The sequence below is a fragment of the Mycobacterium sp. IS-1496 genome (assembly GCF_001499995.1).
GTDB lineage: Bacteria > Actinomycetota > Actinomycetes > Mycobacteriales > Mycobacteriaceae > Mycobacterium.
Map to the genome: position 1 here is coordinate 1 of NZ_LQIU01000001.1, position 416421 is coordinate 416421.

At 68.6% G+C, this 416421-nt stretch carries 379 protein-coding genes, 6 tRNA genes and 6 pseudogenes; 242 read left to right on the forward strand and 149 right to left on the reverse strand.

The genetic code is table 11. The annotated features are described in order from the left end of the window. Window positions 1-95: 95 nt before the first annotated feature. Both AU195_RS00005 and AU195_RS00010 read right to left on the reverse strand, forming a co-directional pair. Window positions 96-596: a methylated-DNA--[protein]-cysteine S-methyltransferase gene (locus tag AU195_RS00005; RefSeq protein WP_059157017.1), complete on the reverse strand. Its 501-nt coding sequence runs from the start codon at window positions 594-596 to the stop codon at window positions 96-98. Window positions 597-598: 2 nt separating this feature from the next. After that, window positions 599-2083 (reverse strand): DNA-3-methyladenine glycosylase 2 family protein, encoded by a 1485-nt coding sequence (locus tag AU195_RS00010; RefSeq protein ID WP_157530972.1) that lies wholly within the window; start codon window positions 2081-2083, stop codon window positions 599-601. Window positions 2084-2201: 118 nt separating this feature from the next. Here AU195_RS00010 and AU195_RS00015 point away from each other — a divergent pair, with 118 nt between their 5' ends. Then, the gene (locus tag AU195_RS00015) at window positions 2202-4019 is read left to right on the forward strand and encodes a fatty acyl-AMP ligase (RefSeq protein ID WP_059157019.1); all 1818 of its coding nucleotides are present in this window, start codon (window positions 2202-2204) and stop codon (window positions 4017-4019) included. Window positions 4020-4021: 2 nt separating this feature from the next. Here the strand turns inward: AU195_RS00015 and AU195_RS00020 are convergent, their stop codons facing one another. Then, window positions 4022-5638 carry an adenylate/guanylate cyclase domain-containing protein gene (locus AU195_RS00020; RefSeq protein WP_059157020.1) on the reverse strand — a complete coding sequence of 539 codons (1617 nt, stop codon included), beginning with the start codon at window positions 5636-5638 and terminating at the stop codon, window positions 4022-4024. Window positions 5639-5688: 50 nt separating this feature from the next. Here AU195_RS00020 and nucS point away from each other — a divergent pair, with 50 nt between their 5' ends. Beyond that, window positions 5689-6360: an endonuclease NucS gene (gene nucS / locus AU195_RS00025; RefSeq protein WP_059157329.1), complete on the forward strand. Its 672-nt coding sequence runs from the start codon at window positions 5689-5691 to the stop codon at window positions 6358-6360. A 17-nt stretch (window positions 6361-6377) separates the two neighbouring features. Continuing rightward, the gene (locus tag AU195_RS26080) at window positions 6378-6674 is read left to right on the forward strand and encodes an Rv1322 family protein (RefSeq protein ID WP_082702911.1); all 297 of its coding nucleotides are present in this window, start codon (window positions 6378-6380) and stop codon (window positions 6672-6674) included. Between the two features lie 4 nt (window positions 6675-6678). Here AU195_RS26080 and mce read toward each other — a convergent pair whose 3' ends face one another. Next, window positions 6679-7149, reverse strand: coding sequence for a methylmalonyl-CoA epimerase (gene mce / locus AU195_RS00030; protein ID WP_059157021.1), 471 nt, complete (start codon window positions 7147-7149; stop codon window positions 6679-6681). A gap of 93 nt (window positions 7150-7242) precedes the next feature. On the opposite strand from mce, the gene AU195_RS00035 reads away from it, so the two are divergent. The 4 genes from AU195_RS00035 (at window position 7243) to AU195_RS00050 (ending at window position 10187) form a co-directional block, all read left to right on the forward strand. Next, window positions 7243-8424, forward strand: a complete 1182-nt coding sequence (locus AU195_RS00035) for an acetyl-CoA C-acetyltransferase (protein ID WP_059157022.1) — start codon at window positions 7243-7245, stop codon at window positions 8422-8424. 61 nt (window positions 8425-8485) lie between these two features. Next, the gene (locus tag AU195_RS00040) at window positions 8486-8866 is read left to right on the forward strand and encodes a DUF3817 domain-containing protein (protein ID WP_059157023.1); all 381 of its coding nucleotides are present in this window, start codon (window positions 8486-8488) and stop codon (window positions 8864-8866) included. A gap of 13 nt (window positions 8867-8879) precedes the next feature. Then, a complete protein-coding gene (locus AU195_RS00045; RefSeq protein WP_059157024.1) occupies window positions 8880-9779 on the forward strand; it encodes a tetratricopeptide repeat protein in 900 nt (299 codons plus the stop codon). A 159-nt stretch (window positions 9780-9938) separates the two neighbouring features. Then, window positions 9939-10187: a hypothetical protein gene (locus AU195_RS00050; RefSeq protein ID WP_059157025.1), complete on the forward strand. Its 249-nt coding sequence runs from the start codon at window positions 9939-9941 to the stop codon at window positions 10185-10187. Window positions 10188-10259: 72 nt separating this feature from the next. Here the strand turns inward: AU195_RS00050 and glgB are convergent, their stop codons facing one another. Both glgB and AU195_RS00060 read right to left on the reverse strand, forming a co-directional pair. Beyond that, the gene (gene glgB / locus AU195_RS00055) at window positions 10260-12539 is read right to left on the reverse strand and encodes a 1,4-alpha-glucan branching protein GlgB (protein WP_059157330.1); all 2280 of its coding nucleotides are present in this window, start codon (window positions 12537-12539) and stop codon (window positions 10260-10262) included. Between the two features lie 8 nt (window positions 12540-12547). After that, on the reverse strand, window positions 12548-14635 hold the full coding sequence (locus AU195_RS00060) for an alpha-1,4-glucan--maltose-1-phosphate maltosyltransferase (RefSeq protein ID WP_059157331.1): 2088 nt from the start codon (window positions 14633-14635) through the stop codon (window positions 12548-12550). Window positions 14636-14827: 192 nt separating this feature from the next. Here AU195_RS00060 and glgP point away from each other — a divergent pair, with 192 nt between their 5' ends. The 3 genes from glgP (at window position 14828) to AU195_RS00075 (ending at window position 19042) form a co-directional block, all read left to right on the forward strand. Beyond that, on the forward strand, window positions 14828-17410 hold the full coding sequence (gene glgP, locus AU195_RS00065; protein WP_059157026.1) for an alpha-glucan family phosphorylase: 2583 nt from the start codon (window positions 14828-14830) through the stop codon (window positions 17408-17410). Next, on the forward strand, window positions 17407-18249 hold the full coding sequence (locus AU195_RS00070) for a virginiamycin B lyase family protein (RefSeq protein WP_059157027.1): 843 nt from the start codon (window positions 17407-17409) through the stop codon (window positions 18247-18249). Before glgP ends, AU195_RS00070 begins: the two co-directional genes overlap by 4 nt. A gap of 85 nt (window positions 18250-18334) precedes the next feature. Continuing rightward, complete coding sequence (locus AU195_RS00075) at window positions 18335-19042, forward strand: MspA family porin (protein WP_059157028.1); 708 nt, start codon at window positions 18335-18337, stop codon at window positions 19040-19042. A 14-nt stretch (window positions 19043-19056) separates the two neighbouring features. Here AU195_RS00075 and AU195_RS00080 read toward each other — a convergent pair whose 3' ends face one another. The 3 genes from AU195_RS00080 to AU195_RS00090 are packed head-to-tail and all read right to left on the reverse strand — an operon-like array spanning window position 19057 to window position 23876. Next, complete coding sequence (locus tag AU195_RS00080) at window positions 19057-20502, reverse strand: neutral zinc metallopeptidase (RefSeq protein ID WP_059157029.1); 1446 nt, start codon at window positions 20500-20502, stop codon at window positions 19057-19059. A 42-nt stretch (window positions 20503-20544) separates the two neighbouring features. Continuing rightward, complete coding sequence (locus tag AU195_RS00085; RefSeq protein WP_059157030.1) at window positions 20545-22539, reverse strand: ATP-dependent DNA helicase; 1995 nt, start codon at window positions 22537-22539, stop codon at window positions 20545-20547. A 2-nt stretch (window positions 22540-22541) separates the two neighbouring features. After that, window positions 22542-23876: a nicotinate phosphoribosyltransferase gene (locus tag AU195_RS00090; protein WP_286149088.1), complete on the reverse strand. Its 1335-nt coding sequence runs from the start codon at window positions 23874-23876 to the stop codon at window positions 22542-22544. Window positions 23877-23899: 23 nt separating this feature from the next. On the opposite strand from AU195_RS00090, the gene clpS reads away from it, so the two are divergent. From clpS to AU195_RS00150, 12 genes are all read left to right on the forward strand, one after another. Then, entirely contained in the window at window positions 23900-24211 is a 312-nt protein-coding gene (gene clpS / locus AU195_RS00095) for an ATP-dependent Clp protease adapter ClpS (protein WP_059157032.1), read from the forward strand. Window positions 24212-24224: 13 nt separating this feature from the next. Next, a complete protein-coding gene (gene aosR, locus AU195_RS00100; protein ID WP_059157033.1) occupies window positions 24225-24812 on the forward strand; it encodes an oxidative stress transcriptional regulator AosR in 588 nt (195 codons plus the stop codon). Then, complete coding sequence (locus AU195_RS00105; protein WP_059157034.1) at window positions 24809-25831, forward strand: P1 family peptidase; 1023 nt, start codon at window positions 24809-24811, stop codon at window positions 25829-25831. Before aosR ends, AU195_RS00105 begins: the two co-directional genes overlap by 4 nt. A 28-nt stretch (window positions 25832-25859) precedes the next feature. Then, window positions 25860-26273 carry a M67 family metallopeptidase gene (locus AU195_RS00110; RefSeq protein ID WP_059157035.1) on the forward strand — a complete coding sequence of 138 codons (414 nt, stop codon included), beginning with the start codon at window positions 25860-25862 and terminating at the stop codon, window positions 26271-26273. A 15-nt stretch (window positions 26274-26288) separates the two neighbouring features. Continuing rightward, window positions 26289-26570, forward strand: coding sequence for a MoaD/ThiS family protein (locus AU195_RS00115; protein WP_059157036.1), 282 nt, complete (start codon window positions 26289-26291; stop codon window positions 26568-26570). 2 nt (window positions 26571-26572) lie between these two features. Continuing rightward, entirely contained in the window at window positions 26573-27544 is a 972-nt protein-coding gene (locus tag AU195_RS00120; protein ID WP_059157332.1) for a cysteine synthase, read from the forward strand. 22 nt (window positions 27545-27566) lie between these two features. Then, on the forward strand, window positions 27567-28247 hold the full coding sequence (locus tag AU195_RS00125) for a rhomboid family intramembrane serine protease (protein ID WP_286149068.1): 681 nt from the start codon (window positions 27567-27569) through the stop codon (window positions 28245-28247). 20 nt (window positions 28248-28267) lie between these two features. Next, window positions 28268-29086, forward strand: a complete 819-nt coding sequence (murI, locus tag AU195_RS00130; protein WP_172800441.1) for a glutamate racemase — start codon at window positions 28268-28270, stop codon at window positions 29084-29086. A 75-nt stretch (window positions 29087-29161) separates the two neighbouring features. Further along, a complete protein-coding gene (locus tag AU195_RS00135) occupies window positions 29162-29935 on the forward strand; it encodes a cyclic nucleotide-degrading phosphodiesterase (protein WP_059157039.1) in 774 nt (257 codons plus the stop codon). Between the two features lie 41 nt (window positions 29936-29976). Then, the gene (gene rph / locus AU195_RS00140) at window positions 29977-30759 is read left to right on the forward strand and encodes a ribonuclease PH (RefSeq protein ID WP_059157040.1); all 783 of its coding nucleotides are present in this window, start codon (window positions 29977-29979) and stop codon (window positions 30757-30759) included. After that, entirely contained in the window at window positions 30756-31373 is a 618-nt protein-coding gene (gene rdgB / locus AU195_RS00145) for an RdgB/HAM1 family non-canonical purine NTP pyrophosphatase (protein WP_172800442.1), read from the forward strand. The genes rph and rdgB overlap by 4 nt, the downstream gene beginning before the upstream one ends. Window positions 31374-31417: 44 nt before the next feature. Beyond that, window positions 31418-33355, forward strand: coding sequence for an MFS transporter (locus AU195_RS00150; protein WP_286149069.1), 1938 nt, complete (start codon window positions 31418-31420; stop codon window positions 33353-33355). Here the strand turns inward: AU195_RS00150 and AU195_RS00155 are convergent. Together AU195_RS00155 and AU195_RS00160 are read right to left on the reverse strand one after the other, a co-directional pair. After that, window positions 33333-33692 (reverse strand): DUF3817 domain-containing protein, encoded by a 360-nt coding sequence (locus AU195_RS00155; RefSeq protein WP_059157041.1) that lies wholly within the window; start codon window positions 33690-33692, stop codon window positions 33333-33335. The genes AU195_RS00150 and AU195_RS00155 overlap by 23 nt on opposite strands. Beyond that, window positions 33689-34069, reverse strand: a complete 381-nt coding sequence (locus AU195_RS00160; protein ID WP_059157042.1) for a hypothetical protein — start codon at window positions 34067-34069, stop codon at window positions 33689-33691. Before AU195_RS00160 ends, AU195_RS00155 begins: the two co-directional genes overlap by 4 nt. 197 nt (window positions 34070-34266) lie before the next feature. Between AU195_RS00160 and AU195_RS00165 the strand changes: the two genes are divergently transcribed. The 7 genes from AU195_RS00165 to AU195_RS00195 all read left to right on the forward strand — a co-directional run bounded on the left by AU195_RS00165 (window position 34267) and on the right by AU195_RS00195 (window position 39995). Further along, window positions 34267-34349, forward strand: a tRNA-Leu gene (locus AU195_RS00165). Window positions 34350-34381: 32 nt separating this feature from the next. After that, complete coding sequence (locus tag AU195_RS00170; RefSeq protein ID WP_059157043.1) at window positions 34382-34813, forward strand: DoxX family protein; 432 nt, start codon at window positions 34382-34384, stop codon at window positions 34811-34813. Then, on the forward strand, window positions 34800-35273 hold the full coding sequence (locus AU195_RS00175; RefSeq protein ID WP_059157044.1) for a DUF309 domain-containing protein: 474 nt from the start codon (window positions 34800-34802) through the stop codon (window positions 35271-35273). The genes AU195_RS00170 and AU195_RS00175 overlap by 14 nt, the downstream gene beginning before the upstream one ends. 45 nt (window positions 35274-35318) lie before the next feature. Then, a complete protein-coding gene (locus AU195_RS00180) occupies window positions 35319-36644 on the forward strand; it encodes an MFS transporter (RefSeq protein WP_059157045.1) in 1326 nt (441 codons plus the stop codon). Between the two features lie 4 nt (window positions 36645-36648). Continuing rightward, on the forward strand, window positions 36649-37638 hold the full coding sequence (locus AU195_RS00185; protein WP_059157046.1) for a LacI family DNA-binding transcriptional regulator: 990 nt from the start codon (window positions 36649-36651) through the stop codon (window positions 37636-37638). 84 nt (window positions 37639-37722) lie between these two features. After that, window positions 37723-38925, forward strand: a complete 1203-nt coding sequence (locus AU195_RS00190; RefSeq protein WP_059157047.1) for a cytochrome P450 — start codon at window positions 37723-37725, stop codon at window positions 38923-38925. Further along, window positions 38922-39995 (forward strand): phosphotransferase, encoded by a 1074-nt coding sequence (locus AU195_RS00195; RefSeq protein WP_059157048.1) that lies wholly within the window; start codon window positions 38922-38924, stop codon window positions 39993-39995. Before AU195_RS00190 ends, AU195_RS00195 begins: the two co-directional genes overlap by 4 nt. 7 nt (window positions 39996-40002) lie before the next feature. On the opposite strand, the gene AU195_RS00200 is transcribed toward AU195_RS00195, so the two are convergent. The 6 genes from AU195_RS00200 to AU195_RS00225 form a co-directional block, all read right to left on the reverse strand. Beyond that, on the reverse strand, window positions 40003-41301 hold the full coding sequence (locus tag AU195_RS00200; RefSeq protein WP_059157049.1) for an MFS transporter: 1299 nt from the start codon (window positions 41299-41301) through the stop codon (window positions 40003-40005). 53 nt (window positions 41302-41354) lie between these two features. Further along, complete coding sequence (locus AU195_RS00205; RefSeq protein WP_059157050.1) at window positions 41355-42665, reverse strand: MFS transporter; 1311 nt, start codon at window positions 42663-42665, stop codon at window positions 41355-41357. A gap of 68 nt (window positions 42666-42733) precedes the next feature. Beyond that, window positions 42734-44206, reverse strand: coding sequence for an adenylate/guanylate cyclase domain-containing protein (locus AU195_RS00210; protein WP_059157051.1), 1473 nt, complete (start codon window positions 44204-44206; stop codon window positions 42734-42736). A gap of 12 nt (window positions 44207-44218) precedes the next feature. Beyond that, window positions 44219-44521: a hypothetical protein gene (locus AU195_RS00215; protein ID WP_059157052.1), complete on the reverse strand. Its 303-nt coding sequence runs from the start codon at window positions 44519-44521 to the stop codon at window positions 44219-44221. Further along, window positions 44518-46032, reverse strand: a complete 1515-nt coding sequence (locus AU195_RS00220; protein ID WP_059157053.1) for a class I adenylate-forming enzyme family protein — start codon at window positions 46030-46032, stop codon at window positions 44518-44520. Before AU195_RS00220 ends, AU195_RS00215 begins: the two co-directional genes overlap by 4 nt. Further along, window positions 46029-46880, reverse strand: coding sequence for an SDR family oxidoreductase (locus tag AU195_RS00225; protein WP_059157054.1), 852 nt, complete (start codon window positions 46878-46880; stop codon window positions 46029-46031). The genes AU195_RS00220 and AU195_RS00225 overlap by 4 nt, the downstream gene beginning before the upstream one ends. Window positions 46881-47092: 212 nt before the next feature. Between AU195_RS00225 and AU195_RS00230 the strand changes: the two genes are divergently transcribed. The 4 genes from AU195_RS00230 to AU195_RS00245 all read left to right on the forward strand — a co-directional run bounded on the left by AU195_RS00230 (window position 47093) and on the right by AU195_RS00245 (window position 51155). Further along, window positions 47093-48670, forward strand: coding sequence for a methylmalonyl-CoA mutase family protein (locus tag AU195_RS00230; protein WP_059157055.1), 1578 nt, complete (start codon window positions 47093-47095; stop codon window positions 48668-48670). After that, window positions 48670-49071 carry a cobalamin B12-binding domain-containing protein gene (locus tag AU195_RS00235; RefSeq protein ID WP_059157056.1) on the forward strand — a complete coding sequence of 134 codons (402 nt, stop codon included), beginning with the start codon at window positions 48670-48672 and terminating at the stop codon, window positions 49069-49071. The genes AU195_RS00230 and AU195_RS00235 overlap by 1 nt, the downstream gene beginning before the upstream one ends. An 84-nt stretch (window positions 49072-49155) precedes the next feature. Continuing rightward, window positions 49156-50112: an LLM class F420-dependent oxidoreductase gene (locus AU195_RS00240; RefSeq protein ID WP_059157057.1), complete on the forward strand. Its 957-nt coding sequence runs from the start codon at window positions 49156-49158 to the stop codon at window positions 50110-50112. After that, complete coding sequence (locus tag AU195_RS00245) at window positions 50109-51155, forward strand: CaiB/BaiF CoA transferase family protein (RefSeq protein ID WP_082702913.1); 1047 nt, start codon at window positions 50109-50111, stop codon at window positions 51153-51155. The genes AU195_RS00240 and AU195_RS00245 overlap by 4 nt, the downstream gene beginning before the upstream one ends. Here AU195_RS00245 and AU195_RS00250 read toward each other — a convergent pair. Further along, the gene (locus AU195_RS00250) at window positions 51143-51460 is read right to left on the reverse strand and encodes a 2Fe-2S iron-sulfur cluster-binding protein (RefSeq protein WP_059157058.1); all 318 of its coding nucleotides are present in this window, start codon (window positions 51458-51460) and stop codon (window positions 51143-51145) included. The two genes, AU195_RS00245 and AU195_RS00250, sit on opposite strands and share 13 nt — an antisense overlap. A gap of 106 nt (window positions 51461-51566) precedes the next feature. Here AU195_RS00250 and AU195_RS00255 point away from each other — a divergent pair, with 106 nt between their 5' ends. The 4 genes from AU195_RS00255 to AU195_RS00270 are packed head-to-tail and all read left to right on the forward strand — an operon-like array spanning window position 51567 to window position 55624. Then, window positions 51567-52988, forward strand: a complete 1422-nt coding sequence (locus AU195_RS00255; protein ID WP_059157059.1) for a class I adenylate-forming enzyme family protein — start codon at window positions 51567-51569, stop codon at window positions 52986-52988. Then, complete coding sequence (locus AU195_RS00260; protein ID WP_059157060.1) at window positions 52966-53781, forward strand: acyl-CoA dehydrogenase family protein; 816 nt, start codon at window positions 52966-52968, stop codon at window positions 53779-53781. Before AU195_RS00255 ends, AU195_RS00260 begins: the two co-directional genes overlap by 23 nt. After that, complete coding sequence (locus AU195_RS00265; protein WP_059157061.1) at window positions 53768-54856, forward strand: acyl-CoA dehydrogenase family protein; 1089 nt, start codon at window positions 53768-53770, stop codon at window positions 54854-54856. The genes AU195_RS00260 and AU195_RS00265 overlap by 14 nt, the downstream gene beginning before the upstream one ends. Beyond that, window positions 54857-55624 carry an enoyl-CoA hydratase/isomerase family protein gene (locus AU195_RS00270; RefSeq protein ID WP_059157062.1) on the forward strand — a complete coding sequence of 256 codons (768 nt, stop codon included), beginning with the start codon at window positions 54857-54859 and terminating at the stop codon, window positions 55622-55624. Window positions 55625-55638: 14 nt separating this feature from the next. Here the strand turns inward: AU195_RS00270 and AU195_RS00275 are convergent, their stop codons facing one another. Both AU195_RS00275 and AU195_RS00280 read right to left on the reverse strand, forming a co-directional pair. Further along, the gene (locus AU195_RS00275; protein ID WP_059157063.1) at window positions 55639-56388 is read right to left on the reverse strand and encodes an SDR family NAD(P)-dependent oxidoreductase; all 750 of its coding nucleotides are present in this window, start codon (window positions 56386-56388) and stop codon (window positions 55639-55641) included. Continuing rightward, a complete protein-coding gene (locus AU195_RS00280; RefSeq protein WP_059157064.1) occupies window positions 56385-57149 on the reverse strand; it encodes an SDR family NAD(P)-dependent oxidoreductase in 765 nt (254 codons plus the stop codon). The genes AU195_RS00275 and AU195_RS00280 overlap by 4 nt, the downstream gene beginning before the upstream one ends. Window positions 57150-57227: 78 nt before the next feature. On the opposite strand from AU195_RS00280, the gene AU195_RS00285 reads away from it, so the two are divergent. Further along, window positions 57228-58379, forward strand: a complete 1152-nt coding sequence (locus AU195_RS00285; protein WP_059157065.1) for a thiolase family protein — start codon at window positions 57228-57230, stop codon at window positions 58377-58379. A gap of 27 nt (window positions 58380-58406) precedes the next feature. Continuing rightward, a complete protein-coding gene (gene meaB / locus AU195_RS00290) occupies window positions 58407-59279 on the forward strand; it encodes a methylmalonyl Co-A mutase-associated GTPase MeaB (protein WP_059157066.1) in 873 nt (290 codons plus the stop codon). A gap of 1 nt (window position 59280) precedes the next feature. Here the strand turns inward: meaB and AU195_RS00295 are convergent, their stop codons facing one another. The 3 genes from AU195_RS00295 to AU195_RS00305 are packed head-to-tail and all read right to left on the reverse strand — an operon-like array spanning window position 59281 to window position 62263. Further along, window positions 59281-59865, reverse strand: a complete 585-nt coding sequence (locus tag AU195_RS00295; protein WP_059157067.1) for a TetR/AcrR family transcriptional regulator — start codon at window positions 59863-59865, stop codon at window positions 59281-59283. Between the two features lie 30 nt (window positions 59866-59895). After that, window positions 59896-61509, reverse strand: coding sequence for an FAD-dependent oxidoreductase (locus tag AU195_RS00300; RefSeq protein WP_059157068.1), 1614 nt, complete (start codon window positions 61507-61509; stop codon window positions 59896-59898). Window positions 61510-61540: 31 nt separating this feature from the next. Beyond that, window positions 61541-62263, reverse strand: a complete 723-nt coding sequence (locus AU195_RS00305; protein ID WP_286149070.1) for an IclR family transcriptional regulator — start codon at window positions 62261-62263, stop codon at window positions 61541-61543. A 109-nt stretch (window positions 62264-62372) separates the two neighbouring features. Between AU195_RS00305 and AU195_RS00310 the strand changes: the two genes are divergently transcribed. The 19 genes from AU195_RS00310 to AU195_RS00400 are packed head-to-tail and all read left to right on the forward strand — an operon-like array spanning window position 62373 to window position 82941. Continuing rightward, a complete protein-coding gene (locus AU195_RS00310) occupies window positions 62373-63236 on the forward strand; it encodes an alpha/beta fold hydrolase (protein WP_059157070.1) in 864 nt (287 codons plus the stop codon). After that, on the forward strand, window positions 63236-64930 hold the full coding sequence (locus tag AU195_RS00315; protein ID WP_059157071.1) for a bifunctional 3-(3-hydroxy-phenyl)propionate/3-hydroxycinnamic acid hydroxylase: 1695 nt from the start codon (window positions 63236-63238) through the stop codon (window positions 64928-64930). The genes AU195_RS00310 and AU195_RS00315 overlap by 1 nt, the downstream gene beginning before the upstream one ends. Then, on the forward strand, window positions 64854-65795 hold the full coding sequence (locus AU195_RS00320; RefSeq protein ID WP_082702925.1) for a 3-carboxyethylcatechol 2,3-dioxygenase: 942 nt from the start codon (window positions 64854-64856) through the stop codon (window positions 65793-65795). The genes AU195_RS00315 and AU195_RS00320 overlap by 77 nt, the downstream gene beginning before the upstream one ends. Window positions 65796-65845: 50 nt before the next feature. Continuing rightward, window positions 65846-67558 (forward strand): FAD-binding protein, encoded by a 1713-nt coding sequence (locus AU195_RS00325; RefSeq protein WP_502687304.1) that lies wholly within the window; start codon window positions 65846-65848, stop codon window positions 67556-67558. Beyond that, the gene (locus tag AU195_RS00330) at window positions 67555-68874 is read left to right on the forward strand and encodes an LLM class flavin-dependent oxidoreductase (RefSeq protein WP_059157073.1); all 1320 of its coding nucleotides are present in this window, start codon (window positions 67555-67557) and stop codon (window positions 68872-68874) included. Before AU195_RS00325 ends, AU195_RS00330 begins: the two co-directional genes overlap by 4 nt. A 10-nt stretch (window positions 68875-68884) precedes the next feature. Further along, window positions 68885-69709, forward strand: a complete 825-nt coding sequence (locus AU195_RS00335; RefSeq protein ID WP_059157074.1) for a coniferyl-alcohol dehydrogenase — start codon at window positions 68885-68887, stop codon at window positions 69707-69709. Between the two features lies 1 nt (window position 69710). Further along, on the forward strand, window positions 69711-70700 hold the full coding sequence (locus AU195_RS00340) for a cyclase family protein (protein ID WP_059157075.1): 990 nt from the start codon (window positions 69711-69713) through the stop codon (window positions 70698-70700). 11 nt (window positions 70701-70711) lie between these two features. Next, complete coding sequence (locus AU195_RS00345; RefSeq protein ID WP_059157337.1) at window positions 70712-71293, forward strand: NADPH-dependent FMN reductase; 582 nt, start codon at window positions 70712-70714, stop codon at window positions 71291-71293. Continuing rightward, complete coding sequence (locus tag AU195_RS00350; protein WP_059157076.1) at window positions 71290-72132, forward strand: alpha/beta fold hydrolase; 843 nt, start codon at window positions 71290-71292, stop codon at window positions 72130-72132. The genes AU195_RS00345 and AU195_RS00350 overlap by 4 nt, the downstream gene beginning before the upstream one ends. Further along, complete coding sequence (locus tag AU195_RS00355; protein WP_059157077.1) at window positions 72132-72980, forward strand: SDR family NAD(P)-dependent oxidoreductase; 849 nt, start codon at window positions 72132-72134, stop codon at window positions 72978-72980. The genes AU195_RS00350 and AU195_RS00355 overlap by 1 nt, the downstream gene beginning before the upstream one ends. Then, window positions 72977-73684: a TetR/AcrR family transcriptional regulator gene (locus tag AU195_RS00360; protein WP_059157078.1), complete on the forward strand. Its 708-nt coding sequence runs from the start codon at window positions 72977-72979 to the stop codon at window positions 73682-73684. Before AU195_RS00355 ends, AU195_RS00360 begins: the two co-directional genes overlap by 4 nt. Continuing rightward, the gene (locus tag AU195_RS00365) at window positions 73684-73878 is read left to right on the forward strand and encodes a ferredoxin (RefSeq protein ID WP_059157079.1); all 195 of its coding nucleotides are present in this window, start codon (window positions 73684-73686) and stop codon (window positions 73876-73878) included. Before AU195_RS00360 ends, AU195_RS00365 begins: the two co-directional genes overlap by 1 nt. 1 nt (window position 73879) lies before the next feature. Beyond that, complete coding sequence (locus tag AU195_RS00370) at window positions 73880-75118, forward strand: cytochrome P450 (RefSeq protein WP_059157080.1); 1239 nt, start codon at window positions 73880-73882, stop codon at window positions 75116-75118. Window positions 75119-75152: 34 nt separating this feature from the next. After that, complete coding sequence (locus tag AU195_RS00375; protein WP_059157081.1) at window positions 75153-76322, forward strand: amidohydrolase family protein; 1170 nt, start codon at window positions 75153-75155, stop codon at window positions 76320-76322. 8 nt (window positions 76323-76330) lie between these two features. Continuing rightward, window positions 76331-77560, forward strand: a complete 1230-nt coding sequence (locus AU195_RS00380) for a M24 family metallopeptidase (RefSeq protein ID WP_502687299.1) — start codon at window positions 76331-76333, stop codon at window positions 77558-77560. A gap of 10 nt (window positions 77561-77570) precedes the next feature. Next, window positions 77571-78707, forward strand: a complete 1137-nt coding sequence (locus AU195_RS00385) for a M24 family metallopeptidase (protein ID WP_059157083.1) — start codon at window positions 77571-77573, stop codon at window positions 78705-78707. A gap of 10 nt (window positions 78708-78717) precedes the next feature. Then, window positions 78718-79683, forward strand: coding sequence for an enoyl-CoA hydratase/isomerase family protein (locus AU195_RS00390; RefSeq protein WP_059157084.1), 966 nt, complete (start codon window positions 78718-78720; stop codon window positions 79681-79683). 5 nt (window positions 79684-79688) lie between these two features. After that, a complete protein-coding gene (locus tag AU195_RS00395) occupies window positions 79689-82118 on the forward strand; it encodes a CaiB/BaiF CoA transferase family protein (protein ID WP_059157338.1) in 2430 nt (809 codons plus the stop codon). A 16-nt stretch (window positions 82119-82134) separates the two neighbouring features. Beyond that, entirely contained in the window at window positions 82135-82941 is an 807-nt protein-coding gene (locus tag AU195_RS00400; RefSeq protein ID WP_059157085.1) for an SDR family NAD(P)-dependent oxidoreductase, read from the forward strand. On the opposite strand, the gene AU195_RS00405 is transcribed toward AU195_RS00400, so the two are convergent. After that, entirely contained in the window at window positions 82938-84005 is a 1068-nt protein-coding gene (locus AU195_RS00405) for an NAD-dependent epimerase/dehydratase family protein (protein ID WP_059157086.1), read from the reverse strand. The genes AU195_RS00400 and AU195_RS00405 overlap by 4 nt on opposite strands. A gap of 108 nt (window positions 84006-84113) precedes the next feature. Between AU195_RS00405 and AU195_RS00410 the strand changes: the two genes are divergently transcribed. Together AU195_RS00410 and fadD12 are read left to right on the forward strand one after the other, a co-directional pair. Further along, complete coding sequence (locus AU195_RS00410; RefSeq protein ID WP_059157087.1) at window positions 84114-84944, forward strand: lysophospholipid acyltransferase family protein; 831 nt, start codon at window positions 84114-84116, stop codon at window positions 84942-84944. Then, window positions 84941-86584 carry an acyl-CoA ligase FadD12 gene (fadD12, locus tag AU195_RS00415; RefSeq protein WP_059157088.1) on the forward strand — a complete coding sequence of 548 codons (1644 nt, stop codon included), beginning with the start codon at window positions 84941-84943 and terminating at the stop codon, window positions 86582-86584. Before AU195_RS00410 ends, fadD12 begins: the two co-directional genes overlap by 4 nt. Here fadD12 and AU195_RS00420 read toward each other — a convergent pair. From AU195_RS00420 to AU195_RS00430, 3 genes are all read right to left on the reverse strand, one after another. Further along, window positions 86581-88035, reverse strand: a complete 1455-nt coding sequence (locus AU195_RS00420; RefSeq protein WP_059157089.1) for a WS/DGAT/MGAT family O-acyltransferase — start codon at window positions 88033-88035, stop codon at window positions 86581-86583. The genes fadD12 and AU195_RS00420 overlap by 4 nt on opposite strands. Before the next feature lie 172 nt (window positions 88036-88207). Further along, on the reverse strand, window positions 88208-89044 hold the full coding sequence (locus tag AU195_RS00425; RefSeq protein WP_059157339.1) for a mycofactocin-coupled SDR family oxidoreductase: 837 nt from the start codon (window positions 89042-89044) through the stop codon (window positions 88208-88210). Between the two features lie 217 nt (window positions 89045-89261). Then, a complete protein-coding gene (locus AU195_RS00430; protein ID WP_059157090.1) occupies window positions 89262-89981 on the reverse strand; it encodes a TetR/AcrR family transcriptional regulator in 720 nt (239 codons plus the stop codon). A 121-nt stretch (window positions 89982-90102) separates the two neighbouring features. On the opposite strand from AU195_RS00430, the pseudogene AU195_RS26430 reads away from it, so the two are divergent. The 3 genes and pseudogenes from AU195_RS26430 to AU195_RS00440 all read left to right on the forward strand — a co-directional run. Beyond that, window positions 90103-90765 (forward strand): annotated as a pseudogene (locus AU195_RS26430) (acyl-CoA dehydrogenase family protein); the annotation flags it as partial. Window positions 90766-90822: 57 nt separating this feature from the next. Then, window positions 90823-91284 (forward strand): annotated as a pseudogene (locus tag AU195_RS26435) (acyl-CoA dehydrogenase family protein); the annotation flags it as partial. Between the two features lie 9 nt (window positions 91285-91293). Beyond that, window positions 91294-92076: an enoyl-CoA hydratase gene (locus tag AU195_RS00440; protein ID WP_059157092.1), complete on the forward strand. Its 783-nt coding sequence runs from the start codon at window positions 91294-91296 to the stop codon at window positions 92074-92076. A 72-nt stretch (window positions 92077-92148) separates the two neighbouring features. On the opposite strand, the gene AU195_RS00445 is transcribed toward AU195_RS00440, so the two are convergent. From AU195_RS00445 to AU195_RS00480, 8 genes are all read right to left on the reverse strand, one after another. After that, a complete protein-coding gene (locus AU195_RS00445) occupies window positions 92149-93036 on the reverse strand; it encodes a type IV toxin-antitoxin system AbiEi family antitoxin (RefSeq protein WP_059157340.1) in 888 nt (295 codons plus the stop codon). A 163-nt stretch (window positions 93037-93199) separates the two neighbouring features. After that, a complete protein-coding gene (locus AU195_RS00450; RefSeq protein ID WP_172800444.1) occupies window positions 93200-93976 on the reverse strand; it encodes an acyl-CoA dehydrogenase family protein in 777 nt (258 codons plus the stop codon). Window positions 93977-93999: 23 nt separating this feature from the next. Further along, entirely contained in the window at window positions 94000-95121 is a 1122-nt protein-coding gene (locus AU195_RS00455) for an acyl-CoA dehydrogenase family protein (protein WP_059157094.1), read from the reverse strand. After that, window positions 95118-95564 (reverse strand): nuclear transport factor 2 family protein, encoded by a 447-nt coding sequence (locus AU195_RS00460; RefSeq protein WP_059157095.1) that lies wholly within the window; start codon window positions 95562-95564, stop codon window positions 95118-95120. Before AU195_RS00460 ends, AU195_RS00455 begins: the two co-directional genes overlap by 4 nt. After that, complete coding sequence (locus tag AU195_RS00465) at window positions 95548-96774, reverse strand: metal-dependent hydrolase family protein (RefSeq protein ID WP_059157096.1); 1227 nt, start codon at window positions 96772-96774, stop codon at window positions 95548-95550. Before AU195_RS00465 ends, AU195_RS00460 begins: the two co-directional genes overlap by 17 nt. 82 nt (window positions 96775-96856) lie before the next feature. Further along, the gene (locus AU195_RS00470; RefSeq protein ID WP_059157097.1) at window positions 96857-97186 is read right to left on the reverse strand and encodes a hypothetical protein; all 330 of its coding nucleotides are present in this window, start codon (window positions 97184-97186) and stop codon (window positions 96857-96859) included. Then, complete coding sequence (locus AU195_RS00475; protein ID WP_059157098.1) at window positions 97179-98528, reverse strand: aromatic ring-hydroxylating oxygenase subunit alpha; 1350 nt, start codon at window positions 98526-98528, stop codon at window positions 97179-97181. Before AU195_RS00475 ends, AU195_RS00470 begins: the two co-directional genes overlap by 8 nt. A gap of 6 nt (window positions 98529-98534) precedes the next feature. Next, window positions 98535-99065 (reverse strand): carboxymuconolactone decarboxylase family protein, encoded by a 531-nt coding sequence (locus AU195_RS00480; RefSeq protein ID WP_059157099.1) that lies wholly within the window; start codon window positions 99063-99065, stop codon window positions 98535-98537. A gap of 236 nt (window positions 99066-99301) precedes the next feature. On the opposite strand from AU195_RS00480, the gene AU195_RS00485 reads away from it, so the two are divergent. From AU195_RS00485 to AU195_RS00520, 8 genes are all read left to right on the forward strand, one after another. After that, window positions 99302-100600 (forward strand): amidohydrolase family protein, encoded by a 1299-nt coding sequence (locus AU195_RS00485; RefSeq protein WP_157530976.1) that lies wholly within the window; start codon window positions 99302-99304, stop codon window positions 100598-100600. A gap of 50 nt (window positions 100601-100650) precedes the next feature. Further along, a complete protein-coding gene (locus tag AU195_RS00490) occupies window positions 100651-101868 on the forward strand; it encodes an acyl-CoA dehydrogenase family protein (RefSeq protein WP_082702914.1) in 1218 nt (405 codons plus the stop codon). Window position 101869: 1 nt separating this feature from the next. Then, entirely contained in the window at window positions 101870-102637 is a 768-nt protein-coding gene (locus AU195_RS00495; protein ID WP_059157100.1) for an SDR family NAD(P)-dependent oxidoreductase, read from the forward strand. Next, the gene (locus AU195_RS00500) at window positions 102637-103845 is read left to right on the forward strand and encodes a CaiB/BaiF CoA transferase family protein (RefSeq protein ID WP_059157101.1); all 1209 of its coding nucleotides are present in this window, start codon (window positions 102637-102639) and stop codon (window positions 103843-103845) included. Before AU195_RS00495 ends, AU195_RS00500 begins: the two co-directional genes overlap by 1 nt. 59 nt (window positions 103846-103904) lie before the next feature. Next, window positions 103905-105056: a thiolase family protein gene (locus AU195_RS00505; protein ID WP_059157102.1), complete on the forward strand. Its 1152-nt coding sequence runs from the start codon at window positions 103905-103907 to the stop codon at window positions 105054-105056. Window positions 105057-105071: 15 nt separating this feature from the next. Then, window positions 105072-106220 (forward strand): acyl-CoA dehydrogenase family protein, encoded by a 1149-nt coding sequence (locus tag AU195_RS00510; RefSeq protein WP_059157103.1) that lies wholly within the window; start codon window positions 105072-105074, stop codon window positions 106218-106220. Window positions 106221-106346: 126 nt separating this feature from the next. Then, the gene (locus AU195_RS00515) at window positions 106347-106979 is read left to right on the forward strand and encodes a TetR/AcrR family transcriptional regulator (RefSeq protein WP_059157104.1); all 633 of its coding nucleotides are present in this window, start codon (window positions 106347-106349) and stop codon (window positions 106977-106979) included. A gap of 14 nt (window positions 106980-106993) precedes the next feature. Then, on the forward strand, window positions 106994-107506 hold the full coding sequence (locus AU195_RS00520) for a hypothetical protein (RefSeq protein ID WP_059157343.1): 513 nt from the start codon (window positions 106994-106996) through the stop codon (window positions 107504-107506). Here AU195_RS00520 and AU195_RS00525 read toward each other — a convergent pair. The 6 genes from AU195_RS00525 to AU195_RS00550 form a co-directional block, all read right to left on the reverse strand. Further along, window positions 107503-108480: an NADPH:quinone oxidoreductase family protein gene (locus AU195_RS00525; RefSeq protein ID WP_059157105.1), complete on the reverse strand. Its 978-nt coding sequence runs from the start codon at window positions 108478-108480 to the stop codon at window positions 107503-107505. The two genes, AU195_RS00520 and AU195_RS00525, sit on opposite strands and share 4 nt — an antisense overlap. Continuing rightward, the gene (locus AU195_RS00530) at window positions 108477-109466 is read right to left on the reverse strand and encodes a phosphotransferase family protein (RefSeq protein WP_059157344.1); all 990 of its coding nucleotides are present in this window, start codon (window positions 109464-109466) and stop codon (window positions 108477-108479) included. Before AU195_RS00530 ends, AU195_RS00525 begins: the two co-directional genes overlap by 4 nt. A gap of 32 nt (window positions 109467-109498) precedes the next feature. After that, entirely contained in the window at window positions 109499-110800 is a 1302-nt protein-coding gene (locus tag AU195_RS00535; protein WP_059157106.1) for an acyl-CoA dehydrogenase family protein, read from the reverse strand. 28 nt (window positions 110801-110828) lie between these two features. Then, window positions 110829-111290, reverse strand: coding sequence for a VOC family protein (locus tag AU195_RS00540; RefSeq protein ID WP_059157107.1), 462 nt, complete (start codon window positions 111288-111290; stop codon window positions 110829-110831). Next, window positions 111287-111976, reverse strand: a complete 690-nt coding sequence (locus AU195_RS00545) for a TetR/AcrR family transcriptional regulator (protein WP_082702916.1) — start codon at window positions 111974-111976, stop codon at window positions 111287-111289. The genes AU195_RS00540 and AU195_RS00545 overlap by 4 nt, the downstream gene beginning before the upstream one ends. Window positions 111977-112045: 69 nt before the next feature. Continuing rightward, window positions 112046-112963 (reverse strand): LysR family transcriptional regulator, encoded by a 918-nt coding sequence (locus AU195_RS00550; protein ID WP_059157108.1) that lies wholly within the window; start codon window positions 112961-112963, stop codon window positions 112046-112048. A 106-nt stretch (window positions 112964-113069) separates the two neighbouring features. Between AU195_RS00550 and AU195_RS00555 the strand changes: the two genes are divergently transcribed. The 4 genes from AU195_RS00555 to AU195_RS00570 are packed head-to-tail and all read left to right on the forward strand — an operon-like array spanning window position 113070 to window position 116372. Beyond that, on the forward strand, window positions 113070-114365 hold the full coding sequence (locus tag AU195_RS00555) for an aromatic ring-hydroxylating oxygenase subunit alpha (protein WP_059157109.1): 1296 nt from the start codon (window positions 113070-113072) through the stop codon (window positions 114363-114365). After that, entirely contained in the window at window positions 114362-114685 is a 324-nt protein-coding gene (locus AU195_RS00560) for a hypothetical protein (RefSeq protein WP_059157110.1), read from the forward strand. The genes AU195_RS00555 and AU195_RS00560 overlap by 4 nt, the downstream gene beginning before the upstream one ends. A 5-nt stretch (window positions 114686-114690) precedes the next feature. Continuing rightward, on the forward strand, window positions 114691-115521 hold the full coding sequence (locus AU195_RS00565) for a TauD/TfdA dioxygenase family protein (RefSeq protein ID WP_059157111.1): 831 nt from the start codon (window positions 114691-114693) through the stop codon (window positions 115519-115521). Beyond that, the gene (locus tag AU195_RS00570; protein ID WP_059157112.1) at window positions 115518-116372 is read left to right on the forward strand and encodes a TIGR03619 family F420-dependent LLM class oxidoreductase; all 855 of its coding nucleotides are present in this window, start codon (window positions 115518-115520) and stop codon (window positions 116370-116372) included. The genes AU195_RS00565 and AU195_RS00570 overlap by 4 nt, the downstream gene beginning before the upstream one ends. Here AU195_RS00570 and AU195_RS00575 read toward each other — a convergent pair. Genes AU195_RS00575 through AU195_RS00585 form a run of 3 tightly spaced genes read right to left on the reverse strand, consistent with a single transcriptional unit; the run spans window position 116365 to window position 119010 of the window. Continuing rightward, window positions 116365-117324 (reverse strand): TIGR03564 family F420-dependent LLM class oxidoreductase, encoded by a 960-nt coding sequence (locus AU195_RS00575; protein WP_059157346.1) that lies wholly within the window; start codon window positions 117322-117324, stop codon window positions 116365-116367. The two genes, AU195_RS00570 and AU195_RS00575, sit on opposite strands and share 8 nt — an antisense overlap. Window positions 117325-117336: 12 nt before the next feature. After that, window positions 117337-118080 carry a hypothetical protein gene (locus tag AU195_RS00580; protein ID WP_059157113.1) on the reverse strand — a complete coding sequence of 248 codons (744 nt, stop codon included), beginning with the start codon at window positions 118078-118080 and terminating at the stop codon, window positions 117337-117339. A gap of 9 nt (window positions 118081-118089) precedes the next feature. Beyond that, a complete protein-coding gene (locus AU195_RS00585; protein WP_059157114.1) occupies window positions 118090-119010 on the reverse strand; it encodes an NAD-dependent epimerase/dehydratase family protein in 921 nt (306 codons plus the stop codon). 113 nt (window positions 119011-119123) lie between these two features. Here AU195_RS00585 and AU195_RS00590 point away from each other — a divergent pair, with 113 nt between their 5' ends. Continuing rightward, window positions 119124-119873, forward strand: coding sequence for an alpha/beta fold hydrolase (locus AU195_RS00590; RefSeq protein ID WP_059157115.1), 750 nt, complete (start codon window positions 119124-119126; stop codon window positions 119871-119873). A 6-nt stretch (window positions 119874-119879) separates the two neighbouring features. On the opposite strand, the gene AU195_RS00595 is transcribed toward AU195_RS00590, so the two are convergent. From AU195_RS00595 to AU195_RS00605, 3 genes are read right to left on the reverse strand one after another with little or no spacing between them, the layout of a single operon-like run. Then, window positions 119880-121592 carry a nitric oxide reductase activation protein NorD gene (locus AU195_RS00595; protein ID WP_059157116.1) on the reverse strand — a complete coding sequence of 571 codons (1713 nt, stop codon included), beginning with the start codon at window positions 121590-121592 and terminating at the stop codon, window positions 119880-119882. Beyond that, window positions 121589-122410: a CbbQ/NirQ/NorQ/GpvN family protein gene (locus tag AU195_RS00600; protein WP_059157117.1), complete on the reverse strand. Its 822-nt coding sequence runs from the start codon at window positions 122408-122410 to the stop codon at window positions 121589-121591. The genes AU195_RS00595 and AU195_RS00600 overlap by 4 nt, the downstream gene beginning before the upstream one ends. Further along, entirely contained in the window at window positions 122411-123574 is a 1164-nt protein-coding gene (locus AU195_RS00605; protein ID WP_059157118.1) for a spirocyclase AveC family protein, read from the reverse strand. A gap of 133 nt (window positions 123575-123707) precedes the next feature. Between AU195_RS00605 and AU195_RS00610 the strand changes: the two genes are divergently transcribed. Further along, window positions 123708-124310: a TetR/AcrR family transcriptional regulator gene (locus AU195_RS00610; protein ID WP_059157119.1), complete on the forward strand. Its 603-nt coding sequence runs from the start codon at window positions 123708-123710 to the stop codon at window positions 124308-124310. A 4-nt stretch (window positions 124311-124314) separates the two neighbouring features. On the opposite strand, the gene AU195_RS00615 is transcribed toward AU195_RS00610, so the two are convergent. Beyond that, window positions 124315-125484, reverse strand: coding sequence for a spirocyclase AveC family protein (locus AU195_RS00615; protein WP_059157120.1), 1170 nt, complete (start codon window positions 125482-125484; stop codon window positions 124315-124317). Between the two features lie 106 nt (window positions 125485-125590). Here AU195_RS00615 and AU195_RS00620 point away from each other — a divergent pair, with 106 nt between their 5' ends. Both AU195_RS00620 and AU195_RS00625 read left to right on the forward strand, forming a co-directional pair. Beyond that, complete coding sequence (locus AU195_RS00620) at window positions 125591-126199, forward strand: TetR/AcrR family transcriptional regulator (RefSeq protein ID WP_059157121.1); 609 nt, start codon at window positions 125591-125593, stop codon at window positions 126197-126199. A gap of 97 nt (window positions 126200-126296) precedes the next feature. Beyond that, on the forward strand, window positions 126297-127427 hold the full coding sequence (locus AU195_RS00625; protein WP_502687305.1) for a cytochrome P450: 1131 nt from the start codon (window positions 126297-126299) through the stop codon (window positions 127425-127427). On the opposite strand, the gene AU195_RS00630 is transcribed toward AU195_RS00625, so the two are convergent. Together AU195_RS00630 and AU195_RS00635 are read right to left on the reverse strand one after the other, a co-directional pair. Continuing rightward, window positions 127424-128197 (reverse strand): emopamil-binding protein, encoded by a 774-nt coding sequence (locus tag AU195_RS00630; protein WP_059157123.1) that lies wholly within the window; start codon window positions 128195-128197, stop codon window positions 127424-127426. The genes AU195_RS00625 and AU195_RS00630 overlap by 4 nt on opposite strands. A 4-nt stretch (window positions 128198-128201) precedes the next feature. After that, window positions 128202-129683, reverse strand: a complete 1482-nt coding sequence (locus AU195_RS00635) for an aldehyde dehydrogenase (protein ID WP_059157124.1) — start codon at window positions 129681-129683, stop codon at window positions 128202-128204. Window positions 129684-129891: 208 nt separating this feature from the next. Between AU195_RS00635 and AU195_RS00640 the strand changes: the two genes are divergently transcribed. The 13 genes from AU195_RS00640 to AU195_RS00700 all read left to right on the forward strand — a co-directional run bounded on the left by AU195_RS00640 (window position 129892) and on the right by AU195_RS00700 (window position 140165). After that, window positions 129892-131157: an aromatic ring-hydroxylating oxygenase subunit alpha gene (locus AU195_RS00640; protein WP_059157125.1), complete on the forward strand. Its 1266-nt coding sequence runs from the start codon at window positions 129892-129894 to the stop codon at window positions 131155-131157. 1 nt (window position 131158) lies between these two features. Then, a complete protein-coding gene (locus tag AU195_RS00645; RefSeq protein ID WP_059157126.1) occupies window positions 131159-131500 on the forward strand; it encodes a hypothetical protein in 342 nt (113 codons plus the stop codon). Beyond that, window positions 131497-132762 carry a metal-dependent hydrolase family protein gene (locus AU195_RS00650; protein ID WP_059157127.1) on the forward strand — a complete coding sequence of 422 codons (1266 nt, stop codon included), beginning with the start codon at window positions 131497-131499 and terminating at the stop codon, window positions 132760-132762. Before AU195_RS00645 ends, AU195_RS00650 begins: the two co-directional genes overlap by 4 nt. A gap of 10 nt (window positions 132763-132772) precedes the next feature. Then, window positions 132773-133225 (forward strand): MarR family winged helix-turn-helix transcriptional regulator, encoded by a 453-nt coding sequence (locus AU195_RS00655; RefSeq protein WP_059157347.1) that lies wholly within the window; start codon window positions 132773-132775, stop codon window positions 133223-133225. Between the two features lie 240 nt (window positions 133226-133465). Continuing rightward, entirely contained in the window at window positions 133466-134485 is a 1020-nt protein-coding gene (locus tag AU195_RS00660; RefSeq protein ID WP_059157348.1) for a ferredoxin--NADP reductase, read from the forward strand. Window positions 134486-134512: 27 nt separating this feature from the next. Next, a complete protein-coding gene (locus tag AU195_RS00665; protein WP_059157128.1) occupies window positions 134513-135256 on the forward strand; it encodes an SDR family NAD(P)-dependent oxidoreductase in 744 nt (247 codons plus the stop codon). A gap of 36 nt (window positions 135257-135292) precedes the next feature. Continuing rightward, the gene (locus AU195_RS00670) at window positions 135293-136552 is read left to right on the forward strand and encodes an aromatic ring-hydroxylating oxygenase subunit alpha (protein ID WP_059157129.1); all 1260 of its coding nucleotides are present in this window, start codon (window positions 135293-135295) and stop codon (window positions 136550-136552) included. Between the two features lie 2 nt (window positions 136553-136554). Next, window positions 136555-136890: a hypothetical protein gene (locus AU195_RS00675; protein WP_059157130.1), complete on the forward strand. Its 336-nt coding sequence runs from the start codon at window positions 136555-136557 to the stop codon at window positions 136888-136890. A 20-nt stretch (window positions 136891-136910) separates the two neighbouring features. Next, window positions 136911-137756: a TauD/TfdA dioxygenase family protein gene (locus tag AU195_RS00680; protein WP_059157349.1), complete on the forward strand. Its 846-nt coding sequence runs from the start codon at window positions 136911-136913 to the stop codon at window positions 137754-137756. Continuing rightward, window positions 137753-138283, forward strand: coding sequence for a carboxymuconolactone decarboxylase family protein (locus AU195_RS00685; RefSeq protein ID WP_059157131.1), 531 nt, complete (start codon window positions 137753-137755; stop codon window positions 138281-138283). Before AU195_RS00680 ends, AU195_RS00685 begins: the two co-directional genes overlap by 4 nt. A gap of 94 nt (window positions 138284-138377) precedes the next feature. Further along, the gene (locus AU195_RS00690) at window positions 138378-139673 is read left to right on the forward strand and encodes a cytochrome P450 (RefSeq protein ID WP_059157132.1); all 1296 of its coding nucleotides are present in this window, start codon (window positions 138378-138380) and stop codon (window positions 139671-139673) included. After that, the gene (locus tag AU195_RS00695; RefSeq protein WP_059157133.1) at window positions 139670-139861 is read left to right on the forward strand and encodes a ferredoxin; all 192 of its coding nucleotides are present in this window, start codon (window positions 139670-139672) and stop codon (window positions 139859-139861) included. Before AU195_RS00690 ends, AU195_RS00695 begins: the two co-directional genes overlap by 4 nt. Before the next feature lie 16 nt (window positions 139862-139877). After that, window positions 139878-140165: a DUF1330 domain-containing protein gene (locus tag AU195_RS00700; RefSeq protein WP_059157134.1), complete on the forward strand. Its 288-nt coding sequence runs from the start codon at window positions 139878-139880 to the stop codon at window positions 140163-140165. Between the two features lie 85 nt (window positions 140166-140250). Here AU195_RS00700 and AU195_RS00705 read toward each other — a convergent pair whose 3' ends face one another. Further along, window positions 140251-140850 carry a TetR/AcrR family transcriptional regulator gene (locus tag AU195_RS00705; RefSeq protein WP_059157350.1) on the reverse strand — a complete coding sequence of 200 codons (600 nt, stop codon included), beginning with the start codon at window positions 140848-140850 and terminating at the stop codon, window positions 140251-140253. Between the two features lie 28 nt (window positions 140851-140878). Then, window positions 140879-141073, reverse strand: coding sequence for a hypothetical protein (locus AU195_RS00710; RefSeq protein WP_059157135.1), 195 nt, complete (start codon window positions 141071-141073; stop codon window positions 140879-140881). 447 nt (window positions 141074-141520) lie between these two features. On the opposite strand from AU195_RS00710, the gene AU195_RS00715 reads away from it, so the two are divergent. The 4 genes from AU195_RS00715 to AU195_RS00730 are packed head-to-tail and all read left to right on the forward strand — an operon-like array spanning window position 141521 to window position 144720. Next, window positions 141521-142888 (forward strand): aromatic ring-hydroxylating oxygenase subunit alpha, encoded by a 1368-nt coding sequence (locus tag AU195_RS00715; protein WP_059157136.1) that lies wholly within the window; start codon window positions 141521-141523, stop codon window positions 142886-142888. A gap of 39 nt (window positions 142889-142927) precedes the next feature. Beyond that, window positions 142928-143452: a hypothetical protein gene (locus AU195_RS00720; protein ID WP_059157137.1), complete on the forward strand. Its 525-nt coding sequence runs from the start codon at window positions 142928-142930 to the stop codon at window positions 143450-143452. Continuing rightward, window positions 143449-143913, forward strand: a complete 465-nt coding sequence (locus AU195_RS00725; RefSeq protein ID WP_059157138.1) for a hypothetical protein — start codon at window positions 143449-143451, stop codon at window positions 143911-143913. Before AU195_RS00720 ends, AU195_RS00725 begins: the two co-directional genes overlap by 4 nt. Window positions 143914-143964: 51 nt before the next feature. Beyond that, window positions 143965-144720 (forward strand): SDR family NAD(P)-dependent oxidoreductase, encoded by a 756-nt coding sequence (locus tag AU195_RS00730; protein ID WP_059157139.1) that lies wholly within the window; start codon window positions 143965-143967, stop codon window positions 144718-144720. A 37-nt stretch (window positions 144721-144757) separates the two neighbouring features. Here AU195_RS00730 and AU195_RS00735 read toward each other — a convergent pair whose 3' ends face one another. The 9 genes from AU195_RS00735 to AU195_RS00775 form a co-directional block, all read right to left on the reverse strand. Further along, window positions 144758-145975, reverse strand: coding sequence for a cytochrome P450 (locus AU195_RS00735; protein ID WP_059157140.1), 1218 nt, complete (start codon window positions 145973-145975; stop codon window positions 144758-144760). Window positions 145976-146003: 28 nt separating this feature from the next. Beyond that, window positions 146004-146204: a ferredoxin gene (locus AU195_RS00740; protein ID WP_059157141.1), complete on the reverse strand. Its 201-nt coding sequence runs from the start codon at window positions 146202-146204 to the stop codon at window positions 146004-146006. After that, window positions 146201-147403, reverse strand: coding sequence for a cytochrome P450 (locus AU195_RS00745; RefSeq protein ID WP_059157142.1), 1203 nt, complete (start codon window positions 147401-147403; stop codon window positions 146201-146203). Before AU195_RS00745 ends, AU195_RS00740 begins: the two co-directional genes overlap by 4 nt. A gap of 101 nt (window positions 147404-147504) precedes the next feature. Then, complete coding sequence (locus AU195_RS00750) at window positions 147505-148323, reverse strand: NAD(P)-dependent oxidoreductase (RefSeq protein ID WP_059157143.1); 819 nt, start codon at window positions 148321-148323, stop codon at window positions 147505-147507. Beyond that, entirely contained in the window at window positions 148320-149138 is an 819-nt protein-coding gene (locus tag AU195_RS00755) for an NAD(P)-dependent oxidoreductase (protein ID WP_059157144.1), read from the reverse strand. Before AU195_RS00755 ends, AU195_RS00750 begins: the two co-directional genes overlap by 4 nt. After that, window positions 149139-150026: an alpha/beta hydrolase gene (locus AU195_RS00760; RefSeq protein WP_059157351.1), complete on the reverse strand. Its 888-nt coding sequence runs from the start codon at window positions 150024-150026 to the stop codon at window positions 149139-149141. A 2-nt stretch (window positions 150027-150028) separates the two neighbouring features. Then, window positions 150029-151681: a thiolase C-terminal domain-containing protein gene (locus AU195_RS00765; RefSeq protein ID WP_059157145.1), complete on the reverse strand. Its 1653-nt coding sequence runs from the start codon at window positions 151679-151681 to the stop codon at window positions 150029-150031. 2 nt (window positions 151682-151683) lie between these two features. Beyond that, on the reverse strand, window positions 151684-151998 hold the full coding sequence (locus AU195_RS00770; protein ID WP_082702918.1) for a ferredoxin: 315 nt from the start codon (window positions 151996-151998) through the stop codon (window positions 151684-151686). Beyond that, on the reverse strand, window positions 151995-153293 hold the full coding sequence (locus AU195_RS00775) for an NADH-ubiquinone oxidoreductase-F iron-sulfur binding region domain-containing protein (RefSeq protein WP_059157146.1): 1299 nt from the start codon (window positions 153291-153293) through the stop codon (window positions 151995-151997). The genes AU195_RS00770 and AU195_RS00775 overlap by 4 nt, the downstream gene beginning before the upstream one ends. Before the next feature lie 33 nt (window positions 153294-153326). Here AU195_RS00775 and AU195_RS00780 point away from each other — a divergent pair, with 33 nt between their 5' ends. Next, window positions 153327-153800, forward strand: coding sequence for a hypothetical protein (locus AU195_RS00780; RefSeq protein WP_059157147.1), 474 nt, complete (start codon window positions 153327-153329; stop codon window positions 153798-153800). A 5-nt stretch (window positions 153801-153805) separates the two neighbouring features. On the opposite strand, the gene AU195_RS00785 is transcribed toward AU195_RS00780, so the two are convergent. From AU195_RS00785 to AU195_RS00800, 4 genes are all read right to left on the reverse strand, one after another. Further along, window positions 153806-154714, reverse strand: a complete 909-nt coding sequence (locus AU195_RS00785; RefSeq protein ID WP_059157148.1) for an alpha/beta fold hydrolase — start codon at window positions 154712-154714, stop codon at window positions 153806-153808. An 88-nt stretch (window positions 154715-154802) separates the two neighbouring features. Then, entirely contained in the window at window positions 154803-155195 is a 393-nt protein-coding gene (locus tag AU195_RS00790; protein WP_059157149.1) for a Rieske (2Fe-2S) protein, read from the reverse strand. 5 nt (window positions 155196-155200) lie between these two features. Next, window positions 155201-156343: an amidohydrolase family protein gene (locus AU195_RS00795; protein WP_059157150.1), complete on the reverse strand. Its 1143-nt coding sequence runs from the start codon at window positions 156341-156343 to the stop codon at window positions 155201-155203. 25 nt (window positions 156344-156368) lie between these two features. Further along, the gene (locus tag AU195_RS00800) at window positions 156369-157466 is read right to left on the reverse strand and encodes an amidohydrolase family protein (protein WP_059157151.1); all 1098 of its coding nucleotides are present in this window, start codon (window positions 157464-157466) and stop codon (window positions 156369-156371) included. Window positions 157467-157733: 267 nt separating this feature from the next. Here AU195_RS00800 and AU195_RS00805 point away from each other — a divergent pair, with 267 nt between their 5' ends. Both AU195_RS00805 and AU195_RS00810 read left to right on the forward strand, forming a co-directional pair. Beyond that, window positions 157734-158732, forward strand: a complete 999-nt coding sequence (locus AU195_RS00805) for an acyl-CoA dehydrogenase family protein (protein ID WP_059157353.1) — start codon at window positions 157734-157736, stop codon at window positions 158730-158732. Then, a complete protein-coding gene (locus tag AU195_RS00810; RefSeq protein WP_059157152.1) occupies window positions 158716-159891 on the forward strand; it encodes an acyl-CoA dehydrogenase family protein in 1176 nt (391 codons plus the stop codon). Before AU195_RS00805 ends, AU195_RS00810 begins: the two co-directional genes overlap by 17 nt. A 23-nt stretch (window positions 159892-159914) precedes the next feature. Here the strand turns inward: AU195_RS00810 and AU195_RS00815 are convergent, their stop codons facing one another. The 5 genes from AU195_RS00815 to AU195_RS00835 all read right to left on the reverse strand — a co-directional run bounded on the left by AU195_RS00815 (window position 159915) and on the right by AU195_RS00835 (window position 163663). Continuing rightward, entirely contained in the window at window positions 159915-160328 is a 414-nt protein-coding gene (locus AU195_RS00815; protein WP_502687300.1) for a hemophore-related protein, read from the reverse strand. A gap of 70 nt (window positions 160329-160398) precedes the next feature. Continuing rightward, window positions 160399-161772 carry a cytochrome P450 gene (locus AU195_RS00820; RefSeq protein WP_157530977.1) on the reverse strand — a complete coding sequence of 458 codons (1374 nt, stop codon included), beginning with the start codon at window positions 161770-161772 and terminating at the stop codon, window positions 160399-160401. A 39-nt stretch (window positions 161773-161811) separates the two neighbouring features. Beyond that, entirely contained in the window at window positions 161812-162009 is a 198-nt protein-coding gene (locus tag AU195_RS00825) for a ferredoxin (protein ID WP_059157155.1), read from the reverse strand. Between the two features lie 42 nt (window positions 162010-162051). Further along, on the reverse strand, window positions 162052-162912 hold the full coding sequence (locus tag AU195_RS00830) for a mycofactocin-coupled SDR family oxidoreductase (protein WP_059157156.1): 861 nt from the start codon (window positions 162910-162912) through the stop codon (window positions 162052-162054). Between the two features lie 49 nt (window positions 162913-162961). Further along, a complete protein-coding gene (locus AU195_RS00835; RefSeq protein ID WP_059095917.1) occupies window positions 162962-163663 on the reverse strand; it encodes an SDR family NAD(P)-dependent oxidoreductase in 702 nt (233 codons plus the stop codon). Window positions 163664-163920: 257 nt separating this feature from the next. On the opposite strand from AU195_RS00835, the gene AU195_RS00840 reads away from it, so the two are divergent. From AU195_RS00840 to AU195_RS00895, 12 genes are read left to right on the forward strand one after another with little or no spacing between them, the layout of a single operon-like run. Continuing rightward, window positions 163921-165426 carry an aldehyde dehydrogenase family protein gene (locus AU195_RS00840; RefSeq protein ID WP_059157354.1) on the forward strand — a complete coding sequence of 502 codons (1506 nt, stop codon included), beginning with the start codon at window positions 163921-163923 and terminating at the stop codon, window positions 165424-165426. A gap of 2 nt (window positions 165427-165428) precedes the next feature. After that, window positions 165429-166643 carry a CaiB/BaiF CoA transferase family protein gene (locus AU195_RS00845; RefSeq protein ID WP_082702919.1) on the forward strand — a complete coding sequence of 405 codons (1215 nt, stop codon included), beginning with the start codon at window positions 165429-165431 and terminating at the stop codon, window positions 166641-166643. 14 nt (window positions 166644-166657) lie between these two features. Continuing rightward, window positions 166658-167857, forward strand: a complete 1200-nt coding sequence (locus AU195_RS00850; protein ID WP_059157157.1) for an OB-fold domain-containing protein — start codon at window positions 166658-166660, stop codon at window positions 167855-167857. 22 nt (window positions 167858-167879) lie between these two features. Then, entirely contained in the window at window positions 167880-169046 is a 1167-nt protein-coding gene (locus AU195_RS00855) for a thiolase C-terminal domain-containing protein (RefSeq protein ID WP_059157158.1), read from the forward strand. Then, complete coding sequence (locus AU195_RS00860; RefSeq protein WP_059157159.1) at window positions 169039-169833, forward strand: MlaE family ABC transporter permease; 795 nt, start codon at window positions 169039-169041, stop codon at window positions 169831-169833. The genes AU195_RS00855 and AU195_RS00860 overlap by 8 nt, the downstream gene beginning before the upstream one ends. Before the next feature lie 3 nt (window positions 169834-169836). Next, complete coding sequence (locus AU195_RS00865) at window positions 169837-170694, forward strand: MlaE family ABC transporter permease (RefSeq protein WP_059157160.1); 858 nt, start codon at window positions 169837-169839, stop codon at window positions 170692-170694. A gap of 9 nt (window positions 170695-170703) precedes the next feature. Beyond that, window positions 170704-171891, forward strand: a complete 1188-nt coding sequence (locus AU195_RS00870; protein WP_059157161.1) for an MCE family protein — start codon at window positions 170704-170706, stop codon at window positions 171889-171891. Further along, window positions 171888-172910 carry an MCE family protein gene (locus AU195_RS00875; RefSeq protein ID WP_059157162.1) on the forward strand — a complete coding sequence of 341 codons (1023 nt, stop codon included), beginning with the start codon at window positions 171888-171890 and terminating at the stop codon, window positions 172908-172910. Before AU195_RS00870 ends, AU195_RS00875 begins: the two co-directional genes overlap by 4 nt. Next, a complete protein-coding gene (locus AU195_RS00880) occupies window positions 172910-174013 on the forward strand; it encodes an MCE family protein (protein WP_059157163.1) in 1104 nt (367 codons plus the stop codon). Before AU195_RS00875 ends, AU195_RS00880 begins: the two co-directional genes overlap by 1 nt. After that, window positions 173997-175541 carry an MCE family protein gene (locus AU195_RS00885; protein ID WP_059157164.1) on the forward strand — a complete coding sequence of 515 codons (1545 nt, stop codon included), beginning with the start codon at window positions 173997-173999 and terminating at the stop codon, window positions 175539-175541. Before AU195_RS00880 ends, AU195_RS00885 begins: the two co-directional genes overlap by 17 nt. Then, on the forward strand, window positions 175538-176932 hold the full coding sequence (locus AU195_RS00890; protein ID WP_059157165.1) for an MCE family protein: 1395 nt from the start codon (window positions 175538-175540) through the stop codon (window positions 176930-176932). Before AU195_RS00885 ends, AU195_RS00890 begins: the two co-directional genes overlap by 4 nt. Further along, window positions 176933-178633, forward strand: coding sequence for an MCE family protein (locus AU195_RS00895; RefSeq protein WP_059157166.1), 1701 nt, complete (start codon window positions 176933-176935; stop codon window positions 178631-178633). A 50-nt stretch (window positions 178634-178683) separates the two neighbouring features. Here AU195_RS00895 and AU195_RS00900 read toward each other — a convergent pair whose 3' ends face one another. After that, window positions 178684-179211 carry an Rv2253/PknI dimerization domain-containing protein gene (locus AU195_RS00900; RefSeq protein WP_059157167.1) on the reverse strand — a complete coding sequence of 176 codons (528 nt, stop codon included), beginning with the start codon at window positions 179209-179211 and terminating at the stop codon, window positions 178684-178686. Between the two features lie 70 nt (window positions 179212-179281). On the opposite strand from AU195_RS00900, the gene AU195_RS00905 reads away from it, so the two are divergent. After that, window positions 179282-179680, forward strand: a complete 399-nt coding sequence (locus AU195_RS00905; RefSeq protein WP_059157356.1) for a hypothetical protein — start codon at window positions 179282-179284, stop codon at window positions 179678-179680. Window positions 179681-179758: 78 nt separating this feature from the next. Here the strand turns inward: AU195_RS00905 and AU195_RS00910 are convergent, their stop codons facing one another. After that, entirely contained in the window at window positions 179759-181039 is a 1281-nt protein-coding gene (locus AU195_RS00910; RefSeq protein ID WP_059157168.1) for a cytochrome P450, read from the reverse strand. A 218-nt stretch (window positions 181040-181257) separates the two neighbouring features. Between AU195_RS00910 and AU195_RS00915 the strand changes: the two genes are divergently transcribed. Beyond that, entirely contained in the window at window positions 181258-181848 is a 591-nt protein-coding gene (locus AU195_RS00915; RefSeq protein ID WP_059157357.1) for a TetR/AcrR family transcriptional regulator, read from the forward strand. Window positions 181849-181868: 20 nt separating this feature from the next. Here AU195_RS00915 and AU195_RS00920 read toward each other — a convergent pair whose 3' ends face one another. The 9 genes from AU195_RS00920 to AU195_RS00960 form a co-directional block, all read right to left on the reverse strand. Continuing rightward, the gene (locus tag AU195_RS00920; RefSeq protein ID WP_286149074.1) at window positions 181869-182309 is read right to left on the reverse strand and encodes an Rv2576c family protein; all 441 of its coding nucleotides are present in this window, start codon (window positions 182307-182309) and stop codon (window positions 181869-181871) included. Between the two features lie 52 nt (window positions 182310-182361). Further along, on the reverse strand, window positions 182362-182658 hold the full coding sequence (locus AU195_RS00925; RefSeq protein ID WP_059157169.1) for a cytochrome C oxidase subunit IV family protein: 297 nt from the start codon (window positions 182656-182658) through the stop codon (window positions 182362-182364). A gap of 3 nt (window positions 182659-182661) precedes the next feature. Continuing rightward, on the reverse strand, window positions 182662-183261 hold the full coding sequence (locus AU195_RS00930) for a cytochrome c oxidase subunit 3 (protein ID WP_059157170.1): 600 nt from the start codon (window positions 183259-183261) through the stop codon (window positions 182662-182664). Further along, window positions 183258-184007, reverse strand: coding sequence for a hypothetical protein (locus AU195_RS00935; protein ID WP_059157171.1), 750 nt, complete (start codon window positions 184005-184007; stop codon window positions 183258-183260). Before AU195_RS00935 ends, AU195_RS00930 begins: the two co-directional genes overlap by 4 nt. Continuing rightward, window positions 184004-184759, reverse strand: coding sequence for a hypothetical protein (locus tag AU195_RS00940; RefSeq protein ID WP_059157172.1), 756 nt, complete (start codon window positions 184757-184759; stop codon window positions 184004-184006). The genes AU195_RS00935 and AU195_RS00940 overlap by 4 nt, the downstream gene beginning before the upstream one ends. Before the next feature lie 74 nt (window positions 184760-184833). Then, window positions 184834-185976: a thiolase family protein gene (locus AU195_RS00945; protein WP_059157173.1), complete on the reverse strand. Its 1143-nt coding sequence runs from the start codon at window positions 185974-185976 to the stop codon at window positions 184834-184836. A gap of 18 nt (window positions 185977-185994) precedes the next feature. After that, window positions 185995-186417 carry a Zn-ribbon domain-containing OB-fold protein gene (locus AU195_RS00950; RefSeq protein ID WP_059157174.1) on the reverse strand — a complete coding sequence of 141 codons (423 nt, stop codon included), beginning with the start codon at window positions 186415-186417 and terminating at the stop codon, window positions 185995-185997. Window positions 186418-186475: 58 nt separating this feature from the next. Continuing rightward, a complete protein-coding gene (locus AU195_RS00955) occupies window positions 186476-186931 on the reverse strand; it encodes a hypothetical protein (RefSeq protein ID WP_172800431.1) in 456 nt (151 codons plus the stop codon). Window positions 186932-187022: 91 nt separating this feature from the next. Beyond that, entirely contained in the window at window positions 187023-187739 is a 717-nt protein-coding gene (locus tag AU195_RS00960; RefSeq protein ID WP_059157175.1) for an enoyl-CoA hydratase/isomerase family protein, read from the reverse strand. Window positions 187740-187853: 114 nt separating this feature from the next. On the opposite strand from AU195_RS00960, the gene AU195_RS00965 reads away from it, so the two are divergent. From AU195_RS00965 to AU195_RS00995, 7 genes are all read left to right on the forward strand, one after another. Further along, window positions 187854-189422 (forward strand): AMP-binding protein, encoded by a 1569-nt coding sequence (locus AU195_RS00965; RefSeq protein WP_059157176.1) that lies wholly within the window; start codon window positions 187854-187856, stop codon window positions 189420-189422. Between the two features lie 38 nt (window positions 189423-189460). After that, window positions 189461-190651 (forward strand): amidohydrolase family protein, encoded by a 1191-nt coding sequence (locus AU195_RS00970; RefSeq protein WP_011561038.1) that lies wholly within the window; start codon window positions 189461-189463, stop codon window positions 190649-190651. Further along, window positions 190648-192129, forward strand: coding sequence for a FadD3 family acyl-CoA ligase (locus tag AU195_RS00975; protein WP_059157177.1), 1482 nt, complete (start codon window positions 190648-190650; stop codon window positions 192127-192129). Before AU195_RS00970 ends, AU195_RS00975 begins: the two co-directional genes overlap by 4 nt. Before the next feature lie 119 nt (window positions 192130-192248). Further along, the gene (locus tag AU195_RS00980) at window positions 192249-193163 is read left to right on the forward strand and encodes an Rv1363c family protein (RefSeq protein ID WP_059157178.1); all 915 of its coding nucleotides are present in this window, start codon (window positions 192249-192251) and stop codon (window positions 193161-193163) included. Further along, on the forward strand, window positions 193160-193798 hold the full coding sequence (locus AU195_RS00985) for a hypothetical protein (protein WP_059157179.1): 639 nt from the start codon (window positions 193160-193162) through the stop codon (window positions 193796-193798). Before AU195_RS00980 ends, AU195_RS00985 begins: the two co-directional genes overlap by 4 nt. A 57-nt stretch (window positions 193799-193855) precedes the next feature. Further along, window positions 193856-195157, forward strand: a complete 1302-nt coding sequence (locus tag AU195_RS00990; protein WP_286149075.1) for a low temperature requirement protein A — start codon at window positions 193856-193858, stop codon at window positions 195155-195157. Further along, entirely contained in the window at window positions 195117-195536 is a 420-nt protein-coding gene (locus AU195_RS00995; RefSeq protein ID WP_059157180.1) for a ChaB family protein, read from the forward strand. The genes AU195_RS00990 and AU195_RS00995 overlap by 41 nt, the downstream gene beginning before the upstream one ends. Here the strand turns inward: AU195_RS00995 and AU195_RS01000 are convergent. Further along, window positions 195533-196813, reverse strand: coding sequence for an MFS transporter (locus AU195_RS01000; RefSeq protein ID WP_059157181.1), 1281 nt, complete (start codon window positions 196811-196813; stop codon window positions 195533-195535). The two genes, AU195_RS00995 and AU195_RS01000, sit on opposite strands and share 4 nt — an antisense overlap. Window positions 196814-197126: 313 nt before the next feature. Here AU195_RS01000 and AU195_RS01005 point away from each other — a divergent pair, with 313 nt between their 5' ends. The 6 genes from AU195_RS01005 to AU195_RS01030 all read left to right on the forward strand — a co-directional run bounded on the left by AU195_RS01005 (window position 197127) and on the right by AU195_RS01030 (window position 211064). Next, window positions 197127-197867 carry a MerR family transcriptional regulator gene (locus AU195_RS01005; RefSeq protein WP_286149076.1) on the forward strand — a complete coding sequence of 247 codons (741 nt, stop codon included), beginning with the start codon at window positions 197127-197129 and terminating at the stop codon, window positions 197865-197867. A 60-nt stretch (window positions 197868-197927) separates the two neighbouring features. Then, a complete protein-coding gene (locus AU195_RS01010) occupies window positions 197928-198653 on the forward strand; it encodes a DUF1906 domain-containing protein (RefSeq protein WP_172800432.1) in 726 nt (241 codons plus the stop codon). 520 nt (window positions 198654-199173) lie between these two features. Next, window positions 199174-208389 carry a type I polyketide synthase gene (locus tag AU195_RS01015; protein ID WP_059157183.1) on the forward strand — a complete coding sequence of 3072 codons (9216 nt, stop codon included), beginning with the start codon at window positions 199174-199176 and terminating at the stop codon, window positions 208387-208389. 13 nt (window positions 208390-208402) lie between these two features. Further along, a complete protein-coding gene (gene acpS, locus AU195_RS01020; RefSeq protein WP_011561029.1) occupies window positions 208403-208795 on the forward strand; it encodes a holo-ACP synthase AcpS in 393 nt (130 codons plus the stop codon). A 39-nt stretch (window positions 208796-208834) separates the two neighbouring features. Then, the gene (locus AU195_RS01025; protein WP_059157184.1) at window positions 208835-209653 is read left to right on the forward strand and encodes a formate/nitrite transporter family protein; all 819 of its coding nucleotides are present in this window, start codon (window positions 208835-208837) and stop codon (window positions 209651-209653) included. Between the two features lie 46 nt (window positions 209654-209699). Next, window positions 209700-211064 carry a dipeptidase gene (locus tag AU195_RS01030; RefSeq protein ID WP_059157185.1) on the forward strand — a complete coding sequence of 455 codons (1365 nt, stop codon included), beginning with the start codon at window positions 209700-209702 and terminating at the stop codon, window positions 211062-211064. Here the strand turns inward: AU195_RS01030 and bcp are convergent. After that, window positions 211028-211501, reverse strand: coding sequence for a thioredoxin-dependent thiol peroxidase (gene bcp / locus AU195_RS01035; RefSeq protein WP_059157186.1), 474 nt, complete (start codon window positions 211499-211501; stop codon window positions 211028-211030). The two genes, AU195_RS01030 and bcp, sit on opposite strands and share 37 nt — an antisense overlap. A 111-nt stretch (window positions 211502-211612) precedes the next feature. On the opposite strand from bcp, the gene AU195_RS01040 reads away from it, so the two are divergent. After that, the gene (locus AU195_RS01040; RefSeq protein WP_059157187.1) at window positions 211613-211837 is read left to right on the forward strand and encodes a DUF3618 domain-containing protein; all 225 of its coding nucleotides are present in this window, start codon (window positions 211613-211615) and stop codon (window positions 211835-211837) included. A gap of 7 nt (window positions 211838-211844) precedes the next feature. On the opposite strand, the gene AU195_RS25875 is transcribed toward AU195_RS01040, so the two are convergent. Further along, a complete protein-coding gene (locus tag AU195_RS25875; protein ID WP_172800433.1) occupies window positions 211845-212006 on the reverse strand; it encodes a hypothetical protein in 162 nt (53 codons plus the stop codon). 597 nt (window positions 212007-212603) lie between these two features. Here AU195_RS25875 and AU195_RS01045 point away from each other — a divergent pair. Further along, on the forward strand, window positions 212604-216323 hold the full coding sequence (locus AU195_RS01045) for a hypothetical protein (RefSeq protein ID WP_059157188.1): 3720 nt from the start codon (window positions 212604-212606) through the stop codon (window positions 216321-216323). 60 nt (window positions 216324-216383) lie between these two features. Here AU195_RS01045 and AU195_RS01050 read toward each other — a convergent pair. Further along, a tRNA-Lys gene (locus AU195_RS01050) sits at window positions 216384-216459 on the reverse strand. 161 nt (window positions 216460-216620) lie between these two features. Between AU195_RS01050 and AU195_RS01055 the strand changes: the two genes are divergently transcribed. From AU195_RS01055 to AU195_RS01070, 4 genes are all read left to right on the forward strand, one after another. Continuing rightward, window positions 216621-217841 carry a L,D-transpeptidase gene (locus AU195_RS01055; RefSeq protein ID WP_059157189.1) on the forward strand — a complete coding sequence of 407 codons (1221 nt, stop codon included), beginning with the start codon at window positions 216621-216623 and terminating at the stop codon, window positions 217839-217841. A 279-nt stretch (window positions 217842-218120) separates the two neighbouring features. Continuing rightward, window positions 218121-221177, forward strand: a complete 3057-nt coding sequence (locus AU195_RS01060) for an ATP-binding protein (RefSeq protein WP_286149077.1) — start codon at window positions 218121-218123, stop codon at window positions 221175-221177. Between the two features lie 3 nt (window positions 221178-221180). Then, window positions 221181-222419, forward strand: a complete 1239-nt coding sequence (locus AU195_RS01065; RefSeq protein ID WP_059157190.1) for a glycosyltransferase — start codon at window positions 221181-221183, stop codon at window positions 222417-222419. Window positions 222420-222581: 162 nt separating this feature from the next. Then, complete coding sequence (locus AU195_RS01070; RefSeq protein ID WP_059157191.1) at window positions 222582-223010, forward strand: hemophore-related protein; 429 nt, start codon at window positions 222582-222584, stop codon at window positions 223008-223010. A 779-nt stretch (window positions 223011-223789) separates the two neighbouring features. Here the strand turns inward: AU195_RS01070 and AU195_RS01075 are convergent. After that, entirely contained in the window at window positions 223790-225085 is a 1296-nt protein-coding gene (locus AU195_RS01075) for a cytochrome P450 (RefSeq protein ID WP_059157192.1), read from the reverse strand. Between the two features lie 619 nt (window positions 225086-225704). Between AU195_RS01075 and AU195_RS01080 the strand changes: the two genes are divergently transcribed. Further along, window positions 225705-226247: a TetR/AcrR family transcriptional regulator gene (locus AU195_RS01080; protein ID WP_059157193.1), complete on the forward strand. Its 543-nt coding sequence runs from the start codon at window positions 225705-225707 to the stop codon at window positions 226245-226247. Window positions 226248-226638: 391 nt separating this feature from the next. Continuing rightward, the gene (locus AU195_RS01085; RefSeq protein WP_059157361.1) at window positions 226639-228315 is read left to right on the forward strand and encodes an FAD-dependent oxidoreductase; all 1677 of its coding nucleotides are present in this window, start codon (window positions 226639-226641) and stop codon (window positions 228313-228315) included. A 102-nt stretch (window positions 228316-228417) separates the two neighbouring features. On the opposite strand, the gene AU195_RS01090 is transcribed toward AU195_RS01085, so the two are convergent. Further along, the gene (locus AU195_RS01090) at window positions 228418-228597 is read right to left on the reverse strand and encodes a hypothetical protein (protein ID WP_157530978.1); all 180 of its coding nucleotides are present in this window, start codon (window positions 228595-228597) and stop codon (window positions 228418-228420) included. 451 nt (window positions 228598-229048) lie between these two features. Here AU195_RS01090 and AU195_RS24990 point away from each other — a divergent pair. Continuing rightward, a pseudogene (locus tag AU195_RS24990) lies at window positions 229049-229276 on the forward strand (TetR/AcrR family transcriptional regulator); the annotation flags it as partial. Between the two features lie 348 nt (window positions 229277-229624). Beyond that, the gene (locus tag AU195_RS01095; protein ID WP_286149078.1) at window positions 229625-230026 is read left to right on the forward strand and encodes an Rv2253/PknI dimerization domain-containing protein; all 402 of its coding nucleotides are present in this window, start codon (window positions 229625-229627) and stop codon (window positions 230024-230026) included. Window positions 230027-230438: 412 nt separating this feature from the next. On the opposite strand, the gene AU195_RS01100 is transcribed toward AU195_RS01095, so the two are convergent. Together AU195_RS01100 and AU195_RS01105 are read right to left on the reverse strand one after the other, a co-directional pair. Then, complete coding sequence (locus AU195_RS01100) at window positions 230439-231335, reverse strand: alpha/beta hydrolase (protein ID WP_059157362.1); 897 nt, start codon at window positions 231333-231335, stop codon at window positions 230439-230441. A 6-nt stretch (window positions 231336-231341) separates the two neighbouring features. Beyond that, window positions 231342-232262 (reverse strand): SDR family NAD(P)-dependent oxidoreductase, encoded by a 921-nt coding sequence (locus AU195_RS01105; RefSeq protein ID WP_059157195.1) that lies wholly within the window; start codon window positions 232260-232262, stop codon window positions 231342-231344. Window positions 232263-233078: 816 nt separating this feature from the next. Between AU195_RS01105 and AU195_RS01110 the strand changes: the two genes are divergently transcribed. Further along, a complete protein-coding gene (locus tag AU195_RS01110; protein WP_172800434.1) occupies window positions 233079-234029 on the forward strand; it encodes a hypothetical protein in 951 nt (316 codons plus the stop codon). A gap of 408 nt (window positions 234030-234437) precedes the next feature. On the opposite strand, the gene AU195_RS01115 is transcribed toward AU195_RS01110, so the two are convergent. Then, window positions 234438-234513 (reverse strand) — tRNA-His (locus AU195_RS01115). Window positions 234514-234553: 40 nt separating this feature from the next. After that, window positions 234554-235201, reverse strand: coding sequence for an oligoribonuclease (gene orn, locus AU195_RS01120; protein WP_059157197.1), 648 nt, complete (start codon window positions 235199-235201; stop codon window positions 234554-234556). A gap of 68 nt (window positions 235202-235269) precedes the next feature. Here orn and AU195_RS01125 point away from each other — a divergent pair, with 68 nt between their 5' ends. Beyond that, window positions 235270-236847: a helicase HerA-like domain-containing protein gene (locus AU195_RS01125; protein ID WP_059157198.1), complete on the forward strand. Its 1578-nt coding sequence runs from the start codon at window positions 235270-235272 to the stop codon at window positions 236845-236847. Between the two features lie 111 nt (window positions 236848-236958). Here AU195_RS01125 and cmrA read toward each other — a convergent pair whose 3' ends face one another. Next, window positions 236959-237765 carry a mycolate reductase gene (cmrA, locus tag AU195_RS01130; RefSeq protein ID WP_059157199.1) on the reverse strand — a complete coding sequence of 269 codons (807 nt, stop codon included), beginning with the start codon at window positions 237763-237765 and terminating at the stop codon, window positions 236959-236961. Between the two features lie 68 nt (window positions 237766-237833). Here cmrA and AU195_RS01135 point away from each other — a divergent pair, with 68 nt between their 5' ends. Next, window positions 237834-239201, forward strand: coding sequence for an MFS transporter (locus tag AU195_RS01135; RefSeq protein WP_059157200.1), 1368 nt, complete (start codon window positions 237834-237836; stop codon window positions 239199-239201). Here the strand turns inward: AU195_RS01135 and AU195_RS01140 are convergent. Continuing rightward, entirely contained in the window at window positions 239169-239945 is a 777-nt protein-coding gene (locus AU195_RS01140) for an MmpS family transport accessory protein (protein WP_059157201.1), read from the reverse strand. The two genes, AU195_RS01135 and AU195_RS01140, sit on opposite strands and share 33 nt — an antisense overlap. 147 nt (window positions 239946-240092) lie before the next feature. On the opposite strand from AU195_RS01140, the gene AU195_RS01145 reads away from it, so the two are divergent. From AU195_RS01145 to AU195_RS25880, 3 genes are all read left to right on the forward strand, one after another. Then, a complete protein-coding gene (locus AU195_RS01145; protein WP_059157202.1) occupies window positions 240093-241970 on the forward strand; it encodes an alpha/beta hydrolase family protein in 1878 nt (625 codons plus the stop codon). Between the two features lie 94 nt (window positions 241971-242064). Next, window positions 242065-242274, forward strand: a complete 210-nt coding sequence (locus AU195_RS01150; protein WP_059095960.1) for a hypothetical protein — start codon at window positions 242065-242067, stop codon at window positions 242272-242274. Window positions 242275-242313: 39 nt separating this feature from the next. Continuing rightward, on the forward strand, window positions 242314-242469 hold the full coding sequence (locus AU195_RS25880; protein WP_011768318.1) for a DUF6131 family protein: 156 nt from the start codon (window positions 242314-242316) through the stop codon (window positions 242467-242469). Here AU195_RS25880 and AU195_RS01155 read toward each other — a convergent pair. Further along, a complete protein-coding gene (locus AU195_RS01155) occupies window positions 242466-243089 on the reverse strand; it encodes an SACE_7040 family transcriptional regulator (RefSeq protein ID WP_059157203.1) in 624 nt (207 codons plus the stop codon). The two genes, AU195_RS25880 and AU195_RS01155, sit on opposite strands and share 4 nt — an antisense overlap. 96 nt (window positions 243090-243185) lie before the next feature. Between AU195_RS01155 and AU195_RS01160 the strand changes: the two genes are divergently transcribed. From AU195_RS01160 to AU195_RS01195, 8 genes are all read left to right on the forward strand, one after another. Next, window positions 243186-244736: a carboxyl transferase domain-containing protein gene (locus tag AU195_RS01160; protein ID WP_059157204.1), complete on the forward strand. Its 1551-nt coding sequence runs from the start codon at window positions 243186-243188 to the stop codon at window positions 244734-244736. 13 nt (window positions 244737-244749) lie between these two features. Next, complete coding sequence (locus AU195_RS01165) at window positions 244750-246771, forward strand: acetyl-CoA carboxylase biotin carboxylase subunit (protein ID WP_059157205.1); 2022 nt, start codon at window positions 244750-244752, stop codon at window positions 246769-246771. Continuing rightward, complete coding sequence (locus AU195_RS01170; protein ID WP_059157206.1) at window positions 246768-247928, forward strand: acyl-CoA dehydrogenase family protein; 1161 nt, start codon at window positions 246768-246770, stop codon at window positions 247926-247928. The genes AU195_RS01165 and AU195_RS01170 overlap by 4 nt, the downstream gene beginning before the upstream one ends. Continuing rightward, complete coding sequence (locus AU195_RS01175; RefSeq protein WP_059157207.1) at window positions 247925-248413, forward strand: MaoC family dehydratase; 489 nt, start codon at window positions 247925-247927, stop codon at window positions 248411-248413. Before AU195_RS01170 ends, AU195_RS01175 begins: the two co-directional genes overlap by 4 nt. Continuing rightward, window positions 248410-249228 carry an HpcH/HpaI aldolase/citrate lyase family protein gene (locus AU195_RS01180; RefSeq protein WP_059157208.1) on the forward strand — a complete coding sequence of 273 codons (819 nt, stop codon included), beginning with the start codon at window positions 248410-248412 and terminating at the stop codon, window positions 249226-249228. The genes AU195_RS01175 and AU195_RS01180 overlap by 4 nt, the downstream gene beginning before the upstream one ends. A 74-nt stretch (window positions 249229-249302) precedes the next feature. Then, window positions 249303-250403 carry a pyruvate dehydrogenase (acetyl-transferring) E1 component subunit alpha gene (pdhA, locus tag AU195_RS01185; protein WP_172800436.1) on the forward strand — a complete coding sequence of 367 codons (1101 nt, stop codon included), beginning with the start codon at window positions 249303-249305 and terminating at the stop codon, window positions 250401-250403. 1 nt (window position 250404) lies between these two features. Next, window positions 250405-251457 (forward strand): alpha-ketoacid dehydrogenase subunit beta, encoded by a 1053-nt coding sequence (locus tag AU195_RS01190; protein WP_059157210.1) that lies wholly within the window; start codon window positions 250405-250407, stop codon window positions 251455-251457. Then, window positions 251454-252614: a dihydrolipoamide acetyltransferase family protein gene (locus AU195_RS01195; protein ID WP_059157211.1), complete on the forward strand. Its 1161-nt coding sequence runs from the start codon at window positions 251454-251456 to the stop codon at window positions 252612-252614. The genes AU195_RS01190 and AU195_RS01195 overlap by 4 nt, the downstream gene beginning before the upstream one ends. A gap of 1 nt (window position 252615) precedes the next feature. On the opposite strand, the gene AU195_RS01200 is transcribed toward AU195_RS01195, so the two are convergent. From AU195_RS01200 to AU195_RS01225, 6 genes are all read right to left on the reverse strand, one after another. Next, complete coding sequence (locus AU195_RS01200) at window positions 252616-253368, reverse strand: enoyl-CoA hydratase (protein WP_059157212.1); 753 nt, start codon at window positions 253366-253368, stop codon at window positions 252616-252618. A gap of 9 nt (window positions 253369-253377) precedes the next feature. Further along, entirely contained in the window at window positions 253378-254727 is a 1350-nt protein-coding gene (locus AU195_RS01205) for an HNH endonuclease signature motif containing protein (protein ID WP_059157213.1), read from the reverse strand. Between the two features lie 83 nt (window positions 254728-254810). After that, window positions 254811-255407 (reverse strand): class I SAM-dependent methyltransferase, encoded by a 597-nt coding sequence (locus AU195_RS01210; protein WP_059157214.1) that lies wholly within the window; start codon window positions 255405-255407, stop codon window positions 254811-254813. After that, window positions 255404-256105: a pyrimidine reductase family protein gene (locus AU195_RS01215; protein WP_059157215.1), complete on the reverse strand. Its 702-nt coding sequence runs from the start codon at window positions 256103-256105 to the stop codon at window positions 255404-255406. Before AU195_RS01215 ends, AU195_RS01210 begins: the two co-directional genes overlap by 4 nt. A 2-nt stretch (window positions 256106-256107) precedes the next feature. Continuing rightward, complete coding sequence (locus AU195_RS01220; protein WP_059157363.1) at window positions 256108-256605, reverse strand: flavin reductase family protein; 498 nt, start codon at window positions 256603-256605, stop codon at window positions 256108-256110. Window positions 256606-256671: 66 nt separating this feature from the next. After that, on the reverse strand, window positions 256672-257109 hold the full coding sequence (locus tag AU195_RS01225) for a pyridoxamine 5'-phosphate oxidase family protein (RefSeq protein ID WP_059157216.1): 438 nt from the start codon (window positions 257107-257109) through the stop codon (window positions 256672-256674). A gap of 174 nt (window positions 257110-257283) precedes the next feature. Here AU195_RS01225 and AU195_RS01230 point away from each other — a divergent pair, with 174 nt between their 5' ends. Then, the gene (locus AU195_RS01230) at window positions 257284-258165 is read left to right on the forward strand and encodes a universal stress protein (protein ID WP_059157217.1); all 882 of its coding nucleotides are present in this window, start codon (window positions 257284-257286) and stop codon (window positions 258163-258165) included. 1 nt (window position 258166) lies between these two features. Here the strand turns inward: AU195_RS01230 and AU195_RS01235 are convergent. Next, a tRNA-Arg gene (locus tag AU195_RS01235) sits at window positions 258167-258239 on the reverse strand. A 136-nt stretch (window positions 258240-258375) separates the two neighbouring features. Here AU195_RS01235 and AU195_RS01240 point away from each other — a divergent pair. The 9 genes from AU195_RS01240 to AU195_RS01280 all read left to right on the forward strand — a co-directional run bounded on the left by AU195_RS01240 (window position 258376) and on the right by AU195_RS01280 (window position 274315). After that, complete coding sequence (locus tag AU195_RS01240) at window positions 258376-259857, forward strand: wax ester/triacylglycerol synthase family O-acyltransferase (RefSeq protein ID WP_059157218.1); 1482 nt, start codon at window positions 258376-258378, stop codon at window positions 259855-259857. Then, complete coding sequence (locus AU195_RS01245) at window positions 259854-261563, forward strand: HAD-IB family hydrolase/lysophospholipid acyltransferase family protein (protein WP_059157219.1); 1710 nt, start codon at window positions 259854-259856, stop codon at window positions 261561-261563. The genes AU195_RS01240 and AU195_RS01245 overlap by 4 nt, the downstream gene beginning before the upstream one ends. Continuing rightward, a complete protein-coding gene (locus AU195_RS01250) occupies window positions 261560-263905 on the forward strand; it encodes a glycerol-3-phosphate 1-O-acyltransferase (RefSeq protein ID WP_059157220.1) in 2346 nt (781 codons plus the stop codon). Before AU195_RS01245 ends, AU195_RS01250 begins: the two co-directional genes overlap by 4 nt. A 43-nt stretch (window positions 263906-263948) precedes the next feature. After that, window positions 263949-265946 carry a bifunctional copper resistance protein CopD/cytochrome c oxidase assembly protein gene (locus tag AU195_RS01255; RefSeq protein ID WP_059157221.1) on the forward strand — a complete coding sequence of 666 codons (1998 nt, stop codon included), beginning with the start codon at window positions 263949-263951 and terminating at the stop codon, window positions 265944-265946. A gap of 146 nt (window positions 265947-266092) precedes the next feature. Beyond that, window positions 266093-266602 (forward strand): single-stranded DNA-binding protein, encoded by a 510-nt coding sequence (locus AU195_RS01260; RefSeq protein ID WP_059157222.1) that lies wholly within the window; start codon window positions 266093-266095, stop codon window positions 266600-266602. A 77-nt stretch (window positions 266603-266679) separates the two neighbouring features. Further along, the gene (gene ettA / locus AU195_RS01265; protein WP_059157223.1) at window positions 266680-268353 is read left to right on the forward strand and encodes an energy-dependent translational throttle protein EttA; all 1674 of its coding nucleotides are present in this window, start codon (window positions 266680-266682) and stop codon (window positions 268351-268353) included. A 60-nt stretch (window positions 268354-268413) separates the two neighbouring features. After that, complete coding sequence (locus tag AU195_RS01270; RefSeq protein ID WP_059157364.1) at window positions 268414-273249, forward strand: NAD-glutamate dehydrogenase; 4836 nt, start codon at window positions 268414-268416, stop codon at window positions 273247-273249. After that, window positions 273246-273659 (forward strand): acyl-CoA thioesterase, encoded by a 414-nt coding sequence (locus AU195_RS01275; protein WP_059157224.1) that lies wholly within the window; start codon window positions 273246-273248, stop codon window positions 273657-273659. The genes AU195_RS01270 and AU195_RS01275 overlap by 4 nt, the downstream gene beginning before the upstream one ends. Continuing rightward, window positions 273656-274315, forward strand: coding sequence for a DUF8010 domain-containing protein (locus AU195_RS01280; protein ID WP_059157225.1), 660 nt, complete (start codon window positions 273656-273658; stop codon window positions 274313-274315). Before AU195_RS01275 ends, AU195_RS01280 begins: the two co-directional genes overlap by 4 nt. Here the strand turns inward: AU195_RS01280 and AU195_RS01285 are convergent. Both AU195_RS01285 and AU195_RS01290 read right to left on the reverse strand, forming a co-directional pair. Beyond that, window positions 274312-275901: a glycoside hydrolase family 13 protein gene (locus tag AU195_RS01285; protein ID WP_059157226.1), complete on the reverse strand. Its 1590-nt coding sequence runs from the start codon at window positions 275899-275901 to the stop codon at window positions 274312-274314. The genes AU195_RS01280 and AU195_RS01285 overlap by 4 nt on opposite strands. Before the next feature lie 15 nt (window positions 275902-275916). After that, the gene (locus AU195_RS01290) at window positions 275917-276312 is read right to left on the reverse strand and encodes a globin (RefSeq protein ID WP_059095981.1); all 396 of its coding nucleotides are present in this window, start codon (window positions 276310-276312) and stop codon (window positions 275917-275919) included. 141 nt (window positions 276313-276453) lie between these two features. Here AU195_RS01290 and AU195_RS01295 point away from each other — a divergent pair, with 141 nt between their 5' ends. Genes AU195_RS01295 through AU195_RS01305 form a run of 3 tightly spaced genes read left to right on the forward strand, consistent with a single transcriptional unit; the run spans window position 276454 to window position 277900 of the window. Beyond that, window positions 276454-277107: an HNH endonuclease gene (locus AU195_RS01295; RefSeq protein WP_059157227.1), complete on the forward strand. Its 654-nt coding sequence runs from the start codon at window positions 276454-276456 to the stop codon at window positions 277105-277107. Between the two features lie 27 nt (window positions 277108-277134). Further along, window positions 277135-277416 (forward strand): aa3-type cytochrome oxidase subunit CtaJ, encoded by a 282-nt coding sequence (gene ctaJ / locus AU195_RS01300; protein ID WP_502687302.1) that lies wholly within the window; start codon window positions 277135-277137, stop codon window positions 277414-277416. Between the two features lie 55 nt (window positions 277417-277471). Then, complete coding sequence (locus AU195_RS01305) at window positions 277472-277900, forward strand: DUF5130 domain-containing protein (protein WP_157530992.1); 429 nt, start codon at window positions 277472-277474, stop codon at window positions 277898-277900. A gap of 77 nt (window positions 277901-277977) precedes the next feature. Here the strand turns inward: AU195_RS01305 and AU195_RS01310 are convergent, their stop codons facing one another. From AU195_RS01310 to AU195_RS01320, 3 genes are read right to left on the reverse strand one after another with little or no spacing between them, the layout of a single operon-like run. After that, a complete protein-coding gene (locus AU195_RS01310; protein ID WP_059157366.1) occupies window positions 277978-278373 on the reverse strand; it encodes an HNH endonuclease in 396 nt (131 codons plus the stop codon). A 53-nt stretch (window positions 278374-278426) separates the two neighbouring features. Then, complete coding sequence (gene pepN, locus AU195_RS01315) at window positions 278427-281024, reverse strand: aminopeptidase N (RefSeq protein ID WP_059157229.1); 2598 nt, start codon at window positions 281022-281024, stop codon at window positions 278427-278429. Window positions 281025-281034: 10 nt separating this feature from the next. Next, window positions 281035-281424, reverse strand: coding sequence for a DUF732 domain-containing protein (locus tag AU195_RS01320; protein ID WP_059157230.1), 390 nt, complete (start codon window positions 281422-281424; stop codon window positions 281035-281037). Window positions 281425-281629: 205 nt separating this feature from the next. On the opposite strand from AU195_RS01320, the gene AU195_RS01325 reads away from it, so the two are divergent. The 7 genes from AU195_RS01325 to AU195_RS01355 all read left to right on the forward strand — a co-directional run bounded on the left by AU195_RS01325 (window position 281630) and on the right by AU195_RS01355 (window position 288675). Next, a complete protein-coding gene (locus tag AU195_RS01325; RefSeq protein ID WP_059157231.1) occupies window positions 281630-282250 on the forward strand; it encodes a mycothiol-dependent nitroreductase Rv2466c family protein in 621 nt (206 codons plus the stop codon). Between the two features lie 115 nt (window positions 282251-282365). Next, window positions 282366-284177, forward strand: coding sequence for an AMP-dependent synthetase/ligase (locus tag AU195_RS01330; RefSeq protein ID WP_059157232.1), 1812 nt, complete (start codon window positions 282366-282368; stop codon window positions 284175-284177). Between the two features lie 76 nt (window positions 284178-284253). Then, on the forward strand, window positions 284254-284679 hold the full coding sequence (locus AU195_RS01335; protein WP_157530994.1) for a nucleoside deaminase: 426 nt from the start codon (window positions 284254-284256) through the stop codon (window positions 284677-284679). Then, window positions 284676-285629, forward strand: coding sequence for an isopenicillin N synthase family dioxygenase (locus tag AU195_RS01340; RefSeq protein ID WP_059157234.1), 954 nt, complete (start codon window positions 284676-284678; stop codon window positions 285627-285629). The genes AU195_RS01335 and AU195_RS01340 overlap by 4 nt, the downstream gene beginning before the upstream one ends. Window positions 285630-285647: 18 nt before the next feature. After that, window positions 285648-286127 carry a ribose-5-phosphate isomerase gene (locus tag AU195_RS01345; protein ID WP_059157367.1) on the forward strand — a complete coding sequence of 160 codons (480 nt, stop codon included), beginning with the start codon at window positions 285648-285650 and terminating at the stop codon, window positions 286125-286127. Window positions 286128-286140: 13 nt separating this feature from the next. Next, window positions 286141-286947: an Fpg/Nei family DNA glycosylase gene (locus AU195_RS01350; protein WP_059157235.1), complete on the forward strand. Its 807-nt coding sequence runs from the start codon at window positions 286141-286143 to the stop codon at window positions 286945-286947. A 45-nt stretch (window positions 286948-286992) separates the two neighbouring features. Beyond that, window positions 286993-288675: a cation:proton antiporter gene (locus tag AU195_RS01355; protein ID WP_059157236.1), complete on the forward strand. Its 1683-nt coding sequence runs from the start codon at window positions 286993-286995 to the stop codon at window positions 288673-288675. Between the two features lie 13 nt (window positions 288676-288688). On the opposite strand, the gene AU195_RS01360 is transcribed toward AU195_RS01355, so the two are convergent. Then, window positions 288689-289471 (reverse strand): hypothetical protein, encoded by a 783-nt coding sequence (locus AU195_RS01360; RefSeq protein ID WP_059157237.1) that lies wholly within the window; start codon window positions 289469-289471, stop codon window positions 288689-288691. Between the two features lie 46 nt (window positions 289472-289517). Then, window positions 289518-290711, reverse strand: coding sequence for a serine hydrolase domain-containing protein (locus AU195_RS01365; RefSeq protein ID WP_059157238.1), 1194 nt, complete (start codon window positions 290709-290711; stop codon window positions 289518-289520). Window positions 290712-290891: 180 nt separating this feature from the next. Between AU195_RS01365 and AU195_RS01370 the strand changes: the two genes are divergently transcribed. Both AU195_RS01370 and AU195_RS01375 read left to right on the forward strand, forming a co-directional pair. Continuing rightward, a complete protein-coding gene (locus AU195_RS01370) occupies window positions 290892-293060 on the forward strand; it encodes a molybdopterin-containing oxidoreductase family protein (protein ID WP_059157239.1) in 2169 nt (722 codons plus the stop codon). Between the two features lie 102 nt (window positions 293061-293162). After that, window positions 293163-293381, forward strand: a complete 219-nt coding sequence (locus tag AU195_RS01375) for a hypothetical protein (protein WP_059157240.1) — start codon at window positions 293163-293165, stop codon at window positions 293379-293381. Between the two features lie 12 nt (window positions 293382-293393). Here the strand turns inward: AU195_RS01375 and AU195_RS01380 are convergent, their stop codons facing one another. After that, window positions 293394-295355, reverse strand: a complete 1962-nt coding sequence (locus AU195_RS01380) for a cellulose biosynthesis cyclic di-GMP-binding regulatory protein BcsB (RefSeq protein WP_059157241.1) — start codon at window positions 295353-295355, stop codon at window positions 293394-293396. Between the two features lie 301 nt (window positions 295356-295656). On the opposite strand from AU195_RS01380, the gene AU195_RS01385 reads away from it, so the two are divergent. The 4 genes from AU195_RS01385 to AU195_RS01400 are packed head-to-tail and all read left to right on the forward strand — an operon-like array spanning window position 295657 to window position 300398. Further along, entirely contained in the window at window positions 295657-296826 is a 1170-nt protein-coding gene (locus AU195_RS01385; RefSeq protein ID WP_286149079.1) for a hypothetical protein, read from the forward strand. Then, complete coding sequence (locus tag AU195_RS01390) at window positions 296823-297941, forward strand: glycosyltransferase (protein WP_059157243.1); 1119 nt, start codon at window positions 296823-296825, stop codon at window positions 297939-297941. Before AU195_RS01385 ends, AU195_RS01390 begins: the two co-directional genes overlap by 4 nt. After that, complete coding sequence (locus AU195_RS01395) at window positions 297928-299100, forward strand: hypothetical protein (RefSeq protein ID WP_286149080.1); 1173 nt, start codon at window positions 297928-297930, stop codon at window positions 299098-299100. Before AU195_RS01390 ends, AU195_RS01395 begins: the two co-directional genes overlap by 14 nt. 2 nt (window positions 299101-299102) lie before the next feature. Further along, complete coding sequence (locus AU195_RS01400) at window positions 299103-300398, forward strand: O-antigen polymerase (RefSeq protein ID WP_059157244.1); 1296 nt, start codon at window positions 299103-299105, stop codon at window positions 300396-300398. Here AU195_RS01400 and AU195_RS01405 read toward each other — a convergent pair. Together AU195_RS01405 and AU195_RS01410 are read right to left on the reverse strand one after the other, a co-directional pair. Further along, window positions 300352-301938, reverse strand: a complete 1587-nt coding sequence (locus tag AU195_RS01405; RefSeq protein ID WP_059157245.1) for a glycosyl hydrolase family 28-related protein — start codon at window positions 301936-301938, stop codon at window positions 300352-300354. The two genes, AU195_RS01400 and AU195_RS01405, sit on opposite strands and share 47 nt — an antisense overlap. Next, a complete protein-coding gene (locus AU195_RS01410; RefSeq protein WP_059157246.1) occupies window positions 301935-303083 on the reverse strand; it encodes a glycosyltransferase family 4 protein in 1149 nt (382 codons plus the stop codon). Before AU195_RS01410 ends, AU195_RS01405 begins: the two co-directional genes overlap by 4 nt. A gap of 126 nt (window positions 303084-303209) precedes the next feature. Here AU195_RS01410 and AU195_RS01415 point away from each other — a divergent pair, with 126 nt between their 5' ends. The 4 genes from AU195_RS01415 to AU195_RS01430 all read left to right on the forward strand — a co-directional run bounded on the left by AU195_RS01415 (window position 303210) and on the right by AU195_RS01430 (window position 307673). Then, the gene (locus tag AU195_RS01415) at window positions 303210-303905 is read left to right on the forward strand and encodes a GAF domain-containing protein (RefSeq protein ID WP_059157369.1); all 696 of its coding nucleotides are present in this window, start codon (window positions 303210-303212) and stop codon (window positions 303903-303905) included. A gap of 162 nt (window positions 303906-304067) precedes the next feature. Next, complete coding sequence (locus AU195_RS01420) at window positions 304068-305576, forward strand: sugar transferase (RefSeq protein WP_059157247.1); 1509 nt, start codon at window positions 304068-304070, stop codon at window positions 305574-305576. 35 nt (window positions 305577-305611) lie between these two features. Further along, complete coding sequence (locus AU195_RS01425; protein WP_286149082.1) at window positions 305612-306277, forward strand: undecaprenyl diphosphate synthase family protein; 666 nt, start codon at window positions 305612-305614, stop codon at window positions 306275-306277. Between the two features lie 4 nt (window positions 306278-306281). After that, complete coding sequence (locus AU195_RS01430; protein ID WP_059157249.1) at window positions 306282-307673, forward strand: NAD(P)/FAD-dependent oxidoreductase; 1392 nt, start codon at window positions 306282-306284, stop codon at window positions 307671-307673. Here AU195_RS01430 and AU195_RS01435 read toward each other — a convergent pair. From AU195_RS01435 to AU195_RS01455, 5 genes are all read right to left on the reverse strand, one after another. Then, window positions 307646-310171 (reverse strand): glycosyl hydrolase family 28-related protein, encoded by a 2526-nt coding sequence (locus AU195_RS01435; RefSeq protein WP_157530982.1) that lies wholly within the window; start codon window positions 310169-310171, stop codon window positions 307646-307648. The two genes, AU195_RS01430 and AU195_RS01435, sit on opposite strands and share 28 nt — an antisense overlap. Window positions 310172-310470: 299 nt before the next feature. Then, window positions 310471-313209 carry an Ig-like domain-containing protein gene (locus tag AU195_RS01440; protein ID WP_216636369.1) on the reverse strand — a complete coding sequence of 913 codons (2739 nt, stop codon included), beginning with the start codon at window positions 313207-313209 and terminating at the stop codon, window positions 310471-310473. A gap of 737 nt (window positions 313210-313946) precedes the next feature. Beyond that, the gene (locus tag AU195_RS01445; protein WP_157530984.1) at window positions 313947-315005 is read right to left on the reverse strand and encodes an AMIN-like domain-containing (lipo)protein; all 1059 of its coding nucleotides are present in this window, start codon (window positions 315003-315005) and stop codon (window positions 313947-313949) included. 115 nt (window positions 315006-315120) lie between these two features. Then, window positions 315121-316491, reverse strand: a complete 1371-nt coding sequence (locus AU195_RS01450; protein ID WP_082702928.1) for a cytochrome P450 — start codon at window positions 316489-316491, stop codon at window positions 315121-315123. A gap of 333 nt (window positions 316492-316824) precedes the next feature. Then, window positions 316825-316898, reverse strand: a tRNA-Gly gene (locus tag AU195_RS01455). Window positions 316899-317037: 139 nt separating this feature from the next. Between AU195_RS01455 and AU195_RS01460 the strand changes: the two genes are divergently transcribed. The 5 genes from AU195_RS01460 (at window position 317038) to clpX (ending at window position 321492) form a co-directional block, all read left to right on the forward strand. Continuing rightward, a tRNA-Pro gene (locus AU195_RS01460) sits at window positions 317038-317111 on the forward strand. 57 nt (window positions 317112-317168) lie between these two features. After that, entirely contained in the window at window positions 317169-318563 is a 1395-nt protein-coding gene (tig, locus tag AU195_RS01465; RefSeq protein WP_059157253.1) for a trigger factor, read from the forward strand. Between the two features lie 108 nt (window positions 318564-318671). Then, a complete protein-coding gene (locus AU195_RS01470; RefSeq protein WP_011560960.1) occupies window positions 318672-319259 on the forward strand; it encodes an ATP-dependent Clp protease proteolytic subunit in 588 nt (195 codons plus the stop codon). After that, window positions 319259-319906, forward strand: coding sequence for an ATP-dependent Clp protease proteolytic subunit (locus tag AU195_RS01475; RefSeq protein ID WP_059096011.1), 648 nt, complete (start codon window positions 319259-319261; stop codon window positions 319904-319906). The genes AU195_RS01470 and AU195_RS01475 overlap by 1 nt, the downstream gene beginning before the upstream one ends. A gap of 305 nt (window positions 319907-320211) precedes the next feature. Next, window positions 320212-321492 carry an ATP-dependent Clp protease ATP-binding subunit ClpX gene (clpX, locus tag AU195_RS01480; protein ID WP_059096012.1) on the forward strand — a complete coding sequence of 427 codons (1281 nt, stop codon included), beginning with the start codon at window positions 320212-320214 and terminating at the stop codon, window positions 321490-321492. Window positions 321493-321546: 54 nt separating this feature from the next. Here the strand turns inward: clpX and AU195_RS01485 are convergent, their stop codons facing one another. The 6 genes from AU195_RS01485 to AU195_RS01510 form a co-directional block, all read right to left on the reverse strand. Beyond that, window positions 321547-322635: a fatty acid desaturase family protein gene (locus AU195_RS01485; protein WP_059157254.1), complete on the reverse strand. Its 1089-nt coding sequence runs from the start codon at window positions 322633-322635 to the stop codon at window positions 321547-321549. Window positions 322636-322729: 94 nt separating this feature from the next. Beyond that, the gene (locus tag AU195_RS01490) at window positions 322730-323173 is read right to left on the reverse strand and encodes a Rieske (2Fe-2S) protein (RefSeq protein ID WP_082702923.1); all 444 of its coding nucleotides are present in this window, start codon (window positions 323171-323173) and stop codon (window positions 322730-322732) included. Window positions 323174-323256: 83 nt separating this feature from the next. Further along, the gene (locus AU195_RS01495; protein WP_059157255.1) at window positions 323257-324561 is read right to left on the reverse strand and encodes a nucleotide disphospho-sugar-binding domain-containing protein; all 1305 of its coding nucleotides are present in this window, start codon (window positions 324559-324561) and stop codon (window positions 323257-323259) included. 91 nt (window positions 324562-324652) lie between these two features. Further along, window positions 324653-325477, reverse strand: coding sequence for a formate dehydrogenase accessory sulfurtransferase FdhD (fdhD, locus tag AU195_RS01500; protein ID WP_059157256.1), 825 nt, complete (start codon window positions 325475-325477; stop codon window positions 324653-324655). Window positions 325478-325486: 9 nt separating this feature from the next. After that, window positions 325487-326578 carry a hypothetical protein gene (locus tag AU195_RS01505; protein WP_059157372.1) on the reverse strand — a complete coding sequence of 364 codons (1092 nt, stop codon included), beginning with the start codon at window positions 326576-326578 and terminating at the stop codon, window positions 325487-325489. A 68-nt stretch (window positions 326579-326646) separates the two neighbouring features. Continuing rightward, on the reverse strand, window positions 326647-327297 hold the full coding sequence (locus AU195_RS01510; RefSeq protein ID WP_082702929.1) for a TetR/AcrR family transcriptional regulator: 651 nt from the start codon (window positions 327295-327297) through the stop codon (window positions 326647-326649). A gap of 45 nt (window positions 327298-327342) precedes the next feature. Here AU195_RS01510 and AU195_RS01515 point away from each other — a divergent pair, with 45 nt between their 5' ends. The 8 genes and pseudogenes from AU195_RS01515 (at window position 327343) to AU195_RS01545 (ending at window position 335638) form a co-directional block, all read left to right on the forward strand. Further along, window positions 327343-328368, forward strand: a complete 1026-nt coding sequence (locus tag AU195_RS01515) for a Rieske 2Fe-2S domain-containing protein (protein ID WP_059157258.1) — start codon at window positions 327343-327345, stop codon at window positions 328366-328368. Window positions 328369-328374: 6 nt separating this feature from the next. Further along, entirely contained in the window at window positions 328375-329454 is a 1080-nt protein-coding gene (locus AU195_RS01520; RefSeq protein WP_059157259.1) for an NAD(P)H-dependent amine dehydrogenase family protein, read from the forward strand. A gap of 93 nt (window positions 329455-329547) precedes the next feature. After that, on the forward strand, window positions 329548-329694 hold the full coding sequence (locus tag AU195_RS25565; RefSeq protein WP_157530985.1) for a hypothetical protein: 147 nt from the start codon (window positions 329548-329550) through the stop codon (window positions 329692-329694). Window positions 329695-330001: 307 nt separating this feature from the next. Then, window positions 330002-331933 carry a 2-oxoacid:acceptor oxidoreductase subunit alpha gene (locus tag AU195_RS01525; protein ID WP_059157260.1) on the forward strand — a complete coding sequence of 644 codons (1932 nt, stop codon included), beginning with the start codon at window positions 330002-330004 and terminating at the stop codon, window positions 331931-331933. After that, window positions 331930-333006 (forward strand): 2-oxoacid:ferredoxin oxidoreductase subunit beta, encoded by a 1077-nt coding sequence (locus AU195_RS01530; protein ID WP_059157261.1) that lies wholly within the window; start codon window positions 331930-331932, stop codon window positions 333004-333006. Before AU195_RS01525 ends, AU195_RS01530 begins: the two co-directional genes overlap by 4 nt. A gap of 10 nt (window positions 333007-333016) precedes the next feature. Then, window positions 333017-333616 (forward strand): molybdenum cofactor guanylyltransferase, encoded by a 600-nt coding sequence (mobA, locus tag AU195_RS01535; RefSeq protein ID WP_059157262.1) that lies wholly within the window; start codon window positions 333017-333019, stop codon window positions 333614-333616. Window positions 333617-334696: 1080 nt separating this feature from the next. Next, window positions 334697-334921 (forward strand): annotated as a pseudogene (locus AU195_RS01540) (transglycosylase family protein); the annotation flags it as partial. Window positions 334922-335128: 207 nt separating this feature from the next. Continuing rightward, window positions 335129-335638 (forward strand): transglycosylase family protein, encoded by a 510-nt coding sequence (locus tag AU195_RS01545; RefSeq protein ID WP_059157263.1) that lies wholly within the window; start codon window positions 335129-335131, stop codon window positions 335636-335638. A 15-nt stretch (window positions 335639-335653) separates the two neighbouring features. Here the strand turns inward: AU195_RS01545 and AU195_RS01550 are convergent, their stop codons facing one another. Next, window positions 335654-336802, reverse strand: a complete 1149-nt coding sequence (locus AU195_RS01550) for an FAD-dependent monooxygenase (protein ID WP_059157264.1) — start codon at window positions 336800-336802, stop codon at window positions 335654-335656. 43 nt (window positions 336803-336845) lie between these two features. On the opposite strand from AU195_RS01550, the gene AU195_RS01555 reads away from it, so the two are divergent. The 11 genes from AU195_RS01555 (at window position 336846) to proB (ending at window position 351771) form a co-directional block, all read left to right on the forward strand. Beyond that, a complete protein-coding gene (locus AU195_RS01555) occupies window positions 336846-338849 on the forward strand; it encodes an alpha/beta hydrolase family protein (RefSeq protein WP_059157265.1) in 2004 nt (667 codons plus the stop codon). Window positions 338850-338859: 10 nt separating this feature from the next. Next, window positions 338860-340119 carry a saccharopine dehydrogenase family protein gene (locus AU195_RS01560; protein ID WP_059157266.1) on the forward strand — a complete coding sequence of 420 codons (1260 nt, stop codon included), beginning with the start codon at window positions 338860-338862 and terminating at the stop codon, window positions 340117-340119. Between the two features lie 53 nt (window positions 340120-340172). Next, window positions 340173-342833, forward strand: coding sequence for a valine--tRNA ligase (locus AU195_RS01565; RefSeq protein ID WP_059157267.1), 2661 nt, complete (start codon window positions 340173-340175; stop codon window positions 342831-342833). Continuing rightward, window positions 342830-344239, forward strand: a complete 1410-nt coding sequence (gene folC / locus AU195_RS01570) for a bifunctional tetrahydrofolate synthase/dihydrofolate synthase (RefSeq protein ID WP_059157268.1) — start codon at window positions 342830-342832, stop codon at window positions 344237-344239. Before AU195_RS01565 ends, folC begins: the two co-directional genes overlap by 4 nt. 53 nt (window positions 344240-344292) lie before the next feature. Next, on the forward strand, window positions 344293-344631 hold the full coding sequence (locus AU195_RS01575) for a DUF4233 domain-containing protein (protein ID WP_082702924.1): 339 nt from the start codon (window positions 344293-344295) through the stop codon (window positions 344629-344631). 31 nt (window positions 344632-344662) lie between these two features. Beyond that, window positions 344663-345073, forward strand: coding sequence for a nucleoside-diphosphate kinase (gene ndk, locus AU195_RS01580; RefSeq protein ID WP_059157270.1), 411 nt, complete (start codon window positions 344663-344665; stop codon window positions 345071-345073). Between the two features lie 295 nt (window positions 345074-345368). Further along, window positions 345369-348344, forward strand: coding sequence for a ribonuclease E (gene rne / locus AU195_RS01585; protein ID WP_059157271.1), 2976 nt, complete (start codon window positions 345369-345371; stop codon window positions 348342-348344). Window positions 348345-348506: 162 nt separating this feature from the next. Further along, window positions 348507-348818 carry a 50S ribosomal protein L21 gene (gene rplU / locus AU195_RS01590; protein WP_059157272.1) on the forward strand — a complete coding sequence of 104 codons (312 nt, stop codon included), beginning with the start codon at window positions 348507-348509 and terminating at the stop codon, window positions 348816-348818. A 14-nt stretch (window positions 348819-348832) separates the two neighbouring features. Next, window positions 348833-349099: a 50S ribosomal protein L27 gene (gene rpmA, locus AU195_RS01595; RefSeq protein WP_059092183.1), complete on the forward strand. Its 267-nt coding sequence runs from the start codon at window positions 348833-348835 to the stop codon at window positions 349097-349099. 84 nt (window positions 349100-349183) lie between these two features. Next, on the forward strand, window positions 349184-350641 hold the full coding sequence (obgE, locus tag AU195_RS01600; protein WP_059157273.1) for a GTPase ObgE: 1458 nt from the start codon (window positions 349184-349186) through the stop codon (window positions 350639-350641). After that, window positions 350638-351771, forward strand: a complete 1134-nt coding sequence (proB, locus tag AU195_RS01605; protein WP_059157274.1) for a glutamate 5-kinase — start codon at window positions 350638-350640, stop codon at window positions 351769-351771. Before obgE ends, proB begins: the two co-directional genes overlap by 4 nt. Here proB and AU195_RS01610 read toward each other — a convergent pair. Genes AU195_RS01610 through AU195_RS01620 form a run of 3 tightly spaced genes read right to left on the reverse strand, consistent with a single transcriptional unit; the run spans window position 351715 to window position 353811 of the window. Further along, entirely contained in the window at window positions 351715-352377 is a 663-nt protein-coding gene (locus tag AU195_RS01610) for a hypothetical protein (RefSeq protein ID WP_286149084.1), read from the reverse strand. The two genes, proB and AU195_RS01610, sit on opposite strands and share 57 nt — an antisense overlap. 18 nt (window positions 352378-352395) lie before the next feature. Next, on the reverse strand, window positions 352396-353232 hold the full coding sequence (locus AU195_RS01615) for an NAD-dependent protein deacetylase (RefSeq protein WP_059157276.1): 837 nt from the start codon (window positions 353230-353232) through the stop codon (window positions 352396-352398). 39 nt (window positions 353233-353271) lie between these two features. Then, the gene (locus tag AU195_RS01620) at window positions 353272-353811 is read right to left on the reverse strand and encodes a cysteine hydrolase family protein (RefSeq protein ID WP_059157277.1); all 540 of its coding nucleotides are present in this window, start codon (window positions 353809-353811) and stop codon (window positions 353272-353274) included. Window positions 353812-353854: 43 nt separating this feature from the next. Here AU195_RS01620 and AU195_RS01625 point away from each other — a divergent pair, with 43 nt between their 5' ends. After that, the gene (locus AU195_RS01625; protein ID WP_059157374.1) at window positions 353855-355897 is read left to right on the forward strand and encodes an NAD(+) synthase; all 2043 of its coding nucleotides are present in this window, start codon (window positions 353855-353857) and stop codon (window positions 355895-355897) included. A gap of 9 nt (window positions 355898-355906) precedes the next feature. Here the strand turns inward: AU195_RS01625 and AU195_RS01630 are convergent, their stop codons facing one another. The 3 genes from AU195_RS01630 to AU195_RS01640 form a co-directional block, all read right to left on the reverse strand. After that, window positions 355907-357298: a WS/DGAT/MGAT family O-acyltransferase gene (locus AU195_RS01630; RefSeq protein ID WP_059157278.1), complete on the reverse strand. Its 1392-nt coding sequence runs from the start codon at window positions 357296-357298 to the stop codon at window positions 355907-355909. Window positions 357299-357376: 78 nt separating this feature from the next. Continuing rightward, on the reverse strand, window positions 357377-358225 hold the full coding sequence (locus tag AU195_RS01635; RefSeq protein ID WP_059157279.1) for an enoyl-CoA hydratase/isomerase family protein: 849 nt from the start codon (window positions 358223-358225) through the stop codon (window positions 357377-357379). 24 nt (window positions 358226-358249) lie between these two features. Next, the gene (locus AU195_RS01640) at window positions 358250-359107 is read right to left on the reverse strand and encodes a ribokinase (protein ID WP_059157280.1); all 858 of its coding nucleotides are present in this window, start codon (window positions 359105-359107) and stop codon (window positions 358250-358252) included. Window positions 359108-359189: 82 nt separating this feature from the next. Between AU195_RS01640 and AU195_RS01645 the strand changes: the two genes are divergently transcribed. From AU195_RS01645 to AU195_RS01695, 11 genes are all read left to right on the forward strand, one after another. Beyond that, window positions 359190-360437, forward strand: coding sequence for a glutamate-5-semialdehyde dehydrogenase (locus AU195_RS01645; protein WP_059157281.1), 1248 nt, complete (start codon window positions 359190-359192; stop codon window positions 360435-360437). A 14-nt stretch (window positions 360438-360451) separates the two neighbouring features. Further along, the gene (locus tag AU195_RS01650) at window positions 360452-361348 is read left to right on the forward strand and encodes an AAA family ATPase (RefSeq protein WP_059157375.1); all 897 of its coding nucleotides are present in this window, start codon (window positions 360452-360454) and stop codon (window positions 361346-361348) included. Beyond that, entirely contained in the window at window positions 361348-362793 is a 1446-nt protein-coding gene (locus AU195_RS01655) for a vWA domain-containing protein (protein ID WP_059157282.1), read from the forward strand. The genes AU195_RS01650 and AU195_RS01655 overlap by 1 nt, the downstream gene beginning before the upstream one ends. A gap of 157 nt (window positions 362794-362950) precedes the next feature. Continuing rightward, entirely contained in the window at window positions 362951-363610 is a 660-nt protein-coding gene (gene nadD, locus AU195_RS01660) for a nicotinate-nucleotide adenylyltransferase (protein ID WP_082702930.1), read from the forward strand. Further along, on the forward strand, window positions 363607-363975 hold the full coding sequence (rsfS, locus tag AU195_RS01665; RefSeq protein WP_059157284.1) for a ribosome silencing factor: 369 nt from the start codon (window positions 363607-363609) through the stop codon (window positions 363973-363975). The genes nadD and rsfS overlap by 4 nt, the downstream gene beginning before the upstream one ends. Beyond that, window positions 363972-364652 (forward strand): glucosyl-3-phosphoglycerate phosphatase, encoded by a 681-nt coding sequence (gene gpgP, locus AU195_RS01670; protein ID WP_059157285.1) that lies wholly within the window; start codon window positions 363972-363974, stop codon window positions 364650-364652. Before rsfS ends, gpgP begins: the two co-directional genes overlap by 4 nt. Next, a complete protein-coding gene (gene octT / locus AU195_RS01675) occupies window positions 364639-365388 on the forward strand; it encodes a diglucosylglycerate octanoyltransferase (RefSeq protein ID WP_059157286.1) in 750 nt (249 codons plus the stop codon). Before gpgP ends, octT begins: the two co-directional genes overlap by 14 nt. 3 nt (window positions 365389-365391) lie before the next feature. Continuing rightward, window positions 365392-366228 carry a DegV family protein gene (locus tag AU195_RS01680; protein ID WP_059157287.1) on the forward strand — a complete coding sequence of 279 codons (837 nt, stop codon included), beginning with the start codon at window positions 365392-365394 and terminating at the stop codon, window positions 366226-366228. Between the two features lie 104 nt (window positions 366229-366332). After that, a complete protein-coding gene (locus AU195_RS01685; RefSeq protein WP_502687303.1) occupies window positions 366333-366647 on the forward strand; it encodes an ArsR/SmtB family transcription factor in 315 nt (104 codons plus the stop codon). Next, on the forward strand, window positions 366647-367120 hold the full coding sequence (locus AU195_RS01690; RefSeq protein WP_059157288.1) for an SRPBCC family protein: 474 nt from the start codon (window positions 366647-366649) through the stop codon (window positions 367118-367120). The genes AU195_RS01685 and AU195_RS01690 overlap by 1 nt, the downstream gene beginning before the upstream one ends. Then, a complete protein-coding gene (locus AU195_RS01695; RefSeq protein ID WP_059157289.1) occupies window positions 367117-367740 on the forward strand; it encodes a maleylpyruvate isomerase family mycothiol-dependent enzyme in 624 nt (207 codons plus the stop codon). Before AU195_RS01690 ends, AU195_RS01695 begins: the two co-directional genes overlap by 4 nt. 71 nt (window positions 367741-367811) lie before the next feature. On the opposite strand, the gene AU195_RS01700 is transcribed toward AU195_RS01695, so the two are convergent. Next, window positions 367812-368867 (reverse strand): NAD(P)H-dependent amine dehydrogenase family protein, encoded by a 1056-nt coding sequence (locus tag AU195_RS01700; RefSeq protein WP_059157290.1) that lies wholly within the window; start codon window positions 368865-368867, stop codon window positions 367812-367814. A gap of 146 nt (window positions 368868-369013) precedes the next feature. Between AU195_RS01700 and AU195_RS01705 the strand changes: the two genes are divergently transcribed. The 3 genes from AU195_RS01705 to holA are packed head-to-tail and all read left to right on the forward strand — an operon-like array spanning window position 369014 to window position 372336. After that, window positions 369014-369817: a ComEA family DNA-binding protein gene (locus AU195_RS01705; RefSeq protein ID WP_059157291.1), complete on the forward strand. Its 804-nt coding sequence runs from the start codon at window positions 369014-369016 to the stop codon at window positions 369815-369817. Next, window positions 369814-371358, forward strand: coding sequence for a ComEC/Rec2 family competence protein (locus AU195_RS01710; RefSeq protein WP_059157292.1), 1545 nt, complete (start codon window positions 369814-369816; stop codon window positions 371356-371358). The genes AU195_RS01705 and AU195_RS01710 overlap by 4 nt, the downstream gene beginning before the upstream one ends. A 12-nt stretch (window positions 371359-371370) precedes the next feature. Continuing rightward, the gene (holA, locus tag AU195_RS01715) at window positions 371371-372336 is read left to right on the forward strand and encodes a DNA polymerase III subunit delta (RefSeq protein ID WP_059157293.1); all 966 of its coding nucleotides are present in this window, start codon (window positions 371371-371373) and stop codon (window positions 372334-372336) included. 11 nt (window positions 372337-372347) lie between these two features. Here holA and rpsT read toward each other — a convergent pair whose 3' ends face one another. Then, window positions 372348-372608, reverse strand: a complete 261-nt coding sequence (rpsT, locus tag AU195_RS01720) for a 30S ribosomal protein S20 (protein WP_059157294.1) — start codon at window positions 372606-372608, stop codon at window positions 372348-372350. A 151-nt stretch (window positions 372609-372759) separates the two neighbouring features. On the opposite strand from rpsT, the gene AU195_RS01725 reads away from it, so the two are divergent. Genes AU195_RS01725 through AU195_RS01735 form a run of 3 tightly spaced genes read left to right on the forward strand, consistent with a single transcriptional unit; the run spans window position 372760 to window position 376249 of the window. Next, a complete protein-coding gene (locus AU195_RS01725) occupies window positions 372760-374418 on the forward strand; it encodes a circularly permuted type 2 ATP-grasp protein (protein ID WP_082702931.1) in 1659 nt (552 codons plus the stop codon). A 14-nt stretch (window positions 374419-374432) separates the two neighbouring features. Next, window positions 374433-375407, forward strand: coding sequence for an alpha-E domain-containing protein (locus AU195_RS01730; RefSeq protein ID WP_059157295.1), 975 nt, complete (start codon window positions 374433-374435; stop codon window positions 375405-375407). 2 nt (window positions 375408-375409) lie between these two features. Then, window positions 375410-376249, forward strand: coding sequence for a transglutaminase family protein (locus AU195_RS01735; RefSeq protein WP_059157296.1), 840 nt, complete (start codon window positions 375410-375412; stop codon window positions 376247-376249). Here AU195_RS01735 and AU195_RS01740 read toward each other — a convergent pair. Beyond that, window positions 376233-377090, reverse strand: coding sequence for a ribonuclease Z (locus AU195_RS01740; protein ID WP_059157297.1), 858 nt, complete (start codon window positions 377088-377090; stop codon window positions 376233-376235). The two genes, AU195_RS01735 and AU195_RS01740, sit on opposite strands and share 17 nt — an antisense overlap. Window positions 377091-377200: 110 nt before the next feature. Between AU195_RS01740 and AU195_RS01745 the strand changes: the two genes are divergently transcribed. Continuing rightward, a complete protein-coding gene (locus AU195_RS01745) occupies window positions 377201-377629 on the forward strand; it encodes a CBS domain-containing protein (RefSeq protein WP_059157298.1) in 429 nt (142 codons plus the stop codon). 1 nt (window position 377630) lies between these two features. On the opposite strand, the gene AU195_RS01750 is transcribed toward AU195_RS01745, so the two are convergent. The 4 genes from AU195_RS01750 to AU195_RS01765 are packed head-to-tail and all read right to left on the reverse strand — an operon-like array spanning window position 377631 to window position 381632. Beyond that, window positions 377631-379004 (reverse strand): LLM class flavin-dependent oxidoreductase, encoded by a 1374-nt coding sequence (locus AU195_RS01750; RefSeq protein ID WP_059157378.1) that lies wholly within the window; start codon window positions 379002-379004, stop codon window positions 377631-377633. A gap of 32 nt (window positions 379005-379036) precedes the next feature. After that, entirely contained in the window at window positions 379037-379939 is a 903-nt protein-coding gene (locus AU195_RS01755; protein WP_059157299.1) for a MetQ/NlpA family ABC transporter substrate-binding protein, read from the reverse strand. Window positions 379940-379950: 11 nt separating this feature from the next. Next, window positions 379951-380634, reverse strand: coding sequence for a methionine ABC transporter permease (locus AU195_RS01760; protein ID WP_059157300.1), 684 nt, complete (start codon window positions 380632-380634; stop codon window positions 379951-379953). Further along, window positions 380631-381632 carry a methionine ABC transporter ATP-binding protein gene (locus AU195_RS01765; protein WP_059157301.1) on the reverse strand — a complete coding sequence of 334 codons (1002 nt, stop codon included), beginning with the start codon at window positions 381630-381632 and terminating at the stop codon, window positions 380631-380633. Before AU195_RS01765 ends, AU195_RS01760 begins: the two co-directional genes overlap by 4 nt. A gap of 121 nt (window positions 381633-381753) precedes the next feature. Here AU195_RS01765 and AU195_RS01770 point away from each other — a divergent pair, with 121 nt between their 5' ends. The 3 genes from AU195_RS01770 to AU195_RS01780 are packed head-to-tail and all read left to right on the forward strand — an operon-like array spanning window position 381754 to window position 384650. Continuing rightward, a complete protein-coding gene (locus tag AU195_RS01770) occupies window positions 381754-382902 on the forward strand; it encodes an LLM class flavin-dependent oxidoreductase (protein WP_286149092.1) in 1149 nt (382 codons plus the stop codon). Then, window positions 382899-384014 carry an LLM class flavin-dependent oxidoreductase gene (locus AU195_RS01775; protein ID WP_059157302.1) on the forward strand — a complete coding sequence of 372 codons (1116 nt, stop codon included), beginning with the start codon at window positions 382899-382901 and terminating at the stop codon, window positions 384012-384014. The genes AU195_RS01770 and AU195_RS01775 overlap by 4 nt, the downstream gene beginning before the upstream one ends. A 21-nt stretch (window positions 384015-384035) precedes the next feature. Then, entirely contained in the window at window positions 384036-384650 is a 615-nt protein-coding gene (locus AU195_RS01780) for a GNAT family N-acetyltransferase (RefSeq protein ID WP_172800438.1), read from the forward strand. On the opposite strand, the gene AU195_RS01785 is transcribed toward AU195_RS01780, so the two are convergent. The 3 genes from AU195_RS01785 to AU195_RS01795 all read right to left on the reverse strand — a co-directional run bounded on the left by AU195_RS01785 (window position 384642) and on the right by AU195_RS01795 (window position 386137). Beyond that, on the reverse strand, window positions 384642-384848 hold the full coding sequence (locus AU195_RS01785; RefSeq protein WP_059157304.1) for a hypothetical protein: 207 nt from the start codon (window positions 384846-384848) through the stop codon (window positions 384642-384644). The two genes, AU195_RS01780 and AU195_RS01785, sit on opposite strands and share 9 nt — an antisense overlap. A gap of 13 nt (window positions 384849-384861) precedes the next feature. Beyond that, window positions 384862-385146, reverse strand: coding sequence for a hypothetical protein (locus AU195_RS01790; RefSeq protein ID WP_059157305.1), 285 nt, complete (start codon window positions 385144-385146; stop codon window positions 384862-384864). A gap of 364 nt (window positions 385147-385510) precedes the next feature. Beyond that, on the reverse strand, window positions 385511-386137 hold the full coding sequence (locus tag AU195_RS01795) for a type II toxin-antitoxin system PemK/MazF family toxin (RefSeq protein WP_059157306.1): 627 nt from the start codon (window positions 386135-386137) through the stop codon (window positions 385511-385513). Here AU195_RS01795 and lepA point away from each other — a divergent pair. The 7 genes and pseudogenes from lepA to AU195_RS01830 all read left to right on the forward strand — a co-directional run bounded on the left by lepA (window position 386114) and on the right by AU195_RS01830 (window position 394036). Then, a pseudogene (gene lepA, locus AU195_RS01800) lies at window positions 386114-388079 on the forward strand (translation elongation factor 4). The gene AU195_RS01795 and the pseudogene lepA overlap by 24 nt on opposite strands. A 43-nt stretch (window positions 388080-388122) precedes the next feature. Next, window positions 388123-388854 (forward strand): sensor domain-containing protein, encoded by a 732-nt coding sequence (locus AU195_RS01805; RefSeq protein ID WP_059157308.1) that lies wholly within the window; start codon window positions 388123-388125, stop codon window positions 388852-388854. A gap of 18 nt (window positions 388855-388872) precedes the next feature. Continuing rightward, entirely contained in the window at window positions 388873-389577 is a 705-nt protein-coding gene (locus tag AU195_RS01810) for a sensor domain-containing protein (protein WP_059157309.1), read from the forward strand. Window positions 389578-389654: 77 nt separating this feature from the next. Beyond that, window positions 389655-390635 carry an isopenicillin N synthase family dioxygenase gene (locus AU195_RS01815; protein WP_059157310.1) on the forward strand — a complete coding sequence of 327 codons (981 nt, stop codon included), beginning with the start codon at window positions 389655-389657 and terminating at the stop codon, window positions 390633-390635. A gap of 59 nt (window positions 390636-390694) precedes the next feature. Next, window positions 390695-391645 (forward strand): LysR family transcriptional regulator, encoded by a 951-nt coding sequence (locus AU195_RS01820; protein ID WP_059157311.1) that lies wholly within the window; start codon window positions 390695-390697, stop codon window positions 391643-391645. A 74-nt stretch (window positions 391646-391719) separates the two neighbouring features. Beyond that, window positions 391720-392952, forward strand: a complete 1233-nt coding sequence (locus AU195_RS01825) for an acyl-CoA dehydrogenase family protein (RefSeq protein WP_059157312.1) — start codon at window positions 391720-391722, stop codon at window positions 392950-392952. A gap of 28 nt (window positions 392953-392980) precedes the next feature. Beyond that, a complete protein-coding gene (locus tag AU195_RS01830) occupies window positions 392981-394036 on the forward strand; it encodes a hypothetical protein (RefSeq protein WP_059157313.1) in 1056 nt (351 codons plus the stop codon). A gap of 11 nt (window positions 394037-394047) precedes the next feature. On the opposite strand, the gene mddA is transcribed toward AU195_RS01830, so the two are convergent. The 3 genes from mddA to AU195_RS01845 all read right to left on the reverse strand — a co-directional run bounded on the left by mddA (window position 394048) and on the right by AU195_RS01845 (window position 397424). Then, window positions 394048-394818 carry a methanethiol S-methyltransferase gene (mddA, locus tag AU195_RS01835; protein ID WP_059157380.1) on the reverse strand — a complete coding sequence of 257 codons (771 nt, stop codon included), beginning with the start codon at window positions 394816-394818 and terminating at the stop codon, window positions 394048-394050. A 226-nt stretch (window positions 394819-395044) separates the two neighbouring features. Next, entirely contained in the window at window positions 395045-395305 is a 261-nt protein-coding gene (locus AU195_RS01840) for an ANTAR domain-containing protein (protein ID WP_059157314.1), read from the reverse strand. Between the two features lie 97 nt (window positions 395306-395402). Further along, window positions 395403-397424, reverse strand: a complete 2022-nt coding sequence (locus AU195_RS01845) for a glycoside hydrolase family 15 protein (protein WP_059157381.1) — start codon at window positions 397422-397424, stop codon at window positions 395403-395405. A 123-nt stretch (window positions 397425-397547) separates the two neighbouring features. On the opposite strand from AU195_RS01845, the gene AU195_RS01850 reads away from it, so the two are divergent. The 6 genes from AU195_RS01850 to AU195_RS01870 all read left to right on the forward strand — a co-directional run bounded on the left by AU195_RS01850 (window position 397548) and on the right by AU195_RS01870 (window position 401876). Beyond that, complete coding sequence (locus tag AU195_RS01850; protein ID WP_059157315.1) at window positions 397548-397742, forward strand: hypothetical protein; 195 nt, start codon at window positions 397548-397550, stop codon at window positions 397740-397742. Window positions 397743-397870: 128 nt separating this feature from the next. Beyond that, window positions 397871-397963 carry an Ms4533A family Cys-rich leader peptide gene (locus AU195_RS26330; RefSeq protein WP_353612146.1) on the forward strand — a complete coding sequence of 31 codons (93 nt, stop codon included), beginning with the start codon at window positions 397871-397873 and terminating at the stop codon, window positions 397961-397963. 121 nt (window positions 397964-398084) lie between these two features. Then, window positions 398085-399122 (forward strand): sulfate ABC transporter substrate-binding protein, encoded by a 1038-nt coding sequence (locus tag AU195_RS01855; protein WP_059157316.1) that lies wholly within the window; start codon window positions 398085-398087, stop codon window positions 399120-399122. Then, window positions 399119-399964 carry a sulfate ABC transporter permease subunit CysT gene (gene cysT / locus AU195_RS01860; protein ID WP_059157317.1) on the forward strand — a complete coding sequence of 282 codons (846 nt, stop codon included), beginning with the start codon at window positions 399119-399121 and terminating at the stop codon, window positions 399962-399964. The genes AU195_RS01855 and cysT overlap by 4 nt, the downstream gene beginning before the upstream one ends. Before the next feature lie 25 nt (window positions 399965-399989). Continuing rightward, window positions 399990-400802, forward strand: coding sequence for a sulfate ABC transporter permease subunit CysW (gene cysW / locus AU195_RS01865; RefSeq protein ID WP_059157318.1), 813 nt, complete (start codon window positions 399990-399992; stop codon window positions 400800-400802). A 33-nt stretch (window positions 400803-400835) separates the two neighbouring features. Continuing rightward, window positions 400836-401876: a sulfate/molybdate ABC transporter ATP-binding protein gene (locus AU195_RS01870; protein ID WP_059157319.1), complete on the forward strand. Its 1041-nt coding sequence runs from the start codon at window positions 400836-400838 to the stop codon at window positions 401874-401876. A gap of 44 nt (window positions 401877-401920) precedes the next feature. On the opposite strand, the gene AU195_RS01875 is transcribed toward AU195_RS01870, so the two are convergent. From AU195_RS01875 to AU195_RS26335, 6 genes are all read right to left on the reverse strand, one after another. Next, window positions 401921-402919, reverse strand: a complete 999-nt coding sequence (locus tag AU195_RS01875) for a hemolysin family protein (protein WP_059157320.1) — start codon at window positions 402917-402919, stop codon at window positions 401921-401923. After that, a complete protein-coding gene (locus tag AU195_RS01880; protein ID WP_059157321.1) occupies window positions 402912-404288 on the reverse strand; it encodes a hemolysin family protein in 1377 nt (458 codons plus the stop codon). Before AU195_RS01880 ends, AU195_RS01875 begins: the two co-directional genes overlap by 8 nt. A 112-nt stretch (window positions 404289-404400) precedes the next feature. Continuing rightward, window positions 404401-405105: a sirohydrochlorin chelatase gene (locus AU195_RS01885; RefSeq protein WP_059157322.1), complete on the reverse strand. Its 705-nt coding sequence runs from the start codon at window positions 405103-405105 to the stop codon at window positions 404401-404403. After that, window positions 405102-405809 (reverse strand): phosphoadenylyl-sulfate reductase, encoded by a 708-nt coding sequence (locus AU195_RS01890; RefSeq protein WP_059157323.1) that lies wholly within the window; start codon window positions 405807-405809, stop codon window positions 405102-405104. The genes AU195_RS01885 and AU195_RS01890 overlap by 4 nt, the downstream gene beginning before the upstream one ends. Window positions 405810-405846: 37 nt before the next feature. Continuing rightward, a complete protein-coding gene (locus AU195_RS01895; RefSeq protein ID WP_059157324.1) occupies window positions 405847-407529 on the reverse strand; it encodes a nitrite/sulfite reductase in 1683 nt (560 codons plus the stop codon). 124 nt (window positions 407530-407653) lie between these two features. After that, a complete protein-coding gene (locus tag AU195_RS26335; RefSeq protein WP_353612147.1) occupies window positions 407654-407749 on the reverse strand; it encodes an Ms4527A family Cys-rich leader peptide in 96 nt (31 codons plus the stop codon). Window positions 407750-407868: 119 nt separating this feature from the next. Here AU195_RS26335 and AU195_RS01900 point away from each other — a divergent pair, with 119 nt between their 5' ends. The 3 genes from AU195_RS01900 to AU195_RS01910 are packed head-to-tail and all read left to right on the forward strand — an operon-like array spanning window position 407869 to window position 415708. Next, the gene (locus AU195_RS01900) at window positions 407869-409341 is read left to right on the forward strand and encodes an aldehyde dehydrogenase family protein (RefSeq protein ID WP_059157325.1); all 1473 of its coding nucleotides are present in this window, start codon (window positions 407869-407871) and stop codon (window positions 409339-409341) included. Window positions 409342-409364: 23 nt separating this feature from the next. Then, complete coding sequence (hemW, locus tag AU195_RS01905; protein WP_059157326.1) at window positions 409365-410543, forward strand: radical SAM family heme chaperone HemW; 1179 nt, start codon at window positions 409365-409367, stop codon at window positions 410541-410543. Between the two features lie 50 nt (window positions 410544-410593). Next, window positions 410594-415708, forward strand: coding sequence for a type I polyketide synthase (locus AU195_RS01910; protein WP_059157327.1), 5115 nt, complete (start codon window positions 410594-410596; stop codon window positions 415706-415708). A 150-nt stretch (window positions 415709-415858) separates the two neighbouring features. Here the strand turns inward: AU195_RS01910 and AU195_RS26085 are convergent. Next, window positions 415859-416421, reverse strand: a pseudogene (locus AU195_RS26085) (HNH endonuclease signature motif containing protein); the annotation flags it as partial.

Here is a 416421-nt window from a genome sequence, read left to right on the forward strand (position 1 = left end):
GGGTGGAAAAGTAGGACACCGCCGAACACCCTTTACCCTCGGCCCTCCGACCACAATCGGAGGGCCGAGGCATTTCTATGGGTAATGCTGTGCGCTCAATCGAATAGCGTCGGAATGGCGGAATGGAATTGCTTTTCCATTCCGAGGAGCATTCGCTTCCTTTCGATTCCGCCGCCATATCCGGTGAGGCTTCCATTCGAGCCGATCACGCGGTGACACGGCACGATGATGCCGATCGGATTGTGGCCGTTCGCGAGTCCGACGGCCCTGAATGCGCCGGGAGCTCCGATCTGCTTGGCGATCTCGCCGTACGACCGTGTCTCCCCGTACGGAATGGTCGTCAGCGCCTCCCACACGCGGCGCTGAAACGCGGTGCCGACCAGATCGAGGTCGAGGTCGAACGCCGTGAGTTCGCCGGCGAAATACGCATTCAGCTGCTCGACGGCGTCGGCGAACGCGGTTGCGTCGGGCACCCAGCCTTCGCGGCTCGGTTCATAGGTCTGATCGACCATGCGCAGATGCATCAGGCGATCGTCGCGGCCGGCCAGGGTCAACAGACCGACCGGACTGTCGACGGTACGGAATCGGATCGTCACTGTCAGACCTCCTTCGGGGGCCAGTCGTTGACCGGATGGTCGAGCGCCGTCCACAGGTGCTGCGTCGCATAGGCCCGCCACGGCCGCCACCGCGAACTGTGCGCGGCGAGCGCTCGCGCATCATCCGGGAGGCCGAGGTGTCGGGCGGCGGTGAGCACGCCAAGGTCGGCCACCGGGAAGGCGTCGGGATCGCCGAGGCCCCGCATCGCGATCATCTCCGCGGTCCAGGGGCCGATGCCGGGCAGCGCGGTGAGCTGCTGTCGCGCCTCGTCCCAGTCGCATCCGGGGTCGAGACGGACGTCGCCGGCCGCCAACGCTTCGACGAGCGCCCGCACAGTGCGCTGCCGGCTGCGCGGCACCGCGAGATGGGCGGGTTCGATGTCGGCGAGCTCCTCCACGGTGGGGAACACATGGGTCAGACCGCCGTGCGGATCGCTGATCGGACGACCGTAGTGGGCGACGAGCCGGCCGGCGTGCGTCCGGGCCGCCTTCAGGGACACCTGCTGACCCAGGACGACCCGCCCCGCCAGCTCCGCCTCGTCGACCGTGCGCGGGATGCGCTGGCCGGGCGCCTTCGTCACCAGTGCGGTGAGTTCGGAATCGGCGCTGAGCACGTCGACGACGGCCTCCGGATCGGCGTCGAGGTCCACCAGGCGCCGGCACCGCGCGATCGCGCTGGAGAGGTCGCGGAGATCCTCGAGGTGGAGGACGCAGTCGACATGATCGTCGCGGGGGGTGAGGCTCACGATGCCGTGCCCCTTCGACAGCCGAAGCGTGCGCCGGAACGCCCCGTCGCGAAACTCCTCCACCCCCGGGACCGCGCTGGCCGCCAGGTGGCCGAACACCCCTTCACAGGCGAACGGCCTGCGCACCGGGAGGCGCAGCGCGAGTGACCCTGCGCCTGTCTCGGCAGATCCGTACCGGCGTCGCGCCCGCTCCCGCATCGCGGTGGGGGTGCACGCGGACGTGGCGCGCACGGTGTCGTTGAACTGCCGGATGCTCGAGAAGCCCGCGGCGAACGCCACATCGGAGAACGGCAGATCGGTGGTCTCGATCAACACCCGTGCGGTCTGTGCCCGCTGCGCACGGGCCAACGCGAGCGGGTTGGCGCCGACTTCGGCCTGCAGGATGCGCTGCACCTGCCGCGTGGTGTAGCCGAGGCGGTCGGCCAGGCCGGTGACGCCGTCGCGATCGACGGTGCCGTCGGCGATCAGGCGCATCGCCCTGGCGGCCACATCGCCGCGGACATTCCACTCCGGCGAACCCGGCGACGCGTCCGGCCTGCAGCGCTTGCAGGCCCGGAACCCGGCCGCCTGGGCGGCCGCGGCGGTCGGATAGAACCGCACGTTGCGGGCGAACGGCGGCCGGACGGGACAGCTTGGCCGGCAATAGATCCGCGTGGTCAGCACGGCGGTGACGAACCAACCGTCGAACCGGGCGTCCTTGGACTGCACGGCCCGGTAGCAGCGGTCGAAATCGTCGTACATGCTGTCAGACTTACACGCCGTCACCGACAACACCGGCGGAAATCCGACATGGTCGTGGGCGGGCGAACCCGTGCGTCGGCGCCGAGACGCCACGGCGACATTCCCTAGACTCGTCGCCATGAGCGGCAGTACCGGCCAGGTGGTTCACGAAGGTCTGCTGAAGATCGAGGACTGCCTGGACGCCGACGGCAACATCGTGCTGCCGCCGGGCGTCACGCTCATCTCCCTGATCGACCGCAACATCGCCGCCGTCGGCGACGCGGTGGCGTACCGCTACCTGGACCACACCGGCACCGACGACGTCGCCGTCGCCGAACTCACCTGGACCGAACTCGGTGTGCGGCTGCGGGCGATCGCCGCGCGCGTGCAGACGCTCACCTCCCGCGGCGACCGGGTGGCGATCCTCGCGCCCCAGGGGCTCGACTACATCGCCGGATTCTTCGCCGCGATCAAGGCGGGCACCATCGCGGTCCCCCTGTTCGCGCCCGAACTGCAGGGCCACGCCGAACGCCTGCGCACCGCACTCGGAGACGCCCGCCCGACCGTCGTGCTCACGACCACCGCGGCGGCCGGCGCCGTCGACGACTTCCTCGCCGGCCCGGTCGGTTTCCCGCGGCCGCACGTCGTGCTGCTCGACCAGATCCCCGACGATGCGGGCGACGCCTTCGTGGAGCAGCCGGTCGACGTCGACGACGTCTCGCATCTGCAGTACACCTCCGGCGCGACCAGGCCCCCGGTCGGCGTGGAGATCACCCACCGGGCCGTCGGCACCAATCTGCTGCAGATGATCCTGTCGATCGACCTGCTGGACCGAAATACCCACGGCGTCAGCTGGTTACCGCTGTTTCATGACATGGGGCTGTCGATGCTCGGGTTTCCCGCCGTCTACGGCGGACACTCCACGCTCATGTCGCCGACGGCGTTCCTGCGCCGTCCGCAGCGATGGGTCCGGGCGCTGGCCGAGGGATCCCGCCACGGCCGCGTCGTCACCGCCGCGCCCAACTTCGCCTACGAATGGACCGCTCAGCGCGGGCTGCCGGAGGCCGGCGACGACGTCGACCTGAGCAATGTCGTGCTCATCATCGGGTCCGAACCGGTGAGCATGGCGGCCATCGACACGTTCACCGCGGCCTTCGCGCCGCACGGGCTGCCGCCGACGGCGTTCAAACCGTCCTACGGCATCGCCGAGGCGACGCTGTTCGTCGCGACGATCGCCCCCGACGCGCAACCGTCGGTGGTCCATCTCGATCGCGGACACCTGGCCGCCGGCCGGGCGGTCCGCGTACCTGCCGACGCCAAAAGCGCTGTGCCGCAAGTGTCGTGCGGTCAGATCGCCCGGAGCCAGTGGGCGGTGATCGTCGACCCCGGCTCGGGGGAGGAACTGCTTGACGGGCACATCGGGGAGATCTGGCTGCACGGCGAGAACATCGGCCGTGGTTACTGGGCGCGGCCCGACGAGACACGCGAAACCTTCGGCGCGACACTGAGATCCGCCGTCGGAGGTCACGCCGACGGGGTACCCGAGAGCGGTCGCTGGCTGCGCACCGGCGACCTCGGCACCTACCTCGACGGCGAGCTGTACGTGACCGGCCGCCTGGCCGATCTCGTGGTGATCGACGGGCGGCAGCACTACCCGCAGGACATCGAGACCACCACGGCGGACGCCTCGCCGCTGGTGCGCCGGGGCCACGCCACCGCGTTCACCGTGCCCGACGAGCAGCTGGTGATCATCGCCGAGCGGGCGTCGGGAACCCGCCGCGCCGACCCGGCTCCGGCCGTCGACGCGATCCGCGAGGGGGTGCGGCAGCGGCACCGTATCGACGTCGCCGACGTGCGTTTCGTCCCCGCCGGCGCCATCCCGCGGACCACGAGCGGCAAGCTGGCCCGTCGCGCCTGCCGCGCCGAGTATCTCGACGGCACGCTGCGCGGGACCTGAGATCAGGCCAGCAGGGCCAGGCGGGTGGGCTCGTCGTGGCCGCGCAGGGTCACCGTGTCGCCCAGCGTCCAGTGCCCGCGTTCGGAGTCGGTGGCGGCCGCGACGGTGTCGGATGAGGCGACGAGCCGGCCGGGCGCCGACTTCGCGAGTTCGCACAGCCGTGCAGCCTCGTTGACCGGTTCGCCGATGACGGTGTACTCGAAGCGCTCCCTGGCGCCGACGTTGCCCGCGACCACCTTGCCTGCGGCCACCCCGATGCCCGCCTGGCATTCGGGCACCTCGTCGGCCAGGCGCCCGGCGATGGCCCTGGCCGCCGACAGCGCCTCGTCCTCGGCGTTGTCGAGTGCGACCGGGGCGCCGAACACGGCCAGCACCGCATCGCCTTCGAATTTGTTGACCAGGCCGTGATGACGATCGACCTCGTCGACGATCACCGCGAAGAACCGATTGAGCAGCTCGACGATCTCCACGGCGGGCCGGCTGGTGACCATCTGCGTCGATCCGATGATGTCGACGAAGATCACGGCGGCGTGGCGCTCTTCGCCGCCGAGTTCGATCTGTTGCTTCTCGGCCGCCAAAGCGACTTCCCGGCCGACGTGGCGGCCGAACAGGTCGCGCACCCGTTCGCGTTCGCGCAGACCCTCGACCATCTTGTTGAAACCCCGCTGCAGCTCTCCGAGTTCGGTGCCGTCGAAAACGACCAGCTGACAGTCGAAGTCGCCCCGCTCGACGTTCTTCAGCGCCGCGCGCACCACCCGTACCGGCGTCGCGATGAGCCAGGACAGCAGCCACATCAGGATCAGCCCGAAGAGCAGCGCCACGATGGCGATGATCATCACGGCGACCCCGAACTGCGTCGCGGTCAGATTCTGCATCGACAGCGAGAACACGGCCAGCATGAGGATGCCGAGCACGGGCACACCGGAGCCGAGCAGCCAGACCGTCATGGTGCGGCCCATGACCCCGTGCGCGAACCGGCGTGGCGGGCGGCCCGCTTCGAGCGCCTGGGCCGCGATCGGCCGCAGCGAGAACTCGGTGATGAGGTAGCAGGCGGTCGCCACCACGATGCCGGGGAAACCCACGGCGAACAGGAACCGGGGGATGAAGGCCGAATCCTGCAGGCCGTACAGCACCGTCAGGAGCACGGTGCCGACGCCCCAGAACCACAGCAGCATCTTGGCCACCTTCGACGGCGCCAGGAACACGTTGCGCTGGTCGGTGCGGGTGGGAGTCCGCTCCTCGATCGCCCACCGCAAGGAGCGGACCGTGCGGGAGGTGATCCAGGCCGTGCCGATGAGCAGCGCGACCACCATGTAGGCGGGCACCACGACCCAGGTCAACCAGGCCGGTGCGTCGGAGAACACGCTCGGCACCGGGATGGCCACGGCGTTGAGGAGCAGCGAGACCGCGATGCCCAGGATGTTGGTGAACAGGATGAAGAACGTGAGGATGACCTGGATGCGGATACGCCGGCGCTGTTGGTCCTCGTCCGGCCTTCCCAGCAGCCACGAGCCGTAGTGGGGGGTGTCCGGCAGACGCCCGCTCTGCCTGGTCACCTTCTCCAGGAGCAGTCCCAGCCGCTGTGGAACGCTTTTCTTGGCGGTCGTCGTCGCGTCCATTGTGCCGCCAGCCTAATTTGCAGAAGTGCGCAGACCCTAATGTTGTGCGGGTGCGTCTCGTCATCGCCCAGTGCACGGTCGACTACATCGGTCGGCTGACCGCCCATCTGCCCTCTGCGCGCCGACTGCTGTTGTTCAAGGCCGACGGTTCGGTCAGCGTGCACGCCGACGACCGGGCCTACAAGCCGCTGAACTGGATGAGTCCGCCGTGCCGGCTGAAGGAGGAGGCCGGCGACACCCACCCGGTGTGGGTGGTGGAGAACAAGGCCGGCGAGCAGTTGCGGATCACCGTCGAGGACGTCGAGCACGACTCGAGCCACGACCTCGGGATCGACCCCGGGTTGGTCAAGGACGGTGTCGAGGCCCACCTGCAGAAGCTGCTCGCCGAACATGTCGAACTGCTCGGCGACGGGTACACGCTGGTGCGCCGCGAGTACATGACCGCGATCGGGCCGGTGGATCTGCTGTGCCGCGACGAGTCCGGGCGCTCGGTGGCCGTGGAGATCAAACGCCGCGGCGAGATCGACGGTGTCGAACAGCTCACCCGCTACCTCGAACTGCTGAATCGAGACAGCCTGCTCGCGCCGGTGTCCGGGGTGTTCGCTGCCCAGCAGATCAAGCCGCAGGCGCGCACGCTGGCCATAGACCGCGGGATTCGTTGCCTCATACTCGATTACGACCAGATGCGCGGTATGGACAGCGACGAGTTCCGGCTCTTCTGAAGCCCTAGACTGCCCTTATGCCCAGGCGCCGTCACCCGTCGCGGCCATCGCGCCCGCTGCCTCCGCTGTTCACCGGGCGACGCGTCGAGACCGGCCCCGACGGCTATGACTACGAGGTACGGCCGGTGGCCGGCGCACGCGCGTCGAAGACCTACCGGTGCCCCGGCTGTGATCACGAGATCCGGCCCGGCACAGCACATCTGGTGGTCTGGCCAGCGGACGCGGGGGAGGCCGCGGTGGAGGATCGCCGCCACTGGCACACGCCGTGCTGGACGCACCGGGCCACGCGGGGCCCGACGCGCAGATGGTCTTAGTGGGTCAGTGCTCGGCCGCGGGTTCGACGAGCTCGATGAGCACGCCGCCGCCGTCCTTGGGATGAATGAAGTTGATGCGCGAGTTCGAGGTGCCGCGGCGGGGCTCGTCGTAGATGAGCCGCACGCCCTGCTCGCGCAGCCGCGCACTGAGTGCGTCGAGGTCGCTGACACGGTAGGCGAACTGCTGCAGGCCGGGTCCGCGCTTGTCGAGGAACTTGGCGATCGTCGAGGTGTCGTCGAGCGGCGACATCAGTTGGACCTGGGTGCTGCCGACCGCGGCGCCCCGTACCGACAGCATGGCCTCGCGGATGCCCTGCTCCTCGTTGACCTCTTCGTGCAGCACGATCATGCCGAGGTGGTCGTGGTACCACCGGATCGCTTCGTCCAGATCCGGCACCGCGACACCGACGTGGTCGATCGCGGTCACCAGGGCGGTGGCCAGTACTGGACGGGCGTCAATTTGCTCGGCAGTCATATCGCAAAGGTAACCTAACGGCATCGGTTCCGAACACCTCAGGTCCGCTGTATAGCCTCATCGGAACCGCCTGAAACCCGCTTGGAGGTAGTGATGACGACGTCGGTGATCGTTGCTGGAGCCCGGACGCCGGTAGGCAAGTTGATGGGTTCGCTGAAGGACTTCTCGGGCAGCGACCTGGGGGCGGTCGCCATCAGGGCCGCCCTGGAGAAAGCGGGCGTGGCCCCGTCGGCCGTCGAGTACGTGATCATGGGTCAGGTGCTCACCGCAGGCGCCGGGCAGATGCCGGCCCGCCAGGCGGCGGTGGCCGCGGGCATCCCGTGGGACGTGCCTGCGCTGACGATCAACAAGATGTGCCTGTCGGGTATCGACGCGATCGCACTGGCCGACCAGTTGATCCGCGCCGGCGAGTTCGACGTGGTGGTGGCCGGCGGCCAGGAGTCGATGAGCCAGGCGCCGCACCTGCTGGTGAACAGCCGCGCGGGTTACAAGTACGGCGATGTGACGGCGGTCGACCACCTGGCATACGACGGCCTGCACGACGTGTTCACCGACCAGCCGATGGGCGCACTCACCGAGCAGCGCAACGATGTCGACCAGTTCACCCGCGCCCAGCAGGACGAGTACGCGGCGCAGTCCCATCAGCGCGCCGCCGCGGCGTGGAAGGACGGGGTGTTCGCCGACGAGGTGGTGCCGGTGTCGATCCCGCAGCGTAAGGGCGATCCGCTCGAGTTCGCCGAGGACGAGGGCATCCGCGCCAACACCACGGCCGAGTCGCTGGCCGGGTTGAAGCCGGCGTTCCGCAAGGACGGCACGATCACCGCCGGCTCGGCGTCGCAGATCTCCGACGGCGCCTGCGCGGTCGTCGTGATGAACAAGGCCAAGGCCGAGGAGCTGGGCCTGACCTGGCTGGTGGAGATCGGCGCCCACGGTGTGGTCGCCGGGCCCGACTCGACGCTGCAGTCGCAACCGGCCAACGCGGTCAAGAAGGCGATCGCCAAGGAGGGCATCACCGCCGACCAGCTCGACGTGATCGAGCTGAACGAGGCCTTCGCCGCGGTCGCGCTGGCCTCCACCCAGGAGCTCGGCGTGGATCCCGACAAGGTCAACACCAACGGCGGCGCGATCGCGATCGGCCACCCGATCGGGATGTCGGGTGCCCGCATCACGCTGCACGCGGCGCTCGAACTGGCCCGCAAGGGTTCCGGCTACGCGGTCGCCGCCCTGTGCGGCGCCGGTGGCCAGGGCGATGCGCTGATCCTGCGTCGCCCCTGACGCGTCGCCCTCCGGCAGCGTCTACGACGGCTTGTAGTAATCGAGGCCGGCTTGAGGCACAATGGCGGCCATGTTCGGTGCTTTCGATCTGCGTAGCCCTGTCGGCTGGCTCCGGCTCGTCGGCCTGCTCGAGGCAGTGAGCTGGGTCGGCCTGCTGCTGGGGATGTACTTCAAGTACCTCGGCAGCCCGAGCACCGAGATCGGGGTCAAGATCTTCGGCCCCGCCCACGGCGGCGTGTTCGTCGCGTTCGTCGTGGCCGCCGTCGTGACCGGGTTCACCCTCCGGTGGAGGCTGTGGACGTGGTTGCTGGCGGGGCTGGCGAGCATCGTCCCGCTCGGCACTGTGATCTTCCTCATATGGGCAGAGCGCACGGGCCGGATGGGCGCCGGCGCGGCGCCCGCGATGGGTCGGCCAGGCCGCCCGGTACCCGAAACGACGTGACAGACTTGCACGCGTGACACGTCCACGACCTTCCATCGGGCCGGCGCTGGCCGGTGCGGTTGATCTGTCCGCGCTCAAGCAACGCCCCGCCGCCGAGGCGGGCGGGCCCGCCGCGACGGGCGGCCCCGGCGGGGTCGAGATCACCGAGGCGAATCTCGAGGCCGAGGTGCTGGTCCGCTCCGGCCAGGTCCCCGTCGTCGTGCTGCTGTGGTCTCCGCGCAGCGACTCCAGCGTGGCGCTGGGCCAGACGCTCGCCGACCTGGCAGGCGCCGACGCAGGCAGGTGGTCGCTGGCGACGGTCAACGTCGACACCACCCCGCGGGTGGCGCAGATGTTCGGCGTGCAGGCGGTGCCCACGGTCGTCGCGCTCGCCGGCGGCCAGCCGATCTCGAGCTTCCAGGGTCCGCAACCGGCCGATCAGCTGCGGCGCTGGATCGATTCGCTCCTCGAAGCGACCGCCGGGAAGCTGCCGGGTGCCGGGGATCCCGATCAGCCCGAGCAGGTCGACCCCGAGGTCGCGCAGGCGCGCGCCTTCCTCGACGACGGGGATTTCGACGCCGCACTCAGCGCCTACCAGGCGATCCTCGACGCTCAGCCGAACCACGCCGAGGCCAAGGGGGCGGTCCGGCAGATCGCGTTCCTCCAGCGCGCGACGACCCAGCGTCCCGACGCGCCGACCGTTGCCGACGCCGCACCCGACGACGTGGACGCCGCCTTCGCCGCGGCAGACGTCGAGATCCTCCAGCAGCAGGTCGAGGCGGCCTTCGAGCGGTTGATCGCCTTGGTCAAGCGCACCGCCGGCGACGAGCGCACGCGGGTGCGGACCCGTCTCATCGAACTGTTCGAGCTGTTCGACCCGGCCGATCCCGAGGTGATCGCGGGCCGGCGCAAGCTCGCCAACGCGCTGTACTGAGCACCGCGGTCCCGGCGCGTTCCCGGACCTCTTCGATCACTTCCTGCCAGCCGTCGGTCAATCACTGCCAACGGGATGGATGGCGCTGACCTGCAGGTTGTTGCAGTCAGACCGGCCAGGAAATCCCTCCAGACCGAACGGACACGAAGAGGCAAGAACATGAACAAGTTCGGATTCGCCACCATCATCGCCGGCGGACTGGCCACCGGATTCCTGGCCTTCGCCGCCCCCGCCCAGGCCGCCCCCTCCGGACCCGGCAACGCCGCCGACACCATCAGCTCCCTCGACGACCGCGGCTACCAGGTCCGCGTCACCCAGCAGGGCATGAGCAAGCCGCTCGACCAGTCCAGCATCGTCTCGGTCCGCTACGACAACGACGACCGCGTCGTATACGTCACCACCCGCTGACCACCCACCACGACGTAAGGGGCGCCCCACCCGGGGCGCCCCTTTCTCGTCGGCGAGGTTGCGGAAGGGTGCCTAGGACAGCGGCGGATCCGTCGCGGGCTCCTGCACGACGGGCGCCTCGGCGGACACCGGTTCGAACCACAGCGCGGACAGCGGCGGCAGCACCATCACCGCCGAGGCAGGGCGGCCGTGCCACGGTTCGTCGCTGGCCTGCACGGCCCCGTAGTTGCCGATCCCCGCGCCGTTGTAGTCCGACGCGTCGGTGTTGAGCACCTCACGCCAAGTGCCGGCGTGCGGCAGGCCCAGCCGGTACTGGCTGTGCTCGGTGCCGGAGAAGTTGAACACGCACGCCAGCACCGAACCGTCGTCGCCGTAGCGCAGGAAGCTCAGGACGTTGTTGGCCGAGTCGTTCGCGTCGATCCACGAATAGCCCTCGGGTCTGGTGTCGTGCGACCACAGCGCCCGGTGGCTCGTGTAGATCCCGTTCATGTCGGAGATCATCCGCAGGATGCCGCCCGAGTAGCTGTTCTCGTCGAGCTGGTACCAGTCGACGCCGCGTTCCTCCGACCACTCCGCGCGCTGGCCGAACTCCTGACCCTGGAACAGCAGCTGCTTACCGGGGTGCGCCCACTGGTAGGCGAGCAGCTGCCGCACACCCGCGGCCTTGCGGTGGTCGTCGCCGGGCATCCGGCCCCACAGCGTGCCCTTGCCGTGCACCACCTCGTCATGGCTGATCGGCAGCACGTAGTTCTCGCTGAACGCGTACAGCATCGAGAACGTCATCTCGTGGTGGTGGTAGCTGCGGTGGATCGGATCGCGGCTGATGAACGCCAACGTGTCGTTCATCCAGCCCATGTTCCACTTCATCGAGAAGCCCAGGCCGCCGAGATTCGTCGGCCGGGTCACCCCGGGCCACGACGTCGACTCCTCGGCGATCGTCACGATGCCCGGGCTGGCCTTGTGCACGGTGGCGTTCATCTCCTGCAGGAACTGCACCGCCTCGAGGTTCTCGCGGCCGCCGTAGATGTTCGGCGTCCAGCCGCCCTCGGGCCGCGAGTAGTCCAGGTAGAGCATCGACGCGACGGCGTCCACCCGCAGCCCGTCGACGTGGAACTCCTGCAGCCAGTACAGCGCGTTCGCGACCAGGAAGTTGCGCACCTCGGCGCGGCCGAAGTCGAAAACGTAAGTGCCCCAGTCCAGCTGCTCACCGCGGCGCGGGTCGGCGTGTTCGTAGAGTGCGGTGCCGTCGAACCGGCCGAGCGCCCACGCGTCCTTGGGGAAGTGGGCGGGCACCCAGTCGACGATCACCCCGATGCCCGCCTGGTGCAGGCGGTCGACGAGATAGCGGAACTCGTCGGGCGTGCCCAGGCGTGACGTCGGCGCGTAGTACGACGTGACCTGGTAGCCCCACGAGCCGCCGAACGGATGCTCGGCGACCGGCAGCATCTCGACGTGGGTGAATCCGTGCTCGACGACGTATGTGGTCAGCTGGTCGGCGAGCTCGACGTAGGACAGGCCCGGCCGCCACGACATCAGGTGCACCTCGAGGGTGCTCATCGGCTCGAAGACGGGATTCTGGGCGGCCCGCCGGCTCATCCACGTGTCGTCGCTCCACGTGTAGGTGCTCGTGGTGACCCGCGATGCGGTCTGCGGCGGAACCTCGGTGGCGAACGCCATCGGGTCGGCCCGCTCGCTCACCACACCGTCGGCGCCGTGGATGCGGAACTTGTAGAGCCCGTCGACCGGGAAGTCCGGCCAGAAGAGCTCCCACACACCGGTCGAGCCGAGGACGCGCAACTGCGCCTCGTTGCCCTCCCAGTGGTTGAAGTCGCCGATCAACTGGACACCCTTGGCGTTGGGCGCCCACACCGCGAAGGAGACGCCCTCGACGACGCCGTCGGGGGTGGTGAAGCTGCGCGGATGCGCGCCGAGCACCTCCCACAACCGTTCGTGGCGGCCTTCGGAGAACAGGTGCAGATCCACCTCGCCCAACGTGGGCAGGAACCGGTACGCGTCGGCGGTGTGGTGGATGTGCGGCTGGTCGCCGCCGTGGTCGTAGCTGACCTCGAGGCGGTAGTCGATCAGGCCGGTGAACGGCAGGGTCACCGCGAACACGCCAGCCTCGAGGTGGGTGAACACGTGCCGCTCACCGCCGACGACGGCCGCGACCTCAGTCGCGTGCGGACGGTAGGCCCGGATCACGGTGTGGTCCTCGTACTCGTGCGCCCCGAGGATCGAGTGCGGGTCGTGGTGCTCGCCCGCGAGCAGCCGGTTCAGGTCGGCGGTGTGCGGCCGCAGGTGCGGGCTGGTGGTCACAGTGCTGTCGTCGGTCAGTCGCTTCGTCTTGGCCATGCGTGTGTTCACTCCCTACGCAGTAGGTTGAGTCGTTGGTCGGCGGGCACCTGGGGCATGTTGAGCACATGCGCGACCGCCCTGGCGGGCTCGATGCGCACGTAGTTGGACTGCCCCCACTGGTATTCCTCTCCGGTGATCTCGTCGCGCACCCAGAACCTGTCGTAAGGCTCCATTCCCAGTGCGGGCATGTCCAACCACAACGTGGCCTCCTCGGGCCCGAACGGGTTGAGCGTCACCACGACGAGCACCTGATCACCGGTGGCCGGGTCGAACTTGCTGAAGGCCAGGATGGCGTCGTTGTCGGGGTAGTGGAACCTGATGGTGCGCAGTTCGTGCAGCGCCGGATGCACCCGCCGAATCTCGTTGAGGCGCGTGATGAACGGTTCGAGCGACTCACCGTCGGCCAGGGCGGCGTCGAAGTCGCGCGGACGCAGTTCGTACTTCTCCGAGTTGAGGTACTCCTCGCTGCCCTCCCGCACCGGCCGGTGTTCGAACAGTTCGTAACCGGAGTACACCCCCCACACCGAACTCATCGTCGACGCCAGCACCGCGCGGATCGCGAACATGCCGGGACCGCCGTGCTGCAGGCTCTCGTGCAGGATGTCGGGGGTGTTGACGAACAGGTTGGGCCGCGCGTAGTCGGCGTGCTCGACGATCTGCTCACCGAACTCGGTCAGCTCGCTCTTCGACGTGCGCCACGTGAAGTACGTGTAGGACTGCGTGTAACCGAGTTTCGCCAGCCCGTAGAGGCGGGCCGGCCGGGTGAAGGCCTCGGCCAGGAACAGCACGTCGGGATCCTCGGTCTTGATCTGCCCGATCAGCCACGCCCAGAAGTTGGGCGGTTTGGTGTGCGGGTTGTCGACGCGAAAGACCTTGACGCCGTGGGAGATCCAGAACCGGACCACCCGCAGCACCTCCATGTACAACCCGGCCGGGTCGTTGTCGAAGTTCAGCGGGTAGATGTCCTGATACTTCTTCGGTGGGTTCTCCGCGTAGGCGATGGTGCCGTCGGGCAGCACCGTGAACCACTCCGGATGCTCACGAGCCCACGGATGGTCCGGCGCGCACTGCAGCGCCAGGTCGAGTGCCACCTCGAGCCCCTGGTCGCGGGCGGCGGCCACGAACTCGTCGAAGTCGTCGATGGTGCCCAGTTCCGGATGCACTGCATCGTGGCCGCCCTCGTCGCTGCCGATCGCCCACGGGGATCCGACGTCGTTCGGTCCGGCGGTCACGCTGTTGTTGGGACCCTTGCGGTGCACCTTGCCGATCGGGTGGATCGGCGGCAGGTACACCACGTCGAAACCCATCCGGGCGACCCGGGGCAGCGCCTTGGTGGCGGTGGCGAACGTGCCGTGCACGGGGTGGCCCTGGCTGTCCCATCCGCCGGTGGAACGGGGGAAGAACTCGTACCAGGAGCCGAAGCGGGCCAGCGGGCGGTCCACCCACACGCCGTATTGCTCACCGCGCGTGACCAATTCGCGCAGCGGATACTGATCGAGCAGCGCGGTCACGTCGGCGGCCAGCGCGGCGCCCGCCCGGTAGAACGGATCACCCGGTTCGCGCAGTCGTTCGACCGCCTGCATCAACGGGTAGCGGTCCTGGCGGGGGACACCGGTGGCGGCGCGCTCCAGAAGACGCGCCCCGACGAGCAGATCGTTGTCGAGTTCCGACTCGCTCTGGCCGGCGTCGAGTTTGGCGGTGACGTTGTGGCGCCACGTGGCGATCGGATCGCCCCACCCGTCGACGCGGAAGGTCCACAGCCCGACCGTGTCGGGGACGAAGTGGCCGTGGAAGACATCGGGTGTGCGGCCCTGACTCATCGGCAGCGCCTGCGGTTTGACGCGCGGTGAGGCGGAGACGACCGCCTCGATGGGGACGGCCTCGGCGGCGTTCACCCGGCCGACCGGTGCCTCGGCGAGGTCGGGATACGACGTGCCGTGATAGCGCACCACCAGCGTCGCGGAGACGGCGTCGTGACCCTCGCGCCACACGGTGGCGCTGACCGGCACCACCTCGCCCACCACCGCTTTGGCCGGATACCGGCCGCCGGATATCACGGGCGCGACGTCATCGATTCCGATACGGCCGGCCACCAGCACTCCTCTTGAATCGGCGCGACCACCAGCATCGTCGGCGTGGCCACTGTCGGTTGACTCTGTCTCGGTTGGTTCTCGATTGACCCTCTCCGCGCCCTATACCCACCGTAGTGCGGGGCCCAACCCGAAGCAGGCCAAGGAATCGGCGAGACGCTGCGGGGCTCGGAGAAGTCAGTAAGGTAAAGCCACGTGAAAGCCCTGCGCAGGTTCACCGTCCGAGCCCACCTTCCCGACCGGCTTGCCGCGCTCGAGCGGCTTTCCATCAACCTCCGCTGGTCATGGGACAAACCCACCCAGGATCTGTTCGCCGACATCGACCAGAAACTGTGGCAGCAGATCGGCTGTGACCCGGTCGCGCTGCTCGGCGGTGTGAAGCCGGGCCGGCTCGACGAACTCGCCCGCGACGAGTCGTTCGTCCGCCGTCTCGACGGGCTGGCCGCCGATCTCGACGACTACCTGAGCCGGCCGCTGTGGTACCAGCAGCAGCTCGAGCAGGGTGAGGTGCTGCCCAACGGCATCGCGTACTTCTCGATGGAGTTCGGCGTGGCCGAGGTGCTGCCGAACTACTCCGGCGGGCTCGGCATCCTCGCCGGTGACCACCTCAAGTCCGCATCCGACCTCGGGCTGCCACTGATCGCGGTCGGGTTGTACTACCGCTCCGGGTACTTCCGGCAGTCGTTGACCGCCGACGGCTGGCAGCACGAGAACTATCCGTCGCTGGATCCGCAGGGGCTGCCGCTGCGGCTGCTGACCGACGCCGACGACAACCAGGTCCTCGTCGAACTGGCGCTGCCCGACGACGCGACGCTGCGCGCACGGGTCTGGGTGGCCCAGGTCGGGCGGATCCCGTTGCTGCTCCTCGACTCCGACATCCCCGAGAACGACCACGACCTGCGCGGTGTCACCGACCGCCTCTACGGCGGCGACCAGGAGCACCGGATCAAGCAGGAGATGCTCGCCGGGATCGGCGGCGTGCGGGCGATCCGCGCGTTCACCGAGGTGGAGGGATTGCCCTCACCCGAGGTGTTCCACATGAACGAAGGCCACGCCGGCTTCCTCGGCGTGGAGCGCATCCGCGAATTGATCGACGCCGGACTGGATTTCGACACCGCGCTGACCGTCGTGCGGTCCTCGACGGTGTTCACCACCCACACCCCCGTGCCCGCGGGCATCGACCGGTTCCCAGTGGAGATGATCAAACGGTACTTCGGCGGCACCCATCTGCTGCCGGGGGTTCCGCTGGACCGGATCGTCGGGTTCGGCGCCGAGGACGATCCGACGAAGTTCAACATGGCCCACATGGGTCTGCGGCTGGCCCAGCGCGCCAACGGCGTCTCGCTGCTGCACGGGCGGGTCAGCCGGGAGATGTTCAACGAACTCTGGCCGGGGTTCGACCCGAACGAGGTGCCGATCGGCTCGATCACCAATGGGGTGCACGCGCCGACGTGGGCGGCGCCGCAGTGGCTCGAACTGGGTCGCGAACTGCTCGGCACCCAGGATCTGGGGCTGCTGCGGGAGACCGACACGTGGGAGCGGCTGCAGGAGGTGGACCCTGGTCATCTGTGGTGGATCCGCTCGCAGCTGCGCCGGGCGCTGGTCGAGGACGTCCGCGCGCGCCTCCGCCGGTCGTGGCAGGAGCGCGGTGCCGCCGAAGCCGAGTTGGGTTGGATCGCAACGGCATTCGATCCCGACGTCCTGACCATCGGCTTCGCGCGCCGGGTGCCCACCTACAAGCGCTTGACGCTGATGCTGCGCGATCCGGCCCGGCTGGAGAAGCTGCTGCTCGACAAGGAACGGCCGGTGCAGCTGATCGTGGCGGGTAAGTCGCACCCCGCCGACGACGGCGGCAAGGCCCTGATCCAGCAGGTGGTGCGGTTCACCGACCGCCATGAGGTCCGCCACCGCATCGCGTTCCTGCCGGACTACGACATGTCGATGGCGCGCCAGCTGTACTACGGCTGCGACGTCTGGCTGAACAATCCGCTGCGGCCGCTGGAGGCGTGCGGCACCTCCGGGATGAAGAGCGCGCTCAACGGCGGACTGAACCTGTCGATCCGCGACGGGTGGTGGGACGAGTGGTTCGACGGCGAGAACGGCTGGGAGATCCCGACCGCCGACGGTCTGGCCGACGAGACGCGGCGCGACGACCTGGAGGCCGCCGCGCTCTACGACCTGATCGAACAGTCGGTGGCCCCGAAGTTCTACGAGCGCGACGAACACGGCATCCCGATCCGCTGGGTCGAGATGGTCCGCCACACCCTCAAGGTGCTCGGCCCGAAGGTGCTGGCCTCCAGGATGGTCCGCGACTACACCGAGAAGTACTACGCGCCCGCTGCGCAGTCGCTGCGGCGGACCGTCGAGGACGCCGACGGGGTGACGTTCGGCGCGGCGAGCGCGCTGGCCGACTACCGGCGCCGGGTTCAGGCGGCGTGGCCGAAGGTCGAGGTCACCGACGTGGACAGCTCGGGGCTGCCCGACACCCCGTTGATCAACTCCGCGTTGACCCTGACCGCGACGGTGGCGCTGGCCGGGCTGCGCCCCGACGAGGTGTCCGTACAGGCGGTGCTGGGGCGCGTCGATGCGAGCGACACGTTGCTCGATCCGGTGACGGTGCCGATGGAGCACACCGGCACCGCCGACGACGGCCGGGAGATCTACTCCACGACGACACCACTGCCGGTGGCCGGGCCGGTGGGCTACACCGTGCGGGTGCTGCCGCACCATCGGCTGCTGGCCGCGGACAACGAACTCGGCCTGGTCGCGCTGGCGTGAGCCTGGTCCGCGAGATCGGGGGCGGCCCCTACGCGCTGGCGCCCGGACCCGACGGGGCGATGTGGGTGACGCTCGTGCACGACGGCGCGATCGCCCGGGTGGGCGCCGACGGGGCGGTCGACCGCTTTCCGGTGGCCGCCGGGGCCCGCCCGTCACTGATCACCGCCGGACCCGACGGGGCGCTGTGGTTCACCCGCAACGGCGACGACCGGATCGGGCGCATCACCACCGAAGGGGAGCTCACCGACTTCCCCCTCGCCGAGGGCAGCGCGCCGTTCGGCATCTGCGTCGGCGCCGACGGGGCACTGTGGTTCACCGAGATGGGGTCGGGCGGTATCGGCCGGATCACCGTCGACGGCGAGGTGAGCGGGTGGGCGTCGGTCGGCGGCACCCCGTCGATGATCACCCGCGGTCCGGACGACGCGGTGTGGTTCACCCTCAACCAGGGCAACGCGATCGGCAGGCTGGATCCCGGCGACGGCGTGACGATGCGCGAGCTGCCGACGCGCAACGCGGGTCCGGTGGGCATCACCGCCACCCACGACGACGCGATCTGGTTCACCGAGATCCTCGCGGACAAACTGGGCCGGATCCCCCTCGAGGGGGCGCTGCAGGAGATCGACCTGCCCGGGAAACCGCATGCGGTGGTCGCCGATCCGGCCGGCGGCGTGTGGGTCAGCCTGTGGGGTGCCGACCGGCTGGCGCGGGTCGGCGCCGACGGTGACGTCGAGACCTTCGACCTGCCACCCGGCAGTGAACCGCACGGTCTGGCGTTCGGCCCCGACGGTGCACTGTGGGTCGCGCTGGAGTCCGGTTTCGTCCTCCGCATGCCTGACTGACCCGTGTGCCGGGAGGCCCGTCGAACCGCCACGGTCGCCCATGTACCTTCCGTTAGAGGGTCTAGTCATCTGGAGGGCTACAACGATGTGGCAACGGGGCTTCACGGCGTTGGCGATCTGCGGTCTGCTCGCGGCCGCACATCCGGGGCAGGCGTGGGCGCAGCCCGCTGCCGAACCGGTGGCCTCCGACGCGGCGCCGCCCCCGCCCGAAGGCGCGGTGCCCTCGACGCCTCCCGCGCACACCGAGACCCCCGACGGGTGGACGCTGACCGTGTCGGCGAAAGACGAGACGCAGGCGATCATCCCGCCGCTGACGACCGCGCTGTCGTCGCGTGAGTACGTCGTGGGCGGCACCTTCTCCGGTGACCTCGCCGGCCCGGACGCCGATGAGCCGCCGACCGGAATCCTCGAGGTGGGCTACGAGATCGGTTGCGGCATCGACATGAGCACGTCCAACGGGGTCTCGCTCACCGGCACCGCCGGCCTGAACCCGTCGCTCGGTGTGATCGGGACCGATGTCATCTCACCCATACCCGACGGCATCCTGCCGGGCATCGGCGGCAACATCGGCGGCGGCGTCACCGTGGGTCTCAAACCCGGCATCATCAACGTCGTCCCGGTGACGGAGAAGGAATTCACCGGGGCCGCGCCGTGGGTGATGGTGAGCAACTTCCGCATCAAGATCGACGGCTGTGTCGGTCAGTCGTTCATCCGGTCCTACGCCATCCTGACCCGCGAGACCGACATGTCCGAGGCGGTGCTGGCCTGGTACGGCACCACCAAGGTCGTCTGACGGCGAGCTGAGCCCTACGGAAAGCGATTCAGGCACCGCTGCTCGTCGCCGAGCACCCCGACCCGGAACGCGTCGATCCGGGCGAACCCGGACGGCACCGACTCGCCGTTGACGTCGCTGGCCGCCAGGCCGTTGCTCAGGATCCCCGACACCGCCTCGTCGAGGTCGCCCGCCGTCAGCGCGACCGTGCTGCCGTCGGGGGTGGTGACGTCGCTGGACAGCTTCGTGGTCGCCACCCCCGTCAGGCACGCGGTGCGCAGCGCCGCCTCGGCGGTGTCGAGCACCAGCCCCCGCTCGTGCTGCACTGCCTGCAGGTATCGCGACATCAGCACCGAGTACGCCGTGTTGTCGCCGTTGGCCAGCCCGTGGGTGTCGACGTCCAGTTGCGGGGCGCCCATCGTCTGCAGTTCCGGGAGGTCGACGACGAGCCGGTTCGTGGCCGGGCAGTAGGACACCGGCGGGCTCGGGCGCGCGTCCGGGCACGTCTCGGCGGCCTCGGCGGCGAAGTCGAGCGCAGGCGGGCGGGCGGGTTCGAGGGTGATGGTCAGCGCATCGACGATCGCACGCACGGATTCGGCGGTCACCGGCAGTTCGCCGGTCTGGTCCTCGGCCAGCAACACCGGCAGATCCCCACGGCGCTGGCCGATCTCACGCAGGTCGATGGCCGCGCACGACGAAGGCCCGTCGGTGAACCCGAACTGGAAGGCCGACACGCGTTCGAACGCCGAACCGTGTTCGTCGAGCGCGGCGAAGAGGTCACCTTCAGTGAACAAGGGGTCGCGGAACGCGATGACGGCCGACAACACGCTGTTGAGGCCGTCACCGGTGCTCAGGGTGAAGCGCGGCGACGACCCCTCGGCCACCCAGCGCATGTAGGCCCCGGCGAAGCAGTCGGCCTGCTGTTCGGGCACGAGCACCGGGGTGTCGGGTCCGTTGAGTTCTGCCTGACGCACGATCGGGTGCCCGTACTCGTGGGCGAGCACCATCGACACACCCATGTCCCCGTTCGCGGCCCGCAACGTCGGCAGGAGCTCACCGCGATCCCACCCGATCGTGTTCTCCTCGAGACAGAATCCGGCGTTGACGAGGTCGACGGTGTCGATGCCGCAGAACAGTCCGTCGAACTGCGCGGAGTCCCACGACACCAGCGTCTCGATCGGGGTGAACCGGTCGCCGCCGAACGTCTCCGGATAGGCCTGCGTCCAGAACTCCTCGACGTCGCTGACCGCCGCGGCGGCCAGCGCGTCGATGTCACCGCCGTCGGAGCCGGCGACCTCACGGGTGGGGGCCTCGGCGTCGGGGCGCAGTCCCGTCGGCCCGTCGGTGGCCACCATGCCGGCCACCCGGAATGGGCTGTCGAACACCGACACCGGACGGCCCTGCAGGGTGGTCGAGCAGCCGGCCGCCACCATGACGGCCACCGCGGTGACCCCGGCACCGAACACCCGCCGTCGGCTCATGCTGGCGCCTTTCCGTGTCACGTCGTGTGAAGGATAGTGACGTCAGCCGCCTGCCCGGAGCCGTTCGAGCGCGGCGCGCACCCGGGCCGCGTCGGTGGTGGCCCAGAACGGGGGCAGCGAGGCGCGCAGGAAGCCGCTGTAGCGGGCGGTGGCCATGCGCGAGTCCAGCACCGCGACCACCCCCCGGTCGTCGGTCCGCCGGAGCAACCGGCCCGCCCCCTGGGCCAGCAGCAGCGCGGCGTGCGAGGCGGCGACGGCCATGAAACCGTTGCCGCCGTGGGCGGTCACGGCCCGTTGTCTGGCGGTCAACAACGGGTCGTCGGGCCGCGGGAACGGAATCCGGTCGATCAGCACCAGGGACAGCGACGGCCCCGGCACGTCGACGCCCTGCCACAGCGACAGCGTGCCGAACAGCGAGGTCTGCGGGTCGGCGGCGAACCGTTCCACCAGTGCCGAGGTGGTGTCCTCGCCCTGACACAACACGGGCGTGTCGAGCCGGTCCCGCATCACCTCCGCGGCGGCCTTGGCCGCGCGCATCGAGGAGAACAGCCCCAGCGTGCGGCCGCCCGCGGCGGTGATCAGCGTCTCGATCTCCTCGAGCTGTTCGGCCGAACCCGTCCCGTCACGGCCGGGCGGCGGCAGATGGGCGGCGACGTAGAGGATCCCGGCCTTGGCGTGTTGGAACGGCGAGCCGACGTCGAGCCCGTGCCATGTCGTGTCGGCCAGCCCCCACGCCCGGGCCATGGCCTCGAAGTTGCCGCCCACGGTCAACGTCGCCGACGTCAACACCGTGGTCGCGTGCTCGAAGAGGCGGGTGCGCAGCAGTCCGGCCACCGACAGCGGGGCGACCCGCAGGATCGCGCTGACCGAACCCGGGCCGCCCTCGTGGTCCAGCCACACCACGTCCACGCGGTCGGGGATGGCCGGAACGAAGGAGTCCAGGATCCGGTTGGCGGTGTCGCTGACGTCGGTCAACGCGGTCACCGCCTCGGTACGTGCGGCGGCGGCCCTCGGATCACTCGGTGCGGTGTCGATCGCCGACCGCGCCCGGTCGGCCGCGTCGCGCAGCGCGGTGAGATAGGTGGCCAGCTCGTCGTCGAGCCGGTCGATGCGCCCGGGCGTGCCGTCGTGGATGGCCGACGACACGGTGGCGACGGCCGCCTCCAACCGGTCCGCGAGTTCCCCCTCCACCAACCGCGCCACCCGGCGGTGGGCGATGCCCAGCGAGGTGGCCGACAGCTCAGCGGTCGCCACCGACGTGACCCGGTCGGCCAGTTCGTGCGCCTCGTCGATCACCACCGCGCTGTGTTCGGGCAGCACCGCGGCATCGGACATCGCGTCGATCGCCAGCAGCGCGTGGTTGGTCACCACCACGTCCACGTCGGCCGCCTTGCCGCGGGCCTTCTCGGCGAAGCAGTCCGTGCCGTACGGGCAGCGGGTGACGCCGATGCACTCCCGGGCCGACACGCTCACCTGACGCCACGACCGGTCCGGGACGCCGGGCCGCAGTTCGTCGCGGTCGCCGGTCTCGGTGTCCGAGGACCATTTCGTCAGCCGCTGCACATCACGCCCGAGCGCGGTGGCCGCCACCGCGTCGAACAGCTCCTTCTGGGGGCGGTCGTCCGGGGCGTCTCCGGTGCCCGCGGTGCCGTTGTGGATCTTGTTGAGACACAGGTAATTCCCGCGTCCCTTGAGCAGCGCGAACTGCGGGCGGCGCGGCAGCGCCCCAGTGAGCGCGTCGGCCAGGCGGGGCAGGTCGCGGTCGACGAGTTGGCGCTGCAGGGCGATCGTGGCGGTCGAGACCACGACCGGTTCGTCGGCGGCGATCGCGTGGGCGATCGCGGGCACGAGGTAGGCCAGCGACTTACCGGTGCCGGTGCCGGCCTGCACGGCCAGATGCCGGCCGGTGTCGAACGCCTGCGCCACGGCCCTGGCCATCTCGACCTGACCGGACCGTTCGGCGCCGCCCACCGCCGCGACGGCCGCGGCCAGCAGGTCGGTGACGCGCTCGCAGGGATCCTCGTCGCCCGTGGCCACTCCTAGGGCCGTTCGCCGCCGCGGGCGGAGGCGATCATGCGGGTGGGGACGGCCGGTTCGCCGCGGGAAAGTTTGAGCCCGTCCCACGGCAGGCTGTGCAGCCCTGCGGTGACCCGCTCGCGCGCCGCGGCCAGGCCGAGCTCGCCGACCGGTTCGCCGGCACTGACCAGGGGCACCGTCAACGGGCGCAGTTCGTGGTCGCCGAAGCCGGTGGGCGGTGCGCCGTACGGGTGCACGATCTCCTCGAGGATCGTGCCGGACGGTTTCACCAGGCGGGCCGCCTGTTTGCGTCCGCCGTGGGATTCCTTGTGGCTGCTGCGTTTCTCGACCGGGAGGCCGTCGACCTCGACGAGTTTGTAGACCATGCCCGCCGTCGGTGCGCCGGAGCCGGTGACCAGTGAGGTGCCGACACCATAGATGTCGACCGGTTCCGCGCGCAGCGCGGCGATCGCGAACTCGTCGAGGTCGCCGGAGACCACGATGCGGGTCCCCGACGCGCCGAGGCCGTCGAGTTGGCCGCGCACCTGCCGGGCCAGCACCCCGAGGTCACCGGAGTCGATGCGCACCGCACCCAGGTGTGGACCGGCCACCGCGACGGCGTTGGCGACGCCGGCGGTGATGTCGTAGGTGTCGACCAGCAGTGTGGTGCCCGCCCCGAGGGCCTCGACCTGAGCCCGGAACGCGGCCACCTCGTCAGGGCCGTCGGGGGTGGTGTGCAGCAGTGTGAAGGCGTGGGCGCTGGTCCCCATCGCCGGTACCCCGTAGCGGCGTTGCGCCTCGAGGTTCGAGCTGCCGGCGAATCCGGCCAGATAGGCGGCCCGGGCGGCGGCCACCGCCGCCTGCTCGTGGGTGCGCCGCGACCCCATCTCGATGAGCGGCCTGCCCTGGGCGGCGCCGGCCATCCGGGCGGCGGCCGAGGCGATCGCGCTGTCGTGGTTGAAGATCGACAGCGCCAGCGTCTCGAGCAGCACACATTCCGCGAACGTGCCGTGCACCGACAGCACCGGCGAGCCCGGGAAGTACAGTTCGCCCTCGGGGTAACCGTCGACGTCGCCGCCGAAGCGGTAGCCGGCGAGGTAGCCCAGGGTCTCGTCGTCGAGGAAGTCGGCGACGGCCGCCAGTGCCGCGTCGTCGAAGGTGAACTGCCGCAACGCCTCGACGAACCGCGCGGTCCCCGCCACCACGCCGTATCGGCGGCCGTCGGGCAGTCGGCGGGCGAAGATCTCGAACGTCGCGCGCCGGTGCGCGGTCCCGTCCCGCAGCGCGGCTGCCAGCATCGTCAGCTCGTATTTGTCGGTCAGCAGCGCGGCTGTCACAGCTGCCACCGTAACCCGTATGGCCGCCCCGGTATCCTGACGGCATGGTCACACCGGCGAAAGCCCCGGGAACCCGCGAGCAGCGCGACGTGGCCACGGTGCCGGAGCAGGACGAGGCCACCGAGGCGCCCTGGGTGACCATCGTCTGGGACGATCCGGTGAACCTGATGACCTACGTGACCTACGTCCTGCAGAAGCTGTTCGGCTACAGCGAACCGCATGCCACCAAGCTGATGCTGCAGGTGCACAACGAGGGCAAGGCCGTCGTGTCGGCGGGCAGCCGCGAGTCCATGGAGGTCGATGTGTCCAAGCTGCACGCAGCGGGTCTCTGGGCGACCATGCAGCAGGACCGCTGACGGGGACGCTGGAGTGCGCAAATGGAAGCGGGTGCAGACGGCCGACGGTGCGAGGTTCCGGTCCGCGCTCCAACCGCATGAGGCGGCGCTGCTGCACAGCCTGGTCAGCTCGGTGAAGGGCATGCTCGACGAGCGTGAATCATCCTCTCCGGCAGACGAACTCGAGGAGATCACCGGGATGCGCACCGGGCACACGGCGCCCCCGCCGGATGCCACCATGAGGCGGCTGCTGCCGGACTTCTTCCGTGCGGCCACCGATCATCCGGCCGGGTCCGGCACCGCGGAGAGTCTCAACAGTGCGCTGCGCAGCCTGCACGAACCGGAGATCCTGGCCGCCAAACGTGATGCGGCACAACGCCTGCTGGACACCATGCCGGCCGGCGGCGGGCGGTTCGAGCTCACCGAGGACGATGCGCACGCCTGGGCCGCCGCGGTCAACGACGTCCGGCTGGCGCTGGGGACGATGCTCGACATCGACGCCATCGGTGGCGACGAACTGCCCGCGGACCACCCGATGGCCGGACACGTGGACGTGTACCAGTGGTTGACGGTGCTGCAGGAGTACCTCGTGCTCAGCCTGGTCGGGAAACCGCTGCAATGAGCGGATCGATCACCGACGTCGCGGGCATCCGCGTCGGCCACCACGACCGGTTGGACGCCGACGCCGCGCTGGGCAGCGGGTGGGCCAGCGGCACCACCGTCGTGCTCACCCCGCCCGGCACCGTCGGGGCGGTCGACGGGCGGGGCGGTGCGCCGGGCACCAGGGAGACCGATCTCCTCGATCCGAGCAATTCGGTACGCCATGCCGACGCCGTCGTGCTGACCGGCGGGAGCGCCTACGGGCTGGCCGCCGCCGACGGGGTGATGGCGTGGCTCGAGGAGCAGGGCCGCGGCGTCGCACTAGACGGCGGTGTGGTGCCGATCGTGCCGGCCGCGGTGATCTTCGACCTGCCGGTCGGCGGCTGGGCGTGCCGGCCGACCGCGGAGTTCGGCTACGCCGCCGCCGCGAGCGCCGGTGTCGACGTCGCGGTGGGGACCGTCGGCGCCGGGGTCGGGGCGCGGGCCGGCGTCCTCAAGGGCGGCGTGGGGACGGCTTCGGTCGTCCTGGACAACGGGGTGACGGTCGGTGCGATCGTCGTCGTCAACTCCGCGGGCGAGGCCTTCGACACCGCGACCGGACTGCCGTGGATGGCGGAGTACCGGCGTGAGTTCGGGCTCGTCGACCCGCCGGCCGACCAGATCGCGGCCTATGCGGGCCGCCATCAGGAGCTCAGCCCGCTCAACACCACGATCGCCGTGGTCGCGACCGACGCCGCGGTCAGCCCGGCGGGCTGCCGCCGTGTGGCCGTCGCCGCGCACGACGGGTTGGCCCGCACGCTGCGGCCGTGTCACACGCCGCTCGACGGGGATACGGTGTTCGCACTGGCCACCGGTGCGGTCGAGGTGCCGCCGGACCCCACCACACCGGCGTCGATGTCGCCCGAGGTGCCGTTGATGACCGCGATCGGCGAGGCCGCGGCGGACTGTCTGGCCCGCGCCGTGATGGTCGGCGTGCTGGCCGCCGAGGGGGCCGCCGGAATACCCACGTACCGGGACCTGTTGCCCGGAGCGTTCGGGTGAGACGTCTGCGAAGCGATAGGGGAGTGCAGTGCTGGTGATCCGCGCCGATCTGGTCGACGCCATGGTCGCGCACGCCCGTGCGGACCATCCGGACGAGGCGTGCGGCATCATCGCCGGCCGGGAAGGGTCCGACCGGCCCGAACGCTTCATCGCGATGGTCAACGCCGAACGGTCGCCGACGTTCTACCGGTTCGACTCGATGGAGCAGCTGCGGGTCCACCGAGCGATGTCGCAGGCCGGCGAGGAGCCGGTCGTGGTTTACCACTCGCACACCGGCACCGAGCCGTACCCCAGCCGCACCGACATCGACCTCGCGTCCGAACCGGACGCCCACTACGTCCTCATCGGCACCCGCGACCCGGACGTCCACGAACTGCGCAGCTACCGCATCGTCGACGGTGTGGTCACCGAAGAACCTGTCACCGTCGTCGAACAGTACTGAGAAAAGGAAGAGCCAATGTCTGTCACCGTCGAGATCCCGACCATCCTGCGCACCCACACCGGGGGCGAGAAGCGGGTCAGCGCGTCCGGCGCCACGCTCGCCGACATCATCAGCGACCTCGAGACGAACTACTCCGGCATCTCGGAGCGGCTCGTCGACCCGGACAAGCCGGGCAAGCTGCACCGGTTCGTCAACATCTACGTCAACGACGAGGATGTCCGCTTCTCCGGCGGTATGGACACCGCGATCTCCGACGGGGATTCGGTGACGATCCTGCCCGCCGTGGCAGGTGGATGACGTTGGCGCGTTACGACTCGGTGCTCGAGGCCCTCGGCAACACGCCGCTGGTGGGCTGCCCGCGCCTGTCGCCCCGCTGGGATGACGACGAGCACGGACCGCACGTGCGGCTGTGGGCCAAACTCGAGGACCGCAACCCGACCGGCTCGATCAAGGACCGGCCCGCGCTGCGGATGATCGAGCAGGCCGAGCGTGACGGGTTGCTGCACCCCGGTTCGACGATCCTGGAACCCACCAGCGGCAACACCGGAATCTCGCTGGCGATGGCCGCCTTGCTCAAGGGCTACCAGATGATCTGCGTGATGCCCGAGAACACCTCGATCGAACGCAGGCAACTGCTGGAGTTGTACGGCGCGCGCATCATCTACTCCCCGGCCGAGGGCGGCTCCAACACCGCGGTGGCCCACGCCAAGGAGCTGGCGGCGGCCAACCCCGAATGGGTGATGCTCTACCAGTACGGCAACCCCGCCAACTCCGACGCGCACTACTACGGCACCGGCCCCGAACTGCTCGCCGACCTGCCCGAGATCACCCATTTCGTGGCGGGGCTCGGCACCACCGGGACGCTGATGGGCACCGGCCGGTTCCTGCGCGAGAAGGTGCCGGGCGTGCAGATCGTGGCCGCCGAGCCGCGCTACGGCGAGGGCGTCTACGCGCTGCGCAACATCGACGAGGGTTTCATCCCCGAGCTGTACGACCCCGACGTGCTGACGACCCGATTCTCCGTCGGATCGTTCGACGCCATCAAACGGACCCGCGAACTGGTCACCAAGGAAGGCATCTTCGCCGGTGTCTCCACCGGGGCGATCCTGCACGCCGCCCTCGGTATGGCGGCCAAGGCGATCAAGGCGGGCGAGCGCGCCGACATCGCGTTCACCGTGTGCGACGCCGGGTGGAAGTACCTGTCGACCGGTGCGTACGGCGGTAGCCTCGACGACGCAGAGGACGCGTTGGAAGGGCAACTATGGGCATGAGCCCGCGCACGCGAGGAGCATGATGACCCGAGGCTTTCCCGCCAACCCCCCTGCGCCGCAGCAGAAGCGGCCGGCGTGGGTGGTCGGCGGGGTGACGATCGTCAGCTTCGTCGTCCTGCTCTACGTGATCGAGCTGTTCGACTCGCTCAGCGGGCACCGTCTCGACGAGAACGGCATCCGTCCGCTGGAGACCGACGGTCTGTGGGGCATCGTGTTCTCGCCGCTGCTGCACGCCGACTGGCAGCACCTCCTCGCCAACACCGGCCCGGCGCTGGTGCTCGGGTTCCTGATGACACTGGCCGGGTTGTCCCGGTTCATCTACGCGACCGCGATCGTGTGGATACTCGGGGGCCTCGGCACCTGGCTGATCGGCAATCTCGGGACGCACTGCCCCTATGTCGGCGTGCGCTGCGAGGTCAACCACATCGGCGCGTCCGGCCTCATCTTCGGCTGGCTCGCGTTCCTCATCGTGTTCGGGTTCTTTACGCGCAAGGCCTGGGAGATCGTCGTCGGCGTCATCGTGCTGTTCGTCTACGGCGGCATCCTGCTCGGTGTGCTGCCCGGCACCCCCGGGGTCTCCTGGCAGGGCCATCTGTGCGGCGCGGTCGCCGGTGTCGTGGCCGCCTACGTCCTGTCCAGTCCGGAACGCAAGGCCCGCGAGCTGCGCGGGTCGCGGACCGCGCCGCCGTACCTGCCGTCGTGACCACTCCGGCGGGCGATCGGCTGGGCCCGGTCGGGATCTTCGATTCCGGCGTTGGGGGGCTCACGGTCGCGCGGGCGATCATCGACCAGTTGCCCGACGAGGACATCATCTACGTCGGTGACACCGGCAACGGACCGTACGGTCCGCTGACCATCCCTCAGATCCGCGCGCACGCGCTGGCGATCGGCGACGACCTCGTCGAGCGCGGGGTCAAGGCGCTGGTCATCGCCTGCAACTCGGCGTCGTCGGCCTGCCTGCGCGATGCCCGCGAGCGCTACGCGCCGGTGCCGGTCGTCGAAGTGATCCTGCCCGCGGTGCGCCGGGCGGTGGCCACCACGCGAAGCGGCCGCATCGGGGTGATCGGCACGTCGGCGACCATCGCCTCCGGCGCCTACCAGGACGCGTTCGCCGCCGCCCGCGACATCGAGGTCGTCGGGGTCGCCTGCCCCCGGTTCGTCGACTTCGTCGAACGCGGCGTGACCAGCGGACGCCAGGTCCTCGGGCTGGCCGAGGCCTACCTCGAACCACTGCAGCGGGCCGACGTCGACACGCTGGTGCTCGGGTGCACGCACTACCCGATGCTCTCCGGTCTGATCCAGCTCGCGATGGGCGATCACGTCACGCTGGTGTCGAGCGCGGAGGAGACGGCCAAGGACCTGTTGCGGGTGCTGACCGAACTGGACCTGCTGCGCCCGCATCCCGCCGATCCCGCCGCCACCCCGGCCACCCGGGTGTTCGAATCCACCGGGGACCCAGAGGCTTTCACCGCACTGGCGGCCCGCTTCCTGGGCCCGAGTCTGGACGGGGTGCGGCCGGTACAGCGCCGCGTCGAGGCGTAGCGCCTGCCGGGCCTGCGGCCGGTGGTGACAAACCGGCCATGTTTTCGTCAACAGAGTTCTGGGCATGGCAAGCTAGTGGGCGTGCGAATCACCGTACTCGGTTGCTCCGGCAGTGTGGTCGGGCCTGATTCGCCGGCGTCCGGATACCTTCTGACCGCACCTGACACCCCGCCGCTGGTGCTGGATTTCGGCGGCGGCGTGCTGGGCGCGCTGCAGCGGCATGCCGACCCCAACGCGGTGTCGGTGCTGTTGAGTCATCTGCACGCCGACCATTGTCTGGACCTGCCCGGGCTGTTCGTGTGGCGCCGCTACCACCCGTCGCCGGCGCCCGACCGTGGGGTGCTCTACGGTCCGGCGAACACCTGGGCCCGGCTGGGCGCCGCATCCTCACCGGAGGGCGGGGAGATCGACGACATCTCCGACATCTTCGAGGTGCGGAACTGGTCGGACAACTCCGCCGTGCAGATCGGCGCGCTGTCGGTGTTGCCGCGTCTGGTGTGTCACCCCACCGAGTCCTACGGGATGCGCTTCACCGATCCGTCCGGTGCGACGTTCGTCTACAGCGGTGACACCGGCTTCTGCGATCCGCTCATCGAACTCGCCCGGGGCGCCGACATGTTCCTGTGCGAGGCGTCGTGGACGCATTCGCCGGACCGTCCGCCCGGACTGCACCTGTCGGGTACCGAGGCCGGCCGGGCGGCCGCGCTCGCCGGGGTCGGGGAACTGCTGCTGACCCACATCCCGCCGTGGACCTCGCGCGAGGACGTGATCAGCGAGGCGAAGGCGGAGTTCGACGGTCCCGTGCACGCGGTGGTGTGCAACGAGTCTTTCGACGTCATGAAGCACTGACTCCCGGCCGCCCCGTCGGGGTGAGCGGTTAGGGTTGGGCCGTGTCCAGACGAGAAGACGGTCGGCTCGACGACGAGTTGCGTCCGGTGCGGATCACCCGCGGTTTCACCTCCCATCCCGCCGGTTCGGTGCTGGTCGAGTTCGGCGAGACCCGCGTGATGTGCACGGCCAGCGTCACCGAGGGAGTGCCGCGCTGGCGTAAGGGAACGGGGCAGGGCTGGCTCACCGCCGAGTACGCGATGCTGCCCGCCGCCACACACGACCGCTCCGACCGGGAGTCGGTCAAGGGCCGGGTCGGCGGCCGCACCCAGGAGATCAGCCGGCTGATCGGCCGGTCGCTGCGCGCCTGCATCGACTTGAATGCGTTGGGGGAGAACACGATAGCGATCGACTGCGACGTCCTGCAGGCCGACGGCGGCACTCGCACCGCGGCGATCACCGGGGCCTATGTGGCGCTGGCCGACGCGGTCACCTACCTCGCCGCGGCCGACAAACTCTCCGACCCCCGGCCGTTGTCGTGTGCTATCGCGGCGGTCAGTGTGGGCGTCGTGGACGGCCGGGTGCGGGTGGACCTGCCCTACACGGAGGATTCACGCGCCGAGGTCGATATGAACGTCGTCGCCACCGACACCGGCACGCTGGTCGAGATCCAGGGCACCGGTGAGGGGGCGACGTTCCCGCGTTCGACGCTGGACAAGCTGCTCGACCTCGCGCTGGCGTCGTGCGAGCAGTTGTTCGTCGTCCAGCAGGAGGCGCTCGCGGCCCCGTACCCCGGTGTGCTGCCCGAGCCGAAGACGCCGCCGAAGAAAGCGTTCGGAAGCTGACGACCGAACTGCTGGTCGCCAGCCGTAACCGTAAGAAGCTGGCCGAACTGCGCAGGGTGCTCGACACCGCCGGGGTGTCCGGGCTGACCCTGCTCTCACTCGACGACGTCGCACCCTTCGACGAGGCACCCGAGACCGCGGCGACGTTCGAGGAGAACGCGCTGGCCAAGGCGCGCGACGCGTTCCGCGCCACCGGCGTCGCCGCCGTCGCCGACGATTCCGGACTCGAGGTGGACGCGCTCAACGGGATGCCCGGGGTGCTCTCGGCGCGCTGGGCGGGGTTGACCGGGGAGACCGACCACAAAGACGCGGCCAACACCGCGCTGCTGCTCGCCCAACTGCGCGACGTCCCCGACGATCGGCGGGGCGCGGGGTTCGTCTCGGCGTGCGCGCTGGTGGACGGCACGCAGGAGGTCGTGGTGCGCGGCGTGTGGCGCGGGGCGATCATTCGGGAGCCGCGCGGGGAGGGTGGATTCGGCTATGACCCGGTGTTCCTGCCCGAGCACTCCGATCGCACGGCCGCGGAGTTGACGCCGGCCGAGAAGGACGCCGCCAGCCACCGCGGGCGCGCGCTCGCGCAGCTGGTTCCGGCGCTGCGGGCGCTCGGCGACTGACGTCACGTCGTCGCAAGTTTTAGATAGACAGCCTAATGGGTAGCATGCCCGTCGTGGCTCGGCGAGGTGTGCAGACGACAGAGGCGGCAGCGGCGGTGGCCGCGCGGGTGCGCCCGAACGTGCTCATCGCCGTTCTCGCGGCGGCCGGCATCAGCGTGTCGTTGATGCAGACGCTGATCATCCCGCTGATCCCGGAACTGCCCGCCCTGTTGGGGACCGGCCCGGACAACGCGTCGTGGGCCATCACCGCGACACTGCTCACCGCGGCGGTCGCGACACCGCTGTTCGGTCGGCTCGGCGACATCTACGGCCCCAAACCCGTGCTGATGGCGTGTGCGGCGCTGCTCACGGCCGGTTCGGTGATCGCCGCGCTCAGCACCGCACTCATCCCGGTGATCGTCGGCCGAGGTCTGCAGGGATTCGGGATGCCGATCATCCCGCTGGGGATCAGCGTGCTGCGCGCGGCCGTACCCGCAGACCGGGTCGGGTCGGCGATGGGCATCATGAGTGCCTCACTCGGGGTGGGCGGTGCGCTGGGCCTGCCACTGTCGGCGGTGATCGCACAGAACTTCAACTGGCATGTGTTGTTCTGGTTCGCCGCCGGACTCGGCGCGGCGGCCCTGGTCTGCTTCGCCGTCCTGGTCCCGCCGGTGGGGTCGCGTACCTCGGAACGCGTGGACCTCCTCGGTGCCCTGGGCCTGGCAGGCGGGCTGACCACGCTGCTGCTGGCGATCTCCAAGGGTCAGACCTGGGGTTGGACCAGCACGACGACGTTGAGCCTGTTCGCCGCCTCACCTGTCATCTTCGCGGTGTTCGCGTGGTGGCAGCTGCGGGCGTCCGCGCCGATCGTCGACCTGCGCACCACGGTCCGGCGGCCGGTGCTCACCACGAACCTGGCGTCGGTCGGCGTGGGGTTCGGCCTGTTCGCGCTGTCACTCGTCGCACCGCAGGTGCTGGAACTGCCCACGCAGACCGGGTACGGGCTCGGTCAGTCGATGTTGCACGCGGGTCTGTGGATGGCGCCGGGCGGGCTGGCGATGATGGTGTCGGCGCCGATCGCCGCCCGGATCGCGGCGGTGACCGGACCCCGGCTCACGCTCGTCGTCGGGTGCGCGATCATCTCGGTGTCCTACCTGATCGGCCTGCGACTCCTGGACAGCCCCGTCGAGGTGCTGATCCTCAACGTCGCGGTCAGTGTCGGCGTCGGGTTCGCGTTCGCCTCGCTGCCTGCGCTGATCAACGCGGCCGTTCCGGTGACGGAGACCGCCGCGGCCAACGGCATCAACGCGCTGGCCCGGTCACTGGGCACCTCCGTGTCCAGCGCGGTGATGGGCGCGGTGCTCGCCGGGATGACCACGTCGTTCGCCGGGCGGGTTCTGCCGTCCCTGGAGGGCTTCCACACCGCCCTGATCATCGCCGCCTGCGCGGCGGGCGTCGCGGGCCTGATCGCGCTGGCCATTCCGAAGCCGGCCCCGGTGGCAGAGGCGGCGTCCTCCGCACCGGAGCCACCGGTGCGCGATCTCGAGGCGGTGCTGACGCGGCTGGGCCGGCACTCCGCGCTGGGCACCTACGACGGGGGCATGCCGATGCAGTTCCTCGGGCGGCGGACCTACGTCCTGCTGGCCCACCTCGAGCAGGCCGGGCCCGCATCGGTCGAGGAGATCGCCGACGCGCTGGGTGTCGACACCGCGACGGTGGGCAGCGAGGCGTTCGTCATGCTGCGCGACGGCCTCGTCGAGCCGGTGGCGCGGGACAGCGCACCCGCCTGGTCGGGGCGCACGCCGCGCTTCGCGTTGACCGCGGGCGGCCGGAATCGGTTGCGGCGGCAGCGGTCTCACAAACTGGCCGGGCTGCGCCGCGCGGTCGACGGGTGGGACCACGCCGACGTCGAGGCGCTGGTCGGCTATGTGACGCGGCTGACCGACGACATCGACGAGGTGCGCCGAGGCGTCCCGCCTGTCACAGGCCGAAGCGCGCCTTGAGGTTCTTCGTCTGGTAGTGCTCGACGACGATGCCGAGCAGCGGGATCGTGCCGGCGAGCAGTACGCCGATGGTTTTGCCGATCGGCCAGCGGACCTTGACCGCGAGGTTGGCGGTGAACAACAGGTACGCGAAGTACACCCAGCCGTGGATGGGGGCGACCAGCCACAGGAACGGCCAGTCCACCTTGACGATGTACTTGAGCACCATCTCGGCGCACAGGACGATCAACCAGATGCCTGTCGCCCAGGCCAGGATGCGGTAGTTGCGGACCGCCTTGGCGATGGTCTCGATCGACACCCCGGCGGGCGCGGTGTCCGGCGTCTGCGGTGCGGTCATGGTGTGGTTCTGCCTTCGTTGTCGGCTTCGGCGAGGTGTGCGAGGTAAGCGTTGTACTCACGCAGTGCGGGGTCGTCGTCGGACGAGGGAGGCGGGGTCGCCGCGGAGCGTTCGGGCAGCAGATCGGCGGGGATCTCGGTGACCGCGCCGCTCGGATGCGGTGCGGGCGGGGCTTCTTCGTAGCGGACGAACTTGAAGTACGCGTAGAAGCAGAAGCCGGCGAACATCGGCCACTGCAGGGCGTAGCCGAGGTTCTGCCACGAACCGGAGGTCGACTCCCAGCGGGTCCACTGCCACCACGCCAGCGCCAGGCAGCCGGCGGCGGCCGCCACGACCAGCAGGATCAGCGCCGGTCTCCTACGCCGTGTAGTGGACACGGCTCCACGGTACCGCGAGGTTCTCGGGGCCGACGAACTGATCGAGGCGTCACCGAAGCGGTTCGCGACCTCACCGAGTCGTGGGTCTTTTGCGAAAAGTGATAGCGCCCGTGCTAGCTGATAGCGCGGGCGGTATCGACTTTCGGAAAGGCACACCACCCGGACGCCGGCAGCCCGGACGGTACGATGACCACGCTGCGGGCGTGGCGAAATGGTATACGCGCCGGCTTTAGGTGCCGGTGCTCGAAAGAGCGTGTGGGTTCGAGTCCCTCCGCCCGCACTCCGTGTCACCGGGCCAGGCACCATGGCCTGGTGACCATGCTTCGCCTGCTCGCCCGAATCCTGCTCGGGGTGGCGCTCGCCTACGCCGGTGTCGGGCATCTGACCTTCGCCCGCACCGACTTCTACGCCCAGGTGCCGCCCTGGCTGCCGCTGAACGTCGACGTCGTGGTGATCGCCTCGGGTGTGGTGGAGATCGCGCTCGGCGCGGCCCTGATCGTGCTGCACCGGTGGCGGGTGCCGCTCGGCTGGATCACCGCCGCGTTCTTCGTGCTGATCTTCCCCGGCAACATCTCCCAGTTCCTCACCCACACCGACGCGTTCGGTCTCGACTCCGACCGCGACCGCGCCGTCCGGTTGCTCTTCCAGCCCGTCCTCGTGGTGTGGGCGCTGTGGTCGACCGGAGCATGGGCGGCATGGCGTCGACGCAAGGCGGTCGAGGAGCAGTCGCATGTCCGGGCGTGACCGCGACGAGGCCGGCCGGCCCCGCAACAGCCGCCCGCGCGACGCGCTCGGCCGGCCACTGCCGCCCGGCAGCGAGGGCGTCGACCGCATCCCCGACGATCTGTGCCTGCCGCCGGACGAGACACTCGCCTACGCCCAACGCCTGGTCGACGCCGGGCGTGCGTTCCATGCGCACGAAGTGCTCGAGGCGGCGTGGAAGAACGGCCCCGACGACGAGCGGTCGCTCTGGCAGGGGCTCGCACAGTTGATGGTCGGCATCACGCACGTCCAGCGCGGTAACCCCGGCGGGGCCCGCGCGCTGTTGCGCCGGGCCGCGGGACGGCTCGCGGAGGCGCCCGCGCGCTACGGCGTCGACGTGGCCGGTGTCGTTGGTTACGCCGAGGGGTTGGACCGCGACCTGGATACCGGTCGCGAGATCCCGGCCGACCGGCTCAGGCCCACGCTCGTGCGCGCGGACTGAATCGACCACCCGCTTACGCGGATAAGCGGTAGTCTCCCTCTCGCCATGGAGAGTCAGACATCCGCGCCCGCACCCGCCGATTCGGCGGCCATCCGCAAGGCGATCGCCGGCGCCTCGATCGGTAACGCCGTCGAATGGTTCGACTTCGCGATCTACGGCTTCCTCGCGACATTCATCGCCGCCGAGTTCTTCCCGGCGGGCAACGACACCGCCGCGCTGCTGAGCACGTTCGCGATCTTCGCGGCGGCCTTCTTCATGCGGCCTCTCGGCGGTTTCGTGTTCGGCCCGCTCGGTGACCGCATCGGCCGCCAGCGGGTGCTCGCGGTGGTGATCCTGCTGATGTCGGCGGCCACGCTCGGCATCGGCCTGCTGCCGACCTACGCGAGCATCGGTGTGGCCGCGCCGCTGCTGCTGTTGTTCCTGAGGTGCCTGCAGGGATTCTCCGCCGGCGGTGAATACGGCGGCGGCGCAGTGTATCTCGCTGAATACGCGCGAGACCGCAGCCGCGGTCTGACGGTGACGTTCATCGCCTGGTCCGGCGTCGTCGGCTTCCTGCTCGGGTCGGTGACGGTCACCGTGCTGCAGGCGCTGCTGCCCGCCGCGGCGATGGAGAGCTACGGCTGGCGCATCCCGTTCCTTCTCGCCGCGCCGCTGGGACTGGTCGGCCTCTACATCCGGTTGCGCCTGGACGACACGCCGGAGTTCGCGGCGCTGTCGGAGACCGACCGGGTGGCGTCGTCGCCGCTGCGGGAGGCGGCCACCACCGCATGGCGGCCGATCCTGCAGGTGATCGGGCTGTTCATCGTGTTCAATGTCGGCTACTACGTGGTGTTCACGTTCCTGCCGACCTACTTCATCAAGACCCTCGAGTTCGGCAAGACCGCGTCGTTCGTCTCGATGTCGCTGGCCAGTCTGGTCGCCCTGGTGCTGATCCTGCCGCTGGCGGCGCTGTCGGACCGCATCGGCAGGCGTCCGCTGCTGATCGGCGGTGCGGTCGCGTTCGTGATCCTGGCCTATCCACTGTTCCTGCTGCTGAACTCGGGTTCGCTCGCCGCGGCGATCACCGCACACTGCGTGCTGGCGGCCATCGAGTCGATCTACGTGTCGACGGCCGTCACCGCCGGCGTCGAACTGTTCGCCACCCGGGTGCGCTACAGCGGATTCTCCATCGGCTACAACGTCTCGGTCGCGGCGTTCGGCGGGACGACACCGTACGTCGTCACCTGGTTGACCGCGACGACCGAGAACAACCTCGCCCCGGCGCTGTACCTGATCGTCGCCGCGGTCGTGTCGCTCGCGACGCTGCTGACGCTGCGCGAGTCGGCCGGCCGGCCGCTGGCCGCGTCAGCGGTCGCTGACGTGCGACGATGAGCCGGTGAGCGGTAGGGGAGCGGCGCGGCCCACCAAGGCCGACGTGGCGCGGTTGGCCAACGTCTCGACGGCCACCGTCAGCTATGTCCTGAACAACGTGGCGAGTCAACGCATCTCGCCGCGCACACGCGACGCGGTGCGCAAGGCCGCCGAGACACTGGGCTACCGGCCGAATCTCGCTGCGCGCAACCTCGCGGTCGGGGGGAGCGGCATCGTGCTGTTCATCGTGCCCCGCATCGCGCTCGGCGAACTGCCGATGGAGGTCGGCAGCAGACTCACGACCGCGCTCGCACGCCACGGCATCGTGTTGTCGCTGCAGTTCGAGACCGACGACGACCGCAACGTCGTCGACGCGATCAACGACCTGAACCCGGTCGCGGTCACGAGCGTGTTCCCGCTGACCGGGGCGGCGCTCGCGGCCGTCGAGGCCGCGGGCATTCCGCAGATCCACGTCGGCAGCGCGCAGTTGCGCGCGCTCGGCGACCTGCACCTGTCCATCGGTGAACTGCGGATCGCGCATCTGAAGGAGCGGGGACACCGCCGGCTCGCCTTCGCCTACTCCGACGTCGACAAGCTCCGCCCGCTCGGCGACTACTGGCTCGCCGGGCTGCGGGTGGGCGCCCGCGAGCACGGGCTGCCCGACCTCGCGGTCGGCACGCTCGCGACCGACGGAAGCGACGCCGCCGAGGCCGTGACCGGTTGGGTGGACCAGGGCGTGACGGCGGTCTGCGCGCAGAGCGACGAGACGGCGTTCGTGGTGCTGCACGGGCTGCGCGAAGCCGGTCTGCGGTGCCCCGCCGACCTGGCCGTCATGGGCGTCGACGCCCGTCCGCTCGGTGCGGTGAGCGGTCCGCCGCTGACCTCCGTCGGATTCGACGCCAAGGAGATCGTGGACGTCGCCGTCGCGGCGATGATGGCCGAACTCGGCTACCCGATCGAGTACCAGCCCAGCGCCCGCAACGTCGCCCGGTTGATCCAGCGCGCGTCGACCTGAGCGTTACATCCGGAGGCAGAATTGTTGCTTCTGGCCCCGCTTACGCGTGTAAGCTCCCTACCGCGTACAGAGAGGCGGATTTCCGTGACCGTGAGTGCCAGCCCCGACGTCTACTTCGACCCGTATGACGTCGAACTCAATGCCGATCCCTACCCGATGTTCAAGCGCCTCCGCGAGGAGGCGCCGCTGTACTACAACACGCAGTACGACTTCTACGCCGTGAGCCGCTACGACGACGTGTGCAAGGCGCTCGTGGACCACGAGACCTTCAGCTCCGCGCGCGGCGCGATCATCGAGCTCATCAAGGCGAACATCGACATCCCGCCGGGCACGGTGATCTTCGAGGACCCGCCGATCCACGATGTGCACCGCAAACTGCTCGCGCGCATGTTCACACCGCGCAAGATCAACGCGCTCGAGCCGAAGATCCGCGAGTTCTGCGCCCAGAGCCTCGATCCGCTCGTCGGCGCCGGCCGCTTCGACTTCATCGGCGACTTCGGCGCCCAGATGCCGATGAAGGTGATCAGCTCGCTGCTCGGCATCCCCGAGGACGACCAGGAGATGATCCGCGACTACGGCAACGCCCAGTTGCGCACCGAGGCGGGTAAGCCGATGTCGGCGGCCGAAAACGGCATGGTGACCGGCGAGGTGTTCGAGGCCTACATCGACTGGCGCAAGGACAATCCGTCCGACGACATCATGACCGAACTGCTCAACGTCGAGTTCACCGACGAGACCGGCACCGTCCGCCGGCTTCGCCGCGAGGAGCTGCTCGTCTACCTCAACGTGGTCGCGGGCGCGGGCAACGAGACCACGACACGGTTGATCGGCTGGGCGGCCAAGGTGCTGGCCGAACATCCCGACCAGCGCAGGGAACTGGTCGAGAACCCGGCCCTCATCCCGCAGGCCGTCGAGGAACTGCTGCGCTTCGAGCCCCCGGCCCCGCATGTCGCGCGCTACGTGACCCGCGACGTCGAGATCCACGGACAGACGGTTCCCGAGGGCAGCGTGATGTTGATGCTGATCGGCGCCGCCGTCCGCGATCACCGCCAATTCCCGCCCGACGGCGACGTTTTCGACATCCACCGAGAACCGCGCCAGCATCTCGCGTTCAGCGTCGGGACGCACTACTGTCTCGGCTCGGCGCTCGCACGACTGGAGGGGCGGATCGCACTCGAGGAGATCCTCAAACGCTTCCCGGAGTGGGACGTCGACATGGCCAACGCCGAGTTGTCCCCGACCTCCACTGTGCGGGGCTGGGATTCGATGCCGGCGATCATTCGATGACCAGGGCCGCGCTGGTCGTCCCGAAGGACTGGGACGAGATCACACCGGACTGGATGACCACCGCGTTGTCCGCGCACCATCCGGATGCGGTCGTCGACACCGTGAGCGTCGACCTCCGCGACGACGGCACCAACCGGCGGGCCCGGTTACGCCTCGGCTACTCCGCGGGTTCGGGTCCGGAGACGGTGTTCGTCAAGGCCGTCGACCCCGCCCACCGCGACCTGGTCCGGCTCACCAGCGGTCTGTTCCACGAACCGCGGCTGTTCAACTCACGGGTGGAACTGCCGCTGGAGCACCCGACCGTGTTCACCGCACTGGTCGACGAGGCCGCCGAGGACTTCATCCTGGTGATGGAGGACCTCACCGCTCGTGACGCCGACCCGCGGGACGCCACCCGCCCCCTGAGCGTCGAACAGGCGGCGACGGGGGTGCGCGGTCTGGCCCGGATGCATGGGCGATACTGGGGCTCAAGGGTTCTCGAGGAGCCGACGCTCGACTGGCTGGAGCCGTTCGTGCCGTGGGACGGGATGGGCGCCGCACCGCTGTCCGAAGCGCAGAAGCGGCTCGGGGACGACGCGCCGGACGTCGTGATGGCGCTGACCATCGGCGAACTCATCGACGACATCTGGAAGCCGTACATCCGGAGTCTGACCAGAGCGCCGCAGACGCTGCTGCACGGCGATCCCCACATCGGCAACACCTATCTGCTGCCCAGCGGTGAGGTCGGGTTCCTGGACTGGCAGGTCGCCCGCAGGGGCAACTGGTCGCTGGACCTCGGGTACTTCCTGCAGGGCGCGTTGACGATCGAGGACCGGCGCCGCAGTGAGCGTCACCTGCTCGAGGAGTACCGCGACGCGCTCGGCCTGCCCGCCGACGAACTCCCGTCGCTCGGAGAGATCTGGCTGCGCTACCGGGCGTCGGTGGCGCACGGGCTCACGCTGTGGCTGTGCACGGCCAGTGCCGGCGAGCTGTGGCAGCGCCCGGACATCGCGATCGCTCTGGCGCAACGGTATTCGGCGGCGTACGCCGACCTGCAGACCGCCGAGGCGCTGGTCGACATCGACACCTGAGTCAGGGTCACCGAACCCGGGGCTGCCGCCACGGCCCGGGCATCAGGCTGACCGACACCGCGGAGATCACCGACACCGCGATCATGTAGGCGGCGATCGCATCGCTGGACCCGGTCGCCGCATACAGGGCGGTGGCGATGGTGGGCGCGAACGCCGATCCGATCACCGCCGAGAGCGTGTAGCCCAGGGAGACACCGCTGTAGCGGACGTCGGCGTCGAAGGCCAGGCTGAACAGCGATCCGGTCACCCCGGCCGCCGGCGCCATCGCCAGTCCGAACACCAGCACGAGCGCCAGCAGGAAGAGCCCGGGCCGACCGGTGTTGATCAGCGCGAAGACGGGCAGCACCGACAGACCCATCGCGACCACACCTGCCAGGAAGACCGGTTTGCGGCCGACGGCGTCGGACACCCTGCCGAACACCGGGTACATCACCACCGCCACCACGGCGGCCACGCACACACCGAGAAGTGCCTGCGCGCGGTCGATTCCGGCCACGGTCGTCGCATACGACACCAGGTAGGCCACGCAGATGTAGGCGAACACCCCCTGCGACAGATACGCCCCTGCGACGAGCAGGATCTGCCGCCAGTGCCTCCGGAACGCCACCGCGATCGGCAACCGGAGGACCGCGGCGCGGGCCTGCAATGCGGCGAAGTCGGGGCTCTCGGCCAGCGAGAGCCTGATGACCAGACCGATGACGATCAGCACGGCGCTGGCCAGGAAGGGGATCCGCCAACCCCAGGACAGGAACTGCTCGTCGGGGAGCAGCGAGACGGCGTAGAACGCCAGCGTGGCGGTGGCGGTCCCCGCCGGGGCGCCCATCTGCGGGAACGCTCCGTAGAGGCCCTTGCGTTCTGGTGAGGCGTGTTCGACGGCCATCAGCGTGGCGCCGCCCCACTCACCGCCGACGGCGAATCCCTGCGCCAATCGCAACAGCGTCAACAGGATCGGCGCTGCGACGCCGATCTGCGCGTAGGTCGGCAACGCGCCCATCAGCACGGTGGCGACGCCCATGATGAGCAGCGAGTAGACCAGCATCCGCTTGCGGCCGACGCGGTCGCCGTAGTGGCCGAAGACGATCCCGCCCAGGGGCCGGGCGACGAAGCCGACCCCGAACGTCGCGAAGGACAACAGGAGTCCGGTCGCCGGTGACACGGCGGGAAAGAACAGCTCGGGGAACACCAGCGCGGCCGCCGTACCGTAGATCAGGAAGTCGTAGTACTCGACGGTGGTCCCGATGAAGCTGGCCGACGCGACTCGCAGCGGTGACATGCCGACGGTGGCGGTGGCACTGGTCGCTGCCATGCACCTGGACACTATCGGCCGATGGTCGGCCCGGCAAGGGTTTTCGCGAGCCCTCAGACCCGCATGCGCAGTGGACGATTGGCGGTTTCGCGCATGGTGAGGATGGTGGCCAGCGAGACGACGGCGGCCACGATGACGTAGTAGGCGGGTGCGAGTTCGTTACCGGTGCGGTCGGTGAGCCAGGTCGCGACATACGGTGCGGTACCGCCGAACAGCGCAACCGACGTGTTGTAGCCGATCGAGTAGCCGCTGGAGCGCACCCGGGTCGCGAACAACTCCGCGCCCGCGGCCAGCGAACCCGCCACGAACACCGCCTCGAGCGCGGACAGGCCGGCATGGCCGGCGATGGCCCCGAGCAGCGATCCGGTGTTGAACAGCGCGAACAACGGATAGGCCAGAACGGCGAAGCCCACGGCGCCGGCGATCAGCAACGGCTTGCGGCCGACTCGGTCCGACAGCGCACCGAGCGGGAGGATGAGCACCAGTCCGACGACGCTGGCCACGGTGATCGACAGGAACGCGTCGATCTTGGTGAAGTCGAGCGTCTCGGTCATGTAGCTCGGCAGGTACGTGAAGACGGTGTAGAAGCCGACGTTGTGGATGATGACGAGGCCGGCGATCTGCAGGATCGGCTTCCATGAGGTCGTCACCGCATCCTTGAGTGGTGAGGTGGACACCTCACCGGATTCCTTGAGCTCCTCGAAATCCGGTGTGTCACCGAGCCGCAAGCGGATGTAGAGTCCGACGCCGCCCAGTACACCCGCGATGAGGAAAGGGATGCGCCACCCGTAGGAGTCCATCGCGGACTCGCTCAGCGCCGTCTCGAGGGCGGTCACGGTCACCGAGCCGAGCAGGAAACCGACGACCACCGACCAGACCAGGAAGCTGACGACGAAGCCGCGGTGCCGGTCGGGAGCGAACTCGGCGAGATAGCATGCGCCGCTGCCGTATTCACCGCCGGCGGAGAAGCCCTGCACGCACCGGAGAACGAGCAGCAGCAGGGGCGCAGCGACGCCGATGGCGTCGTAGCTCGGCAGCAGGCCGATCGCGAATGTGGAGGCCGACATCAGCAGGATGACCAGGGCCAGCACGCGCTGACGGCCGATCCGGTCACCCAGCGGTCCGAAGAAGAACCCGCCGAGCGGTCGCATGAAGAATGCGGCCGCGAAGATGGCGAAGGTGTTCAGCAGTGCGGCGGTGTCATCGGCGGTGGGGAAGAACGTCTTCGCGATGTAGGTGGCCAAAAAGCCGTAGATCGCGAAGTCGAACCACTCGACGGTGTTGCCGATGGCGGCGCCCCGCACCGCGCGCCGCACCGCGAGTGGGTCGGCCTCCCGCGGGCGGTGTCCGTCGATGGTGGCCATGGCTGCTCCTCGATCGATTCGTCGACCCGGGCACTGCTGGGACCGAGCATTCCCGATCTTGTGCGGAACTAACCCGCGGACTCCCGGCCGCGCCCCTGCTCCAGCGGGGTGAAGATCGGGGTCGGATCCACCCGGCCGCGCAGCAGCACCTCGCCCTGGGTGGCCCAGCGGCGGCGTTCCCCCGGATCTGCGCGTTCGGTGACGGCACCGGAACAGAGCACCCGGGCATCGGAGGCCTTCGCGTGGTCGGCGAGGCGTGCGGCCTCGTTGACCGCGTCCCCGATCACCGTGTACTCGTAGCGGTTCTCCGCCCCGATGTTGCCGGCGAACACCGGTCCGGCCGAGACGCCGATGCCGAAATCCAGTGGTCGGCTCCGCAACTGCGCGGCCAGCGTGCGCGCCGTCGCCAGCGCCGCGTCGGCGGCGTGGTCGAGGGCCAGCGGGGCACCGAACACCGCGAGCGCGGCATCGCCCTGGAACTTGTTGATCAGCCCGTGGTGGTCGTCGACCGCGGCGACCACGATTCGGAAGAAGTCGTTGAGCAACTCGGCGACCCGCTGGGGGTCCCGTCCGGTGGCCAGCCGCGTCGACCCCACGAGATCCACGAACAGGATGGCCGCGTCGCGGACGTCGCCGTGCCCACCGGTCGCCTCCTCGGCGCGGCGCACGACCTCCGGTCCGACGTGGCGGCCGAACAGGTCGCGCAGGCGGTCGCGTTCCCTCAGCCCGGTGACCATCCGGTTGAAACCACTTTGCAGATGCCCGATCTCGGACCGGTCGTAGACGTCGACCAGACGCCCGGTGCCGCCGCGCTCGATCTCGCCCATCGCCTCGACCACGTCGTGCACCGGGTCCGAGATCGACCGGGACACCACGATCAACGTCCGCAGGCCGAGCAGCACCGCGACGAGCGCGAGCACCAGCACCGGCAGTTCGATGGACGCGGCGTCGCCGACCAGCCAGCCGAGGCGGCGCATCGCGACCAACGTGACGATGCCCGCGCCGGGGAGTGCGATGCACACGGTCCACATCGCGATCAGCCGCCCACGCACGCCGGGTACCGACTCGGCGTGTTCCCTCTCCGTCGTCGGCACCGCCATCAGCGGGCGCAGCGGGCGCTGGGTGAACAGGAATCCGGTGCACACCGTGGCGGTGCCGCCGAACATCGCGGCCGTGATGATGACCAGCAGGGTTTCGGTGCCCGCGCCGGCGTTGAGGGCGATCAGGACGCCGGCCGCCACGCCCCACGGTGCCAGCAGGACCGCGGACAGTCTCGCGGTGACATTCGTCGTCGCACCGGTGGACACGGGGGAGCGGTCGGCCTGTCGACGGAACGCCGGCTCCAGCGCGGCGACGCCGCCGACTGTGGTGATCAGGACGCCGGCGGCGATGATGGCAACCACCGCGATCAGGTTGCCGACGGTGAGCAGTGCGCGGGTCCCCACGACGTTCTCGGCGCCCAGCGAGACCACGATCGCGGTGACCTCGGCGGCCGTCAGCAGGAACGCGACGGCCAGACCGGTGGTGTACCGGGCACGCACCGGCGCGGTGGGTCAGTCGCTGGCGGGCAGCGGCTTGGCCTCTTTGAGGTTCAGCGGGGTGCTGCCGATGGACAGCGTGCCCTTGCCGGCCTTGGTGACCAGCACCTCGGCGCCGCCGTCGTCGACGTACCGCTTACCCATCACATTGCCGTCGGACAGCGCCGGATCGATGGTCGCGTCGGCGGATCTCTCGCCGTCCAGCGGCACCATCGGTGCGCCGCCGGCGCGCAGGTCGTCGAGGCTGTCGGCGCTGCGCACCACGATCACCTGGGTGTCGCACACCTGGCTCTGCAGGCGGGTGCCGTTCTTGATCATGCGGGCTCCTTCTCGGGCTCGTCGGCTGCGGCTTGGAGTTCTTGGATGAGTTCCCGGCGCAGCACCTTGCCGGTGGCGTTGGTGGGCAGTTCGGCCCGGAACACCACTCGGTCGGGGGTGCGGGAGCCGCGCAGGTGCCTGCGCACGTGCGCCCGAAGATCGTCGGCGTCGGGGGCGGCGCCGGACGCCGGCACCACCACGGCGACGATGATCTGCCCCCACTGCGGGTCCTCGGGACCCACGACGGCGACGTCGCGGACGTCGGGGTGTTCCACCAGCACGTCCTCGATCTCGGCGGGCGCGATGTTCTCCCCGCCCCGGATGATCGTGTCGTCGGACCGGCCGCCGATGAACAGGTATCCGTCAGCGTCAAGGGACGCAACGTCTTTGGTGGGAAACCAGCCGTCCGCGTCGAGCACGGAGCCGATGTCGGTGTAGCGGCCCGAGACCTGGTCGCCGCGGACGAACAGCTCACCGGTCTCACCGGGGCCGAGCACGGTGCCGTCGTCGCCGCGGATCTGCACCTCGATGCCGGGCACGATCTGGCCCACCGAGCCGAGTCGGCGCGCCACCTCCTCGTCGTCGGAGGCGAGTGCGGCACGGTGGTCGTCGGGGCCGAGCACGGCGATGGTGGAACTGGTCTCGGTCAGCCCGTAGGCGTTGACGAAGCCGACGCCGGGCAGCAGTTCGAGGGCCTGGCGCACCAGCGGCAGGGCCACCTTGGAACCTCCGTAGGCCAGGTTGCGCAACGTCGGCAGCGCCACCTTCTCCTCCGACAGCGCGGACACGATGCGGTCGAGCATGGTGGGCACGACGGTGGCGGTGGTGACGCCTTCGGTGGTGACCAGCCGGATCCACTCTCGGGCGTCGAAGTGCCGCAGATACACCATCTTCCGGCCCGCGTACAGGTTCGACATGGCCGCGCCGACACCGGCGATGTGGTAGGGCGGCACACAGATCAGCGCCGCGTCATCCGGTGCGGCCGAGGCGAACTCGACGGTGCCGGTCACGTAACTGGTCAGGTTGTTGTGGGTGAGCTCGACGGCCTTGGGGCGTGACGTGGTGCCCGAGGTGAACAGCACGACGGCCACCGCGTCGGGGTCGGCGAACTCCGTGGCGGGCTCGGCCGTCCGCGCGGCGGCGAGGAACTCCTGCGCGTCGATCACCTGCTTGCCCGCGCCCTCGACCACTTCGCGGTACTCCGGGTCGGCGATCACCAGGGCGTCGGGAAGTCTCGCGATGAGTTCGTGTAGGCCGTCGCGGCTGAGCCGGTAGTTGAGCGGGGTGAACGGGATCGCCGCCCTGGCCGAGGCGAACAGCAGCAGCGGCAGCAGCGCGCCGCCGGTTCCGACGTAGGCGACGTGTGCGGCACCGGAACTCGCGATGGCACCGGCGCCGCCGTCGGCCAGTGTGGACAGCTCGGCGACGGTCAGCCGCAGGTCGTCGGAGACGACGGCGGTCCGGTCCGCGTCGGCCGAGACCGACATCTCGAGCAGCAGCGAGATACTCATGACTTGTCCACGAAGATGTCGAGGGTCGGGTTGTCTCCGCCACCGTAGCGCGACAGGTCGCTCACCCCGGCAGAGGCGAGCACGTCGGAGTCGATGAAGCACTGGCCGGTGGTCTCGCGGGCGGGCCGGGACAGGACCTCGACCGCCGCGTCGGCCATGATCTGCGGATCGCGCGCGGCCTTGAGTGCTTCCTGCCCGTCGGCCATGTTGGCCACCGCCGAGGTGGCGATGTAGGTCTCGGGCCACAGGCAGTTGAAGGCGATCCCCACGTCGGCGTACTCGGCGGCCCAGCCGAGCGACAGCAGCGTCATCCCGTACTTCGACAGCGTGTACGACGGGTGGGCGCCCAGCCAGTGGGGGTTCATGTTGAGCGGCGGCGCCAACGTGAGCACGTGCCCGTTGGACGATTCCCGCAGGTGCGGCAGGCAGGCCTTCGTCAGCAGGAAGGTGCCGCGGATGTTGATGTCCATCATCAGGTCGAACTTCTTGGCCGACAGCTGTTCGGTCGGTTCGGTGGCGATGGCGCTGGCATTGTTGACGCAGACGTCGATGCCGCCGAAGTGCTCGACGGCGGTGGCCACGGCGCGTGCGACGTCGTCCTCCTTGCGCACGTCCCCGACGACCGCGACGGCCTTGCCGCCCGCGGCTTCCACGTCCGCGACCGCGGTGTGCACGGTCCCGGGCAGCTTGGGGTGCGGTTCGCCGGTCTTGGCGAGCAGCACGACGTTGGCGCCCTGACGGGCCGCGCCGATCGCGATGGCCAGACCGATCCCGCGGCTTCCGCCGGACACCACCAGGGTGCGATCAGTCAACGGTCGCCGGCTGGGCACCCCTTGTTCGCTGGGCATGGGCCTCCTCGACTCAATTCGATGGTATTGGCATTCTCATTTTCTGCAAGTGGCGTATCCGGTGATTGTGTCGCATGGCCCGGTGCAGGTGGGCGCTGGGGTGTCGCGCGGCGCGACCGCGCCTGCCGACGGGCGCCGAACACGCGTCGACGCGGCGGCCTTCCCGAATGCGGTATTGGCATTCTCATTTTTTGCAAGTACGTTATCCACTGATGAGCGACCTCGTGCAGACTTCCTCGGGCCTCCCGCTCGAGCCCGTCTACGGGCCGGGCGATCGGGATGGCGAACCCCCCGCGCCCGGTACCTATCCCTTCACACGCGGAAACTTCGCGTCGGGATACCGCGGCAAGTTGTGGACCTTCCGGCAGTATTCCGGTTTCGGCACCGCGGAGGAGTCGAATCGCCGCTACCGCTACCTGCTGGACCAGGGTGGCACCGGCCTGTCCGTGGCGCTGGACCTGCCGACGCAGTGCGGATACGACTCCGACGATCCGGAGTACGGCGAGGAGGTCGGCCGGGTCGGCGTCGCCGTCGACACCCTGGCCGACGCGGAGATCCTCTTCGACGGCATCCCGCTCGACAAGATCAGCACCAGCTTCACCATCAACGGCACCGCGGCGATCCTGCTGGCGTTCTACGTCGCCGCGGCGGAGAAGGCCGGCGTCCCCCGGGAGAAGCTCACCGGCACCATCCAGAACGACATCCTCAAGGAGTACGCCTCCCGCGGCACCTGGATCTGGCCGCCGGAGCCGTCGCTGCGGTTGATCGCCGACACCATCGAGTTCTGCGCCGCAGAGGTGCCGCGGTTCAACGCCATCTCGGTGGCGGGCGCGCACTTCCGCGACGCGGGCGCGAACGCGGTGCAGGAGATGGCGTTCACGCTCGCCGACGGCGTGACCTACTGCGACACCGTGGTCGAGCGCGGCCGGATGTCCATCGACAAGTTCGCACCGCAGATCTCGTTCTTCTTCTACACCCATGGCGACTTCTTCGAGGAGATCGCCAAATACCGTGCCGGACGGCGGCGTTGGGCCACGATCGTGCGGGAGCGTTACGGGTCGACCAGCGACAAGGCGTCGATGTTCCGGTTCGGCTGCGTGTCCGGCGGGGCGTCCCTGTACGCGCCGCAGGCCCAGAACAACGTCGTGCGGATCGCCTACGAGGCCATGGCGTCGGTACTCGGCGGTGTGCAGTCGATGTTCACCGCCGCGTGGGACGAACCGTTCGCACTGCCCAGCGAGGAGTCCGCGACGCTGGCCCTGCGCACCCAGCAGATCCTGGCCTACGAGACGGGGGTGACCCGGGTGGCCGACCCGCTCGGCGGCTCGTACTTCGTCGAGGCGCTGACCGACGACACCGAGGCCAAGATCATCGAGATCATGCACGACCTCGAGCAGCACGGCGGCATGGTCCGCGCGATCGAGGACGGCTACCTGCAGGGCCTCATCGCCGACGAGGCCTACAAGCTCCACCAGGAGGTCGAGTCGGGACAGCGGCCCGTGGTCGGGGTGAACAAGTTCGTGACCGACGAACCGCCGCCGGACATCGACACCTACGAACTCGACGCCGAGGGCCGCGACCTGCAGCTCAAGCGGCTGTCGAAGGTCAAGGCGGACCGCGACGCCGATGCGGTGGCGGCCACGCTGGCGGCGCTGTCCCGGGCGGCCGAGGGTGACGACAACCTGATGCACAAACTGATCGACTGCGCGAACGCCTACTGCACCGTCGGCGAGATGGTCTCGGCGCTCAAAGCGGTGTGGGGCGAGTTCCAGCAACCGGTGGTGTTCTGATGAGTCCGACGCGCGTCCTCGTCGCGAAACCGGGCCTCGACGGGCACGACCGCGGCGCCAAGATCGTCGCCCGCACGTTGCGCGACGCCGGATTCGAGGTCATCTACACGGGCATCCGCCAGCGCATCGAGGACATCGTCTCGATCGCCCTGCAGGAGGACGTCTCGCTGGTCGGGCTGTCCATTCTCTCCGGCGCCCACCTGGCCCTGACCCGGCGCACCGTCGAGGCGCTGCGCGCGGCCGACGCCGGGGACATCGCCGTGGTGGTCGGTGGCACCATCCCGCAGGCCGACGTACCGAAGCTGCTGGAAGCCGGTGCGGCCGCGGTCTTCCCGACCGGCACACCGTTGGAGACCCTGGTCGCCGAGGTTCGCAAGCTGACCGGTGAGGTGGCGCAGTGACCCGGCGGTCGCCGAACGTGCGCCTGCTGCGACTTTTCGGCCGGGATTCCGCACTGACCGCACGTTCGGTGGAGGAGGGCTGACATGAGACTCGGTGTGATGATCGGCGCCGAACGCGGCGACATGGCCCGCAAGGTCACCAAGCTGGTGTCCGACATCGAATGGGCGGAATCGGCGGGGATGGACACCGCCTGGATGCCGCAGGTGCCCAACGACTTCGACTGCCTGACCATGGTCGCGCTGATGGCCGCGCACACCACCCGCATCGAACTCGGCACCGCGGTGGTGCCTCTGCAGACGCAGCATCCGATCGCGCTGGCGAGGCAGGCGCTGTCGGTGCACGCCATGGCCGCAGGCCGGCTCGCGCTCGGCGTCGGCCCCTCGCACCACTGGATCGTGCGGGACATGCTCGGACTGCCCTACGAGAAGCCCGCGGGCTACACCCGCGATTACCTCGAGGTGCTCAACACCGCACTGGCCGGCCCCGGCGACGTGGACGTCGAGAACGACTCCTTCACGGTGCACAATCCGACTGTGCTGCAGGCCGATACGCCGATGCCGGTGCTGGTGGCCGCCCTCGGTCCGGTGATGCTGCAGATCGCCGGTGAACTCGCCGACGGTACGGTGCTGTGGATGGCCGACGAGAAGGCGATCGGCGAGCACATCGCGCCGAAGATCACCAAGGCGGCGGCGGACGCGGGCAGGCCCGCCCCGCGCATCGTCGCGGGCATCCCGGTGTGTCTGTGTGCGAACTCCGAGATCGACGCGGCCAAGGACCGGGCCAATCGCATCCTCGCCGAGGCCGAGACGTCGCCCAACTATCAGCGACTGCTCGACCGCGGCGACGCCCGCAACGTCGGCGACCTGTGCGCCGCGGGTGACGAGGAGTCGATCCTGCGTCGATTCCGAGATTTCGCCGACGCCGGGGTCACGGATCTGTCCGTGCGCCTGCTGCCGATCGGCGACACCCGCGACGAGTTGATCGCCTCGAAGCACCGCACTCGTGAGGTGATCGCCGAACTGGCCAAGCAGGTGCGGTGACCGCACCGCTGGCCGGTATCCGGATTCTCGAGGTCGGTGTGATGCTCGCCGGTCCGTACGCGACGATGATGCTCGCCGACCTCGGCGCCGAGGTGACGAAGGTCGAGCCACCCGGCGGGGAGATCTCGCGACAGGTCGGCGACAGTTACTTCGCCAGCCTGAACCGCAACAAGACCAACGTCTGTCTGGATCTGCAGTCCGCCGAGGGGCAGCGTCGGCTCGGTGAGCTGGTCGCGGAATCCCATGCGCTGCTGGTGAACATGAAGCCGTCGGTGATCCGCCGGCTCGGGCTCACCTACGAGGCGCTGCGCAAGCACAACGAGAAGATCGTGTGCGTGGCGCTGACGGGTTTCGGGCTGGACGGCGGGGACGATCCGGCGTTCGACTACGTGATCCAGGCGGCCACCGGTGTGGCGGCGATGACCGGCGATCCAGACGGGCCGCCGACGCTTCCGGGCTACTCGTCGGCCGACAACTCGACCGGGCTGACCGCCGCCCTCGGCCTACTGGCGATGATCGTCTCCGGTCGCGGCGGACAGGTCGACGTCTCGCTGCGCGATGTGATGCTCTCGCAGCTGAACTACCGGGCGGCGGCGTACCTCAACGACGGGGTGGCGCCGCGCCGTCACCCCAACGGTGCGCACTCGTTCTACGTTCCGGCGCAACTGTTTCCGACCGCCGACGGTTACCTGGCGTTGTTCGTCACCCACGACGGGTTCTGGCGGCTGTTCGCGGACGAGGCCGGTATCGGGGGTTTCCCCACCATGGCCGAACGGGCCGCGCGTCGCAACGAGGTGCTCGCCCTCGTCACCGAGGCGCTGGCCCGGGATACCGCCAAGGGATGGGAGGCGCGCCTGCGCCCGCTGGGCATCCCGGCCGCGGCCGTGCGCGGGTTGCCCGACGCACTGGAGGAGACGCCGGAGGCGCTGGTGACCGCAGGCGACTTCCGGCTGGTCGGCAGTCCGATCCGCATCGCCGGCTACCAGCCCGAGTACCGCCCGCCGCCGCCACGTCCGGAGGCGGCCACCGGTCAGTCGTCGTAGGTGACCGCCACTCGCGCCGTGTCGGGGACCGCCTGGCAGGTCAGCACATATCCGTCCGCCACTTCGTCGTCGTCGAGCGCGTCGTTGACCCGCATGCTGGCGGTGCCCTCGGTGAGCTTGGCGATGCAGGTTCCGCAGTTGCCGGCCTCGCAGGAGAACGGCGGTGACATACCGGCCCGGCGGGCGCTCTCCAGCAGCGTCTCCCCGGGCACCTGCGCCACGGACAGCGTCTTGCGGTCGAGCACGATGGTGACCTCGGCGCCGGCCCCGCCGTCAGGCGCCGCGGGCATCGGTTCGGCCGTCATATGACTCCTTGAGCATGGTGATTCTGATAAATGGAGAACTCTATTCTCCCGAAATGATAGGCTGTTCTCAAGTGGAGATTACTTCGTCCAGGAGGGTCCGGCGGCGGTGAGCGATGGCCGACACGTGACGGACTCCGCCGCACTCGCATTCGGGGATCGCGAGTACTCCCTGGCCGAGCTCGACGCTCTGGCCAGCGGTATGGCGACCGCGCTGGAGCAGCGCGGCGTCCGCGCGGGCGACCGGGTGGCGATGATGTCGTCGAACCGGCCGGAGTTCGTCGCCGCACTGCGCGGGATCTGGAATCTGGGCGCCGCCGCTGTTCTGATCAGCCCCGCGTGGAAGCGCACCGAGGTCGCGCACGCGCTGGAGCTCACGCGCCCCAGCCACGCGGTCGGTGACCACCCCGTGCTCGCCGAGCAGATGCCCATGCTCCACCTGGACGAACCGGTCACGCCGGGCCGCCGCGAATTCGACGACATCGCACCGGACTCCGACGCGCTGTTCGTGTTCAGCTCCGGCACGACCGGTATGCCGAAGGCGGTCCGGCACACGCACCGGGCGTTCGCGGTCGCGGTGCGGCACTGGCGCGACGCCCTGGAACTGTCCTCGGCCGACCGGATGCAGATCATGACGCCGCCGTCGCACATCCTCGGTCTGCTCAACATCGTCATGGCGCTGGACACGGGCACCTGGATCCGCCTGCACCCGCGCTTCGACATCGACACGATGTTGCACCACATCGAATCGGACCGGATCACCATCGAGATGGCCGTCGCGCCGATCGCGCTGGCGCTCGCCGCGCACCCGAAGCTGGAGAGCTACGACCTGTCGTCGCTGCGCTACATCATGTGGTGCGCAACGCCGGTCACCACGAGCGTCGCCGACGACGTCACCCGCCGTACCGGAGTCGAGTGGGTGGCCGCCTACGGCACCACCGAACTGCCGGTCATCGCAGCCAATCCCGTCACCGGTGCGCGCCTGGACACGGTCGGGAGGCCGGTGCCCGGTGTCCGGGTGCGGGTGGTGTCGCTCGAGGAGGGGACGCCGGTGGGCCCGGACGAGGTCGGGGAGATCCAGGTGCGGTCGGATTCGGTCATGGCCGGCTACCTGCCGCGGGAGGCGACGTCGGCGGCGTTCGCGGACGGGTGGTACCGCACCGGTGACGTGGGACGCCTCGACGCCGACGGCTGGCTGCGCATCACCGACCGCTCCAAGGAGATGATCAAGGTCCGGGGTTTCCAGGTGGCGCCGGCCGAGGTCGAAGCGGTGCTGCACGGCCATCCCGCGGTCGAGGACTGCGCGGTGTTCGGCGAGCCCCACCCGACCGACGGCGAGGCCGTGGTCGCCGCGGTCACCACGAACAGCGGCGTCTTTGCCGACGAGTTGACCGAACTCGTCGCCGGGACGCTGGCGTCGTACAAGCGACCGAGCCGGGTGGTCTTCGTCCCGGCGATTCCGCGCCTACCTTCCGGGAAGGTCCTGCGCCGAGTGTTGAAGGAGCAGCATGGACGCACGTCTGACGTCTGAACAGCGGCAGTTGCGCGACGCCGCAGCCGAAGTGGCGGGCGACCTCGGCCCCACTTCGGTGGCCGACCTGGAGGACCGGGCCCGGGTGGCGAGGCTCGAGAAGGCCGTCGACGGCACCGGGTTCCGCACCCTGCGGTCCGACGGTGCCTCGGCCGTGGAGGTCGCGATCGTGGCAGAGGAGTTCGGCCGTGGGCTGGTCGACGTGCCGTTCCTCGGTCCGGTGCTCGCCGATGATCTGCAGCGCCGGATCGGTCGTGAGATCTCGGTCGACGCGGCCGACCCGACATCGATCGACCTCACCGGAAGCCTTGTCGGAGCGGTCGAGTCGCCGTCGGAGCTTGCCGAGCTGTCCGACGAGGATTCGGGCCGCTGGCACGCGCTCGCACTGGCCGCGACGACCGGCGACATGCTCGGCGCCGCGCGCGGAACCCATTCGCTGGCCACCGAATACGCCAAGGTGCGGGAGCAGTACGGATCGGTGATCGGCTCGTACCAGGCAGTCGCGCATCTACTCGCCGAGGGCCTGGCCCTGATCGAGGGATCGATTAGTGTCGCCCGGCACGCGGCCTGGGCCGTCGACGAACTGCCGGTCCGCGAGGCGATCGAGGCGGCCCGGATCGCCAAGATCTACTGCGCACGGGCGGCGATGACCGTGTGTGAGAACTCGATTCAGGTGCACGGTGGCATCGGGAACACGTGGGAATGTCTGGCGCACGTCTACCTGCGCCGCGTGCTCGCCGCCACCGAGATGTGGCCCGCGAAGCTGGAGGAGTTGACCATTGGACTTTCGTGATTCCCCCGAGGAAGCCGCGTTCCGGGATCGGTTGCGCGCGTGGCTCACCGAGCAGAAGGGCAAGTTCCCGACCTCTGGTGACGCATACTGGGCCAAGGCCGGAGAGTGGCACCAGGCACTCTTCCAGGCGGGCTTCTTCGGCACCTCCTGGCCGAAGGCCTACGGCGGACAGGATCTGCCGCCGGTGTACGACGTGATCGTCGACGAGGAGATCGCCAAGGCCGGTGCGCCGGCGCGGCCGAGTCTGGGCTACCTCGTCGTCGGCCTCAGCCATCACGGCAGTGAGGAACTGCGGCAGCGTTTCCTGCCCGGCATGATCAACGGGACCGAGCGGTGGTGCCAGGGCTTCTCCGAGCCCGGCGCGGGTTCGGACTTGGCGTCGTTGACCACCACCGCGGTCCGCGACGGCGATGAGTACGTCATCCACGGACACAAGATCTGGACCAGCTACTCGGATGTCGCCGACTGGTGTCTGGTGCTGGCCCGCACCGATAGGGACGTGCCGAAACACAAAGGCATCTCGGCGTTCATCGTCACCATGCACCAGCCGGGGATCGAACAGCGGCCGCTGCAGATGATCAGCGGCGTCACCAAGGAGTTCGGCCAGGTCAGTTTCGACGGCGCGCGCGTTCCCGCCGAGAACATGGTCGGCGCACCGGGGGAGGGCTGGAAGCTGGCGATGACGGTTGTCAGCCACGAACGTGAGCCCTCGACGCTCGGGTTCTCCGCCCGCTATGGAAAGACCGTGCGCCAGATGGCCTCTCGGGTCGACGGTGCGCCGAACGAGGAACTGCTGTGGGCGTGGGTTCAGACCGAGATGTTGCGACTGCACGTGCGTCGACGGTTGTCCGAACAGTTGGACGGCATCACTCACGGGCCGCAGGGATCGCTCGACAAGTTGCTGATGACCTGGACCGAGCAGTCCGTCGGTCACGCCGCGTTGAAAACCGTCGGCACGTCGGACGAGGAACTCTTCGGGGCGTACATGTACAGCCGGGCGCAGAGCGTGATGGGTGGTACGTCGCAGATCCAGAAGAACATCATCGCGTCACGAATCTTGGGATTGGGAGTCTAGATGTACGGCATGCCTGAGGAGATCCAGGTCACCGCGGACGGTCCGCTGCGGATCATCACGCTCAACCGTCCCGATGCGCTCAACGCGGTCAACGACGCCCTGCACGTCGGCCTGGCGCAGTTGTGGTCCCGGCTCAACGAGGACCTCGACGCGCGGGCGGCGGTGATCACCGGTGCGGGACGGGCCTTTTCGGCCGGCGGCGATTTCGCCTACCTCCAGGAGTTGGCCGGGGACGCGAAGCTGCGGTCGAAGACAATCCTGCACGGGCGCGAGATCGTGCTGGGGATGACGCGCACCCGGATCCCGGTGGTGGCCGCGGTGAACGGGCCGGCCGTCGGGTTGGGCTGCAGCCTGGTTGCGCTGAGCGACATCGTCTACATGGCGCCGACGGCGTACTTCGCCGATCCGCACGTGCAGGTGGGCCTGGTGGCCGCCGACGGCGGTCCGCTGACGTGGCCGCTGCACATCAGCCTGCTGCTGGCCAAGGAGTTCGCGATGACGGGCACGCGCATCCCTGCCCAGCGCGCGGCCGAGCTGGGGTTGGCCAACCACATCGTCGAGGATCCGCTCGCCGAGGCCATCGCCTGTGCCGAGAAGATGATGCAGATGCCCCGCCAGGCTCTCGAGGCGACGAAGCGGCTGCTCAACATCCACCTCGAGCGGGCCGTGCTCGCGAGCCTCGACTACGCCAACACCGCCGAAGAGCAGTCGTTCCAGACGGAGGACTTCCAGACGATCGTGGCGAAGCTCAACGCCAAGAACAACTGACGGCCGACGCGGACTCAACGCTCGACGATGAGCTCCTCGGAGCGTTGGATCGTTCCGGTGATACCGCCGGCGTCCTGGCGCGCCAGCAGGACGGCGGCGCGCGCCATCGCCTCCGGCGGCTCGACCATCTCCGGCGGGATCTCGATTCCCGCCCCGCCGGCCTGCCAACCCTCGGTGAGCACGACGCGCGAGGGGCTCAGGCAGTTCACCGCGATGTTGTCGGCCCGCAGGTCCGCCGCCAGGCCGAGGTAGAGCCGTTCGGCGGCGGCCTTCGACACCCAGTACGCGTTCGAGCCCTGATCGGTCATCGTCACGCCGGTGGTCGTCACCGCGATCAGGGACCCGCCGCCACGCGCCCGCACGTGGGGGATGACCGCCTTCGTCACCAGGAACACCCCGGTGACGTTGACGTTCAAGCACAGCTGCCAGCGCTTCAGCGGCGTCGACTCGATCGGTCCGAGCCACAGCACCCCGGCGTTCGCGACGAGGACGTCGATACCGCCGAACGCCGAAACAGTCTGGGCCACCGCGGCTTCCACGGAAGACTCGTCGGTGACGTCGCAGGCCACCGGTAGCGCGCGACCGCCGGACGCGGTGATGGCATCGGCCACCGAGCCGATGGTGCCCGGCAGCCTGCCCGGCTGCTCTGACCTGGCAGCGACCGCGACGGCGGCCCCCTCGGCGGCAAGCGCTTTCGCGACCGTCGCGCCGATGCCGCGGCTGGCGCCGGCGACGAAGGCCACCCGGCCCTCCAGCGAGTTCACTTGGGCGGGAACCGCAACGCTCCGTCGAGGCGGATGATCTCGCCGTTGAGGTAGTCGTTCTCGATGATGCTCTGCGCCAGCTGCGCGTACTCCGTCGAGCGGCCCATCCGCTTGGGGAACGGCACCTGCGGGGCCCAGTACTGCTCGAGCTGGTCGGCGGCCTTGCCGTAGGCGGGTGTGTTGATGGTCCCCGGCGCGATCGTGCAGACCCGGATGCCCAGCGGTGACAGGTCGCGCGCCGCCACCAGCGTCATCCCGAGCACGCCGCCCTTGGCCGCCGAGTACGGCAGCTGGCCGATCTGCCCCTCGTAGCCGGCGATCGATGCGGTGTTGACGATCACGCCGCGGCCACCCTCCTCCAGCGGCTCCGACTTCGCGATCGCCGCCGCCGTCAGCCGCATCACGTTGAACACCGCGGTCAGGTAGAACTCGATCGTCTTCTTGAACCCGTCGAGGTCCAGCGGCGAACCGTCCTTGCCGATCAGCCGTCCGCCGCTGGCGGGACCGCCGTGGGTGTCCACCGAGATGCGCAGCGGGCCGAGCGCCTCGGCCTCGGCGATCGCGGCGTTCACCGACTCCTCGGACGTCGCGTCGGTGCGCACGTACCGCACCCCGAGCTCCTTCTCGAGCGCCTCGCCCTTCTCGTCGGCGAGGTCGGCGACGACCACCTTCGCGCCGGCGCCCTGCAGTCGGCGCACCGTCGCCTCACCCAGTCCTCCCGCGCCCCCGACGACGATCGCAGAGCTACCGGCAATCTGCATGCGCTTCTCCTTCTTGCGACTATGACTCTCTTCTTGAGAGAATAGTATTCTCATCCGACGCGGAAACGGAGTCAATCCATGCCAGAAGCCGTCATCGTCGCTGCGCTGCGCACGCCCATCGGCACGGCCGTGAAGGGCACGCTTCGCGACACCGACGCCTACGCGTTGGCCGAACACGTCGTCGGAGCCGCAGCCGAAGATCTGCCCGCAGGTCAGATCGACGACGTCGTCCTCGGCGAGGGGCTGTACGGCGGTGGTGTGATCGCCCGCCACGCCGCGATCACCGCGGGGCTGACCTCCGTGCCCGGCCTGTCGAACAACCGCCACTGCGCGGCCGGTCAGGCCGCCGTGCAGAGCGCAGCGGCGAGCATCCGCGCGGGGATGGACCAGCTCGTGATCGCCGGTGGGGTCAACTCCGCCTCCACCACACCGCGGTTCACCCGCCGGGCGAGCAGCGCGAAGGACGCCGCGATGCTCGACTGGTTCCCGCCCACGCACCCCGACCGCGCCGACGCCCCGAACATGGACATGTCCATCACGGTGGGCTGGAACGCGGCCGTGCGCGCGGGGGTCAGCCGCGAGGAGATGGACCAGTGGGCGCTCGACTCACACCGCAAGGCGATCCAGGCCATCGACGACGGCCGCTTCAAGGACGAGATCGTTCCCATCGAGACGCCCTACGGGCTGTTCCACACCGACGAGCATCCCCGCCGCGACACCAGCTTCGAGAAGCTCGCCTCACTCAAACCGCTGCACCCCGAGATCGAGGGCTTCTCGATCACCGCGGGCAATGCGTGCGGCGCCAACGACGGCGCCGCGGCGCTGGCGCTGGCCAGTGACCGGCTCGGGTTGCCCGCACTCGGTGCCGTGAAGGCCTGGGCGTCGGTCGGCGTCGACCCCGCGTTCACCGGGCTCGCCCCCGTCGAGGCGATCCCGAAAGCGCTGAAGCGGGCGGGCATCTCGCTCTCCGACGTCGACCTGTTCGAGATCAACGAGGCGTTCGCCGCGATGTGCGTGGCCACCGTCAAGATGCTCGACATCGATCCGGCCAAGGTCAACGTCAGCGGCAGCGGGTGTTCGCTGGGCCACCCCGTGGCCGCGACGGGTGCCCGCATGCTGGTGACGCTCGTGCACGAGTTGCGCCGTCGCGGGGGAGGTATCGGTGTCGCGGCCATGTGCGCAGGCGGCGGCATGGGCTCCGCCACCGTGATCGAGGTGCCCGGCAGTTGAGGTCGTGAGGCCTAGGGTGGGGTGCACATGGACGTAGACGAGCTCATCGCCGCCGCGCGCAACGGGTCGACCCGCGCCGCCGGCCGGCTGCTCAGCCTGGTCGAGGGCGCCCGCCGCGACGAGGTGCTCGCCGCACTCGCTCACCACCGGGCGCGCGTCGTCGGTCTCACCGGTCCGCCCGGTGCGGGGAAGTCGACGACGGTCGCGGCGCTGGTCACCGCATACCGGCAACGCGGACTGCGGGTGGCGGTGCTGGCCGTCGACCCGTCCTCGCCCTACAGCGGCGGCGCGCTGCTGGGGGACCGCATCCGGATGGCGGCCCACATCAACGATCCCGACGTGCTGATCCGGTCGGTGGCCACCCGCGGGCATCTAGGCGGGTTGGCCGCAGCGGTCCCCGCCGCGATCCGCCTGCTGGCCGCGCTGTCCTACGACCTGATCATCCTGGAGACGGTCGGCGTCGGACAGTCCGAGATCGAGATCGCCGCGATCGCTGACCCCACCGTGGTCGTGCTCAACCCCGGCGCCGGTGACGCCGTGCAGGCCGCCAAGGCGGGTCTGCTCGAGGTCGCCGACATCGTGGTGGTCAACAAGGCGGACCGCGAAGGCGCCGATCAGACGGTGCGCGACCTCCGCGGCGAGGTCGGCGTCCCGATCCTCAAACTCGTTGCGGCACAGGGCGACGGGGTGCCCGAGCTGGTGGACGCGATCGACGCCCACCATCGCGACGACACCGCGCAGCGGCGCACCGCCAGGGCCAGGACGCAGATCCTGTCGCTGGCGCACACCCTGCTGCGGACCCATCCCGAACTCGACCGCCTCGCCGAACTCGTCGCCGACGGCACCCAGGATCCCTACGGCGCGGCCGAGCAGTTGTTCGCGGTCCGCATCGAGCGCTGAGTCAGCCGGGCAGGTCGACGATGCGGCGCATCGCGTGCAGCAACTCCTCGCGCAGGGTGCCGTCGTCCAGGTCGGCGACCAGTGGGTGCATCACCGCCACGCTGATGACGCCCGAGAGCATCGCCGCGTGGACGCGCGCCCGCGCACCGGTCTCCTCTCCGAGGATCGCGGCGTACAGGCGGTCGATGAACCGCTGGAACGGTTCGTGCTCGGCGAGCATCCGGATGATGACCGGGTCGAACTGCAGCACGCTCACCATCCGCCTGCGCTCGACGGCCAACTGGACCACCCGGGTGAGCAGCAGTTCACGCGCCGATTGACGGTCGGACTCGGCCTCGGCGGACTCCAGCGCCTCCTCGAGCCATCCGAGTTCCCGCTCCGTGAGCGCGATGACGATCTCGTCCTTGGTCTTGAACTGGTGGTAGACCGCGGCCTTGGTGACGCCGACGCGGTCGGCGATCATCTGCAGTGATGTCCCACCGACGCCGTGGTCGGCGATCAGCGCGAGCGCGGCATCGAGGATGCGGCCCTGCGCGGCACTACGCCGCACATCGGAGAACCGCCGGTCGGGCGCTGCGGAGACCACGACTGACAGGGTAGCCACCCGACTACCGCGTCAGGAGGGCAGGGACCGGCCCGTCGCCGCGGCGTGACCGGCACGGACCCCGAAAACCATTGCCGGACCCAGTGTCCCGCCCGCGCCGCCATAGGCCTTACCCGTCGCACCCGCCATGGCGTTGCCCGCCGCGTAGAGGCCGGGGATCGGGGTGCCGCCGACGTGCAACACCCGCCCGTCGCGGTCGGTGCGCGGCCCGCCCTTGGTGCCCATCGCGCCGATGCCCACCGGGACGGCGTAGTACGGCGGGGTGTCGATCGGACCCAGGGTCTGCAGCGCCGGACTGGGCGCATGGGGGTCGCCCCAGTAGCCGTCGTACGCGCTGGCGCCCCTGCCGAATTCGGGGTCGCGTTCCTCGGCGACGTGGTGGTTCCAGTCGTCGAGTGTGCGCGCCAGCCCGTCCGCGTCGATGCCGGTCTTCTCGCCGAGTTCGGTCAGGTCGGCCGACTTCGAATACCAGTCCGGTGCGGGGCCGTCGGGTTCCACCGCGAGGAAGCCGTACTTCTTGAGGTGCAGCGAGTCGAACACGATCCACGCCGGATCGTTGACGTAACCGTGTCGGGGGTCGAGGTACTGGAACGCCCCGGCCATCGAGTTGTACTCCCCGGCCTCGTTGACGAACCGTCTGCCGGCCCGGTTGACGATGATGCTGCGCGGCCGCGTGCGCTCCAACCGGACGCTGCGGCTGCGGGGATGTCCGTCGATGGTGTCGCCGGGGATCTGCACGATCGGCACCCACCACGCCTCGCCCATGTTGGCCAGGTCGGCGCCGTGGGCCATCGCCATCCGCAGGCCGTCACCGGTGTTGTTGGGCGGGGAGACCGGTCCGCGCATCGGTCCGCGCAGGAACGCCTCGACGAGCGTGCGGTCCCATTCGAACCCGCCCGTGCCGAGGATGACGGCTCGTCGCGCGTGCACCCGGATCTCCTTGTCGGGCTGCTGGATTCGCACACCGACGATGCGCCCGTCGTCGGCGATCAACTCGACGGCGCGCGATTCGGTCTGCGGCGTGACGCCGGCGTCGAGCAGGCCTCTGAGCAGGCCGGCGATCAGCGCCGTACCGGCCACGCACGGATCCTCCAGTGTCTCGTCCACCGAGGCGTGGATGCGGGCGCGGGTCTCGGCGTCGATGCCGACGTTGCTGAAATCGGCGGGGAACGAGGTGATGCGGTCGCGCCACGGCCCCAACCGCGCGAGGTCGAAAGGCGCGGCCGACAGTGACCGGCCGCCGCCGGGGCGGCCGCCGGGGAGTTCGGGTTTGTAGTCGGGGAAGCCTTCGGCCACCGAGAAGCGCAGGCCGCTGTGTGCCTCGACGAACTCGAGCATCCGTGGCCCGGTCCGCACGAACGTGTCGACCAGGTCGTCGTCCATCACGCCGAGTGACTGGGCCTTCAGGTAGGCCAGCGCGTCCTCGACGGTCAACTCGTCCGAGGCGCGGTCGTGTGCGGGGATCCACACGATGCCGCCGGAGACCGCGGTGGTCCCGCCGACCGTCGGCGCCTTCTCGTACACCTCGACCGCGGCGCCGTGTACGGCGGCGGTGAGTGCCGCGGCCAGACCGGCGCCCCCGCTGCCCAGTACGACGACGTCGGTCTCGTGATCCCAAGCCCTCACTTCAGGTCCTTCCTGTCGGGACGCACCCTCGTCAGAGGATGGCGGCGAGTTCCTTGGCGGCGGTGATCACCGCGTCCTTGCCGCCCAGCACGACGTCCTCCCGGTGCGAGATCAGGTTGATGCACGTCGGCGGTGAGGGCGGCCGACGGCGCACCGGCACCGCCAAGCCGTAGGTGTTGGGCTCCACCTCACCGTGGGTGATCACCCAGCCCTGTTCGCGGGCCTGGGGCACCAGATCCCGCTCGCCCGCGCGCGGCGGCATGCTCGCCAGCAGGGCGATACCGGCGGCCCCGCGGTCGAGCGGATACCGGCTGCCCTCGTGGAATGACAAGTGGTAGTACACATTCGTCGGGCTGATGACCGCGACCGCCACCTGCTGGTCACCCTCGGCGACGAGCAGGGAGACCGTGGTGCCGAGTTCGTCGGCGAGCCCGCGCAGCACCGGAACGCTCAGCGCCCGCACGTTGTTGTCGAACGACGAGCCGAGCAGCGCCAGGCCGGCCGCCGGCCGGTATCGCCCGTCCTCGCCCTTGGCGACGTAGCGGAACTGAGTGAGCGTGCCGAGAAGCCGGTAGGCGATGGTGCGGTGCACGCCGACGTAGTCGGCCACCTGCTGCACCGTGAGCCCACTCGGTGCGGTGGCCACGGCCTGCAGCGCCGACAGACCCCTCGCCAGGGTCTGCGACCCCGCCGCGAGTTTGTCGGGCACATTTCCCTCGGCTCCCGTGCCGCCCGTTCCCTTGACAGACGTCATCGTGAGAGTGATGCTCTTAACATAGTGCACATTAGTGAGCGATATTAGCACGCTGCACTACCGCAAAGCGAGAATGACATTTCCACCGCAGAGGGGAGAGCGAGGCTCCGTGGCCGAGCACGAAAGCGTCTGGAGCGACCTGCAGGGTGTCGCGTTCTCGCAGGGCTACCTCGACGTCCGCGGGGTGCGTACGCGCTACCTGCACGCCGGCGGGACCGACAACCCGGCACTGGTCTTCCTGCACGGGTCGGGCGGCCACGCCGAGGCTTACGTCCGCAATCTCGAGGCGCATGCCGAGCACTTCTCCACCTGGTCGATCGACATGCTGGGACACGGCTACACCGACAAACCCGGACACCCCCTCGAGATCCGCCACTACGTGGACCATCTACGTGCCTTCCTCGATGCCATCGGTGTCGAGAAGGCCCACATCAGTGGGGAATCGCTGGGCGGGTGGGTCGCCGCCCGCCTGGCCGCCGACCACGGCGACCGGGTGACCCGGTTGGTGCTCAACACCGCCGGTGGCTCGCAGGCCGATCCCGAGGTCATGAAACGCATCGTCACGCTGTCCATGGCGGCCGCCGAGGATCCCAGCTGGGAGACGGTCCAGGCCCGCGTCAAGTGGTTGATGGCCGACAAGAGCAAGGGATACGACGACATCGTCGCCAGCCGCCAGCGCGTCTACCGCCAACCGGGATTCGTCGCCGCGATGCGCGACATCATGGCGCTGCAGGACCCCGAGATCCGCGCACGCAACCTGCTCGGCCCCGAGGAGTACGGCAAGATCACCGCGCCGACGCTGGTCGTGTGGACCAGTGACGACCCGACTGCCGACGTCGAAGAGGGACGGCGGATCGCGTCGATGATCCCCGGGGCCCGGTTCGAGGTGATGCCCGGCTGCGGTCACTGGCCGCAGTACGAGGATCCCAAGACCTTCAACCGGTTACACGTCGACTTCCTGCTGGGGCGCTGATGAGGCAGGCCACGACGGACATCGACGTCGTCATCGTCGGCGCGGGCCCGGTGGGGCTGACGCTGGCCAACATCCTCGGCGGCCACGGCGTGCGCACCGTGATCGTCGAGGAGCGGGCCACGCTGATCGACTATCCCCGCGGCGTCGGACTCGACGACGAGGCGCTGCGGACCTTCCAGGCGATCGGCCTGGTGGACAAGGTTTTGCCACACACCGTGCCGAACCAGATCCTGCGGTTCTTCGACGGGAACCGCCGACTGCTCGCCGAGATGGCGCCACCGGACGCGCGGTTCGGGTGGCCAAAGCGCAACGGGTTCGTCCAACCCATGGTCGACGCCGAACTGCACGCCGGATTGGCGCGATTCCCCCACGTCGAGGTGCGGTGGGGGCAGAGGATGGCCGCATGCGAGCAGACCGCGGACGGCGTGACGGTGCGGCTGGAGGGGGACCCCACGCCGGTGCGGGCGCGCTACCTGGTCGGCTGTGACGGTGGCCGCAGTGCGACGCGGCGCCTCATGGGGGTGTCGTTCGACGGCACCACCTCGCCGACGCGCTGGCTGGTCGTCGACATCGCCAACGATCCGCTGGGCCATCCGAACAGCGAGGTGGGCGCGGACCCGGCCCGTCCGTACGCCTCGATCTCGATCGCACACGGGATCCGCCGGTTCGAGTTCATGATCCACGCCGACGAGACCGACGAGCAGGCCGAGGACCCCGCGTTCATCCACCGGATGCTGGGCCTGCTGGTGCCGCATCCCGAACGCGTCGAGGTGATCCGGCACCGGCTGTACACCCACCACTCCCGGATCGCCGGCGCCTTCCGGAAGGGCCGGATGTTCCTGGCCGGCGACGCGGCGCACCTGATGCCCGTGTGGCAGGGGCAGGGTTACAACAGCGGAATCCGCGACGCGGCGAACCTCGGCTGGAAACTCGCCGCGGTGGTCAACGGCCGTGCCGGTGATGCGCTGCTCGACACCTACGACGTCGAACGCCGCAAACACGCCAGGGCGATGATCGACCTGTCGACCATGGTCGGCCGGGTCATCTCACCGACCAACCGCCGTGTCGCGGCAGTGCGCGACAAGCTGATCCGCGGGGCCTCGGTCGTCCCGACCCTCAAGCGCTATGTGCTGGAGATGCGGTTCAAACCGATGCCCCGGTACGAGCAGGGCGCGGTCTTCCACCCGGAGGCGCCGTCACCGACCTCGCCGACGGGGACCCTGTTCGTCCAGCCGCGCGTCGACACCCGCGAGGAGCAGAACGTCTTGCTCGACGAGGTGCTCGGCACGGGTTTCGCGGTGCTGTGCTGGAACAACAACCCGCGCGCCCTGCTCGGCGCCGACATCTTCGACCGGTGGAAAGCCCTGGGCGCGCGGTTCATCGCCGCACGACCGTCGACGCAACTGCACTGGACCGGTCACGACGATCCCGACGTCACCGTGGTCGGCGACCGCACCGGCGCGTTGAAGGGCTGGTTCGACGCGCACGCCGAATCGGTGCTGTTCCTCCGCCCCGATCGCTGCATCGCCGGCGCCTGCATCGCCCAGCGCGCCCCCGAAGTGAGCACCGCCCTGTTCGGGGTGCTCCATCTGACCCAGGGAGGAGGCAATGGTCACCATGGCGCAGATCGCCCTGTGCTGCATGTCGCACAGTCCGCTCCTGAATCTTCCGGGACCGTCGCGGGAACTCCTTGACGACATCGGGACGGCGCTGGCCGTCGCCCGCGACTTCGTCGCCGAATTCGACCCGGAACTGGTGGTCACGTTCTCCCCGGACCACTACAACGGGTTCTTCTACAAGGTCATGCCTCCGTTCTGCGTCGGCACGTCCGCGCAGGGCGTCGGCGACTACGGCAGCCACGCCGGACCACTCGACGTGCCGAAGGGCCTCGCAGAGGAACTGGCCACCGCGGTGCTGGAAGCCGATGTGGACGTGGCGATCTCGGCGAGCATGGACGTCGACCACGGCACCGTGCAACCGCTGCAGAACCTGTTCGGCGAGGCGACCGCCCGTCCCGTCGTCCCCGTCTTCATCAACTCCGTCGCCACACCGTTGGGTCCGCTGCGCCGCTCTCGGCTGCTCGGCGCGGCGATCGGCAGGTACCTCGCGACGCTCGACAAGCGCATCCTGGTGATCGGGTCGGGTGGGCTGTCCCATGACCCCCCGGTCCCCACCCTGGCGACCGCTCCACCCGCGGCGCTCGACCGCATCGTGCACGGCGCGCCGATGAGCGCTGAGGCGCGAATGGCCCGGCAGTCCGCGGTGATCGACGCGGCGCAGGCCTTCGCGCACGGCCAGAGTCCGCTGCAGCCGCTCAACCCCGCGTGGGACGCCACCTTCCTGGAGATCCTCGACGAGGGCCGGCTGTCGGACCTCGACGGGTGGTCGAACGCCTTCATCGCCCGCGAGGGCGGGAACTCCGCGCACGAGATCCGCACCTGGGTGGCCGCTTTCGCGGCGCTGGCGACCAGCGGTGACTACCGCACCCGGTTCCGCTTCTACCGGGCCGCACCCGAGTTGATCGCGGGTTTCGCCATCCGGACGGCGGTGCTCGCGTGAACTTCGACAGGCAGGTCGACGTGCTGGTGGTCGGCTCAGGAGGCGGCGGGATGACGGCCGCGCTGACCGCGAATGCCTGCGGGCTCGACACCCTGGTGGTCGAGAAGGCCGCGCACTTCGGCGGGTCCACGGCGCTGTCGGGCGGCGGAATCTGGGTGCCCGGCGCGCCGTCTCAGCGCAAAGCCGGCTACACCCCGGATCCGGAGGCGGTCTTCGGGTATCTCAAGCAGATCACCGGCGGGCTGGTCAGCGATGCGCGGTTGCGCACCTACGTCGACGCCGCCCCGCAGATGATGGAGTTCCTCGAGAACCTCAGCCCCTGGTTCGAATTCGTGTGGAAGCCCGGTTACGCCGACTACTACCCGGAACTGCCGGGCGGCTCGGAACTCGGCAGCACGATCAACGTGCCCGCCATCGACCTGCGCGAACTCGGGGACGAGGAACAGCACCTGCTCCAGCCGCTGGCGCTGGCGCCGAAGGGGATCTGGTTCGCGCCCAAGGATCTTCGCCTCTTCTACCAGGTCCGGCAGAACTGGCGCGGTAAAGCCGTGCTGGTCAAGTTGATCTGGCGGATGGTGCGGGCGCGGGTGTTCGGCGACCGGATGGCCGCGATCGGCCAGTCGCTGGCCGCGCGGATGCGTCTGGCCATGAAGCAGGAGAACATCCCGCTGTGGCTGAGCGCCCCGATGACCGAACTGGTCACCGGTCCCGACGGCGAGGTGGTCGGTGCGGTCGTCGAGAAGGACGGGCGCGCCGTCCGTATCGGTGCGCGCCGCGGCGTCATCCTGGCCGCAGGCGGGTTCGACCACGACATGGACTGGCGCAGGCAGCATCTGCCGGTGCTGGAGAAGGACTGGAGCTTCGGCAACCCGGCCAACCTCGGTGACGGTATCCGCGCCGGCGAGAAGGTCGGCGCCGCAGTCGAACTGCTCGACGAGGCGTGGTGGTTCCCGGCGATGTGCTGGCCCGACGGCCGGTTGCAGTTCATGCTCAACGAACGCATGATGCCGGCGCAGTTCGTCGTCAACGGCGACGGCAGGCGCTTCATCAACGAGGCCGCGCCGTACATGGATTTCGCGCACGCGATGATCGACGGCCAGCGCTCCGGCGTCACCCACATCCCGTGCTGGCTGATCACCGACATCCGCTCGTTCCACCGCTACGTGGTGGGCGGCCACCTGCCCATCCCGAAGGTGCCGTTCGCCCCGGTGCCCACCGGCTGGAAGGTGCCCAAGGCGTGGCTGGACTCCGGCGTGGTCAAGGAAGCCCATTCGTGGGAGGAGATGGCGGGCAAGATCGGCGTGCCCGCCGAGAACCTGCGCCGGACCGCCGAACGGTTCGACGAACTCGCCCGCAAGGGGCACGACGACGACTTCAACCGCGGTGACAGCGCGTACGACAACTACTACGGCGACCCCACGCTGCCGAACCCCAACCTGCACCCGCTGGGCAAACCGCCGTACTACGCGTTCCAGATCATCCTCGGCGACCTCGGCACGTCCGGAGGCCTGCGCACCGACGAGCACGCCCGGGTGCTGCGCGACGACGACTCGGTGGTGCCCGGTCTGTATGCGGTGGGCAACAACTCCGCCGCCGTGATGGGCCGCAGCTACGCCGGCGCGGGCGCGACGATCGGCCCCGCCATGACGTTCGGCTACATCGCCGCCAAACACGCCGCCGCCCGACCTCAGTCCGTCTCCAGCCCATCACAGGACCACGCTCAACCCAGTCCAGGGCCGTCACCCATCGGAGGTAGCACATGAAAATCTCGCTGTTCTACGAATTCCCGCTGCCGCGGCCGTGGTCGGAGGATGACGAGCACCAGTTGTTCCAGCACGGCCTCGACGAGGTCGAGGCCGCCGACAAGGCGGGCTTCTCGACGGTCTGGCTGACCGAGCACCACTTCTTGGAGGAGTACTGCCACTCGACCGCGCCGGAGATGTTCCTCGCCGCGGCGAGCCAGCGCACCAAGGACATCCGGCTCGGCTTCGGCGTCATGCACCTGCCGCCGCCGATCAACCATCCCGCGCGGATCGCCGAGCGGATCGCCACCCTCGACCACCTGTCGAACGGCCGCGTCGAATTCGGCACCGGTGAGGGATCGTCCGTCGCCGAACTCGGCGGGTTCAACATCGACCCGGCCGACAAGCGCAGCATGTGGGAGGAGGCCCTCGAGGTCTCGATCCGCTGTATGACCGAGGCGCCGTTCACCGGGTTCAAGGGCGAACACGTCGAGATGCCCGCCCGCAACGTGATCCCCAAACCGCTGCAGAGCCCGCACCCGCCGGTCTGGGTCGCCTGCACCCGCCCGTCGTCGGTCGGAATGGCCGCCGAGAAGGCCATCGGCGCACTGAGTTTCGCCTACACCGGCCCGGAAGCCCTCAAGGACCGCGTCGACGGCTACTACAAGGACTTCGAGGAGAAGGGCACGCCGGTCACCCCGGCGATCAACCCGAACCTGCTGGCCATCGGCGGCGACCTGTCGATGATGGTGGCCAAGACCGACGAGGAGGCGCTCAAGCGGCTCGGCATCGGCGGCGGATTCTTCTCGTTCGGGATCATGCACTACTACCTGACCGGTATGCACACACCCGGGCGCACCGGCGTGTGGGAGCTCTACCAGGACGCGGTCAAAGAGGATCCGACCCTGGCGTACGGACCCGGCCGCGGCGCCATCGGCTCACCCGACACCGTGCGCGAATTCCTGCGGGGCTACGAGGCCAGCGGCGTCGACGAGATCATCCTGCTGCTCAACCCGCGCAGCCACGAGGGCACGATGGAGTCCATCGAGATCATGGGCAAGGAGATCCTGCCCGAGTTCATCGAACGCGACGAGAAAGCGGTCAAGGACAAGGCGAAGCGCCTCGCGCCGGTGATCGAGAAGGTCGAGGCCCGTCGCCAGCCGTCCGACGCGCCCATGTTCGACGAGACGTACTCGTTCGGCGGCCTGCCCACCGGCCGCGGCGGCAAGTTCACCGCGGGCGAGATCCCGGAGGCCATGGCCGAGATCAACGAGGGCCGGGTGAAGGCCGCCGAGCAGGAGAAGCAGGCCAGGGCCGTCAAGGAAGCGTCGGGCTAGGCCGACTCACGTGGGTGACATCGACCGGCTGTGGCGTTACGACGGTAAGCGGGTTGTCGTCACCGGGTGCGCGTCGGGTATCGGCGCGCACCTCGTGCGGCAGTTGAGCGAACTCGGCGCCGAGGTGGTGGGTCTGGACATGCGCAGGCCCGCGGTGGATCTCGACGAATTCGGCGAGCTCGACCTCTCGGACGAGGCATCCATCGATCACGCGGTGGGAACCATCGGCGGGGACGTCGACGTGTTGTTCAACGTGGCGGGCGTGTCCTCGGGCATCGGCGATCCGCCGCTGGTGGCGCGGATCAACTTCCTCGGCACCCGGCATCTCACCGAGTCACTGCTGCCGCGGATGCGGCCGGGATCGGCGATCGTCAGCGTGTCGTCGCTCGCCGCGGCGTCGTACCTCGACAACGCGCGCACCACGGCCGGACTGGTGCAGACGGCCACCATGGAGGACGGGATCGCCTGGTGCGCAGCGCATCCCGAGGAGCTCGCCGACGGCGGCTACCGGTTGGCCAAGGAGGCGCTCATCCTCTACACCATGCGCAGCGCCGGTCCGCTCGGCGCCCGCGGAGTCCGCATCAACTGCACGGGCCCCGGCGTCACCGAGACGCCGATCCTCGACCAGTTGCGCACCGCCTACGGACCGGCGTTCCTCGACGACATCCCCAAACCGCTCGGTCGGGTGTCGGATCCGGAGGAGCAGTCCGCGGTCCTGATATTCCTCGGCAGCAACGCCGCCAGCTACATCACCGGCCAGGTCATCTGGGTCGACGGTGGAAACCTCGCGGGCCGGGTGGCCGCGACCTTGGAAGAGACTTCAGAAGGGACGTGACGTGGCCACACTCGACGAATTCCGCCGCGCTGGGGACGCGCTGCGCAACTGGGGACGCTGGGGGGAGGCCGACGAACTCGGCACGCTGAACTTCATCACCGCGGACAAGGTGGCAGAGGGGGCGCGTCTGGTCCGGCACGGCAAGGTTTTCCCGCTCGGCGTCGACTTCGGCTCGGCCGGCCCGCAGGGGGCGTTCCAGTACCGGCCCAACCCGATGCACGTGATGACCGTCGACGGCGGCGACGCGAACACGCTGGTGCAGTACGGCCCTCAGTGGTTGAAGAACACCGTCGCCCAACAGCTCGCCGGGTATTTCGTCGACAACCCCTTCCGGTTCAACGACGACATGATCATCATGCCGTTGCAGGCGGCGACCCAGTGGGATGCGCTGTCGCACGTCTACTACGACGACCGGCTCTACAACGGGTTCCCGGCCGAGTCGGTGACCAGCCAGGGCGCGTTCCACTGCGGTATCGACAAGGTCGACAGCAAGGGCATCACCTCGCGCGGTGTCCTGCTGGACCTGGTGCGTCACCGCGGTGCGGACGTGTTCGTCGAACACGGTGAGCCGATCACCCCCGACGAACTCGACGAAGTGGTTCGCGCACAGGGGGTTTCGGTGGGCAGCGGCGACATCGTGCTGATCCGGACCGGCTGGTGGGACCGGTTCCTGGAGGCCGGTGACGGCACCGAACCGTACGCCGGGCTGGACTGGCGCTGCGCGTCGTGGCTGCACGAGCGGGAGGTGGCCGCGGTGGCCGCCGACAACCTCATGGTCGAGGATCCGGTGTCCGGGGTCGAGGGCACGATCCTGCCGATGCACATGCTGTGCCTGCGCGATATGGGCCTGATGCTCGGCGAGTACTGGGATCTGGGGGCGCTGGCCGCCGACTGCGCCGCCGACGGGGTGTACGAATTCCAGCTCATCGCACCGCCGTTACGGGTCACCGGTGCGGTCGGGGCGCCGCTCAATCCGATCGCCATCAAGTGACGGGGGAGACGATGACCGCGATAGACGACGGCCCGCTGGTGGTCGGGCTCGGCGGCACCCTGCGCGCCAACTCGTCGACGGAGCGGGCGGTGCGGTACTGCCTGGAGGCCGTCGAACGCCAGGGCGGGCGCACCCGGATGTTCGCCGGCCCCGACCTCGACCTGCCGATGTACGCACCGCACCAGCTCGAGCGCACCCCGGGTGCGCTGGAACTCGTTGCCGCGCTTAGGGATGCCGATGCGGTCGTCGTCGGGTCACCGGGGTACCACGGGGCGATCTCCGGTCTGGTGAAGAACGCGCTCGACTACATCGAGGATCTGCGGGAGGACCCGCGGGTCTATCTCGACAACACGCCGTGGGGCTGCATCAGCTGCGCGTACGGGTGGCAGGCGGCGGTGAACACGCTCGGGCAGTTGCGCTCGATCGGCCACGCGCTGCGGGCCTGGCCGACGCCGCTCGGTGTGGCGATCAACTCGGCGGACGCCATCTGGGACGACGGCGGAGTGCTGGTCGACGAACCGGTGCGCAACCAACTCGACCTGCTGGCCAATCAGGTGCTGACGTTCGCGCAGGCACACCGGACGGCGAAGTGAGCTTCCAGCGCAAGTCGGTCGCCGTCGACGGACTGACCACCGGCTATCTCGAAGCGGGACAGGGCGATCCGGTCGTGCTGCTGCACGGCGGGGAATTCGGCGCCTCCGCCGAACTCGGCTGGGAGCGCGTGATCGACGTACTGGCCGAGCGGTACCACGTGCTCGCTCCCGACATGCTGGGGTTCGGCCGGTCGGCGAAGGTCGTCGACTTCACCGACGGCCGCGGGATGCGAATCCGGCACATCGCCCGGTTCTGCGAGGTCCTCGGCGTGCGCTCGGCGCATGTCGTCGGCAACTCGATGGGGGCGATCAACCTGCTCGTCGACGCCACGTCCGGGGCGCCGGTGCTGCCCGCCCGCAGCCTCGTGGCGCTCTGCGGCGGCGGGACCATCCAGCGCAACGAGCACGCCGACGCCCTGTACGACTACGACGCGACGCTCGACGGGATGCGCAGGATCGTCACCGCGCTGTTCGCCGACCCGTCGTATGCCGCCGACGAGGACTACGTGCAGCGGCGCTACGAATCCTCCATCGCCCCGGGGGCCTGGGAATCGTTGGCGGCGGCACGGTTTCGCAGGCCCGGTCTGGAGCCGCCACCACCGCCGTCGGCCACCCGGCCGTACGACCGCATCGCCGTGCCCACCCTGATCGTCGAAGGGGAGCGCGACAAACTGCTGCCGCCGGGATGGGCCGCCGAGATCGCCGGCCAGATCCCCGGTGCGCGGTCGGCGGTCGTCCCCGCCGCCGGGCACTGCCCGCAGATCGAGCAACCGGCCGCGGTCACCGAGCTGCTCTTCGAGTTCTTCGCCGACGTCTCCCAACGAAAGGTGTCCGCCTGATGGTCACGCGACCCAACAACGAACTGCTCGGCAAGGTCGCGATCGTCACCGGGGGCGCATCGGGTATCGGCCGGGGGATCGCCGAACGGTTCGTCGCCGAGGGCGCCCAGGTCGTCATCGCCGACGTGCAGGACGAACTCGGCGAGGCCCTGGCGGCGCAGGCCGGTCCGAACGCCGTGTTCCACCACACCGACGTGGGCGACCAGGAACAGGTCCGAGCACTGGTGGACGTCGCGGTGGAACGGTTCGGCGCGCTGGACGTCATGGTCAACAACGCCGGCATCTCCAGCCCGCTGCGGCGCGGCCTGTTCAACGAGGACCTCGACGAGTTCGACCGGGTGATGCGGGTGAATCTGCTCAGCATCATGGCGGGGACCCGCGACGCGGGCCGGTACATGTCCGAGCACGGCGGCGGGTCGATCATCAACCTCTCCTCGATCGGCGGGATCCAGGCCGGCGGCGGGGTCCCGGTGTACCGGGCGTCCAAGGCGGCCATTCTGCACTTCACGAAGTGCGCGGCGATCGAGCTGGCGCACTACGAGATCCGGGTGAACTGCATCGCACCGGGCAACATCCCCACACCGATCCTGCAGTCCTCGGCCACCGGGGAGGACCGCGAGCGGCTCGAGAGGTTCGAGGCCAGGATCCGGGCGCAGATGCGCGACGACCGTCCACTCAAGCGCGAAGGCACGCCCGACGACGTCGCCGAAGCCGCGCTGTACCTGGCCACCGACCGTTCGCGGTACGTCACCGGCATCGTGCTGCCCGTCGAGGGCGGCACCATCGCCGGGAAGATCATCCCGCGCAAGGCCGAGCCCGCGTCCACCGCCAATGGCGGGCAGGCGTGACTTTAAATCAGTCGCTTGACTTAAGCCGTGCGCAAGAGTTGACTGTGAGCGTGACCACAGCGAGGACCGCGCGGGCCGAGCGTGCCAACAGCACCCAGGAGGCGATCCTGCGGGCCGCCGAACGTCTCTACGCCGAACACGGCGTGTTCGCCGTCTCCAACCGCCAGGTCAGCGAGGCGGCGGGACAGGGGAACAACGCCGCGGTCGGCTACCACTTCGGCACCAAGACCGACCTGGTCCGGGCCATCGAGTTCAAACACCGCGGGCCGATCGAGCGGCTGCGCGAGAAGATGGTGGCCGACCTCGGTCCGGCACCCGACATGCGCGACTGGGTGGCCTGTCTGGTCCGGCCGCTGACCGACCACCTGGCCGAACTCGGCAACCCGAGTTGGTATGCGCGGTTCGCCGCCCAGGTGATGACCGACCCCGCCTACCACAGCATGATCGTGCGCGACGCGCTGTCGTCGCCGTCGCTGGTCGAGGTGATCAACGGGATCGCCGGGTGCCTGCCGGACCTGCCGCCCGACGTCCGCGCCGAACGCAACGTCATGGGGCGGAACCTGTTGATGCACAGCTGCGCCGAGCGTGAGCGCGGCCTCGCCGAAGGTGTGGCAGTACCGCGCGCCTCCTGGGCGGCGGCGGCGTCGGGTCTCATCGACGCGATCGTCGGGCTCTGGCAGGCCCCCGTCACCGAGGTGCCCTGATGCGGGTCACCGTCGACCAGGACAAGTGCGTGTCGTCGGGCCAGTGCGTGCTCAACGCCTCCGACGTCTTCGACCAGCGTGACGACGACGGGGTCGTCGAACTGCTCGTCGAACACCCAGACCCCGACCAGGAGGCGGACGTGCGCAACGCGGCCGCCGCCTGCCCAGCCCTAGCCATCCACCTCGAGGAGTGATGTGTCGGACACGTTGACCGGAACCGCCGAAGTCTCCGCTGACATCCCGGACTATCCGATGGAACGCGCGGCGGCCTGCCCGTTCGCACCACCGCCGCAGATGCTCGAAATGGGCGCGGCCACACCGCTTTCACGCGTGCGGATCTGGGACGGCAGCACCCCGTGGCTGATCACCGGCCATGCGGTGGCCCGTGAGCTGTTCGCCGACTCGCGCGTCAGCGTCGACGACCGCCTGCCGGGTTTCCCGCACTGGAACGAGCACATGCTGTCCACGGTCAACAAGCGCCCGCGGTCGGTGTTCACCTCGGACGCCGAGGAGCACACCCGGTTCCGCCGGATGCTGTCGAAGCCGTTCACCTTCAAGCGCGTCGAGGGTCTGCGCCCGGTGATCCAGCAGGTGACCGACGAGTGCCTCGACGAGATCCTGGCCGGCCCGCAGCCCGCCGACATGGTCGCCAAACTCGCGCTGCCGGTGCCGACCAGGGTGATCAGCGACATGCTCGGCGTGCCGTACGAAGACCACGAGTTCTTCCAGCACCACGCCAACGTCGGGCTGGCCCGCTACGCCAGCGCCGCCGACGGTCAGAAGGGGGCGATGAGCCTCCACAAGTATTTGATCGACCTCGTCGAGAAGAAGATGGAGAACCCCGCCGAGGACGCGGTGTCCGACCTGGCCGAGCGGGTCACGGCCGGTGAGATCAGCGTCAAGGAGGCCGCCCAGTTGGGCACCGGCCTGTTGATCGCCGGGCACGAGACCACCGCCAACATGATCGGTATCGGCATCCTCGCGCTGATCGAGAACCCCGAGCAGGCCGACTTCCTGCGCGACACAGACGATCCGAAGGCCATCGCCAACGCCGTCGAGGAGTTGATGCGTTACCTGTCGATCATCCAGAACGGGCAGCGGCGCGTCGCGACCGAGGACATCGATATCGCCGGGGAGACGATCCGCGCGGGAGAGGGGATCATTCTCGACCTCGCCCCGGCGAACTGGGACGCCACCGCCTATCCCGAACCCGACAAGCTGGACCTTCGCCGCGACGCCGGTCAGCAGCTCGGCTTCGGCTACGGCCGCCACCAGTGCGTCGGACAGCAGCTCGCCCGCGCCGAACTGCAGATCGTCTTCCACACTCTGCTGCGCCGCATCCCGACGATGCGCCTGGCCATCCCGTTCGACGAGGTGCCGTTCAAACACGACCGCCTCGCCTACGGCGTCTACGAACTTCCCGTGACCTGGTAACAGGTTGTCCGACAGTCCGATTGGAGTGCCTCAGATGTCAGCCCCCAGCACCACCCTCTATCCACCCGAAGGCTTCGGCGCCCCCAAGCACCGGCAAGGCCACTCGACCGGCCAGGTGACCGGCCTCCCCGCGGGCACCGAGATCTTCTCGGCCGACAACCACATCTCCGTCGCCGACGACATCTTCTACGAACGCTTCCCCGAGGAGCTCAAGGGCGCCGCCCCGCGCATCTGGTACGAAGACGGCGCCTACATGGTCGGCATGAAGGGCAAGGCCTGGACCGGCGGAGATTTCGGCCGGGTGCTGATGCAATACGACGACCTGGCCGGCGCGGCGTCGAACAACATCGAGGCCCGGATCCGCGAGCTCAAAGAGGACGGCATCGACAAGGAGCTCGCCTTCCCGAACGCGGTGCTGGCGCTGTTCCACTACCCGGACAAGGGTCTGCGGGAGCGGGTGTTCCGCATCTACAACGAGCACATCGCCGATCTCCAGGAGCGCTCCAACGGCCACTTTTACGGTGTCGGCCTGATCAACTGGTGGGATCCCAAGGGCACCCGCAGCACCCTCGAGGAGCTGAAGTCGTTGGGGCTGCGCACGTTCCTGCTGCCCCTGAACCCGGGTAAGGACGACGACGGCAACATCTACGACTACGGCAGCACCACGATGGACGCGGTCTGGGACGAGATCGAGGCCGCCGGCCTGCCGGTCACCCATCACATCGGCGAGACGCCGCCGAAGACGCCGTGCCAGAACAACAGCGTCGTGGTCGGCATGATGGTCAACGTCGACTCGTTCCGCGAACAGTTCGCCAAATACGTCTTCTCCGGCATCCTCGACCGCCACCCGTCACTGAAGGTCGGCTGGTTCGAGGGCGGGATCGCCTGGGTGCCCACCGCGTTGCAGGACGCCGAGCACATGCTGGCCTCCTACCGGCACATGTTCAACCACCAGCTCGAACACGACGTGCGCCACTACTGGGACCACCACATGAGCGCATCGTTCATGGTCGACCCGCTCGGCCTGCGCCTGATCGACCGCATCGGCGTCGACAACGTGATGTGGTCGAGCGACTACCCGCACAACGAGAGCACGTTCGGTTACTCGGAGAAGTCGTTGGCCACCGTCGTCGAGGCGGTCGGCCCGGAGGACGCGGTCAAGATCGTCAGCGGCAACGTGCAGAAGTTCCTGGGGCTTCAGTGACAGCGACCATGACAGCCGGTTCTGCGCTCCTCGACATTCCCGACGTCCCCGACCGCGCCAGGATGTACCGCGAATGCGGCGCGCGGCTGCGGGCGTCGATGCGGGAGAAGGGCGTCGACGCCCTGGTCCTGCTCGGCAACGGCAACGTGGTCTACGCGACCGGCGCCAGCTGGCCGCTGCTCGACGCTGGACTCTCGCACGTCGAACGTCCGGTGGCCATCGTGCTGGCCGACGACGAGCACCCGCACCTGTACATGCCGTTCCGCGAGGGCAGCGCGTTCGACTCCGAGGTCCCCGACGACCACGTGCACGGACCGCTGTACCTCGAATTCGACGAGGGCGTGGACCGGTTCGCGCAGGTGTTGGCCGACCTGATCCCGGCGGGCGCCACGGTCGCCGTCGACGAGTTGACCGGAGCGATGCGCCGCGCCGCGGACCGGCTTTTCCCGGCCGGTCCGCCGTCGGACGCCGCTCAGGTGGTCGGACCGGCCAAGCTCGTCAAGACCATCGACCAGATCGCCGGCGTCCGACGGGCCTGCCGCATCACCGAACAGGCGCTCCTCGACGTCCAGCCGGCGGTCGCCCCCGGCGTGAGCCAGATGGACCTCTCGGCGCGCTTCGTCCGGCGGGCGTTCGAACTCGGTGCGACCACGAACATGATCGAGGCGATCTGGCAGGTGATGCCGACGACTCGTAGCAGCGGTGCGGTGTGGACCACCACCGGTGACCTGGCGCTGCCCCTGCTGCCCACGGAGAAGCCCCTGGCCAAGGGCGACGTGTTGTGGACGGACATCAGCATCACGTTCGAGGGGTACTGCTCCGACTGGGGGCGTACCTGGGTGGTGGGCGAGGACCCCACGCCCGAACAGAACGCGAACTTCGCGAAATGGCGCGAGATCCTCGACGCCGTCCTGGCCGTGACGAAAGCGGGCGCCACGTCGGGCGACCTGGCGCGCGCCGCGATCGCCGCGAACGGGGGGAAGAAACCGTGGCTGCCGCATTTCTACCTCGGCCACGGAATCGGCACCAACGCGGCTGAGATGCCGATGATCGGAACCGATCTCGGCGAGGAGTTCGACGACAACTTCGTGTTCCCGGCGAACATGCTGTTGGTGCTGGAACCCGTCGTCTGGGAGGACGGCACGGGGGGCTACCGCAGCGAGGAGATCGTGATCATCACCGAGGACGGCTACCAGTCGATCACCGATTACCCCTACGCCCCCTACGGACTGAACTGAGACGCGCGACATGGCAATCGAAATCGTCTGTGACGACCTCGCCCTCCGCACCGGCCGGCGCGAACGCGCGCTGGCCCAGATGGAGGCCCACGACTTGGACGTGCTCGTGCTGGGCCGCCAGGCCAACGTGCGCTACGTGACCGGCGCGCCGCAGCTCTGGGTCGCGGGCACCCGCCCGTTCGCGCCGATCTGCGTGGTCGTCCGGGCCACCGGCGAGATCCACCTCAACAGCAGCTGGGACGAGGGCATCCCGGAGGAGATCGGCCACGATCGGCTGTACGGGCTGGCCTGGAACCCGATGACGATCATCGAGGTACTCAAGGGCATCAAGGGCGCTCACGACGCGAAACGTGTCGGGACCGATGCGATCTCACCGACATTCGCGCAGCTGCTGCCGATCGCGTTCCCGAACGCCGAACTCGTCGACGCCGAGACCGCGATGAAGGCTGCGCGCCGCACGAAGACCGCCGACGAACTGCGCGTGCTGCGCGGCGCGCTGACCGTCGCCGAACGCGGCCTGGCCGCGGCCGTGTCCGAAATCGCGGTGGGAACCACCGAACAGGCGCTCAACGGCGTGCTCATGGAGGCGATGACGGCGGGCGGCTACAGCACCTCGGCCACCCAGGACGGGGCGTGGATCACCTCGCGCGAGCACGCCTGGCGCGTCGGTCGGCGCGATCGCCGGATCGCCGAGGGCGACCTGGTGGCGTTCGCGGCGGGGGCGCTGGCCGACGGTTACGTCGGCGAGGTCGGCCGCACCTGGCCGGTCGGTGACGTCCCCGGCGCGGATGCGCTGTTCGGCCGCTCGAACGACCTGGTGGAACGTCTGATCGACGTCTGCCGTCCCGGTGCGTCGGCGGCCGACCTGCTCACCGCCTACGAGGCCGCGGGCGAGGCGCTGCCGCCGATTCCCGTGGCGCACGGCCTCGGATTGGGCTTCGATCCGCCGGTGATCTCGCCGGACCTGCCGCAGACCTCGGCCGACGAGCGCCTCGACCCTGGCACGGTGCTGGCGGTCACGGCGTATGTGTGGGAGCCGGGCGTCGGCGCGGTCTTCCACCGCGACGCCGTGCTGATCGGCGACGACGGACCCGAAGTGTTGACGTCCAGCCCCGGGTGGGCGCAGACAACCGCCGGAATCGGCTGAGAGGAACCACGTGTCGGAGAGCAGGCGGCCGTCTCCCGAGGAGATCATCCTCTACGAGAAGAATCCGAAGACCAAGATCGCGACCATCACGTTCAACCGGCCCGAGTTCCTCAACGCGCCGACATCGTTGGCGCGACTGCGGTACGCGGACGTGTTGCGCGCGGCCAACGCCGACAACGACGTCAAGGTGGTGATCATCCGCGGCGTCGGCGACAACCTGGGCAGCGGTGCCGATCTGCCGGAGTTCATGGAGGGCAACGACAACCCGGCGGCGCGCCTGGCCGAGCTGCGGCTCGAGGACGACGGTGTGGGGGAGGTGACCTATCCGCCGAAGGGCACGTTCCGCAACGGGGCCACCATCAGCTCGTGGTACGCCAACTCCCAGGCCGGCAACCGGGCGCTGCAGGATTTCAAGAAGATCAGCATCGTCGAGGCCAAGGGCTACTGCTACGGCTGGCACTTCTACCAGTGTGCCGACGCCGATCTGGTGATCTCCTCCGACGACGCGCTGTTCGGTCATCCGTCGTTCCGCTATCACGGCTGGGGTCCGCGGATGTGGACGTGGGTGCAGATGATGGGGCTGCGCAAGTTCCAGGAGATGGTCTTCACCGGCCGCCCGTTCACCGCCGCCGAGATGTATGACTGCAACTTCCTCAACAAGGTGGTGGCGCGCGACCAGTTGGAGGCCGAGACCGAGAAGTACGCGCTGGCGTGCGCACGGAACCGCCCGGTGGACACCGTGTTCCAGCAGAAGATGTTCTTCGAGATCTTCAAGCAGCAGCAGGGCGAGTACATGGGCAGTCTGCTGTCGGCGTTCTTCGAGTCGATGGGCAACGGTGTCGCCAACGACAGCGACGACGATCTGGACATGTTCGAGTCGATCGACTCCGGGCTGTCGGCCGCGGTCAACGACAACGACAGCAAGTTCCCGCCCGAATTCCGGTTGAGCAAGCGCAACCGGGCCAAGAAGGACTAGGGCTGCTGTTGTCCGAGCCTCCGCTCTCCGGCTTCGTCGTCGTCGACCTGTCCACTGGGATCGCCGGCGGCTACTGCACGAAACTGCTCGCCGACGGCGGCGCCGAGGTGGTGAAGGTCGAGCCGCCCGAGGGTGATCCGCTGCGCCGCTGGTCGGCGTCGGGTGCCGACACCGGCGGTGACGGCGCACTGTTCTCGTACCTGGCGTGCTCGAAGCGCAGCGTGGTGGCCGACCCCACCGAATCCTCGGCCACCGCGTTCGTCGACGATCTGCTGGCGTCGGCCGATGCGGTGGTGTGGTCGCGCGGGTCGGCGGTCGCCGAGCATCCCGACTTCGCGCCGGCCGCGATGCACCGGCGCCACCCCGACCTGATCGTCACCGCGATCACCCCGTTCGGCCTCGACGGCCCGTGGACGGACCGTCCGGCAACGGAATTCACGCTGCAGGCGTGGTCGGGCGGGATCGTCGGGCTGGGCCGCGGCGCCCCGGACCGTGCGCCGGTGTACGTCGGCGGACAGATCGGCGAGTACCTCGCCGGTGCGTACGCGAGCGCCGCGACGCTGGCCGGCCGGGCCCGCGGTGTCGGCGAGCTGATCGACCTGTCGATGCTCGAGACGCAGATCCTCGGCCTCACCTACTATCCGGTGACCTACCACCAGATGCTGGACCGGCCATGGCGTGACGCCCGCAAACTCACCGTGCCCGGGATCGCCCGCGCCAAGGACGGTCTGGTCGACATCGGTTGCGGCACCGCCCAGCAGTGGTTCGATCTGTGCGCGATGACCGGACACGACGAGTGGATCGACGAGAACTCGCCGCTGTCGATCACCGAACAGGCCAACGAGAAGGCCGAGGAGCTCTACGCCTGGGTGGGCGAGCAGACCGTGGACGAGATCCGCGACCTCGCGTCGGCGTTCCGCATCCCCAACGCGCCGGTGGCCAACGGCGAGAACGTCGCCACCCTCGACCACTACGTCGAACGCGGCTCGTTCGTCACCAATCCGCGCGACGGGTTCACCCAGCCCGGCCCGCCCTACCGGCTGACCCCGCCGGTCCTGCGCGCCCCGCAACCCGCCCCGCGCCTGGGCGAGCACACCGACACCTATCGCCGAAACGAACAAACGGGTCAAAAAAAGGCCCGTTTCGGCGCCCAAATGTCCGTTTCGGCGCAATCTTCGGCGCAATCTTCGGCGCAGCCGGGGTTGCCGTTCGAGGGGCTGCGCGTGCTCGACCTGACGACGTTCTGGGCGGGTCCGTCGTGCACCCACATCCTGGCTCTGCTCGGCGCCGAGGTCATCCACGTCGAGTCCACCCGCCGCCCGGACGGCACCCGGCTGATCGCCGGCATCCCCGCCACCGAAGAGCAGTGGTGGGAGAAGTCGCCGATCTTCTCGGGGCTGAACACCAACAAGAAGGGGATCACCCTCGACCTGCACACCCCGCGCGGACGTGAACTGCTCAACCGCCTGATCGAGACCTCCGACGTGGTCGTCGAGAACTTCACCCCCAGGGTGCTCGACCACCTCGGCCTCGACTTCGCCGCCGTCTCGGCGTTGCGCCCCGACGCGATCATGCTGCGGATGCCCGGCTTCGGGCTCGACGGGCCGTGGCGGGACAACCCGGCGTTCGCGTACGTCATCGAGGCCGCGGCCGGAATCAGTTGGCTCACCGGCTATGCCGACCGCAACCCCAACGAGCCGTACTCGGTGGGTGATCCCAACGCCGGAGTCCACGCGCTCAACGGTCTGCTGCTGGCGCTCGAGCACCGGCGTCGCACCGGACAGGGCGTCCTGGTCGAGGCCGCCATGGTGGACGCCGCGCTCAACGTCGCGGCCGAACAGGTCATCGAGTACAGCGCCTACGGAGCGCTGCTCCAGCGCGCGGGCAACCGCGGGCCGACCGCGGCACCGCAGAACCTCTACCGCAGCAGCGACATCGACGAGTTCGGCAGGCCCGACAGCTGGGTCGCGATCGCCGTGGCCACCGACGCACAGTGGGATGCGTTGTGCGCGGCCATCGGCGCCGCCGACTGGGCGTCGGACCGCGCGCTCGCGACCCGGGACGGCCGCCGCGCCGCGCACGACGACATCGACGAACGCCTCGCGCAGTGGTGCGGGGAGCGCAGCGCCGACGACATCGTCGAATGCCTATGGCAGGCAGGTGTTCCGGTGGCGAAGGTGATGCAACCGCACCGGCAGACCGAACTGCCGCAACTCTCCCACCGCGGCTTCTTCGAAGAGGTCGGCCACCCGGTGAACCGTCCGACGCCACACAGTTCGCTGCCGTTCCGGCTGTCGGCCGGGCCGCAGCGCTTCCACCGCCACCCGGCGCCCCTGCTCGGGCAGCACACCGAGGAACTTCTCACCGAACTGGGGCTGACGGCGGACGAAATCGCCCAACTCGCCGCCGACAAGGTGATCGGCCACACCGTCTGACTGGTTGACTCACGCCATGGCCATCGACCCGTCCGGCATCCTGCTCACCGACCGTGTCGCCGTCGTCACCGGCGGGGGCACCGGTATCGGCCTCGGCATCGCCGCGGGCCTCGCGGCGTTCGGCGCCCGGGTGGCGATCTGGGAGCGCGACGCCGACCGCTGCACGGCCGCCGCCGAATCCGTCGGCGGCCTCGGCATCGTCACCGACGTTCGCGACTCCGACCAGGTGACGGCGGCCCTCGACCGCACCGCCGCCGAACTGGGCACCGTGACGATCCTGGTCAACAACGCGGGCGGCACGTTCTCCTCACCGCTGCTGGAGACCAGCGAAAACGCCTGGGACGCACTGTACAAAGCCAATCTGCGCCACGTCCTGATGTGTACGCAGCGGGTCGCGCGGAAGATGGTCGCCGCCGGGGTCGGTGGCAGCGTCATCACCGTGACATCGATCGAAGGGGTGCGTGCCGCACCGGGATACGCTGCGTACGCGGCCGCCAAGGCCGGCGTCATCAACTACACGCAGACGGCCGCATTCGAACTGGCCCAGCACGGTATCCGGGTCAACGCGCTGGCACCCGACGTCATCGTCACCGAGGGACTGATGGCGCTGTCACCCGACGGCCTGCCCGCGGGCATCGGTGACGCGATACCGATGGGACGGCCCGGCACCGTCGACGAGATCGCCGGGGCGGCGGTGTTCCTGGCGTCCGATCTGGCCGGATACATCACCGGTCAGACGCTGCACGTCGACGGCGGCACGCACGCGGCGGGCGGCTGGTACCGGCATCCGCGGACGGGCGCGCCCACCCTGGGGCCGGGTTAGCGGGGCCGGTCGAGCCCCGGTTCGCCGAGCCGGGAGCGGATCGCGGCCCAAGGGTCGGCGTACTTGCCCGGCATGTTCCGGTAGGCGGACTGGCGGGCGACGAATATCCGCGCCAGCGGCGCGAGCAGCTGTATCGGGTAGCGCAGCAGCCCCACCTGACCGCGCATCTCGGCGAGCATGTCGGGCCACGAATGATGTTGGAACTGCAGGGCTTCCTGCGCCCGTGCCGTGTCCATCCAGTCGGTGATGAACCAGGCCTCGTCGCGGTCGGGGTCACCCGGACGGCCGGGCGGCAGTGCTCCGGCCAACCCGCGGGCGCCCGCGAGCGCGGCCCCGACCTCGCCCTGACGGATCTTGTGGGTGTCGTCCCCGGCGATGAGCAGGATCTCGCCCACGACGTCGGCGGTGGTGGCCGCGGCGAACGCCCACGCGACGTCACGCACGTCGACGCTGTGGAGCCGTCCGTCGGTCGGCAGTGCGCTCTCGAAGAACAACGCGTCGGTGGTGAACGGCATGGCCTTCGGGTCGACACTGAGCACGCCGCCGAGACGCAGCACCACCCACTGGAGGCTCGACGCGCGCACGATCTCCTCGGCCTCGAGCTTGTGCCCGCCGTACAGTTCGGTCGGATTCGGCGGGGTGTCCGCGCTGACCGGGTCGGTGTGCCGGTGCGGGTTGCGGGCGCCGTACACCGCGTTGCTCGAGGCCTGGACGAAGCGGGGCGGCTGCGGCAGCGCCTCGGCCGCCCGCACCAGCGTCGCGGTGGCGTCCACGTTGACCTTCCGCGCCACCTTCGGGTTGCGATAGATCGGCGGCGGGATCACGGCGGCGAGGTGGATGATCGCGGACGGAGCCACCTCAGCGAGTAGCCCGTCGACCTGTGCGGCGTCGGTGAGGTCCGCCCAGCGCGCCTCGGCGCCGTCGGGCAGCGACGCGGCGGCCTTGCGGTTGGCATCCGTCTGGAGGTCGGTCGCGACCACCCGCCGGCCCAGTTCGGCCAACCGGCGCACCGTCTGCGAACCGACCAGGCCGAAACCGCCGGTAACGAGCACCGCGTCTGACATTGTTCTCCTACGAGGTCGTCACGCAGAACAGGTGATTATGGTGTTCTCCTTTAGCGAGAGTAACGTATTCGCTGATCCGAAAGGATCGCCAGCCGTCAGGGGGAGCCGATGAGCGACGAAGATCGAGGCGAGGGCAAGCGGGTGCCGCCCGACCGGCCGGAGGTCGCGAAGTGGGATCCGGAATTCACCGCGGCGATCGCGAAGACGGTCGGTGCCGCGATCAGACGCTACTTTCGCTCGGAGGTCCGCGGTCTGGACACGATGCCGTCCGCCGGCGGCGCACTCGTGGTGTCGAACCACTCCGGGGGCATGCTCACACCCGACGTCCTGATCTTCGCCCCGGCCTTCTACGACGAGTTCGGCTTCGACCGGCCGGTGTACACGCTGGCGCACTACGGTGTGTTCGTTCCCCCGGTGGGCAGCCTGCTGCGCCGCGCGGGGGTGATCGAGGCCAGCCGCGAGAACGCGGGAAACGCGCTGCGCTCGGGCGCGGTGGTGCTGGTGTTCCCCGGTGGCGACTACGACTCCTACCGACCCACGTTCTCCGAGAACAAGATCGACTTCGCCGGCCGGACCGGCTATGTCCGCACCGCGATCGAGGCCGGTGTGCCGATCGTGCCGATGGTGTCGATCGGCGGACAGGAGACCCAGCTCTTCCTCGCCCGCGGTGACTCGCTGGCCCGGCGGCTGGGGCTCAAGAAGATCCGCATGGAGATCCTGCCGGTCAGCATCGGCTTCCCGTTCGGACTGTCGGCGATCTTCCCGCCCAACCTGCCGCTGCCGTCGAAAGTCGTGACCAGGGTGCTCGAACCGATCGACATCGCCGCACAATTCGGCGAGGATCCGGACGTGGACGAAGTCGACAGGCATGTGCGCACGGCGATGCAGGAGGCGCTCGACGAGCTCGCGCGCGAACGCCGATTCCCGGTGATCGGATGAACCCGGTGCTGGGCGACACCGCGGCCAAGGTGGGCGCAAGCCTCGGGCTGATGCAGACGCTGTGGCGCGCCCGCCTCATCGCCCCCATGCGTCCGGACCGCTACCTGAAGATGGGCGCGGCCGTGCGCCGGGTCGGCGTGACGGCCACGGTCGGTTTCGCCACCGCGGCGCAGCGCTGCCCCGACCGGCCCGGGCTGATCGACGAACGCGGTGCGTTGACGTTCAAGGAACTCGACGACGACTCGGATGCGCTCGCCGCAGCGCTGCAGGGCCTGCCCGGCGGAACGCCGGGCACGGTCGCGATCATGTGCCGGAACCACCGCGGGTTCATCGAGGCCCTGTTGGCCGCCAACCGCATCGGCGCGAACGCACTCCTGCTGAATACCTCTTTCGCCGGCCCGGCCCTGGCCGAGGTCGCCGAACGCGAGGGCGCCGACGTCGTGATCTACGACGAGGAGTTCGGCGAGACCGTCGAACGCGCCCTGGCCGGTCTGCCCGACGCCGTCCGCATCGTCGCCTGGACCGACGAGCCCGGCAGCGCCGAGACCACCGTGGACGGCTTGATCGACGCGCACCGGGGCCGGCGCCCCCCGCCCGCCGAACGCAGCAGCGAGATCATCCTGCTGACCTCGGGGACCACCGGAACCCCCAAGGGCGCCAAGCGTTCTGCGGGCAGCGGCGGCGCGGGCGACCTCAAGGCCGTGCTGGACCGGACGCCGTGGCGCGCCGAGGAGACCACCGTCATCGCCGCGCCGATGTTCCACGCCTGGGGCTTCTCGCAGCTGTTGTTCGCCGGACTGCTGGCGTGCACCATCGTCACCCGTCGCCGGTTCGACCCTGAGGCCACGCTGGCTCTGGTCGACGAGCACCGGGCCACCGGGCTGATCGTGGTGCCGGTGATGTTCGACCGCATCATGGACTTGCCCGACGAGGTGCGGGCGCGCTACAGCGGCCGGTCGCTGCGGTTCGCGGCCGCCTCCGGGTCGCGGATGCGGCCGGACGTCGTCACCGCGTTCATGGACCAGTTCGGCGACGTCATCTACAACAACTACAACGCCACCGAGGCCGGCATGATCGCCACCGCGACACCCGCCGACCTGCGTGCGGCACCCGACACCGCGGGCACGGCCGCCGACGGCACCGAGATCCGCATCTTCGATCCCGAGTTCCGCGAGCTGCCCCCCGGCGAGACCGGCAGCATCTTCGTCCGCAGCGGCACGCTGTTCGACGGTTACACCTCCGGTTCGACGAAGGACTTCCACGACGGCTTCATGTCCTCGGGGGACGTCGGATACCTGGACGAGAACGGCCGGTTGTTCGTGGTCGGCCGCGACGACGAGATGATCGTCTCCGGCGGCGAGAACGTCTATCCGATCGAGGTCGAGAAGACCCTCGCCGCGCATCCCGGGGTCGCCGAGGCCGAGGTGCTCGGGGTGGACGACGAGAAGTACGGTCAGCGCCTCGCCGCGTTCGTGGTGCCCGCAGCCGGGGCGTCGATCAGCGCCGACGAGCTCAAGGAGCACGTGCGCGACAACCTGGCGAATTACAAAGTGCCGCGCGACATCGTGATCCTCGACGAACTACCCCGCGGCGGTACCGGCAAGGTGCTGCGCAACGAGTTGCGTGCGCACCTCGACTAACCGACGGCGGCGGTGGCCGGCGCCATCGCGGTGTCGATCGCGCGCAGTTCCGCGGGCAGCCCTGCGGCCTCGCGGATCTCGACGAGCGCATGCACCATCGCGTCGGTCGCTTCGTGGATGTCTTTGAAGGTCTGATCGTCGGAGAGCACCGAGATGTCGACCTGGTCGACGTAACTCCACACCGTCATGTTGAAGGCGCTCGCCGGCGAAAGCACACCGACGGAATAGATCTCGGTGACGTCGGCGCCGCCGATGTGTCCGCGCTCGCGTGGGCCGGGCACGCTCGACACCGCGACGTTCATGATGCGGTTGTGCGCGGCGTGCTCGGACTGCCAGCGGAACGCGGTGGGCGCGACGGGTGGCGGCAGATACTCCATCATCCGGCCCTGCAGCCGCGGGCCGATCAGGTCGTGAACCTCCTTGGCACGCTTGGTGGCCAGCGCGGTCAGCCGCACCCGGCGCAACGGATCGTCGATGTGCACGGGCAGCGACACCGCCAGCCCGCTGATCTCGTTGCCGGTCACCCGGTCGGGGGAGCGGTCGGTGGCCACGGGCACCGACGCCAGCAGGGGCCGGTCGGCGCGGCCGTCGTAACGCAGCAGCAGTTCGCGTAGCCCGCCGGCGCTGATCGACAGCACCAGGTCGTTGAACGTGACCCCGAGGTGCCGGGCGGTCTCCTTCAGGTCCGCCAGCGACACCGAGGCGGTGGCGAAGGTCCGCCCGGGCGACACCACATGGTTGAGGAACGTCGGCGGCGTCCGGAACATCTTCGCCATCTCGTCGGCGCCATGCTGCTCGCGCCCACGCCGCCGGACCCGGACCATGCCGCGCACCGCCTCGCCCACCAGGCCGGGGAATTCGGCGGCCTTCTGCAGATGGTCGCGGCCCGCCTCGGCGAGCAACTGCGATTTCGTCGGGGGCTGACAGGTGGTGTACTCGTCGCTCTCGGGGGTCACGTCGCCGCCCGCCAGATCCATCAGCCGCGCCAGCAGGTTCGCCGACGCGACCCCGTCGGCCAGGGTGTGGTGCACCTTGCCGATCAGCGCGAACCGGTTGTCGGCCATGCCCTCTGCGAAGTAGAACTCCCACAGCGGCCGGTCCCGGTCGAGCGGCGTGCTGGCGATCCGCCCGATGACTTCGTCGAGTTCCCGGCGACCGCCGGGGGAGGGCACCGACACCGTGCGGACGTGGTAGTCCAGATCGACGTCGCAGTTCTCCTGCCACATCGGGTGGTGGAACCGCAGCGGGATGTCGACCAGTCGATAACGCAGCGGTTCGAGCAGATGCAGCCGGCGGGCGATGGTGCGCCGGAACACCGCGAACGAGTACGGGCTGTCGTGGGTGGCGTCGTAGGAGGTGGCGTCGATGATCGCCACCTTCAGGGTGTGGGTGTGCAGGTTGGGCGTCTCGCTGTACAGCAGCATCGCGTCCATGCCGTTGAGTCGCTTCACGCCCCACCTCCGTCCTCGCCCGCCCGTAAAAGGAGGTATCCCCGCAATGGCGAGAGTTCATGCAACCACCCTGGCGCGGTGGCTACGCCGGTTTTGCCGGAATGGACCCGCCGAGACCCGAACGCGAGCCGGGGACCCCGCCTGTGGCGAGGTCCCCGGTTGGCCAGAGGTGCTACTTCAGGCAGCTGCCGCCGTCGACGGGCAGCGTGACACCGGTGATGTAGCGGGCCTCGTCGGAGGCCAGGAACAGCACCGCGTTGGCGATGTCCTCCGGTTCGACCCAGCCGATCGGCAGCGTGTGCATCATCTGGCCGACGACCTTCATGTCCTCCGGGCCCGGGTTCTCCAGGTCGGGACGGAACAGTTTCATGGTGCCGTCGTTCATGAACAGCGGCGTGTTGACGTTGGTCGGGTGTACGGAGTTGACGCGGATGTTCTGCGCGCCCAGCTCGACCGCGAAGGTCCGCATCAGGCCCACCACACCGTGTTTGGCCGCCACGTAGTGGCCGGTGTGCGGGTAGGCCTTGAGGCCGCCGACGGAGCTGGTGAGGATGATCGAGCCGCCGCGGCCGCCGGCGAGGATGTGCGGCACACCGGCCTTGACCGTCTTCCACACACCGCCGAGGTTGACGTCGATCATGTCTTCCCAGTCGCCCTCGCTGGTCTTGTCCAGCGTCTCACCGCCGTTGCCGATCCCGGCGTTGGCGACGATGATGTCCAGCCGGCCCAGCTGCTCGACACCGGAGTCGACGGCTGCCTTGAGCGCGTCGAAGTCGCGGGTGTCGACCTCGGCGGTGTAGATGCGGCGGTTGAGTCCCTTGACCAGATCGGCGGTCTCGGCGAGATCCTCGGGCGTCGACAGCGGGATCCGGACGCTGTCGATCTGCTTGCAGATGTCGACGGCGATGATGTCGGCGCCCTCCTGCGCCAGCCGCACCGCGTGCGCGCGGCCCTGCCCGCGGGCCGCACCCGTGATGAATGCGACTTTGCCTTCTACCCGTCCTGCCATCGGTTCCTCGATTCCTCGTTCGGTCATGCGCTGTGCACCTGCTCAGCACCTTCCCACCGGCACCCAATTGTGTCAACGCCGCCCTCACATCGGGCAATTTCTACTATCCGCTTAGTAGAACGGCGTTTTCGCGAGAATGCGCAGAGCGATCCACCGCACCGATGAGGAAGGTGTCGACCGTAGGTAACTGGGTTCGCCTGCGTGCGGCGGCGGTGTGCTAGATCTTGGCGAATCCGTGCGCGACGAAATCCCAGCACTCGTCGGCGGTGATCGGGTGGATGGAGCCGTCGTCGGCGCCGCCGCTGGACTGGGCCACGAACATGACGGTCTGCATGGTCATCGCGGCCATCCGCTTGGGGTTGATGCCCTCGCGCAGTTGCCCGGCGGCGCTGGCCTCCTCCATCAGCTCGGCCAGCAGCACGAGCAGGGGGGCGTGCGCCACCTTCACCTCGGCCGGATGGGAGACCAGGAGGCGGGGTGCGAAATCGGTGAACAGTGGCCGTTTGGCGGCGGGATCCGGCCGTGAAGTCTCGAAAAGCAACTGAATCGCCACTTTGAGGCGTTCGATCGGATCGGTGTGGCTGGCGGTGGCCGCGCGGATCTGGTCGGCCGACCGGCTCAGCGCGTCCTCGAACAGGGCCAGCAGCAGCTCGTGCTTACCGTCGAATTGCAGATAGAAGCTGCGCAGCGACTGACGCGACCGGTCGACGACCTCCTGCACGGTGAAATCCGTGCTGCCCTTCTCGATGATGATCGCCTGAGCGGCGTCGAGGAAGCGCTGAACGCGCTGCGCGGCGCGCAGTTTCGCGGTCTTGATCGACCGCTCGACGGCCCGCTGCTTCCACGCGGGCTCTTCGCTGGGTGTACTCACCGGCAGCTCGTGGCCTGGCCGATTCGGGAGAACATGGATGAACTGTACCGGAGAACGCCTGGGCATTGTGGTCCTGGCCCCCCTCGCGGCCCACGTGTCGGAGATTGTGCCTTCCTCATGACGAGAATAGTATTCTCACAATACGCATTAGAGAAGCGTTTCTCCAGAGAGCGACCCCGGGAGTGCCGTGCAACTGACTTTCGACGCCGACGTCGAAGCTTTCCGGGCCGAGTTCGTGGCGTTCCTCGACGCCAACCAGCCCGACGAGGGGGAAGCGACCCAGCGCCCGCGGTCGTCGGCGGACCTGCCCGACTGGGCGCGCCGCTGGCAACGCCTGCTGTTCGACAACGGCTGGCTGCTGCCCGGCCATCCGCCGGAGTTCGGCGGCCGCAACGCCACCATCCTGCAGCAGTACGCCTATCAGCTGGAACTGTCCCGGCGCCGCATCTACCACAGCTTCAACCCCCAGGGAGTGGGGATCATCGCGGCGTCGCTGATCTCCTTCGGCACGCCCGAACAGCAGCAGAAGTGGGCGGTGCCGATACTGCGCGCCGAGATGACCGCCGCGCTCGGCATGAGCGAACCGGGCGCCGGGTCCGATCTCGCCTCGCTACGGACCAGGGCGGTGCGCGCACCGGACTCCGGGCACTACGTCGTCAACGGGCAGAAGGTGTGGACGTCGGGGGCCAGCGAAGCCGACGTCCTCCTCACGTTCGTGCGGACGGACCCGGACGCGGCCAAACACCGGGGGATCAGCGTCCTGATGATCCCCACCGATTCGCCCGGCGTGATCCGCCGGCCGTTCGCATCGATCTGTGATGCCGGGGAACTGGACTTCAACGAGGTCTTCTTCAACGACGTCGAGGTGCCCGCGGAGAACCTGATCGGTCCCGAGAACGACGGGTGGCGGGTGGCCAACGGGTCCCTCGGGCATGAGCGCACGATGCTGTGGCTGAGCTACGCCGACCGCCTGCAGGACCTCGTCGACGACTTCCCGGTGCACACCGCGCTGGACCGCGACCGCTACGCGACGATGGTCATGGACTCGATGGCGCTGCGCCTGCTGGGTTCGGTCGCGCTCGCGAGGGCGGCCAGGGGAGTCGACGACGCCGCGGCGCTGTCGGTGCTCAAGCTGCTCGGCTCCGAGGCCGGACAGACGGCCACCGAACGCGCACTGGAGGCCGTCGGCGTCGACGGCCTGGCCCACCCCACCACCGTCGGGCCGTGGACCCCGCTCAACCTCGACGCCTACTCGTGCGGGTGGTTCGAGCGCTACACCCGCACCTTCGCCGGCACCATCGCCGGCGGCACATCGGAGATCCAGCGCAACATCATCGCCCAGCGACTGCTCGGGTTGCCCAGGAATTAGAGGAGAGACGTGTACATCGACTACGAGGTCGCCGACCGGATCGCGACCATCTCGCTGAACCGGCCCGACGTCGCCAACGCGCAGAACACCGAACTGCTCGACGAACTCGACGCGGCGTGGACGCGGGCCGCCGAGGATCCCGAGGTGGTGGTGATCGTGTTGCGCGCCAACGGCAAACACTTCTCCGCCGGTCACGATCTGCGCGGCGGCGGTCCGGTGCCGGACAAGATCACCCTCGAGTTCATCATCGCCCACGAGTCCAAGCGCTACCTCGAGTACACGCTGCGCTGGCGCAACGTGCCGAAGCCCTCGATCGCCGCGGTGCAGGGCCGCTGCATCTCCGGCGGTCTGATGCTGTGCTGGCCGTGCGATCTGATCATCGCCGCCGACGACGCGCTGTTCTCCGACCCGGTGGCGCTCATGGGTATAGGTGGTGTCGAATACCACGGCCACACTTGGGAATTGGGCCCGCGCAAGGCCAAGGAGATCCTGTTCACCGGCCGTCCGCTGACTGCCGAGGAAGCCGAGCGCACCGGGATGGTGAACCGGATCGTGCCCCGCGAGGACCTCGACACCGAGACCCGTGCGCTGGCCGAGCAGATCGCCACGATGCCGCCGTTCGCCCTGCGGCAGGCCAAGCGGGCGGTCAACCAGACCCTTGACGTGCAGGGGTTCTACGCGGCCATCCAGTCGGTGTTCGACATCCACCAGACCGGCCACGGCAACGCGCTGAGCGTCGGCGGGTGGCCGGTGCTGGTCGATCTCGACAAGATGAAGAGCACCGTCAAGTAGCGTCCGCTCTTCACCGCGAGCGTGCGTGTTCGCGCACGGCACACCGGGTGCTCTACGGCCGCTTCGGCACGCTCACGCGGCGCGAGCGTGCCGAAGCTGCGCATGGATCCGCGCCACGAACTCGTTCGCCCGGTAGCGGACGTCGTCGAACACGATCGGGATGACGACCCAGCCGACGTCCATCAGCGCGGCCTGACGGCGACGATCGCGCCGCATGGCGTCCGTACCGCAGTGCCAGTCGAGCCCGTCGTACTCCACCGCGACGCGACGGTCCGGCCACGCGAAGTCGACCCGCCGCAGTTCGCCGTTACCGTCGACGATCTCGAACTGCAGCTCGGGAATCGGCAGATCACCGTCGATCATCGCGAGCCGGGCTTCGCTCTCCATGGGCGATTCCGCGCGCGGGTCGGCCAGCGGCAACAGGTTACGGACGTTGACGATCCCACGGCGGCCGGCCTGTTCCATCGCGGCGCTCCACAGTTGGCCGCGGTTGACGACTCCGGTGCGCAGTGCGGCGTCGAGGGTGGCCAGTGCACGTGGACGGCGCAGGCCGCGGGCGACCTCGATCGCTGTCCACGCCGGCGCCGTCGCCCAGCGGTCACCGGCCTTCACCAGCGGGGCGCCGTCACGCCGGTGCACCACCAACCCGTCGACGGGACGCAGTTGGTGGCCCGGCGGATTGAGCACGTGCAGTTCGTCGGGCTCCTCGTTGTCGAAGCCGAACAGCGCCGCCGCGGTCGCCAGGCACACCGCCAGTGTCACACCGCTGGTCAGGTCGAGCCCGCGTAGCCGTGCCTCGTCGGTCGGCTCACCGAGACAGTAGACGCCGTGCCAGATGCGCTCGACGTACTTGCGCTTGAGCACCGCGTCGAACTCGTAACGCGATGTGTGACTGAGGATTTGACCGCTGGTGGCCACGCCGCCTTGGCGCTCGAAGATCTGCAGGAGGTCGGGGTTCATGCTGGCCATCGTCAGTCCGGCCGCAGACCTCCGGAAGCCCCGACGATGCCGGCTGTGGATGAATCAGCGGCTGTGCACGGTCGCTCACGCGCGACCGTGCACAACCTGCTGCGATATCCGCGGCGCGTCGTGTGCAGACCCGCACGCTCGCGGAGAAAGGCGACTAGAGGTTCGCCAGCCGGGGTGCCGAGCCGCGCGCCCGCAGACCCGCGCCGGCCCTGCGCGCGAGTTCCTTTGAGCTGCCCAACAATCCGTCGAGCACCAGCGCCCGCTTCACGTGCACGTGCAGGTCGTGCTCCTCGGTGAACCCGATGCCGGCGAGCACCTGCTGGCAGTTCCTGGCCGCCGTCAGCGCGGCCTTGCCCGCGGCCGCCTTCGCCAGCAGCGCGGTCAGGTCTGGGTTCTCCGAGCCGGGCAGGGTCAGCGTCGCCTCGGCGCCCTCGATGGCCACCAGCGTCTCGGCCAGCCGGTGCCGCACGGCCTGGAACTGGGCGATCGGCTTGCCGAACTGCACCCGGTCGCGTGCGTGCGTGCAGGCCAGCGTCAGCATCGCCCTGGCCGAACCCACCAGCCACCAGCCGACCGCCAGGCGGGCCTCGGCCACCCGGATCGGATAGCCCTCCTCCTCGCGGCGCAGCGGCAGTCCGCCCAGCGTCGAGTTCGGGGCCGTCCCGATCCGGTCCCACACCACCCACGCGTTGCCCGCGTACGGCAGGGGCAGTTCCACGGTGTCGCCGATCGTGTTCCCGGTCGCATGCAACACCACGTCCACGAGAGCCGATGCGTGCGAACCGGTTTCACCGAGCAGCCGGAACACCAGCGGCACCGCCGTCTCGGGCATGTCGGTCAGCATCTCGGCCCAGCCGAGTTCGGTGAGCGCAGCGTCGAGATCGGGGCCCGACGACGACAGCATGGTCTTGCGCAGTGACGCTTCGAGCATGTCGAGTGACTGCTGGTCCACGATCACTCCTTCCCGAGGTCGAGCAGGCGGCGGGCGATGATGTTGCGCTGCACCTCGGCGGTGCCGCCGTAGATGGTGGCCGCCCGTGAGTACAGGTACTCGGTGCGCCATTCGGTGTCGTCGAGTTCGACTGCGCCGGGCAGCAGGTCACGCGCGGTGTCGTAGAGGAGTTGTTCGGCGCCGGCCAGCAGCACCTTGTCGATCGACGTGTCCGGCCCGAGCCGCCGGCCGTCGGCCAACCGGTGCTGGGTGGCGCGGGAACGGCAGCGCAGGGTGTGCAGCGCCAGGTACACGTCGCCCATGTCCGCGTCCACGGCCTGGCCGATCCGCTTGACCTCACCGATGAGCGCGTCGAACCGCGAGTAGAGGTAGGCGATGCGCTGCCAGAAACACGTGGAGCGTTCGTAGGGCAGCAGGTCCATCGCCAGCCGCCAGCCGTCGCCGGGCTTGCCGAGCATCCGGCTCGCGTCGACGGTCACGTCGTCGAAGTAGACCTCGCAGAACTCGTCGACGTCGTGCATGGTCCGCAACGGCCGCACCGTGATGCCGGGGGTGTCGAGGTCGACGAAGAAGGCCGTGATCGCCTCGTGGTTGGGCGTATTCGCATCTCCCGTACGCGTCAGCAGGATGCACCGGTGTGAGTACTGCGCGAAGCTGGTCCACACCTTCTGGCCGTTGATGACCCACTTGTCGCCCTGCTGCACCGCCCGGGTGGTCAGCGACGCCAGGTCGCTGCCGGAGCCGGGTTCGGAGAAGCCCTGGCACCACTGTTCTTCGCCGCTGAGCAGTTTCGGCACCATCTCGGCGGCCAACTCGGCCGACGCGTAGTCGATCATCGTCGGCGCCAGCACCTCGAGCATCGAGTACGGCCCCGGTTCGGCCAGTCTGCGGCCCACCACCTCTTCGCCGACGATGGCCCGCAGGATCGCCGGGCCGCCGAGTCCGCCCGCGCTCTCCGGCCAGCCGTACCGCATCCAGCCCGCGTCGTAGAGCGCCCGCTGCACCCGGGCGAACTGGCGGATGTGCCCCTCCAGGGAGTGGTCGTCCGTGGGTGTGAGGTCGTTCTCGTCGAGCCAGCTTCGAAGCGCCGAGCGGAACGCGGCCGGCTCCAGCAGGTCGGTCATCCGGCCTCGGGCCTTCCGATCGCGTGGGGGCGACCGGAGTCGTGGTCGCCGTTGCGCCGGATGAAGGTCATGGCCCGGGTACGCAGTCGCCAGCCCCCGTCGGTGCGCACATAGGTGTCGTTGTAGTACCCGATGCGCATGTCGTGTTTGGAGTGCTCGATGAAGCACAACGGCTGTGTGCCGGTGGCCTTGTCGGGGTCGTCGGGGTCGAGGGTGACCAGCGACGTGCCGGTCATGAACAGACCCTTGGGGGCGGCGTCGACGAGTTCGGGAAAGCGGGCCAGCGTGTAGGTGGAGCCGAACGCGCTGTAGGTGCCGTCGGGGGTGAACACCGAGATCAGCCCGTCGATGTCACCCTGGGTGATCGTGACGGCGTACTTGGCCAGCAACTGCTGGATCTCGACGTGGTCGGCGAGACGCGATTCGCTAATGGGCACTGTCATTCTTGAAGACCTTTCCGCCTTTCATGACGAAGTTCACGTTCCGGGTGACGGCGATGTCGGACAACGGATCTCCCGGCACGGCGATGATGTCGGCGAGCAGTCCCTCGGCCAGGCGGCCGCGGTCGGTGACGTCGATCAGGTCGGCGGCCACCACGGTAGCGGCCCGCAGCACCGCAGCCGGGGGCATACCCCAATCGACGAGGGTGACGAGTTCGTCGGCGTTCTTGCCGTGCGGGATCGCCGGTGCGTCGGTGCCGACGGCGATCTTCACCCCGGCCTCGTACGCAGCCTTGATCGACGTGCGGGCCTTCGGGAACATCTCGGCCGCCTTGGCCTGCAACTCCGGCGGCGCCTTGGACACGTCCATGTACTCGGCCAGCCGCCGGGTCGTCACCAGGAAGCGGTCGTTGTCGACCAGCATCTGGATGGCCTCGTCGTCCATCAGGAAGCCGTGTTCGATGCAGTCGATACCGCATGCCACCGCGTGTTTGACCGCCTCGGCGCCGTGGGTGTGGGCGGCCACCCGCAGCCCGCGCCGGTGCGCCTCGTCGACGATGACGCGCAGTTCCTCGTCCGAATAGTGTTGCGCCCCGGCTTCACCCGTCAGCGACATGACACCGCCGGAGACGCACACCTTGATCAGCTGGGCGCCGTGTTTGATCTGGTAGCGCACCGCCTTGCGGATCTCGTCGACGCCGTTGGCGATGCCCTCCTCGACCGTCAACTCCAGCGCGCCGGGCATGAACGCCGCGAACATCGTGGGGTCCAGGTGCCCGCCGGTCGGCGTGATCGCATGCCCCGCCGGGATGACGCGGGGCCCGTCGATCCAGCCGGCGTCGATCGCCTTGCCGAGCGCGACGTCGAGCAGGTAGCCGCCGGTCTTGACGAACAGACCCAGGTTGCGCACCGTCGTGAACCCGGCGCGCAGGGTGCGGCGCGCGTTGCCCACCGCGCGCAGCACCCGGGTCGGGGGGTCGTCCTGCACCTGGGACAGGCCCGGGTTCTCGCCGCGCCCGCCCATCAGGAGGTTGACCTCCATGTCCATCAGGCCGGGCAGCAGAATCGAGTCGCCGAGGTCGATCACCTCGTCGCCGTCGCCCGGCGCGTCGCCGACCGAGACGATCCGGTCACCGTCGATTCGGACGATGCCGGGGCGGACGATCTCCCCGGCGTCGACGTCGACGTATCCGGCCGCCTTCAGTGTCAGCATGTTCGCGCCGACACTACGGTTGTTGACGGATTTTCGGTGATATTCCTCAAGAACCGTAGTCTCGACGATCCGTCACCCACCGTCAGACCACCGGCTCCTTGATGAGGTGGATGTAGGCCGCGCCGCTGTCGAGCACGCGCGGTTGCTTCCACACCTCGACGGGGAAGCTCACCATCACGATCGACTGACCCAGGTGCACAAGCGCCTTCGCGTCGTCGGGCATGCCCTTGAGCGGGAATCGCGCGTCGACGTAGACCATGATGTCCTCGAGTCGCGCCATGCCGGCGTCGTAGAGTTCCTGCATCTCCGCCATGGTCGAGTTGAGGCGCTTCTGGTAGCGCTCCTCCTCGGTGGGAAGGCACCAGTCGGCGAACCGCTCCAGATCGGCGAATTCCTCAGGCAGCTTAGGCATGTGCGGATTCCTTCTCGTCCTCGGTGGTGGCGGCGTGCTTGCCGTTCGTGGACCCGTTGCCGTTGCCGCCCGCGAGAGACGCCTTGTACCGGTCCACGTACTTGTGCGCCGTGTGGTGCAGGTGCCGCAGCAGGATCTCCTGGTCGCACAGCGGGAAGTCGAGTACGGCGCGGGTGCCGATCTGGGTCTGCGTGGCTTCCAGCGTGTTCGCGTCCTGGAACGCGTACTCCTTGAACGTCACCGCGGCCAGTTCCTGGGAGAGCCGTTCGCGCAGGTTCTTCGGCGGCACGAAGTACAGATCGGCCTCGAAGATGTGGGTGTCCACACCGGTCGGCCAGTAGTTGTACGTCAGATACCAGCCCGGCACCCAGAACAGCAGGGTGAAGTTCGGGAAGAACTCGAACGAGTCCTGGCCCCAGGTCTTGTGGCGCCCGGGGTTGATGGCCGGCGGCAGCTCGTCGGGCAGGATGCCCTTGATGTCCGGTCGGTCCCAGGGTCCGAACAGGCCGCTGTGCAGGATCCGCTCGATGGGCTTGACCATCTTCAGGTCCTTCGGCGGGCTCATGCCGCCCCAGGACGAGATCATCGAGTGATCGCCCTTGATGTCGTAGTGCAGCGCCTCGAAGCCGAACTTGGCCAGCTTCTCGGCCTCCTCCTTCTCCGCCTGCTTCATGTGCAGGATCGGTGCGTGGTAGAACTCGACGAACGCGTCGATGAACAGCTTCCAGTTCGACCTGACCTCCGAGCGATAGCTGTAGTGCTCGGTCATCTCGTGGAACGGATAGCCCTTCAAACCCTGGCCGAATTCGCCCAGGTACTCCTCGAGCGAGACCGCGTCGTCGTCGAAGTTGACGAAGATGAAGCCCTCCCACACCTCGCAGCGCACCGGCTTGAGCGGGTAGTCCTGCTTGTCGAGGTCGAAGAACTCCTGCTCCTGCTGCACGAACGTCAGGTCACCCTTGAGGCTGTAGCGCCAGGCGTGGTACTTGCAGACGAACTGACGGCAGCTGCCGGAGACCTCTTCGCCGGGGTAGTCGCTCCACACCAGCTTGTTGCCGCGGTGGCGGCACAGGTTGTAGAACGCGCGGACCTGGTCACCGTCGTTGACGATGACGATGGATGTGCCGGGGCCCACCGAGGGCATCTCGCGGGTGAAGTAGCTGCCCTTCTTGGGCGTCTGCTCCACGCGGCCGACCTTGAGCCAGGTCTTCCGGAAGATTGCCTGCTGTTCGAGCAGCCAGTGATCGGGGTTGATCGAGTCCTCGTAGTTGACCGGCGCCGTGCCGAGTTCCGGCCAGTTCTCGGTCCAGCTACCGGCGGCCGGTTTGGGGAAATGTGCCACGGTTCGTTACCTCTCCTGGTCGGGTTCTACGCCGAATGTGTTGATGGCCATGGCCAGTGCGCCATAGCAGCCGATGGTGAAGACGAGGTCCATGCGCTGACGCTCGTCGAGGTGGGCGCTGAGTGCGGCCCACGTGTGATCGGAGATGTTCGCCTTCTCCTGCAGCTGATCGACCGCGTCGAGGACCGACTGGTCGAGCTCGTCGCCACCCTCACCGCGGGCGGCGCCTTCGATGGCCGCGTCGCTCAGCCCGACCTGGCGGCCCATCGAGACGTGATGTCGCCACTCGTATTCCGAGCCGAGCAGATGCGCGACGCGCAGGATCGCGAGTTCGCGCAGTCGCTCCGGAAGCGTCGAGCGGAACAGCAGGTGGACGTTGAAGCGCAGGAATGCGCGCGTGAGGCTCGGGTGATGGGCGAGCGTGGCGAGCAGGTTCCCTGCTCCCTCCGGGGTGAGGCGCTCTTCGGGGAGCATCACCGACAGTGCGCGCCGCACGTCGTCATCCCACTCATCCGCCGGCAGCGGGGCCAGGCGCACAGGCGTCTCCTCTCAAGGGCGAGAATCAGGTTCTCATTTCTGACTAACAGGTTTCCACAAAGGTGCATGATGGTCAACACGCGGGCATGAGCGCACCGGGACGTCCCGGTCGGCGGCATGGCGCGCAAACTGCGTCAATTGTTCACCGACATTGATTCTCCCGTAGTGAGAAGATAGTTTTCTGAGTGGGAGAACCTCGCCGGAGCACGCAGCCGCTCGACGGAAGGACTAGAGCCGTGAAGCACGACGACATGATTCTGATCAGCGTGGACGATCACATCATCGAACCGCCGAACATGTTCAAGAACCACCTGCCGGAGAAGTACATCAACGACGCGCCCCGGCTGGTGCACAACCCGGACGGCTCCGACACCTGGCAGTTCCGTGACACCGTCATCCCCAACGTCGCGCTGAACGCGGTCGCCGGCCGGCCGAAGGAGGAGTACGGCCTCGAACCGCAGGGCCTCGACGAGATCCGCAAGGGCTGCTACGACCCGAATGAGCGCGTCAAGGACATGAACGCCGGCGGCGTGCTGGCCACGATGAACTTCCCGTCGTTCCCCGGCTTCGCCGCGCGACTGTTCGCCACCGAGGATCCGGACTTCTCGCTGGCGCTGGTGCAGGCCTACAACGACTGGCACATCGACGAGTGGTGCGGCAGCAACCCCGGCCGCTTCATCCCGATGGCGATCCCGGCGATCTGGGATCCCGAATTGTGCGCCAAGGAAATCCGGCGGGTGGCGGAGAAGGGCGTCCACTCGCTGACGTTCACCGAGAACCCCTCGACGCTGGGCTACCCGTCCTTCCACGACCTCGAGCACTGGAAGCCGATGTGGGACGCCCTCGTCGACACCGAGACGATCATGAACGTGCACATCGGTTCCTCGGGCAAGCTGGCGATCACCGCACCGGACGCGCCGATGGACGTGATGATCACGCTGCAGCCGATGAACATCGTGCAGGCCGCGGCGGATCTGCTGTGGTCCGCGCCGATCAAGGCCTACCCGAGTCTGAAGATCGCGCTGAGCGAGGGCGGCACCGGGTGGATTCCGTACTTCCTGGACCGGGTGGACCGCACCTACGAGATGCATTCGACGTGGACGCACCAGAACTTCGGCGACAAGAAGCCCTCGGAGGTTTTCCGGGAGCACTTCCTGACCTGCTTCATCTCCGACCCGGTCGGGGTCAAGAACCGGCACATGATCGGCGTCGACAACATCTGTTGGGAGATGGACTACCCGCACAGCGACTCCATGTGGCCGGGTGCGCCGGAGGAGTTGATGGCCGTCTTCGAGACCTACGAGGTGTCCGACGAGGAGATCAACAAGATCACCCACGAGAACGCCATGCGGTGGTACCACTTCGAACCCTTCAAGCACATCCCGAAGGAGCAGGCCACGGTCGGTGCGCTGCGGAAGTCCGCCGAAGGCCACGACGTGTCGATCCGGGCCCTGAGCGCCCACAAGGACAGGAGCGGATCGAGCTTCGCCGACTTCCAGGCCAACGCCAAGGCGGTCACCGGCGCCCGCGACTGACGAACGGGCGGATTCACCGGTGCGGCCGACGATGGTCGCACCGGTGAGCCATGTGCGACAGCACATTTGCGACGAAAGAGGAGAACCACGTGTCGGGCGGCATGAATTTCGAACTGACCGAAGACCAGCAGCTGATCTACAAATCGGTCAGTGAGCTCGCCGCGAGGTTCGACGACCAGTACTGGATGGAGAAGGACTCCAACCACGAGTTCCCCACCGAGTTCTACGACGCCATCGCCGGCGGCGGGTGGCTCGGGATGACGATCCCCGAGGAGTACGGCGGCCACGGTCTCGGTATCACCGAGGCCACATTGCTCGCCGAGGCGGTGGCACGGTCCGGCGGCGGGATGAACGCGGCCAGCTCGATCCACATGTCGATCTTCGGTATGCACCCGGTGGTCAAACACGGCTCCGACGAGCTCAAGGCCCGCACGCTGCCGCGCATCGCCGGCGGCGATCTGCACGTGTGTTTCGGTGTCACCGAACCCGGTGCGGGACTGGATACCTCGCGCATCACCACCTTCGCCAGGCGCGACGGCGACAGCTATGTGGTCAACGGCAGGAAGGTGTGGATCTCCAAGGCGCTGGAGTCGGAGAAGATCCTGCTGCTGACCCGCACCACCCCGTACGACGAGGTCACCAAGAAGACCGACGGTATGACGCTGTTCATGACCGACCTCGACCGCGCGCACGTCGACATCCGCCCGATCCCGAAGATGGGCCGCAACGCGGTCAGCTCGAACGAACTGTTCATCGACGACCTGCGCATCCCGGTCGAGGACCGCGTCGGCGAGGAGGGCAAGGGGTTCTTCTACATCCTCGACGGGCTCAACCCCGAACGCATGCTCATCGCCGCCGAGGCGCTCGGTATCGGGCGCGTGGCGCTCGACAAGGCGGTGCGCTACGCAACCGACCGGCACGTCTTCGACCGCCCGATCGGGATGAACCAGGGGATCCAGTTCCCGCTGGCGGACTCGCTGGCGCGCCTGGACGCCGCCGAGCTGATGCTGCGCAAGGCCACCTGGCTCTACGACAACGGCAAATCGTGTGGGCGCGAAGCGAATACGGCCAAGTACCTGTGTGCCGACGCCGGTTTCACCGCCGCCGACCGGGCGCTGCAGACCCACGGCGGGATGGGCTACGCCGAGGAGTACCACGTCGCCCGCTTCTTCCGCGAGGCCCGCTTGATGAAGATCGCGCCGGTCAGCCAGGAGATGATCCTCAACTTCCTCGGTTCCCACGTCCTCGGCCTGCCCAGGAGCTACTGACATGACACACGGATACTTCGACCTCACCGGACGTGCCGCGATGGTGACCGGTGCGGGCGCGGGCGGCGGGATCGGCGCCGCCGTCGCCGCGGCCCTGGCCCAGGCCGGGGCGGCGGTGCTGGTCACCGACATCGACGGGGACGCCGCGGCCGCGGTGGCCGAGCGCATCCGCGCCGAGGGCGGTAAGGCCGATTCGTGCGCGCTCGACGTCGCCGACCGCGGCGCCGCCGACGCCGCCGCATCGCAGGCCGCGGGGCTCGGCGGCGGATCGCTGCACATCCTGGTCAACAACGCGGGGGTCACCGCCCCGGCGATGTTCCCGAAACTGACCGAGGAGGCGTTCCGGCTGACCTTCGACGTACACGTCATGGGCACGTTCCACTGCACGCAGGCCGCCCTGCCGTACCTGCCGACCGACGGCACCGGACGTGTCATCAACGTGACGTCGGCGGCGGGCCTGACCGGAACGCTCGGTCAGGTCAACTATTCGGCGGCCAAGGCCGGCATCATCGGGTTCACCAAATCGCTGGCCCGCGAACTGGCCACGAAGAACATCATGGTCAACGCCCTTGCGCCGCTCGCCGCGACGCCGATGACCGAGACGATCCGGACCAACGAGAAGTTCGCGGCCAACATGATGAACCGTATCCCGCTCAAGCGCTGGGCCGGACCCGAAGAGGTCGCCGGGGCGTTCGTGTTCATGGCGTCGGACGCCGCGTCGTACATCACCGGTCAGGTGCTGCCGGTCGATGGTGGCATGGTGATGTGATGCATTCCGACGCACCGCTGGCCGGTATCACCGTCGTGACACTGGAACAGGCGGTGTCCGCGCCGATGTGCACGCGGGTGCTCGCCGACTTCGGCGCGCGGGTGATCAAGGTCGAGAATCCCAATGGCGGCGACTTCGCCCGCCACTACGACGACGTGGTCCGCGGGCAGGCCGCCCACTTCGTGTGGGCCAACCGGGGCAAGGAGTCGCTCAGTCTCGACCTGAAGTCACCCGCGGGCATGGACGTCTTGCACCGCTTGCTCGACGGCGCCGACGTGCTGGTGTCCAACCTCGCGCCCGGCGCGATGGCGCGGATGGGCATCGGGGCCGCCGGCCTCAAAGAGCGGCACCCGCAGGTGATCCCGGTCGAGATCGACGGCTACGGCGCCGGCGGGCCGATCTCGCACAAGCGCGCCTACGATCTGCTGATCCAGGCCGAATCCGGCGCCTGCGCGGTCACCGGCTACCCCGGTATGCCCGCCAAACCCGGTCCGCCCGTCGCCGACATCTCGACGGGGCTCTACGCCGCGCTGTCGATCCTGGCGCTGCTCTACGCGCGCAAGGGGGACGGCGCCGAACCGGCCCCGGCCGTGGCGGTCAGCCTGTTCGACACGATGACCGACATCATGGGCTACCAGCTGACCTACACGCAGCACTCCGGGATCGACCAGCAACCGCTGGGGATGAGCTCACCGGCGGTCGCGCCGTACGGCGCCTACCCCACCCGCGACGGGCAGACCGTCGTGCTGGGCACCACCAACGACCGGGAGTGGCAACGGTTGGCGCGGGAGATCATCGAGCGTCAGGACCTGGCCGACGATCCGACGTTCGCGAGCAACTCCGACCGGTGTGCACACCGCGACATCCTCAACGAGGCGATCGGATCCTGGTGTGCGCAAAACGATCTCGCCCACATCCAGAAGAAGGCCGACGACGCCGGTATCGGCAACTCCCGCTACAACCTGCCCAGTGAGGTCGTCGGCCATCCCCATCTGAGCGCCCGGGACCGCTGGCGGCCGGTCGAGACGCCGGGCGGCGAGATCTCCGCGCTGCTGCCGCCGCCGGTGATCGAGGGGTTCGAGCAGCCCATGGGGGCGGTGCCCGGACTCGGTCAGCACACGGACGCGATACTGGGCGGGCTGGGCCTGTCCGCCGACGACATCGCCGCGCTGCGGGAGCAGGGCGCGGTCGGTCCGGCGTATGCGTAACCGGCACGCCCCGTAGTCGACACCCCCGGTCGACACGCACAGACCACTCAGGAGCACCCATGCGCGAAACCGTCATCGTCGAAGCCGTCCGGACGCCGGTCGGCAAGCGCAACGGCGGCCTGTCCGAGATGCACGCCGCGGACCTGTCCGCCGTCGTCCTCAACGAACTGGTCCTGCGGGCCGGGATCGAGCCCGATGTGGTCGACGACGTCATCTGGGGTTGTGTCTCGCAGGTCGGCGACCAGTCCAGCAACATCGGCCGGTTCGCCGTGCTCGCCGCCGGCTGGCCCGAACACATCCCGGGCACCACCGTGAACCGGGCCTGCGGTTCCAGTCAGCAGGCGCTGGACTTCGCCGTCCACGCCGTGATGTCGGGTCAGCAGGACATCGTCGTCGCGGGCGGTGTGGAGGTGATGAGCCGGGTGCCGCTGGGGTCGGCGCGCGCCACCGGCATGCCGTACGGGCCGAAGGTGCTCGCGCGCTACCCCGACTTCGAATTCAACCAGGGCATCTCGGCCGAGTTGATCGCCGAGAAGTGGGAGTTCTCGCGCACCCGCCTCGACGAGTACTCCGTACGGTCCCACGAGCTGGCCGCAAAAGCGCAGGACGACAAGGCTTTCGAAGCGCAGATCGTGCCGGTGTTCACCGGGGCGGACCCCGCCCCGGTGGTTGCCGACGAAGGTGTGCGGCGCGGCACGTCGGTGGAGAAGCTGGCCGGGTTGAAGCCGGCGTTCCGCGACGACGGCGTGATCCACGCGGGTAACTCCTCGCAGATCTCCGATGGGGCGGCGGCCCTGCTGGTGATGACGGCGGAGAACGCCGTGCAGCTGGGTCTGACGCCGATCGTGCGCTACCGCGCCGGCGCGGTGGCCGGTGCCGATCCGGTGCTGATGCTCACCGGCCCCATCCCGGCCACGGAGAAGGTGCTGCACAAGGCCGGCGTCGGTATCGACGAGATCGGCGTGTTCGAGGTCAACGAGGCGTTCGCGCCGGTGCCGCTGGCCTGGCTCGCCGAGACCGGCGCGGCCGAGGAGCGGCTCAACCCGCTGGGCGGCGCCATCGCGCTCGGCCACCCGCTCGGCGCCTCCGGCGCGGTGCTCATGACCCGGATGGTGCATCACATGCGCGACAACGGCATCCGGTACGGACTGCAGACCATGTGCGAGGGCGGCGGCACCGCCAACGCGACCCTCGTCGAACTCATCGCCTAGCCCAGGAGGACCACCGTGCGCCGAGACCTGTTCACCGACGACCACGACGCCTTTCGGCAACTCGCCCGTGACTTCGTCGAGAAGGAGGTCGTACCCCAGTACCCGGAGTGGGAGAAAGCCGGCCGGATGCCCCGCGACGTCTTCAAGCAGATGGGCGCGCTCGGCATGCTCGGCATGGCCATCCCCGAGGAGTACGGGGGAGCGGGGATCGACGACTACCGCTACAACGTGGTCCTGCAGGAGGAGGCCGCCCGCGCGCTGGTGACGCTGTCGACCGTGCGCACCCAGCTCGAGGTGATCCTGCCGTACTTCCTGCACTACGCGAACGACGAGCAGCGCAAGCGGTGGTTCCCCGGGCTCGCGGCGGGCACGCTGCTGACCGCGGTCGCGATGACCGAACCGGGGACCGGATCCGATCTGGCCGGGGTGCGCACGACCGCGGTGCGCGACGGGGACCACTACATCGTCAACGGCGCGAAGACCTTCATCACCGGCGGCATCCAGGCGGATCTTGTCGTGGTCGTGGCGCGTACCTCGACCGATCCGGAGAACCGTCGCCGAGGTCTGTCGCTGATCGTCGTCGAGGACGGCATGCCCGGGTTCGAGCGTGGCCGGGAGCTCGAGAAGATGGGCTGCAAGGTCCAGGACACGGCCGAACTGTCGTTCACCGACGTCCGCGTGCCCGCGGCGAACCTGCTGGGGGAGGAGGGCGAGGCGTTCAGCTACCTCGGCCACAACCTCGCACAGGAGCGGCTGACCGTGGCGGTGGGCTCGGTGGCCCAGGCCCGCTCGGCGCTGCACGCGACGATCGACTACGTGAAGGACCGCAAGGCGTTCGGCACTCCTGTGGCGTCGTTCCAGAACACGAAGTTCGAGCTGGCGGCGGTGTCCACCGAGATCGAGGCCGCCCAGGCGATGCTCGACCGGGCCGTGCTCGACCACGTCGACGGTGTGCTGTCGCGCGAGGACGCCGCCCGCGTGAAGCTCTTCTGCACCGAGATGCAGGCCCGCGCCGTCGACCGCTGCCTGCAACTGTTCGGCGGCTACGGGTACATGATGGAGTATCCGATCGCCCGGCTGTACAACGACGCTCGGGTGGCGCGGATCTACGCCGGCACGAGTGAGGTCATGAAGGTCATCATCGCCAAATCGCTCGGTCTTTAAGCACTCTGCTGAGCGCCTGACCAGCAGTGTGACGTCGGTCCAAACCCATTTTCCGTGAGACCCTTGTCACATCGGAAAAACCTACCTACTGTGTGTTCACTAGGTTGGTTCGACCGAGGGAGTCAGGTGTCCGCGCTGCAGTCTTCGAGGCCCTACGCCACGTTGCTGGCAAAGGGTGAGGACCGCCGTCAGCGGATACTCGCGGTCGCCGAGCGGCTGCTGGCACGCAACGGGTGGCGCAACACGTCGCTCGCCCAGATCGCCAGGGAGGCCGGTGTCACCCCGGCCGGGCTGCTGCACCACTTCGAGTCCAAGGAGCAGTTGCTCAACGCGGTGCTCGACGCCCGCGACATGGACGACGACACGCACGCCGACCGCACCGGCGATCTGTTCGTGCAGATCGCCCGGGTGGCCGAGCGGTTCCAGCGGGCGCCCGAACTGGTCGGCACCTTCACCGTCCTGCTCGTCGAGAACATCGCCCCCGACGCCCCGCTGCACGACCGGCTGCTCGACCGCCAGCGGGCCGCGGTGTCGATAGTCACCAGCATCATCCGGCGCGAACAGAGCGCCGGTCGCTACCGCCAAGACCTCAACGCGGCCACCAAGGCCGTGGAGATTCTCGCCTTCGTCAACGGAATGGAGACGTCATGGTTGCTCGACCCGTCGATCCCGCTGACCGAGGTGTTCAAGGATTACGCCGAGATGTTGGCCCGCGACTTCAGCCCCGTTCCGACGCCGCACGAGGAGATCACCAGATGACCGAACAGTTCGACATGCGCTACCGCCTCGACATCGTCTCTCCGAATGTGCGGGACGCCGTGCGATTCGCCGGCGGATGGCTCTACGACCGGTCGATGGCCGGCTGGGATGTCACCGTGCTGGTCGACGACGTGGACGAGGACGCGCGACCGCTGGAGATCCTGGGCGCCACCGTCCTGCCGCTGCAGCCGGTGCTCGAGGCGTGGTCCGAGCGCCCGCACCCGCAGACCGTCGCGGTGGCCGCCGACCTCATCGACTGCGATGAGCGGGTCCGTCAACACGTGCGGATCGCCCTCGACCACGGCCACACCGAGGTGACGCTGTGGGGGGAGCGCTGTCCGGCCGACCTGGACGACGACGTGGACGCGGTCCGCCACGAATTGAGCGCGGCCGCACGCGCTTTCAAGGCGCAGGCGCTCGCTGCGGTCAACGACATCGAGGCCGACTTCGTCGGTCACACCGAGACCTTCCGCTGCGGCATGATGGCCCGCCCGTCGGTGGCCGCCGACCTGATTCCCGCCAGCTAAGCGGGTCGACCGGAGAGGTCGACCACCACCTTCCCGACGGCGCGTCCGTCGGCCACCTGCCGCAGCGCGGCGGTGACGTCCTCGAGTGCGTAGAGCGCACCGATGTGCGGACGGATCGTGTTGTCGGCGAGCAGTTCTCGTAATTCCCGCTCGTTGCGCTCGAACTCGGCCGCGGGGATGTCGGCGAACTGGAAACCCTGGACCGTGACGCCCTTGATCAGCACGAGGTTCAGCGGGATCCGGGGGATCGCGCCCGAGGCGAAGCCGACGGTGACGAACCGCCCACCCCGGCGCAGTGAGCGCAGCGCGGGCTCGGACAGATCGCCGCCGACCGGGTCGACCACCGCAGCCGCACCGTCGGGCACCGCTTCGCGCAGGGCGTCCCGCAGCGGGCCGCACCGGTGGTTGATCACCCGGCTCGCACCGTGATGCGCCGCCGCCTCGAGTTTCTCGTCCGACGAGGCCACCGCGGTGACCCGGGCGCCCAGGTGCGCCGCGAGCTGCACCGAGGCCAGGCCCACGCCGCCGCCTGCGCCGAGCACGACCACCTCGTCGCCGGGCTCGACGCGCGCCACCGACCGCAGCGTGTGGTACGCCGTGCGGTGGGCGACCCCGGAGGCGGCCGCCGTCCGGTCGTCGACACCGTCGGGTATCGGGGCCAGGCCGGAGGCGGCGACCGCCACCTCTTCGGCGAACGCGCCGTGCATCCCCGTCCCCGTCACCCGGTCGCCGACTACGAATCCCTCGGTCTGCGGGCCCACGCCGACGACGGTGCCGGCGAACTCACTGCCCGGCACGAACGGCGTGGGCACACTGACCTGATAGCGGCCCGCGATCAACAGGACGTCGGGGAAGTTCACCGCCGCCGCGCCGACCCGCACGAGCACCTCACCCGGGCCCGGCGCCGGTGACGGCAACTCCTCGATCCGCACCCCCTCCGGGGGACCGTGCGCCGCGCAGACCGCGGCCCTCACCGGTAGTCGCTGGATTCGGCGAGGTCGGCGGCCGAGGCCATCAGGTCGGTCACCACCGGTCCGAAGGCCAGCAACTTCTCGTCGTCCCCGGCGCGCTGGAAGCCCTGCTCCAGGACGATCGCCAGTTTCCACTTGGCCAGCACGAGGTAGTAGTCCAGATCGTCGACCTGACGCCCGGACACCTCGGCGTAGTGGGCCACGACGTCGTCGCGCGACGGCATCCCGCGCATGTCCACGTAGGTCATCTCACCCTCCTCCGGCGCATCGCTGTCGGCGGGCCAGCTCTGCACCATCCAGCCCAGGTCCAGTTTCGGATCGCCGACGGTGCCCATCTCCCAGTCGACGATCGCCGCGAGCCGAGCGGGGGCGCCATGGCGGTACATGACGTTGGCGAACTGATAGTCCCCGTGCATGAGGCCGGGGATGAAGTCGAGCGGTTTGTGGGCGCGCAGCCAGGCGGTCGCCGCGTCCAGGCCCGGCAGGTCACGTCGTCTGATCCGGTCCAGGAACCCGATCCACCGGTCCACCTGCCGCTCGTGAAACCCTTCGGGCCGGCCCAGGTCGGCCAACCCCCTCGCGCGCCAGTCGACCTTCGACAGCAGCGCGATGCCCTCGGCCAGTTGGTAGCTCAGGCCCGGGCGGACCGAGATGTCGCTGTCGAAGGGCTCCGGCCACCGCCCGTGGGTGTCCATCGGGGACCACCCGTCGACGAACCCCATGAGGTAGAACGGCCTGCCGAGCACGTCGGGGTCGTCACACACGCCCACCGCGGCGGTGTGCGGGACGTCGGTGCCGTCGAGCGCCTCGATGATCCGCCACTCGCGAAGGATTCCCCTGTCCCGGTCCGGCGGTGCGCCGGGCGGCGGCATCCGCAGCACGCATCGGTGTTCGCCGCGGCTGATCTCGTAGATGACGTTCTGGGTGCCGCCGGAGAGGAACCGGGTCTCGAGCGCTTCTCCCTTACCGGGCAACGCGGCCTCGTCCATCCATGCCGCGAGGCGGGTGGCGTCGATCTCGCTCACAGGTTGCCGACCTGATGCTCGAGGTACTGGGCGTACTTCTGCTGTGCCGCTTCGCGTTTGCGCGGAATCCACTCGGTGGGCCAGGTGTCGGTGGTCGGCTGGTGATCGCGCAGCACCTGTTTGGCCACCGTGGTCTTGTGCACCTCGGTGGGCCCGTCGGCGAGACCCATGACCGCCGCGCCGGTGACCATGCCGAGGAACGGCATCTCGTTGGTGACCCCGAGCGCGCCGTGTACCTGCATTGCCCGCCACGCGATGTCGTGCAGCACGGTCGGCATCACCACCTTCACCGCGGCGATGTCCTTGCGCACCTTCTTGTAGTCGTTGTACTTGTCGATCTCCCACGCCGTGTAGAGCACCATCAGCCGGAACTGGAGCAGCTGGGCGTAGGAGTCGGCGATGTAGCCCTGGACGAACTGTTTGTCGGACAACCGGCTGCCCTGTGTCTGGCGGCTGAGGGCGCGTTCGCACATCATGTCGAGTGCCTTGCGGGACAACCCGATCGTGCGCATCGCGTGGTGGATGCGGCCCCCGCCCAACCGCGTCTGGGCGATCGCGAACGCCTGGCCCTCGCCGCCGAGCAGGGCGTCGGCCGGAACACGGACGTTGTCGTAGTGGATCAGCGCATGGCTGCCCTGGCCCTCGCGCTCACCGTAGAGGCCGATGTTGCGCACGATGTTCACCCCTGGGGTGTCGGTGGGCACCAGGAACATCGACATGCCCTGGTACGGGCTGACATCGGGGTTGGTGACCACCATGACGATCAGGAATGCGGCCGTCGCGGCGTTGGACGAGAAGAACTTCTGGCCGGTGATCACCCAGTCGTCACCGTCGCGGACCGCCCGGGTGGTGAACAGCGTCGGGTCGGCCCCGGCGTGCGGTTCGGTCATCGAATAGCAGGAGAACAACTCACCGTCGAGCAGCGGGCGCAGGTAGCGCTGCTTCTGCTCGTCGGTGCCGTAGTGGGCGATGATCTCGGCGTTGCCGGTGTCGGGCGCCTGGCAGCCGAACACGATCGGCGCCCACTGCGAGCGCCCGAGGATCTCGTTGAGCAGCGCGAGCTTGAGTTGGCCGTAGCCCTGGCCGCCCAGGTCCGGTCCCAGGTGGGTGGCCCACAGGCCCTGGCGCCGCACCTCCTCCTTGAGCGGGTCGATGGCCCGTCGGCGTTCACCGTCGAGCGGGACGAACTGCTGGTGTGGCCAGACCAGGTCGAGTGGTTCGACCTCGTTGCGCACGAAGTCGTCGGCCCAGTCGAGGACCTTCTGGTACTCGGCGTCGGTCTCGAAATCCCATGCCATGTTGTGTGACTCCTCTTGGTTGAGCGGTCTACGTGGCCATCGACTGCAGGAAGGCGGTCCAATCTCCGAACACGCCGCGGTTGACGATCTCGACGCGGGTACCGGCCGCGTCGACGTGGTAGGCGAAGGTCGGCGGCTGATCGGCAGCGGGGCCCGCCTCGAACGCGAACCCGGAGTCCGACAACAGCTTCGATGTCGTCTCGACATCGTCGACCCAGTACCCGAGGTGGTGGGTGGCGCGGCCGGGCGCGGCCGCCCACAGAGTTCCGGGTACCTCCTGGACGAGCTCGAGATGTGGCGGCTCCACCGAGAACGAGATGCGGAACGGGACGTCGAGCGGGCCCGTGGACGTGACCACCGGCACCGTGTACTCCATCGGCCTCGTCCACCGGTATCCGGCGACGGCGGTGAGCCGTGCCGCGGCGGCGTCCACGTCGGCGACGACCACGCCGATGTGATAGAGGTCGGCGGCGGACAACGGTGGGCTCATGTGAGGTCCTTGCTGCGGACGTTGAATCTGAGGTCCTTGCTGCGGACGTTGAATCCCGCGATCAGTGCCGAGATGTCGGCGGTGACCACGTCGGCGAAGGAACGCCCGCCGAAACCGCCCATGGCCCAGTGGCGCACTCCTTCACTCACGTGCATCTGCGCCAGCCGCGACAGGTGCATGACGTCGACGTCGGCGGCGAGCTTGCCGTCGGCCTGTGCGGCGGCGAAGAGTTCGCCGAACATGTCGGCGTCCTCGTGGGCGTCGTCAGCGCCGGCGAGGATCCGCTGTTCGTGGCGGTAGCCCTCGAGGATCGTCTCGACGATCAGGTCGGGGGGATTACGCGCCATCGAGCGCTGGAGACTGCGCAGCGCCCGCGCGATGACGGTCTCGACGTCGTAATCGCCGCGCAGGAGTTGGCGCACGGTCGTGCGGGCGGTGCGGGTCGAGGTCAACCCGACTTCGAAGAGCACATCCTCCTTGGTCGGGAAGTAGAAGTAGAACAACGCGCGGGAGACGCCCGCCGCCCGGCAGATGTCGGCGACCGTGGTCTGCGCGTAGCCGTTCGTCCGCCACAGCGCCATCGCCGCGGCCACCAGCGCCCGCTTGGTCTCGTGTGACCGGGCGCGCTGGTATGTGGCACGACGCTGACCACTGTCAGCGGCCACTGTCTCGGCACTGTCCGGCATCACCGGACTCTATCAACGGTTCTGCTCGATGCATATAGCTGACGCGCGTCTAACTAAATCGTCTCCGAGCTATGTCCGCGCGATGTTCTCGACGATGATCTCGCGCGCACACTCGTAGAACGCACTGATCAGCGTCGAGTAAGACAATTCGAACGGATAGATCATGTGCACGTCGAGCGCATCGACATGCCACTCGGGAAGCACCGGGACGATCGTGCGCTCGCGCAACTCGGCCGTGCAGATGATCTGGGCGGGCATCACCCCGATGCCGAGGCCCTGCAGGATGTACTGCTTGCACACCTGGAAGTTGTTCGCCCGGGCCCGGATCCGAGGCGCCAGCTCGTGCCGGTGCTGGTCGCGGGCCAGGGTGAGCCTGCGCGGGCCGCCGAATCCGAAGTCGATGAAGGGCAGCTCGCCGAGCTGCGCGGGCTCGGTCACCGGCTCGGCCAGCTGCCCGACGAAGTCGGCTGAGGCGCACAGGAAAAGCTCGAGGCTGAAGACCTTGCGGGCGATCAGTGTCGAATCCTGCAACGGCCCGGTTCCGAACACCACGTCGAAGCCGTCCCGAACGGGGTCCATCATGCTGTCCACCAGCCGGATGTCCAGTCGCGAGTGCGGGTAGTGCTGCAGGAAGGCGGCGCCCACCCGCGAGGCGTAATCGATGCCGAGGAAGACGGGGATGGCCACCCGCAACTCTCCCCGGGGTTCCTGTCTGCTGCCCTCGACGAGGGCGCGTACGCCGTTGGCTTCGGTCAGGATGTTGACCGCGTGGCGGTAGACCTTCTCGCCGAGGTCGGTGACGGTCAACTGGTGGGTGTTCTTGCGCAGCAGCTTGATACCCAGGTCGGACTCCAGCTTGCTGAGTTTGCGGCTGACGGTCGACTTCGGCATGCCGAGCAGCGCGGCCGCCTTCGACAGGCTGCGATTCTCCACCACCTTGCCGAACACCAGCAACGCATCGAGGTCGAAAGGGAGATTCTGTTCCATGTGTCCCCTCCTCACTCACTGTTCCAAATATGCAACAGGGTGTTGCGGATTTTGGTCTGTTTCGGCGGAATCACCGGCTGTTAGCGTCGGCGCTGAGGAGGCCCTCATGAGTCGCGACAGCCTGGTGACCAAACCCGCAAGCGGACATTGGACCGATGCGTATCCCGAACTCGGACGGGGACCGGTATCGCTGGAGGACTGCGTCTCCGAAGACTTCTACCAGAAGGAACTCGAGCACGTCTTCAAGAAGACGTGGCTCTACATGGGGCGGGTCGAGCAGGTCCCGAAGTCGGGCAGTTTCTTCACGCGCGAGCTCAGGTTCCTCAACACCTCCATCATCATCGTGCGCGGTAAGGACGACGTGATCCGCGCCCTGCACAACATCTGTCCACACCGTGGCAACAAGATGTTGTGGGAGGACGACCCGTTCCGCGAGATGTCCGGCCGCGCGCCGCTGCTGTACTGCCGCTTCCACGGCTGGCGGTACAAGCTCGACGGCACACTGCATTCGGCCACCCGTAAGGATCTGCTGCTCGACTTCGACGCCGACAGTTGCCGCGTGCCCGCGATCCAGTGCGAGGTGTGGGAAGGCTTCATCTTCGTCAATCTCAACCCGGACAACACGGAGTCGGTGCGCTCGTACCTCGGCGAACTCGCGCACGATCTCGAGGGCTATCCTTTCGAGGGGCCGCACCAGGTCTACCGGTTCAAGGCCGAATTGCAGTGCAACTGGAAGATCTTCGTCGACGGCTTCGCGGAGAGTTACCACGGTCCCTACCTGCATGCGTCCTCGTTCGGCGCCCTCACCGCCGAGGCCAGAGACGCATTCGACCAGCCGAACCCGTTCACCGATGCGTTGGGCTACCAGCTCAAGGGCCCGCATCGGATGTTCTCGTTCGCCGGCGAGCCGTCGCGGAAGACCCCGTACTCGAAACCGATCGAGTGTGTGATGGAGGCCAGCGCGGCGGGCCCGTGGAACAAGAAATCGGATCGCGGACCCATGCCACGGGGCATCAATCCGACCCGCGCGGAGAAGTACGGGTTCGACTCGTACCAGTTCTTCCCGAATTTCGTGCTGATCTTCGGTGCGTCGGGCTTCACAGTGCACACCCATTGGCCCACCGGGCCGCACTCGCACATCTTCGAGACAGAGGCGTACTACCAGCCGCCCAAGACCCATCGCGAACGCTTGGGCCAGGAACTGACGATGACGTTCCTCAACGACATCATCTTGGAGGACGCCAGCCCCTCCGAGGGGCTGCAGGCGATGTTGAGAAGCGGAGCGCTCACCCACTTCACCATGAACGACGAGGAGATCCTGCTCCGTCACCTGCACAAGGTCGTCGGCGATTACGTGGACAGGGGAGTCGCCGAGGAGAAGCGAAAGGCGGACCGGTCATGAGTGCCACGCTGCCACCGGAGTTCTCGCACCTGGAACACCTGGTCGACGAATGGGCGATCGAGGACGGGCACGAGCGCTACGTCAAGCGGGTGAACAGTTCCATGGAGCAGATCCGCGCCTTCTACGACGAGATCTTTCCGTGCGCCGAGGAAGCGGTCGCCTACGTCGACAAGTTCGATTACGCCGAACCCCTGCCCGATGACGTCGCGAACCTGCGCAACCTGCTCTACTCCCTGATCACCGTCTCCCTGGCGGTGGAGTTGTGGAATCAGCCGCGGGTCAAGCATTCGGCCGACACGATCCTGACGAGAGTGAGCTGAGAGCCATGAGTCTGACCTCCGCCCAGCTCGAGATCATCGACCTCACCCCGCGGATCGGCAGTGAGGTCAGGTGCGATCTCGACACGCTGCTCAGTGGCCGGGAGGCCGAGAGAATCCGGGCCACGTTGGAACGTCGAGGCGTGATCTTCTTCCGCGGGTTGACCGTCACCGACGAGCAGCAGGTGGCCGTTGCCGAGACGCTCGGCGACATCGTGCAGGGCGAGGGCCAGGCGGGCATCTACAAGATCTCGCTCGACAAGAGCGTCAATCAGCGCGCCGAGTATCTCAAAGGCTCGATGTTCTGGCATTTCGACGGTTCCCTGCAGCCCTACCCGAATCTCGCGACTCTGCTTCGCGCGGTCCGACTCTCGGATACCGGGGGAGAGACCGAGTTCTGCAACACCTACGCCGCATACGAGGATCTGCCACCGTCCGACAAGGACTTCATCGCGGACCTTCGGGTCGTGCACAGCGCCGAACGCTCCCAGTACTACGTCCGTCCCGAGATGAGCTACGAAGAACTCTCCTTCTGGCAGAAGTCCCCGACGAAGTCGTGTCCGATCGTGTGGACGCACCGGTCCGGGCGCAAGTCGCTGTTGCTCGGCGCCACAGCCGATTACGTGATCGGGATGCCCGTCGAGGAAAGCCGCGCCCTGCTGGCTCGGCTCCGGGACTGGGCCACACAGCCGCAGTACGTGTACCGCCACGAGTGGCAGCCGGGTGATCTGCTGATCTGGGACAACACCGGCACCATGCACAGGGTGTTGCCGTACGCCGAGGACAGCGGCCGGCTGATGCACCGAACCATCCTGGCGGGCGAAGAGCCGCTGCATTGAAGCTCGCGATCGCCACGCCCGTCGTCACCAACGTCGCCGGCGCTCCGCTCACCTGGGAGAGGGACGCGACGATCGAGGACATCGGTCGTATCGCCGAAACCGCCGACCGTCTCGGCTATCACCATCTGACGTGCAGCGAGCACATCGCGATGCCGTCGAGTGAGGCGGAACGGCGTGGCGCCAGGTACTGGGATCCGCTCGCCACGCTGGGTTACGTGTCGGCCCGCACCACGAGCATCAGGCTCGCCACCATGACGTTGGTGCTCGGGTACCACCACCCTCTCGCGATCGTGAAGCGTTACGGCACCTTGGATCACGTCAGCGGTGGGCGGGTGATCCTCGGCGTCGGGGTCGGCACGCTGAAGGAGGAGTTCGACCTCCTCGGTGCCCCGTTCGACGATCGGGGACCGCGTGCCGACGACGCCCTGCGAGCACTGCGGTCGGCGCTGCCGAGCAACGAACCGGCCTACCACGGTGAGTACTACTCGTTCGGCGGGCTGACCGTCGACCCCTGTGCGCTGCAGGCGCACATGCCCATCTGGGTCGGCGGCCGCACCAAACGATCACTGCGCCGTGCGGTCACGCTCGCCGACGGCTGGTGCCCCTTCTACGTCTCAGCCGCCACCGCGGCGGAGTGGCTGCGGGGCTTCGACGTGCCGCCGGGTTTCGATGTCGTGCTGCCGGCGGAACGGCCGCTCGACCCGGTGGAGGAACCCGGCGCCACCGAAGAGGCGTTGCACACCCTGGCCGCAGCCGGCACGACGGTGGTCTCCGCGCGGTTCGTGCACCACTCGCTCGAGCACTATCTCGAACAGATCCACGCGCTCGTCGAACTGTGGTGCGTCAGGTGAATTCGGCGCACAGCGACGCCACGAACTCCTGAGTGCGTCGCCGTGACTTCTGCCGGGTGGCGGTGTCGTCACCGAGGGGGATGACACGCGCGGCGAGGTCGGTGACGCCGGCGTCGCGGTAGCGGCGCAACCGGGCCGCCACGGCCGCCTCGTCGCCTGCCGCCATGGTGTCGCCGACGTCGTCGGCGTCGCCGTGCTCGAGCAGCCGAAGGTAGTTGGGCGACAGCTCCGCGTGGCCGAGCACCTCGCCGGCGTAGGCGCGGGCGTCGTCGACCTGACCGGGTGAGCAGAGGGCGACCGGGACTCCGGCGACGATGCGGGGCGCCGGACGGCCCGCGGCGCTCGCGGCGGCGGTGATGCGCGGCGCGATGTGGGTTTCGACGGCGCGCTCGTCGGCCATCCACAGGATCGTGCCGTCGGCGTGCTCGCCGGCCAGGCGCAGCATCACCGGCCCCAGCGCGGCGACCAGGAGCGGCACGGTGTGGGAGTCGGTGACGTCGATCGATCCGTGCACGTGGAAGCTGTCGTTGTCCACGTCGACCGGGCCGGGACCGGCCAGTGCGGGACGCAGAACGTCGAGGTAGTCGCGTACCAGGCGGGCGGGCCGGTCGTAGGGCAGGCCGAGCTGCCCGTAGATGATCCAGTCGTGGGACGGACCGATTCCGAGCGTGAACCGCCCGCCGCAGGACACCTGGGTCGTGGCCGCCTGCTGCGCCATGATGAGCGGGTGCCGCGTCTGGATGGGCACGACGGCGGTACCGATCTCGATGCGCTCGGTGACCTGGCCCAGCAGCGCGACGGCGGTCATGGCGTCGAGGTACCCGGGCACCTGCGGGAACCAGAACGTGGCGAAACCCTGTTCCTGCGCGGCACGTCCGTCGTCGAGCAACCCGCTGAGCCGGTCCGCGCGTGCACGCTCCCGGTCGGAGCCGACCATCAAGCCGATACGCATCACAGCCTCCACTCACGGCACATAGCGGTCCCACTCATGGGGCACGACGGGATGAAACGGCGCGGCGAACACCGGCGTCACACCGGCGTCGCTCCAGCGCTGCCGAAGCACCGGTAGCAGCCGCCCGGCGGTGTCGACGGGGTCGGTGTCGAGGAAGCAGTACGAGATCGTCTGTCCCGCAGGTGCGCTGGCCAGGCGCGCGTCGACGGGCAGCGATGTCGCCGTCCACACGCCGGCGACGCCGTCGACGTCGAGCAGGTGCGTCGATGTTGCGGTGCCGCGCTCGAGCAGCAGATACACCCCGCGCACCGGCCACCACGGCAGCACGTCGGCGCCTATCTTGATGCGGGGTGCCGCCGCCTTGGTGCCGACCTCGTACACGCCCCGCTCCACGGGCGGCAGCAGCGGCAGTTTGCGGCCCGCGTCGCCGAGCGCCTTGGACAGCGCGAGGAACGGGTCCATACCCGCGGGGTCGGTGAAGAAGTACGTCATCACGTGGTCGATGGCGTCGTAGGGTCCTTCGCTCACCGCACGTGCGGACCGGCACGCCGGCGTGGACACCAGCCTCAACGAGGCGCGCACGGCCGACAGACGGTGTTGTTCGGGCCGGTGGTCGAGGGTGTGCCAGCGTAGATAGTCGGCGTCGGCGTCGTCGGGATGGCGTGTCGCCATCGACACGAACAGCGTGCCGACGTCGCCCCGGCCCTCGGCGAGGACGGCGGCCACGTCGTCGGACGGCGTGCCTGGTAGTTCCATGGCGGCCTTTCAGGCGGTGGTCGGATCATGGTGACGCAGTACGAGTTCGGGGTGCCGCGCGGCGATCATGCGTCGCATGCCGTCGCGCCACGGCACCGTGGTGCGGCCGAGCACCCGGTGCATGTGGGTGACGTCGGGCCACAAGGGGGTGTGTGCCGCGGGCGTGTATTCGAAGACCGGTGCGACGCCCACCAGTTCACCCATGTAGGTGCAGTAGTCCTCAACGCTCACGGTCTCGCTGCCCGCCCAGTTCACCACCACCGCAGGTGTGTCGGCGACCTCCAGCGCGCGGGTACCCAGCGCGACGTAGTCGTCCTCGTAGATGGGGTTGTAGTTGTTCGGCGCGTCGGGATGGAGCCGGATCGGCTTGCCGGCCAACATCATCTCCAGCCGGTCCGCGGGCGCTCCGCCCTCGGGGCCGTACGTCGAGCAGATGCGGATGATGGTCAACGGGATACCGTGCTGCTCGGCGATCCACGTGCAGACCGCCTCCGCGGCGACCTTGGAGAAGCTGTAGTTGGCGCGCAGCGGCACCCCGGGTGGATCGGACTCCGTCAGCGGCCGCCGGCCCCGGTAGCCGTAGATCGAGCCGGTCGAGCAGAGCACGAACCCCTTGGCCGCCCGGCAGTGGTGGAGCAGGCCACCGGAATGGTGCGCATTGGTCCGCAGGCAACGCGCCCAGTCGTCGGCGCCGGGGTCGACCGCCGCGTGGAAGACGTAGGTGAAATCGTCGGGCAGCGCCGAGAAGTCGCCGGTGCTCATGTCGAGTGCCACCGGGTGGATGCCTGCGGTGACGAGGCGGTCCCGGTCGGCCGGATCGCGGAGGCGGGCCGCACCCCACACGTCGTTGGACGAGGCCAGCGCCCGGGCGATCGGGAAGGCGATTTTGCCCGTCGCGCCGGTGATGAGGATCTTCTCGCCAGTGAGCATCCCATCAGTCATAGCGCACCGCGGCCGAAATGTTAAGTACTTGATATCCACCGCCCACCGGTTCGGCGAAAAGCACCGGTCCGGCGCCGCCTCGCCATGCGAGGATGAGCACTGTGACTGTGGTTCTGGTGCATGGCAATCCGGAGACCGATGCGGTCTGGGACCCGCTCGTCGAAGCGCTCGGCCGCACCGATGTGGTGCGGTTGTCGCCTCCCGGGTTCGGCGCCCCGCTCCCCAGCGGCTTCCCGGCGACGTTCCTCGCCTACCGGGATTGGCTCGTCGACGAGTTGCAGAGCATCAGCGGACCCGTCGACCTCGTCGGACACGACTGGGGTGGAGGTCACGTCGTCAACGCCGTGATGCACCGACCCGAGCTTGTGCGCAGCTGGGCCAGTGACGTCGTCGGGCTGTTCGATCGTGACTACGTATGGCACGACATGGCGCAGGGGTTCCAGACCCCGGAGACCGGCGAACAACTGGTCGCCATGATGCAGGACGGTTCGGTACAGGACCGGGCCCACCAGCTCACCGAATTCGGCGTCCCCGTCACCGTCGCCGCTTCGTTCGCCGCGGCGCAGGGTCCGGAGATGGGTCAGGCGATCCTGGCGCTGTACCGCTCTGCGCGCCAACCGGCACTGGCCGACGCCGGACGCGCGCTCGAGAACGCCGCGGCCCGGCCGGGACTGTCGCTCTCCGCCACCGAGGACCCGTTCGTCGGCACCGACGAGATGCGGCGTCGAGCGGCCGACCGGGCCGGCGCGCGGACCGAAGTGCTCGAGGGGCTGGGACATTGGTGGATGGTGGAGGACCCCGCCGCCGGCGCCGCCGCCCTCACCCGATTCTGGGAAACACTCGGTCGATAGGCGTGTTCACACCCGCGCCGGCTTCGGCGCGGCGAGTTCGGCGAGCGCGGACATGAACAACTCGTCCATCTGCGGGCTCAACTCGGACAGCTCTGCCGCACTCGCGAAACTGGCCGAGCCGAAGACCCGTTCGAGCACATCGTCTTCGGTGCTGGCGCCGATGGACAGGCACAGGCAGGCGACGCCTTCGGACCGGAGCTCCTCGAGCGCCTTGTGCGCGTCGGCTTCCGCGTAGCGACCTTCGTAACCGTCGTCGTAGGGAAAGCCGTCCGAGAGGACGAGCAGCAGCCGATTCGGCGTGCCGGCCTGGTTCTTGAGAACCTCGCCCGCACCCCGTATTCCGGCGCCCAGGCGGGTGTAGCTCGCCGGTTCGAGTTGATTGAGCCGGGCCCGTCCGACGGCGCCGAAACTCTGGTCGAAGGTCTTGATGGCCGGCAGGTGCACAGCGTGGCGGCCCTGCGACCGAAAGGCGTATACGGCGACACGGTCACCGAGCTCTTCGAGCGTGACGGCCAGCGTGGCGGCCGCCCGTCGCTGGTGATCGTGCACCGCGAGGCCATCGGCGTCGGCATCGACGGCGGAACCGGATGCGTCGATCAGTATGAGGACGCCGAGATTGCGGGAGAGTTTGCGGCGCTCCAGGTAGACGTGTTCAGCTCCGGAGAAGCCGGACTGCAGATCGACGAAAAGGTCGATGAGCGCCTCGATGTCGAGGTCGTCCCCGTCGGCGCGGCCGCGCAGGACCTTCGGGCCGAGCCCGACGCGAGCCAGGCGGCGCCGAAGCACGTCGTCGTGCGCGACGCCGGCATCGGACACGTCGGCGGCCACGGTGAGCGGAAAGTCGATGACCCGGCACCAGTCGGGCTTGTACCGGTCGTTGAAGACATCCCACTCCGGATACAAGGCACCGCCCACGCCCACGGCGGCACCGGGCTTGCCGTCGTCGGTGAACCGAATCCGGGTGGGCAGGGGACGGGCGTTCGCGCCGATCTCCCGCACCCGCCGGGTGGAGCGAACCGTCATCTCCGCGCCCGCGGCGCCCTCTCCGGGGGATCGTCTACCGCCGAACATCTTGCGCATGTAGTCCGAGAGTGACTGGTTGTTGAAGATCGGGCTCTCGAAGAGCTTGAGGATCTTGCTGTCCTGGGCCTTTGGGCCGTCGTCGTCCTCGTCCTCCTCGTCGTCCGCGGACTCGGGCATGTCGATGGGGTCGAACTGAAGTTTGAGGTCGTTGGTGGTGGCCTGTCCGCCCGGTCCGGCGGGCGCGGCCGTCAGCCGGGAGGGCTTGATGACACCGAACCACTCCGGCGGGTCGGCGACCTGGGCTCGGCTCTTGGCCACCGCCAGTGACTCATCGGCGGTCGAGGTGATGGGCTGTGCGTCGGAAAGGAGGGCGGCATCGAGTGGGATCTGGTGCGCCAGTGCGGCGAGGACACGCCGGCCTTCGAGCGCCAGGTACCGGCGGGCCAGCACCGAACGGGCCCGCAGTCCCTTCACCAGCCGGGGCTCGAGGCTGCCCGCGCCGAGAAGTGCGGCCTGCACGATCATCTCGCGGCGTTGGTCGTCGACCGAACCATCGGCCGAGACGAAGATGAACAGGCCGTTGGTATGTGCCGGCTGGCCTGCCTGCGCCTCGGCCACCTCGACGGATCTGCCGGCGATGTAGGTGGCGAGGAAGCGGAACCGGTCAGGGTTGTCGTGGCCGGGAGTGTCGGTCACGTCGGGGGCAGGACGGTGTTGACGAGCTCATCGAGGGCGCGGATGACATCGTCGTCGTCGGAGAGCACCTGGACGACTGCCGCGTGGACGGCACTGCGCAGGTTCAGCCCTTCAGCCGCGAGGCCGCCGGCGAGGATCAGCATGCGGGTGGAGGACACCTCGCGCAACGGTGAGCCGTCGAGGTTCCGGATGGCGTACGCGAGCCTGACCAACGCACGCGCGGTGTCCGTGTCGATCCCGGCCTCGTAGGCGACCACCTCGGTCTCGACCTCGGGGGACGGATAGCCGAGCTCGATGGCGACGAAGCGCTGACGGGTCGACTCCTTGAGATTCTTCAGAACGCTCTGGTAGCCCGGGTTGTAGGAGATCACCAGCTGAAATCCCGGCGCGGCCCGCAGCGTCGTACCGAGCCGATCGACAGGCAGCTCACGGCGGTGATCGGCCAGCGGATGGATGACGACGGTGGTGTCCTGACGTGCCTCCACCACCTCGTCCAGATAGAAGATGGCTCCCTCGCGCACCGCGCGGGTCAGCGGCCCGTCCACCCAGACCGTCTCCCCGCCCTTCAAGAGGAATCGGCCGACCAGATCCGCCGACGTCATGTCCTCGTGGCCGGCGACGGTGATCAGCTCGCGGCCCAACTGGTGGGCCATCGCCTCGACGAAACGCGTTTTCCCGCAACCCGTCGGGCCCTTCAAGAGGACTGGCAGGCCTCGGCGGGCCGCGGCCCGGAAGACCTCCACCTCGTCGCGCACCGCACGGTAGAACGGCGCGTTCGACACGGGGGTGGCCACCGTAGAAGAAGAATTGTTCACCATTCATTTCCCCCGCTCGAGCGGAACGTTCGTCGGGAGCTGGACGCCCTCGGGCAGGACAAGCTCACCGTCGTGGTTGATGTATCCGGAATTCGTCAGGGGCATCGGTAGTGCCGGGTCGGGACACGGCCGGTCGGTGTCTTCTCCACAGATGCCCATCAGGAAGTACGACCGCTTCAGGATGTCCTCCGGCCAGGGATCCTGGTGCATGGCGAAGAACTGTGCCGGGATGTTGTAGAACACGAAGAAGAAGGCGCTGCACGCGGCGAAGATCGCGAGGAAGCGGGTGAGCTGTTGTTTCACGGCGCCACCTCGAACTTGGTCGATGCCCCGCTCGACGAACGTCCGGCCGCGGTCGTCGGTGAAGTAGCGCAAGCAGCACAGGCCGGCCTGCACGCCGCCCCACATCAGGCCTTCGTAGAGCGGCCACTGGTAGTAGGTGCCGGCGTTGACTGAAAGCGCCTGAATGGCTCCGGGATAGGTGAACAGTCCCATCGGCATGAGGAACAAGCCCTCGATGACGAAATCGAAGAAGAAGGTCCAGGCGATCACCACGCCGATCAGGCCGAAGGTGTTGATGTTGGGGAATCGCTTCTTGGCTAGACGCATCACTGCGCAGCCGAGCATGGTGCACAGCAGGACGAAGAAGTAGCCCGGGGCGTTCATCAGGACGGGTTCGGCCATCATGGCGCCCGGTTCCCCGTAGGACACCCACCCCGGAATGTCTTGGACCCATGAGCCCATGTTCCACATCCAGGTGTTGTAGGTGCTCCACGTGCTGAAGTAGTTCAGCAGCGGATCCTGGAACCACAGGAGGCCGCAGGACACGAACAGCATGCCGTCGAGGGTGATACGCCGCTCCCGGCGCCATGGCCGAATCAGGAACCACCAGATGGCAACCGGCATGCCGATCACGATCACGGCGGTCCAGGTGAACAGGATCGCCTTCATGAACGTCGGTGGATCGGTCGGCCCCGCGGGAACCCGCTCGAAGTGGGGCCCGGTGACCCACTTGCCCCACACGAACAGCTGGAAGGCGAGGATCAGCCCGCCGACCGTCGCCCATACCCGGATCGGGGTGATCTTCTTCTGAGGCTGCGTGCCGATCGACGCGCTGCTCAACGGTTCGGTGAGTGCGGGCTTCTTCCTGCTCGACAGATCGCTCACGACACTGGTTCCTCCGCACTCGTCGATCCCATAGAACTCAGAGCTCCTCCCGCAGTGGCCGCTGCGTCGAAAATATACCAACCGGTATCTGGATGACCAGTGGTTCGAAAAAAATCTGTGGCAAAATCGCCGCATGGTCGAGCCTTGGACGCGTGAACGACGCCTCGAGCGCACGCGCTCGCTGCTGCTGGATGCCGCAGAGCAGGTTTTCGCCGAAAGAGGTTTCATCCCAGCGACTCTCGACGACATCGCGAAGGCCGCGGGCTACTCCAAAGGCGCGATCTACAAATACTTCGCCACCAAAGAAGACCTGTTCCTGGCCGCGAGTGACCGGTACTGGCGCCGCTATTTCGACAACTTCGCCGAGGTGATGTCGTCGTCGGACCACATCGGGGCACGGGAGCTCGAAGACATCGGCGACCGCTGGCGTCAGTTGAGCCGTGAACGGGGCGCTGAGCATGCCGCGCTGGGCCTCGAGTTCAATCTCTACCTGCTGCGCAATCCGGAGGCGCGCGAACGCGTGGCGGCCAAGCGATCAGAGGTCGTCGAGCAGCTCGCGAAGTACATAGTCGACGGCATCGAAAGTCTCGGCGCGACACTGCTGATCCCTGCGACGACCTTCGCTCACATCATCATCGCCACGACCGACGCCGTCGAACTCGGCAGCCACCTGAACGACGTCGACCTCTACCAGCCGATCGTCGAAATGTACGTGTCGGCGGTCAAGATGCCCTGACCTCTCACCTGCCGGGTTCGATCGGAACGATCCGCGGCACCTCGGCGCCTTCCGGCAGCACGAGGTCGCCATCGTGGTTGATGTACCCTGAGTGCTTGGTCGGAAGTGGCAGTTCAGGATTCGGGCACGGTCGGTCGGTGCCGTCACCGCAGATGCCGGGATTGAAGTACGAGCGCTTCTGCACGTCTTCGGGCCACGCGTCGCCGTGCATGCCGAGCCATGTCGCCGGCACGTTGTAGAAGAGGAAGAAGCAGGCGCTGACACCCCCGAAGATCGCCAGGAAGCGGATGCCCTGTTGCTTCACGAATCCGCCTCGGATGCTGTCGAGGCCGCGTTCGACCACGGTGCGTCCTCGGTCGTCGGTGAAGAAGCGCAGGCAGCACAGCGCTGTCTGGACGCCACCCCACATCAGCCCTTCGTAAACGGGCCATTGGTAGTAGGTGCCGGCGTTGAACGACAACGACTGGATGGCGCCGGGGTAGGAGTAGAAACCGATCGGCAGGAGGATGAGCCCCTCCATGATGAAGTCGAAGACGAAGGCGATCGCATAGGTGACCATCACCAGCCTCAGATTGCTGATACCCGGCCATCGGTTCTTGATCTTGCGCATGATCGCGCATCCCACGATGGTGAGCAGCAGCACGCCGTACATGTAGCCGGGGATGTTGGTCAACAGCGGTTCGGGCACCGTGTGGCCCGGTTCCTCGTGTGCCACCCAGCCCGGAATGTGCGGCGCCCAGGAACCCTGGTTGAACAGCCATGCGTTGTATGTGCACCAGGTGCTGTAGTAATTGAGCATCGGGTCCTGGAACATCATCAGGCCCATCGAGACCAGCAGCATCCCGTCGAGCGTGATGCGCCTGTCCCGCACCCACGGCCGGATGATGAAGTACCACAACGCAAGTGGCAGGCCGATCCAGAGCACGACGGCGTTGGCGATCAGCGGGATCTTCATGTACAGCGGCGGCTCGCTCGGGCCCCCCGACACCGGCTCGAAGTACGGTCCGCTGACCCATCGGATGATCAGGTAGAGCGTCAGTGCCAGGAACACCGCGCCGACGGTCGCCCAGATCCTGATGGCATTCGACGATCTCGGGGGCACCGCGCCGAGGTCCGTGATGTGTCTGGCCGACTCGGTGACCGAGGACTTTCGCTTGTTCGACAACTCGCTCAAGACGCCTCCTGCACTCCGCGCGCGTACTCGCGCATTCGGCGCTAAGATACCAGCCGGTATCTGAATGTCCATAGGGTTTCTCAGATTCTTGTGGCACACTCTGAACATGGTCGAGCGTTGGACACGGGAACGACGGCTCGAGCACACTCGTTCCCTGCTGCTCGACGCCGCGGAGGACGTGTTCGCCGAAAAAGGTTTCGCGCCAGCCACTCTCGACGACATCGCGCACGCGGCCGGCTACACGAAGGGTGCCATCTACAAACACTTCGCCACCAAGGAAGACCTCTTCCTCGCGGTCAGTGACCGGTACTGGCGCCGCTACTTCGACAACTTCGCCGAAGTGATGTCGTCGGCCGAGCAGGTCGGGTCGCGCGAACTCGATGAGATCGCAGCACGGTGGCGGGAACTGAGCCGTGACCGCGGCGCCGAGCATGCCGCGCTGGGGCACGAGTTCGCGCTCTACCTGCTCCGTAACCCGGAGGCGCGCCGGCGCGTGGCCGAGAAGCGGTCCGAGGTCGTCGAGGCGCTCGCGGCTTTCATCGTCGAGGGTATCGACAGGCTCGGTGGCGCCTTGCTGATCTCCCCGCTGACCCTGGCCCAGGTCCTGGTCGCGACCAGCGATTCGGTTGTTCTGGGCAGCGAACTCGACGATGTCGACCTCTACCGGCCGGTCATCGAGATGTACATGTCCGCGATCAAACTGCCTGACAACTGAGCGAAGGCCGACGAAGGGAGCTCGGGTGACCATCACCGCGGCCGAGGGAATCTACTACGACCCGTGGGACGTCGAGCTGAACGCCGACCCGTATCCGATGTTCGGCCGGATCCGCGAACAGGCTCCGCTGTACCGCAACTCGGACCACGACTTCTACGCGTTGAGTCGGTTCGAGGACGTGAGCGCGGCGTTGGTCGACCATCAGACGTTCAGCTCGGCGCGCGGGGCAGTTCTCGAGATCGTCCAGTCCGGCATGGAGATCCCGCCGGGAACTCTGGTCTTCGAGGACCCGCCACTGCACGACATCCACAGGAACCTGTTGTCTCGGGCGTTCACGCCGCGCAAGATCAACGCACTCGAGCCGAAGATTCGCGAGCTCACCCAGCGCTGTCTCGACCCGCTTGTCGGAGGGGATCACTTCGACTTCGTCACGAACCTCGGCTCGGTCATGCCGATGCGTGTGGTCGGGATGTTGTTCGGCATCCCGGAGAAATACCAGCAACTCGTCGCCGAAGACGGCGACAAGCACGTGCGTGTCGAGCGTGGCCGATCGATGACCGACAATCCGGACGGCGCCATCACCGACGGGGAGGTGTTCGCCGAGTTCATCGACTGGCGGCGGGAGCACCCGGCCGACGACCTGACCACCGAACTGCTCAACGCCGAGTTCGAGGACGAAACCGGCACCGTCCGCACGCTTCACCGCGACGAACTGCTCATGTTCATGAACGTCGTCGCGGTCGCCGGTGCTGAGACGACCACGCGCCTGATCGGTTGGTCGGGCAAGCTGTTGTCCGACCATCCCGAACAACGGCGGCGACTCGCGGCCGATCGCGCGCTCCTGCCGGGGGCGATCGAAGAGATCCTGCGCTACGAACCGCCTGCGCTGCAGGCGGCACGCTACGTCACCCGTGACGTGCACTATCACGGGCAGACGGTGCCGGCGGGCGCGGCGATGCTGATGCTCATCGGCGCCGCCAACCGCGACCCGCGCCGATTCGGCGAGGCCGCCGACAGTTTCGACATCACCCGCCCGGTCCGCCAGCACCTGACCTTCGGGGTGGGCGCGCACTACTGTCTGGGCAATGCGCTCGCACGTCTCGAGGGCCGGATTGCGCTGGAGGAGATACTGATCCGATTCCCGGACTGGGAGGTCGACATCGACAACGCCGTGATGTCACCGGCATCGGCGGTGCGGGGCTGGGACAGCATGCCCGCCCGTATCTAGCCGGTTGCGGCCACGGCGCCCGCCCGCCGCGTCAGATAGTCGATCTGCAGATGGATCGCGTAGAGGACCAGGGGCGGCAGCACGATGAACGGGACGTTCTCGGCGACGAACTTGAACCACAGGCCGTACGCACCCTGACCGATGTCGGCGAAACCCGCACCCACCTCGGAGATGAAATACACGGCGGTGCTGCTCATCAGCACCGCGCATCCGGTGAATGCGCCCCAGAGACAACGGATTCGGGACTCATCGGGCAAGTCCGGGTTGATCAGCCGGAACCACAGCGCGAACACGACGGCACCGGTGGTCACCCCGACCACCTCGAGGCCGAACATCCACGGATTGCCGCTGACGTAGCGGGTGTCGGCAAGGGCGTACTGCCACCAGAGCCATTTCCACCCCGGGTCCGCCGTCGGCGTCCACCAGCCGAGTGGATGGCCGATGAGGAACATCAGCTCGTAGCCGATCTGGCTGCACGCGGTGAAGGGGATGTAGAACAGCGTCAGTTCGGCCGCCTTGTCGAGGCGGGTGCGGTGCTCGCCGGGCGCATCCCACAGGATGACGAGCGGCACCACGAGCACGGGGACACCGAAGAGCAGGTTGGCGATGACGTCCGACGTCAATGTCGGTGCGATCAGGCCGAACTGGACTGCGACGGTCATCCCCACGAACACCGCGCCCGTCAGCAGCGCGACGCCGAGATAGACCCGTGCTCGGTGCGGCGCGACCGGCCGGGCGAAGTTCGGCTCGCGGGTGTGCAGTGTGGTCATCGCGTCACGCTCCCTTGCCCGCCGTCGCCGACGCCGGGTCCTGTCTCGCCGCCACGGAGATCGACTTGGTGTCGGTGTAGCCGTCGAGGCCCTCGCGGCCGAGTTCACGGCCGTAGCCGCTGCCCTTCACGCCACCGAACGGCGCGAACGGGTCCATCGTGTAACCCTGATTGACGCCGAAGGTTCCGGTACGGATCCGAGCCGCCACGCCGAGACCGCGTTCGGTGTCTTCGGTGAACACTGAACCGGCGAGTCCATAGTCGCTGTCGTTGGCGATGCGGACCGCCTCGTCCTCATCGCTGTAGGGGATGACGGTCAATACAGGGCCGAAGATCTCCTCGCGGGCGATGGTCATGGAGTTGTCGGCCCGATCGAACAGCGTCGGCTTGACGTACCAGCCGCGGTCCAGCCCGTCGGGCATCCCGGGGCCGCCGGTGACCAGCCGCGCGCCTTCGCCTCGGCCCGCGTCGATGTACCCCCGCACGCGCTCCTGCTGACGCTTCGCAACCAGAGGGCCCACCTGGGTGGCGGCGTCGGTCGGGTCGCCGACGACCAATGAACTCATTTCGGCGGCCAGTGCGTCGGTGAACTCGTCGGCTCGGCCGGTGGGCACCAGGATCCGCGTGAGGGCGTTGCAGATCTGCCCGCTGTTGCTCAGGCTGGCCGACCGCACGGCGGCGGCTACGGCGCCGGGGTCGGCGTCGGGCAGCACGATGGCGGCGGACTTGCCGCCGAGTTCCAGGCTGACGCGCTTGAGATCGCCCGCGCAGGCGGCGGCAACGGCTTTGCCCGCCGCTGTCGATCCGGTGAAAGACACCTTGTCCACGCCGGGATGCCTGACGAGGTGCTCGCCCACGGCGCCGCCGCCGGGCAGCACGCTCACCACACCCGTCGGAAGGTCCGATTCGGCGATCATCTCGGCGAGCAGGAGCGCATCGAGCGGGGACTCGGGGGCCGGCTTGAGAACCACGGCGCAGCCGGCCAGCAGCGCCGGGATCAGCTTGGTGACGATGAGGAACTGCGGCATGTTCCACGGCACGATCGCGGCGACGACGCCGACCGGCTCGCGGCGGATGTGGACATCGGCGCCGTACATCCCTGGCCGGACCTCGTGCCATGGATAGCACTCGGCGAGATTGCAGAAAGCGGTCATCATCATCCAGGGCAGACCGACCTGAGCGCGCTGCGCGAAGCTGGTCGGCGCACCGATCTCGGAGGTGATGGCCTCGGCCATCGCCGCGCGACGCTCACCGTAGAGCTCGGCCAGGCGCCGAATCGTCGCGATGCGCTCGGCCGGATCGAGCCGCGGCCACGGCCCGGAGTCGAATGCCTCCCGCGCGGCCGCGACGGCCCTGTCGACGTCGTCCGGCCCCGCGGTCGCCACCTGGGCCACGGCTTGCTCGGTGTGGGGGGAGATCACCTCGATGCGCTGCCCGGTGCTCGCTTCCGACCACCTGCCACCGATGAACAGCTCATCCGGACGCACCTGTTCGACTCCCTTCCGTGCGACGGCACCAAGCAGTATCAACTACTTGCGATTGTGAGCTGAAGCATATACCGTCGGCGCAGCAGGTCCCCGTGAAATCCTCCAAAGAGCAATGCCGAGTGGCTGATTGCCGACCGGCGGGAAATCAGCGATGCGCGGGGTGCGCGTGCGGTATGACTGGACCTGACCGCGTGGATAGGAGAAGCCCATGGCCCGATTCCCCAAGCCGCCGGAAGGCAGCTGGACTCAGCACTATCCCGAGCTGGGTACCGATCCGGTGTCCTATGAGGACTCGATCAGCCCCGAGTTCTACGAGATCGAGCGTCAAGCGGTGTTCAAGCGCGCCTGGCTGAATGTCGGACGCGTGGAACAGATTCCGCGCAAGGGCAGCTACTTCACCAAGGAGCTGAAGGTCGCGAACACGTCGATCATCGTCGTCCGCACGACGTCCGGCGAGGTGAAGGCATACCACAACATCTGCCGCCACCGCGGCAACAAACTGGTTTGGAACGACATGCCGCTCGAGGAGACCAGCGGAGTCTGCCGGCAGTTCACCTGCAAGTACCACGCCTGGCGCTACGACCTGGACGGCAACCTGACCTTCGTGCAGCAGGAGGGCGAGTTCTTCGACCTCGACAAGAGCCGCTACGGGCTGGTGCCCGTCCACTGCGACGTGTGGGAAGGCTTCATCTTCGTCAACTTCGCCAAGGAGCCCGAGCAGTCGCTGCGCGAGTTCCTCGGGCCGATGATCACCAATCTCGAGGGCTATCCGTTCGACAAGATGACCTCGCGGTTCTACTACCGGTCCGAGGTCAAGGCCAACTGGAAGCTCTACATGGACGCGTTCCAGGAGTTCTACCACGCACCGGTGCTGCACGCGAACCAGTCGCCGACCGCCTATTCGAAGGCCGCCGCCGAGGCGGGTTTCGAGGCGCCGCACTACCGCATCGAGGGGCCGCACCGGCTCGTCAGCACCTCGGGTGTGCGCGCCTGGGAGATGGCCGACGAGATGCGCAAGCCGATCGAGGACATCTGCCAGAGCGGTCTGTTCGGTCCCTGGGACAAACCGGATCTGGGGGAGATGCCGCCCGGACTCAACCCGGCGAAATGTGATCCGTGGGGCCTGGATTCGTTCCAGCTGTTCCCCAACTTCGTGATCCTGTTCTGGGGGCAGGGCTGGTACCTGACCTATCACTACTGGCCTACGTCGCACAACACACACATCTTCGAGGGCACGGTGTACTTCCCGCAGCCGCGCACGCCTCGCGAGCGCATCGCCCAAGAACTCGCTGCGGTGTCGTTCAAGGAGTACGGGCTGCAGGACGCCAACACGCTCGAGGCCACGCAGACCATGGTCGAGTCGCGGGTCATCGATGAGTTCCTGTTGTGCGACCAAGAGGTGCTGATCCGTCACCTGCACAAGGAGACGGCGGCCTGGGTCGAGGACTACCAGCGCAAGACGGCAGGGGTGTGACGTGACCGCGACGACGACGACGAAACTGCCACCCGAATTCGCTGACCTGGAACAGTTCTCCGACTGGTGCCTTCCGACAGAGGCAGAGCGCTACGCCAAGCGGTTGTCCAGCACGATGCAGGAACTGCAGGCCTTCTACGACGCGATCACCGCGCGCGCCGAAGAGGCCATCGCGTACTGCGACAAGTTCTCGCTTGACGAACTGCCCGAGGACGTTCTCAACCTGATGCATCTGCTGTACTCGATGATCCAGGCTTCGTTCCCGGTGGAGTGCTGGAAGCAACCGAAGGTTCCCGACTCCGGCGCCACATCGCTGGACTGCGTCGACGAACCGGTGCCGTGACCGAACAGACAGTTCTGCGGGCGGCGCGCTGGGGCGATGTCGATACCGGCGAGGTGCGCTCGCCTGCCGTGGTGGTCATCGAGGGCAACCGCATCACGGCGGTGAACCCTGCGCAGCCGCCGGCGGATCCGGCCGTCGACATCGACCTCGGCGATGTCACCCTGCTGCCCGGCCTGATGGACATGGAGCTCAACCTCCTCATCGGCGGGCCCGGCGGACCCGAAGGGCTGCCCAGCCCGATGCACGGTGTGCAGGATGACCCCGCGTACCGCACGCTGCGCGGTGCGGTCAACGCCCGCACCACGCTGGAGGCCGGGTTCACCAGCGTTCGCAACCTCGGCCTCATGGTCAAGACGGGCGGTTACCTGCTCGACGTCGCCCTGCAGCGAGCGATCGATCAGGGCTGGCACGTCGGCCCGCGGATCTATTCGGCCGGACACGCGGTGACCCCGTACGGCGGGCACCTCGACCCGACCGTGTTCCAGCGCCTCGCGCCGGGCATCATGCCGTTGTCGGTGGCCGAGGGCATCGCCAACGGCGTCGACGAGGTCCGCGCCTGCGTGCGTTACCAGGTCCGCCACGGCGCCAAGCTGATCAAGGTGTCGGCGTCCGGCGGTGTGATGTCGCACAGCACCGCTCCGGGCGCCCAGCAGTACTCCGACGACGAGTTCGCAGCTATCGCCGACGAGGCGCACCGCGCCGGGGTCAGGGTGGCCGCCCATGCGGTGGGCGACAGCGCCATCCGCGCGTGCATCAAGGCCGGGATCGACTGTATCGAGCACGGCTTCCTCGCCAGCGACGACACCATCAAGATGATGGCCGACACCGGGACTTTCCTCGTGTCGACCACCTACCTGACCCAGGCCATGGCGATCGACCGCATCGCACCGGAACTGCGGAAGAAGGCCGAGGTGGTCTTCCCGCGGGCGCAGGCCATGCTGCCCAAGGCGATCGAGGCCGGCGTGCGGATCGCCTGTGGCACGGACGCTCCCGCGATCCCGCACGGTCAGAACGCCAAAGAACTCTGCGCGCTCGTCGAGCGCGGCATGACGCCGATGCAGGCGATCCGCGCCGCCACCGTGACCAGCGCCGAGTTGATCGAGGCCGACGACGAACTGGGTCGCCTGAAGCCGGGATACCTCGCCGACATCATCGCCGTACCGGGTGATCCGTCGAAGGACATCACCACTACGCTCGATGTGTCATTCGTGATGAAGGACGGCCGCGTCTATCGTCACGACGGGGGTGACCGCAGTGGCTGAGGACGTGGGCATGGAGCTCGATGACAACATTCTGTGGCACCTCAAGCAGGCGTGGTACTTTTCGCTCACCGCGGTCAACGAGGCGGTCAGCCAGCACGGGGTCAGCACGGCGCAGATCGGTGTGCTGCGCCAACTCACCAACGAACCCGGCCTGTCGGGAGCCGAACTGGCGCGCCGGATGCTGATCACCCCGCAGGGCGTGCAACTGGCGGTCAAAGCGCTCGAGCAACGGGGGCTCGTCGAGCGCAAACCCGACCCTCAGCACGCGCGGATACTGAAGGCGTATCTGACCGAAGAAGGCCGCGAGATCGCCACCGCGGTTGTCAGCGACGCGATCGCCGCCCACGAGGCGGTCTTCGGGGTGCTCACTCCCGACGAACAGCGCACGCTGCGCGACCTGTTGGCGCGGGTCGTCGAGAAGGGCACCGGGCACACGCTGGTCGACGACCACATCGGTGACTAGCTGTTCGAATGCCGACTCGATAAGGGTCGACCCCCGGCCGCCACGCGACGATGTCCGAGTCGGTGCGTTGTTGATGGTCGAGGTCGTTATCTCGGTGCCATCGGCGCCGTGCCCCAGGGAAGACGCGGTACGGCCGCCCAGTAACACGTTCACGCGCGAATCCTGACCACGCGCACCTGAATCGGCGCGGAGAGCACGCCCCCTTGAAATCAATCACAAGTACTTGATACTCTGATGGCGATGTCCGAAGAAGCCCTCGAGTTCGCGCCGTTGCGCATCAAACGAGTCGTGCGGGAGACCAGTGACTCGGTGTCCCTGGTTCTCGACGTCCCCGCGGACTGCTCACACCGGTTCCGCTACCGGGCCGGTCAGTTCCTGACCCTGCGAGTGAAGGTTGCCGGGGACGACCACCGACGCTGTTACTCGATGTCGTCATCCCCGCACAATGGCGAGGAACTCCGGATCACCGTCAAGCGCGATCCGGGCGGGCTGGTCTCCAACTATCTGAACGACACCGCGGCGGCGGGGGTGGAGATCCATGCCCTGCCTCCCGAAGGTCGGTTCGTGCTGAGCGAATCCGACCGCGACATCGTCGCATTCGCCGGCGGCAGCGGCATCACGCCGATCTTCTCGCTCATCGGTTCGGCCCTGGTGGGCACCGACAGGCACATCACGTTGTTCTACGCCAACAGAAGTCGCGACTCGGTGATCTTCGGTGAGTCGCTCGATGCCCTCGCCGAAGCCCACCCGGACCGGTTGGCGGTCACTCAGCACTTCGACGAAGAGTCCGGCGTCGTGCAGGCCGCCGCGATCGAAGCGCTCATCGGCACCGGCCGCGACGCCGACTACTACATCTGCGGCCCGGCGCCGTTCATGGACACCGTCGAGGGGACGCTGCTGAACGGCGGCGTCTCCCGGGACCGACTGCATCTCGAGCGGTTTCAGGTGGCCGCCGTGCCGAGCGACGCCGTGAATGCCACCGAACAGACCGAAGAAGTGGTCATCGAGCTCGACCGTAAGACCGTCAAGGCGCCGTACCGGGCGGGCAACACGCTGCTGCAGACGGCTCGGGTCGCGGGTCTGCGCGCTCCGTCTTCCTGCGAAACCGGTTCGTGCGGAACGTGTATGGCGCGCATCGAGTCCGGCAGCGCCAGGATGCTCAACAATGACGCGCTCGACGACGACGAAGTGGCCGAAGGTTGGGTGCTGACGTGTCAGTCCCTGCCGACGAGCCGAACAGTCCACGTGGTCTACGAGTAGAGGTGGTTGGTTGATGGGGTCGATTCGATGAGCCGGGTGGCGGTCGTGACCGGCGGCGCGTCCGGGATGGGCGAGGCGACGTGCCGCGAGCTCGGCAGGCGCGGGCACAAGGTCGCAGTGCTGGATCTCAACGGCGAAGCGGCGCAACGGGTCGCCGAAGAGCTACGCGCCGATGGCGTGACCGCATTGGGGGTCGCGGCCGACGTCAGCGATCGCGCCGCTGTCGAAGATGCCTTCGCCAAGGTGCGCACCGAACTCGGGCCGGTGCACATACTGGTCACGAGCGCGGGTGCGGTCGATTGGTCGCCGTTCACCGAGATCAGCGTCCGGGCGTGGCAGCGGCTCGTCGACGTGAACCTGACCGGAACATTCCACTGCTGTCAGGTCGCGGTGCCCGACATGCTGGAGGCGGGCTGGGGGCGGATCGTGATGATCTCGTCGTCGAGCGCTCAGCGCGGCTCGCCCGGGATGGCGCACTATGCGGCCTCGAAAGGTGCACTGCTGTCGCTCACCCGGTCGCTCGCCCGCGAGTACGGGCCGGTCGGCATCACGGTCAACAACATTCCGCCGTCGGCCATCGAGACGCCGATGCAGCACGCCGGCCAAGCCGCAGGATTCCTGCCGTCCAACGAGCAGATGGCGGCGAGCGTTCCGCTGGGCCACCTCGGGACCGGTGACGACATCGCCGCCGCGGTCGGTTTCCTGTGCTCGGAGGAGGCCGGCTTCATCACCGGCCAAACCTTGGGCGTCAACGGTGGATCAGTGATGTGATGACTCGCAACAGATCTCAACGACAGGGAGGTTCGCATGGGGAAGTGGCCTAAGCCGGCCGAGGGAAGCTGGACCGAGCACTACCCGGAGCTCGGCACCAGCCCGATCTCGTTCCGCGATTCGATCTCCCCGGAGTTCTACGAACTCGAGCGTGAGGCGGTCTTCAAGCGGGCCTGGCTCAACGTCGGCCGGGTCGAGGAGTTGCCGCGCGTCGGGAGCTACCTCACCAAGGAGATCGATGCCGCCAGGACGTCCGTGATCGTCGTAAAGGGTAAGGATCAACATATCCGGGCGTTCTACAACGTATGCCGCCACCGCGGAAACAAGTTGGTGTGGAACGACTATCCCAACGAAGAGGTCAAGGGCACCTGCCGCCAGTTCACGTGCAAGTACCACGGGTGGCGCTACGACCTGAAAGGCGAACTGACCTTCGTTCAGCAGGAGGGTGAGTTCTTCGGCCTGGACAGCTCGCAGTACGGCCTGAAGCCGGTGAACTGCGATGTCTGGAACGGCTTCATCTTCATCAACCTGGACCCCGAACCGCGGTGGAGCCTGCGCGAGTTCCTCGGGCCGATGATCACCGCGCTCGACGACTACCCGTTCCATCTGATGACCGAGCGCTACGAATTCGAGGCGCAGAACAACAGCAACTGGAAGATCTTCGCCGACGCGTTCCAGGAGTACTACCACGTGCCGTCGCTGCACTCCCAGCAGGTGCCCAGCGCGGTGCGCCAGCCGAACGCGACGTTCGAGTGCGGCCACTTCCAGATCGACGGTCCGCACCGCCTGGTGTCCACTGCCGGCACCCGGCGCTGGCTGCTCGACCCGGAGTTCATGTACCCCGTCGAACGGACCACACGCAGCGGGCTGGTGGGGCCGTGGCGCACTCCCGAGACGCACCAGTCGGCCGGCCTGAACCCGGGCGGGATCGAACCGTGGGGAATCACCAACTTCCAGATCTTCCCGAACCTCGAGATCCTCATCTATCACGGTTGGTATCTGCTCTACCGCTACTGGCCGACCTCGCACAACACCCACAAGTTCGAGGCGTACAACGCATTCCACCCGGCGCGCACGGTGCGCGAACGCATCGAGCACGAGGTCGCGTCCGTCGTGCTCAAGGAGTTCGCGCTGCAGGACGCCGGGATGCTCGGCGGCACGCAGGCGGCGCTGGAGTACGACATCGTCGACGACTATCCACTTAGCGACCAGGAGATCCTCGTGCGCCACCTGCACCACGAGGCCGTCAAGTGGGTCGAGGAGTACAAGGCCGAGCGCAGTCCGGTGGGGGTGTGACGATGACCGAAGTACGCCTACCCAGCGCCTTCGCCGAGTTCGAACCGTTCGCCGAGAAGTGGTGCCTGCCAACCGAAGCCGAGCGGTGGGAGACCCGGTTGGCCACCCCCATGCCCGAGATCCGTGAGTTCTACGACGCGTTCACCCCTCGCTTCGAGGAGGCGATCGACTACTGCGACAAGTTCCCGCTCGACGACGTGCCCGACGATGCGCTGAACCTGCTGCACCTCATCTACTCGATGATCATGGTCTCGATGGCTGTCGAGATCTTCGGCACGCAGAAGCCCGCCGACTCCGCCGACGCCGTGATGCACCGCGTCAGCGCGCCGGTGCCATGACGACCGGAACGGAAACCACCATGACTGTGTTGACGATCAACAAGCTCACCGCATCGGTCGGCGCGGAGGTGACCGGCCTGGATCCGGAGGCGCTGGCCGCCGACGAGGCGCTGGGCGCCGCGGTGCTCGACGCGCTGGAAGACAATGGCGTGCTGGTGTTCCCGGGCCTGCACCTCGACCCGCAGGCGCAGGTGGCGTTCTGCCGGCGCCTCGGCGAGGTCGACCACTCCTCCGACGGGCACCACCCGGTGGCGGGCATCTACCCCGTGACCCTGGACAAGTCGAAGAACTCCTCGGCGGCGTATCTGCGCGCGACGTTCGACTGGCACATCGACGGATGCACACCCACCGGTGACGAGTACCCCCAGATGGCCACGGTGCTCTCGGCTCTGCAGGTGGCCGAGAGCGGCGGGGAGACCGAGTTCGCCAGCTCCTACGGCGCCTACGACCACCTCGACGACGACGAGAAGCAGCGCCTGGCGTCGCTGCGGGTGGTGCACTCACTGGAGGCCTCGCAGCGCCGCGTCACGCCCGATCCCTCACCGGAGTTGGTGGCGCGGTGGCGGTCTCGCCCGACACACGAACACCCCCTCGTGTGGACGCACCGCAGCGGCCGCAAATCGCTGGTGCTCGGGGCCTCCGCGGACCACATCGTCGGGATGGACCTCGACGAGGGTAGGGCGCTGCTGGCCGAACTGCTCGACCGCGCCACGCAACCCGAACTCGTCTACAGCCACACCTGGTCGGTGGGTGACACCGTCATCTGGGACAACCGAGGTGTGCTGCACCGCGCGGCGCCGTACCCGGAGAACTCACCGCGGGAGATGTTGCGCACCACCGTGCTCGGCGACGAACCGATCCAGTGACACGCCTGACGCCACTGCCGCCCGATCGATGGGACGACGACGTCCGCGAAGCGCTGAGCCCGCTGCTCGGCGCCGACCGGGCCAATCCGCGCGACGCCGGCAACGTGCTGGCCACCCTGGTCCGGCATCAGCCGCTCACCCGGGCGTACCTGGAGTTCAACGCCTACCTCCTGCGGGGGTCGACGCTCACGCCGCGGATGCGGGAGGTGGCGCTGATGCGTGCGGTCATGTGGCGGCGGTGCGACTACCTGTGGGACCACCACGTCGTACTCGCGCAACGCGCCGGGCTGACACCCGAGGAGATCGACGGCATCCGCGGTGGCATCATGCGTGACGAGCTGGACGGACTGGTGATCCGGGTGGTCGACGAACTCGAGCGCGACAGCACCATCTCCGACGGGACGTGGGGCGCGCTGCGCGGTCACCTCGACGAACGCCAGTGCATGGACCTGGTGTTCACGGTCGGCGGATACCACCTGCTCGCGCTCGCGGTGAACTCCTTCGGCATCGAGCCCGAGGACCATTGACCACCCGTTCGTTGACGTCGCATCGCCGGTATGAAAACCTGATACGCAAAGATGAGAATCACGTTCTCGCTTCTGGGATCGAATGGAGCAGCGCATGGCGGAGGACCTCACCTCGGTTGACTTCTTCCGGGACGGTCGACTGACCGACGACCCCTACCCGTTCTATGCCGCGCTCCGCGACAAATGCCCGGTGACCCGCGAGGACCACTACGGCGTCACCATGGTCACCGGCTGGCAGGAGGCGGTCGACGTCTACAACGACGCGGAGACCTTCTCGTCGTGCATCTCGGTGACGGGGCCGTTCCCCGGATTCCCGATCTCGCTGGAGGGCCGCGACGGGGACGAAGTCACCGAGCTCATCGAGAAGCACCGCGACGAGATCCCGTTCAGCGACCAGCTGCCGACGCTGGACCCGCCGACGCACACCAACCATCGGGCCCTGCTCATGCGGTTGATCACGCCCAAGCGCCTCAAGGAGAACGAGGATGCGATGTGGCAGCTGGCCGACGACATCCTTGACGAATACCTGGCCGCCGGCGAGGGCGAGTTCATCAAGGGGTTCGCGGCACCGTTCACGCTGCGGGTGATCGCGGATCTGCTCGGGGTGCCCGAGGAGGACCGGCCGGAACTCCTCGAACGGCTCGCGCGGGGTACCCACGGCGGCGCGCTGGGCAGCGCCGACAAGGCGTTGACGAAGACGCCGCTGGAATACCTGTACGACGTCTTCGCCGAATACGTGGAGGACCGCAGGCGTGAACCCCGTGAGGACGTGCTGACCGGGCTGGCGACGGCGACCTTCCCGGACGGCACCATGCCCGAGGTGGGCGATGTCGTGCGGGTGGCGACGAATGTCTTCTCGGCCGGTCAGGAGACGACGGTCCGGCTGCTGTCGACCGCGCTGAAGGTGATGGGGGACCAGCCCGAGATCCAGCGCGCGCTGCGCGAGGACCGCAGCCTGCTACCGAACTTCATCGAGGAGTGCCTGCGCATCGAGAGCCCCGTCAAGGGCGACTTCCGGCTCTCGCGGGTGCCCGTCACCGTCGGCGACGAGACGCTCGCCGCGGGCACGACCCTGATGGTGATCAACGGCGCGGCCAACCGCGATCCACGCCGCTTCGAGGACCCGGACACCTTCGACCCGCAGCGCAAGAACGCGCGCCAGCATCTGGCGTTCGGCCGCGGCATCCACAGCTGCCCGGGAGCACCGCTGGCACGTGCGGAGACCCGCGTCGGCCTCGAGCGCCTGCTCGACCGCACGACCGACATCCGGATCAGCGAGGCGCACCACGGACCGGCCGGCGAGCGCCGCTACGACTACATCCCGACCTACATCCTGCGCGGTCTCACCGAGCTGCACCTGGAGTTCGACGTGACGGGGGAGAAGGCGTGAAGGTCGCCGTCGACGAGACCCGCTGTGCCGGACACGGTATGTGTCTGACGCTGTGCCCCGAGGTGTTCGAGATGACCGACGACGGGTGGGCGGTCGCCGACCCGGGCGAGGTGCCGGACGAACTCGAAGGAGCCGTGCGCGAGGCCATCACGAACTGCCCTGAACGAGCCATCGCCGAAATCGACTGAACTGCAAGGAGACACAGTGCCCAAGGCTTACATCCTGATCACCGAAGACGTCAAGGATCCGGCCGGTATGGCCGAGTACGGCAAGCTCGCTGCGCAGACCATGGCAGGTTCGACGCTGCTGGCGTTCGATCCGAAGCCGGAGGCGATCGAAGGCGAATGGCACGGCACCCAGACGGTGCTGCTGGAATTCGAATCCGAAGAGGCCGCCCGCGAGTGGTACTACTCCGACGCCTATCAGGAGGCGGTCAAGCTGCGCCAGGCCGCCGCCGACTGCAACGGCGTCATCCTGCACGGCATCGGCTGACATTCCGCCGAAACAGCATTCCCTGTCGTCAAGAACGTGGCTCGACGACAGGGAATGCTGTTTCGCGGGCGGGGTGGCGACGTCGCTACTGCCCGGTCCTGACGCAGGACATGACCAGCTCGAGGTAGGGGCGGTAGAGGTCTTCGCCGTCGAGATGGCTCTCGAGGGTGATTCCGTCGTTTGCGGCCAACACGATCCGGGCCAGTGTCTCGGGATCCATGGTGAGCGTGCCCCCGATGCGCGCGATGTTCTTGCTGATGAATTCGCTGAGCGCACGGATCGTCTCGAGACGTTGAGCGGCCACGCGTTCACGCGCATCGGGGTTGCGCAACAGGAACAACGTCAGCTCGTACCCCAGCGCCGCCCGGTCGGTCCCGCTGCTCAGTTCGCGCCACCGCTCGGCGAGCTCGTCGATGTCGACGTCGCCGAGGCTGTGAAAGGACATCATCACTTCGGCGAAACCGTCGAGGAAGCGCTGACGTTGGCGGTCGACGACCGCGAGGAACAGCGTCTCCTTGGCACCGAACTGCGAGTAGATGGCCCCCCGGGTGAACCCCGCGGCGTCGGCGATCTCCTCGAGCGCGGCGCCGGTCAGACCCCGACGGGCGAAGACTTCCTCGGCGGCGTCCAACAGGATCTGGCGGGTGTGCTCGATCCGGCGCTCCTTGGTCCAACGTTCAGCCACGCAGCTCATCCTTCCACCACCGCGGGCGTCACGGCCCGGCTCGACGGCTGCTGCCCGCCAGGTGCAGACCTGCCTCGGTGGGCACGAGGTCCCAGAAGCCGGAGGAACCGAGGGTGCCGTCGGCCCAGAAGTGCTCGCACTCTTCGACGCTCGTGACGAGCCCCGTGGCGTAGAGCGCCTGTGTCTTGAACGTCCGCGCCGCCGGGCTGAGGTCGTGACGCACGGAGTGCAGGTCGCTGGTCGATCCGTGGTCGGGCCGTCGGCCCCAGAGCAGAAGCTGAACCGGAGGTTCGTGTCTGCGGCCGCGGTCTCGGTGCGCTGCGCGCCCACCACCGATCGGTGACACCTCGGTGCGGATCTCGGGGCCGGCGGTGGATTTCCGGTCGGCGACCTGATCAGGAGGCTGGAGGCGGGCGCCCAGGATGGCCAGGGGTGGGCGGCGTCGTCGGTGACCACGTCGAGTCGATAACTCACGGTGGAGCCTTTCCTGCGTTGTGATAACGGCCACATTTATACATGCTTGTATTGGCGATACGTCGATGTATAAAGTGAGGACCGTCACAGGTCGCGGGCGATGCCCGCCTCATCGCAGCAGCGCGTCACCTCCGGACCAGCCCTCGTCCGGGCGTCGCCGCGACGTGATCGAAGCCGACAGAGGAGGACTCCCTTGATGCCAGCAACCCGCCCCGGTGAATGGCTCGACCCCGACTCGGGGCTCGGTCTCGGACTGGACGACGTCCAACCGGGGACGTTCGACATGACCATCTCCACCGACCGGTACACCTGCCCGGAGTACGCGGCGCGCGAGCGCGAGGCGATCTGGAAGCGGACGTGGCAGATCGCCGGCCGTGTCGAGGATCTGCCGAAACCGGGCGACTGGAAGAAGTACGAGATCCTCGATCAGTCCTTCATCATCGTGCGCGGAAAGGACGAGACGCTCAGGGGTTTCGTCAACGCCTGCCGACACCGCGGCAACGCGCTGTGCACCGCCGACACCGGAAATGCCAAGCGGGGCTTCCTCTGCCAGTACCACCTCTGGTCCTACGACCTGGACGGCAGGTTGAAGGGGCTGCTGCGCGAGAACCTCGCCGGCCCGATCGACAAGAGCGAGAACTCATTGCTGCAGGTGTCCGTCGACACCTTCGCCGGTTTCATCTTCCTCAACCCGGATCCCGAGGCCGAGTCGCTGCGTGAGTACCTCGGCGACGACGTGGTCAGCCTGATCGAGCCTTACAACATCGAGAAGTTCACCACGGTCATGGATGTCACCGAGGCCATCGAGTGCAACTGGAAAGTCGTCATGGACGCCTTCGAGGAGGGCTACCACATCAACGGCATCCATCCGCAGTTGCTGCAGGTGCTGCACATCAATCCGCGGACGGCGCGGTACCGGTTCTTCGAGAACCACAGCGTGGCGATGGCTCCCTTCGAGGTGGTGGGCGCCGGTGTGCAGGACCAGGTCGCCGGGATCCTGGCGCTGCCCGAGACTTTCCCCGGCACCGTCGCGGTCATCCCGCGGTTCCAGGAACTGATCGCGCCCTACCAGGACCCGGACGGAAACGTGGATTTCCCGGAGGGCGTCACCGCGCGCCTCCTGCTGCAACAGGCGACGCGCGAGGTGCTCACGGGCATGGGACTCGACGTCAGCGGTCTGACCGACAGCCAGATGGTCGACAACCAGGGTTGGGTGTTGTTCCCCAACTACTTCATGACGGTGCGCGCGGGCGAATGCCACGTCATCATGTCCAGGCCGCACCCCGACGGCGATCCGAACCGGTGCATCTGGCACGTGGCCAGCTACATGTACGTGCCCGAGGAGTTCCGCGATGCCGTCCGGGCTGAGGCGATCGTGGTGGACACACCGGGAAGCCACAAGTACTTCGAGGCGCTGCAGCAGGACTACGAGCAGATGCCGCGCCAGCAGAAGGGCCTGCGCAACGACAGGCTCGAGCACATGTCGCTGGTCAAGGAGGAAGTCGTCATCGGGCACTACCACTCGGTGGTGGACCGCTACCTCGCCGACACCGTGAATCGCTGACCATCCCGTGTCGAACAACAAAACCGAAAGAAGGACCCGTTGAACCTCGAGCAACGCATCGCCCACCACGTCCGGATGGCCGAGGCGTACCGCGACGCCTACCTGCGCCAGGGCGTGCAGGACGGCGAAGCCTTCGCCGACGCGTGGAAGTTCGCCGACGACGGACTGTACGTGTCGCCGTATTTCACCGGCGACCAGGCGTTCCCGTTCACCGAGTTCCCCACCGACACCGCCAAGGCCTCGACCATGGAGGCCAAGGCGTACTCGCTGAAGTTCCCGGACTGGAAGCCGGCCACCTTCGACTACTGGCCTGCGGCGAACGGTCTGGTGATGAAGACGCGATGGGAGGGCCACACCGAGGAGGGCGTGAAGATGGGCTTCTACTCGTACAGCTTCGTCCAGACGAACGACGGGGGTGAGCTCACCCGGTGGGAGACCCACGTCAACGACGAGTACAACGCCTTCCTCGACGTCGCGATCGGCGTGCACGGGCCGTTCCACGGCACGGGGGAGTACGTCGAGGCTCTGGAGCGGGCACTCGCCGCCGCGGGGGTGACGGTGTGACGACGATCGACGACGTCATCGGCAAGACCAGTGGGCGGTCACGGGCGGTGCTGGAGTACAGCCAGACCATGGGCCGGCTGGTGAAAAGCGCCAAGGAGCCCGGCTTCTCGGTCGACAGCTGGGCGCCGCTGGCCGAGCTGATCGCCGTCGACGACTTCGTCCGCATCGGCCCGTTCAAGGAGGTGATGAACTGGGCCGAGTACACCGAGTTCCTGACCAACTGGGCGAAATCCTCCGACTGGGACTGCTCGTTCAAACGCCTCACCGAATCGGATGACGTGGCGTTCCTCGAACTCGAGGAGCGCAGCCAGGTCGGCGATTTCAGCAGTGTGGTGAACAGCGTGTCGGTGTACGAGTTCGACGCCAACGACAAGATCACCCACGTCGCGGTCTACCTGCAGATGCAACTGCCGGACCCGGCCGCGCTGCCCGACTTCGAAAGCGCCGGTGGCGCCGAGTGACCGAACCACGGACCTCGGCCGACATCCGGTTGTCATAGAGATTCTGCCGCAATGCCTTTCGAGAACACCACCGCCATAGTCACCGGGGGAGCCCAGGGTCTCGGTCTGGCGATCGTCGAAGCGCTCGCCGCTCGCGGCACCAAGGTCGCCATCTTCGATCTCGCGACCGAGCTGGTCACCACCGAGGTGTCCCGGTTACGGGGTCAGGGTGGCACGGTCAACGGCTACACCGTCGACGTCTCCGATCGCGCTGCGGTCAGGACCGCAGTCGACCAGGTGCGCGCCGACCTCGGGCCGGTGCTCATCCTGGTGAACAACGCCGGTGTCGAGCAGTTCGGCAAGTTTACCGAGGTCACCGACGAGCAGTGGGACCGGGTGATGGCGATCAACCTGCGTGGGCCGTTCATCTGCACCCAGGAGGTGCTGCCGGACATGACCGCCGCGCACTGGGGGCGGATCGTCAACATCTCCTCGTCGAGCGCGCAGGGCGGGCAGTCGCGGATGGCTGCCTACGTCAGTTCCAAGGCCGGGGTGATCGGGTTCACCAAGAGCCTCGCCCTCGAACTCGGCCCGAAGGGCATCACGGTCAACACCATTCCGCCGGGCATGGTGGTCACCCCGATGCTCGAGAAGGCCATCGAGGAAGGCCGGTTCACCGCACCGCTGGAGCATTTCGCCAAGATCACCCCGGTGCGCCGCGCGGGGCGTCCGGAGGACATCGCCAACGCCGCGATCTTCCTGTGTCAGGACGAGTCCTCGTATGTCACAGGGCAGATCATCGGTATCAACGGCGGTCGCCGCACCTGACCGACGAGTGGGCCGAGCTCCCGCGGCCGAGTGGCCGTCAGCGCAGCACGCGCACCGGGACGTGCGACCAGCCGGCGACGTTCTGCATGGCGACCCGGCGGCACTGGTCCCACAGCACCTCGTAGTGGGGCATGAAGTCGAGCAGGCGCTCCAGCGCGATCGCGCTCTCCATCCGGGCCAGGGCCGCGCCGAGGCAGCTGTGCACCCCGTAGCCGAAGCCGAGGTTCTGTGCCTCGGTGCGGTCGCGGTCGATGTCGAAGGCGTCCGCGTCGGTGAACGCCTCGGGATCGCGGTTCGCCGAACCACCCAGCAGGAACACCGGTTTGCCCGCCGGGATCGTGACACCGTGCAGCGTCACGTCTTTCATCGAACGACGGACGTTGTACTGCGCCGGAGCCTCGTAGCGCAACAGCTCTTCGACGGCGGCGGGGATCTTGCTCCGGTCGTCGAGCAACTTCTGCCACTGGTCCGGGAACCGGGCGAACGTGACGGCGGCGTTGCCGATCAGCTTGGTCACCGTCTCGGCCCCGGCCCCACCCAGAAGCGTTGCGAAGCCGGCGATCTCGAGGTCGTCGAGCCGTTCCATCCGCCCGTCTTCGCGCTCGATCTCGGCCTGCACGAGACGGGTGAACATATCGTCCTGGGGCTTCTCCCGGCGCTGCGCGATCAACTCGAAGTACAGTCCCATCGCCTCGGCAATGGCCTGCATGCCCTCCGGCGACATCTCCTCCTGGCCGGGTTCGCGGTGCAGAGAGGTGTCCACCCACTGACGCACCTGCTGGCGGCGGTCCTCAGGGACGCCGAGCATCCGGGTGATCACCTCAACCGGGAAGAACGCGGCGAACTCCTGAACGACGTCGAAGTGCTGCGGGTCGGCGGCGCAGAAGCACGAGTCGATGGTCTCTTCGACCATCGGCTGGAGTTTCGCGATCTGACGCGGGGTGAAGACCTTGTTGACCAGGCTGCGCATCTGCCGGTGCTCCGGCGGATCCATCAGGATGATCATCTTGAACGGCGCCGGCTCACCGGTTTTCACCATCGACAGGTCGAGGCCATACGCCGAGGAGAACGTCTCGTAGTCCTTGAACGCGGCCGCCACGTCGGCGTGCCGCGACAACGCGTAGAAGTCCAATTCCTCGTTGTAGTACACCGGCGCCTCTTCGCGCATGCGCCGATAAATCTCCCACGGCTCGTTGAAGTACTCCTCGGAGAACGGGTCGAACACGAGATCGGAATTGGTCTTAGGGGTGGTCATTCACTCTCCCGGTCGGCCGCGACGCGTCTTATTCGTCGCGGATGCTGATGGCCTGCCGCGGGCACTGGCGCACCGCTTCCTTGACCTGTTCTTCGTTCTCAGGGGTGACCTCGTCGGTCAGGACGTGCAGGTAATCCTCGTCGTCCAGGTCGAACACCTCGGGGATGATGCCCATGCACACCCCGTTGCTCTCACACAGTCCGAAATCGACTTCGATCTTCTTGGTCATCGCAGCACCCTCACCGGCACGTGGTGGTATCCCGCGACGTTCTGCATGTGCACCCGTTCCAGCCCGTCGAAATCGACCTCGTAGCGCGGCATGAAGTCGAGGAGGTGCTCGAGCGCAATCGCGGTCTCCATGCGGGCCAGCGCCGCGCCGAGGCAGCTGTGGATGCCGTAGCCCAGGCCGAGATTCTGTGCCTGGGTGCGATCACGGGTGATGTCGAACGTCTCGGCGTCGTCGAATGCCCGCGGGTCGCGGTTGGCGGCGGCCTTCATCAGGAACACCGGCTTGTGCGCGGGGATGACGCCGCTGGGCACCTCCGCCTCCTTCAGCGTGTAGCGCACGTTGTACTGCACCGGTCCGACGTAGCGCAGCAGTTCCTCGACCGCGGCGGGAATCAGGGACCGATCGTCGAGCAGCAGCTGCCACTGTTCGGGGTGGCGGGCGAACTCGACGACCGCGCTGCCGACGAGCTTCGTGACGGTCTCGGCGCCCGCACCGCCCAGCAGCGCGACGAAACCGGTGATCTCGATGTCATCGAGTTTGCGCATGTGGCCGTCCTCGCCAGGGATCTCTGCGGCGATCAGGCGGCTGATCATGTCGTCCTGCGGATTCTGCCGACGCTCCTGGACCAGGCCGTAGTAGTAGACGCCCGCATCCATGTTGGCCTGCATGTTCTCGTCGGAGATCTCGATCTGTCCCGGTTTGACCTCCAGGCCCTTGTCGATCCAGTGCCGGACCTGCTGGCGGAACTCCTCGGGCACACCGGCCATCCGCGTGATCACCTCGACGGGGAAGGGGCCGGAGAAGTCCTGCACGACGTCGAAGTGAGCGGGATCCACCTTGGACAGGTAGTGCTCGACGAGGTCGACGACGGTGTCGCGCTGGGATTGAATGGCGCGCGGGGTGAACGCCTTGTTCAGCAGGCTCCGCATGAAGCGGTGTTCCGGCGGATCCATGAAGATGATCGACTTCTGGAAGCCTTCGCCTGACCGAACCATGGACAGGTGGCAGCCTCGGGTTGACGAGAAGGACTCGTAGTCCTTGAGTGCCGCCGCGACGTCCGCATGACGGGTCAGTGCGTAGAAGTCCTGCTCCTCGTCGTAGTAGATGGGCGACTCGTCGCGCATCCGCCGATAGATCTCGTACGGATTGTCGAAGTACTCCTGCGAGTACGGGTCGAACGCCAATCGTGGCTTGGTCATGGGCTCCTCCTTCGCGGCGGGCTGATTGCCGGAAGCGTTACGTAAAGCATATTTACTGTAAAGCTAACAGTTTTCGTCACTTCCGGACGTGAGTTCGGCGATCACGTCGGCGTGACGTCCCGGTCACGGAGGCCCGCGGAGATGGCCTCGTCGAGCAGGCCCAAGTCGGTGCCGTCGGCGGCCGCGATGGCGCGGACCACGTCGACGTCCTTGCCCACGAATGCGCCTGCCATGTCGACGAACGCGCCGACCGATCCGCGCCCGGCGATCATGTTCAGCACCCGGCTGGCCGAACTGCCCTGGGTCAGCGCGCTCAGCAGCTCGGGTTCGGCCACCCCCAGCGCCGCACCGAGCCGCACCGCCTCGCGCAGCAGCCCGATCTGCGCGGCGAAGACCGTGTTGTTGACCAACTTCACGCTCTGCCCGGCGCCGAGCGGTCCGACGTGCAGGATCGGATCACCGTAGGCGGTCAGCACCGGCCGCACCCGCTCGACGGCGGCCTCGGAGCCTCCGACGAACAGCGTCACCGCCCCGGCCTCGATGTCGTGCGGGCCGCCACTGACCGGCGCGTCGACGACCTCGACCCCGCGTTCGCGCCCCCGCGCGGCGAGCCGCCGGACCGTGTCAGGACTTCCCGTCGTGTGGACGACCAGTGTGGCGCCCGGCGACATGGCCGCGAGCAGACCGCCGTCGAGGCACACCTCGCGCACCTGGTCGTCGGTGAACACGCAGAGCACCACGACGTCTGCCCCGGCGGCGGCGTCGGCCGGCTCCGAGACCGCGTCTGCGCCCAGCTCGGCTGTCGCCGTGCGCTTCTCCGGCGTGCGGCCCAGCGCGGTGACGGTGTGGCCGGCGTCGACGAAGCGGCGCACCATCGGTGCGCCCATCCGTCCGGCGCCGACGAAACCGACCCTGCTCACCGCGGGTGGTCCATGGACTCCAGCGCGGTGTCGGCCGCGGTGAAGACCGAACCCTCGGGGGCCGAAGCCCTGGCCGCGATGCTCGCGGCGTGCCGGACGTCCTTCTGCAGCAGCGCACCGGCGATCGGCGCCAGGGCCTCGACCGTCCCGCCGAACATGCTGATGCTGCCGAGCGCCTTGCTGGTCGCCGACCCGCCGTTGAGGACCTCGGCCAGCCGCGCCCGCGGGATACCGAGCGACTCACCGAGTTCCAGTGTGGACAGCGCACTCCCGAGGTTCGCGGTGAACAGCAGATTGTTCAGGATCTTGGTCACCTGGCCACTGCCCAGCGGGCCCAGGTGCACGATCGGATCGGCGTACGTCGCGAAGACCGGACGCGCCTTCTCGAAGTCGGCCTCCTCGCCGCCGACCATCACCAGCAGCGTGCCCTGCTCGACCGCGGGTGCGCCACCGCTGACCGGCGCGTCGATCACCGAAACGTCCTGCGCGGCGGCTTCTTCCGCGATCTCCCTGCAGGTGTCCGGGTGCACGGTGCTGTGGATGGCGATCATCGCACCGGGCGCCAGGCCCGCCAGCACACCGGTGTCGCCGTAGAGCACCTCGCGCACGTCGTCGTCGCCGACCACGCACAGACACACCAGGTCGCTGGCGGCGGCGAGTTCGGCCGGGCTGCCCGCGGTCTTGGCGGCGGTGTCGGCGTACGGTTCGAGGCTGGCCGGGCGGCGCGCCCACAGCGTCAACTCGTACCCGCCCTCGACGATCCGGCGCGCCATCGGCGCACCCTGACTGCCCAGGCCTATGAATCCGACACGCATCTAGCCCACCTCCAGCTTCTCTTCGGCGCCGCGCGAGACGACACACTCTTCGACGAACGACAGCACCTTCAGGTGATACGCCGCGGCAGTCACCCCGAGGCTGAGGTTGTGCCCGGCCGCAGCCTGCGCGGCGGTGACGAACCGCGGGGCGTTGGTGAACACGGCGGCGATCCGCGCCAGCGCGTCGGCGTCGGAACACCACACCCGTTCGTGTTCGGCGTGGCTGAACCGCACCGGCACCCGCACCTCGGCGGCCAGCGCGGGAAAGTCGCGCTGCGGCCAGTCCCTGACCATTGCGGCCTCGTACGGCGCACCGGTGGAGGAGTTCGTGATCCCGGTCAGCACCGCCGGGGGATACAGGTCGGCGGGCTCCCAGAGCAGCTGCCGTAGGCCAGGTGGCCGCCGGGTGGGGCCCGCTTCGCGGAGGATGTCCTGCGCCGCGTCCTGATACCGCAGCCCGGTGCCTGCCAACTCCAGCCCGATCACGTCCGCGTCGGCTCCGGCGTCGGTGGCCATCCGCAGGGCGAGCTCGCAGCCGTTCGAGTGTGCGACGACGAAAACCCCTGCGCCTCGCGGTGTGTCGCCGAGCATCGCGTCGACAGCACCGTAGGCGAGCGACACCCGCTGTTCCGGACGCTCGATCGCGTCGGGATACGGGGCCGAACTGCCGTAACCGGGGCGGTCCAGGGCGATCGTCGTGAACCCCAGCTGGGCGCCCAGCCGCAGCAGCGACAGTCGCGGATGGCCGGGGCAGTCGAAGTAGGCGGCGGTGCTCGCCCCGCCGTGCAGTGCGACGACCACCGCACGCGGCTCCCCGGCCGCCTGGGCCATCAGGCCGGACATCGGCACGCCGTCGACCATCACGACCCGGGGGCGTGGGGCTGACATGGTCATCCGTCCGTCCGCAGCAGCAGCACGCCGCTCGGCGTCAACCCGCCGCTGCTCACGACGGCCACCCGGGCGTCGGCCACCTGACGCTCACCGGCCTCCCCGCGCAGCTGGCTGACAGCCTCGTGCATCAGGCCCATCCCGTGGGTGCGGCCGTGGGAGAGCTGACCGCCGTGGGTGTTGAGGGGCAGGACCCCGTCGCGGGCGATGTTGTGGCCGCCGTCGAGGAAGTCCTTCGCCTCACCGATCCCGCAGAAGCCGAGGGCCTCGATCCACGACAGGCAGTTGAACGTGAACCCGTCGTAGAGTTCGGCGACATCGACGTCATTGGGCCGCAACGAGGTTCGCGTCCACAGGTGTGCGGACTGGCCGAGCACCTGTGGTTCGTGGGTCAGGGTCGTCTGGTCCCAGTCGGTGCGTTCGAGGATCTGGGTGCCGACGGCCTCGATGAACACCGGCTTCTTCGGCATGTCCCGGGCGGTGTCGACGGCGGACACGACGACCGCGACCGCACCGTCGCAGGGCACGTCGCAGTCGTAGAGGCCGAACGGAGTGGTGATCGGCCGGGCCGACAGGTAGTCGTCCATGGACATCGGATCGCGGTAGATCGCCGTCGGGTTGAGCGCGGCGTTGGCCCGCTGGTTGAGCGCGATCCAGCCGAGCGTCTCGCGGGTGGTGCCGTACCGGTGGAAGTGGCGCTGCGCGTTGAGCGCCAGGGTGTGTGCGGCCGACGTCGCGCCGAACGGCATCTGCCAACTGGTCGTCCGCCCGCCACCGGGCGGTGCCATCTTGCCCTCCTTGAGCAGCTGACCGAACGTGGCCTCCCACAGGGTGCGAAAGCAGAGCACGTGGCGCGCCATTCCGGTGGCGACGGCCATCATGGCGGCGATCACCGAGCCGCCCGGGCCGAAGGTGTCCATACCCCCGTTGATCCACGTGGGGCGCAGCCCCAGCGCGCCTTCGAGCGCCGTCACCCCGCCTTCCCCCATGCCCGCGACGTCGAGGCCCGGGTAGGTCGACAGTCCGTCGATGTCGTCGAAGGTCAGGCCCGCGTCGGCGACGGCGGCCTCACACGCCTCGATGGTCAGCGACAGCGGCGGCACCATCAGCCTGCGGCCCAGTCGTGACGCGCCGATGCCGGTGATCGCCGACTGCTCCTCGAACTTGGGGCCGGGCAGCATCGGGCGGACATGGTCGCCGAACCGTTCGGGGGCGATCTCGTCGGCGGGCAACGCACCGGGTTGCCCGGCCACCGGCCGGAACAGCGGCAGCCAGACGTCGGCCGCCTGCTCGAACACGACCTCGACGGGTTGCCCCAGTTCGAGGCTGTCGGGTTCGGATTCGATGATGTTGGTGGTCAACCGGACCCGCGGATCCTCTTCGAGCGCCACCTGCGCCACCACGTACGGCGGCGGCAGATCGGGGAAACCGAAGCGGTGGTTGACGGTGAACCCGGCCAGCGTGCCTCGACCCGAGACGGTGCGCACGCCGAGTTTCTGGCTGCGGCAGTACCGGCAGATCGGTTGGGGCGGGTGGATCAGCGACTCGCAGTCCTGACACTGCTGGATGCGCAGTTCGCCGTCGGCGCCGGCGGTCCAGAAGAACTCGTTCTGCGCGGTGAGCTGAGGCAGCGGCCGGCCCGGGATGTCGGCCACGTCTACAGCCCCGGAAGCATGTGCTCTTCGCGGACCGCGCCCGCGTGATCACCGTTCATACCGTCGTCCGCGGGGGTGGCGCCGGCCGGCGGTTGGAAGGGCTTGTCGCGCACCGGTTCTCCTTCGTGCATCTCGATGATGGCGTGGACGGGGCAGTCGAGCAGGGCGCGCCGCACGGCCGGCTGATCCGCCTCGGGCACGGTGCCGTTGCCGATCAGCGAGGCGTAGCCCCAGTCGTCGAGCGAGAAGTACTCCGGCGCATGCTTGGCGCAGATGCCGAAGCCGTCGCACATCGTGCGATCGAGTCGGATCCTCACGCGCTCACCACCGCCTCCACTTCGTAGGGTCGTCGGACGTCGAACCGGTCGACGGCGCAGCTGTCACAGCTGCCCTGCCGGTGGCGGGCCACCGCCTGCGGGAACGCGGTGAGCAGGCTGGCGGCGACGTTCGTGGCGGCGTCGAGCGTCGCGCATGCGCCCCGGCCTCTCAGCACCACCGACCACCGCTCCAGCCGGGCCAGATCCTCGTCGGAGGCCACCCCGTCGCGCAGCGCGACGGCCACGGCCGCCATGGCCGCGGTCCCGTTGAAGCACGATCCGCACTGTCCGGCGTTCTCCCGGTCGAAGTAGGCCAGCACCGACGCGGCGACCGCGACGGGGCATTCGTCGGTCAGCACGCCGACTGCCCCGCAGCCCAACCCGCTGCCGAGCCGGCGCAGCGCCTCGTGATCGAGCGTCGCATCGAGGACGTCCCGGTTCAGCAGACCGGTGAAGTACCCGCCCATCAGCACACCGCTGACCGAATCCGGTGAGATCCCGTGCCAGGTGAGCACATCGCCGAGGGCCAGGCCGTGGGGCAACTCGTAGAGCGCCGGCGGCCGGCCGCCACCGGTGATGGTCGCGAGGAACGTGCCGGGGGACGACGGTGTGCCCGCCGCCCGGTAGTCCCGTGCCCCGTGCTCGTGCAGATACGGCAGGTTGGCGAGCGTCTCGACGTTGCTGACGAGCGTGGGCAGCCCGCCCACCCCCTCCTCGAACGGGCGCGGCGGTTTGTCCGTCGGCTTGGCCGGACCGCCGTTGACGGCGCGGACCGCGGCGGTCTCCTCACCGGCCACGTACCCGGCGTCGACGACGACCACACTGACCGACACCCCGTCCAACACCGCCGAATCCACTTGGTTCAGCGCGGTTTCCACGCTGCGCGCGGATTCCGGATCGGAGACGTAGACGACGGCGCGCTCGGCCTCCACGATGCGGGCGGCCAACCGCAGTCCGTCGAGCACCAGGTGCGGACGGTGCCGCAGCAGCCACCGGTCCTTGATCGACGCGGGCTCGCCCTCCTCGCCGTTGGCGATCGCGCCGGCGCCGCCGCGGGTACGCCCGTGGTCGCGTACCGAGCGCAGTTTGACCGCCATCGGGAACGCTGCGCCGCCTCGACCGAGCAGCCCGGAGAGTTCGACGTCGTCGAGCAGCCCGTCCGGATCGGGCAGGTCACGGTATCCGCCGGAGGAGGCGTAGTCGGCGTAGTCCTCGCGCCCGGCCGTCACCTGCAGCAGGCGTGGTATGGTGCCCGGCCAGACGGCGGTCGTGAGATCGGTTGCGGTGGGGTTCATCTGCGCTTCATCTCCGCGGATAGGCTGGCCGACATGAGAACTGCGGTGGTGCGGGTGGGCGTGGACCCGGCGGGTGTGCTGACACCCGCGCAGCTAGCCGACGGCATGTCGCGCCTGCGCGAACTCGGCCTTGCGGCGGGCGCGGAGGTGGTGGACAACAACCTGCCCGCCATGCCGCCCGGGCGCCGCGAAGCCGAACTGCTCATCACCGGCGACGATCCGGACCGCCTCACCCGCACGGCGGTCGATCTGTGCACGAACGCCTTCGGCACCGAGCCGGTCGCCGGTGTGCTCACCTACATCAGCCGCGGCACCGACGACGACGCGTACGGCGTGCTGGCCGGTTTCGGACTCACCGGCGACATCACCCGCACGGCGGACGACGACGGGTGGGACGTGGTGCACGTGACGCTGCGCAAGGCGGACATGGAGCGGATCCCGGAGAGCCGTATCCACACCGCGCTGGAGGCCTCGCTGAACTGCGAGGTGCACATCCGCACGATCTGAGGCACTCATCGCTTCAGGAAGTCCAGGATCGCCGGCGCCGCCTGCACCCAGGTGTCGAACATGTTGAACCGCTTGACCTTGCCGGACGCGCGCTTCTCGCCCGCGCGTTCCCAGGCGTCCTCCGGCCACGGCGGATCGATGACCGTGGATCCCTTGATCAGGCAGCTCACCTCCAGCGACGTCCGCTTCGGGTGGTCGAGGTCGTTCTCGCCGCCGCGGATGATGAGCGTGGGCACCCTAATGTTGTCGAACATCTCGTCCTCCACGCCCGGGATCGTCTGACCCGGCTTGGGCACGAAGGCGTTGAGCCAGCGCAACATCAGCTTGAGGAACTCGTCGGCGTCGAGGCCGAGGATCCGGTCGCGGTTGCCCGGGTTCTCTGCGATGCGCTCCTGCCACTCGGCGACCTGCGCGACGGCCTTCATACCGGCGCCGCGCACCGCCAGGATGCTCGGCACGATGTAGTACGAGCCGAGTACGAACGACCCGTAGACGCCGCCGACGATGTTCCACACGACGAGCTTGGTGACGATCTCGGGATACAACATGGCCGTCAGCATCGAGTCCCGCGCACCGCCGGAACCGCCGGCGATGATGCACGGCCCGATGTCGAGCGTGGTGATCAGCTGGTACAGCGTCTCGGCCCGCATGTGCGATTCGCTCTGGCCGTAGAACTGCACGTCGGACTTCCCGCAGTTCGGCCGGTCCCACAGCAGCACCCGGTAGCCGCCCTTGACCAGCGCCTGCGCCAGTGGCCGCAACCCCGGGATGTCCTTGCTGAACCGTCCGCCCGGGGTGAGTGCGATGAAATCGCCGCTCTTGCCGAGGATCTCGTAGACGACCTTGCCGCCGTTGATCTCGATGACCTTCTCGCCGCGTTTGAGTTCGGGACCGGCGGCCTCGGTCGTGGTCATGCGGTACCTCCACGAGCGTGCGCAAACTGCGGGAAAGGGGCGACGTGTCGTGCGCAGACCCGCACGGTCGCGGAGAGAGGGGACACCGTCATGCCATCACCAGCACATCGTTGCCGACCACGCGGACCGGGTAGGTGCGGATGCTCCATTCGGGTTTGACCGCGGTGGTTCCGGTCGCCAGTTCGAAACCCCATTGATGCCAGGGGCAGTAGATGTATTCCAGGTCGCGCACCATCACCGCGTCGCCGGGCACGTCGTCGTCGACGACGGTGCGCCCGCGGGCACGGCCGGCGCACAGCGGACCACCTTCGTGCGGACAGTAGTTGGCGATCGCGTAGAAAGCGCCGTTGACGTTGTAGACGCCGACGCCGTGGCGTCCGATCGGGACGACTTTGTGTGCACCGGGCGGGATCTCGTCGACCGTGGCGACGACGTGTTCACGCCCCTGGGCCAGCCGGGGCGGTTTCTTGTCCTCTGTCATCTCCGTCAGAACACTCGCACCTGGCCCTCGAGGGCCGGAACCGTGTCGGGCAGGTGATAGGTGGCGATGCCGTTCTTGAACATCACGGCCTCGCGCGCATGTTCGGGCAGGTGCTTGACCAGCCAGCGCGGGTCGTCGAACGTCCAGTGCGGGTAATCCGAGGAGTACAGCAGGATCTTCTCGCACTCCATCCACTCGAAAGCGCGGGACAGTTCGGTCTTGTCCTCGGGGTAGTCCAGCGGCTGGGTGGTGAACTTGATGTGGTCCTTGACGTATTCGCTCGGTTTGCGCTTGATGTCCAGATACGACTTGCGCGCCTCGTAGATCGCGTCCATCCGCCACATCAGCGGCAGGATCCACGTGAAGGCGTGTTCGACCAGCACGATCCGCAGTGTCGGGAAGCGGTCGAAGAGGCCGTCGAACACCATGCTCATCACCTGATTGGCGGCCAGCAGCGAGTACGTGACCATGAAATCGTGGTTGTAGCTGGGGAATCCGACCGGCGGGATCGGCAGCTCTTCGTGATGGCTGCGCGACAGGTGGCAGCTCACCGTGATGTCGTGCTTGGTGGCCGCCTCCCACAGGGGGTTGTACTTCGGATCGCCCCACGCCGGGCGCGGCTCGGCCTTGATCAGGATCTGCCCCATGTACGGGTGTCCGGCCCAGCGTTCGACCTCGCGGGCCGCGTCCTGCGGCGCCTCGATCGCCACGCAGATCGACCCGCGCCAGCGCTCATGCCAGTTGTTGTGGCTGTCCAGCCAGTGGTTGGCCTGCCAGTCGTTCAGTGCGCAACTCATCGCATGGTTGACCTCGGGGAAGCGCGCCGGGTACGCGGCGGGTTCGAGGATCGCGATGTCGGCGCCGGCCTCCATGATCAGCTGCTTGAACGCCAGATCCGGATCGCTGCCGGGGAACTGGCCGTCGGCGGGGAAGGTGTCGACGCGCATCGCGTAGGCGTGCGCGTAATCCGGCGCGTCGTAATAGATCTGGTCCCCGACCTTGCGGTTGAGGAAGTAGTTGCTCCGCCAGGGCTCGGGGATGTACTGAGCCAGATCACCGCTGCGGGGGACCGGGTGGACGTCGGAGTCGACGCATCGGACCGCGATGCGCTCGGCCGCCGGCAGGCGCGGTGTGGTGGTGACCGTCATCGTCGTGTCTCCCTTGATCGTTCCGTCACTGCGGTGCGCCGACCTCTGCGCCGGTCTGGATGCCGTAGAGCTCAGCGGCGTTGCGCCACAGCAGTTTGTCGCGCTGCTCGGTGCTGAACGAGGCCGGTGCCGACGGCTCGTTGAGCTGCCAGTGCGGATAGCTGGACCCGTACATCACCATGTCGTTCTTGTTGGTGAACGAGTGCCACTCACCGGCGAAGTCGGCGTCGCCGGGGCCGTCCATCGAGCCCTGCACGAAGTACGTGTGGCCGGGCAGATAGTCGCTCGGGATCTTCGGCGCCCACGGCGTCTGCTCGAGGTGGGGACGCCCGAAGCAGTCCATCCGCCATATGAACGGCGTCAGAAGATCGGCGGCGCCGTCCGCCCAGACGAACCTCAGAGTCGGCATCCTCTCGAATACCCCTTCGACGATGAGATTCATCAGGTGGTACAGGTAATTCAGCGCCATGAAGCTGACGTAGTTCTCATACGTCCTCGGCACGCCGGACGGGGTCGGGGCGTACTGCACGCCGGCGCCCACCTCGATGTGCACCGAGACCGGGAGATTCGCCTCGGCGGCCGCTTCCCACAGCGGCCAGTACTGCGGTTTGCCGTACAGCTCCCGGGACTGCAGCGGGACCCCGATCTGCACGACGCGCGGATGGTCCCGGTACTTCTCGATCTCCCGCAGCGCGCCGGTGACGTCGTCCGGGTTGACCCGGATCGTCCCGCGGAAGCGCTCGCCGTACTCGGTGTGGTCGAGCCAGCGGCTCACCATCATCTCGTTGTGCGCGGCCGCGATCGCAGTGCCGAGGTGGCGGTCGGGCATGATCCCGCGGGTCATCGGGTGCAGGATCGCGACGTCGACACCCCGGTCGGTGAACAAGTGCTTGGCCACCACATCCGGATCCGAGCCCGGGTACCGGCCGTCGGGGCCCTCGGTGCCCTTGGCGTACTCGCCGCCCGGTGCGCCGTACCAGTCCATCTCGTAGTCGGGGAAACCGCGGCTGCGGAACGGCTCACGCATGAAGGTCTTCCGCAGATCCTTGTTCGACTGCGCGAAGATGTGCACGCTGGCGTCGATCAAGGGTGAGCGCGTCCCGTCCGGATGCGTTGTGGCCAAGGCTGTCCTCCGATGTTCGTCCGGCGCGCAGACGGCTTCACACGTGCGCGGCGATACCGGACACACTGCCAGTGTAAATCGAAGTTCTTCAAAGGCAAGAACCGAGTTCTCCTATACGGCTTCACCATCGTCGCAGGTGAACGGATGTGCTGGTCAGTCGCGCAGCGGTGTGCTTAGGAAACTTCGTAGTCGACGTGGGAGAACGGGTGGACAGAAATTGAGAATGCTATTCTCGCAGGGTCGTGACACCGCACCAGGAGGCGCCGGATGCTACTCGAGTTCGATGCCGACCAGCGGCTGTGGCAGGAGACCGTCCGTGACGCGGTCACCAAACAGTGCCCGGCCTCGCTGGTCCGCGAAATCGCCGAGAACGGCGTCGACCCGACGCCGTTGTGGAAGAGCTACGTCGACGCGGGGTGGACGGAGCTGACCGACCCCGAGAACGCCGTCGAATTGGCGATCGTCCTCGAGGAGATGGGGCGCGCCACCGATCCCACGCCGTTCCTGGCGACGATGACGCAGTACGCGCCGCTCGCCGGCGACCGGTTCGATCCGCAGCAGGCGGGTGCGGCGGTCCACGACGGGATCAGCGCCGTCCGCGACGCCGAGGGCTGGGTGCTCGACGGGGCCGCACGGTACGTGCTCGACGGGGACCGCGCCGACCGGCTCGCCGTGGTCACCGACGCCGGTGTCTTCGTCGTCGACGCCGACGTCGCGGTCCGCCGCCGCAGCCCGGTCTTCGACCCCGTGCTGCACATCGCCGACGTCTCGTTCGACGGCGTGCGCGTCCCCGACACCGACCGGGTGCGCGCCGACTCCGAGCGGGCGCGTCACCTCGCGCTGACCGGTATCGCGATCACCACCGTCGGCGCCTGTCAGCGCATCCTGGACCTGGCCCTCGACCACGTCAAACAACGCCAGCAGTTCGGTGTGCCGATCGGTTCCTTCCAGGCCGTGCAGCACAAGGCGGTCGATATGCACGTGGCCATCGAACGCGCCCGTGCCTTGGGCTACTTCGCCGCACTCACGATCGCGGCCGACGACCCGCGGCGCCGGCTGGCCGCGTCGATGGCCAAGGCGGCGGCGGGGGAGTGCCAGTCGCTGGTGTTCCGGCACGGGCTGCAGCTCTTCGGGGCGATGGGCTTCACCTGGGAGAACGATCTGCAGTTCGCGTTGAAACGGGCCAAGGCCGGCGAACTGCTGCTGGGCGGCGCGGCCGAACACCGCGCGACGATCGCGGAGGAATTCCATGCAGCTGACTTTTGATTCCGACGTCGAGCAGTTCCGCGCCGAGTTCGCGGCTTTCCTCGACGAGCACCTGCCGCCCGAGTCGGCCACGTTGGAGCGGCCGCGGTCGGTGTCGCACATGCCGCAGTGGGCCCGCGACTGGCAGCGCCTGCTGTTCGACAACGGGTGGCTGCTGCCCGCGCAGCCGCCGGAGTTCGGCGGCCGCAACGCCAGCGTGCTGCAGCAGTTCGTCCACCTCGACGAACTGTGCCGGCGGCGGATCTACCACAGCTTCAACCCGCAGGGCGTCAACATCGTCGCCGCCTCGCTGATCACGTTCGGCAGCGACGAGCAGAAGCACCGGTGGGCGGTGCCGGTGCTGCGCGGCGAACTCACCGCATCGTTGGGCATGAGCGAGCCGAGCGCCGGATCGGATCTGGCGTCGCTGCGCACCAGGGCCGTCCGCGACGGTGAGTACTTCGTGGTGAACGGCCAGAAGGTGTGGACCTCGGGCGCCCACGACGCCGACTACCTGTTGGCTTTCGTGCGCACCGACCCCGATGCGCCCAAGCACCGGGGCATCAGCGCGCTGATCATCCCGACCGATACGCCGGGGGTGGTGTGCCGTCCGTTCGCCGACCTGTGCGGTGAGGAGAACAAGGACTTCAACGAGGTCTTCTTCACCGACGCCCGGGTGCCGGCCGAGAACCTCGTCGGGCCGCTGAACCAGGGCTGGAAGGTGGCCAACGGCTCGCTGGGCCACGAGCGCACGATGATGTGGCTGGGTTTCGCCGACCGGATCGACAACGTGATCGCCGATTTCGAGCCGAACACCGAGATCGAGCGTGACCAATACGCATCGATGATCATGGACTACCAGGCGCTGCGGGCGATGGGTTCGGCGGCGCTGGCGCGCGCGGCGCGCGGGGAGATGGACACCGCATCGGTGTCGGTGCTCAAACTGTTCGGGTCGGAGGCCGAGATGCGGGCTGCCGACGCGGCGTTGACCGCATCCGGGTCCGCCGGGCTGGTGCACCCCTCGACGACCGGGCGCTACGAACACATGAACCTCGACCACTACTTCGCCAGCTGGTTCGAGCGGTACGCCCGCAGTTTCTCCGGCACCATCGCCGGCGGAACCTCGGAGATCCAGCGCAACATCATCGCCACGCAGGTACTGGGGTTGCCGCGCGGCTGACAGTCAGCCGCGCGGCCACCGCGTCAGTAGTTGTTGCAGGTGTTCGCGACGTTCGAGATCGGCCCGAAGTACCGCTGTGCGGTCGGGTTGCCCTGCAGGAACGCCACCGTCGCCTGCCGCTGCTGCGGGGTCGACGCGAGGAAGTTGCGAACCGCCTGCTGGCCGCTGCGCTGCTGGGCGAACTGTGCGGCCAGGTCGGGATGCTGGTCGTTGAGCGCAGCGATCACCTGGTCGTACGAACAGGTGGTGTTGATGATCGGGCCCAGGTCGGGCTGCGCCGAAGCGACGCCCGCGGAGAGCGGAATCGCCACGGCGAGGCCGCCGAGCGTGATAGCGATGTTTCTGCGCGACAGCTTCAGCATGGGTACACCCTTTTCTCGGAATTTCTCTTGTCGAAGCGCTTCACCGGGCACAAGATCACCCGACAGCAGATTCATCGACAGTAACAGCGCAACTGTTACCTTTTCATCCCCTCGAGCAAACCTCGTCGAGGTCAACGCCCTGACGTCAGTTGATGACGGCGGCTTCTTTGCGTTCGGTGATCGGGCGGGCCAGTTCCTGCTCGTCGCAGATGCGCTGCAACTTCTCCAGCGTCTCGTCCAGGCCCGGGCCCAGTGGCTTGCCCGGCGTGAAGGTGGCGGGCAGGTTGCGCATGCCCTGGATGACGCCGATCGTGTCGTAGTGCACGGTGCCCTCGGGGTCGCACGTGTAGTCCGGCATCCGGTCGAGCACCGCGGTCAGCATCGACTTGAACACCGTGCGGGCCACGTTGGAGCCCACGCAGCGGTGTACCCCGATGCCGAAACTGAAGTGGCGATTGCCCTTTCGGTCCAGGATGACCTCGTTGGGGTCGGTGAACACCGACGGGTCCCGGTTGGCCATCGCCCAGGACAGCCACAGCCGCTCGTACTTCTGGAACCGCTGACCCTCCACCTCGACGTCGTCGGCGAAGGTGCGGCCGTCGCCGGGGGCCGGGGTGAAGTAGCGCAGGAACTCCTCGGTGGCCGGATGCAGCAGGGTGCCACGTTCGCGGCTGAGGCGTTCACGCTGGTCGGGGTGCTCGCCGAGCCATTCCAGCGCGTGCGCGGTGAGCGCCGTCGTCGTGTCGAAACCGCCGCCGATGATGAGGCCGAGGTTGCCGAGGATCTCCATGTCCGGCGCGGGCTCGCCGTCGATGCGCAACTGGACCAGCGCGTTGACCAGACCCGGGCGCGGGTTCTGCCGGATCTCCATCATGTTGTTGATGAGGTCGATCCCCATCTCGCGGTGCTGCTCGTTGATCTTCTCGCGCTCGGGGGAGTGTTCGGGGGTGTACACCGAGGCGTGGGTGGGCTCGCTGTAGACGTTCCACTTCTTGAGCGCGATGCCCATCATCGCCAGCGTGAACACCGCAGGCACCACGTTCGCCAGATGCTCGACGAAATCGATGCGGCCGGACTCGATGTGCTCGTCGATCGCGGCGCGCGTGATCTCGTCGACGAACGGCTCCCACCGCTTGATCGCGGCGGGCGACAGGTAGGGGTTCAGCGCGCCGCGGTACGCGCTGTGCTCCGGTTCGTCCATCTCGAGGATGCCGCCGCGCACGACGGTGGCCCGACTCGCCTTCGGGATGGTGATGCCCTGGAACGGCGTCTCACCGCTGACGTCGTGGTGATTGGACACCACCGGGCAGCGTGCCAGCTCGAACACGTGCCTGCTGTCGGCGGCCACCCAGTGCCCGCCGTAGGTGTCGCTCCACGCCATCGGGCACTTGGCGTGCATCTCCTCGGTGATCTTCTCGAACTGCAGCCGGTACTCCGGTGTGTGCCGGTCGAAGTGGTAGCTGTTCTTCTTGCGATCACCGTCGGCCGGCTCGCCGCGGAGATCGCCGACGCTGCTCACGCCGTTGGCTCCCTGAGTCATTGGTCTCCAGACTTGAGGTCAGTCGTCGTCGATCGAGATCGCTTGTTCCGGACAGGAGGACGCCGCCTCGCGGACCGCGTCCTGCTGGTCGTCGGGGACGACCTCGTTGACCGGCGACGAGGTGCCGTCGATGTCGCTCAACTCGAAGGAATCCGGCGCGATCATCGCGCACAGCGTGTGCCCCTGGCAACGGCCGGAGTCAACCCTTACCTTCACTGCTCTCCTCGGAAATGTCTCGCGGTCAACGTGTTCCGGTGATCAGACGTGGTAGTCGTACCACTTGAGGTAGCCGCCCGCGTCCACCCGCAGCTGCATGCCGGTGACGAACCGGGACTCGTCGGAGGCCAGCCACAGCACGGCGTTGCTGATGTCCTCCGGTTCGATGAACGGCACGGGCATGGCCTGCTGCACCCCGAAGGCCAATTCGGCGTCGGCGCGGGTCGGCTTCTCCAGGTCGGGCCGGAACGAGCGGTACATCGGTTCGCTCTGCAACATGTCGGTGTTGCAGTTGGTGGGGTGGATGACGTTGGCCCGGATGTTGCGCACCGCCAGTTCGGTCGCCAGGTCGTGCACGTACTGGGAGATGAGGCGCTTGGAGGTCATGTAACCCATCCCGCCGGGATCGGCGCCCGGGCGGTCCTTCTTCGACGCGTCCATCAACGCCGCGGCCGAGGCCGTCGCGATGATCGATGCGCCCTCCTTGAGGTGCGGCAGTGCGACCTGGATCGCGTTGATCGTCCCGACGAAATTGGTGTTGATCCCGTCGGTCCACGCCTGCATCGGCGGAGCGCCCTTCATCGCCGCGATGCCGGCCTGCGCGACGACGATGTCGAGGTGCCCCAGTTCGGCGACACCGTTGTCGAGTGCCTCCTTGAGTGCGGCGGCGTCCCGGACGTCCGCCTGGGCGGTGATGGCCCTGCGGCCGGCCTTCTCGACGTACTGGGCAGTCTCTTCGAGGTCTTCCGGCCTGGCCAGCGGATAGCCCACGGTGTCGATGTCGGCGCAGATGTCGACAGCGATGATGTCGGCGCCTTCTTCGGCGAGTCGGATGGCGTGGCTGCGGCCCTGCCCGCGCGCCGCGCCCGTGATGAATGCGACCTTTCCTTCTACGCGCCCCACAGCATGTCCTCTCGTGAATCCGGTTGATTGCGTTGGTGATGCATGGCCGTCAGGTGTTGCGTCCGCCGTTGACACCGAGGATCTGGCCGGTGATGTAGCCGGCCTCCTCGCTGATGAGGAACGCGCACGCGGCGGCGATGTCCTCGGGTCTGCCGATGCGGCGCACCGGGGTGGCCGCGATCGTGGCGTCGATGTCGCCCAGGTAGCCCCGTTCGGCGGCGGCGCGCAGCATCGGGGTGTCGATGAACCCGGGCGGAACCGCGTTGACCGTGATGCCGCTCGGGCCGTATTCGAGCGCAAGCGATTTGGTCAGGCCGTTGACCGCGGACTTGGCGGCGACGTACGGCGACATGTACGGGGCGCCCGAGTGTGTGCTCGACGACGAGATGTTGACGATGCGGCCCCACCCCGCCTCGAGCATGTCGGGCAGCACGGCCTGGATGGTGTGGAAGACGCCGTTGAGGTTGACGTCGATGACCTTCTGCCAGCGGTCGAAGGACACGTCGCTGAACCGTTTGAAGCAGTCCAGCCCGGCGGCGTTGACCAACACGGTGATCGGGCCGAGCTGTTTGCGGATCGCGGTGAACGCGGCCTCGACGGCCGACCGGTCGGTCACGTCGGCGGCATGAGCGAACTCACCGTCGCCGGGCTTGAGATCGATCGTGGCGACGTGCAGCCCGTCGGCCTGCAACCGCTGCACGATTGCCAGCCCGATACCGGAACCTCCGCCGGTGACCACAGCGGTCTTCACAGCGCTGCATCCCGTCCGGCGGCCGGGTCTGTCGCGGTCGTCTCAGGCATCAAGAATCATCCTTCCGATTTCGAGAACCGTACTCTCGTATCCGATCATTCTGCAAGAAATCCCGCGGACGCGCCGAGCGTCAACCTAAGCTCCCTCCCAACTTCCGAGGCTTTGACTAGCCACTCTAGGTTTCCTTGAGTTCTCCCGGGCCGAATGTATGATTCGCCGGGAATGAGAATGGAATTTCCATCACACGGAGGAGGATGATGGCTCAGACGCCCACGGTGACCGAGAACCGCCAGACCGGCGACGACTCCCGGGCCGGTGACGCTCCAGCGGATCGGCGGCTCCTCATCGACGGACGGCTGGTCGACACCGGACGGGTGTTCCCCTCCCTCAATCCCGCAACGGGCCAGGTGCTCGGGTACGCGCCCGATGCGACCGTCGCCGACGCCGAAGCGGCCGTTGCCGCCGCCCGCCGCGCTTTCGACACCACCGACTGGTCGACGAACGTCGAGCTGCGGCTGCGCTGCCTCGGCCAGCTGCACGCCGCGCTCGTCGACCACCGCGACGAGCTGGCCGCGCTGACGATCGCCGAGGTGGGCGCCACCGAGGCGCTGTGCCAGGGTGCGCAACTCGACCAGCCGATCGCGATCGTGCGGTACTACGCCGATCTACTCGCCGAGTACCCGATGACCGAAGACCTCGGCGAGATCGAGAGCCGCGGGATGCAGCACCACCGCTGGGTGGAGAAGGAGGCTGCGGGCGTCGTCGCGGCGATCATCGCCTACAACTATCCGAACCAGCTCGCGCTGGCCAAGCTCGCGCCCGCGCTGGCCGCCGGATGCACCGTGGTGCTCAAGTCCGCGCCCGACACGCCCCTGGTCACCCTCGCCCTCGGCGAACTGATCGCCGAGCACACCGACATCCCGGCCGGTGTGGTCAACGTGCTCTCCGGTGCCGACCCCGAAGTGGGCGCGGTGCTGACCACCAGCCCCGACGTCGACATGGTCACCTTCACCGGTTCGACCCCGACCGGGCGCCGCATCATGGCCGCCGCCAGCGAGACGCTCAAGAAGGTGTTCCTCGAACTCGGCGGCAAGTCCGCCGCGATCGTGCTCGACGACGCCGACTTCGACACCGCGGCGCTGTTCTCGGCGTTCTCGATGGTCACCCACGCCGGCCAGGGCTGCGCGCTCACCTCCCGGCTGCTGGTCCCGGCCCGCCACAAGGACGAGATCGTCGAGAAGATCAAGAACAACTTCGGTCTGGTGCGGTACGGCGATCCGGCCGACCCGCAGACCTATATGGGCCCGCTCATCAGCGAGAAGCAGCGCGACAAGGTCGACGGCATGGTTCGGCGGGCGGTCGAGGAGGGGGCCACGCTGGTCACCGGCGGCGAGAAGGTCGACCCCGGCTACTTCTACACGCCGACGCTGCTCGCCGACGTCGATCCCGACAGCGAGATCGCGCAGGAAGAGGTCTTCGGACCGGTGCTGGCGGTGATCGCCTACGAGGACGACGACGACGCGGTCCGCATCGCCAACAACTCCATCTACGGGTTGTCCGGTGCGGTGTTCGGCAGCGAGGAGCGCGCGCTGGCGGTCGCCCGTCGCATCCGCACCGGGACGTTCTCGATCAACGGCGGCAACTACTTCAGCCCCGACAGCCCGTTCGGCGGTTACAAGCAGTCCGGTATCGGCCGGGAGATGGGCCGGGCCGGGCTCGAGGAGTTCCTGGAGTCCAAGACGTTCGCGACGGTGGTGAGTTGAGTATGGGTTCGAACCGGCCGTTGGAAGGCGTCCGCGTCCTCGAGGTCGCGATGTACGGGTTCGTCCCTTCGTGCGGCGCGGTGCTGGGCGAGTGGGGGGCCGACGTCATCAAGGTCGAGCACGCGGTCACCGGCGATCCGCAGCGCGGGCTGCGCCAGACCGGGCCGCTGCGGGTCGAGGGCGACCCGAACCCGAACATCGAACACGCCAACCGGGGCAAGCGCAGCATCGGGCTGGACATGTCGGTGCCCGAGGGCCGCGAGGTGCTGCTCGAACTCGCCCGGCGTGCCGACGTGTTCCTCACCAGCTTCCTGCCGGGCCACCGGCAGAAGTTCGGCATCGACGTCGACGACATCCGTGCGGTGAACCCGAACATCGTTTACGCGCGCGGCAGCGCGCTGGGACCCCGCGGCGAGGAGTCGGTCAAGGGCGGCTACGACATGACCGCGTTCTGGTGCCGGGCCGGTACGGCCGCCACCATCACCCCGCCGGGGATCGAGGGCATGATCGCCCCGCCCGGACCGGCCTACGGGGACACCATCTCCGGGACCAACCTGGCCGGGGGCATCGCGGCGGCGTTGTTCAAGCGCGAGCGCACGGGTGAGCCCTCGGTGGTCGACGTGTCCCTGCTGGGCAGCGGGTTGTGGGCGATGGGGCACACCGTCGCGTTGACCCAACATCTCCAGCAACTGCTGGTCAGCCCGCCGCCGGGGGTGCACGGTTCGCCGATCAACCCGCTCGTCGGCGTCTACCCGACCGCGGACGACCGCTACATCTCCTTCGTGATGATGCAGCCGACGAAGTTCTGGGCCGACGTGTGCAAGCACATGGAGCTCGAGGAGTACGCCGAGGATCCGCGGTTCTCGACCGCGGAATCGTTCGCCGAGCACACCCCGGCCGCCGTCGAGATCCTCACCGAGGCGATGCGCAAGCGCCCCCTGCTCGAGTGGAGCGACCGGTTCTCCACGCTTCTCGGACCGTGGGCGCCGGTGCAGGACACGCTGCAGGCCGCGCAGGATTCGCAGATCCGGGCCAACGAGTACATCGTGCAGGCCGGTGAACTGGAACTCGTGGCCAACCCCGTGCAGTTCGACGTCTCCGCCCCACGGTCCGGCGCGGCTCCGGGATTCGCCGAACAGACCGACGACATCCTCGTCGAACTGGGTCTGGACTGGGATCGCATCATCGAGCTCAAGACGGCCGGCGCCGTCACCTGAACCCGGAGACTCCCATGCCGTTCATCGCTTCGATCGGGACTTATCTCCCGTGTTGGGGCACACCGCATCACCGCATCGCAGGTGACGACGAGGACGCCATCACGCTGGCCGTCGAGGCCGGACGGGCCGCGCTCAGCACGGGCGGCGCGGTGGAGCGGGTGGTTCTGGTCAGCCGCGACCTGCCGCTGACCGAAAGCAGCAACGCCGCGGTGCTGCTGGCCGGGCTGGGCCTGGACCCGGAACTCGAGGTCGACGAACGGCTCGGGGGTGCGCCGGCCACGCTCGACGCGGTCAGTTCGGCACGTCCCCGGTCGCTGGTCATCGGCGTCGACCTCGAACCGGCGGGCGCCGCGGCCATCCTCACCTCCGACCACGGGAAACAGGTCCGTACCGCCGCGCGGGTGGCGCGCAGCCTTCCAGTGCGCACCCGCAACGCTGTCGGCGTGGTGCACGACTACGGCGACCCGCGGCTGCTGCACGAACGCGGGCTGCTGGCCTCGCTGTCGGCCGCCTGGCTCGACACGCCGGTGATCGTCGCGGGTGTCGAGCACGAGAAGGTGATGGCGCTGTGCATCGGTGAACCGCCCCGGCTGCCGACATTCGGAGCAAGTTCTGGTCTGTTTGCCCTCGCCGGCCTCACCGAGTCCCATACGATGGGCCCCTTGGTAGCGGTGGAGCAGGCGAGCCTGTCCGGCATCACCGTCACAGGCGGTGAGGCACAAGTGATTCGACGTGAACCGGCGGCACGGCCGCTGCCCGATGGCACGGTGACCCCGGGTGCCGACCTCGCGATTTCGCTGGCCGCCTACGAGCGTGCGTTCGAGGCCAAGGTGCGCTGGGAAGCGGGCAAGTTCGCCGGCAGCCCCGATCTCGATTTTCCGCCCCGGTACCGCGTCGGTGACGACTGCGCGCTGGACACCGACTACGAACTGGTTCCGCTGCCGCGCACCGGGACGGTCTACACCGAAGCGACCGTGCAGATTCCGGTGCCGGGGATGCGTTCGCCGTACTCGCTGGTGATCGTCGAACTCGACGGGACCGATGTGCGCGCGCTGGTCAAGGTGACCGGTGCCGCACCCGGTTCGGTCGACATCGGTGACCGGGGCCGGATGGCGTTGCGCCGCGTCGCGGTGCGCTCCGGGGTGCCGGACTACGGCTATGCCTTCGAACCCGGGGCCGTCGAGCCCGGCGCCTTCGAACCGGACGCGGCATGACCGCGGCCGGGCCGGAGGCGATATGCGCAAGGTAGCGATCGTCGGCGCGGGAATGACCCCGTTCGCAGAGCATTTCGCGCTCGGCATCAAGGATCTGCTGCCGATGGCGTTCGCGGAGTGCGCCGCCGGGGTGGACAAGGGGATGTCCAAGGACGACATCGACGCGGTCTGGTTCGGCGCCATGGGCACCACCGACGGGTTCCCGTCCGGCATCCTCGCCGACACGCTGGGCATGCAGGACATCCCGGTCACCCACGTCGAGAACTCCTGCGCCACGGGCAACGACGCGGTGCGCAACGCGCTGTACGGCATCGCGTCCGGGGCCGCCGACGTCGCCCTGGTGATGGGCGCGGACAAACTGCGCGAGGTCGCCACCAAGGACATGCTGTGGGGCTGGGAGGCGACCACGCGCGACATGGCGTGGGATTACCCGCTCGGGCTGGTGGCGCCTGCGGGGTTCGCGCTGCACGTGCGCCGCTACCTGCACGAATCACCGGCCACCCGAGAACATCTGGCGATGATCGCGGTCAAGAACCACCGCAACGCCGTCGACAACCCGAAGGCCAGGCTGCGATTCGAGATCACCGTCGAGCAGGCGCTGGCCGCCCCGATGGTGGTGAACCCGTTCGGGATCTACGACTGCGCGCCGCAGAGCGACGGCGCCGCCGCGCTGATCCTGGCGGCCGAGGACGTGGTCGACCGCTTCACCGACCGGCCGGTGTGGGTACGCGGGGTCGGGCTCGGACTCGATTCGGTGATGTATCCGCACAAGCCGGACATGACGACGTTCCCGGCGACCGTGCGCGCCGCAAAGCGGGCCTTCGGTATGGCGGGGCTGACCCCCGCCGACGTGGACGTCGCGGAAGTGCACGACTACTTCACCGGCATCGAGCTGATCAGCTACGAGGACCTCGGCTTCGCCGAACGGTTCGGTGCCCACAAACTCGTCGAGGCCGAGGTGACCAGTATGGGCGGGGCGCTACCGGTCAACCCCAGCGGCGGGCTCAAGGCCAAAGGCCACCCACCGGGCGCCACCGGCGTCGCGCAATGTGTCGAACTGTTCGGTCAGCTGCGCGGGGAAGCGGTCAATCAGGTCGACGGCGCACGGATCGGTCTGGCGCACAACATCGGTGGTCCGACCGCGGTCGCGGCGGTCACCATCTTGGAAGGAGCGGGCACCCATGGTTGAGCGGTGGTTACCGGGGGTGTCGCTCGGGCGCGGCAGCAAGCCGATGGAGGCGATCGGCGGGCTGTTCTCGATGTCCGCCGACGCGGTGCGGTTCGTCTTCCGTCGGCCGTTCCAGTGGCGTGAGTTCCTCGACCAGTCCTGGTTCGTGGCCAAGGTCTCCCTCGCGCCTACCGTGCTCGTGGCGATCCCGTTCACGGTGTTGGTCAGCTTCACCCTCAACATCCTGCTCCGCGAGCTGGGTGCGGCCGACCTGTCCGGGGCCGGTGCGGCGTTCGGTGCGGTGACCCAGGTCGGTCCGCTGGTGACGGTGCTGATCGTCGCCGGGGCGGGCGCCACCGCGATGTGCGCCGACCTCGGCTCCCGCACGATCCGTGAAGAGATCGATGCGATGGAGGTGCTGGGTATCAACCCGGTGCAGCGTCTGGTCACGCCGCGCATGCTCGCATCCGGTCTTGTGGCGTTGCTCCTCAACAGCCTGGTGGTGATCATCGGCATCCTCGGCGGCTACACGTTCTCGATCTTCATCCAGGACGTCAACCCCGGCGCCTTCGCCGCGGGGATCACCCTGCTGACCGGGGTGCCCGAGATGATCATCTCGTGCGTGAAGGCGGCCCTGTTCGGTCTCATCGCCGGGCTGGTGGCCTGCTACCGGGGGCTGACCATCAGCGGAGGCGGCGCCAAAGCGGTCGGCAACGCGGTCAACGAGACGGTGGTCTACGCGTTCATGGCTCTGTTCGTGATCAACGTGATCGTCACCGCCATCGGTATCCGGATGACGGTGGACTGACCGATGGGCACTCTGACGGTGCTGCGCAGCACCTACCCACGCCTGAGCCGCGGTGTCCGCAGGCCGGTCGACCTGCTGGGACGCATCGGCGACCACACGCTGTTCTACATCCGGGCGATCGCCGGTACGCCCCACGCGGCCATGCACTTCCGCAAGGAGGTCATCCGCCTCATCGCCGAGATCAGCATGGGCGCGGGCACTCTGGCGATGATCGGCGGAACCGTCGTCATCGTGGGCTTCCTCACCCTGGCCGCGGGCGGCACGCTGGCGATCCAGGGCTACAGCAGCCTGGGTGACATCGGCATCGAAGCGCTCACCGGATTCCTCGCGGCTTTCATCAACGTCCGGATCGCCGCGCCGACGGTGGCCGGTATCGGTCTGGCCGCCACGTTCGGGGCCGGCGTGACGGCCCAGCTCGGGGCCATGCGCATCAACGAGGAGATCGACGCGCTCGAATCCATGGGCATCCGGCCGGTGGAGTACCTGGTGAGCACGCGCATCGTCGCAGGCATGGTTGCGATCACCCCGCTGTACTCGATCGCGGTGATCCTGTCGTTCCTCGCCAGCCAGTTCACCACGGTGGTGCTGTTCGGTCAGTCCAGCGGGCTCTATGACCACTACTTCGACACGTTCCTCAATCCGATCGACCTGCTGTGGTCGTTTCTGCAGGCGATTCTGATGGCGATCACGATCCTGCTGGTGCACACGTACTTCGGGTACTTCGCGTCCGGCGGGCCATCCGGTGTGGGCGTGGCGGTGGGCAACGCCGTGCGCACATCGCTGATCGTCGTGGTGTCGGTGACGCTGCTGGTGTCGCTGGCCGTCTACGGTTCCAACGGCAACTTCAACCTGGCCGGTTAGGGGGAACCGATGTCTCGCAACACCGTTCGTCCGCTCGCAGGGCTCGGGCTCGTCGTCGCGATCATCCTCATCGTCGTGCTCGCGATCGCGCTGTTTCGCGGAAGCTTCACGCCCACCGTCCCGGTGACCGTGATCTCGGATCGCGCCGGCCTGGTGATGAATCCCGATGCCGACGTCAAGATGCGCGGTGTCCAGGTCGGCACCGTCGACTCGATCGAGTACCGCGCCGACGGAACCGCCGCGCTCAATCTGGCGATGAATCCCGACCAGATGCGCCTCATCCCGAGCAACGTGCTCGTCGACATCGCGTCCAGCACGGTGTTCGGTGCGAAGTTCGTCCAGATGGAGGCACCGCCGGATCCGGCGGCCGAGGCGCTGCGCCCCGGTCAGGTGTTGCGTGGCGACCACGTGACCGTCGAAATCAACACCGTGTTCCAGCAGCTCACCTCGGTGCTGCGGAGCATCGAGCCCGAGAAGCTGAACGAGACCCTCGGCGCCATCGCCAAAGCGTTCAACGGCCGGGGTGAGAAGTTCGGGGAGACGCTCACGGACCTGAACCAGTTCCTCGGCGAGATCGAGCCGAGCCTGCCCAGTCTCAACCGCGACATCGAGATGTCGGCTCCGGTGTTCACCGCGTACGCCGATGCGGCACCAGACCTGCTGCGGACCTTCGAGAACACCAGCCGCGTCAGCAACACGCTCGTCGAGCAGCAGGGAAACCTCGACACCTTCCTGGTCAGCGCGATCGGACTGGCCGACATCGGGAACGAGGTCGTCGGCGGGAACCGCAAGGGGCTGACCGACGTGGTCCGGCTCCTCGTGCCGACCAGCGATCTGCTCAACGAGTATCACCAGGGCATCAACTGCAGCCTGCTCGGAATGCTCGTGCAGATGAAGCAGCCGCCTGCCCCCGATCCGGGGATTGCGGTGAACGTCAGCTTCACCATGGGCGTGGAGCGGTACCGGTACCCGACCGACCTGCCGAAGGTGGCCGCGTCCGGTGGTCCGAAGTGCCAGGAGCTGCCGAGGATCCCGTTCGAGTCGCGGCCGAAGTATCTCGTCACCGACACCGGCACCAACCCGTGGAAGTACGGCAACCAGGGCATCCTGCTCAACTCCGACGGCCTCAAGCAACTCCTGTTCGGGCCGATCGCCGGACCGCCGCGCAACACGTCACAGATCGGGCAGCCAGGATGAGCGCAGGCAAGACAATCGCGAAGCTGGGCGTCTTCGCGGTGGTGATGATCGTCCTGACGGGTTTCCTGTTCGCGATCTTCGGCGAGTACCGCGGCGGCTCCACGAGCGAGTACTCCGCGGTGTTCAACGACGCGTCGCGCCTCAAGGAGGGCGACTCCGTCCGGGTCGCGGGTATCCGCGTCGGCACCGTCGGGTCGGTGAACCTCCAGGAGGACAGGAAGGTCCTCGTGAAGTTCGACGCCGACCGGACCGTCGCTCTGACGAGCGGCACCAAGGCGGCGGTGCGCTACCTCAACCTCGTGGGTGACCGCTACCTCGAACTCATCGACGCACCGGGGTCGACACGGCTACTGCCGACCGGTTCGCAGATCCCGCTCGAACGCACCGAACCCGCGCTCGACCTCGACCTGCTGCTGGGTGGCCTCAAACCCGTGATCCAGGCCCTCAATCCGCAGGACGTCAACGCACTGACCAGTTCGCTGATCCAGATCCTGCAGGGCCAGGGCGGCACGCTGGAATCGCTGTTCTCCAAGACCTCGTCGTTCACGAATGCCTTGGCGGACAACAGCCAGCTCGTCGAGCAGCTGATCGACAGCCTCAACACGACCATCGACACGCTGGCGAAGGACGGTGAGCGGTTCTCGGGCACGGTCGACCGCCTCGAGCAACTGGTGACCGGCCTGGCATCCGACCGGGATCCGCTCGGTGAGGCGATCACCTCGCTCGACAACGGCACGGCCTCCGTCGCGAGCCTGCTCGACGAGGCGAACCCGCCGCTGGCCGGCACGGTGGACGAACTCAACCGGCTGGCGATCCTGCTGGACTCCGACAAGGCGAGTCTGGAGGCCGCGTTGGTCAAAGCGCCGGACAACTACAAGAAACTTCGGCGGCTGGGCGCCTACGGCAGCTGGATCATGTACTACATCTGCGGCCTGACCTTGCGGGTCACCGATCTCGAGGGCCGCACCGCGGTGTTCCCCTGGATCAAGCAGGAGACCGGAAGGTGCACTGAACCCTGATGCTGAAATACAGCGGATCTCAACTCATCCGGTCCGGCGTCATCGGTGTGGTGCTGGCCGTGCTCGTGATCGTCGTCGGACTGCAGCCGGAACGGCTCATCCAGTGGGCGACAGCCATCCGGTACCAGGCGCTGTTCTCCGAAGCGGGTGGGCTCGCAGCCGGAAACGATGTGACGCTGTCGGGCATCAAGGTCGGCTCCGTCAACGGCATCGAACTCAAGAACGGCGATGCGCTCGTCGATTTCACCATCGCCGGCCGTTACCGACTCGGTTCGCAGACCACCGTTCACATCAAGACCGGGACCCTGCTCGGCGAACGCGTACTCAGCGTGCAACCCGAAGGCGGCGGCTCGCTCGACCCGCAGGAGATCATCCCGGTGTCGCGCACCTCGTCGCCCTATTCGCTCACCGACGCGCTCAGCGACCTCACCATCAGCACCGCGAACACCAACACCGACTCGCTGAACCAGTCCCTGGACACGCTGTCGGCGACACTCGACCAGATCGCCCCGCAACTGGGACCGACCTTCGACGGGCTGAGCCGGTTGTCGCGATCGCTCAACAGCCGCAACGAGAATCTGTCGAACCTGTTGGAGGCCGCGGGCGATGTGTCGGGCATCCTGTCCGAACGCAGCCAGCAGGTCAACACGCTCATCCTCAACGCGAACGACCTGCTCGCCGTGCTCAACGAACGGCGCGACGCGATCGTGGATCTGCTCGCCAACACCTCAGCGGTGTCCCGGCAGCTGACCCAACTCGTCGCGAACAACGAAGCCGAGCTCGCCCCGACGCTCGAGAGACTCAACCGGGTCACCGAGATGCTGGAGCGTCAGCGCGACAACATCAGCACCACGCTGGTGGGCTTCAAGAACTACCAGGTCACTCAAGGCGAAACAGTCGCCAGCGGTGCGTATTACAACGCGTTCGTGCCGAACCTGACGATTTCGCAGATCACGCAGCCGTTCCTCGACTACATCTTCGGGTTCCGCCGGGGTGTCGATGCCGGCCAGCCACCGGACGGCGCCGGTCCGCGCGCCGAATTGCCGTTCCCGTACAACGGGATTCCGCAGCCAGGAGACCTACCCGATGATGGCACCCCGTAAACCGCTGGTGGCCTGGACGACGATCCTCCTGGCCATCGTGCTCATCGCCGGCACCGCCTTCCTCGTCCGCGCGACGCTGTTCGGCCCGAAGACGATCACCGCGTACTTCCCCACGGCCACCGCGGTGTACCCGGGTGACGAGATCCGGGTGTCGGGTGTCAAGGTGGGCAAGGTCGAGAAGATCGTGCCCGAGGGCACCCGGACCAAGATGACCCTCAAGGTCGACCGCGACGTGCCGATCCCCGCCGACGCCAAGGCCGTGATCGTCGCCCAGAACCTCGTGGCGGCACGCTATGTCCAACTCGCGCCCGCCTACCGCACCGAGGGGCCGAAGATGGAGGACGGCGCGGTGATCCCGTTGGAGCGCACCGCGGTTCCGGTCGAGTGGGATGAGATCAAAGAACAGCTCATGCGGCTGTCGAGCGAACTGGGTCCGCGCAACGGCGTGTCGGATACGTCGGTGTCGCGGTTCATCGACAGCGCCGCGAGCGCGCTCGACGGCAACGGTCAGAAGCTGCGCGACACGCTCGCCCAGCTCTCGGGAGTCGGCCGGATCCTGGCCGAGGGCAGCGGCAACATCGTCGACATCATCAAGAACCTTCAGACGTTCGTGACGGCGTTGCGCGACAGCAGCACCGAGATCGTCGCGTTCGAGAACCGGCTCGCGACGCTGACCAGCGTCGTCGACGACAACCGATCGGATCTCGATGCCGCACTGAAGGATCTGTCTGTGGCGATCGGCGAGGTGCAGCGTTTCGTGGCGGGCAGCCGCAACCAGACCGCCGAGCAGATCCAGCGGCTGGGCAACGTCACCCAGAACCTCGTGGAGAACCGCAGCAACCTCGAGAACGTGTTGCACGTGGCCCCCAACGCGTTCGCCAACGGCTACAACATCTACAACCCGACCACGGGAAGCGCCCTGGGCGCCTTTGTGATCAACAACTTCTCGAGTCCCGTCCAGCTGATCTGCTCGGCGATCGGCGCCATCGAGAACACCACGGCACCCGAGACGGCCCGACTGTGCGCGGACTACCTCGGGCCGGCGCTGCGGCTGCTCACCGTGAACTACATCCCGCTGCCCATCAACGCCTTCCTGATGCCGTCGGCGAGCCCGGAGGACATCGAGTACTCCGAGCCGGACCTGATGCCGACGGACGGTCGGGGACCGGTCCAGCCCGCCGAGCCGGTGCCTGCGACGTCGGCCTACACCGGCTTCCAGGACAACCCGTTCCCGGCGCCGGGCAACCCGCCCCCGCCGTACACCGGACGGCTGCCCGGCGAGCCCGCTCCCGGCGCGCAGCAGTTGCTTCCCGGGGCGCGGCCGGTTATCCCGCCGAGTGTGCCGATCACCACCGACCAGCTGCTGATGCCGCCGGCGAACGTGCCGGGGCTGCCGCCGCCGGAAGCGCCCGGCACACCGCTGGCGCCGCACGCGCCTGCCGCCCCGGCAGCGCCACCCGGCGCCGGGCCTGCACCCGGTCCACCGCTTCCCGCGGAAGCGCCGCTACCGCCCGGAGGTACCCCATGATCGAGCGGAAATGGCTGAGGGGAGTCCTCGCCGCCGGTTGCGCCGTCGCGATGACGACGACCGCGTGTTCCTTCCAGGGGGTCAACTCGCTGCCGCTGCCCGGCACCGTCGGGCGGGGGGCGGAGGCGAAGACCTACCGTGTGCAGATCGCCAATGTCGGCACGCTGGAATCGAATGCGCCGGTGTTCATCGACGACGTCGTGGTGGGCAGCGTGGGCAAGATGACCGTCAAGGACTGGCACGCCGAAGTGGAGGTGTCGCTGCAACCGGACGTCGTGGTGCCTGCCAACGCCGTCGCCACGGTCGGTCAGACCAGCCTGCTCGGGTCCATGCATCTGGCCCTGGGCGCACCGCTCGGACAGGAACCCCGCGGGAAACTCGAGCCGGGTGCCACCATCCCGCTGAACCGGGCGTCGACCTACCCGTCCACCGAGCAGACGCTGTCGTCGTTGTCGGTGGTCGTCAACGGCGGTGGCCTCGGTCAGATCGGCGACATCATCCACAACTTCAACGTCGCGCTCAACGGGCGCGAGGGAGACGTGCGCGAACTCCTCGGCCGGTTGGACCGGTTCGTCGGCACGCTTGATTCGCAGCGCGACAACATCATCGCCTCGATCGAATCGCTGAACCGGCTCGCGTCGACCTTCGCCGGACAGCGCGACGTCATCAACCGGGCGCTTCGTGAGATCCCTCCGGCACTCGATGTGCTGATCCAGGAACGCCCGCGGCTCACCACCGCGCTGTCGAAGCTCGGCGACTTCGGCGACACCGCCGCCGGACTCATCAACGACACGCAGGAAGACCTGGTGAGGAATCTGCGGAATCTGGAACCGGCGCTGAAGTCGCTCGCCGACGTCGGGCCGGAATTGGACAAGCTGCTGGCGTACGCCACGATCTTCCCCTACACCCAGTCCTTCATCGACCGCGGCATCCGGGGCGACTACTACAACCTGTTCGCCACGATCGACCTGACGATCCCACGGTTGAAGCGCACGCTGATGCTCGGCACCCGGTGGGAGCAGGAGGGCGCCAAAATCGTTCCGGCACCGGGGGATCCGTATTACTACAACTACACCCTCGAACCGCTCGAACTCGGCGTCAATCCGCCACCGCCACCGCCGCCGGAGGAGGTTCCGGTGGACCAGGCGAACATCGGCGCACCGATCGACGAGTCCGCCCTTCCGCTGCCGCAGTTGCCGCCGATGCCGCCGGTCACCGAACCGCTGGTGCCGGTGTCCCCGCCGCGGCTGATGCCCGGTGCGCCCGTACCCGCGCCACCGACGCCCGACACGTCGATCTTCGCCGGCCCGTACCCCGCGGCGGGCCCGGGTGCCCCCGCGTCGCCGGGCGCCCCGGTCGTCGTCCCGCCGGCTCCCGGAGGTGGAGGCTAAATGCTCACACGGTTCGTCCGGAATCAGTTGATCATCTTCACGATCGCCTCGATTGTCGGTGTGGCGGTGATGGTGTTCACCTACATCCAGTTGCCGACGCTGCTCGGCGTCGGGCGCCTGAAGGTCACCCTCGAGTTGCCGTCCAGCGGCGGCCTGTACCGCTTCAGCAACGTGACGTACCGAGGAGTCCAGGTCGGAGAAGTCTCGGCAGTCAACCTCACAGAGAACGGTGCCGAGGCCATCCTCAACCTCGAGACGTCGCCGAAGATCCCAGCGGATCTGGAGGCGGAAGTACGTAGCGTGTCCGCAGTCGGTGAGCAGTACGTCGACCTGCGGCCCCGCACCGACTCCGGGCCGTATCTCGAGGACGGCTCGGTCATCGCCAAGGAGAACACCAGCCTTCCCCAAGCCGTTGGGCCGATGCTCGATCAGGTCAACGAGCTCGTCGGAAGCATCCCGAAGGATCGGTTGAGCGCACTGCTCGACGAGACGTACCAGGCCTTCAACGGCGCCGACTACGACTTCAGCTCACTGCTCGACTCCGCGTCGAAGATCACTGACGAGGCCAATACGGTGTCGCCCCAGACCCGGGCCCTGATCGACGACAGCGGGCCGCTGCTGGATTCGCAGGTGCAGACGACCGGGGCGATCCGCACGTGGGCTCGCAGCCTCGCAGGCATCACCGAGCAGGTGGCCAACAACGACCCGGAGATCCGGACGCTGCTGCAGAACGGCCCGGGGTTCGCGCAGGAGGTCTCCGCTCTGCTCAACCAGGTCAAGCCGACACTGCCGGTCCTGTTGGCGAACCTGACCACACTGGAACAGGTGCTGGTCACCTACAACGCGTCGCTCGAACAGCTGCTCGTCCTGCTCCCGCCGTTCGTGGCATTCACGCAGTCGCTGGCGCCCGCGAACAACCCGACCGGTATCCCCAACGGCGACTTCACCATCACGGTCTCCGATCCGCCGCCGTGCACGGTCGGCTTCCTGCCGCCGTCGTCGTGGCGCAGCCCGGCCGACTTGAGCATCGTCGACACGCCGGAGGGCCTGTACTGCAAGCTGCCGCAGGACTCACCGATCGCGGTGCGCGGCGCCCGCAACTACCCGTGCATCGAGAAGCCGGGCAAGCGCGCGCCGACTGTGGAGATCTGCAAGAGCGACAAGCCTTTCGAGCCGCTGGCACAGCGCCAGCACGTCACGGGACCGTACCCGTTCGACCCGAACCTGGTCTCGCAGGGCGTTCCGCCCGACGACCGGGTGACCCTCGACGAGAACATCTACGGGCCGTTGGAGGGCACACCGTTGCCGCCCGCAGCGCCGGGGGTTCCGCCGCCACCGGCGGGGTCACCGCCCCCGCCGCCGTCACCGCTGCAGGCGCCGATCAGTCCGGCGCCGGTGGCACCGCCGCCACCGCCGGGCAACTCGATCAACGGTGTGCCGATCGCGCCTGCCGGACCGCCGCCGGGGCCCGTGCCCGCGGGAACGGCGCCGGTTCCGATGGGTCAGGCACCGGGGGAGACCCCGCCGCCCCCTGGCGCAGCGCCGGCTGCGTTCGGCGGCAACGGATCCGGGCGGCCTGCGGTCGCCGTGGCCAAGTACAACCCGCGCACCGGTCAGTACGTGGGCGCGGACGGTCAGACCTACCGGCAGTCGAATCTGGCGGCGCCGGCCAAGACGTGGCAGGACCTGCTCCCGAAGTGACCCGGGACCGGGTCCGCCCGCGCGGCGGGTGTCGGGTCCGGCCGGATCGCCTAGGCGATCTTGGTGGCCCGGAAGGGCATCCGGATGTCCATGTTGGCGTTGCGACCGCAGGCGCCGCTCGGGCCGATCGTGAGATCCTCACCGGTGAGCAGGGATTCGTCGTCCACGGACGCGAAACCGGTGTCCGGTTCGGTGGCGTTGAACCGGAAGGTCTGCAGTCCGTCCGCCTTCGTCCCGTCCGGGCAGGGCACCCATCCGACGACCACGCGCTTGACGTAGTAGATGCTGCCGTTGGTGGTGTAGACCGGGGCCTCCCACCCCTGGTCGCTCTTCACCGTGCCGGTGCAGTCCATCGGGCTGCTGCACTGCGTGGAGATCGTCCAGGTGGAGCGGACCGTGGGCACGTCGTAGAAGCTGTCGTTGCGCTTGGCCCACTCACCGTTGGACAGCGTCTGGTAGACGCCGTTGATGCCCCAGGTGCTCGGATCGTCGGCCTGTGCCGGCGTTGCTGTGACGGCCGCGGCGGCCAGGGCGGCCGCGGCGATTCCCACGCTGGTCGTGACGGCGGAGACACGCATTGCCGCAGGCTACCAGATCGATCCTCTCCAAAAGCGAGAATAACGTTTCCCGATGTGCAAAGGTGGACGCATGCGTTGGACTGCCGTAGCTGTGGCTGCATTGGTCGGTGCCGGTCTCTGGTCCGCCCCGGCGCCCGAAGCAGTCGCCCAGCCGAAGTTCTGCAACGACGCGTTCTGCACGCCGGGCATCAGACCCGGTGTGGTGCTCGGCGCGCCGTGCGGTGAGACGAACTACTACGTCTTCGGCACCACGTCGTGGGGCAGGCTGGTGTTCTGCGGGTCGCCGCGCCGCTACGCGCCCAGGTACTTCCGGTCGCCTCCCATGGTCGGCATCAAGGAGTTCAACGCCGGCTGCACCGGATACGAGAACAAGGTCGCCCAGGCGCCCGACGGGCTGTACCTGTTCTGCACGTCGAAGAACGGCCGGTCCTACTGGGATCGCGGCGGCAATCCGCCCCCGGGGCCCTGAGTCGTCCTGTGAGCGAATGCGCCGGGCCATCCACCACCAGGTGGGTGGCCCGGCGCATTCGATGCCGGACGTCGAGCGTCAGCCCTCCGGGGTGAACTCGATGTGCAGTTCGGTCAGCCCGCGCAGGATGAAGGTGGGTTCGTACGCGTAGCGCCGGTCGTCGATCGGACCGTGCTTCTCCTCGTCGATCCGAATGTCCTTGAGCCGGTCGAGGATTCGCTCGATCGACACCCGGCCCTCGACACGGGCCAGCGGCGCGCCCGGGCACGAGTGGATACCGCGGCTGAACGCGATGTGCTCGCGGACGTTCTTGCGGTCGAGTTCGAAGTCGTGCGGATTGTCGAAGCGACGCGGATCGCGGTTGGCCGCACCGGGGCTGACCATCACGGTGGTGCCGGCCGGGACGGCGGTGTCGCCGAGCGTGGTGGACTTGCGGGCCATGCGGAACACGCTCTTGACGGGGCTGTCCATCCGCAGGCACTCCTCGATGAAGTTCGGGATGCGGCTGCGGTCGGCCCTCAGCTGTTCCTGGATGTCCGGCCGGTCGCCGAGCACGCGCAGCGCCGCGGACAGGAGTTTGGCCGTCGTCTCCTGACCGGCGCCGAACAGGAAGGTGGCCGTTCGCACGACGTCGACGACCTCCGGGGTCGAGCCGTCGGGGTACTTCGCCGTGGCCAGCCCGGTGAGCACGTCGTCGCGCGGGTTGGCCCGGCGATCCTCGATGTAACGGCTGAACTTCTCGTCGGCCCACTCCAGCGGGTTGGCGGCGATCGGTTCGTGGTCGAGCCCGCCGATGTTGGTGCCGGGCCGCTGCGCGCCGAACGCCTCGCGGAACTCCTCGTGGTCCTCCTCGGGGACGCCGAGCAGGTCGGCGACCACCAACAGCGAGAAGGGCCGGCCGTAGGAGGCGAGGAATTCACACCGGCCGTCGGCGATGAACTCGTCGATGTGCTTGTCGGCCAGCCGCCACATGAAGTCCTCGTTCTCCTTGAGCCGTTTCGGCGTCAGGAGACGGCTCAGCAACGAGCGCGCGTCGGTGTGGTTGGGCGGATCCATCGTGACCATGTGCTCGTACATCGGGATCTCGGTGCGGTGTTCTTCGAGCTGGGCGCAGATGTCGTCGCCCTCGGGGACGAACGGCAGCGGGGTGAACGGCCCGGCGACAGCCACGCAGGACGAGTAGTTCTCGGAGTCCTTGTAGACGGTGTTGGACTCCTCCCAACCGGTCACGGCCAGCACGCCGTTGTTGATGGGGCAACAGGTGGGGTTCTTGGTCCGCAGGTAGTCGAAGTACGGATGCGGATCGGGTACGAGCGACTGGTCCGTGAAGTAGTCGACCGAATCGAATTCTGTGGTCATTGCTCGCAAGCCTTCCGAGATCGACGATGAGCTGTAGGTGGGGGATGGAGTGGGCCGTACCGGGGAACCGGATTCGGCGAATATGCTGAGCACCTGCTTAGCATGGGGCTAACGTCATGGTCAAGGTGACGGGGCGACCCGCCACTACGATCGGCGTGTCGGGCGGGCCGAGGCCGGTCGGCGCCGAGGAATCCCACTGCACGAGGAGTCAGGACGTGATGGCATCGCCACGACGCATCGGGGCGCCGGATGCGAAGAACCGAGGGGTCCTGCTCGACGCCGCCGAGCATCTGATGCTCGAGGAGGGCTACGCGGCGGTGACGTCCCGGCGCGTCGCGGACCGCGCTGGCCTCAAGCCGCAGCTGGTGCACTACTACTTCCGCACGATGGACGAGCTGTACCTGGCGGTGTTCCGCCGACGGGCCGAACAGGGGCTGGCCTCCCAGGCGCTGGCGCTGAAGTCCTCGCAGCCGCTGTGGGCGCTGTGGCGGTTCAGTAGCGACCCGCGCATCACCACGTTCACCGTCGAGTTCATGGCCCTGGCCGCCCACCGCAGGGAGCTGCGCGAGGAGTTCGCGCGGTTCGGCGAGCGCTTCCGCGAAGAGGAGCGCCGGATGATCGCCGAGACGCTGGAGCGGTACGGGGTGGACACCTCCGAGGTGCCCCCGGTGGTCTGGGCGGTGTTCGCCACGAGCCTGTCCAGGGTGATGGTGATGGAACAGGCGCTGGGGATGTCGTCCGGGCACGCCGAGACGCTGGCGTTCGTCGAGGACTGGCTTCGAGAGCTCGAAGGGGAGGCCGAGTCCTGACGGGGGCATGGTCGGTCGCGTCACCAGTGCCGTAGCGAACAGAGCGCGCCCTTGGGGCCTTCGTTGGTCGCGACCACCGCGCCGTCGACCTCGAGCGTGCACGAGAACATCGGTTCGACGGGATCCAGTTCGCTGGTGGCGGTCACCATCGCCCAGTGATAGGGGTCGGCCAGCCACACCTCGCGGATCCACGGTTGGCCGGGTCCGACGTCCACCTCCGCCTTGGGGGAGAACACGTACGGGTTGTGGCTGTACTCGGCGAAGTTCACCGGATCGGCCTCGCGCCAGTACACCTTCGCGAAGTGCGGCTGTTGCGACGTCACCGTGTACTTGACGTGGTGCAACGGTGGCGGCGGTGCCGGAGGGGGAGGTTGGGCGGCCGCAGGCGCGGCGGTCAGCAGTGCGCCGGTGAGAAGTACCGCCGGGGTCCTCAGCATCGCCCAGCTCGCCGGAAACATCATTTCCGAATTTTAGAACAGGGTTACCACCGTCGGTGTCGAATGCCGATTCCGGTCAGAGCCAGTAGATCACCAGGACCGCCGCCCAGAGCACCACCAGCCAGGCGTCGGTGGCCAGACGCAGCCAGCGTGGTGCAGTGCCCACCTCCATGAAATTGCGGATGATCATCCGTCCCTTCACGAAACTGAGGATGACGACGGCCACGGTGACCGGCACGCTCGCGGTCGCGCGACCGTCGGAGTGTCCGGGCGCCAGCCACCACGACACGATCGTGATGGCCGACAGAGCCAGCCAGACATAGGTGGTGGTGCGCATCGAGCGGTTCGACGTCTCGGCGGTCACTGCGGTCATTCGTCACCTCATCACGTAGAGCAGGCCGAAGATCACGATCCACAGCAGATCGACCATGTGCCAGTAGGTGGCGCCGGACTCGACCATGGACATGCGGCGCCGATGCGGTCTGCGTAGTTCGCGGACCACGATGCCCAGGATCAGCAGGCCCAGCGCGACGTGGGACAGGTGCACGCCGGTGAGCATGTAGTAGAACGTGAAGAACTCGGCGCTGCCCAGCGTGTGACCCTGGGCGATCTTGGCCGACCACTCGTAGGCCTTGACGGCGATGAACAGCACCCCGCACGCCGCGCCGAGATAGGTCAACCGCAGGGCGCGGTCGTGGTCGCCGGCGCGGGCCGTGTGCACACTGCGGGCGATGAACCACGAACTGGTCAGCAGGACAAGGGTGTTGAGCGCACCGACGGTGAGGTCGAGATGCCGCTGGGCGTCGAGGAACTCCGCGGGCGCCATCGCGCGGTGGATCATGAAGATCAGGAAGTAGGCGCCGAAGATGACCAGATCCCCCAGCACCATCACCCACATGTGTCCGTCACCGGGCAGGTGGACGCGGCGGGTCTCGGGAACGCGGCTCTCCAGCTGGTCGGATGCGGTGTCGGTCATGGCAGCGGCGCCTCGTCGGACGGTTGCAGTTCGGTGGCGCGCTTGAGGAAGTAGATGACGCACGACAGCCAGAAGCCGAAGATCACCGTCCCCATCCAGAACGCGATCGATCCGTTCCAGGCGAACGGACCGGACCGGACCACGAACACCGGCACCGCCATGATCTCGGTGACGATCTGCCAGACCGTCACGTACGCCAGCCATTTGGGGAAGATCTCGTTGCGGTCGTACAGGATCGCGATCGCGAACGCGAAATAGGCGGTCGAGAAGCAGCCCAGGGATCCGACGTAGGACAGCAGGCCGAGGTCGTAGAGCAGGGCCAGCAGTTCCGGGTCGCGGTCGGGACGGTAGGCCGCGGTCAGGAAGCAGAACGCGACCAGCAGGCAACCCGGCAGCGCGCCGACGGCCATCGACCCCATGTACCCGTAGGCGAAGACGGAGCCCACCGACATGCGCTTCATGTGGAAGACCAGGATGCCGTTGGCGACCCCCGCGCCGCCGACGATGAGGATCAGCGCCGCGAAGCCGATCTGGATGGTCGTGCCGTGCGCGGCGAAGAACGCGACCTTCTCCGCCGTCGTGACGTCGGGCCGTGGCGGAGGCATGACCCGCGCGAGCGCGAAGAAGATGACCCCGAATGCGGTGTAGAACGCGGGCACGATCCAGAACACCAGCCACACGTCACGCTTGCCGGCCCGGCCTGCGCCCCCCGGCGCCGACGAACGGGCGGTGAGCAGACTGCTCATCGCGCGACGCCTTCCGCGACGGCCTGCTGGCGCAGTGCCTTACGCAGGACGAAGAACATGACGATGACGAAGGCCACGAACGCCACCACGCGCACCCAGAAGGAAATTGCGCCGTCCCAGGCGAGCGGGCCGTCGCGGACGACCGCGGCCGCCGCGGCCGGGGCCATCGCCAGCCCGGTCACGACGGCGAAATGGCCCACCCAGCGGGGGAAGACCGGCGGATGTGCGGCCCCGGGTCCGGTGTCGAAGAAGACCGCCGCGCCGAGTAGGAGGTTCTGGGCGACGAGCATGCCGACCGGGGCCACCAGCGTGATCCACGCCATGTCGTTGAGCAGCAGCGTCAGTTCCGGATTGCGATCCGGCCGGAACGCCGCGACCAGGTAGAAGATGTCGGCCAGCGCGAAGAGCGTCGCCCCGCTGACCGTCGCCGTCAGGTACGCGTAGGCCAGCGCATGGCTCTGCGTCGTCATCCGCTTCATCTGCACGACGATCACCATGAAGAACGGCAGCAGCATGATCGCGCACAGGTTGTACGTGACCATGGAGAACCGGATCATCGCCGTGTTCTCCGCGTAGAACGCTGCCACCTCGTCGGCCGTCATACCGGGCGACATCGGCGGAAAGAAGCCGGGGAACGCCAGGAAGGCGATCAGCAGCACCACACCGAACACCGGGGCCGTCCACAGACTGATCAGTTGCGTCTTGATGTTGGCGGCCGCCGGAAGGTCTTCCTTCTCGGTGAGAATCTGCATCGCGCCTCCGTTCGCCAGCCGATCGGCTATCCCGAGGGTAGCCGATCGGCTAGTCGAGTAGAAGGCCCTGCCGGCTACAGCGACAGGATGGTCGCCGACGCCGTACCGGGAGCGCCGTAGACCTGCGCCAGACCGACCCGCGGATTGCCGGGCACCTGACGTTCGCCGGCCTCCCCGCGCAGCTGGCGCACCAGTTCGTGCACCTGCCGCAGGCCCGAGGCGCCGATCGGCTCACCGTTGGCGATGAGGCCACCGTCGGTGTTGACCGGAATCGAGCCGCCGATCTCCGTGGCGCCGTCGGCCAGCAACTTCTCCTGCTCGCCGTCTGCGCACAGTCCGGTCTCGGCCATGTGGATGACCTCGGCGCCCGCGTCGGTGTCCTGCAGCTGCGCGATGTCGACGTCATCGGGGCCGATCCCGGCGATCTCGTAGGCGGCGCGGGCGGCGTACACGGTGGGGGAGGCGTCCTCGTCGAGCGGGGCGGAGGTGGCGTGCACCTCGTAGGCTCCGAAGGTTCGGGTGCGAATCTCGCTGGCGCGCAGGAACACCGGCTTGTCGGTGAAGCGGTGGGCGATGTCACCGCGGCACATGATGACCGCGGCGGCGCCCTCGTCGGGCGCGCAGAACATGTACTGGGTCAACGGGTAGTTCAACACCGTCGAGTTGAGGATCTCTTCCTCAGGAATGGGCTTGCGGCGGAGCGCATTCGGGTTCAGCGCGCCGTTGCGGAAGTTCTTGGCGGCGACCTTGGCGAGCGTGCCCTGCGAGATGCCGTGCTTGTGCAGGTAGTGGTTGGCCTTCATGCCGAAGAACTTGGTGGTGACGAACTGGCCGTTCTCGGCATACCACTGGGGCAGGGCGAGTTTGGCCGGATCGTCGGTGAACGCGCCGCGGGGGTGCTTGTCCAGCCCGATCGCGATGCCCATGTCGTACTTGCCGAGTCGGATCGTGTCGGCGGTCTGTTGGATGGCCGACGCCGCGGTGGCGCAGGCGTTGAACACGTTGGTGAACGTGATGCCGGTGAGGCCGACCAGACGGGTCACCGCATCCGGATTCGACACCTCGTAGCTGCCGCCGAAGCCGAACTGGATGTCCTTCCACTCGACCTTGGCGTCGGTGAGCGCGCCCTGGATCGCCTCGGCGCCCATCTCCATGGCCGTCTTGTCGAACCGCCCGAACGGGTGCAGGCCCACCCCGATGATCGCGACGTCATTCATGTGTGAGAGTCCTTCCGACTACACGGGTTGGAAGGCGAACGTGATGATCTCGTTGCCCTCCTCGTCGGTGGTGAACGGCACCATCGTCAGTTCGACGTCCATGCCGAATTGCAGTTTCTGCGGGTCGTTCTCGGTGAGCCTGCCCTCGACGCGGATGACGTCCTCGAGTTGCACCAGGCCGACGCCGAACGGGACGAAGTCCTTGCCGGTGGGGCCCTTGTACGGCGCTCCGGGCGGGAAGCCCTGCGTCGTCCACGCCACCAGGGTGCCGCGCCGGGGCAGCAGCACATCGGCCATCTCGCCGCTGCTGCACTTAGGGCAGCGCTGCTGCACCGGGAACGTGGTGGCTCCGCACCGACCGCACCTGCTGCCTCTCAGCTGGGGGTTCTCGTCGGGCCAGGTGGAGATCTCGGGCGCGAGGGCTTTCTGCGTGCTGGACACGCGTTCACGATAAACGGAAACGGCATTCTCGTCTAGAGAGAACACGGCCGGGGTCAGGTCAAAGGCGGACGAGGCGGAACGGGTAGAACAGCGTGCCGCCGGGTTCGCCGCACGGGCCGACGGCGAAGGACGAGGCCATCGTGCCGGTGAGGGTCTTCTCGTCCCAGGTGTAGACGTCGCGGGTCGGGACGACGGGGCCGTAGTACCCGCCGCACCAGTACCCGAACGGGTTGTCGACCGACAGCGTGTACTGCCCGTTGACCATCCGTGCCTCGGAGCGCCACTGGGTGGCCTTGGCAATAGGACGGGGGTTCATGCTCACCTTGAGGCAGCCGGGGATGGAGTCGCGGCCGCTCGGCTCGAAGCACCGGGTGATCTCCAGCACGTAGGTGTGGAAGTCCCACGGCCGCTGCCAGTGGATGTCGTAATTGCCGATGTACATGTCGGCCCGGGCGGTCGGGGCGTGCAGCACGGCGGCCACGACGAGGGCCACCCCCAGCGCAAGTGTCCTCACGTCTCCTCCGTTTCCCTCCGGAACCGTTGATGGGCAATATAAGTCGCAGCGCACCGACGCCTGGGCGGAATGGCCGATGTCGGCGGGGGCCTCATCTGGCCCGCTTCATCACCCTGTCCGCGGCCTGCCAGTGCTCGTCGGCGACCCATAGGCGGGCGAACGCGGCGACCGCCTCGGTGGTCGGCACCCCGTCGATGACCCGCTTGATCTCACCCGCCGGCCGGCTCGCCAGCGCCCGGGCGACCGCCCGCCAGCCCTCGTCGAACGACTCCCGGGGCAACACCTGGTCGACGAGGCCGAGTTCGTAGGCCTGGGCCGCGTCGAGGATGCGGCCGGTGCCCGCCAACAGCAGGGCCCGGCTCGGGCCGACCAGTGCGGCGAGCCGTTCGGCGCCGCCCCAGGCGGGCATGATCTCCAGCGACACCTGGTTGAAGCCGATCCGGATGTCGTCGGCGGCCAACCGGATGTCCGCCGCCACCGCGACCTCGGCGCCGCCACCGAGGGCGTGCCCGTTGAGGGCGGCGATCACCGGTCCGGGGAATTCCGCGATGCGGTCGCAGATCGTCCGCATGCGCAACGCCATGGCCGAGGCCTCTTCCTCGGTGCGCAGCGCGCTGAGCTCCTTGAGATCGCCGCCGGAGACGAAGGCCCGGTCGCCCGCGCCGGTGACGGCCAGCGCGTTGGCCCCCTCGGCGCCGTCGAGCGCCTTCTCGAGCTGGCCCATGGTCTCCAGCGAGATGGCGTTGCGCGCGTGGGGGCGATCGATGGTGACGACGGCCAGACCGTCCTCGATCTCCAGGTCGACCATCAGACGTTCTCCCGGTCCGGTATTGGCATTCTCGCAGTGGGAGAATAACATCACCGCAGAGGTGGGGTCCGGTGACGTTGCCGTGGAGCTGCGTGCTCGAACAGTAAGAGGGCTATGCGCGAAATTCCGGTCGAGTTGGTCAAGCGCTACCAGGACGAGGGGTGGTGGACCGCCGACACTCTCGGGGAACTCCTGGCCCGGCACCTGGCGACCGGGCCGGACACCGGTTTCTCGGTGCACTCCGACGTGCGCCCGTACCGCGGCACCTTCGCCGACGTCGAACTGCAGGCCCGCAGATTGGCCGCCGGCCTCCGCAGGCGCGGTGTCGGGCCCGGCGATGTCGTCGCGCTGCAGCTGCCGAACTGGGCAGAGGCGGCCACGGCGTTCTGGGCCTCGGCGTTCCTCGGGGCGGTGGTCGTGCCCATCGTGCACTTCTACGGCCGTAAGGAACTCGGCCACATCATGACGACCGCTCGGCCCAAGGTGTTCATCACCGCCCCGGAGTTCGGGCGCATGACGTTTCAGCCGGATCTGTGCGCGGACGTGCCGATCGTCGGGCTGGTCGGCGAGACGAGCTTCGAGGAACTGTTCGACGACGAGCCGATGGCCGAGACCATTCACACCGACCCGGCCGGCCCCGCGTTGATCGCGTTCACCTCCGGCACCACCCGAGATCCCAAGGGCGTCATCCACAGCCACCAGACCCTGGGGTTCGAGACGCGGCAGCTGCTCGCGAACTACCCGCCCGACCGAGGTCGTCAGCTGACGGCCACCCCGGTCGGACACTTCATCGGGATGGTCGGCGCCTTCCTGATCCCGGTGCTCGAGAACTCGCCGATCGACCTGTGCGACGTCTGGGATCCCGGCAAGGTGCTCGGCCTGATCGAGTCCGAAGGCCTTTCCGTCGGGGGAGGCCCGCCGTACTTCGTCACCAGCCTGCTCGACCATCCGGACTGCACCCCCGCCCACGTCGAGCGCTTCTCGACGGTGGGGCTCGGCGGCTCGACGGTCCCCGCCGCGGTGACGCGCCGACTGGCCGATCTCGGGCTGTTCGTGTTCCGGTCCTACGGCAGCACCGAACATCCGTCGATCACCGGATCACGGCCGAGCGCACCGGAGGACAAGCGGCTCTACACCGACGGCGACCCGCGGCCGGGGGTGGAGATCAGGCTCACCGAGGACGGCGAGATCCTCTCGCGCGGACCCGACCTCTGCCTGGGCTACACCGACGAGGCCCTGACCGCCAGGGCCTTCGACGCGGACGGCTGGTACCACACCGGTGACGTGGGCGTCCTCGACGAGGACGGGTACCTGACCATCACCGACCGCAAGGCCGACGTGATCATCCGCGGCGGGGAGAACATCAGCGCCCTCGAGGTCGAGGAGGTGTTGCTGGCCATGCCCGCCGTCGCCGAGGCGGTTGTCGTATCGGCGCCGGACGCCCGGCTCGGCGAACACGCCGCCGCCGTGCTGCGCATCCGCAGCGGTCACCAGATGCCCACCCTCGACGAGGTCCGGGCGCACTTCGACCGGGCCGGTGTCGCCCGTCAGAAGTGGCCCGAGGAACTGCACCGGGTCGTCGAGGACTACCCCCGCACCGCCAGCGGCAAAGTCCAGAAGGTGCTCATCCGCGAGCGGATCCGTCAGTGCAGCTCAATACAGGACATTGCAGCCTTCTCGTAATGAGAATACGATTCTCCCGATAAGCAAAGGAGTTTTCCATGGGTCAACTGTCACACCGGGTCGACATCCCGTTCCCGTTGTTCGATGCGGACAATCACCTCTACGAGCCGCCGGAGGCGATGACCAAGTACCTGCCCAAGGAGTACAAGGACGTCGTCCAGTACGTCGAGGTCAACGGCCGCACCAAGATCGCCCTCAAGGGTCAGATCAGCAACTACATCCCCAACCCCACCTTCTCGGTGGTCGCGAAGCCGGGCGCGTGGGAGGAATACTTCAAGTTCGGCAACCCGGACGGCAAGAGCAAGCGCGAACTGTTCGGTGAGCCGATGAAGGCCATCCCGGCGTTCTTCGAGCCCGAGCCGCGCATCAAGGTGATGGACGAACTGGGTGTCGACCGCAGCCTGATGTTCCCGACGCTGGCCAGCCTGATCGAGGAGCGGCTCTCCGACGATCCCGTCGCCATCCACGTGATCATCCACGCGCTCAACGAGTGGCTGCACGAGGTGTGGGGCTTCAACTACCAGAACCGCATCTTCACCACCCCGGTGATCACGCTGCCGATCGTCGAGAAGGCGATCGAGGAGCTGGAGTGGGCGGTCAAGCGGGGGGCCCGCGCCATCCTGATCCGTCCCGCCCCGGTGCCCGGCTTCCGCGGCCCCCGGTCGTTCGCGCTGCCCGAGTTCGACCCGTTCTGGGAGCGGGTCGTCCACCACGACATCTTCGTCGGCATGCACTCCAGCGACAGCGGCTACTCGCGCTACACCTCGGAGTGGGACGGTGCCCAGCAGGAGATGCTGCCGTTCCAGACCAACGCGATGGGCATCCTCAACGAGTGGCGTCCGATCCAGGACGCGGTGGCCTCGTGGGTCATCCACGGTGCGCTGTTCCGCTTCCCGACGCTCAAGGTGGGCATCGTCGAGGCGGGGTCGAAGTGGATGTTCCCGCTTCTGGACTCGATGGCCGAAGTCTGGAAGAAGGCACCCGAAGCCTTCCTCGGCAACCCGATCGAGGAGATCAAGAACCGCATCTACGTCAGCCCGTTCTACGAGGAGGGCATCGACGACCTGATCAACCTCATCGGTGTGGACCAGGTGCTCTACGGTTCGGACTGGCCGCACCCCGAGGGCCTGGCGGAGCCGACGCACTACGTGACCGCGCTCGAGCACCTGTCCGTCGAGGACCAGGCGAAGATCATGGGCGGCAACCTGGGACGTCTCGTCACGACGTGACGTACCGCCACACGTGGGAGACCATCCCCGAGATGGTCCTGAGCACGGCGGACCGGTTCGGCGACGCGGAAGCCGTCGTCGACGGTCCGCTGCGCCTCACGTTCACCGAACTGGCCGAACGCGTCCGCCGTGCGGCGGGCGCGTTCGCCGGCTTCGGCATCGCCAAGGGTGACCGGGTGGCGATCTGGGCGCCCAACTCGGCGGAGTGGATGATCGCCGCATTCGGGCTGCTGACCGCGGGCGGGGTGCTGGTCCCCGTCAACACCCGGTTCAAGGCCGACGAGGCCGCCGACGTCATCCGGCGCAGCGGGGCACGGGCCGTGCTGGTGCAGCCCGGATTCCTCGGACAGGACTTCGAGGTCCCGCCGGACGTGCCCGCAATCGACCTGAAATCCGACTTCCTCTGCGCCGCAGAGCCGTTCGAGCACCCGGGCGTCGCAGCGACCGACATCGCCGACATCATCTACACGTCCGGGACCACGGGACGGCCCAAGGGCGTGATGATGAACCACCAGCAGACGCTGCGGCTCTACGAGGAGTGGTGCGACCTGGCCGATCTGCGCCGGGGCGACCGCTACCTGATCGTCAACCCGTTCTTCCACACGTTCGGGTACAAGGCCGGTTGCATCGCGTCGATGATCCGCGGGGCCACCGTGCTGCCCGTGCCGGTGTTCGACGTCGACGCCGTCGTGGACCTCATCGCCGCCGAGCGGGTCACGATGCTGCCCGGGCCGCCGACGCTCTACCACTCGCTGCTGGCGGTACCGGACAAGTCGAAGCTGGCCACGCTGCGGGCAGGGGTCACCGGCGCCGCCGACATCCCCGTCGAGTTGATCCGCCGCATCCACGAGGAACTGCCGTTCCAGACGATCGCGACCGGCTACGGGCTGACCGAGGCGGGGACCGCGACGCTGTCTCGCCCCGGCGACTCGTTCACCGACATCGCGACCACCGTGGGCACCGCCTGCGACGGGATCGAGGTGCGGATCGCCGACGACGGCGAGGTACTGGTCCGCGGCTACAGCGTCATGCAGGGCTACCTCGACGATCCGGCGGCCACCGCCGAGGCCATCGACGAGCAGGGTTGGCTGCACACCGGCGACCTCGGCACGCTCGACGAGGCCGGCCGGCTGCGGATCGTCGGCCGCAAGAAGGACATGTTCATCGTCGGCGGGTTCAACGCCTATCCGGCCGAGATCGAGGGCTTCCTGCTCGAGCACCCCGACGTGGCGCAGGCCGCGGTCATCGGAGTGCCCGACGAGCGGATGGGCCAGGTGGGCAAGGCGTTCGTGGTGTTACGCGACGCCGGACACCGCCCCACCGAGGACGAATTGATCGCCTGGAGCCGGGAGCGGATGGCGGGCTACAAGGTTCCGCGCTCGGTCGAATTTCTCGACGCGCTACCGTTGAACGCCACCGGCAAGGTGATGAAAGACCGGCTCCGCGCCGAACCCGCTGAGCGCTCGCACAACGCGTAAACGGCATTTCCGCTGGCAAAGGCGGTGTTGCGGCCGGTGGCGATCCGGTATCGTCGGGTCCATAGTCAAAATTGAAGAACGGCATTCTCACGACTAGCAGTGCAGAGAAGGAGGTCGCCGTGCCGTCATTCAAACGTCGAGCATCGGTGCTGGACGCGGAGCGCGTCTCCGAGCCGGCGCCACAGCCCGGACGTGCGGAGGAGGTCGACGACGCTCTGGCCCTCGCCGAGGAGGCCGAGGCCGAAGCCGCCGAGGCCGAAGCGGCGGCCGCGGCCGCCCGGGCCCGGGCACGGGCGATCCGGCTGCGCCGGGAAGCGGCGGCCGCAGAGGCGGCCAAGGGCAACGGCACCCCCGACACCCCTGACCCCGATGCCTCTGACGCCGAGGCCGCTGACGCCGAGGCCGCTGACGCGGAGGCCTCTGCCGCCGACGACACCGGTACCGACACCTCCGGGGTCGAGACCTCGGCTGCCGACACCGTCGGCGAACCCGATGGCGACGCCGCCGTGCAGCCCGAGGCCACCCGCACCCGGCGGCGCCGACTGCCCGGGCTGAGCTGGAAACGCGCCGCCGTCGGCGCGGCCGTCCTCGTCATCTGCGCGGCGTTGGCCGCCAGCGGTTACATGGTGTGGCATCACCGGCAGGCGACGGATGAGCAGCAACGCGCGGCCGAGTACGCGGCGGCCGCGCGGCAGAGTGTGGTGAGCCTGATGTCGCTGGACTTCAACAAGGCCGAGGAAGACGTGCAGCGCATCATCGACAACTCCACCGGGCAGTTCAAGGAGGAGTTCGAGTCGCAGGCCGAGGCGTTCGCCCAGGTCGCTCAGGAGTCCAAGGTCATCACCGAGGTCACCGTGAACTCCGCGGCGGTCAAGGAGATGGACGAGGACTCCGCGCTGGTGCTGGTGTCGGCCACCTCGAAGATCACCAACTCGACGGGCGCACGCCAAGATCCCCGGTCGTGGCGGCTGGCCGTTGACCTCGACCGAGACGGAGACCAGATCAAGATGTCGAAAGTCGAGTTCGTGCCGTGACCGAGAAGAACGACGACGCGCTCGACGTGACGGGCGAACCCGAGGTGTCCGACGCCGAGTCGTCGGCCGTGGAACTCGACGCAGCCGACGACACCGTCGGAGACGACGGGGCGGCGCACCCGGCGCAGCCGTCAGGGCCGTCGCGGCGCCGCGGGCCGAAGATCGCCGCTGCGGCGCTCGCCGTCGCGCTGGTGGCGTCGGTGGGCGCGGCGGCCTGGTTGTTCTTCACCCAGTTCCGCGTGGACCAGGAGACCGGTCCCGAGGCCGCGAAGGTGGCCCTCGACGCCGCCACGGAGGGCTCGGTGGCGTTGCTCTCGTACTCCCCGGACACCCTCGAGCAGGACTTCGCCACCGCCAAGACCCGCCTCACCGGCGATTTCCTGGAGTACTACACGCAGTTCACCGAGGAGATCGTCACGCCGGCGGCCAAGCAGAAGTCGGTGAAGACGGACGCCTCGGTGGTCCAGGCCGCGGTGTCGGAGATCCAGCCGGAGTCCGCGGAGGTTCTGCTCTTCATCAACCAGACGACGACGAGCAAGGAGAATCCGGACGGCGCGTACGCCGCGAGCGCGGTGAAGGTCGGCCTGGCCAAGGTCGACGGCGCCTGGCTGATCTCGGCCTTCGACCCGGTGTGACAATCGGTGCGTGCTGACGATTCGCTCCACTGAGCCCGTTCCGCGCGCACTTCGGGGATGACCACCGACGAGCGGCGGGGAATCCGCCCCATGCGCGGGCGTGACCCGCACGAGGCGCATCGCGTCGCGACACCGCTCGAGCTGCTGTTCGACCTCACGTTCGTAGTGGCGTTCGGCGTCGCCGCGTCGCAGTTCGCGCACCTGCTCGCCGAGGGGCACATCGGCGGTGCCCTGGCTGGGTTCTTGTTCGCGACCTTCGCCGTCAGCTGGGCGTGGATCAACTTCAGCTGGTTCGCGTCGGCGTACGACACCGACGACTGGGTCTACCGCCTGACCACGATGGTCCAGATGATCGGCGTGCTCATCCTCGCGCTCGGCCTACCGCAGCTGTCGGCCTCCATCGACGAGGGCGGGCATCTCGATTCCCGGATCGTGGTGGCCGGCTACGTGGTGATGCGGATCGCGCTGGTGGCGCAGTGGCTGCGCGCTGCGCGGCAGGACCCGTCGCGCCGCGCGGCATGCCTCACCTACGCGGCCGCGGTGGCCGTGGCGCAGCTCGGCTGGATCGCGACGATCTTCGTCGACACATCCGTCACGGTCAGTCTGGTGATCGCCGCGCTGCTCGCCCTGACGGAGATGTCCGGTCCGCTGCTGGCCGAACGACGGATGGGCGGCACACCCTGGCATGCCCATCACATCGCCGAACGGTACGGGCTACTGGCCATCATCGCGCTGGGGGAGGGCGTGGTCGGCACGGTCGCCTCGCTGACCGCCGCGGTCGAGGCGCAGGGCTGGTCGGTCGAGGCCGTCCTCGTCGCCGTCGCCGGCACCGCGCTGACGTTCGGCATGTGGTGGCTGTACTTCGCGGAGCCGTTCGGGGTGCGGTTGCACGAGCGCCGCGACCGTTCGTTCCTGTTCGGCTACCTGCACATCCCGGTGTTCGGCGCGATCGTGGGCACCGGCGCAGGTCTGCACACCGCGGCCTATTTCATCGAGCATCATTCGACGCTGGGTGCGACGGGCACGGTGCTGTCGGTCGCGGTGCCGGTCGGCGTCTACGTGCTGCTCGTCGAGGTGTCGCGGATCCTGCTCGCTGTCGATCGCGTGTCCACGGCGGTGATCTCGACGGCGATGGCGACCGCTGCGCTGGTCGTCGCGGTGGCCGCAGTCGCGGGCGGGGTGCCGATGACGTGGGGTCTGATGATCGTCACCGCCGCACCGGTGCTCGCCGCAGCGGGCCGGGCGAAGCTGAGCCGGCCGTTTGTCTGCGCCGGCCCAGGGGTAGCCCGGGAGGAGTCGACAGACACGGGAGGCCACGATGCCCAAGACCACGAAGAGCGGTCAGGCCAAGAAGAGTGAGTTGCCCAGCACCCTGAAGAAGTCGGACGCCAAGGCGCAGCGGACATTCGCCAAGGCCCACGATTCGGCGGCCGACGAGTACGGCGAGGGCGAGCGGGCGCACCGGGTGGCCTACAGCGCCCTCAAGCACAGCTACGAGAAGGTCGGCGACCACTGGGAGCCGAAGGACGAGAAGGGTCCGTCGGACAAGCGGGCCAAGAGCGGCGGGCCGAATGCCAAGGGCGAGACCGCCGAGGGCGTCAACGCCAACGCGTCGAAGAAGCACCTCGTCGACGTCGCGCGGCGCCTGGAGATCGCAGGCCGTTCGACCATGACCAAGGACGAACTCGTCTCGGCGATCAAGAAGGCCAACCGGCGCCAGTCCGCTCGCAAACGCTAGCTCTCGCCGCGCGGGGCCGGGTGGGCCTCGAAGGTCTCGAGCAGCATGCGTTCCTGTTCGCGCCGCATCTCCCGGCGGGCCTTGCCCCGGGTGATGAGGATCCCGACGGTGGCCAGCGTCCACACCGCGTACTGGACCGTCCACGCCCACCGGAACGACTCGAACGAATAGCCACCTGCTGCGTCGAGGATCTGGCCCATCGCCTGCATCACGAGCAACGACGCGAGGAACCCGCCCATGTTCACCATGCCTTGGGCGGTGCCCAGCGTGGCGCTCGGATTGAACGTGCGCGCGAAGTCGAAGCCCACCATCGAGCCCGGGCCGCCGACCGAGATGACGACCACGAGCGTCACGAGCAACCAGAGCGGCGCCGGGCCGGGCAGGGCCAGCACCACCGTCCACACCAGCGCGTTGGACCCGATGATCCCGAGCACCAGCCACGACCTGCGGTGCGGATGCCTGCCGGTTAGGATGCCGATGACGATCCCCGAGGCGATGGCCGACGCCACGGAGACCGACAGCAGCGTTCCGGCCGCCGAGGTGGACAGTCCCTGCGAGACGGTCAGGTACGGCACCCCCCACATCAGCGCGAACACCGTCACCGAGAACTGGGTGCCCATGTGGGTGAAGAAGCCAAGCCGGGTGCCCGGTCGCAGCCACACGGTCTTGACGCTGCGCAACGTGTCACCGACCGTGCCGGTCGACTCGGGCACATGCCTGCCCGAAGGCGTGTCCTTGACCAGCAGGAGCGTCAGCACCAGCGACACCACGCCCAGTGCGGCCACCGACGTGTAGGCCGTCTGCCAGCCCGCGACCCCCAGGACCGCCAGGAACGGCACGGCTGACAGGACCTGGCCCAGCTGGCCGCAGATCCCGGTCAGCTGCGTGACCAGCGGGACCTGCTTCGGCGTGAACCAGTGCGGCACCAGACGCAGCACGGAGATGAACGTGAGCGCATCCCCGAGCCCGAGAACCGCCCTGGCCGCGATGGCGGCGGGCAACGATTCGCTCACCGCCAGCGTCAGCTGACCGGACGCCATCAAGGCGGCCCCGGCGATGATGAGCACCTTGGATCCGAAGCGGTCGAGCAGCACCCCGGCAGGCACCTGCGCACCGGCGTAGACCACGACCTGCAGGACGACGAAGGTGGCCAGCACGCTCGGCGTCGCGGAGAAGCGCTCGGCGGCGTCGAGACCGGAAACCCCCAGGGTGGTGCGGTCCATCACCGCGACGATGTAGGCCAGCAGTCCGGTGGCCCACACGATCCAGGGGCGCACTCGGACCCTCCGTCGATTGGCTGATGTGTCCCTTCCATCGTGTCCCACGCACGACCGTGCTCACGACCCGATCTGCTGTGACCTTCGCTGGGAGCACGCTGCGTCGATGACCGGGTGCCGTCGTTGAGTTGGCTGAAAATGCACACACATGTCAATTGGCCACCGTGAGGTTCGATGTTGTTCCTGATCATGGCTGTGAGCGGCGGCGCATCCGATTTGCAGGAGAAGTCGGGACAAGTTCGCTAGTTTCCCCGTACCGCGGGTACAGTGATTTGTGCCGCGGTTCGAGGCGTGACGCGCGGGAGGAGGGATCGTGGACGTGGTCGAGTACCGGCTGAACGAACTGTCGGCGATCTCGGGCGTCAGCACCCGCAACATCCGCGCCTACCGGGAGCGGGGTCTGCTCGACCCGCCGCGCCGTCAGGGCCGGTCTGCGTTCTACAACCCCTTTCACCTGGCGCAGCTCGACACGATCAACCAGCTGCTGCGCCGAGGGTTCAGTTCCGCGCACATCGCGGAGTTCTTCGCGAGCATGCGGGCCGGCGCCGACCTGGCCGACATTCTCGGATTGCAGCGTTCGCTGTTCACCGCCGGCGACCGGCGCGACGACACCCCTGACGCCGTCCGAGACCTCGACCTCGACCCCGCCGGCGACGAGGCCGGCCGGCTCGTGGCGTACGGCCTCGCCGAGATCGTCGACGGCAGGGTCGTGTTCCGCGATCCGGCGATCGCCGGGATCGTCGCCCGGGCGGCCGACCCGATGCTCTACATCCGGGCCATCCTGCGCATCGTGGCCTCCACCCGCCGCGATGTCGACACCCTCGCCGGCGTGGTGGCCGACGCGCTGCAGGAGTGCATCGAGGCGCGGTTCGGCCCCGATCGGACCCCGGACCCCCTGGAGATGCACCGCATGGTCCAGGACTACCGAGAACTGGCCAACAGGCTCGTCGCGCGCCACCTCGACGAGGCGCTGCATGCGCAGATGGCATCGCGGCGCGGTGACGGATCGGCCGACCGGCATGCGCCGCCGCGCCCGGTGTCCAGGGGAAATTGATGCCCATGTGACGGGTGGCGTTGATGTGAAAGACGGGGCGCCCGTCGTAATCTGTGTCGCGTGTCGATCTCGCGGCGTCAGGTGTTGAAAGCGGCCGCTCCTGCCGTCCTCGGCATGGGCGCCGGCCTGCACGCCGTCGCCTCGGCGCTGGCACCCCCGGCCGCGGCCGCCCCGCTGGGAGTTCTGCTCGACTACGCCGCAGGCGTGCTCAAAGCCTCCGACATCCGCGCGTCCGGAGCCATCGGAGCTATCCGGTACGTCTCGGACCGCCGACCGGGTGGGGCGTGGATGCTGGGCAAGCCGATTCTGCTGCCCGAGGCGCGCGATCTGTACCAGAACGGGCTGAAGATCGTCTCGTGCTACCAATTCGGGAAGGCCGAGACCGCCGATTGGCTGGGCGGCCAGAACGCGGGTGTGCAGCACGCCAAACGCGGCTGGGAGCTGCACGTCGCCGCGGGCGGCTCCTACGGCGCCCCGATCTACGCCTCCATCGACGACGACCCCACGTTCGAGCAGTACAAACAGCAGGTGGCGCCCTATCTCAAGGGATGGGAAGCGGTGCTGGGCCGCCAGCGCGTGGGCATCTACGCGAATTCGAAGACCATCGAGTGGGCGATCCAGGACGGACTCGGCACATACTTCTGGCAGCACAACTGGGGTTCGCCGGGCCGGGTCGCCGCCCCGGCCGCGCACCTGCACCAGGTGGAGATCGACAAACGCAAGGTCGCGGGCATCGGCGTGGACCTCAACCACATCCTGAAGCCTCAGTTCGGCCAGTGGGACTAGAAACCTTACCGATCAGTAAGTAACTGCAGCAAACTCCTCGACCCGATCCCGGCCGTCGACCGAACAGATCGGCCCGGACTGTCGACCCATTTGCGGCCCTGACCACGCCATTCGAGTACCGAAAAATTCAGATAACGATTTGGTAACGATAATGCGTTGATCAGCGGAGTTATAGCTACTCGACCGTAACCACCCGCCAGCAGGACGTTTGTCCCGGAAGCCGTGCGCGCCATCTGAACAGCGTGTTACCCAAGCGCTGGTTACCCGAGCGTAGAACTCGCCAGTAACCGATTCGGTGGCCCGGGAGCCGCTCCTTCTTATGCCACTCTTAGTGGGGCTGGGTTGTCCGCAGGCAGACGTCGGGAGAGGTCCGCTCGCGACAGCGACCAGCCGGATTCGACGCCGAATCGCCGCAGGCCCGCCGCAGGGGAGCGCGGGCCCGCCGCAGACCACCCGATACACCGACGTTCGCGAGCAGTACACGCGGGCGCGAGAGCATCACCGAGGGAGATAACGCGAAGTGACGATTTACGAGCATGACAGGGTTTCGACGGATTGGGACGACGAGTCCGGAGCCAAGACCACCCATGCGCTTGTGGATCGCCTGACCGCGGGGGAACCGTTCGCGGTGGCCTTCGGCGGGCAGGGCAGCGCGTGGCTGGAGACTCTCGAGGAGCTGGTGTCTTCGACCGGCATCGAGTCGGAACTGGCCACCCTGGCCGGTGAGGCCGAACTGCTGCTGGAACCGGTGGCCAGGGAACTGGTCGTCGTCCGTCCGATCGGCTTCGAGCCGCTGCGGTGGGTGCGCGCACTGGCCGCGGAGGAACCGGTTCCGACCGCCAAGCAGCTGACGTCCGCGGCGGTCTCCGTCCCCGGTGTCCTGCTGACCCAGGTCGCCGCCGTCCGCGCACTCGCCCGCCAGGGCATGGACCTGTTCGAGACGCCGCCGGTCGCGACCGCCGGGCACTCGCAGGGTGTCCTCGCCGTCGAGGCGCTGGCCGCCCGGGGCGCCAGGGACGTCGAGCTGCTCGCGCTGGCCCAGCTGATCGGCGCGGCGGGCACGCTGGTGGCCCGTCGTCGGGGCATCACGGTCCTCGGTGACCGCCCGCCCATGGTCTCGGTCACCAACGCCGATCCCGAGCGCATCTACGAGCTGCTCGAGGAGTTCTCCTCCGACGTGCGCACCGTGCTGCCGCCGGTGCTGTCGATCCGCAACGGCCGCCGCTCGGTCGTCATCACCGGCACCCCCGAGCAACTGTCGCGCTTCGAGCTGTACTGCACCCAGATCGCCGAGAAGGAAGAGGCCGAGCGCAAGAACAAGCTGCGCGGCGGCGCGGTCTTCGCACCCGCCTTCGACCCCGTCCAGGTGGAGGTCGGCTTCCACACGCCGCGGCTCGCCGACGGCATCGACATCGTCGCCCGGTGGGCCGAGGCGGTCGGCATCGACGTCGCCCTCGCACGCCAGATGACCGAGGCCATCCTCGTCAAGCAGGTCGACTGGGTCGACGAGGTCACCGACCTCCATGACGCCGGCGCCCGCTGGATCCTGGACCTGGGGCCCGGCGACATCCTCACCCGGCTCACCGCGCCGGTGATCCGCGGCCTCGGTGTCGGCATCGTGCCCGCCGCGACCCGCGGCGGCCAGCGCAACCTGTTCACCGTCGGCGCCGTGCCCGAGGTGGCCCGGCCGTGGTCGAGCTACACCCCGACCGCCGTGCGGCTGCCCGACGGCTCGGTGAAGCTGTCGACGAAGTTCACCCGCCTGACCGGCCGCTCGCCGATCCTGCTTGCCGGGATGACGCCGACGACCGTCGACGCCAAGATCGTCGCCGCCGCCGCCAACGCCGGCCACTGGGCCGAACTCGCCGGCGGCGGGCAGGTCACCGAGGAGATCTTCAACGACCGCATCGCCGAGCTGACCACGCTGCTGGAGCCGGGGCGCGCGATCCAGTTCAACTCGCTGTTCCTCGACCCGTACCTGTGGAAGCTGCAGCTCGGCGGCAAGCGCCTGGTGCAGAAGGCCCGCCAGTCCGGTGCCCCCATCGACGGCGTCGTCGTCACCGCGGGCATCCCGGAGCTCGAGGAGGCCGTCGACCTGATCGACGAGCTCAACGGCATCGGCATCAGCCACGTCGTGTTCAAGCCGGGCACCGTCGAGCAGATCCGCTCGGTCATCCGCATCGCCGCCGAGGTCCCGACCAAACCGGTCATCGTGCACATCGAGGGAGGTCGCGCCGGTGGCCACCACTCGTGGGAGGACCTCGACGACCTCCTGCTGACGACGTACTCGGAGCTGCGCTCGCGCTCCAACATCACCATCTGCGTCGGCGGCGGGATCGGCACCCCCGAACGGGCCGCGGAGTACCTGTCCGGCCGCTGGTCGCAGGCCTACGGATTCCCGGTGATGCCCGTCGACGGCATCCTGGTCGGCACCGCGGCGATGGCCGCGCTCGAGGCCACCACCTCCCCGGCGGTCAAACAGCTGCTGGTCGACACCACCGGCACCGATCAGTGGGTCGCCGCGGGTAAGGCGCAGGGCGGGATGGCGTCGGGGCGCAGCCAGCTCGGCGCCGACATCCACGAGATCGACAACGCCGCATCGCGCTGCGGCCGCCTGCTCGACGACGTGGCCGGCGACGCCGATGCGGTCGCCGAGCGCCGCGACGAGATCATCGCCGCGATGGCCGCGACCGCCAAGCCGTACTTCGGTGACGTCGCGGACATGACGTACCTGCAGTGGCTGGCCCGCTATGTCGAACTCGCCATCGGCGACGGCGACAGCACCGCCGATACGAGCCGGGCCGATTCGCCGTGGCTCGACATCACCTGGCGCGACCGGTTCGCGCAGATGCTGCAGCGCGCCGAGGCCCGGCTGCACCCGCAGGACTCCGGACCGATCGACACGCTCTTCGCCGACGAGGCGCTGCTGGAGAACCCGCAGGCCGCGATCGAGGCGTTGACCAACCGCTACCCGGACGCGGAGACCGTGCTGCTGCACCCGGCGGACGTGCCGTTCTTCGTCCAGCTGTGCAAGACGCTGGGCAAGCCGGTCAACTTCGTTCCGGTCATCGACAAGGACGTGCGCCGCTGGTGGCGCAGCGACTCGCTGTGGCAGGCGCACGACGCCCGCTACACCGCCGACCAGGTCTGCATCATCCCCGGCACCGCCGCCGTCGCGGGCATCACCCGCGTCGACGAGCCCGTCGGCGACCTGCTCGACCGCTTCGAGCAGGCGGCTGCCGACGAGGTGCTCGCCGACGGCGACCCGCAGCCGGTGATCAGCCGCCGTGAGGGCCGCGCAGACGTGGACGGCCCGCTCGCGGTGCTGCTCGACGCCCCGGATGTGCTGTGGGCCGGCCGCACGGCCGTCAACCCGGTGCACCGCATCGCCGCCCCCGCCGACTGGCAGGTGCGCGACCAGAGCCGCACCGCGACCCACGCGTCGACCGGCGCCCGCCTCGAGGTGGCCGACGATCAGCACGTGACGTTGAGTGTCCCGCTGTCGGGCACCTGGATCGAGATCCGCTTCACCCTGACCGACGTGATCCGCACCGGCGGCGCCCCGCTGGTGACCACGGAGGACGCCGCGACCGCGATGCGGTCCGTGTTGGCGATCGCCGCCGGGGTCGACGGCCCCGACGCGCTGCCGCCCGTCCAGGACGGGACCGCCACCGCCACCTTCACGTGGGATCCCGAACTCGTCGCCGACCACACCGGTGTCACCGCCACCTTCGGCGCCCCCCTGGCGCCGACGCTGACGGTCGTGCCCGACGCGCTGGTCGGGCGCTGCTGGCCCGCGGTCTTCTCCGCGATCGGCTCCGCCGCCACCGACAGCGGCTTCCCAGTCGTCGAGGGTCTGCTGAGCCTGGTGCACCTCGACCACGGCGCCCATCTGGTCGCGGCACTGCCCGAGCGGCGCGCCGAGCTGACCGTCACCGCGACGGCGGGCACGGCCACCGACACCGAGGTCGGTCGCGTCGTCCCGGTGTCGGTCACCGTCGCCGACGCCGACGGCACCGTTGTGGCCACCCTCGAGGAGCGCTTCGCGATCCGCGGCCGCACCGGCCCGGCGGAACTGACCGACCCGGCCCGTGCCGGCGGCGCGATCTCCGACAACGCCACCGACACCCCGCGCCGGCGCCGCCGCGACGTCACGGTCGGTGCGCCGGTCGACATGCGGCCGTTCGCGGTGGTCTCCGGTGACCACAACCCCATCCACACCGACCGCGCGGCCGCGCTGCTGGCCGGGCTGGAGTCGCCGATCGTGCACGGCATGTGGCTGTCGGCCGCCGCCCAGCATGTCGTCACCGCCACCGACGGCAAGGCCGTCCCACCCGCCCGTCTGGTGGGGTGGACCGCCCGCTTCCTGGGCATGGTGCTGCCCGGTGACGAGATCGACTTCCGCGTCGACCGCGTCGGCATCGACGTCGGCGCCGAGGTTGTCGAGGTGACCGCGAAGGTGGGCACGGATCTGGTCATGTCGGCCACCGCCCGGTTGGCGGCGCCGAAGACCGTCTACGCCTTCCCCGGCCAGGGCATCCAGTCCAAGGGCATGGGCATGGAGGTCCGGGCCCGGTCCAAGGCCGCCCGCAAGATCTGGGACCAGGCCGACAAGTTCACCCGCGAGACGCTGGGCTTCTCGGTGCTGCATGTGGTCCGCGACAACCCGACGTCGTTGATCGCCTCCGGTGTGCACTACGAACATCCCGAGGGCGTGCTGTACCTGACGCAGTTCACCCAGGTCGCGATGGCCACGACGGCTGCGGCCCAGGTCGCCGAGATGCGTGAGCAGGGAGCGTTCGTCGAAGGCGCGATCGCCTGCGGTCACTCCGTGGGTGAGTACACCGCGCTGGCGTGCGTGTCCGGTGTCATCGAACTCGAAGGTCTGCTGGAGGCGGTGTTCCACCGTGGCTCCAAGATGCACGACATCGTGCCGCGCGACGAGCGGGGCCGGTCGAACTACCGGCTGGCCGCGATCCGGCCGTCACAGATCGACCTCGCCGACGAGGACGTCGAGAGCTTCGTTGCCGAGATCGCCGCGCGCACAGGTGAGTTCCTGCAGATCGTGAACTTCAACCTGCGCGGTTCGCAGTACGCCATCGCCGGTACCGTTCGTGGTCTGGAGGCGCTGGAGGAAGAGGTCGAGCGTCGCCGCGAGACTAGCGGCGGCAAGCGGTCGTTCATCCTGGTGCCCGGAATCGACGTGCCGTTCCACTCCAGCGTGCTGCGGGTGGGTGTGGACGACTTCCGGCGCAGCCTCGAGCGGGTGCTGCCGCGCGACCGTGACCCGGAGTTGGTCGTCGGCCGCTACATCCCGAACTTGGTGCCTCGGCCGTTCACGCTGGACCGTGACTTCATCCAGGAGATCCGGGATCTGGTGCCTGCCGAACCGCTCGACGAGATCCTGGCCGACTACGACACCTGGCGTAACGAGCGGCCGATCGAGTTGTGCCGCAAGATCGTCATCGAGCTGCTGGCCTGGCAGTTCGCCAGCCCGGTCCGTTGGATCGAGACCCAGGACCTGCTGTTCATCGAGGAGGCCGCGGGCGGACTCGGAGTGGAGCGGTTCGTGGAGATCGGCGTGAAGTCGGCGCCGACGGTGTCCGGCCTGGCCACCAACACGCTCAAACTGCCGGAGTACTCGCACAGCACGGTCGAGGTGCTCAACGCCGAGCGCGATGCCGCGGTGCTGTTCGCCAGCGACACCGATCCGGAGCCCGAGCCCGAGGAGGCGGCGCCGGTCGCCGAGGCCGCACCGGTCGAGACGGCTGCGGCAGCACCCGCCGCCCCGGCCGCGCCCGCGGCCCCGTCGGGCGGACCGCGCCCGGACGATCTGACCTTCGACGCCGCGGACGCGACGGTGGCGCTGATCGCACTGTCGGCCAAGATGCGGCTCGACCAGATCGAGGGGCTCGACTCCATCGAGACCATCACCGACGGTGCGTCGTCGCGGCGTAACCAGATGCTGGTCGACCTGGGCTCGGAGCTGAACCTCGGTGCGATCGACGGTGCGGCGGAGGCCGACCTCGGCGCGCTCAAGGGTCAGGTCACCAAGCTGGCGCGCACGTACAAGCCGTTCGGCCCGGTGCTCACCGACGCGATCAACGATCAGCTGCGCACGGTGCTCGGGCCTTCGGGCAAGCGTCCGGCGTACATCGCCGAGCGTGTCGGCAAGGCCTGGGAGCTCGGCGCCGGCTGGGCCAAGCACGTGACGGTCGAGGTGGCGCTGGGCACCCGCGAGGGCAGCAGCGTCCGGGGCGGCAGCCTCGGCGGCCTGCACGACGGCGCGCTGGCCGACGCCGCGACGGTCGACAAGGTGATCGACGCGGCGGTGGCCGCGGTGGCCGGCCGTAAGGGCATCGCGGTCTCCCTTCCGTCGGCGGGCGGCGCCGGTGGCGGCGTGGTCGATTCGGCGGCGCTCGGCGAGTTCGCCGAGCAGGTCACCGGACGCGACGGCGTGCTGGCCAACGCGGCCCGCCTGGTGCTGGGCCAGCTGGGGCTGGACGCCCCGGTGACGGCGCCGGCGACGGCGACCGACGCCGAACTGATCGACCTGGTCACCGCCGAACTCGGTTCGGACTGGCCGCGTCTGGTGGCGCCGGCGTTCGACGGCCGCAAGGCCGTGGTGTTCGACGACCGCTGGGCCAGTGCCCGTGAGGACCTGGTCAAGATCTGGCTGGCCGACGAGAACGACATCGACACCGACTGGCCGACGCTGTCCGAGCGCTTCGAAGGCGCGGGCCACGTCGTTGCCACGCAGGCTAATTGGTGGCAGGGCAAGGCGCTGGCGGCGGGGCGCAACGTGCACGCGTCGCTGTTCGGCCGCATCGCGGCGGGCGCGGAGAACCCCGGCAAGGGCCGCTACAGCGACGAGGTCGCGGTGGTGACCGGTGCCTCGAAGGGTTCGATCGCCGCGGCCGTGGTCGGGCAGTTGCTCGACGGCGGCGCCACGGTGATCGCCACCACGTCACGCCTCGACGACGCCCGGTTGGCGTTCTACAAGACGCTCTACCGCGACCACGCGCGCTACGACGCGAAGCTGTGGGTGGTGCCCGCGAACATGGCGTCGTACTCCGACATCGACGCGCTGGTGAAGTGGGTCGGTACCGAGCAGACCGAAAGCCTTGGGCCGCAGTCGATCCACCTCAAGGACGCCCAGACTCCGACGCTGCTGTTCCCGTTCGCCGCGCCGCGCGTGGCCGGGGACATGTCGGAGGTCGGTTCGCGCTCCGAGATGGAGATGAAGGTGCTGCTGTGGGCCGTGCAACGGCTCATCGGCGGGCTGTCGTCGATCGGCGCCGAGCGAGACATCGCCTCCCGCCTGCACGTCGTGCTGCCCGGTTCCCCGAACCGCGGCATGTTCGGCGGCGACGGAGCCTACGGCGAAGCCAAGGCGGCCCTCGACGCGCTGGTGACCCGCTGGAGTGCCGAATCGTCGTGGGCGCAGCGGGTTTCGCTGGCGCACGCGCTGATCGGCTGGACCAAGGGCACCGGGCTGATGGGGCACAACGACGCCATCGCCGGCGCGGTCGAGGAAGCGGGTGTGACGACGTACACGACCGCGGAGATGGCCTCGATGCTGCTGTCGCTGTGCGACATCGAGTCGAAGGTGGCTGCGGCCCGCGAGCCGATCAAGGCCGATCTGACCGGCGGCCTCGGTGACATCGAACTCGACATGGCCGCACTGGCCGCCAAGGCCCGTGAGGAGATGTCGGCCGACGCCGCCGACGAGGATGCCGACGCGCCCGCGCCGGGCACCATCGCCGCGCTGCCCTCGCCGCCGCGCGGATACACCCCGGCGCTGCCGCCGGAGTGGGCCGACCTCGACGTCGACCCCGCCGACCTGGTCGTGATCGTCGGCGGTGCCGAACTCGGCCCCTACGGGTCGTCGCGCACGCGCTACGAGATGGAGGTCGACAACGAACTGTCGGCCGCCGGTGTCCTCGAATTGGCCTGGACCACAGGCATGATCAAGTGGGAGGACGATCCGAAGCCGGGCTGGTACGACGCCGCGAGCGGTGATCTGGTGCCCGAGGAGGAACTCGTCGAGCGTTACCACGACGCGGTCGTGGAGCGGTGCGGCATCCGTGAGTTCGTCGACGACGGTGCGATCGACCCCGATCACGCCTCGCCGCTGCTGGTCAGCGTGTTCCTCGACAAGGACTTCAGCTTCGTGGTGTCCTCCGAGGAGGAGGCGCGGGCGTTCGTGGAGGTCGATCCCGAGCACACCGTGGTGCGTCCGGTTCCGGAGTCGTCGGATTGGCAGGTGACCCGGAAGGCGGGCACCGAGGTCCGGGTCCCGCGCAAGACCAAGCTGTCGCGCACTGTCGGCGCCCAGATCCCCACCGGCTTCGATCCGACGGTGTGGGGCATCACCCCGGACATGGCGAACTCGATCGACCGGGTGGCGCTGTGGAACATCGTCGCGACCGTCGACGCGTTCCTGTCGGCCGGTTTCACCCCGACCGAGTTGATGCGCTGGGTGCACCCCAGCCTGGTGGCGAGCACGCAGGGCACCGGCATGGGTGGCATGACGTCGATGCAGACCATGTACCACGGCAACCTGCTCGGCCGGAACAAGCCGAACGACATCCTGCAGGAGGTCCTGCCGAATGTCGTTGCCGCACACGTGGTCCAGTCCTACATCGGCTCCTACGGCGCGATGATCCACCCCGTCGGCGCGTGCGCCACGGCGGCGGTGTCGGTCGAGGAGGGTGTCGACAAGATCCGGCTCGGCAAGGCCGAACTGGTGGTGACAGGTGGCTTCGACGACCTGACACTCGAGGCGATCATCGGGTTCGGTGACATGGCGGCCACCGCCGACACCGAGATGATGCGCGCCAAGGGAATCAGCGATTCGAAGTTCTCCCGCGCCAACGACCGGCGCCGGCTGGGCTTCGTCGAAGCCCAGGGCGGCGGCACGATCCTGCTGGCCCGCGGTGACCTCGCGGTCAAGATGGGCCTGCCGGTGCTGGCGGTCGTGGCCTACGCGCAGAGCTTCGCCGACGGTGTGCACACCTCGATCCCGGCTCCGGGGCTCGGCGCGTTGGGCGCCGGACGCGGCGGCAAGGATTCGATGCTGGCGCGCTCGCTGAACAAGCTGGGCGTGGGCGCCGACGACATCTCGGTGATCTACAAGCACGACACGTCGACCCTGGCCAACGATCCCAATGAGACCGAACTGCACGAGCGGCTCGCCGACTCGCTGGGGCGGTCCGACGGGGCGCCGCTGTTCATCGTCAGCCAGAAGACGCTGACCGGGCACGCCAAGGGCGGCGCGGCGGTCTTCCAGATGATGGGCCTGTGCCAGGTGCTGCGTGACGGGGTCATCCCGCCGAACCGCAGCCTGGACTGTGTCGACGACGAGATGGCCACCTCGGGGCACTTCGTCTGGCCGCGGGAGACCTTGCGGATGGGCGAGAAGTTCCCGCTGAAGGCCGGTTTGGTGACCAGCCTCGGGTTCGGTCACGTCTCCGGGTTGATCGCACTGGTGCATCCGCAGGCGTTCCTGTCGACGCTGGCTCCCGAGCAGCGCGATGAGTACCTGGCGCGGGCCGAGCGGCGCACGTTGGCCGGTCAGCGCAGGCTGGCGTCGGCGATCGCCGGCGGGCGGCCGATGTACGAGCGGCCGGACGGACGCCGGTTCAGCCCCGACGTGCCCGAGAAGCGCCAGGAGGCGGCGATGCTGCTCGACGCGGCATCCCGGCTCGGCGACGGCGACGTGTACGTCCGCTGATAGCGTTCCGCGGGTGGCGATAGTCGGCGTGGGTATCGATCTGGTGTCCATTCCGGACTTCGCGGAGCAGGTGGACCGTCCCGGCACGGTGTTCGCCGAGACGTTCACCCCGGGCGAGCGCCGCGACGCCGCCGACAAGAGTTCGTCGGCGGCGCGGCACCTCGCCGCGCGGTGGGCGGCGAAGGAAGCCGTCATCAAGGCGTGGTCGGGGTCGCGGTTCGCCAAGCGGCCGGCGCTGCCGGAGGGCATCCATCGCGACATCGAGGTGGTCACCGACATGTGGGGCCGGCCGAAGGTGCGGCTCACCGGTGACATCGCCGAGCATCTCAGGGAGGCGACCATTCACGTGTCGCTCACGCACGAAGGGGATACGGCCGCAGCCGTCGCGGTTATCGAGGAACCCTAGGCGGGCTTCGCATCCGCGTTCGCGGGTACTCATGCCGTCGTGAGTGAGACCAGCCAGCGCCAATTGGGGGAGTCGGACAGCCCCATCGAGGACGCGCTCGAGCACGCCTTCCGCCGGATGGTGGACGAAGGCACCCAGCGGCTGCACCGGAGCTGGCGTGAGGTGCTTGTCACCGGATTCTTCGGCGGGACCGAGATCGCGGTCGGTGTGCTGGCCTACCTCTATGTGCTGCACGAGACCCAGAACCCGCTGCTGGCCGGCCTGGCCTTCTCGATCGGATTCCTCGCGCTGCTGCTCGGACGGAGCGAACTGTTCACCGAGGGTTTCCTGGTCCCGGTCACCACCGTGGCGGCCAAACGAGCCAGCGTCGCACAGCTGTTCAAGTTGTGGGGCGGCACGCTGGCGGCCAACCTCGTCGGTGGCTGGGTGCTGATGCTGCTGATCATGACGGCGTTCCCCCAATTGCACGAACAGACCGTCGAATCGGCCGGCCATTACGCGACGGCGCCGCTGTCGGCGAAGACGTTCGCCCTCGCGCTGCTCGGCGGCATGGTCATCACGCTGATGACGCGCATGCAGCACGGCACCGATTCGGTGCTGGGCAAGATCGCTGCGGCTGTCGCGGGCGCGTTCATGCTGGCGGGGCTGCAGATGTTCCACTCCATCCTGGACTCGCTGTTGATCTTCGGCGCGCTCATCGCGGGTGACGCCCCGTTCGGATATCTCGACTGGCTGTGGTGGTTCGCCTACACGCTGGTGGGCAACGTCCTCGGCGGGCTGGGCCTGGTGACGCTGCTGCGTCTGCTGCGCAGTAAGGACCGGCTGCAGCAGGAGCGCCGGGACGCGGAGACCGGCTGACTTTCGCCTGCTCGCACCACCTGGGTGACCCACTACGCTCGTGCCCATGAGCGACGTGGTGGCACGCGTGCGGGAAGTTCTGCCGTCGGTACGGTCCGATCTCGAGGACCTGGTGCGCATCGAGTCGGTGTGGGCCGATCCGGCGCGGCGTGACGAGGTGCAGCGCAGCGCGAAGGCGGTGGCAGATCTGCTCGGCGCGGCCGGCTTCGGCGACGTCGCCATTGTCGCCGAGGGCGGGGCGCCCGCGGTGATCGCCCGCCACCCCGCGCCGCCCGGTGCGCCGACGGTGCTGCTCTACGCCCACCACGACGTCCAGCCCGAAGGCGACCGGGCCCAGTGGTCGTCGCCGCCGTTCGAGCCCACCGAGCGTGCCGGCCGGCTCTACGGCCGCGGCACCGCCGACGACAAGGCAGGCATCGCAACGCATCTGGCGGCGTTCCGCGCCTTCGGCGGCAAACCGCCGGTCGGGGTGACGGTGTTCGTCGAGGGTGAGGAAGAGTCCGGATCGCCGTCGCTGGCCGATCTGCTTGCCGCGCACAAGGATTCGTTGGCCGCCGACGTGATCGTGATCGCCGATTCCGACAACTGGAGCACCGAGCGGCCCGCGCTGACCGTCTCGCTGCGCGGCCTGGCCGACTGCGTGGTCGAGGTCGCCACCCTCGACCACGGCCTGCACTCGGGCCTGTGGGGCGGCGTCGTCCCCGATGCCCTGACCGTGCTGGTGCGGCTGCTGGCGAGCCTGCACGACGACGAGGGCAACGTGGCGGTCGCGGGTCTGCACGAGGGTTCGGCCGCCGACGTCGACCGCGGCCCGGACTGGGTGCGCGAGGAGTCCGGGCTGCTGCCCGGTGTGTCCGAAATCGGTTCGGGCTCAGTGGTGAAACGGCTGTGGGCCAAGCCGGCGATCACCGTGATCGGCATCGACACCACGCCGATCGACAGGTCGTCGAACACGCTGATCCCGCGGGCTCGGGCCAAGATCAGCATGCGGGTGGCGCCGGGCGGTGACGCGCGGGCACATCTCGACGCGCTGACCCGCCACCTCGAAGCGCATGTGCCCTGGGGTGCGCAGCTCACCGTCACCCCCGGCGATGTGGGTCAGCCGTACGCGATCGACGCCTCCGGCGCCGTCTACGACGCCGCCCGCGCCGCGTTCGAGCAGGCGTGGGGTGCCGAACCGGTCGACATGGGCATGGGCGGATCGATCCCGTTCATCGCCGAGTTCGCCGGCGCGTTCCCGGACGCGACCATCCTCGTCACCGGCGTCGAGGATCCGGGCACCCAGGCGCACAGCGTCAACGAGAGCCTGCACCTCGGGGTCCTCGAGCGCGCGGCGACCGCCGAGGCGCTGCTGCTCGAGAAACTCGGCGCGGGTCAGACCGACAGATCGCGGCGCAGTTTGGCGACGTGACCGGTGGCGCGCACGTTGTACTGCGCGACGGCGATCTTGCCGTCCTCGTCGACGACGAACGTCGAGCGGATCACGCCCTGGACGGTCTTGCCGTACATCGTCTTCTCGCCGAAGGCGCCCCACGCGGTGAGCACCTCCTTGTCCGGATCGGACAGCAGCGGGAAGGTCAGGCCCTCGGCGTCGCGGAACTTCGCCAGCTTGGCCGGCTTGTCGGGGGAGATGCCGATGACGTCGAGGCCGGCCTCGCCCAGTTCGGCCAGGCTGTCCCGGAAGTCGCATGCCTGTTTGGTGCAGCCCGGGGTGGCGGCGGCGGGGTAGAAGTACACGATGACCTTGCGGCCCTTGTAGTCCGAGAGGTTGACGGTGTTCCCGTCGGCGTCGGGGAGGCTGAAGTCCGGTGCGGTGTCGCCTACCGCCAGGCGAGGGGTCTGAGGCATGGCTGTCCCTTCTGGTCGACCGGTGCCGTCGGCGTCACACCGGCTGATCTAGGGTAGTTCCGCAGGACGGGGACCAGACTGGGGACCCAGCACGGGAGTTGGAGGACAAACGTGGCGGACCGGGATCCCGAGGCCATCAAAAAGGACATCGACGTAGCGCGTGACCGGCTGGCGCTGACCGTCGATTCCCTGGCGGAGCGGGCGAACCCGCGCCGGTTGGCCGACGACGTCAAGGCCCAGGTGATCAGGTTCGTGTCCCAACCGCCGGTGGCGGCCTCGCTGGCCGGCGCGACCCTGCTGATCGTCGTGGTCGCGGTGCGGCGCTCCCGCCGCTGAGTCGCGGTCAGCGCCGCCGGGACGGCAGCAGCCAGTCGACGAGGGACGGCCTCGGCGGATTGGCGCGCCGGCCGATGCGGCTGCAGCTCACCACCGCGACCGGGGTGGACGCGCCGGTGCGGTCACCCGGTGCCGGGAACGGCACGGTCGGAATTTGCGCTGGCGTCATCAGCTAAGTCCTTGATCTTTCGGTGCGTGGCAGTGGCAAAACCCTCAGCTAACGCCTGACGGTACCAGCCAAAATCTCGACTGGCCAGTTCGTTGCCCGAAAAGCCCGGATAGGCGCTCGCTCCGGCAACCTTAAGGTGGCGCGCTGGCGTACCAGGGTAAATCTCTTTATGGCCGGTCAGCACATCGCGTACAGGTACTGGCCAGGCGTGGAGCGGGAGTCGAATCGATTTTCCCGAGCGGGGTAAGCGGAACCGACTGCTCGCCGCCCGGCGCGCTTCGGTGGAGCGGTCGGCGAACTCTTTAGCTCCTTGAACATGGTCGCTGATCGGTGTTCGTTGCTAGTGGCGACGACGTCGGTGTCTCGCAGCGGGCGCGAGGTCAGCCCTCGGCCGACCCCATTGCCTCGGACAAGGGGGCTCTCAGCCAATTTTCAGGCAATTACCTCAACGGGGTCGTCAATTACGCGTCGTTCGCTTACTCTCACCCGAGGCGTCATACAGCAAATCTCGTATGTGGGTGAGCGGCTCCGGCCGCGGGCTCGCTACCGGACACGGCTCGAGCCGCCTGAATCCGGGTCATATACGAGAGGAATTTCGTGGCGGGCAGGCATCGCAGCAGCGGCAAGGGTCAGCACCGACGCAAGGAGGATGGGCCACGCGTTCTTCCGGTGTCGGGCTGGCTGAGCGCGGGGGCGGTCACCGTCGCGATGGGTGCGGCGATGATCGCCGGTGCCGGACTGGCGCAGGCCGACTCGACCTCGGGCAGCGAATCCTCCCCGACCTCACAGCAGGACAAGGGCGATGCCGGCGTGTCCACTGACGGCGACCAGTCGTCACGGGACGACGGGGACAGCAGGAAGCAATTCGGCGCGAAAGTGCCCAGGACGACTCGCGACGACGCCGACGAGAGACCGCGCGGACATGTTCGCCGCTCGAAGGACGACGGCGACTCGAAGTCGTTGATCCGGGATCTGAAGAGATCTCGAGCGGAGACATCGCGGTCGCGATCGTCGGACGACAGTTCAGATGCGGGGGCGACCGGCACCGGCAGCGCCGCGAACGAGGGCGTCGCATCCGAGGACGACACCGCTCCAGCGGCCCCCGCCGCCGACGCCGCCGTCGGCAACCGAGCCCTGGCAGCGCCCGCGGTGAGGGCGCCCGCGAAGGCGCTGACTCGACAGGACCCGGCTGTCGTGATCGGGAACGTCGTCGGGCTGTTCGTCGGCAATGGCACCGCTGATCGCCCCAACGCGGGACTGTTGCTCGGCAACGGCTTCAGCTACACCGCGGCCACGTGCGCGCAGAGCACGGTGTGCACCGGCGGTCACGGCGGCGTGCTGATGGGTAACGGCGGCAATGGCTTTCGCGGCGGCAACGGCGGCAACGCCGGGCTCATCGGTAACGGTGGTGCAGGCGGGGCCGGGGAGGCGGGCATCAACAACGGTGCAGGCGGGCGCGGCGGCAGAGGTGGCCTGTTCGTCGGCGACGGTGGAGCCGGCGGCGCGGGCGCGGACGGAGTCGCCGGTGTTCGTGGCGGAGACGGCGGCGCAGGCGGCGCGGGCGGTCACGCCGGGCTGTTGTCGATCTACGGCAGCGGCGGCAACGGCGGGGTCGGCGGCAAGGGCGCCGACGGCGCGGACGGCATCGACGGTCTGGCGGCGGGTGAATCGGGCACCAGCGGGGTCGGCGGCGGCGCCGGCGGCGCCGGCGGGGCCGGTGGGCGCAACGGCCTGCTGTTCGGGTACGCCGGCGCAGGCGGCGAAGGCGGCGCGGCCGGTACCGGCGGCAGGGGCGGCAACGGGGTGAATGGCGCGGACGCCTCCGTCGCGGGCGCCGCGGGCGGCCGAGGCGGCGACGGCGGTAGTGGCGGAGCGGGTGGGGTCGGCGGAGTCGGCGGCAGCGCTGGAGTGCAGCGCGGGTTGTTCGGCCGGGTGGGCGCCAACGGCGACGGCGGTGCCGGCGCCAGGGGCGGCGATGCAGGCACTCCGGGTGACGGCGGGGACGGCAAGGCCGGCGACGCACTCGTAGTCAACGGTGGTGCCGGCGGAAACGGCGGCAACCCCGGCACGGCCGGCGTCGCCGGAATCGGGGGCGCCGCCGGTACCCGCAGGCTCGGTGGCGGTACGGCGGGCGTGAATGGCGACGCCGGCGAAGCGGTGATCGGTCCGGTCGGCAACGGCGGCGACGGCGGCGCCGGATTCAGTCCCACTGCCGCCGGGGCCAGTGGCGGTGACGGCGGTGCGGGCGGTGACGGCGGCGCGATCGGTAACGGCGGCAACGGCGCCGCCGGCGGCAACGGGGCTACAGGCACCAACGGTTCCAACGCGATTGTGTTGACCCAGGGCGTCATTCAAATCGGCGTCATCCCCGCGGAGAACGGTACTGCCGGCGGGGACGGTGGAGCCGGCGGCGCGGGCGGCTTGGGCGGCTCGATCTCCGGCGACGGCGGCACCGGCGGGACCGGCGGCACGGGCGGGGCCGGGGGGAACGGCGGCGCCGGGGGCAATGGAGTGCACGGCGCGGACAGCGCCCCCATGGCGCCCAACCCACGCGCAGGCGCTGACGGGACGAATGGCGGCGACGGCGGCAACGGCGGCGACCCGGGCAGCCGCGGAGCAGGCGGATCGGGCGGCGCGGCGGGCACCGGCGGCTACGCGGACAGCGGCAAATCCGGCGCCACGGGCGTCGACGGCGCCGCGGTCACGAGCGGTGGGAACGGCGGCAACGGCGGCAACGGCGCCGACGGCGAGCTGGTCGGCAACGGCGGCAACGGCGGCAACGGCGGGGCGGTCGGCAACGGCGGCAACGGCGGCAACGGTGGCAACGGCGCGGCCGGCGAGGCAGGCGTTCACGCTGCCCACGGAGGCGGTGGTGCAGGCACTTTCGGCTCGGCGGGTATGGATGGCGGTAACGGCGGGGCAGGCGGCCTCGGTGGATCGACGTCGGGCAACGGCGGCAACGGTGGTGCCGGCGGTAACGGCGGCAACGGCGGTCCCGGCGGCAACGGCGGCAATGGCAAGTCAGGTGAGGGATACCTTGACTCCGGCCAGGAGGGCGGCAACGGCGGGGAAGGTGGTTTCGCCGGTGATGGCGGCGTCGGCGGGGCGGGTGGCGCGGCGCTGGGCTCGGGTGATGGCGGCGCGGGCGGTCTCGGCGGTTCCGGCGGCATCGGCGGCATCGGCGGGGCCGGCGGTCACGGCGGGAAGAACGGCACTCAACCGCTTCCCAATGGCCCGATAGGCGGCCCTGCTCCCGATGCCGGCGACGGCGGCGTCGGCGCGACCGGCGGCCACGGCGGCTTCGGCGGCAACGGCGGGGCCGGCGGTGCGGCTCACGGCTCGGGCAACGGTGGAGCCGGCGGCAACGCCGGGGCGGCCGGCACCGGTGGTGCCGGCGGTCGCGGCGGCAACGGCGGAATCGACGAGGACAATTACGAGACGTACGGCGGCACCGGCGGCAACGCCGGCGACGGCGGCAACGGCGGCTTCGCCGGTACCGGTGGGGCCGGCGGTGCGGCTCACGGCTCAGGCAACGGCGGTGCCGGCGGCAGAGGCGGGCCCGGCGCCGACGGCGGTGCCGGCGGCAGAGGCGGTGACGGCGGTTCCAGTGAAGGATGGATGGCCGGGTCCGGCGTCTGGGGCGGTGACGGCGGTGACGCCTCCGGCGGCGGAGCCGGCGGGGCCGGCGGCGCCGCGCTCGGAACCGGGAGCGGTGGGGCTGGTGGCGCGGGTGATGTCGGCGGTGTGGGCGGCCGAGGCGGCGACGGCGGCCATGGTGGTGCCTACATTGCCAACGGCAGGGCAGCCGGGGGCGGTAAGGCCGGCAACGGCGGCCGCGGCGGCGGCGGCGGCTGGGGCGGCGACGGCGGCGATTCCGCGCTCGGACCCGCCGGCGCCGGTGGCACCGGTGGCAACGCCAACACGGGCGGCAAAGGCGGTAACGGCGGGAACGGCGGCACCGGCGGATTCGGCGGCCCGTTCGGCACATCCCCCGGCTACGGCGGCCAGGGCCACAACGGCGGCAACGGCGGCGCGGGCGGCAATGGTGGCTGGGGTGGCTCCGGCGGTGACTCCGGCGCCGACGCGGGCGGCGCCGGCGGGGACGGCGGGAACGGCGCTGCCGGCGGCAACCGCGGCGCGGCGGGGCTGGGCGGAACGGGTAACCAGTGGGGCCTCGAACCCGGCGGACCCGGCAATCCCGGCAATGTCGGTCAGCCGGGCAGCGGCGGCAGCGCGGGCATCGGTGGAACCGGCGGCTCGGGCACGCCCGTCGGGGCGCCCGGCGACCACGGTGAGGAGGGGCCGAACGGCACCTAGGCCATCCCGGCGAACCTCCTCGAAAACGACGAAAGCCCCGCCGGAGCGGGGCTTTCGTGGTGGTGCGCCGTCAGGGTTTCGAACCCCGGACCCGCTGATTAAGAGTCAGCTGCTCTACCAACTGAGCTAACGGCGCGCGGGAGAGACGATAACAGGCTATGCGCCGCGGCGTGAAATCGCGTCGCCCCGGGGAAGCCGGGCGGCCGTCGCCGGCAGGCTCCATGTCGGTGCTGCCAGTAGACTGTGGCACGACGAAATCCGTTTGAGCGAAATCCTGGGTGTGAGGTGGAGAAGACAATGTGGCAGGTCCGTTCGGTGACCCGTCCGCGTCGGCAACGAGCCTGGTGGGCGGGCATGCTGGTGGTTCCCGCCTTGGTGGTGGGGCTCACTTCGTGCTCGAGCGACTCCCAACCCGAGGCCCAGCAGGTGATCTCCGACAAGGGCACCCCGTTCGGTGACCTGTTGGTGCCGAAGCTCACGTCGTCGGTGACCGACGGGGCCGTGGGTGTCGCGGTGGACAGTCCGGTCACGGTCGCTGCCGAAGGCGGTGTGCTGGGGTCGGTCACGATGGTCAACGAGGACGGCGACCAGGTGTCGGGCAAGCTGAGCCAGGACGGGCTCACCTGGGCCACCACCGAGCCGCTCGGATACAACAAGAGCTACACGCTGACCGCGAAGTCGATGGGCCTCGGCGGTGTCACCAGCCGGCAGATGACGTTCGAGACGCATTCGCCGGAGAACCTGACGATGCCCTACGTGCTGCCCAACGAGGGCGAGGTCGTCGGGGTCGGCCAGCCGGTCGCGATCCGGTTCGACGAGAACATCACCAACCGGTTGGCGGCGCAGCGCGCCATCTCGGTCAAGACCGATCCGCCCGTCGAAGGCGCGTTCTACTGGCTGAGCAACCGCGAGGTCCGCTGGCGTCCGGCCGAGTACTGGGAGCCGGGCACCAAGGTCGAGGTCGAGGTGAACACCTACGGCGTCGACTTCGGTGACGGGCTGTTCGGCCAGGACAACGTCAAGACTCAGTTCACCATCGGCGATCAGGTCGTCGCGACCGCCGACGACGCGACGAAGACGCTGACGGTCCGGCGCAACGGCGCGGTCGTCAAGACCATGCCGATCTCGATGGGCAAGAACAGCACCCCCACCAACAACGGCACCTACATCATCGGCGACCGGTACTCGCATCTGGTGATGGACTCGTCGACCTACGGGGTGCCGGTCAACTCGCCCAACGGTTACCGCACCGAGGTGGACTGGGCCACGCAGATGTCCTACAGCGGTATCTACGTGCACTCCGCGCCGTGGTCGGTGGGCTCGCAGGGCAGCAGCAACGTCAGCCACGGCTGCCTCAACGTGAGCCCGTCGAACGCGAAGTGGTTCTACGACAACACCAAGCGCGGAGACATCGTCGAGGTCGTCAACACCGTCGGTTCGGTGCTGCCGGGCACCGACGGTCTGGGCGACTGGAACATCCCGTGGGAGCAGTGGGAGGCCGGTAACGCCGGCGTCTGATCCCTGGAACGACGAAGCGCCTCACCCGTTCGGATGAGGCGCTTCGTCGTATCCGGGTGCGATCACCGCAAGTTTCCCGTTACCGGCCACTCGGCCCCGGCATGCGCGACCATGAGGAAGACTGTCGGCGCGGGAGATGACGGAGGGATGGTCGGCCACAGCACTGATGCCGCGGGGCGCTGTGGGTCGTGCGGTAACGACCTACGCGCCAAGGCCCGCTTCTGCGACAACTGTGGCAGCCCGGTTTCACCACGGTCCCTCGCCGGTGAGCACAAGCAGGTGACGGTGTTGTTCGCCGACGTCGTCGGCTCCATGAGACTGGCGGCGACGTTGGACCCCGAACGCCTCCAACAGGTCATGCACGAACTGTTCAACCGCGCGGGCGGCGTGGTGCAGCGCTATCAAGGCACCGTGGACAAGTTCACCGGGGATGGCTTGATGGCGCTGTTCGGCGCGCCGCAGGCGCTGGAGGACCATGCGCTGCGGGCGTGTATCGCCGCACTGGAGATCCAGAAGGTCGCCGAGGAGCTGGCCGCTGAGGTGCTGCGCTGCGACGGCGTCGCACTGCACCTGCGCATCGGCCTCAACTCGGGCGAGGTCATCGCCGGGCAGATCGGCTGGGGTCCGGGTCGCTATACGGCGGTCGGACACCCTGTCGGAATGGCTCAGCGGATGGAGGCCGCCGCACCTCCGGATGGAGTTCTCTGTTCGTTGTCCACCGCGCAGCTCGTCGTTGACTCCGCCCGGTTGAGCCCCGTTCGGCAGGTCGCCGTCAAAGACAGCGATGCGCCCGTGTCCGCGAGACAACTCTTCGCGGTGGAGTCGGGCCGAACGGTGTTGGGTCGCAACGACGGCCTGATGCTCGGACGGGATACCGAGTTGGGTCGCCTGAATGCCCTGCTGGGCGGCGGGCACGGGTGTCTTGCCGGGATCATCGGGGCGCCCGGTGTGGGAAAGAGTCGACTGATCGGCGAGTTCGGTGCCGTCGCCGCACGTCAGGGCGCGGACATTCTCACGGCCCGTTGTGAAGCCCATACCTCTACGGTTCCGTTTCGCGCGTTGTCACGGCTGCTGCGCGCCATGTTCGAAGTCGAAGGGCTAGACGACGCCGGCGCCCGTGAGCTGACGGCGGCTGCCTTCCGACCGTCGCCGCTGAGAGGTGCGGATGCACAGATCCTGTTTGATGCGATGGGCATCGCAGACCCCAGCGCGCCGCGGTTGGAGGTCAGCGTCGATGGCCGGCGTCGGCGCCTGGTCGAACTGATGACACAGGCCGTTCGAGCGCGTCCGACGAGGGCGGTGATCGTGCTCGAGGACGTCCACTGGATCGACGAATCCAGTGACGAGGTTCTGGCCTCTTTCGCCACTACTCTCGGCCCGACCGCCTCGATGTTCGTGACAACCTACCGCCCGGAGTTCCGTGGTGCGCTACACCAGCACGCGGCACACCGTGTCGCACTGCTGCCGCTCGAGGCTGCGACGGCGCTGAAGTTGGTGCGTCACGTTCTCGGTGAGGACGGGTCGCTGACCGGACTTGCCGAGCGGATCGAACACGCAGCGGCCGGCTACCCCTATTTCATCGAGGAGATCGTCCGTGATCTGGTCGGTCGTGGCGTGCTCTTCGGGAGCCGGGGCGGTTACCGCCTCGTCGGTGATCTCGACGAAATCTCGGTTCCCGCAACCGTACAAGCCGTGCTGGCGGCTCGCATCGATCGCCTGCCGACCGAGGCGAAGGCCATTCTCAACGCAGCCGCCGTCGTCGGGTCGCGTTTCGATCTGGATACATTGCGTGTCCTCAGGCCGGATCTGGGCTCATCGCATCTGGCGGAGCTGGTGGCGGCCGAGTTGATCGATCAGACGGAATTCGTTCCACGACAACGGTATTGCTTTCACCACCCGCTGGTTCGTGCGGTGGCCTACGACTCTCAGCTGACCACGACGCGCGCTGACGCGCACCGTCGGCTGGCCGCCGCCATCGAGGCGCGGGACCCTGCTGGCTGCGACGAGAACGCGGCGCTTATCGCGACCCACCTCGAGGCCGCCGGCGAGAACGCTGCGGCGCATCGCTGGCACATGCGGGCAGCTGAATGGCTTCGGCCTCGAGACCTGCTGGCCGCCCGGGCGGAATGGAAGAGCGCGCAACGAATTGCCGACAGGCTGCCCGGAGGCTGCGACGACGTCACGGCCATGCGTGTCGCGCCGCGGACCATGCTCATGTCGACGCTGCTCTACGTCGGTGACGACGTCGACACGCGCGAGCAGTATCTCGAATTACGCGAAATGAGCATGGAGGACGGCGATCTGAGATCTTTCGCGGTCGGGACTGCCGGGCGGATCTGGTCGTTCATCATCAACAACAGCCAGGTCTCGGCGGCGGCCACGCTCGCATCCGAGGTCGAGGAGATCATCGACGACATCGGGCCGGACTCGCAGGCGAAGTGCATAGTTCTCAACGCGCTCGCTTTCGCCCGGTTCGCCAACTGTGAGTTCGACGCCGCCTTGAAGAACATCGACGCATTGCTGGCGACGCCCGGCGCGCCGCCGGTCGAATGTGCGCCCGCCATAGCGCTGCGCGGTGTCATCGAGATGCTGACGGGCGACCCGGCCAACGGTTGGCGAGACCTGTGCGCGGGGACTCACCAAGCGCGCGAGCTGCATCCGGTCAACTACGCGATGATCCTGCATTACTCCGGAATCGTTCTGACGTTGGGCATGTGTCGCGCCGAAGACCTTTTCGGAGACGTGTGCGAAGCGTTGCGACGCGCTGAGTCGTTCGGCGACATGAGTGCCATCGTCGTAGCCCGGTGGGCGTACGGCGCAGTCCTCTTACGTCTAGGCGAGACCAAGCATGAGGAGGGGATTCGTCTCCTCGAACACGCCCGGGACAGCATGCGGGAGCGTCGGATACTTCCCATCGGATTGGCGACCATCGCGGCGGATCTCGCGCTCGACGCCGCTCGCGAGGGGCGCTGTGACGACGTGATCGACGACCTCCGCGCCGCCTTCAAGGTCCACATGGGTAGCGGTACCCGGATTTTCGGGGTATGTGCCGGCGAGGCCTTGATGGAGGTACTCCTGACCCGCGGGACCGCAGACGACCTCTCGGAGGCGCATCAGGTCATCGAGCAGTGGCTCGATCGTCGTCCGGGCATCCCCGCGCTGGACCTGTGGTGGCTGAAGTCACGGGCTCTGCTGGCGAAGGCGGAGGGCGATCGGCCTGCCCACACACGACTGGCCGCGCAGTATCTCGAACTGTGCGAAAAGCTCGACGCCCGTGGGCGACTCGCGGAGGCCCGTCGACTCGTCCACGAGGCGACCGTGGAAAGCGGGTCGTGAGAAGTGGCGACGATCCTGGCATACACCTCGCCCGCGCTGGGGCACATGCTCCCGATCAGCGCGCTGCTGGTGGAATTGCAGCGCCGTGGGCACCGAATCGCGCTGCGCACACTCTCCGGCTGTGTGGACCTCGGGCGGAGCCTCGGCTTCGACGCCGACGCGATCGACCCGGGCATCGAGGCGATCCCGCTCGACGACTGGCAGACCACCGATCCGCGCCGCGCCCTGAAGCTCGGCGTGGCGGCGTTCGCGCGCCGCGCCGAACACGAGGTCGCCGATCTCATCGCCGCGGTCGACTCGGTTCGCCCCGACGCACTGCTGATCGACGTGAATTGTTGGGGTGCGCGGTCTGCGGCCGAGGCCGGCGACACGCCGTGGGCCTGTTTCTCGCCCTACACCCCACCGCTGGAGTCACCCGGCGTACCGCCGTTCGGGCTGGGCCTCAAACCCCTGCCGGGGGTGGCGGGCCGTGTGCGTGACTTCCTCGCGCGACTCGTCGTGACGAAGTCCTTCGAGAGGGTTCTGCTGCCGCCCGTCAACGCCGTTCGCGCCGGTGTCGGCCGTGAGCCGGTCAGGTCGGCCGACGAGTACCTGCGCCGGGCACCGCTGACGCTGGTCGCCACTGGCAAGCCGTTTCAGTACCCCCAGACGGATTGGGGGGATCGTGTCCACATGATCGGGCCGTGCGCGCTGGACCCCGGACCGGAGACGGTCCCGGACTGGCTCGACGCGATCACCCGGCCCATCGTCCTGGTCACCACATCGTCGGAGCGCCAGGATGACGTCAGCCTCGTGCGAACCGCGCTCACCGCCTTGGCCGACCATCCCGTGCACGTGGTCGCCACGCTCCCGGCGGGCGTGTCCGAGGACTTGACCGACCGGCCGAATGCGACGGTGTGCGGACGGGTACCGCATGGCGTGATCCTCGACCGTGCGGTGTGCGCAGTGACCCACGGCGGAATGGGCGCCACGCAGAAGGCTCTTCTTCACGGCGTTCCGGTGTGCGTCGTTCCGTTCGGCCGCGATCAGTTCGAGGTGGCGCGACGCGTCGAGGTCGCGCGATGCGGCACCCGCCTGCCCGCGAAGAAGCTCTCACCGCAGCGCCTGCAAGTGAGGGTCCGTGACGCGATGACGATGACGGAGGGCGCCGAACGGGTCGCCGCCGGCTTCGTCGCCACGGGGGGCGTCGCTCAAGGCGCTAACCTGTTCGAGGATCGGATAATCGGACACCGCCACGGGTGACGGACTCGAGCGGTGGCGGTGCCGCCGGCGACGAGCCCGAACGCCGGTATTCGGTGCGCTGGCGCAACGGTCGGACTATTCTCACGAGATGACGTGGTCTCGATCGCGTGCATGACAACTTCATCATCGGCCCGTGACCAGCGCGATTCCTCGGGAGGAAAGATGACAGTGAGTACGTGTGGTGACCGATATTTTCTCCGGTCGGTGGTGAGCGCAGCCGGGGCCGGATTGGTCGCTCTAGCAGCTGCCGGCGCTGCGGGTGCGCAGCCGCCACCTGACTCGTGCAGTCCCGCAGCGGTGATGCGCGCGCACGCCGCGGCAATGACCCAGATGGCCGACTACCTCGACGCACGTCCCGACGTCCAGCAGGCCTTCCGGGATGCGAGGAGCAAGGCAACTCCCGAGGAGCGGCGGGCGGCGATCAGGACCTTCATGGACACCCACCCGGACGTGGCCGCCGCGCACCAGGCGATCCATCAGCCAGTGACGGATCTCAGCACACGGTGCGGGCTACCCATGCAGCACGACATGATGGCCGGTGGAACGGGGCCGGGCGGAATGATGCCGGGTGGCATGGCGCCCGGGCAGTGAGCTCAGCGCTGTAGGTCCGAAGCCGGCCGCCAGGGCCAGCTCGGAAACAAACATCGCCCCACCCGCGTCTCCGCAGGTGGGGCGATGCTTCAATTTGGGGTGGCTGACGGGACTCGAACTCCCGTTGGTGGACGGGATCAAAATACGTTCAGACACCGGTTTAGCCTTTGACGGATCCGATATCGATCGGGAAATTAGAATCATGATCGGTAATTCCAAGAACACCGCCGCAAGCGGACCACCCGCACCGGAATACCAACCGGCGCGGTTTTTCAATGATCGAGCCGCGGGGCTGAGTGATAACGGTTACCGCGATCACCCCGAGGGGCAGCCGCACCGGACAACAACCACATGACGACGAGGCGCGCGAGCACCCCGGGGCTGAGCGGTAGGAAAATGGCCGCCGACTGAGTGAGGGCGATGAACTGGGCGAGTACCGGGCCGACTGCATAGTGGGTTGACAACCTCCGGCCGTTGGCACGGTCGTACGGTTGACCCGTCACAACGGTCACCGTGCCGTCGTGTCTGGGAGTTGGCTGTTCATCCCGGGCGCACGACGCCTCGAGTGTCTTGACCTACCATGGGACGACCACTTCGACGGTGTCGCTTAGTTTGACCCATGCCAAACCTCACCTCGACAGCGTCGGTCGCCCCGCCTCGCTATGCCGATGCCAACGCGACGTTAACGCGCGGCGCCGCGCGGGCCGCGAAGACCACGCCTGTAACGCGTTGCAGCTGACGGTCAGCTGAAAACATTGCACCGCAGGTATGGACCGGACTCAGCTGCAGTGCAACTTGACGGGCAAATGCGTCGGCCCACGCAGCGAGCTGTTGGTCGACCACGTTGTCGGGCCGACGGTGGTGATACGGGTGACGCGGTCGACAAGTTCACGCAGCACTGCTTGCGCCTCCATGCGTGCCAGAGGAGCTCCGACGCACATGTGCGCGCCATAGCCGAAGGCGATATGCATGCGCGGGTTACGGTCTGCGCGGAATTCATCAGGATTCTCGAACACGAGTGGATCGCGGTTGGCCGCACCGAAAGACAGGAGCACGCGAGCGTCGGCGGGAATGGTTACCTCGCCGACCTGGTAGTCCTCGCGCGTATAGCGGTAGAGGTTTTGGATAGGGCTGGAGATCCGCAACTGTTCCTCGACGGCGATGGGAATGAGATCGGGATTGGCGCGGATTAGATCGTACTGGTCGGGGTGGTGGGCCAACGTTTCGAATAGCCCACCGAGCAGATTGGTAGTCGTCTCATTGCCGGCGATGAGCAGTAGCAGGGCCACGTAGAACAACTGATCGTCGCTCAGGTCGCCTTCGGTGTTGTGTTCCAGGAGCCGCCCAAGCATGGTGTCCGAATCTTTGAGCTCACCGGAGGCGAGGTGACGCAGGAAATAGCGTCGTAGTGCGAGGACTGCGCGCATTGAGTTCGCGGTATCGACAACACCTTTGGGTGTCGGTGAGAAATTGATGATTCGGACACTGTTCTCTGACCATCGTCTGAAGTCGGCGACGTCGTTGTCTGGTACCCCCAGGATCGCGGCGATGAGGCGCATCGGCATCGGTATCGCAAGCCGTTCTACCACGTCGCAACCGGGCTCTTTGATCACCTTGGATACCAGTTCGGCTGCAAGGTTGTCCGTTATTTCCTGCCAGTTTTCCAGCGCGCCGCGGGTGAAGCCGGGCTGGACCTGCTTACGTAGTCGGGCGTGCTGGTCGCCGTCGGTGAGCACCAAGAGGTCGGCCGCCATCCTGACTCGCGTTACACCCCGGGCGCTGGTGACCTGATCCGTGTCGCGTAATGCGGCGCGGATGTCGTTGAGTCGGCTAAGGATCCAGGTGGCGCGTTTGGGGTTGTAGTGCACGCGCCCGCTGAGGTGCAGCGCTCGGTAGGCTTCGTGCGGTTGAGCGGCAGTAGCGGGGTCCAGGGGGTCGTAGTCGGTGTTGACCGCGCCAGTCCAACCGCGATAGCCCCGCCGGTGCGTGCGGATCGCCCCGGTGAGGTTCATTTGGACGGCGCTGCCTAGCGGTTTGAGTAATGTAACGATGCCGCGCGGGCTGTTCACCGCCATGACCCTTGCACCTTCCGTCCCTTAGTAAAGAACGCAAATCTCGGGCCCGCGAGGCGGTACCTGCGATTCGTGGTGAAAAGCGTTGTGCGCCAGAGCAAGTTTCTCCTCAAGCTCGCCGATGCGCGGGGGCAGGACGGGCGGGCGCATACCGACCGGAAGTGATGGCGCTCCACCCGTGATGCCCTCAGGTTCGGCGCTGGCGCCCGTATCGTCAACGGTGCGACACGAAGTTGAAAGGCCCATTCGGATGCGAATCAGGAAGCGTTTCGCATCGGCAGCACCTGACTAGCGCATTCTCTTATAGGAGCCCGTTCAGAATTCTCACAACGATAAAGCCGTTTTGGCCTAGTCGCTTGAAGAACGGCTGGATGTGCTCAAGCTAGTTCTGCAGGCCGGGATCCCCGGGCCGCGCACTTGCCGGTGGGTGTCGGGCTGTATGCCCACCCTGGGCTTCTGTGAACATCGCGCCCGTCAAGTGCGCGGGTCGAGGTTGCGACACCCACTGGCGGGGTAGTGTGATGATCTCTCACCTCAGGTGTGTGAGCCGGTTGAACCACTCAAGATAAATCTCAACGCGCGATCGCGAATTCATCTGTCGGCTGGACGGGGACAAGGTTTCATGACACGTGAGGATTGGTTGGTCGGCCGCGACCGAGGGAGCGAAGCCGCCGACCGGATCTACAACGCGGCCGCAGAGCTGGTCTCGCGCAAAGGATTCGAGGCGTTCACGATTGAGGCACTGGCCGCCAAAGTGCATTGTTCACCGGCAACGATCTATCGTCACGCGGGTGGCAAGGCGGCAATCCGTGAAGCCGTGACCATGCGCACCTCCTCACGAATCGTTGGATTAGTGCGTGAGGCGATCAACGGTTTACAAGGCACTGAGCGTGTAGTAACGGCGATTATGGTTGCTCTAGAGCACATCCGCGCCGAGCCGCTCGGTGACCTGATGATGGGTTCGATCCGGCCGACCCACGAAGGCGAATGGTTGACAGCCTCGCCGGGCGTGGCCCGTCTGGCCCAGGAAGTGATCGGTTACGACGACCCGTTGGCTGCGCAGTGGTTGCTGCGGGTAACCCTGGCGCTGTGGTACTGGCCAGCCGAGGACCGCGAAATTGAACACGCGCTTGTGAGCCGCTTCGTTGGCCCATCGTTTAGCTAGCGCAAGCAGCCGCAATCGGGGGTGCTCCGCATTCGCGCACTCGGTGGGTCCAGCTGCGTCTGCCAGTCCTGAACTTGCTTTCGCAGCATAAGAGAAACGCTGGGGATTTCTCACCCATCTGTGCAGGTGCAGCCGGTATGAGCTGTCGGGCAGGTGGCTGACCGAGTCGAACCCTCTTTCAACCTCGTGGCGCCTCGTTGACGATGTCATCGAGTGTTCACCAAGCTGATCTGGTGATGACAGCGCAGTGTTCGCGCGAGGCTGGCGTCGGCGGTCGGTGGCGGCCGTCGATGGTCGCGGTGGGCAGCTATGCCGTGACGACTCGACCGAGGCGACGCGGTAGGCAAACAGACCTGCAGGCATTTGCTTGCCCGAGATCGGGTTCTCCGCTTTGGCTTTCGTGATCACCCAGAGATGCTGCAACGATGCCAGCTGCGTGTCGGTGTGCCCGGTCGACTGCATCCGCCCTTCGCCGGATGACCCTGAATTCAGCACGACCGAGATGCTGCACATCGATCCGGAAGCCTGCGTCGACTGCGGCGCATGCGTGCCTGTCTGCCCGACAAGCGCGATCCGCTACGAGGTCGATCTGACTGAACCGTTGAAGCGATACAAAGACATCAACGCCGCCTATTTCGAGCGGCACCCTCTGCACGCAGATCCTCGACGTTTAGACGAGATGCCCTCACGTCCCCCCAAGGAACTGGGGACCCTGCGGGTAGCGATCGTCGGCGCCGGCCCGGCCGCATGCTATGCGGCCGACGAGCTGTTGGCCCGTGCCGACGTTGAGACCGAGTTGCTGGACAGGCTGCCCACGCCATACGGGCTCATTCGTGGCGGCGTGGCGCCGGATCACTCCGAGACCAAGGATGTAGGCCTCACCTTCGGGGCGAGGTTCGTCACAGACGCTGTGGGTTTGCACCTCAACGTCGAAGTCGGCAAGCACATCACTCATGAAGAGCTGATGCGCCACCACCACGCCGTCATCTACGCCGTCGGCGCATTCGAGGAGCGCCGGCTCGACATACCCGGCGAGGATCTGCCCGGAAGCCATCCCGCATCCGATTTCGTCGCCTGGTACAACGGCCATCCCGACTACGCCGACATGACATTCGATCTGTCTGGGCAGCGGGCGGTGGTGGTCGGAAATGGCAACGTCGCGTTGGACGTGGCGCGAATACTGCTCCTCGACACCGACGAATTGCAGAAAACCGACATCGCCGACTATGCGCTGGACACCCTGCGGCACAGCAACATTCGCGAGGTCGTGCTACTCGGCCGGCGCGGGCCGCTGCAGGCGGCCTACTCATCGTCGGAGTTCTTGGCTTTCCATCACCTGCCGGGCGTGGATGTCGTGCTCGACGAGCGCGAGCTCGACCTGGACCCCGCCAGCAGAGCCCGGCTACAGGACCCTTCGCTGGAACCCGCGCTGGCCTTCAAAGTCAAGCTCGCCGAAGAATTCGCACAGCGGCAAGTAGGTCTGCACAACAAGCGCGTCGTCTTCCGCTATTGTGTGTCCCCTGTCGAGGTCCTTGGTGCCGATCACGTTGAGGGACTGCGGATCACCGCCAACGAGCTCGTGGACATTGACGGCGCGATCAAGGCCGTCGCGACCGACCGAACCGAGGAAATCGAGGCATCATTGGTGCTGCGCTCAGTGGGCTTCCGTGGCCGGGCACTGCCCGGCCTGCCGTTCGATGAACGGCGCGGAATTATCCCCAACGACCGCGGCCGGGTGATTGCCGACGACGGGCAGCCGCTCCCCGGCGTCTACGTCGCCGGATGGATCAAGCGTGGGGCCAATGGCACGATCGGCACCAACAAGCACTGTGCCCACGAAACCGTCAACAGCGTCATGGCGGACTTCATGTCCGGCAGGCTCGCCCGTCCCCAAGGTGATCGGAGTTCTCTGCTCAGACTGCTCTCGGCACGCCAGCCCGATCTGATCTCGGACGCCGGTTGGCATGCCATTGACCAAGCCGAACGCCGCCGCGGCCAAGCCTCCGGACGTCCGCGGGTCATGTTCACCGACCTCGCCACGATGGTCGACACCGCCCAGGGTCTCTAACGCTAGCGCTTAGATGAACATCGATTGGTGATCGGTATCCTGGGCGCGCCGCCTTTCAAGGTTCTCCGAGGCTAATCGGGTGTGGATAGACCTACGACGCCGCTAACCTGCAAAAGCGGGTAGGGGTGCTTGGCATTGCATGAAGTCGATGGCATTGAGGATGTCATCCCGAACCGCAATGCGGTGGACGAAACACTCCTGCCTCATCCGGGCATACGTCGGGTAGGGATCCTGCATGGCATCGGCGCCGAAAAATAGCGTGGGATTATCGAGCACCGTCATCGCATCAGGCTGACCGAGCTCAACGTAGGCGTCAAGAACGCGCGTCAAAGATGACAGTCGACACGATCTCGCTAGCCGCCGGTCCTTCTCACCACGAACCTCCCAGCAGCTGTTTCCGGCAGGTGTCTAAGTGCAGTCTCACATCGTGCGAATCGGGAAGCTGCGCAGCGTTAAGGTCGGCGACTGTGTGCGGGCGTTTTGATTAGAGCTCGACCGGATGGCGAGCAAGGCGCGCCGCGAACTACTGGTCGAACTTGTTGGGATCGTGAATATTAGCGGACCGCGGTTGGGTCTCATGACGGCATCAGCCGCGAACGGTCGGTCGTTGCCTTTGGGGGATCGCGCAGACATTCAGTGGTCCAGACTCGGCGGTGAGATTTGAGAAGATGGAGCAAGAAATTCCCATCGTGCTAGGACCGGAAGCGCCGCAGCGCGGGAAGGATGAGGAGCAATGGGGCGTGACGACTGGTTGATCTGCGATCGCCGAAGCGCAGCGACCGATCGAATCTACACTGCTGCAGCCGATTCAATCCCGAAGAAGGGCTTCGCGGGGTTCACGATCGAAGCGTTGGCTGCGAAAGTGCATTGCTCACCTGCAACCATCTATCGACAGGTAGGCGGCAAGGCGGTGAGCCTCGACGGCGTGATTCACCGGTGTTCACTGGGCATCGTCGAATCGGTGTGAAGCAGGCATTGACCTATACGCAGTCGGGGTCGTTCCCAATCGCCGAAAATTGCCGTTTGCGAGGTGAGAACTTTGTCAGCGGAATTCTCACGCATCGTGGCTGGTATCACCCACGTCGGAAAAAAACTCCAAGTCGTGCAGGCGCTGAGCGGTTCGCATCTTTACAGCGGCGCATCGATGGGCCCGGCTTGAGAAATAGGCTTCGCGTATGCGAGGAGTCGACATAGCCGCAGGCGCCGCGGCAATCGTTTTCATGGCAAGCTTAGTCACCGCAACACCGGCGTACGGCTCGAATTTCGGCGTCGAACTCAATGGCACCTACCGGCTGATGTCCGACGGTGAGTGGGCGAAGAGAAACGCGGGTCCGTTCGGCGTGGGCGGGCCGAGAGTTTCTTCGACCAGCCGACGGTCGTCGAAACCTGGACCGTGACGACAGAGTGCGCCAGCCCAATCGAATGCATCGGCGAAGTGAGGAGCGACCGCGGCTACACCGCGACCATTCGACTCAACGATCACTGGTTCGTCGACCACGAAATCCCGAATTGGCTGCCGTGTCCCGACGGGACATTCGCCCCCGGCCACCAGAAGTTCACGCTGTGGGGATTCAATCCCGCACGGAATGAACGCCTCTACAAGAACCTTGACTTCCTGGCCGGCCGCAACGTCACGAGGAGCGCGAGCGGCGCCTGCGGCAGGAACCAGCCCGTTGTCGTCGAACTGCCTGTCAAGATGCAGAAAATCTAATCCCCCGACCCGGCTCCGCAGTCAGGTCGGGATCAGCTCCTGTTGGCGCTCTACGAGCATGGAACTCAAGCTGATGCCATCAGTGACCGTGGTCGCTAAATCCGGAGCGGCGTCGGCGAAAGCGCCGATCACCGGCGCAGCTGTCGCGAGGTCGTGTTCGAGGGTAGGCAGGCTTGGTTCCAGGAGCCCTCAAAGCTTGTGGTGCCGCGGGATTCGTGACCGTTGCTTAGCGATCCAAGTACTCGACCGGCAACATGAAACACCGCGCAGCATCAGACGTGCCAGGCCCGTACGGAGAGCCAGCCTGCCACTCGCTACCTATGCACCCAGATCGTCGATGAGACTGCCGCATCAGTCGACCATCACGACTTGCAGCTTGGAGTGGGGCTGAGGTTCCGCTGGTGAAACAGCCCTATGCTTCAGCTGAGAGGGCTTTTCGTAGCGCCTGGCACTGGCGGTCGAAGAATGCTCGTGATACTCCGGCAGTCGGTGCGACCATGTCGAATCCGTGGAAAGCGCCGCTAACGATCTCGATATCGCATGCTACGCCTGCGTCTTTCAAGCGGCGTGCATACTCGACGTTTTCATCGTGCAGCGGATCGAGGGTGCCGACGCCGATCCACGCGGGCGGTAGGCCCGAGAGGTCGGTGTGCCGTGAGGGGACGGCGATCTGCCGATCGGCTCCGCGTAGATAAGCGGTCCATCCCAATCGATTGCTGTTGGGGCTCCAGAGCCGATAACGCCGATCTCTGATGCCGGGACGATCACTGGAGCGATCATCCACCATCGGATAAACCAGTAGCTGAAATAGCGGCACCAATTCGCCGCGGTTGCGCGCCAACAGCGCGAGCGCTGCCGCCAAGCCGCCGCCGGCGCTTGCGCCGCCAATGGCGACCCGCGTGGGGTCGATGCCGGGCAAGCGAGTCAGCCATGCAAGCGACTCATAGCAGTCCTCCAGGGCCGCCGGGTACGGGTGTTTAGGCGCGAGGCGGTAATCGACGGCGACGATGGGCACCCCTAGCTGGTGGGCGAAGCGGCGGCACAGCCGGTCGTCCTGCGCTGCCGACCCGATGACGTATCCGCCACCGTGGATCCACAGCAGCGCGGCGCCCGCGTTGTCAGTGTGCTGAGGTCGGTGCAGCCGCACATTGATTCCGCTGGGCAGAGCGGCCACTTCGACATCTCTTGAGATACGCAGTGTCTGTAATCTGGTGAGCGCGCGTATAACCGGCAGAGTGCGGCGAGTGTAGGGCTCGCCTGGCAGCACGCGCGCAATCCGCCGCAAGTCGGGATGAAACTCCTGGCCCATCGGCACTCAGACGGGGAACGTGATGCCGGTGAGGTCTTCAGCTATCCCCCACAACCGCTTCTGGACGGCCTCGTCGTGAGACTTAGCACTGGATTCAACCAGGGTAGGGAAGCCCCGAAGTTCAAAAGGTCCATCCGGTCCCCAGTACTGGCCCCCGCGCACCTGAGGATCAGTGGCCGCCAACAACTGGGGCAGCGCGCCCTTAGCGGGGTCCTGGCCCACCATTGGGCCGAACCACCTCATGAGGGGCGCGACCGGCTTCCAGACGTGGCGTATCAGCTCGGAGTCGGTAAATCCGGGATGGGCGGCAACCGCGATGGTTGGGACATCGGCGGCAGCCAGCCGCCGCTGCAGTTCATAGCAGAACATCAGGTTGGCAAGCTTGGACTGAGCATAGGCGGCCCCGCGGTTGTAGCGGCGCTCCCATTGGAGATCATCGAAATGTATTGCACCGCCCAGCTTGTGGGCGTTGCTGCTGACTACAACGATCCGCGAGCCATCGACGGAAACGAGACTATCGAGCAGGAGTCCGGTGAGGGCGAAATGACCGAGATAGTTGGTGCCGAACTGCAATTCGAAGCCGTCCGGTGTTACCTGTTTCGGAGGAACCATTACGCCCGCGTTATTTATCAGCAGGTCGATCTGTGAATATTCGGCACGCAGTGCTTGAGCAGCGGCGCGCACAGATCGCAAGGATCCCAGGTCGAGCGGCTGAACAGTAACTTTTGCACGAGGCGCTGTATCCAGTATTCGGGCCTGGGCAGCGTCGCCTTTCTTCGTGTCGCGAACTGCGAGCACCACAGAGGCTCCGCGTTCCGCCAATACCCGAGCGGTATCGAAGCCGAGGCCGGTGTTTGCGCCCGTGACGATCGCCACCCGGCCTGTTTGGTCGGGCACATCCGCCTCGGTCCACTTGCTTTCTGACATGGGAGATGATCGCTCTCTGCCGAGCGGCAAATATCCTCGTCTTTGACGCTTCCTTATATGGAGGAGCGGCTCACACCGCCACGTCATCAGATTCGGTGGTGGTCCACGCGACGTCAACGGCGTGGCAGGAAGTTGAGAGGCCCGCTCTGGCGCTGTCCGGGAACTTTCCTCGCAACCAAGCCCTTTGAACAGGTGGCTTGCAGAGTAGTTGAGCCACGAATTTCTCATAGCGATAAGACAAGTTTGCACCCGAGATGCGCTCACCTTGACGGTAAGGACGGGATGGTCAGCGGCGCCACAGCAAGCGGATCTACACCGTCGCCATCTACCATGCGGTTAATGGCGGCGTGACGACGCCAACATCTGAGTTACGTTGCAGCCGGATCCATCTGAGTCTCCCGGTTCATGCCAAGAGGTGAGTCGAATCGGACGCCGACCGTTCAAGCCTTGAAGCAATCGCGTTCATCGTGTTATTCAGTAATCGCAATACTTGATGCCATGACGTGATGACGAGTGACCGTCAGATGTAGGGCTGCTCGACAGGTACCTACGCCACTGGGAATGCTTCTGCCACCGTCGAGACGGTTGCTGACCGCGCAACACAGGAGTAGGTAACGTATTGATAGGTAACAACTCTCAGCTCGCCACGATTCGATGCGATCGGCTTTCGCGCGATGAGCCCACCCACCTGACATCACCCTCACCGTCATGATCAGCGTGATAAGGGTTGTCGAAGGACCTCCGACTCTTCCGCCGGACAGCACAGTCACTGTTGGCCGATCCATGTTGGCAATCCCAGTCGGAACCGGGCACATCGTGCCGGCGAACTGGTACTTCCCGAGTGAACCGCAATCGCCGACTCGACTTCTATACCTGCAACACGGTTTCCTCGCCAGCGCCCCGCTCTACAGCTATACGGCGGCAGTGCTTGCCCAGCAGACCAACAGCATTGTTGTCACCCCGTCGCTGACGTCAAACCTCTTCGCCAGTGACGCAGCCTGGTTGGGTGAGATGGCGTTGCAACGCGCGGTGGCTGACCTGTTCATAGGTGAGCGGCCGGCACTTACCGCCAGCGCGACCTTGGCGGCGGGAAGCTCGGTCACCCTGCCGCGACGCTTCCTCCTCGCGGGGCATTCCATGGGCGGTGGACTCGTTGCAGGGGCCGCCGGTTTCTGTGTGGACAACGGAGCGGTCCCAGATCTGGCCGGCGTTATGCTGTTCGACGCGGTTTCGCTTGATAACGCACTGCCGACGGCTATGGAAAAGCTCACCGGCGTGGACAGCCGACCGGTCCTGCTGATTACCGAACCCCTGCACTTTTGGAACCAGCTCGGCGACGTCAGTAGGAATCTAGTCCAGGCGCGACCCAATCAGTTCGTGGGAATTTCACTAGTTGGAGGGTCGCACATCGATGCCATGCAAAGCGGGAACGTCTTGATTCAGAAGGCGGCTCAACTGTTCACTGGCTTCTCGCTTCCACAGAACATCGAGGCCATACAGACCATTTCCGCCGGATGGATCAACGACATGTTCGCAGGGACCCGCGACGGCGTCTACGGTGCGCCTGGGCAGCCGATTCAGATTCCCACCAGCGCTGGGACTGCTACCGCCTTCGTACTTCCGGCGCCACCCAATCGAACATCACCGATGAGCATACTGCTGCAAACAATGTTCGACGCTGCGCCCCGTGCCTTCTTCAGCTACGCGCCGCGCCTCCGGGCCTCCCGCCGGAACGCCGCGGCGTCTCGCGCGACCAAGCACGACTAGGGCGATAAGACGGCTTCTTCGCGGCAATACGGATACGTGCGCCGACTGCCCGACGGGCAGTCGTGCGCTATGGCTAACGGAGCTCGACAATCACCACATCAGGTCTGCCCGATGGGATCGTTCTCCGACGACTTCACCGCAGATGTTGAGCGTCAGATATAGGGGCAGTTCGGCCAGACCATCACAAATCTCGAGGACATCCGAGGTCGGGCGGTCGTCAACATCCCGACCGCTATCGCAAGGAGACCGGCGTCGAGCTGTCTGGCGCCGACGCGCGCCTCGCTTCCCGAGCAAATGGGCGGTAGTGAAACGACGTGATCAGCGTTCGCTGTTGCATGGTCCGTTGCACGGACCCCGAAACAGACATCGCCCCACCCGCGTCTCCGCAGGTGGGGCGATGCTTCGAGTTGGGGTGGCTGACGGGACTCGAACCCGCGACAGCCAGGATCACAACCTGGTGCTCTACCAACTGAACTACAGCCACCATCGCCGCCAAGCCGTCGGGCCGTGCAGCGACGTCGATCTTAACCGGTCGTGTGCCCTGCGGCCGAATCGGTCTCCGGAGCGTCCTTGCCGGGCGGGCCGAGTTCGGCGGCAATGGCGGCGATATCGCTGGTCGACGGGCCGGGCGGAGCGACGAACGCCGTCTGCCGGTAGTACTTCAGCTCCCGGATCGACTCGTGGATGTCGGCCAGCGCGCGGTGGGCGAGGCCCTTCTCCGGCTGACCGAAGTAGATCCGCGGATACCACCGGCGGCACAACTCCTTGATCGAGCTGACGTCGATCATCCGGTAGTGCAGGTACTCGTCGAGGGTGGCCATGTCACGGGCGATGAACCCGCGGTCGGTGGCGATCGAGTTGCCGGCCAGCGGCGCCGTCTTGGCCTGTTTGACGTGCCCGCGGATGTAGTCGAGCACCATCTCCTCGGCTGTCGCGAGGTCGATGGTCGAGGCGCGCACCTCTTCTGTCAGACCGGAGCGGCTGTGCATATCGGTCACCACCGGGATCATGGCGTCGAGCGCCTCGTCCGGCGCGTGGATCACCACGTCGAGACCCTCGCCGAGGATGTTGAGGTCGGCATCGGTGACCAGCACCGCGATCTCGATCAGCCGATCCGATCTCAGATCCAGGCCGGTCATCTCGCAGTCGATCCACACCAATTCGTCACGCACAGCGAATCAGGGTATTCGCCCCCGCTGGATGCGCACGCCGATACCCGTGCCCCAGTAGGGTCTGCGCCATGACCAGTGAGTCGACTGACGGTCGCGCCGCCGGCATCGCGGCCGGCTACGCCACCGCGGGCCAGGCGCTGGAACTCGGCACCGTCGTCGTCGACGGCGCGGCCGATCCGGCCGCCCGGGTCCGGATCCCGCTGGCCACCGTGAACCGGCACGGGCTGGTGGCCGGCGCCACCGGTACCGGCAAGACGAAGTCACTGCAGGTGCTCGCCGAGCAGTTGTCGGCTGCCGGGGTGCCGGTGCTGATGGCCGATGTGAAAGGCGATCTGTCCGGCCTGGCGCGGCCCGGTGAGCCCGGTGAGAAGGTCTCCGAACGCGCCGCCGACACCGGCGACGAGTGGGTCCCGACGGCCTATCCGGTGGAGTTCCTGGCGCTCGGCACCGGCGGTGCCGGGGTGCCGGTGCGCGCCACCGTCTCCAGTTTCGGGCCAATCCTGCTCTCGAAGGTGTTGGGACTCAACCAGACTCAGGAGTCGACGCTCGGCCTGATCTTCCACTGGGCGGACCAGAAGGGGTTGCCGCTGCTCGACCTGAAGGATCTGCGGTCGGTGATCCACTTCCTCACCAGCGAGGACGGAAAACCCGAGCTCAAGGCGCTCGGCGCGGTGTCCACGACGACGGCCGGGGTGATCTTGCGCGCGCTGGTCAATCTCGAGGCCGAGGGCGGCGACACCTTCTTCGGCGAGCCGGAGTTCGAAACCGACGATCTGCTGCGGCTCGACGGCGACGGCCGCGGTGTCGTCACGTTGCTCGAACTGGGCAGCCAGGCCGTCCGCCCGGTGTTGTTCTCCACGTTCCTGATGTGGGTGCTGGCCGACCTGTTCACGACGCTGCCGGAGGTCGGTGACCTCGACAAGCCGAAGCTGGTGTTCTTCTTCGACGAGGCGCACCTGCTGTTCGCCGACGCGTCGAAGGCGTTCCTCGAACAGGTCGAGCAGACGGTCAAGCTGATCCGCTCCAAGGGCGTCGGCGTGTTCTTCTGCACGCAGTTGCCGACCGATGTGCCCAACGGCGTGCTGTCGCAACTCGGTGCGCGGGTGCAGCACGCGTTGCGCGCGTTCACCCCCGATGACGAGAAGGCGCTGCGCAAGACCGTGCGCACGTATCCGAAGACCGACGTCTACGACCTGCAGTCGGCACTGTCGTCGCTGGGCATCGGCGAGGCGATCGTCACGGTGCTGTCGGAGCAGGGCGTTCCGACGCCGGTCGCGTGGACGCGGATGCGCGCCCCGCGGTCGCTGATGGACACCATCGGCACCCAGGCGATCGCCGCCGCCGCGGCCGCCAGTCCGCTGCAGGCCGAGTACGGCCAGACCGTCGACCGCGAATCCGCCTACGAGCGGCTCGCCGCCCGGCTGGCGCCACCACCGCCCGCGCCACCACCGCCCGCGGACCTGCCGCCGGTGCCCACTGGATTCGACGTCCCGCCCATGCCTGCGCCGGCCCCGGAGCCGGGTCTTTTCGACAAGGTGATGGACAGCCCGGCGTTCAAGAGTGCGATGCGCTCGGCGGGCACCGTCATCGGCCGCGAGATCACCCGCAGCATCTTCGGCACGGGTCGACGGCGCCGGCGTCGCTGACCGCCGCGAAACAGCATTCCCGGCTATCAGAGCACTGTCTTGACACAGGGAATGCTGTTTCGGCGCACGCGGCGCCACGCGCGCACGCTTCGGCGCACGCGGCGCGCCGGGTCAGTCGCCGCCGAGCTTCTTGTACACCGCGCCGACAATCGGCGTGACGATCGCGCGGGGGGCATAGCCGCTGGCCACCGACATGGCCTTCGACGTCACCCCGGGCACCACCCGCATCTTGTTGCTCTCCAGGCCGTCAAGGGACAGCTTCGCGGTGTACTCGGTCGAGATCCACAGGAAGTCGGGGATGAGCTTCTCCACCAGCGACTGCTCGTGTTCGTCGGGCAGCGTCTCCCGCACCGGGCCGGGAGCCAGCAGCGTGACGTGCACACCGGCGCCCTTGAGCTCCCCGCGCAGCGATTCGCTGAACGTGTTGACGAACGCCTTGGTCGCCGCGTAGGTCGCGTTGTTCGGGATGGGCGAGTTGCCGGCCGCCGACCCGGAGATGAGGATGCCGCCGGATCGGCGCGACACCATCCCCGGCAACACGGCGAGGACCAGATCGTGCACGCCGAGCACGTTGAGCTGGACCTGTGCCTTCTCGTCGGCGGGGTCGAGTCGCGCGACGGGTCCGAACGTGGCGGTGCCCGCGTTGGCGCAGAGGATGGAGATCTCGCGGGTGGCGAGTTCGTCGCACAGTGCGGTGCGGGCCGCCGGATCGGCCAGGTCGACCGGGCGCACCTCGACAGTCACCCCGTACCGCTCGGTCAGCCGCGCCGCCAGCGCGGTCAGCACGTCTTCGCGCCGCGCCGTGATGATCAGGTGATGCCCACGGGCGGCCAACTCCGTGGCCAGCGCTTCGCCGATGTTCTGGGACGCGCCGGTGACGACCGCGCGGGCATCGGGGCGGGGTGCGGGTACTGGCATGGGCGGACTATATCGGGACGGCCGCGTGCGCCGTCACCTCGCGTCGGCGGTCTATATCGTGGGCGACCGTGACTCAACCCGCGCCGAAACACCCACCCTCGGCGTCGATCGCCGGCCGGGGCCGCATCGTCGCGTGGGCGCTGTGGGACTGCGGGAACACCGGCATGAACGCGATCGTCGCGACGTTCGTGTTCGCGGTGTACCTCACCAGCGCGGTGGGATCGGATCTGCCGGGCGACACCTCGGCCACCAGTTGGCTGGGCCGCGCGATGACCGTGGCGGGACTGGTGGTGGCGGTGCTGGCGCCCGTGACCGGGGTGTGGGTGCAGGCCCCGCGCAGGCGACGCGTGGTGCTGACGGTGCTGACGGGCACCGCGGTCCTGCTCACCGCGTCGATGAGCCTGATCCGCGACGACCACCGCTACCTGTGGGCGGGTCTGGTGCTGCTGGCCTGCACCGCGGCGTGCGGCGATCTGGCCAGCGTGCCCTACAACGCGATGCTGCGGCAGCTGGCCGGTCCGCAGAGATCGGGGCGGATCTCCGGATTAGGTTGGGCGGCAGGCTATCTGGGCAGCGTCTTCCTGCTGGTGCTGGTGTACGTAGGCTTCGTCTCGGGCGACGGTGACACCCGTGGTCTGTTCGACATCCCGGTTTCCGACGGCCAGAACATCCGCGCGGCGATGCTGCTGGCCGCCGCCTGGTTCCTGCTCTTCGCGCTGCCTCTGCTGCTCACCGTTCCGGCGCATCTGCCCGACGCCGACGTCGTCGACCCGGATCAGCCCTCCGGGGTGTTCGCCGCCTACCGCAGGCTGTGGACGGAGATCGTCGGGGAATGGCGCCGGGACCGCAACATCGTCTACTACCTGCTCGCCAGCGCGGTGTTCCGTGACGGGCTCGCCGGGGTGTTCGCCTTCGGTGCGGTGCTCGGGGTGAGCGTGTACGGCATCTCGGAGGCCGACGTCCTGCTGTTCGGCGTGAGCGCGTGCGTGGTGGCCGCCATCGGTGCGGTCATCGGTGGTCTGATCGACGACCGGGTCGGCTCCAAACCGGTGATCGTGGTGTCCCTGATCGCGATGATCGCGGTGGGTCTGACCCTGTTGAGCCTGTCCGGCCCGACGGCGTTCTGGGTGTGCGGCCTGCTGCTGTGCCTGTTCATCGGTCCGACGCAGTCTTCGGCGCGTACGTTGATGCTGCGGATGTCGGCCGCGGGCAAGGAGGGGGTCGCGTTCGGCCTCTACACCACGACCGGTCGGGCGGTGGCGTTCCTCGCGCCGTGGCTGTTCTTCATGTTCATCGATCTGTTCGACAGCGACCGCGCGGGCATGGCCGGGCTGTGCGTGGTGCTGGCCGCCGGACTGGCGGCGATGCTCGTGGTGCGGGCGCCGCACACCCGACCGGCGGCGCTAGCGCATGCCGACGCAGAAGGTCAGCCCTGACCCGGTGTTCTGCTCGACCCGCGCGCCGTTGATCGTCACCGAGCAGGTGACGTCGCGTCCGACGTTGATGATGCTGATGCGCGCAGAACTGCGCGCCGGCGACGGCAGTTCCACCTGCTTGCTCCACGGCAGCGCGACGTTGAACTCGGTCTGCGGGACCCCACCGGTGTCGGTGTAGGTGATGTTGATGACACGGCCCTCGCCGACGACGTCGTAGGTGACGGTCTCGGTCGACTCCGACCGCCCCGTGGTCGGCGGCGCCGTGGTCGGGGACGGCTCCGAGGTCGGCAGCGGAACCACCGGTGTCGGGATGCGCGACGAGGTGGTGGGGCGCTGCGACGTGGTCGCGGTCGGTTCCGACATGGACGGAGCCGGCGCGACCACGGTCTGCTGCCGGGAGCTGTTGGTGATCACCAGGGCGATCACGAGCGCGACGACGAGCAGGACCACCGCGCCCGCCAGCACCCACAGCCACATCGGCGACTTGGGGCCCTCCGGAGGTGGTTGCTGGGGGCCGCCGGGCGGATAGCCGGGCCCGTACTGACCGGTCGCGTACGGGTCGTAGCCGTACTGGCCATACTGCGAGTACGGCGACAGCCGCTCCGTGGGATTCGGTCCGGCGGGAGGCTGATACGCCGGACCGTACGGGGTCTGGTTGGCGTATGCGGGGTCCGTCGGACCCTGGTAGCTGTTACCCAGCGGCTGGGTCGGCTCGGCGCCGTCACGACGTGGTGACTCGGTCATACCCACCTCATGGTCGCAGGGTACCTGCGGATCCCGTCGCGCCGTCGTGGTGTTGGGTGTGCCGGTGATTGCAGACGCGGATACCGTCAGGGGTGGCCGGTCGGTCGCGAGGACCACGACGAGGACGAAGGCAAGGAGGATCGACGCGTGAGACGCCAGGTGCGGGCGAACTACGGTGCGTCACTGTCGCCTGATGCGACGGCCTTCGCCCACCTCGTCGACGACGGCGGCTTCCCCCGGGCGGTGCAGCGGTTCCTGCTCGGGTGGCGGGCGAGTTCCTCGCGAGACGTGGAGTTGCCCGTCGAGGGCCCGGTCACCCGGGTCATGCATTCCGCCGACGGGCACTGGCTGGCCTGTCAGGTAGCACCCGACGGCAGCGACCGGTTCCAGATCTGGGTGGTGACAAACGATCCCGACGACCGGGACGCCCGCCGCATCGACTCGTGGCCGGACGACCAGGCGGACGGCAGCGCCGAACTCATCGGCTGGGACGGCACACAGGTCGCGGCGATCCTCACCGGTGAGGACGGCGTCGGCAGTTCGTGCCTGATCGACCCGGCCGACGGCGCCACCGTCGTGCTGGACCGCCGCACGGCGGGTCGCCTGGTCGACGCGTGGGCCGGCGCTGCGCTGGTGCGGGTCGGTCCGCGCGGCTACCGCGACCTCATCATGCTGCGCGGCCTGACCGAAACCGCCCTGCTGCCCTACGATCCGGGTTCGACCACCGACATGGGTTACATCCTCGACGACCACAGCCCACGGCGCCTGCGGTCCGGCCCGATGGGGGAGAACTTCACGCTCTACCACCCGGCCAAGGACTACGGGCTCAACAGCACCGAAGGGTATGTGCGCGCGCTGATCCGCAGTGACAACGGCGGGTCGCACGCCCGCCTCATCGAGGTGACCACCACGGCCGAGGGCGTCAGCTACCACGTCGTGGCGGAGAAGCCGGGGTTCGACCTCGACGAGTTCGTGGTCAGCGACGATCTCTCGACCGTCGCGCTGTTGTGGAACGTCAACGGCTGCAGCGAGTTACAGATCCTCGAATACGCCGACAACACGTTGTCCGAACCCATCCCGCTGCCCGGGCTGGTGGCGACCGAACTGTCGATCAGCGCGGGCGGTTCGATGGTGGCGATGACGGTGGAGAGCCCATCGCTGCCGCCGACCGTCGAACTGGTCGATCCGCGTTCACGCGAGTGGCAACGGGTGGACCGCGAACCCAGTGAGGGTCCGCTGACGGCAGATCCGACGCTGGAGGTCGTCGTCGCCCGCGACGGGATGGAAGTGACCGGCTGGCTGTACCGCCCGCCCGCGCCGGTCGAACCGGTCGGCGCGATGATCTTCCTGCACGGCGGGCCGGAGGGCCAGTCCCGGCCCGGCTACAACGAGTACTACCCGGCGCTGCTGGCGGCGGGTATCACGGTGTTCACTCCGAATGTCCGCGGCTCCGGCGGATTCGGCCGTGCGTTCATGCACGCCGACGACAAGGAGCGCAGGTTCGCCGCCATCGACGACGTGGCGGACTGCGTGCAGTACCTGATCGAGCGCGAGGCCGTGCATGCCGACCGCATCGCCTGCTGTGGCTGGTCCTACGGCGGTTATCTCACGCAGGCGGCGTTGACCTTTCACCCGGAGTTGTTCGCCGCGGGGATCAGCATCTGCGGAATGAGCGATCTCAACACCTGGTACCGCAACACCGAGCCGTGGATCGCCGCGGCCGCGTACCCGAAGTACGGACACCCGATCGGTGACCGTGACCTCCTCGAACGGCTCTCGCCGCTGCTGCGCGCACCTGCCCTGACCGCCCCGCTGCTGCTGGTGCACGGCGGTAACGACACCAATGTGCCGCCCAGCGAATCGCAGCAAATGTTCGACGCATTGCGCGCCCTGGACCGCACCGTCGAACTGCTCGTGTTCGACGACGACGGCCACGAGATCGTCAAACGCGAAAACCGCGCCGCGCTCGTCAACGCGATGACGACGTGGCTGCTCAAGGCCTTCTCCACCGCCCCGGTGTCCTGACTCCCGCCGTCGCCGTACCGCAGGTTTGGATCAATTGTCATGGGGGTAAACGGTGTTGCGCGTCACACCGGCGCGAAGAGGATGGAGGCGGTGCATGAGAGGCATACTCGGCGTAATTGTGCTCGTCTGGTTGCTGATCGGCGTGGTGGCTGCCTTTCAGCGGGATTATTTCAAGGGTGGAGAAGCCAACTGCGCCACGACAGCTCGTGTCGCGTTGACCGTCGTTGCGGGACCACTCAACTATGCGGGCGTCAACCCGAAGGTGGACTGCAGCGAGGTGCAGATCCCCGAGCCCAGCCAGTGATGACTGGCGCCAACAAGTAAAGAAGGAGAAGGAGTAGCAGTGATAATTCTCGGAATCATCTTGGTGGTGCTGGGATTCGTCCTGGGCATGAACATCCTGACCACCATCGGAGCGGTGCTCATCGTCATCGGTGCGGTCTTCTGGATTCTCGGTGCGACCGGTCGCGCCGTCGGAGGCCGAAAAGTCTGGTATTAGCCCTGTAGCCGACCGGCCGAGGCCAGCGCCGCCACTGTCATCGCTCGAAGGACAGTGCGCGAGCTGGCCTCGGCCGCTTTGTTGTGTCCGGGCTTGACGCTGTGCGGCGTCGAGTTGAGCAGACCGAACGCCGCGTGCGCCATCAGGCGCGCCTGTGCCTCGTCGAGAGAGGCGTCCACCGCGCGCAGCACCTCGACCCAGATCTCGACGTACTGCCGCTGCGCCCGGCGCACCTGCCGTTTGGCGGGGTCGGGTAGGTGGCCCAGGTCGCGGTCCTGGATCCGGATGAGATCGGACTCGCCGAGGGCGAAGTCGAGATGGAAGTCGATCAGCCCGTCGAGCGCCGCCGCCGCATCGGGGGTGTGGGCCCGCACGTCGCGCGCACCGGCGAGCAGCCGGGTGCTGATGCCCACCAGCAACTCGACGAGCAGCGCCTCCTTGTTGGGGAAGTGCCGGTAGATCGCGGGCCCGCTGATGCCGACCGCCGCGCCGATGTCCTCCAGGCGTACGGCGAGGTAACCCTTCTCGGCCACAAGACGTTCCGCCGCGGCGATCAGCTGGCTGCGGCGGTCCGATTTCGCCTGACTGCGGCGGGTGTTCGCGACTGACGTCGACGCCATGGACGGCCTCTGCGGTCGGGTGGTGGACAGCGGGTGTTAATCGTGATTAACATACCACGAGTTAGTCGTCATTAACTCAAATGAACGGGTTCACCGATGGCACCGCGGGCATCACATCGTGACGGGCACACACCGCTCGTGGAGGAGTTGCGCACCAAGCTCGCGGGTGCCGCGCTCGGCGGGCCGGCCAGGGCGCGGGAGCGCCACGTCAGCCGCGGCAAGCTGCTCCCGCGCGACCGGGTCGACGGTCTGCTGGATGCGGGCAGCCCGTTCCTGGAGATCGCGCCGCTGGCCGCCGACGGGATGTACGACGACGAGTGTCCCGGCGCCGGCATGATCGCGGGCATCGGGCGGATCTCCGGACGCGAGTGCATGATCGTGGCGAACGACGCGACCGTGAAGGGCGGGACCTACTACCCGGTGACGGTCAAGAAGCATCTGCGCGCCCAGGAGATCGCCGGGCAGAACCGCCTGCCGTGTGTGTATCTGGTCGACTCCGGCGGCGCGTTCCTGCCTCGCCAGGACGAGGTGTTCCCCGACCGCGAGCACTTCGGCCGGATCTTCTACAACCAGGCGACGCTCAGCGCGCAGGGCGTCGCGCAGATCGCGGCCGTGCTCGGATCCTGCACCGCCGGTGGGGCTTACGTGCCGGCGATGAGCGACGAAGCGGTGATCGTGCGCAACCAGGGCACGATCTTCCTCGGCGGACCGCCGCTGGTGAAGGCCGCCACCGGCGAGGTCGTCTCCGCCGAGGACCTGGGCGGCGGCGACCTGCACTCCAAGACCTCCGGCGTCACCGACCACCTCGCCCACGACGACCGTGACGCGCTGCGGATCGTGCGCCGCATCGTCGCGACACTCGGGCAAGCCCAGCGGCCGCCGTGGGAGGTGGCCCCCGCGGTGGACCCGGTGGCCGACCAGTCCGAGCTCTACGACGTCGTGCCGGTCGACTCGCGCGTGCCCTACGACGTGCACGAGGTGATCACCCGGATCGTGGACGGCGGTGAGTTCTCCGAGTTCAAGGCCGAGTACGGCACCACGCTGGTCACGGGGTTCGCCCGCATCCACGGCCATCCGGTCGGCATCGTCGCCAACAACGGCGTGCTGTTCGGTGAGTCCGCGCAGAAGGGCGCCCACTTCATCGAACTGTGCGACAAGCGGGTGGTGCCGCTGCTGTTCCTGCAGAACATCTCGGGTTTCATGGTGGGCCGCGACTATGAGGCCTCCGGCATCGCCAAACACGGCGCCAAGATGGTCACCGCGGTGGCCTGCGCGCGGGTGCCCAAGCTGACCGTCGTCATCGGCGGGTCCTACGGCGCGGGCAACTACTCGATGTGTGGCCGCGCGTATTCACCTCGCTTCCTCTGGATGTGGCCGAACGCACGGATCTCGGTGATGGGTGGGGAGCAGGCCGCATCGGTGCTCGCCACCGTGCGCGGCGAGATGACGCCCGAACAGGAGCAGGAGTTCAAGGCGCCGATCCGCGAGCAGTACGAACGTCAGGGCAACCCCTACTATTCGACGGCGCGGTTGTGGGATGACGGTGTCATCGACCCGGCGGACACCAGGACCGTTGTGGGGCTGGCCCTTTCCATTGTCGGACAGGCCCCGCTGGAACCTGTCTCCTACGGCGTCTTCCGGATGTGATCGCGTGACTGACATGAGTTTCGACACCAAGGGCGAGCGGAGCGACGGCGCATTCGACACCGTTCTGGTCGCCAACCGCGGGGAGATCGCCGTTCGCGTCATCCGCACGTTGCGTGCAATGGGGATCCGCTCGGTGGCGGTGTTCAGCGACGCCGACGCCGGTGCGCGCCACGTCGCGGAGGCCGACGTCGCCGTCCGCATCGGCCCAGCCGCCGCCCGGCAGAGCTATCTCGACATCGAGGCGGTGGTGTCCGCGGCGCGGCGCACCGGCGCACAGGCGGTCCATCCAGGCTACGGATTCCTCTCGGAAAACGCGGATTTCGCCGCGGCGCTGCGGGCGGCGGGCATCGTGTTCATCGGCCCGCCCGTCGGCGCGATCCAGACGATGGGCGACAAGATCGCGGCCAAGGCGGCGGTCTCGGCGTTCGGCGTGCCCGTCGTCCCCGGCATCTCGCGGCCGGGGCTGACCGACGACGACCTGATCGCCGGCGCCGGTGACGTCGGCTTCCCGGTGCTGGTGAAACCGTCGGCCGGCGGTGGCGGCAAGGGGATGCGGGTGGTGCGCGACGCCGCCGAACTGCCCGCCGCGCTCGTGTCGGCCCGACGGGAGGCGGCCGCCGCGTTCGGCGACGACACGCTGTTCCTCGAACGGTTCGTGCTCAACCCGCGCCACATCGAGGTGCAGGTTCTCGCCGACGGCCACGGCAACGTCATCCACCTCGGGGAACGGGAGTGCAGCCTGCAGCGCCGCCACCAGAAGGTGATCGAGGAGGCGCCCTCACCGCTGCTCGACGAGGCCACCCGCGCCAGGATCGGCGAGGCGGCGTGCGACACCGCGCGTAGCGTGGATTACGCCGGGGCGGGCACGGTGGAGTTCATCGTGTCGGCCGACCGGCCCGATGAGTTCTTCTTCATGGAGATGAACACCCGCCTGCAGGTCGAGCACCCGGTCACCGAGATGGTCACCGGCGTGGATCTCGTCGAGCAGCAGGTCCGCATCGCCGCGGGGGAGAAACTGACGATCGCCCAGGGCGACGTCGCCCTGCACGGCCACGCCGTCGAGGCCCGCGTCTACGCCGAGGACCCGGGCCGTGGTTTCCTGCCGACGGGTGGGACCGTCCACGGCCTGTCCGAACCCGGCGGCACCGGCGTCCGTGTCGACTCGGGCCTGAGCCGCGGCGCGGTGGTCGGAAGCGACTACGACCCGATGCTGGCCAAGGTGATCGCCCACGGGGCCGACCGTCCGGCGGCGCTGCGGGCGCTCGACCGAGCGCTGGCACAGACAGCGGTCCTGGGTGTCGACACGAACATCGAGTTCCTGCGATTCCTGCTCACCGACCCGGACGTCGTCGAGGGCCGGCTCGACACCGGACTGCTCGACCGCCGGGCGCCCGACTACGCGCAGGCGCCGGTGCGCGACGAGGACCTGATCGCCGCGGCCGCGCACCTGTGGCTGCGGGCGTGGCCCGCACCCGGCGGTGACCTGTGGGCCGTGCCGACGGGCTGGCGCATCGGCGACCACGCGCCCACGACGCATCGCCTGCAGTCCGGTGAGCGCACCGATCACGTCCACGTGACCGGCACCCCCCGGGACGCCCGCGCGAGGATCGAGGACGGCGAAACACGGTCGCTGTCGGCCACACTCGACGGCGACCGGCTCGTGGTCACGATCGACGGTCTGCGCACCGACTACCTCGTCGCCGCCGACGGCGGGCAGATGTGGCTGGCCGGCGCGGGCCGTACGGTCGCGGTCGCCGAGGTCCGCGAGGCCCCGGTGCGCCTGGACGACGTCCACAGCGGCGATGCCGAGCTGACCAGCCCGATGCCGGGTTCGGTCGTGGCCGTCGGCATCGAAGCCGGGGCGACGGTGACGAAGGGGACCGTGGTCGTCACCGTCGAGGCGATGAAGATGGAACACGCCATGACCGCGCCCGTCGACGGCGTGGTCGAACTGCTCGTCGCGGTCGGTGACCAGGTCAAGGTGGGCCAGCCGCTGGCACGGATTGTCGCTACCGACAAAGGAGAACAGCCATGACCGACTTCCTGTCGTCCGGCACGCTGCCGGACCATTACGAACAACTCGCCAAGACCGTGCGCGACTTCGCCCGCACCGTGGTGGCGCCGGTCGCCGCCAAACACGACGAGGAACATTCGTTCCCGTACGAGGTGGTGCGCGGGATGGCCGACATGGGGCTGTTCGGCCTGCCGTTCCCCGAGGAGTACGGCGGTATGGGCGGGGATTACTTCGCGCTGTGCCTGGCCCTGGAGGAACTCGGCAAGGTCGACCAGAGCGTGGCGATCACGCTCGAGGCCGGCGTATCGCTCGGGGCGATGCCGGTGTACCGGTTCGGCAACGAAGCCCAGAAGCGGGAGTGGTTGCCGCAGTTGACCAGCGGGCAGGCGCTCGCGGCGTTCGGGCTGACCGAACCGGGCGGCGGCAGCGACGCCGGGGCGACCAAGACCACTGCGCGTCTCGACGACGGGCACTGGGTCATCAATGGCAGCAAGCAGTTCATCACGAACTCGGGCACCGACATCACCAAGCTGGTGACCGTCACCGCCGTCACGGGTGAGACCGACGGGCGCAAGGAGATCTCGTCGGTCCTCGTTCCCGTGCCGACCCAGGGGTTCACCGCCGAACCGGCCTACAACAAGGTGGGGTGGAACGCCTCCGATACGCACCCGCTGTCGTTCGACGACGTCCGGGTGCCCCAGGAGAACCTGCTCGGTGAGCGGGGCCGCGGCTACGCGAACTTCCTGCGCATCCTCGACGAGGGCCGCATCGCGATCGCCGCGCTGTCGGTCGGCGCGGCACAGGGTTGCGTGGACGAGAGCGTCCGCTACGCCAAGGAGCGGGAGGCCTTCGGCCGCACCATCGGCAGCAACCAGGCCATCGCGTTCAAGATCGCCCGGATGGAGGCCCGTGCGCACACCGCCCGCACCGCCTACTACGACGCCGCGGCGCTGATGCTGTCCGGTAAGCCGTTCAAGAAGGAAGCCGCGATCGCCAAGCTGGTGGCCAGCGAGGCCGCGATGGACAACGCGCGCGACGCCACGCAGATCTTCGGCGGCTACGGCTTCATGAACGAGTTCACCGTCGCGCGGCACTACCGCGACAGCAAGATCCTCGAAATCGGCGAGGGCACAACCGAAGTGCAGCTGATGCTGATCGCGCGGCAGGCCGGCCTGTGACCGACAAGAAGGTCGTCGTCCAGCGTGGGCTGTGGTTCGAGGAGTTCGAGACCGGCGTGCTCTACCAGCACCGGCCCGGGCGCACCATTACCGAGGCGGACAACGTCCTGTTCACCACGCTGACCATGAACACCCAGGCGCTGCATCTCGACGCGGCGTTCTCGGATGCGTTGCCGCCCTTCCACCAACGGCTGGTGAACTCGATGTTCACGCTCTCGACGCTGGTGGGTCTCTCGGTCGCCCAGCTCACGCAGGGCACGATCGTGGGCAATCTGGGGTTCGGCGAGGTGGCATTCCCGAAACCGCTGTTCCACGGCGACACGCTGTACGCCGAGACCGAGGTGCTCGAGAAGCGGGAATCGAAGAGCAGGCCGGGGGAGGGGATCGTCACCTTCTCCCACGTCGGACGCAACCAGCACGGTGACATCGTCGCGACCGCGTCGCGCAAGACCATGGTGCGCAAGCAACCCGCTGGGGAGAACTGATGCTGGGCAACAACGGTCCCGGGTGGCTCTTCTGCCCGGCCGACCGGCCGGAGCGCTTCGAGAAGGCTTCCGCGGCAGCCGATGTGGTGATCCTCGACCTCGAGGACGGGGTGGCCGCCAAACATCGCGAGGCCGCCCGACAGGCCTTGGTCGACACGCCGCTCGACCCGGCGCGCACCGTGGTCCGGATCAACCCCGCGACCACGCCCGACCACGAACTCGACCTGAAGGCGTTGGCGCGGACGGACTACACGACCGTCATGCTCGCCAAGACCGAGAACGCCGACCAGGTGCGCGCACTGGCGCCGCTGGACGTCGTGGCGTTGATCGAGACCCCGCTGGGCGCGCTGAGTGTTGTGGAAGCGAGCCGGGTGGACAACACCGTCGCGGTGATGTGGGGCGCCGAGGATCTGCTGGCCGTGCTCGGCGGGACGTCGAGTCGGCGGCCCGACAACTCCTACCGGGACTTCGCCGTGCATGTGCGGTCGCAGTCGCTGCTCGCCGCGAAGGCCTACGGCCGCATGGCCCTGGACTCCGTCTACCTCGACATCAAGGACCTCGACGGGCTGCGGGCGGAGGTCGACGACGCCGTCGCGGTGGGATTCGACGCCAAGGTCGCCATCCACCCCACCCAGGTCGCGGTGATCCGCGATGGCTACCGCCCCACCGACGAACAGGCCGACTGGGCCCGTCGCGTCCTGGACACGGCGCGCGATCAACGCGGAGTCTTCCAGTTCGAGGGCATAATGGTGGATGCCCCAGTGCTGAGGCGAGCGGAGCGCATCGTCGCGTTGGCGCCACACCCAGGACGCTGACCGGCAGCCCTGACACCAAGGGTCCTGCTCCGACCGCCACACGCTGAGCACCTGAAGTCGTCGGACGGCGAAACATGCCGTCGATGCGACCTGAAGGAGGCGGTATGGCCGGCGTCGATATGGACCCCGTGCAGCTGGTGGGTGCCGACGGCACACCGCGCGCACACCATCGCTACAGCCGCGACCTGCCTCCGGAAACCTTGTCCTGGCTCTACGAGACGATGGTCGTCACCCGCGACCTCGACACCGAGTTCGTGCACCTGCAACGCCAGGGTGAGCTCGCGCTCTACGCCTCGTGCCGCGGTCAGGAAGCCGCCCAGGTCGGCGCCGCCGCGTGTCTGCGCAAGACCGACTGGCTGTTCCCGCAGTACCGGGAGATCGGCGCCTTCCTGCTGCGCGGCATCGCCCCGGCGCAGATGGCGGCGGTCTGGCGGGGCATGTGGCACGGCGGGCTGGAGTTCACCGCCAAGTGCTGCGCTCCCATCTCGATCCCGATCGGCACCCAGGGGCTGCATGCCGTGGGGGCGGCGATGGCCGCACAACGCCTCGGCGAGGACTCCGTGACGGTGGCGTTCCTCGGCGACGGCGCCACCAGCGAGGGCGACGTCCACGAGGCGATGAACCTGGCCGCCGTCTACCAGGTGCCGTGCGTGTTCTTCGTGCAGAACAACCAGTGGGCGATCTCGGTGCCGGTGGAGCGGCAGGTCGCCGGACCGTCGATCGCCCACCGTGCCGCCGGGTACGGCATGCCGGGTGTGCGGGTCGACGGCAACGACGTGCTGGCCTGTTTCGCGGTGATGTCCACCGCCGCCGCGCGCGCCCGCGGTGGCGGTGGGCCGACGCTGATCGAGGCGGTCACCTACCGGCTCGGACCGCACACGACGTCCGATGATCCCAGCCGGTACCGCGAGCAGTCCGAGGTCGACCGGTGGCAAGGGCTCGACCCGATCCCGCGCTACCGCACCTACCTGCAGGGCGTCGGGGTATGGACCGACCGGCTGGAGGAACGGGTGTCGGCCCGGTCGAAACGGCTTCGCGCGGAACTGCGCGAGGCGGTGGTCGGCGCGCCCGACGTCGATGTCGCCGAGGTGTTCGACACCGTCTACCACGACATCACCCCGGACCTTGCCGAGCAACGCGACCGGTTGCTCGCCGAGTTGGCCCAGGAGGCGTGACATGACCCAGTTGATCGAGCGGCCCGCCGGCGCGAACGGCGACGACCGGCCGTTCCTCACCCACGTCACGCCGGTCGCCGAGCTGACCATGGTGCAGGCCGTCAACCGCGCGCTGCACGACGCGATGGCCGCCGACGAGCGCGTGCTGGTGTTCGGGGAGGACGTCGCGACCCTGGGCGGGGTGTTCCGGGTGACCGAGGGGCTGGCCGAGACCTTCGGCGAGCAGCGATGTTTCGATACGCCACTCGCCGAGTCGGCGATCGTCGGTATCGCGATCGGCATGGCGATCCGCGGTTTCGTGCCGGTGCCCGAGATCCAGTTCGACGGGTTCGCCGCGCCGGCGTTCGACCAGGTGGTCAGCCACCTCGCGAAGTACCGCATGCGCACCCGCGGCGACGTCGACATGCCGGTGACGATCCGCATTCCGTCGTTCGGCGGAATCGGTGCGGTGGAACACCATTCGGAGTCCACGGAGACGTACTGGGTGCACACGGCGGGGTTGAAGGTGGTGACACCGTCCGGTCCGTCCGATGCGTACTGGCTGCTGCGGCACGCGATCGCCGCCCGCGACCCGGTGATCTATCTGGAACCGAAGCGGCGGTACTGGGCCCGGGAGCCTGTGGACACCGCGCAGCCCGGTCTCCCGATCGGCCGGGCGGCGGTGCGCCGCGAGGGCACCGACGTCACGGTGCTCACGTACGGACCGTTGGTGGCGACGGCTCTGTCCGCTGCCGACCATGCCGCGGCCGAATGGGATTGGTCGCTGGAGGTCGTCGACCTGCGCTCGCTCAACCCGCTCGACTTCGACGCCGTGGCGGCATCGGTGGGCAAGACTGGCCGGGCGGTGGTGATGCATGAGGGTCCGCGGACGCTGGGCTTCGGCGCCGAGCTGGCCGCACGGATCTCCGAAGAGCTGTTCTACGACCTGGAGGCGCCGGTGTTGCGCGCCACCGGATTCGACACCCCGTATCCACCGGCGCGGCTGGAGAAGCTGTGGCTGCCGGGGGTGGACCGGTTGCTCGACTGCGTGCAGCGGACCCTGGAGATGCCATGAGCGTGCAGGATTTCCTCGTGCCGGATCTCGGTGAGGGTCTGCAGGACGCGACGATCACCTCCTGGGCGGTCGAGGTGGGGGACGAGGTCGAGCTCAACCAGACGCTGTGCACCGTGGAGACGAACAAGGCGGAGGTCGAGATCCCGAGCCCGTACGCCGGGCGGGTCGTCGAGCGCGGGGGAGACGAGGGCCAGACGCTCGACGTGGGATCCCTTCTGGTGCGGATCTCGACATCGGAATCAATTGTCCCGCAACGCCGATCGGTGCTGGTGGGGTACGGTGCGGACGAGGCGATGGATGCGAGCAGGCGCACCCGCGCACCAAGCGGCCGTCCGCGGGCGAAACCGTCGGTGCGGAAGCTGGCCGCCGAGTTGAACGTCGATCTCGGTGCGGTCAGCGCATCGGGCCCGGACGGGGTGATCACCCAGGACGACGTGGAGCGTGCGGCGGGGACGAGGGCGCCGGCTGCGGAGCAGCTCGCGGTGCGGGGGGTCCAGGCTGAGATGGCGCGGCGGATGTCGTTGTCGCGGCGGGAGATCCCGGATGCGCACGCCAGCGTCACGGTGGACGGCAGCGCGCTGTTGCGGCTGCGGGACAGGCTGCACGACACGGACCCGCCGGTGACGCCGTTCGTGTTGACGCTGCGGCTGCTGACGGTGGCGCTGCGGCATCATCCGGCGCTCAATGCGACGTGGATCGAGACCGCCGACGGACCGCAGATCCACCGGCACAACGCGGTTCACCTCGGATTCGGGGTCGCCGCACCGCGGGGGCTGTTGGTGCCCGTGATCGCCGATGCGCATGACAAGACCACCCGTGAGCTCGCGGCCGCGGTGGCGCGGCTGGTGGGGGAGGCGCGGACGGGACGGGTGCGACCGGCCGAACTGTCGGGGTCGACGTTCACCGTCTCGAATTTCGGCGCGCTCGGCCTGGACGAGGGCGTGCCGGTGATCAATCACCCCGAGGCCGCGATTCTGGGTATGGGTTCGTTGAAGCCGCGCGCGGTGGTGGTCGACGGCGAGGTGGTCGCCCGCCCGACGATGACGTTGACGTGCGCCTTCGATCACCGCATCGCCGACGGGGCCACCGTGGCGGCATTCCTGGGTGAGCTGCGCGAGCTGGTCGAGACGCCGGAGCTCGCGCTTCTCGACCTGTGACCTACTTGCGTTTGGCGGCGGCGAGGCGGCGGGCGAACTCCGGCGATTCGATGGACGACGCCTGCGGGCCGAGTTCGATGTCGACGGCCGTGCGGTGCTGTTCGGTGTCGACCGTGCCCGGGTTGGCGGTCGCCCGCATGGACGCCTTCGTCGCCAGCACGACATCGCGCGGTGCGGCCGCGGGCCCGGCGGCCAGATCGCGCGCGGCGGCGACGGGATCGTCGGCGACGTCGAGGGCGAGGCCGTAGCGGACCGCGGTCTCGGCGTCGAAGCGCTTACCGAACAGCAGAGCCGCCTTGGCCACCTCGGGCCCGACGGCGCGCTGCAGCATCCAGGTCGCCCCACCCCCCGGATGGATGCCGAGTTTCTGGAACCGCGGGTCGAACAGGGCGTTCGGGCCCGCGATCCGCACGTCGGCCGCGAGCGCCAGGTTCAGTCCGGCGCCGACGGCCGCGCCGTTCACGGCCGCGATGGTCGGCAGCGTGCAGTGGGCCACCGCCAGGAATCCGTCGTAGATGCGGCGCAGTCCGTCCTGAGTGGCCTCGCCCAGCGCCGTCAGATCCGCACCCGCGCAGAACGCCTTCCCGGCCCCTGTGACGATCACCGCGTGCACCTGCGCGTCGGCTTCCGCGGCCTCGACGGCCGCGCGCAGGGCGGCGGACATCTCGAAGGTGACCGCGTTGCGCCGGTCGGGGTCGTTGACGGTGATCAGGGCGACGTGATCGTCGACCTGCATCAGCACTGAATCAGCCACGCGCCCACCCTAGCCAGGCTCGTCGTCCCCGCCGTGGTCACCGTCCGCTGTGTGGTCGGTGAGGTAACGCTGCGGGTGGAAGTGATGGTTGACCCGTGATTGGCCGGTGTCGTGGTGGGTCAGTGGGATCCAGTAAGTGCGGCCGTTGCCGGGGCGGTGGGTGGTCCAGCCGGTTTTCTCGATGAGTTGGTTGGCGGGTTGGCAGGCCAGGGTGAGGTCGGGGAGGTCGGTTTTCCCGCCTTCGGAGTGGTCGGGGGTGTGGTGGGCTTGGGTCCAGTAGAACGGGACGGTGCACCCCGGGTGGGTGCAGCCTTTGTCGCGGGCGAACAGGGCGAGGCGTTGGGCGGTGGTGGCGGTGCGTTTGGCGCGGCCGAGGTAGAGGACTTCTTCGGTGTGGTCGTCGAACACCGCCAGATAGTGCCGCGACTCCGCGGCCATCCGGATCAGATCCCGGATCGGGAGGCGGTTGCCGCTGCCGGTGTGGGCCCAGCCGGCGGCGCGTTCGAGTTCGTTGATGGTGGTGGTGGCCGGCACGCCGGCGATCTGGCCGAGGGTGCCGGAGGCGACGATGTCGCCCATGGCGCGGGCCAGGGCGTCGTGGTGGCGTTGGCCGGTGGTGCGGTCGTCGCGGCCGCTGGCGGCGTCGTCGTGGGGCAGGTTGGTGCCGGGGGCGGCGTGTTTGGCGGCGATGACGTCCCAGAGGGCGCGCGCTTCGGGGGTGAGCCAGCCTTCGATGCGGCTCATCCCGTCGGCCTGCTGGCGCCCGACCCGGATCTCGCGGCGGCGTTGTTGGGTGGCGTGGTCGGGTTCGGTGCCGTCCTGATCGATGAACCCCAACAGGGCCTCGGCGACTTTGCGGAAGTCTTCGGGTCCAAGGGTGGTGGCATGGCCGACGAGGTCGCATTCGTAGTCGTCGCGGCGGGTGAACGACACCCACACCGGGAGTTTCTTGATGAATTCCTGGATGATCCGCACGTGCGCGACGCTGATATCGCCGCGGGCGACCGCGGCCGCGGTGTGACTCAACTCGGTTTGCACGCGTTCCCCGGTGGTCGTGTGGCGCGGGCCCAACTGGGCGGCGTCGGTCAACCGTTCGCGGGCGTCTCTACTGGAGATCCGCAGCCTGGTGGCCAGCAGTGCGCGGATCGAGGTGGCCCCGAGTTCGTGGGGTTTGGCGGAGTCGGTCAGGTGGGCGGTGAACGCGTGGTCGACGGCGAGGTCACGGCGGCGGCCGCGTTCGCGCATCTCGATCACCGTGAGCAGCTGGGGCACGGACAGGGATTGCAGGGGCAGGGCGGCGATCGCGTCGCGGGCGGCTTCGAACTTCGCGAACGCCGCGAGCACCGCTGCCCCATCCATGCGTCGAACACTAGTTCGAGACACCGACAAAACCGTGCCGTCGTGTGACAGCTGAAACTACTGTGGTGCAAGTTTTTTCGGATTCAGCCCGGCCAGGTCATCAGGTAGCGGTAGTAGAGGCCGCGGCGAATGGTCGCGCCGGGGAGGACGTCGGCAGCGACGCAACGGATCTCGTCCAGGCTCTCTCGTGGTGGGGTGGTGTGCACACCGACGTCGCGCACCTCGGCGTGCCTGCGGGATGCGACACGAACGGCCGGCAGGCACAGCGCCGACCACATCCAGTCACGGAGGGCCTTGTTCGCAGACAAGCCGACCACAGCGATGCGGCCGTTGGCCCGCAACAGATCTCGTGCGCGTTCGAGCGACGGCCGCAGCGGCATATGGTGCAGGCTCGCCACGAACGTGATGAGGTCGAACCGTCTTCCTGCCGGGTCGAAGGACAGGAAATCCGCGTCCGACACGTCAACCATCTCGAGGCCTGCCAACCGCTCACCGGCTCGACGCAATGCCACCCGGTCCGGGTCGAGCGCGGTCACCGACCGCGACACGGACGAGAGTCGCTGTGCCAGCAGACCGTCACCACACCCGACGTCGAGCACGTCACCGTGCTTCTCGGCAGCGAGCCGCATCAGCCACGGGTGGTAGGCGGTGTTGTGATTCCAGTAGACCGAGGTGGTCATCGCCGGCGCGAGTACTTGAGATACAGGTAATCAGCATGGGTGAGCGCGTGATCCAGGCGCATCGATCGCGGCGATGCCAGCGCCCCGGCGCCCCGCCCGACGTCCTGCACACCGGCCAGCGTCGGTGACACGGTCACACAGATCTCGTCGACCACATCGGCGGTGACGAGTTCGTCCAGCAGAGTCGGGCCACCCTCGCACAGCACGCGGCTCAGGCCTCGGGATCGAAACTCAACGAGAACATCGGACGCGTCGACAGTGTGCTCGCCGGCGATGACCACATCGCGTCGTCGGTCCGGCCTCAGACCGCGTTCATCGGCCGCGCGCTGCGTGGTGACGAGGATCGGGCGCTGAGCGGGGTCGGCGAACAGCGAGTCGGGCAGGACCCCCGAGAGGCTGACGACGGCGATCGGCGGAATGGGTTGATGGGGCGGCCTTCCCTGCGGCATCGCATCGACCCGGACGGGGCCGTAGTGCTCGGCCCGCACCGTTCCGGCGCCCACCAGCACCACGTCGGCGAACCCGCGCAGTGCGCGCAGGAGCGCCTGATCGAGCGGATCCGACAGTGGGCCGGCCCGCCCCGCGAACGCCGCGGCCCCGTCAGCGCTGAAGATCATGTTGGCGCGCACTCCCACAGGCGCTGTGCGGTAGTGCTCGATCAGCTCGTCGAGATCTGCGACGGCAGCCAGGTGCGGCACGGCTAGGCCTCGTGTCCCGGGGTGAGGTCGCGGACGTCGGCGAAGGTGACCCAGTCGGCGAACTCACCGGGCGGTTGCCCCGCGATCGGGTGCAGGACATGACCGACGTGGTCGCCGACCTCGAAGCGATCGAGGATCTTCCCCACGAACCACGCGCCTGCGTCGTCGAGGATCGGCAGTCCCTCGGGTCCGGTGTGCCATGTGCAACGCGCGAATTTGTCGGTCCGGTCGCCGGTTTCGCCGCCGAAGAGGCGGGCCAGGTCGATGTGGTCGCGGGCGACGACGTGTACCGCGAGGTGTGTCGCATCCTGGGCTACCCGGAACGTCATGTTGCGCTTGGACAGTCCGATCAGGAAGCGTGGCGGATCAATGCTCGTCTGGCTCGCGAAACCCACCAGGCAGCCCGACCGGACGTCGCCTGCGCGGGTGGTGACCACGAACATCGGATAGTCGAGCAGCGCCACGAGCGCTTCGAAGGACTCCGCTCCGGATTCCGGCATCATGACAGTCTTCCTGTCACGCGGCGAGTGTGCTCACCCACCCCGTCCCGCGCGGGTATCGGTGCGTTATCCGCTCCCGGTCCGGTACTGCGGAGCCCCCCGCTCGCGGAACCGGCGCCCGGTCATCTTCTGCGCCTCGATCCGGATGAAGTGGTCCCGCCGGCCGTCCACCCACGGCTCGACGAAAGTGCCTGACACTTCGGTCAACTCGTCGATATCGGTGATCGGGTGCGCCGTTCCGACGATCGTCACGCTCCACCCCGTGTGCAGATCGGCGTCCAGTTCGTCGGCCTCGAACGCCACGGTGGCGTTCTGGTTCGCCGCGGCGAGTTTCGCCCCACCGGCCACCCTGATGACGACATCGTCGCGCTTCATCCGGAAGTTGACCGGATGGACCGCGGGCAGGCCGTCCTCGGTGAACACCAGACGGCCCACTCGCACACCGGCCAGGAGATCGAGGCACTGCCTGCGGTTGAGGACATCGAGTTGCTGTCCCTTGGTCATGGTCATCAATCTTCCTGTGCGAGTCGCGCGGTAGCGACAGGCGGGCTTCGCCGCAGTCATCAGTGTCCGCCATGCGGCCTACGCGGGGAAGGGACCAAAGGCCCTACGCGGCGCGGCCGCAGCGCGCGCACACTGACCACGGTCGAGGCGACGAAGCCCGGAAAGGAATCTGCCATGTCCACTGCGGTTCATCCCGAGATCGTCGTCGGGGTCGACGGGTCTGCCGGTTCCCACGCCGCCGTGCGCTGGGCCGCTCGCGAGGCGGCGATGCGCCGGGTCCCGCTCCGCCTCGTGTACGTGCTGGCCACCGATGTCAGCGCGGCATGGGCGATGGCCGTCCCGGCTGCGCCGTTGCCGGCCGAGTACTTCGAGAGCCGCGAACAAGACGGCCGCGCCGTTCTCGCCGACGCCGAAACAGTCGCGAAGGACGCCGGCGCAGTCGATGTCAGCACGCAGCTCATCCACGCCGCGTCGGTGCCCGGACTCGTCGATGCCGCCAAAGAAGCCGACATGGTGGTGGTGGGCACTCGTGGGAACGGTGCGATCAAGCGTCTGCTCCTCGGTTCGGTGAGCACCGGAGTGCTGCATCACGCACGCTGCCCCGTGGCGGTCATCAGCGCCGACATGGAGGAGCCGGCCGAGACCGCCCCCGTCGTCGTCGGCGTAGACGGTTCGCGGGCTTCCCAACGCGCCGTCGAGATCGCGTTCGAAGCGGCGTCCCTGCGAGGCGTCGACCTCATAGCGCTGCACAGCTGGAGTGACCGCAACGAGTCGCTGCACCCGTACGTCGACTGGTCGGCCGTGCGGGCCCCGGCCGAGGAGACGCTCGCCGTCAGCCTGGCCGGTTGGTGTGAGCGCTACCCCGACGTGACGGTGCACCGCACGTCGGTGTTCGACCGGCCCGTCGAGCATCTGCTCGAGCTCTCGGAGTCCGCGCAGCTCCTTGTCGTGGGTAGCCACGGCCGCGGTGGGTTCGCGGGCATGCTGCTGGGCTCGGTCAGCACCGCGGTGGTCCAAGCCGCGCGCACGCCGGTGATCGTCGCGCGCGGACGGTAAGCGCCCCCGGCAGGGATCGAACCTGCGACCAACCGCTTAGAAGGCGGCTGCTCTATCCGCTGAGCTACGGAGGCAGCGTCGGTGAGTGTATATCCCCGTCACCGGGGGCACCCCGGCCTGACTGGCTGCAAAGGGCACCCCCCGTCCGGCGCCTCGGACTAGCGTGGTGTCGACAGTCATCAGCGACACCGTCGACAGGAGGGCACCGGGGTGGCAACGAGCGACGTGCCGGAATTGGATGCCGCGGGGTTGCCGGAGGAGCTCAGCCCGTTCGACCAGATCCTGCACCGCGGCGAGGCCAACCCCCGCACGCGCTCGGGCATTCTGACGATCGAGATCCTCGACACCACGCCGGACTGGGACCGGTTCCGCACCCGTTTCGAACACGCCTCCCGCAAGGTGCTGCGCCTGCGCCAGAAAGTCGTGACGCCGACCCTCCCGACGGCCGCGCCGCGGTGGGTCGTCGACCCCGACTTCAACCTCGACTTCCACGTCCGCCGGGTCCGCATCCCCGAGCCCGGCAACATCCGTCAGCTGATCGACCTCGCCGAGATCGCGCTGCAGTCGCCGTTGGACATCTCCCGCCCGCTGTGGACCGCCACGCTGGTCGAAGGGCTCGAGGGCGGTCAGGCCGCGACCATGCTGCACTTCAGCCACGCGGTGACCGACGGGGTCGGCGGGGTCGAGATGTTCGCCAGCGTGTACGACCTGGAACGCGACCCGCCACCCAGTGAGGCACCGCCACTGCCGATCCCGCAGGACCTCTCGCCGAACGACCTCATGCGCCACGGGCTCAACCGGTTGCCGTTCTCCATCCTCGGGGGTGTCCGCGGTGCGCTGGGTGGGGCGGCCGGCGTGGTGGGCAGGGTGGTGCGCGACCCGGTCTCGTCGGTCGGCGGGGTGGTCGACTACGCCCGGTCCAGCGTGCGCGTGGTGGGCTCGGTCGCCGAACCCTCGCCGCTGCTGCGCCGCCGCAGCCTCTCCACACGCAGCGAGGCGATCGACATGTCACTCGGTGACCTGCACAAGGCGGCCAAGGCCGCGGGCGGCTCCATCAACGACGCCTACCTCGCGGGTGTGTGCGGGGCGCTGCGCCTTTACCACGACGCGTTCGGCCTGCCCATTCCCACGTTGCCGATGGCCGTACCCGTCAGCCTGCGGTCGGACGCCGATCCCGCGGGCGGTAACCGCTTCGTCGGGGTCAACCTGGCCGCCCCCATCGGTGTGGTGGATCCGCGCGAGCGGATCGGCAAGGTGCGGGCGCAGATGACGCGTAAACGCGAGGAGCGCGCGCTGGACATGGTCGGGGCCATCGCACCCGTCGCGAGCCTGCTGCCCGACACGGTGCTCGAGGCGATGGCCGGCTCCGTGGTCAACTCCGACGTCCAGGCCAGCAACGTGCCGGTCTACGCGGGTGACACCTTCATCGCGGGCGCAAAGATTCTGCGCCAGTACGGAATCGGACCGCTACCCGGTGTCGCGATGATGGTCGTGTTGGTATCGCGTTCGGGCTTCTGCACGGTCACGGCCCGTTACGACCGCGCGTCGATCACCGATCCGGAACTGTTCGCCGAATGCCTGCTCGCCGGTTTCGACGAGGTGCTCGCCATCGGTGGTCCTGGCCGTGCCGGCCCCGCGTCGTTCACCCTGCCTTCTGAATCACCGTCGTCGAAGGGGAGTGCGCCACAATGAGTCCGGGCGATGGTGAGCAGTTGGCGCGGCGTGCCCTACGCCTGCCGGGGTCGGTCGCGGAGATCCTGGCCGCACCGCAGGGTCCGCAGGTCGGCGCGTTCTTCGACCTCGACGGCACACTGGTGGCGGGGTTCACCGGCGTCATCATGACTCGGGACCGCTTGCGCCGCAGGCAGATGAGCGTTGGCGAGTTCATCGGCATGGTGCAGGCCGGGCTCAATCACCAGCTCGGCCGGTCCGAGTTCGAAGACCTCATCGGCAAGGGTGCGCGCATGCTGCGCGGCAGTTCGCTCAGCGACATCGACGAACTCTCCGAACGCCTCTTCCTGCAGCACGTCCGCGACCGCATCTACCCCGAGATGCGCGCCCTGGTACGCGCGCACATGGCGAGGGGCCACACCGTGGTGCTCAGTTCGTCGGCGCTGACGGTCCAGGTCGAGCCGGTCGCCCGGTACCTCGGCATCGACAACGTGCTGAGCAACAAGTTCATGACCGACGAGGACGGGTGCATCACCGGTGAGGTGGTCCGGCCCATCCTGTGGGGACCCGGGAAAGCCCATGCGGTGCAGGCGTTTGCGACCCGCAACGGCGTGGACCTGTCGAAGAGTTACTTCTACGCCGACGGGGACGAGGACGTGGCGCTGATGTACCTAGTCGGCAACCCGCGCCCGACCAACCCTGCGGGCAAACTCGCCGCCGTCGCGGCGAAGCGCGGATGGCCGGTGCTGCGGTTCACCAGCCGCAGCGGCAGCAATCCGCTGTCCCAGCTCCGAACCGTCGCCGCCATCGGCTCGGTGGTCCCGGTCGCCGCCAGTGCCATCGGGGTGGGTCTGCTCAGCCGCAACCGGCGCACCGGGGTCAACTTCTTCACCTCGACGTGGAGCCGGCTGCTACTCACCACCGCCGGCATCAACCTCGACGTGCTCGGGCGGGAGAACCTCACCGCGCAGCGGCCCGCGGTGTTCCTCTTCAACCACCGCAACCAGGCGGATCCGCTGATCGCCGGCCGTTTGGTGGAAAGCAATTTCACCACGGTGGGCAAGAAGGAACTCGAGAACGATCCGCTGATCGGCACCATCGGGAAGGTGATGGACGCCGCGTTCATCGACCGCGACGACCCCAAGGCCGCGGTCGAAGGTCTCCGGAAGGTCGAAGAGCTTGCCCGCAAAGGTATTTCGATACTCATCGCACCCGAGGGCACCCGCCTGGACACCACCGAGGTGGGGGAGTTCAAGAAGGGCCCCTTCCGCATCGCGATGTCGGCCGGAATTCCGATCGTGCCCATCGTCATCCGCAACGCGGAGGTGGTCGCCGCGCGCGATTCGAGCACCTTCAATCCGGGCACCGTCGACATCGCGGTCTACCCGCCCATCCCGACCGACGACTGGACGGTGGAGGATCTGCCCAACCGCATAGCGGAGGTCCGGCAGATCTACCTCGACACCCTCAAGGCGTGGCCGCACGGCAAGCTGCCGGTGCCCGCGCTGTACAAGCGGTCGCCGGGCGAGACGGTGGAGCCGAGGAAGGTCGCTGGGACTGCCACGAAGGCTGCCACGGAGAAGCAGGCGGACGCGCCGGCCGAGAAGCCCGCCAAGAAGGCCGAGAAGAAGCCGGCGAAGAAGGCGACCGCCAAGAAGGCGACCGCCAAGAAGGCGACCGCCAAGAAGGCGCCCGCCAAGAACACCGCGGCGAAAGGCCGACAGTGACGCTGTCCGACGACTACTACGCCAGCTTCAGCACCACCGACGATGCGCTGGTGCTGGCGGCGGCGTCGTCACCGGCCGAGGTCGAACTGCTCGACGAGTGGCTGGCCGGCCAGCGCCGCGACAATCCCGACGTCAACGTCGAGGTCCTGCAATTGCCCGTCGACGGGGAGCCGTCGCCCAGTGTGCTCGCCCAACTGGTCGAGGAACTCGAGGCGGACGAGGACCGCACCGTGGTGCCGGTGCGGGTGTTCTGGGTGCCCGCGGGCCTGCCCACGCGGTCGAAGGTGGTGGCGCTCATCTCGGGTCGCGACACCTACCGCCCGCCCGAGGTGCTGCAGCGTCGCATCCTCAAACGGGACCGGACCCGTGCCCGCGTCATCGCCGGTGAACCGGCCAAGGTCTCCGAACTGCGCCAGCAGTGGCACGACCACACGGTGGCCGAGAACCCGCGCGAGTTCGCGCATTTCGTCATCCGCCGCGCGGTGTTGGCCATCGAGCGTGTCGAGTACCGGCTGCTGGGCCCGGAGTACAAGTCGCCGCGCCTGGTGAAGCCTGAGATCTTGGCGTCCACCAGGTTCCGCGCCGGTCTGGAGGAGATCCCCGGCGCGACGGTCGACGAGGCAGGCAAGATGCTCGACGAGCTCGCCACCGGGTGGAGCCGGGTGTCGGTGGACCTCATCCCGAACCTCAGTCGGTTGATCACGAAGCGGGGGTTCGATCCCAACTTCGACTACGACCGGTCTGAGATCGCCCGCCTGCGACGCGATCTGGAGAACCATCCGGCAGTACTGCTGTTCTCGCACCGGTCCTACCTCGACGGCGCGGTGGTGCCCGCGGCGATGCAGGAGAACCGGCTGCCCCCGGTGCACATGTTCGCCGGCGTCAACCTGTCCTTCGGTTTCATGGGGCCGCTGCTGCGGCGCTCAGGCGTCATCTTCATCCGCCGCAACGTCGCCGGCGACCCGCTCTACAAGTACGTGCTCAAGGAGTACGTCGGTTACGTCGTGGAGAAGCGGTTCAATCTCAGCTGGTCCATCGAGGGCACCCGGTCGCGCACCGGGAAGATGTTGCCGCCCAAGCTGGGTCTGCTGGCCTACGTCGCCGACGCCTACCTCGCCGGCCGCAGTGACGACATCCTGCTGCAACCGGTGTCGATCAGTTTCGATCAGCTGCACGAGATCTCGGAGTACGCCGACTACGCCCGCGGCGGCGAGAAGACCCCCGAGGGGTTGAGCTGGCTGTACAACTACATCAAGGCGCAGGGGGAGCGAAGCTACGGCAAGATCTATGTCCGCTTCCCCGAGGCGGTGTCGATGCGCCAGTACCTCGGCGAGCCCGGCGGTCCGATCGCGACCGACGAGTCCGCCAGGCGGTTGGCGATGCAGAAGATGGCCTTCGAGGTGGCCTGGCGCATCCTGCAGGTGACGCCGATCAACGCGACCGCGTTGGTGTCGGGGCTCTTGCTGACCACCCGTGGTGTCGCGCTGACCCTCGACCAGCTGCACCACACCCTGCAGGACGGGCTCGACTACCTGATGCGCAACGACATGCCGCTGACCAACAGTGCGCTGCGCCTGCGCACCCCCGAGGGGGTGCTGTCCGCGGTCGACGCGCTGTCCAACGGTCACCCCGTCACGAAGGTCGACAGCGGACGGGAACCGGTCTGGTACATCGCCGCCGAGGACGAACACGAAGCCGCGTTCTACCGCAACACCCTCATCCACGCCTTCCTGGAGACGTCGATCGTGGAGCTGGCGCTGGCGTATGCCGCGCGCGCCGACGGCGACCCGACCGAGGCGTTCTGGTCGCAGGCGGCGCGGCTGCGGGATCTGCTGAAGTTCGACTTCTACTTCGCCGACTCGGCGGCTTTCCGCGAGCACGTCGCCGGGGAGATGTCATGGCGGGCGGACTGGGAGTCGCAGGTCGCGGCCGGCGGTGAGCAGATCGACGCGCTGCTGCGCGAGAAGCGGCCGCTGATGGCCGGGGCGATGCTGCGGCCGTTCTTCGAGGCCTACGAGATCCTGGCGAGCGCGCTGCGTGACGCCCCCGCCGACATCGACGAGAAAGAACTGACCAAGCGGGCGATGGGGTTGGGCCGCCAGTACGTCGCCCAGGACCGGGTGCGCAGCAACGAATCCGTGTCGGCGCTGCTGTTCAGCACCGCCCGCCAGGTCGCCGCCGATCAGCAGCTGCTCGAGCCCGGCGCCGACCTCGAGGCACGGCGCAGGGCGTTCTGCGACGAGCTGTGCGCGATCCTGGCCGACATGGACAAGGTCGACCGGTATGCGCGCGACCAGTTCAAGGCCAGGGAAGCCGAACGCCGCCGGGCGAAGACGGGGTGAACCGCCCACCAGGGTGACGCCGAACACGCCATACCCTGGGAACATGAGCACGGTTGCGGTGAAGACGCGCACGAGCGCGGTGTGGCCGGTGCTGGTGGGAGTGGCGGCGCTGGCCGGCGTCACCGCCGCAGGCATCGGCGCCCTGTCGCTCGCGGACGCGCTGACCGCGACCGGTCTGCCCGATCCGGGCCCGGTCACCACCTACGGGCTGCCGTTCATGCGCGCCGCGGGCGAGATCGCCGCGGTGACCGCCGTCGGCGCCTTCCTGTTCGCCGCGTTCCTGGTTCCGCCCCAGGCCAACGGTGTGCTCGACGTGGCGGGCTACCGGGCGCTGCGGTTGGGTACGGCGGCCTCGGCGGTGTGGACGGTGTGCGCGGTGCTGCTCGTGCCGCTGACCGTGTCGGACGTGTCCGGCCAGCCCCTGCGCGATCACCTCAACCCGGTCGAGATCTGGTCGGTGGCGGGCCTGGTCGATGTGGCGGGCGCGTGGCGGTGGACGGCTCTTCTGGCCGCGGTCGTCACGCTGGCCGGCCTGCCGGTGCTCCGGTGGGCGTGGACTCCGCCGCTGTTCGCCGGATCGCTGCTCACGCTGATGCCGCTTGGCCTGACCGGGCATTCCTCATCGGGTGGCCAACACGACCTGGCCACCAACAGCCTGCTGATCCACCTCGTCGCCGGGGCGCTGTGGGCCGGCGGCCTGCTCGTGCTGCTGGTGCACGCTCTGCGCGGCGGGGCGCACGGCGACGTGGCCGCCCGCCGGTTCTCCGCGGTCGCGCTGTGGTGTTTCGTCGCGATGGCGCTCAGCGGCGTCGTCAACGCGCTGGTGCGGATCTCGCCCGCGGACCTGCTCCGCACCGAGTACGGCGTGCTGGTGCTCGCGAAGGCGGTGGCGCTGGTGACGCTGGGGGTGCTCGGCTACCTGCAGCGTCGCAAGGGGGTGGCCGGTCTGCAGGCCGACCCCGGGGCGCGGGGTCCGCTGCTGCGGTTGGCGCTGGTCGAGGCGGTGCTGTTCGGCGTGACGTTCGGGATCGCGGTCGGCCTGGGCCGCACGCCGCCGCCTCCGCCGGGGCGCGACCCCACTCCGGTGGAGGTCGAGATCGGCTACGACCTCGCGGGCCCGCCGACCGTCACCCGCATTCTGTTCGACTGGCGGTTCGACCTCATCCTGGGCAGCGCGGCGATCATCCTGGCGGCGGTCTACCTCGCCGGCTGGTGGCGATTGCGGCGGCGTGGGGACGCCTGGCCCGCCGGGCGCACGGTGGCATGGCTGCTCGGTTGCGCGACGCTGCTGATCACCACGTCGTCGGGGCTCGGCCGCTACATGCCTGCGATGTTCAGCGTCCACATGGTCGCGCACATGCTGTTGTCGATGCTGGTGCCGATCCTGCTGGTGCTGGGTGCGCCGGTCACGATGGCTCTGCGCGCGCTGCCCGCCGCGGGCAGGGGCAAGCCGCCCGGCCCGCGGGAATGGCTGCTGGCCGCCCTGCACTCCCGGGTGTCACGCGTGCTCACCCACCCGATCGTCGCGCTCGCACTGTTCGTCGCGGGGTTCTACGGGCTGTACTTCGGCGGTCTCTTCGAGGCGGCCGTCGACGACCACGCCGCCCACGTCGTGATGAACATCCACTTCCTGCTCAGCGGCTACCTCTTCTACTGGGTCGTGATCGGCGTCGACCCCACCCCCCGGCGCATCCCGCAACTCGCCAAGCTCGCGATCGTGTTCGCCTCGCTACCGCTGCACGCGTTCTTCGGCGTGGTGCTGATGGGCATGAACTCGGTGCTCGCCGAGGGGTTCTACCGGTCGCTGCAGCTCGGCTGGCACGACGATCTGCTGGCCGACCAGAAGCTCGGCGGCAGTATCGCCTGGGCGGCGGGCGAGATCCCGCTGGTGCTGGTGCTGCTCGCGCTGCTCATCCAGTGGCGGCGCAGTGATCAGCGCGACGCCAAACGGCTCGACCGGGCGGCCGAACGAGACCACGACGCGGACCTGGCCGCCTACAACGCGATGCTGGCCGAACTGGCCCGTCGCGAAGGCCGCTGACCGAGGTCTGTCCCCAGCGCCCGATTCATCCACAACGCGCCCGGCGCCCCGACCCGGGTCGTGCCCGCTGTCGGTGGCGTCCCGGTGAATGGCGGTACCGGCGAAACCACGCCGGCCAGTGGATCAGATACGAATCGAGGCACGTCATGTTCGAGACGCCCATCACCGTCGTCGGCAACATCGTCAACAACCCGTACCGGCAACGCGTCGGCGATCAGGAGGTGATGCGGTTCCGGGTGGCCAGCAACTCCCGGCGTCGCACCGCCGAAGGGGCCTGGGAGCCGGGCAACTCGCTGTTCGTCAGCGTGAGCTGCTGGGGCAAACTGGTCACCGGGGTCGGCGCCTCGCTCGGGAAGGGTGACGCGGTGATCGTTGTTGGACAGGTGTACACCAGCGAGTACGACGATCGCGAGGGTGTGCGCCGCTCGTCGGTCGAGGTGCGCGCCACCGCGGTGGGGCCCGACCTCAGCCGCTGCGTCGCGCGGGTCGAGACGCTGCGCCAGTCCGGTCCCACCGCAGGCGGGGAGGCGCCGGGATCCGGGGGTGACCCGGTCGCGGACGGGCACGACGAGGATGACGGCAGGGCCGAGGACAGGGACCTCGACACCGACCCGACCGACCCCGGCGCCGCGGAGGCGCTGCCACTGAGCGCCTGACCGCATCCGGCCACGCCTAGGATGGGGCCCGCGGCAACAGACGTTGACCACCGCTTTGAGAAAGGCAACACCACGGCATGGCCGAATTCATCTACACGATGCGCAAGGTCCGCAAGGCGCACGGCGACAAGGTCATCCTTGACGACGTCAACCTGAATTTCCTTCCGGGCGCGAAGATCGGCGTCGTCGGTCCGAACGGGGCCGGTAAGTCGAGCGTCTTGCGGATCATGGCCGGCCTGGACACCCCCAACAACGGTGACGCCTACCTGGCGCCCGGGGCCAGCGTCGGCATCCTGCAGCAGGAGCCCCACCTCGACGAGTCGAAGACCGTTCGCGAGAACGTCGAAGACGGCGTGGCGATCAAGGCCAAGCTCAATCGGTACAACGAGGTCGCCGAACTGATGGCGACCGACTACTCCGACGAGCTGATGGAGGAGATGGGCACCCTGCAGGAGGAGCTCGACGCCGCCGACGCGTGGGACATCGACAGCCAGCTCGAGCAGGCGATGGACGCGCTGCGCTGCCCGCCGCCCGACGAGCCCGTCACCCACCTGTCCGGTGGTGAGCGCCGCCGCGTGGCCCTGTGCAAACTGCTGCTGAGCAAGCCGGACCTGCTGCTGCTCGACGAGCCGACCAACCACCTCGACGCCGAGAGCGTGCTGTGGCTCGAACAGCACCTGGCCGCCTACAAGGGCGCCATCCTGGCGGTCACCCACGACCGGTACTTCCTCGACAACGTCGCCGAGTGGATCCTCGAACTCGACCGCGGCCGCGCGTACCCGTACGAGGGCAACTACTCCACCTATCTGGAGAAGAAGGCCGAGCGCATCGCCGTGCAGGGCCGCAAGGACGCGAAGCTGCACAAGCGCCTGCAGGAGGAACTCGCCTGGGTGCGCTCGGGCGCGAAGGCCCGGCAGGCCAAGAACAAGGCGCGCCTCGGACGCTACGAGGAGATGGCCGCCGAAGCGGAGAAGTCACGCAAGCTCGACTTCGAGGAGATCCAGATCCCGACGCCGCCCCGGCTGGGCAACGTCGTGGTGGAGGTCGAGCACCTCGACAAGGGTTTCGAGGGCCGCACGCTGATCAAGGACCTGTCGTTCACGCTGCCGCGCAACGGCATCGTCGGGGTGATCGGGCCGAACGGCGTCGGCAAGACGACGCTGTTCAAGACGATCGTGGGTCTCGAACAGCCCGACAGCGGCACCGTGAAGGTCGGCGACACGGTCAAGCTCAGCTACGTCGACCAGAACCGCGCCGGCATCGACCCGAAGAAGAACGTGTGGGAGGTGGTCTCCGACGGCCTCGACTACATCGAGGTCGGGCAGAACGAGATCCCCTCGCGCGCCTACGTTTCGGCGTTCGGCTTCAAGGGGCCCGATCAACAGAAGCCGGCCGGGGTGCTGTCCGGCGGTGAGCGCAACCGGCTCAACCTCGCGCTGACCCTCAAAGAGGGCGGCAACCTGATCCTGCTCGACGAACCCACCAACGACCTCGACGTGGAAACGCTGAGCTCGCTGGAGAACGCGCTGGAGAGCTTCCCCGGTTGCGCCGTGGTGATCTCTCACGACCGGTGGTTCCTCGACCGCACCTGCACGCACATCCTGGCGTGGGAGGGTGACGACGACAACGAGGCGAAATGGTTCTGGTTCGAAGGCAACTTCGGTGCCTATGAAGAGAACAAGGTGCAACGCCTCGGGGCCGAGGCCGCCCGTCCGCACCGGGTGACACACCGCAGGCTGACTCGCGACTAGTCTCGCTCGTGCACCCTCCAACGACGGACGGTGCGCGGGTGTGAGTCAGGAGTGATCCGCATGACGGGAACCGGTGCCGACGCCGCGCGCAACCCCTCGACGGACACGCTCGACCAACTGGCGAAGGCCTACGCCGAGACGTATCGCGGACCGCAACAGGGGGAGTCGGCTGAGGACAGCGTGACGACGGGTCCGGTGAATCCGGCCGACATGCTGGAGTCGTCGGACCTCGTGCGGGCCCATCACCGGCTCGCCGAGCGCAGGCAGGCCGGTGAGACCCTCGTCGCGATGTACGGCGCCGACGGCGCCGACGGTGTCGGGCCCGCGCTGCAGGTGGTCACCGATCAGGCGCCGACGCTCATCGACTCGGTGACGGTGCTGCTGCACCGGCTCGGCGTCGCCTACCGGGCGATCATGAACCCGGTGCTGCGCGTGCGGCGCGGACCCGCCGGTGAGTTGCTCGACGCGCGTCCGGTGTCGGAGGCGACCGACGGCAACGGCGCCGACGAGGCGTGGATCCACATCGAGCTCACCGACTCCGCCGACCGCTCGTCGGTGGAGGCGGCCAGGCGGATGTTGCCGCGCATCCTCGCCGACGCCCGTCAGGTCGGCGTCGATGGCAGCGCCATGGTGGCGCGGCTGCAGGAGCTGGCCAACCACATCGAGGCCGACACCGAGGGGCACTTCAGCGCACCCGAACGCAAGGACGTCGCCGCGCTGGCGCGGTGGCTCGCCGACGGGCACTTCGTCCTCATCGGCTGCCAGCGGTGTCCGGTCACCGAGACCGAATCGTCGGTCGAGGCCGACAGCCGGCTCGGGGTGCTGCGGCTCCGCGAGGACGTCCTGCCGCCGCTGACCCGGGAGGGCGACCTGCTCGCCCTCGCGCAGGCCACGATCCCGAGCTACGTGCGCTACGGCGCCAACCCGTACATCGTCGTCGTCCGCGAAGAGGGCGCCGGAGGCGACGGCTACGACGCCGTCGAACACCGCTTCGTCGGCCTGTTCACGGTCGCCGCGATGAACGCCAATGTGCTGGGCATACCGCTGATCTCGCGACGGGTCAACGAGGCGCTGGCCATCGCCCAGCGCGACCCGAGCCATCCCGCGCAACTGCTGCTCGACATCATCCAGACCATTCCGCGTCCGGAGCTGTTCGCCCTGCAGGCCGACGAACTGCTCGACATGGCGATGGCGGTCATCGATCTGGGCTCCCGCCGGCGCACGCTGCTGTTCCTGCGCGCGGACAGCCTCGCTCACTTCGTCGCGTGTCTGGTGTACCTGCCGCGCGACCGCTACACCACCGCCGTCCGGCTCGAGATGCAGGACATCCTGGTCCGCGAACTGGGCGGTGTGAGCATCGACTACTCGGCCCGGGTCAGTGAGTCACCTTGGGCGGTGGTGCATTTCACCGTCCGGCTCCCGGACGGTTCCCGTCCCGGTGACGTCGACATCTCACCGGAGAACGAGGAGCGCATCCAGCGTGAGCTCACCGAGGCCGCCCGCACCTGGGGCGACCGGTTGCTCGGCGCGGTGGCGTCCGGAGACCTGGAACAGGAGGCGGCGGAGCACTACGCCGTCGCGTTCCCCGAGGACTACAAACAGGCGGTCGCACCGGCCGAAGCGATCGGTGACATCGCGATCATCGAGGCGCTGCAGGACAATTCGGTCAAACTCGTGTTCGCCGAGGGCGGGGAGGACCGCGTCGGCAAGCTCACCTGGTATCTCGGCGGCCGGTCGGCATCCCTGAGCCACCTGCTGCCCATGCTGCAGTCCATGGGTGTGGTCGTCCTCGAGGAACGGCCGTTCACGGTGACCCGCCCCGACGGTCTGGCCGTGTGGATCTACCAGTTCAAGATCCGGCCGCACCACACCATGCCGCAGTCGAAGGGCGACAGGTCCGACCGGGACGCGACCGCGGCCCGGTTCGCCGAGGCGGTCACCGCGATCTGGAACGGCCGCATGGAGATCGACCGGTTCAACGAACTGGTGCTGCGGGCCGGGCTGACCTGGCAGCAGGTGATGGTGCTGCGGGCCTACGCGAAGTACCTGCGGCAGGCTGGTTTTCCCTACAGCCAGGCGTTCATCGAATCGGTGGTCAACGACAATCCGCACACCGCGCGGTCGCTGGTCGAACTGTTCGAGGCGCTGTTCGACCCGACCGAGGCCGCCAAGGACCGCGACGCCCAGAGTGCGGCCGCGGCCGTCGCGGCCGATATCGACGCGCTCACCGGTCTGGACACCGACCGGGTGCTGCGCGCGTTCGCCTCGATGATCCAGGCCACCCTGCGCACCAACCACTTCGTCACGCGCGCGGAGTCGGCGCGGGCGCGCGACGTGCTCGCCGTCAAACTCGATCCCGGGCTGATCGACGAACTCCCGCTGCCCAGGCCCAAATTCGAGATGTTCGTGTACTCGCCCCGAGTCGAGGGCGTCCACCTGCGGTTCGGCCACGTCGCCCGCGGAGGTCTGCGGTGGTCGGACCGGCGGGAGGACTTCCGCACCGAGATCCTCGGCCTGGTCAAGGCGCAGGCGGTGAAGAACGCCGTCATCGTGCCCGTCGGCGCCAAGGGCGGGTTCGTCGTCAAACAGCCCCCGGTCCCGACCGGGGACGCCGCCGCCGACCGCGACGCCCAGCGCACCGAGGGAGTGGACTGCTACAAGCTGTTCATCAGCGGCCTGCTGGACGTCACCGACAACGTCGACAAGGTCAGCGGCGAGGTCGTCGCGCCCCCCGACGTGGTCCGCCGCGACGGGGACGACGCGTACCTCGTGGTGGCCGCCGACAAGGGCACCGCGACGTTCTCCGACACCGCCAACGAGGTGGCCAAGTCCTACGGCTTCTGGCTCGGCGACGCCTTCGCCTCCGGCGGGTCGGTCGGCTACGACCACAAGGCGATGGGCATCACCGCCAAGGGCGCCTGGGAGTCGGTCAAACGTCACTTCCGGGAGATGGGTGTGGACACCCAGTCGGAGGACTTCACGGTCGTCGGGATCGGCGATATGAGCGGTGACGTGTTCGGCAACGGAATGCTGCTGTCCGAACACATCCGCCTCGTCGCCGCCTTCGACCACCGGCACGTCTTCCTCGACCCCGACCCGGACGCGGCGACGTCGTTCCGGGAACGACGGCGGCTGTTCGATCTGCCCCGCTCGTCGTGGGAGGACTACGACCGCTCCTTGATCAGTGAGGGCGGCGGCGTGTACAGCCGCGAGCACAAGTCCATCCCCGTGAGCCCACGGGTGCGCGAGGTGCTCGGCCTCGACGACGGTGTCGAGGAGATGACGCCGCCCGCGCTGATCAAGGCGATCCTCAAGGCGCCGGTCGACCTGCTGTGGAACGGCGGCATCGGCACCTACGTCAAGGCCGAGGCCGAATCCGACGCCGACGTCGGTGACCGTGCCAACGATCCGGTACGGGTAAATGCGAACCAGGTGCGCGCCAAGGTGATCGGTGAAGGCGGCAACCTCGGCGTCACCTCCCGCGGGCGCATCGAGTTCGACCTGTCCGGCGGCCGGATCAACACCGACGCCCTCGACAACTCCGCGGGCGTGGACTGCTCCGACCACGAGGTCAACATCAAGATCCTCATCGACTCGCTCGTCACCGCGGGCAAGGTCAGCCCCGGTGAGCGCACCGACCTGCTGTTGTCGATGACCGACGAGGTCGGTGACCTGGTGTTGTCCGACAATCGCGATCAGAATGACCTGATGGGCACCAGCCGCGCCAACGCGGCGAGCCTGCTGCCCGTGCACGCCCGCATGATCAGCCAGTTCGTCGCGGAGCGCGGGATGAACCGCGAGCTCGAGGCGCTGCCAACGGACAAGGAGATCCGTCGCCGGCTGGACGCCGGGATGGGCCTCACCTCACCGGAATTGGCGACGTTGATGGCGCACGTGAAGCTGGCGCTCAAGGCCGATCTGCTCGACAGCGAACTGCCCGACCAGGAGGTGTTCGCCGCCCGCCTGCCGCGCTACTTCCCGTCGACGCTGCGCGACCAGTTCGCCGCCGACACCCGGTCGCACCAACTGCGCCGCGAGATCGTCACGACGATGCTCGTCAACGACGTCGTCGACACCAGCGGCATCACCTACGCCTACCGGGTCACCGAGGACGCCGGCGTGGGGCCGGTCGACGCGGTGCGCAGTTTCGTCGCGGTCAACGCGATCTTCCGAGTGGGCGACGTGTGGCGGCAGATCCGCGCCGCGGACCTGCCGGTCGCGATCAGCGACCGGATGACGCTCGACCTGCGCCGACTCGTCGACCGGGCGGCGCGCTGGCTGCTGAACTACCGGCCGCAACCGCTGGCCGTCGGTGCGGAGATCAACCGCTTCGCCGACAAGGTGGCGGCGCTCACCCCGCGGATGGAGGAGTGGTTGCGCGGCGACGACGAGGCCATCGTGGCCAAGGAGGCCGGCGACTTCTGCTCGCACGGGGCGTCGAAGGAGTTGGCGTACGCGGTGGCGACCGGGCTCTACCAGTTCAGCCTGCTCGACATCATCGACATCGCCGACATCGACGATCGCGACCCCGCCGAGGTCGCCGACACGTACTTCGCGCTGATGGACCACCTCAACACGGACAGCCTGCTGACGGCGGTGTCTCAGCTGCCTCGAGGCGATCGCTGGCATTCGTTGGCGCGGTTGGCGATTCGTGACGACATCTACGGCTCGATACGGTCGTTGTGCTTCGACGTGCTCGCGGTCGGCGAACCGGACGAGAATGGCGAGGAGAAGATCGCCGAGTGGGAGATGACCAACGGGTCCCGGGTGGCGCGCGCCCGGCGCACCCTCACCGAGATCTACCAGGACGGTGAACGGGACCTGGCCACACTGTCGGTGGCCGCACGCCAGATTCGCAGCATGACACGATCGAGTGGAACGGGGTCTTCAGGGTGACAGCAGGTTTCGTGGCGCCGGTGCACGTGCGGTGGTCCGACATCGACATGTACCAGCACATCAACCACGCCACGATGGTCACCATCCTCGAAGAGGCTCGCATCCCGTTTCTGCGTGAGCCGTTCGAGGCGCGGATCACCGACATCGGTCTGTTGATCGCCGACGTGCACATCTCCTACAAGGGCCAGCTCCGTCTGATCGACTCGCCACTGCAGGTCACCATGTGGTCCAAACGCGTTCGCACGGTGGATTTCACGATCGGGTACGAGGTCCGCTCCGTGGGCGCGCCCGCGGACTCCAGGCCCTCGGTCATCGCCGAGACCCAGTTGGCCGCGGTGCACATCGAGGAGCAGCGGCTGGAACGCCTGACGCCCGAACAACGTGCCTACCTGCAACGCTACCTGCGATGAGCGGCCAGGAGCGCGGGCTCTGGCTGGCCGATCCCGGCCACCGCGACGATCTCGCCACCTTCGCCGAACGGGCGGTGCGCCTCGACGACGCCGCGGTGGTGCGGTTGCGTGAGCGCGCCGACGGCGGCGTCGTCGCCTATGTGACAACGGGTTTCGATGTGCTGGCCAGTCGGGTGGTGCGAGGGCGGGTGCGCCCGAAGGACCTCTGCGCGGGTGCCGATGCCCTCGCTGCGGGGCTGGCGGCGATGGACCGCTCGGGGTACGTCGACACCGGGTTCCCGATGGACTCGGCGTGGCGCGGTGCGGTGCCGGCCGATACGGGGTTCACCCATCTGGACGACGTGCCTGCCGGGGTGCTGCTCGACCTGGTGGACCGGGGCGGTGCGCTGGTGCGGCAGCACAGCGGCGCCCACGGCCCGCCCCTGTCGCTGCTCGATCAGGAGGTGATCACGGTCAGCGGCGGTGGGGACAGCGTGGGCGTCCCGATGCGTTGTGTATTCGCGCTCACCGCAATGGGTTTCCTGCCGCAGAGCAGCGCGGCGCTCGACGCCGGCGAGGTCGTGCGGATCCGCGTGTCGCCCACCTGGCTGCGTATCGACGCCCGGTTCGGTTCGGTGTTGCGGCGGCGTGGCGACCCGGCTGTCGTGTTGCGTTAGACCACCCAGGCGGCCGCGTCGGCGGGCAACCGGCCCTCCTCGAGCGCGGCGCTGGCCATCAGCACGTCACCCGGGGGGAGGTCGACCGGGCGCTCACTCGCGTTGAGCACACATGTCAGTCCGCCGTCGGTCCGCAGGGTCAGCACGCCGTCCTTGGCGGACAGCCGGGTCAGCGCGCCCCCGTCGACGCCTGAGCGGTCCCGGCGCAGCCGCAGCGCCCGGCGGAAGAAGTGCAGCATGGAGCCCGGGTCGGCCAGCTGGTGTTCGGCGGTCGACGACGCCCACTGCGGCGGCATCGGCAGCCAGGTGTCGGCCGTCGTCGAGAAGCCGAACGGGGGAGCGTCACCGCTCCACGGCATGGGTACGCGGCAGCCGTCCCGGCCACGCTCGGTGCGATCGGAGCGTTCCCACACCGGATCCTGGAGCACGTGGTCGGGCAGGTCGACGTTGGGCAGGCCGAGCTCCTCGCCGTTGTAGACGAAGACCGCGCCGGGCAGCGCCAACATCACCAGCGCCATCGCGCGGGCCCGGGCCAGCCCGATCCGGGCGCCGCCGTACCGGGTGACCTCGCGCTCGACGTCGTGGTTGGACAGCGTCCACGTCGGCGTCGCGTTCTCCAGGGCGACGGCGGCCAGCGAGTTCTCGATCGCGTCGCGGATCTCGTCGGCGTCGAACTCGGCGCGCACCAGCCGGAAGTTGAAACCCAGATGCAGTTCGTCGGGCCGCAGGTAGGCCGCGAACGCGGCGTTGTCGTACACCCAGACCTCGCCGACGGCGACCGCGCCGGGGTAGTCGTCGAGCACCGACCGGATGTGGCGGTGGATGTCGTGGACGCCTTCGTGGTCGAACCGGGGGTCGTCGTCCATGTCGGCGAGCATCTTGTTCTCGGCGATCTTCATATCGGGCAGGTCCTTGGGCTTGGCCATGCCGTGCGCCACGTCGATGCGGAAGCCGTCGACGCCGCGGTCCAGCCAGAACCGCAGCGTCTTCTCGAGGTCCTCGGAGACCTCGGGGTTGTCCCAGTTCAGATCGGGCTGTTCGGGGTCGAACAGGTGCAGATACCACTGTCCGGGCTGCCCGTCCGGTTCGACGATGCGCGTCCAGGCCGGGCCGCCGAAGATGGAGACCCAGTTGTTGGGCGGGAGCAGCCCGTCGGGCCCGGTGCCGTCACGGAACAGGTAGCGCTCCCGCTGGGCACTGCCCGGACCCGCGGCCAGCGCCGCCTGAAACCACGGGTGCTGCGAGCTGGTGTGATTGGGCACCAGGTCCATCGTGATGCGGATGCCGCGGTCGTGGGCGGCGGCGATCAGCCGGTCGAGCGCCTCGATGCCGCCGAAGAGCGGGTCGATGTCGCGGGGATCGGCGACGTCGTAACCGTGGTCGGCCATGGGGGAGACGGTGACCGGATTGAGCCACAGCGCGTCGACGCCCAGGGCGGTCAGGTAGTCCAGCCCCGCGGTGACACCGTCGAGGTCGCCCACGCCGTCGCCGTTGCTGTCGCGGAAGGACCGGGGATACACCTGGTAGAACACCGCACGTGACCACCAGGGCTCATCGGGTGCCGGGGGGTGAGCCATCGCGCCCATTGTGTCCGTCTGCGCTCAGAACGGCGAGTTGACCATCGACTGGGCGGCCATCTCCAGGTAGGCCAGCAGTTCCCTGCGGTGCTCGTCGTCCAGCGTCGCCGAGTCGACCTCGGCGACCGCGGTGTGCATACAGCGCAGCCACGCGTCGCGTTCGATGTAGCCGATGCGGAACGGCGCGTGCCGCATCCGCAGCCTCGGATGTCCACGCTGGTCGGAGTAGGTGCGCGGACCACCCCAGTACTGCTCGAGGAACATCCGCAGCCGCACCTCGGCCGCCTCGAGTTCGTCCTCGGGGTACAGCGGACGCAGGATCTCGTCCTCCCGCACCTGCTCGTAGAACCGCGCCACGATCGCGCGGAACGTCTCGTGGCCACCGACTTCGTCGTAGAACGACCGCGTTGGTTGCGTCACGGCTCCATTGTGGCCTGTTGACGGCCCGGACCCGGCACCCCGGTGAGGTCATCGGATGTTCACCGGACTGACCTGCGAACACGTGCCGAATTGCCGTGCGGTGGCCGCCGATCCATGGTGGACTGTCTCCTCGGAGGACGTATGGCGCAACGCAAGAAGAGCCCGTCGAGATCGACCGGTCACAGGCGTGCGGCCGCGGTCGGCCCCTCGGGTCCCGCGGCGAGCGCCCGTGTCCTGCACAGCGTCGACCCGCCGGCCCCGGGCCACGACGGGTCGCTGTGGGGGCGCCGCCGCGTCCTGCTCCTCAACTCGACCTACGAGCCGCTGACCGCGCTGCCGCTGCGGCGGGCGGTGGTGATGCTGATCTGCGGGAAGGCCGACGTCGTGCACGAGGATCCGGCGGGCCCGGTGATCCACTCGGCCACCCGCAGCATCTCGGTGCCGACGGTCATCCGGTTGCGCAGTTTCGTGCGGGTGCCCTACCGGGCCCGCGTGCCGATGACCCGGGCGGCGCTGATGCACCGCGACCGGTTCCGGTGCGCATACTGCGGGTCGAAGGCCGACACCGTGGACCACGTCGTCCCCCGCAGCCGCGGCGGTGACCATTCGTGGGAGAACTGCGTCGCCGCCTGCGCGCCGTGCAACCACCGCAAGGCCGACCACCTGCTCGTCGAGTTGGGCTGGTCGCTGCGTTTCGCGCCGTTGCCGCCGAAGGGACAGCACTGGCGGCTGCTGTCGACGGTCAAGGAACTCGACCCGGCGTGGGTGAGATACCTGGGTGAGGGAGCGGCCTGAGTTGCCGGTGGGATACGGTTTGAGACCGTGACCACCTCCGTGATCCTCGTCCTCGTCCTCGTGCCGTTGGGGCTGTACGCGGTCCTGGCCCTGATCTTCATGCGTGGCAAGGGCCCGCACCCGGCGAGCTACAAACTGTCCGAGCCGTGGCGGCACTCGCCGATCCTGTGGGCGGCCGACGAGCCGTCGCATCAGGACCACGCGACCGGCCACAGCGTTCAGGCCGACACCGCCGCGCACGGCGGAAACGTCGGTGAGCATCACTCGAACCCCGTGACGATTGGAGGCGGCGCAAGTGGCAAGTGGTGAAGTCGGTAGTGGAGTCGCCGTCACCGGTCACCGCGCGGCGGTCGAACGCCAGGGTCTGCCCTACGGCTGGGCGCTGACCACGAGCGGACGCCTGTCCGGGGTGACGGAGCCCGGCACCCTGTCGGTGGACTATCCGTTCGCGACCAAGGACCTCGTCGTGCTCGACGATGCGCTGAAGTACGGGTCGCGGGCGGCGAAGGCCCGCTTCGCGGTGTACATCGGCGACCTCGGGGCGGACACCGCTGCCACGGCACGCGAGATCCTTTCGCAGGTGCCGACCCCGAACAACGCCGTGCTGCTGGCGGTGTCGCCGGATCAGCGCGCGATCGAGGTGGTCTACGGCGTCGACGTCAAGGGCCGCGGCATCGAGACCGCCGCACCGCTGGGCGTCTCCGCGACCGCCGCGTCGTTGAAGGAGGGCAACCTCATCGACGGGTTGATCAGCGGAGTGCGCGTGCTGTCGGCGGGCGTCTCACCCCGCTGACGCCGTCTTGCGAGCGTGCGTGTCTGTTCCACGACACGCCGCCGGCCGGACTGCTTTTGCGCACTGTCGCGGGGCCGTCAGTGCTCTGCCGTGGCGTCCCGCACCCGCATGAGCGCGCCGCGGATCTCGATGTAGCGCGTCAGGAACCTGCGCTCGTCGAGGCGCTTGCGGCGCATCCAGCCGGTGACCTCGTCATTGCACTTGCTCGTGTTGCAGGACGCGCACGCGGGCACGACGTTGTCGAGCGTGTACCGCCCGCCGCGCGAGATCGCCATGACGCAGTCGCGCTGCATGACGCCTTCGGTCACCCCGCAGTAGGCACAGCCGTTCCACGCGTCCTTGAGCGCCGACCATTCCGCGGCGGTGAGATCGTTGACGACGCGCGCGACGCGCAGTTTGCGCCTGCGCGCCGCACGTGCCCTGCGAGTGCGATTGACGGCCACCGCACGAGGATGCCGCGCGAGCGTGCGCAAACCGCCGCACCGCACCCGGTGTGTCGTGTGCAGACCCGCACGCTCGCGGAACGTCAGCTCACGTCGCAGCGGCGCGCGCGCAGGGCACGCTCCACCCCGGCGCGGCCCTCGAGCACCAGGCGGCGCAGCGCCGGCGGCACGTCTTGATCGAGGAAGCGGTCCGCGGCGGCCAGGCCCTCGTCGCTGATGTCCCACGACGGGTACAGGCCGATCACCACGGTCTGCGCGACCTCACTGGACCGGCGCTCCCACACGCCGGGGATGGCCGCGAAGTACTTCTCGGTGTACGGCGCCAGCAGGGCCTGCTGCCCCGGCTGCACGATGCCGCCGACGATCGACCGCGTGGTGATGTTGGCGAGCGTGTCGTCCTCGATGACCTGTTGCCACGCAGACTCTTTCACGCCCGGCTGCGGTCGCGCCGCCGACGCCGCCGCGGCGTGGCGCCGGCCGGCCGCGGTCGGATCGGCGGCCGCCTCGGCGTCGATGAACGGCGTCTCGGGTCCGTCGGCGTCGATGTCGCCGCTGGCGGCCAGCGCCGTGACGATGCGCCACCGCAGATCGGTGTCGAGGACCAGACCTGCGAGGTTCACCGCGGCGGGTTCGTTGTCCAGCAGGGTGGCCAGCACGGCGACGTGGTTGCGCGACAACACCGAGGTGCACAGCGCATTGACGAACGCCAACTGGTGATCCGACCCCGGCGCCGACTCGCGGGCGAGGTCGAGAAGGCGGTCGGCGAACGCCGGCCAGCCGTTCTCCCGCGCCCACTGCGGATCGGCGTAGGAGTTCAGCGCGGTCTGTGCCTGCAGCAGCAGCCGCTGCGCCACCCCGACCTCGGTCTCGGCGTGCACACCGCTCATCACCAGCGCCACGAAGTCGCGGGCCTTCAGTTCGGCTTCGCGGGTCATCTCCCACGCCGCCGACCAGGCCAGCGTGCGTGGCAGCGGTTCGGCGATGTCGGCGATGCGGGTGAGCACCGTCTGCAGCGATCGCGGGTCCAGCCGTGACGCGCAGTAGGTCAGGTCGTCGTCGTTGACCAGTACCAGCTTCCCGCGCGAGAGCCCTTGCAGCGCAGGGACGTCGGTGCTCTCACCCTCGACGTCGAGTTCCTCGCGGTGCACCCGCACGAGTTTCCCGGTGGTCGGGTCGTCGTCGTACACGCCCACGGCCAGCCGGTGCACGCGGGTCTCACCGGCTCCCGGCGCGGCACCGCTCTGGGCGACGGCGAAGCGGGTGAAGCGGCCCTCGGCGTCGACGTCGAAATCGGCGCGCAGCGTGTTGAGCCCGGTGGTCTTGAGCCACTGCTGTCCCCAGCCGGACAGGTCACGGCCCGAGGACTTCTCGAGCGCACCGAGCAGGTCACCGAACGTCGCGTTGCCGAAGGCGTGGTCACGGAAGTAGTCCCGCAGCCCGGACAGGAACGATTCCAGACCCACGTAGGCGACGAGTTGTTTGAGGACGCTGGCGCCCTTCGCGTAGGTGATGCCGTCGAAGTTCACCTCGACGGCGTGCAGGTCCGGGATGTCGGCGGCGACCGGGTGGGTCGACGGCAACTGGTCCTGGCGGTAGGCCCACGACTTCTCCACGTTGGCGAACGTGGTCCACGCCTCGGTGTACTCGGTCGACTCGGCCTGGCACAGCACCGAGGCGAACGTCGCGAACGATTCGTTGAGCCACAGGTCGTCCCACCACTGCATCGTGACCAGGTCGCCGAACCACATGTGCGCCATCTCGTGGAGCACCGTCTCGGCGCGGCGCTCGTAGGAGGCGCGGGTGACCTTGCTGCGGAAGACGTAGTCCTCGAGGAACGTGACCGCCCCGGCGTTCTCCATCGCCCCGGCGTTGAATTCCGGGACGAAGAGCTGGTCGTACTTGCCGAACGCGTACGGCACACCGAAGTTGTTGTGGTAGAAGCCGAATCCCTGCTTCGTCTCGGTGAACAGCCGCTCGTGGTCCATGTGCTGGGCCAGCGACTTGCGGCAGAACAGTCCGAGCGGGATCTCGCCGTGCTCGTCGCGGTACAGGTCGTCCCACCGGGCGTACGGTCCGGCGATCAGCGCGACGAGGTAGGTGCTCATCCGCGGCGTCTGCACGAAGACGTGGGTCTTGGCGGCGCCCGACGAAGCTGTATCAGTGCGGCTCCCTTCGAATGCGCCGTTGGACACCACCTCCCAGTGCGCGGGCGCGGTGACGGTGATGTCGAACGTCGCCTTGAGGTCGGGCTGGTCGAAGCAGGCGAACATGCGCTTGGCGTCGGCCGTCTCGAACTGCGAGTACAGGTACACCTCGTCGTCGACCGGGTCGACGAAGCGGTGCAGACCCTCGCCGGTGTTCGAGTACCGGCAGTCGGCGTCGACGACGAGCACGTTGCGGTCGGCCAGACCGACCAGCGGGATGCCGGTCGATTCGTCGTAGCCGGACACGTCGATGTCGTGGCCGTTGAGGGTGGCCGCGCGGACGGTGTCGGCGGCGATGTCGATGTAGGTGTCGGCGCCGGCGGTCGCGTCGAACGTGACGGTGGTGACCGAGTGGAACGTCTTCTCGCCGGGTGCACCGGCACCGTCGGTGAGGTCCAGGTCGATGCGGTAGTTGTCGACGGTGATCAGCGCCGCGCGTTCGACGGCCTGTTCGCGGGTCAGGTTGGGAAGTGCCACGCACCCCAACCTATCGGGCGCGGGGGAACCTCGTCGTCTGCAGCCAGTTCAGGAACGTGCCGTTGCCCACCGACGACACCATCGACGGGCAGTACATCTGGATGGCGATGCCGGCGAAGAACGCCGCCAGGTCCGGCGGGACGCCGTCGTTGCGCACGGTCGCGACGACCTTAGCGAAATCCTTGCCGGGCTCGACGAGCATCGGGCACACCCGCTTGCCGAGCGCGACGGTGTCGACGGGATTGTCGTACCGCACCCCCGCTCTGTTGAGTGCGTTCAAGAAGGCGGTGTCCATCGGGTCGACGGGGTCGGCGGCCGCGGTGGGGGCCGTCAGGAGGGCGCCGGCGACCGCGGCGGCACACGCCGCCACCGTCAACCGGGTTCGAGCTGTTGCGGACATGGTGCTCCTCGTCTGTCCACTGTCACACTGGTTGACTCAAGTCACAGCAACAACACGGTTCGGTCAAGGTTCACCCACCACTGCGTGTCCGGACGGACGGCGGGTGCGAATCACCCGTTCCGGGGAACACCCGGTGCGGGTGCGGAGTTGTGCTGCACGGAACGCTGTCCTCGCCGCCGCCGACAATCACCGAAAGGATCCGCTGATGGCCGAGAAATCCAGGGCCGATTTCTGGTTCGACCCGCTGTGCCCGTGGTGCTGGATCACCTCCCGCTGGATCCTCGAGGTGGAGAAGGTGCGCGACGTCGAGGTGAACTTCCACGTCATGAGCCTCGCGGTGCTCAACGAAGGGCGTGACCTGCCGGACGAGTACCAGGAGGCGATGAAGCGGGCATGGGGTCCCGTCCGGGTCGCGATCGCCGCTGAGCAGGCCAAGGGGCCGGAGGTGCTGGCGCCGCTCTACACCGCGATGGGCACCCGTATCCACAACCAGGGCTACGGCGAATCCGACCCCGAGTTCACCGCCGTCATCTCCGAATCCCTGGCCGAGGTCGGCCTGCCCGCCGAACTGGCGGCGGCCGCGACGTCCGACCAGTACGACGACGCGCTGCGCACCAGCCACCACGAGGGCATGGACCCCGTCGGCGAAGACGTCGGCACCCCCACCATCCACGTCAACGGTGTGGCGTTCTTCGGTCCCGTGCTGTCGAAGATCCCGCGCGGCGAAGAAGCCGGCAAGCTGTGGGACGCGTCGGTCACCTTCGCCTCGTATCCGCACTTCTGGGAACTCAAGCGGACCCGTACCGAGAGGCCGTCGTTCGACTGACCGGCGTCGCGGTGACTGCGTCGAAACGGTGTGGACCGGGTATGTGTGTGCAAACATCGATGACCGCTCCGCGAGGGGCGGCGTCGTAACCCGCCCAGAATGACCGGAGACAACGATGTCCATCGAGAGTCAGAAGCGGTCCGGCACCGCCTCCGCGAACGTCGCCACGATGTTCTTCGACCGTGTCGAGAAGTCCGCCCAGCACGAAGCCTTTCGCAAACTCGACGACGGCACGTGGACGTCGCTGAACTGGCAGGAGGCCGCCGACCAGGTCGAGGCACTGGCCGCAGGCCTGCTGGCGCTCGGCATCGAACCGGAACAACGGGTGGGCATCGCGTCGAGCACCCGGTATGAGTGGATCCTCGCCGACCTGGCGATCATGTGCGCCGGCGGCGCGACCACGACGGTGTATCCGACGACGAACGCCGCCGACACCGCCTACATCCTGAGCGACTCCGAGTCGCGGTTCGTCTTCGCCGAGGACGAGTCGCAGCTGAAGAAGTTGCAGGACAATCGCGACGAACTGCCGAACCTCGAGAAGGTGGTGCTGTTCGACGGCGCCGGTGACGGCGACTGGGCGGTGGGCCTGGCCGACGTCATCGAACAGGGCCGCAAGCACCTCGAGCAACAGCCGTCCGCCGTGCGGGACCGGTCCGCGGCGATCACCTCCGATCAGCTGGCCACGCTCATCTACACCTCGGGCACCACCGGAAAACCCAAGGGCGTGAGGCTTCCTCACAGCGCGTGGGTGTACGAGGGGGAGACCATCGCCGCCTTCGGCATCCTCGACGAGGACGATCTGCAGCTGTTGTGGCTGCCGCTGGCGCACGCGTTCGGCAAGGTGCTGATCTCGGCGCAGCTGGCGTGCGGTTTCGCCAGCGCCATCGACGGCCGGGTGGACAAGATCGTCGAGAACATGGGCACGGTGAAGCCGACCTTCATGGGCGCCGCGCCGCGCATCTTCGAGAAGGCCCACGCCAAGGTCGTCACCCAGCAGCACGGTGTCAAGGAGAAACTGTTCAACGCGGCGTTTGCGGTGGGCCGCCAGGTCAGCCGCCTGCGGCGCGAGGGCAAGTCCGTGCCGCCGCATCTGGCGCTCGCGCACGGCCTGTTCGACCGGTTGGTCTTCAGCAAGGTGCGCGACGTGTTCGGCGGCCGCATCAGGTTCATGATCTCGGGCTCGGCGCCGTTGAACCGGGACATCGCCGAGTGGTTCCACGCCGCGGGCCTGTTGATCCTGGAGGGTTACGGGCTCACCGAGACCGCGGCGGGCGCGTTCATCAACCGGCTGGAGAACTACCGGCTCGGCACGGTGGGGCAGGTCTTCGACGGCAGCGAGGTGCGCCTCAGCGACGACGGCGAGGTGCAGATCAAAGGCCCGTGTGTGATGGACGGCTACCACAACCTGCCCGACAAGACCGCCGAGACGCTGACCGAGGACGGGTGGCTGCGCACCGGCGACCGGGGTCAGCTCGACGACGACGGCTTCCTGACGATCACCGGCCGGCTCAAGGAGCTGTTCAAGACCTCCGGCGGCAAATACGTTGCGCCACCGGCCATCGAGGGCAAGTTCATGGCGCTGTGCCCGTATGCCGGCCACATGCTGGTCTTCGGCGAGTCCCGCAACTTCTGCGTCGCGCTGGTGACCCTCGACCCCGATGCCATCACCGGCTGGGCCGGCGAGAAAGGCATGGGGGACAAGTCGTACGCCGAACTGGTGAAATCCGATGAGGTGCGCGACCTGATCGGCGGGTACATCGAGCGGTTGAACTCAGAGCTCAACCGGTGGGAGACCATCAAGAAGTGGGCGATCCTCGACCACGACCTCTCCATCGAGAACAACGAGCTGACACCGTCGCTGAAGGTGAAACGGTCGGTCGTCGAGGAGAAGCAGAAGGATCTGCTGGACTCGTTCTACTCGGGCTAGGTCTTCGCCGAGCCGTCGTGAACGACGGGTGTTAGTTTGGGCTGTGCCGAGCCCAGCCTTGACCACTGTCGCCGAGATGCTCGACGTCGCCTACGCCGAAGCGCGAAAAGGTCTGTCGGAGGGCGGGATTCCGATCGGCGCCGCGCTCTTCGGGGCCGGCGGTGTGCTGCTCGGCAGCGGCCACAACCGGCGTGTGCAGGACGACGATCCGTCCGTGCACGCCGAGACCGACGCGTTCCGCAACGCCGGCCGGCAACGCGACTACCGGTCGACGGTGATGGTGACGACGCTGTCGCCGTGCTGGTACTGCAGCGGACTGGTACGACAGTTCAACATCGGTGCGGTGATCATCGGGGAGAGCCGCACCTTCACCGGCGGGCACGACTGGCTGGCCGAGCACGGCGTCGAGGTCACCGTCGTCGACGACGAGCGCTGCGTGTCGATGATGAGCGAGTTCATCGGCGCGAACCCGGATCTGTGGAACGAGGACATCGGCCGATGATCGCCACCGTCGATCTGTCCCGGTGGTACGCCGGGGGAGCCGAGGCCGACGCCGTCGCCGCCGCGGTCGATGAGGGACTGCAGCAGGCCGGGTTCATCCTGGTGACCGGACACGGCGTCGACCCGGTGCTCGCCGCCGACGTCCGCGCTGCCGCGCGTGCCTTTTTCGCCCAGCCCTCTGCCGTGAAGGCCCGCTACTCCGTTCCGGTTGGCGGCCACGGCTGGATCGGGCCCGGTGCGGAGGCCAACGGGTACGCCGAAGGCACCGAGACACCGCCGGATCTCAAGGAGAGCTTCAGCCTGGGTGCCGACACGCCGACCGGCGACCCGGACGTCGACCGGATCTGGTTCGCCCCCAACGTGTGGCCCGACGAGGTGCCCGGACTGCGTTCGCTGGTGACTGCGTACACCGAGGAGATGCGCCGCGTCGCCGACGACCTGCTGGCCCTGTTCGCCCACGCACTCCGGTTGTCCGACAACCCTTTCCGTCAGCTCGCGAGCCGGCCGACGTGGACGATGAACATCAACCACTACCCGCCGGTCAGCGTGGTCGGCGAACCCGAACCAGGACAGTTCCGCATCGGCCCGCACACCGACTTCGGCACCGTGACCATCCTCGACCGCGAACCGGGCGCCGGTGGGCTGCAGGTGTTCTCGGACGCCGACGGCTGGACCGACGCCCCGTACCGGCCGGACGCACTGACGGTCAACATCGGCGACCTGCTCGAGTACTGGAGCGGGCGGCGCTGGCCGTCCGGACGGCACCGGGTGCTCCCGCCGCAGCCGGACGCGCCCGAGGAGGACCTCGTCTCGCTGATCTACTTCTACGAGGCGAACCACGACGCCGTCGTCACGCCGCTCGGCCCACCGATCGGCCGGGTGTCCGGTCTGGAGCCGGTCACGTCGTCGGACTTCATCAAGGAGCGCCTCGACGCAATCACCGTCGGCTGACCTGTCACAATGGCCGCCATGCGCGTCTACCTGGGAGCCGACCACGCGGGCTACGAGTTGAAGCAGGTCATCATCGAGCACCTCCGCAACACCGGCCACGAACCGGTGGACTGCGGCGCATTCGGCTACGACGCCGACGACGACTACCCGGCGTTCTGCATCGCCGCGGCTGAGAAGACCGTCGCCGACCCCGGCAGCCTCGGCATCGTGCTCGGCGGTTCGGGTAACGGTGAGCAGATCGCCGCCAACAAGGTGCCCGGTGCCCGCTGCGCGCTGGCGTGGAGCGTCGAGACCGCCGCACTGGCCCGCGAACACAACAACGCGCAGCTCATCGGGCTCGGCGGCCGCATGCACTCCGAGGCCGACGCGCTCGCGATCGTCGACGCGTTCGTCAACACGCCCTGGTCCGAAGCCGAACGCCACCAACGGCGTATCGACATCCTCTCCGAGTACGAACGCACCCACGACGCGCCGCCGGTGCCCGGAGCCGGTCGGTAACGAGGCGCGGCGGATGCCGGAGGGCCACACGCTGCACCGGCTCGCCCGGCTGCACCAGAAGCGCTACAAGGGACAGCGGGTGCGGGTGAGCAGCCCACAGGGCCGGTTCACCGAGGGGGCGGCGATGGTGGACGGGTTCACGTTCACCGGCGCCAGCGCCTGGGGTAAGCACCTGTTCCACCACTACCGCGGCGGCCGCATCGTCCACATACACCTGGGGCTGTACGGGCGGTTCGACGAGTTCGCGCTATCGGCCGACGAGCCGCCGCCCGATCCGGTCGGGCAGGTGCGCATGCGCATCGTCGGCGCCGACCACGGCACCGATCTGCGCGGCCCCACCGCCTGCGAGGTCGTCGACGAGGCGCAGGTGTCCGACATCCTGGCCCGGCTCGGACCCGACCCGCTACGCCGCGACGCCGATCCGGCGCCCGCGTGGCACCGGCTCAACAGGTCACGCAGGCCCGTCGGCGCGCTGCTCATGGATCAGACGGTGATCGCCGGGGTGGGCAACGTCTACCGCAGCGAACTGCTCTACCGCCACCGCATCGATCCCTTCCGGTTGGGCACCAACCTCGAGCCGGGCGAGTTCGACGCGATGTGGACCGACCTCGTCGACCTGATGAAAGTCGGTGTGCGGCGCGGCAAGATCGTCACCGTGCGGCCCGAGGACGACCACGGCGCCCCGTCGTACCGGACGGGCCGGCCGCGGACCTACGTCTACCGCCGGCCGGGGGAGCCGTGCCGGATCTGCGGCACCTCCATCAGCACCGCCGTGCTGGAGGGCCGCAACCTGTTCTGGTGCCCGACCTGCCAGAGCTGAGCAGGTAACGCGGCGCGGGTCGCCGCCAGCAGCGACAATCTCCCGGTGGAACTGATCCTCGTCGTCGTCGGCGCCATCGTGGTCACCGCCATCGCGCACCGCCGTGGGCTGGAGCCCGCCCTCGTCCTCGTGGTCGTCGGGTTCGCGGTGTCCTTCGCCCCCGATTTCAACGGCGTCGAACTGGAATCCGAGGTGCTGCTGTCGGTGGTGCTGCCCCCGCTGCTGTACTCGGCGGCGCTGAGCTTTTCGTTCCCGACGTTTCTGCGCAACATCAGGCCGATCCTCGGACTCGGCGTCGGACTGGTGGTGATCACCACGTTCGCGGTGGCGGGGCTGGCGTCGTGGCTGGTGCCGTCGCTGACGTTCGGGACCGCGCTGATCCTCGGCGCTGTGGTGGCGCCCCCCGACGCGGTGACCGCCGTCGCGGTGGGCCGTCGCCTCGGCCTGCCGAAGAAGGTGATGGCGATCCTCACCGGTGAGAGCCTGGTCAACGATGCCGCCGCGCTGTCGTTGTTCTCGATCGCGGTGGCCCAGGTGGCGGGCAGCCGGGCGTTCATCGAGAACCCGGTGCTGCTGTTCTCCTACAGCGCGCTGCTCGGCCCGCTCGTCGGCGCGGCGCTGGGATTCGTCACGCTGTGGATCCGCCGCAGGCTGGCCAACCCGGGGCTGGAGACGATCCAGGGACTCGTGGTGCCGTTCGCGGCGTTCATCTCCGCCGAGCACCTGCACGCCTCCGGGGTGCTGGCCGTCGTGGTCGCCGGGTTCGTCGTTGGCCACGGTTCGCTCGACGCCGGTTACCAGACGCGGCTGCAGGAACGCTACGTGTGGAACTCCGTCGACGTGATGCTCGAGGCGTTCGTGTTCGCCTACATCGGATTACAGCTGCGGTTCGTGCTCGAGGACCTCCATGAGGCGCACGAGTCGCTGGCCGAGGTCGCCGTCGCGTCCGGTGTCGTGCTGCTGGTGGTGTTGCTGATCCGGCCCGTGTGTGTGTTCGTGATGTTCGGGCGCGGCGTGCTCTCCCGCAAGGTCGAGTCGAAGCTCAGCGTGCCGAAACCCGAGCGAGGCGGTCGCGGCGCGCTGGGGATACGCCGGCGCGGCGGGCCGCGCCGACTCTCGGGCCTGGTCGATCGGCGGACGCTGACGTGGCAGGAGAACGTGGTCGTGTCGTGGACCGGGATGCGCGGGGTGGTGACGCTGGCGGCGGCTTCTGGGATTCCGCTGATGACTGTCGACGGCGAGGCCTTCCCCGAACGGGCCACGATCCAGGCGATCGCGTTCGTGGTCAGCGTCGGCACACTGTTGCTGCAGGGGTGGACGCTGCCGCCGTTGATCCGTTGGCTGCAACCGTCATTCGAGGTGGACAGGCAGTCCGACGAGACCGAGACCCGCAAAGCCGAACAGGTGGTGCACACCGCCGCCGACGAGGTGCTCAACCGTTTCGCCGACGCGCCGCCGCGCGGATTGGACGAGGAGACGCTGGCCAACATCAGGCAGACCATCGCCCGCCACGCCCAGGATGCCGACGAGATGCCCGACCCTGAATCGCACACGCCGCGCGCCGAGGTGTTCTCCCAGCTCTACCGGGATGTGCTGTGCGCCCAACGGACTGCGTTGATCGCCGAACGGGACGCCGGCCGTATCGAGGACGAGGCGGTGCGCGCCATGCTCGAACGGTTGGACCTGCAGGAGGCCGGTGTCTCGGCCCGGCTGGAGAGCCGGATCTGACGGCGGGCGGAGTCTAGAAGCCGCCGAAGTCGCCGCCGCCGAAGTCGCCGCCGCCGAAATCGCCCCAGCCACCGCCGGAGTCGCCGCCGTCCCAACCGCCGGCGTCACCCCCGTCGGACCCGGGATCCTGGCCCTGATCGAACCCCTGGTCGTATCCCTGGGCGAAACCCTGCTCGTAACCGCTGCCGTGCATCCCGGAGAACAACGCGTCGAACAGCAGCACCGACCCCAGCCCCCAAGCGCCCGCGACCAGCGCCGGTTTCCACCACGGCTCCGAGTACCAGCCGGCAGGTACGGGGCGGCCCGCGACGCGGCCACCGGGGTAGTAGTTCGGGGTGCGCTGCGACGGGGTCGGCGACGCCTCGATCTCCCGGCCGTCGAACTGCACGCGGCGGTCTTCGGTCACCGCACCCGCCGACCGCTGACCCGCCAGTGTCTCGAGTTCGGGGCCCGGGTCCATACCCATGGCGATGCGCGCCGCGCGCACGTAATACAGCCCCTCGACCGCGCTCTCCTTCGCCAGCTCCGCCTGTCTGGCCGAGGTCGCCTGGTCGATCTGCGACGCGGCGGCGGTGTAGCGCTCCGACGCGTCGGCCAGCGCCTGCTTCGACGCCTCGTCGGTCCCGGTGAGGTTGAGCACCTGGCCGCCGAGCCGTTCGATCACCCGCCGGGCGTCGGCCTTCGCGTCGGCCAGCGACTCGGCGGTGCGCCGGCCCGACGCCTTCGAGGAGCTGTAGACCGCCAGCGCGAGCGCGGCGACGACCACGATGATCAGGACGAGCAGGACGCCGTTCATGCGTCCAGCCTACCGACGCGACCTCCCCGTTCGCGGTGCGCGAAAATCAGCGGATCCACACACCGAGCGCGCGGTAGATCTCGTCGGACAGCGCGACGGTGCGGGGATCGGCATTGCACTTCGTGGCGTCGAAGCGGTTCATCACGTACGCGTAGCCGATGCGGTGCTCCAGATCGGCGAAGGCGAACGAACCACCCGAACCGCCGTGGCCGAACGCGCGCCGGTTGGGGCCGGCGACGCCGCGCTGGTTGAGCATGTAGCCCAGACCCCAGCCGTGGTCGGCCACCCGCGGGCCGAGCACCACGTCGGTGTCGAATCCGCCCTGACAGACCCGCGCCCTGTCCATGTGCTCACGGGAGAGCAGCTTCTCCTGCGCGAGCGCGTTGTAGAACGTGGCCATGCCCAGTGCCGAGACGTGGGCGTTGGTCGCGGGGAACTCCGCTTCGCGCCACACCTCGAGCGCATTCGAACCGAGCTCGTCGTCGGGCACGAACCCCATCGCGACCGCGAGCCCGGCCATCGGGTGCTCGGCCAGCGAGCGTGGATGCCCCGGCGCCGCACCCGCGGCCAGCACGTCGCGGATGTGGGGTTTGTCGATCATCTCGGCGCAGCGGTGGTGTTCGGTCGCCGGCAGGCCGATGTGAACGTCGGCGCCGAGCGGTTCGGCGACCTCGGTGCGCAGGTACTGCCCGATGGTGCGGCCGGTCACCCGGCGCACCACCTCGCCGAGGATGAACCCGAACGTCACCATGTGGTAGCCCTGCGCGGTGCCGGGCGGCCACCACGGTTCGGCGGCCGCGATGTGCGCGCACACCGCATCCCAGTCGGCCGCCTCCGACCAGTGCAACCGGGTGCGCGGTCCGATCACGCCGGAGCGGTGTGCCAAGACCATCGCCGTCGTGACGTCCTGCTTGCCGGCCTGCCCGAACTCCGGCCAGTACCGGGTAACGGGGGCGTACAGGTCGATCTCCCCGCGGTCGGCCAGCAGGTGCACGCAGGTGCTGGTGAGGCCCTTCGAACCGGAGAAGACGCTGGCGAGGGTGTCCCGTCGCCACGGCCGCGCGCCGGGCTCGTCGGCCGAACCGCCCCACAGGTCGACGACCAGATCACCGTCGACCCAGACAGCGACGGCGGCGCCGATCTCCTCGCGATCGGTGAAGTTGCGGGCGAAAGCCTCTCGGACCCCGGTGAACTCGTCGGCACAGGAACCCGATATCAGCGGTGCCGTCGAGCAGCCCAATACTCCTCCTGCGGATCGGCGTGGCCGTGAAAAGCCTAACGAGGGACCCACTTCGAGTGCCACCGCACGCCGATCACGGTCCGGGGGAGGTTCGGTCACAGCACCTTAATGTGCGTGCAATTGGCGGGCCACAAACCTCGTCCTAACTGGTAGCACCACTGCAGCCCAGGAGGACTCCCCGTGAAGGAACTCACCATCGTCCGCGGCGCCTGCCCGCACGACTGCCCCGACACGTGCGCGATGCTCTATCACGTCGAGGACGGGAAACTCGTTGACGTGACGGGAGATCCGGACCACCCGATGACCAGGGGCGGTCTGTGCGTCAAGGTCAAGAACTTCCACGAACACCACTACCAGCCGGACCGTCTGCTGTACCCGATGCGCCGGGTGGGGCCGAAGGGTTCGGGTGCGTTCGAACGGATCTCCTGGGACGAGGCGCTCGCGGAGATCAAACAGCGCTGGACGGCGATCATCGACGAGTACGGCAGCCAGGCGATCATGCCGCACGCCTACCTCGGCCACCAGGGCGTGCTGAACGGCCTCACCTCGGGTGACGCGTTCTTCAACCGGCTCGGGTCGACGGTGGCGGAGAAGACGTACTGCGAGTCCGGATCGTCGACCGCATGGCACATGACCGTCGGCGGGTCGGGTGGTCTCGACGTCGAGTCGATGGCGCATTCGAAGTACATCATCGTCTGGGGCATGAACATGACCAGCACGAACCTGCACGGGTGGCCGTTCCTGCTGGAGGCGCGCAAGAACAACGGCGCCAAGATCGTCGTCATCGACCCGGTGCGCAATCGCACTGCCCGACAGGCTGATTGGCACATCCGCATCCGGCCCGGCACCGACGGCGCCCTCGCGATGGGCATGATCCACGAGATCATCGCCCAAGGGCTGACCGACACCGACTACATCGAGCGCCACACCGTCGGATTCGACGATCTCGCCGCGCGAGCGGCGCAGTACCCACCGGAACGTGTCGAGGAGATCACCGGGATCCCCGCTGACGACGTGCGCACCCTGGCCCGCGAATACGCGACGAGCCAGCCCGCGGCGATCCGGCAGGGCGTGGCGCTGGAACGCAGCCGCGGTGGGGGACAGGCGATCCGCGCCATCACCTGCCTGCCCGCACTGGTGGGCGCCTGGCGCCACGTCGGTGGCGGCACGATGGAGATGCCGATCTGGGAGTTCCCGACCCGTTTCGACAAGATCTGCATGCCGGAGTGGATCCCCGAAGGCACCCGGGTGGTCAACGAGCTCGACCTCGGCATGGCGCTGACCGGTGAACTCGGACTCGATCCGCCCATCAAATCGCTGTTCGTCTACAACTCGAATCCGGTGTCACAGGGCCCGGCGCAGGAGAAGACGATGCGCGGGTTGATGCGCGACGACCTGTTCACCGTCGTCAGCGAGCACTTCATCACCGACACCGCTAAATACGCCGACCTCGTCCTGCCTGCGACCATGCAGGCCGAACAGCTCGACATCATGGTGACCTGGGGGCACCTGTACATCTCGCTGAACCAACCGGCGATCGCGCCGCCGGGCGAAGCCATCCCCAACGTCGAACTGTTCCGGCGCCTCGCCCGCACCATGGAGTTCGACGAGGAGTCGATGGCCTACTGGAACCGCACCGACCGCGAGATGCTCATCGACTTCCATGACTGGGAAGCCCCGGCGCTGCAGGGCATCACGTACGAGAAACTCGAAGAGCGCGGTTGGATGCGGCTCGACGTCGGCACCCCGGACACCCGTGCCCCGCACGCCGAGGGTAACTTCCCCACGCCGTCGGGTAAGTGCGAGTTCAAGAGCAGCCTGGCCGAGGGCGGCAACTTCGTGGTCCCGGTGTGGCGGTCGATGTACGAGGCGATGCAGCCCGGCGGATACGTGGACCCGGTGCCTGACTACGTGCCGCCTTTTGAGTCACCGCAGTCCAATCCCGAACTGGCGCAGAGGTTTCCGTTGAGCATCATCTCGCCGAAACCGCACGCCTTCCTCAACAGTCAGTACGGCAACGCGCCGGACAAGCAACGCGTCCAGGGCGGCCAGCGGGTGTTCATCCACCCCGACGATGCCGCTGCCCGCGGTATCGCCGAAGGGGAGATGGTGCGGGTGTTCAACGACCGCGGGTCCTTCGTGGGACCGGCCGCCCACGAGCCGGACCTGATGCCGGGTCTGGTGATGGCCAACGTCGGACACTGGCAGGGCGCGGCCCCGGGCACGGGGTCACAGACGACGGTCAACGCGATCACCGCCGACCGGCACTGCGGGCTGGGCAACGCGGGCGTGTACGGCGACAACCTGGTGGAGGTGCAGAAGGTCGCGGATCAGGCCGTCGCCAGCTGACGCTCGCGGTTCGTCTGACCGTTCGGCGGATTCCGGATCGGGGACCGGGGAGCGGCGTAGTGTGCGGCTCACGAGGTTCGCCGGTCTGCGAGGAGGCGGAGCATGGTTGGACGGGTCCTGGGCGCGATACTGTTCGCCGGCGGTGCGATCGGCGCCGCCGTCTGGTTGTGGGTGAAGCGCAGACAGCTGGCGGTCGCGGCGGCCAAAGCGGTCCCGGGACAGGCGACCGCGGCGGCGACCGACCAGACGTCGAAAGTGGCCGGTGCGGTCCCGGGTCAGGTCGACGCGGTGCGACGGCAGGAGCCGCCGTCGGTGCTGTAGCCGTCCCGGTGGCTAGGTAGCCGCTGCGCGGCGCCGGCGTCGCCACAGCAGTGCGGCGCCGACCACCAGTGCGGCGAGCGCGGCGGCACCCACCCCGATCGCCACCCAGACCGCCGAGTCGTCCGACTCCTCGGTGGGGGCCGCCGCGACGTCTCCGGCTCCGATGGACAGGTTGGTCACACTGCCCGCCGCGCCGGCGGCCAGCACGTCGCCGTCGAGGCTCGACCAGCCGTCCGGCAGCTGATCGACGTAGCCGAAGAGCGGTTCGACCAGTGTCCAGGCCCCGCTGGTGGTGACGAGCACGACGGAACGGTTGCGGGCCCCGTCGGCGAAGGCCTGGATCGAGCCGAGCCCCCGGTTGATGTCGGCCCGCAACTCGTCGCGCAGGCCGATCTGTACCTCACCGCTCTGCCCGCCGACCGGCGGGCGCAGCGACGTCTGGTCGATCGTGGCGGCGTTGGCCACGATCAACGCGCCGATCCCGGCGTCGGCCGCGGCCTTGACGTCGACCACTCGCGGCGTGAGTTCCGTATCGGTCAGCCGTGCGATGTCGGCGATCACCCGGGTCGCGTAGTGCAGTTGATTCGGGTTGCTGCCGTCGAGCGCCACTAGGAACTCGGGGCTGAACTCCGACGGCACCGCGCCGAACCCGCCGAGCGGCGGGCCGCCCCGCCGCATCGTCAAGGTCGAGCGGGGGTCCAGCTGGAAGGTCAGCGGTGCGATGGTCGGCGAGCACAGCTGACGCGGGCTGAACGTCAGATCGAACTCCAGATTGATTCTCTGGCCGAGGAATTCACCGGGCACATCGAAGACGGCGTCGACGCGGCCGCGCTCGCCCAACGGCACGGTGTGCACGGCCTCGCCGTTCACCCGGACCATCAGCGATGCCGAATCCATCGGTTGCACCGGGGTGTGGGTGGCGAGCAGGTGTACCCGCAGACCCTCGACACGCCCGCTGCCCAGTGCGGCCCGGTCGACACCCACCGCCATCGTCGACGTCCGCAACACCGAGCTCTCTGCGGCCATGTCGAGGTCGCCGAAACTGACCTCGTCGACGCGGGGACCACCGCCGGACCCCGCCTTGTCGATGCGGACCTCGGGGACCTGGGCCAGCGACTGCACCTGGTTGGCGATCAGCGACGCCTGCGCGGTGAGTTGGTCGCCGCGTCCGTTCACCTTCAGATGGACGTCGGCGGTGTCCGGGTCGACCACGTTGAGGGCGGCGTCGCCGCTCTCGACGACGACGGCACGGGTGAACTGCGGCGCGGCAGGCGGTGTCGCGCCGCGAGGTTGTTTGACCACCGTGATCACCGGCGACTGCGGCCGATACATCCGCGCCACCGCCGAAGCGAGCGTGAGGACCGCCTGCTCCTCGGCGTCGTCGGCGTCGATCGGTGTGTAGATCGTCAGCCGTTGCAGCACAGGCGGAAAGAACGTGGCGACCGTGGTGGGCGCGGGCTCGATGCCCGCGTACACCGTGGCGAGATCGCTGAGCCGAACCCGTTCGCCGAGGCCGCAGCGGTCGCCGACCGGCAGCGCGGCCTCTCGCACGGTGAACGACAGGCCGAGCTGCGCGGTGTTCACCCGCGCCGCGGAGATGTCGACGTCGAACGGAACCACCGCTTGGTCCGGCGCCACGGCGGGCAGATTCACCGTGGCCAGGAATTTGCCTGTGCTGTCGGTGATCTCGACGAATCCGGCGCCGAAATCCACCGGCGCGTGGATCAGTCCACGCAGCCGGACGGCTCCGAACCCGGTGGGGACCGGCACGGAGAAGTCCTGATTGGTGTCGGCGCCGACCAGCGTGATGTCACCGGGCAGGCCCAGTGTCCGCCACGGCAGCGTCACCTCGGGACCGGCGGCCGGATCGGCGTTGAGGGGCGCGGCGTGGGCCGCGGCAGGAGCGCCCAGCGCCGTCACCATCAACACCGACGACACCAGGCCGACGACCCGGCGGATGAACCCAACAGACACCGCTGCTCCAGTCTCGAGTCAGTGGGCTTTCTCGAATCACCCCTGGGCGCCGGAGGTTACCGGCAAACCATCTTCGCAAAAAGTCGACGCGCCGCCCAGTCCGTTCTACCGCACCGTGTTTACTGGTCCTCCACCGATACCTGTGTCGGGCCCGGCGAAGTGATCTGGGCCATTACGATATTGGTCGCATCGAGGGTCAGGACGGAGTGCCGCACAGTTGTCTGTCAATGGGTCGAGAGTTCCGGCGCCCGCGATCGCGATGATCTCTTCGCTGGAATCGCGTCTTGTGAGGGTGAAATTCGTGACGGCCGCGCTGGTCGGGCTGTGCGTCGGCGCGCTCATCGGCGGGGTGGCCTTCGCCCGGATGGGAACGGATACGACGGCGACAGCCTTTGTGCGTCTGGAGAATCCGGCCGATCTGACCGCGATCGCGGCCGGGGCCAGTCAGGTCACTCCGGACAATCAGGGCAATACGAGCAATTTCGTCGGCGGGGAAATCGCGTATCTGTCCGGCGAGGGTTTCGCCCAGGCGGTGGCCAGGAAAATGGCGATGGACGAGCCGGCGGAGCTCAATGTCGCCCAAGCCAGCGAGTCGTCGGTGGTGACGATCAGCAATTCCAGCAAATCTCGCGACGACGCCATCAGAACCGTCCAGGTGGCCATCGATCTGTACGGCCAAGAGCTCAGCCAGCGGGTGGACGAGCAACTTCGGACCATTCTCGGCGCGCTGACGCGGTGGGAGCAGACCGGTGCCGCCGACCCTGTGCGGATGCAAGAACTCACGCGCATCCGGGAGGCCGTCGAACTCCAGGCCAGCGAGGCCGCCACGTTGCTGGTGGTGCAGCCGCCGACACCGAACCACGACAGTTCCCAGCAGTGGCTCATCGGGGCGATCCTCGGCGGACTCGTCGGAGGCTCCGTTGCGGTGGCGATCCTGCTCGCCCGGCGGCGGCGTTCCGGCCGCGCCGCCATGAGCGCGACGCTGACCGACGGCGTCGACGCCGTACTCGTACCGGCGGTCGACCTCGGCTCGGCGTTCTCCGACGACCGCGACGGGGCGCAGGCCCGCCTCGCCCGCACACTCCGGGCCCAGTGCGCGTCGGTGGCGCCGGGCGGCGTGCTGCTTGTGATCGGTGCGTCGCCGTCCTCGGGCAGCGCCGAGGTGGCGGCCCTGCTCGAACCCGCCGGCGCCGACCGGTCGCCGTCGGCCCGGGTGCTGCACGGCGGAGTGGTCGGCGACCCCACGCTGACCCCCGACCTGATCGCCACGGCGACCGGAATCGTCCTCGTGGCCTGTCTCGACGCCGACACCGCGGCGCAGGCGGTGGCCCTGCGCTCGGCGACCGCGGGCAGCGCGGCGCCGCTGGTCGCGGCGTTCACCTACCGCCGCCCCGGCGGGGCGCACCGGAAGAACCGCGCACCAGAGGTGTCCCAGCAGGGCGTCGACGACGCAGAGCGGAGTATGCAGTGACGGTCGCGATCGTCCACGAACGACTGACCGAGATCGCCGGATCCGAACACGTCGTCGCCGAGTTCGCCCGACAGTGGCCCGACGCGCCGATCGACATCCCGATCGTCGACCCCCGCGTCACCGCCGAATTCACCGCGCGGGTGCGCACCGGTCCGCTGTCGTCGGCGTACCGCGCGGCGGGCCACCGGACCTACGCACCGCTGCTGCCACTGGTTCCCGGTTGGATGAAGCGCCGCGACTTCGGCACGGCAGAGGCCATCGTGATCAGCCATCACGCGTTCGCCGCCGCGGCGGTCCACGCGGCCGGCGCCACACCCACGATCGTCTACGTGCACTCGCCGGCGCGGTGGGCGTGGGACAAGGTCATGCGCCGCGAAGAGGCGGCGTCGCTACCCGGGCGCCTGGCGCTGGACGCGCTGTCCCGGCTGGCCATCGCGACCGAACTGTCCGCCGCGCCCAAGATCACCGCCATCGTCGCCAACAGCGCCGCGGTGGCGCAGCGGGTCAGGGATCACTGGAACCGTGACGCGCAGGTCGTCCACCCGCCGGTGAACATCGACTTCTACACACCGGACGCCGCATCGACGCGCGGCGACTACTTCCTGCTGGCCGGACGGTTGGTCGGATACAAGCGCCCGGACATCGCGATCAGGGCGGCCGTGCAAGCCGGCGTCAAACTCGTCGTCGCCGGGGACGGCAGAGAGGCCGCCCGATGCCGCAAGCTCGCCGAGGGCGGCGATGTCACGTTCGTCGGCAGGGTCTCCGACGAGGAGTTCCGCGACCTGTATCGCCGCGCCAGGGCCATGGTCATGCCGGGGGAGGAGGATTTCGGCATCACGCCGGTCGAGGCGATGGCGTGCGGCACACCCGTGATCGCACTCGGGGTCGGCGGCGCGCTCGACAGTGTCGTCGACGGTGTCACGGGGACGTTCGTCACCGGCCGCGGCGACGCCGAGATCGTCGCCAACTTCGCCGAGGCGTTCGCGTCCTTCGACGACGGACGCTTCGACCCCGCCGCGAACCGTCAACGCGCCGAACAATTCTCACCGGAAGCGTTCCGGGCCAGAATGGCCGACGTGGTGGCGCAGACGTCGGCGACCCATGGCCGTGCCTGACAGCAGGCACCTCCAGACCGGCGTGCAGGTGGTCGCCGGTCTGGCGCTGAACGTCTTCCCGGCGATCTTCATCGCCATCTACGCGCGGATCGCGCCGATCGAGACCCAGGGTTTCCTCGCGTTGGCGCTCGCCGTCGGGGTCTACGTCGCGCAGCTGTTCAACGCCTTCATCGTGGAGGGCCGGCTGGCCACCCCCGACGCCGAGGGGGAGCTGGGCCTGCCGACGTGGGTCGTGCTCTTCGCCATCGCCGCCTGCGGGCTGTTGGTGTTCGGCCCGGCGGTCGCATCGTCGGCGGTGCTCATGGCGAGCGCCATCGGCGTGATGACCGGGCTGCTCATGACCCGCTCGATCGGGGTGGTCACCGGCGAATGGAAGAACGAGGGCGCCGCAGCCGGTGCGCTGATCGTGGCCGGCCTGGTCGCTCTGTGGATGGCCGACCAGGGCAACCCCCACAGCGTGCGGGTGCTGGCGGTCGGGGCGATGCTCGCGGTGGTGGCGCGGTACCGGCCGCGAAAGGCGCTGCCGCGGATGGGCTTTCCGCCGGATGTCCGCAGGTCCAGCTGGGTCACCGCGGAGACCGCGGTCGTCGGCGCCGTTCAACCGGCGATCACCTCGGTGCTCCTGGTCCTGGTCGGACCGGCCGCCTCGGTCACGTTCCGCGTCATCTCCACGGTCGCGGGCGCCCTGGAGCCGATCCTCGCCTACGGGCGCTACCGCCTGCTCGCCCACGGGCATCGCGGTGAGCTCAAGGCGTTCGTCGCGGTGTTCGCCGTCGGGATGGCCGCGGTGCTGGTCGCCGCGTTCGGCGGGCTCGGCAGCCTCGTGTTCGGCCCGGCCTGGCAGGACGTGGGAGTCGCCGCCATGCTGCTGGCCTGTCTGTGGAAGGCCGTCATGCTGGTGTCGACCGTGCCGTTCGCGGCCCTGCGCAAGGCGGGCAAGACCGTGCTCGTCTTCTGGATCCGCGGCGCCAGCACCGTCGTCTACCTGGTGGTGAGCGTGGGCCTGCTTCTCGTGTGGCAGAACACCACCGCGATCTTCCTGGCCTTCGTGACCGCGGAGGTGATCACCGCGCTCGTCTACCACTTCGCCGCGGTCAACGGGGCGCCGGACTACGCGGCGACCTTCGGGGCCCGGCGCCGACGCCAGCGGTTGGGCTAGTCGTGGCCGTCGCCATCCGACCGCCCGCGTGGTTCAGCCCGGCGGTGTTGATCCTGGCCCCGGTGACGCTGTCGTTCCTGGCGTGGTCGGCGTTGTTCGCGCGCCGGCAGTTCGGTGGGTCCCAGACCTCGTCGGAGGCGTTGACGGGTTTCGCGATCCCCGCCGACATCAGCGGCCGGGGCATTGCGCTGCTGCTGCTGTGGTACTGCGCGATCGTGATGGTGTCGATGGTCGGATTCTGGTACGGGACAACGCGATCACGGCCCGCAACCGGTGACGGACCGACCAGCACCGCCTGGTTCGAGCGGCGGTACTTCTACCTGATCCTGGCGGCAGGCGCCGTCGGGGTCGGGTATTCGTTCATGAAGGTCGGCGGTCCGTCGGCGATCGTCGCGTCGCTGAGTGAACAGACCGCCAACGACTTCAGCAATGCGCTGTCGGGGTTCGCGGGTCCGCAGACCCTGCGGTACGCCACCATCCTGGCCGCGCCGATCGGCGTCTATTTGTGGCGCAGGAAGGTGATCCGGTGGCCGTACATGGTCGCCGGGGTGCTGCTGCTCATCTCCAACGCCATGATCGCCTCACGGTTGGCGCTCCTGATGTCCTGCGTGGTCTATCTCGCGGTCTGGGTGCGGGGTCGTCCACCACGGCACGCGACCGGCGGATCGGGTGCGCGCACGTGGGTGACCCTCGCGGTGATCGTGCTCTGCGGGTTCGCCGTCCTCACCGCGCTCAACTACTTCCGCAACGCCAACTACTACCGGGAAGCCGGCGTGTCGAACCCGGTGGCCATGAACCTGTATCAGTCGGGCGCCTATCTGGCCGTGCCGGCACAGGTCCAGATCGGCGTCTCGGATGCGGTGGCCGGCGGCGCCTGGGAGAACAGGGTCGGGGCGGTCGCGTCGCTGGACGCGGTGAAGCCCACATTCCTGCAATTCAACAAGGTGGCCAAGGACGACAGCTGGAAACAGGCATCCGTCTACGGCCACTCGGTGACCTTCGCAGGCAACTTCTTCACCAATTCCGTGTTCGCCGACATCTATGCGGAGCACGGTGCCTGGGGGTGGCTCTACACCATCGTGGCGTACGGATTCGCGGGGTACGCCTTCGCGCGGATATTCAGCTTCAGCCCGGTCATCGCCGCGTCGGCAGGCGTGGTGGCGTACTGCTTCCTCGAGGTGTGGCGGGTGCAGATCCTGGTCTACGGGATCGTCATCTTCCTGTTGTTGCTGACCGCGGGCAGCGCGCTGGTCACCGCCCGCATGCGACCGCCGAAGGACGCTCGACCGAAGGCGTGACCGTCAGTCCCCGAATCGCAAGCGGCGCTTGGCCGATGTCGTCCCCGCACGGACCGGGCGAGGACTGCAGGACGGGCACCCAGGTGTCGGCGGCGGCAGGCCAGCCGATCGTCAGCTGATCGACCACGCCGTCGGAACCCTCGAGACGCACGCACGGGTCGAGGCTGCCTGCGGGGCGATCCGGCCGGGTGATCGCCACGCTCAGGTGGTCGACGGTGAGCTGGCCGGCGTTCTCGGCTTTGAACACGACAACCGGTTCGGAGTGGCGGATCACCATCGTGCCGAACGTGATCCCACTCGTGTTCCCGACACCCACGCCGCCGTTGCCGCCCGTGGTCGAGGCGGCGGTGACGCTGCAGTCGTCGATGCGCATGCCGTTGACCCGGGTCGCGGTCAGCGACTCGGCACGGACCGCCCACGTGGGGCAGTCGTCGATCTTCGCGTCGCCGACGTGGATGTCGAAGTCGGTGAAGCGCCGGTCGCCGGATGCGCCAGGCCGGGCCAGCAGGTGGATGCCCATGTCGCAGTCGGAGGCGGTGACGTCGTCGAGGCGCACCGAGCGGCTGGCGACGTAATGCCACCCGACATCGGTGCCCGGCTCCGCGGAGTCGATGAGAAACGCCGAACCGGCACGCACGCCGACGACGTCGAGTCCCTCGACGGTGACGCGGTTCGCGCCCGCGAGCCGGACACCGTTCGCCCGGCACCCGAACACGTTCACGTTCGTGACGGTGAAGTCCGCGTTCGACCAGTCGGTCAGATTCGGGAACGAAAAGGTGTGGGCCGCACTGTCGAAAGCCGGCTCGGAGGCGAAGTACGTGACCAGTGCGAGTCCGTCGTCACCGGTGTTCACCGCGCTGTACCGATCGACCGACGCGCGCCGGCAGGCGTTGAAGTGCAGGCCGTCGGCTCCGCTGTCGGTGACCCGTAGTCCGGTCACTTCGATGTCCGAGACGCCCATCATGACCACCCCGGTCTGCGGGCTCGACCGCACGGTGCACTCGGATACGGACACCTCCGTGACCGGCGTCGGCTGCCCGGACCAACCGCTCGGCTGCTCGCCGCCGAAATCGGGACAACCTTCCACCCGGATGCCGTCACCGAGTGACCGCTGCGCGCCGTCGGCCCACCGGATGTTGAGCGCACGCAGGCGGATCCGCGACGCCGGACCACGGACGAGCAGCCCGTGACCACTGCCGGTTCGCTTGGTCGGATGCAGATTGTCCATGTACAGCTCGGCGCCCGGCTCGAACTCGTCGACGACGTCGGCGAGTCCCGAGATCACGACGGCGGCACCGCCGGGTGGCCAGCGCTGCGCGAAACGGTATGTCCCTCGGGGAAATCGGAGTGTGCTCCCAGGGCGCAGCGCGGCCGCGGCGGCCTGTATGGCCCACGAGTCATCGGTGACCCCGTCGCCGGCGGCGCCGAAGCTGCGGACGTCGACGACCGTGCGCCTTTGGTCCACCGAGCATCCCATGAGAACGGCCGAGGCGGCCGAGGCGGCCGCGCGGGCCAGCAACTGGCGCCTCGACAACGTCACGTACGGCTGCCGACCAGCTCGGCGAATATCGCGTCGGCCGCGGCGGTCGCGCGGATCTGCTGCTGGCGCGCCAGCACATGGGCGTGGCCGCGGTCGGCCAGATCGGCTCTGGCCGCGTCGTCCGTGCAGAACGCGCGCAGCAGAGCGGCCAGTTCCGCGGGCCGGTGCGGGTCGAAGTAGGCGGCGCCGTCGCCGCAGGTTTCACGCAGCGAGGGGATGTCCGAGGACAACACCGGTGTGCGCGATGCCATCGCCTCAAGCGGCGGCAGGCCGGCACCCTCGTGGAGGGAGGGCATGATCAGCAGCTCCGCCGAGGCGACCAGTGACCGCAGTGCGCCGAAGTCGAGTTGTCCCGTCACCAGCACGCGGTCCGGCTCGTCCTCGGCGAGGCGCCGGACCCGGTCGTCCAGCGTCCGCAGCGAGGCGCCGCCCCCGGCGATCACCAGCTTGTGGGGTATCTCGCCGGTGAGTTCGGCGAACGCTTCCAGGACGAGCGGAAGGTTCTTGTGCCGCTTGGTGTTCCCGACGTACAGCAGATAGCGGCCACCGACGGGCGACAGGCTCGGGTCGACGGGATCCAACCACACCTCGTCCACGGGAATCGGCGTCACCAAGACCGGTGCGGACGGCTCGATGTCCTTCAGCGTCGTGGCCGTCGCCTCCGACACCGTGAAGATGCGGCGGCAGAACCTTGCGTCGGCACCCAGCATCACGCGGGCATAGAGCCGGCGGGTCCGGCTCTGCCCGCTGATGCGCTCGGGCAGAAGGTGAATCGTGTCGTGCACGGTGACGTAGAGCGCCGTCCGGCGGTTGCCGGGAAGAAGACGAGCCAACGGGTACGGGTAGTGCGGCAACCACACCGCCCGTGGACGCGCCGCGTCGAATGCGTGGCGCCACACCGCTTGTTCGGCAGCCGAGTACATCGCGGCCCGCGCGGGCGACGCCGGGATCACCGTGGTACCCGGACGCAGGGTCGGCACGGCGTCGGGATCGGCGAGGACGGCCAGGGTGAGCCCGTCGCGGGACGCCGCCTCCTCGAGGTAGGGCAGCTGTGTGCGAATGTACGTCCCTATCCCACTTTGGCGGATATGCCGGGCATCGAACAGCAGATCCACACGGCGGTCATCGGTCCGCGGGTCTTTCACACGCCCTCCAGTTCGTTGCATTTTTAATCAAGGCTACGTCGGCGGTGATTCGTCTCGAGTTGGTCACACCTGTTCGTGTCCGTCGGAAAGGTGTGGTCGGATACCGTTTGTCGAATGACCGGATCTCTGACAGGGTTCGACGACTGGCTCAACCGCCTGCTCGAGGACTGCGCGCGCGACGCGGGCGAAGATGTCGTTTCGTATGTGGCCCGCGCTGTGGCGTCACAGATGATCGCGGACCTGAGGCGCAGCGAGCGGGTGTCGATCGAGGCGGTCATGGCTCACCTCAATGACTGCAAGGTGTTTGCCGGCACCGAGATGCCCAGCGTCGAGTCCGAGATCACCGACCCCGAGAGATTGCAGTCCCTGTATGCCACCGGACTGCTCGACTCGCCGCCGGACGAGGCGTACGACCGCATCACCCGGGCGGCGGCCGCAGCGCTGGACGCACCGTCGGCTGCCATGTCACTGATCGACGTCGACCGGCAATTCTTCAAGAGTGCGGTGGGTATGGGCGACGACGAACGGCAAACACCGCTCGACCGGTCCGTCTGCCAATATGCGGTGGCGAATGGCGCGGCGTTACTTCTCGAGGATGCCAGGACCGACCCCGTCTTCAAGAATCATCCGGCAGTCCGCGACGGAACCGTTGTCGCCTATCTGGGCATCCCGCTGGTCGACACAGAAGACAATGCGGTGGGAACGCTCTGCGTATTCGACGACAAGCCGCGACTCTGGGGTACCGGCCACGTCCGGATACTCAGCGATCTGGCCCAGTTGGCCGCCGAGAAGATGTTCGGTGCGCGCGCCGGTCAACAGTAGCGAGTAGCGGGCGGCCACTCCGCAGATTCGCCGGCTTTGGCAAATGATTCTCAGCCGCCTCACGGATTTCCTTCCGTTGCCACGACAACCCCTTTAAGGTTGACGATGCAAGGATCTGCCGGGGGGAGCGACGCATGGATTCATCCGCGGAGGCGGCGGGCGATGCCGCCCAGTAGTCAAGTCACGGTCCCGGTACAGCGGGCTGCCGCACTGTCGGTGCGCAGCCGCGTTCCGGCGGCGCCGCGCTTCATCGAGGGATTACGCAAGGAGTCCGGGTACATCGCGCTCACCATCGCTCTCGACATATGGGCGGCCTGTTGGGCCGTGGTGCTGGCGCACCTCTGGATCGGCGAGCTGTCGGACAACCGCCACGTCCTGCTGTACTCGTGGGCCTTCGTGCCGATCCTCGTCGTCGTGCTCGCGACGCGGTCGCTGTACAAGCGGAAGTTGAACCGCAGCTTCCTCGACGAGATCGAACCGGTGGAGACGGCGGTCGCGGTGTCGGCGCTCGCGACGCTGACGATCATCGTGCTGCGGGTGCCCGCCCTGCAGGAGGGTCAGCAGGTCATGGCCCACGTCCGCCCCAGCGACGTGATGATCCGGATCTGGTTGTGCGCGGCGATCCTGGTGCCCGTGGTCCGGCTGATGAGATCGGTCACGCAGCGCTATCTGCGGCGCAAGTACCGTTTCGGCGCGCCTGCCCTGATCGTCGGTTCCGGCCCGATCACCAACCAGATCATCACGCGGATGGCTCAGGTGCCCGACTACGGGCTGCGCCCGGTCGGCGTGCTCGACGACACGCGTCCCACTGATGCCGAGCTGGTCGACGTGCCCTACCTGGGCACCGTCGACAACTTCGAGAACGCCGTGCGCGCAACAGGAGCCGAAGACCTCATCATCGCGCCGTCCGCGGTTCCCGGCGATCAGCTGTCGCGCTGCGCGCAGCTGGCCCAGCGGCGGGGCATGCGGGTGCGCGTGGTGCCCCGGTTGATGGACGTCGTCAACGGCAACGCCCGCATCGAACACCTGGGCGGGGTTCCGCTGATGGTGCTCAGCCCGGTCGACACCAAGGGTTGGCAGTTCGCCTTCAAGTACGGCCTCGGCCGGACGATCGCCGCCCTGGGCGTGCTACTCATCTCGCCCCTGTTGGTCGGGCTCGCGATCGCGGTCAAGCTGAGCTCGCCGGGGCCGATCTTCTTCCGCCAACCCCGTGTCGGGCGCGACGGCGTCGTCTTCGACTGCCTGAAGTTCCGCAGCATGCGGCCCGCCCCGGCCGGCGCCACCTTCGAGCTGAAGGACGGGGCGGCGCCCGGAGGGGTGGAGGGTGACGACCGGCGCACCAAGATCGGCAAGTTCATGCGCAAGACGTCGCTGGACGAACTGCCCCAGCTGCTCAACGTCGTGAAGGGCGACATGACCCTGGTTGGTCCGCGTCCCGAGCGCCCGGAGTTCGTCGAGTTGTTCGAGATGCACGTGCGCCGCTACGGCGAGCGGCACCGGGTGAAGGCCGGCATCACGGGCTGGTCCCAGGTGCACGGCCTTCGGGGGCAGACCTCGATCGCCGATCGCGCCGAATTCGACAACTACTACATCGAGAACTGGTCGCTGCTGCTGGACTTCAAGATCTTGATCCTGACGGTTTTGGCGGTGCTCCGTCCAACTGAAGAATGAGTTATTCGCGAAGCAAATTCCGCTACACTCAATAAGTGCACTTATTGCCGCCGGGGGGGCCGGCGCACGTCGGATTGATTCCGGATGGATTGCGGCGTTGGGCCGACGCCAATGGCACCACCCTGACTGACGCATATCGACGCGGAGCGCACAAAGTCGTCGACATTCTCCTGGCCCTACAGGAACAAGGTGTACGAACCGTGTCCGTGTACAACCTGAGCCGCGCAAATCTGGCGCGACGCGACGACGAACTGGATGCTGTGTATTCGGCGTCGACGCATTTCCTCAGCACACTGATACCGGCGAACTTCGATCGCGCGATCTGTGGTGTGCGGATCCACGGCGATCTCGATTCGCTCCCACCCGAATACGTCGCCGCCGCCCGCGCGGTGGAGCACACGATGACCGGGGGGGAATTCCGGATCAACATCCTCGCCGCCTATGACGCGGGCGACGAACTGCGGGCCGCCCACCGGCGGGCTCAACAGGACGGCGGTGACATCGCCGCCGCGCTCGAGATCGGCGAGGTGGACCTGGTGATCCGCACGACGCCCGAGCCGTTGCTCAGCGGGTTCCTGCCGCTGCAGAGCCAGTACGCCCAGCTGCAGTTCCTGACCACGCCCCTCAACGATTTGCAGCGGCGCCACATCGACGAGTTGATCGCCGAGTACCGGCGGCTGCCGCAGCGGCGTGGACGTTAAGGCCATGGAGCACAGCAGGACTCCGCTGATCATCGGCGCCGGTCCCGCCGGGCTCACCGCTGCGCTCGAACTCGTCAACCGCGGGGTCACGCCGCGGGTCTACGAGGCGTCGGGAGACGTCGGCGGGCTGGCCCGCACCCCGCGTCGAGGTGACTGGCGCGTCGACCCCGGCGGGCACCGGTTCTTCACCAGAAGCGAAGCCGTCCTTAATGTCTGGAGGTCCCTGCTGCCCGCCGACCAGTGGGTAGCGGTCGCTCGACGCTCCGCGATGCTGGTGCAGGGTCAACGGGTGAGGTACCCGCTCATCGGCCGGGATCTCCTCACCCAGCTGGGCATCCGGAGCGGACTGCGCGGCGTCGGTGACCTGCTGCGGTCCAGGCTGAAACGGGTGGGGCGCCGCGGGTTCGGGTCCGAGAGCTTCGAAGACTGGGGGACACGCGAATTCGGTCGCCACTGGTACACCCTGTTCTTCGACGGCTACGTCCGCAAGACCTGGCTCGCCGATCCGGCCGACCTGACGAGTGACTGGGCGAACCAACGCATCCGGCCGATCCGCTGGCGCAGGGCAGGCGACTTCGCCGCGCGGGACGTCTTCCGGTATCCACGCCTCGGGCCCGGTCAGCTCTGGGAGGCCGCGGCGGCGGTGCTCGCCGACCGCGGAGTGGTCACGTCGCTGAACTCGCCCGTGGTCAAGGTGGGTCGCCGCGGCCGGACGTGGACCATCGAACTGCAGAACGGCGACACGGCCTCCGGTGACGCGGTGTTCTCCAGCATGCCGCTGCAATCACTCGTCGATGCCCTGGAACCCGCTGCGCCACAACATGTTCGGGCGGCTTCGGCGGCCCTGAAGCACCGGGCTCTGATCACGGTCGGCGTCGCCCTCCGCAATCGTGTCGACCTGCCCTACAACTGGATCTACACCCCGAGCGGACACATGCGGGTGGGTCGCATCCAGAACTACAGCCGGTGGTCTCCGGCGCTGGCTCCGGCGAACTGGGGCGGCACGTACCTCGGCCTGGAGTACTTCACCAACACCGACGGTGACCTCTGGCGGGCCGACGACGACGCCATGGCGGCGATCGTCGATAAGGATCTTCGTGCGCTCGGGGTCGGTGCCTGCGCGGTGGAGCATGTCATGGTGGTCCGTTCGCAATACGCCTACCCTGTCTACGATTCCGCCCGGGAGACGAGTGTGGCGCTGATCCGCGACTTCCTGCACCGGCACCACCCATCGCTTCGGCCGATCGGGCGCAACGGCATGCACCACTACGACAACCAGGACCACGCGATGCTGAGCGCGATGCAGAGCGTCGCCCGTTACTTCGGCGACGACGTCGACCCGTGGCAGGTGAACACGGACCTGCGCTATCAGGAGTCCGGACTGCTAAGCATGTGAGCGGCGGGGGCGGTATCGCCCCACGAAGCCGCTCGCCACAGCGGCGTCGCCTCACCCTGGTGCAGCCAGGTGGCGTTGATGTACCACTCGACCGGGCCGTACGGACCGCCCTGGATCACGATGTCCGAAGCGGTCGCGTCACGACCGCTGACGTAGGTGACGTTCTCGATGCGCACACCGTCACCGGCGATGTCCTGATCGGGGTTACCGCCCCCGAGTTCGACCGCCCACCAAGAGGATCCGATGTGGTCGTCGGTGGTGACCTCGATGTTCGCCACGTCGAGGTCGTCGACCTGCAGGAGTCGCACACCCCAGCCCGCACCGGTGCCTCGGCCGGGCAGGTAGGCCCCGATGGTGTCGAACGACGCACTTCTCACCCGGAAGAGTTCGACGCCCGCGCCGTGCGCGCCGTAGGAGGCGATGTCGCCGACCTCCAGACCGGCGATGTCCTGGATGAGGATCCGGCCCGGCCCCTCCAGGATCAGGCCGTCGATGGTGAGATTCGACGACGGCAGATCCGCGACGCCGTACTGACCACGGATCTGCGACGCGCCCAGCACGTTGATGTCACTGGCGTGGACCGACACCAGCCGCACATTGTCGATCACCGAGTCCCGAAGCGATGCGAGCAGTATCCCGCCGTTGCCGCCTCCGAGTGGTCCGACGTCGGCGTCGACCTCGGCGTAGATGTCGCGCAGCGTCAGGCCGGCGAATGCACTCGTGGTCGTCGACGGCGTTTCGACGGCGATGGACCAGTTGCGCGCGTTGTGGATGGTGACGTCGCTGATGCTCAGACCAGAGAAGTCCCACCACATGGACGCCTCGGTGCCGTCGATGTTGTTGGTGGCGAGGACGATTCCGGTCTGCACGCCGTCGATGGTGACGTGCGAGATGTCGATGTCGCGCGACGCGAGGCTCGTCCAGTCACCGGGGCCCGTGGCCTTCGCCGAGTTGACCTGCAGGCCGAACTCCTTGCCGCTCACGGTGACGTCGGTGATGGTGATGTCGTAGCCACCCTGCACGCGTACACCGCTGGCGGCCCCGCCGGTGACGGTGATGTTCGTGGCCACCGAGCCGCCGTTGTTCCACTCGCCGAGCCCGGGCTGATTGAACGGGCCGTCGCCGGGGCCGTATGTCCGCGGCAGGGTCGGGTCGTAATAGGTGACGAACGCCAGGCCGTCGTCGCCGGTGTCCTGAGCGGTCAGGCCGGTCACGGTGACCCGGCGGTTCGCGTTGAAGTGCAACCCGTCGGCCAGGGTGCCGATGGCGGTGAAGTTCGTGACCGTCACGTCCGAGGCGCCCATGAAGACCGCTCCGGTCTGCGGCGCGTTGATCACCGTGGCATTGACCAGCGAGACGTTCGACACCGTTCCGGTCGATCCGGTCCAGCCCGGCGGGGGAGCGGTGTCCGACGCCCACCCGAGGATCGAGAAGCCGTCACCGAAGCTGCGCGCCGACGGTCGGGTCTTCCACTCGATCGTCGCGTTGAGGACTGTCACGTTCGATGCCGAGCCCTCGACGCGGATGCCGTGGCTGGTGCCGTGCCCGTTGGCGTCGAGGTTGTCCATCAGCAACCGGGCGCCCGGGGCGAACTCCACGGTGACGTCGGACAGTCCCTTGAGCAGGACCGCGGCGTTGCCGGTGGGATTCTGTTGCGCGAACCGGTACGTGCCCTCGGGGAAGTACAGGCGCTGTCCCGACGTCAGCGCGGCCTCGGCGGCCTTGATGGCCGCCGAATCGTCGGTGATCCCGTCGCCGACCGCTCCGTAGTCCTTGACGTTGACGGTCGTGACCGGTGTGGACGTCGACGATGTCGACGTCGACGTGGTCTGCCGGACGGCCGTCGTCGTGGTGGGCGTCGCGCCGAAGAACTGGCGGCGCGCCCACGCCAGCACCGCCCACATGGCGGGGGATTCCACCGGGGCGGGGGCGCCGCCGAACCCGAAAGCACTCGCCAGCGCGGTGACGATGCCTTGCCGCGCCGCGGGTTCCTCAGTGGGTGCGAGGGCAGGCGGGGGTGCGGCGACCTCGGGTTCAGGGTCAAGCTGTGGCTCCGACAGCTGCGCAGGACGTTCGGCCGCGGGCTCCTCGACGACGGGTGCCGGGTCGTCCTCGTCGACGACCTCGGCGGGGAAATCGACGACGACCTCGTCGTCGGTGGGTTCCTCGTCAGCGGGTTCGGGCTCATCCTCATGTGAGCCGCCGCGGATTGGTTCCTCGTCGGCATCATCGGCGGCGAGTTCTTCGTCGAGACCGTCGTCGAGCGATCCGTCGTCCGGGGTGTCGTCCTGGGTGTCGACTTCTTCGTCGGCCTCGTCGATCTCGTCGACCTCGTCGGTCAGCTCCGCCGGTTGCGTGTCTCCGGGTGCGTCGGCGGATACGTCCGCCCCCGGTGAATCGGGCGCGGGCTCATCCGCCGCCGCCACCCCCGGCGAGAGGAACAGCCCGATGCCGACCGCCAACGCCGCACCGTGCATCCAGCATGCCTGAATACCCACCGTGGCGCCCCCCGCGATTTGTCACCCGCGTCAAACCGGATTTCACCAGGGTATATGCGTCGCACAAAATTTGAAATAGCAAGTGTCTTCGAGTGGGGTGGTTCGGGCGCGACGGTGTCGAAGATGGCGGCAGCGTCACCCCCGGGGGCTCACCACCTGCCCGCGCACGTGGTGCCGCTGCACGGTGAGAACGGAAGCGGCCCACTCTGCCAACGGGCGCTGGACGACTTAGGTCCGCCATCGCGTCGAGCGGCCCTGGGACTTGCCGAAGGAGCGCGGTGTCGGATCGCTGAGCTGCTCTACAGAACGTCTGGGTCAACCGGGACGATGCGCACCGCAGTGACGGTCCCGTCTGCATAGTTGCTGATGTAGAGGTTCTTTCCGTCCGGGCTGATGCCGACGATGCTGGGATCCAGACCCGGCTGAGCCGGATCGCCATACGGGATGGTTTCGAGCACTTCGTTGGCAACGGTGTCGATCACGACGATGTTGCCGTCGCCGGCGGCGACGACATATGCGAGGCTGCCGTCGGGGCTCAGGGCAACGGTGAGTGCCCCAGTCCCGACTGGGATGCCGTCCGGCTCAGGCGTGCTCGGGTCGACGTCGACCAGAACCGGGGTGCCGCTGGCGAGGTCGACGATCATCAGAGAGCTCGGCGCGGGGGGCTTCGACGAGTCGTTCGGGTCGAAGCCGTACTGAACCGGGACATACAGCCGCTTGCCGTCGGTGGCCAGGATGCCCGGGTACCCTTCGCCCAGCGGCAACGGTTGGCCGACCACCGTGTTCGTCACCGGGTCGATGGCAATGATGTCTCCGGTTATCACGGTGCCAACTGGCTCGCCCTGTCCGTCGAGCACATAACTTGTGCGTACCCGGTCCAGGTACAGGATTCCGTCTTCGCCGAAGCCGCCGCTGAACGCGCTGTAGTAGTCGGGATATGGACCGCTTGGAGTCGGTCCAACCGGGATACCCTGCACAAACTCGGCGGCGGGATCCAGGTCGATCACCTGGTTGTAGGTTGGGCTGTTCGGATCGATGTCGACGACGTAGACCTCGCCCCCATAAGTGGTCACGTACAACGTTTTCCCATCGGGACTGACGATCGGTGCCCAGCCGTTGCCCGGCACATCGATCGTGGCCTCGAGCGAGTTGTCAGTGGTGTTGATGACCTCTACGCCGCGACCGATGGTCGCTGCGTACAGGCGATCGCCGCTCACCGCACCGAAGGTCGCTAACCCGCCCTGTCGGATGGGATCGATAATTTCCGGCGTACTCGGGTCCATGTCGAGCACGCGGTTGTACGTGGCAGGGTCGGCAGGATCAGCACCGATCACCATTACCGAGCCATCCGAGAAGCTCAACACGTATGCATACTTGTCGGTGACGATGACGCCGGCCGGGTTGGGCCGGACGGGAATCGCCGCTTCGTCGACCTGCAGCGCCGCGCCCGGCGGTGCCCCCAGCGGCACCGAGATGTTCTCGCCGGCAGGTTCTTCGGCGGCTGCCAACGCGGTCGGGCCGACCGCCCGCAGGGCGAATGTCTGCACCGGTTGCTGCTGCACAGGCTGCGCCGGTGTTGCCGTGAGGTTGAGGGTGTAGTCGGTCGGTAGTCCGAGGGCTTGGCGGAGCTCCGCGGCTTGGGTGGGCTTGATCTCGGCGGTCCACTGACCGGTATCCGGGTCGAAATGTTCGGTGCCCGGAACCACCTGCCAGTAGCCAGACCGGGTATCGGCGATGACCGACTCGTATGTGTTCGGTGTGAACTTCAGTTCGGTGGTGTAGGTTCCGCTGCCCGTCGGTGTGGGTTGCTCGACCACCAGCGGTCCATCAGCGGGTGCGACCGAGACGTTCACCGTGACCGTATCGGTGTGCCCGCCATCGGGTGCGAACAGACCCGAAAGACCGTGCAGATGAGGGCCGTCGTTCGCGTCGCTGACCGTGATGGTGAAGGTGTCGGTGAAGTCGGGTGTTCCGTTCCAGCCGGTGGGCGGTGTGTACGTCCAACTGCCCTGCTCGTCGACCTCGACGGTGCCGCCGTTGACGCCGTCGCTGGCCGTGTAGCTGAACGTGTCGCTGTCCTCGTCCGTGACGATCACAGCGCCGGTGACAACGGGCTCGCCCGTCTGGACGTCGATGCCTTGACTGGTCGTCCCGTCCCACGACACGGTCGGCTTGTCGTTGAGCAGCTGTTGCTCGAACTGACGACGCACCCACGCCAGTACTCCCCACAACACCGGCGAGTCTGCGGGCGCAGCAGGAGTCGTCGCCAAGAACGGGGCCAGTGCCGTCGACAACACCTTTCTCAGCAGGCTCACCGGCGCCGGCGTGAATGTCGAAACCGGTTCAGCCGCAGGCAAATTGACGGACTGCCGCTGTGAGAGCGCAGCCCGTGCGGTGCTCAGGTCATCGGAAACAACGGACTGGCCCCCCATCAGGGAACCGGTCGCCAGCCGTGGCGCCGCATCGTCGCCGGGGGTCGGCTTGGGTGGGGCTTCGGCACTGTCGGCGATATCGGCGACATCGGTGACCACATCGTGAAGTCGGGTCTGCGCTTTGTCGCCGGGGGTCCGCTTCGGCGCGGCCTTGGCGACGTCTGCGATATCACCGAGATCGGTGACCAGTTCGTGAAGCCGGGTCTGCACGGCTGCCACCGGATGGCGAACGCCACCGGGTGTGGTCGTCGGCGCTGGTAACCACTCCGAGACCGGCTCGGGTTCTGAAGCTGACAGGCTTTCGGGATTCGTGTCCGCCGACGTCGCGCCGCCGGGCTTGGCCGCCATCCGCCACGGCCTCAGCGCCTCGTCCGAACTGTGCAGCGACACCCGCGGGCCCACCACATCGGCGATCGTGGCCCGCAATCGTTGGCGCGGCGTCAGCCGATCGGGAGTTTCGGTGGTCGAGGTCTCATCCGATGTGTTGTCCACATCGCTGTCTTGTTCGGACGGTGGCTTGGCGCCGTCGTTACCGGTCCCGGCGCCACCATCCTGCGTTGCGCCGGATTCCGGACCTGCCCACGCCACTCCGGGAGTTGTCGCCACCGCAGCACCTACACCCAGTGCCACGGCCAACGCTCCCACCCGACCGATGTACTTCGCGTAGCGGGCCGTAGCCGCAGCCGTAGAAGTGGTCGCGCCCACCTGCCGCATCGATGTATTTGCTGCGCACATCGCCATGCCCCCCATTGATCCATCTACAAGATCATTAAGCGTGAATCAGCAAAATCTTAACTTTGCTGGTTACAGCGGATCGTACGCCTTTCCGTTCGGGTGGCAAGGGTTTCAACGTTCGCCCCTTCGATGATGTTCATCGCGCAAACAATTGGCTGCGCCAGTGGAGATGACATCCCGAAGGTTCTGTCGTCGCGACGACGAGACGAACCGCGTTCGGCGACCTCCAATCGGTGCTTTGCGGGGGTGTAAGGGCGAGCTGGCGATGACTGGCGTCACCGAGAAGGGCATTGCAGATGTTGTGCTGCAGCGCAATCAAGGCGGCCACGCGTCGGCCTCGCCCAGGAACGGCGCGACGGCGCAACCCGCCGCCACCACCCTTTGCGAGGAACCGCCCGATGTCGACCACCATCGCCGCACCGCTCATGCGGCATGCCTGAATACCCACCGCGACGCCCCCCGAAATTTGTCACCGCGTCAAGGTGGACCTTCACCAGGGTGTATGCGTCACAGGAAATCTGACATCACCGGTTCCGGGGGCCCGGGCGGTGCTGCCCAGGGTGCTTGACGGGCGACGCGGGGGGCTCGAACCCGGGAAGCCGGCCGCGCTATTGGACGAAGTCGATGACGAGGCGGGGCGGCCCGTTGAACACGAGGACGCTGAACGGGACTTCAGAACGAAGTCCCACGACCCAGGAGAGGACGGACTCGAAGTCGCCGGCCGCCTTGGCTTCGGTGACGACTGCGGTGTCGGCGGTGACGGTCGACGGCCCGAAGTAGGTTCGCTCGCCCTCGACGCCCGCTCCATTGCCCGTCGCTCCGCTGAGCACGACCCGTACAGCGGCATTCGCCTCGGGTAGCGGGATGTCTGCGCCCGACGGATCGGCGTATGCCGGCAGCGGACGGTAGCCGATCGTGTAACTGGGCACTCCGTCGGCGAATTCGAAAACCAGTCGGTCGTATCCGTCGTTGCGGGCCAGCCGCACCGCGACCAGATGCCCGCTGGCGCCGTCGGGCCGGTCGCCGTGCGCGTCGGAGATGGACGGCATGCGTAGCGGTGGCGGGCTGCTGGTCGGACTCGGGACGGACGTACTTCGTGGCGACGGCGACGGCGGTGTTGTTCCCGCACCGCTTGCAGCAGGTGGTGGGGCGCCCGCTGGGGCTGACGAGCATCGGGGGTCGAACTTCGGTCCCACATCTTTCACCGCAGTGGCGTAGGCGACGACCCCCTCCAACGTGTAGGGCCCGCGTGCGTCGGCGATGGAGTTGGTCTGAAAGGTTCTGCGCTGTCCGGTCTGTACGCAGTCCACGAGTACGTCAGACACCACGGTCCCCCTCGATGTCGTCACGAACGCGACGACCACCACGTTGAGCGGACCGTCCTTGTCAAGCGTCAGCCGTCCGGTCACGGAGGGGCCGAAGAGGCCATCGTCCGAAAGAAGGGTGGTGTCCGTCACGGTCACCATCGGCGGATTGACGGTGTCCCACTCGAACCAATCCCCGAGGATCGTGAGTTCCACCGAGGCGACGGTCTTTCCGTCCGGCACGCCGAGGATGTCCAGACCGTATTCGCCGCCGGGCGGTAGTTGGTAGATCGTGTTGACCGGCGCGCCCGGAATGCCGCCCTGCCCTTCGGTCGCGATCACCGCGCCCGCCTGGTCGATCATCGCGAGTTCGAACGGGGAACGAACCAATCCGACATCGGGATTCGGGTTGCGGAGTCGAACGCTCAGTGAAGTGCCGACCTGGGTGAAGCTGACCGACACCGGGTGCGCAGGCGCTTTAGTCGCAGCGGTCGGCGTGCTGAAGATGTCGGGAACTCGTAAGCCGCAGCCCGCGAGGAGAATCGCGAGCGCTACGAAGGCAGCAACGTTCCGACGGTGCATGACACGGGAGCTTAGTCCTGCGTGTGGCTTCGAACCGTGCGCTTCCCGGACGCGGTGGGAGTCCGCTGGCAAATCGCGTGCCTGCCGGCGCCTGCCGGCGCCTGCCGGCGCCTGTCGGCGCCTGTCGCTCGATGAGGCGGGTACTGCGCAGCCCGGATGACGACAGTATCGACGGGCTCCGCTCGGGGTCGAACGCGTCCGGATCGCGGTAGGTCTGTGGGTCGCGGTTGATCGCGTCGAGCAACAGCACGATGCGCGTCCCGGCCGCCAGCGTGTAGTCGCCGAGCCGGTACTTCTCCGCGGTCATCCGGCCCGTGATCGGTGCAGGCGGATGTAGCCTCAGCGTTTCGTTGATCACCGCCTCGGTGTACTCGGTGCGTCCGGTGCCGATCTCGGCGCGCACCCGGTCCTGCACATCGGGGTGGTGCGCCAGCAGGTCCACCAGCCACGCCAGGGTAGTGGCCGTCGTCTCGTGCCCGGCGAGCATCAAGGTGATGGCGTCGTCACGAATCTCCTTGTCGGACAGCTGGCCGCCGTCTTCGGAGCGTGCGTCGACGAGCATGCTCAGCACGTCGGTGGCATGGCCCCGGTCCGTGGCTGTGCGCCGACGCGCGATGAGCGGCAGCACGACCTCGTCGATTCTGCGGTTGAGGTTGGCCAGCGTGCCCCAGGAGCGCAGCGCCCCGAGCCTGCGCGCCGCGTAGCGGATCGGTGTCTCGGGCGACAGCGCCAAGTCGAGCAGCTCGGCGAACGGGCTGCCCAGCCGCTGGATCTCGGCGGCTTCGTGTGCCCCGAAGATCACCTGCACGATCACCTCGAGCGTCAGCTCGCGACCCGCTTCGAGCGTGCGGACGGGTGACTCCGAGGCCCACGACGTCATCGCGGCGCGGGTTGCCGTCTCGATTGTCGGCACGTAGCCGCGCAGTGTGTCGCCGTGCAGCGGCGGGGTGAGCAGCTTGCGCCGCCGCAGGTGCTCGGGCTCGTCCAGCACGAACATCGAGCGCCGGCCGTAGATCGCGGCGGCCGGACCCACGCCCTCGCCGCCGAGCAACACGTCGGGACTGGCGGTGAAGACCTGCTTGGCCAATGTCGGGTCGGCGACCGCGACGACGCGGCCATATCCGAGGACGGGTAGCGCGACGACCGGCCCGACCCTCTGCACCAACCGGCGCACCAGCGGCTGACCCCCGATGCCGTAGGCCGCGGCGTAGAGGCCACCGAACAGCGGCGACACGAGCGGCGGAGACGGCAGACTCGGCGGAGGCATGTCCGCCACCATGGCACGCCCGGACGGGGAAGTTGGGTCGGTTCGGCGCAGACGTGCGCAGAACAGATGCGCATGGCCCAGCGGCCACCGAATGTCAGGGAGCTTCGGGGTCCGTCGACATTCCTCCCACAAGCTTGGTGCGAACCGCTGAATCGATGCCGTCATGTGCCGAGCGCAGGGTGGGTAAGCGCGGTTCCCGACGCGACACGCAGCAAACGAAGTGGCACGCGGTGTCGCGGGCCGCGAAACGGCGCGGAAGGGCATGTCGACGTGACGATTGGAGCCGCCGAAAGCTCGGCTGGACAGTGGAAACGCCCCTAACAGGGGCGTTCGTGGAGCGGGCGACGGGAATCGAACCCGCGTAGCTAGTTTGGAAGACTAGGGCTCTACCATTGAGCTACGCCCGCACGTTGCGTGCAGGATCGTACCGGCGCGCACCGGATCAAATCCAATTGGCTGCCTCGCGCGTCGGTGCTCGGTGCACAAGCCGTAGTATCTCGCGTGGTCAGCGCCGCGCATCCACGCACGGTGCGGACCGTGACGGCGCGGGGTGTAGCGCAGCTTGGTAGCGCATCCGCTTTGGGAGCGGAAGGCCGCAGGTTCAAATCCTGTCACCCCGACAAACCCACCGATACGACCCGCATCGATGAAGTACCCAGACATGAGGAGAGACCGCAGTGAAGAGCACCGTCGAGAAGTTGAGCCCCACCCGGGTGCGCATCAACGTGGAGGTGCCCTTCACAGAACTCGAGCCGGACTTCGACCGGGCGTTCAAGGAGCTCGCCAAGCAGGTGCGGCTCCCCGGCTTCCGGCCCGGTAAGGCGCCGCGCAAGCTGCTCGAGGCCCGCGTCGGCCGCGAGGCCATGCTCGACCAGGTCGTCGGCGAGGCCGTGCCCGGCCGCTACACCGAGGCCGTGACGAGCTCGGACGTGCAGCCGCTGGGGCAGCCCGAGATCGAGATCACCAAGAAGGAGTACGGCGAGGACCTCGTGTTCACCGCCGAGGTCGACGTCCGTCCCGAGATCACGCTGCCGGACCTGTCCGCGCTGGAGATCACCGTCGACCCGATCGAGATCACCGACGAGGAGGTCGACGCCGAACTGCAGTCGCTGCGTGCCCGCTTCGGCACGCTGACCGGCGTCGAGCGTCCCGCCCAGGACGGCGACTTCGTCTCCATCGACCTGTCGGCCACCGTCGACGGGCAGGACGTCCCGGAGGCCAAGACCGAGGGGCTGTCCCACGAGGTCGGCTCCGGCCAGCTGATCGAGGGCCTCGACGACGCGATCGTCGGCCTGTCGGAGGGGGAGAGCAAGGAGTTCACCACCACGCTGGCCGCCGGTGAGCACGCCGGTAAGGAAGCCGTCGTCACCGTCACGGTCAAGTCCATCAAGGAACGCGAACTGCCCGAGCCGGACGACGAGTTCGCCCAGCTCGCCAGCGAATTCGACACCATCGACGAGCTCAAGGAGAGCCTGACCGAGCAGGTCCGGCGGGTGAAGCGCGTCCAGCAGGCCGAGCAGATCCGCGACAAGGCGCTGGAACTGCTGCTCGAGCAGACCGAGGTCCCGCTGCCGGAGAAGATCGTCCAGGCCCAGATCGACGACACGGTGCACAACGCGATCCACGGCCTCGACCACGACGAGGATCGCTTCGCCGAGCAGCTGGCCGAACAGGGCAGCAGCCGCGAGGAGTTCGACGCCAACACCCGCACCGAGGCCGAGAAGGCCGTCAAGACCCAGCTCCTGATGGACGCGCTCGCCGATCAGCTCGAGGTGCAGGTCGGCCAGGGCGACCTGACCGAGCGGCTGGTGCTGATGTCGCGGCAGTACGGCCTCGAGCCGCAGCAGTTGCTGCAGATCCTGCAGCAGAACAACCAGCTGCCCGCCATGTTCGCCGACGTGCGTCGCGGCCTGACCATCGCGGCCGTCGTCCACGGCGCCACGGTCAAGGACACCAACGGCAACGACGTCGACACCGGCGAATTCTTCGGACCCGCGGGCGGTGCGGAAGCCGAGGCCGGAGACGCCGAGGCCGCCGACGACGACAACGAGGATCAAGCCGCCGACGAGTGACGCTGTGAGCGAACGCGCGCCTTCTAGGGAGTGCACGCTCACCCAGGTTGGTTAGTGTCGGTAGCGACCCAAGACGTAAGAGAAAGCAGGTATCCAGTCGTGACTGTTATGCGTGGCGGGGCGCCGGGCCTCACGCTCCAGGACTCGGTCTACGAGCGTCTGCTCGCCGAGCGCATCATCTTCCTCGGCTCACAGGTGGACGACGACATCGCCAACCGCCTGTGCGCGCAGATCCTGCTGCTCTCGGCGGAGGACCCGACCAAGGACATCCACCTCTACATCAACTCGCCCGGCGGCTCGATCAGCGCCGGTATGGCCATCTACGACACGATGGTGCTGGCGCCGTGCGACGTCGCGACCTACGCGATGGGGATGGCCGCGTCCATGGGTGAGTTCCTGCTCGCCGCGGGCACCAAGGGCAAGCGGTACGCCCTGCCCCACGCCCGGATCCTGATGCACCAGCCGCTCGGCGGCATCACCGGTGGCGCGGCCGACATCGCGATCCAGGCCGAGCAGTTCGCGGCGATCAAGAAGGAGATGTTCCGCCTCAACGCCGAGTTCACGGGGCAGACCATCGAACGCATCGAGGCCGACTCGGACCGCGACCGCTGGTTCACCGCGCAGGAAGCTCTCGAGTACGGATTCGTCGACCACATCATCACCAGCGCCAGCATCAACGACGGAGTGGCCCCCTAATGAGCAATCAGACCGACCCGCGCCTCCAGCCCCAGGCGCGCTACATCCTGCCGTCGTTCATCGAGCACTCCAGCTTCGGCGTCAAGGAATCCAACCCCTACAACAAGCTGTTCGAGGAACGCATCATCTTCCTCGGCGTGCAGGTCGACGACGCGTCGGCGAACGACATCATGGCCCAGCTGCTGGTGCTCGAGTCGCTCGATCCGGACCGCGACATCACCATGTACATCAACTCGCCGGGCGGCTCCTTCACGAGCCTCATGGCGATCTACGACACCATGCAGTACGTCCGCGCCGACATCCAGACGGTCTGCCTGGGCCAGGCCGCGTCGGCCGCCGCCGTGCTGTTGGCCGCGGGCACGCCCGGTAAGCGGCTCGCGCTGCCGAACGCCCGCATCCTCATCCATCAGCCCGCGCTGTCCGGCGTGATCCAGGGCCAGTTCTCCGATCTGGAGATCCAGGCCAAGGAGATCGAGCGGATGCGCACGCTGATGGAGGTCACCTTGGCGCGGCACACCGGCAAAGACGCCGAGACCATCCGCAAGGACACCGATCGCGACAAGATCCTGACCGCCGACGAGGCCAAGGATTACGGGATCATCGACACGGTTCTCGAATACCGGAAGCTGTCCGCGCAGACGTCCTGATCAGCCTCGGGACCGTCGCTTCGGCCCGGGGTCGACAACGCCGCGCGCGGTATTGTTGGCCTCAGCCGTTCGCTCCGGTCACGGTGACGACACGCCAGGGACACGGCGGCGCGTGGCACGCGGCAACCGGACGTGCGAGGCGTTATGTTGGCGCGACAGCTGAATACCACCAGCGCGATTCGGCACTATCGGTCGCACCGCGCGGGAGTTAACGGGTAGCGTCGGGAAGAGGGCCCCACCACAGGTCCTGTCAACGACCCGAACCGGCCCACCGACGTCGAACAGGAAAGTAGGACCCCACCACCATGGCGCGCATTGGAGACGGCGGTGACCTGCTGAAGTGCTCGTTCTGCGGGAAGAGTCAGAAGCAGGTCAAGAAACTCATCGCCGGCCCCGGCGTGTACATCTGTGACGAGTGCATCGATCTCTGCAACGAGATCATCGAAGAGGAACTGGCCGACGCCGACGAGGTGAAACTCGACGAGCTGCCCAAGCCCGCGGAGATCCGCGAATTCCTCGAGAGCTACGTCATCGGACAGGACACCGCCAAGCGCACCCTGGCCGTCGCCGTCTACAACCACTACAAGCGCATCCAGGCCGGCGAGAAGAGCCGCGATTCGCGCTCCGAACCGGTCGAGCTGACGAAGTCCAACATCCTGATGCTGGGCCCCACCGGCTGTGGGAAGACCTACCTCGCGCAGACGCTGGCCAAGATGCTCAACGTGCCGTTCGCGATCGCCGACGCCACCGCCCTCACCGAGGCCGGCTACGTCGGTGAGGACGTCGAGAACATCCTGCTCAAGCTGATCCAGGCCGCCGACTACGACGTCAAGCGCGCCGAGACCGGCATCATCTACATCGACGAGGTCGACAAGATCGCCCGCAAGAGCGAGAACCCCTCGATCACGCGCGACGTCTCCGGCGAGGGCGTGCAGCAGGCGCTGCTCAAGATCCTCGAGGGCACGCAGGCGTCGGTGCCTCCGCAGGGCGGCCGCAAGCACCCGCACCAGGAGTTCATCCAGATCGACACCACCAACGTGCTGTTCATCGTCGCGGGTGCGTTCGCCGGGCTGGAGAAGATCGTCTCCGACCGCGTCGGCAAGCGCGGCCTGGGCTTCGGCGCGGAGGTCCGCTCGAAGGCCGAGATCGACACCCAGGACCACTTCGCCGAGGTCATGCCCGAGGATCTGATCAAGTTCGGTCTGATCCCCGAGTTCATCGGCCGGTTGCCGGTCGTGGCGTCGGTGACGAACCTCGACAAGGACTCGCTGGTCAAGATCCTGTCGGAGCCGAAGAACGCGCTGGTCAAGCAGTACACCCGGCTGTTCGAGATGGACGGCGTCGAACTGGAGTTCAGCGGTGACGCGTTGGACGCCATCGCCGATCAGGCCATCCACCGCGGCACCGGCGCCCGAGGGCTGCGCGCCATCATGGAGGAAGTGCTGCTGCCGGTGATGTACGACATCCCGAGCCGCGACGACGTCGCGAAGGTCGTCGTCACCAAGGAGACCGTGCAGGACAACGTGCTGCCGACGATCGTGCCGCGCAAGCCGCAACGCAGCGAGCGTCGCGACAAGAGCGCCTAGCCCTCTCCCCGAAGACTGCACTGAGGGTCGTGAACCGCGAAGGGTTCACGACCCTCACTGCATTGTCAGGGCGAATGAAACTCGGTCCGGCACCGCGTACCTGTGGATGGCGCGGAACGACTGCAGGTACTGACGGGGCAGTGGGCCCGTCGTGTACGGCAGGTCATACGTGACGCACAGCGCGCGCACCCGCTGTGCGATCTGCGGCAACCGATTGCTGGGCAGATCGGGGAACAGGTGATGCTCGATCTGGTAGCACAGATGCCCGCTCATGAACCCCATCGCGGTGCCGGCGTGGAAGTTCGCACTGCCCAGCATCTGCCGTAGGTACCACTCACCTCGGGTCTCGTCGTCGAGGACGGCGGCATCGAACTTCTCGGCGCCGTCGGGGAAGTGCCCGCAGAAGATGACCACGTACGCCCACAGGTTGCGCAGCACGTTGGCCGCGACGTTGGCCAGCAGTGTCCGCCGGAACCGCCGCCCGCTGAGTGCGGGCAGGACGACATAGTCCTTGCTGACCTGGCGCGTGACCTTGGCCAGCAGCTCCCGGCCACCCTTGGAGCCGCCGACGAGCAGGGCGCGGTCCCGGCTGGCGTGCAGACCGTGCAGCGCGATGCCCCACTCGAAGACCAACGCCAGCAACACGTTTCGTAACGGCGCCGCGAGGTGGTCCGGTTTCCAGTCCTGGTCCGGGGAGACCCGCAGCACGCCGAAACCGAGATCGTCGTCCACGCCGATGATGTTGTTGAACACGTGGTGGGTGTAGTTGTGGGAGTAGCGCCACTGGGACGACAGACCCGCCATATCCCATTCCCAGGTGTTCGAGTGGATCTCCGGATCGTTCATCCAGTCCCACTGGCCGTGTCCGACGTTGTGGCCGATCTCCATGTTCTCCACGCACTTGGCGGCCGCGAGTGCGACGGTGCCGAGCGCCCAGGCGGCTCTACCCCGGCCGCGGTGGATCAGGATCCGCGCGGCCACGTCGAGCAGGCGCTGAGCGCGAATGGTGCGACGGATGTAGGCGGCGTCCCGGGCGCCCAACGAGGCTTCGACGTCGGCGCGGATGGTGTCGAGGTCCCGTGCGAGGGCTTCGACGTCAGCCCGGCTCAGATGCGCGTAGGCAGCGACGTCCGTGATTGCCATGAGTCCTCGAGTCGGTGGGGGAGCGCGCACTCGCGTACGCGTTGACCCTTGGTCAGGACCGGCTCCTGGAACGGAGTCTACGTGCCCACGGTGATCATGCGAGAACGATGTCCTCGCCCTGGACCGCGACCGGCTTGGCCGACAGCGGACTCGTCGCCGGACCGTTGGCGACCGAACCGTCGAGGTGGTAGCGACTTCCGTGACACGGGCAGACGATCTCGGCGCCCACCACCTCGGACACCCGGCAGCCCTTGTGGGTGCACACTCTCGACAGTCCGGTGAATGCTCCCGGTGTGGGTTGGGTGACGACGAGGTCTTCGACGATCACCCCGGATCCGACGGGTACGTCGGCGACCTTGGCCAGCGCCCGGCCGGTTGCTTCACCGCCGGCCGGTGCGCCGGTCGTCTGCTCGGCCGGCTCCTCGCCGCCTGAGCCGCCACCGGAACCACCGCAGGCGGTCAACGCCGCGGCCAGGGTGCCGAGCCCGGCGCCGGCGACGACGTGTCGACGCGGCATGTTCGACGTCTCGAATTCCATGGTGTTGCCTTTCCGCTCAGAAGGCCGATGAACGGATGATCCCCGGCCGCGGGCGCCGGTGGGTCGACAACAGCGGTTTTTCGTCACCGGACCGCGTGGCTGCGCTCGGCGAGGACCTCGTCGATGACCGCGGCGATCTCGGCGACGCCGTCGCGGCGCGCGTAGGCGACCTCCAGCCGCCGGGCGTTCTCCACATACCGCGGGTCGCCGAGCAGTTCGCGGACCGCGGAGCGGACCGCACCAGGCGTGGGGGTGCCGGTGCGCAGGTCGATGCCGGCCCCCGACCAGGCGACCCGAGCCGCGACCTCCGGCTTGTCCTCGGTGTCGCCCGCGACCACCAGCGGCACCCCGAGCGACAGCGCGCGCTGCACCGCGCCGAAACCGCCGTTGGTCACCATCGCATCGACCTTCGGAAGCAGCGCATCGTGCGGGATGAATTGGGCGACAAACACGTTCGGAGGGAAGCCGGCGGACGGCTCGACGAGTTCTCGGCCGCCGGTGGTGACCACCACGGTGACGTCCTCGTCGGCCAGCGCCTCGATGGTCGGCAGCAGCAAGCGGCCGGGGTCGGCGTTGTCGACGGTGCCCTGCGTGACATGGACGACGGGGCGGCCCCCGTCGAGAACGTCCCACCACGCCGGGGGACGGAACCCCAGTGCCCGTGCCGGGTGCACGGCGCCCACGTAGCGCACATGGGCGGGCAGATCGCTGCGCGGGTAGTCGAACTCCGGGACGGTCGGGGCGATCAACCGGTCGGCGAGCAGGGCGGCGTCGGTCACGAACGTCGGCAGCCGGCGGCTGCCCATCCGGGCCAGGATCTCGTCGGCGGCGCGGTGACAACCACGCAGGAGCACCCGGTGTGTGAGCGTGGTCAGAGCCGAGTTGCGCAGTCTGCCCAGCGGAGTGGAGGAGGGCGCCAACCCCATCCCGAAGGGTGCGGTGTCGCGGCTGCTGACGAACATCGGTGTGGTGGAGTAGGCCAGGATCGGCGGGCGGGCGGTCGGTTCGCCGAGCAGGAACGGCATGATGCCGAAGAACATCGCGTCGGCGATGACCGCGTCGTAGCGGGTCTCGGCGAACGCCTCGGCCAGTGCCGCCGCCTGGTACGGCATGGGGGCGACGAAGACGTTGGTGATGTCGAAGTCGACCCGGTTGATGCCGGACGTGTTCGCCCGGCCGGGAAAGCGTTCATTGAGCCGGCTCTCATCGATGTCGGTCTGCGGCGGCAGCGCGCGGGGACGGGCCCCGACGGAGCGGATCATGGCGGCGCGCGCGGACGAGGTCAGGACCGTCACCCGGTCGCCGCGGTCGACGAGCCCGCGGGCGACGTTGAGCAGCGGTCCGAGGTGGCCGATCGGCGACATGGATGCGATCAGTACTTCCGGCATTGCAACCTCCTGGCTGGGTGTCCATCGGATGTCGATGGTCAGCCAGGCGGAGGGGGCCGAGCTTGGAGGTTTCGTGGAGATCGGGTGGAGATCAGCGGGCGACGCGGTCGGGCCGGGTGTAGACGTTCATCGACCGGCCGCGCAGGAACGCCACCAGGGTGAGCCCGGACTGGCCGGCCAGGTCGACCGCCAGCGACGACGGCGCCGAGACCGCGGCGAGCATCGGGATGCCCGCCATCACCGCCTTCTGCGTGAGTTCGAACGAGGCGCGGCCGCTGACCAGCAGCACCGAACCCGTCAACGGGATCCGGTCGGCCTCCACCGCCCAGCCGATCACCTTGTCGACGGCGTTGTGCCTGCCGATGTCCTCGCGGACGACGAGCATCTCGCCGTCGGCGGTGAACAGCGCGGCGCCGTGCAGTCCGCCCGTGGACGCGAACACCTTCTGCGCCGCCCGCAGCCGCTCGGGCAGTGCGGACAGCGTGTCGGCGCTGACGCGTGCGGGGTCGTCTCCGGGACCGTGACGGCTGATCAGTTGCACGGCCTCCAGCGAGGCCTTGCCGCACACCCCGCACGAGGAGGTCGAGTAGAAGTTGCGCCGTAGGTCCGGGCTGGGTGCGGACACGTGCGGCGCCAAGGTCACGTCGAGCACGTTGTAGGTGTTGACCCCGTCGTCGCCCGCACCGCGGCAGTACCGCACCGTCAGCACGTCGTCGCGATGCCCGATGATCCCTTCGGTGAGCAGGAAGCCTTGCGCCAGTTCGACATCTGAGCCAGGTGTGCGCATCGTGACGGTGAGCGGCGCACCGCCGACGCGAATCTCGAGCGGCTCTTCGACCACCAGGGTCTCGGGCCGCGCGACGCTGGTGTCGGCGGTGACGTGGTGGACGCGCCGCCGCGCGGTGACACGACCCATGCGTCCAGCCTAGGAGGTTGCGTCGATGATCTGCACGACGCCTCCGGTGAGGCCGGTGACGAACAGCCTGCCGGAAGCGGCGTCGACGGCGACGGTGTAGGGGTTCTGCACAGTGGCGAACCGCGCCACCTCCCGCGGTGTCGCGTCGGCCATGTCGTACCCGACGACCTCGTTGGTGCCCGAGGACGTCACCCACACGCGGTCGCGGGTCGGGTCGTAGGTGATGCCGTAGGGGCCGCCGGGTTGGGCCACGACCGCGATCTCGCGTGGCTGCGGCAGCGGGTCGAACACCCGCACGGCGTCGCCCCGGGTGTCGGTCACGATCAACCGGCCGTTTCGGTCGGCGACCTGATGGGTCGGTCCCTCGCCCGCGGGTGTCGTGCCGACGACGGTCAGCCGCTCGCTGTCGTAGACGGTGAGGTCGTTCTTGCGGACGTCGAGCATTCCCATCGCGGTGCCGACCGGGGCGAGACCGGCGGGTTGGACGCTGTCGGTGAACACCCTGAGGATCTCGTCACCACGCAGGACGGTGACCGTCCCGCCGAGTTCGTTGGCCACGAAGACCGTGCCGTCGGCGGCCTCCGATGCGTCGTGTGGGAATGTGCCGGTGACGATCTGCGGCTGCGCCTCACCACCGGGCAGCGCGACGCGGACGAGCGCGTCGGCGCTCTCCACGGGAACCAGCACGGGGCCGCCGGGCCGGGCCAGTTGCAGGTGACGTCCGAAACCGGGTAGTGCGGTGCGGACGGTCACCTCGGCGGTGTCGGCGTCGAGCAGGACCAGTTCGTTCGGTTTGCGGGTGAGCACGGCGACCGTACGGGTGCGCGCGTCGACGACGATGCCCTCCGGTTGCGCTCCGACCGCGACGATGCGGCCCGGCACGGGTGCGGTCGGTGGTGGCGCACTCTGCGGCTCGGCCGGCGGCGGTAGACCCGCGGTGGGCGGGCGGCTGCCCTCGGTCGGCACCCCCGGCGGCAGTAATCCGGTGGTGGTCGCGGTGGCGGGCGACGCCGGCGGCTGCTGCGCGGACTGTTCGGAGGCGCACGCACCGACCAGGAGAACGCCGAGCGCGGCGGCCGCGGCGGTGCGGAGCGCAGGCATGGTGGTGCGGTACCCGCCCGAGGCCCACGACGCGCCCACCCCCGGGGTGACGCGGTGGTGACGGATGCTCAGCCGGCTCCGTGGCCGGCCGGCCGCAGGTAGGCGACGATGGCGTTGGTCAGTCCACGCCGGGCGAGGTCGAGGTCGTAGTACGAACCGAGTTGGCGCTCGGAGACGAGCCCGCGCATCGCGCCGGGGATGAACGACGCGACCTCGCGGACGCGCTCCCGGTCGACGTCGACGTCGGCGAATGCGGTCTGGCAGGCCTCGATCCAGCTCTGGCCCCACGACTGCAGTTCGGCCGCGGTCCGCGGGTACAGCCGCTCGAGTTCGACCCCGTCGCGCGGCAGCGATGCGCGCAGCGTCTCGATGGCCCGGGAGTCCGGGGCGGACAGCCCGTCGAAGAGCACGTCGATGATGGCGGCGACACGCTCCCGCAGCGGCGCCTCGGGCGTGGTCCTCGACCTGCTGATCAGCGCTGTGGCGAAGAGTGCGGGTGCGAGTTGTCCCCGGCGCTCGGCGGTCCGCTCGAGCACCGCGGCCCAGAGCCCGTCGATGTCTCCGAACTGGTACTTCACCGCACCCCACGTGGCGCCGGCGTCCTTGGCGATGCGGTTGGCCGACGCCGCGGTGGCATCACCCGTGGCCAGCGTGCGCAGCGCGGCGTCCAGCATCGCTTCCCGGGTGGCCTGTCCTCGCCGGTTCGTACGCCGGGTCAACTCCGCCACTTGACGAATCGTAGAGCCCTCTGTGATTGTTGTCCAATGGCCAAACCGCCGCTGTCGATGAAGCCGACCGGCTGGTTCTGCGTGGCGTGGTCGGACGAGGTCCGCGTCGGCGAGGTCCGCGCCATGCACTACTTCGGCGAGGAGATGGTGGCCTGGCGCGCACAGTCGGGCCGCGTCACCGTCATGAACGCCTACTGCGAACACCTCGGCGCACACCTCGGGCACGGCGGCCACGTCGTCGACGAGGTCATCCAGTGCCCGTTCCACGGCTGGCAGTGGAACGCCGAGGGCCGCAACGTCTGCATCCCGTACCAGGACCGGCCCAACCGCGGCCGGCGGATGACCGTCTACCCGGTGGTCGAGCGCAACGACGCCATCTGGATCTGGCACGACGTCGAGGGACGCGACCCCTACTTCGACGCCCCCGACGTCTTCGCCTCGTTCGCCGACGGCCGCAGCGCCGCCGACTACTACCCGCAACAGCGGCTGTTCCGCCAGTCGCTGGAGATGCACCCGCAGTACGTGCTCGAGAACGGGGTCGACTTCGCGCATTTCAAGTTCGTGCACCAGACCCCGATCGTCCCCGTGTTCACCCGCCACGACTTCGCCGCACCCGTGTCCTACGTCGACTTCACCATCACCTTCGAGGGCGACGAGGGGCAGTCGATCGACGAGGTGCGCAGCGGCGTCGAGGCCATCAACGGCGGGCTGGGCATCGCTGTGACCAAGAGTTGGGGGATGGTCGACAACCGCACGATCTCGGCGGTCACCCCCGTCGACGAACGCACCTCCGACGTCCGCTTCATGGTCTACATCGGGCGCACACCGGGCCGGGACGACCAGCGCGCCGCGGACAAGGCTCGCAGTTTCGGCGAGGAGGTCATCCGCCAGTTCGCCCAGGACATCCACATCTGGTCACACCAGCGCTATTCCGACCCGCCGGCGCTGGCCACCGCCGAGTACGAGGGGTTCACCGCGATCCGCACGTGGGCCAAGCAGTTCTACCCGGACGGCATCGGTGGCAGCGCCGCCGACGTCCACGCGGCACTACAGAAGGGCTGAGTTCACATGAGCGCACCGATCCGGGTCTTCCAGGTGGCCACTGGCAACGTGGGTACCGAGATGATCAGGCGACTGCAACACCGGCCGGACCTCGAACTCGTCGGATTGCACTGTTACACACCGGAGAAGGTGGGCCGCGACGCCGGTGAGATCGCCGGGGTGGACCCGATCGGCGTGACCGCCACCGGCTCCGTGGACGAGATCATCGCCGCACGACCCGACGTCCTGACGTTTCACGGCGTGTTCCCCGACGAGGATCTCTACGTCAAGGTGCTCGAGGCGGGCATCGACATCGTCACGACCGCCGACTGGATCACCGGCTGGCACCGCGACCACAACCACCCGCACCCGTCGGGCAGGCCGGTGTCGCACTTGCTGGCGGAGGCCTGCGAGAAGGGCGGCGCCACCTTCTACGGCACCGGTATGAACCCCGGCGTGAACCAGATCCTCGGCGTCGTGTGCTCCGCCGACGTCGCCGAGATCGAGAACGTCACGACCATCGAGTCGGTCGACGTGTCGTGCCACCACAGCAGGGACACGTGGATCGAGGTCGGGTACGGGCAACCGGTCGACGATCCGGAGATCCCGGGCAAGCTGGAGAAGTACACCCGCGTCTTCGCCGACAGCGTGCTGATGATGGCCGACTGCTTCGGCCTCGAACTCGACGAGGTCAGCTTCTCCTACGAACTCGGCGCCTGCACCAGAGACGTCGATCTCGGGTGGTACCAGCTGCCGAAGGGTTCGCTCGGCGGCAACTACATCAAGTACCAGGGGATGGTCGACGGTGTGCCGCGTGTCGAGACGCACCTCGAGTGGCAGATGACCCCGCACACCGACCCCAGCTGGGACATCAAGGGCTGCTACATCACGCAGATCAAGGGGGATCCGTGCATCTACAACAAGCACATGATCTTCCCGAGGCCCGGGGTGGACCTGTCCGATCCCGCATCGTTCGCCTCGATCGGCATGACCGTCACCGGGTTGCCCGCGCTGAACGCCATCGCCTCCGTCGTCGCCGCCCCACCCGGACTACTCACGAGCGCCGACCTGCCGCTGCGCGGCTTCGCCGGGCGGTTCAAGACCTGAGCCGCCGATCCGCAACACACTGTTCACCGATCCGATGCCGACGTCACATGCGCGCCGGCGTGCCAACAGCGTGCGGATCTGCACAATTGAGGCATGGATGGTGATTCCGACTGGGCACGCACGCCGGCCTGGCGCGACCCGCTGTCGGTCGGGTGGCGTGCCCACCGTCAGATCCTCATGTTCCGGTTCCGGTGGAACGAACGCCGCCACGCGTCGCCCCGCAGCGGCCGACAGCCGTAGATGTGGTGCTAGCCCACAGCTACCGGTGGGTAACATTTTCTTAGGAGAATCGCGTTCTCCAAACGTGACGAAGACCACACAATTCCGTCTTGGGGGCCGGCTTCACCCTGCTGAACAGCGCATTTCGTCAACCCTGCCCGGCGTGGCGGTGTGACGTGTGGTATCGGCTTACCTAAGAAGAGTGCAATAATCGGTACTAAGAGTGACATCAACTTCTATTCGGAACGTATGTGGGTCGTCCGCCGACGGCGCGCCGTAGCGCCCGCGAACTGGTGGACCCGCTGCTGACAGTGGGAAAGGCAGGGGGATGGGGCTGAACGGCAACGGCGCCGCACCGCGGCAGAAGCTCGAGAAGGTCGTCATCCGATTCGCCGGTGACTCCGGTGACGGCATGCAGCTCACGGGCGACCGGTTCACGTCCGAGGCGGCGCTGTTCGGCAACGACCTCGCGACACAGCCGAACTATCCCGCCGAGATCCGCGCTCCTCAGGGCACCCTGCCCGGCGTCTCGTCGTTCCAGATCCAGATCGCCGACTACGACATCCTCACCGCGGGCGACCGGCCCGACGTGCTGGTCGCGATGAACCCGGCGGCGCTCAAGGCCAATGTCTCCGACCTGCCGCGCGGCGGGCTGATCATCGCCAACTCCGACGAGTTCACCAAGCGCAACCTGGCCAAGGTCGGGTACGACGCCAACCCGCTGGAGACCGACGAACTGTCCGACTACGTCGTGCAGGCCGTGCCGATGACCACGCTGACCCTCGGCGCCGTCGAGGAGATCGGTGCGTCGAAGAAGGACGGCCAGCGCGCGAAGAACATGTTCGCGCTCGGCCTGCTGTCGTGGATGTACGGCCGCGAACTGCACCAGAGCGAAGCGTTTATCAAGGAGAAGTTCGCCCGCAAGCCCGACGTCGCCGCGGCGAACGTGCTGGCGCTCAAGGCCGGCTGGAACTTCGGCGAGACCACCGAGGCGTTCGCCACGACCTACGAGGTCTCGCCGGCCAAGCTCAAGTCCGGTGAATACCGGCAGATCTCGGGTAACACCGCGTTGGCCTACGGCATCGTGGCGGCCGGTGTGCTGGCCGACACCCAGGTGGTGCTGGGCACCTACCCGATCACCCCCGCGTCGGACATCCTGCACGAGCTGTCCAAGCACAAGAACTTCAACGTGCTCACCTTCCAGGCCGAGGACGAGATCGCCGGTATCGGCGCCGCCATCGGCGCGTCCTACGGCGGCGCGCTCGGCGTCACCAGCACCTCGGGTCCCGGTGTGGCGCTCAAGTCCGAGGCGATCGGCCTTGCGGTGATCACCGAACTGCCGCTGGTCGTCATCGACGTGCAACGTGGCGGCCCGTCGACGGGTCTGCCCACCAAGACCGAACAGGCCGATCTGCTGCAGGCGCTCTACGGCCGCAACGGCGAGTCGCCGGCGGCGGTCCTGGCCCCGCGGTCGCCGTCGGACTGCTTCGACATCGCGCTGGACGCCGCCCGGATCGCGCTGACCTACCGCACCCCGGTGATCATCCTGTCCGACGGCGCGATCGCCAACGGTTCCGAGCCGTGGCGTATCCCCGACATCGCCGGATACGACCGGATCGACCACACCTTCGCGCAGGCCGGCGAGGACTTCGCGCCGTACGCGCGCGATCCGGAGACGCTGGCCCGCCAGTTCGCGGTACCCGGCACCGCGGGCCTCGAACACCGGATCGGCGGCCTGGAGAAGGCCAACGGGTCCGGCAACATCAGCTACGAGCCCAAGAACCACGACCTCATGGTTCGGTTGCGGCAGGCCAAGATCGACGGCATCACCGTGCCCGACCTCGAGGTCGACGATCCGACCGGCGACGCCGAGCTGCTGCTGATCGGGTGGGGCAGCAGCTACGGTCCGATCGGTGAGGCGTGCCGCCGCGCCCGGCGTAAGGGCATCAAGGTCGCCCACGCGCATCTGCGGCATCTGAACCCGTTCCCGGCCAACCTCGGTGACGTGCTCGCGCGGTATCCGAAGCTCGTGTTGCCGGAGATGAACATGGGGCAGTTGGCGCTGCTGCTGCGCGCGCGTTACCTGGCCGACGTCCAGTCGGTGACCAAGGTCGAGGGCATGGCATTCCTGGCTGACGAGGTCGAAGGCATCATCGATGCGGCGATCGACGGCACACTGGGAGACAAGGAAAACGAGAAGGCCACGTTCGCGCGGCTGGCTGCGGCCACCGTGGGGGCTGGCGTGGGAGCGGACACATGACTGACCTGATCGGTACGGATCTGAGCTTGACCCCACTGTCCAAGACGGCGGGGGTGCCCACCACCGACCAGCCTCAGAAGGGCAAGGACTTCACCAGCGACCAGGAGGTGCGCTGGTGCCCCGGGTGCGGTGACTACGTCATCCTCAACACGATCCGCAACTTCCTGCCCGAACTGGGTCTGCGCCGCGAGAACATCGCGTTCGTCAGCGGCATCGGCTGCTCGAGCCGTTTCCCGTACTACCTGGAGACCTACGGCTTCCACTCGATCCACGGCCGCGCGCCGACCATCGCGACCGGCCTCGCGCTGGCGCGTCCGGACCTGTCGGTGTGGGTCGTCACCGGTGACGGGGACTCCCTGTCCATCGGTGGTAACCACCTGATCCACGCGCTGCGCCGCAACATCAACATCACGATCCTGCTGTTCAACAACCGGATCTACGGCCTGACCAAGGGCCAGTACTCGCCGACGTCCGAGGTCGGCAAGGTCACGAAGTCGACGCCCATGGGTTCGCTGGACTACCCGTTCAACCCCGTCTCGCTGGCGCTCGGTTCCGAGGCCACGTTCGTCGGCCGCGCGCTGGACTCCGACCGCAAGGGACTCTCCGAGGTGTTGCGAGCCGCGGCCCAGCACCGCGGCGCCGCCCTGGTCGAGATCCTGCAGGACTGCCCGATCTTCAACGACGGCTCGTTCGACGCACTGCGTAAAGAGGGCGCCGAGGAGCGCCTGATCAACGTCCGCCACGGTGAACCGATCACCTTCGGCGCCGACGGGGAGTACTGCGTCGTGAAATCCGGCTACGGCCTGGAGGTCGCCAAGACCGCCGACGTGTCGGCCGACGAGATCGTGGTGCACAACGCCGAGGTCGACGATCCGGCGTACGCGTTCGCGTTGTCCCGGCTGAGCGAGCAGAACCTCGAGCACATGGTGATGGGCATCTTCCGGCAGGTCAACCGGCCCACCTACGACGACGCCGCCCGCGATCAGGTCCGGTCGGCGCGCGACGCCAAGCCGCACGACACGGCGGCGCTGCAATCGCTGCTTCGCGGCAAGGACACCTGGACCGTCGACTAACGTCACCCAGGTGATCCCGGGGGCGACGTCACCCATACCGCTGGCCGCGGTCGTGCTGGCGGGCGGGGCGTCCCGCCGCATGGGACGCGACAAGGCGACGGTGGTCATCGACGGCCCGTCAGGACCCACCACACTCGTCGAGCACGTGGTGACGACGGTCGGCCGACGGTGCGCGCCGGTATTCGTGATCGCCGCCCCTGGCCAGCCCCTGCCGAACCTGCCTGCCCAGGTGTTGCGCGACGAGGTGCGCGGGGTGGGGCCACTGCTGGCGACTGGGCGGGGACTGCGTGCGGCCGCCGAGGCCGGGTGCCAGTGGGCGTTCGTCTGCGCCGTGGATCTGCCGTATCTGACGATGGACTTCGTCGATGATCTCGTGGTGCCCGCCGAACGGCTCGGCGTCGACGTCGTGCTGCCGTGGGACGGCCGCGACCATTATCTGGCGGGTGTGTACCGCACCTCGCTCGCCGGCCACATCGCGGATCTCGTGGCCGCCGGCGAGCGCAGCATGCGGGCCCTGGTGGACACCGTCGACACCCAGCGGATCGTCATGCCCGAACAGCGGGCGCTGACCAACGCGAACACCCCGGCCGATCTGCCCGGCGTCGGCTGATCACCTCAGCAAATTGTCGTTTCGCGCCCTAATGTAGGCCTGATACGCAATGCGGCGGAATTCCCCCGCAAATGCGCCATTCACCACTTCGTGATCATCGGCTCGGAAATAGTTCCGATCAATGCCATCGTGGGCGCCGTTTACCGGGTAACCCAGCTCAGATACTGTGGCGCAGTTCGGATTCCGGGGCACCGGCGTGCTCCGATTTCGTCGGATCCGCGGTCACGAATTGCCGGCGTTGCGTGAAAAATGTCGTGTCACGGCCGGTGTGGGCCCTTTCGCGCGCGTAAGGCGGGTGCGGCGGAGCGACAGGGTCTCGGTCGATGCAGCGTGACCTATTGTGCTACAACATATCTCGGGACCGCGCTGCCCGGGCCCGGACCTCCCGTTGCGGAGTGTTTACTCTCAATGAGACTGTGCGGCAGAGACTTTGGGGTATCTATGAGCGATCCGTCGGACCGTTCAAGCGAGCGAACCGGTTCTCCGCCCGCGTGCCCGCCGGATGCCTGCGAGCCGCCCCTTGACCACATTTGCGCTGGTCAAACCTCAAGCGGCGTGGTCCAGCTCACAAAAACACGGTGATTTGACTCACGAAAACGATGGGGCGCGGACGTCTGCGGCCGCCTCGAAGATCGTGCGCTGACCTGCGAATTAGAGGGTTCACAGCCGTTCGTGATCGTCCCGTTATCTGCAGTGGGTCGGCGTTCGGTGGATATGACTTCTGGGCGAGGTCTTTGTAGCGTCCTCGACAGCTCCTGACCCGGAGCAAATAACTCCAAACCACGAACCTGCGCGTGAGTGGGGCCGCGGACGGCGTGATCGCCCAGCGGACGTCGGGCTGAAGTCCCGGCGGAGCATGTCGAGCTCCCCATGTCGCACCTGACCGAGACGGTGCGGCCCAGCTCTCCCAGCCTGTGCTTCAGGCGGCGCGCCCGCATGCCGGGCGCCGATGGCGCGCGCTTGTCGAAAGGACAGAAGTTGAAGAACATCCGCAAGACGCTTGGGCTGGCCACCTTTGCCGGGGCACTCGCTGTGGCTCCGATGGCGCTGGGCGCCGGCACCGCGAATGCGGACAGCGGCGTCAACTGGGACGCCGTCGCCGCGTGCGAGTCGGGCGGTAACTGGGCGATCAACACCGGTAACGGTTACTACGGTGGCCTGCAGTTCACGATGAGCACCTGGCAGTCCAACGGCGGCTCGGGTTCGCCGCACAACGCCTCGCGCGAGGAGCAGATCCGCGTGGCCGAGAACGTTCTGCAGAGTCAGGGCATCGGAGCATGGCCGACCTGCGGTGGGCGTGGCTGACGCACGTCGAGAAGCAGAGAGGGGCGGCACCGCTGGTGCCGCCCCTTTGCTCTCATAGGCCTCTTACGTCAGATAAGCAACGACTAAAACTTTCGCAACCCTGGTAACACGTGATGTCCGTCACCCGACACCCTGGATAACCGCTGCGGGAGAACGCAGTCCTTCCACCGCGGTCCTGGTGTCACACGGTCGGGGAAGGACCGCAACATGAAGAACATCCGTCACGCTCTCACCCGGGGAATCTGGCTCACCGCCATCGGCGCCGCGTTCGCGCTGGTCCCGATGTTCCTGTCGTCGGCCACGGCGAGTGCCGACTCGGTCAACTGGGACGCCATCGCGCAGTGCGAATCGGGCGGCAACTGGTCGACGAACACCGGCAACGGTCACTACGGCGGCCTGCAGTTCAAGCCGGCCACCTGGGCCTCCCACGGCGGGCGCGGCAATCCGGCCACCGCATCGCGCGGCGAGCAGATCCAGGTCGCCGAACGCGTGCTCGCCACCCAGGGGCTCAAGGCCTGGCCGAAGTGCGGTCCGCGCGGGGTCGCCGCCAGCGCCGCGGTGTGGAACACGCCTGCGGCCCCGCGGGTCGTCGCACCCGCCGCCGCACCCCGTCCGGCCACCGGTTGCGCCGCGATCCGCTCGGGCAGCGTCCTCGGGCTCATCGACCTCAAGCAAGTGTGCTCGACCGTGCTGGGCCCGCTGACTCCGCGGCGTTGACCCTCGCCCGTCGCGTCATCCCGGGAGGGTGAAGGCCGAGCGCGCCGCGATCGACGCGAGATGCCGGCCCACCGCAACCTCGGGAATTGCCACCGTCGCCCTGCTCGCCAGCGCGCTCAGGATGGCGGGGCGGAGATTGACGACCCGTCCGATGAGTTTCGACTCCCGCACGAGCGCCCGCACCCTGGCTCGCCGGAAGTGTGCGAAACGACCGAAGGCGGTCACCACGTCGCTCTCGATCGCCACGAACCGCGCCAGCACGGCCGCATCCTCGAGGCCCTGACAGCCACCCTGCCCCAGATGCGGCCGCATCGGATGAGCCGCGTCGCCGACCAGCGTCACCGGCCCTCGCGACCAGATCCGCGCCTGGTCACGGTCGTAGAGGTCGTTGCGCAGCACCTCGTCCGCGGCCGTGGCCGCCAGCAGGGACGGGATCGGCTCGGCCCAGCCGCGGTACTTCCGCCGCAGATGGTCGAGCTCACCCTGCGGTGTCGAGCCGCCCTCGGCGGTGCGTTCGGTGGCGAACCAGTAGGTGTGGTCGGGCCCCAGCGGGACGTGACCGACCTCGGTGCCCGCCCCGAGTGTCTGCCCGGCCAGCTCCGGGTCGAGACGATGGTTCGCGATACCCCGCCATGCGGTGTACCCGGCGTAGCGGTGCCGCAGCGATCCGTTGAGGTGACGGGCCACCATCGAGCCGACGCCGTCGGCGCCGATCACCGCAGCCGCCTCGCGCACCGAACCGTCCGACAGCGTCACGCGAACCCCGCCGGGCGTCGTGTCGATCCCGCGGGCGGCGACCCCGCCCTGCACGGTGCCGGGCGCCAGCGCGTCGGCGAGGATCCCGGTCAGGTCGGCGCGCCGGGTCACCACCAGCGGTTCACCCAGCGAGCGCACCATCCGGTCGGCCGAGGGCCGGCGCAACCACGCACCGTCCTGCCAGCGCAGCGCCCCTGCGGTCACCCGGCCGCCGGAGGCGCGCACCGCGTCCCCGAGGCCGAATGCGTCGAGAGCGGCCAGCGCGTTGGGCCAGACGCTGATGCCGGCCCCGGCGGAGGTGTCCTCCTTCTCCTCGACGACCGTCACCGGCTGACCGATCCGCTGCAACGCCACGGCGGTGGCCAGACCGGCGATACCCGCGCCGACGACGAGGATGGGCTGCGACATGGGTCGAACCTAACCCGCACGGGTGTGCTACCTACTTGAAGTCATGCCCGACACTGCGCCCTCCCCGTTCGCCGATCTCGACGCCTACCTCGCACTGCCGCGGGTGTCCGGGCTCGCGGTGTCTCCCGACGGGTCGCGGGTGGTGACGACGATCAGCGAACTCGACGACGAGCGCACCGCGTTCGTCACCGCGATCTGGGAGCTCGACCCCGAAGGGCTCCGGCCCGCCCGCCGCCTCACCCGCGGCGCCAAAGGGGAGCGGGCACCCGTGTTCACCCCCGGCGGTGATCTGCTGTTCCTCGCCTCGCGTCCCACCAAGGACGCAGGCAAGGACGGGGACCCGCCGCCCACGGCGCTGTGGCGGCTGCCCGCGCAGAGTGGAGAAGCGGTCGAGGAACTCGCCCCGCCAGGCGGCGTGTCAGGCGTGCACTGCGCCCGTGCCGCGGGGGTCACGGTGGTGAGCGCACCGCTGATGGCCTCGGCCGCCGACCTCGACGACGACAAGAGGCTGCGTGGGATGCGCAAAGACAACAAGGTCTCCGCCATCCTGCACAGCGGTTACCCGGTGCGCTCCTGGGATCACGACCTCGGACCCGATCAACCGCATCTGCTCGACGCCGCCGACGGCCGCGATCTCACCCCCAGGCCCGGTGGCGGTCTGCGCGACGCCGGCGTCGACCTCAGCGACGACGGCAGTTTTCTCGTCACCTCCTGGCAGAACCCGTCCGCCGGGGCGGCGCTGCGCGACTCGCTGGTGCGCGTCGAGGTCGGCAGCGGGGAGCGCAGCACTCTCGCCGACGATCCCGGGGCGGACCTGGGCCATCCCGCGATCTCCCCGGACGGCAGCGCGGTGGCGTTCACCCGCGAGACGATCTCCACCCCACTGCTGGCGCCACGGATAACCCTGTGCTGCATGCGGTTCGGAGAACAGATGCGGGAACTGACCGCCGACTGGGACCGCTGGCCGACGTCGGTCACCTGGAGCCGCGACGGTGCGACGCTGGTCGTCACCGCCGACGACAACGGGCGCGGACCGATCTACCTGGTCGACCCGGACACCGGCGCGGTGACGGCGCTGACCGACGACGACCACACCTACACCGACGTCATCACCGCCCCCGGCGGTGTCGTCTACGCGATCCGCCACAGCTACGCCACCCCGCCACACCCGGTGCGCATCGGACCCGACGGCACGGTCACCGTCCTGCCCACCGTCGACGCCCCGACGCTTCCGGGCACGCTGACCGAGCTCACCGCCACCGCGCCCGACGGCGCCGCGGTGCGGTCGTGGCTCGCCCTGCCCGACGGCGCCGACGGCAACCACCCGGCGCCGCTGCTGCTCTGGGTTCACGGGGGGCCGCTCGCCAGCTGGAACGCCTGGCACTGGCGGTGGAATCCGTGGCTGATGGTGGCACAGGGTTACGCCGTGCTGCTGCCCGACCCGGCGCTGTCCACCGGCTACGGCCAGGACTTCATCCAGCGCGGCTGGGGTGCGTGGGGCGAGGCGCCCTACACGGACCTGATGGCCGCCACCGACGCGGCGGTCGCCGACCCGCGCATCGACGGCACCCGCGCCGCGGTGATGGGCGGGTCGTTCGGCGGATACATGGCGAACTGGATCGCCGGGCACACCGACCGGTTCGACGCGATCGTCACCCACGCCAGCCTGTGGGCGCTCGATCAGTTCGGCGCCACCACCGACGGCGCCTACTGGTGGGCGCGCGAGATGACACCTGATATGGCACAACGCAATTCACCGCACCTGTTCGTGGAGGACATCGCCACGCCGATGCTGGTGATCCACGGCGACAAGGACTACCGGGTGCCGATCGGCGAGGCGCTGCGGCTCTGGTACGAGTTGCTCACCAAGTCACGCCTGCCCGCCGACGACTCGGGTGCCGCACCGCACCGGTTCCTCTACTTCCCGTCGGAGAACCACTGGGTGCTGGCGCCCCAGCACGCCAAGCTCTGGTACGAGGTCGTATTCGCGTTCCTGGCCCGGCACGTGCTCGGGCGGGACGTCGAGCTGCCCGAACTGCTCGGGTAGCGTCGCAGCCATGAGTCCCGCAGAGCAGCGTGAATTCGACATCGTCGTCTACGGAGCAACCGGGTTCGTCGGGAAACTGACCGCCGAATACCTGGCCGAGCACGGTGCCGGCGCCCGGATCGCGCTGGCCGGCCGCTCGCAGGACAAACTGCTCACGGTGCGCGAGTCGCTGGGGCCGAAGGCCGCCGACTGGGAACTGATCACCGCCGACGCCGCGCAGCCCTCGACACTCGACGCGCTCGCCGCCCGCACCCGCGTGGTCATCACCACCGTGGGGCCCTACACCAAGTACGGGCTGCCCTTGGTCGCCGCCTGCGCCGCCGCCGGCACCGACTACGCCGATCTGACCGGCGAGACGATGTTCGTCCGCGACAGCATCGACCACCACCACAAGCAGGCCGTGGACACCGGCGCCCGCATCGTGCACGCCTGCGGATTCGATTCCATCCCTTCGGATCTCACGGTCTACGCGTTGCACCGTAAGGTGGCCGAGGACGGGGAGGGCGAGCTCGGCGACACCAGCATGGTGGTGCGTTCCTTCGCGGGCGGGGCGTCCGGCGGCACGCTGGCCTCGATTCTCGAAGTCCTCAACACCGCCTCCACGGACCCCGAAGCGCGGCGCCAGATGACCGACCCCTACACCCTGTCGCCGGACCGCGGCGCCGAACCGGAACTCGGCGCCCAGCCCGACATGCGCTGGCGGCGCGGCGCCGAGATCGCGCCGGAACTGTCCGGGTACTGGACGGCGGCGTTCGCCATGGCCGGCCCGAACACCCGCATCGTCAGGCGCAGCAACGCGCTGCTGGGCTACGCGTACGGGCGCAGGCTCGAATACTCCGAGGTGATGAGCACCGGACGGACACCGATCGCACCCGCCATCGCCGCGCTGTCCACCGCGGGCAGCGCCGCGGTCATGGGCCTCGGGTCGCGCTACTTCCACCGGGTGCCGCGCAAGCTCATCGACCGCGTCCTGCCCGCGCCCGGCACCGGCCCCAGCGAGCAGACCCGCGAGAACGGGCACTACACCGTCGAGACCTACACCACGACCACCACGGGCGCGCGTTATGTGGCACGCATGTCGCAGCGGGGTGACCCCGGTTACAAGGCCACCTCGGTGCTGCTCGGGGAGTGCGGTCTGGCGCTGGCCCTCGACCGCGACAAGCTGTCCGACCTGCGCGGTGTGCTCACCCCCGCGGCGGCGATGGGCGACGCACTGCTCGCGCGGTTCCCCGCGGCCGGTGTGTCGCTGGAGACCTCGCGGCTGGCCTGAGCACGGTCGGGACCCGGGCGGTAGGCGGTGTCGTCGCTCCCTAGAATTGACGGGTGACCGCCACCCCTGACGCCCACGCCGAAACCCTGCCCAAATCGTGGGAGCCGGGGGCGGTGGAGGCCGACATCTACCAGGGGTGGGTGGACGCCGGGTACTTCACCGCCGATCCGGCGAGTGACAAGCCGGCGTACTCGATCGTGCTGCCGCCGCCGAACGTGACCGGCAGCCTGCACATGGGCCACGCGCTCGACCACACGCTGATGGACGCGCTGACCCGGCGCAAGCGGATGCAGGGTTTCGAGGTGCTGTGGCTGCCCGGTATGGACCACGCCGGCATCGCCACCCAGACGCTGGTGGAGAAGCAACTCGCGGTCGACGGCAAGACCAAAGAGGACTTCGGCCGCGAGTTGTTCATCGACAAGGTGTGGGACTGGAAGCGGGAGTCCGGCGGCACCATCGGTGCTCAGATGCGCAGGCTCGGCGACGGCGTCGACTGGAGCCGGGACCGGTTCACCATGGACGACGGCCTGTCCCGCGCGGTGCGGACCATCTTCAAGAAGCTCTACGACGCCGGGCTGATCTACCAGGCCGAGCGCCTGGTCAACTGGTCGCCCGTGCTGGAGACCGCGATCAGCGACCTCGAGGTCAAATACGAAGACGTCGAGGGTGAGCTGGTGTCGTTCCGCTACGGCTCGATGGACGACGACGAACCGCACATCATCGTCGCCACCACGCGGGTGGAGACCATGCTCGGCGACACCGCGATCGCCGTGCACCCCGACGACGAGCGCTACCGCCACCTGGTCGGCACCACGCTGCCGCACCCGTTCCTCGACACCCGGCTCGCCATCGTCGCCGACGCCCACGTCGATCCCGAATTCGGCACGGGCGCGGTCAAAGTGACCCCCGCCCACGACCCCAACGACTTCGAGATCGGGCTGCGGCATTCGCTGCCGATGCCCTCGATCATGGACACCAAGGGCCGGATCGCCGGCACCGGCACGCAATTCGACGGGATGGACCGGTTCGAGGCGCGGGTCAAGGTGCGCGAGGCGCTGGCCGACCAGGGCCGCATCGTCGCCGAGAAGCGGCCCTACCTGCACAGCGTCGGGCACTCCGAACGCAGCGGCGAGCCGATCGAGCCGCGGCTGTCACTGCAGTGGTGGGTCAAGGTCGAGGCGCTGGCGAAGGCCGCAGGCGATGCTGTGCGCAACGGGCACACCGTGATTCACCCGCCCAGCCTGGAACCCCGCTGGTTCGCCTGGGTGGACCACATGCACGACTGGTGCATCTCCCGGCAGTTGTGGTGGGGCCACCGCATCCCGATCTGGCACGGGCCCGACAGAGAGACCGTCTGCGTCGGACCGGACGAGACCCCGCCGGAGGGCTGGGAACAGGACCCCGATGTCCTCGACACCTGGTTCTCGTCGGCGCTGTGGCCGTTCTCGACCATGGGATGGCCCGACCGCACACCGGAACTGGAGAAGTTCTATCCGACCACGGTGCTGGTCACCGGGTACGACATCCTGTTCTTCTGGGTGGCGCGGATGATGATGTTCGGCACTTTCGTCTCCGACGACCCCGCGATCACTCTCGACGGGCAGCGCACGGCGAATGTGCCGTTCGAGAACGTCTTCCTGCACGGCCTGATCCGCGACGAACACGGCCGCAAGATGAGCAAGTCCCGCGGCAACGGCATCGACCCACTCGACTGGGTGGAGGCCTTCGGCGCCGATGCGCTGCGCTTCACGCTCGCCCGCGGCGCCAGTCCCGGCGGGGACCTGGCGATCGGCGAGGACCACGCGCGCGCCTCGCGCAACTTCGCCACGAAGCTGTTCAACGCCACGCGATTCGCGTTGATGAACGGCGCCGCCCCGGCGCCGCTGCCCGACATCGCGGCGCTCACCGACGCCGACCGGTGGATCCTCGGCCGGCTCGAGGAGGTCCGCGCGGAGGTCGACACCGCCTTCGACGCCTACGAGTTCAGCCGGGCCTGCGAATCGCTGTACCACTTCGCTTGGGACGAGTTCTGCGACTGGTACGTCGAGCTCGCGAAAGTACAACTGAACGAGGGTGTTTCGCACACCACCGCGGTGCTTGCGGCCGTGCTGGACACGCTGCTCAAGCTGCTGCACCCGGTGATGCCGTTCGTCACCGAGGTGCTGTGGAAGACGCTGACCGGTGGCGAGTCGCTGGTGATCGCGGACTGGCCGGAGCCGTCCGGCTTCGCACTGGATTCCGCTGCGGCGCAAGGGATCTCGGACACCCAGAAGTTGATCACCGAGGTGCGCCGGTTCCGCAGCGATCAGGGGCTGGCCGACCGGCAGCGGGTGCCGGCCCGGTTGTCCGACATCGGGCCTGCCGGTCTGGACGACCACGTGCCCGCCGTGCGCGCCCTCGCCTGGCTGACCGATGCCGGTGAGGGCTTCACCGCGTCGGCGTCGGTCGAGGTGCGGCTGTCCGCAGGGACCGTCGTGGTGGAGGTGGACACCTCCGGCACCGTCGACGTCGCCGCCGAACGCCGCCGGCTCGAGAAGGACCTCGCGGCCGCGGAGAAGGAACTCAAGGGGACGACCGCGAAACTGGGCAACGACGCGTTCCTCGCCAAGGCGCCCGCGGAGGTGGTCGACAAGATCCGCGCCCGCCGGCAGGTGGCGCGCGAGGAGGTCGAGCGGATCAACGCCCGCCTGGCCGGACTGCCGTCTCAGCAATGACACGTCCCGAGCCGACGCCCGACGAGATCGCCGCGTTGCTGCAGGTCGAGCACCTGCTCGACACCCGCTGGCCGGAGACCAGGATCGAGCCGAGCACCGCGCGGATCAGCGCACTGCTCGAGATGCTCGGCTCGCCTCAGCGCGGCTATCCGTCGATCCACATCGCCGGCACCAACGGCAAGACGTCGGTGGCCCGGATGATCGACGCGCTCCTCACCGCGCTCAGCCGGCGGACCGGCCGCACCACCAGCCCGCACCTGCAGTCAGCGGTCGAGCGCATCGCCATCGACGGTGAACCGATCTCGCCGGCCCGCTACGTCGAGGTCTACCGCGAGATCGAACCGTTCGTCCAGATGGTCGATGAGCAGTCCGAGGCGGCGGGCGGCCCGCGGCTGAGCAAGTTCGAAGTGCTCACGGCGATGGCCTTCGCCGCGTTCGCCGACGCACCCGTCGACGTCGCGGTGGTGGAGGTCGGCATGGGCGGCCGGTGGGACGCCACCAACGTCGTCAACGCTCCGGTCGCGGTGATCACCCCGATCGGCATCGACCACGCCGACTACCTCGGGGACACGGTCGCCGAGATCGCGGGGGAGAAGGCCGGCATCATCACCCGCCAACCCGACGACCTGGTGCCGACCGACACGGTCGCGGTGATCGGGCGGCAGGCGCCCGAGGCGATGGAGGTGCTGCTGGCCGAGGCGGTCCGCGCGGACGCCGCGGTCGCGCGCGAGGACTCCGAATTCGCCGTGCTGTCCCGCCAGGTCGCCGTCGGCGGCCAGGTCCTCGAACTGCAAGGGCTCGGCGGTGTGTACCCGGAGATCTTCCTGCCGCTGCACGGTGAACACCAGGCCCACAACGCGGTACTCGCCCTCGCGGCGGTCGAGGCGTTCTTCGGCGCGGGGGCGGAGCGCCAACTCGACCTCGACGCGGTCCGGGCCGGTTTCGCGGCCGCCGCCAGTCCCGGCCGGCTGGAGCGGCTGCGCAGTGCGCCGACCGTGTTCGTCGACGCCGCGCACAATCCAGCAGGGGCCGCCGCGCTGGCCGATGCGCTGCAGACCGAATTCGACTTCCGCTTCCTGGTCGCGGTGGTGTCGGTGATGGGGGACAAGGACGTCGACGGGATCCTCGCGGCGCTGGAACCGGCGTTCGACCAGATCGTCGTCACCCACAACGGTTCGCCGCGTGCACTCGACGTCGAGACGCTGGCGGTGCGCGCCGAGGAGCGCTTCGGACCCGAACGCGTGATCCGGGCCGCCACACTGCCGGACGCCATCGAGACCGCGACCGCGGTGGTCGAGGACTCCGGCGGCGACGGCGAAGGACTCTCCGGCGCCGGGATGGTCATCACCGGGTCGGTGGTCACCGCCGGGGCCGCGCGCACCCTGTTCGGGAGGGATCCACAGTGAGCGAGCAGCCCGCGTCGCAGGCGCCAGACCCATGGCGGAGCTTCCGCGGCGTGATGGCGGGCACCCTCATCCTGGAAGCGATCGTGGTGCTGCTGGCGCTGCCGGTGGTGTCCGTCTCCCACGGCGGGCTCACCGCCACCAGCGGCGGCTTCCTCATCTGCTTCGCCGTCGTCCTGATCCTGCTGTGCGGCGTCCAGGGCCGGCCGTGGGCGCTGTGGGCGAACCTCGGGCTGCAGGTGGTGCTCATCGCGGGGTTCCTCATCCACGCGGCGATCGGCTTCATCGGGGTGGTGTTCGCCGCCGTCTGGGGTTTGATCGTGTATCTGCGCGCCGAGGTCAGACGGCGTGAGAAGCGCGGGTTGCTGCCTGGTCAGCAGAGCACCGAGGACTGACCGGGCCCTGCGCTGCAGTACTCTGTGCGCCGTGACTGAGCGGACCCTGGTGTTGATCAAGCCCGACGGCGTGCAACGGCACCTGGTCGGGGAAATCCTCGGCCGGATCGAGCGCAAAGGCCTCACGCTGGCGGCTCTCGAGCTGAAGACGGTCAGCGACGACCTGGCCCGGCGGCACTACGCCGAGCACGAAGGCAAGCCGTTCTTCGATTCGCTGCTCGAATTCATCACCTCCGGACCCGTCGTCGCCGCGATCGTCGAGGGTCCCCGCGCAATCGCCGCGTTCCGTCAGATCGCCGGCGGCACCGATCCCGTGGAGAAGGCCACGCCCGGCACCATCCGCGGCGACCTGGCGTTGATCACCCAGGACAACCTGGTGCACGGCTCCGATTCGCCGGAGTCCGCGGCCCGCGAGATCGAGCTCTGGTTCCCCGGCCTCTGACGCTGTTCGCGGCGCCTGGTCTTGAGGCGCCGTGTCGTGTGGGATACTGGTCGCGGGTAGCCGGACTTCAACCGGAGTTCGTCGCCCGAATGAAGACTTCGACGTGCGCGACCACCGTGAACGCGGTGCGGCGCCGACCGTCCAGCCGTCATTCAGCCAGGCACTGAGTGGGTTCTGACCTGGGGCCGCTCGGAGCGAGACCACAACAAGCCCGGGGAAGTCCTACCGGGCACAACAGCGGAAGCCCTCGCGTGGCCGCGTCGAAACGACGCGCCCGGGGGCTTGAGGAGAATACGTGGCCGACAGTGAAAATACTCAAGCCCAAGACTCACCGGACTCGTCAGAAGAGGCGTCGCCTCGAGAGAGACTTCCCGAACGCCTGAGGGTCCATTCACTGGCCCGGGTGCTGGGCACCACCAGCAGGCGGGTGCTCGACGCGCTGGCCGAACTCGACGGCCGCGCCCGCAGCGCGCACTCGACCGTCGACAAGACCGAGGCCGAGAAGGTCCGCGAAGTGCTCGCCGGCGGCGACGGGGACACCCCAGCCGAGGCTCCGGCGCCCGCGGAGACCGTCGCGGCGCCCGAGGCGGTCGCCGAGGTCGCTGATGTTCCCGAGGCTCCCGACACACCCGATGTCACCGAGGTGACCGTCGAGACGGTGGAGGCCATCGAGGTCACGATCGACCTACCCGCCGCCGACGGCGAGGACGGCCCCGAACCCGACCAGGAGCCCGAGTCGCGGCTGATCCTCGAGACGGCCCGGGTCGAGCGGGCGGACTACCTTCCGCTGTTCGTCGCGCCCCAGCCGGTGCGGTTCGAACCCGCCGATGACGACGAGGACGACGACGAGGACGACGACACCGCCGCGTCGGCCGACAGCGAGGACGACGACGAGGACGACCAGTCCGAACGGCCCGCCGCCCGGCGCCGCAGGCGTGGACGCCGCGGCCGCGGCCGGGGCCGGGGCGAACAGAGCGACGACAACGGCGATGCCGACACCGCCGAGGTCACCGAGACCAAGACCGACGGTCAGGCCGACTCCGACCAGGACACCGGGGACGACTCCGAGGACGACAGCGACGAGGACACCTCGGGCGGCGACGGCAGTTCGCGCAGACGCCGCCGCAGGCGTCGGCGCAAGTCCGGTTCCTCGGATGACTCCGACAACGGCTCACCCGACGATCCCCCGAACACCGTCGTGCACGAACGCCCGCCGCGTGAGCGGGGCGGCAAGTCCGGCGACAGCGACGACAACGAGATCCAGGGCATCAGCGGTTCGACCCGGCTGGAGGCCAAACGGCAGCGCCGCCGCGACGGCCGCGACGCCGGACGCCGTCGCCCGCCGATCCTGTCCGAGGCCGAGTTCCTGGCCCGCCGCGAGGCCGTCGAACGCGTCATGGTGGTACGCGACAAGGTCCGCACCGAACCGCCCCACGAGGGCGCGCGCTACACCCAGATCGCCGTACTCGAGGACGGCGTCGTCGTCGAACACTTCGTGACGTCGCCGGCGTCGGCGTCGCTGGTCGGCAACATTTACCTCGGCATCGTGCAGAACGTGCTGCCCTCGATGGAGGCGGCGTTCGTCGACATCGGCCGCGGCCGCAACGGCGTGCTCTACGCCGGTGAGGTGAACTGGGAGGCCGCGGGTCTCGGCGGGCAGAACCGCAAGATCGAGCAGGCCCTCAAACCGGGCGACTACGTCGTCGTGCAGGTCAGCAAGGACCCGGTCGGACACAAGGGTGCCCGCCTGACCACCCAGGTGTCGCTGGCCGGCCGCTACCTGGTGTACGTGCCGGGTGCGTCGTCGACCGGGATCAGCCGCAAGCTACCCGACACCGAGCGGCAACGGCTCAAGGAGATCCTGCGCGAGGTGGTCCCCGCCGACGCCGGCGTGATCATCCGCACCGCGTCCGAGGGCGTCAAGGAAGACGACATCCGCTCGGATGTGAACCGTCTGCAGGAGCGCTGGACGCAGATCGAGACCAAGGCCGCCGAGATCACCGCGAAGAAGGCCGGCGCCGCCGTCGCCCTCTACGAAGAGCCCGACGTGCTGGTCAAGGTGATCCGCGATCTGTTCAACGAGGACTTCTCCGGGTTGATCGTCTCGGGTGACGAGGCGTGGAACACCATCAACTCCTACGTCGAGTCCGTGGCGCCCGATCTGATGCCGCGGCTGACGAAATACGAGCCCGCCGGTGACGGCGACCGTCCCGACGTGTTCGCCGTGCACCGCATCGACGAACAGCTCGCCAAGGCCATGGACCGCAAGGTGTGGCTGCCGTCGGGCGGCACCCTCGTCATCGACCGCACCGAGGCGATGACGGTCGTCGACGTCAACACCGGCAAGTTCACCGGGTCGGGCGGCAACCTCGAGCAGACCGTCACCCGCAACAACCTCGAGGCGGCCGAGGAGATCGTGCGCCAACTGCGGCTGCGCGACATCGGCGGCATCATCGTCATCGACTTCATCGACATGGTGCTCGAATCGAACCGCGACCTGGTGTTGCGCCGGCTGACCGAGGCGCTGGCCCGTGACCGCACCCGCCACCAGGTGTCCGAGGTGACGTCGCTCGGTCTGGTCCAGCTGACGCGTAAGCGGTTGGGCACCGGGCTCATCGAAGCGTTCTCCACGCCGTGTCCGCACTGCGCGGGTCGCGGCATCGTGTTGCACGGCGATCCGATCGACAACGCGTCGAGTGCCGGGCGCAGCAAGTCCGAGCCGGGGACCGGCAGGCGCAGCAAGCGCGGCAAGAAGGGCGGCAAGCCCGAGGAGGTGCCGGTGGCCAAGGTGCCGCCGCACCCCGCCGGAGAGCACCCGATGTTCAAGGCGATGGCCGCCGCCAACGGAGGTCGCGACGGCGAGGAGTCCGACGACGACTCGACCGACGAGACCCGGCAGAACGGCATTGCCGAGGATGACACCGCGGAGAAGGTGCACGACTCGGTCGGTGAGGAACTGGCCGCCGAGGAACTCGAGGACGAGGACTTCGAGGATTCGGACGACTCCGACGACGAGTCCGACGACGCGGATGACTCGGATGACGAGGACACCGACGAGATCGACCTCGACAACGACGACGACGAAGAGGACGACGACATCGAGGTCCTCGACGACGACGAGGATTCCGATGACGAGGACTCCGACGACGAGGAGTCCGACGACGAGGAAGACTCCGACGACGAGGACGAACCCGAGGTGATCGCGGTCCCGGCGCGGCGTCCGCGGCGACGCGCCGCCGCACGTCCGGCGGGCCCGCCCAGCAGCGAGTAGGCGGTTTGACCCTTTACCTGCTGGTCACGTACCCTTGACCAGTTGCCGCCAGGCTGACTGCCGGCGGCGGCGGGATCGAATCGACGCCCGCACCCAGACCCGCGCACGCAGCCCCCGGGCAACGCGGTGCGCGCACCGGCTACGGAAGAGGACTAGGACACGATGGCGAGTTACGCAATCGTCAAGACCGGCGGCAAGCAGTACAAGGTCGCCGTTGGTGACGTGGTCAAGGTCGAGAAGCTCGACTCCGAGCCGGGTGCGTCGGTGTCGCTGCCGGTCGCGTTGGTCGTCGACGGTGCCGACGTCACCACCAAGGCCGAGGACCTGGCGAAGGTCGCGGTCACCGGTGAGGTGCTCGAGCACACCAAGGGTCCGAAGATCCGGATCCACAAGTTCAAGAACAAGACCGGCTATCACAAGCGTCAGGGCCACCGTCAGCAGCTGACGGTCCTGCGGGTCACCGGCATCAAGTAAGGGGAGGCGAAGACATGGCACACAAGAAGGGCGCGTCCAGCTCGCGCAACGGTCGTGATTCCGCCGCCCAGCGGCTCGGTGTGAAGCGCTTCGGCGGTCAGGTCGTCAAGGCCGGCGAGATCATCGTGCGCCAGCGCGGCACTCACTTCCATCCGGGCGTGAACGTCGGCCGTGGCGGCGACGACACGCTGTTCGCCACCGCACCCGGCTCCGTCGAATTCGGTAGCCGTCGCGGTCGCAAGACGGTCAACATCGTTCCGGTCGCCCGACCGGAGGTCTGATTCCGGCGCCGAGATCGACGTTTGTGCGCCGGCTTCTCGCAAGTTAGCGCCCAAATGTTCGTTTCGGCGAAGGAGTGATCAACTATGCCTCGCTTTGTCGACCGTGTCGTGATCCACGCGCGGGCCGGCAACGGCGGCAACGGCTGTGCGTCGGTGCACCGCGAGAAGTTCAAACCGCTCGGCGGTCCCGACGGCGGTAACGGTGGTCGCGGCGGCAGCATCGTGCTGGTCGTCGATCCGCAGGTGCACACGCTGCTCGACTTCCACTTCCATCCGCACGTCGTTGCCCCCTCCGGTAAGCAGGGCGCGGGCAGCAACCGCGACGGCGCGGCAGGCGCCGACCTTGAGGTCAGGGTGCCCGACGGCACCGTCGTCCTCGACGAAGAAGGCCGCGTCCTGGCCGACCTCGTCGGTGCCGGCACCCGCTTCGAAGCCGCGGCCGGCGGTCGCGGCGGCCTCGGCAACGCGGCGCTGGCCTCCCGCTCGCGCAGGGCCCCCGGGTTCGCGCTGCTGGGCGAGAAGGGGCAGGTCCGCGAGCTCACCCTCGAGTTGAAGACCGTCGCCGACGTCGGGCTGATCGGGTTCCCCTCGGCGGGCAAATCCTCACTGGTGTCGACGATCTCGGCGGCCAAACCGAAGATCGCCGACTACCCCTTCACCACCCTGGTGCCCAACCTGGGGGTGGTTTCGGCGGGTGACCACACCTTCACCGTCGCCGATGTCCCCGGCCTGATCCCCGGTGCGTCCGAGGGGCGCGGACTCGGCCTGGAGTTCCTCCGCCACATCGAACGCTGCGCGGTACTGGTGCACGTCGTCGACTGCGCGACCATGGAACCCGGCCGCGACCCCGTCTCCGACATCGAGGCGCTCGAAGCCGAACTGGCCGCCTATCGCCCGACGCTGCAGGGTGATTCGACCCTCGGCGACCTCGCCGAACGCCCGCGCGCGGTGGTGCTCAACAAGATCGACGTGCCCGACGCCCGGGACATGGCCGACTTCGTCCGGGACGAGGTGTCGCAGCGGTTCGGCTGGCCGGTGTACGAGGTGTCCACCGTGGCGCGAGAAGGTCTGCGGCCGTTGATCTTCGCGCTGTGGGACATGGTCCGCACCTACCGCGAGGCCCAACCGCCGGTGGTCCCGCGCCGCCCGATCATCCGGCCCATCCCCGTCGACGAGACCGGGTTCTCGGTGGAGCCCGACGGACAGGGCGGCTTCGTCGTGCGCGGCACCCGGCCCGAACGCTGGATCAATCAAACCGATTTCGACAACGACGAGGCGGTCGGCTACCTCGGCGACCGGTTGGCCCGCCTCGGCGTCGAGGAGGAGCTGCTGCGGCTCGGCGCGCGTCCCGGCTGTGCGGTGACGATCGGCGACATGACGTTCGACTGGGAGCCGCAGACCCCCGCCGGGGTGGACGTGCAGATGTCCGGCCGCGGGACCGACACCCGCCTCGAGCAGACCGACCGTGTCTCGGCCGCCGAGCGCAAGATCGCCCGGCGGGAGCGTCGACAGTCCACCGACGAGCCCGGCGGTGAGGGATGACCGCAGCCGCAGGCAGCACGTCGACGCATCGCGAGGCGATCCGCACCGCGCGCAGCGTCGTCGTCAAGATCGGGACCACTGCCCTGACCACGCCGGCCGGGGTGTTCGACGCCAACCGGCTGGCCACGCTGGTCGAGGCGATCGAGAAGCGGATGAAGGCCGGCTCCGACGTCGTGATCGTGTCGTCCGGCGCCATCGCCGCGGGGATCGAGCCGCTGCGGCTGTCCAAGCGGCCGACGGACCTGGCCACCAAACAGGCCGCGGCCAGCGTCGGGCAGGTCGCCCTGATCAACTCGTGGAGCACCGCCTTCGCGCGGTATGAGCGCACGGTGGGACAGGTGCTGCTCACCGCGCACGACATCTCGATGCGTGTGCAGCACACCAACGCCGCCCGCACGCTCGACCGGCTGCGGGCGCTGCACGCGGTGGCGATCGTCAACGAGAACGACACCGTCGCGACCAACGAAATCCGGTTCGGCGACAACGACCGGCTCTCGGCGCTGGTGGCGCACCTGGTCGGGGCGGACGCGCTCGTGCTGCTCTCCGACATCGACGGCCTCTACGACGGTGACCCGCGGAAGGCGGGCCCGGACAACCCGGCCCGCTTCATCCCGGAGGTGAACGGCTCCGCCGACCTCGACGGTGTGGTGGCCGGGCGCGGCAGCCACCTCGGCACCGGGGGCATGGCGTCGAAGTTGTCGTCGGCGCTGCTGGCCGCCGACGCGGGCGTCCCGGTGCTGCTGGCCGCGGCCACCGACGCCGCGACCGCGCTGTCCGATGCGTCGGTCGGCACGGTGTTCGCCCCGCGCGCGGGACGGATGTCGGCGCGGCGGTTCTGGGTGCGCTACGCCGCCGAATCCACCGGTGCGCTGACCCTGGACCACGGCGCGGTCAACGCCGTTGTCAGACAGCGGCGTTCGCTGCTGCCCGCGGGTATCACCGCGGTGTCCGGGCGGTTCTACGGCGGTGACGTCGTCGAACTGCGCGCACCGGACGCGACCATGGTCGCCCGCGGTGTCGTCGCCTACGACGCGACCGAACTCGCCACCATGCTCGGCCGTTCGACGTCGGACCTACCCGCCGACATGCGCAGGCCGGCCGTTCACGCCGACGACCTCGTCGCGGTCTGAGCGGACGAAGGCCAGCACCCCCTTCACCCGCCGGGCCCGCCGGCGCGCGCCGTCGAGGACGTCGTCGTCGGCGGGGCGGATCTCGACACCATGTGCCTCGGCGGTCGCGGTGAGGGCTTGGCGCACCGCGGGGTCGGCGAGCAACACGGTGGCCAGTAACCCCGGGGTGAGCGTCTTCTCGCGCAGCAGCCCGCGGTAGTGCACCTCGGCCGGGATCGCGACGTCGAACGCCCCGCGGAACACGCCGTCGGCGGTGGCGACGATCAGCGTCAGCGCCGCCTGCGACACGGCGCTGAGCGCGAGACCGCGGAACGGGAACCAGGGCACCGGCAATTTGTCGATCTGCTTGTCCAGGGCGCCGGACAGCAGATAGCCGGCCAGCTTGTGCGTCTCGATCGCCTTGACGTCCGACCACTGCACGTCGTCGCCGTCGAACTCCACCTCGTCACCGCTGATGGCCAGACCGCCGAAGTGGTTCAGCAGCCGCAGCAGGTCGCGCAGCGGGTCGGGGGCCGGCACCAGCCTGGCCAGGGCGTCGCCGACGCCGACCGCCCAGCGTCCGTCGATCACGCCGGGTGCGGGCCTCAGACCGAATACAGAGAGCATTCCGCCATTCAATGCCATCTAGGCCGAGGAGGCGAGGGCGGGCAGCTCATCGGCGAGCAGGGCCAGCATCGGCGAGCAGCCGTTGTCGAGTTTGACGGTCGAGAGGTCGTCACCGCGGGTGGGACCCCGGTTGATGATCGCGACCGGCATCCCGCGCGCGGCGGCGTGGCGGACGAACCGGTAGCCGGAGAAGACGGTCAGCGAGGAACCGGCGACCAGCAGTACGTCCGCGGCGTCGACCATCGCGAAGGCCTGCTCGACGCGGGCTTTGGGCACGCTCTCGCCGAAGTACACGATGTCGGGTTTGAGCATGCCGCCGCAGACCGGGCAGTCGACGATGCGAAAGCTGTCCGTGTCGCCGATGATCGCATCGGCGTCCGGCGCGACGGCGATGCCACCGACCGCTTCGGCGCGCTCGATGAAGCCGGGATTCGCCGCCTCGAGCAGTTCGGCGAGCGTCGCGCGCGACATGGTGTGTCTGCAGTCGAGGCAGATCACCCGCGCATAGGTGCCGTGCAGGTCGACGACGTGGCGGCTGCCTGCCTTGGTGTGCAGCAGGTCGACGTTCTGGGTGATCAACCCGGTGACCACCCCGGCGCGTTCCAGGGCGGCCAGCGCCCGGTGCCCCGCGTTGGGCAGCGTGGCCGCCATGTGCCGCCACCCGACGTGGTTGCGCGCCCAGTACCGCTGCCGGAACGCCGGGTCCGACGTGAACTGGCGGATGGTCATCGGATTGCTCGGCGGCGAGTCCGGCCCGCGGTAGTCGGGGATACCCGAGTCGGTCGACATCCCGGCCCCGGTCAGTGCCGCGACGCGGCGGCCGGCCAGTAGCGCGACCAGTTCGGGTGATTCCACCTCATCCAGACTACGGCGGCGCGCCGTGGGCGCCGGCGCTCAGTGCAGGCAGTCGGCCGCGGCGACGAGTTCGGCGCTCATGTTCTCCTCCATCATCCGCAGCGCCGCCTCGCCCAGTTCGGCGTCGATGTGGGCGACCGCATCGCGGGGGATCACCACCGGGAAGTGCCGCACGTAGGCGTCGAGTGCGGTGTAGAGGATGCACTGCTCGGTCACCTGACCGGTCAGCACGACGCGCTCGGGTTCGAGTTGGTTGAGCAGATACGCCAGCGACGTTGCGTAGAAGGCACTGTGGCGGACCTTGGTCATGACCCGGCAACCCTGTTGCGGCACGATCGGTTTGACGAGGTCGGGGCGCTCGCCGTCGAGCGCGGAGCGGACGATGTCGCTGAACTCGGCGCTGAAGTCGCCGTAGTTGTCGTTGACGTAGATCAAGTCGACGTCGTCGCGCGCGCGGGCATCGGCGACGAGTTTCGCCAGGGGATCGACGATTGCCTCGACGTTCGGCACCAGCTTGTCGGCATCGGGATGGTCGTAGGTGTTCATCATGTCGATGATCAGCACCGCGGTCTTGGTCATGGCGCAGGCATACCCCGAAGCGATTCCGGGCAACAATGTGGGCATGGATTTCTTCTCGGCATACCGGCACGGTTTCGTGCGCGTCGCCGCCTGCACTCACACGACCGCTCTGGCCGACCCGGCGGGCAACGCCGAGGCAGTGCTGGGATTGGCTCGCGACTGCCACGACGACGGCGTCGGTCTGGCGGTGTTTCCCGAGCTGACGCTGACCGGTTACTCGATCGAAGACATCGTGTTGCAGGACGCGCTGCTCGAAGCGGTCGAATCCGCGCTGCTCGACATCGTCGCCCGGTCGGCCGATCTGCGGCCGGTGCTGGTGGTGGGCGCACCGCTGCGTCACCGCAACCGGGTCTACAACACCGCGGTGGTCATCCACCGCGGGCAGATCCTCGGCGTCGTACCGAAGTCCTACATCCCCAATTACCGGGAGTTCTACGAGAAGCGCCAACTCGCGCCCGGTGACGACGAGCGCGGGGAGATCATGCTCGGCGGCGCCGAGGTGCCGTTCGGACCCGACCTGCTCTTCGCGGCAGGCGATCTGCCCGCCTTCGTGCTGCACGTCGAGATCTGCGAGGACATGTGGGTCCCGGTGCCGCCGAGTGCGGAGGCGGCCCTGGCCGGTGCGACGGTGCTGGCCAACCTCTCCGGTAGCCCCATCACGATCGGACGCGCCGAGGACCGCAACCTCATGGCCCGCTCGGCGTCGTCGCGGTGCCTGGCCGCCTATGTGTACGCCGCGGCGGGACAGGGGGAGTCGACCACCGACCTGTCCTGGGACGGGCAGACGATGATCTGGGAGAACGGCCTGTGTCTGGCCCAGTCCGAGCGTTTCCCGACGGGCGAGCGGCGCTCGGTGGCGGACGTCGACGTCGAACTGCTGCGCAACGAACGCGCACGGATGGGCACGTTCGACGACAACCGGCGCCACCACCTGATCGACGAGGACTCGTTCCGCCGGATCGAGTTCACGCTCGAACCGCCGGCCGGTGACATCGGGCTGCTCCGCGAGGTCGAGCGGTTCCCGTTCGTGCCCGCCGACCCCGCCCGGTTGGAACAGGACTGCTACGAGGCCTACAACATCCAGGTCGCCGGTCTCGAACAACGTTTGCGCGCACTGCATTTCCCGAAGGTCGTGCTCGGGCTGTCCGGTGGCCTCGACTCGACCCACGCGCTGATAGTCGCGGCGCGGGCGATGGACCGGGAGAACCGGCCGCGCAGCGACATCCTGGCGTTCACGCTGCCGGGATTCGCCACCGGCGAGCGGACCAAGGACAACGCGACCCGCCTCGCCGAGGCACTGGGGGTCACGTTCGAGACCATCGACATCACCGCCACCGCGGAGCTGATGCTCAAGGAGATGGATCATCCGTTCTCCCGCGGGGAGAAGGTCTATGACGTCACCTTCGAGAACGTGCAGGCCGGGCTGCGCACGGATTACCTGTTCCGGCTCGCCAATCAGCGTGGCGGCATCGTGCTCGGCACCGGTGACCTGTCCGAGCTGGCGTTGGGCTGGTCGACCTACGGGGTCGGCGACCAGATGTCGCACTACAACGTCAACGGAGGAGTGCCGAAGACCCTGATCCAGCACTTGATTCGCTGGGTGATCTCGTCGAACCAGTTCGACGACCGGGTCAACGAGGTGCTGCAGTCGGTGCTCGACACCGAGATCAGCCCCGAGTTGGTGCCCGCGGGCGAGGACGAGGAGATCCAGAGCAGCGAGGGCAAGGTGGGACCGTATGTCCTGCAGGATTTCTCGCTGTTCCATGTATTGCGGTACGGCTTCCGGCCCTCGAAGGTGGCGTTCATGGCGTGGCATGCCTGGAGCGACGCCGAGCACGGCGACTGGCCCGTCGGGTACCCCGATGACAAGCGGCCGACCTACACGCTCGGCGAGATCCGGCACTGGCTGCAGGTGTTCGCCCAGCGGTTCTACTCGTTCAGCCAGTTCAAGCGTTCGGCTCTGCCCAACGGCCCCAAGGTGTCCGCCGGCGGTTCACTGTCCCCGCGGGGTGACTGGCGCGCGCCGTCGGACATGTCGGCGCGGGTGTGGCTCGACGAGATCGAAGCCTCGATCCCGAAGGGCTGACCGCGAGACTCAGGTCACCAGCGCCAGCGTCCGCAGCGGTGTCGACCGGTGCGGCGCAGCGGCCAGGGCGGCCAGACGCCCGACCGCCTGCCCGATGCCTCGGGCCAACTCGTCGACGTCGGGCACCGCGTCGTAGTCGCCGATGATCCCGAAGGACAGCTGATCGGCATAGCTGAGAATCGCTATGCCCGTGCGTAATTGGAGTGCGATCGGCGGGATCGGCAACAACCGTCTGATGTCTCGGCCCATGATCGTCAGGCCCTCCTGCGGGCCGGGGACATTGCTCGCGAGCGCGACGACATCACGCTGCGGCAGCCTGGTCAGGTTCCGGACCGCCCACGCCGTCACCGCGAACGGGATCGCATTCGCCGCGGATACGACGGCACTGCCCGCCTGCCGCTGGCCGCTGCCCTTCACCTGCGTGAGCCTGCGGTGCACCGCCCGGAGCTGTTCGAGCGGATCGGCCTTGTCGACCGGGAGGCGGGGCAGCAGCATCGACACCCGGTTGTCCGGTTCGCCCCCGGCGTCGGCCGCCCGGACGGAGACCGGCACCAGCGTCCGGAGCGAATTGCGACCGGGTGTCTCGCCGCGCCGGATCAGCATCGCGCGGTAGCTGCTGGTGATGGCCGCCAGCGCCACGTCGTTGACCGTCACCCCGAACTCGTCGCACACGTGCCGCACATCGGACAGCGACACATCGACCGCGGCGTACCGCCGCATGGTCCCCACGGGACCGTTCAGGACCGACAAGGGTGCGGGCCTCAGCATTCCGCCGACGAGGTCAAGGGCCCCACGGGCCGCACGGATGGCCGCCGCGGTGAGACCGAACGAGGTGCGCACGGCGCTCGACATCCAGCCGACGGGATCGATGTACGACGACACACCCGGCGGCGGGGCCGGCGTCGGATCCGGGTGCGCCGCCGCGGCCGGCCCGTCGTCGCAGAGTGCGGTGAGCATGTGCGTCGCAGCGATCCCGTCGGCGAGGCAGTGGTGCACCTTCATCAGCACCGCCCACCGCCGGTGCGACAGCCCCTCGATCACCCAGCACTCCCACAGTGGCCGCGATCGGTCGAGCCGGCGCTCCATGATGTCGGCGACCAGACGGTCCAGGTCCGCGTCACCACCCGGCCGGGGCAGGGCCGCACGCCGGATGTGGTGGGCGATGTCGAAGTGCTTGTCGGGCACCCATTCCGGCGCACCGAGGTCGAGCGGGCGGGAGTGCACGAGCTGGGTCAGCCGCGGCACCGACGACAGGCGTCCGGTGAGGGTGGCCGTGAGCGAGGCGAAGTCGGGCATCGGGCCGTCGAGGACGGCGACGCCGCCGATTGCCAGGCTCACGTGCGGGTCGGCGTCCTCGGCCTCGAGGAAGCCCGCGTCCAGTGTCGTCAGGTGGTCGTCCACCCATCGAAGGTCGCACCCGGTCCCGCCGGCTCGCCAGGGCCATTGGTCCCGAGTTCAATTAGTCGAGCTACCTCGCGGTCACAGCCGGCCGTCGACCCGCAAGTCCGGGTGCACCCAGTCGGGTGAGCGGCGCTCCTTGAAGGAGCGGTAACCCTCGAGCGCCTCGGGTGACGAATAGCTGGCCTGCATCCCGATCCGGTCGAACAGCCCGAGGTAGCCGTCGATGCTGGACTTGACCACGCTTCGCGCGTGCGGCGCGGTGCGGCAGCACTGGGCGAGCACCTCGCGGGCGGCGTCGAGCAGGTCGTCGTGGGGCACGATCCGCGCCACCATGCCCCAGTCGTACGCCTCCTGCGCGGACAGGGTGCGACCGGTCAGCATGAGGTCGCGGGTGCGGACCGGGCCGATGAGGCGGGTCAGCATCTGGCTGTAGTACGTGTCGGCGATGCCGCGGAACAATTCGGGGACCCGGAAGGTGGCGCGGTCGCTGACGACCGCCATATCGCTGCACAGCGCGATCTGTAGGCCGCCGCCCTGGCACAGGCCGTTGACCGCCGACACCACCGGTTTGACCGACTGCCGCAGGGTCTCGAACGGCGTCACGTCCATGCCGAGAGCGGACCCGAACGTCAGCCAGTTGTCGGCGCCGCCGCCCCCGCCCATATCGCCGCCGGGCGCGAACACGTCGCCGGTACCCGTGATGAGCAGTCCGGCCAGATCGCGGTCCGCGTCGACGTGCCGCACCGCATACCGGATGCCGAAGTACATCGCCGGGGTCATCGCGTTACGCGCCTCGGGCCGGTCGAGGGTGCACACCCCGAACGCCCCTTCGCGCGTGAACCGCAGGTAGGGCGTGCCCAGCCAGTCACCGTCCGGCGGGCGGGGCGCGTCCGCCTCCGGTCCTTCGTGCTCGGACGTCGTCGTCATCGCTTCTCCTGTCCTCTCATCGCGTCATGCCAGCGCGTCGTCGATCGCTTCCGCGGTGGGAGCACAGTCGCCCGCGCCGGGGACCAGGGTGGCCAGCGCGCCCGCGACGCACGCACGGCGCAATGCGTCCTCGTGTCCGGAGCGCCAGTGCGCGGCGAGCACTCCGGCGAACACGTCACCGGCGCCGGTGGTGTCGACGGCCTCCACCGCCGGGGCCGGGATGTCGAACCGTTCCCCGTCGCCGAGGTAGCTGGCCCCCCGGGCACCGCGGGTGATCACCAGATGCGGTACCGGCCAATGCCATTCACCGGCTTCGGCCTGATTGACCACCACCACGTCGGCGACCTCGGACAGCCTCAGCAGTTCGTGGGGCGGGGCGCCCGCGGGTGAGGCGTTCACCATCACCACCGCTCCCGCGGCGCGCGCCACGCGGGCCGCGTCGTTCGCCGTCGCCGGCGGGATCTCGAGTTGCAGCAGCACGACGTCGGCCGCCTCGATCACCTCGCGCACCGCCGACGCGGCCACGCTCAGGTGCGCGTTCGCGCCGGGCGCGACGACGATGGCGTTCTCCGCGGCGGAGTCGACGATCACGACGGCCGAGCCGCTCGGACCCGGCACCGTCACCACGCCGTCGAGGCCCACACCGTTCTCCCGCAGGTGGGTGCGCAGCGGACCGGCCGCCGGGTCGTCCCCGAGAGCGGCGACCAGCCCGACATCGGCGCCGGCGCGGGCGGCGGCGATCGCCTGATTGCCGCCCTTGCCGCCGGGTGAGGACGTCATCGACGACGCGAGGACGGTCTGGCCGGGCCGCGGCAGCGCCGGCACCGAGAAGCGCAGATCGGCGTTCACACTGCCCACCACGCAGACACGCGCCGCCGCCATGGGCGTAACGCTAGACCAGCGGGTGACGACGCTGACCCTGACACGCGTCCAGTGCCCCCGCCACCTTCGATACGCTGGTCTGATGAGTGTGCACGCCCCCGCAGCGCTCGACCTGCGCACCGAGGTCCACGACGCCGCCCGCCGGGCCCGGGTCGCCTCGCGCACGCTGGCGACGTTGTCCACCGAGACCAAGAACCGCGCGCTGCGCGCGGCCGCCGACCGGGTGCTCATGGATGCGCACCTCATCATCGCGGGCAACGAGCGCGACCTCGAGAAGGCCAAGGCGGCAGGCACCCCGGACGCCATGCTCGACCGGCTGGCGCTGAACCCGCAGCGCATCGACGGCGTTGCCGCCGGGCTGCGCCAGGTGGCGACCCTGCCCGATCCCGTCGGCGAGGTCTTGCGCGGCAACACGCTGGTCAACGGACTGCAGCTGCGTCAGCAGCGGGTGCCGCTCGGGGTGGTCGGCATCGTCTACGAGGGCAGGCCGAACGTCACCGTCGACGCGTTCGGGCTGACGCTGAAGTCCGGTAACGCGGTGCTGCTGCGCGGCAGCTCGTCCGCGGCGCACTCCAACGCCGCGCTCGTCGACTCGCTGCGCGCCGCGCTGATCGCCGAGGGCCTCGACGCCGACGCGGTGCAACTGCTGCCCAGCCACGACCGGGCCAGCGTCACCCACCTCATCCAGGCCCGCGGCCTGGTCGACGTGGTGATCCCCCGCGGCGGGGCGGGCCTGATCGACGCCGTCGTCCGCGACGCCCAGGTCCCCACGATCGAGACCGGCGTCGGCAACTGCCACGTCTACGTGCACTCCGCCGCCGACCTCGACATGGCGGAGAAGATCCTGCTCAACGCCAAGACCCGGCGGCCCAGCGTCTGCAACGCCGCCGAATCGGTGCTCGTGGACGCCGCCATCGCCGAGCACGCGGTGCCTAAGCTGACCAAGGCGCTGCAGGACGCCGGGGTGACCGTGCACGCCGATCCGACCGACGAGGAACTGCGCGCCGAATTCCTGTCGATGGACATCGCGCTGGCCGTGGTCGACGGCGTCGACGCCGCGATCGCCCACGTCAACGAATACGGCTCGGGACACACCGAGGCCATCGTCACCGCCGATCTGGCTGCGGCGCAACGGTTCTCCGAACGGGTGGACGCGGCCGCGGTGATGGTCAACGCCTCGACGGCGTTCACCGACGGCGAGCAGTTCGGCTTCGGCGCCGAGATCGGCATCTCCACCCAGAAGCTGCACGCCCGCGGCCCGATGGGTCTGCCAGAATTGACCTCGACCAAATGGATTGTGTGGGGGAACGGCCACACGCGCCCTGCCTGAAACAGGAGAATGACTTGAGCGTCCCCGCACGTCCCGCCCCGCTGTTCGCCGACATCGACGATGTCGCGCGCCGGCTGGCCGAGACCGGATACCTCCCCGACACCGCGACGGCCACCGCGGTCTTCCTCGCCGACCGGCTGGGCAAACCGCTGCTGGTCGAAGGGCCCGCCGGAGTCGGCAAGACCGAACTCGCCCGCGCCGTCGCCCAGGCGACCGGCTCAGGGCTGGTCCGCCTGCAGTGCTACGAGGGGGTGGACGAGGCCCGCGCGCTCTACGAGTGGAACCACGCCAAGCAGATCCTGCGGATCCAGGCCGGTAACGCCGCCGCCGACGCCGAGGGTGGGGACTGGGACCGGACCAAACTCGACGTGTTCAGCGAGGAATTCCTGCTGTCGCGGCCGCTGCTGACCGCGATCCGGCGCACCGAACCGACCGTGCTGCTGGTCGACGAGACCGACAAGGCCGACATCGAGATCGAGGGTCTGCTGCTCGAGGTGCTGTCGGACTTCGCGGTGACCGTGCCGGAACTGGGCACCATCAAGGCCGAACGGACCCCGTTCGTGGTGCTGACCTCCAACGCCACCCGGGAACTCTCCGAGGCCCTCAAGCGGCGCTGCCTGTTTCTGCACATCGACTTCCCCGATCCCGACCTCGAGCGGCGCATCCTGCTGTCCCGGGTGCCGGAACTGCCCGAACACCTGGCCTCCGAGCTGGTCCGCATCATCGGCGTCCTGCGCGGGATGCAGCTCAAGAAACTGCCCTCGGTCGCCGAGACCATCGACTGGGGCCGCACCGTGCTGGCACTCGGCATGGACACCATCGACGACGCGATGATCGCCGCCACGCTCGGTGTGGTGCTCAAACACCAGTCCGACCAGCAGCGCGCCGCCGGAGAGTTAAGGCTCAACTGATGCCGCCCCGCCGCGTCCGGCCGCCGCAGCCGCTGGCTCCGCACGGGATACCCGGCCACCTGGTCGAGTTCGTCGAGGCGCTGCGCAAACAGGGCATCTCGGTGGGCCCGTCGGAGACCGTCGACGCCGGACGGGTGATGGCCGTCCTCGGACTCGGTGACCGCGAGGTGCTGCGCGAAGGGCTCGCGTGTGCGGTGCTGCGGCGCCCGGACCACCGCGACACCTACGACGCGATGTTCGACCTGTTCTTCCCGGCGGCGCTGGGCGGCAGGACCGCGCTGTCCGACGACGAGGAGTCGGACGGCGACGAGCAGGGTCTGCCGCCCGAGGACGTCGAGGCGATGCGTGACGCGCTGCTGAAGTTGCTCACCGACAACCCCGATCTGGCCGACCTGGACGAGCGGTTGTCCGCGATGATCGCCCAGATCGTCGAGTCCTACGGCCGCTACAACTCCAGCAGGGGGCCGTCGTATTCGTCGTATCAGGCGCTCAAGGCGATGAGCCTGGACGATCTGGAGGGGCGCCTGCTCGCGGGCTTGCTCGCGCCCTACGGCGACGAACCCACCCCCACCCAGGAGCAGATCGCCAAGGCCATTGCGGCGCAACGGATATCGCAGTTGCGGAAGATGGTCGAGGGGGAGACCAAACGGCGTACCGCGGAGCAGCTCGGCCGTGAACACGTCCAGATGTACGGGGTGCCCCAGCTCGCCGAGAACGTCGAGTTCCTGCGCGCCTCCGGCGAGCAGCTACGCCAGATGCGCCGGGTGGTAGCCCCGTTGGCCCGCACGCTCGCCACGCGGCTGGCGGCGCGCCGGCGGCGTGCCCGGGCGGGCGAGATCGACATGCGCAAGACGTTGCGCAAGTCCATGTCGACCGGGGGAGTGCCGATCGACGTCGTGCTCAAGAAGCCGCACCCGGCACGGCCGGAACTCGTCGTGCTGTGCGACGTGTCGGGTTCGGTGGCCGGGTTCAGCAACTTCACGCTGATGCTCGTCCACGCGCTGCGTCAACAGTTCTCGCGGGTTCGCGTCTTCGCCTTCATCGACACCACCGACGAGGTCACGGCGTTGTTCGGTCCGGATGCCGATCTGGCGGTGGCCGTGCAGCGCATCACCCGTGAGGCCGGCGTGTACACCCGCGACGGGCACTCCGACTACGGCAACGCCTTCGCGTCGTTCGTGCACAAGTATCCGGAGGCGCTCTCGCCGCGCAGTTCGCTGCTCGTGCTCGGCGACGGGCGCAACAACTACCGCAACCCGGAGACGGAGTTGCTGGCGCGGATGGTCAACGCCAGCCGCCACGCGCACTGGCTCAACCCTGAACCGAAGCATTTGTGGGGCAGCGGGGACTCGGCGACGCCGCGCTACGAGGACATCATCACCATGCACGAGTGCCGCTCGGCCAAACAGCTGGCGGCGGTGATCGACCAGCTGCTGCCCGTCTAGTCGGGCCCCGGATGCTCGCCCCGACCAGACACAGAATCGCGTGATGAGCGCCTCGACCGCGCCGCGTACGAGGTCTCCGAGGTGCTCGCGGTGGACCGCACACCCGCCTGAGTGGCCGGGCGCTGCCGTAAGCTCGCTGTTCGTGCAAAGCCGTCCGATCAGCCACTCGCGCGAAGAGCATCGCACGCGCAGGCTGGGCGTGATGGGCGGGACGTTCGATCCCATCCACCACGGACACCTGGTCGCCGCCAGCGAGGTGGCCGATCTGTTCGAGCTCGACGAGGTCGTGTTCGTGCCGACCGGACAGCCCTGGCAGAAGCACGACCGGCGGGTCACCGCCCCCGAGGACCGCTACCTGATGACGGTGATCGCCACCGCGTCCAACCCCCGGTTCTCCGTCAGCCGGGTGGACATCGACCGCGGCGGCCCCACGTACACCAAGGACACGCTGCGCGATCTGCACGAGCTCAACCCCGACGCCGAGCTGTTCTTCATCACCGGCGCCGACGCGCTGGCCTCGATTCTGTCGTGGCAGAACTGGGAGGAGATGTTCTCGATCGCCCGGTTCGTCGGGGTCAGCCGACCCGGTTACGAGCTGGACGGCAAGCACATCGCGGCAGCCATGCGGGAACTTCCCGATGACGCGCTGTCGTTGGTGGAGGTGCCCGCGTTGGCGATCTCGTCGAGCGACTGCCGCAAGCGCGCCGTCGAAGCGCGGCCGATCTGGTACCTGGTGCCCGACGGGGTGGTGCAGTACGTGACCAAACGCAGGCTCTACCTTCCCGAACCTTCTCCAGAGTTGAGGACATCCGAATGACCGCCTCCGACGAAGCCATCCAGATGGCGACGGTCGCCGCCCGCGCGGCGTCGTCGAAACTCGCCGACGACGTCGTCGTCATCGACGTCTCCGGCCAGCTCGTCATCACCGACTGCTTCGTCATCGCCTCGGCGAGCAACGAGCGCCAGGTGAACGCCATCGTCGACGAGGTGGAGGAGAAGATGCGGCTGGCCGGGCACAAGCCGGCCCGTCGGGAAGGCACCCGCGAGGGACGGTGGACCCTGCTCGACTACGTCGACATCGTCGTCCACATCCAGCATCAGGACGAGCGCAACTTCTACGCGCTGGACCGGTTGTGGCGCGACTGCCCGACCGTCCCGGTCGATCTGGACGGCCACGCGTGAGGGTGCGCCGCCTGGTGCTGCTGCGGCACGGCCAGACCGAGTTCAACGCGGGCAGGCGCATGCAGGGCCAGCTCGACACCGAGCTCTCGGAGCTGGGGCGGGAGCAGGCGGTCGTGGCCGCCGAGGCGCTGGCCAAACGTCAGCCGCTGCTCATCGTGTCCTCGGATCTGCGGCGCGCGCTGGACACGGCCGTCGCGCTCGGTGAACGCTCCGGGCTGCCGGTGTCGGTCGACACCCGGCTGCGGGAGACGCATCTGGGTGACTGGCAGGGGATGACCCATGTCGAGGTCGACGCCGTCGCGCCGGGCGCCCGGCTGGCCTGGCGAGAGGACGCGAGGTGGGCGCCGCACGGCGGGGAGAGTCGGGTCGACGTGGCGGCCCGCAGCCGTCCGTTGGTGGCCGAACTCGTTGCCGGACAACCTGAGTGGGGTTCTGAATCGGACGGTCACGAGCCCGACCGGCCGGTCGTGCTGGTGGCCCACGGCGGTCTCATCGCCGCGCTGACCGCGGATCTGCTCGGGCTGCCGGTGGACAACTGGCCGGTGCTCGGCGGCATGGGCAACGCCAGTTGGGTGCAGCTGTCGGGGCACTCACACCCCGACGCGGGACTCGACGACATCCGCTGGCGGCTCGACGTGTGGAACGCCTCGGCGCAGGTCGGCCATGACGTCCTCTGAGCCCGACCCCGCCCGCCGGACGCTGCTGGTGTTCGCCGATTCGCTGGCCTACTACGGCCCGACCGGCGGTCTGCCGTCCGACGACCCTCGAATCTGGCCCAATCTCGTTGCGAGCGAACTCGGTTGGGATCTCGAATTGATCGGCCGCATCGGCTGGACGTGCCGCGACGTGTGGTGGGCGGCGACCCAGGATCCACGGGCGTGGGCGGCGCTGCCGCGCGCCGGTGCGGTCGTCTTCGCCACCGGCGGCATGGATTCGCTGCCTTCGCCGCTGCCCACCGCGTTGCGGGAGCTGATCCGTTACGTCCGGCCGCCGTGGTTGCGCCGGTGGGTGCGCGACGGTTACGGCTGGGTCCAACCGAGGCTGTCGCCGGTCGCCCGGGCCGCGCTGCCGCCGCACCTGAGCGCGGAGTACCTCGAGATGACCCGGGGCGCCATCGACTTCAACCGCCCCGGCATCCCGATCGTCGCGTCGCTGCCCTCGGTGCACATCGCCGAGACCTATGGCCGAGCGCATCACGGCCGGGCAGGCACGGTGCGGGCTCTCACCGAATGGGCCGCGCAGCACGATGTCCCGCTCGTCGACCTCAAGGCCGCCGTCGCCGAACAGGTCCTCGGCGGGCGCGGAAACCCCGACGGCATCCACTGGAACTTCGAGGCGCATCAGGCGGTGGCCGAGCTGATGCTCAAGGCGCTCGCCGAAGCCGGTGTGCCCCAACCCGTCCCGGGGGAGTGACGGATGGCGGTCGTGGTGGTCACCGACGCCTCGTCCCGGTTGCCGGTCGAGGACTTGCAGCGCTGGAACATCCGGCAGGTGCCTCTGCACGTTCTGGTCGACGAGCACGATCTGCGTGACGGCGTCGATGTCATCCCGAACGACATCCACGAGCGCCCGCACGTGACGACCTCCGGTGCCACACCGGGCGAACTCGGCAAGGCCTACCGGCGGGCGCTGGCCGACAGCGGCGGTGACGGTGTGGTCGCGGTCCATCTCTCGGCGGCCCTGTCAAGCACCTTCAGCTCCGCGGTGGCCGCGGCTCGCGAATTCGGATCGGCTGTGCGGGTGGTGAACTCGCGGTCGGCCGCGATGGGGGTCGGCTTCGTCGCGACCGCGGCGGCGCGTTGCGCGGCCGCGGGTGGTGATCTCGACACCGTCGAGGCGGTCGCACGGTCGGCGGTCCCGCGGGGTTCGGCGTTCATCGTGGTGCACCGGCTCGACAATCTGCGGCGCAGCGGCCGGATCGGCGCGACGTCGTCGTGGTTGGGAACGGCGCTGTCGCTGAAACCGCTGCTGCGGATCGACGTCGACGGCCGGCTCGAACTCGCCCAGCGCATCAGGACCGCGTCGAAGGCGCACGCCGCACTGGTCGACCAGGTGGCCGAGGTCGTCGGGGACCGCCGCGCGGCCGTGGCGGTGCACCACGTCGACAACCACGACGCCGCCGACGCCGTCGGCGCGGCACTGACCGAGCGGCTGCCGCAGATCGAGACGCTCACGGTCACCGATATGGGGCCGGTGCTGGCGATCCACCTCGGCGCCGGCGCGGTCGGGGTCTGCGTCTGCCTCTCGGACTGAACTCCCGCGGGCGCCGACACTACGGAACCTGACGGATTCACCCGCATGTCGAATCAACAACCGTCGTCTCGACGAGCGGTCCGGTAAGTGGTAACTTACGGTTCGTGGCCACTTACCACGGCGCCTGGGAGGCGATGGCCGATAGGACCCGGCGCACCATCGTCGAACGGCTCGCGCGCGGCCCGTGTGCGGTCGGGGAACTGGCTCGGGATCTGCCCGTCAGCCGGCCGGCGGTCTCACAGCACCTCAAAGTGCTCAAGCGGGCCGGGCTCGTCCACGACCGGGCGGACGGTACGCGACGCGTGTACCAGCTGGACCCCTCCGGGCTGGCGGGCATGCGCGCCGACCTCGACCGGTTCTGGACGCAGGCGCTGGCCGGTTTCAAGGAGATCGCCGAACGGCGGGAAGGAGACGATTGATGAGACCCTTGCAGCGCAACACCATTCGCCACGAAGTGACAGTCGAGGCCCCGCTGGCGCACGCCTTCCGGGTGTTCACCGAGCGGTTCGGTGACTTCAAACCGCGTGAGCACAATCTGCTCGCCGTGCCGATCGCCGAGACGGTGTTCGAGCCGCACGTGGGCGGCCATATCTACGACCGCGGCGTCGACGGCAGCGAGTGTCGGTGGGCCCGCGTCGTGGCCTACGAGCCGCCGAACCGCGTGGTGTTCACGTGGGACATCGGCCCGAGCTGGCAACTGGAGACCGATCCCCGACGGGCCAGCGATGTGGAGGTGCGGTTCATCCCCGTGACCGCCCAGCGCACGCGTGTCGTGCTGGAACACCGTCACCTCGACCGGCACGGCGACGGCTGGGAATCCGTCGCCAGGGGTGTCGACGGCGACGCCGGCTGGCCGCTGTACCTCCAGCGGTACGAAGGCCTGCTGACATGACGGCACCACCCTCGCTCTGCGCGCTCACCCACGCCGAGCGGGCCGACCTCGCCGACTTCCTGGCCACCCTGACGCCCGAGCAATGGCACGCACCGAGCCTGTGTACCGCGTGGACGGTCAAAGACGTTGTCGCCCACGTCGTCTCCTACGAGGAGCTGGGCGTCGCCGGATTCCTCGGTCGGTTGGCGAAGGGCCGGATCGCCCACGCCAACCAGGTCGGGGTCGACGAGTTCGCCCATCTGACCGAGTCGGAGCTGGTGGACTACCTCAACCGTCACCTCGACCCTTCGGGGCTGACGGCGCGGTTGGGCGGGATGATCGGCTTCGTCGACGGCACCATCCATCACCAGGACATCCGTCGTGCGCTGAACCGGCCGCGCACCGTACCGGCCGAGCGGCTGTCGCGGGTCCTGCCGCTGCTGCCCGGCAACCCCAGGCTGGGCGTGGGCCGGCGCATCCGGGGTCTGCGACTACGAGCCACCGACGTCGACTGGACGCACGGCGACGGGCCCGAGGTGGCGGGTCCCGGGGAGGCTCTGATGATGGCGATGGCGGGCCGCCCGGCCGCGCTCGCCGACCTCACCGGACCGGGTAAACCGCTTCTGGCGCAGCGGCTCTGAGCGCCGACACTACGGAAGTCGACCGCTTCACCCGCGATCGGCTTCAGCAACCGTAGTCTCGGCGCACGTGGTCAGGCGATCCGGCCGGTGACCGGCGGCAGATCCTTGAGCGTCACGATGCCCGGCGGCGCGGCGACCACGGCCGGCACCGCGTTGGTCACCGGCATCGCGGTGTAGATCATCCCGAGGCCCATGAAGCCGGGTTCGGTCCAGTCGCGCGGCGGCAGGCAGTGCAGCACCGTGCGCATGTTCGGCAGCCCGAACACCTGGATGACATGACCGTGCTCGAGCGGTTTGGGCGGCGTGACGTGATCGCCCATGATCCAGTTGAATCCGACGCTGACGACGTTGCGGTCGCCCACCCAGCCGCGGTGGTAGCCGTACACCCCGGCGACGGTGCCGGCCGGGATCTGCATAGGGCCGAGGTCGGTGTCGCCTGTGGCGGTGCTGAACTCGACGTCGAAGGTGATGCGGTCGAGCGTGGCGCCGATCGCGTCGGCCATCATCGCCGCCGACTCGGCGAACACCTCACTCTCCCGGCGGACGCTCTCGGCCAGCCCCGGGGTATCGGGGTCCTGGGAGAAACCCATCGCCGTCTGCGTGCCCGCCGACTCGTAGGTCGAGCAGTCCACCGACTCGGTGATACGGATCTCGTCGACGCGTTCGCAGGCGCCGGACAGGACCATGCCGACCATGTTCGTCATCCCGGGGTGGGCGCCGCTGCCGAAGATCGTCGAACCGCCTGCGGCACAGGCCTTCCGGATTCGGTCGAGATCCTCCGGTGACTGCTTGCCCCCGGTGATCCAGGCGGCGCTGGAGCACACGTTGATCCCGGCCTCGAGCAGGCGGGTCAGCTCGTCGACGTCCGGCCAGAGCGGGTTGTAACAGCAGGCGTCCGGCCGCAGTGCGATCAACGCGTCGATGTCATTGGTGGCGGCGACGCCGGTCGGGTCCGGCCGGCCCGCGAGTTCGGCGGCGTCCACCCCGACCTTGTCGGCGCCGTGCGCGTAGACGCCGACCAGTTCCATGTCGTCCCGGCCGATGATGGCGTGCAACGATCGCCTGCCGATGTTCCCGGTGGTCCACTGGATCACGCGCAGGGGTCGTCCGGTGGTCGGTGGGGTCATCTCAGCGCGCCTCCTCGTCGAGCCTGCATTCGCGTCTAGACCCTAGGGGTTGGACGCCATCCACAGCGCCGTGTTCATCCACAAGGGTGCCTACTCGGGCGCCGCGCGCGGTCGCTGCGACGGACGGCGTCCCTACCGTCGGGCGCATGCGGACCGAAGAGCCGGCCGAGCGGCTGCACCGCCGACTCGGCGCCGAAGAGGAGCCCGACCACGACGAGGCGCGGCCGGACACCGCCCTGTCCCGGTGGCTGCCCGACGCGGCCACGCCGGCGGGGGGGGGGGGGGTGGCGGCGGTGCGCGCGGACCCCGGTCGCGCCGGTGTGGCCGGGCTCGCCGTCGTGGGCGTCATCGCCGTGCTGGTCACGGTTTTCACCCTGTGGCGCGACGATCCGCCGCCGGTGGTCGCGGCGAAACTGCCCGACGTCGAGATGGTGTCGTCGGCGTCGCCCAAACCCGCCCCGGACCAGCCGGTGATCGTCAGCGTCGTCGGGCTGGTCCGCAGGCCGGGGCTGGTGACGCTCGCGCCGGGCGCCCGGATCGCCGACGCGCTGGAGGCCGCCGGGGGAGCGGTCGACGGCGCCGACCTGATCGGGCTGAACATGGCACGCCGGCTCAGCGACGGCGAACAGATCATCGTCGGGATCGCCCCCGCGCCCGGACAGCCCGCCACCATGGGCAGTTCGACCAGCGGAGCGGCTGACGGTGCGGCGGCGGCTCCGTCCGGCACCGTGCCCGCCGAACCGACCAGGGCCGCGGGTGAGCCGGTCAACCTCAACACCGCGACCGTCGAGCAACTCGACACGCTGCCGGGCGTCGGGCCGGTCACCGCGGCGGCGATCGTCGCCTGGCGGGACGCCAACGGCGCGTTCACCAGCGTCGACCAACTCGGCGAGGTGGACGGCATCGGCCCGGCGCGGCTGGCCAAACTTCGTGACCTGGTCCATGTGTGAGCGACGAGGCGGCGCCGGTCGACCTACGCCTGGTACCGGCGGCGTCGACCGGCTGGGCGGTGACCGCGGCCGGGATCCAGTGGGGCGTCACCGCTGCGGTGCTCGTGCTGCTCGGCGGGATCGCCGCGACGGCCGCGGCAGCGGTGTGGAGCGGCGGCGCGGGGACGGCCACCGCGGCGATGCGGTCGGCGGCGGCCGCGCTTGCGGCCGTCGCGGTCGTGGGTGGTGGGTTCGCCGTCGCGGTGGCCGCGCGGGCCGACCAGGTGCGCCACCACCCGATCGTGGCGCTCTACGGGTCGACGGTGTCGGTGACGCTCACCCCCGGCGACAGCCCGCGACCGCTCGGCGGTGGGCGCCTGATGTTCCGGGCCGTCCTGCACGAGGTGAACGGCAGGCCCACCTCGGGCCGGGTGGTGGTCTTCGCCTCGGCGCACGGCTTCTCGGACGTGAGCGCGGGCCGCCCGGCGGCGTTTCGCGCCAGGATCGGCAGACCGACGCGGCGGGACCTCACCGTTGCCGTGCTCTCGGCGACGGGGGACGCGGAAGTGGGGACGGCCGCACCGGCGCACCGGATGGCACAGCACATCCGCACCGGGTTCGCCGACGCCGCGCGCGGGGTGCTGCCGGTCGATCAGGCGGCGATGCTGCCCGCACTGGTGCTCGGGGATACCGCGGCGGTACCGCCGGACACCACTGCGGATTTCCGCGCCGCCGGGCTGACCCATCTGACGGCGGTGTCGGGTGCGAACGTGACGATCGTCTGTGGCGCGGTGCTGCTCAGCGCGGCGTTGATCGGGCCGCGGGCGGCGGTCGCGCTGGCCGGGCTGGCGCTGATCGCGTTCGTCGTGGTCGTGCAGCCGTCGGCGAGCGTGTTGCGTGCCGCGGTGATGGGGGCGATCACCCTGCTCGCGATGGTCACGCACCGGCGCAGGCAGGCGATCCCGGCGCTGGCGGCGAGCGTGCTGCTACTCCTGGTCGCCGCGCCGGAACTGGCCGTGGATGCGGGCTTCGCGCTGTCGGTGGCGGCGACGGCCGGTCTGGTGGTGATCGCGCCGGTGTGGTCGCGGCGACTGACCGGGCGGGGGTGGCCCAAACCGCTCGCCGATGCCGTGGGCGTCGCGATGGCCGCCCAGCTCGTCACCGCGCCGCTGGTGGCGGGCATCTCGGGCCGCGTCAGCCTGGTGTCGGTGCTGGCGAATGTGGCTGTGGCGCCGGTTATTCCACCCATCACGGTGATCGGCTCCGCCGCGGCAGGGCTGTGTTCGCTGTGGCCGGCGGGCGCCGGGCTGCTGATCCGGTTCACCGGACCGCAGCTGTGGTGGCTGCTGCGGGTGGCCCGATGGGCGGCGTCGGTGCCCGGCGCGTCGGTGCCGGTGCCGTCCGGTTGGGCCGGTGTCGGGCTGGTGGCGGTGGGCGGGATCGCGCTCGTCGTGCTGTGGCGGTGGCGGTGGGGGCGAAGGGCCGCCGCGGCGGCGGCGCTGTGTCTGGTGGCGTGGTCGCTGTCCGGCCACGCCGCGCTCGGCAGTGTCGGCGGCGCGTGACACGATCGTCGGGTGAGCCAACAGGTCGCAGCCCTCCATCTGGTCCTGGGGGACGAGGAACTGCTCGTCGAGCGCGCGGTGGCCGCCGTGCTGAGAAATGCGCGCAAGATCGCAGGCACCGACGACGTCCCGGTCGACCGGCTACGCGCCGGTGAGGTGAGCACCAGCGAACTCGCCGAACTGCTCAGCCCGTCGCTGTTCTCCGACGAGCGGGTGGTGGTGCTCGAATCGGCCGCCGAGGCCGGCAAGGACGCGGTCGCGCTGATCGCCACCGCGGCGGCCGACCTGCCGCCGGGTACGATGCTCGTCGTCGTGCACTCGGGTGGGGGACGCGCGAAGGCGCTGGCCGATCAACTCAAGAAGCTCGGCGCCGAAGTGCATCCGTGCGCCAAGATCGTCAAGGCCGCCGAGCGGGCGGATTTCGTGCGCAAGGAGTTCCGCAGCCACAAGGTCAAGGTCACCGACGACACTGTCACCGCGGTGCTCGACGCGGTCGGTTCCGACATCCGCGAACTCGCGGCCGCCTGCTCGCAACTGGTGGCCGACACCGCCGGCGAGGTCAGCGCGGCCGCGGTGCGCCGGTACCACTCCGGCAAGGCGGAGGTGAAGGGGTTCGACATCGCCGACAAGGCGGTGACCGGCGACGTCGCCGGGGCCGCCGAGGCGCTGCGATGGGCGATGCTCAGCGGCGAGCCGCAGGTGGTGCTGGCCGATGCGCTGGCCGAGGCGGTGCACACCATCGCCCGGGTCGCGCCTCTGTCGGGTGATCCCTACCGGCTGGCCGGCGAACTGGGTATGCCGCCGTGGCGGGTTCAGAAGGCGCAGAAGCAGGCGCGGCGCTGGTCGCGGGCGTCGGTGGCGGAGGCCATGCGGCTGGTCGCAGCACTCAACGCCGACGTCAAGGGCGCAGCGGCCGATGCCGACTACGCCCTGGAGTCAGCGGTGCGCAGAGTCGCCGAACTCGTGGCCGACCAGTAAAGCGGAACTGCTCAGAGCTTGTTGAGCGCGACCGCGAGCGCCGACTTCTTGTTGGCGGCCTGGTTCTTGTGGATGACGCCCTTGCTGGCGGCCTTGTCCAGCTTGCGGCTGGTCGCGGCGAGCAGCTCGGCGGCCTTGTCCTTGTCGCCGGCGTCGAGGGCCTCACGGAAGCCGCGCACCGCGGTGCGCAGCGAGGACTTCACCGACTGGTTGCGCAGACGCCGCTTCTCGTTGGTACGGATGCGCTTTTCCTGCGACTTGATGTTGGCCACGTAGAGCAGTCCTTTTCGAATATCGGGTGGATGATGCAAAGTCTCCGGCCGCGCCGACACGGCGGGCAGCGGTTGTCCAGGTTACCAGCGAGGCACTGAATCGACCAAAGTGAGCCCCGCTAACCTGCTTGAACGCCCGGTGTGGGGCAAAGTGTCATGCGTGAGCCTGCGCACCCTGCCGACCGAGTCCAGCCGATCCTCCCGCACCAACGGAGCGCGGACCAAACGGCACGACGGAATCTTCGCCGGCTACAACAGCGTCGGTGGCTACGACCGGGCCTTCGACGAGATGTTCGACGCCCAGGGCAACGTGCGCGGCCCCTACAAGGGGATCTTCGCCGAACTCGCCCCCGCCGACGCCTCCGACCTGCAGGCCCGCGCGGACGCCCTCGACCGGGCGTTCATCAATCAGGGCATCACCTTCTCGCTGTCCGGTCAGGAGCGGCCGCTGCCGCTGGACCTGGTGCCGCGGGTGATCTCCGCCGGCGAGTGGACCCGGCTCGAACGCGGCATCACCCAGCGCGTGCGGGCGCTCGAGGCCTATCTCGACGACATCTACGGCGAGCAGCACATCCTGCGCGACGGCGTCATCCCGCGCCGGCTCGTCACGTCCTGTGAGCACTTCCACCGCGAGGCCGCAGGCATCAACCCGCCCAACGGGGTGCGCATCCACGTGGCGGGCATCGACTTGATCCGCGACGACCAGGGCAACTTCCGCGTGCTCGAGGACAACCTGCGGTCGCCGTCCGGGGTGTCGTACGTGATGGAGAACCGCCGCACCATGGCGCGGGTGTTCCCCAACCTGTTCGCCACCCACCGGGTGCGCGCCGTCGGCGACTACGCCTCGCATCTGCTGCGCGCGCTGCGCAACGCGGCCGCCTCCAACGAGGCGGACCCGACGGTCGTGGTGCTGACACCGGGGGTCTACAACTCGGCGTACTTCGAGCACTCGCTGCTCGCGCGGCAGATGGGTGTGGAACTCGTCGAGGGCCGCGACCTGTTCTGCCGCGACAACACCGTCTACATGCGCACCACCGCGGGTGAGCGCCGGGTCGACGTCATCTACCGGCGCATCGACGACGCGTTCCTCGACCCGATGCAGTTCCGTCCCGACTCGGTGCTCGGCGTGGCCGGGCTGCTCAACGCCGCGCGGGCCGGCAACGTCGTCATCTCCAGCGCCGTGGGCAACGGGGTCGGAGACGACAAGCTCGTCTACACCTACGTGCCGACGATCATCGAGTACTACCTCGGCGAGAAGCCCCTGCTGGCCAACGTCGACACCTACCGGTGCTGGCTCGACGAGGAACGCGAGGAGGTGCTCGACCGGGTCACCGAACTGGTGATCAAGCCGGTCGAGGGCTCCGGCGGGTACGGCATCGTGTTCGGCCCGGACGCGTCGGAGAAAGAGCTCAACACCATCTGCAAGAAGATCCGCAACGACCCCCGTGGGTGGATCGCCCAGCCGGTGATGCAGCTGTCCACCGTGCCGACCCAGATCGGCGGCAAGCTGGCGCCCCGCCACGTCGACCTGCGACCGTTCGCGGTCAACGACGGCAACGACGTGTGGGTGCTGCCCGGCGGGCTCACCCGCGTCGCGCTGCCGGAGGGCTCGCTGGTGGTCAACTCCAGTCAGGGCGGCGGGTCGAAGGACACCTGGGTGCTGGCGTCGCGCACCTCGGCCGCCGACCGGGAACTGGCCGCCGCGGAGGTGGTGCGGGCGCTGCCGAAGGCGGCCAAGGCCACCAAGGTCGACAAGAACGCGGACGGGCAGTCCGCAGAACAGCTGCAGCAGCAGCAACAGCAGCAGTAGGGGGTTGTCGGAACATGCTGGCACGCAACGCCGAATCGCTGTACTGGATCGGTCGCTACGTCGAGCGCGCGGACGACACCGCCCGGATCCTCGACGTGACCGTCCATCAACTCCTCGAGGACTCCAGCGTCGACCCTGACCGGGTGGCACGCACGCTGCTGCGGGTGCTCGGTATGGAGGCGCCCGATCACCCCCTCGACGTGTGGTCGCTGACTGACCTCGTGGCATTCAACCGGGACACCGCGGACGGTACGTCGATCGTCGACTCCATTTCCGCGGCGCGCGAAAACGCCCGCGGCGCACGCGAAGTCACCTCCACCGAAATCTGGGAGTGTCTCAACACCACCTACAACGCCCTGGCCGAACGCGAACGCGCCGCCAAACGCCTCGGCCCGCACGAGTTCCTGTCCTACGTCGAGGGCCGCGCCGCGATGTTCGCCGGTCTGGCCGACTCCACGCTCAGTCGTGACGACGGTTACCGCTTCATGGTGCTCGGCCGCGCGATCGAACGGGTCGACATGATGGTGCGGCTGCTGCTCTCCCGCGTCGGCGACAGCGGATCGTCACCCGCGTGGGTCACGCTGCTGCGGTCGGCCGGCGCGCACGACACCTACCTGCGCACCTACCGGGGTGTGCTCGACGCCGGCCGCGTCGTGGAGTTCATGATGCTCGACCGCCTGTTCCCGCGGTCGATCTTCTACTCGCTGCGCCTCGCCGAGCACAATCTCGACGAACTGCTCAACCGGCCGCACAACCGGTTGGGCGCCACCGCCGAAGCGCAACGTCTGCTGGGGCGTGCGCGCAGCGAACTGGAGTTCATGCATCCCGGTGTCCTGCTCGAATCGCTCGAGCAACGGCTGGCCGGGTTGCAGAGGACCTGCAGCGAGGTCGGAGAAGCTTTGGCGCTGCAGTACTTTCACGTCGCGCCGTGGGTCGCTTGGACCGATGCCGGCCGCAACACGCTGGTCATCGAAGAAGGGGAGGTCTGAACATGTGGCGGATGCGGGTGGTGCACGCGACGGGCTACGCCTACAAGTCGCCGGTCACCGCGTCGTTCAACGAGGCCCGCCTGACGCCGCGTTCGGACACCCGGCAGAACGTCATCCTCAACCGGATCGAGACCGCGCCGGCCACCCGCCAGTACCGCTACGTCGACTACTGGGGCACCGCGGTGACCGCGTTCGACCTGCACGCGCCACACACCGAACTCGAGGTGACGGCCTCCTCCGTCGTCGAAACCGATGTCGGCGACCACCCCGCGGAAACCGTGACGTGGGACGACCTGCGGTCCGAGGCGGTCATCGACCGGTTCGACGAGGTGCTCACCGCGTCGCACTACACCCCGGACAGCAAGCGCATCGCCCGGGTGGGCCAGCGCATCGCGAAGTATCACGACCCGTACGAGGCGGTGACCGCCGCCGCGAACTGGGTGCACACCGAACTCGACTACGTGCCGGGGACCACCGGGGTGCACTCGTCGGGCCTCGACGCGCTGCGGGAGGGCAAGGGAGTGTGCCAGGACTTCGCGCACCTGTCGCTGATCCTGTTGCGCAGCATGGGCATACCCGCGCGCTACGTATCGGGCTACCTGCATCCGAAGAAGGACGCCGCCGTGGGTGACACTGTCGACGGCCAGAGCCACGCGTGGGTGCAGGCATGGACCGGCGGCTGGTGGCACTACGACCCCACCAACGACACCGACATCAACGAGCAGTACATCAGCGTGGGCGTCGGACGTGACTACGCCGACGTCTCACCGCTCAAGGGCATCTACTCGGGGGAGGGGTCCACCGACCTCGACGTGGTCGTGGAGATCACCCGCCTGGCTTGACGCAGACCCCCGGGTGCACCTCGACGCGGTGCAGGTCGTCGCCGAGTTCGATCTGACGGGGGAACACCGTGGCCGCCCGCGCCCGCCAGTCGTCCTCCTGTCCGGGGGCGATCGGGGGCAGGTAGTGGGTGAGCACCAGGATCCCGACGCCGGCGCGTTCCGCGGTCGCGGCGGCCTCCTCGACCGAGGAGTGGTAGTCGCAGACCTCGCGCACCCGCTGCTGAGGTGCCCGTTCGACCAGATCCTTGCGAATCACGGTGTGCACCAAGGCGCCTGCGCCCGCCGCCAGCTCGTCGAGCGTCGCGCACGGTACGGTGTCGCCGGCCAGCACCACCGAGGCGTCGGCATGTTCGACGCGGAACCCGACCGTGGGGGCGACGGGGCGGTGATCGGTGGGCGCGACGCGGACGGTGACGCCGTCGTGGTCCCACACCACGCCCTCGGTGACCTCCCGCACCTCGACCTGTGGCGGTGCGGTCAGGTCGGGGTGGTGGGCGATGCGGTAGCCGATGTCGTGGCCGAACGCCTCGAGCATCGTCGTCACCGTCCGGGCGGTGCCGGGTGGGCCGATGATCTGCAGCGGCACCTGCTCGGTGAACGTGGTCACCCACCGGGTGATCAGCAGGTCGCCGAGATCGGCGATGTGGTCGCTGTGCAGGTGGGTCAGCAGCAGAGCGGACAATTCGTTGGCGGCGGTCGCCGCGGCGGCCATTCGGAGCTGGACGCCGCGACCGCAGTCGACGAGGAAGGTGTGGCCGCCCGCGCGCACCAGTGTCGACGGGCCGGCCCGCCGCGCGTCGGGGATGGGACTTCCGGTTCCGAGCAGGGTGACCTCGATCATGGCCTCATGGGTACTCCGCCCCGCGGTGGGCGTCAGGCGATTGGCTATTCCGATCGCGGCGAATACGGCCTAACCTGATGTGAGCCGTATCACACGAGGCGGAGGCGGCGATGCGAATAGCGGATGTGCTGCGCAGCAAGGGCTCGGCGGTGGCGACCATCACCGAGACCACCACGGTGACCGGGCTTCTGGCCGAACTCGCCACCCACAACATCGGCGCGATGGTCGTCGTCGGACCCGACGGCGTCCTCGGCATGGTCTCCGAACGCGATGTGGTGCGCCGGCTGCACGAACGCGGTGCGGACCTGCTGCGCCAACCGGTCTCGGAGATCATGACGAACGTCGTGGTGACGTGTACGCCCGACGACGCCGTCGACGACCTGTCGGCGCTGATGACCAACAACCGGGTCCGTCACGTGCCGGTGCTCGACCACGGCCGGCTGGCCGGGATCGTGAGCATCGGCGACGTGGTCAAGACGCGGATGGAGCAGCTGCAGACCGAACAGGAGCAGTTGCACGCCTACATCACCGGGGGGTGAGTCACCGCCCGGCTGCGACCGGTTCGTCGACGGGGTCGAGCAGGGTGTTGCCGGCGAACGCCCCGCGGTAGGCCGCGGCGGGGTGGTTGTCGGGCAGCCGGTCGCCGCGTCCAAACAGCTTGTGGCGCAGCGTCCCTGACTTGTCGGTGGCGATGAGCCCTCGCTCCCGCAGCGTCGGGAAGAGCCGGTCGGCGACGTCGGTGAACGTGCCGGGCACCGTGGCGTGGTAGACGTTGATGCCGTCGACGCCGGCCTCGCGCCACTCCTCGAGCTGGTCGGCGATCTCCTCGGCGGTGCCGACGACGCGGTTCGCACCCTCCAGCACCCAGGCCAGGTCGCGGATCGTGGGCTCGGCGTGCCCGGACGCCTCGGCCGCCCACCGGGCGAAGCCCTGTACGCCTGTGAACTCGCCCAGTTCGCTCAGAGGTGTGTCCAGCGGAAACCGGCCGGCGTCCACCCCGGCGTCGCCGAGCGCGTGCAGGGCGACGCCTTCGAGGTCGAGGTACCGCTTGATCTCGTCGCTGCGACGGACCGCCTCGCGGTGGGTGTCCCCGATGACGAACGACAGGCCCTGCGCGAAGGTGATGTCACCGGGATCGCGGCCGTGCTCGGCGGCCAGCGCCCTGGTTTCAGACGTCAACGCGTGCGCTGCAGCGGGATTCGGGCTGCTGATGTAGACGCCCTCGGCGTTGCGGGCCGAGAACAGCTGCCCGGCCGGGGAGGCGCCGGCCTGGAACAGCACCGGTGTGCGTTGCGGTGACGGCGAGGTGAAGTGCGGCCCCTCGACCCGGTAGCGCGGACCGACGTGATTGATGCGGTGGATCTTGGCGGGGTCGGAGTGCACACCGGTGACCTTGTCCTGGACCAGCGCGTCCTCGTCCCACGAGCCCTCCCACAGCTTGTACACGACGTCGAGGTACTCGTACGCCCAGTCGTAGCGTTCGTCGTGGGCCAGTGTGCCCTCGTGGCCGAAGCTGCGGAACATGTTCTGGTTGAAGCTGGTGACGACGTTCCAGCCGAGCCGGCCGTCGGTGTAGTGGTCCAGCGAGGACATCCGCCGCGCGAAGTTGAACGGATGGTCCTGCACGATCGAGCTGGTGAACACGATGCCCAGCGTGTCGGTCACCGTGGCCAGCGCCGAGGCGAGCACCGACGGATCGTTGACCGGGACCTGGATTCCCCCTTCGACGGCTTTGCGCCAGTTGCCGTTCCACGGCGCCCGCAGACCGAACACGTCGGCGAAGAACAGCAGATCGTAACCGGCCTTCTCGACGGTGGTGGCCAGCTCGGTCCAGTGCCGCAGCGAGTTGAAGCGGTGATTGCGCGCGTCCGGCGCCCGCCACAACCCGTGCAGCACATGGGATGCGGTGTTCATCACGAACGCCGAGAAGTACAGCGGCCGTTTCGTCACGAGATCGGGCCCAGCGTGTCGCGGATCAGCTTGTTGTCGGTGGTCTCCAGGAACTCGGCGATCCTGGGATCCTTGAACGTGGCGATCAGCTTCTGCACGTTCGGGTCGTCGAGGTGCTTGTCGCTCACCACCAGACCGCCTTCGCTGCCCTGCGGTGCGGGGTGGCGGGCCAGGATCTGGTCCTCGGTCAGGCCGGCGGCGTACACGTCGGAGATGTGCACGACGACGGCGTCGACATCGGCGAGGCTGCGCGCCAACTGGCCGATCGGCACCTGGACGAACCGGTAGTTCTTGGGGTTCGACTCGATGTCGCCGAGCTGCGGCAGACCGGCGACGGTGTCCTTACCCGGCTTGAGGGTGATCTGGCCGGCCTCGGCGAGGTCGAGCAGCGCGATGGCCTGTCCGGCAGGGTCGTCACGCAACGCGATCCTCGCCCCGTCCGGCAGTTCGGTCCAGCTCCGGTACCTGTCCGAGTAGGTCGCCTGATCCCACGTGAACGTCGGTGCGGCCAGGGTGAGTTCGAAACCGTTCGCGGCGATCGCGTCGTTGAGGAACGGCTGGTGTTCGAAGAAGTTACCGGCCACGTTGCCGGCGTCGACGGCCCGGTTGATCTCGATGAGGTTGTCGATCTGCACCGGTTCGATCGTGATGCCGTGGGACGGCGCGATGTTCTCGGCGATGTAGCCGAGCAGGTTCTCCGCGGCGATGTCGGTGCTCCACGTCGCGACCTTGAGATCGGGCCCGAACGGCTTGTCCTGGTTGGACACGTTGGCGTAGACGATGCCGCCGGTGACGGCGAGCACGGCGACGACGGCGCCGGCGACCCACGGCCACCGTTTGCGTTTCTTGAATTGGAGGTCGACGCCTGGTCCGGCCGGCGAATTGGTCTGACTGGTCATGGGTGTTCCTTTCAGCGGGTGAGGGCCTTGACGACGCGGTCACCGGTGAACTGCACGATCTGGACCGTGATGATCAGCGAGACGGCGGTGGCGATCATGATGTTGTCGTCGAATCGGTTGTAGCCGTACGTGATTGCGAGGTTTCCCACGCCGCCCGCCCCGATCGACCCGGCGATCGCCGAGTACTCGATCATGGCGATCGTGTTGACGGTCAGCGCACCGGCGAGCCCGGGCAAAGCCTCCGAGAGCTGCACCGTCCTGATGACCTGCAGCGTCGATCCGCCGGAGACCAGACCCATGTCGGCGACGTCGGAGCGGACCTCGCGCAGCGCGTTCTGTACGAGGCGGGCGAAGAACGGCACCCCGGCCACCGTCATCGGCACGATCGCCGCCTGGATGCCGATCGTGGTGCCGACGATGAACCGGGTGACGGGGATGATCGCGGCCATGAGGATGAGGAACGGCAGCGACCGCCCGATGTTGACGACGGTGTTGAGCACCGCGAACACCCGCGGGTTCGGATAGAGCCCGAGTTCGGAGGTGTTGTGCAGGGTGATGCCGACCGGGACGCCGATCGTCACCACGAGCGCCATCGTGATGCCGACCATGAGCCACGTCTCGCCGTAGGCGGGCAACAGCAGGTCGGGCACGTTCACCCACGGGGTGTTGAAGTCCTCGGCTGCAAGGTATGTCATGCGGCCGTCTTCCGCGCGGCGGGCACCGGGGCGCCCACGTGCAGACCGCGGTCGGTGAGGTATTCGGCGAAACCGGGCGGCGCGGCGGGAGAGATGGCCAGAACCGCGCGGCCCACGGCGACACCGCGGATCGCCTCGACGCTGGCGCTGAGCACGCTGACCCGTGTGTCCGCGATGCCGGGTACGGACTGAATCGAGGTGAGCCAGTCCAACGGCACGTCGCGGGAGGCGTAGGACACCTCCCACACCTCGCCGTCACCGCGCGGCGGCACGCTGGGCCGTTCGGGCAGCAATTCCCGCGCCAGCGCCGAACCGGGATCGAGGATCACGTCGGTGACCGAACCGCTCTCGACGATGCGGCCGTTGTCGATACGCGCGACCGAGTCGGCGATCTCGCGGACCACCTCCATCTCGTGGGTGATGAGGATGATCGAGAGCCCGAAGTCCTCGCGGAGATGGCTGAGCAGCGCGAGGATCGACTTGGTGGTGGCCGGGTCGAGACCCGAGGTCGCCTCGTCGGAGAGCAGGACCGACGGTCCGAGCGCCAGCGCGCGGGCGATGCCGACCCGCTGCCGCTGGCCGCCCGACAGTTGGGCGGGGTAGTAGCCGCTGCGGTCGCTGAGCCCGACGCGGTCGAGGAGTTCGCTGACCCGTCTGGCGACGGAATCGTCGGTGGCGTGCAGGTATTCGAGCGGCAGTGCGACGTTCTGGGCGACCGTGCGCCGGCGCAGCAGCGGGGCGGTCTGGAAGATGACGCCGATGTTGCGCCGTGCGGAGATCAGCTCGTCGCCCTCGAGCCGGGTGAAGTCCTTGCCGTCGACGCGCACGGCGCCGCTGGTCGGCCGCTCGAGGAAGCTCACGCACCGGGACAGCGTGCTCTTGCCCGCCCCGCTGGGGCCGACGACGGCGAGGATCTCGCCGGCGGCGACCGACAACGAGATGTCGTCGAGCACGGTGCGGTCGCCGAATCGTTTGGTCAGGTTCTCGATCTCAATCATGTGTGCTCGCTGAGGTGGGGTGAGGGCAGCCGGCTCCTGGGGAGGGGCTGGGGAGGCAGACAGCCGCAAAACGTACGCACGCTCGCGGCGCACGTACACCGTCCGGATCGTCATGATCCGAATGGCGTTGTGCTCACGCTGGTTTGAACCATGGACACCGCTCGCCGCGCCGACCAGGGTGCTCCCGGTGAGTGGATCTCCCCGGTTCGGCGTGTGGGCCAACGTGCACGGAACGATGGCGGCGCTGGGCCACCCCGACGATCCGGTCGACGCGTCGTGGTCCCGGGTGCGCGATCAGATCCTGCTGGCCGAGCGGCTCGGCTTCGACAGCACGCTGATCGCCCAGCACACCATGAACCCTCTCGGTGAGTCGCTCGACCAACTCGACGCGTGGAGCGCGGCGGCCGCTGTCGCGGCGCTGACGGAGTCGATCGAGATCATCGCGGCGGTCAAGCCGTCGATCGTGCATCCGACGATCCTGGCCAAGCAGGCCCTGGGCATCGAGGAGATCAGCGGTGGCCGGTTCGCGGTGAACGTGGTCAACGCCTGGTGGATCCCGGATCTGGAGCGCTCGGGGATCGGCATGCTCGACCACGGTGAGCGCTACGTCTACGGCGCCGAGTGGCTGCACATCACTCGACGGCTGCTTGCGGGGGAGCGGACCACGTTCCACGGCAAGTACTTTCACGTCGACGACTTCCACCTGCACCCCGCAGGCACCTACCGGACGCGACCGCGCATCTACCTCGGCGGCGAGTCGGGGCCGGCGCGCGACCTCGCCGCGGCGGAGGCCGACGTGCTGTTCCTCAACGGTCAGGCGTTCGCCGAGGCGCGCACGCTCCTCACCGACGTGCGGCGCCGGCCCCGGCACGGGCTGGACCCGATCCGGTTCGGGTTGGCGGCGTTCGTGGTGACCGCGCCGACGCAGCGCGAGGCCGACGAACTGCTGCGGTACCACTGGGAACTCAACGCACGCGACCGCGCCGGCGACGGCGACACCATCGACCGGTTCAGCCGCGACACCGATCCGAACTCGGTCATGTGGCAGCGGCTGCGGGAACGGCCCCACATCGGGCCCAACGGCGGGACGGCGGCGGGTCTGGTCGGCGACTACGACACCGTCGCGCAACGGATCGTCGACTGGCACGGACTCGGGATCGAGACGTTCATGCTGGCGTTCCAGCCGTTCGAGGCCGAGATGCACCGGTTCGCGGGGGAGATCATTCCGCGGGTCCGCGCGTTGCTGCAGCGCGCGGAGGTGGCGTCGTGAGCGGTGCGCTCAGGTTCCACTGGTACCTGCCCACCCACGGGGACACGGCCACGGTCGCCGACAACCGGGGCAGCGCCTCGGCGCGCTCGGGATCGCATCTGGAGCCGACGCTGCAGAACCTCACCGCGTTGGGACGGGCGGCCGAGGGTTTCGGTTTCGAGGCGGTGCTGACGCCGACCGGTTCGCACTGCGAGGACTCCTGGGTCGCGACCGCGGCGCTGGCGCAGCACACCCGTCGGCTGAAGTATCTGGTGGCGTTCCGGCCCGGTGTGCTGTCGCCGACACTGGCCGCGCAACAGGTCAGCACCTATCAGCGGTTCACCGGGAACCGGTTGGCGCTCAACGTGGTCACCGGCGGCGACGACGACGAGATGCGGCGCTACGGCGATGCGATCGACAAGTCGGCGCGCTACCGCCGCACCGGTGAGTTCCTGCGCGTCGTGCGGGGGATCTGGTCGGATCCGGACTTCTCCCATCACGGCGAGTTCTACGACATCGACCATGCCCGAACGGCGTACCCGCTCACCCAGCTGCCGACGATCTATTTCGGCGGTTCGTCACCGGAGGCCATCGAGGTGGCCGCCGAGCACGCCGACGTGTACCTGACGTGGGGCGAGCCGCCGGATCAGGTCGCCGAGAAGATCGAGCGGGTGCGGGCCGCGGCCGCCCGGTACGGACGGACACTGCGCTTCGGCGTGCGGATGCACACCGTCGCACGGCCGACCTCCGCGCAGGCGTGGCAGCGGGCCGAGGAGCTCATCGCGGGACTGTCGGCCGACGAGGTCCGCCGGGCACACGAGCGCTACCTGGTCAGCGGGTCGGAGGGGCAGCGGCGGATGGCCGCGCTGACCACCGGTGAGCTCCTCGATGCGCGGAGCCTCGAGGTCCATCCAGGGCTGTGGGCGGGCCCGAGCCTGCTGCGCGACGGGGCGGGCACGGCGGCGACCGGCAGTTACGGCGAGGTGGCCGCGGTGGTCGAGGAGTACGCGCGGCTGGGTGTCAGCGAGTTCGTGTTGTCGGGCTACCCGCAGGCCGAGGAGATCCGCCACGTCGGCGAGGGCGTGCTGCCGCTCCTGGCGGGCGCTCCCGCCGAGGCGGTCCCCACCCGGTGAGCGATGTGCGATGGTGGGCGGGTGACTGCCGTAGACGTCCGTCCCGGGCGTAGATCGGATGTCCGGGAGTTGGCCGCCGTGCTCGGGAGGGCGTTCCACGAGGATCCGGTGATGAACTGGATCCTGCCCGACGATGCGGCCCGCGCCCGGGGTCTCAAGCGGATGTTCGCCACCATGACCCGGCACCACTTCCTGCGCGGCGGCGGTGTGGAGGTGGCCGCGGCGGGCGGCGGCACCGGTGCGGCCGCGCTGTGGGATCCGCCCGGCCGGTGGAAACAGACGCGGCTCGAGGAGTTCCTCATGATGCCCGCGTTCGTGCGGGCGTTCGGCAACCGCGTCGCGCGGGGTCAGCAGGTGGCCGACCTGATGAAGGAGCACCATCCGGAGGAGCCGCACTGGTATCTGGCCATCATCGGCAGCGATCCGACCGCACGGGGCGCGGGTCTGGGACAGGCGCTGATGCGCTCACGGCTGGACCGCTGCGACGCCGAGTATGCGCCGGCCTACCTCGAGTCCAGCAACCCCGACAACATCCCGTACTACGAACGGTTCGGTTTCGAGGTCACCGGGGAACTGAGGGTGCCGGACGACGGCCCCTCGCTGTGGCCGATGTGGCGACAGCCACGGTCACGGTAGGTGCATCAGCTGGCCGGCCAGGCCGAACAGCCGACTGCCCAGTCTCAACACCGGAATCCCCAAGGGCAGCAACAGGATCGTCACGCACAGCAGGCCGCCGACGAGCCACACCACCGCCGCCACGACGCCCAGCAGCACACCGACCACGGCCGAGACGATTCCCAGAACCACGCCGAGCAATCCGTTCAAAGCGCGCATTTGCGGCCTCCCATCACCTCGATACCAATCGCGACAGACGTTTGCGCTCCCCGCGTAGCGTCTTGCGCGCGTTGCGGGTCGTCTTGTCGGTGGTCTTCGTGAGCTCTTTCACCGGATGCGCCAGCGTGCGCGGCATCATCAGTTGCACCGCGTGGGTCAGCAGGCGCTTCGCGAGGCCGAGGAGGGGGACGCCGATCGGGAGCAGAATGGCGGTGAGGCACAGGATGAAGCCGACCAGGCCGATGACGCCGGCGAGGATCCACAGCAGCGCACCGACAAGGCCCCGTAGTACGCGCATCGCGACGCTCCTTCCCTGACTCGCCCGCGCCGCTCGGCGGCAGGCGAGGGGGCTACAGCATCGGCACCGGTCGGCAGTAAGCGCACAGTCCCGGACGCATGGTGGGGTAGCCGCAGGCGAAGCAGATGGCCACGACAGCTGTCGGCGATGCCGTTGGGGAGGCTGTGTTGAGCTGTGCCGAGTCGACGCCGACACTGTGTCCGTTCATTGCTCGTCCTTCCTGATGAACGGACTACCCGGCCAGGCCTGAAATCAACCACTCCGTCAATAGTCGCGCTCGTCGCGCGCCGAACTCGACGAAATGGTGGCGGCTTCTCGCACTTCTGCGCCCGTTTGTTCGTTTGGGCGACAGAGGTGAGGGCGGTCAGCTCCAGGAGTATTCCGCGCGCAACCGGGCGGCGACCACCTCGAAGCGGGCTCGGTCGAGGATCGCCCCCTCGCGGCGGATGCCCTCCTCCGGCACGTCCAGCACGCGGTCCAACCGCACCCAGCTGGCCCGGTCGTCGTAGTCCCAACCGCCCGCGCCGATCGCGACCCAGTTCGGGTCGTCGTGGTGGTGGTCCTGGCTGGACAGCATCAGTCCGAGCAGGGTGCGGCGGTCGCGACCCACGACGAGCACCGGACGGTCCTTACCGCGGGTGGGATCGTCCTCGTAGACCACCCAGGTCCACACGATCTCCCCGGGATCGGCCCGTCCGTCGAGGTCGGGCGCGTACACGATCTTGCGGGCCCGGTGCGCGGTGGGGACGCTGTTGCTGGTGACCGGCCGGCCCGCGGTGATCGCGGGGGTGGCCGTGTTCGAGGCGCCGGCCAACGCCGACAGCCCCACACCCAGCCCGATCTTGAGCCCCTGCTGAAGGCCCTGCTGCACGGTGCGCGGCCGGTTCTCGGACTGCTGGAGCTGGCGGATCACCTTTGGTGCTTCCTGGAACACCAGCTTCTCCGCCAACCGTTGGAACGTCTTCCACTGCGACGCCATGTTTTCGAGCATAGGTCAGGACGGCCGGGCGCGATTGTGCCGCGAGGCACCACGGTCGATACCCTTGAGGGGCGCACACGCGCCCCGTTGCGACGTTTACCAGGAGATTCCCATCAGCAGCTTCGCCGACCAGACCTTCACCGCGCCGGCGCAGATTCGCAACTTCTGCATCATCGCCCACATCGACCACGGCAAGTCGACGCTCGCGGATCGGATGCTGCAGCTCACCGGTGTCGTCGCCGACCGCGACATGCGCGCGCAGTACCTCGACCGGATGGACATCGAGCGCGAACGCGGCATCACGATCAAGGCGCAGAACGTCCGGCTGCCCTGGACGGTCGACGACGAGCAGTTCGTCCTCCACCTGATCGACACCCCCGGCCACGTCGACTTCACCTACGAGGTGTCGCGCGCACTCGAGGCCTGTGAGGGTGCGGTGCTGCTGGTCGACGCCGCCCAGGGCATCGAGGCGCAGACGCTGGCCAACCTGTACCTGGCGCTCGACCGGGACCTGACGATCATCCCGGTGCTCAACAAGATCGACCTGCCCGCCGCCGATCCGGACCGCTACGCGGGCGAGCTCGCCCACATCATCGGATGCGAACCCTCCGACGTGCTGCGGGTCTCCGGCAAGACCGGCGCCGGGGTGGCCGAACTGCTCGACGAGGTCGTGCGCCAGGTGCCGGCACCGGTGGGCGACCCGGAGGCGCCCGCGCGGGCGATGATCTTCGACTCGGTCTACGACATCTACCGCGGGGTGGTCACCTACGTCCGCGTCGTCGACGGCAAGATCGTCCCGCGCGAGCGGATCAAGATGATGTCCACCGGCGCCACCCACGAACTGCTCGAGGTCGGCATCGTCTCCCCGGACCCCAAAGCCTCCGACGGGCTCGGCGTCGGTGAGGTCGGATACCTCATCACGGGGGTGAAGGACGTGCGGCAGAGCAAGGTCGGCGACACCGTGACCACCGCGCGCCGCGGTGCCACCGAGGCCCTGACCGGGTACCGCGAACCCCGCCCGATGGTCTACTCCGGGCTCTACCCGGTCGACGGGTCGGACTATCCGGTGCTGCGTGACGCGCTGGACAAATTGCAGCTCAACGATGCCGCGCTGACCTACGAGCCGGAGACCTCGGTGGCGCTGGGGTTCGGCTTCCGCTGCGGGTTCCTCGGCCTGCTGCACATGGAGATCACCCGCGAACGCCTCGAGCGCGAATTCGACCTCGACCTGATCTCCACCTCGCCCAACGTCGTCTACCGCGTCGTACAGGACGACGGCACCGAGATCGTGGTCACCAATCCCTCGGACTGGCCGGAGGGCAAGGTGCGCACCGTCTACGAGCCGGTGGTCAAGACGACGATCATCGCGCCCAGCGAGTTCATCGGCACCATCATGGAGCTCTGCCAGACCCGCCGCGGCGAACTCGGCGGCATGGACTACCTGTCGCCCGAGCGGGTCGAACTGCGTTACACGATGCCGCTCGGCGAGATCATCTTCGACTTCTTCGACTCGCTGAAGTCGCGCACCCGCGGCTACGCCAGCCTCGACTACGAGGAGGCGGGCGAACAGGAATCCGCACTGGTCAAGGTCGACATCCTGCTGCAGGGCGAGGCCGTCGACGCCTTCAGCGCGATCGTCCACAAGGACAGCGCCTCGGCCTACGGCAACAAGATGACCACCAAACTGAAGGAACTCATCCCGCGCCAGCAGTTCGAGGTGCCCGTGCAGGCGGCGATCGGGTCGAAGATCATCGCCCGCGAGAACATCCGCGCCATCCGCAAGGACGTGCTCTCCAAGTGCTACGGCGGTGACATCACGCGTAAGCGCAAGCTGCTCGAGAAGCAGAAGGAAGGCAAGAAGCGGATGAAGACCATCGGCCGGGTCGACGTCCCGCAGGAGGCGTTCGTCGCGGCGCTGTCCACCGACGCCGCCGGAGACAAACCCAAGAAGTAGGCCGAACGGTCGCACCGGCCGCGTCCGCGTGCTAGAGAAAGGCATGCGCGCCTCACGCCCGGCCTCGATGCTGGCCTGTGCGTGTCTGCTCTCGGCGGGGTGTACGGCCACCGTGGACGGTGTGGCAGTCGACCGGGCGCCGGCTGCGGCGCCCTCGGCGGCGCGGGTGCTCGAGAAGGTCCTGCCGACCGCCGAGGAGCTCTCCGAGGCCCTGGGCATCGCCCCGACCGGCCTGATGGGTCAACTCGTCGAGGGCGGCGCCGACACGCTGCTGCGCGGCGTCGAGCGGGCGCAGGCGACGCCGGTGGAGTGTGTCAGCACCACCTACCGGCTCCAGCAGGCCGTCTACGGCGCCAGTTCGGTGCGGTCGGTCGCGAGCCGGTCCTGGGCGGCCGGGAGTGTCGACGGCCCGGCGCTGAGCGGGTTCTTCGGTGTGGTGCAACTCGGCTCGGCCGGCGAGGCGCAGGAGTTCTTCGCGACCGCGGCCGACGATTGGGGTCGCTGCGCCGGCCGGACGGTCGTGCTGCGGCGCGGCGGTGCGGGCGCCGGCGAACAGAGCCGCATCACCGATGTGGCGGTCGACGATCGGGTGGTCTCGGCCGTGGTGGTCCACGAGGGCGCGCAGACCGGCGGGATACCGATCCAGCGTGCGCTGGGTGTGGCGGGTGACGCGATCGTCGACGTGGAGGTCACCGACATCGCCGGGGCGCGTTCCGGCGGCGCGGACGGTGCGGTCGAGGTCGCGCAGCTGATGCTCGACAAGCTGGCCGGCTGACGGCGGACGGGAACAGCGATGGGCCGGATCTGGGCGGTCGCACTGGGGATGACGGCGCTGGCGGCGCTGACCGCCGGATGCGCGAACACCGTGTCCGGCAACGCCGTTCGGCCCGCGAACGTCGTGCCCGTCGACGTGCCGCCGCTGTCCGAGTCCGATCTGGGGTCCGTGCTGCTGTCCATCGGCGAGCTCAACGGCATCGTCGGCTCCACCCGCATGACCGTCACCAGCGACTCCGAGGAGATGACCGACCACTCCGCCGACGTCTCGGATCCGGAGTGCCTGGGGGCGATCTACGGCGCCGAGGCACCCGTCTACGCCGACAGCGGGTGGACCGTCGTACGCGACCAGGTGGCCCGCGAACCCGATCAGGCCAACCGGCACTGGGTCGAGCAGACGGCGGTGCTCTATCCGTCGGAGGAGGAGGCGCAGGCCTTCGTCGACGGCTCCCGCGCCATGTGGCAGGACTGTGCGAGCGCCGCGCTCACCGTCGACGACGGTGTCGTGCGCTCGGTGTGGGACTTGGCGTCGGTGATCGCCGACGGGTCGCTGCTCACGCAGGTGTCGGTGCAGCGCGACGCCGACGGGTGGGGCTGCCAGCACGCGCTGTCGGCGGTGTCGAACCTGACCGTCGAGGCGTGGGCGTGCGCCTTCGGCCCCGGGGACGAGGCGGCCACAATCGCCACCGAGATGGTGGCCAACGCCGCCGATGCGGTCCGCTAGCCCCGGCCTTCACGAACCCTGCAACGGTGTCCAGCATCGGTGAACGCCGCTGGCCTCACCGGCACCGCGGGCCGACAATGGCCCACGTGCTGCCCGTCCTCGACCTCACCGACGCCGACACCGACCCGGCGGGATTCCGGGACCGGTTGCGGGAGGCCGCCCACGACGCCGGGTTCTTCTACCTCGTCGGCCACGGTGTGCCGGTCGAGCGGTTCGATCGGGTGCTGCGGCTCGCGCGGGCGTTCTTCGCCCAACCGCTCGAGCGCAAGAACGAGATCAGCCAGCTGCTCAGCCCGCAGTTCCGGGGCTACTCCCGCCTCGGCGGCGAACTGACCAACGGCACGGTCGACTGGCGCGAGCAGATCGACATCGGACCGGAGCGGGAGGTCATCGACGGCGCGCAGGGCTACTGGCGGCTGCAGGGGCCGAACCTGTGGCCGGCGGAGCCGCCGGGATTCCGCGCCGCCTTCGAGGACTGGGGCACCGCGCTGTCGACGGTCGGGCTGCGGCTGCTGCGGCACTGGGCGGTGTCGCTCGGCGCGCCCGAGGACACCTTCGACGCGGCCTTCGCCGACCGGCCCGCCACGCTGATTAAAGTGGTGCGCTATCCCGGTACGACGGAGACCGCCCAGGGCGTGGGCGCCCACAAGGACTCCGGGGTGTTGACGCTGCTGCTGGTCGAGCCCGAATCCACCGGCCTGCAGGTCGAATCGGGCCCCGACGAGTGGATCGACGTACCGCCGCTCCGCGGCGCCTTCATCGTCAACATCGGCGAACTGCTCGAGGTGGCGACGGGCGGGTACCTGCGTGCCACCCGCCATCGCGTGCTCGCACCGCCCCCCGGCACGGACCGCGTCTCGATCCCGTACTTCCTCAATCCGGCGCTCGACGCGCTGATCCCGGTCCTGGCGCTGCCATCGGACCTCGCCGCGCGTTCGCGCGGGGTGGAAGCCGACCCGGACAACCCGATCTTCAACACCTACGGCGAGAACGCGTGGAAGTCGCGCACCAGGGCGCATCCCGACGTCGCAGAACTGCACCACGGGATCATCCGGTGATCGATTCGGGCTGATCGCAATGCTGGCGGGGATTCGCCGGGCCACCGTACGGTCTCGACGTGTTCGACGTGCGCCGGCTCGTGGTGTTGCGCGAAGTGGTGCGCTGCGGCTCGCTGAGCGCGGCGGCGATATCGCTGAGCTACACCACATCCGCGGTCTCGCAGCAGATCACGGCACTGGAACGGGACATCGGCGCCAAACTGCTCGAGCGGGGGCCGACGGGCGCCCGGGCCACCGCCGCGGGCACCCGGTTGCTCGGACACGCAGACCTGATCCTGGCTGCCGTCGCCGCCGCCGAACACGATCTGGCGCGGCTGGCGAGCGCGGCGCCCGACACGCTGCGGGTCGCCTCGTTCGCCAGCGCCGCCGCGACGATCCTGCCCCGCGTGATCGCCCGGCTGCAGCACGAATACCCGGGAACCAGAATCGAACTCGTGACCGCCGACCCCGATGAGGCGGTGGCGTTGCTCGGCGACGATGGCGTCGACGCGGCGATGGTGACCGAGGTGCCCGGTGACCCACCCGAATTCCGCGGTGTGCACACCGTGCCCGTCTATGACGACGAGTTCTTCGTGGTCCTGCCGCGCGACCACCGGTTGGCCGACGCGGTGGAGGTGCCGTTCGGAGCGTTGGCCGCCGAGCGGTGGGTGGTCAGCACCGCCACCGGAACCTGCCCCGACACCCGGGTGTTCCACCATGCCTGTCGCCGTGCGGGTTTCGACCCGGACGTGACCTTCCGGGCCGACGACTACGGCACGGTGCAGGGTATGGTCGCCGCGGGGATGGGGGTGTCTCTCGTCCCGTCGCTGGCGGCGTGGGCCGCGCGCAGCGATGTCGCCGTGCGCCGGCTCACCCACCGGCCGGTGCGCCGGGTCGCCGTGGCGACCGCGACGGCGCCCGACGCGGGCACGGCGCTCGCGCGGCTGGTGGTGCTCATCGGTGACACCGGTGCCCGGTTGCGGGCGCGCGGCGTATTCACGGTTCCTGCAACCCCTTCCAGCGTCGCTTGAATCGTCTTCCACCACACCGCCGTCGCCCCTACCGTCCCACGGGCACGGCCATCGACGAAAGGACCCACCCCCCGATGACCATCACGCCCGAGAGCACGGCCCCCGTCCTGGTGTCGGTGGCTGAAACGCTGACGGTCGCCCGCAGCGTCGCCGCCGAGATCGCCACCGGAGCGGTCGACCGCGAGACCCGCGAAATCCTGCCCGAGGCGGAACTACGCCGGGTCGCCGAGAGCGGTCTGCTCGGCATCCTCGTGCCCGGGCGGTTCGGTGGGCCGGATCTGCCCCAGTCGACCGCGGTCGAGGTGCTGCGGATCCTGTCCGAGGCCGATTCGGCCGTCGGGCAGCTGCTGCTGGCGCACTTCGTCCTCAGCGCCGCCATCAGGGGGCTCGGGGACACGGAACCGGCCCCGACGATCTACCGCGACGTCCTCGCCGGAGCCCAACTGGGCAACGCCACCGTCGAACGGGGCACCCGGCTCAGCGTCGACCGGCTGACCACGGTGACCCGCGGCCCAGGAGGATGGGTGCTCGACGGGACCAAGTACTACGCCACCGGAACACTCGGCGCGAGCTGGATCGCCGTCGCGGCGCGCATCGCGGGCACCGAACCCGCCCACGGCGCAACGGTGTTCGTGCGGCCCACCGACACCGGCGTCACCTTGAACCTGGACCGCTGGTCGTCGTTCGGTCAGCGCGGCACCGCCAGCGGTGAAGTGGTGTTCGACCGGGTGGCCGTCGACGATCCCTACGTGATCGACGAGGGTCCCGACCCCGACCCCGTGACCGCCCCGCCGTCGGTGCTCGGCGCATTCGACCAGGCGCTGCACGCCGCGGTGGACATCGGCATCGCCCGCGCGGCCCTGACCGACGGCGCTCGGTTCGTCACCACCAGGAGCCGGCCGTGGTTCGAGGCCGGTGTCGAACACGCCGCCGACGAACCGCATGTCGTACGCCGGTTCGGTGAGCTGACCGCCCGGCTGTACGCCCTGGAGGCCCTGCTCGCCGCGGGCACGGCCCGCATCGACGAGGCGCTGACCGAATCGGAGTTGACCCGCGAGTCCGCCGCCGCGGCCTCGCTGCAGGTGGCCGCGGCCAAGGCGCTCGCCCAGGAATTCGCGGTCGAGATCGCCGGCGGCGTCTTCGAACTCGCGGGCGCCTCGGCCACCGACCGCGGGTACGCGCTCGACCGGCACTGGCGCAACGTGCGCGTGCACTCGCTGCACGATCCGGCCCGGTGGAAGTACGTCCACCTCGGCAACCACACCCTGCGAGGCACGCTGCCGCCGCGCCTCGGCGTCCTGCTCTGACTTCATCCATCGCACAGAGGAACTCACCATGACCGAGCAGCAAGCCGCCGGCTTCTACCTGACCGGCAGCATCAACGTCCCCAGCGTCGACGACGCGTTCCGGCTCGTCGGTTCACGACTGCAGCCCGGGGTCACCCGGGTGCCGGACGGCGAACCGGGGGACCGGGCGAACTGGGTGCTCACCCAGGCCGGCCACTTCCTGGACAACCCGACGCTCGCCGTGGTCGACGGCCGGGCCCGGATCCGGCCCGGGGTGGCCGTCGAGTTCCCCGCGGTGGACTACCACTCGGTGGCCGCCGACTCGTACGCGGCGTTCCGCACCGCCCGGGACGGCGGCGTGCTCGCCCCCGAATCACGTTTCCTGGTGTCGATCCCGACGCCGTTCAACGCGGTGAACTCGTTCGCCGATTTCGATTCCCAGGTCGAGATCGCCTACGCCTACGAGCAGCGGTTGCGGCATTGCGTCGAGGCCGTCCAGGAGGCGATCCCGCCGGCCGACCTGGCGATCCAGTGGGACCTGCCGACCGAACTGGCCACCGTCGAAGGCTGGTTCGCCAATCCGTACGGCGGGCTGGAACCGGTCTTCGCCGCCACCGCGCGGCTCGCCGACTGGGTACACGAGGACGCCGACCTGACCTTCCATCTGTGCTACGGCGACTCGAAGTTCGGCGCATCGCCGTTCATGGGGGATCCCCCCGACGACGAGGCCGCGGCCCGCGGGGGCCGCCACATCCTGCCGCGCGACGCGCGCGCGATCGTGACGCTCGCCAACGGTCTGTCCCGCCATGTGCGACGGCGTATCGACGCCTTCCAGGCGGCCACCGTCGCGGCGTGGACCAGGCGCGCCCACTGGCAGCCACTGGCCGATCTCGCGCTGGAACCGGGCACGGAGATCTACCTCGGCCTCCTGCACGCCGAGGACGGTGCCGACGGGGCACGGGCACGCAGCGCACTGGCCCGCGAATTCCTGTCGGAGTTCGGGCTTTCCACCGAGTGCGGGCTGGGCAGGCATTCGGCCGAACAGCTCGCCGCGGTGCTGTCAGCGTGGCAGGAGTTGACGGTCCGGGAACCGGTCCCGGCCTGAGTGTCGCCCCATTACCCGGTCGCGCCCGAAGGGGTGGTCGGCGCGTGCCGGTGGTCGCGGTGCAGACCAGGGATGAGCATCGGGACGCGGCGGCGGTAGTCGCGGTACTCCTCACCCATCGCCTCGGTCAGGTCGTGTTCCTCGAAGCGCAGCGCGACCATGATGTAGGCGGTCGTGGCGACGGCGAAGAGCAGATGACCCGCGGACATGGTCGGCGTCGCCCAGAACGCGACGATGAATCCGAGCATGATCGGGTGGCGCACCACCTTGTAGAGCAGCAGCGTCTGGAACTTCAGACCGGTGTAGGGCTCACGCCGCCAACCCAGGTACACCTGGCGCAGCCCGAACAGGTCGAAGTGGTTGATCATGAACGTCGACGCGAGCACCGTCGCCCAGCCGGCCCAGAAGGCGACCCACAGGACGAACCGCCCGGGGGCCCACGAGACGTCCCACACCGTCTGCGGCATGGTGCGCCACTGCCAGAACAGCAGGAACAGCAGCAGACTCGCGATCAACACGAACGTGCTTCGCTCGATGACCGCGGGCACAACACGCGTCCACCGGCGTTTGAACGCCGGGCGCGCCATGACGCTGTGCTGCACGGCGAACAACCCGAGCAACACCAGGTTGACCACGACCGCTTCACCGAGGGCGGCGTCGACTCCCGAGTCGACGGTTCGCGGCACCGCGAAGTCGCCGACGAAGCCGATCGCGTACAAGAACGCGGCCAGGAACACCACGTAGCTGAAAATGCCGTAGGCGGCGGCGAGAATCCGACTCATGATGCCCTCCCGGTTCATGGTGTCCGCGACGGCGTGACCGGGCGCCCAGAACGGCACACTCTCTGTCGAGAGGTGTTGTCGGAGTGGGAATGTCGCGCTTCAACCCGGCCGATGTGGGCGGATCCGAGGTACCGGCGACGGGCGAGATCACGTCTCGTGGCGGCCGTTCTGGCCACCAGTCAACGGTAGACCGCCGGCGGGAGGTCCGAAAGCCCCGATCAGGCCGCTATCCCGTCGGGACCCGCCGGGCGCCGCGGATCAGCTCGCCCCACACGGTGTACGCCTCGGCGTGCTCGGCCGACGAGTACCCGCCCGCCAGCGCCACCAGACCCCCGGCCACGCGACCGATGCCGAGGCCGGTCTCCTTCACCACGACGACCAACTCGTCGAACGCCTGGCGTTCGGTGCAGCCGCGCAATCCCATCAGGATGCCGATCGCGACGTCGATGACCCGGCGCGACGTCACGTCCGTGATCCGATTGTCCATGTCTCTACCCCCTTCGACAGCACCATCGTGCTGAGTCGGTGCTGCGCCTGGCAAGACATGGATACACGCTGATCCTGACCATGGGCTGAATGTTCCGTTACGACGGCGCGTTCGCCGGGACGAAGACCCCGGAGCTGTCGGCCTCCTCCTCGGCCCGGATCACGTGCACCACCGCGTTGATCAATGCCAGGTGGGTGAACGCCTGCGGGAAGTTGCCCAGATGACGGCCCGTGCGGGGCTCGATCTCCTCGGCGTAGAGGTGCAGCGAACTGGCGAAGGACAACAACCGTTCACACAGATGCTTGGCGCGGCTGATCTCGCCGATCTCCACCAGCGCCGACACCAACCAGAACGAGCAGATCGTGAACGTCCCCTCCTCGCCGGCCAACCCGTCGTCGGTCTCCTCGACGCGATAGCGCAGCACCAGCCCTTCCTCGGTGAGCTCGTCGGCGATGGCCAGCACCGTGTTGCGCACCCGCTCGTCGTCGGGCGGCAGGAACCGGACCAGCGGCACCAGCAGCAGGGAGGCGTCCAGTGCGTCGTCGCCGTAGCGCTGGGTGAACACGCCCCGCGAGTCGACGCCGTTGGCCAGGATGTCGGCCTTGATGTCGTCGGCGATCTTGCGCCACTGCTCGGCGTAGCTCTTCTCGCCTTCCAATTCGGCGAGCTTCGCGCCGCGGTCCAGCGCCACCCAGCACATCACCTTCGACGAGGTGAAGTGCTGCGGTTCGCCGCGGACCTCCCAGATCCCGCGGTCCGGTTCCTTCCAGTGCTTGATGGCCTCCTCGACCTGGTGCTTGAGCACCGGCCACAGCGCCTCGGGAATCTGCTCGCGCGATTTGGTGTGCAGGTAGACCGAATCGAGCATGGTGCCCCAGATGTCGTGCTGCATCTGGTTGTACGCGCCGTTGCCGATCCGCACCGGCCGGGCACCGTCGTACCCGGACAGGTGGTGCAGCTCCTCCTCGACCAGGCTGCGCTCGCCGCCCACGCCGTACATCACCTGAAGCGGGTGCCGCTCACCGTTGTTGGCGCCCGACACGTCGGCGATGAACGCGAAGAAGTCGTCGGCCTCCCGGTCCAGCCCCAGGGTGTAGAGCCCCCACAGCGCAAACGTCGAATCCCGCACCCATGCGTAGCGGTAGTCCCAATTGCGTTCGCCCTGAGGCGTTTCCGGCAACGACGTGGTGCTGGCGGCCAGGAGTGCGCCGGTCGGCGAGTAGGTCAGGCCCTTGAGGGTGAGCGCGCTGCGCTGCAGGTACGCCCGCCACGGATGGTCGGGGAAGTCCCCGACGTTGATCCACTGCCGCCACGCCTCGCTGGTCTGCCACATCTTGTCGGCGGCCTCTTCGTAGTTCTGCGGCGCCGGATGCTTCGACCACGACAGCGCGACGAACACGTTGTCGCCCTCCTTGAGCCGGGTGCGTGCCCGCGCCTCGCGGCCCTCGAGGCCGATGCGCAGGTTGGTCGTCAGCCGCAGGGTCGGATGGGAGTCGGCGTTGCGGTTGGCCCGGGCGATCGCCTCACCGTAGGCCGGGCCGGAGTACTCCCACTCGGCGCTCACCCGGTGGTAGTCGAACGACGGCTCGCAGTTCATCACCAGTTCGACGGTGCCGCTGACACAGCGCACGGTGCGCAGCAGGATGTGCTCGGCGTCCCAGTCCATCGGCGTGCGGCGGTGGGTCCGCGACCGCGCCTCGAGGTCGTGCCAGGGACCCATGACCAACGCGTCGCGCACGATCAGCCAGCCGGTGTGGGTCTGCCACGTGGTCTCCAGGATCAGGCTGCCCGGCAGATAGCGCCGCGCGGCGGGCACCGTCACGCCGTACGGGCCCAGCCGGAAGTGGCCCGCTCCGCGATCCAGGATCGCCCCGAACACGCTCGGCGAGTCCGGGCGCGGGACGCACAACCACTCGACCGAACCCGCCGAGGAGATCAGGCAGGTGTTCTCGCAGTCGGACAGGAAGCCGTAGTCGGCGATGGGCGGGAACGGGTTCCGCAGCCCACCGGTGGGCGCGTAGGGCACCGGCGCCGTGACCGTCAACGGGGTGTCGGGCAGATAGGCGGGCTGACCCGGATGCGCGGCTCCGTCGGTGGCCTCGGTGTGTTGCAGAACCATGCAGGTCATCATCGGCTGCCGACGGGCTCGGCGTCTACTCAAACCCCATGTCGGCGGTTGCTGTGCGGTGAGCGGCCCCACGGCGCCGCCGTCGTCCACCCGGGCATCGCATAGTCTGGCCCGGTGGACGCATTCCTCAGCTGGTGGGACGGCGTCGAGCTGTGGCTGACCGGTCTGGGCTTCGTCGCGCAGACGGCGGTGGTGATGCCGGTGGCGTTGCTGCTGGCCTACGGTCTGGCGGTGATCCTCGACGGTGCGCTGGCGGCCGGTGTCCGGGTGCTGCGGCGGGCGCGCCACGACGGGAAGGAACCGTCATGAGCGGGATGCCCCGCTCGCGGGTGACCCTGATCCTGATCGTGCTGATCCTGCTCGTCATCGTCGCGTGGCTGATGACCCGCTGACCGCTCGATGTGAGCGATCGCTCCGGCTCTGTTATTCTTCGCGCCATGCATCCGGCGTCCGGCAATAGCGAGTGCCACATCTTGGCGCTCATTGCCGTGGGTTCGTGCGCGGTTGCTGACGTTCACTGTTGTTGCTGAAACCCCCCGTCTGCGGTTGGGGTTCGGCGACGGCGTTCCACGCTGCCCTTTCGTCGTCCACCCGTGTCCGCTGTGACGGGAACCGTCCTGTGATCCACGGAAAACGACCGAAAGGCCATCCATGCTCAGCTCAGTCAGGTCCCCCAAGCGCTGGCGGGTCGCCGCGGCGCTCGCGGCCACAGCGTCGCTTCTGGCCGCCTGTGGCGGCGGTGCCAGCGACGTCGCGGGCGAGGACGGTGGCTCGAACGCCGAGACCACGCTGACGCTGGTCGCCTACGCCGTGCCGGAACCCGGCTGGGCGAAGGTGATCCCCGCGTTCGCGGCCACCGAGGAAGGCAAGGGCGTGGGCGTGACCGCGTCCTACGGCGCCTCCGGTGACCAGTCCCGCGGCGTCGACTCGGGCAAGCCCGCGGACGTGGTGAACTTCTCGGTCGAACCCGACATCACCCGTCTGGTGAAGTCGGGCAAGGTCAGCGAGGACTGGAACAAGAACGCCACCAAGGGAATCCCCTTCGGCTCGGTGGTGAGCTTCATGGTCCGCGAGGGCAACCCCAAGAACATCCGCGACTGGGACGACCTGCTCAAGCCGGGCGTCGAGGTCATCACCCCGAGCCCGCTGAGCTCGGGTTCGGCGAAGTGGAACCTGCTCGCCCCGTACGCGGTGAAAAGCGATGGCGGCAAGAACCCGCAGGCCGGCCTCGACTACGTCAACAAGCTGGTCAGCGAGCACATCAAGCTGCGTCCCGGTTCCGGGCGTGAGGCCACCGACGTGTTCCTGCAGGGCAGCGGCGACGTGCTGCTGGCCTACGAGAACGAGGCGATCAACTCGCGGCGCCTCGGCCACAAATTCGACTACCTCAACCCCGCGCAGACCTTCAAGATCGAGAACCCGGTCGCGGTCGTCAACTCCAGCCCGCACCTCGAGCAGGCGACGGCGTTCGTGAACTACCAGTACACGCCTGAAGCCCAGAAGCTGTGGGCCGAAGCGGGATTCCGTCCCGTCGACCCCGCGGTCGCCGAGGAGTTCGCCGACGAGTACCCGGCGCCGCAGAAGCTGTGGACGATCGACGATCTGGGCGGTTGGTCGCAGGTGGACAGCGAGCTGTTCAACAAGGACAGCGGATCGATCACCAAGATCTACACCCAGGCGACTGGATGATCACTGCCGTCGACGGCGACAAGGGCCGGGCACCGGGCGGTCTCGCCCGGCGCCCCGGTACGGCGTCGCTTCGGGTGGGCGTCGCGACCATCTGGCTCAGCGTCATCGTGTTGCTGCCGCTGGCCGCGATCCTCTGGCAGTCCGTGGGCGGCGGGTGGGAGGCGTTCTACCGCGCCGTCACCGGCAACGCCGCACTCGACTCGTTCCGGGTGACGCTGACCATCTCGGTCGGGGTGACGATCGTCAACGCCTTCTTCGGGCTGCTGGTCGCCTGGGTGCTCACCCGCGACGACTTCCCGGGCAGGCGGCTGGTGGATGCGATCATCGACCTGCCCTTCGCCCTGCCGACGATCGTCGCCAGCCTGGTCATGCTGGCGCTCTACGGGCCCGCGAGCCCCGTCGACCTGCATCTGCAGCACACCAAATGGGGTGTCGGCATCGCGCTGCTGTTCGTGACGCTGCCGTTCGTGGTGCGCTCGGTGCAGCCGGTGCTGCTCGAACTGGATCAGGAAGTCGAGGAGGCGGCGGCCTCGCTGGGCGCCGACAACTGGACGATCCTGACCAAGATCATCCTGCCCGCGCTGCTGCCGTCCCTGCTCTCCGGTGCCGGGCTGGCCTTCTCGCGCGCCATCGGGGAGTTCGGCTCGGTGGTGCTGATCGGCGGCGCGGTGCCGGGGGAGACCGAGGTGTCCTCCCAGTGGATCCGCACCCTGATCGAGAACGACGACCGCACCGGGGCGGCCGCGATCTCGATCGTGCTGCTGGCCATCTCGTTCATCGTGTTGTTGATCCTGCGCGCGCTCGGCTCCCGGGCGGCCAAGCGGGAACAGTTGGTGGGGTGAGTCGAGTCATGACGGTGGTGTTGACATGATCTTGTCGCCCGTGACGCGCCAGGTGCTGCGCTTCGTCGCCCTGGCCTACATCCTCGTGCTCGTCGTCGTGCCGGTGGGTCTGATCCTGTGGCGGACCTTGTCCCCGGGTCTGGGCGCGTTCGTGGAGTCGATCGGCACGCCTGCGGCCATCAGTGCGCTGCAGTTGTCGCTGCTCGTCGTGGCGATCGTCGTACCGCTCAACGTGCTCTTCGGGGTGCCGACGGCTCTGGTGCTGGCGCGCAACAGGTTTCGCGGCAAGAGTGCCCTGCAGGCCGTCATCGACCTGCCGTTCGCGGTGTCGCCGGTGGTGGTCGGTGTCGCGCTGATCCTGTTGTGGGGGTCGGCGGGGGTCTTCGGCTTCGTCGAGAACAACCTCGGCTTCAAGATCATCTTCGGGCTGCCCGGCATCGTGCTCGCGAGCATCTTCGTCACCGTGCCGTTCGTCATCCGCGAGGTGGAACCCGTCCTCCACGAGATCGGGACCGACCAGGAGGAAGCGGCCTCGACGCTGGGCTCCCAGTGGTGGCAGACGTTCTGGCGGATCACGCTGCCGTCGATCCGCTGGGGACTCACCTATGGCGTGGTCCTCACGATCGCCCGCACACTGGGTGAGTACGGGGCGGTCATCATGGTGTCGTCGAATCTGCCGGGGACCTCGCAGACGCTGACGCTGTTGGTGTCCGACCGCTACAACCGTGGTGCCGAATACGGCGCCTACGCCGTATCGACGCTGCTCATGGGGGTTGCGGTGATCGTCCTGGTGTTCCAGGTGGTCCTCGACGCCCGTCGGGCCCGACAGCAGAACTGAACCTCCGGACAGCCGACAAGAGAGCAGAAGGTCATGACAGACGCGATCACCGTGCGCGGCGCCAACAAGCACTACGGCGACTTCGCGGCGCTGGACAACATCGACTTCGAGGTGCCCGCCGGTTCGCTCACCGCACTTCTCGGGCCCAGCGGTTCGGGGAAGTCGACGCTGCTTCGGGCGATCGCCGGCCTGGATCGGCCCGACACCGGCTCGATCACCATCAACGGCCGCGACGTCACCGACGTGCCGCCGCAGCGCCGCGGCATCGGCTTCGTGTTCCAGCACTACGCGGCGTTCAAGCACCTGTCGGTGCGCGACAACGTCGCGTTCGGGTTGAAGATCCGCAAGCGGCCGAAGGCGGAGATCAAGGAGAAGGTCGACAACCTGCTCGAGGTCGTCGGGCTGGCGGGCTTCCAGAACCGTTACCCCAACCAGCTCTCCGGCGGGCAGCGGCAGCGGATGGCGCTGGCCCGTGCACTGGCCGTGGACCCGCAGGTCCTGCTGCTCGACGAGCCGTTCGGCGCGCTGGACGCGAAGGTGCGCGAGGATCTGCGGGCGTGGCTGCGCCGCCTGCACGACGAAGTGCACGTCACCACGGTGCTCGTCACCCACGACCAGGCCGAGGCGCTCGACGTCGCCGACCGCATCGCCGTGCTCAACAAGGGCCGCATCGAACAGGTCGGCTCACCGACCGAGGTGTACGACACCCCGGCCAACGCGTTCGTCATGTCGTTCCTCGGCGCGGTGTCGTCGCTCAACGGAACGCTGGTGCGCCCGCACGACATCCGCGTCGGCCGCAACCCCGAGCTGCCGATCTACGAGAGCGAGTCGGTGCAGGCCACCGGAGTGGTCAAGGCCGTCATCGACCGTGTCGTGGTGCTGGGTTTCGAGGTCCGGCTGGAGCTCACGAACGCGGCGACGCACGCGCCGTTCACCGCGCAGATCACCCGCGGCGATGCCGAGGCGCTGGGGCTGCGCGAGGGGGAGACGGTCTACGTCCGGGCCACCCGGGTGCCGGAGATTCCCGGCGGCGCCGAGTCGCCGCAGACCGCCGAGTCCGCCGCGCTGAGCTGACCGGGTGCTGACCGCAGTGTGAGGGTGCCGCCCCCGGACTCGGATCAGGCCGCTTCGGTCGGCAGAAGCCGGTGCAGCAGGTCGGTCAACGTCAGCAGGCCGCGACCTGACGGTCCGTCGACGACGACGACGTGGTTACGGGTCTCGCGCATCAGGCGCAGGCACTCGTAGACGGGCGTGTCCTCCGGCAGCGTGAACACCGGACGCATCAGCGCACGTGCGGGGCCCGTGGAGGAGAGGCTGTCGCGTACGTGCACCACCCCGACCGTCGCGGTGCCGTCCTGCACGAACAGCCGCAGGTGTCCGGTCGCCCGCGCGGTCTGCTGGATCTGCGCGGGTGTGGCATCGGCGGGCACGGCGCTGTGCGGGGCGTCGCGGCGGGCGACCTGTCCGACGGTCAGCGCCTCGAGCTCCAGCGCACTCGTGAGGTTGGCGTGGTAGCGCTCGTCGAGCGTGCCGACGGTGGCGGAGTGCTCGACGAGCCGGCGCAGTGTGTCGGGGTCCTGGGTGTCGGCGAGCTCGTCGACCGGCGTCACGCCGACGCGGCGCAGACACCAGTTGGCGGCCTGGTTGAGCCCCCGCAGCAGCGGGCGGGTGACGAACATGAAGCCGCGCATGGGCAGCGCCAGCAGTGTCGCCGACCGCTCCGGGTGCGCGATGGCCCACGACTTCGGCGCCATCTCGCCGATCACGAGATGCAGGAACGTCACGATCAGCAGCGCGAGTACGAAACCGCCGGCGTCGGCCACCCATGACGGTGCCCCGGTGTCGGCCAGCAGCGGCGTGATCGCATGGTGCACAGCGGGTTTCGTGATCGCGCCGAGAAGCAGCGTGCAGGCCGTGATGCCCAGCTGCGCACCGGCGAGCAGCAGCGACAGCTCACTGGCGCTGCGCAGCGCGGCCCTCGCGGACGCGCTCGTCGGCGCGGCGTCCTCGAGCCGGCTGCGGCGCGCGGCGATCAGCGCGAACTCCACCGCCACGAAGAACGCACTCGACGCGATCAGCACGACGGTGATGGCGGCGACCACCCACGGATCACTCATCGGTGGGCTCCTCGGTCACGTCGTCGGTGGTGACCCTGACGAACACCGCGGCGGGCACGTGCCGCTCGATCGCGCGCACCTCGGCGGTCAGGCGGCGGGCCGGTGGCGGCCCGTCGGCCAGCAGGTCGGCGGCTTCGGCGGGCAGGTCGATCGCCACGGTGTCGCCCGCGGCGGGCAGGCCGACCGCGTGCGCGATCACCATCCCGGCGACCGTCTCGTAGTCACCGGGCGGCAGCGTCAGATCCAGGGTGCGCTCGGCTTCGTCGAGCGGCAGGTCGCCGGCGAGCAGCCATCCGTCGTCTTCGGCGATGACGTCGGCGTCGTGGTCGGAGTCGTGTTCGTCGTCGATCTCACCGACGAGTTCCTCGGCGAGATCCTCGATCGTCACGACACCGGCGAACCCGCCGTACTCGTCGATCACGATCGCCATCTCCTCGCCGGCGTCGTTCAGTGCGGTGACCACGTTGGGCAGCGGCAGCGTCTCGGGCACCAGCACCGCGGGCCGACAGTGCGCTGCCGCGGTGTCGGCGCCGGACACCGGCCCGAGCAGGTCGTGCAGGTGGATGACGCCGACGACCTCGTCGTGTTCGGACGTGGTCACCGGGTAGCGGGTGTGGCCGCCTGCCATCCGCGCGAGCACCTCCGACACCGTGTCGCCGTCGGAGACGACGTCGACGCGTGAGCGCGGGATCATGGCGTGCTCGGCACTGCTGGTCGGGAAGTCCAGGATGCGGTCCAGCAGTGCGGAGAGCTCCCTCGGGATCTCACCGGCCTCCCGCGACGCGGCGACGATGTGTTCGAGGTCGCGCGGCGTCGCCGAGTGCTCGACATCGTGTACCGGCTCGATCCGCAACGCTTTGAGCAGCAGGTTCGACGACTGGTCGAACAACCAGATGAGCCACCCGAACAGCTTCAGGTAGACCGTCGTCGACAGCGCGAGCGCGCGCGCCAGCGGTTCGGGCCGGGCGATCGCGAGGTTCTTCGGGAACAGTTCGCCGAACAGCATCTGCACGACGGTCGACACCGCGATCGCGGCCACGCCGCCGATGCCGACGGCCACCGCGGCCGGGATCCCGCCACCGCCGAGCAGCGTCTCCAGACCGCGCCCGATCAGCGGTTCGGCGACGTACCCGACCAGCAGGCCGGTGACCGTGATGCCGAGTTGGGCGCCGGACAACATGAACGACGTGCGGCGGGTGACGCCGAGCGCCCGCGACGACGCGGTGTCACCGGCCTCCGCCCGCGACTTGAGTCGCGACCGGTCCACGGCCATGTAGGCGAATTCCTGCGCGACGAAGTATCCGGTCAGCGCGGTGATCGCCAGAACGACGAGGAAACCAACGACAATTCCGATCACGGCGGTCAACATGTGACCGCCATGGGTCTATGAGGTGGCATCGAGTCCTTGCTCGGGGGAGGGTGGCGCGTGCGTCGACGTCCACCCTACCGACGGCGTCGGGACGCCTTGGCGGCGTGAGCGCTCACGCCGCCGCGCGGGTCTGGCTCACGGCGTCGAAGCGGTCGAGCACCGTGGCCGCCACCAGGTTGTGCGAGCCCAGCGGTTCGGCCATCGAAATGTCTTCTCGCGCAGCAAAATCCGCGACGCGGTCGGTGATGCGGCCGTGGGCGAGGAACCACGGCAGGACCACCAGCCGCCGGGCGCCCGACCGTCGCAGGTCGGCGGCGGTGCCCGCGAGATCGGCGTGCGGCCCTGTGGCGAACGCCACCCGCGAACCGGCCCACCGGGTGCCGTCGGCGAGCGCCGGCGCGACGCCCGAGGTCCTCGCGTTGGCCGCCGCATCCGAAGATCCGACCGCGACCACGATGACGCCGAGCGCGTCGTCGTAGGGGGACACACCCGCCTCGGTCAGCCGCAGGCGTGCCACCGACAGCAGCGCCGGGTCCTCACCGAGCACCTCGGCGCGGCGCACCGGGCGGCCGACGGCGTCGATCACGGACGGGATGTCGACGCGCGCGTGATAGGCGTCGGCGAGCAGGAACGGCACGACGGTGGCGCTGCGTGTCTGCGCCAGCACGTCGGGCAGCGCCGGCTCGGTCTTCTCGAGGAACGCGGCACGTACGTCGAGCCACGGACGCAACCGCCGGATCCGCCCGGCCACCGCGTGGGTGACCGCGGCGGACCGCGGATCGACGCTGCCGTGCGCCGTCAGGACCAACGTGCTCAAGACTGGTGCAACCCGCATTCGATCTTGCCGGTGCCCGCCCAGCGCCCGCTGCGCGGATCGGCGCCCTCGACCGGCTTGGCCGTGCACGGTGCGCAGCCGATCGACGGGTACCCCTCGTCTACCAGCGGGTTGACCAGGACGCCGTTGGCGTCGATGTAGGCCTGCATGTCCTCGTCGGACCACGCCGCGATCGGGTTGATCTTCACCAGCCCGAACGCCTTGTCCCAGCTGATCAGCGGGGCGTTGGCCCGGGTGGGGGCCTCGACGCGCCGGATGCCGGTGACCCACGCCGCATACCCGGACAGCGCCTTGGTCAGCGGCTCGACCTTGCGCAGCCGGCAGCACTCGTTGGGCTCGCGGGCGAACAGGTTCGCCCCGAGCAGCGCGTCCTGTTCGGCGACGGTTCGTTCCGGGGCGACGTTGACGACGTTGACGTCGTACACCGCCTGCACCGCGTCGCGGGTGCCGATCGTCTCGGCGAAGTGGTAGCCGGTGTCGAGGAACAGGACGTCGACTCCGGGCCGGACCTTGGCCGCCATGTCGACCAGCACCGCGTCCTGCATGTTCGAGGCCACCACGTAGTTCCCGGCGAAGTGCTCGTCCGTCCAGCGCAGCAGGTCGACCGCCGACGCGTTCGGGCCGAGTTCGGCCGCGCCCCGCTCGGCCAGCTGCTGCAGGTCGATGTCCGAGAGCAGGTCAGTCACGTGCAATCACCTCACATTCACTGTTGGCGCCTGCGGCTCAACGAAGATCCGCGTCGTCTGCCCGTAGCGCCCAGGTAGCGAAACGCTCACCGTCCTCGCGTTGTTTCACGAAGTTGCGAACCACCCGCTCGATGTAGTCACCGAGTTCGGTGGCGAGCACCTTGTGCTGGCGCAGCTTGCGTCCGAAACCGCTGTCCAGGCCGAGGCTGCCGCCGAGGTGGACCTGGAATCCCTCTTCGGGCCCGTTGCCGTCGTCGACCATCTGGCCCTTGAAACCGATGTCGGCGACCTGGATACGGGCGCACGAGTTCGGGCAGCCGTTGATGTTGATCGTGATCGGCACGTCGAGTTGGGCGTTGATGTCCTCGAGGCGCTTCTCGAGTTCGGGCACCAGCACCTGGGAGCGGCTGCGGGTCTCGGCGAAGCTCAGCTTGCAGAACTCGATGCCCGTGCAGGCCATCAGGTTGCGCCGCCAGTGCGACGGCGTCGAGGGCAGACCGAGTGCGTCCAGCCCGGCGCGCAGTTCGTCGAGCTTGTCGTCCGGCACGTCGAGCACGATGAGCTTCTGATACGGCGTGAACCGGATCCGGTCGGAGCCCGCCGCCTCGGCGAGGTCGGCGACCTTGCTCAGGATCGTGCCCGAGACGCGACCCGCGATCGGCGCGACGCCGACGGCGTTGAGGCCGTTCTTCAGCTTCTGCACACCCACGTGGTCGATCGGGCGGGTCACCGGTTCGGGCGCGGGACCGTCGATCATCGGCCGCTTGAGGTATTCGGTCTCGAGGACCTCGCGGAACTTCTCCACACCCCAATCCTTGATCAGGAACTTCAGCCGCGCCTTGGACCGCAACCGGCGGTAGCCGTAGTCGCGGAACACGCTGACGACGCCCTCCCAGACGTCGGGCACCTCGTCGAGCGGAACCCAGGCGCCGACGCGCTGACCCAGCATCGGGTTGGTGGACAGCCCGCCGCCGACCCACAGGTCGAAGCCGGGGCCGTGCTCAGGATGGTTGACGCCGATGAACGCGACGTCGTTGACCTCGTGCACGACGTCCTGCAGACCCGAGATCGCGGTCTTGAACTTGCGCGGCAGGTTCGAATACTCCGGCTTGCCGATGTAGCGCTTGACGATCTCGTTGACCGCGGGCGTGCCGTCGATCACCTCGTCGAGGGACTCCCCGGCCAGCGGGGAACCGAGGACGACGCGGGGGCAGTCACCGCAGGCCTCGGTGGTCTGCAGCCCGACCTCGTCGAGGCGCCGCCAGATCTCCGGCATGTTCCTGACGTCGATCCAGTGATATTGGACGTTCTGCCGGTCGGAGATGTCGGCGGTGTCACGGGCGAACTCGGTGGAGATCTCGCCGAGGGTGCGCAGCGCCTTGGCCGTCAGCGCGCCGCCGTCGCTGCGGACCCGCAGCATGAAGTACTCGTCCTCGAGCATGTCGGTGTTCTCGTCACCGGTCCAGGTGCCGTCGAAGCCGGGTTTGCGCTGCGTGTAGAGGCCCCACCAGCGGAAGCGACCGCGCAGGTCGCCCTTGTCGATGGTGTCGAAGCCGCCGGGGGCGTAGATGTTCTCGATGCGAGCCCGCACGTTGAGCGGGTTGTCGTCCTTCTTGGACTGCTCGTTGGCGTTGAGTGGCTCGCGGTATCCGAGTGCCCACTGTCCTTCGCCGCGCGGACGCTTCACGGGCTTGGCGGGACGGGCCGAAGTCTCGGTCATGGGGTTTGGCTCCTTGCTGGGAGCCGGCGTTGGGACCGCGCTGAATCACCGGGGGCTGGCCGGCGGCGCAGATCCGGCGGCCAGCTGTACGTGCGGGGGTGGGCTGGGTCCTAGATCAGGCGCGTCAAGGCAGACAACAACAGGTACAGACGCGCTTGAAGTCCACGTGCCGCCGAACCACCAGCGAGATGCGGGTGTTGAGGGCCGGGGCGGCAGTCACCCGGCCATTGTGCCACGAATTGCCGCACCTACCCTAACCGGGCCATATTTGCGCTCGCCGTGAGCAAAAGTCGGCCCAGGCCCTCGTTTCGCCGACCCGCGACCGGGTAGCTCCGCTGGATGCCTTCGCACCATTCATCGGCGTACCCCTCCTTCACCGAGATGCCCATCGGCGGGACCTGGCGCGCCGGATCGGCGGGTACGTCCCGCGACGACGTCAATCCGTGGTCCGGTGAGGTGCTGACCAGCATTCCGCAGGCGGACGCCGACGACCTCGACGCGGCCTACGCGGCCGCCGTCGAGGCTCAGGTCGACTGGGCCGCCGCACCGCCGTCGGAGCGGGCCGCCGTGATGCGGGCGGCCGCCGACGTGATGACCGACCGCAAGGACGAGATCACCGGTTGGCTGGTCCGCGAGACCGGCGGTACGCGCGCCAAAGCCGACCTCGAATGGGGTCTGGTGCGCTCGGTGCTGTGGGAGGCCGCGTCGATGCCGCACCACGTCGAGGGGTCGATCCTGCCGTCGGACATCCCGGGCAAGGAGAACCGGGTCTACCGCGAACCGGTCGGCGTGGTCGCGGTCATCTCCCCGTGGAACTTCCCGATGCAGCTGTCCAACCGGTCGGTGGCTCCGGCGCTGGCGGTCGGCAACGCCGTGGTCCTCAAACCGGCGGGGGACACCCCGGTGACCGGGGGTCTGCTGCTGGCCCGGATCTTCGAGGAGGCGGGTCTGCCGCCCGGCCTGCTGTCGGTGGTGGTGGGCGGCGGCAGCGACATCGGCGACGCGATCGTCGAACACCCCGTGCCGCGGGTCGTGTCGTTCACCGGGTCGACGCCGGTCGGGCGCGGCATCGCGCAGAAGGCGGGCCTCAAACACCTGGCCCTCGAACTCGGCGGCAACGGACCGATCGTGGTCCTCGACGACGCCGACCTCGAACTCGCCGTCGATGCCGCGGTGTTCGGGTCCTACTTCCACCAGGGTCAGATCTGCATGATCGGCAACCGGCTCATCGTCGACGACGCCGTGCACGACGAGTTCGTCGACCGTTTCGTCGAACGGGTCCGCGGGCTGCGCGTCGGCGATCCCGCCGACGAGGCCACGCAGATCGGGCCGATCATCAACTCCTCGCAGCTCGAGTCGGTGCAGGACAAGATCGCCCGCGCCCGCGACGACGGTGCGCAGGTGGTGCTCGGCGGCGATCCGGTCGGGCCGGCCGGGCAGGCGCTGCCGCCGCATGTACTGCTCGGCGGCAACGACTGCGCCACCGCCCGCGAGGAGGTGTTCGGACCGGTGATGACGGTCATCCGCGCCAAGGGCGACAAGGACGCGCTGCGGCTGGCCAACGACACCGAATACGGGCTGTCCTCGGCGGTGTTCAGCCGCGACGTCGACCGCGCCGTGCGGTTCGCCCGCCGCATCGACGCGGGGATGACCCACGTCAACGACTCCCCGGTCAACGACGACGCCAACACCGCGTTCGGCGGGGAGAAGGCCTCCGGTATCGGCCGGTTCGGCGGCAAGTGGGCCATCGACGAGTTCACCACCGAACACTGGGTCTCGGTGCAGCACCAACCGCGCGATTACGCCATCTGACGTCGCGCTGGGACGATGAAGAGGTGAGCACCCGCACCGCCCCTCTCCCCGCGCCGGCGCTGGCCGCGCGGCCGGGGCGTGCGTTCGGCCTCTACATCCACGTGCCGTTCTGCGCGACCCGGTGTGGCTACTGCGACTTCAACACCTACACGCCTGCCGAGGCGGGGGGCGCCACCCCCGAGGGCTGGCTGGCCGCGATGCGCCGGGAGCTGGCGCTGGCCGCCCGCACCCTGGGGACGCCGCCGCCGGTGCAGACCGTCTTCGTCGGCGGCGGCACCCCGTCGCTGCTCGGCGGCACCGGTCTCGGCGCGGTGCTGGCCGCGGTGCGCGAGCACTTCGACCTGGCACCCGGGGCCGAGGTGACCACCGAGGCGAATCCGGAGTCGTCCGGACCCGAACTGTTCGACGCGCTGCTGACCGCCGGGTACACACGGGTGTCCCTCGGCATGCAGTCGACGGCCCGCCACGTGTTGCAGGTGCTCGACCGGTTGCACTCGCCGGGTCGCGCGGTGGCCGCCGCGGGGGAGGCGCGCGCGGCCGGGTTCGGGCACGTCAACCTGGACCTGATCTACGGGACGCCGGGGGAGACGGACGACGACCTCCGCCGCTCGGCCGACGCCGCGATCTCGGCCGGTGTCGACCACGTGTCGGCCTACGCGCTGGTGGTCGAGGACGGGACGGCGCTGGCCCGCCGGGTGCGGCGCGGCGAGGTGGCGGCTCCCGACGACGACGTGCTGGCGGCGCGGTACGAACTGCTCGACGCGCGGCTGAGCGACGCCGGGTTCGGCTGGTACGAGGTGTCGAACTGGGCGAGGCCCGGCGGGGAGTGCCGGCACAACCTCGGCTACTGGGCGGGTGGCGAGTGGTGGGGTGTCGGGCCCGGGGCGCACGGCTTCCTGGGCGACACCCGGTGGTGGAATGTCAAGCACCCCAATACCTATGCCGCGTTGCTCGGCGAAGGTTCCCTACCCGTCGCGGATTTCGAGGTGCTCGACCAGGCCGCGCGGCACACCGAGGACGTGATGCTGCGGGTGCGGCTACGCAGCGGCCTGCCGCTGGACATGCTCACCGCCGACGAGCGAGCCCGGGTGGGCGCCGTCGTCGCCGACGGACTGGCGGCGGTCTCCGGTGCCCGGCTGATCCTGACCGACCGAGGCCGCCTGTTGGCCGACGGTGTGGTGCGCACGCTGCTCGCCGATTAGTCACAGAGGTGGTCGCCCCGGGTGCACCGGGTTGTGCGAATATTGTCCGCATGTCGACTGAGTTAGGCAAGGCTAACCAGACTGCTGGCCCCGAACCCGTCGCGATCGTCGGCATCGGCTGCCGCCTGGCCGGGGACATCACGACCCCGTCGGACTTCTGGGCGTTCCTGCTCGACGGGGGCAGCCGGGTGCGGGAGGTCCCCGCGGACCGGTGGGAGCCGTATCTGCGGCGCGATCCGCGGAATGCGGCGGTGTTGCGCGAGACGACGCCGTGGGGCACGTTCCTCGACGACCTGGCCGGTTTCGACGCGGAGTTCTTCGGCGTCTCGCCGCGCGAGGCCGAGCTGATGGATCCGCAGCAGCGGCTGGCGCTCGAAGTGTCGTGGGAGGCACTGGAACACGCCGGCGTGCCGCCGCGCTCGCTGGCCGGCAGCGACACCGCTGTGCTGATGGGCGTGAACTCCGACGACTACGGCAAGCTCATCATGGAGGACCTGCCGGGGATCGAGGCGTGGACCGGGATCGGCACGTCGCTGTGCGGCATCGCCAACCGCGTCTCACACCTGCTCGACCTGCGCGGCCCCAGTGTCGCGCTCGACGCGGCGTGCGCGGCGTCGCTGGTGGCGGTGCACCAGGCGTGCCAACTGCTGCGGACGGGGGAGGCGTCACTGGCCCTCGCCGGTGGCGTCAGCGCCCTGATCGGCCCCGGGTTGACCCGCGTCCTCGACCGGGCCGGGGCCACCGCACCCGACGGACGGTGCAAGAGCTTCGACGCCGAGGCCGACGGCTACGGGCGTGGCGAGGGCGCCGCGGTCGTGGTGCTCAAACGCCTCGCCGACGCCCAGCGTGACGGCGACCGGGTGATCGCCGTCGTGCGCGGCGGCGCGGTGGCGCAGGACGGGCGCACGGTCGGCATCATGTCGCCCAACGGCGCCGCCCAGGAGGACCTGTTCCGCCGAACCTGCCAGGCCTCCGGAATCGATCCCGCCACAGTCGAATTCGTCGAGGCGCACGGCACCGGGACGCCGACCGGCGATCCGGTCGAACTCAACGCGCTCGCCGCCGTGTACGGAGCGCGCCGCGCCGGCGATGAGCCGTGCCGCGTCGGTTCGGTCAAACCCAACACCGGCCACCTCGAGGGCGGGGCCGGCGTGGTCGGGCTCATCAAGGCGGCGATGGCGCTGCAGCACGAGGAGATCCCGCCGACCGCCGGTGTGCGCACCCTGACCCCCGCGGTGGATTGGGCGACCAGCGGACTGCGGGTGCCCACCGAGGTCGAGTCCTGGCCCCGCCGCGACGATCTCCCACGCCGGGCCGCGGTGTGCAGTTACGGCTACGGCGGCACCATCGCCCACGTCCTGCTCGAAGAGGCGCCCCTGCCTCGGCGCAACCGATCCCGGGCGACGGGCGACGCGCCGTCGGTGGTGCCGCTGTCCGGGCGGTCCCCGGCGCGGCTGGCGCGGCAGGCCGCCGCACTCGCCGATGGTGTTCGGCGGCAACGACATCCGATCGACGAGGTGGCCGCGACACTGTGGGCGCGCCGCTCGCACGAACCGGTGCGCGCCGCGGTGATCGCATCCGGCACCGACGACCTGGTGGCCGGGCTCGACGCGCTCGCCGACGACCGCCGCGCACCGTCGGTGGTCACCGGCAGCGTGCTGGCGGGTGCGGCCGACGGGGCGGTGTGGGTGTTCTCCGGCCACGGGTCGCACTGGCCCGGCATGGGCCGCGAACTGCTCACCCGCGAACCGGCTTTCGCGGCGGTCATCGACGCGGTCGAGCCGGTGTTCTCCGCGGAGCTCGGCTTCTCACCGCGAGAGGCGCTGCGCAGCGGTGACCTAGGCGGCACCGACCGGGTGCAGGCGCTGACGTTCGCGATGCAGGTCGGGCTGGCCGCCGTGGTACGGGACCGCGGTGTGCGTCCGGCCGCCGTGATCGGCCACTCCGTCGGCGAAGTGGCCGCCAACGTGGTGGCCGGTGTCTTCGACCTCGCCCACGGCGCCGCGGTGGCCTGCTACCGCGCACGGGGGTTCCGCTCGGTGGCGGGTGCGGGCGCCATGGCCCTGGTCCGGCTTCCCTTCGCCGAGGCCGAGGAGCGACTGGGCGACCGCACCGACGTGGTGGCGGCCATCAGCGCGTCACCGGAGTCGACGGTCATCTCGGGCACCGTCGCGGCGGTCGAGGAGGTGGCGGCACGCTGGACCGGCGAAGGGATGACCGTGCGGCGGGTGAACACCGACGTGGCGTTCCACAGCCCGGCGATGGACGCGCTCACCGCCGACCTTGCCCGTCTCACAGCGGGTCTGGCGCCGTCGGGTCCGGCCGAGGTGCCGCTGTACTCGACCGCCCTGCCCGACCCGCGGTCGGATGCCGCCCGCGACCCCGACTACTGGGTCGCCAACCTGCGCGGCCGGGTGCGCTTCGCCGAAGCCGTGACCGCCGCCGCCGAGGACGGCCACCGGCTCTTCCTCGAGGTGTCGGCGCACCCGGTGGTCGCGCACTCCATCGCGGAGACGTTGATGCACCACAGCGTCGGTGACCACGCCGTGATTCCCGTGCTGCGTCGCGAGCAGCCCGAGCTGCCTGCCGTCGCCGCCGCCGTCGGGGCGCTGTACTGCCACGGGGCGCCGGTGGCGCACGGGGTGACCGCCGAAACACCCTGGGCCGCCGACCTTCCCGGAACCCAGTGGGCACACCGGCGGCACTGGCGCACACCCACCGCGCCGCCGGGTGGCCGCGCCGTGCACGAGCCCGATTCGCACACACTGCTCGGCGGTCCGATGGAGGTGACCGGGGCGGTGCCCGCGCGGGTGTGGCAGACACGCCTGGACATCTCGACCCGGCCCTACCCGGGTGACCATCCGGTGCAGGGTACCGAGATCGTCCCCGCGGCGGTCCTGCTCAACACGTTCCTCGCCGCGTCCGGAACCGATCTCGCCGACGTCCGGCTGCGCACGCCCGTACCGCCGGGACGCGCGCGCGACATCCAGGTGGTGGCCCAGGACCGCTCGCTCTCCCTGGCCTCCCGCCTGGTCGACGACGAGACGGACGGTGGCTGGTTGACGCACTGCACCGCGCTGGCCGCAGAGGGTGGCGAACCAGCGCTGAGCATGCTCGACGAGGACGAGATCAGGGCACGCTGCCCGGAGGCGCTGCCGTCGACCCACGTCGTGGACACCTTGGCGACACTCGGTGTGGCCGCGATGGGTTTCAGTTGGGAGGTGCTCGACATGCACCGCGGCGACGGGGAACTCCTCGCCCGTGTCGCCGCCGACGTCGACGGTTCGACACCGGCGACGTGGGCGGGGCTCCTCGACGCGGCGACTTCGGCGGCCTCGACGATCTTCGACGGCCCGCCAAGGTTGCGGATGCCTGCCCGGATCGATCGGGTGCACGTCCACGACAAACCGCCCGCCGTCGCCCTGCTGCACGTGCGGCGCCGCGCCGAGGGCACCGTCGCCGACGTGGTGCTCGCCGAGGAGTCCGGTGCGGTCTCGGTGTCGTTGACCGGGATGGCGTTCGAGGAACTCGAGAACGACGGCGGACGCGACACGGCGCGGTTGCTGCACCACGTCGCATGGCATCCGGTCGTGTGGCCCGACGCCGACGTGCCCGCGGAGGTGACGCTCGTCGGCGGCGACGCCGCGACCCGCGCCTTCGTCACCCGTGACCTCGACGAAGCCGGGGTCACTCATCGGATCGCCGATGGCGCAGCCGATCTCGGGGTTCCGGCGGCCGGTGCGGTGGTGCTCGTGCTGCCCCGCCCCGACGAGACGCCGCAGGCCTCGGCCGAAACGGTGCTGCGCACGCTCCAGCATCTCGACGCCTCGGGTGGGCAGGCCAGGCTGTGGGTCCTGACCTCACAGGTGCACGAAGGTGTCAACCCGGCCCATGCGCCGCTGTGGGGTATGGCGAGGGTGGCGGCGGCCGAACATCCGCACCTGTGGGGCGGCGTACTCGACATCGCCGGGGACCGCCTGCCCGTTCGGGCGCTCACCGCGCTGCACGGGCACGGTGTCGTGGTGGTGCGCGACGGCGTCGCGTACGCGGCGCGACTGGCCCACACCGGAACGGGGGAGGCGGCGCCGCTGCGGTGCTCACCGGGCGGCACCTACCTCATCACCGGCGGCACCGGCGTGCTGGGGCTTCGGTTGGCCCAGCGTCTGGCCGACCTGGGAGCACGACGGCTGGTACTGGTGTCGCGGTCGGGTCTTCCCGAGCGCAGCACGTGGAGCGCGGACGGCGACCGCGAAGCCGTCGCCGTCGTCACCGCACTCGAACAGCGAGGGGTGTCGGTGAAGGTCGCGGCCGTCGACGTCGGCGCGGCCGATGCGGCCACCCGACTGCGGGCGGCCCTGGCCGATCTGCCGCCGGTGCGTGGAGTCATCCACGCTGCCGGCGTGGAAGCCGGTGCGCTGCTGGCCACGACGACCGCGGACGACCTCGACGCGGCCATGCGGCCGAAGGTCGACGGGATGAACGCGTTGCACGACCTCTTCCCGCCCGGCGAACTCGACTGGATGGTGCTGTTCTCGTCGTGCGGGTATCTGGCGGGCTTCCCCGGCCAGGGTGCCTACGCATGCGGCAACGCCTACCTCGACGCGTTCGCCCGTCACCGCCGCCGGCTGGGGGACCGGACCACCAGCGTCGCGTGGACGGCGTGGCGCGGTATGGGCATGGGGTCGGCCTCCGGCTTCGTCGCCGCCCAGCTCGACGCGCTCGGTATGGGCACGGTGGGACTCGATGATGCGATGCGGGCGCTGGACTCGGCGCTGCGCGACGACGATCCAAATGTGGTGGTGCTGCCGGTGCTGCCGACCGCGGCGTCGGTGCCGATCCTCGCCGACGTCGCCCCCACTGAGACCGCCGAAGTGGCACCGGCGCCCGCGGACCGCGGCGACGAGGACATCGCGGACTGGGCCGCGCGCCAGGTGGTCACCGCGGTGTCCGCCGAACTCGGCTGCGCCGCAGAGGACGTCGACACCCGCCTGCCGCTGGTGGAGATCGGCGTCGACTCCATCATGACCGTCGCGCTGCGGCGCCAGCTGGAGAAGCAGACCGGGTTGGCCCTGCCGCCGACGCTGCTGTGGGAGTACCCGACCGCGGCCGCCGTCACCGAACGAATCACCGAACTGCTCACGGTCGAGGACTCTTCGGCCGCGTAGTCAGAAGGGCGGTTCGTCGGGTCGGGTGGGGGTTGCCAGTCGAAGGCGACTTTGGCGCCGTAGGACTCCGCGCACGCGTGTAATCGACTGCAGTGCAACCAAAATCTGCTGCGGCGAAGTGCGGGGTGTGGTGTCGGTGTTCGGCGGCGGTCAGGCCGCCCGGTCCTGTGGGGGTGCGGGGCCGCCGGGTTCGCCGGTGTTGTCGGCGGGCTGGGTCGGTGAGCTCGGGTCGACGTGTCCGATGTCGTGGACCTCGGTCACGGATGTGGTGGCTTGCTTCGGGTACTGGTCATCGGCGGGCAGTGTGATGGCTTCCGCCGCGCGGACGGGCTCGTGGATTTCGTCGGCGGCCGGTGTGGTGGTCTCCGCGTGGCCGGTTCTATCGGCATCGTCGGCCGTCTCTGGGTCTGGCGCTGTGTCGTCGATGTCGTTGGCGTCAGCCGGGTCCGCCGCTCTGACGGGCTCACCGGGCACGTCGGTGTCGTCGGGTGGGGTGAGGAGGCGTTCGGGTCGGTGGTGGTGGTTGAGCCGGGCCTGGCCGGTGTCGAGGTGTGGTGGGGGAATCCATTCGACGTCGTGTTGGTCGTTGATGCGGGTGGTCCAGCCGTTGTCGTTGGTGTCGACGTTGCGGTTGTGCGGCCCGCACGCGAGCCCGAGTTCATCGACGTTGGTGTTGCCGCCGTCGGTCCAGTCGGCGACCACGTGATGCACTT

Coding starts and splice junctions, on each gene's coding strand:
- AU195_RS00665 (WP_059157128.1), top strand. CDS start 134,513: ATGAGCCGGGTGGCGGTCGTGACCGGCGGCGCGTCCGGGATGGGCGAG.
- AU195_RS00270 (WP_059157062.1), top strand. CDS start 54,857: ATGTACGGCATGCCTGAGGAGATCCAGGTCACCGCGGACGGTCCGCTG.
- AU195_RS01375 (WP_059157240.1), top strand. CDS start 293,163: ATGGTTGGACGGGTCCTGGGCGCGATACTGTTCGCCGGCGGTGCGATC.
- AU195_RS01195 (WP_059157211.1), top strand. CDS start 251,454: ATGAGCGTGCAGGATTTCCTCGTGCCGGATCTCGGTGAGGGTCTGCAG.
- AU195_RS00875 (WP_059157162.1), top strand. CDS start 171,888: ATGAGCGCAGGCAAGACAATCGCGAAGCTGGGCGTCTTCGCGGTGGTG.
- AU195_RS01760 (WP_059157300.1), bottom strand. CDS start 380,634: ATGACATACCTTGCAGCCGAGGACTTCAACACCCCGTGGGTGAACGTG.
- AU195_RS01030 (WP_059157185.1), top strand. CDS start 209,700: ATGAGCGACGTGGTGGCACGCGTGCGGGAAGTTCTGCCGTCGGTACGG.
- AU195_RS01160 (WP_059157204.1), top strand. CDS start 243,186: ATGGCACCGCGGGCATCACATCGTGACGGGCACACACCGCTCGTGGAG.
- AU195_RS26330 (WP_353612146.1), top strand. CDS start 397,871: ATGCATCCGGCGTCCGGCAATAGCGAGTGCCACATCTTGGCGCTCATT.
- AU195_RS00610 (WP_059157119.1), top strand. CDS start 123,708: ATGGTCGAGCCTTGGACGCGTGAACGACGCCTCGAGCGCACGCGCTCG.
- AU195_RS00195 (WP_059157048.1), top strand. CDS start 38,922: ATGACCAGGGCCGCGCTGGTCGTCCCGAAGGACTGGGACGAGATCACA.
- AU195_RS01870 (WP_059157319.1), top strand. CDS start 400,836: ATGACAGACGCGATCACCGTGCGCGGCGCCAACAAGCACTACGGCGAC.
- AU195_RS00930 (WP_059157170.1), bottom strand. CDS start 183,261: ATGACCGACACCGCATCCGACCAGCTGGAGAGCCGCGTTCCCGAGACC.
- octT (WP_059157286.1), top strand. CDS start 364,639: ATGACGTCCTCTGAGCCCGACCCCGCCCGCCGGACGCTGCTGGTGTTC.
- AU195_RS01530 (WP_059157261.1), top strand. CDS start 331,930: ATGACTGACCTGATCGGTACGGATCTGAGCTTGACCCCACTGTCCAAG.
- AU195_RS01350 (WP_059157235.1), top strand. CDS start 286,141: ATGCCGGAGGGCCACACGCTGCACCGGCTCGCCCGGCTGCACCAGAAG.
- AU195_RS01680 (WP_059157287.1), top strand. CDS start 365,392: ATGGCGGTCGTGGTGGTCACCGACGCCTCGTCCCGGTTGCCGGTCGAG.
- AU195_RS01255 (WP_059157221.1), top strand. CDS start 263,949: ATGAGCACGGTTGCGGTGAAGACGCGCACGAGCGCGGTGTGGCCGGTG.
- AU195_RS00520 (WP_059157343.1), top strand. CDS start 106,994: ATGCGCTACCGCCTCGACATCGTCTCTCCGAATGTGCGGGACGCCGTG.
- AU195_RS00760 (WP_059157351.1), bottom strand. CDS start 150,026: ATGTCAGCCCCACGCCCCCGGGTCGTGATGGTCGACGGCGTGCCGATG.
- AU195_RS00580 (WP_059157113.1), bottom strand. CDS start 118,080: ATGGAACTACCAGGCACGCCGTCCGACGACGTGGCCGCCGTCCTCGCC.
- AU195_RS00450 (WP_172800444.1), bottom strand. CDS start 93,976: ATGCTCGAAGCGTCACTGCGCAAGACCATGCTGTCGTCGTCGGGCCCC.
- AU195_RS00365 (WP_059157079.1), top strand. CDS start 73,684: ATGCGGGTCACCGTCGACCAGGACAAGTGCGTGTCGTCGGGCCAGTGC.
- AU195_RS00585 (WP_059157114.1), bottom strand. CDS start 119,010: ATGCTCACTGGCGAGAAGATCCTCATCACCGGCGCGACGGGCAAAATC.
- AU195_RS00460 (WP_059157095.1), bottom strand. CDS start 95,564: ATGACAGTGCCCATTAGCGAATCGCGTCTCGCCGACCACGTCGAGATC.
- AU195_RS00600 (WP_059157117.1), bottom strand. CDS start 122,410: ATGGTGAACAATTCTTCTTCTACGGTGGCCACCCCCGTGTCGAACGCG.
- fadD12 (WP_059157088.1), top strand. CDS start 84,941: ATGAACCCGGTGCTGGGCGACACCGCGGCCAAGGTGGGCGCAAGCCTC.
- AU195_RS00410 (WP_059157087.1), top strand. CDS start 84,114: ATGAGCGACGAAGATCGAGGCGAGGGCAAGCGGGTGCCGCCCGACCGG.
- AU195_RS01520 (WP_059157259.1), top strand. CDS start 328,375: ATGAGCGCACCGATCCGGGTCTTCCAGGTGGCCACTGGCAACGTGGGT.
- AU195_RS01815 (WP_059157310.1), top strand. CDS start 389,655: ATGGCCCACGTGCTGCCCGTCCTCGACCTCACCGACGCCGACACCGAC.
- AU195_RS01490 (WP_082702923.1), bottom strand. CDS start 323,173: ATGGAATTCGAGACGTCGAACATGCCGCGTCGACACGTCGTCGCCGGC.
- AU195_RS00655 (WP_059157347.1), top strand. CDS start 132,773: ATGGAGCTCGATGACAACATTCTGTGGCACCTCAAGCAGGCGTGGTAC.
- AU195_RS00755 (WP_059157144.1), bottom strand. CDS start 149,138: ATGCGTGTCGGATTCATAGGCCTGGGCAGTCAGGGTGCGCCGATGGCG.
- AU195_RS00540 (WP_059157107.1), bottom strand. CDS start 111,290: ATGAGCCCACCGTTGTCCGCCGCCGACCTCTATCACATCGGCGTGGTC.
- AU195_RS00660 (WP_059157348.1), top strand. CDS start 133,466: ATGTCCGAAGAAGCCCTCGAGTTCGCGCCGTTGCGCATCAAACGAGTC.
- AU195_RS00155 (WP_059157041.1), bottom strand. CDS start 33,692: ATGACCGCACCGCAGACGCCGGACACCGCGCCCGCCGGGGTGTCGATC.
- AU195_RS01075 (WP_059157192.1), bottom strand. CDS start 225,085: ATGGCGGTGAACAGCCCGCGCGGCATCGTTACATTACTCAAACCGCTA.
- AU195_RS01450 (WP_082702928.1), bottom strand. CDS start 316,491: ATGCCTCCGCCGAGTCTGCCGTCTCCGCCGCTCGTGTCGCCGCTGTTC.
- AU195_RS00560 (WP_059157110.1), top strand. CDS start 114,362: ATGAGTGCCACGCTGCCACCGGAGTTCTCGCACCTGGAACACCTGGTC.
- AU195_RS00215 (WP_059157052.1), bottom strand. CDS start 44,521: ATGATCAAGAACGGCACCCGCCTGCAGAGCCAGGTGTGCGACACCCAG.
- AU195_RS01325 (WP_059157231.1), top strand. CDS start 281,630: ATGGCCGAGAAATCCAGGGCCGATTTCTGGTTCGACCCGCTGTGCCCG.
- AU195_RS00260 (WP_059157060.1), top strand. CDS start 52,966: ATGGACGCACGTCTGACGTCTGAACAGCGGCAGTTGCGCGACGCCGCA.
- AU195_RS01090 (WP_157530978.1), bottom strand. CDS start 228,597: ATGACGGTGCTCGATAATCCCACGCTATTTTTCGGCGCCGATGCCATG.
- AU195_RS00785 (WP_059157148.1), bottom strand. CDS start 154,714: ATGACCACGACCGAGGCCGCCGGTCCCGAACTCAAACGCGGCGAGAAG.
- AU195_RS00550 (WP_059157108.1), bottom strand. CDS start 112,963: ATGGAACAGAATCTCCCTTTCGACCTCGATGCGTTGCTGGTGTTCGGC.
- AU195_RS00925 (WP_059157169.1), bottom strand. CDS start 182,658: ATGACCGCAGTGACCGCCGAGACGTCGAACCGCTCGATGCGCACCACC.
- AU195_RS01395 (WP_286149080.1), top strand. CDS start 297,928: ATGGCCGTGCCTGACAGCAGGCACCTCCAGACCGGCGTGCAGGTGGTC.
- AU195_RS00940 (WP_059157172.1), bottom strand. CDS start 184,759: ATGCAGATTCTCACCGAGAAGGAAGACCTTCCGGCGGCCGCCAACATC.
- AU195_RS01730 (WP_059157295.1), top strand. CDS start 374,433: ATGCTGGCACGCAACGCCGAATCGCTGTACTGGATCGGTCGCTACGTC.
- AU195_RS01825 (WP_059157312.1), top strand. CDS start 391,720: ATGACCATCACGCCCGAGAGCACGGCCCCCGTCCTGGTGTCGGTGGCT.
- AU195_RS01855 (WP_059157316.1), top strand. CDS start 398,085: ATGCTCAGCTCAGTCAGGTCCCCCAAGCGCTGGCGGGTCGCCGCGGCG.
- AU195_RS00220 (WP_059157053.1), bottom strand. CDS start 46,032: ATGAGTATCTCGCTGCTGCTCGAGATGTCGGTCTCGGCCGACGCGGAC.
- ettA (WP_059157223.1), top strand. CDS start 266,680: ATGGCCGAATTCATCTACACGATGCGCAAGGTCCGCAAGGCGCACGGC.
- AU195_RS00715 (WP_059157136.1), top strand. CDS start 141,521: ATGCCAGCAACCCGCCCCGGTGAATGGCTCGACCCCGACTCGGGGCTC.
- AU195_RS00445 (WP_059157340.1), bottom strand. CDS start 93,036: ATGAACCCCGACCTCCTGCAGATCTTCGAGCGCCAAGGCGGCGTGGCC.
- AU195_RS01220 (WP_059157363.1), bottom strand. CDS start 256,605: ATGCCGGAATCCGGAGCGGAGTCCTTCGAAGCGCTCGTGGCGCTGCTC.
- AU195_RS01445 (WP_157530984.1), bottom strand. CDS start 315,005: ATGATCGACCAGGCGGGCGCGGTGATCGCGACCGAAGGGCAGGGCGGC.
- AU195_RS00320 (WP_082702925.1), top strand. CDS start 64,854: ATGGCGCAGATCGCCCTGTGCTGCATGTCGCACAGTCCGCTCCTGAAT.
- AU195_RS01150 (WP_059095960.1), top strand. CDS start 242,065: ATGAGAGGCATACTCGGCGTAATTGTGCTCGTCTGGTTGCTGATCGGC.
- AU195_RS00670 (WP_059157129.1), top strand. CDS start 135,293: ATGGGGAAGTGGCCTAAGCCGGCCGAGGGAAGCTGGACCGAGCACTAC.
- AU195_RS00895 (WP_059157166.1), top strand. CDS start 176,933: ATGCTCACACGGTTCGTCCGGAATCAGTTGATCATCTTCACGATCGCC.
- AU195_RS01910 (WP_059157327.1), top strand. CDS start 410,594: ATGTCGACTGAGTTAGGCAAGGCTAACCAGACTGCTGGCCCCGAACCC.
- AU195_RS00775 (WP_059157146.1), bottom strand. CDS start 153,293: ATGAACCCCACCGCAACCGATCTCACGACCGCCGTCTGGCCGGGCACC.
- AU195_RS01805 (WP_059157308.1), top strand. CDS start 388,123: ATGCGCGCCTCACGCCCGGCCTCGATGCTGGCCTGTGCGTGTCTGCTC.
- AU195_RS01690 (WP_059157288.1), top strand. CDS start 366,647: ATGAGACCCTTGCAGCGCAACACCATTCGCCACGAAGTGACAGTCGAG.
- AU195_RS00970 (WP_011561038.1), top strand. CDS start 189,461: ATGGGTCAACTGTCACACCGGGTCGACATCCCGTTCCCGTTGTTCGAT.
- AU195_RS00405 (WP_059157086.1), bottom strand. CDS start 84,005: ATGTCAGACGCGGTGCTCGTTACCGGCGGTTTCGGCCTGGTCGGTTCG.
- AU195_RS01640 (WP_059157280.1), bottom strand. CDS start 359,107: ATGGCGGCGGCGCGTGTCTGCGTGGTGGGCAGTGTGAACGCCGATCTG.
- AU195_RS00200 (WP_059157049.1), bottom strand. CDS start 41,301: ATGGCAGCGACCAGTGCCACCGCCACCGTCGGCATGTCACCGCTGCGA.
- AU195_RS00890 (WP_059157165.1), top strand. CDS start 175,538: ATGATCGAGCGGAAATGGCTGAGGGGAGTCCTCGCCGCCGGTTGCGCC.
- AU195_RS01485 (WP_059157254.1), bottom strand. CDS start 322,635: ATGGCAATCACGGACGTCGCTGCCTACGCGCATCTGAGCCGGGCTGAC.
- AU195_RS01765 (WP_059157301.1), bottom strand. CDS start 381,632: ATGATTGAGATCGAGAACCTGACCAAACGATTCGGCGACCGCACCGTG.
- AU195_RS00535 (WP_059157106.1), bottom strand. CDS start 110,800: ATGGCATGGGATTTCGAGACCGACGCCGAGTACCAGAAGGTCCTCGAC.
- AU195_RS00330 (WP_059157073.1), top strand. CDS start 67,555: ATGAAAATCTCGCTGTTCTACGAATTCCCGCTGCCGCGGCCGTGGTCG.
- AU195_RS01205 (WP_059157213.1), bottom strand. CDS start 254,727: ATGGATGGGGCAGCGGTGCTCGCGGCGTTCGCGAAGTTCGAAGCCGCC.
- AU195_RS01430 (WP_059157249.1), top strand. CDS start 306,282: ATGGAGCACAGCAGGACTCCGCTGATCATCGGCGCCGGTCCCGCCGGG.
- AU195_RS01190 (WP_059157210.1), top strand. CDS start 250,405: ATGACCCAGTTGATCGAGCGGCCCGCCGGCGCGAACGGCGACGACCGG.
- AU195_RS01080 (WP_059157193.1), top strand. CDS start 225,705: ATGACACGTGAGGATTGGTTGGTCGGCCGCGACCGAGGGAGCGAAGCC.
- glgB (WP_059157330.1), bottom strand. CDS start 12,539: ATGGCCAAGACGAAGCGACTGACCGACGACAGCACTGTGACCACCAGC.
- AU195_RS00625 (WP_502687305.1), top strand. CDS start 126,297: ATGTTCGGCCGGATCCGCGAACAGGCTCCGCTGTACCGCAACTCGGAC.
- AU195_RS00630 (WP_059157123.1), bottom strand. CDS start 128,197: ATGACCACACTGCACACCCGCGAGCCGAACTTCGCCCGGCCGGTCGCG.
- AU195_RS01810 (WP_059157309.1), top strand. CDS start 388,873: ATGGGCCGGATCTGGGCGGTCGCACTGGGGATGACGGCGCTGGCGGCG.
- AU195_RS00180 (WP_059157045.1), top strand. CDS start 35,319: ATGGAGAGTCAGACATCCGCGCCCGCACCCGCCGATTCGGCGGCCATC.
- AU195_RS00490 (WP_082702914.1), top strand. CDS start 100,651: ATGTGCGACAGCACATTTGCGACGAAAGAGGAGAACCACGTGTCGGGC.
- bcp (WP_059157186.1), bottom strand. CDS start 211,501: ATGCCTCAGACCCCTCGCCTGGCGGTAGGCGACACCGCACCGGACTTC.
- AU195_RS01105 (WP_059157195.1), bottom strand. CDS start 232,262: ATGTCAGAAAGCAAGTGGACCGAGGCGGATGTGCCCGACCAAACAGGC.
- AU195_RS00345 (WP_059157337.1), top strand. CDS start 70,712: ATGACCGCGATAGACGACGGCCCGCTGGTGGTCGGGCTCGGCGGCACC.
- AU195_RS01745 (WP_059157298.1), top strand. CDS start 377,201: ATGCGAATAGCGGATGTGCTGCGCAGCAAGGGCTCGGCGGTGGCGACC.
- AU195_RS00885 (WP_059157164.1), top strand. CDS start 173,997: ATGATGGCACCCCGTAAACCGCTGGTGGCCTGGACGACGATCCTCCTG.
- AU195_RS01635 (WP_059157279.1), bottom strand. CDS start 358,225: ATGACGACGACGTCCGAGCACGAAGGACCGGAGGCGGACGCGCCCCGC.
- AU195_RS00230 (WP_059157055.1), top strand. CDS start 47,093: ATGAGCGACCTCGTGCAGACTTCCTCGGGCCTCCCGCTCGAGCCCGTC.
- AU195_RS00505 (WP_059157102.1), top strand. CDS start 103,905: ATGCGCGAAACCGTCATCGTCGAAGCCGTCCGGACGCCGGTCGGCAAG.
- AU195_RS00080 (WP_059157029.1), bottom strand. CDS start 20,502: ATGAGCCGACGGCGGGTGTTCGGTGCCGGGGTCACCGCGGTGGCCGTC.
- AU195_RS00250 (WP_059157058.1), bottom strand. CDS start 51,460: ATGACGGCCGAACCGATGCCCGCGGCGCCTGACGGCGGGGCCGGCGCC.
- AU195_RS00815 (WP_502687300.1), bottom strand. CDS start 160,328: ATGAATCTGCTGTCGGGTGATCTTGTGCCCGGTGAAGCGCTTCGACAA.
- AU195_RS01070 (WP_059157191.1), top strand. CDS start 222,582: ATGACAGTGAGTACGTGTGGTGACCGATATTTTCTCCGGTCGGTGGTG.
- AU195_RS00010 (WP_157530972.1), bottom strand. CDS start 2,083: ATGTACGACGATTTCGACCGCTGCTACCGGGCCGTGCAGTCCAAGGAC.
- AU195_RS01245 (WP_059157219.1), top strand. CDS start 259,854: ATGAGTCCGGGCGATGGTGAGCAGTTGGCGCGGCGTGCCCTACGCCTG.
- AU195_RS00745 (WP_059157142.1), bottom strand. CDS start 147,403: ATGACCAAGCCACGATTGGCGTTCGACCCGTACTCGCAGGAGTACTTC.
- obgE (WP_059157273.1), top strand. CDS start 349,184: ATGCCTCGCTTTGTCGACCGTGTCGTGATCCACGCGCGGGCCGGCAAC.
- AU195_RS00205 (WP_059157050.1), bottom strand. CDS start 42,665: ATGGCCACCATCGACGGACACCGCCCGCGGGAGGCCGACCCACTCGCG.
- AU195_RS01735 (WP_059157296.1), top strand. CDS start 375,410: ATGTGGCGGATGCGGGTGGTGCACGCGACGGGCTACGCCTACAAGTCG.
- AU195_RS00430 (WP_059157090.1), bottom strand. CDS start 89,981: ATGCCCAGGCGTTCTCCGGTACAGTTCATCCATGTTCTCCCGAATCGG.
- AU195_RS01875 (WP_059157320.1), bottom strand. CDS start 402,919: ATGAGTGATCCGTGGGTGGTCGCCGCCATCACCGTCGTGCTGATCGCG.
- AU195_RS00555 (WP_059157109.1), top strand. CDS start 113,070: ATGAGTCGCGACAGCCTGGTGACCAAACCCGCAAGCGGACATTGGACC.
- AU195_RS01625 (WP_059157374.1), top strand. CDS start 353,855: ATGGATTTCTTCTCGGCATACCGGCACGGTTTCGTGCGCGTCGCCGCC.
- AU195_RS00040 (WP_059157023.1), top strand. CDS start 8,486: ATGGCGGCCATGTTCGGTGCTTTCGATCTGCGTAGCCCTGTCGGCTGG.
- AU195_RS01280 (WP_059157225.1), top strand. CDS start 273,656: ATGAGCGGCCAGGAGCGCGGGCTCTGGCTGGCCGATCCCGGCCACCGC.
- AU195_RS01055 (WP_059157189.1), top strand. CDS start 216,621: ATGTGGCAGGTCCGTTCGGTGACCCGTCCGCGTCGGCAACGAGCCTGG.
- AU195_RS01320 (WP_059157230.1), bottom strand. CDS start 281,424: ATGTCCGCAACAGCTCGAACCCGGTTGACGGTGGCGGCGTGTGCCGCC.
- AU195_RS00465 (WP_059157096.1), bottom strand. CDS start 96,774: ATGCTGACACTGAAGGCGGCCGGATACGTCGACGTCGACGCCGGGGAG.
- AU195_RS01560 (WP_059157266.1), top strand. CDS start 338,860: ATGAGTCCCGCAGAGCAGCGTGAATTCGACATCGTCGTCTACGGAGCA.
- AU195_RS01770 (WP_286149092.1), top strand. CDS start 381,754: ATGGCGTTGTGCTCACGCTGGTTTGAACCATGGACACCGCTCGCCGCG.
- AU195_RS01550 (WP_059157264.1), bottom strand. CDS start 336,802: ATGTCGCAGCCCATCCTCGTCGTCGGCGCGGGTATCGCCGGTCTGGCC.
- AU195_RS01830 (WP_059157313.1), top strand. CDS start 392,981: ATGACCGAGCAGCAAGCCGCCGGCTTCTACCTGACCGGCAGCATCAAC.
- AU195_RS00905 (WP_059157356.1), top strand. CDS start 179,282: ATGCGTTGGACTGCCGTAGCTGTGGCTGCATTGGTCGGTGCCGGTCTC.
- AU195_RS00675 (WP_059157130.1), top strand. CDS start 136,555: ATGACCGAAGTACGCCTACCCAGCGCCTTCGCCGAGTTCGAACCGTTC.
- AU195_RS00855 (WP_059157158.1), top strand. CDS start 167,880: ATGCGCAAGGTAGCGATCGTCGGCGCGGGAATGACCCCGTTCGCAGAG.
- AU195_RS00125 (WP_286149068.1), top strand. CDS start 27,567: ATGACCCGAGGCTTTCCCGCCAACCCCCCTGCGCCGCAGCAGAAGCGG.
- AU195_RS00730 (WP_059157139.1), top strand. CDS start 143,965: ATGCCTTTCGAGAACACCACCGCCATAGTCACCGGGGGAGCCCAGGGT.
- AU195_RS00280 (WP_059157064.1), bottom strand. CDS start 57,149: ATGCAGATTGCCGGTAGCTCTGCGATCGTCGTCGGGGGCGCGGGAGGA.
- AU195_RS01525 (WP_059157260.1), top strand. CDS start 330,002: ATGGGGCTGAACGGCAACGGCGCCGCACCGCGGCAGAAGCTCGAGAAG.
- rplU (WP_059157272.1), top strand. CDS start 348,507: ATGGCGAGTTACGCAATCGTCAAGACCGGCGGCAAGCAGTACAAGGTC.
- AU195_RS01705 (WP_059157291.1), top strand. CDS start 369,014: ATGCGGACCGAAGAGCCGGCCGAGCGGCTGCACCGCCGACTCGGCGCC.
- AU195_RS00935 (WP_059157171.1), bottom strand. CDS start 184,007: ATGAGCAGTCTGCTCACCGCCCGTTCGTCGGCGCCGGGGGGCGCAGGC.
- AU195_RS00385 (WP_059157083.1), top strand. CDS start 77,571: ATGGCAATCGAAATCGTCTGTGACGACCTCGCCCTCCGCACCGGCCGG.
- AU195_RS00565 (WP_059157111.1), top strand. CDS start 114,691: ATGAGTCTGACCTCCGCCCAGCTCGAGATCATCGACCTCACCCCGCGG.
- AU195_RS01575 (WP_082702924.1), top strand. CDS start 344,293: ATGGCGGGCACCCTCATCCTGGAAGCGATCGTGGTGCTGCTGGCGCTG.
- AU195_RS01230 (WP_059157217.1), top strand. CDS start 257,284: ATGTCCACTGCGGTTCATCCCGAGATCGTCGTCGGGGTCGACGGGTCT.
- clpX (WP_059096012.1), top strand. CDS start 320,212: ATGGCGCGCATTGGAGACGGCGGTGACCTGCTGAAGTGCTCGTTCTGC.
- AU195_RS00075 (WP_059157028.1), top strand. CDS start 18,335: ATGTGGCAACGGGGCTTCACGGCGTTGGCGATCTGCGGTCTGCTCGCG.
- AU195_RS00495 (WP_059157100.1), top strand. CDS start 101,870: ATGACACACGGATACTTCGACCTCACCGGACGTGCCGCGATGGTGACC.
- AU195_RS00735 (WP_059157140.1), bottom strand. CDS start 145,975: ATGACCACCCCTAAGACCAATTCCGATCTCGTGTTCGACCCGTTCTCC.
- AU195_RS00035 (WP_059157022.1), top strand. CDS start 7,243: ATGACGACGTCGGTGATCGTTGCTGGAGCCCGGACGCCGGTAGGCAAG.
- AU195_RS01155 (WP_059157203.1), bottom strand. CDS start 243,089: ATGGCGTCGACGTCAGTCGCGAACACCCGCCGCAGTCAGGCGAAATCG.
- AU195_RS01755 (WP_059157299.1), bottom strand. CDS start 379,939: ATGACCAGTCAGACCAATTCGCCGGCCGGACCAGGCGTCGACCTCCAA.
- AU195_RS00425 (WP_059157339.1), bottom strand. CDS start 89,044: ATGGCAGGACGGGTAGAAGGCAAAGTCGCATTCATCACGGGTGCGGCC.
- AU195_RS01330 (WP_059157232.1), top strand. CDS start 282,366: ATGTCCATCGAGAGTCAGAAGCGGTCCGGCACCGCCTCCGCGAACGTC.
- AU195_RS00240 (WP_059157057.1), top strand. CDS start 49,156: ATGAGACTCGGTGTGATGATCGGCGCCGAACGCGGCGACATGGCCCGC.
- proB (WP_059157274.1), top strand. CDS start 350,638: ATGACCGCAGCCGCAGGCAGCACGTCGACGCATCGCGAGGCGATCCGC.
- AU195_RS00620 (WP_059157121.1), top strand. CDS start 125,591: ATGGTCGAGCGTTGGACACGGGAACGACGGCTCGAGCACACTCGTTCC.
- AU195_RS00805 (WP_059157353.1), top strand. CDS start 157,734: ATGCTACTCGAGTTCGATGCCGACCAGCGGCTGTGGCAGGAGACCGTC.
- AU195_RS00470 (WP_059157097.1), bottom strand. CDS start 97,186: ATGCCTAAGCTGCCTGAGGAATTCGCCGATCTGGAGCGGTTCGCCGAC.
- AU195_RS01610 (WP_286149084.1), bottom strand. CDS start 352,377: ATGCTCTCTGTATTCGGTCTGAGGCCCGCACCCGGCGTGATCGACGGA.
- AU195_RS01845 (WP_059157381.1), bottom strand. CDS start 397,424: ATGGTTCTGCAACACACCGAGGCCACCGACGGAGCCGCGCATCCGGGT.
- AU195_RS00845 (WP_082702919.1), top strand. CDS start 165,429: ATGGGTTCGAACCGGCCGTTGGAAGGCGTCCGCGTCCTCGAGGTCGCG.
- AU195_RS01740 (WP_059157297.1), bottom strand. CDS start 377,090: ATGATCGAGGTCACCCTGCTCGGAACCGGAAGTCCCATCCCCGACGCG.
- AU195_RS00235 (WP_059157056.1), top strand. CDS start 48,670: ATGAGTCCGACGCGCGTCCTCGTCGCGAAACCGGGCCTCGACGGGCAC.
- AU195_RS00865 (WP_059157160.1), top strand. CDS start 169,837: ATGGGCACTCTGACGGTGCTGCGCAGCACCTACCCACGCCTGAGCCGC.
- AU195_RS00910 (WP_059157168.1), bottom strand. CDS start 181,039: ATGACCACAGAATTCGATTCGGTCGACTACTTCACGGACCAGTCGCTC.
- cysW (WP_059157318.1), top strand. CDS start 399,990: ATGATCTTGTCGCCCGTGACGCGCCAGGTGCTGCGCTTCGTCGCCCTG.
- AU195_RS01700 (WP_059157290.1), bottom strand. CDS start 368,867: ATGACCCCACCGACCACCGGACGACCCCTGCGCGTGATCCAGTGGACC.
- AU195_RS00690 (WP_059157132.1), top strand. CDS start 138,378: ATGGCGGAGGACCTCACCTCGGTTGACTTCTTCCGGGACGGTCGACTG.
- AU195_RS00790 (WP_059157149.1), bottom strand. CDS start 155,195: ATGACAGAGGACAAGAAACCGCCCCGGCTGGCCCAGGGGCGTGAACAC.
- AU195_RS00400 (WP_059157085.1), top strand. CDS start 82,135: ATGGCCATCGACCCGTCCGGCATCCTGCTCACCGACCGTGTCGCCGTC.
- AU195_RS01515 (WP_059157258.1), top strand. CDS start 327,343: ATGGCCAAACCGCCGCTGTCGATGAAGCCGACCGGCTGGTTCTGCGTG.
- mce (WP_059157021.1), bottom strand. CDS start 7,149: ATGACTGCCGAGCAAATTGACGCCCGTCCAGTACTGGCCACCGCCCTG.
- AU195_RS01545 (WP_059157263.1), top strand. CDS start 335,129: ATGAAGAACATCCGTCACGCTCTCACCCGGGGAATCTGGCTCACCGCC.
- AU195_RS01655 (WP_059157282.1), top strand. CDS start 361,348: ATGCCGCCCCGCCGCGTCCGGCCGCCGCAGCCGCTGGCTCCGCACGGG.
- AU195_RS01140 (WP_059157201.1), bottom strand. CDS start 239,945: ATGACCGAGTCACCACGTCGTGACGGCGCCGAGCCGACCCAGCCGCTG.
- AU195_RS00850 (WP_059157157.1), top strand. CDS start 166,658: ATGCCGTTCATCGCTTCGATCGGGACTTATCTCCCGTGTTGGGGCACA.
- AU195_RS01295 (WP_059157227.1), top strand. CDS start 276,454: ATGGCGCAACGCAAGAAGAGCCCGTCGAGATCGACCGGTCACAGGCGT.
- AU195_RS00900 (WP_059157167.1), bottom strand. CDS start 179,211: ATGCGTGTCTCCGCCGTCACGACCAGCGTGGGAATCGCCGCGGCCGCC.
- AU195_RS01785 (WP_059157304.1), bottom strand. CDS start 384,848: ATGCGCGCTTTGAACGGATTGCTCGGCGTGGTTCTGGGAATCGTCTCG.
- mddA (WP_059157380.1), bottom strand. CDS start 394,818: ATGAGTCGGATTCTCGCCGCCGCCTACGGCATTTTCAGCTACGTGGTG.
- AU195_RS01750 (WP_059157378.1), bottom strand. CDS start 379,004: ATGAACACCGCATCCCATGTGCTGCACGGGTTGTGGCGGGCGCCGGAC.
- AU195_RS00015 (WP_059157019.1), top strand. CDS start 2,202: ATGAGCGGCAGTACCGGCCAGGTGGTTCACGAAGGTCTGCTGAAGATC.
- AU195_RS00305 (WP_286149070.1), bottom strand. CDS start 62,263: ATGACGTCTGTCAAGGGAACGGGCGGCACGGGAGCCGAGGGAAATGTG.
- AU195_RS01900 (WP_059157325.1), top strand. CDS start 407,869: ATGCCTTCGCACCATTCATCGGCGTACCCCTCCTTCACCGAGATGCCC.
- AU195_RS00375 (WP_059157081.1), top strand. CDS start 75,153: ATGTCAGCCCCCAGCACCACCCTCTATCCACCCGAAGGCTTCGGCGCC.
- AU195_RS00990 (WP_286149075.1), top strand. CDS start 193,856: ATGACCACCGACGAGCGGCGGGGAATCCGCCCCATGCGCGGGCGTGAC.
- AU195_RS00325 (WP_502687304.1), top strand. CDS start 65,846: ATGACGGCCGCGCTGACCGCGAATGCCTGCGGGCTCGACACCCTGGTG.
- AU195_RS01495 (WP_059157255.1), bottom strand. CDS start 324,561: ATGCCGGAAGTACTGATCGCATCCATGTCGCCGATCGGCCACCTCGGA.
- AU195_RS01620 (WP_059157277.1), bottom strand. CDS start 353,811: ATGACCAAGACCGCGGTGCTGATCATCGACATGATGAACACCTACGAC.
- AU195_RS00795 (WP_059157150.1), bottom strand. CDS start 156,343: ATGACGGTCACCACCACACCGCGCCTGCCGGCGGCCGAGCGCATCGCG.
- AU195_RS00105 (WP_059157034.1), top strand. CDS start 24,809: ATGAGCGGATCGATCACCGACGTCGCGGGCATCCGCGTCGGCCACCAC.
- fdhD (WP_059157256.1), bottom strand. CDS start 325,477: ATGGGTCGTGTCACCGCGCGGCGGCGCGTCCACCACGTCACCGCCGAC.
- AU195_RS00315 (WP_059157071.1), top strand. CDS start 63,236: ATGAGGCAGGCCACGACGGACATCGACGTCGTCATCGTCGGCGCGGGC.
- AU195_RS00285 (WP_059157065.1), top strand. CDS start 57,228: ATGCCAGAAGCCGTCATCGTCGCTGCGCTGCGCACGCCCATCGGCACG.
- cmrA (WP_059157199.1), bottom strand. CDS start 237,765: ATGCCAGTACCCGCACCCCGCCCCGATGCCCGCGCGGTCGTCACCGGC.
- AU195_RS01470 (WP_011560960.1), top strand. CDS start 318,672: ATGCGTGGCGGGGCGCCGGGCCTCACGCTCCAGGACTCGGTCTACGAG.
- AU195_RS01880 (WP_059157321.1), bottom strand. CDS start 404,288: ATGTTGACCGCCGTGATCGGAATTGTCGTTGGTTTCCTCGTCGTTCTG.
- cysT (WP_059157317.1), top strand. CDS start 399,119: ATGATCACTGCCGTCGACGGCGACAAGGGCCGGGCACCGGGCGGTCTC.
- AU195_RS00780 (WP_059157147.1), top strand. CDS start 153,327: ATGAGAACTGCGGTGGTGCGGGTGGGCGTGGACCCGGCGGGTGTGCTG.
- AU195_RS01475 (WP_059096011.1), top strand. CDS start 319,259: ATGAGCAATCAGACCGACCCGCGCCTCCAGCCCCAGGCGCGCTACATC.
- AU195_RS25565 (WP_157530985.1), top strand. CDS start 329,548: ATGGATGGTGATTCCGACTGGGCACGCACGCCGGCCTGGCGCGACCCG.
- AU195_RS01170 (WP_059157206.1), top strand. CDS start 246,768: ATGACCGACTTCCTGTCGTCCGGCACGCTGCCGGACCATTACGAACAA.
- pdhA (WP_172800436.1), top strand. CDS start 249,303: ATGCCGTCGATGCGACCTGAAGGAGGCGGTATGGCCGGCGTCGATATG.
- AU195_RS00380 (WP_502687299.1), top strand. CDS start 76,331: ATGACAGCCGGTTCTGCGCTCCTCGACATTCCCGACGTCCCCGACCGC.
- AU195_RS00640 (WP_059157125.1), top strand. CDS start 129,892: ATGGCCCGATTCCCCAAGCCGCCGGAAGGCAGCTGGACTCAGCACTAT.
- AU195_RS01345 (WP_059157367.1), top strand. CDS start 285,648: ATGCGCGTCTACCTGGGAGCCGACCACGCGGGCTACGAGTTGAAGCAG.
- clpS (WP_059157032.1), top strand. CDS start 23,900: ATGGTCACACCGGCGAAAGCCCCGGGAACCCGCGAGCAGCGCGACGTG.
- AU195_RS00575 (WP_059157346.1), bottom strand. CDS start 117,324: ATGCGTATCGGCTTGATGGTCGGCTCCGACCGGGAGCGTGCACGCGCG.
- AU195_RS01210 (WP_059157214.1), bottom strand. CDS start 255,407: ATGACCACCTCGGTCTACTGGAATCACAACACCGCCTACCACCCGTGG.
- folC (WP_059157268.1), top strand. CDS start 342,830: ATGACACGTCCCGAGCCGACGCCCGACGAGATCGCCGCGTTGCTGCAG.
- AU195_RS00740 (WP_059157141.1), bottom strand. CDS start 146,204: ATGACCAAGAAGATCGAAGTCGATTTCGGACTGTGTGAGAGCAACGGG.
- AU195_RS00920 (WP_286149074.1), bottom strand. CDS start 182,309: ATGATGTTTCCGGCGAGCTGGGCGATGCTGAGGACCCCGGCGGTACTT.
- AU195_RS00960 (WP_059157175.1), bottom strand. CDS start 187,739: ATGGTCGACCTGGAGATCGAGGACGGTCTGGCCGTCGTCACCATCGAT.
- AU195_RS26080 (WP_082702911.1), top strand. CDS start 6,378: ATGCCCAGGCGCCGTCACCCGTCGCGGCCATCGCGCCCGCTGCCTCCG.
- AU195_RS00225 (WP_059157054.1), bottom strand. CDS start 46,880: ATGCCCAGCGAACAAGGGGTGCCCAGCCGGCGACCGTTGACTGATCGC.
- AU195_RS00530 (WP_059157344.1), bottom strand. CDS start 109,466: ATGGACGAGGCCGCGTTGCCCGGTAAGGGAGAAGCGCTCGAGACCCGG.
- AU195_RS00945 (WP_059157173.1), bottom strand. CDS start 185,976: ATGAATGACGTCGCGATCATCGGGGTGGGCCTGCACCCGTTCGGGCGG.
- rsfS (WP_059157284.1), top strand. CDS start 363,607: ATGACCGCCTCCGACGAAGCCATCCAGATGGCGACGGTCGCCGCCCGC.
- AU195_RS00455 (WP_059157094.1), bottom strand. CDS start 95,121: ATGACCGACCTGCTGGAGCCGGCCGCGTTCCGCTCGGCGCTTCGAAGC.
- AU195_RS00355 (WP_059157077.1), top strand. CDS start 72,132: ATGGTCACGCGACCCAACAACGAACTGCTCGGCAAGGTCGCGATCGTC.
- AU195_RS00500 (WP_059157101.1), top strand. CDS start 102,637: ATGCATTCCGACGCACCGCTGGCCGGTATCACCGTCGTGACACTGGAA.
- AU195_RS01285 (WP_059157226.1), bottom strand. CDS start 275,901: ATGGGCGCGATGGCTCACCCCCCGGCACCCGATGAGCCCTGGTGGTCA.
- AU195_RS01340 (WP_059157234.1), top strand. CDS start 284,676: ATGATCGCCACCGTCGATCTGTCCCGGTGGTACGCCGGGGGAGCCGAG.
- AU195_RS00880 (WP_059157163.1), top strand. CDS start 172,910: ATGCTGAAATACAGCGGATCTCAACTCATCCGGTCCGGCGTCATCGGT.
- AU195_RS00995 (WP_059157180.1), top strand. CDS start 195,117: ATGCCCAAGACCACGAAGAGCGGTCAGGCCAAGAAGAGTGAGTTGCCC.
- AU195_RS01505 (WP_059157372.1), bottom strand. CDS start 326,578: ATGCCTGCGCTCCGCACCGCCGCGGCCGCCGCGCTCGGCGTTCTCCTG.
- AU195_RS01645 (WP_059157281.1), top strand. CDS start 359,190: ATGAGTGTGCACGCCCCCGCAGCGCTCGACCTGCGCACCGAGGTCCAC.
- AU195_RS00915 (WP_059157357.1), top strand. CDS start 181,258: ATGGCATCGCCACGACGCATCGGGGCGCCGGATGCGAAGAACCGAGGG.
- AU195_RS01360 (WP_059157237.1), bottom strand. CDS start 289,471: ATGAACGGCGTCCTGCTCGTCCTGATCATCGTGGTCGTCGCCGCGCTC.
- AU195_RS00175 (WP_059157044.1), top strand. CDS start 34,800: ATGTCCGGGCGTGACCGCGACGAGGCCGGCCGGCCCCGCAACAGCCGC.
- AU195_RS00965 (WP_059157176.1), top strand. CDS start 187,854: ATGCGCGAAATTCCGGTCGAGTTGGTCAAGCGCTACCAGGACGAGGGG.
- AU195_RS01695 (WP_059157289.1), top strand. CDS start 367,117: ATGACGGCACCACCCTCGCTCTGCGCGCTCACCCACGCCGAGCGGGCC.
- AU195_RS01270 (WP_059157364.1), top strand. CDS start 268,414: ATGACGGGAACCGGTGCCGACGCCGCGCGCAACCCCTCGACGGACACG.
- AU195_RS01420 (WP_059157247.1), top strand. CDS start 304,068: ATGCCGCCCAGTAGTCAAGTCACGGTCCCGGTACAGCGGGCTGCCGCA.
- AU195_RS01895 (WP_059157324.1), bottom strand. CDS start 407,529: ATGACCGAGACTTCGGCCCGTCCCGCCAAGCCCGTGAAGCGTCCGCGC.
- AU195_RS01225 (WP_059157216.1), bottom strand. CDS start 257,109: ATGACCAAGGGACAGCAACTCGATGTCCTCAACCGCAGGCAGTGCCTC.
- AU195_RS01790 (WP_059157305.1), bottom strand. CDS start 385,146: ATGCGCGTACTACGGGGCCTTGTCGGTGCGCTGCTGTGGATCCTCGCC.
- rpmA (WP_059092183.1), top strand. CDS start 348,833: ATGGCACACAAGAAGGGCGCGTCCAGCTCGCGCAACGGTCGTGATTCC.
- AU195_RS00115 (WP_059157036.1), top strand. CDS start 26,289: ATGTCTGTCACCGTCGAGATCCCGACCATCCTGCGCACCCACACCGGG.
- AU195_RS25875 (WP_172800433.1), bottom strand. CDS start 212,006: ATGACGCCAGCGCAAATTCCGACCGTGCCGTTCCCGGCACCGGGTGAC.
- AU195_RS01335 (WP_157530994.1), top strand. CDS start 284,254: ATGCTCGACGTCGCCTACGCCGAAGCGCGAAAAGGTCTGTCGGAGGGC.
- meaB (WP_059157066.1), top strand. CDS start 58,407: ATGGACGTAGACGAGCTCATCGCCGCCGCGCGCAACGGGTCGACCCGC.
- AU195_RS00050 (WP_059157025.1), top strand. CDS start 9,939: ATGAACAAGTTCGGATTCGCCACCATCATCGCCGGCGGACTGGCCACC.
- AU195_RS00150 (WP_286149069.1), top strand. CDS start 31,418: ATGCCCGTCGTGGCTCGGCGAGGTGTGCAGACGACAGAGGCGGCAGCG.
- AU195_RS01795 (WP_059157306.1), bottom strand. CDS start 386,137: ATGCTCGAAAACATGGCGTCGCAGTGGAAGACGTTCCAACGGTTGGCG.
- AU195_RS00020 (WP_059157020.1), bottom strand. CDS start 5,638: ATGGACGCGACGACGACCGCCAAGAAAAGCGTTCCACAGCGGCTGGGA.
- AU195_RS00810 (WP_059157152.1), top strand. CDS start 158,716: ATGCAGCTGACTTTTGATTCCGACGTCGAGCAGTTCCGCGCCGAGTTC.
- AU195_RS00545 (WP_082702916.1), bottom strand. CDS start 111,976: ATGCCGGACAGTGCCGAGACAGTGGCCGCTGACAGTGGTCAGCGTCGT.
- AU195_RS00860 (WP_059157159.1), top strand. CDS start 169,039: ATGGTTGAGCGGTGGTTACCGGGGGTGTCGCTCGGGCGCGGCAGCAAG.
- AU195_RS01125 (WP_059157198.1), top strand. CDS start 235,270: ATGACCAGTGAGTCGACTGACGGTCGCGCCGCCGGCATCGCGGCCGGC.
- AU195_RS00680 (WP_059157349.1), top strand. CDS start 136,911: ATGACTGTGTTGACGATCAACAAGCTCACCGCATCGGTCGGCGCGGAG.
- AU195_RS01165 (WP_059157205.1), top strand. CDS start 244,750: ATGAGTTTCGACACCAAGGGCGAGCGGAGCGACGGCGCATTCGACACC.
- AU195_RS01260 (WP_059157222.1), top strand. CDS start 266,093: ATGTTCGAGACGCCCATCACCGTCGTCGGCAACATCGTCAACAACCCG.
- AU195_RS01100 (WP_059157362.1), bottom strand. CDS start 231,335: ATGGGCCAGGAGTTTCATCCCGACTTGCGGCGGATTGCGCGCGTGCTG.
- AU195_RS00840 (WP_059157354.1), top strand. CDS start 163,921: ATGGCTCAGACGCCCACGGTGACCGAGAACCGCCAGACCGGCGACGAC.
- AU195_RS00870 (WP_059157161.1), top strand. CDS start 170,704: ATGTCTCGCAACACCGTTCGTCCGCTCGCAGGGCTCGGGCTCGTCGTC.
- AU195_RS01840 (WP_059157314.1), bottom strand. CDS start 395,305: ATGGACAATCGGATCACGGACGTGACGTCGCGCCGGGTCATCGACGTC.
- AU195_RS01555 (WP_059157265.1), top strand. CDS start 336,846: ATGCCCGACACTGCGCCCTCCCCGTTCGCCGATCTCGACGCCTACCTC.